Here is a 461,373-nt window from a genome sequence, read left to right on the forward strand (position 1 = left end):
TCGCCACGGCCGCCGAGGAGACCAGGAACCCGCAGCGCGACATGCCCCGCGGCATCCTCGGCTCCCTGTTCATCTGCACCGCCCTGTACGTCGCCGTCTCGATCGTCGTCACCGGCATGCAGCACTACTCGAAGCTGTCCGTCGACGCCCCGCTCGCGGACGCCTTCAAATCCACCGGGCACCCCTTCTACTCCGGCGTGATCAGCTTCGGCGCCGCCGTCGGCCTGACCACGGTGTGCATGATCCTGCTGCTCGGCCAGACCCGGGTCTTCTTCGCGATGAGCCGCGACGGACTCCTGCCGCGCTTCTTCTCCGTCGTCCACCCGAGGTTCCGGACCCCGTACCGGCCGACCATCCTGCTCGGCGTCATCATCGCGATCGTCGCCGGCTTCACCAGCCTGAGCGAGCTCGCCGAGCTGGTGAACATCGGCACCCTGTTCGCCTTCGTGGTCGTCGCGTTCAGCGTGATCATCCTGCGCCGCACCCGCCCCGACCTGCCGCGCGCCTTCCGCACGCCGCTGGTCCCGCTGCTGCCGATCGTGTCGGTGGCCGCCTCGCTGTGGCTGATGCTGAACCTGCCCGCCGAGACCTGGGTCCGGTTCGGCATCTGGATGGCGATCGGCCTCGTCGTCTACTTCCTCTACGGCCGCACCCACAGCCGCATGGCCCGCGGCGAGACCGTCCCGGCCGCGCCGCCCGGCGGCGACACCCCGTGACCACGACCGCTCGCGCCGCCCGGCCCCGTACGTCCCGATCCCCGGGGCGTACGGGGCCGGTGCCCTCGGTGGCCCGCCCGCCCGCTACGGCCTGACCGTCCGGGGGCCCGCCACCTCCGCGCCCAGCTCCGTCGCCCGGCGGCGCAGCTCACGGTCCGCCGTCACCAGCAGGACGGGTCGGTCACCCGCCCGCGCGACCAGCTCGACCATGTGGTCGTCCCCGCCGCCCGGCGCCGACTCCACCCGCACACCGGGCACGGACTCCACGCCGCGGGCCGCGCCCTCGACCACGAGAACGATCTCCACCGGGCCCGGACGGCCGGGCACCCCGTCCGCCGCCAGCCGGTCGCGCAACCGCTCCGCGGCCCCGCGCCGGTCCCGCCACCATCCGTCGGGCACGGACCCCACGACGTTCGCGCCGTCGACGATCACGAGAAGGGGGCCGCTGTCGCTCATGGGGACAGGTTCGCACGCAAACCCACCCGGCCGGAGCGGTCCGGCGGACGGCGTCATAAAATGATCAGGTGAACGGCGAGTGGCTCATACGCGGCCGGGACGGCCGGCTCAGCGTCTACCTGGTCTCCCAGGACGCTGTCCTGTGCCGGGCGGAGCAGGCACCCGGCGGTACCTGGGACGCCCCGCGCAGGACGGGCGGCGACCAGCGGCTGCATCCGGGTCTGGCGGTCGGCCAGGGCGCCGACTCCTACGCGCACCTGGTCGCCTGGCGTCCCACGACGCCCGGCGAGTCCGGGCTGGTGCACTCCACCCACTTCCGGCCCCTGCTGGCCGCCCTGGACTGGGCACCCGTCGGCCATCCGAACGGCAAGGGGGACCGCACCGGGCGGCCCGCCGTCGCGGTCGACGCCGAGGGCCGCGCGCACATCTTCGTGCGCAACGGCGGCGGCGGGCTCAGCATGCGGGCCCAGAAGCAGAAGGGCGGCTGGGGTCCGTGGCGCGACCTCAAGGGCGCCGAACTCCAGGACGCGCCCGTCGCGGCGGCGGGCAGGGCCGGACGCATCGAGGCGTACGCGGCCGGCGCCGGCACCATCCTGCACTGGCGTCAGGAGACACCCGGCACCGAGTTCCAGCTGGTGGACGCGGTGGAGGCCACGGCCCGTCCGGGCACCCTGCGCGCCCTGGCCACCTCCGACGACAACACCACGCTGTTCTTCACCGACGCGTCCGGCACCCTCTGCGCCTGGCGTCCCGGCTCCGAGCCCGTACCCCTGCTGTCCGCGGCGGGGCCGGGCCCGGTCGCGGCCGTCCGCTGCGAGCTCGACGGGCACGACTGCACGCTGCTCGCCCAGTGTTCGTCCTCCGGCCGGGTCGCCTTCGCGGCGTACCCCACCGAGCAGGAGTCGGCGGGCGCCTGGTGGACCGAGTCCGGTCCCCAGCTGGCCCCCGACGCCGAGGTCTCCCTCGCCCTGGACACCGACTACCGGGTGGTGGCGGCAATCCTCACCCCGTCGAGCGGGCAGCTCCTGCTCTCCCGCCGCAAGGACGAGCCGGGGCTGGCGCTCACGGCGTGGCAGACGGTCTGACGCGGCATCGCCCGGCAGGCCACCGCGCGAGCCGGGACACCGCGCGCGGGGACCGGCCACCGCACCGTCTCCGTGATCAGTCCACCGCACGAACGTCCTACGATGAGCCGGCCGGAGCTGATGCCCGGCCCGATGCCCGAGGTGCGGAGGGAGTTCACCGTGCAACACCCACCTCGCCCTCACCGCCCGGCCCGAGGCGAGCGCCGCCCGCACCCAGGTGGCCGCGGACGGCACCTGGCAGTGGCGGCGCGCGGTGCAGTTGCCCGCGGGACGGCACAAGGTGACCGCCGTCGCCCTCGCCGGAGGCGCGGTGTCCTCCTCGGCGGAGGCCGACTTCGCCTGGCGCTGCCCGCCCGGTGACGGATGCGGGCAGGTGGGGCACGCACCGCCCGCGCCCGCCCGGGAACACCGAAGGGGCCCCCGCCTTCCGGCGGGGGCCCCTTCGTCCGTGCGGGGAGACTACGCGGGCACGCTGGCCACGCCGGTCTCCAGGAACCGCTTGCCGTTCACCCGCTCGGACACGCCCTCACGGTCCAGGTACGGCGTGATGCCGCCCAGGTGGAAGGGCCAGCCGGCGCCGGTGATCAGGCAGAGGTCGATGTCCTGGGCCTCGGCCACGACGCCCTCGTCGAGCATCAGGCCGATCTCCTGCGCCACCGCCTCCAGGACGCGGGCGCGGACCTGCTCCTCCGTCAGGACCGTGTCGCCCTGCTTGAGCAGCGCGGCGACCTCCGGGTCGAGCTCCGGCTTGCCGCTGTCGTAGACGTAGAAGCCGCGCTTGCCCGCCTCGACGACCGCCTTCAGGTTCGGGGAGACCGTGAAGCGCTCGGGGAAGACCCGGTTGAGGGTCTCCGAGACGTGCAGGCCGATCGCCGGGCCGACCAGCTCCAGGAGGACGAGGGGGGACATCGGCAGGCCGAGGGGCTCGACCGCCTTCTCCGCGACCTCGACGGGCGTGCCCTCGTCGATGACGTTCTGGATCTCGCCCATGAAGCGGGTCAGGATGCGGTTCACGACGAACGCCGGGGCGTCCTTGACGAGGACCGCGGTCTTCTTCAGCTTCTTGGCCACCGCGAACGCGGTCGCCAGCGAGGCGTCGTCGGTCCGCTCGCCGCGGACGATCTCCAGCAGCGGCAGGATCGCGACCGGGTTGAAGAAGTGGAAGCCGACGACCCGCTCGGGGTTCTTCAGCTTCGACGCCATCTCCGACACGGACAGGGACGAGGTGTTGGTCGCGAGGACGGCGTGCGCCGGGGCGACCGCCTCGACCTCCGCGAACACCTTCTGCTTGACGCCCATCTCCTCGAACACGGCCTCGATGATGAAGTCCGCGTCCGCGAAGCCCTCGGCCTTGTCCAGGACGCCGGTCACCAGGCCCTTGAGGCGGTTGGCCTTGTCCTGGTTGACGCGGCCCTTGCCGAGCAGCTTGTCGATCTCGGCGTGGACGTAGCCCACACCCTTGTCGACGCGCTCCTGGTCGATGTCCGTGAGGACGACCGGGACCTCGAGGCGGCGCAGGAAGAGCAGGGCGAGCTGCGACGCCATCAGGCCGGCGCCGACCACGCCGACCTTGGTGACCGGACGGGCCAGCGACTTGTCCGGGGCGCCCGCGGGGCGCTTGCCGCGCTTCTGCACCAGGTTGAAGGCGTAGATGCCGGACCGCAGTTCGCCGCCCATGATGAGGTCGGCCAGGGCCTGGTCCTCGGCGTCGTAACCCTGCTGGAGGTCGCCGTTCTTGGCGGCGGCGATGATGTCCAGGGCGCGGTAGGCGGCCGGGGCGGCGCCGTGCACCTTGCCGTCGGCGATGAACCGGCCGCGCGCGACGGCCTGGTCCCAGGCCTCGCCGCGGTCGATCGCCGGACGCTCGACGACGATCTCGCCCTTGAGGACGGACGCCGTCCAGATCAGCGACTGCTCCAGGAAGTCGGCGCCCTCGAAGAGCGCGTCCGCGATCCCGAGCTCGTAGACCTGCTTGCCCTTGAGCTGCTTGTTCTGGTTCAGGCTGTTCTCGATGATCACCGAGACGGCCTTGTCGGCGCCGATCAGGTTCGGCAGCAGCGTGCAGCCGCCCCAGCCGGGGACCAGACCGAGGAAGACCTCGGGCAGCGAGAACGCCGGGAGCGCCGCCGACACCGTGCGGTACGCGCAGTGCAGGCCGATCTCCACGCCGCCGCCCATGGCCGCGCCGTTGTAGTACGCGAAGGTCGGCACGGCCAGCTTCGACAGCCGCTTGAAGACGTCGTGGCCGCCCTTGCCGATGGCCAGCGCGTCCTCGTGCCGCTTCAGCAGCTCGACGCCCTTGAGGTCGGCGCCGACGGCGAAGATGAACGGCTTGCCGGTGACGCCGACGCCGACGATGTCGCCGTCCGCGGCCTCCTTCTCGACCTGGTCGATCGCGGCGTCGATGTTCGCCAGCGACTGCGGGCCGAGGGTGGTCGGCTTGGTGTGGTCGTGACCGTTGTCCAGGGTGATCAGGGCGAAGCGCCCGGCGCCCAGGGGCAGGTCGAAGTGGCGTACGTGCGCGCTCGTGACGACCTCGCCGGGGAACAGCTCGGCCGCACCCTTCAGCAGCTCTGCGGTGGTGCTCACTTGTCCCCCTCGAAGTGCGGGTTCTCCCAGATGACCGTCGCGCCCATGCCGAAGCCCACGCACATGGTGGTCAGGCCGTAGCGGACGTGCGGCTGCTCCTCGAACTGGCGGGCCAGCTGCGTCATCAGGCGGACGCCGGAGGAGGCGAGCGGGTGGCCGAAGGCGATGGCGCCGCCGTACTGGTTGACGCGCGCGTCGTCGTCGGCGATGCCGTAGTGCTCCAGGAACGCGAGGACCTGGACGGCGAAGGCCTCGTTGATCTCGAACAGGCCGATGTCGGAGATGGACAGACCCGCCTGCGCGAGGGCCTTCTCCGTGGCCGGGATCGGGCCGTAGCCCATGACCTCCGGCTCGACGCCCGCGAAGGCGTACGAGACGAGGCGCATCTTGACCGGCAGGTCGTTCTCGCGGGCGAAGTCCTCGCTCGCGATGAGGGAGGCGGTGGCGCCGTCGTTCAGACCGGCCGCGTTGCCCGCGGTGACCCGGCCGTGGACGCGGAACGGCGTCTTCAGACCCGCCAGGTTCTCCAGGGTGGTGCCCGGGCGCATCGGCTCGTCGGCCGTGACCAGGCCCCAGCCCGTCTCCCCGGCCTCGGGGCTGGTGCGGCGCACCGAGATCGGCACCAGGTCCGCCTGGATCTGGCCGTTGGCGTACGCCTTGGCGGCCTTCTCCTGGGAGCGCACGGCGTACTCGTCGGCGCGCTGCTTGGTGATGCTCGGGTAGCGGTCGTGCAGGTTCTCGGCGGTCATGCCCATGAACAGGGCGGACTCGTCGACCAGCTTCTCGCTGACGAACCGCGGGTTCGGGTCCACGCCCTCGCCCATCGGGTGGCGGCCCATGTGCTCGACACCGCCCGCGATGGCGACGTCGTAGGCGCCGAAGGCGACCGAGCCGGCCACCGTGGTGACGGCGGTCAGGGCGCCCGCGCACATGCGGTCGATCGAGTAGCCCGGGACCGAGGTGGGCAGGCCCGCCAGGATGCCGGCGGTGCGGCCGATGGTCAGACCCTGGTCACCGATCTGCGTGGTCGCGGCGACGGCGACCTCGTCGATCTTCTTGGGGTCGAGACCGGGGTTGCGGCGCAGCAGCTCCCGGATCGCCTTCACGACCAGGTCGTCGGCGCGGGTCTCGTGGTAGATGCCCTTCGGGCCCGCCTTGCCGAACGGGGTGCGGACGCCGTCGACGAAGACGACGTCCCTGACGGTACGAGGCACGATGGCTCTCCTCCAGGGTGCGGGATGGCACTGCACTGCTGCGGCCGCTGAGCGTCCGCTCAGGCCCATGCTACTTATGAGTAACGTAGCTGCCCAGTCCCCCCGGCCCAAGCGGCGAAGGTCACACCCGCTGCCGGCGGGAGATCACCCCTCCGGCGGCGCCGGCACCCGCGGCCCCGCCGTCCCGGCGGCCGGGGCGCGGGTCGCCCACGCTCCCCGCGCCGTCGAAGGGGCCGCACGCGCGTCAGGCCGGTTCCGCCTCCTGGTTCAAGGCCTTCACCAGGACCGGTGTCACCTGTTCCACCTGCCATGGCCGGGCGCCGTGTCCGGTGAGGGCCGCGGCCACGGAGTCCGGGTCGGCCGGCTTCGGCGGCTCCCAGCAGACCCGGCGCACGGTGTCCGGGGTGACCAGGTTCTCCTGCGGCATGTTCAGTTCCTCGGCCAGCGCCGTCACGCCGGCCCGCGCCGCGGTCAGCCGGGCGGCGGCGGCCGGGTCCTTGTCGGCCCAGGCGCGCGGCGGCGGGGGACCGGTCACCGCCTGGCCCGGCTGCGGCAGCTGCGACTCGGTGAGGCCCTTGGCGCGGTCGACCGCCGCCTGCCACTGCTCCAGCTGCCGGCGGTTCACCCGGCCGAAGCCGCCGAGCGCCCCGAGCGCGTGGGCGTTGGCCGGCAGCGCGAGCGCGGCCTCCACGATGGCCGCGTCCCCGAGCACCTTGCCGGGGGAGACGTCCCGGCGCTGGGCGATCCGGTCCCGGGTCTGCCAGAGCTCCCGGACCACGGCGAGCTGCCGGCGCCGGCGCACCTTGTGCATGCCGGAGGTGCGGCGCCACGGGTCCTTGCGGGGCTCGGCCGGCGGCGCCGAGGCGATCGCGTCGAACTCCTGCCGGGCCCACTCCAGCTTGCCCTGCCGGTCCAGCTCCTTCTCCAGCGCGTCGCGCAGGTCCACGAGGAGCTCGACGTCGAGGGCGGCGTAGCGCAGCCACGGCTCGGGCAGCGGACGCGTCGACCAGTCGACGGCCGAGTGGCCCTTCTCCAGGACGAAGCCCAGCACGTTCTCGACCATCGCGCCGAGGCCGACCCGGGGGAAGCCGGCGAGCCGGCCGGCCAGCTCCGTGTCGAACAGCCGGGTGGGGACCATCCCTATCTCCCGCAGGCAGGGCAGGTCCTGGGTGGCCGCGTGCAGCACCCACTCGGCGTCGGAGATCGCGGCGCCCAGCTCCGACAGGTCGGGGCAGGCCACGGGGTCGATGAGCGCGGTGCCCGCGCCCTGGCGGCGCAGCTGCACCAGGTAGGCGCGCTGGCCGTAGCGGTAGCCGGAGGCGCGCTCGGCGTCGACGGCGACGGGGCCGCTGCCGGCGGCGAAGGCGGCGGTCATCTCGGCGAGGGCGTCGGCGTCGGCGATCACCGGCGGTACGCCCTCGCGTGGTTCGAGCAACGGGATCGGCGCCTGACTCGCAGAAGATCCGGCGTCGTCCGGAGGGGCGCCTCCGGTGGTTCGCAGTGAATGGTCTGCTGCGGTTTCGTGGGCGTCGGTCACCGGTCAAGGGTATCGGTGTATGCGCCGAACCCGCCGACGGAACGTTCCGTCGGCGGGCTGCGGGGGGTCGTAAACGAGACAGGTCAGTGAAAGATCGGGCTCATGGGGGAGCTGACGGGGTTCGGGGCGGTCAGTGGATGATGCCGGTCCGCAGGGCCACCGCCACCATCCCGGCGCGGTCGCCCGTGCCGAGCTTGCGGGCGATGCGGGCCAGGTGGCTCTTGACGGTCAGGGCGGACAGGCCCATGGAGACGCCGATCGCCTTGTTCGACTGGCCCTCCGCGACCAGTCGCAGCACCTCGACCTCGCGGCCGGAGAGCTCGCGGTAGCCGCCCGGGTGGCTCGGGGCGCCCGGGGGGCGGCGGTGCAGACGGGCGGCGGCGCCGCCGATGGGAGCGGCACCGGGCCGGGTGGGGAGCCCGATGTTGGTACGGGTGCCGGTGACGACGTAGCCCTTGACACCGCCGGCGAGGGCGTTGCGGACGGCGCCGATGTCGTCGGCGGCGGACAGGGCGAGCCCGTTGGGCCAGCCGGCCGCGCGGGTCTCGGACAGCAGGGTCAGGCCGGAGCCGTCGGGGAGATGGACGTCTGCGACGCAGATGTCGCGTGGGTTGCCGATGCGGGGACGAGCCTCCGCGACGGACGAGGCCTCGATGACGTCGCGCACACCGAGGGCCCACAGATGGCGGGTGACGGTGGAACGGACGCGCGGGTCGGCCACGACCACCATGGCGGTCGGCTTGTTCGGGCGGTAGGCGACCAGGCTTGCGGGCTGCTCGAGGAGAACGGACACCAGGCCTCCTGGGGTGCGGGACGGGACCGGCTCCTGGGGGATGAAGCCGGGACGAACCGTGCTTTCAAGGTCACAGTCGTCTTCGGCACCGAACCCGTCCGCCTTTAGGGAATGATCACGATCTGGTGAGTAACAATCCGAGCAATTCGGACACGCGGTCGATCATTCGAAGACCGGACGGTTTCAATCTCTGTCGATACGCGGCCGAAAGTGGCCGTATCGACAAAGTGACCGAGGTTTCGGCATGCGTCCACGACGCGATCGGCCGTACGGGGTGACCAAGTGACCAGGTGAAGGGGGGCCGGGTGACCGGGTGCAGGGGCGGCCGGGCGGCTAGCGGGACTGCGGCCCGCGGCGCTGGGGCAGCGTGACGACCGAGGCGTCGCCCGGACCGGTCGGCGGCAGACCCGCGACCTGGGCCAGCAGATCGCACCACGAGGCGAGGTGGGAGGCGGTGTCCGGCGCCCCGCCCGCGCCCTCGCGGGGCGTCCAGGACGCCCGGATCTCGATCTGCGAGGCGGACGGGCGCGCCGACAGTCCGCCGAAGTAGTGCGAGCTCGCCCGGGTGACGGTGCCGCTGGGCTCGCCGTAGGCCAGGCCGCGGGCCTGGAGGGCACCCGTGAGCCAGGACCAGCACACGTCCGGCAGCAGCGGGTCCGCGGCCATCTCCGCCTCCAGCTCGGCGCGCACCAGGGTGACCAGCCGGAAGGTGCCCTGCCAGGCGTCGTGGCCGGCCGGATCGTGGAGCAGCACCAGGCGCCCGTCGGCCAGATCCTCGTCGCCGTCGACGACCGCGGCCTCCAGCGCGTACGCGAACGGCGCGAGGCGCTGCGGCGCACGCGTCGCCTCCACCTCGATCTGGGGCCGCAGCCGCGCGGTCTGGAGCGCGTCGACGGCGGCCGTGAAGGGCGGTGGCACCGCGCTCCCCGGTTGCCGCCCGCCCTCCTTGGTGCCCTTCGGTTCGTCCATTCCGCCAGCGTCGTCCGACAGTCGTCCCTGAGCCGCAGCCATGCGGGGAAGATTAAGCGGAACGGCGCCCCGGCGCAGGGAGGGACACCCGCGTGCGGGCGCGATGTCCGGATCACGTGGTACGGCGAGGGCGCGCCGGGGCCGTTGTGCGGGCCCGCGCGCCCCGGTCCGGCGCCCGCACCCGAGGGCGGGCACCGCCCGGGGGACGTGCGAGACTTGCCGCTGTGAGTGCCAACCAGAGCCCCGCGGGCAAGCAGCCGACCGCCACGTACGACTCCGCCTTCCTCAGGGCGTGCCGGCGTGAGCCGGTGCCGCACACGCCGGTGTGGTTCATGCGGCAGGCCGGACGCTCACTCCCGGAGTACCGCAAGGTGCGCGAGGGCATCCCGATGCTCGAGTCCTGCATGCGGCCGGAACTGGTCGCCGAGATCACCCTCCAGCCGGTGCGCCGGCACGGCGTGGACGCGGCGATCTACTTCAGCGACATCGTGGTCCCGCTGAAGGCCATCGGCATCGACCTCGACATCAAGCCGGGCATCGGCCCGGTCGTCGAGAAGCCGGTCCGCACCCGCGAGGACCTGGCCCGGCTGCGCGACCTGACCCCCGAGGACGTCTCCTACGTCACCGAGGCGTACGGCCTGCTCACCCGCGAGCTCGGCGCCACCCCGCTGATCGGCTTCGCGGGCGCCCCGTTCACCCTCGCGAGCTACCTCGTGGAGGGCGGCCCGTCCCGCAACCACGAGCACACCAAGGCGCTCATGTACGGCGACCCGCAACTGTGGGCCGACCTGCTGGACCGGCTCGCCGACATCACGGCCGCCTTCCTCAAGGTGCAGATCGAGGCGGGCGCGAGCGCCGTCCAGCTCTTCGACTCCTGGGTCGGCGCCCTCGCCCCCGCGGACTACCGCCGCTTCGTGCAGCCCGCCTCCCGCAAGGTCTTCGACGCCGTCGCCGGGTACGGCGTGCCGCGCATCCACTTCGGCGTGGGCACCGGCGAGCTCCTCGGCGACATGGGCGAGGCCGGTGCGGACGTCGTCGGCGTCGACTGGCGCGTCCCGCTGGACGAGGCCGCCCGCCGCGTCGGCCCCGGCAAGGCGCTCCAGGGGAACCTGGACCCCGCCGTCCTCTTCTCCTCGACGCAGGCGGTCGAGGAGAAGACCCAGGAGGTCCTGGACGCGGCGGCGGGCCTGGAGGGCCACGTCTTCAACCTCGGTCACGGCGTCCTGCCGTCCACCGAGCCTGACGCGCTGACCCGGCTCGTGGAGTACGTCCACACCCGCACCGCCCGCTGACCCTTACGCACCACCCGCGCGGCGCGCGTCCCGGCCCGGAGAGGCCGGCGGCGAGCGCCGCGCGCTTTCTGGTGACGAGAAGCGTTCCGCGCGACCGGCGCCCGTGGGTCAGGCGGCGAACAGCAGGGCGAAGACCTGGGCGAGGAAGAGACCCCCGTAGAAGCAGACCGGGGTGGGCGAGAACGCCGCCTTCGCCGCTCCCGCGCGTTCCCGGCCCGGCTCCACGTCCATCGCGAACGGCTCCACCGTCACCTCCGGACGCCGCACCCGGTCGTACAGGCGCCGGTACAGGCGCTCCCGGTACATGAAGTAGCCGTCGAGGAGCCAGAACGCCAGGACCGGCACCAGGCTGACCGCGCCGACGGCCCGGTCGTCGGCGCGGACGGCGAACGCGAGCAGCGCGCCCGTGACCGTCAGCGACCAGCCCTTGATCAGGAACGAGTTGTTGCCCATCCGGGCCACGACCATCTGGATCAGCTCGAGATGCTTGATCCGGCCGTCGTCCAGCACCGGACCGTCCCCCGCCGTCATCCGTTCCCCCAAGCCGTCGCCCCGTCCGACCCGGAGCATACCCACCCGGCACCCACCGGGTCCGCTACCAGCCCGGCCTGGCCCGTCTGCCGAACAGCGGGCCGCGCGGCTCCGGCGGGGGAGGCGTGCCGGGCCGCAGCGGCCAGGCGAGCAGCATGCCCGCCAGGAAGCCGACGACATGGGCCGCGTACGCCACCGTGCCCGCGTCGGAGACGGCGCCGCCGGACGAGTACACCGCCTGGAGGCCGAACCAGAAGCCCAGCACGATCCAGGCCGGCAGGCGCAGCGGCAGGAAGATCAGGAACGGGACGAGGACCCAGACGCGGGCCTTCGGATACAGCACCAGGTAGGCACCGAGCACCCCGGCGATCGCGCCCGAAGCGCCGATCAGCGGGGCGCGGGAGTCCGCGTCGAGGAGGGCGAAGCCGTAGGTCGCCGCATAGCCGCAGACGCCGTAGAACAGCAGGTACCGCACATGCCCCATGCGGTCCTCGACGTTGTTGCCGAAGATCCACAGGAAGAGCATGTTGCCCAGCAGGTGCAGCCAGCCGCCGTGCAGGAACATCGCCGTCAGGACGCTCAGCTCCGGCGACTTGTCGTAGGACGGCGGGCCGATCACGCACCCCGGCCCCCGCGGGCCCACCCCGGTCTCGCCGGTCGGCACCAGCCGGGGCAGCCGGTGGTGCAGCAGTTCCTGGGGAACCGCCGCGTAGTGGTCCAGGAACGCCTGGAGGTGGCACATCTGCGCGAGACCGCCCCCGCCCGTCACGGACCCGGTCATGCCGGGGGTGAACAGGAAGACGAGCACGTTCGCGACGATGAGGGCGTACGTCACCCAGGGCGTGCGGCGCGCCGGGTTCACGTCATGGACGGGAATGACCACGAGACACTACTGCCCGCCCGGCGGACGGTGAATCGGCGCGCACCCTGAACGCCCCCGTCCGGTCGCGCGTATCTCCTCTCAACCGCCCGCGGCCCGGGAAAGGCGGGCGCGGGGACGACGTGAGGATCAGACGATGGACGAACGGGTCACACCGGTTCCGGCGATGCACGCCCTGCCCGACGGCGAGGCCGAGGTCGCCCTCGTGCTCCGCCTGCCCTGGGAGGACGTCGCCCGGCTGGGCCAGGAGGCCGGGCGGCTGGCCGCGCAGAGGCAACGGCCCGTGACACTGGACGAGGCGGTGAGCCACCGGCTGCGCTCCACCCGCGCCGCCGCGCACGCCAGGCCGGCCGGTGAGCAGCCGCCCGCGGTCACCGCGCCGGCCCCGGCCCCGGCCGCCGTGACCGCCCCGGCGTCCGTGTCGTCGCTGCCCCCGCGGCCCCCGGCCGAGCAGGCGCGGCAGGCCGTCGACCGGATCACCGGCACCGCGTAGCCGCCTCAGCGGTGCTGCTCCACCGCCCTCGCCGTCTTGCGGGCCGCCACCAGCACGGGGTCCCACACCGGGGAGAACGGCGGCGCGTACCCCAGGTCCAGGGCGGTCATCCGTTCCACCGTCATCCCGGCCGTGAGGGCCACCGCGGCGATGTCGACCCGCTTGCCCGCGCCCTCACGGCCGACGATCTGCACACCGAGCAGCCGGCCGGTGCGCCGCTCGGCGAGCATCTTCACCGTCATGGGGGAGGCGCCCGGGTAGTACCCGGCGCGGCTGGTGGACTCCACGGTGGCCGACACGAATCGCAGCCCCACCCGCAGCGCGTCCTTCTCGCGCAGTCCCGTCCGCGCGATCTCCAGGTCGCAGACCTTGCTGACCGCCGTGCCGACCACGCCGGGGAAGGTGGCGTAACCGCCGCCCGCGTTGGTGCCGATGACCTGCCCGTGCTTGTTGGCGTGCGTGCCGAGCGGAATGTGCCGCTCCTGCCCGGAGACCAGGTCGAGGACCTCCACGCAGTCGCCGCCCGCCCAGATGTTCCCGTGCCCGCGCACGCGCATCGCCAGGTCTGTCAGCAGCCCGCCGTGGGCGCCGAGCGGCAGACCGGCCCGGGCGGCGAGCGCGGTCTCGGGCCGCACGCCGATGCCGAGCACCACCACGTCCGCCGGGTACTCGGCGTCCTCGGTGGCCACCGCGCGGACCCGGCCGTCGTCCCCCGTCAGCAGCTTGGTGACCTCGGCGTCGTTCACCATGGTGATGCCGAGGCCCGTCATGGCCTCGTGCACCATCCGGCCCATGTCCGGGTCGAGCGTGGACATCGGCTCCCGGCCGCGGTTGAGGACCGTCACCTCGTAGCCGCGGTTGATGAGCGCCTCGGCCATCTCCACGCCGATGTACCCGGCCCCGACGACCACCGCGTGCCGTCCCCGGGTGCCGGCGAGCGTGTCCAGCAGTGCCTGGCCGTCGTCGAGGGTCTGCACCCCGTGCACGCCGGGCGCGTCGGCCCCCGGCATGTCGGGCCGGATCGGACGGGCGCCGGTCGCGATCACGAGCTTGTCGTACGGCGTCCAGGTCTCCGTGCCCGAATCGACGTCACGCGCGCGCACCCGCCCGCCGTCCACGTCGATCTCCGTCACCTCGGTGCGCATCCGGAGGTCGATGCCGCGCGACCGGTGCTCCTCGGGCGTTCGGGCGATGAGACGGTCCCGTCCGGGGACGTCCCCGCCGACCCAGTAGGGGATGCCGCACGCCGAGTACGAGCTGAAGTGGCCGCGTTCGAACGCCACGATCTCCAGCTCGTCCGGGCCCTTCAGCCGGCGCGCCTGGGACGCCGCGGACATCCCCGCGGCGTCCCCGCCGATCACGACCAGCCGCTCCCGCGCCGGCCGCCCACCGCTCGCACTGCTCATGCTCATGCGAACACGCTACGCGGGCACGGCACTTCAGTCCTGCTCGCCCGTTCCCCCGGCGGGCCTGTTCCCCGGCACCGGCGGGGCCGTCGGCAGCGGTCCGACCGCCGTCGTCACCGGGGGGACCGCGGATCGGCGCGGCAGCCGGGGCCGCACGACCCGCAGCCACAGCAGGACGAGCAGCACCGCCACCGCGGCGAACGGCAGGACGGCGCCGAACACCACGGCCACCCAGCGCAGCATCGCCACGAACGCGTCCCAGCCGCCCGCCAGCGCGTCCATGAACCCGGGATCGTCGTCCTCGGCGGTCTCCTCCTTCGGCGGCGTCTCGGACAGCGAGAGGGTGACGGTGGCCAGGCTGGTGCGGTCCTTCAGGGACGCCTGCCGGGCGAGCAGCGCCTCCAGCTCGGCCTGACGGGAGCTCAGCTCGCCCTCCAGCGTCACCACGTCGCTCAGTCTGGTGGCGCGGTCCATCAGCTCGCGCACCCGCGCCACGCTGGCGCGCTGGGACGCGATGCGGCTCTCCACGTCGACGACCTGGTCGGTGACGTCCTCCGCCTTCGCGTCGCGCTCCAGGAGCTTGCCGGCGCCCTCCAGTTCGGACAGGACGTCCTGGTAGGCGTCGACGGGTACGCGCAGGACGAGCCGGGTGTGCTCGTGGCCGTCCGCGTCCCGGCCGGTGCTCTCGTCGCCGACGTAGCCGCCCGCCTTCTCGGCCGTGGCGCGCGCCCCCTCGAGCGCCTTGGGAACGTCCTTCACCTGGACCGTCAGGGAGGCGGTGCGGATGATGTGGTTCGCGGCGGCGGCCTTCGGCGCCTCCTTCGCGGCGGCGGCCTTCGGCGCCTCCTTCGCCGCGGCGGGCGCCCCGGAGCGGTCCGTGTCCGCCGCGCCCGCCGCGCCCCGCGCCTCGTCGGCCGGGGCGGCGGCCTTGGCGTCGCTCGCGCTGCCGGAGTCGTCGCCGGCACTGCATCCGGTGAGGGCGAGGGCCGCGGCCAGCAGGACGGCGGCCGGAACGGCTCGCAGGGAAGGTGGTGTACGCACAGGGCCCCCCGGGGTCGGTGTGGATCGTTGTTCCTAGGACGTGGCGGGCGGAGCGGACGACGGCGCGGAACGGTCCCGAAGAGGTCACGGTCCGGACTCGCGGACGGGCGTCCCGGCCCCCGGCCTGGCGGTCGCCGGGCCGGCCGGGTCTGAGAGGCTGGGGGCATGTGCGCAAGCGAGATCCCGGCGGGCACGGCACCCGCGGACACGGGGCACGTCGTCGTGATCGGGGCAGGCATCGCCGGACTGGCCGCCGCCCACCGGCTGCTGGAGCGCGGGGCCCGGGTGACCGTGCTGGAGGCCTCGGACCGCGTCGGCGGCAAGCTGCTGCCCGGGGAGATCGCCGGAGTACGCGTCGACCTCGGCGCCGAGTCGATGCTGGCCCGCCGCCCCGAGGCCGTCGGCCTGGCCCGCGCGGCCGGTCTCGCCGACCGCCTCCGGCCGCCGGCCACCGCGTCGGCCTCCCTGTGGACCCGCGGCGCCCTGCGCCCCATGCCCAAGGGCCACGTCATGGGCGTCCCCGGCACCGCCGCCGCCCTGTCCGGTGTGCTGTCGCCGGAGGGCCTGGCCCGCATCGGGCGCGACGCCGATCTGCCCCGCATCGAGGTCGGCGACGACGTGGCGGTGGGCGAGTACGTGGCGGCGCGCCTGGGCCGCGAGGTCGTCGACCGGCTCGTCGAGCCGCTGCTGGGCGGGGTCTACGCGGGCGACGCGTACCGCATCTCGCTGCGCTCGGCCGTTCCCCAGCTCTTCGAGGCCGCCCGCACCCACACCTCCCTGACCGAGGCGGTGCGCGCCCTCCAGGGCCGCACGGCCACCTCCCCGGCGAGCGGCCCGGTGTTCATGGGCATCGCCGGCGGCATCGGCACCCTCCCGCTCGCGGTCGCGGAGTCGGTGCGCGCACGGGGCGGCGAGATCGTCACCGGGGCGCCCGTGACGGAGCTGCGGCGCACCGCCCCGGACGGCTGGCGGATCGTCGCCGGCGACCGGGTGCTGCACGCCGGCGCGGTCGTCGTCGCCGTACCCGCCCGCCCCGCCGCCGAGCTGCTGCGCGCCGAGGCTCCCGCCGCCGCGGCCGAGCTGTCCGCGGTGGAGTACGCCTCCATGGCCCTGATCACCCTCGCCTACCGCCGCGCCGACGCCGCCGTGCTCCCCGAGGGCAGCGGCTTCCTCGTGCCGCCGGTCGACGGGCGCACCATCAAGGCGTCCACCTTCGCCTCCCGCAAGTGGGGCTGGATCGACGACGAGGACCCGGACCTGGTGGTCCTGCGCACCTCCGTCGGCCGGTACGGCGAGACGGAGATCCTAGGCCGCGACGACGACGGGCTCGTCGCCGTGTCCCGGCACGACCTGAAGGAGGCCACCGGCCTGGCCGCCGCGCCAGTCGCCACGCGCGTCACCCGCTGGCAGGACGGCCTGCCCCAGTACCCCGTCGGCCACCACGCCCGCGTGGCCCGGATCCGCGGCCACGTCGCGCAGGTCCCGGGCCTCGCCGTGTGCGGCGCGGCCTACGACGGCGTCGGCATCCCGGCGAGCATCGCGAGCGCCTACGCGGCCGCCGACCAGGTCCGGGGCGACCTGCGGGGTGTGGAGGAGCTCACGGCCCACCCGGTGCAGAGCCTGCACGGCGGAGCGGGAGAATAGGACCATGAGTGACGACGCCTCCACCCCCGCCGCCGAGCGGATCCCCAACAAGGGCAAGCTGGCCAAGGACCTCAACGAGGTCATCCGCTACACCCTCTGGTCCGTCTTCAAGCTCAAGGACACCCTCCCCGAGGACCGTGCCGGGTACGCCGACGAGGTCCAGGAGCTGTTCGACCAGCTCGCCGCCAAGGACGTGACGATCCGCGGCACCTACGACCTGTCAGGTCTGCGTGCCGACGCCGACCTGATGATCTGGTGGCACGCGGAGACCGCCGACCAGCTCCAGGAGGCGTACAACCTCTTCCGCCGCACGAAGCTCGGCCGCGCGCTGGAGCCGGTCTGGTCGAACATGGCGCTGCACCGCCCCGCCGAGTTCAACCGCTCGCACATCCCGGCCTTCCTGGCCGACGAGACGCCGCGGAACTACATCAGCGTCTACCCGTTCGTGCGCTCCTACGACTGGTACCTGCTGCCCGACGAGGACCGCCGCCGCATGCTCGCCGACCACGGCAAGATGGCCCGCGGCTACCCGGACGTGCGGGCCAACACGGTCGCCTCCTTCTCGCTGGGCGACTACGAGTGGATCCTCGCCTTCGAGGCCGACGAACTGCACCGCATCGTCGACCTCATGCGTCACCTGCGCGGCTCCGAGGCCCGCATGCACGTCCGCGAGGAGATCCCCTTCTACACGGGCCGCCGCAAGGACGTCGCGGAGCTGGTGGCCGGGCTGGCCTGACCGGCCGGTGCGGCCGGAGGGCCGGTACGGCGGGCCGCTGCGCGCCGTACCGGCCCTCCGGCTCAGCCCCGCGGCTCCGGGTGCTCCCGGAGGTACTCCTCACGGTGCGCGAAGGCCGCTCGCAGGTCCGGCTCGCCGATGGCGTGGACGCCGCGTACGGCGACGGACGTGAGGTACCCGCGTTCGTCCGCCGCGCCGTCGGCCTCCCGGGCGAGCGTGCCGAGCAGCCGCTGGCCGGCCGGGGAGGCCCAGCGCGAGTACGGGTGGACCTCCATCCGCGCGATCGCCAGGGAACTCAGGGTCAGGACCAGCGGCAGCGCGAACCACAGGGCGATCAGGTGGCGCGGCAGGTCCGAGGGGACGGGCAGCGCCAGCGCGGCGGCGCCCAGCGCGCACACGGTCAGTGCGGCGAGCCGTACCCGCCGGACCCCGGCCGCGATGCTGCGGGCGCCGTCCGGCACGGCGAGGCCCGCGCCGACCAGCCGGTCCGCCAGGCCCCGTACCGCGTCCGCGGTGGCGGCGGCCGCCCGCACCGGCGCTATCCGGGACTGCCCCTGCGGCCCTATGGCCCCGAGGACCGACCGCTCCATCTCGTCCCGGCCGCGCGGGTCGACGACCGTCGCCCAGCCGGTGTGCGCGAGCAGGAGGCGACGCTGGCGCGCCATGGACACCAGCGTCAGTTCGGCGACCCGCCGGGGGCCGCCGGACAGGAACGCCGCCTCGTACAGCGTCAGCGCGTGCGCGTCACCGCCCGCGGTCCCGGTGTCGGTGGCCGCCGCGCGTACGGCGGCCAGGCACAGCCGCGTGCACGCCAGGCCGGCGACGATCCAGGCCGGCAGCAGGAGAAGGACCCAGAGCATGCCGTACTTCTATGCCAAAGTCCTACGCCGGCGCCATGCCCTTTTCACATTCCGGGACGCCGAGTCGCAGGTGAGTGACGTTCCGCTGTCCGATCGGCCGCGGTCCGCTCAGCGGCGCAGCAGCACCCGCCGGGTCGCGCGGGCCCACCGGGCCCCGGCCCGCCGCGGTCGCGGCGCCGGCCCCGACCGGTCCAGCCACCACTCCCGCAACTCCCGCCGCGCGTAGGCGTCCTGAGGCCGGCCGTCCCCCAGGAGCCGCCCGGCGAACTCCAGCGCGTCCCGCCGGTACCCCCCGGTCATCGGATGCCCCTGGGCGTACGACAGGAAGAGGGGCCGGTACGACGCGCCGAGGATCACCGGCAGTTCCGGCGCGACCTTCGCGACGACGTCCGCCCGCTTCCCGGCCAGCGCCCGCGCCTGCACGCCGAGCCGCACCCGGTCGAACCCCTCGGGCACGGGAGTGCCGGCGACCAGCGCGGACAGCAACGCGGCCTGGGCGAGGGCGAGACGCTGACGGACGGAGCCGGGGACGGCCGGCTCCGCCTCGGCCCGCGACGCGGAAGCCGTGCCGGTGGGCACCGGGCCGGGCGCCTCCGCCCGGCCCTCGTCCACCGCCGACCGGATCGCCTCGACCTCGCCCCGCAGCTCGGCCTCCCCGGGGAAGTTCTCGTCGCGCTCCAGCAGCACTCCCGGCGGCGCCACGCGTGAGGCGAGGTCGGTCAGGATGTCGAGCACCGGCCGCGGCACGGGGTGGGCGTGGCTGTCGTGCCAGACGCCGTCGCGCTCGAAGCCGCCCGCGACATGGACGTAGGCGATGGCCTCCAGCGGCAGTTCGCGCAGCGCCTCGGCCGGGTCCTCGCCCCGGTTGACGTGGTTGGTGTACAGGTTCGCCACGTCGATGAGCAGTCGCACCCCGGTCCGGTCGGCCAGCTCGTAGAGGAACTGTCCCTCCGTCATCTCCTCGCCCGGCCAGGAGATCAGCGCGGCGATGTTCTCGACGGCGAGCGGGACCGGCAGCGCGTCCTGGGCGACGCGTACGTTCTCGCACAGCACGTCGAGGGCGTCGCGGGTGCGGGGCACCGGCAGCAGGTGCCCCGCCTCCAGGAGCGGGGAGGCGGACAGCGGCCCGCCGGCCCGGACGAACGCGATGTGCTCGGTGACGAGCGGGGAGCCCAGCACCTCCGCCCGTTCGGCCAGCGCCGCCAGCCTGCCCGGGTCGGGCCGCCCGGCGCCCCCGAGGCCGAGCGAGACGCCGTGCGGCACGACGGTGACGCCCCGCTCGCGCAGCCGCAGCAGGGATTCCGGCAGGTGGCCGGGGCACAGGTTCTCGGCCACGGCCTCGACCCAGTCGATGCCCGGCATGCGCTCCACGACGTCCGCGAGCTCCGGCCGCCATCCGATGCCGGTCCCCAGTCGCTCCATGGTCCGTCCCCTCCCCCTCGGTTCGACGGGGATATGGCCCGGGGAGTCCGGCCCGAACCGCGGGGCGGGCATCTTCAGAGCAACATCTGAGGTTCGCGGCCCCGGCGTGCGCGTCCGCGGGGGGAGGCCTACCGCAGCGCCGGGTGGTCCGCCACCACCGTGCACGAGCCCGGCGCGATCTCCGTGAACCCGGCGTCGCGGACCACCGGCAGGCCGCTCACGGTGAGGGCGTCCCAGCGGTCCGGGTCCGCGGTGCGCACCGCCAGCGGGAAGCCCGCGTCGCGCCAGGCGGCCCGCTCCGCGTCGTCCAGCTCCCACCAGGCGAGCTGGGCGCCGTGGCCGGCCTGGGCCATCGCCTTGCCGGCCGACATGCCGAGGTCCGGGTTCAGCCACAGGACGGGGGCCGAGGGGCCGGCGCCGGCCGGGGGCTCCGGGTCGTCGAGGTCGGTGCCGGACACCTGGAGGCGGGCCAGGTCCTTGGGCCAGCCGTCCAGCGGGACCGGCGGGAAGACCCGCACCTCGGCCGCCTTCCCGGTCACCGTGATGCCGGGCAGCGCCTCGGCCCGCCGCCACTCGGCGCCGCGCGCCCGCCGCACCACCTTGCGGATGCGGGCGTCCTGCCAGTCGCGTACGGCCTGCGCCCACGCGCCGTCGCCGGCCGACCGCTCGTCGGCGAGCATCACCAGCACCGCGCGGGCCGCGGTCTCCAGGGCGTCCGTACGGGCCGGCGGCGCCGCCCGCTCGATACGGACGACCAGCGGCAGGACGAACTGCGGTGCGAGGTCGCGGTCGCCGGGCTCGGGACGGAAGGGGCTGTCGGGGACGGGTGTCGTCGGCTCATTGCTCACGCCCCCAGTCTGCCAAGACGCCCGCGCGGGAGCGGACGGCCCCCGTGCGGTCACCCGGAGCAGGCGGTCCGCCGGGCCCTCCCGCCACTCGCACCGCGGGCAGAGGGTGCTCCCCTCGTCCTCGTCGCTGCTCGTGACTCCGGCGCAGGACGGTCAGCGCCGTCCGTTCGCGGCGCCGATCAGCTCGGACACCTTCACGAAGCGGTAGCCCCGCTCGCGCAGTTCCGGCACGACCGCGCGCACCGCCCGCTCGGTCACGGGCGCGGCGCTGCGGGTGCAGTGCATGACGACCACCGAACCGGGCCGCACGCCGTCCAGCACCTGCCGGGCCACCGCGTCGGCGTCCGTCGCGAACGCGTCCCCGCTCACCACGTCCCACTGCACGGCCGTGACGCCGGCGGGGGTCAGTTCCTCGAGGGCGACCCTGTCGTAGCAGCCGCCGGGGAAGCGGAAGTAGGGCATCGGGTTCCGCACCCCGGCCTTCCCGAACGCCGTGTACGCACGCTCCACGTCCGACCGCATCCGCTCCCGGGACACGGTCGGCAGGCCGTAGCAGTCGTCCGTGTAGGCGTAGTGGCTGTAGGAGTGGTTGGCGATCTCGAACTGCGGGTCCAGACCGATCGAGCGGGCCTCGTCCGGGTACTCCTCGGCCCACCGCCCGGTCATGAACACCGTGGCCGGCACCCTCAGCCTCCGCAGGGTCGCGATGAGCAGGGGGTTGTCGAAGCGTTCGCCCGCCGCCGCCCGGGGGCCCTCGTCCGCGGTCATGTCGGCGTCGAAGGTGAGGGCGACCGTCCGGCCGCCGGCCCGCGGCCCGTGCTCGAAGACGGGGGTGAGGCCCGCCGGACCGGGGGCGAGGGTCGGCGGCCGGGAGGGGGCGGCCTTCGAGGGGCCGGCGGAGGAGGCGGACGCCGCGGGGCGGGGGGCCCGCCCGGCCTCCGTGCCCCCGCAGGCGGCGAGCGCGGCGCAGGCGGCGGCAGCGGCGCACAGTGCGGTGGTGCGTCGTACGAGAGTCATCACCGCACGAACGTATGAGTATGTTGTTCGGTTTGTACGACTATGTGTCGTGTCGGGCCCGAGGGGTCACCCTCCCGGGTCAGACGGGTCAGATGTCCCGCCGCTCCAGCGGCTTGGTCGCCGGGCCCTGGATCACCGTGCCGTCCGTGCCGAAGCGCGAGCCGTGGCAGGGGCACTCCCAGGCGCGCTCCGCCGCGTTGAAGTTCACCAGGCAGCCCAGGTGGGTGCAGCGCGGCGAGAGGGCGTGCAGCGCGCCCGCCTCGTCCCGGTAGACCGCGAGCCGGTCGCCGCCGGCCCGGACCACGGCGCCCTCACCCGGCGGCAGCGCGTCCACCGGCGGCGCGGGACGCAGCCGGTCGCCGACGAAGTGCCGGGCGACCTCGGCCTGCGTCCTGAGGAAGGACGGCGCCTCGCGCACCGCCGTGCGCAGCCGGCGCGGGTCGTACAGCCCGCTCCACGCGCACTCCTCGCCGGTGATCTGCGCGGTCAGCAGCCGGCCCGCCATCATGCCGCCGCTCAGCCCCCAGCCGCCGAAGCCGGTCGCGACGTACGCGTGGCGCGCACCCTGGTGCAGCGGGCCCACCATCGGCACGGTGTCCGTCGGGTCGATGTCCTGGGTGGCCCAGGAGTAGGTGAGGTCGACGCCCGGGAAGTGCTCGACGGCCCAGGCGGACAGGCGCTCGAAGCGTTCCCGGGTGTCGCCGGTGCCGGGCGTGAAGTGCTCCCCGGTGACGATCAGCAGCCGGCGGCCCGCCTCGTCCAGCGGCGCCGTACGCACGGAGCGGGTGTTCTCCTCCGGCGTGATGTACATGCCGTCCACGTCGCGGTCCGCCTCGATGCTCCCGGCCACGACCAGCTCGCGGCGCGGGGAGAGCCGGGCGAACAGCAGCGCCCGGTCGAAGACCGGGTAGTGGGTGGCGACCACGACGTCCCGCGCGGTGACCGTCGCTCCCGTGCCGGTCGACACGCGGCACGGCTCGCCCTCGTCCAGGCCGTGGACGGTGGTGTTCTCGAAGATCCGCCCACCGCGCGCCTCGAGATCCCCGGCGAGGGCCAGCAGGTACTTGCGCGGGTGGAACTGGGCCTGCCCGGTCACCCGGACGGCGCCCGCCACCGGGAAGGGCAGCCCGGTCTCCGTCACGAAGGACGCCGGCAGCCCCGCCTCCTTCGCGGCGGACGCCTCGGCCCGCAGCTCGTCCACGCGGCCCGCGTCGCGGACGTACGTGTACGCGTCCCGGGTCTCCCAGTCGCAGTCGATGCCCAGTTCGGCGGCCACCTCGGCGGCGTGCTCGATCGCCTCGGTCTGCGAACGGGCGTACAGACGGGCGCCGTCGGGGCCCCGGGTGCGGCGCAGCCTGTCGTAGACCAGCGAGTGCTGGGCGGTCAGCTTGGCGCTGGTGCGGCCGGTGACGCCGGCCGCGATCCGCCCCGCCTCCAGCACGGCCACGCTGCGCCCGGCCCGGGCCAGTTCCCAGGCGGTGCTCAGTCCGGCGACGCCCGCGCCGATCACGGCCACGTCGACGCGGAGGTCGTCGGCCAGGGCGGGGCGCGGCGCACCGCCCGGTGCCGTCCGAAGCCAGTACGAGCCGTCGGCCTGCGCTTTCTCCGTCATACGGCCCCGTGTACCCCGTCGCCGCGGCTTCAGTGACCAGGCGGTGCGCCCCCGGCTACCCGCGCCAGGGGCCGGTCACCGCGAAGGTCGTCCCCGGGGTGTAGCAGTTGACGTACATGGTGTCGCCGTCGGGCGAGAAGGTGACACCGGCGAACTCGCCCCACTCGGGCTCCTCCGCCGTACCGATGTTCTGCCGGCCGCGGGCCATCGCGTACACCTCGCCGCGCCGGGTCACGCCGAACACGTGCTGGGCGCCGTTGCCGTCCTCGCAGACCATGAGGCCGCCGCTGGGCGCCAGGCAGATGTTGTCCGGGGACTCGCCGGGGAGCTGGACGTCGGTGTCCGGACCGAAGACGATCACCAGGGTCAGACGGCGCCGGTCCGGGTCGTACCGCCAGATCTGGCCGTAGTGGTCGGCCGCCGACCCCTCGGAGCTGTGGGCGAAGGACGACACGAAGTACACGCAGCGCCCGCCCCAGTAGCAGCCCTCCAGTTTCTGCGCGTGGGTGATGCCGCCCCGGCCGAAGTCCTGGAAGCGGATGGGCGTCCCGGCGGCCAGCGGGTCGGGTACGTCGACCCACTGGACGCCGTCGAACTCGGCGCCCGTCTCCTGGATCGAGGACAGGTCGGGCACGCCGGGCACGCGCATCGCCTGGAGCCGGCCGCCCGCCCGCAGCGAGCCCGTGCCGCCCAGCGGCTTCTCGGGCAGGAAGCGGTAGAAGAGCCCGAAGGGCCGGTCGAAGGCGTCCTCCGTCTCGTACACGACGCCCCGCCGCGGGTCCACGGCGATCGCCTCGTGCTGGAAGCGGCCCATCGCGGTCAGCGGCACCGCGCCGGTGCGGTGCGGGTCGGCCGGGTCGACCTCGAAGATGAAGCCGTGGTCCTTCGTGTAGCCGCTGGTGCCCGCCTTGTCCTCGGTCTCCTCGCAGGTCAGCCAGGTGTTCCAGGGCGTGGGCCCGCCCGCGCAGTTGACGGCCGTGCCGGCGATCGCCACCCGCTCGGACAGGACGCGGTTGCGGGAGTCCAGGGTGAGCGCCGTACAGCCGCCCTTGCCCGCCGGGTCGTACGTCAGTCCCTCGACCGTGGGGACGGGGATCCTGCCATTGGCGCGGTTCTCGTGGTTGCGGACCAGGTGGGTGCGGCCGTGCGCGCCCCGGAAGGCGGACATGCCGTCGTGGTTGGACGGGACCGGGCCCTCGCCGGAGCGCAGCCGGTCGCCCTCGCGGGACAGGACCTGGTAGCGGAAACCTTTCGGCAGGTCGAGCAGACCGTCCGGGTCGGGGACCAGGGGGCCGTAGCCGGAGCGGCCCGGGGGCTGAGCGGCGGCGGTGCCCGCGAAGAGTTCGGAGAGGGCTCCGGTGAAGGCGATGCCGGCTCCGAGCGCTCCGGAGCGGGCGAGTACCTGACGTCGTGTTGCGGACATGGGGCGACCTTCCTGCTGGCGGACAGGACTGTGACCCCGCCGTGTCTATCACTTGAACAGGAGTCCCGGGAACCACGCGTGTCGCACGTGTCACCGGTCGTCACCGCTCCACGGGTCGCTCCACGGGCCTCTCGACGGGCCGGTCCTGGGCGGCCCTCTCCAGGAACCGCAGCAGTTCCACCGGGAAGGGCAGCACCAGCGTCGAGTTCTTCTCCGCGGCGACGGCCACCACCGTCTGGAGCAGGCGCAGTTGCAGGGCGGAGGGCTGCTCGGACATCTGCTCCGCCGCCTCGGCGAGCTTCTTCGACGCCTGGAGTTCCGCGTCGGCGTTGATGATCCGGGCCCGCCGCTCCCGGTCCGCCTCGGCCTGCCGCGCCATCGACCGCTTCATCGTGTCGGGCAGGGAGACGTCCTTGATCTCGACCCGGTCGATCTGCACGCCCCAGCCGACCGCGGGGCTGTCGATCATCAGCTCCAGCCCCTGGTTGAGTTTCTCCCGGTCGGAGAGCAGGTCGTCCAGCTCGCTCTTGCCGATGATGGACCGCAGCGAGGTCTGCGCCATCTGGGAGACGGCGAACCGGTAGTCCTCGACCTTGACGAGGGCGCTGGCCGCGTCGACCACCTTGAAGTAGACGACGGCGTCGACCCGCACGGTCACGTTGTCGCGGGTGATGCCCTCCTGGGCCGGCACCGGCAGCGTGACGATCTGCAGGTTCACCTTGTGCAGCCGGTCCACGAACGGGACCACCATGGTGAACCCGGGCGAGCGCACGTCCCCCGCCAGCCGCCCGAGCCGGAAGACCACCCCGCGCTCGTACTGCTTGACGACCCGCGCCGCCGAGACGACGTACAGGACACCGGCGCTTCCGACGGCGGCCACCGCGGTCAACAGCTCCTGGAGCATGACGGCCTCCTTGCCCAGAGGTCCGGTTCATCCCTTCCTGTAACGATAGGCCCGGTGCCCGGTCCGCGGCCATGCCTGCGGGCACGACCGGGACGGGCACCGGGGGAGCGCCGGGCGGGCACCCGGTGCGGGTTACGCCCCGGCCCGGGCCGGTTTCGTGACCTTCACCGGGTCCGTGCCGGTCGCGCTGTGCCGCTCGGCCCAGTTCTCCAGCGCGGTGCGGCAGGCGTGGTCGAGGTGGTGCAGCCCGGACAGGTCCAGTTCGACCGGGCGGTCCTGCGGGAGTGCCTCCAGGCTCTCCAGGAGTTTCGGCAGCCGCAGGAAGGTCGCGTTCCCCGACAGATGCGCCTGGACGGGGCCCGCGCCCTTGTCGACGATCTCCAGCTTGAGGTGCGAGGCCTCCCACGCGGTCTTGGCCACGGACAGGGCCAGGCCGATCAGCACGCCCTCGAACATGTTCACCGCGACGATCGACACGGCCGTGACGACCAGGATGAGCGCCTCGCCGCGGTGCCCGCGCCACAGCGACACGATGCCGCGGAACGGGATCAGCTTCCAGCCCGCGTGCACCAGGATGCCGGCCAGCGCGGGCAGCGGGATCAGCGCCAGCGCGGACGGCAGCAGCGCGGCGAACAGCAGCAGCCACACGCCGTGCAGCACCCGGGACGCCTTGGTCCGGGCGCCCGCGCCGACGTTGGCGGAACTGCGCACGATGACCGCGGTCATCGGCAGCGCGCCGAGCAGGCCGCACACCGAGTTGCCCGCGCCCTGCGCCATCAGTTCCTTGTCGTACTCGGTGCGCGGGCCGTTGTGCAGCCGGTCCACCGCGGCGGCGCTGAACAGGCTCTCCGCCGAGGCGATCAGGGTGAAGGCGACGATCGTGCCGAGGAGGCCCACGTCCGCCAGCCCGCCGAAGGCGTCGGCGCCGGGCGGCTGGACGGAGTCCAGCAGGCCGCTCACCTCGACCGTCGCGACCGGCAGACCGGACGCCGCGGTGACCGCGGTGGCCAGGACGACGGCCGCCAGCGCGCCCGGCACGGCCCGCGCCCGCTCCGGCAGCCGCTTCCACAGCACCATCACCGCGACGGTGCCGGCGCCGAGCGCCAGCGAGGTGAGCGCCTCGGTGCTGCCCAGCACGTCGGCGGCGGCCCCGGGCAGCCCGGCGATCTTGCCGAGGCCGGAGGCGGGCGCCTCCAGCCCGGCCGCCGAGTAGAGCTGGCCGGCGATGAGCACGAGGCCGATGCCGGCCAGCATGCCCTCGACGACCGACAGGGAGATCGCCCGGAACCAGCGCCCCAGCCCGAGGGCGCCCATCGCGAGCTGGAGCACTCCGGTGGCCAGCACGATCACGCCGAGCGCGGGCAGTCCGTAGGTGTCGACCGCGCCGAGGACCAGCACGGTCAGACCGGCGGCCGGGCCCGAGACCTGGAGGCTGCTGCCCGGCAGGAATCCGGTGACCAGGCCGCCCACGATCCCGGTGACGAGGCCGAGTTCGGCCGGGACGCCGGAGGCGACGGCGACGCCCACGCACAGCGGGAGGGCGACCAGGAACACGACGAGCGAGGCGGTGAGGTCCTGCCGCCAGTGCGGGAACCTGGATATCGCGTTCACGGCGCCGCTCACAGGGTCTCGAAGGCGTCGGTGTCCGCCCGGTGCTGCCGCACGGCCCCGGTGTGGACCTCGTAGTACCAGCCGCGCAGGCGCAGCCGGCCCTCGGCCAGCCGCCGCTCGACGCACGGGTAGGAGCGCAGCCGCAGCAACTGGGCCAGGACGTGGTGCTGCACGGCGCCCGCGACCGTGGGGTCGGCGGGGTCGCAGGGCTTCGGCTCGTCCGCGGTCTGGGCCAGCCAGTCGCGCACGGCGGGTACGGCGGTCAGGTCGTCGCCGCGCACCAGCGCGCCGACGGCGCCGCAGTGCGAGTGGCCGCAGACGACGACGTCCGTGACGCCCAGCACCTCGACGGCGTACTCGATGGTGGCCGCCTCGCCGCTGGGGCGTTCGGCGCCGTAGGGCGGAACGATGTTGCCCGCGGTGCGCAGCTCGAAGAGCTGGCCCGGCCGGGCGCCGGTGATCAGGGCCGGTACGACCCGGGAGTCGGAGCAGGTGATGAACAGGACTTCGGGCGACTGGCCTTCGGCGTGCCCGGCGAACTCCTCGGGGCGCTGGCCGAACGTGCGGGCGTTGTCGATGAGGGGCTGCATGATGCGGTCATTCCTCCTGGCGCGCGGTGGGGGCGCGTCGGACGGGCGTGGACGGAGTGGGGGGTGCTCCGTCGCTCAGCAGCGGAAGACCTGGAGGGCCGCGGGGGATCGGTCCGGGGCGGATCTCGAGCGGCGTTCGTGCGCATGGCCGGGCAGGACCCGCTCGGGGGCGGCGGCGACGCGCCGTGCCGACAGCGGGTGTCCGGGGGCCTCGGGCTCGGGTGCCGCGGTGGCGCGGTGCCGGTCGCGGACGCGCACCGGCCCGTGCGTGTTCCCGGACCGGCCGGACTCGTGACAGGTGACGGTCTCGTCGCGCAGCGCCGTGCCGGCGAGGGTGAGTCCCGCGGAGGCCGACTGGGCCTGGGCCACGGCATCACGATCCGTGTGCGCGGATGCGAAGGACGGCGCGGGTGCGAACAACGGGAGGGCGAGCAGGAGGGCGGCGAGGAGCGGGAACAGGGCCCGGGTCGTCCTACCTCGTAACATGCGCCCCCCTACCGACAGTTCGGGCCTCGCGTGCACACCGGCGTCAGGTCAAAGCTTGGTCAAGAAACACGTTAACCCTGCGGAGTCGTTTGCAGGGTTAACGGGACGTTACGAGCCGGAGAGAGCCTGAAAATCGAGGTCTGTCGGCGGAAAACGGGCGGTGCGTCAGCGGGCGTCGACGAACCGCGCGGCGTCCCGGGCCAGGGCGGTGAGCCGGGAGATCGCCCGGAAGTACTTCTTGCGGTAGCCGCCCTTCAGCATCTCCTCGCTGAACAGCCCGTCGAAGGGCAGCCCCGAGGCCAGCACGGGCACCTCGCGGTCGTAGAGCCGGTCCGCGAGGACGACCAGGCGCAGCGCGGTCGACTGGTCCGGCACCGGCCGGACGCCGGTGAGGCACACGGCCGAGAGGCCGTCGGTCAGGGCGCCGTAGCGGCTCGGGTGGACGCGGGCGAGGTGGTCGAGGAGCGCCGGGAACTCGTCCAGGGAGGCGCCGTCCGTCTCCTGCGCCGCGCGGGTCACCTGCTCGTCGGAGTAGGGCGCCGGGGCCTCGGGCAGGCCGCGGTGACGGTAGTCCTCGCCGTCGATGCGCAGGGCGCGGAAGTGGGCCGACAGGCCCTGGATCTCGCGCAGGAAGTCGGCCGCCGCGAAGCGGCCCTCGCCGAGCTTGCCCGGCAGCGTGTTGGAGGTGGCGGCGAGCGCCACGCCGGCCTCCACCAGCCGGGCGAGCAGGCTGGAGACGAGGACGGTGTCGCCCGGGTCGTCGAGCTCGAACTCGTCGATGCACAGGAGACGGTGCCCGGAGAGGGTCTGCACGGTCTGCTGGAAGCCGAGGGCGCCGACCAGGTTGGTCAGCTCGACGAAGGTGCCGAAGGCCTTGCGGGAGGGGTCGGCGGGGGTGGCGTGCCACAGGGACGCCAGCAGGTGGGTCTTGCCGACGCCGTAGCCGCCGTCGAGGTAGACGCCGCGGGGGCCGGCGGGGGGCTTGGGGGCCCTGCTCCGGCCGAGGCCGAAGAAGCCGCGCCTGCCGGTGGCCGCGCCGGGAGCTTCGCCGAGGCCGGTGGCGAAGCCCTCCAGGACCTGGACGGCCTCGCTCTGGGTGGGCTGGTTCGGGTCCGGGATGTACGTGCTGAAACGGACCGAGTCGAAGCGCGGGGGCGGCACCATCTCGGCGACCAGGCGGTCCGCCGGGACGTGCGGCTCGCGGGCGCACAGGGACAGCGGGGTCGCCCCGGCTATCGGGGCGGGGCCGGAGGGGGCGGAACCGGGGGCGGCGGAGGAGGACGACACGGGGGTCAATGGTAGGGCCTGTCCGACCGTGGCCCGGCGGGGCGGCGGGCGGGGTGGGTCCTGCGACCCGGTGCTCGCGGGGTGCCGGATGCCTGCGGCCCCTGGGGCGTGGGTGCCGGGTCGGTCCGGGGGTGCGCGGTGCGGCGCCGGACGGGGTGGGTCGCGTGGCCGGCGCTCGCGGGGTGCCGCCGCGCCCGCCCGTGCCGCCCCTGGGGTACCTCCCTCCCAGGCCGTTCAGGCACTGGGGGAGGCACGACTGCCCGCGGCTGTGTGGCAGTGGCGGGGGCGGGGCGTGGAAGACTGCTCGGTATGCGACGTCTGTTCCCTGTGACCGATCCGACAGCAGAGGGCGAGACCGCCGGGGGCGACCGGGAGTGGAGCCTCGCCGAGCTGGCGGCCGCCTACGCGTACCCCGGGCCGGAAGCCCGGCCGGGTGGCTGGCTGCGGGCCAACATGGTCTCCACCCTGGACGGTGCCGCCCAGCACGACGGCCGCTCCCAGCCCATCTCCAGCGCGGCCGACATGCGGATCTTCGGCACCCTGCGGGCCCTCGCGGACGTCGTGATCGCCGGCGCCGAGACCGTACGCCAGGAGGGGTACCGGCCCGCACGCGCGCGTGCGGAGTTCACGGAGCTGCGGCGGGCGGCCGGACAGGGCCCGGCGCCGGTGATCGCCGTGGTCAGCGCGAGCCTGGAGCTCGACTTCTCCCTGCCGCTGTTCACCTCGCCGCTGGTGCCCACCCTGATCCTCACCGGCGCGGCGGCGGCCCCCGACCGCGTCGCGGCCGCCGAGAGGGCCGGCGCCCGGGTGGTGGTCGCCGGCGACGGCGTCGGCGTGGACCCCGCCCGTGCCGTCCGCGCGCTCGCCGGGCTCGGCCACACCCGGCTGCTGACCGAGGGCGGCCCGCGGCTGCTGGGACAGTTCGTCGCGGCCGGCGTCCTCGACGAGCTGTGCCTGACCGTCTCCCCGATGCTCACCGCGGGCGACGCGCAGCGGATCGCGGGCGGCCCCTCGGTCGACCTGCCGCGGCACTACACCCTGGCGTCCCTGCTCGAGGAGGAAGGTTTCCTCTTCAGCCGGTACCGGCGCGACTGACCCGCGGCGAGGTCACCCGGACAGCGGTCCGGCCCCCGGTACGACGCCGGCGACCCCATATGGAATCACTCGTTCCGCTCAGTCCGGGCCGGGCACACTGAATCCGGCAGTACCCGTGCGATCACGGGGCAGGATGGTTTCCGCAGGGTTCGGCACACCTGCGGAGGGTGGGCCCACGGGCCCCAGAAGGAGAAGGGGCGTTTGGTGTTCACAAGCGTTTTGATGATCGAGAAGGCCCTGACGTCCGCCGACGTGGAGTTCGTCACCACCTTGCACGGGGACGAACCGGTCGCCTTCCACGTGCTGCTCCAGCCGCGCGGCGACCAGGCCGACCGGCTGCTGCGGGCCATCGACGACGTCGCCCTCGGCGAACTCGACGACGCGGTCCGCGAGGGCGAGACCCCTGAGGGGAAGGAGGCGCTGAGCGTCGGGCAGCGGGCGCTGGAGGTGTCCCTCACCGCCCTGCGCGCGTCCGGCGCCGAGGCCGTGGGCAGCCTGGTCGAGGCGCAACCGCTGGACGCGCTCAGGTCGCTCGTCCAGGAGACCGGCGCCGACGAGGTGATCGTCCTCACCGACCCGCACTACGTGGAGGAGTTCTTCCACCGGGACTGGGCCTCGCGGGCCCGGCACAAGGTCGGCGTACCGGTCCTGAAACTGTTCTCCCACAGCAAGGCTTAGGCTGGGGCCGCGCCCGGGCCCCGCGCCGGGGGCGCGCCCACCAGTACGCACCGCACCTCTGGGGAGAACAGCGCATGGGACCCGGCCTTCCTACCGCCATGGACCGACCGCACTTCATCGGCATCGGCGGCGCCGGAATGTCGGGCATCGCGAAGATCCTCGCCCAGCGCGGGGCCGCGGTGGCGGGCAGCGACGCCAAGGACTCCGCGACCGCCGAGGCACTGCGCGCGCTCGGCGCGACCGTGCACATCGGGCACGCGGCGGAGCACCTCGCCGACGACGCGAGCTGCGTCGTCGTGTCGTCGGCGATCCGCGCGGACAACCCGGAGCTGGCCCGCGCGGCCGCCCTCGGGATCCCGGTCGTGCACCGCTCGGACGCCCTCGCCGCCCTGATGGACGGGCTCCGCCCGATCGCGGTGGCCGGTACCCACGGCAAGACCACGACCACCTCCATGCTCGCGGTCTCCCTGTCCGCGCTGGGCCGCGCCCCGTCGTACGCGATCGGCGGCGACCTGGACGCGCCCGGCTCCAACGCCCTCCACGGCGACGGCGAGATCTTCGTCGCCGAGGCGGACGAGAGCGACCGCAGCTTCCACAAGTACGCGCCCGAGGTCGCCATCGTCCTCAACGTCGAGCTCGACCACCACGCCAACTACGCCTCGATGGACGAGATCTACGAGTCCTTCGAGACCTTCGCCGGGAAGATCGTCCCCGGCGGCACGCTGGTGATCGCCGCCGACCACGAGGGTGCGCGCGAGCTGACGCGCCGGCTGGCCGGTTCGGTGCGGACGGTGACGTACGGGGAGTCCGAGGACGCCGACGTCCGCATCCTGTCGGTCGTCCCGCAGGGCCTGAAGAGCGAGGTCACCGTGCTGATGGACGGCACCGAGCTGACCTTCGGGGTCTCCGTCCCGGGCCGCCACTACGCCCACAACGCGGTCGCCGCCCTCGCCGCGGGCGTCGCCCTGGGCATCCCCGCCGCCGAGCTGGCCCCCGCCCTGGCCGCCTACACCGGCGTCAAGCGCCGCCTGCAGCTCAAGGGCGAGGCGGCCGGTGTGCAGGTCGTCGACTCCTACGCGCACCACCCCACCGAGATGACGGCCGACCTGGAGGCCATGCGCGCCGCGGTCGGCGACGCCCGCATCCTGGTCCTGTTCCAGCCGCACCTGTTCTCCCGCACCCAGGAGCTCGGCAAGGAGATGGGCCAGGCGCTCGCCCTCGCCGACGCGTCGGTGGTCCTCGACATCTATCCCGCCCGCGAGGACCCCATCCCCGGGGTCACCAGCGAGCTGATCATCGAGGCCGCGCGGGCGGCGGGCGCGGACGTCACCCCGGTCCACGACAAGGAGGGCGCGCCCGCGGCCGTCGCGGGAATGGCGAAGGCCGGTGATCTCGTTCTCACCATGGGCGCGGGCGACGTCACCGACCTCGGACCGCGCATCCTGGAACAGTTGGACACGGGCAAGTGAGGGGCTGAGTACACATGGCGTACGACGTCGAGAAGCCGGACGAGCAGTGGCGCGCGGAACTGGCCCCGGCCGAGTACGCCGTCCTGCGCCAGGCCGCCACGGAACCCGCCTTCACCGGTGAGTACACGGACACCGAGACCGAGGGCGTCTACTCGTGCCGTGCCTGCGGCGCCGAGCTGTTCACCTCGCGGACGAAGTTCGCCTCGCACTGCGGCTGGCCGTCCTTCTTCGACCCGAAGGACACCGACGCGGTCGAGCTGATCGAGGACCGGTCGCACGGGATGGTGCGCACGGAGGTGCGCTGCGCCCGCTGCGGCTCCCACCTCGGTCACGTCTTCGAGGGCGAGGGGTATCCGACCCCGACCGACCAGCGGTACTGCATCAACAGCATCGCGCTGCGGCTGGAGCCCGTCGAGGGCTGAGCCGGCAGGCCGGCGGGCGGCGGCCGGAAGCGTCACGGTGAACTCCGTCACGCCCGGCCCGCCGCCCAGCACGAGCGTGCCGCCGTGCGCCCGCACCAGCGAGGAGGCCACGGCGAGTCCGAGCCCGCTGCCGCCGCGGTCCCGGCTGCGGGCCTTGTCGACGCGGTGGAACCGGTCGAAGACGCGCAGCCGGTCGGCGGCCGGCATGCCCGGTCCCATGCCGGCCACGCCGATCCGGGCCGCGCCGGCCGTCACGGACACCGTCACCGTGACCTCCGTGCCCGGGGGGTGTGCACGGCCGCGTTGGTGAGCAGGTTGTCGAGCACCTGCCGGATCCGCTGCGGGTCGAGCCGCAGCTCCACCGCGGGCCCGGTCCGCACCGTCAGCGGATGCTCCGGATGCCCCGCGCGGAAGGCGTCGGCCGCCTGTCGCACCAGGTCCGTCAGATCCGCGTCCTCCCACCGCAGCGGCGCCTCGGCCTCGTCCGCACGCCGGGGCTGCCGCCGGCCGCGGGCGAGCGGACGGGAAGAACACCGGTGTGAACTCCCCGAGAGGGGGAAGGAGTCGCCCGGACCCAAGGGCCCCGCAGATCCGCCGTCTACACTCGACCGGCGACGGCCCCACCGACCGCGGCCGGAGCGGGCAGCTTCTGCCAGACCCGAAGGGCAATCCGCGCTTTGATACGGATGGAATCAGTCACCAAGCGGTATCCGGACGGCACGGTGGCGGTCGACCGGCTGTCGCTGGAGATCCCCGACCGGTCGATCACCGTCCTCGTCGGCCCCTCGGGCTGCGGCAAGACGACGACCCTGCGGATGATCAACAGGATGGTCGAGCCGACCGAGGGCACCATCCTCCTCGACGGCGCGGACATCCAGCGCCAACCGGTCACCACCCTGCGCCGGTCCATGGGCTACGTCATCCAGAACGCCGGCCTCTTCCAGCACCGGACGATCCTCGACAACATCGCCACCGTGCCCCGCATGCTCGGCCGGGGCAAGCAGAAGTCCCGCGCCCGGGCGGCGGAGCTGATGGAACGGGTCGGGCTCGACCCCTCCCTCGGCAAGCGGTACCCGTACCAGCTCTCCGGCGGACAGCAGCAGCGCGTCGGCGTGGCGCGGGCACTCGCCGCCGATCCGCCCGTGCTGCTCATGGACGAGCCGTTCTCGGCCGTCGACCCCGTGGTGCGCAAGGGACTCCAGGACGAACTGCTGCGCATCCAGGACGAGCTGGGCAAGACCATCGTGTTCGTCACGCACGACATCGACGAGGCCGTCAAACTCGGCTCCATGGTCGCGGTGATGCGCACCGGCGGCCGGCTCGCCCAGTTCGCGACGCCCGCCGAGCTGCTCTCCGCACCGGCGGACGCCTTCGTGGAGGACTTCCTCGGGGCCGACCGCGGCATCCGGCGGCTGTCCTTCTTCCCGTCCGCCGCGCTGGAGCTGACGACCGACGCCGTCGTGCCGCTCGACGCCACCGCCGAACGCCTCGCCGCGCCCGACACCCCCTACCTCCTCGTCACCGACGCCGACGGCAGACCCCTCGGCTGGGGCGAACCGCGCGACCTGGCCGCCGGGGACATCGCGCCGGACGCCCTCCTGCCGTACGGGCGGCCGTTCGTCCCCGGCACCGACTCGCTGCGGGCCGCCCTCGACTGCGCCGTGCTCTCGCCCACCGGCTGGGCCGTCGCCGTGGACGCCGACGGCCGGGTGACCGGCGTCGTCTCCCAGCAGACCATCGGCGAGGCGATCCGCACCGCCCACGCCGCCGGGCGTGCCGACGACGCGAAGGTCGCCCCGTGAACGGCTTCTTCGACATCCCGAGCGACCTCCAGAACACCTACTTCGGCCTGATCGGCCTGCACCTGCGCGAGGCGCTGCTGCCGGTGCTGGCCGGGCTGCTGCTCGCGCTGCCCGTCGCCCAGCTCTGCGTGCGCTTCCGCTGGCTGTACCCGCCCGTGCTCGGCGTGACGACCGTCTTCTACGCCATCCCGTCGCTGGCCGTCTTCGTCGTCCTCATCGACTACACCGGCCAGACCGAGCTGACGGTGATGATCCCGCTGGCCGTCTACAGCCTGGTGGTGCTCGTCCCCGCCATCGTCGACGGCGTGCGGTCGGTGCCGCAGGAGACGCTGGCCGCCGCAACCGCCATGGGCTTCGGGCCCGTACGGCGCTACCTCCAGGTGCAGTTGCCGATCGCCGTGCCTGCGATCCTCGCCGGGCTCCGGGTGGCCACCGCCTCCAGCATCTCCCTGGTCAGCGTCGGCGCCCTCATCGGCAACCAGGGCGCCCTCGGCAACCTGCTCGCGGACGCGCAGAAGTACGACCGGCCCGAACTCGCGGTCAACTCCGTTCTCACGACGGCCGTCCTGGCCATCCTCTGCGACGGGGCGCTCGTCCTGGCCCGAACCCTGCTGACCCCGTGGATGCCGCGCGGCACCCGGCCGCGCGCCGGGGACGGCTCCGCCGTGCGGCGGCAGCGGCCCGCGGCGAAGGAGGCTGCCCGGTGAACGTGCTGAACTTCGTCAACGCCTTCTTCGGCGACAGCGCCCACTGGCACGGCTACGACGGCATCCCGCAACGCCTGCTGGAACACGTCCAGTACACGCTGCTGGCCCTCGTCCTGGCCGCCGCCATCGGCCTGCCCGTCGGGCTGCTCACCGGGCACACCGGGCGGGGCGGCAACGCCGTCGCCTTCGTCGCCACCGCCGCCCGGGCCCTGCCCAGCTTCGGCCTGCTGGTGCTGATCGCCGTCGTGGTGGGCATCGGCCTGCTGCCCGTGATGATCCCGCTGGTCGTCCTCGCCGTGCCGCCGATCCTGGTCACCACCTACGAGGCGGTCCGCTCCGTCGACCCCGCCCCGGTGGACGCCGCGCGGGGCCTGGGCATGCACGAGACGGCCATCCTGTTCCGGGTCGAACTGCCGGTCGCCCTGCCGCTGGTCCTCAGCGGACTGCGCTCGGCGGCCATCCAGGTCGTCTCGACGGCCACCATCGCCGCCTACGTCAGCCTGGGCGGGCTCGGCCGGTACATCATCGACGGGCTCTACCAGCGCGACTACGAGAAGGTGGTCGGCGGCGCCACCCTGGTGGCACTCCTGGCACTGGTCACGCTCACCCTGTTCTGGGCGGCGGGCCGGCTCGCGGTGTCCCCGGGAGTGCGCAGGCGCTGACGCCCGGACCCGGACGTACCGAAAACCGTGACCCGGCCGTAGTTGACTGACCGACGAGCGGCTCGTTTGGATCGGTGGATGACTTTCACCGCGAACAGCAGCAGGTCCAGGACGAGGCACACCGGCGCGGCGGCCGTCGCGCTCACCGCCGCGGCGGCGCTGCTCGCGGGGTGTTCCTCCTCCGACGACACCTCGGACAACCCCCTGGCCGGGGAGAAGGCGAAGGCCGGCACCGTCGTCGTCGGCTCGAACAACTTCGCCGAGAGCACCCTGCTCGCCGACATCTACGGCGAGGCGCTCAAGGCCAAGGGCCTCAAGGTCACCTACAAGCACAACATCGGCAGCCGCGAGACGACGTACGGCCTGATGAAGAACGGCTCCGTCATGGTGCTGCCGGAGTACAACGGCTCGCTGCTGGCGTACCTCGACTCGAAGGCGGAGCAGAAGTCCGCCGACGCCGTGAACGCCGCGGTGAAGACCAGGCTCGACAAGAGCCTGACGCTGCTGGAGTCGTCGCCGGCCGAGGACAAGGACTCGGTCGCCGTGAACGCCGGCACGGCCGAGAAGTACGGCCTGACCGCCGACTCCACCCTCGCCGACCTCAAGGACGCGGCGCCCGGGCTGGCGATCGGCGGCTCGCCCGAGTTCCAGACCCGCCAGCAGGGCCTCAAGGGCCTGGAGTCCGTCTACGGCCTGAAGTTCAAGTCCTTCAAGGCCCTCGACGCGGGCGGCCCGCTGACCCAGTCGGCGCTGACCAGGAACACCGTGCAGGCCGCGGACATCTTCACCACCGACCCGACCATCGTGAAGGAGAAGTTCGTCGTCCTGAAGGACCCGCAGAACCTCTTCGGGTTCGCCAACGTGACGCCGCTGGTCAACAAGGAGGGACTGCCCCAGGAGGGCGTGGCCGCGCTGAACGCGGTCTCCGCCAAGCTGGACACCAAGACCCTCCTCGACCTGGACGCACAGGTCCAGCTGGACAAGAAGGACCCGCTGGACGTGGCCACGGAGTGGCTGAAGTCCGCGGGCCTCGCCTGACGGCCGGGACGCCGCGGCCCCCGGCCGCGGCGTCCGCCGCCCGGTTCTCCGCGACCGGCTCCGCCCGCCCACCGCTCGCGTTCCACCGGGGCGAAAAGGCGGGCGCCGGACCGTGAGTTATCGTGTACTGGGGGTTAACGCAGACGGCATGACCCGTCGAGTTCCAGCCCAGGAGAATCAGCCGATGGCGAGGCAGCTACGCGCCGAGCAGACCCGCGCGACCATCCTCCAGGCCGCCGCGGACCTGTTCGACCGTCACGGTTACGAGGCGACCAGCCTGTCGGAGATCGTGACACACGCCGGCGTCACCAAGGGCGCCCTGTACTTCCACTTCGCGGCCAAGGAGGACCTGGCCCAGGCCATCATGGAGCTCCAGTCCAGAACCTGGCGCCGCCTGGCGACGGAACTGGACGGGCGGGGTTACACCGCCCTGGAGGCGCTGATGCGCCTGACGTTCGTCATGGCCCGGCTGTCCGCCGACGGGCCGGTCCTGCGGGCCGGACTGCGGCTCGCCACCGCGGGAGCGCCGGTACGGCCGCCGCTGCCGCACCCCTTCACCGAGTGGGTGGACATCGCCTCGTCCCGGCTCCTCGACGCCGTCGGCCAGGCCGACCTCCACCCGGAGATCGACGTCGAGTCGGTCGCCCACACCATCGTGTGCTCGTTCGTCGGGTCCCGGGTCGTGGGGCTCACCCTCGAACCGGCCGCCCGGCAGCCCCGCCGGATGGCGGAGATGTGGCACGTGCTGATCCGCGGCATGGTGCCGGTGACCCGGCGCGCCCGCTACCTCAGCCTCGCCGCCCGCCTGGAACGGGAGGCGAGCGCGGCCTGAGCGGCGGGTTCGCCGTCGCGACGACCGGCGGCCGGCGCGGCCCGCCGGTCCCGGGCGACACCCGCGGGGCGCGGCCCGTCGGGCACGTCCGGTCCGCGCGCTACGGTGAGGCGCATGCCCGACACCCCCTCGGAGACCGCTCCCGTCATCCTCGGCGACGAGCCCGGGTCCTTCCCCCACGGTGTGCTGGCCGACCGGCATCCCGCCGTGGTCCGGCAGGTCCGTGAGGCGTTCCCCTACGACCCGCCCCGGCAGCGCGCCCTGGACGCGCTGCTGGAGAACTGCACCGAGGGCGTGATCGAGCCCCTGCCCGCCGACGCCCACGACCGGGACCGGTGGGCGGCCTGGGGCCTGGACGAGTACGCCGGCCGCTCCTGGTTCGACGTGCCCTGGCTGTGGGCCGAGAGCCACTTCTACCGACGGCTCCTCGACGCCGTCGGCTACTTCGGCCCCGGTCCCTGGCAGGGCATCGACCCCTTCCGGCCGGCCAAGCTCGCCGAACTCGACGCCCCCGAGACGGCCGGGGAACTCGCCGCGCTCGACCGCCTCGCCGCCCGGCCCGCCGACGAACGGCTCCGGGCCCTGCTGCACGGCTCCCTCTGGGGCAACCGCGCGGACCTGAGCTTCCGCCTCTCCACGACCGGTGCCGGGGACGAAGGCGCCGCGCCGGCCCTGGTCGCCGACGACGGCGACGCCCTGCTGTCCCTGCTGCCGCCCGCCGGGAGGGCCGGGACGGCGGCGACGCTCTGCCTCGTCGCCGACAACGCCGGCCGCGAACTCGTCCCCGACCTGCTCCTCGTCTCCCACCTCCTCGGCCACGGCCGCATCGGGCGGGCGGTCCTGCACGTCAAGCCCTACCCGTACTACGTCTCCGACGCCACGACCGCCGACGTGCTCGACGCCCTGCGGCGGCTGATCGCGGCGGGCGGGGCGGCCGGTGAGTACGGCCGCACCCTCTGGACCGCGCTCACCGACGGCCGCGTCACCGTCCGCGCCCACCTCTTCTCCGGCGCCCCGCTGCCCTACGCGGACATGCCCGACGGCCTGCGCGAGGACTTCGCCGCGGCTACGGTCACCGTCCTCAAGGGCGACCTGAACTACCGCCGCCTGGTGGGCGACCGGTGGTGGCCCCCGACGACGCCCTTCGCGGACGTCACCGCGTACTTCCCCGGCCCGGTCGCCGCGCTGCGCATCCTGAAGTCCGACGTGATCACCGGCCTGGACGCGGACACGGAGATCGCACTGGCGGCGGGCGGGGACCAGCGGTGGCGGACGAACGGGACCCACGCGCTGATCCAGGTCAGGCACTGACCGCGGCGTCGGATCGCCGAGCCGCCCGGGACGGAGGACGGACGCCGCGGGCCGCCGCGGCGGAAGTTCCCGCGATCCGTCCCGTTCACGCGATGGTGTGATCATGTCCCGGCCCGCGGATGCCCCCGAAGACCCCTGGGTAGGGCCGGGCCATGACGCAACAGCCCTTCGAACTCCCGCACTTCTACCTGCCGCATCCCGCGCGGCTCAATCCGCATCTGGACGAGGCCCGCGCCCATTCGACGACGTGGGCGCGCGAGATGGGCATGCTGGAGGGATCAGGGGTCTGGGAGCGGTCCGACCTCGACGCACACGACTACGGCCTGCTCTGCGCCTACACCCACCCCGACTGCGACGGGCCCGCGCTCTCCCTCATCACCGACTGGTACGTGTGGGTCTTCTTCTTCGACGACCACTTCCTGGAGCGGTTCAAGCGCTCCCAGGACCGTGTCGCCGGCAAGGCGCATCTGGACCGGCTGCCCCTGTTCATGCCCCTCGACCCGGCGGCCGGAATGCCCGAGCCGGAGAATCCGGTCGAGGCCGGCCTCGCCGACCTGTGGAGGCGCACGGTGCCCGCCATGTCGGCCGACTGGCGCCGCCGCTTCGCCGTCGCCACCGAGCACCTCCTCAACGAGTCCCTGTGGGAGCTTTCCAACATCAACGAGGGGCGGATCGCCAACCCCGTCGAATACATCGAGATGCGCCGCAAGGTCGGCGGCGCCCCCTGGTCCGCCGGACTCGTGGAGTACGCCACCGCCGAGGTGCCCGCCGCCGTCGCCGGGACGAGGCCGCTGCGGGTGCTGATGGAGACGTTCTCCGACGCCGTGCACCTGCGCAACGACCTGTTCTCCTACCAGCGGGAGGTCGAGGACGAGGGGGAACTCAGCAACGGCGTCCTCGTGCTGGAGACCTTCTTCGGCTGCACCACCCAGCAGGCCGCCGACATGGTCAACGACGTCCTCACCTCCCGCCTGCACCAGTTCGAGCACACCGCGTTCACCGAAGTGCCCGCGGTGGCCCTGGAGAACGGGCTCACCCCGCCCGAGGCCGCGGCCGTCGGGGCGTACGCGAAGGGCCTGCAGGACTGGCAGTCCGGCGGCCACGAATGGCACCTGCGCTCCAGCCGCTACATGAACGAGGGTGCCCGGCCCACCGCCCCGTGGCAGGCTCTCACCGGTCCGGGCACCGCCGCCGCCGACGTGGGCGCGCTGCTCGCCGCGGCCGGCACCGCGGGGGCGTCTCCCGCGTCCCCCGGGCAGCGGGGGAGGCTGCGCGCCTACGCGCACGTGCCGTTCCGGAAGGTGGGGCCGTCGATCGTCCCCGACATCCGCATGCCGTTCCCGCTGGAGCTGAACCCCCACCTCGACGCCGCCCGGCGGCACCTCGTCGAGTGGTCGCGGGACATCGGCATCCTCGGCGAAGGGGTCTGGGACGAGGACAGGCTCGCGAGCTGCGACCTCCCGCTGTGCGCCGCGGGCCTCGACCCGGACGCCACCCCGGAGCAACTCGACCTGGCCTCGGGGTGGCTGGCCTTCGGCACCTACGGCGACGACTACTACCCGCTCGTCCACGGCCGCCGCGGTGACCTGGCCGCCGCGCGGCTGACCACGGAGCGCCTGTCGGCCCGCATGCCGCTGGACGGAGAGCCGGTCCCGCCGCCCGCCAACGCCATGGAACGCGCCCTGACCGACCTGTGGGCGCGCACCACGGCGCACATGACGCCCGAGGAGCGGCGCCCCCTCAGGTCGGCCGTCGACACGATGACCGAGGCCTGGGTCTGGGAGCTGTCCAACCAGGTCCAGAACCGCGTCCCCGACCCGGTCGACTACCTGGAGATGCGCCGCGCCACCTTCGGCTCCGACCTCACCCTGGGCCTGTGCCGGGCCGGACACGGCCCGGCCGTCCCGCCCGACGTGTACCGCAGCGGCCCGGTCCGCTCCCTGGAGAACGCGGCGATCGACTACGCCTGCCTCCTCAACGACGTCTTCTCGTACCAGAAGGAGATCGAGTACGAGGGCGAGATGCACAACGCGGTCCTCGTCGTGCAGAACTTCTTCGGCGTCGACTATCCGACCGCGCTTCCCGTCGTGCAGGACCTGATGAACCAGCGCATGCGCCAGTTCGAGCACGTCGTCGCGCACGAACTTCCCGTCCTCTACGACGACTTCCGGTTGTCGGACGAGGCACGGTCCGTCATGCGGGGCTATGTGTCCGACCTGCAGAACTGGATGGCCGGCATCCTCAACTGGCACCGCAGCGCCCCGCGCTACAAGGCCGAGTACCTGGCCCGGCGCATCCACGGCTTCCTCCCGGACCGGCCCCCGGCCGTCCCCGTCCCGCGGGGCGCGGTGGTTCCCGTGCCCGGCTGAGCCGGCCGGGGGAGGGGCGGTCAGTCGGACGGGACGTAGTCGGTCAGCACACAGCCCTCGACGGCCCCGGGCCAGGTCCGGTAGCCGCTCGGCACGGAGAAGTCCGGGTCGCACGACAGGAACGCGAGGTCGGACGGCTCGAGTTCGCGGATCGTGTCGTCGCCCACCGGGACGACGGCGAAGTCCTGGCCGACGTAGAACACGGCGTGGCCGTCCTTCAGCGCGGCCGTCTGGAACTTCGTCATGTCCGGGACGCTCAGCAGGGCGATGGGCCGGTTGTCGCCGTCCTGGCACACGGCGCGCTGGGTGATCCCCCACGAGGCGTCCGCGGCCTCCTCCTCGCCCCAGGCGGTCCCGCCCCCGGAGCGGGAGTAGTCCTCACCCGCCGTCAGGTCCAGGCACTCGGTGTACTTGTTGAGGTAGTACTCGATGGAGGCCATGTCGGCGGCCTGCGGCAGATCCCCGGCGGCCGGCCGTCCCTCCTCGGACCCCGCGTCCGCACCGCTCTCCGCGCGCCGGCCGTCGTCGCCGGTGCCGGTGCCGCTGCCGGTGCTGCTGCTGCCGACGGCGGTGCCGGGGCCGTCCTCGTCCCCGTTCTGGCACGCACCGAGTGCGCCGAGCGCGATGAGGGCAACGCCGATGGTGAGCGCCCGCCGGTTGCGCATGATGTTCTCCCCGTGTGGTCCCGCACTGTCATGATCATTGTCGCTGGGCAGGGACACGACAGGGAAACCGGGGTCCCCGCGGACCGCCGGCCGGTCTCACGCGTTCGTGGCACGTCGTGGGCCGGGGCGCCGGGAAGAGCACTGCCGGAGGCGATCCATGGAACAGACCGCGCTGCGACCCGGCCGGCCGGTACGCGGCGACTAGGATCGGTGCCGGTGGAGGCGAGGCCCGCCGGAGCGGTCCGCCGACCGGCTCGCGTCGCCCCCGCACCGCGGGCAGGATGCTGCCCGTACCCCCTTCGCCCGCCCAGGAGGCCCGGATGACCGGCAGTACGCCCGCTGCTTCCTTCACCGCCGACGACTACCGGGCCCGCATGGAGCGCGCCGCGCGGACGGCCGCCGACGCGGGACTCGCCGGGCTGCTGGTGGCGCCGGGCCCGGACCTCGTGTGGCTCACCGGCTACGCGCCCCCCGCGGCCACCGAGCGCCTCACCCTGCTCGTCCTCGCCGCGGGCCGGGACCCCGTTCTCGTCGTGCCGACGCTCGAGGCCCCCGACGCCGAGAAGGCCGTCGGCGCGCCCGCCCTGACGCTGCGCGACTGGACCGACGGCAAGGACCCCTACGCCGTCACCGCCGCGCTCCTCGACGGCTCCGGGCGCTTCGGCATCAGCGACAACGCCTGGGCGATGCATCTGCTCGGTCTGCAGAGCACGCTCCCCGGCACGTCGTACGCCTCCCTCACCGAGGCGCTGCCGATGCTGCGCGCCGTGAAGGACGCGGCGGAGCTGGAGCTGCTCGCGGCGGCCGGCGCGGCGGCGGACGCGGCGTTCGAGGAGATCCGCACGGTCTCCTTCCGCGGGCGCCGGGAGTCCGACGTCGCCGCCGACCTCGCGGACCTGCTGCGGCGCTTCGGCCACTCCCAGGTCGACTTCACGATCGTCGCCTCCGGACCTAACGGCGCCAACCCGCACCACGAGGTCGGCGACCGGGTCATCGAGGACGGCGACATGATCGTCCTCGACTTCGGCGGCCTGAAGGACGGCTACGGCTCCGACACCTCCCGCACGGTCCACGTCGGCGAGCCCACGGACGAGGAGCGCCGGGTGCACGACCTGGTCCGCGAGGCCCAGGAGGCCGGTTTCCGGGCGGTGCGGCCCGGTGTCGCCTGCCAGGAGGTCGACCGGGCCGCGCGCTCCGTCATCGCCGGCGCCGGGTACGGGGAGTACTTCATCCACCGCACCGGGCACGGCATCGGCGTCACCACGCACGAGCCGCCCTACATGATCGAGGGCGAGGAGCGGCCCCTCGTGCCCGGCATGTGCTTCTCGGTCGAGCCCGGCATCTACCTGCCCGGCCGGTTCGGGGTGCGCATCGAGGACATCGTCACGGTCACCGAGGACGGTGGCCGGCGCCTCAACGGCACGACCCGGGAGATGGTCATAGTGGAGTGACCCGCCCCGCACAGCCCCCGCAACCCCGGCAGACCTGGAAGACGACGCCGCGACCATGAACCAGGCACCGACACCGACCGCGGACACGGTCCGCCGACTGGTCCGCACCCTGCTCAGCGAGGGCGCGGCGCCGGAGGTCCGTCCCGTCGAGGAGGGCGCCGGGCCCGCCACCTGGTGGGTCGGCACCCGCCACGTCCTGCGCCTGGCCCCCGACCGCGAGAGCGCCGTGCGCCAGCGCCGCGAGCTGCGCCTGCGCGACCTGGTCCGCCCGTACCTCCCCGTCGCGGTTCCGGCGAGCGTGGCGCACGGCGAGTGGGCGCCGGGGCTGACGTACACGCTGGACGCCAGGACGCAGGGCGGACCGGGCGAGCGGCACGCCGTGTCCGCCGTCGGTGAGACCGACCTGGCGGCGCTGCTCACGGGGCTGCGCGAGGTGCCGGTCCGCCAGGCCGAGACCCTCGGTGTGCCGCGGGCCGTGCCGCGGTCGCTCGAGACGCTGCGCCGCGCCGCCGAGCACGCCGCCCGGCGCCTCGCCGACGCCGACGAGTTCGACCCGGCCCGGCCGGAGCGGCTGACGGCGGCGGCGACGGCCCAGCTCGGCGCCCAGCCCGGTGCCGAGGTCCTCGTCCACCACGGCCTGGCGGGCGAGCACCTCCTGGTCGGCACCGACGGACGGGTGCGCGGGGTCCTCGGCTGGACCGACGCGGTCCTCGGCGACCCGGCCGAGGACATCGCCGGACTCGCGCTCTCCGTCGGCTCGCCCGCCGCCGTGCGCGCCGCCACCCTCGCCGGCTACGGCGCCCGGCCCTGCCTGCGCGGCCTGTGGCTGGCCCGTTGCGACACGGTCGTCCACCTCGCCGAGGCACTCGCCGGCCGGCCGGCCGCGCCCGTGCCCCTGCTGCGGACCCGGCTGCGCCGCGCCTGGGAGCCGATCCTGCTGGAACGGGTGACGGATCTGCGCGGCGACGGCACGGACGGCCCCGGCTAGGACTCCCGGGGCTCCGGGGCGAGCCGCCGGCACGTCACTCCTGGGCGAGCACCACGCTCGACTCGCCCGGCAGGCGCAGCACCCCGTCCTCGCCCGGCCCCTGCACCGGCTCCCAGGCCGCGAGCACGCGGGCGGGGCGGGGGCCCAGCGGGATAGCCGCCGGCTCGGTGCCCAGATTGACGGCCACCCGGATGTCCCCGCGCCGGAAGGCCAGCCAGCGCCCCTCGCGGTCGTGGGCCACCCTGGTGTCGGCGAGGTCGGGGTCGGTCAGGTCCGGCTGCTCGTGCCGCAGGGCGATCAGCCGGCGGTACCAGGCCAGCACGCGCGCGTGCGGCTCGCGTTCCGGCTCGGACCAGTCGAGGCAGGAGCGGTCCCGCGTCGCCGGGTCCTGCGGGTCGGGCACGTCCTCCTCCTTCCAGCCGTGCGCGGCGAACTCCCGCCGCCTGCCGCGCCGTACGGCCTCCGCGAGGTCCGGGTCGGTGTGGTCGGTGAAGAACTGCCACGGCGTGCCCGCCGCCCACTCCTCGCCCATGAACAGCATCGGCGTGAACGGCGCCGTCAGGGTCAGCGTGGCCGCGCAGGCCGCCAGGCCGGGGGAGACCAGGGACGCCAGCCGGTCCCCCCGGGCGCGGTTGCCGACCTGGTCGTGGGTCTGGCTGTAGCCGGTCAGCCGGTGCGCCCCCGTGCGCTGCCGGTCCAGCGGCCGGCCGTGGTGGCGGCCCCGGAAGCTGGAGTAGGTGCCGTCGTGGAAGTACCCCCGGGTCAGCGTCTTGGCCAGCGCCGCCAGCGGATCGCGCGCGAAGTCGGCGTAGTAGCCCTGCGACTCCCCGGTCAGCGCGGTGTGCAGGGCGTGGTGGAAGTCGTCGTTCCACTGCGCGTGCACGCCCAGGCCGCCCTTCGCGCGCGGGGTGATGATCCGCGGGTCGTTCAGGTCGGACTCCGCGATCAGGAACAGCGGCCGGTCCAGGTCGGCGGCCAGGCCGTCGACGGCCGTCGACAGCTCCTCCAGGAAGTGGCACGCGCGCGTGTCGGCCAGGGCGTGCACCGCGTCCAGGCGCAGTCCGTCGATCCGGTAGTCGCGCAGCCACGCCAGGGCGCTCTCCACGAGATACGCCCGCACCTCGTCGGAGCCGGGCGCGTCCAGATTGATCGCGGCACCCCAGGGCGTGTGGTGGGTGTCCGTGAAGTACGGGCCGAAGGCGGGCAGATGGTTGCCGGACGGACCCAGGTGGTTGTGCACCACGTCCAGGACGACGCCCAGGCCGAGTCCGTGCGCCCGGTCGACGAACCGCTTCAGCGCGTCGGGCCCGCCGTACGGCTCGTGCACCGCCCACAGCGACACGCCCTCGTATCCCCAGCCGTGCCGGCCGGGGAAGGGGCACAGCGGCATCAACTCGACGTGGGTGACGCCCAGTTCCACCAGGTGGTCCAGCCGCTCGGCGGCGGCGTCGAGAGTGCCCTCGCGCGTGTACGTGCCCACGTGCAGCTCGTACAGCACCGCGCCGGACAGCGGGCGTCCGGCCCACTCGGTGCGCCACGGCCCGCTCCCGTGGTCGACGACCGCGCTCAGCCCGTCCGGGCCGTCCGGCTGCCGTCGTGAACGCGGGTCCGGCAGCACCGGCCCGTCGTCCAGCGCGAAGCCGTAGCGCGACCCCTCCCGGGCCTCGGCCCGGCCGCACCACCACCCCTGTCGCTCCGGATCGCGCTCCATAGCGCCCGTGACGCCGTCGCACGTCAGCGTCACGCGGTCGGCCTGCGGTGCCCACACCTCGAACTGCACGGACGGTTCCCCTTCGTCTGCTCACCGTGACGTAGCCCGTCCATGGTCCTGCAAAACCGATCGATCCGCCGGGGAACGTGCCTGTTCGCGGCGGGTGTCGTGAACCCGGGTCCGTGCCGGGGGCGTTTCCCGCTCTTCTGGACACCCACGGCCCGGCTGACCGACAATCACCTGCGTGACGTCGTCCTTCGAGTTCAACACATACCCCGCGCGGTTGTCCGACGCGGAGCGCGACAAGGCGCTGCAGGTGCTGCGGGACGGCGTCGCCCTGGGCCGCCTGTCGCACGACACCTTCGTACGCCGCATGGAACTGGCGCTGGTCGCCCACCACTCGCACGAACTCGCCGCGCTCACCGCCGACCTGCCCACGGAGGGCAGGGCCTCGCGCCTGGTGTTCGGCGCCGTCGAGGCGGTCTCGGGCTTCGGCGTCAGGCTGCGCCGGGCCTGGCAGGCCGAGCGGCTGCCCAAGCTGCTGCTGCCGCACCCCGGCACCGGCCACCCGCTGCGCATAGGGCGCGACCCGGCGAGCGGGCTGCGCCTGACCCACGAGACGGTCTCCCGCGTGCACGCCGAACTCGTCCGCCAGGGCGGCCTGTGGGTGCTGCGCGACCTCGGCTCGACCAACGGCACCACGGTCAACGGACGGCGGGTCATCGGCGCGGCCGTGGTCCGCGAGGGCGATCAGATCGGCTTCGGCCAGATGGCGTTCCGCCTGGCCGTGAACTGACCCCGCACACAGCTCTGGCCTGGGTTTCACGCCGCGTCGCCATGTCCGGGCATGGCCAAATCCTTTTGCTTTTACTGGTGTTGACGTACCTCCGAAGTCGTGAAATGACTGTGCGTACACCGCGCACGTCAGGTGGACCGACGGCTCCCATCGTGGAGGTGTGCCCTGCCGCCTCTCCCGCGCTACCCGACCGTGGACGAGCTGGGCGCCCGGGCCGCCGCACTCGTCGCCCGCCATCCCAGCGCCGCACGGCTGCGCCGCGTCGGCACCTCCCGGGCGGGCACCCCCCTGCTGCTGCTGTCCGTCGGCCACGGCGCCCGTCAGGCCCTCGTCGTCGCCGGGCCGCACGCCAACGAGCCCGTGGGCGGCGCCACCGTGCTGCGGCTGGCCGAGCGGGCCCTGGCCGACCCGCGGCTCACCGAGGACGCCGACGCCACCTGGAACCTGCTGCTGTGCGCCGACCCCGACGGCTCGCGCCGCAACGAGGGCTGGCTGTCCGGTCCGTACACCCTCGGCCGCTACGCCCGGAACTTCTTCCGGCCCGGCTTCCTGGAACAGCCCGAGTGGCTGCCCGACGGCCCCGGCCACGCCACGCTGCCGGAGACCCGCACCCTGCTCGCGCTCCAGGACGAACTGCGGCCCTTCCTGCACTGCTCCCTGCACGGCGTCGACGTCGGCGGCGGCTTCGCCGAACTGACCCACGACCTGCCCGGCCTCGCCCAGCGCATGGCCCGCACCGCGGCCCGCCTCGGCATTCCCCGCGAACTCGGCGCCTACGACACCCTGTACTGGCCGGGCCTCGGCCCCGCCCTGTACCGGATACCGCCGCCCCGCGCCGGCGACCTGACCCAGGCCATCACCGAGGCCGCCGTCGACTCGACCTGGTGCCACCCGAGGCGGTACGGCACGGTCACCGCGGTCGTCGAGGCGCCCATGTGGGGCGTGGCGGCCGTCGAGGACGACTCGCCCCCGGCCGACCGGGACGCGGTGCTGCGCTCCGTGAGCCGCGTCCTGCGCCACGACACCCGGCGGCTGCACCGCCTCCTCGCGCGGCTCCGGCCGCACGCCGGAGCCGGCCCGGACGCGGCCCGCCTGCTCGCGCCGGTCGACGACTACCTGCTGGTCTGCCCCCGGCTCGCCGACGCCTGGGACCCCGAAGCCGACGACGGCACGGGCCGCCCGCTGCCGCCGATGAGCACCGCCCACCTGGTCGCCGTGCGCCTCGCCGGCCGGCGCCTCGCCCTGCGCACCGCGGGCCTGCTGCACCAGCTGGTGACCCGCGGCGGGAAGGACCCGGCGGGCGTACTGCCGGAGCTGGACCGGCTCGTCGACGAGTGGTGCGCCGACTACCGCGACGGCTGCGGGGCCCGCTGGATACCGGTCGCACGCCAGGTGGAGTACCAGACCGGCGTGGTGCTCGCCGCGCTGGAACTGGCCGGGCGGCGCACCGCGGTCTCCCGAGCCCCGGGCTGGGGCTCCGAGCCCGCCGTGCCGATGCACCGGGAATGACCCACATCATCAAGGCCGCGGCGATCCGGACCGGCCTTCTCCTGACCGCCGTCCTCCTCGCCGCCGGCGCCGCCCCCGCCCGGGCGGCCGCGGCGCCCGAGCCCGCCGACGACTGGCTCCTGGTCACGGTCGCCCGGGGCGGGACGACCACCGACACCGCCCCCCGGGCCATGCTCCGGTGCGATCCGCCCCGGGGCCACGCCCGCGCGGCCGAGGCGTGCGCCGACCTGGAGACGGCGAACGGGGACCCGGGCCGCGTCCCGTCACGGGACACCCTTTGTCCGATGGTCTACGCACCGGTGACCGCGCACGCCGAGGGGCAGTGGCGGGGACGGGCCGTCGACTACACGCAGACCTTCCCCAACACCTGCGTCATGACGGCGCGGACGGGAGCGGTCTTCGCCCTGGACGGTACCCAGGGGTGAGCCGGGGCGGGCGGGTGGTCCGGCGGCGCGGGCCGTCACTGCCGGTGCAGCCCGCGGCACGCCAGGGCCAGGAACACCTCGCCGACCGCCTCCGACAGGGTGGGGTGGGCGTGCACGTGCCGGGCCACGTCGGCGGGCTCGGCGTCCCAGCCGACGATCAACTGGCTCTCGGCGATCATCTCCGACACGTGCGGACCCACCAGGTGCACCCCGAGCACCCGCCCGCCCCCGGCCTCGGCGACGACCTTCACCATCCCGCCCTGCCCGTGCACCATCCCCTTGGCCACGGCCGTCAGCGGCATCACGTCGACGGCCGGCTCGTACCCGCGCGCGCGTGCCTCCGCCTCGCTCAGCCCGACGGCGGCGGTCTGCGGCGCCGAGTACGTCACCCGGGGCACCGCCGCGTAGTCGACCGGCGCGGACGCCACGCCCGCCAGCGTCTCGGCCACCAGCAGGCCCTCGGCGAACGACGCGTGGGCCAGTCCGGGGGACGGCGGCGGCAGCAGGTCGCCCACGACGTGGACTCCGGGAACGGCCGTCTCCAGCCGGTCCCAGTCCGCGGGTACGACGAAACCGCGCGCGTCGGTGCCGAGGCCCGCCGCACCCAGGCCGAGCCCGTCGGTGACCGGTGCCCGGCCGACGGCCACCAGCAGCCGCTCGGCCCCGATCACCAGGGTCTCGCCCCGGGCCGTGCGCACCCGCGCGCGGACGCCGTCGTCCAGCACCTCGGCGTCCAGCAGTCGCGCGCCCACCCGCACGTCGACGCCGCGCTTCCTCAGACCCCGCGTCAGATGCCGGCTCACGTCAGCGTCCTCCAGCGGCACGATCCGGTCCGCGGCCTCCACCAGGGTGACCTCCGCGCCCATCGAACGGTGGAACGAGGCGTACTCGACGCCGATCGCGCCACCGCCCAGGACCAGGACGGACGCCGACAGCCCGGGCGCGAAGAGCGCGTCGTCGCTCGTCACCACGCGCCGCCCGTCCGGGTCGAGCCCCGGGAGGGTGCGCGGGCGTGAGCCGGTCGCCGGCACGATCCCCCGGCGCGCGGCGAGGCCGGGGCCGCCGTCCACGCGTACCGAGCGCGGCCCCGTGAGCCGCGCACTGCCCCGTACCACCGTCACGCCCGCGCGCGCGAGGTGCGCCTCCACACCCCGGTGGTTGCGGGCCACGATGTCGTCGCGGGTGGCGACCAGGGCCGGCCAGTCGACACCTCAGGCCCGTGTCGTCCCGGGCGGTGGCCGTCGCGTCGGGGCCGGGTCAGCCGGTCTCCGTCGTCCCCGCCCGCTCCAGCAGCGCCACCGGCAGGTCCGCGAACAGGTCCTCCGCGCGCGCGTGGCCCTCGAACTCCCGGCCCGGGACCAGCGCGTCGGTCCAGCGGCCCGGCGGCAGCGCGAGCGTCGTCCCGCGCCAGCCGCCCGACTCGGCCAGTCGCAGGGACAGCCGGGTCACGGCCGTCAGCACCTGGCCGGAGCGGACGAACGCCACGCAGTGCGCCGCCGCGGGACCGTCGGCGGGCAGGGCCTCGTACGTCGCCGTGTCGCCGAAGGCGCCGGGCCGCCGTGCCCGCAGCGCCAGCGCCGCCCGGGTCACCGCGTCCTTGTCCCCGGCGCCGGCCGGCGGGAACTCCACGGGACGCCGGTTGTCGGGGTCCACCAGCGCCCGGTACTCGTTCTCGGTGCCCTGGTAGAGGTCCGGCACGCCCGGCATCGTGAGGTGCGTCAGGGCGGTGCCGAGGACGTTGGCGCGGATGTGGGGCTCCAGACCGGCCCGGAAGGCGGCCACCCGTTCACCGGGGGCGCCGCACGGCCCGGCCGCCACGAACCGGGCCACCGCCTCCTCGTAGGCCGGCTCCTGCTCGGTCCAGCTGGTGTGCGTCCCCGCCTCGCGCACGTGCTTCAGCAGTGCCTGCCCCACGCGCTCCCCGTCCGCCGGCCCCAGCCCGAACACCGTCTGCCAGGCCGCCCACGCCAGCTGGCCGTCCGGCGCCCCCTCGCCGGCGCCGCCGACCTCGGCCAGGACGTCCGCCCAGCGCTCCGGGCACTCGGTGAGCACCGCCAGCGCGGCGCGCACGTCGGCGCTGCGCTTGGTGTCGTGGGTCGACACGACCGTGCCGGTCGTCGGCCAGTCGCGCTGCACGCGCGCGCAGAAGGTGTGGAACTGCTCCGGCGACAGCGCCGGAGCGCCCGGGTTCCCGCCCACCTCGGTCGCCGACAGCAGCGGCGCGTAGCGGTAGAACGCGGTGTCCTCGACCGACTTGGCGCGCAGCGCCGACGCCGTCTGGGCGAACCGCGTCCGGAACTCCACGTGGTCCGGCCCGTCACCGAACCGGCCCAGCACCAGGTCCCGCACCACGTCCACCGCACCGGCCTCCTCCGGCACCGCGAACGCCCGCCGCGCCTCGGCCGCCGCCTCCTCGGTGACCACCGACGCCGCGTCCTGCGGGTTGTACGGCCGGTACACCTCCAGCCGGACCAGCAGCTCCCGCAGGGCCGCACGCAGCGCCCACGGCGCCCGGTCACGCAGCGCGGCGTGCGGCGAGGCGACGCAGAGACGGTGCGCCACCCGGGTCAGCCGGTCCGTCTCCGCCGCCAGCTCGTGCGAGAGCACCTGGTACGCCGCCCGCCGCACCGTTGCCGCCCAGTCCCCGCCCAGGTCCGGCTGCGGGGTGGCGAACCCGCGGTACGGGCCGAGGAGTTCGCCGTACCCCGCCGGGTCGACGAAGAGCCCGTCGATGTGCCGCAGGGCGTCGTAGCCGGTCGTGCCGGCGACCGGCCAGGAGGCGGGCAGCCGCTCCCCGTCAGCCAGGATCTTCTCCACGACCGTCCACCGGCCGCCGCTCGCCTCGTGCAGCCGCCGCAGGTAGGCGCCGGGGTCGGCGAGGCCGTCGGGGTGGTCGACGCGCAGCCCGTCGATCACGCCCTCGCGCAGCAGCCGCAGGACCGTGGCGTGCGTGGCCTCGAACACCTCCGGGTCCTCCACCCGCACCCCGATCAGCTCGGAGATGCTGAAGAAGCGCCGGTAGTTCAGCTCGGTGCGGGCCAGCCGCCACCACACCGGCCGGTACCACTGCGCGTCCAGCAGCTGCGGCAGCGGCAGGTCACCGGTGCCCTCCCGGAGGGGGAAGGCGTGGTCGTGGTAGCGCAGTACGTCGCCGTCGACCCGCAGGTCGTCCAGCACCTCGCCGACCGGTGCGCCGAGCACGGGAAGCAGCACCTGACCGCCTTGCGCCTCCCAGTCGATGTCGAACCACCGCGCGTACGGCGACTTCGGACCCTCCCGCAGCACGTCCCACAGGGCGCGGTTGTGACGGGGCGACATCGCCATGTGGTTCGGCACGATGTCCACCACCAGCCCGAGACCGTGCTCCCGCGCGGTGCGCGCCAGCGCCCGCAGTCCCTCCTCCCCGCCCAGTTCCCCGCGCACCCGCTCGGGGTCCACCACGTCGTAGCCGTGCGGCGAGCCCGGGACCGCCTCCAGGACGGGGGACAGGTGCAGATGGGTGACGCCGAGCGAGGCCAGGTACGGCACGGCCGCCGCCGCGGCCGCGAACGGGAACCCCGGCTGGAGCTGCAGCCGGTACGTGGCACGGGGAGCCGGAGAGGTGGACGGGGCCGGGAGGGACGTGGGCACCGGGTCGGGTCGCTCAGGTGTCATGGAAAGCTACGTACCCGTCTCGCCGCCTTTCGTGTCATCGGCCGGGCCCGGCCTGCACCCGATGCCGGCGGGGCCGCGTACTGGGGCCACGGCGGCACGGTCTGGGGCGCCGGAGCGCCGGCCATGATCCGTGCCGACGGAGAGCGGCAGCCGGCGGTCGCGGTGAACATGCAGAGGTGGAACAGGCTCGGCCCCTCCGGCGAACCGCGGCCCCATCCCATCGACGCCGCGCTCGCGACCCGTACCGCGTGGCGATGTACGACTGAGCGGACCGGGGCCGGCCCCGTCCGTGGCGTCGGCGGTCACCGGCATCGGCTGAGGGGGCGACGTCCTCCGCACCGGCCGTGCCCGGACCGGGAGCGGTCCACCACCGGCGGATGGCGGACCGCTCCGGCAGTGCCGCGTCCTAGACCGGCCGCCGCAGTACCGTCAGGCTCCGGTCCACCAGCGTCAGCCGGTCCCCGGCCTGCACCTTCGTCCCCGTACCGGCCGGGACGCCGTCGGTGCGGGCGGTGTCGACCACCACCTCCCACTGCCGGCCGTGGTCGACGGGCACCACGAAGTCCAGGGACTTCGGCGACGCGTTGAACATCAGCAGGAACGAGTCGTCGGAGATGCGTTCGCCCCGCGCGCCCGGCTCGGAGATCGCGTTGCCGTTGAGGAACACCGTCAGGGCCGACGCCTGCGCCGAGTTCCAGTCCCGCTGGGTCATCTCCGTGCCCTCCGGCGTGAACCAGGCGATGTCCGACAGCTCGTCGTGGGTGCCCTCCACGGGCCGGCCGTGGAAGAAGCGACGCCTGCGGAAGACCGGGTGGTCCCTGCGGAGCCACACCATGGCGCGCGTGAAGTCCAGCAGCCCGGTGTCGGCGTCCTCGCCCTCGGGCCAGGACACCCACGACAGCTCGTTGTCCTGGCAGTAGGCGTTGTTGTTGCCCCGCTGGGTGCGGGCGAACTCGTCGCCGTGGCTGATCATGGGCACGCCCTGGGACAGCAGCAGCGTGGCGGTGAAGTTCCGCATCTGCCGGGCCCGCAGCTCCCGCACCGCCGGGTCGTCGGTGTCGCCCTCGGCGCCGCAGTTCCAGGAGCGGTTGTGGCTCTCGCCGTCCCGGTTGTCCTCGCCGTTGGCCTCGTTGTGCTTGTCGTTGTAGGAGACCAGGTCGTGCAGCGTGAACCCGTCGTGGCAGGTCACGAAGTTGATGGAGGCCAGCGGGCGGCGCCCGTCGTCCTGGTACAGGTCGGACGAGCCGGTCAGCCGGGAGGCGAACTCCGCCAGGGTGCGCTGTTCACCGCGCCACAGGTCCCGCACCGTGTCCCGGTACTTGCCGTTCCACTCGGTCCACAGCGGCGGGAAGTTGCCCACCTGGTAGCCGCCCTCGCCCACGTCCCACGGCTCGGCGATCAGCTTCACCTGCGAGACCACCGGGTCCTGCTGCACCAGGTCGAAGAACGACGACAGCCGGTCCACCTCGTGGAACTGCCGCGCCAGGGTCGCCGCGAGGTCGAAGCGGAAGCCGTCGACGTGCATATCGGTGACCCAGTAGCGCAGCGAGTCCATGATCATCTGCAGGACGTGCGGGGACCGCATGAGCAGCGAGTTCCCGGTGCCGGTGGTGTCCATGTAGTACCGGGGGTCGTCGGTCAGCCGGTAGTAGGACGGGTTGTCGATGCCCTTGAAGGACAGCGTCGGGCCCAGGTGGTTGCCCTCGGCGGTGTGGTTGTAGACCACGTCGAGGATGACCTCGATGCCCGCCTCGTGCAGCGCCTTCACCGCCGACTTGAACTCCAGCACCTGCTGGCCGCGGTCGCCCCAGGAGGCGTACGCGTTGTGCGGGGCGAAGAAGCCGATCGTGTTGTAGCCCCAGTAGTTGTTCAAGCCCATGTCGACCAGGCGGTGGTCGTTCACGAACTGGTGCACCGGCATCAGTTCGAGCGCCGTCACCCCCAGCTCGGTCAAGTGCTCGATGACCGCCGGATGGGCGAGGGCCGCGTAGGTGCCGCGCAGTTCCTCGGGGAGCCCGGGATGCCGCATGGTCAGGCCCTTCACGTGGGCCTCGTAGATGACGGTGTGGTGGTACTCCGTCCGGGGGCGCCGGTCGTCGCCCCAGTCGAAGTACGGGTTGACCACGACGGACGACATCATGTGCGGGGCCGAGTCGAGGTCGTTGCGCCGGCCGGGGTCGTCGAAGTGGTAGCCGTACACCTCCTCGCCCCACTGGACCGAGCCGCTGATCGCACGCGCGTACGGGTCGAGGAGCAGTTTCGCGGAGTTGCAGAGCAGCCCGCGCTCCGGCGCGTACGGACCGTGCACGCGGTACCCGTACCGCTGTCCCGGCATCACGCCGGGCACGTACGCGTGCCGGACGAACGCGTCGCTCTCCCGCAGTTCCACCGCCGTCTCCGAGCCGTCGTCGTGCAGCAGACACAGCTCTACTCGGTCCGCGGCCTCCGTGAAGACCGCGAAATTGGTGCCGGCGCCGTCGTACGTGGCACCGAGCGGATATGCCTCTCCAGGCCAGACCTGCATGGACACGACTCTCTCAGGTGTGCGGCGCCGGTGCGGACGCCTGGGCTCCGAGTCTCCCCGAAAGTGAGGCGACCACCTAGCACTCACGTGCCTCTTACCCACCGCGCGCCGATCCGTTCCGGGTGAGTTGCGGGCCGGGCCGGCCGCGTCGTACGGCGTCACCCCTATGAATCCGGTCACCCGCCCGGGCCGGACGCCCGGAACGGGCCCGTGGATCAGGGCCGTTGGGAAAACCGGCCCACCCATCCGGCTGCACCGCGCACCGCTCGCGGAGTACCCTTCCTTGATCGTTGGACAGGGTCTGACCGGGAGTGCTCCCAGGGAGCGGAAGGCGGTGCGCGGGTGGGCTCGGGAGGGCTGGAGCTGCCCCCTGGTGACGAGGGTCACGAGGGGAGCTCCCCGGACGTCCCGCCCGGTGCGGTGTCCCTGGCGCGGCCCATGAACGCGGGCGCGATCGGTCCGGAACTGGTCTGGGACGCCGGCGCCTGGCGCGAGGTGCGCACGCGAGCGCAGCGGGCCGGCCGGGCGTACATCTGGCTCAACCTCGTGGAACAGCGGCTGCGCGCGGTCGTCGCCGCCGTCCTGCGGCCGGTCTACGAACCCGTCCACGGCGACGACTGGGTGGTCGCCGCGGCCGGACCCGCCGGGCAGGAGTGGGTGCAGCGCGCGGTCGCCGTCCGCGAGGTCAGCCGCCGCAAGGGCTACCTCCTCGACCCGGCCGACGACAACGTCCTCAGCTTCCTCACGCTGCCCCAGCTGCGCGAGCTCATGGTCCAGCACTGGCCCTGCTTCGCGCCCTACGTCGACGAGCGCCGGGACGTGGAACTGGCCCTGGACGAGCTGGAGGTCACCCGCAACGTCGTCTCCCGCAACCGGGCGCTGTCCGAGGCGGTCCTGAGCCAGGCCGAACGGGCCTCGGCGCGGCTGCTGGAGGTCCTCGGCGCGGGCAGTGACCTGCCGTCCACGCGCCGGCTCCCGGTCGACGCGGTGGAGGACCTGGTCGGCGACCGGTACGCCGACGTGGTCGCCGTGCACCCGGACCGGGTCCGGCTGCTGCGCCAGTTCCCGGCGGAGGACATCTTCGGCAGCGCCCGCCGCGTGGACGCGCTCGGCATCGGCCTCAACCTGCTCGTGCAGAACTTCTCCGGCCGCCGTCTGCTCCGGCTGGCCGAGTCCGGCGGCCGGGTGCGGCTGCTGTTCCTGAACCCCGCCTCCAGCGCGATCAAACGCCGCGAGCGCGAACTGGGCATCAAGCGCGGCGAGCTGAGCCGCGCCGTCGAGACGAACATCCTGCACATGCGCCGGGTGCGCTCCCGGCTGCGGGACCCTGGGGCCTTCGAGATCCAGGTCTTCGACGAGACCCCCCGCTTCACCGCCTACCTCGTCGACGGGGACGGCGCCGACGGCATCGCGGTCGTGCAGTCCTACCTGCGCCGGACGCGGGGGATGGAGGCGCCGGTGCTCGTCCTGCGCAACGGACGCAACGGCGGCAAGGTGGTGAAGGCGGACCAGGTGGACGAAGGTGGACTTTTCCCCACCTATCGCGAGGAGTTCGAGCTGATGTGGGCGGATTCGCGACCGGTGTCCTGAGTCCCGGATCGCGGTCGGCCCCCGGCACAAACGGAACGCGATCCTCTGATTGTCAGTGGCGCGTGCGAAGGTGAGGACCACTGGGGGAACGCACCACCGAGGAGGGGGACCGCCCATGGGCCGGCACCTGGAGCCGCCGATCGGCTTCGACCTTGAGACGACGGACACGGATCCGCGCGAGGCACACGCCGTCACCGGCGACGCCTGCAACGCGGTCTGCCGTCCACGCGCATCGACGGCGTCCCGGGCGTCGGTGAGGACCGCGTGATGACCTGGATCACCGGGCCCCTGGCGGCCTTCGACCTGGAGACCACGGGCACGGACATAGAGACCGACCGCATCGTCACCGCGGCGGTCGTGCGGCTGGAGCCGGACGGAGCCCTCTCGACGGAGCGGACCTGGCTGCTCGACCCCGGCGTGGTGATACCGGCGGAGGCCGCGGCGATCCACGGCATCTCGACGGAGCACGCCCGCGCACAGGGGGCTCCGGCCCGGTCCGCCGTCGAGGAGATCACCCAGGCCGTGGCCGAGGTCCTGCGGGCAGGAACACCCCTGGTCGTGATGAACGCGCGCTACGACGTGTCGCTGCTGGACCGTGAGTGCCGGCGGTACGGGCTGGAGTCGCTCAGCGAGCGGCTGGGCGCCGTCCCGTCGCCGGTCGTCGATCCCCTGGTGATCGACAAGCACATCGACAAGTACCGCAAGGGCAAGCGCGCCCTCCACGCGCTGTGCGCGCACTACGGCGTGTCGCTCGACGACGCCCACGACGCGAGAGCGGACGCGGTGGCCGCGGCCCGCGTGGTGCGCCGCATGGGGGAGAAGCACCAGCCCCTCGGGATGATGTCCCCGGCGGACCTGCACGACCTCCAGGTGCGAGCGGCGGCGGAGCAGTCGGTCTCTCTCCAGGCCTACCTGAGGCGGACCACGAACCCGGCGGCAGTCGTCGAGCCGGCCTGGCCGGTCATCCCGCGCAGCAGATGACCCGGGCGGCCCACGCCCCTCCGTGCGGAAGGGCCCGCAGGTGAGAGAGGGCGATGCGCCGCAGGGAGAGGCCGACGTCGAGAATCCGCACGGCGAGAGGCGCGGCGACCGGAACGACCTCCTCGGGACCGTCGACGGCGCGTCAGAAGGGATACCAGCGCACCGTCGGGTCGTCGTCCCGCAGTGACGCCACCCGGCGTTCGAATTCGGCCAAGGCCTTCGGGTTGCTCGGGGCGTGCTGGGCCACCCACGCGCAGCTGGCCGTCTCGCGGGCCCCGCGCAGCACCGCGCAGCCGTCCCACTCGCGCACGTCCCAGCCGTAGGTCGCGGTGAAGGCGTCGTACGCCTCGGCGGGCAGCCCGTACCGGTCCCGGCTGAGGGCCATCACCACCAGGTCGTGCTCGCGCAGGTCGGCGGAGAAGGTCTCCAGGTCGACCAGGACCGGCCCGTCGGGACCGACGTGGACATTGCGGGGGAGCGCGTCGCCGTGGATCGGACCCGGCGTCAGACGCGGGGTGAGCGCGGCGGAGGCCGCCGCGAAGCCGTCGCGGCGCTCCCGTAGATACGCCGCGTCCGCGGGGTCGATCACGTCGCCGGCGAGCCGCAGCCAGCGTTCCACCCCGCCCAGCAGCTCGCGGGCCGGCAGCGCGAACGAGGGGGAGGGCAGCGCGTGCACCAGCCGCAGCAGTCCGGCCACGTCCCGCGGCTCGGTGGGCCGCACCGCGTCGGGCAGCCGGTGCCACACGGTCACGGGATGCCCGTCGACCATCAGCGCCTGAGGCCGGGCCGCCCGCACCGCCGGCACACCGGCGCCCTCCAGCCACACCGCGACGGCCAGTTCCCGGCTCGCCCGCTCGAGGAGCCCGGCGTCGCGGCCCACCTTGACCACCAGGTCGCCGGCGGCGAAGACCGCGTTCTCGCCGAGGGCGAGCAGCCGCGCCCGCTCCGCCGGGCCGGGCAGCACCTCCGCCGCGGCCAGCACCTCCCGCGCCCGTGCCTCGTCCATCGTCCGCCCTCCGTGTCCGTCCGCTCCGTCGTCGCCGCCCCCGCCTCGCCGCGAGGGCCCGGGTCTCCAACGCGAGGCCGGCGCACGTCCGCCGTGCGCGCCCACCGCCCAGATCCCGCCATCCGTCGGCCAGTGTCGCATCCGCACAGGTGGGAGCGTGTGCGCGGTCCCTTGACGGGGCACAGCGCCTTCACGACCATGACCAGGCCCGTTCGAGCCGCGCAGAGGGGCTGCCCACGTGACATCGGTGACCGAGGTGAAGACACCGGCGCGCCGCGCGCCCGGAGGCCGGGACCGGCCACGGCGCGGCCCCGACCACGGCGCCTGGTTCCTGGTGCTGCCCGCCCTGCTCCCCATCCTCGTCCTCAGCGTCGGACCGCTGCTCCACGGCATCCTGCTGGCGTTCACCGACTCCCAGTCGGGCCGGACCGAGCCCACCCGGTGGATCGGCACCCTGAACTTCCAGGACCTGCTGCACGACACGCTGTTCTGGGAGTCGTTCCGCATCGGGCTGGTGTGGGCGGTCGGCGTGACGGTGCCGCAGTTCCTGCTCGCGCTCGGCCTCGCCCTGCTGCTCGACCAGAACCTGCGGCTGCGCTGGCTGGCCCGCGCCCTGGCCATCGTCCCCTGGGCGATGCCCGAGGTCGTCGTCGGCGTCATGTGGCGGCTGGTCTACAACCCGGACGCGGGCATCCTCAACGAGACCCTGCGCGACCTGGGCCTCGGCGACGGCCACGACTGGCTGAGCGGCCTGGCCACCGCCCTGCCCGCCGTGATCGTCGTCGGCGTCTGGGCCGGCATGCCGCAGACCACGGTCGCCCTGCTCGCCGGCCTCCAGAACACCCCGCGCGAGCTGCACGAGGCCGCCGCCGTCGACGGCGCGGGTGCCTGGCGCCGATTCCGCACGGTCACCTGGCCCGCCCTGAAGCCGGTCGCACTCGCCATCACCGCGCTCAACCTCATCTGGAACTTCAACTCCTTCGCCCTGGTCTACGTGCTGACCAGCGGCGGCCCCGGCGGCCGGACCCGGCTGCCCATGCTCTTCGCCTACGAGGAGGCCTTCCGCTACGGGCAGTTCGGTTACGCGGCGGCGATGGGCTGCGTCATGGTCGCCGTGATCTCGGTCCTGCTGGCCGTCTTCCTCGTCGGCCGGCTCAGGGAAGGTGACGACGCGTGAGGACCTCGACCGGAGCCCGCGTGGGCCAGTACGCCGCGCTGCTCGCGTACCTCGCCTTCCTGGCCTTCCCGTTCCTCTGGCTCCTGTCCACCGCGTTCAAACCGCCGCGCGAGCTGGCGAGCCTCCACCCCACCTGGATCCCGGAGCACCCCACCCTCGACAACTTCCGGCAGGCCTTCGACGAGCAGCCGCTGCTGCACGCCGCGCTCAACTCCCTGCTCGCCGCGCTCACCGCCGCCCTGATCGCGGTGCTCGTCGCGACGCCGATGGCGTACGTCATGGCCCGGCACCGCGGCCGGCTCGCCCGGGCGGCCACCGGGTGGGTCGTGGTGAGCCAGGCCTTCCCCCTGGTCCTGCTGATCATCCCGCTCTTCCTGGTCCTGAAGAACCTGCGGCTGATCAACTCCGTGCCCGGGCTGGTGATGGTGTACGTCGTCTGGTCGCTGCCGTTCGCGCTGTGGATGCTCTCGGGCTACGTCCGGGCCGTGCCGGCCGAGCTGGAGGAGGCCGCCGCGGTCGACGGGGCCGGGCGGCTGCGCGTCCTCGTCTCGGTGACCGCGCCGCTGCTCGCGCCGGGCATCGTGGCGACGGCGCTGTTCGCGTTCGTCACCGCGTGGAACGAGTTCTTCTTCGCGCTGGTGCTGCTGAAGACACCGGAGAAACAGACCCTGCCCGTCGTGCTCACCCACTTCATCGGCGCCGAGGGCGTCGCGGACCTCGGCCCGCTCGCGGCGGCGGCATTCCTCGCGACGCTGCCCTCGCTGGTGGTGTTCGCGATCGTCCAACGGCGGATCACGGGCGGCATGCTCGCCGGGGCGGTGAAGAGCTGATGCGCGCGAAGACCCTCACCCTGCTCGTCGTGCTCGCCCTGCTGCTCACGGCCTGCACCGCCGCGGGCGGCGACGCCGACGACGGCCGGATCACCCTGCGCTTCCAGTCCCTGGCCTGGCAGGAGGAGTCGGTCGAGGCCAACAAGGAACTGGTCGAGGAGTGGAACGCGGCCCACCCGGACGTGCGGGTCGAGTACGTCCAGGGCAGCTGGGAGAGCGTCCACGACCAGCTCCTCACCTCCTTCGAGGGCGGCGAGGCGCCGGACATCATCCACGACGCCTCCGACGACCTCGCGGACTTCGCCCACGGCGGCTACCTCGCCGACCTCACGGACCTGCTGCCGCGGCGGCTGAAGGACGACATCCCGCCGCACGGCTGGGAGACGGTCACCTTCGGCGACGGCGTCTACGGCGTGCCGTTCCTCCAGGAACCCCGCGTGCTGATCGCCAGCACGGCCCTGCTCGAGAAGTCCGGGGTCCGGATCCCGACCCCCGAACACCCCTGGAGCTGGCCGGAGTTCCGGCAGGTGACCGAACGGCTGAGCGGCGACGGGAGGTACGGGGTGGCCTGGCCGCTCAAGGAACCCGTGTCCGCCACGCTCAACCTGTCGCTCTCCACCGGCGGGCAGCTGTTCCACCGCGGCGCGGACGGCAAGGTCACCGTCCGGTTCGAGGAGGCCGACCAGGTGGTGCCGCGCACCGTCCACGACCAGGTCGGCCGTGACCGCAGCGCCCCCGCGTCCACCCTCGGCAGCGGTGGCTCCGACACCCTGCCCGGCTTCTTCGCGGGCAAGTACGCGATGGTGCCGCTCGGCTTCTCCTACCGCCAGCAGATCGCGCAGCAGGCCCCCGAGGGCTTCGACTGGCAGGTCCTGCCCGCCCCGGCCGGTGCCGAGGGGCTGGCCCAGGGCGTCAGCCCGCAGACGCTGTCGGTCGCCGAGGACAGCCCGCACAAGAAGGAGGCCGCCGCGTTCATCGACTTCCTCCTCCGGCCGGACAACATGGTCCGCCTCGCCCTCGGCGACTGGATGCTGCCCACCGGCACCCGGGCCCTCGAGGACCCCGCCCTGCACACGCCCGAGAACGGCTGGGCCACCGGCACCGCCCTCGCCGCCCACCTGCGCCCGGCACCCGCCCAGTCCGTCCGCGGCTACGCCGAGTGGAAGGACAAGGTGGCCACCCCCGCGCTCCAGGAGTACTACAGCGGCGCGATCGGCATCGAGGAGCTGCGCACGCGGCTGGAGAAGGACGGCAACCTCGTACTCGCCCGCTACCAGCGCTGACGACACCGCCGCCCGGACGGGGCGGCGCCGCCACCGGAAACCGGATTGCACGAGACGTATCGTCTCGTGTACGGTCCGGGGCATGACCAGTCGCGCCCACATCGCCATGTTCTCCATCGCCGCGCACGGCCACGTGAACCCCAGCCTGGAGGTGATCCGCGAACTCGTCGCACGAGGGCACCGGGTGACGTACGCGATCCCGCCGGCCCTCGCGGAGAAGGTCGCGGAGACCGGCGCCGAACCCAAGCCGTGGAACAGCACCCTCCCCGGCCCCGACGCCGACCCGGAGGCCTGGGGCACCACCCTGCTGGACAACGTCGAGCCGTTCCTGGACGACGCCGTCCAGGCGCTGCCGCAGCTCGCCGAGGCGTACGAGGGGGACGAGCCGGACCTGGTCCTGCACGACATCGCCTCCTATCCGGCCCGCGTCCTCGGCCACCGCTGGGGCGTGCCGGTGGTGTCCCTGTCCCCGTGCATGGTCGCCTGGGAGGGATACGAGCAGGAGGTCGCCGAGCCGATGTGGGAGGAGCCGCGCAGCACCGAGCGCGGCCGGGCCTACTACGCCCGCTTCCAGGCCTGGCTCGAGGAGAACGGCATCACCCAGCACCCCGACCCGTTCACCGGCCGCCCCGCCCGCTCCCTGGTGCTGATCCCCAGCGCGCTCCAGCCCAACGCCGACCGCGTCGACGACAGGACGTACACCTTCGTCGGTGCCTGCCAGGGCGACCGGAGCACCGAGGGCGACTGGCGGCGCCCCGCCGGTGCCGAGAAGGTCGTGCTCGTTTCTCTCGGCTCCGCCTTCACCAAGCGGCCCGCCTTCTACCGGGAGTGCGTGAAGGCGTTCGGCGACCTGCCCGGCTGGCACCTGGTGCTCCAGGTCGGCCGGCACGTCGACGCCGCCGACCTCGGCGACGTGCCGGCGAACGTGGAAGTGCGGTCCTGGGTGCCGCAGCTGGCCGTCCTCAAGGAGGCCGACCTGTTCGTCACCCACGCGGGCGCGGGCGGCAGCCAGGAGGGCCTGGCCACCGCCACGCCGATGATCGCCGTGCCGCAGGCCGCGGACCAGTTCGGCAACGCGGACCTGCTCCAGGGGCTCGGCGTGGCCCGGCAGCTGCCCACCGAGGACGCCACCGCCGACGCGCTGCGCACCGCCGCCCTCGCCCTGGTCGACGACCCGGAGGTGGCCCGGTGCCTGAAGGAGATCCAGGCCCGGATGGCCCAGGAGGGCGGCACCCGGCGGGCCGCCGACCTGATCGAGGCGGAGCTGGCGGCGGCCCGGTCCTGACCGCGCGGGTGACGGCGAAGGGCCCGCCGGTTCCCCCGAACCGACGGGCCCTCACCGTTTCCCGGGCGGCTCAGACCCCGACCCGCTCGCCCTCGTCGTCGCGCGCCACCGGCGTCACGACCGCCGCGGGGGACTCGTCGTGGGTGAGGTCCGGCAGCCGGTGCAGCCACTTCGGCAGGTACCAGTTGCGCTCGCCGAGCAGGACCATCACGGCCGGCAGCAGCACGCCCCGGATGACCGTCGCGTCGATCAGCACCGCGGCGGCCAGGCCCACGCCCATCTGCTTCATGGACTGCATGGACAGCGTGCCGAAGATGGCGAACACGGCGACCATGATGACCGCTGCGCTGGTGACGACACCGGCCGTGGTGACCACGCCGTGCTGGATCGCGTCCCTGGTCGTCCGGCCGCGCAGCCGCGCCTCACGGATCCGCGAGACCACGAACACGTGGTAGTCCATCGACAGGCCGAAGAGGATCACGAAGAGGAACAGCGGCAGCCAGGTGACGATGGCGCCGACCCCCTCCGCGCCCACCAGCGAGGCGCCCCAGCCGTGCTGGAAGACGGCGACCAGGATGCCGTACGCCGCGCCCACCGACAGCAGGTTCAGCACGATCGAGGTGGCCGCGACCGTCAGGGAGCGGAACGACAGCAGCATCAGCAGGAACGCGAAGACCACGACGAAGACGAAGACCGGCGCGACCGAGCCGACGAGCTGGTCGTTGAAGTCCTTCGAACCGGCCACCTGCCCGGTGATCGGGGCCTCGACACCGTCGACCTTGCCGAGCGTGGCGGGCCGCACGTCGTCGCGCAGCTTGTCCAGGCTCTCGCCCGCCTTGTCCTGGTCGGAGCCGCCGACCAGCGGGACGTAGACCAGGGCGACGTTCTGCTCGTCGTGCATGGTGATGTCGACCGGGCCGCGCGAGGCGCCGGAACTGATCGCCTGCTCCCGGAAGTCGGCGAGCGCCGCCCGCACCTCGGGCGCGTTGATGTCGTCGGCGCTGACGACCACCTCGGCCGGGTCGGATCCGCCGGGGAAGGCCTCGTTGACCCGGTTGTACGTCTGCACGATGGGCAGCGAGTCGCCGAACTCCTGGTCCAGGGTGAGGTTCTGCGTCTTCATGCCGATCGCGGGAGCGGCGACGGCCAGCAGGGCGCCGACCGCCACGGCGGCGGCGAGCACCGGCTTGGCGAGCACCCGTCGCAGCACGGCCGTCCAGAACCGGCTGCCCTCCTCGGTGCCCTGGCGCTGACGCCGGCGCAGGAACGGGACGCGCCCCTTCTCCACCCGCTCGCCCAGCAGGGACAGCAGTGCCGGCAGCACCGTCACCGACCCGACCATGGCGACCGCGACCACCATCAGCGAGGCCAGGCCCATCGCCTCGAACTCGGCGATGCCGGTGAACAGCATGCCCGCCATCGCGACGCACACCGTCACGCCGGAGACGACGATCGCCCGGCCACTGGTGGCGGCGGCGATCCGCAGCGCCGTCTGCGCGTCCCGGCCCGCGGCACGCTCCTCGCGCTCGCGGCGCAGGTAGAACAGGCAGTAGTCGACACCGACGGCCAGACCGACCAGCAGCATCACGGAGTTGGCGGTGTCGCTCATCGGCTGGAAGTGGCTGACGAGGCCCATCAGGCCCATCGTCGCCATGATCGCGGTGATCGCCAGCGCCACCGGCACCAGCGCCGCCACCAGCGCGCCGAAGGCGACGAGCAGGATGCCGAGGGCCACCGGCACCGCGGAGTACTCGGCCTTCTGGAAGTCGTCGCCGAAGGCGTCGTCGAACGTCTTCATCATGCTGGCGCCGCCGATCTCCTCGATCCGCAGCGACTCGTGGTCCTTCTGGACGCCCTCGACGGCCTTCAGCACCGGCTCGACCCGCTCGCCCGCGGTGTCCGCCTCGCCGCGCATGTCGAACTGCACCAGCGCGCTGCGGCCGTCCTTGGAGATCGTCTTCGCCTCGTACGGCGAGGTCACCCCCGTGACCTCGCCGGTGCCCTCCACCGCCCGGACGACCTCGGTGACGGCGGCGCGGAACTCGGCGTCCGTGGCCGTCAGCTTCCCGTCCTTCGCCTGGACCAGGACGGTCTCACCGGCCGGCTCGTCGATCCCGGCCTCCTCGACGATCCGGGCGGCGGTGTGCGTCTCGCCGCCCATCTGGTCGCTCTCGTTGACGTCGACCCGGCCGGCCGCCGAGCCGAGCCCCATCGCCAGGACGACGAACAGTACCCAGATCCCGACGGCAGCCCATCGGTGCCGGGCGCTCCAGCCGCCGGCCCGGGCGGCTATGCCCCGCACCCGTGTGTCTCCGTTCCCCATGACGGGCTTGCCCCCTCGTCTGCGGTGGAGGCCCCCTGCCGCCACCTTCCGCTTCGAAGGTATGGCCCGGATAAGTCCCGCTCGTCGTGCTGACCGGTGAAGTGGGACGGGCCCGGCTCATCCCTTCGGATGTCCGGTCTCACCGCTGGGGAGGATGACAGCCCCTTACATCTACCCCGGGCCCCTCGGGGACGGTGATCAGGGTGCGGCCGTACGGCACGGAATCCGCCAGGTCGCCTTCCGCAGGGTTGTTGAACAAGTCACAGGCGTGTGCGGTGCTTGAAGACCGCCCCGCGGATCGGGGAGAGTGGCGCGTGTCCGCCCGGCGGACGCGGCCCTCGCGCCCACCCCCACGGGGCGCGACGGCCGCTCTAGGGTGTGCGCATGACGACGACGTATGCGGCGCTGCTGCGCGGGATCAACGTGGGTGGCGCCAAGAAGGTTCCGATGGCCGAGCTGCGCACGCTCCTCGAGGGCCTCGGACACGACGGCGTACGCACCCATCTGCAGAGCGGGCAGGCGGTGTTCACGTCCGGCCACGGGGACGAGGAGTCCCTGGCCGCCGAGTTGTCGCGGGCGATCGAGAAGCACTTCGGCTTCCCGGTGGACGTGATCGTGCGCGACCACGCCTACCTTCGGGCCGTCGCCGAGTCCTGCCCCTTCCCCGCCGCGGACCTCGAGGCCCGGCAGCTCCACGTCACCTACTACTCGGCGCCGGTCGACGAGGAGCGCTTCGCGTCGGTGGACCGGGCCGCCTTCCTCCCCGAGGACTTCCGGCTCGGCGACCGGGCCCTGTACCTGTACGCCCCGGACGGCCTGGGCCGCTCCAAGCTTGCCGAGGCCCTCGCCAAGCCCCGCGTCCACAAGGGCCTGATCACCACCAGCCGCAACTGGAACACCGTCACCAAGCTGGTGGAACTGACCGCCCCCCGGACCTGACCGCCCGCGGACCCGGCACCCGGAACGGACCACTGGCACGGCGCGGAAGTGGGCCGGGACGCGGTGGCGGCCGCCGAGCGGCACGGAGAGGAGGCGCCGCGCGACCTGTAGACCGCGTCCGGCACCCGCACCCGCGAGCCGGGCGCCGAGGACTTCGACGCCGTGGCCGCCGACGCGCTCGCCGCCCTCGGACTGGCACCCGGCCCGGCCGCCCGGCCGTCAGGCGCCGACGGCCAGCGCCGGCGCCGGCGTCCGGGCCGCGTCGTACCGCTCCAGCAGCAGCCGTGCCACCTCGGGCGCCGGGCCCAGGACGTCCGCCAGCACGTCGGCTCCGGCCGCGCCCCGCGCGATGCGGTCCGGCAGGAAGCCGGGGGCCAGCACGTACGGGGCGACGGCGACGCGTTCACAGCCGGCGGCGCGCAGTTCGCGGACCGCGTCCTCGGTGCGGGGCAGGGATGCGGAGGCGAACGCAGGCCGCACGGCGCACCAACCGGTGTGCCGCCACTCCCGCGCGATTTCTGCGATCACTGCGATCGCCTCCGGGTCGGAGGACCCCGCCGAGGCCAGCACGACCCCGGTCGAGGACTTGTCGGCGGGCGTGAGGCCCGCCTCGTACAGGCGCCGTTCCAGCGCCGTCAGCAGCAGCGGGGAGGGACCGAGCACCTCCGCCTGCCGGATCCGCAGCCGCGCCGGCGCGTCCGCGAGGACGGCCGGGATGTCGGCCTTGGCGTGGAAGGCGCGGGTCAGCAGCAGCGGCAGCGCCACGACGTCCCGCACGCCCTCCGTCGCGAGGGACTTCAGCACGCCGGGCACGGAGGGCACGTTGAAGTCCAGGAAGCCGGTCTCCACCCGCACGTCCGGGCGCAGCGTCCCGACCCGGCGGACCAGGGCGTGCACGGTCGCGGCGTGCCGCGGATCGCGGCTGCCGTGGGCGACGACCAGAAGGACGGGGCGGACCGGACGGTGCATGGGGTGCCTCAGCTCCTCACCAGCAGACCGCGGCTGCGCAGCACCCACCGCTCCAGCGGGCTGAAGATCAGCAGGTCGATGGCGATGCCGACGATCAGGATCAGCAGGATGGCCTCGAAGACCATGGCCATGTCGCTGGCGTTGCGGCCGTTCTCCAGCAGCTGGCCGAGGCCCACCCCCAGGTCGGGGAAGGACGCGATGATCTCGGCGGCCATCAGGGACCGCCAGGAGAAGGCCCAGCCCTGCTTCAGGCCCGCCACGTAGCCCGGCAGCGCGGCCGGCAGCACGATGTGCCAGGTTCCCTTCAGCCCCGTCGCGCCCAGCGTGCGGCCGGCCCGCAGGAACAGCGGGGACACCTGGTCCACGCCGGACACCAGGCCGTTGGCGATGGACGGCACCGCGCCCAGCAGGATGACGGCGTACATCATCGTGTTGTTCAGGCCCAGCCAGATCACCGCCGGCGGCACCCAGGCCACCGACGGCAGCGACTGGAGCCCGGACAGGAGCGGCCCGATCGCCGCCCGCACGAACTTCACCCGCGCCACCAGCAGCCCCAGCGGGGTGCCGATCACCAGGGCGAAGCAGAAGCCGAGCAGGCCGCGCGAGACGCTGGTCCAGATGTAGCCGAGCAACTCGCCCTTGAGCCAGGCCTGGTGGACGACGTCCCACACGTCCGACGGGGCCGGCAGCTTGGTCGGGTCGTCGACGATGCCGAACGAGACCAGCCCCTGCCAGACCGCCAGCACCAGGAGCACCGCCACGGTGGGCGGGAGGATCTTCTCGACGAACGTCTGCCGGAACGGCTTGCGGCCCTGCTGCACCGTCTCCAGTGCGTCGAGTCCCGCCTCCAGACCGGCGAGGTCGCCGCCGTCCTTCGGCGGGCTGGTCGTCTCAGTGCTGGCCATGGCGGCGGATCTCCCCACGCAGTTCTTCGGTGATCTCGACGGACAGTTCCGCCACGGCGGTGTCCTCGATGCGGCGCGGGTGCGGGATGCCCACCGTCCACTGGCGCGCCACGCGCCCGGGGCGGGAGGACAGCAGCACCACGCGCTCGGCGAGCCGCACGGCCTCGCGCACGTTGTGCGTGACGAACAGGACGGACAGCCGCGTCTCCCGCCAGATCCGGGTGAGTTCGTCGTGCAGCACGTCCCGGGTGATCGCGTCGAGCGCCGCGAACGGCTCGTCCATCAGCAGCAGCTTGCTCTCCTGTGCGAGGGCGCGCGCCATCGCGACGCGCTGGCGCATGCCGCCCGACAGCTCGTGGACCCGCTTGCCGTACGCGCCCTTCAGCCGGACGAGTTCGAGCAGTTCCTCGGCCCTGTCGCGGCGGTCGGTCTTCGGCACGCCGCGCAGCTTCAGGGCGAGTTCGATGTTCTTGCCCGCGGTCAGCCACGGGAACAGGGCGTGCTCCTGGAACATCAGGGCGGGCCGCCCGTCCGTGGTGATGGCGCCTGCGCTGGGCCGGTCCAGGCCCGCCACCAGGTTCAGCAGCGTGGACTTCCCGCAGCCGGAGGCCCCCAGGAGGGTGACGAACTCGCCGGGCGCGACATCGAGTGTGATGTCGTCCAGCACGAGCTGCTGTCCGGCGGGGCCCGCGAACGACTTCGAGACGTGCTCGATCCGGGCGGCGTGCGTGGCCGCCTCCGTGCCGTCGGCGGCCTTGGCGAGGGTCGTGGCCATGGTCGTCACCTCCTGGGGAATGGTCGGATCCGGGCTTACTTGACGCCGAGACCGGCGTCGTCGACCGCGGGCTCGCCCTTGGCCGCGAGGACCTTGTTGAGCAGCGTGAGGTCGTAGATGCCCCGCAGGTCGGGCTTGTCCAGCAGACCGGCCTTCACGGCGTGCTCGGCCTGGGCGTCGAGGGTGGCGGCCAGCGGGTCGTCGGTGACCGCGATCGACTTCCACGCCGGGTCCAGGACCTCGGCCGGCAGCGCCTTGCCCGTGTCCTTCTCCAGCTGCTTGTTGGCCGCGGCCTTCGCCTCGTCCGGGTTGGCCTCGATCCACTCGTTGGTGTCCACCGAGGCCTTCAGGACGGCCTCGACGGCCTTCGGGTGCTCCTTGAGGAACTTCTGCGACACGATGATGTTCGTGATCACGAACATCTTGCCGGGCCACAGCGTCGACTCGTCCAGCAGCACCTTGCCGCCCGCGGCGACCAGCTTGGACGCGGTCGGCTCCGGCACCCAGGCGCCGTCCAGGGAGCCCGACTTGTAGGCGTCCGGGGTGACCTTGTTGTCGCTGCGGACGACGGTGACGTCGCCCTTGCCGCTCTGCGCGTCGACCTTCCAGCCCTGCTCGGCGATCCAGTTGAGGAACGCGACGTCCTGCGTGTTGCCGAGCTGCGGGGTGGCGATGCGCTTGCCCTTGACGTCCTCCAGGGACTTGATCCGGTCCGGGTTCACCACCAGCTTGACGCCGCCGGAGGCCGAGCCGCCGATGATGCGCAGGTTCTTCCCGTCCGACTTGGTGTAGCCGTTGATGGAGGGGGAGGGGCCGATCCAGCCGATGTCGATGGAGCCGGAGTTCAGCGCCTCGATCTCGGACGGGCCCGCGTTGAACGTCGCGTACTTGGCCTCGGTCGCGCCCAGAGCCTTCTGGAAAAAGCCCTTCTGGTTGCCGACCAGGGCGGTGGCGTGGGTGACGTTGCCGAAGTAGCCGATGCGGACGGAGTCCAGTCCGTCGATCTTCTCGGCGCCCGCGGCCACCTTGGCGGTGTCCTCGTCCTCGGACTCGGAGCCGTACCCGCAGGCGGCGAGGGCGAGGAGCGGCAGGGCGGCTATGACCGCGAGGGTGCGGCGCAGAGCGGTGTTGGCAGGCACGGGAGGCTTTCCTCTCGTTGGCCCGGCGGTCACGCCTGTCGGTTCGTCCGACGGGTCAGGTCGTGGCCGGGAGGTCGGCAGGTCTTCGGCTGTGCGGGTGGGGGGTCAGGGGGTGTCGTTCGGACCTTGCCGGGGTCGCGGGGTCCGGCACGCACATCTGCGGCGTTGTCGTCGGTTGCCGACGCTCCGCGTCGACGCCCTCCTCCGCCTTGCAGCTGCACGCACCGGACCCCGCTCGGGCCGGTACGAAGGCGCCGTTGCCCGGCGCCGGCCAGGTCCGAACGACACCCCCTTGGGCGCGCATGCGGTGCGCGTACGTCACCGCGCACATCGCGCCACCCCGCCCTGCCCGCTGCCGAGAGCACCGCTGCCGACGCGGCCGCCCTCCTTCGCGAACGTGGAGTAGAAGTCGGGGGAGTTCATGCTCAGAAGTCCCACCCGTCCTCGTCGTCGGCGTCCTTGACCGGCGCCGGGGCGGCGAAGGACTCGCCGGCCATCCCGGCGGTGAGCGTGGTGCCGTCGCTCGGGTCGATCAGGATGAACGAACCGGTGCGGCGGGAGTCCGCGTAGGAGTCCGCGGGCAGCGGCTCGGCGGTACGGATCTTCACGCGGCCGATGTCGTTGGCGACGAGCTGTCCGGGGTGCGGGTGCAGGGACAGGTCGTCCAGCGTGAGCCGGGCCGGTATGTCCCTGACGATGGCCTTGACCGTGCGGGTGCCGTGCTTGAGCAGCACCCGGTGACCCACGGTCAGCGGCGCGTCGGCCACGTGGCAGACGGTGGCCTCGACGTCCTGGGTGGTGGCCGGGGCGTCCTTGCTGGGCACGATCAGGTCGCCGCGGGAGACGTCGATGTCGTCCTCCAGCAGCAGCGTCACCGACTGCGGCGTCCAGGCCGCGTCGACCGGCTCGCCGAGCAGGTCGATGCCGGCCACCGTCGAGGTGCGGCCCGACGGCAGCACGGTGACCGGGTCGCCGACCCGGAAGGTGCCCGCGGCGATCTGGCCGGCGTAGCCCCGGTAGTCGGGGTGCTCGACGGTCTGCGGCCGGATCACGTACTGCACGGGCAGCCGGGCGTGGCAGTGCGCCAGGTCGTGGCTGACCGGGACGGTCTCCAGGTGCTCCAGGACGGTCGGGCCGCCGTACCAGTCCATGACCGCTGACGGCTCCACCACGTTGTCGCCCGCGAGCGCCGAGATCGGGATCGCGGTGACCTCCGGGACGCCCAGTTCCGTCGCGTACGCCGTGAACTCCTCGGCGATGGCGGCGAACACGGACTCCCGGTAGTCGACCAGGTCCATCTTGTTGACGGCGAGCACGACGTGCGGCACCCGCAGCAGCGCGGCGATCGCGGCGTGCCGGCGGGTCTGCTCGACGACGCCGTTGCGCGCGTCGACCAGAACCACCGTCAGCTCGGCCGTGGAGGCACCGGTGACCATGTTCCGGGTGTACTGCACGTGCCCGGGGGTGTCGGCCAGGATGAACCGGCGCCTGGGCGTGGCGAAGTAGCGGTAGGCCACGTCGATGGTGATGCCCTGCTCGCGCTCGGCCCGCAGGCCGTCGGTCAGCAGGGCGAGGTCCGGGGTCTCCTGGCCGCGGCTAGCGGAGGCGCGCTCCACGGCCTCCAGCTGGTCCACGAGGACCGACTTGGAGTCGTGCAGCAGGCGGCCGACCAGGGTGGACTTGCCGTCGTCGACGGACCCGGCGGTGGCGAACCGCAGCAGGGTGGTCTCCGACAGCTGCTCGACCGACAGCGGCTCGGTGGGCTCGGTGGTGCTGGTCATGTCTAGAAGTACCCCTCGCGCTTGCGGTCTTCCATCGCGGCCTCGGAGAGCTTGTCGTCGGCACGCGTGGCGCCGCGCTCGGTGAGCCGGGAGGCGGCGATCTCGGCGATCACCTTCTCGATGGTGTCGGCGTCGGAGTCGACCGCGCCGGTGCAGGACATGTCGCCGACGGTGCGGTAGCGCACCCGTCGCCGGACCACCGTCTCGTCGTCCTTCGGGCCGCCCCACTCGCCGGCGGTCAGCCACATGCCGGCCCGCGCGAAGACCTCGCGCTCGTGGGCGTAGTAGATCTCGGGCAGCTCGATGCCCTCGCGGGCGATGTACTGCCACACGTCCAGCTCGGTCCAGTTGGACAGCGGGAAGACCCGGACGTGCTCGCCGGGGGCGTGCCGGCCGTTGTACAGGTTCCACAGCTCGGGGCGCTGGCGGCGCGGGTCCCACTGGGAGAACTCGTCGCGCAGCGAGAACACCCGCTCCTTGGCGCGGGCCTTCTCCTCGTCGCGGCGCCCGCCGCCGAAGACGGCGTCGAACTTCTCCGCCTGGATCTTCTCGGTCAGCGGCAGCGTCTGCAGCGGGTTGCGCGTGCCGTCCGGGCGCTCCTTGAGCACCCCCCGGTCGATGTAGTCCTGCACGGAGGCGACGTGCAGGCGCAGCCCGTGCTTCTCCACCGTGCGGTCGCGGTAGTCCAGGACCTCGGGGAAGTTGTGCCCGGTGTCGACGTGCAGCAGGGAGAACGGCACGGCCGCGGGGGCGAAGGCCTTCAGCGCCAGGTGCAGCATGAGGATGGAGTCCTTGCCGCCGGAGAACAGGATCACCGGCCGCTCGAACTCGCCCGCCACCTCGCGGAAGATGTGCACGGCCTCGGACTCGAGGGCGTCGAGGTGGGAGAGGGCGTACGGGCTGCTGGTACCGCCCTCGCCCTCCTTGACCGTGGCGACGGTCGTCGTCATGCCAGTCCCCTTTCGCTGAGCAGGGCGTACACCGCCGCGGCGGACTCCTGGACGGTCTGGTCCTGCGACTCGATGCGCAGGTCGGGCGCGACGGGTTCCTCGTACGGGTCGTCGACCCCGGTGAGCCCCGTCAGCTCACCCGCGGCCTGCTTGGCGTACAGGCCCTTCACGTCGCGTACGGAGCACACCTCGACCGGCGTGGCCACGTGCACCTCCACGTACGCCGTGCCGTGGGCATCGTGCCGCCCCCGCACCGCGTCCCGGCTGTCCGCGTACGGCGCGATCACCGGGACCAGCGCCTTGACGCCGTTGCGGGCGAGCAGTTCGGCGACGAAGCCGATGCGCTGCACGTTGGTGTGCCGGTCCTCGCGGCCGAAGCCGAGGCCCGCCGAGAGGAACTCGCGGATCTCGTCGCCGTCGAGCACCTCGACGCGGTGGCCCTCCTCGCGCAGCCGGCCGGCCAGCTCGTGCGCGATGGTGGTCTTGCCGGCGCTCGGCAGACCCGTGAGCCAGACGGTGGCTCCGGTCGTCACGTGGTTCTCCTGAATCTCGGTGGTCGTCGTCATGTCAGCCGTGCAGTCCGCACTCGGTCTTGGAACGGCCCGCCCAGCGGCCGGCACGCGCGTCCTCGCCCTCCAGCACACGACGGGTGCAGGGCGCGCAGCCCACGGAGGCATAGCCGTCCATCAGCAACGGGTTGGTGAGGACTCCGTGCTCGGCGACGTACGTCTGCACATCTTCCTGTGACCACTTCGCGATGGGGGAGATCTTCACCTTGCGGCGCTTCTCGTCCCAGCCGACCACGGGGGTGTCGGCCCGGGTCTCGGACTCGTCGCGGCGCAGTCCCGTCGCCCAGGCCAGGTAGCCCTTCAGGCCCTCCTCCAGCGGCTTCACCTTGCGCAGCGCGCAGCACAGGTCGGGGTCGCGGTCGTGCAGCCTGGGGCCGTACTCGGCGTCCTGCTCGGCGACCGTCTGGCGCGGGGTGAGCGTGATGACGTTCACGTCCATCACGGCCTCCACCGCGTCCCGGGTGCCGATGGTCTCCGGGAAGTGGTAGCCGGTGTCGAGGAACACCACGTCCACGCCGGGCAGGGCGCGGGAGGCGAGGTGGGCGACGACCGCGTCCTCCATGGACGAGGTCACGCAGAACCGGTCGCCGAAGGTCTCGGCGGCCCACTGGAGGATCTCCAGCGCCGAGGCGTCCTCCAGTTCGCGGCCCGCCCGCTCGGCCAGCGCCTTCAGCTCGTCCGTCGTCCGCTCATTCCGAGTGGCCGTCATATCGCTTCCCCTCCCGTGGAGTCGGGTCGAAGTCCACGGGCCATCAGCCCGAGGAACCTCAACTGGAATGCGCGGTTGCACGCCGCGCATTCCCAGGCGCCGTGACCCTGCTCGCCCGGACGCAGGTCCTCGTCGCCGCAGTAGGGGCAGTAGAAGGGCGCGGCGCGCTCGCTCACGACAGCGCCTCCTCCGAGGCACGGGCCGCCCAGGTGGCGAACCTCTCGCCGTCCGCGCGCTCGGCCTGATAGCGCTTCAGCACCCGCTCCACGTAGTCCGGGAGCTCCTCCGCCGTCACCTTCAGGCCGCGCACCTTGCGGCCGAAGCCGGCCTCCAGGCCGAGCGCGCCGCCCAGGTGCACCTGGTAGCCCTCGACCTGCTCGCCCCGGTCGTTCAGGACCAGCTGGCCCTTGAGACCGATGTCCGCGGTCTGGATGCGGGCGCAGGCGTTGGGGCAGCCGTTGAGGTTGATGCTGATGGGCTCGTCGAACTCCGGGAGGCGGCGCTCCAGCTCGTCGATGAGCGAGGCGCCGCGGGCCTTGGTCTCGACGATGGCGAGCTTGCAGAACTCGATGCCGGTGCACGCCATGGTGCCGCGCCGGAACGTCGAGGGCCTGGCGCTGAGGTCCAGCGCCTCCAGGGACTCCACCAGGGAGTCGACCTGTCCCTCCTCGACGTCGAGGATGATCATCTTCTGCTCGACGGTGGTGCGGACCCGGGTCGAGCCGTGCGCCTCCGCGAGGTCGGCGACCTTCGTCAGGGTGGTGCCGTCGACGCGACCGACGCGCGGGGCGAAGCCGACGTAGTGGCGCCCGTCCTTCTGCCGGTGCACACCGATGTGGTCGCGCCAGCGGCCGGCCGGGTCGGCCGGCGCCGGTCCGTCGGTCAGCTTGCGCTTCAGGTACTCGTCCTCCAGCACCTGACGGAACTTCTCCGCGCCCCAGTCGGCGACCAGGAACTTCAGGCGGGCGCGGTTGCGCAGGCGCCGGTAGCCGTAGTCGCGGAAGATCGAGATGACGCCCTCGTAGACGTCCGGCACCTCGTCCAGAGGTACCCAGGCGCCCAGGCGGACACCGAGTTTCGGGTTGGTGGACAGGCCGCCGCCGACCCACAGGTCGAAGCCGGGCCCGTGCTCGGGGTGTTCCACGCCGACGAACGCCACGTCGTTGATCTCGTGGACCACGTCCTGGACCGGCGAGCCGGAGATCGCGGTCTTGAACTTGCGCGGCAGGTTCGAGTAGGCCGGGTTGTTCAGCACCCGGCGCTTCATCTCCTCCAGGGCCGGCGTGCCGTCGATGATCTCGTCCTCGGCGATGCCCGCGACCGGGGAGCCGATCATCACGCGGGGCGTGTCGCCGCAGGCGGTGACGGTGGACAGGCCGACGGCCTCCAGGCGGTTCCAGATCTCGGGCACGTCCTCGATCCGGATCCAGTGGTACTGGACGTTCTGCCGGTCGGTGATGTCGGCCGTGCCCCGCGCGAACTCCTGGGAGATCTCGCCGATGACGCGGAGTTGAGCGGTGGTCAGCGCGCCGCCGTCGACGCGCACGCGCAGCATGAAGTAGCTGTCGTCCAGCTCCTCCGGCTCCAGGATCGCGGTCTTGCCGCCGTCGATGCCCTGCCTGCGCTGGGTGTACAGACCCCACCAGCGCATCCGTCCGCGCAGGTCGCCGGGGTCGATGGAGTCGAACCCCCGCTTGGAGTAGATCGTCTCAATGCGTGTCCGCACATTGAGACCGTCGTCGTCCTTCTTGGTCTGCTCGTTGCCGTTGAGCGGGGTGAAGTGACCCATGGCCCACTGACCCTCGCCACGGTGACGGCTCACCTTGCGGCGGGGAGTCGCGGCGTCTGGATTCGGCGGGCTGGCGGCCATGGTGGACACGTCCTTCGGGACAGCGACGGATACGCCGGCGCGCGGCGCCGTCGTTGACGGGCGGTGGTCGGGTGGCGGGTGGGAGCCTCTGACCTGCGCGTGGGCGCATGGGCATACGTGCGCGTCATTGCGCGGGGACGAGGCGAATGCAGAGGATCCGGGTGGTGCTGGAGGGTCTCTCAGCGCGTACGACAGATGGCGCTGGACATGCGGCCGAGGTCGACGTGCCGCCGACTCACCAAGGCAATTCCAGTTCCGGACATGGCGGAAGCCTGGCACGACGATCTGGACACAGTCCAGCTTCATCCAAAATGTGGACGCCCCTGTCCCGAGGAACGAGACAGGGGTGTCGTGGGTCACATAGACCGAAAAGAGGCGCTTCGGAGCAGGTCAGGACGGGAAGGCGCCGGGCCACGGGCCCGGGGTCTCCACCTCCGGTTCCTCCTCGACCATGGTGTCGAACAGGCGGAAGCCGCGACGCCGGTAGTTGTCCATCGCGAACTCGCCGTCCTTGCTGCACGTGTGCAGCCACACCCGCTTGGTCGTGGCCAGTCCCGGCCAGCGGTCCGCGAGGTCCCAGGCGCGGGCGGTGCCGTACGAGAGCAGGTGACCGCCGATGCGCCGGCCGCGGAAGGCCGGAATCAGGCCGAAGTACTCGATCTCCACGACCCCGTCGTCCCCGGGCGTCAGCTCCACGTACCCGGCGGGTGTGCCCCGGTCGTAGGCCACCCAGGTCTCCACGCCGGGCCGCCGGAGGTGCTCCTGCCACCGCGCGTAGGACCAGCCCAGCCGGTCCGTCCAGCGGATGTCGCCGCCGACGGAGGCGTACAGGAAGCGGCTGAACTCGGGGGAGGGCACTTCGGAGCGGACGATCCGCACGTCCCCCTCCGGCGCGGCGGCCGGCAGCAGATCCGTCGGCGCGGTCTGCTCCAGGGACCAGGTGGTCACGGCGATGTGGGTCATGCCGGTCAGGGAATCATCCGGTCGCGAGATCTGTCGATCCCGGTTCCGCGCCGGTGCGGGCCCGGCCGCCCTCCGGCCACCGCGGAGGGCGCGGCCGTCAGTCGAACGCCTCGTCCATCGAGGTCAGCGGCACCGCGAAGAGCATGCGGTCCGACTGGGACCAGACCTCACCGGTTCCCGCCCCGTAGGACAGGGAGCCCGGCGGCCCGCTCCAGCACCGGCGCGAGCGGTCGGCGCCGCACTCCGCGGCCCGGGCGCCCTCCGTGTCCTGCCGCCACAGCGTCCCGTGTCCGGCCCCGTCGCCGGCCGGCCGGCCCAGGTACCAGTCGGCGTGCCCGGCGCCGGCCGGACGGTGCGACAGCACGCCCCCGACCTCGGCCACCCCGGTCTCGTACGCCTCCCGCGCGTCCACGTGCCCGGCGGAGTCGGTGGCCGGCAGCGCGTCGCCGTCCGGGTCCGCGCCGAGCGCGTAACTCCACAGGCGGGTGGGCCGCTCGGCGTCGGCGGGCACGTACTCGCTCGCCACCAGGGAGGCGGGGACCGTGCCGCGGTCCAGGGAGATCGCGGCGGGCCGCGCGGCGTCCGGTGTGCCGGCGAGGCGGTAGGAGGCGACGGCGGGCAGCACGTACCGGTGGCCGTACGCCGCCCAGCCGCCGGGCACCCGGCCGACCGCGCCGGCGTCGGCGGTGGCGCGCTGGACGCGGTCCACGTCGTACACGTACAGCGCGTTGCGGTCCCCGGAGCCGGCGGTGACCAGCAGCTTGTCCCCGTACCAGACCATCCCGGAGACGGGGGAGGAGAGGGCGCGGTAGTCGCGTCCGCCGTCCACCGGGACGGCGAGGAGCGCCGAGGTGTAGCCGGGACGGCCGGGATCGTCGGCGTCGACGAACGAGACCCGGGCGAGGGCGCCCCCGGGCGTGCCGTCGTCGCGGCTCCACGCGGACAGGACGACCCGGTGGGAGCCCCGGAGGCCGTCCGCGCCGGCGTCCCCCGAGGTGGTGACCGCGCCCGGGCGCCAGCCCCGCGTGTCCTCGTCGTCCCAGCAGTAGGCGCGCGTGGCCGCGGGGGAGACCGGCAGCGCCTCGCGCTCCCCGTCCGTGCAGTCGGCGGCGTCACGCAGCGTGTGGTCGGCGGAGCCGAGGACGGTGTCGACGCCCACCGGCTCGCCCATCGCGGCGGAGAGCCGGTCGAGCCAGGGCCCGGGCACCCGGTGTTCCGTCAGCCGCAGCGCGCCGGTCGGGGCGAGCGGCTTCAGCGCACCGGGGTCGCCGGCGACCTCGGCCTGCGAGGCGCTGATCATCGTGGCGGCGCCGGTCAGTGCGAGCGCCGCCCCGGTCAGGGCCGCGCGCAGCGCCCTGCCCCGACGGCGCCGACGGTGTCTGCCGCGCTGCTTCATAGAACCTCCACGGGCCCCGATCCAACTGCGCCCGTCGTTCCGTGCGTTGACCGTGGAGCAGAGGGGGCGGTCCGTGGAGGATGCTACGGCAGGCGGAGGGCCCGCGGAGCCGGACGCTGCAAATATGCGGCAACGAACCACCTTTCGGGGGCTTCCCGGGACCCGTCCGCGCGCTCGGGGCGACGGTGTCCGGGCCGGCTGCGTCCGGCCCGCGCCCCGCGCCCGGTGCTCCGCCGGCGCCGGGGCGGTCGAGCCGGGCAGCAGGTCGCGGGGGCCGTCCGGCACGACCACCTCGACCTCGGCGTCGTCGCGGAAGCGGTACGGCCGGTGCCGCAGACAGGCGGACGGACACAGTCCGCACACAGCCGGCGGCAACTTGCAACCCCCTGCGACCCTGGTGGCCGGCCGAGCCGGTGTCCGAGACTTGAGCCACGCCGTCCCGAGCGGCGTGCGCGGCCTGAACGGGCCTGTGTGACGGGGGCGGTGCCGTGTCGGCGCGGCACCACCCCCGTGTCCGCCCGGCCGCGTGCCACCGGGGGGAGGCCGGGGCCGGATCAGGCCACCGGACGGGCCCGCTCGACCACCGACGCCAGACCGAGGGTCGGCGGCAGCGTGCCGAAGGCCGCACCCCCGTCACCGCCCAGCCGTGAGGCGCAGAACGCGTCGGCCACCTCCGGCGGCGCGTACCGCACCAGCAGCGACCCCTGGAGCACCAGCGCCAGCCGCTCCACCAGCCGCCGGGCCCGTCCCTCGGCGGCCTCCAGGTCGGCGAGCTCCGTCAGCAGGTCCCTGATCGCCGCGTCCAGGCGGTGATCGGCGCCCCGGGCGAGGCCCACCTCCGTCAGATAGGCGTCCAGGGCCAGCGGCTCCCGCCCCAGCGCGCGCAGCACGTCCAGCGCCTGGACGTTCCCGGCCCCCTCCCAGATCGAGTTCAGCGGCGACTCGCGCACCAGCCGGGGCAGGCCGGACTCCTCGACGTAACCGTTGCCGCCCAGGCACTCGGCGGCCTCCACCGCCACCGGCGCACAGCGCTTGGTCACCCAGTACTTCGCCGCCGGCACCGCCAGCCTGAGCAGCGCCCGCTCCCGCTCGCTCCCGTCGTCGTACGCCGCCGCCAGCCGCAGTCCCAGCGTGGTGGCCGCCTCCGACTCGATCGCGAGGTCGGCCAGGACGTTGCGCATCAGCGGCTTGTCGATCAGCTTCCCGCCGAACGCCTCCCGGTGGGCCGAGTGGTGCACCGCCTGCGCGACGGCCTGCCGCATCAGCCCCGCCGAGCCCAGTACGCAGTCCAGGCGGGTCGCCGCCACCATGCCGATGATGGTGCGCACCCCGCGCCCCTCCTCGCCGACCCGGCGCGCCCAGGTCCCGGCGAACTCGACCTCGGCGGAGGCGTTGGACCGGTTGCCCAGCTTGTCCTTCAGCCGCTGGATCAGGAACACGTTGCGGGTGCCGTCCGCCAGCACGCGCGGCACCAGGAAACAGGTGAGTCCGCCCGGAGCCCGCGCCAGCACCAGGAAGCCGTCGGACATGGGCGCCGAGCAGAACCACTTGTGCCCGGTCAGCTCGTACGTCCCGTCCTCGGCCAGCGGCCGGGCCGAGGTCGTGCCCGCCCGGACGTCGCTGCCGCCCTGCTTCTCCGTCATGCCCATCCCGAACAGCACGCCCGCCTTCAGGTGCGCCGGCCGCAGTTCGCGGTCGTACACCTGGGCGGTCAGCCGGGGCTCCCACTCGGCGGCGAGGGCGGGGTCGGTGCGCAGGGCGGGCACCGCCGCGTGGGTCATCGACAGCGGACAGCCGTTGCCCGCCTCGGCCTGCGTCCACAGCAGGAACCCCGCGGCACGCCGGACGTGCCCGCCCGGCCGGGTCCAGGCCGCGGTGAGGCCGGCCGAGACGCCCTTGCCCAGCAGCCGGTGCCAGGCCGGGTGGAAGTCGACCTCGTCGACGCGGTGGCCGTAGCGGTCGTGCGTGCGCAGGACCGGCGGGTTGGTGTTGGCCTGGGCGCCCCACTCCAGCACCTGGACGGAGCCGCAGCTGCGTCCGAGACCGGACAGCTCGGCCAGCGCCTCCTCGTGGAGTCCGGGTTCCAGATGCCGTTCGACCGCCGCCACGAGGGCCCGGTCGGTGCGGAAGACGTCGTAGCCGGCCAGCGGCGGGGCCTGGTTCGTCACGGTGTGCGTGCTGCCTGCCATGACGGCGAACCTACCGCGCCGGAGGGCCGGGGAGGGCCCCGCCGGCATCCGGGGCCGTCCGCTGATGAGTGGGGGTGCCCGCGGCGGATACCTTTAGGGCGTGCAGCCAGCAAGTGAATCCTCCGAACGGCCCTCGGGCCGGCTCCACCGCGCCCGGGTCCTCTACCGGAACGTCTCCAAACGCAGGACCGCCTGGCTGCTGCTGAAGGACACGGTCAACTCGTGCATGGAGTACCGCATCCTCGGCCTGGCCGCCGAGGCCGCGTTCTTCACCCTGCTCTCGGTGCCGCCCCTGCTGCTGAGCCTCCTCGGACTGCTCGGCTACGTCGACTCCTGGATCGGCGCCGACACCACCGAGAGCCTGCGAACCAACATCCTGGACGCCTCCCGCACGGTGCTCTCCGAGCGGGGCGTCAAGCAGATCACCGAGCCGATCCTGGACGACGTGATGAAGGGCGGCCGGCCCGACGTCATCTCCATCGGCTTCCTGTTCGCCCTGTGGTCCGGCTCCCGCGCGGTCAACGTCTTCATAGACACCATCACGGTGATGTACGGCCTCGACGGGGTCCGGGGGATCGTCAAGACCCGCCTGATGGCCTTCCTGCTGTTCATCGTGGCCCTGCTGATCGGGTCGATCGCGCTGCCCCTGATGGTGGCCGGGCCGGACGCCGTGGTGCGGGTCGTGCCCTGGTCGACGACCGTCGTGCAGATCCTGTACTGGCCCGTCGTGATCGTCCTGTCCGTGGCCTTCCTGACCACGCTGTACCACGTGTCGGTGCCCGTGCGCTCCCCGTGGATCGAAGACGTGCCCGGTGCGCTGGTCGCCCTCGCCATGTGGGTGCTGGGCAGCTTCCTGCTGCGGATCTACCTCACCAGTACCGTCGAGGGCCCGACCATCTACGGCTCGCTCGCCGCGCCCGTGGCCGTGCTGCTGTGGATCGGTGTGTCCGCGTTCGCCGTGCTCGTCGGGGCCGCGGTCAACGCGGCCATCGACCGGGTCTGGCCGGCCGCCGCCACCGCCGCGGCCCGCGAGGCCAACGAGCGGCTGCGGCAGGCGCAGGTCGCCGAGTACGTGGCCCGGGCCGCCGCGAGCGGCGAGGCGGACCCCGACATGCCGTCCGAGTTCCCGGAACGCTGGTCCCGGTTCCTGCCCCCGGAGGACGTCACGGCCCGCCTGCGCTCCCACGGCAAGCACACGCCTCCCACCGACCACGACAAGCCGGAGGCCTCGTAACCGGCCCGGTCCTCCTCGGGCAGGGCCAGCGGGTGTACGGCGTCGGTCCGCAAGGGCGGCGTAGCCTGGCCGGCGTGTACGCGGAACGAGCCTCCCGGCTGCCCGGCGCGGTGGTGTGGACCAGCGAACGGGCCGGGTCCGGCCCCGGGCGGGTGCTGCCCGACGGCTGCATGGACCTGCTGTGGCACGACGGCCGGCTGCTGGTCGCGGGCCCCGACACCCGCGCTCACCTCACCGACGGCGCGCCGGGCCGCTGGGCGGGCGTCCGCTTCTACCCCGGCACCGCGCCGGCCCTCCTCGGCGTGCCCGCGCACGAACTGCGCGACCGGCGCGTCGACCTGGCCGACCTCTGGCCGGCCGCCCAGGCGCGGCGGCTGACCGCGCGGGTGAACGCGGCCGCCGACCCGGCGAGCGGGCTGGAGGAGGCCGCGCTGGCCCGGGCGGCCGGCAGCGAGCCCCCCGACCCGTTGCTGCGCCGGATCGTCACCGCCCTCGACGCGGGCCGCCCGGTCGGCGCCACCGCCGGGGAACTCGGCGTCGGGGCCCGCCGGCTGCACCGCCGCTCACTGGCCGCCTTCGGCTACGGCCCCAAGACGCTGGCCCGCGTCCTACGGCTGCAGCGCGCCCTCGCCCTGGCGCGGGGCGGCACGCCCCTCGCGGAGACGGCCGCCCGGGCCGGGTACGCGGACCAGGCGCACCTGGCCCGGGACGTGCGGGAGCTGGCGGGCGTGCCGCCGGGCGAGCTACTCGGACGCCGCCGGTAGCGCGGCGAACAGGTCGACGCCGTTGCCGTCGGGGTCGAGCACCACGGCGTACCGCTGCCCCCAGAAGGCGTCCCAGGGCGGAAGCTCACCGTGGTGCCCGGCGCCGGTCAGCTCCTCGTACAGCGCGTCCACCTCCTCGGGCGTGTCGCACAGCAGCGCGAGGGAGGCCCGCCCGCCGCCGGCCGGGGGCTGCCACCCGGGGAGGAAGGAACGGACGGTCTCCTCGGTGTCCAGCAGCAGCCGGATCCCGCCGGGCAGTCCCGCCTCGGCGTGCGGCCGCGTCCCGGCGTCGTCGGGGAAGGCGAAACCGAGCCGGCGGTAGAAGGTCACGGAGGCGGCCATGTCGGAGACGACTAGGCCGATGGCATCGAAGCGTGCGGTCATGGCGCCACCGTAGGCAGGCCGGCCGGAGCGCGTCTTGAAGGAATCGGACACCGGGAGCGCCGGGCGCGACGGCTCAGAACGACCTCAAGTCCCTTGATCCGCACGGCGGGCGGCGCCGACCATGGAGCCATGCTCAGACGACAGGAGATCGGTGTGCTGGTGCTGCGCGACTCGGACCTCGTCGGCGCCGGCCTGCGCGAGGCGCTCGCCGAGGCGTCCCCGGAGGAACGGCCCGGTCTGGAGCGCGCCGCCGCCCTGGTGGAGCGCGCGGCGGCGGTGCCCGACGCCGCCCTGCGCGCCCGCTGGGTGCACCAGCGCCTCGAGGCCGCCGGGCACGACGGCCCGGCCGATTCCGTACGGGCCGTCAAGGTGCTGCGCGAGGCGGTACCCGGCCTCAGTCTGCGGGCGGCCGTCCAGCTGTCCAGGGAGGCGGCGGCGCACCGTCCCTGACCCGGGCGCGACCGCGGCGGCCGGACGCGGGTCCGGCCGCGGGAATCCGGTGCGGCAGGATGGGCGCATGACTCGTCACGCCCGCTTACTGCCGCTGTTGCTGCTGTCCACCGCGCTGCTCGCCGCCTGCGGCACGGAGGGTCCGGACGGCGACCCGGTCGCCGCCGCGGCCTCCGCCGCGGCCGCCTCGGCCCGGGCCGAGGACGCCCCCCTCGTCCCCGGCGAACTCGAGGAGCGGGCGGGGGCGCTCGGCATCGCCCCCGAGCTCGTCTACGTCACCAGGACCCCCGGGCTCACCCTGGCCCAGCAGTCCGTCGGCGTGCTCGGCGACGACGGCTTCTCCGCCGTCTACCTGACCGGCACGGGGGCCCAGGTCCGCCTCTCCGTCGAGCGGGGCTCGATGACCGGGGAGACCTGTCCGGGCCGGCCCGTCGGCGACGGCACCGCGGGGCGGGCCACGTGCGAGCGCGACGCGGAGGCCTGGTACCGCACCGGAGGCGGACAGCACGAGTACGCCCTGCCGAAGAACGGGCACGTCGTCCGGTTGTCCGCCGGCAGCGACGCCGTGACGCGCGACGTCCTGCGCGAGGCCGCCGTCTCGGTCCACCGGCCCGACGCCGCCGAGGCCGCGGCCACCCTGCCCTCGCCCCGGCCCGCCGCCGGCACGCCCGTCGAGCGCGGCGACCTGCCCCCGGTGGGCGACGGCGCGCCCGACAACAGCGTCGACATGGGCGGCTGACCGACGGCGGCACGGGCCGCTCCCGCGCCGCCTGCCGGCCGGGCGGCCGGGCGGGCGGAGGAGCCGGAAAAAAATCCGCCGGTGATGTCGAGAACCCGTGACCGGCTCCGTCCCCGGGGTGAAGGCGGCCACAATGGGCCGCACGGCACCGAGGAGAGACACCATGGCCAAGTACCTGCTGCTCAAGCACTACCGCGGCGCCCCGGCCGCGGTCAACGACGTCCCCATGGACCGGTGGACGCCGGAGGAGATCTCGGCCCACATCCAGTACATGAACGACTTCGCGGCCCGGCTGGAGAAGAGCGGCGAGTTCGTCGACGGGCAGGCGCTGGCCCCCGAGGGAGCGTGGGTCCGCTACGACGGCGAGGGGCGCCCGCCCGTCACCGACGGACCGTTCGCCGAGACCAAGGACCTCATCGCCGGCTGGATGGTGATCGACGTCGACAGCTACGAGCGCGCCGTCGAGCTGGCCGGGGAGCTGTCGGCGGCGCCCGGGGCCGGGGGCGAGCCGATCCACGAGTGGCTCGAGGTGCGCCCGTTCCTGGCGGCGCCGCCCACCGTCCCGGAATGCCCTCACGGATGAACGAGGCCCTGCTCCGGAGCCTCACGCCGAGCGTCCTCGGCATCCTCGTCCGCCGCGGAGCCGACTTCGCGGCGGCCGAGGACGCCGTGCAGGACGCCCTGCTCGAGGCCGTCCGCGTCTGGCCGGCCGGCCCTCCGCGGGACCCCAAGGGCTGGCTGGTCACCGTGGCCTGGCGCCGGTTCCTCGACGCGACCCGCTCGGACGCCGCCCGCCGCCGGCGCGAGGACCTGGTCGACGAGGAGCCGGCCCCCGGCCCCGCACCCGCGGCGGACGACACGCTCCGGCTCTACTTCCTGTGCGCCCACCCCTCGCTGACGCCGGCCTCCGCGGTCGCGCTCACCCTGCGCGCCGTCGGCGGCCTGACCACCCGCCAGATCGCCCGGGCCTACCTGGTGCCCGAGGCGACGATGGCGCAGCGCATCAGCCGGGCCAAGCGCACCGTCTCCGGGGTGCGGTTCGACCAGCCCGGCGACGTCGCCACCGTGCTGCGCGTGCTCTACCTGGTCTTCAACGAGGGCTACTCCGGCGACGTGGACCTCGCCGCCGAGGCCATCCGGCTCACCCGGCAGCTCGCCGCCTCCATCGACCACCCCGAGGTGGCGGGGCTGCTCGCCCTCATGCTGCTCCACCACGCCCGGCGCGCCACCCGGACCGCGCCCGACGGCAGCCTCGTGCCGCTCGCCGAGCAGGACCGGTCCCGGTGGGACACCGCGTCGATCGCCGAGGGCGTCGGGATCCTCCAGGCGGCCCTTGCCCGTGACCGCCTCGGTGAGTTCCAGGCGCAGGCCGCCGTCGCGGCCCTCCACGCCGACGCGCCGACCGCCGAGGAGACCGACTGGGTGCAGATCGTCGAGTGGTACGACGAGCTGGAGCGCCTGACGGACAGCCCCGTCGTCCGGCTCAACCGCGCGGTCGCCGTGGGCGAGGCCGACGGACCGCGCGCCGGCCTCGCGGCGCTCGCGGAGCTGGAGGACTCACTGCCCCGCCACACCGCGGTGGCCGCCTATCTCCACGAACGCGACGGCGACCGCGAGACGGCGGCACGGCTGTACGCCGAGGCGGCCCACAAGGCCCCCAACCTCGCCGAACGCGACTACCTGACCCGCCGGGCCGCCCGCCTCAACTCCGGCCGGTGACGCCGGGCGGGACCGCCGCGACGCCGAGGGGCCCGGCGGGCAGGGGCGCCCGGGTGAGGGGATCATGGGAGCGGGGCCGGAATACATCCGGACGGCGGGACGCTCCGTCCTGAGCGGTGCACGGTGCGGTGGCACGACGGTCCGGTGGCGCGGCGAAGGGCGGGTGAGGGCATGACGGCGGGCCCGGCGGATCCTGTGGTCGCCACGCCCCACGGGGCGGTACGCGGCAGACACGAGAACGGGATCGTGGTGTTCCGGGGCATCCCGTACGCGGCGCCCCCCTTCGGCCCCCGCCGGTTCCGGCCCCCCGTGCCGCCCGAGCCCTGGGACGGGGTGCGCGACGCGGGCGCCTTCGGCCCGACCGCGCCGAAACCGCCGTACTCCGAGGCGTTCGCCCAGTACCTGTCCGACCCGGCGATCCCCGGCGACGACTGCCTCAACCTCAACGTCTGGACGCCGCAGCCGGGCCCCGGAGCCCGGCTGCCGGTCCTGGTGTGGCTGCACGGCGGCGCCCTGACCAGGGGCTCGTCCGCCGTCCCCGTCTACGACGGCGGCACCTTCGCCCGCGACGGCGTGGTCTGCGTGTCGGTCAACTACCGACTGGGCGTCGAGGGCTACGGACTGTTCCCGGACGCCCCCGCCAACGCCGGACTGCGCGACCAGATCGCCGCGCTGGAGTGGGTGCGGCGGTCGATCGCGGCCTTCGGCGGCGACCCCGACAAGGTGACCGTCGCCGGTCAGTCGGCCGGCGCGATCGGCATCGGCGCGCTGCTCGCCGCGCCGCGGGCCCGCGGGCTGCTGCGGCGGGCGGTGCTGCAGAGCGGGGCGCCGGAGGCGGCCGACCGCGACAAGGTGCGCCGCATGGTGCGCCGCATGGCCGCCCGGCTGAAGATCCCGGCGACCGCGGAGGCCTTCGTCACCGCCGACCGCGGCCAGTTGCTGCGCGCCCAGGCCGAGGTGGGCAGGCTCAGCAGCCCCGTGCTCGGCGGGCCCGCCTTCGGGATCGTCGTCGACGGGGACGTGCTGCCGGGCGACCCCCTCGAGGCCCTCGTCGACGGCGGGGCGGCATCCGGCGTCGACCTGATGACGGGCTGGACGCGCGACGAGTACCGGCTCTGGCTGGTCCCCGGCGGCCTCCTCGAACGCGTCGACCGGCTCGGCGCCGTCGCTCTGGCGGGCGCGCGGGCCCGCTGCCACTGCGGCAACGAGGTGGTACGCGGCTACCGCGCCCTGCGCCCCGGCGCCGGCCCCGCCGAGATCGTCGGCCAGCTCGTCACCGACCATCTGCTGCGCATCCCGCTGCACCGGCTGGCCGACGCACGGCCGGGTACGTCCCACGTCTACGAGTTCGCCTGGCCGTCCGGCCTGCCCGGCCTCGGCGCCTGCCACGCGCTGGAGCTGGGCTTCGTCTTCGACTCCGGCGACGGGCCGGACGCGCGCAGGCTCGCGGGCGAGGGCGCTCCGCAGGAGCTGGCCGACGCGATGCACGGGTCGTGGGTCCGGTTCGCCGGGTCCGGGGACCCGGGCTGGCCGGCATGGGACGCCACGCATCCCGTCCAGGTCTTCGGCGACGGCGTCCCGCACACGGTGTACGGGCCGCACGACACCGAGTACGGCCTCTGGAAGGACGACGTCGCCGCGCGCGGCACGCGCATCGGGCGTCCGGCGCGGCGGTGACGTGACCGGCGGACGGTGCCGCGTCAGGCCCGGGCGAGCGCCGCCGCGACCGACGCGATCGCCTCCGGACCCACCCGGCAGCACCCGCCGATCAGCCGCGCCCCGGCGTCCCGCCAGGCCCGCACCCCGTCGGGAGCGAACGTGGAGCGGCCGGTCCAGCCGCGGGCACCGGCGTCCCAGGACTCGCCGCTGTTGGGATAGACGACAACGGGTTTGCCGGTGACCCGGGCGGCCGTCCCGATCGCGCCCGCCGCGTCCTGCGGGGCACAGCAGTTCACACCGACCGCGACCACCTCGTCCGCGTCCGCGGCCAGGGCAAACGCCTCCTCCAGCGGCTGCCCGGCGCGGGTGCGGCCGCCCGCCACGGTGTACGACAGCCAGGCCGGCACGCCCAGTCCGCGCACCGCCCGCAGCAGCGCCGCGGCCTCGTCGGTGTCGGGGACCGTCTCCAGCGCGAGCACGTCCGGCCGGGCGGCGGCCAGGACCTCCAGGCGGGGCCGGTGGAAGCGCTCCAGTCCGTCGACGGTGAGCCCGTACCGGCCCCGGTACTCGGAGCCGTCCGCGAGCATCGCTCCGTAGGGGCCCGCCGACGCCGCCACCCACAGTCGGCGGTCCGCCCTCGCGCGGCGGGCCGCCTCCCGGGCCGACTCCACACTCGACGCCATGAGTTCGGCGGCGCGCCGCCGGCCTACGCCGCGCCGGGCGAAGCCCTCGAAGGTGGCCTGGTAGCTCGCGGTGATCGCCACGTCCGCGCCCGCCTCGAAGTAGGCGAGGTGCGCCCGGGTGATCGCCTCGAGGTCCTCGGCGAGCAGCCGCGCGGACCACAGGCCGTCGCTCAGGTCGTGGCCCGCCGACTCCAGCTGGTTGGACATGCCGCCGTCGAGCACGAGGGGGCGGCCGGAGCCGAGGGCGTCGGCGAAGTCGCTGGTCATGGCACGAGGTTAGCCAGTCCTCGGGCACCGGCCGGGCGGTTGTCCCCCGTGCGAGCTACGGCCAGGTGTCCACCCGGAGGTGACGATCTCCGGCTCCCGGATCCGTAGCGTCCGGTGCAGCGCGTGCGGCACTCGGCCGCCGGCCCGACAAGGGGGTCCCCGTGAGGTTCGTCTGGCAGTTCCTGGCCGTCATGGCGATGTACGCCATCGCCGGCAACGCCGTCAACGCGGTGAAGGAGAACGACGCGCTCACGCTGGTCCTCGGCGTCACGGCGGCGGCGCTGGCGGTGCTGGTGTACGCCTGGGTGGTCCGGCGCACCGAGCACCGGCCCGCCACGGACGTGGCCCGGGAGGGCGCCGTGTCCCGGGCCGGCTGGGGCGTTCTGATCGGCGCCGGGATGTTCGGCGCCGTCATCGTGAACCTCTACACCGCCGGGTACTACGAGGTCGACGGCCTCGGCTCGGTGACGGGCGCGCTGGGGCTGGCCGGCTTCATGGCCGGCGCCGCCGCGACGGAGGAAGTGGTGTACCGCGGTGTGCTGTTCCGCGTCGTCGAGGAGCACATCGGCACCTATCTCGCGCTGGCGCTGACCGGCCTGGTGTTCGGCCTCTCCCACCTGCTCAACGAGCACGCGACCCTGTGGGGCGCGCTCGCCATCGCCATCGAGGCCGGATTCATGCTCGCCGCCGCGTACGCCGCCACCCGCAGTCTCTGGCTGACCATCGGCGTGCACTTCGGCTGGAACTTCGCCGCGGCCGGCGTCTTCAGCACCGAGGTGTCCGGCAACGGCGCCAGCGACGGGCTGCTGGACACCGTGACGTCCGGCCCGGAGCTGCTCACCGGCGGCGAGTTCGGGCCGGAGGGCAGCGTGTACTCGGTGGGCTTCGGGGCGCTGCTGACCCTCGTGTTCCTGTGGCTGGCCCACCGGCGCGGCAACGTCGTGCCGTTCGGCTCCCGGCGTGCCGCGGTCGTCGACTCCGCCGCTAGGCTTCCCCGGTGACAGATCGTCGGCGGGTTCAGGAGTCGTGGCACCGGCTCGATGTCACGGTCCGGGACCTCCCGCTCGGGGTACTGCTCCTCGTCGCCTCGGTCACGCCCGTGTTCCAGGGCAACGGCACGGAGATCGGCGACCTGCCGACGCGGTCCGCCGACGCGCTCACGGGCGTGGCAGCCGCCCTGCAGTGCCTTCCGCTCGCCGTGCGGCGGAGGTTGCCGCTCGTCTGCCTCACCCTGGTGTCGCTCGGCTTCGCCCTCGACCAGCTGCGCGGGTACCACCTCGTCGCGGGCACCGCGCTGCCCGTCGCCCTGCTGAGCGCCGGGTCCTACCTGGAGCGGTACCGGCGCACCACCCTGGTCACCGCCTCCGCGGCGTACTCGGTGCTGGCGGTCGCGCTCCACGAGCGCGGACCGGGCGAACCGGCGGCCGAGTTCGTGACGTTCTACCTGGCGCTCGCCCTCGCGTGGGGCATCGGCGTGTGGATGCGGTCCGCCCGGGCCGCGGAGGCCGAACGCCGCAGCCGCGTCGCCGAGGACGCCCGCAGCGCCGAACGCACCCGGATCGCCCGCGAGCTCCACGACGTCGTCACCCACCACGTGACGGCGATGGTCGTGCAGTCCGAGGCGGCCCGCTATCTGACCGCGACACCCGACCGCCTCGACCGGACCCTGACCGCCGTCAGCGACACCGGCCGGCGCGCCATCACCGATCTGCGGCACCTGCTGGACCTGCTCAACCCCGACCACGGCACCGGTCGAGGCGGCGAGGACAGGACGCCGCCCGTCGGCAGGCTGCTCACGCTCGTCGAGCAGACGCGGCGGGCCGGGCAGCCGGTGGAGTTCACCGAGGATGGCACGCCGCCGGCCTCGACGGGCAGCGCCGACCTCGTGGCCTACCGGGTCGTGCAGGAAGCCCTGACGAACGCACTCAAGCACGACCACGGCGGCCGGACCTCGGTCCGGGTGCGCCATGGCGAAAGGGAGATCACCGTGGAGGTCGGCACGGACGGCTCCGGGGCACGGGACGCCGCCCCCGGCGGCAGCGGGCGCGGCCTGGAGGGTCTGCGTGAACGGGTCGGCGTCCTGGGCGGCGACTTCAGCGCGGGCCGCAGCGCCGCCGGTGGCTTCCTGGTCCGGGCGCGGATACCCGCGGGGGGACCGGCGTGAGCGCGCCCGTCCGGGTCCTGGTCTGCGACGACCAGGCGCTGATCCGCACCGGACTGGCGACGATCATCGACGCGCAGCCCGACCTGGAGGTGGCGGGCGAGTGCGGGGACGGGCGGAGCGCGGTCGAACTGGCCGGCCGGCTGCGCCCGGACGTCGTCGTGATGGACGTGCGCATGCCAATTCTGGACGGCATCGAGGCCACCCGGCTGCTGGCCGGTGCCGGCGTGGAGCACCCCGTGAAGGTGCTCGTGGTGACGACGTTCAACCTGGACGAGTACGTCTACGAGGCGCTGCGGGCCGGAGCGAGCGGGTTCCTGCTCAAGGACGCGCCGCCGGACCGGCTGCTGCACGGCATCCGGACCGTGGCCCTGGGAGCGGCGTTGCTGGATCCCGAGGTGACGCGCCGGCTCGTGGGCCGGTACGCCGCCCGCATCCGGCCCGCCGCGGGCCGCGCCCAGGACATCCCGCTGACGCCCCGCGAACTGGAGGTCCTCCGCCTCATCGCGGACGGCCTGTCCAACAGCGAGATCGCCGCGGCCCTCGTGATCAGCCACGAGACCGTCAAGACCTTCGTGTCCCGCATCCTCACCAAGCTCGGACTGCGCGACCGCGTCCAGGCCGTCGTCTACGCCTACCGGCGGGGCCTGGTCACCTGAGACCCCGCGCCCCGCGGTTCAGCCCTGCAGACGACGGCGCATCTGCGTCAGGCGCCGGTCGTAGTGCAAGTGGTACCAGACCATCCACGTCATGGAGACGACCGCGGCGGCCAGCATCCAGCCGCCGGCGGCCACCGCCCCGGAGGCGAGCCACAGGGCCGCGGTGCCGAAGAAGATCACGGCGAGGAGGGGGAGCGCCCACCAGCGGTGGCGCCGCAGCCGCCGCTGGCGGGAGTCGACCAGCGCCGCCAGCGCCCGCCGTCGCGCGGGCTCCTCGGGCGGCGGCGCGCCCTTGAGGATCTGCCGCTCCATGACGGGTACGTCGTCCGGTTCGGTACCGGTGGCGCGGGCGTCGCGGTTGCGGCGCCGTCGTACCAGCCACACGACGAAACAGCTCGTCAGCGCCGCGCTCACGAGGGCCGGCAGCCATCCCGAGGCCCCGTTCAGGGCCATGCGGGTCACGAGCCCGATGACCAGGACCATCAGGCCCATCACCCATAACTTGTCCTGCCACCGCCGCTCGGGGCGGCCGTCCCGTCGCTCGATGCTCGCCATGTCCACCTTCCGGCCGGTCGAAGTAGCCGATGACTCGGGGTGACCCTCCGGGTACCCGCCCGAAGGTCCGGGACACTTCGGCGGGGACCGAAGCAACGGGACCGTAGCGTCGGGGACATGAGCGACACGAACACCGCCACCGAGACCCTCGCGCCCGCCGACGCCGTCACCGGCATGGTCGACCACGTCCTCGCCCTGGCCACCACCTGGACCGGCTGGGACGGGGAACCCGCCCACGTCGACGACCGGGTCTACACCCCGCACAAGGCCGTCCGGCGCGTCACCGACCACCTGATCGACCATCTCGCGGAGCTGGAGGCGCGGTTGGCGGGGGAGCCGCCGCAGCCCGACCACTGGCACGCCTCCGGCATCACGACGGACGCGGACCGCGCGCCGTTCACCCGGGAGGATCTGGAGGAGGCCCGCAGCCGCCTCACCCGGCTCGCCCGGATCTGGGCCAACCGCCTCGACGCGCTCACCGGCGAACAGCTCGACCACTCGCCCGGCGAGGGCTGGAGCTTCCGCGAACTCGCCACGCACGTCGCGGAGTCCGCGTACTACGCCGACGCCGTGGGAGACCTGTCGTGACCGCCTTCGCCGACCTGCACCGCGAGGGGGAGCCCCTGCTGCTGCCGTGCGCCTGGGACCACGCCTCGGCGCTGCTGCTCGCCGGCCAGGGCTTCGCGGCCGTCGGCACCACCAGCCTGGGTGTCGCGGCGGCGCACGGACTGCCCGACGGGGCGTCGGCGACCCGCGAGGAGACGCTCCGGCTGGCTCGAGACCTGGGATCGGCGCCGTTCCTCCTCTCCGTCGACATGGAGAGCGGCTTCAGCGACGAGCCCGACGAGGTCGCGGAGCTGGCACGGCGGTTGGCGGCCGCCGGCGCCGTCGGCGTCAACCTGGAGGACGGCCTCGGCCCCGTCGACCGGCACGCGGCGAAGATCGCCGCGGTCAGGGCGGCGGCCCCCGGCCTCTTCGTCAACGCCCGCACCGACACGTACTGGCTCGGCGACGGCGAGGGGACGTCACGGCGCCTCGACGCCTACCGGCAGGCGGGCGCCCACGGCCTCTTCGTCCCCGGGGTGGCCGACCCGCGCACGATCTCCGCGCTGGTCCGGCGGCTCGACGTCCCCCTCAACGTCCTCTGGACACCGGCCGGCCCCTCCCTGCCGCACCTCACCGACCTCGGGGTGCGCCGGGTGAGTCTGGGCTCGCTGCTGTACCGGCGCGCGCTCGGCGCCGCCCTGGACGCCGTGGCCGACATCCGGTCCGGGCGGGCTCCCGGCGGAACGGTGCCGAGCTACGACGACGTGCGAAAGCTGGGTAGTTGACCCCCTGGAGTGTCGCTCTGTGTGAAGCTGTCCCCATGGATCACCCGCGTGATGAAGTCAGGGCCAGGCTGCAGACCGATCGCCCGCACTCCGCCCGTGTCTGGAACTACCTGCTGGGCGGCAAGGACAACTACCCCGTCGACAGCCAGGTCGGCGACGTCATCCTGTCGACCTTCCCGGAGTTCGCGGCCGTCGCACGGCTGCAACGGAAGTTCCTGGGGCGCGCCGTGCGCTTCCTGGTCGAGGAGGCCGGCATCCGCCAGTTCCTCGACATCGGCACCGGCCTGCCCACCGCGGACAACACCCACGAGCTGGCCCAGCGCATCGCGCCGGAGAGCCGCATCGTCTACGTCGACAACGACCCCCTCGTCCTGACGCACGCCGAGGCGCTGCTCACCAGCAGCGAGGAGGGGGCCTGCGCCTACATCGACGCCGACGTGCGCGACCCCGACCGGATCCTCGCCGAGGCCGCCAAGACCCTGGACTTCGACCGGCCCATCGGCCTGACCATGCTGGGCATCATGGGGCAGGTCGCCGACGAGGAGCGGCCCGGCGAGCTGGTCGCCCGGCTGGTGGCGGCACTGCCGCCGGGCAGCTACCTCGCCCTGAGCGACGGCACGAACAGCAACCCCGCGCTCAACACGGCCGTCGAGACCTACAACGGGCAGTCGGCCAACACCTACCACCTCCGCTCCCCGCAGGAGATCGCCGGCTACTTCGCCGGGCTCGACCTCGTCGAACCCGGTGTGGTCGCGACCGCCTCCTGGCGCCCGGACGGCATCCCGTCCACGGAGTCCACCGCCGAGGTCGCCGTGTCCGGCGTCGCACTCAAGGCCTGAGCGGGCGCCCGGTCAGCCGCCGGACGGCCAGTGCTCCAGCGCGACGTGCAGCGCGTCCACGGCCCTGTCCCACGACGCCTGGACGTCCCGCGGGGCGCCGAAGGCCCCGGCGGCCTCCAGGGCGCAGTAGCCGTGGAAGGTACTGCGCAACAGGCGTACGGCGTCGGTGAGATCGGGCTCGTCGAGGCCGTACGCGCGCAGCATCCCGTAGGTGATCTCCGCGGTGCGGCGCAGCGCGGGGGAGTCGGCGGCGACAGGCCGGTCGACCCGGATCTGGGTCGCGGCGTACCGGCCGGGGTGGCTCAGCGCGTACGCCCGGTACGCGCCGGCGAAGGCGGCCAGCGCCTCCTTGCCGGCCCGCCCGGCGACCGCCTCCGCGATCTCCTCGATCAGCTCGCCGCCCGCCAGCAGTGCCATCCGAACGCGCAGATCCCGCAGAGAGCGGACGTGGGTGTACAGGCTCGCGTCCTTCACCCCCAGGCGCCGGGCCAGCGCGGAGACGGTGACGCTCTCGAAACCCGTCTCGTCGGCGAGGTCGGCGGCGGCCGCGACGACGCGCTCGGTCGTGAGGCCGGCTCGGGGCATGGGTCCACCTCTCCGGCGGGTGCGCGTGCTTCGCGGGGTTTCCAGCCCGCATCCTAGGACAGGCGCGGGTCCGCGCCCCGGCCGACCGGCCCGCACGCACCGGCCTCCCGGATCTCTCGCGAAGGCGCGGCGGCTGTGGCAGATTGACCGGCATGGACCCGTCGACGATGAGCACCGAGCAGCGCAACGAGCTCAACCGCCAGGTCGCCGAGCAGTTCCGCGCGCAGCGGGGCAGCGGGAAGATCGGCGAGATGATGCACGCCGACCGGATGCTCCTGCTCACCCACACCGGGGCCCGCAGCGGCACGCGCCGCACCACCCCGATGGGCTTCTGGCGGCTCGACGGCGACCGCGTGACCGTCGTCGCCTCCAACATGGGGGCGCCGCGGCACCCGGACTGGTTCCACAACGTCGTGGCCCACCCCGACGTCACCGTCGAACTCGGCCCGGACGCCTATCCGGCCGTCGCCACCGTCCTGGACGCACCCGAACGCGACCGGCTGTGGCCGCTGCTGCTCGAACAGGCGCCGTTCTTCGCCCAGCACCAGGAGCAGGCCGGCCGCGCCATCCCCCTGGTGGAGCTCCGCCGCACCGCCGGCTGACCGCCGACCGCCCGCCTCAGCCGGCCAGCACCCCGCGCACGAACGCGTTGGTGAACTTGCCCCGCGGGTCCAGGTCCGCGACGAGCCCCCCGAAGTCGCCGAGCCGCGGATACCGGGCGCGCAGCACGGCCGGTGGAGTGGTGAACACCTTCCCCCAGTGCGGCCGGGCGCCGAACCCGTCCAGCGCCGCCTCCACCCGCCGCACCACCGGCAGCACCGCCTCCGTGTCCGCCACCCAGGTGAAGTGCACGGCCACCGTGTCCCGCCCGTACGCGGGGCTCAGCCACTGCTCGTCGGCGGCGACCGTGCGGACCTCGCAGGTCTGGAGCACCGGCGCGACACCGTCCCGTATCGAGGCCAGCGCGCGCAGGGCGTCCACGGCGTGCTCGCGCGCCATCAGGTACTCCGACTGGAGCTCGTCGCCGCTGCTGGGCACGAACTCCGCGCGGAAGTGCGGCAGCCGCTCGTGCCAGGGCCCCGCCACCCCGAACTGGTCGGTGCAGTTCACCGCGGGCATCCCCGGCACCGGATGCATCTTCCCGACGGCCGGCGTCGCCCACGGGAAGCCGGGCAGCGGCCGGTCGGTGCGCCGCTTGAGCCACACCTGCCGGAAACCCGGCGCCCGCCAGTCCGTGAACAGGCTCACGCTGTACGCCGCCGCCATCACCGTGTCGAAGCCCGGGCCGTCCACGGCGGCCGGCGGCAGCTCGGTGAAGACGTGCTGCTCGACCTCGTACGCCGGCTCCAGGTCCAGGGTGAGGGCGGTCACGACGCCGAGCGCGCCGAGCGAGGTGACCGCGCCGCCGAACCGTTCCTCCCCGCGTGCCAGGGTCAGCGCCGAGCCGTCCGCCGTGACCAGTTCCACCTCGCGCACCGCCGACGCCAGCGGCCCGTTGCCCACGCCGGAGCCGTGCGTGCCGGTCGCCACCGACCCGGCGACCGAGATGTGCGGCAGCGAGGCCATGTTCGGCAGGGCCAGTCCGCGCGCGTGCACCAGCCGGGCCAGCTCCGCGTACCGGACGCCGCCGCCCACCCGCACCGTGCGGGCGGCCGTGTCCACGTCCACCTCGGGCGGCAGTGCGGCCAGGGAGAGCAGCGCCCCCTCGGCGCCCGGGTCGGCGATCCCGTTGAAGGAGTGCCCGCTGCCCAGCACCCGCACCCGCGGGCTGCGCGCCACCGCGCTCCGCAACTCCTCAACCGACCGCGGCCGCAGCAGTTCGCCGGCCCGGTATGTGATGTTGCCGGCCCAATTGGTCACGGCGGTGACGGTCATACCGCAGCCCTCCCGAAGCTCCACGAGGACCAGGAGTCCTCCCGCCGGAAACCTACCTGGCGCGCCGGGAGGGGCCCCGGGCGGCCGGACGTCCGGCCGGGGGCATACCGTGAGAAGTCGAACGCCTGAGCCGGGAGGAGACAACGGGATGGACAGCCGTACCGCGCTGGTCGAGGATCTGATGGAGCGGTTCCCGCACGTGCCGCGCGAGGCCGTCTTCAAGGAGGACCTCCTTCGGGGCGGTGTGGCCTTCGACCCCTCCGCGCTGAGTGACAACGAGGACGGCGAGGTCAAGCCGAAGTCGTACTTCATCTTCTCCTTCGACCACGGCACCCTGCCCGAGCTGGGCGAGGCCGCGCTGCGCCGCCCGCCCGAGGAGATCATCCTCACCGGCGGCCCCTACGACCTGCGCCGCACGGTGGTCTCGGTCCGCGTGAACCCGGCCTCCCCCTACCGCGTCGCCGCCGACGAGCACGGCCAGCTCGGTCTCTACCTCGACGGCGGGCGGATCTCCGACGTCGGCGTGCCGCCGATGCCCGAGTACTACCGGCACACCCTCTCCAACGGGAAGTCGGTCATGGAGGTGGCCCCGACCATCCAGTGGGGCTACCTGATCTACCTGACCGTCTTCCGGGTCTGCCAGTACTTCGGCGCCAAGGAGGAGTGCCAGTACTGCGACATCAACCACAACTGGCGCCAGCACAAGGCGGCCGGACGCCCCTACACGGGCGTGAAGGACGTCGAGGAGGTGCTGGAGGCCCTCGAGATCATCGACCGCTACGACACGGCGAAGACCTCCACCGCCTACACCCTCACCGGCGGCGCCATCACCAAGACCGTCTCCGGACGCGACGAGGCCGACTTCTACGGCCACTACGCCAAGGCCATCGAGGAGCGCTTCCCCGGCCGCTGGATCGGCAAGGTCGTCGCCCAGGCCCTGCCCAAGGCGGACGTGCAGCGCTTCAAGGACTACGGCGTGCAGATCTACCACCCCAACTTCGAGGTGTGGGACGAGTACCTGTTCAAGATGTACTGCCCCGGCAAGGAGCGCTACGTCGGTCGCGACGAGTGGCACCGGCGCATCCTCGACTCCGCCGACGTCTTCGGCGCGCGCAACGTCATCCCGAACTTCGTCGCGGGCGTGGAGATGGCCGAGCCCTTCGGCTTCAAGACGGTCGACGAGGCCATCGCGTCCACCACCGAGGGCCTGCGCTTCTTCATGTCGCACGGCATCACGCCCCGCTTCACCACCTGGTGCCCCGAGCCCACCACACCGCTGGGCAAGGCCAACCCGCAGGGCGCGCCGCTGGAGTACCACATCCGGCTGCTCCAGGCCTACCGGCAGACGATGGAGGACTTCGGCCTGTCCTCGCCCCCCGGCTACGGCCCGCCCGGCGCCGGCAACGCGGTCTTCTCCGTCAGCTCCTTCATGGACAGCCTGCCGGCGGACGAGCCCGTCCAGGCCTGACCCGACGAGCTCCGGGGGGCCGAACCGGGACGACGACCCGGCCCGGCCCCCCCCGGACACGTCCCCATCGTCCAGCCGGGGTGGGGACCCTAGTGCGCGCGACCTCGTGCACGGCGCCATTCATGGCGAAGCGGAAAAGCGATGGCGTCCGGAGGGCGTGCCCCTCTATGGTTGCGGCGTGAACACGCGGCGCCGGTCGGCTGCCGCGGTCGGCTCGATCGAGGACGGAGGTGTGACCGATGGCCGTGTCTGTGACGGGTGCTTGCCGCACCCACGAGTCCGTCCACTCCACCTCCCCGGCCGCCGGCTGACCTCACCTCACTTCTCCGCCGCGCCCGCACCTGCACCGGTGCGCGCGGCCGCCGGGGCCACCCTTCGAAGGGTCACCCTTGACTTCCACCTCCGCTTTCTCCGCCCACTCCGCCCTGGCTCCCTACGGCTGGGACGAGGACTGGGCCGACGCGTTCGCCCCCCACGCGGCCGAAGGGCTGCTGCCCGGCCGCGTGGTCCGGGTCGACCGCGGCCAGTGCGACGTCGTCACCGCCGACGGAGTACTGCGCGCCGACACCGCGTTCGTCACCCCGCACGACCCGCTGCGCGTCGTCTGCACCGGTGACTGGGTCGCCGTCGAACCGGACGGCAACCCGCGCTACGTCCGCACGTACCTGCCACGCCGCACCGCCTTCGTGCGCTCCACCTCCTCCAAGCGGTCCGAGGGCCAGATCCTCGCGGCCAACGTCGACCACGCCGTGGTCGCCGTGTCGCTGGCCGCCGAGCTCGACCTCGCCCGGATCGAACGGTTCCTCGCGCTCGCCTGGGAGTCCGGGGCACAACCCGTGGTCGTCCTCACCAAGGCCGACCTGGTCACCGACCCGGTGACCCTGGCGTACCTCGTCCAGGACGTCGAGACGGCCGCCCCGGGCGTGCCGGTGCTGTCCGTCAGCGCCGCGCACGGCGAGGGGCTGGACGTCCTCGCCGCCGTCGTCGCCGGCGGCACGGCCGTGCTCCTCGGACAGTCCGGCGCGGGCAAGTCCACTCTCGCCAACGCGCTGCTCGGCGAGGACGTGATGGACGTCCGGGCCACCCGGGACGTCGACGGCAAGGGACGCCACACCACCACCACCCGCAACCTCCTCGCCCTGCCCGGCGGGGGAGTGCTGATCGACACCCCGGGGCTGCGGGGCGTCGGGCTCTGGGACGCCGGCGACGGGGTCGGACAGGTCTTCGCCGAGATCGAGGAGCTGGCGCGGCGGTGCCGGTTCCACGACTGCGCCCACGAGAGCGAGCCGGGCTGCGCCGTCCTCGCCGCCGTCGACGGCGGCGAGCTGTCCGAGCGGCGGCTGGAGAGCTACCGCAAACTGCTGCGGGAGAACCAGCGCATCGTCGCCAAGACCGACGCCCGGCTGCGGGCCGAGATCCGCAAGGAGTGGAAGCGCCGCGGCGCCATCGGGAAGGCGGCGATGGAGGCCAAGCGGGGACGCGCCCGGTAGCGGCCCCCGCACGGCCCCGCGCCACGGCCTCCCACACGATGTCCGATTTCCGCCAGCCCGGCCCGCCGGACTGGCGGAGACTGGACGGTGTGACGGAGAACCCGAGGCACCCCGAACACCTCCCGGACGAGGACAGCCGGTACGAGGCCGTCCGCAGCCGTGACGCCCGGTTCGACGGGGCGTTCTTCTTCGCCGTAGAGACCACCGGCATCTACTGCCGGCCGAGCTGCCCGGCCGTCACGCCGAAGCGGCGCAACGTGCGGTTCTTCGCGACGGCCGCCGCCGCGCAGGGCTCCGGGTTCCGGGCCTGCCGGCGGTGCCGCCCGGACGCCGTTCCGGGCTCGGCCGACTGGAACGTGCGCGCCGACGTCGTCGGCCGGGCCATGCGGCTCATCGGCGACGGCGTCGTCGACCGCGAGGGCGTCGCCGGACTCGCCGGCCGGCTGGGCTACAGCGCCCGCCAGGTCCAGCGCCAGCTCACCGCCGAGCTCGGCGCCGGACCCGTGGCCCTGGCCCGCGCCCAGCGGGCACACACCGCGCGCGTCCTGCTCCAGACCACCGGCCTGCCCGTCACCGAGATCGCCTTCGCCTCGGGATTCGCCAGCGTCCGCCAGTTCAACGACACGATCAGGGCCGTGTACGCGGCCACCCCGAGCGGCGTCCGCGCCGCCGCCCCGGCCCGCGACCGGGCCACCCGGGCGGCCACCCCGTCCGCCGGCATCCCGCTGCGGCTCGCCCACCGCGGCCCCTACCGCGCCGGACCCGTCTTCGACCTGCTCCAGCGCGAGGCGGTCGCCGGGATCGAGGAGGTGAGCGGCCCGCCCGGCCGCCGCGTCTACCGGCGCACCCTGCGCCTGCCCTACGGCACCGGGATTGTCGCCGTCGAGGAACGGCCCGGCCGCCCGGGGACCGGCAGCGGCGGCTGGCTGGACGCCCGCCTGCACCTCACCGACCTGCGCGACCTGACCACCTCCGTGCAGCGGCTGCGACGGCTGTTCGACCTCGACGCCGACCCGTACGCCGTCGACGAGCGGCTCGGCGCCGATGCCCGGCTCGCCCCGCTGGTCGCCGCCCGCCCCGGACTGCGCTCACCGGGCACCGCCGACCCCGACGAGCTCGCCGTGCGCGCCCTCGTGGGACGGACGGAGGCCGAGCGGCTGGTCCAGCGGTACGGCAAGGCACTCGACGCGCCCTGCGGCGCCCTGACCCACCTCTTCCCGGAACCGGCCGTCCTCGCCGGGGCCGAGCTGCACGGCGCCCCCGGTGCCCTCGCCGCCGCCCTCGCCGACGGCGCCGTGCGCCTGGACCCGGGCGCCGACCGGGACGACGCCGAGCACGCGCTGCTCGCCGTGCCCGGGGTGGACGCCCGTACGGCCGCCGTCATCCGCACCCGCGCCCTCGGCGACCCCGACGTCGCCCCGCCCGGCCCCGCCGTCCCCGACACCTGGCGCCCCTGGCGCTCGTACGCACTGAACCACCTGCGCGCAGCAGGAGAGTGGGAGCAGCAATGACCACCACGGCCACCTCCGTCACGTACTGGAGCGAACTCGACAGCCCCGTCGGCAGGCTCCTGCTCACCGCCGGCCCGGACGGGGCGATCACCTCCCTGTCCGTGCCCGGGCAGAAGGGCGGCCGCAGCGTCCAGGACGGCTGGCGGCACGACGCCGGGCCGTTCCGGGAGGCCGCGGCGCAGCTCGCCGCCTACTTCGCCGGGGAGCCGGTGGAGTTCCGGCTGCCGCTGCGCGCCGAGGGCACCGCCTTCCGGGAGCGCGTGTGGGCCGCCCTGGACACCGTGCCCCGCGGGACGACCACGACGTACGGCGAGATCGCCGCGCGCATCGGCGCACCCCGTCCCGCGGTGCGCGCCGTCGGCGGTGCGATCGGCGCGAACCCCCTGCTGATCCTGCGCCCCTGTCACCGCGTGATCGGCGCCGACGGCTCCCTGACCGGGTACGCGGGCGGCCTGGACCGCAAGACGCGGCTGCTCACCCTGGAGGGTGTCCGGCTCCGGGTTCCGTAACCGACGGCCGGCGTGGGTCCGGGCGGGAATGTTCGTGATGCCACACGGCGGGCCGATAAACCGCATTCAACTGATTGTCACTGCTTCGAGGTGAGCATCTCGTCTCCCCGGCGGACGGGGCCGGTCCAGGGGCTAGCTTCGGCACGTGGAGGGATTGCCGTGATCCCTCCACCCGTTGCCCACCCCTCCCTGTCTCCCGGCCGGCGCACCCGTGTGCGCCGGGCGCCCCGTCGTGCAAGGAGAAAGCCCCTCGATGTCCCTCGACAGCATCCCGGAAGCCCGGACCGCGTCCGGCGCGCCGCAGCAGTCCCTGAGCACCGCCGCCGCCCGCAACCTCGCCACCACCACTGCGGATCGCGGACCGCGTCCGCTCCCGCGTGTGCGACATGCTCGACACCCCCTTCGACAAGGGCAGCGTCACCGCCTCGTGGGAACAACGAGTCGACCATGTACGTCGACCTCCACGACCTGTTCGCCGAGCACTCCCGCTTCCTGAAGGCCGGCGGCCGGTACGTGACGATCACCGGCTGCTGGAACCCCCGCTACGGCCAGCCGTCGAAGTGGGTCTCCCGGATCAACGCCCACTTCGAGTGCAACATCCACTCCCGGCGCGAGTACCTGCGCGCCATGGCCGACAACCGGCTGGTGCCGCACACCATCGTCGACCTCACCCCGGACACCCTGCCCTACTGGGAGCTGCGGGCCACGTCCTCGCTGGTCACCGGCATCGAGGAGGCGTTCATCGAGTCGTACCGCGACGGCTCCTTCCAGTACGTCCTGATCGCGGCCGACCGGGTGTGAGCCCGGCCTCGCGGGGCCGGGTCCCCACCGTCGGACCCGGCCCCGCGAGGTGCGGCCCGGCCGGCGCCGGCCGGCGCGAGGCACCTAGCCGGCCAGCACGGCCCCGAGCCACGCGCCGGTCACCAGCAGGCACGCGAACAGCTCCGTCAGCACGCTCGTGCCGCCCGAGCGCATCGCGGTCCGCAGGGCCGCCACCGCCTCGCCGTGCCGGCCCAGCCGCAGCCGTTCGGCCAGGTAGATGCCGCCCATGAAGCCGGGGATCGCCCCGATCACGGGGACCAGCACGAAGCCGAGGAACGCCCCGGCACCCGCGTACGCGGCCATGCGGTGGGTGACCTCGTCCGAGCGCGGCGAGCGGGCGGGCAGCGTCCAGCGCACCGCCCGGGACAGGAGCAGCACGGCCGTCGAACCCACCAGGACGAACCAGGAGACCGGCTGCGGATCCTTCAGCGACCACCACAGGACCCCGGCCCACACCAGCCACGACCCCGGCATGCCGGGCAGCAGCACGCCGCACAGCCCGAGCAGAATGACCAGGCCGGACAGCAGGAGGTCCCACGCTCCCATCTGTCCAGGGTGCAGGAGGTCCGCCCGGTCCGCAGATCCGCGCGCCGAGCGCGCTCCGCGCGGGTCCGTCAGCGGGTCCGGGACACCCAGCCCCGCTCGTACGCGTGCCAGCCCAGTTGCAGCCGGGTCGTCACCCCGGTCAGCTCCATCAGCCGCTTGACCCGGCGCTGCACCGTCCGCAGCCCCAGGTCGAGCTGCTTGGCGACGCTCGCGTCGGTCAGGCCGGCCAGCAGCAGGGAGAGTATCTCCAGATCGGTGCCGTCGGGTCCGTCGGGACCGTGCTCCGTCACACCCGCCGCGCCGAGCCGCAGCGGCAGCGCCTCCCGCCACACCGAGTCGAACAGGCCCGACAACAGCTCCAGCAGCCCGCTGGCGTGCACGACCAGCGCGGCCGGTTCCGCGGAGTGCGCGGTGAGCGGCACCAGGGCGAGCGCCCGGTCGGCGATCACCAGCTTGGTCGGCACCCGGTCCACCACCCGCACCTGCTCGTCACGGCCCAGCGCGGCGGTGAGCTCGGTGATGCCGGTCGGCGCGTCCAGGACCGACCGTTCGACCACCACCCGGTAGCGGACCCCGCGCTCGGTGGCCTGCTCCTCCGCGTCGTTCTCCATGCCGGTGACGGCGACGGGCCTGCCGGTGACCAGCGCGCACACCTCCTCGCTCGCGCCGAGCTGGAGCTGCAGGAAGCGCCGCGCCACCGCCGCCGCGCCGATCACCACCTCGACCAGGTCGTGCACCGCCGGTTCGCCCGCCGCCACCCGGTACTCCTCGGCCAGCAGCGCCGCCGCCACCTCCGCCCGGTCCAGCTCGTGCCGCTGCTGGGTGAGCAGCGCGCCCAGCGCCACGCCCGGCGGCGCGGCGACCCAGCGGCCGGGCCGGGCCGAGGACTGGGCCACCAGACCGTTCTGTTCCAGCCGCCGCAGCGCGCGCTCCGTGTCCTGCTCGCCGAGCGCCAGTCTCCGCGCCAGATCGGGCACGTCGGCCGCCCCCACGGACACCAGCGCCCGGTAGGCCGACTCGTGCGTGTCCTCCAGCCCCAGCACTCCCAGCATCAGGCGCCGCCCCTCCCCGAAGATCACCCGCATTCTGCCGTGCCGGCCCATGGCGGAAAACAGCCACGGCACAAACCCGCCTCCGGACATCATCGCCGTACCGCGGGGCACTCTGCCAAGGTGGCGTCGCCGGGCGGTCCTCCCGTGGGGGGTGGGGCCGCCCGGCCACCCCGTCCGCCCCACCGTTCGCCTCCGTCACGCGACACTCCCTCCGGCGCGCGACGGCCCGGCGGATTTTCCCGATGCCCCGTTTTCATCCGGCCCCATCGGTGGACAATCGGGAGCATGAGCCAGCAGGGGGGAAGGCCCACCGGTCCCGAGGACGACTGGTGGGGGCAGCTGTACGACGACTCCACCGGCGACACCGGCCCCACGGCCGCGCCCGATTCCCTGGACGACCGGTACGCCTCGGCCGCGGGGACGGTGGGCCGGCCCGAGGGGGACCCGGGCGGGGAGCCCCCGGCCGACGACCGGCCGCCCTGGTGGGCGGCACCGGAACGCCGGGACGTCCCGGAACCACGCGGCCACCGCGGGCAGCGGAGCGTCCCCGGCCCCTGTACCCGCGCCGCGGCCGGGGCGACCGGCGCGGACGGCGCCGCGACGGACTCCCGGCCCGGTGCGGACAACCTCCGCGCCGCGGGGCCGCCGCGCGACCTGCCCGCCCCGGAGGTCCCGCCGCCACCGCCTCCGGACACCGCCTCCGCCCTCCCGCCGCCCCCGCCCCAGTTCCTCCCCTCGCTCCCGTCGCGGGCGCGACCGCCCCGCGGCGACGCGAACCGCGTGCCCCGGGCCGCCTCCGACGCGCCCGCGCCCGCGCCCGCCCCGGGTCACGTCGGCTCGGGACCGCCCACCTACGAGGCCGAGCCCACCGCGCTGCCGCCCGCCGACCCCGACGCGCTGGACGGCCTGGTGGCGGACACCGTGCTGGAGGGCGCCCGGTACGGAGCCTGCACGCTGCGGGCCGTCTCCACGCGGGGCGACTCCGCGCGCCACCGGGGAGACCCGCGCCGCGACGCACTGCTGGTCGCCCGGTTCGGCGCGGGGGAGCAGGCACTGGTCCTGGTGGCGATGGCCACCGGCGACCGCGCGACGGCCGGGACGCACCGTGCCGCCGCCCAGGTCTGCCGGTGGATCGGCCGGGCCGTCGGCCGCAGCCACGCCCGCCTCGCCGAGGACCTGCGCGCCGCCCGGCGCGGCGACCTGAAGTCCGGCCTGCACCGTCTCACCGACCGCAGTCTCGGACGGCTCCGGGCCGAGGCCGCCGAACAGGGCCTCGCCCCGCACGAGTACGCGGCCGGCCTGCGCTGCCTGCTGCTGCCCGCCGCCCCCGAGTGCCGCACCCGCGTGTTCTTCGGCGTCGGGACGGGCGGACTGTTCCGGTTGCGCGACGGCGTCTGGCAGGACCTCGAACCGCGCTCCGGCGAGGTCACCGGCGACCCCGTCGTCGGCTTCGGCTCCCCGCCGAGCCAGACGCCCCACGGCGACCGGCTCACCATGGACCTCGGCGTCACCGCACCGGCCGGCCCCCACGCCACAGGTCCCAGCGAGCCGTCCCGCGAGCCGTTCCGCTTCCGTGCCTCCGTAGCCCGGCCGGGTGACGTGCTGCTGATGTGCAGCACGGGCCTGGCCGAGCCGCTGCGCGGCGAGCGCGAGCTGGGCGAACTCCTCGCGCGGCGATGGGCCGACGCCGAACCGCCCGGCCTCGCCGCGTTCCTCGCCGACAGCGGGGCCGGGGTCGAGGGCTACGCCGACGACCGTACGGCCGCCGCCGTTTGGGAGGCGTGACGCCGCGCGCTGTGCCTCCATGGACCCATGGCCAAACAGAACGTCGCGGAACAGTTCGTCGACATCCTCACCCGTGCCGGAGTGGAACGCCTCTACGGAGTCGTGGGCGACAGCCTCAACCCGATCGTGGACGCGGTGCGCCGCCATCCGGGCATCGACTGGGTGCACGTGCGGCACGAGGAGACCGCCGCCTTCGCCGCAGGCGCGGAGGCCCAGATCACCGGGAAACTGACCGCCTGCGCGGGCTCCTGCGGCCCCGGCAACCTCCACCTCATCAACGGGCTTTACGACGCCCACCGCTCCATGGCCCCGGTCCTCGCCCTCGCCTCGCAGATCCCGTCCAGCGAGATCGGCCTCGGCTACTTCCAGGAGACCCACCCCGAGCAGTTGTTCCGCGAGTGCAGTCACTACTGCGAGCTGATCTCCAGTCCCCAGCAGATGCCCCGGCTGCTGCACACCGCCGTCCAGCACGCCATCGGCCGCTCCGGCGTCAGCGTGGTCTCCCTGCCCGGCGACGTCGCCGGGCAGCCCGCCCCGGAGAAGGCCGTCGAGACCGCCCTGGTCACCTCGCGGCCGACCGTCCGCCCCGGCGACGAGGAGATCGACCGGCTGGTGCGGCTGATCGACGACGCCGACAAGGTCACCCTGTTCTGCGGCAGCGGCACGGCGGGCGCCCACGCCGAGGTCATGGAGTTCGCCGGCCGGATCAAGGCGCCCGTGGGCCACGCGCTGCGCGGCAAGGAGTGGATCCAGTACGACAACCCGTACGACGTCGGCATGAGCGGGCTGCTCGGGTACGGCGCCGCCTACGAGGCCACCCAGGAGTGCGACCTGCTGCTCCTGATCGGCACCGACTTCCCGTACAACGCCTTCCTGCCCGACGACGTGCGGATCGCCCAGATCGACGTGCGGCCGGAGAACCTCGGCCGGCGGTCCAAGCTGGACCTCGCGGTGTGGGGCGACGCGCGGGAGACCCTGCGCTGTCTGATCCCCCGGGTGAAGGAGAAGACGAACCGTCGCTTCCTCGACCGGATGCTGAAGAAGCACGCGGACGCGCTGGAGGGCGTCGTCAAGGCGTACACCCGCAAGGTCGACAAGCACGTGCCGATCCATCCCGAGTACGTCGCCGCCGTGCTGGACGAGGTCGCCGACGACGACGCGGTCTTCACCGTCGACACCGGCATGTGCAACGTCTGGGCCGCTCGCTACATCTCGCCCAACGGCCGGCGCCGCATCATCGGCTCCTTCTCGCACGGCTCGATGGCCAACGCGCTGCCGATGGCGATCGGCGCCCAGCTCCCCGACCGGCGCCGGCAGGTCGTCTCGATGTCCGGCGACGGCGGGTTCACCATGCTGATGGGCGACTTCCTCACCCTCGTCCAGCAGGACCTGCCGGTGAAGGTCGTCGTGTTCAACAACTCCTCGCTCGGCATGGTCGAACTGGAGATGCTGGTGGCGGGCCTGCCCTCGCACGGCGTGGCCAACCGCAACCCCGACTTCGCCGCCGTCGCCGAGGCCTGCGGTGCCTTCGGGGTGCGGGTGGAGAAGCCGAAGGAGCTGGCCGGGGCGCTGAAGGCGGCCTTCAAGCACAAGGGCCCCGCCCTGGTCGACGTCGTCACCGACCCCAACGCCCTGTCCATCCCGCCGAAGATCAGCGCCGACATGGTCACCGGCTTCGCCCTGTCCGCCTCGAAGATCGTCCTGGACGGCGGGGTGGGACGGATGCTCCAGATGGCCCGGTCGAACCTGCGCAACGTGCCGCGGCCGTAGGCGCGGGGCCGGCCGCTGGATCGACATGACTGCCCGGGTGCCCATCGGGCAAGGATTCCCCCGTGAACGTGTTCGATCAGTAGAAGGGGAGATGACATCGGCACGCCGACGGGGGACACGGAAAGGAAGACGGTGCCGCAGCTCAGGCGCAGTCTGGGCCGGGCGGACCTGCGGGCGGTGCCCGAGGCCCGCCGGGCGCTGCGCGAGCTGTTGCGGCACTGGGGCGAACCGGGACAGTCGGAGGTCGCGGAGCTGCTCACCAGCGAGCTCGTCACCAACGCGCTCGTGCACACCGACGACGACGCGCTGCTGACCGCCACGGTCTCCGAGCGCGGGCTGCGGGTGGAGGTACGGGACCGCGCCGCCCGGCTGCCCCGGCAGCGCGCCCCGGCACCGGACGAGAGCACCCACGGCAGGGGCCTGGTGCTGGTGCGGTCCCTGGCGGACGCGTGGGGGGTGCGGGCGCACGACGGGGGCAAGGCGGTCTGGTTCGAGCTGGGCGCGGCGGCCGCGTGAACGCCGCAGGGGCGCGACACGCGGTCACGCCCCTGCGGCGGTGCGGCGGCACAGGCCGCCCATGGCGTCCTAGCCGAACTGCTGCTCCAGGTCCTTGAGCTTGCGCTCCAGGGAGTCCAGGCGCGGCAGGGCCTGGGTGTCGTCCTCCGCGGTGAGGTCGACGGTGAGCGGGTCAGCTCCGCTGCGCACGGGCTGCAGCGAGGGAAGCTGGCGTACGGGCAGCTGCTCCGGAGTGGATATGGCAGGCTCCGCGGCAGCCCGTTCGGAGCCGCGCTCCACCTGCTGGACGTCCACCTCGACCTGCCGGCCGCCGCGGCCGGGGAAACCCCGGTGGCCGTGGCCCCGGCTGATCGCCTTCAACTGGGCCCGCTCCAGGCGCTCCTGCTCGCGGCGCCGCTGGCGGGTCTCCTCCTTCTGACGCCGGTCGTCGCGCACTTCCTCGACGGCCTCGTCCAGGCTGCGCACGCCCTCGAGGAGCATCAGCGACCAGGCGCGGTAGGTCTCCCGGGGGGCCCGCAGCCAGCGGACCATGCGGATCTGCGGCAGCGGACGCGGCACCAGGCCCTGCTCGCGCAGCGCGGCCCGGCGGGTCTGCTTCAGCGCCCGGTCGAACAGCACCGCCGCCGACAGGGACATGCCGGCGAAGAAGTGCGGGGCGCCCGCGTGGCCCAGGCCCCGGGGCGCGTGCACCCAGTTGAACCAGGCGGCGGCGAACGCGAAGGCCCACACGAGTATCCGGGAGCCGAGCGCCGCGTCACCGTGGCTGGCCTCGCGCACCGCGAGCACGGAGCAGAACATCGCCGCCCCGTCGAGGCCGAACGGGACCAGGTACTGCCAGCCGTCGCTCAGGCCGAGGTTCTGCTCGCCGAAGCCGACCAGTCCGTGGAAGGAGAGGGCCGCGGCGACCGCGGCGCAGCAGAAGAGCAGCACGTAGGAGAAGGTGCCGTAGAGGGCCTCCTTGCGCCTGCGGCGCTCCTCGGCACGCTCCCACGAGTCGTCCGCGCCCGCGTCCTTCCCCGAGGAGCGCTTGCCGCGCGCGAGCACCGCCACCGCCGCCAGCATGCCCAGGAGCAGCACGGCGCCCGGAAGCAGCCAGTTCAGCGATATGTCGGTCAATCTCATCTGGGGTCCCTTGCCTTGGGATAGGGCGTAACGCCCGCCATGGTGGCCCAAACCCGGCAGCCCTCAGGGGGTTTCGGGGCAAGAGGCCGCCGAGGGAGTGAGGGGGGTTGCCCGGGGACGGCGATCTGCTCGAACTGCCGCTTGAGGGACGGGAGTTGAGTTCGAATAAGGATACCCGTACGGGTGGTTCCGCGGAAAGTTCCCGCGGCAGGTGGGGAAGTTGTGAAACGTCGTGCGGACGTCGCGGGAACCGGCCCGGGTGATCTTAGCGGAGCGGCGCCGGGCCGTCGTACCGCGGGCGGCTCAACCGGCGGTGGCGAGCAGCTTGTTGACGCGGTCCGCGTCGCAGGTGCGCGGGCAGGTGGCGCACGTGTCCTCGGGTCGCAGCGTGTAGAACATGCAGCAGCTCGCCCGGTCCCGGGTGTGCAGCGGTTCGCCGTCCGGTCCGGTCAGCTCCCGGAACGCGGCCTTGCCGACGTACGGTTTGGTCGCCCCCGGCAGCAGCAGCTCCAGTTCCTCGCGCGCCCGCTCCTGTTCGCCGAACAGGTGGGCGACGTACCAGAGGCCCTCGACGACCTCGTCGGTCGCCATGCCCCACAGGGCCCGCCCGCGGCGGCGCATGCGCGGTCCGAACCCGGCCAGCACCGGCTCCAGGTGCTCGGCGACCGCGGCCCGCACCTCGGCCCGCAGCGCCTCCTCGTCGGCGACCACCCGGGCGCCGGGCAGGGCGGCGGCGGGGTCGCCGGGCAGGCAGGCGAAGCCGCTGGGCCGCACGGCCATGCGGCCCAGCGGCAGTCCCGCGGCGGTGCGGTCGAAGGCGACGTGCGCGGCCGGGTAGCGGGGCACCCTGCGGTGCAGGAACCACGGCACCGTGATCAGCAGGCAGGCCGGCCAGGCGTACCGGTGCAGTCCGAAGCTCGCGACCACGTCGGGCCGGGCCCGCTGCCCGTAGTCGCGCACCACCTGGGCGTCGTCCCAGGCGAGGAACGCCTCCAGCTCCGCCCCGCCGGCCGCGAGCGAGGCGGCGGCGACCCAGCCGCCCCCGCCGGGCAGTTCCTCCCCGGCGTCCGGCGCGGTGATGCCCAGTCCCGGCAGGACCTCGGACAGGCGGGCGTAGGAGTCCGCGACGGCCGGGTGGGAGACAGGCATGCGGGACCACCGATCCACGTCAGGGCAACGGATTGCTTGAGGTAAGCCTTACCTTACCCAAGATCTTCGGCAGGGGAAGGGGCGGGTGGTGGACGTAGGGTGCTTGACGGACCGGACGGCGACCCGCCGTCATGACCCCCGATCACCGGCACGCCCAGGAGGAGGACCCGTGGAGCAGAGCACACCCGGCTCCGCCGGGCAGGTCCGGGTGCCCGCCCAGCCCGGCGCCGCGGCCCGGGAACGGGACGGCGCCCCGGACCCGGGCGGGAGCGCGCGCGGTGAGCACACGCACGGCGAACGCCCCCTCGGCCGGCCCCGCGCCCTCGTGCGGCGGTCCTCCGTGCGCGGGCAGGTCCTCGACGCCCTGCGCGCCGCACTGGCCGCCGGGGAGCTGCGCCCCGGCGAGGTCCACTCGGCCCCCGTGCTCGGCGAACGGTTCGGTGTCTCCGCCACCCCCGTGCGCGAGGCCATGCAGCAGCTCGCGCTGGAGGGCGCCGTCGAGGTCGTCCCCAACCGCGGATTCCGCGTCGTCGAGCGGGGCGCCCGGGAACTGGCCGAGCTCGCCGAGGTCCGGGCCCTGCTCGAGGTCCCGGTCCTGCTGCGGCTGGCCCGCACCGTGCCCGCCGAGCGGTGGGCCCGGCTGCGCCCCGTCGCCGAGGCCACCGTCCGGGCCGCGTCCTCCGGATGCCCGGCGACCTACGCCGAGTCCGACCGCGTCTTCCACCGCGAGCTGCTCGCGCTCGGCGGCAACGACCAGCTCGTCCGGATCGCCGGCGACCTGCACCGCCGCGCCCAGTGGCCGCCGGCCGGCGACCCCGCGACGCGGGGCCGGGCCGACCTGATCGCCGACGCGCACGAGCACACGGCGCTGCTGGACGCGCTGATCGCCGGCGACCAGGACGCGGTGCGGGCCCTGGTGGCGGGACACTTCGCCGCCACCCCCTGAGCCGGGCCCGCCCCCGCGGTCCTCCCGCGACCCCTCACGGGACCTCCTGCGACACCTCCCGGGCCCCCTGCTCCCGCGTGCGCCGCCGCGCCGCCGGCTTCCCGCCGGTCCCGCCCGCGCCGCGCGAGGCGCGCCGCCCGGTCCCGCGGCCGTACAGCTCCACGGCGAGCGGGGCGGCGGTGAACACCGACGAGTACGTTCCGACCACCACGCCGATCAGCAGGGCGACGGCGAAGTCGGTGAGCGAGTCCTGGGCGAGCACCGCCAGCGCGGCGAGGATCAGCACCGCGCCCATGCCGGTGTTGACCGTCCGCGGCAGCGTCTGCAGGATCGCCTGGTTCGCGAGCCGGGCGAACGGCGTCCTGCGGTCCTTCCCGAGCAGTTCGCGGACCCGGTCGAACAGGACCACCGAGTCGTTGACCGAGTAGCCGATGACGGTCAGCAGCGCCGCCAGGAACACCCCGTCGATGGGCTTGCCGAGCCAGGCGAACACGCCGACCAGGATGACCACGTCGTGCGCCAGTGCCCCCACGGCCGCGGTCCCGAACAGCCATCGGAAGCGGGCGGCCAGGTACAGCAGCTGGGCGCCGAGGGCCAGCCCCAGGGCGATGAGGGCGTCCCGGCGCAGCTCCTCGCCGAGACTGGGGCCGATCAGCTCGTCGCGGACCTTCTCGGTCTCACCGCCGAGCCCGCCGACCGTCTCGGTGACGGTGGCCGCCTCCGCGTCGGTCAGCTCCTCGGTGCGCACCGTGAGGCCGTTGTCGCCGGAGGACTGCACGACCGCCCGCGGGAAGCCCGCGTCGGCGAGCGCGGTGCGGGCCCGGTCGGGATCGACCTCGGTCGCCGTCGTGTACTCGATGAGCCGTCCGCCGGTGAACTCGATGCCGAAGTCGAGGCCGCGGGCCACGATGCCCGAGCCGGCCAGCACCAGGACGATGCCGGAGGTGGCCAGCCAGCGGCGCGGCCGGCGCATCAGGAAGGGGTCGCGGCGCAGCAGGGCGTCGCGGACCGGGCCGGTGGTGGAGATGCCCGTGAGGTGCGGGCGGCGGCGCACCGACGGGCGGCTCACGGCGAACTCGGCGAGCACCCGCATGATCACCAGCGCGCTGACCATCGAGGCGAGGACACCGATGCCCAGGGTGACGCCGAAGCCCTTGACCGGACCGGAGGCAAGGAAGAACAGCAGGGCGGCGGCGATGAGCGTGGTGATGTTGGAGTCGGCGATCGCGCTGAAGGCGCTGCGGAAACCGGTGGTCAGCGCCGAACGCGTACTCGGCCGGGTTCGCAGGGCCTGCTCCTCCCGCGCCCGTTCGAACACCAGGACGTTGGCGTCCACCGCCATGCCGATCGCCAGGACGAACCCGGCCAGGCCGGGCAGGGTCAGCGTCGCGCCGACCGCGGCCAGGGCGGCGTAGGAGATGACGCCGTAGCAGAGCAGGGCCACGGTGGCGAGGGCGCCCATGAGCCGGTAGACGACGATGATGAACAGCGCGGTCAGCGCGGTGCCGATGACCGCGGCCCAGGCACCGGCCGAGATGGCGGCGTCGCCGAGGGTGGCGCCGATGGTGCGCTGCTCCACCGTGTCCACCGGCACCGGCAGGGCGCCGCCCTTGACGAGCAGGGCCAGTTCGCGGGCCTCGGCGTCGTCGAAGGAGCCGGTGATCTGCGTGGAGCCGCCGGAGATGCCCGCCCCGCAGGCCACCGAGGGGTCGACCTGCGGCGAGGAGATGATCTTGTCGTCGAGCACGATGGCGACCCGGCGCTGCGGGTCACCGGCCGGGTGGCAGGCGGCCTCGCCGGTCACCCGGGCCCATCGGTCGCTGCCCCGGTCCTTGAAGTCCACGGTGACGTGCCAGCCGGCCCCGTTCTGCTGGTCGAACCGGGCGTCGGCGCCCTTGACGTCCTGACCGGTCAGTCCGGCCGGCGCCAGCCGCAGCGACTGGCCGGACTCGTCCGGCAGGACCCGCTCCTTCGAGGCGTCGGCGGGCCGCTCGGTGCCGCCCCCCGGCGTCTCGGCGGCGCCGAGCACCGCGTGGACGGTGAGCTGTGCGGTGCGGCCCAGCACGTCGGCCGCCTTCTCGGGGTCCTGCACACCCGGCAGCTCGACGACCACACGATTGTCGCCGGAGCGGACGATGCTCGGCTCGGCGACCCCGAGCGCGTCGATCCGGCCGCGCAGCACCTCCACGGTGCGGTCGGTGGCCGCGCGGTCGGCCTTGGCGGTGGACGTGGATCTGGTCTCCAGCACGATCTGGGTGCCGCCGCGCAGATCGAGTCCGAGGCGGACCGGCAGGGTCAGGGCGATGGCCACCGACACGGCGATCACGGCCAGGGCGACCAGCGCACGCAGGCGGAGCGAACGCGACTGCGCGCGGGAACGGGAGCGGGGTCGGGGACGTGAACGTTTCACACGGGCCTCCGGCAGGCACGCCGCGGCGGCGGCCTGCGCGGCCGCGACGGAAGAAGGAAGGGAAAGCAGGAAAAAGGGGAGCGTCAGGTGCCGGAGGGTGCGGGAGGCGCTCGCCCGCGGTCGTGGCGCGTGCGGCCGGGGGAGACGGAGGGGGAGCCGGGTGCCGTCGGGGTCCGTCGCCCGTGGGCGGCCGGGACGGCACCGGTCCCGTGTGCGGTGACGGCGAGGTGGTCCGGTACCGGGGGGCGTTCGCCCAGGTGGTCGTGGCGGGGCCTGGCCTGGGTGGCGCAGGTGCCCGGGCAGCCGTCGTCGTCGTGGAACCCGGCGTCCGGGTGGGGGACGGCCGTGACCGAGTGGACCGGGAGCGGCCCGCCGGGTGCGACGCGGGCGTCCGGCGCGGGCCACGCCGGGACCAGGACCAGCAGGACGGCCAGCAGCACGGTGAACGTCGCCGCGAGCCGTCGGCCGCCGGCGCCGGGACGCGCCGGCCGAGCGGCGGCCCCCGGCGCTCCGCCCGCACGCCGGCCGAGTCCCGGGGAGCGCACGCCGGACTCCGCGGGCCCGGAGGCGTCCGGGTGCCGGGTCCAGGGTGCGGGGCGCATGCGCCGTCCCCTTTCGTGGTGGGCGCGCGGGGGTGAGCCCGGAGCTCCGGCCGGGGAGTGGGCGGCCAGAGCCCCGGGCGGTCCGGGGGAGGGGGTGGCGGGGGTCAGGGCTCGATGAGCCCGGCGCGGATGGCGTACCGGGTCAGCTCCAGCCGGTCGCGCAGGCCGAGCTTCTGCAGCAGGTTCGCGCGGTGCCGCTGGACGGTCTTGATGCTGATGAAGAGGATCTCGGCGATCTCCTTCGACGAGTGGCCCTCGGCGACGAGCTTGAGGACCTCCTCCTCACGGGGGGTCAGGATGTGGTCGGCGGTCTCCTCGCCGTGCCGGACCCGGTCGAGGTAGTTGCGGATCAGGGCGGTGACCGCGCCGGGGTAGAGGAACGGCTCGTCGCGCATCGCGGCCCGGCACGCGGCGACCAGGTCGCGGTCGGCGACGGACTTCAGGACGTATCCGCAGGCACCCGACTTCAGTGCCTGGAACAGGTACTGCTCGTTGTCGTGCATCGTCAGCATCAGGATGCGCAGCCCCGGCTTCAGCGCGGACAGCTCCCGGGCCGCCTGGAGACCCGTCAGCCGCGGCATCGCGATGTCCAGCACGGCGAGGTCCACGGCGTGGGCGCGGGCCATGTCGATGGCCTCGGCGCCGTCCCCGGCCTCGGCGACCACTTCGAGGTCCGGCTCCCGGTCGAGGATGAGGCGCACACCCCGGCGTACCAGCGCGTGGTCGTCGGCGAGGAGGATGCGGATCCGGGACGGATCGGCGGCGGGCGGCCCGGACGCGACGGGTGCGGACGCGGCGGGCAGGGACGGGTCGGACATGGTCAGGGCTGCTTCCTGGATGCGGGGACGGGTGCGGTGAGCCGGATCCGGGTGCCGGCCCCGGGTGCCGAGGTGATGTCGAGGCCGGCCCCGATCAGCAGGGCCCGTTCGCGCATGCCGCGGATGCCCGCGCCCTCGCAGGCCGCCTCGATGCCGCGGCCGTCGTCGGCGATCTCGAGGACCACCGCGCCGTCGGCCCGGCCGAGGCTCACCTCCAGGCGCTCGGCGTCCGCGTGGCGGGCGGCGTTGGTCAGGCTCTCCTGCGCGACCCGGTAGAGGACCAGCTCCGTCTCGTGGTCCAGGGCGGGCAGGTCGGCCCCGAAACGGCGGGTGACCCGCAGACCGGTGTGGGTGGCGAAGTCGTGCGTGAGCGAGGTCAGCGCGCTGATCAGGCCGAGGTCGTCCAGGACCCCGGGGCGCAGCCGGCGCACCAGGCGGCGGACCTCGTCCAGGCTCTCCCGGGTGATCTCCTGCGCCTGGTGCAGTTCGCCGCGCAGCGGCTCGTCGGCGTCGTCCGCCGCGCGCCCCAGCACCAGCAGGATCGCGGTCATGCTCTGCCCGACCTCGTCGTGCAGCTCCTGCGCGATGCGGCGCCGCTCCGCCTCCTGGGCGAGCAGGACGCGGGCGCTGCTGGTGACGCGCTCGTGCTCCAGGCGGTCGAGCATGGCGTTGAAGGTGCGGATCAGCTCGGGGACCTCGCCACCGCCGGACACCGGGAGCCGCTGGCCGGGACGCAGCAGGTCGACCGTGGTCATCAGCTTCGTGAGCCGGTCCAGCGGCGACAGGCCCCAGCGCAGCAGGGCGCCGTTGGCGACCAGCATGACGGTCATGCCGCCCACCAGCACCGCGGCCTCGGTGAGCAGGACCGGTACGGAGACGGTCACCGGGGCCCACAGCAGCAGTGCCGTGGCAAAGCCCAGCACCACCGCGTTGAGCCCGAAGATCCGCCAGAACAGGGACACCGGGAGTACGCCTCCTTCTGCGACGTGGCAAGCCTCTACTTTCGGTCATCGCGCACCCCGGTCGGAGCTGCGGCCCTTGACACGACCGAGCCTGGGCCCAGCCTGCTCCTTCCGCGCCGCCGGGTCGATGGGGTCCGACCCCCATTTCCAGAGTGCACCGCACCCATACGGCCGCCCCCGGACACCGTGGAGTGGATGCTGCGCCCCCGGGCAAATGGGGCCTGCGCCCGATGGGAATCCACCCCCGGTCCGGCCAGGGTTGAGGTTGCCCAGGACTTCCTCGAGCCGCCGGCCCCGCCGCGGTCACGAGGAGCAGCCGCACCCGCCGTACTCCCGAGAGAAGGACTCATCGTGTCGCTCGACGCCTCCCGCATCGAACCCCGCCCCGAGCGGCTGACCGCTCACGAGGCCCGCCAGCGCCTCGAGCACGCGCGCAACACCCGCATGACCCAGCTGACGGCCCTCGGCGAGAGCAGCCAGGACGACCAGCTCATGTCCGCGCAGAAGACGGCCATCGAGCGGGTGCTCAAGGAGATCGAGGAGGCCTTCGCGCGCGTCGAGAACGGCACCTACGGCACCTGCCTGGGCTGCACCAAGCCCGTCCCGGGCGAGCGCCTGGAGATCCTCCCCTACACGCGGTACTGCGTCGCCTGCCAGCGCCGCGCCGCCGCCTGAGCACCGTCCGTCCAGTTTTCGTCTCCCGCCCTGCTGAGGGGTGAAGTGGTGAATCAACAGATCATCGGCGACCACGACACGCGTCTGTCGCCCGAGGACCTCGCCGCGCTCCGGGACAGCCTCCTCGAGCAGCGGCTGTTCCGCGAGGAGCAGCTGCGGCAGATCGCGGCCGTCCCGTCCCGCGCCGACGACCGGCTCGAGCGGCGCTCCGCCGCGCGGACCGAGGTGCGGATCCAGCTCGCGGCCTCCGCGCGCATGGTGCTCGCCGACGTGGAGGCGGCGCTGGACCGCATGGCCGAGGGCCGCTTCGGCTCCTGCCACCTGTGCCGGCGTCCCATCGCCCGCGAGCGTCTGATGATCGTGCCGCAGGCCCGCTACTGCGCGCGCTGCCAGCAGGTGCGGGAGGCCGGACGATGACCGTGGTCCGGCGGCCCCGGGCCGCCCTGTCCCGGCACCGGCCGTGGCCGCTGTGCCGGCAGTGCAGCGGCGTCGCCCTCGACATGGGCAGCGCCCGCACCCGCGCCTGGGTCGCCGGGCGGGGCATGATCCTCGACGTGCCGACGGTGACCTTCCCCGGCGCCGGCGCGGTGTATCCCATCCAGCGCGGCTCCATCGTCGACACCGAGGGCACGGCCCGGATGCTGGACCGGCTGCTCGGCAACCGCCTGCCCCGGTTCACCCGTCCGCTGGTCGTGGTGACCGCGCCCGTCCTGGACGGGTTCGCCTACCGCACCGAGGCCCGTACGGCGGTGGAGGTGCTGCGTCCGCGCAGTGTGCTGACCGTCCCCAGCGCGCGGGCCGTCGCGCTGGCGGCCGGGGCGGACCTGTCCCACCCCCTGCTGGTGGTGGACCTCGGCGCCCATCTCACCGAGGTGGTGCTGCTGGTGGACGGCGCCGTCTTCGACGCGCGCCGTACCGCGCTGGGCACGGGCGACCTGGACGCCGCCACCCCGGCGACGCTGATCGCGGAGGCGGTGGTCGACATGGTGACGTCGATGCTGCGCCAGGACCGCACGTCCCTGACCGTGGACGCCCTGGGCCGGGGACCGCTGCTGGCCGGCGGGGGTGCCCTGCGTCCCGAGATCACCTGCCGGCTCACCGCCCGGCTGCACGCGCCCCTGCGGGCGGTGCCGGCGCCGCACACCGCCGCGGTCCGCGGCGCCGCCAGGCTCCTGGAGGCCGCTCACGCCCACCCGTCCACGGACCCCGGCGCGGGCCCCGGCACCGGTGCGGACCCGCCGCACCCCTGCACCCACTGACCACGGCCGCGGCCCCGCCGCCGGGGCCGGCCGCGGCGGCGCCCCCGTACCCCGCCGTCGCGGCCGGCCACCGGCACCCACGGCCCCGCTCCGGCTGCCCGGACCCTGGAAGGAGGCACACCGTGGCCGGCGACATACCGCGAGCACAGCCACCTCCGGCTCCCGCACCACGACAGCAGCAGCACCCGTACCTCCTGCTGTGGCGGTGGCGGCGCAACCCCCTGCGACGCCGTACCGACCGGGCGCAGGGCTGGATCGCGCTCGGACTGCTGCTCGCCGTGCTGGCGGCGGCCCCGGCGGCGATGTTCACGGCGGGCGACGCCGCGTACCGGCACTACCGCGACCTCGCCGCGCACCAGGAGAGCACCCGGGACCACGTCCCCGCCGTCCTCGTCCACGACGCCCCGCGCCACCCGGAACCCGGTTCGGACGAGGCACGGCAGACCCGTTATCCGGCGGAGGTGCGGTTCACCGCCCCGGACGGCGGGACGAGGACCGGGAAGGCCGACGTCGAGCCCGGGCTGCCCGCGGAGAGCACCGTCCTGGTCTGGGTGGAGGCGGCGGGAGCGGTCACCGGACCGCCGCTGGACGACGATCAGATCCGCAGCCGCACCATGGGCTGGGCGATCCTCGCCTTCCTGGGCGTCGTCCTCACCGGCCTCGCCGCGCACGGGGTCACCGGCCTGGTGCTGTACCGGCGCAATCTCGCGGCGTGGGACACGGCGTGGGCGGCGACGTCGCCGCGCTGGAGCAGGTCCCCCTGACCGGCCCGGCCCGGCCGCGCGCCCCGCTGTCGCCGCCCCTCGTCAGGCCGTCGCCGCCCCCGTCGCCGGCGGGGCCAGCTGGCGGGCCAGCCAGGTCGGCACGCCGCCGAGCAGGCGCAGCAGCCGCCGGGCCTCCTCGCGCAGCCGTGACGCCTCCGGCTCGGACTCCGCGTCCGCGAGCGACACCAGCGCCGGGGCCGTACCGACCAGGTACCCGAGCTCCTCGCGGATGCGGAGCGACTCGGCGAAGCCGTGCCGGGCGTCCGCCAGCTCGCCCTCCCTGAGGGCGAGTCCGGCCAGGTGCCGCCAGGTGAAGGACTGCAGCAGCGGGTCGCCCTGCGCGGTCGCCCCCGCGTGCGCCCGCCGGTACGCCGCGCGGGCGGACTGCGGCGAGCGGGTCAGGTTCTCCGCGACCAGGCCGCGCCGGAAGTCCAGCAGCGCCCGGCCCCGCGCCCCCGGCGCGATCAGCGCCGCCGCCCGGCCCAGCGCGGCCCGCGCCTCGTCGGCCCGGTCGCGCACGCCGTGCACGGTGGCGGCGTAGGCGAGCTGACCGCGCTCACAGGCGGCGGCCCCGCGCTCGTCGTCGGTGTGGGCCCGCGCCTCGGCGGTGCGCAGCGCGTCCTCCGCCTCCGCCCAGCCCTGCTCGGTGTACAGGCACCGCTCCACCAGCAGCGCGGTCCGCTGCAGCGCGGTGGCCGCGGTGACCGGCTGCAGCAGGGCCACCGCGTCGGCCCAGCAGGCGCGCGAGCGCAGCCGCCACACCGCGGTCTGGAGCGGATCGTCACCCTCGGTCGTTCCCCAACCAGAACCAGCCATGGCGGAATGCGCCACGTCGCCCTCCCCAAGCACGCCGTCGAGCCGTCGAGTGGTGGCGGCATCTCAGCACGAATCGAGGGGCCCGGCCAAGGGGGTGGGTGAAAGATTTCACAAAGTGGCGGGAGTTTCCGGCGGCCGAGGTGGGGGCGCTCCGCGCCCCGCGCCTCAGCTCATGCGCAGGGCCAGGAAGAAATCGAGCTTGTCCTCGAGGCGCGACAGGTCACGCCCCGTCAACTGCTCGATCCGCCCGACGCGGTAGCGCAGCGTGTTGACGTGCAGGTGGAGCCGGGTGGCACAGCGCGTCCAGGAGCCGTCGCAGTCGAGGAAGGCCTCCAGGGTCGGGATCAGCTCGGCGCGGTGACGGCAGTCGTAGTCCCGCAGCGGGTCCAGCAGCCGGGCCGTGAAGGCGCGGCGCACGTCGTCCGGGACGAAGGGGAGCAGCAGCACGTGCGAGGCCAGTTCCTGGTGGCCGGCCGCGCACACCCGGCCGGGCCTGGCCGCGGCGACCCGCCGTGCGTGCCGGGCCTCCTCCAGCGCACCGCGCAGCCCTTCCGCCGAGTGCACGGCCGCGCTGACGCCCAGCGTCAGCCGCCCGTCGCCGTCCAGTCCCGCCGACAGCGGCTCCCGTACGGACGCCAGCAGCGCGTCGGCGAGGATCCCGGCCTCGGAGCCGTCGTGCTCGCTGGAGACCGCCGGCAGCGGCACCAGCGCGATGGCCTCCTCGCCGGTGTGCGCCACGGCGATGCGGTCGGAGGGCTCGGGCCCCGTCGCCGGCGGGTCGACGAGGATCTCCTCCAGGAGCCGCTGGGCGACCGGCCCGTCCTCGGCGCCGCCGTCCTCCCACTCGACGCGGGCCACCACCACCTGCCAGTGGGGAGCGGCGCCCAGGCCGGGCAGCAGCACCGGCGCCGCGACCCGCAGCCGGGCCGCGATCTCGGCGGGCGCTGCGCCCGTCTGCACCAGCTCCAGCACCTCCTGCGCGAGCCGCCGCCGCACCGTGCGCGCCGCGTCCCGCCGGTCCCGCTCGACCGCTATCAGCTGGGTGACGCCGTACAGCAGGTCGAGCCGCTCCTCGGCCCAGTCCCCGGCGTCCGCCTCCACGGCCAGCAGCCAGTCGGACAGCACGCCTCCGCGCACGTCCGGGGCGGCCTGCGGAGCGCGTCCCGCCCCGGCCACCGGCGGCCGCTGCCCCCAGCCGCGCACGGGGAAGAGGCTGTACGTCGTCCCGCCCACCGCCACCCGGTGCGGCGCCCGGCGGCCCGCGCGGGTCGCGGCCAGGTGCTCCGCCGCCAGCTTCGCGCGCACCTCGGCGGGCAGCGCCGGGCCCGAGTCCTTGGGGTCGGCGACCGGCCGCCCGGTCGGGGACAGCACCCAGGCCCGCAGGTCGAGGTCGGAGCCGAGCAGGTCCAGCACCACGTCGGGGCCGCCGCCCGCGGGCCCGGACGTCATCATGCGCCGGTGCCGGTCCACCACGGCCGCCAGGTCCCCGGCCCGCTCGCCGGACACCTGGCGCACGACGTGCTCGGTGATGGCCGCGAACGCCACCGACTCGTGCACCGCGAACAGCGGCAGCCGGTGCCGCGCGCACGCCGTCACCAGGTCCTCCGGCACACTGCCGAGCTCGGCCTCGCCGGCGGCCAGGGCCACCACCCCGGCCTGCACCAGGATCCGGACGAACGGTTCGGAGTCGGCGGCGTCGCGGCGCCAGGCCAGGCCGCTGAGGACCAGCTCCCCGCCCGAGAGGTAGCGGCTGGGGTCCCGCAGGTCGGTGGTCATCACGCCCCGGACGGAGCGTTCCAGCTCGTCCTCGCCGCCGAGCAGCTTGAGGCCCAGCGCGTCGGTGTCCAGCAGTGCGCGCAGCCGCATTCTCGTCGCCGCCGTTCTTTCGTCTCGAGATGTTCGCTTGATCGTGGTGGGTCCGGCTCGGGGGACCGGCCGGCGGGCCGGCGAGCGCCGCTCACCCGCTTCCGGGACGTGGTCCAGGTCACGCGGCCGTTCCGCCCGCTTCCGGAGGAAGACGAAGAGGCCACCGAGGACCTCCGTTCATACGAATCTACAAGATGCCTGTCGTGGCCAGCCAACTCCTTCATGGTTTCTGCGACTGACCCAGGTGGAGCACCGGGCGGTGTACTGAGCCCACTCCCCGTGAACAGCACATGAACGAACCGGGCCGCCGCACACCCGACCGGCTCGGGCCGCACAGCCCCCCAAGACGATGAAGAGAGCCGGTCATGGACTTCCTTCGCCCCGCCAGCTGGGAGGAGGCGCTCGCCGCGAAGGCCGAGCACCCCACCGCTGTGCCGCTCGCGGGTGGCACCGACGTGATGGTCGAGATCAACTTCGGCCACCGCCGGCCCGAGTACCTCATGGACCTGAACCGCGTCGGCGACCTCTCCGAGTGGGAGGTCCGCGAGGACTCCGTCCGGCTCGGTGCCTCCGTGCCCTACACGAGGATCATGGAGAACCTGCGCGCCGAGCTGCCGGGTCTCGCCCTCGCCTCGCACACGGTCGCCTCCCCGCAGATCCGCAACCGCGGCGGCGTCGGCGGGAACCTCGGCACCGCCTCCCCGGCCGGCGACGCCCACCCGGCGCTGCTCGCCGCGGGCGCCGAGGTCGAGGTCGAGTCGGTGCGCGGCGCCCGCCGCATCCCGATCGACGCGTTCTACACCGGCGTGAAGCGCAACGCGCTGGAGCCCGACGAGCTGATCCGCGCCGTGCACGTCGCGAAGGCCGACGGTCCCCAGCAGTTCTCCAAGGTCGGCACCCGCAACGCCATGGTCATCGCCGTGTGCGCCTTCGGCCTGGCCCTGCACCCCGGAACCCGCACGGTCCGCACCGGCATCGGCTCGGCCGCGCCCACCCCCGTGCGGGCGAGGGCCGCCGAGGACTTCCTGAACGCGGCGCTCGACGAGGGCGGCTTCTGGGACAACGGGCAGATCGTCACGCCGTCGGCCGTCAAGAGGTTCGCGGACCTGTGCTCCGCCGCCTGCGCCCCGATCGACGACGTGCGGGGCACCGCGAGCTACCGCCGCCACGCGGTCGGCGTCATGGCCCGCCGGACGCTCACCTGGACCTGGGAGGCGTACCGAGGCGCCCGCCGCACCACGGAAGGAGCCGAGTGATGCGTGTCAACCTCACCGTCAACGGACGTCCGCAGGAGGCCGACGACGTCTGGGAGGGCGAGTCCCTGCTGTACGTGCTGCGCGAGCGGCTCGGCCTGGCCGGCTCCAAGAACGCCTGCGAGCAGGGCGAGTGCGGCTCCTGCACGGTCCGCCTGGACGGCGTGCCGGTGTGCGCCTGCCTGGTCGCGGCCGGCCAGGCCGAGGGCCGCGAGGTGGTCACCGTCGAGGGCCTGGCGGACCACGCCCGGCGGCGCGCCGCGCGCCGCGCCGCCGGCGGCGGCGAGGGCACCACGCTCGACGAGGCCCGGCCCCGGCGGGACCCCGGCCCGCGGAGCGGCGAGGACGGCGGACTGGCCCCGGTCCAGCAGGCGTTCATCGACGCGGGCGCCGTCCAGTGCGGCTTCTGCACCCCGGGCCTGCTCGTCGCCGCCGACGAGATGCTGGAGCGCAACCCGGACCCGGCCGACGCGGACATCCGTGAGGCGCTGTCGGGCAACCTGTGCCGCTGCACGGGCTACGAGACGATCATGGACGCGGTCCGCCTGGCGGCAGCCCGCCGGTCCGAGGGGGCCTGAGCATGACTGCCATCGGCGCACCCACCAGGATCACGCAGGGTTCGCGGACCCGGGGCGGCATCGGCGAGTCCACGCTCCGCCCGGACGGCGTCCTCAAGGTCACCGGAGAGTTCGCGTACGCGTCCGACATGTGGCACGAGGACATGCTCTGGGGCCAGGTCCTGCGCTCCACCGTCGCGCACGCCGAGATCGTCTCCATCGACACCGGCGAGGCCCTCGCCCAGGCCGGCGTCCACGCGGTCATGACGTACGACGATCTGCCGGCCGGCGTGCGGGCCTACGGCCTGGAGATCCGGGACACCCCGGTCCTCGCCCACGGCAAGGTGCGCCACCACGGCGAGCCGGTCGCGATCGTCGCCGCCGACCACCCGGAGACCGCGCGCCGCGCCGCCGCCAGGATCAAGGTCGAGTACCGGGAACTGCCCCTCGTCACCGACGAGGCCTCCGCGACCGCCCCCGACGCGGTCCTCGTCCACGAGAACCGCGACGACCACTACCGCCACCACGTCCCGCACCCGAACATCCTGCACCGCCAGCCGATCGTCCGCGGCGACGCAGGCGCGGCCGCCCGGCGGGCCGACGTGATCGTCACGGGCGACTACCGGTTCGGCATGCAGGACCAGGCCTTCCTCGGCCCGGAGTCCGGCCTCGCGGTACCGGCCGAGGACGGCGGCGTCGACCTCTACGTCGCCACCCAGTGGCTCCACTCCGACCTGCGCCAGATCGCCCCGGTCCTCGGGCTGCCCGAGGACAAGGTGCGCATGACGCTGTCCGGCGTCGGCGGCGCCTTCGGCGGGCGCGAGGACCTGTCGATGCAGATCCACGCCTGTCTGCTGGCCCTGCGCACCCGCAAGCCCGTCAAGATCGTCTACAACCGCTTCGAGTCCTTCTTCGGGCACGTGCACCGCCACCCGGCGAAGCTCCACTACGAGCACGGCGCCACCCGGGACGGCCGGCTCACGCACGTGAAGTGCCGCATCGTCCTGGACGGCGGCGCGTACGCCTCCGCCTCGCCGGCGGTCGTCGGCAACGCCTCCTCGCTCGGCGTCGGCCCGTACGCCGTCGACGACGTCGACATCGAGGCCCTCGCCCTCTACACCAACAACCCGCCCTGCGGCGCCATGCGCGGCTTCGGCGCGGTCCAGGCGTGCTTCGCCTACGAGGCCCAGATGGACAGGGTGGCCGCGGAACTCGGCATGGACCCGGTGGAGTTCCGCCGGATCAACGCCATGGAGCAGGGCACCCTCATGCCCACCGGCCAGCGGGTCGACTCCCCGGCGCCGGTCGCCGAACTCCTGCGCCGGGTCGCAGCGATGCCGATGCCGCCGGAGCGCCAGTGGGAGTCCAGCGAGGGCGTCGACGTGCGGCAGCTGCCCGGCGGCCTGTCCAACACCACGCACGGCGAGGACGTCGTGCGGGGCATTGGGTACGCGGTCGGCATCAAGAACGTCGGCTTCTCCGAGGGCTTCGACGACTACTCCACCGCCAGGGTCCGCATGGAGGTCGTCGGCGGCCGGCCCGTCGTCACCGTGCACACCGCGATGGCGGAGGTCGGCCAGGGCGGTGTCACGGTCCACGCGCAGATCGCCCGCACCGAGCTGGGCGTCTCGCAGGTCACCATCCACCCCGCCGACACCCGGGTGGGCTCGGCCGGCTCCACCTCGGCCTCCCGGCAGACCTACGTCACCGGCGGCGCCGTGAGGAACGCCTGCGAGCGGGTCCGCGAGCGGGTCCTGGAGATCGGCCGCCGCAGGTTCGGCTCCTCCCACCCGGCCTGGGCCACCGCCGGACTGCTCCTGGAGGGCGGCAAGGTCGTCACCGAGGCCGGCGAGGTCCTCGCCGGCCTCGTGGACGTCCTGGAGGGCGAGGCCGTCGAGGTCGAGGAGGAGTGGCGGCACCGGCCGACCGAGCCCTTCGACTCGCGCACCGGGCAGGGCGACGGCCACGTCCAGTACTCCTTCGCCGCGCACCGCGCCGTCGTCGAGGTCGACACCGGGCTCGGCCTGGTCAAGGTCGTCGAGCTGGCCTGCGCCCAGGACGTCGGCAAGGCCCTCAACCCGTTGTCCGTCATCGGCCAGATCCAGGGCGGCACCGTCCAGGGCCTGGGCATCGCGGTGATGGAGGAGATCGTGGTCGACCCGGAGACGGCCATGGTCGGGAACCCGTCCTTCACGGACTACCTGCTCCCCACGATTCTCGACACGCCGACCATCCCCGTCGACGTGCTCGAACTCGCCGACGACCACGCCCCGTACGGGCTGCGCGGCGTCGGCGAGGCACCCACCCTGTCGTCGACACCGGCGGTCCTCGCGGCCATCCGGAACGCGACCGGGCTGGCGCTCGACCGCACGCCGGTACGACCGGAGCACCTCACCGGCACGGCGTGACGAAACCCTCCGGGCGGCGCACGGAACGTCACACGTCGCGCGCCGCCCGGAGCACACCCAGGGGCCCGTTCGCTCACGGGCCCCGCGGCACCACACCCATGCGTTCGTCTCGGGCCGTCCCCCGGGTCGTGCACGTCCCACATCCCGCGGCCGCCACGGCGGTCGACGCGGGTGCCCCTTTGAATCTCGGGAGACGACCCCATGACCCAGCAGTCAGTCGAGCCCAGGACCACAGCCGAGGACGCGGGCCAGGGCTCCCGCGTCCCCGCCGGCCGGTCCTGGCTCGACCGCTACTTCCACATAACCCACCGCGGCTCCACGGTGGCGCGCGAGGTGCGCGGCGGCATCACCACCTTCATGGCGATGGCCTACATCGTCCTGCTCAACCCCGTGATCCTGTCCGGCAAGGACGCCGCGGGGGACACCCTGGGCCAGAAGGCCCTGATCACCGCGACGGCGCTCGCCGCGGCGGTCACCACGCTCCTCATGGGCTTCGTCGGCAGGGTGCCGCTCGCCCTGGCCGCCGGGCTCTCGGTGTCCGGCGTGATCGCGGGGCAGGTGGCCCCCCAGATGACCTGGCCGCAGGCCATGGGCATGTGTGTGATGTACGGCGTGGTGATCATGCTGCTCGTGGTCACCGGACTGCGCGAGATGACTATGAACGCGATCCCGCTCGCCCTCAAGCACGGCATCACCATGGGCATCGGCCTGTTCATCGCCATCATCGGCCTGGTGAAGGGCGGGTTCGTGCACAAGGGCGAGGCCACCCCGCTCACCCTCGGTCCCGCCGGTGAGCTCGCGGGCTGGCCCGTCCTGCTGTTCGCGTGCACCCTGCTCCTGATCTTCATGCTCCAGGCGCGCAACATGCCCGGGGCCATCCTGATCGGCATCGTCACCGGCACGGTCGTGGCGGCGATCCTGAACGCCACCGGGGTCATCGACCCCGGGCAGTGGGCCAACGGGGCCCCCGAACTGCACGGCAGCGCGGTCTCCATGCCCGACTTCTCGCTCTTCGGCGGCCTGGAGTTCGGGGGCTGGGGCGAGGTGGGCGCGATGACCGTCGGCATGATCGTCTTCACGCTGGTGCTGGCCGGGTTCTTCGACGCGATGGCCACCATCATCGGCGTCGGCACCGAGGCCGGGCTCGCCGACGACAAGGGCCGCATGCCGGGTCTGTCGAAGGCGCTGTTCATCGACGGTGCCGGCGGTGCCATCGGCGGCGTGGCGGGCGGCAGCGGCCAGACCGTCTTCGTCGAGTCCGCGACCGGCGTCGGGGAAGGTGCCCGCACCGGTCTCGCCTCGGTCGTCACCGGCGCGTTCTTCGCGGCCTGCCTCTTCTTCACGCCGATCACCGCGATCGTCCCGCAGGAGGTGGCCTCGGCCGCGCTGGTCGTCATCGGCGCGATGATGATGATGAACGCCCGGCACGTGGACTGGGCCGACCGGGGCACCGCGATCCCGGTCTTCCTGACCGTCGTCCTGATGCCGTTCACGTACTCCATCACGGCGGGTGTCGCCGCCGGTGTCATCTCCTACGTCGCCATCAAGGCCGCGCAGGGCAGGGCCCGGGAGATCGGCGTGTTCATGTGGGCCCTGACGGTGATCTTCGTCGTCTACTTCGCCCTCAATCCCATCGAGAGCTGGATGGGCGTGCACTAGCCGGTCCCGGGGGAACCCCTTCCGTATCACCGCGGGCAAGGAGACCGACCATGCTGGACATCGCCGAAGAGCTGCACCGGTGGGTCGGGCAGGGGCGCGACGTCGCCGTGGCCACCGTCGTGGCCGTCGGCGGCAGTGCCCCCCGTCCGCCCGGCGCCGCCCTCGCGGTGGACGCCGGGGGGACGGTGATCGGCTCGGTCTCGGGCGGCTGCGTGGAGGGGGCCGTGTACGAGCTGTGCCGGCAGGCGCTGGAGGACGGCCGGGCCGTCCTGCAGCGCTTCGGCTTCAGCGACGAGGACGCCTTCGCCGTGGGCCTGACCTGCGGCGGAGTCATCGACGTCCTGGTGACACCGGTACGGGCGGACGACCCCGCCCGGCCGGCCGCAGCCGCCGCCCTCGCCTCCGCCGCGCGGGGGCAGGCGGCGGCGCTGGCGCGGATCGTGAAGGGCCCGGCGCACCTGACGGGCCGCGCCCTGGCCGTCCGCCCGGACGGCTCCCGCACCGGCGGCTTCGGCGCGCACCCCGAGCTGGACCGCACGGTGGCCGCCGAGGCGGGCGCCTTCCTGGACGCCGGCCGCACGGGCACGCTGGAGCTGGACGAGGAGGGATCGCGCTGCGGAGCTCCGCTGACGGTGCTGATCGAGACCTCCGTCCCGCCACCCCGCATGATCGTCTTCGGTGCGATCGACTTCGCCTCGGCCCTGGCCCGCGCCGGCAAGTTCCTCGGCTACCACGTGACGGTGTGCGACGCCCGCCCCGTCTTCGCGACGCGGGCCCGCTTCCCGGACGCGGACGAGATCGTCGTCGAGTGGCCCCACGAGTACCTGCGACGCACGGAGACCGACACCCGCACCGTGCTGTGCGTCCTGACCCACGACGCCAAGTTCGACGTACCGCTCCTCGAACTGGCCCTGCGCCTGCCGGTCGCCTACGTCGGGGCGATGGGCTCGCGCCGCACCCACCTGGACCGCGAGAAGCGCCTGCGCGAGGCCGGCGTCACGGACCGGGAGCTGGCCGGCCTCAGGTCCCCGATCGGCCTGGACCTCGGCGCCCGCACGCCCGAGGAGACGGCCCTGTCGATCGCGGCGGAGATCGTCGCCGCCCGGCGCGGCGGCAGCGGCGCACCGCTGGCCGGCGCCCACACCCCGATCCACCACGACGCCCCGGTCCCGGCCGGACGGGCCGGCGCACACCCCGTCACGGCTGCCTGAGCAGCCGGTTCACCGCCCGTCCGAACATGTACCGCCCCGACCGGCCCAGCACCCCGTCGAAGGGGGACGGCAGCAGCCGGACGCGCAGCTCCTCGCGCCAGACGACGCGGGCCCGGCCGCCGGGGCCCGGCCGGACCTCGATCTCCGCCCAGCCCCTGACCAGCCGGCCCCGTTTCTCCAGCCGGCACCGGCCGGGCCCGCCGTCCCGCGGGGGCTGCCAGGCGGTCACCTCCATCGCGTCGTCGAAGGCGAACGGGCCGATCCCCGACCGGGCGACGACCACCGTGCCCACCCCGGTGGGCGGGGGAGTGGGCACGGTGACGCGGGTCAGCGGCACCGCGTCGCCGTGCCGGTGCCACGCGGTGAGCCGGCGCCAAGCCTCCTCGGGGGAGAGCGGCGCGGTGCGTTCGAGCGAGAAGACGGCCACGCGACGATCGTAAGCACCGGAGTCGCCCGAGCCCCAGAGGGTGTCGTCCGGATCGTGCCGCGGACCCCGCTCACCGGCGCCGACCAGGAACCGCCGGTTTCCCGCGACCTGACCCGGACGCCCCCTAGTCTTCTGAGTCAGGAATTCTATCCAGATGTGTAGGGTTGCCTGGTGGCACGTACTGGGCGGCCGAAGGCCGAGTTGGTCCTGACGGATGAGGAGCGGGCTGCGCTGGAGGTATGGGTGCGGCGCCGCTCCACTCCGCAGGCGTGGGCTTTGCGGTGCCGGATCATCCTGGCCTGCGCGACCGGCGCGTCGAACAAGGACGTGGCCGCCCAACTCGGTTCGACACCGCATGCGGTGGGCCGCTGGCGGAAGCGGTTCGTCGAGCACCGGATCGCCGGACTGGGTGACATGCCGCGCCCGGGCGGCCCGAGGACGGTCACCGACGAGCAGGTCGCGGCGGTGGTGAAGCGGACGCTGGAGTCGACGCCGAAGAACGCCACGCACTGGTCGACGCGGGCCATGGCCACGGAGATGGGCCTGTCGCAGTCGACCGTGTCGCGGATCTGGCGGGCTTTCGGCCTGCAGCCGCACCGCACCGAGACGTTCAAGCTGTCCACGGACCCGTACTTCATCGACAAGGTCCACGACGTCGTCGGCCTCTATCTGGACCCGCCCGAACGCGCTCTGGTGTTCTGTGTCGACGAGAAGTCACAGATCCAGGCCCTGGACCGGTCCCAGCCGGTGCTGCCGATGATGCCCGGCGTCCCGCAGCGGATCACCCACGACTACGTGCGCGCCGGCACCACCACCCTGTTCGCCGCCCTGGAGGTCGCCACGGGTAAGGTGATCGGCTCCCTGCACCGCCGACACCGTGCCGAGGAGTTCAAGAAGTTCCTGATCAAACTCGACCGGGAGATACCGGCGGACCTGGACGTCCACCTGGTGCTGGACAACTACGCCACCCACAAGACCCCAGCCATCAAGACCTGGCTGCTGGCCCACCCCCGCTTCCACCTGCACTTCACACCCACCGGCTCGTCCTGGCTCAACCTGGTCGAGCGGTGGTTCGCCGAGCTGACCAACAAGCAGATACGACGAGGCGTCCACAGAAGCGTTCAGGCGCTTGAGAAGGACATCCGGACCTGGATCGCCGCATGGAACACCGATCCCAAGCCCTACGTCTGGACGAAGACCGCAGACGAGATCCTCGAACGCCTCGCCAACTATCTGAACAGAATTCCTGACTCAAAAGACTAGGGGGTGTCTGACAAATGCCCGCGGCGTCGCGACGCCCGGTACGCACGCTCGCCGCGTTGCCGAACCGCCCACGTGGCTCCGCCACGAGGGCGCTCCGGCGCCTTGCGATCGCACGCACCGGACGCCGCTCCTTCTCCCGCGCTCATTTGTCAGACACCCCCTAGCGGTAGACCCGGCCCGGCTCGGCCTTCCCCGGCGCCAGCAGCTGCGGCACCGTCACGAAGACGTAGCCCCGCGCCTTGAGCGCGTCGATGATGCCCGGCACGGCGGGCACGGTGCCGTCGTAGATGTCGTGCAGCAGGATGATGCCGTCCCGGGACGACTGGTCCAGGACCCGCTCGGTGATCAGGTCGGAGTCGTCCGTCGTGTAGTCCTTGGCCGTCACGCTCCACAGCACCTCCGCCAGGCCCAGCTCGCGGCAGATGTCGTGCACGGTGTCGTCCGTGCGGCCCTGCGGCGGGCGCATCAGCGTGGGGCGCCGGCCGGTCAGGCGCTCTATCTCCTTGTTGGGGCGCTCCAGCTCGTCGCGTATCTCGTCCGGATCGGCGTCCGTGAGTATGCGGTGGGTCCAGGTGTGGCTGGCCACCTCGTGCCCCTCGGCGGCCATGCGCCGCACCAGCTCCGGATACGTGTCGATGTGCCGCTTGCCGAGCAGGAAGAAGGTCGCCGGGACCTGCTTCTCCTTGAGTATGTCGAGCAGCCGGGCGGAGTTCTCGCTCGGCCCGGCGTCGAAGGTCAGCGCTATGCACTTGGCCCGGCGGCAGTCGACGGTGCCGAATGCGGCCGCCCGTGCCTGGGCCCCGGCCGCGCCCCGGACGGAGCTGGGGGATGCCGTCTCGAGCTTCGTGCAGCCGGACAGTGCCAGTGTCAGCGAGGCGGCCGCCGCGAGAATCGCGGCTCCGCGCAACCTGGTCCCCGTTTTTGTCATCTTCCTGGTCAGCGAAGGCATGCGAGGACTATACACAGCGTGTATATACGCGGTTTATAGTGCCCTCTCGCCTGTTTGTTCGAGGTAGTGGGCGGTTTGTCCGGGTTACTCAGCCGACACGTACGTGTCGGCGAGAGTGAGGAGAGACCCGTGAGCGAGAGCCCCGTGAGCGGACGCGCCTGGCGCCGGACCCTGGTGACCGGCGGCGCCGGATTCGTGGGATCCCACCTGTGCGGCCGGCTGCTGGACGCCGGCGCCGACGTCGTCTGCCTCGACAACCTGGCCACCGGCTCCCGCGGCAACGTGGCCGACCTGGAGCGGCGCCGCGGCTTCCGCTTCGTCCGGGCCGACGCGACCGACCCGGCGGCCCTACGCGGGCTGCCCGGCCGCTTCGACCTCGTGCTGCACTTCGCCTGCCCCGCCTCGCCCGCCGACTACCTCCGGCTGCCCCTGGAGACCCTCGACGTCGGCAGTACCGGCACCCGCAACGCCCTGGAGCGGGCCCGCGCCGACGGCGCCCGCTTCCTGCTCGCCTCGACCTCCGAGGTCTACGGCGACCCGCTCGAACACCCCCAGCGCGAGAGCTACTGGGGCAACGTCAACCCCGTCGGACCGCGCAGTGTCTACGACGAGTCCAAGCGCTTCGCCGAGGCCCTGGTCACCGCCCACCGCCAGGTGCACGGTACCGACACCGCCATCGTCCGCATCTTCAACACGTACGGCCCCCGCATGCGCACCGGCGACGGCCGCGCCGTGCCGACCTTCATCGCGCAGGCGCTGGACGGCATGCCCCTCACGGTCGCCGGGGACGGCGGCCAGACGCGCTCCCTGTGCTACGTCGACGACACCGTCGCCGGCGTCCTCGCCCTCGCCGCGTCCGGGGAGAGCGGCCCCATGAACATCGGCGGCTCCGACGAGATCACGATGCTGGAGCTGGCCCGGCACGTCATCGGACTCACCGGGTCCGGCTCCCGCATCCGCTTCGTCGAACGCCCCGTCGACGACCCCGGCCGGCGCAGGCCCGACACCACCCTCGCCCGGGAGCGGCTGGGCTGGCGGCCGCGGGTCGGCTGGAGCGAGGGGCTGGAGCGCACCATCGGCTGGTTCGCGCACTCCGTCGCCGCCTGAGGCCTGTCGTCCGGATCAGGCCAGGACCGGGCGCGGACCGGGCGTCGAGCGGGCGCGGGCCGCGTGCGGGCCGGGCGTGGGCCGACATCGTCACCGTGCGTGAAATGTCCGTTCATATCGGGAATTGAGTTGTCTCTAAGTGTTTGAGGCAGCTGTCCCGCGGCACCCGCGACGCCAGACAGACCCCAGCAGTAACCCGGGACGGAGCACACCCCATGCGCATCCTTGGTATCAACGCCCTGTTCCACGACCCGGCCGCCGCTCTCGTCGTCGACGGCCGGACCGTTGCGGCCGCCGAGGAAGAGCGCTTCAGCCGCCGCAAGCACGGCAAGCGCCCGGTGCCCTTCTCCGCCTGGGAGGTGCCGGAGCTGTCGGCGCGGTGGTGCCTGGAGCACGCCGGGGTGCGGCCCGGGGAACTGGACGCCGTCGCGTACTCCTTCGACCCGCGGCTCGCCCGGCCCGCCCGCGACATGGGCCTGGACGACCCCTGGGACCCGCTGCGGCTCGAGTACGCCCGCCGCGCCCCCGAGTTCCTCGCCGACGCGCTGCCCGGGCTCGACCCCGACCGGGTCGTCTTCGTCCCGCACCACGTGGCGCACGCCGCCTCCGCCGGACCGGCCTCACCGCACCCCGACAACGACGTCCTCGTCCTCGACGGGCGCGGCGAGTCCGCCTCCCACCTGGCCGGCCGCTACCGCGACGGCAAGCTCGACACCCTCGCCACCCAGGCGCTGCCGCACTCGCTGGGCCTGGTCTACGAGGAACTGACCGAGCACCTCGGCTTCCTGCGCAGCAGCGACGAGTACAAGGTGATGGCCCTCGCCTCCTACGGCACCCCCCGCCACCTCGACCGGCTGCGGGAGCACGTCCACGCCACCGGCGACGGCGGCTTCCGAGCCCACGGCGTCGACTGGGCGGCCCTCGCCCCGGCCCGCGCCCGGGGCGAGGACTGGACGAGGGCCCACGCCGACCTCGCCGCCAGTACGCAGGCCGTGCTGGAGGAACTGCTCCTCGACCTCGTCCACTGGCTGCACCGCGAGGCCGGGGGAGAGGCCCTGACCATGGCGGGCGGCGTCGCCCTCAACTGCGTCGCCAACTCGGCGATCGCGGCCCGCGGCCCCTACCGGCACGTGTGGGTGCAGCCCGCCGCCGGCGACGCCGGCACGGCCCTCGGCGGGGCCCTGCACGTGGCCGCCGCTCAGGAGGGCACCGCGCCCGAGCCGATGCCCGGCGCCGACCTCGGCCGCGGCTGGAGCGACGAGGAGATCCGCGCCTGGCTGGAGACCGCCGCGATCCCCTACGAGGAACCGGACGACATCGCCGAGACGGTCGCCGGGGAACTGGCCCGCGACGGTGTCGTCGCCTGGTTCCAGGGCCGCAGCGAGTTCGGTCCGCGCGCCCTCGGCCACCGCTCGCTGCTCGCCCACCCGGGCCGCGCGGAGAACCTGGAGCGGCTCAACCACGTCAAGGGCCGCGAGGAGTTCCGTCCCGTCGCGCCGATGGTCCTGGCCGACCGCGCCGCCGAGCTCTTCACGGGGCCGGTCCCCAGCCCGTACATGCTCTTCGTGCACGACGTCGCACCCGCGTGGCGCGACCGGATCCCGGCCGTCGTGCACGTCGACGGCACCGCCCGCATCCAGACCGTCGAGGAGCGCCGCGAGCCGCTCGTGGCGCGCATGCTGGCCTCCTTCGAGAGGCGCACCGGGCTGCCCGTCGTCGTCAACACCAGCCTCAACACCGCCGGACGGCCCATGGTCGACGACCCGCGCGACGCGCTGGAGTGCTTCGGTTCCGCACCCGTGGACCTGCTCGCCATCGGCCCGTTCGCGGTGCGCCGGGGGAAGGTCTTCGCATGACCGGCACGCCCCTGACCGGCTACGCCGTCGTCGTCCCCACGCTCGCCCGCGACACGCTGAGCGACTGCCTGGCCGCGCTGGCCGCGGCGCACGGGCCCCGCCCCGACGAGATCGTCCTCGTCGACGACCGGCCCGAACCCGACGCCGACCCGGCGGCGCTGGAGCACGCCCTGAGCGTCCTCGGCGACCTGCGGGAACGCACCGTCGTGCTGCGCAGCGGGGGCCGGGGCCCCGCCGCCGCCCGCAACACCGGCATCCGCGCGGTCACCTCGCCGTGGACCGCCTTCCTCGACGACGACGTCCAGGTCGGCCCGCACTGGTGCGACCAGCTGGTCGAGGACCTCGCCGAGGCCGCCCCCGACACCGGCGCCGTCCAGGGCGTCATCGCCGTCCCCCTGCCCGGCGAACGCCGCCCCACCGACTGGGAGCGAGGCACCGCCGGGCTCGCCCGGGCCCGCTGGATCACCGCCGACATGGCCTACCGCACCGACGTGCTCAAGGAGGTCCGCGGCTTCGACGAACGCTTCCCGCGTGCCTTCCGCGAGGACGCCGACCTCGCGCTGCGCGTCCTCGACGCCGGCTGGCGCATCCGGCGGGGCCGCCGCACCACCCGCCACCCGGTGCGGCCCGCCTCCCGCTGGGTGTCCCTCGGCCAGCAGCGCGGCAACGCCGACGACGCCCTGATGCGGCGCCTGCACGGCCCCGACTGGTGGTCCAAGGCGGTCGCCCCCCGGGGACGGATCCGCCGCCACGCCGCGATCACCGCCGCCGGTGCCGCCGCCCTCCTCCTCGCGGCCGCCGGACGCCCCCGGGCCGCCGCGCTCTCTGGGCTCGGCTGGGCCACGGGCACCGCCGAGTTCGCCTGGGCCCGCATCGCCCCCGGACCGCGCACCCGCCACGAGGTGACGACCATGCTGGTCACCAGCGCCCTCATCCCGCCCGCCGCGACCTGGCACCGGCTGAGCGGCCTGTGGCGGCACCGCGGTGCCCGTGCCTGGCGGGAGGTGGCGGCATGAGCCCCGTGAAGGCGGTGCTCTTCGACCGCGACGGCACCCTCGTCCACGACGTCCCGTACAACGGCGACCCCGAACGGGTCCGGCCCGTCGACGGCGCCCGCGAGGCTGTCGCGCTGCTGCGCGCGCACGGCATCGGGGCCGGCGTCGTCACCAACCAGTCCGGCGTCGCCCGCGGCCTGATCAGCGACACCGACGTCCGCCGCGTCAACCGGCGGGTCGACGAGCTGATCGGCCCCTTCGACGTCTGGGCGGTCTGCCCGCACGGCCCCGACGACGGCTGCCGCTGCCGCAAACCGCGGCCGGGCCTCGTCCTGTGGGCGGCCGGACGCCTCCGCGCCGCGCCCGCCGACTGCGTGGTCGTCGGCGACATCGGCGCCGACGTCCAGGCCGCGGAGCGGGCGGGAGCCCACGGCGTCCTCGTCCCGAACGAACGGACCCGCCCCGAGGAGACGGCCGCCGCGCGCCATGTCGCCCCCGACGTCCTGACCGCCGTACGCGCGCTGGTCACCGGCCTGCCGAAGGGCCGGATCCTGGTGGACGAACGGCACGTCGGGGCGGCGTTCGACACGGGCGCCGGCACCGCGGGTCCCACCGCGGCGGACCCCGCCGGTCCCGCGGCGGCAGGCACCGGCACCGGCACGGACACCGGCCCCGGCACCGGTGGGCACACCTCCGCCCGCCGCACCGCCGCGTCGCGCGCCGCCGGCGTCGACACCCGTGGGAGGCCGCGATGAAGGCACTGGTCACCCGGCTCGACAGCTTCGGCGACGTACTGCTCGCCGGTCCCGCCGTACGGGCCGTCGCCGCCCGCGCCGACCACGTCACCCTGCTGTGCGGACCGCGCGGCGCCCCCGCCGCGCGCCTGCTGCCCGGCGTGGACGAGGTCCTGGTGTGGGACGCCCCGTGGGGCGGATTCGAGCCGCCCGGCGTCAGCCGGGACGACATCGACGCCCTCGTGGACCGGATCGACGCCGACACCGCGCTGATCCTCACCTCCTTCCACCAGTCCCCGCTGCCCACCGCCCTGGTCCTGCGCCTGGCCGGTGTCCGGCACATCGCGGCGGACAGCGAGGACTACCCCGGCTCCCTGCTCGACCTGCGCCACCGGCGTGCCCCCCACGCCCACGAGGCCGAGGCCGCCCTCGACCTCGCCGAGGCGGCCGGGTTCCCGCGGCCCGACGACGGGCGGCTGCGGGTGCACCCGCCACCCCCCGCCGACGACCTCACCGGACCCGGGCCGTACGTGGTCCTGCACCCCGGCGCCAGCGTCCCCGCCCGCGCCTGGAGCCCCGATCGCAGCGCCGAGGCCGTGCGCGAACTGGCCGCCGCCGGGCACCGCGTGCTGGTCACCGGCGGCCCCGACGAGCGCGACCTCACCGCCCACGTCGCGGGCGCCCACGGCACCGACCTCGGCGGACGCACCGAGGCGCCGGAACTGGCCGCCGTCCTCGCGGGCGCCGGTGCCGTCGTCACCGGCAACACCGCGCCCGCCCACCTCGCCGCCGCCGTCGGCACCCCCGTGGTGTCCCTGTTCGCGCCGGTCGTACCGGCCGAGCGCTGGCGGCCGTACGGCGTCCCCTACGTCCTGCTCGGCGACCAGGACGCGCCCTGTGCCGACAGCAGGGCCCGGGACTGCCCCGTCCCAGGCCACCCCTGCCTGAACACCGTCACCGCCACCGACGTGGCCGCCGCCGTCGAGAAACTCCTGGGGGAGGCATGAGGATCCTCATCTGGCACGTGCACGGGTCGTGGACCACGGCCTTCGTGCGGGGCCCGCACACCTACCTCGTCCCGGTCACCCCCGACCGCGGACCCGACGGCCGCGGCCGCGCCCGCACCTGGGACTGGCCCGAGTCGGTGATCGAGGTCCCACCGGAGAAGCTGCGGGACGAGGACATCGACCTGGTGATCCTCCAGCGCCCCCACGAACTCGACCTGGTCGACCGGTGGCTGGGCTGCCGTCCGCCCCTGGTCTACCTCGAGCACAACGCCCCCGACGGCGACGTGCCCGACACCCGCCACCCCGCCGCCGGCATCCCCGGCGCCACCCTCGTCCACGTCACCCACTTCAACCAGCTGATGTGGGACTCCGGGCCGGCCCCCGCCACCGTCATCGAGCACGGCATCGTCGACCCCGGCCACCGCTGGACCGGCGAGCTGGACCGGGCGGCCGTCGTCGTCAACGAGCCGATCCGGCGCGGCCGCACGACCGGCACCGACCTCCTGCCCGCGTTCTCCCGCGCCGCCCCGCTCGACGTGTTCGGCATGCGCACCCGGGGACTCGCCGAGCACCTCGGCGTCGACCCCGCGCGCTGCCGCACCCGGGACGTCGTCCAGAGCGAGCTGCACACCGAGCTCGCCCGCCGGCGCGTCTACGTCCACCCCGTCCGCTGGACCTCCCTCGGCCTGTCCCTGCTGGAGGCCATGCACCTGGGCATGCCCGTGGTCGCGCTCGCCACCACCGAGGTGACCGAGGCCGTGCCCCCGGGCGCCGGAATCGTCTCCAACCGCATCGACGTACTGACCGACGCCGTACGCCACTTCGTCGCCGACCCGCCGCACGCGCGGACGGTCGGCGAGGGTGCCCGTGCGGCGGCCCTGTCCCGCTACGGGCTGTCCCGCTTCCTGGACGACTGGGAGCGGCTGCTGAAGGAGGTGACCCGATGAGGATCGCCATGGTGTCCGAGCACGCGAGTCCGCTGGCCGCGCTCGGCGGCGTCGACGCCGGTGGACAGAACGTCTACGTGGCCCGTCTCACCGAGGAGTTGGCCAGGCGCGGCCACGACGTCACGGTCTACACCCGCCGTGACTCGCTGGACCTGCCCGACCGGGTGCCGCTGCCCGGCGGCGGCACCGTCGAGCACGTGCCGGCCGGGCCGGCCGAGGTCGTCCCCAAGGACGACCTGTTCCCGCACATGCCGGCCTTCGGTGCCCATCTGGCGCGCGCGTGGAGCCGGGAGCGGCCCGACGTGGTCCACGCCCACTTCTGGATGTCCGGCCTGGCCTCCCAGGCCGGCACCGGCCCGCACGGCATACCCCTCGTGCAGACCTTCCACGCCCTCGGCACCGTCAAGCGGCGCCACCAGGGCATGCGGGACACCAGCCCGTACGAACGCATCGGCATCGAGCGGCAGATCGGCCGCACCTGCGAACGGGTGCTGGCCACCTGCACCGACGAGGTCGTCGAACTCGGCGACATGGGCATCCCGCCCCGGCAGGTGTCCGTCGTGCCCTGCGGTGTCGACGCCGAGCAGTTCCGTCCCGGCGCCGCCTCCGGCCGCACCCCCGCCCGACGGCAGCGGCACCGCCTGCTGGCCTGCGGCCGCCTCGTCCCCCGCAAGGGCTACGACCAGGCGATCCAGGCGCTCGCCGACGTCCCCGACACCGAACTCCTCATCGCGGGCGGCCCGCCGCCCGACGCCGTGGAGGCCGATCCCGAGGCCCAGCGGCTGACCGCGCTCGCCCGCCGCGCCGGCGTCGCCGACCGGGTCCGGCTGCTCGGCGCGGTCGACCCGCGCGACATGCCCGCCCTCATCGGCAGCGCCGACCTGGTGCTGTGCACCCCGGTCTACGAGCCCTTCGGCATCGTCCCGCTGGAGGCCATGGCCTGCGGTGTGCCCGTCCTCGCCACCGACGTCGGCGGCCACCGCGACTCCGTCGCCGACGGCGTCACCGGCCGCCTCGTCGCCCCGCAGGACCCGGACGCGATCGCCGAGGCCGTCTGCGAGCTCCTCGCGGACGAGGAACTGCGCCGCCGGTACGGCGCGGCCGGCCGCGAACGCGTCCTCAGGCACTACACGTGGCGGCGCGTCGCCGACGGCGCCGAACAGGTCTACCGCCTGACGCTCGCCGACCACGCCCTGTCGAAGGAGGTCGCGTGATGACCGTCCACCCGCCCGTCGTCGGCCACTGCGACGAACTCGAGTCGGCGCTGGCCGCGTTCCGTGCCTCCGCGCACGTCACCGAACGCTGGGGCGAGCGGCTCGCCGCCGTCCTGTCCGGCGGCGGGCGACTGCTCGCCGCCGGCAACGGCGGCAGCGCCGCCCAGGCCCAGCACCTCACCGCGGAACTCGTCGGCCGCTACCGCGACGACCGGCCGCCGTTCTCCGCGATCGCCCTGCACGCCGACACCTCCAGCACCACCGCGATCGCCAACGACTACGGCGTCGACGAGGTGTTCGCCCGCCAGGTGCGCGCCCACGGCCGCGCGGGTGACGTCCTGATGCTGCTGTCCACCAGCGGTGCCAGCGCCAACCTGCTCTCCGCCGCCGACGCGGCCCGCGCCGCCGGCGTCCGGGTCTGGGCCCTCACCGGCTGCGCCCCGAACCCGCTCATGGCGGGCAGCGACGAGTCGCTGTGCGTGGACGCCCCCGCCACGGCCACCGTCCAGGAGATCCACCTGGTCGCCGTGCACATGATCTGCGCGGCCTTCGACGCGGCCCTGGAACGGGGCGTGCGCGGCAAGAGGACACGGAGGTGACCCGCCGCACGGCCGGCCGGGCCCCGCTGGTGGTGGTCGGCGACGCCCTGCTGGACCGCGACCTGACGGGTTCGGCCGACCGGCTGGCACCCGACGCGCCCGTACCGGTCGTGTCCGGGTGCGCCGAACGGGTACGGCCCGGCGGTGCCGCGCTCGCCGCCTACCTCGCCGCCCGCGACGGCCGCGACGTCACGCTGGTCACGGGGCTCGGCGACGACCCCGCGAGCCGGATCCTGCGCGGACTGCTCGCCCCGTGGCTGACGCTGGTCGCCCTTCCGCTGGCCGGCACGCTGCCCGAGAAGACCCGCGTCCTCGCCCAGGACCGCCCCGTCGTCCGCCTCGACCGCGGCGGCGGCCGGGCCCGCGAGGCCACCGACGGGGCCCGGTCCGTGCTGCGGTCCGCCCGGGCCGTCCTGGTCTCCGACTACGGCCGCGGCACGGCGGACGCCCTGCGGGACGTCCTGTCCGCCCGCCCGCCCCTGGTCTGGGACCCGCACCCGCACGGGGACGTCCCGGTGCCCGGCACCCGCCTGGTGACGCCGGCCGAGAAGGAGGCGCACGGCTTCGCCTCCCCGGACGGCGCGGCCGGCGGTGGCCTGCGCGCCGCCGCGCACCACGCCGCCGCGCTGGTGCGCGACTGGCGGGTGGCCGCGGTGACGGTGACCCTCGGTTCGCGCGGCGCCCTGCTGTCCTACGGGGAGCACCCGCTGCTCGTCCCCGCCCCGGCCTCCCACCACGGGGACTCCTGCGGCGCCGGCGACCGGTTCGCCGCGACCGCCGCCGGGCTGCTCGCCGACGGCGCGCTGGTGGGGGAGGCCGTCGAGGGCGCGGTGGGCGCCGCGACGGAGTTCGTCGCCGCGGGCGGCGCAGGCGCCCTGCCGCCCGCCGGCTCCGGCCCGGCACCGGCCCCCGGTTCCGACACCGGCGACCCGCACACCCTGGCCGCACGCGTGCGCGCCCGGCACGGCACCGTCGTCGCCGCGGGCGGCTGCTTCGACCTGCTGCACGCCGGACACGTCGGCCTGCTCCAGGCCGCGCGGCGACTCGGCGACTGCCTGGTGGTGTGCGTCAACTCCGACGCCTCGGTACGGCGCCGCAAGGGCGACGGCCGCCCCGTGAACCCCCTCGCCGACCGCGTCCGCGTCCTGCGCGCCCTCGCCTGCGTCGACGCGGTCGCCGTGTTCGACGAGGACACCCCGGAACGCCTCCTGGGCGACCTGCGCCCCGACGTCTGGGTCAAGGGCGGCGACTACGCGGGCGCCGACCTCCCCGAGGCGGCCCTGCTCCAGGAGTGGGGAGGCCAGGCGGTCCTGCTGCCGTACCTGGACGGCCGCTCCTCCACGGCCCTGATGGCCCGCGCCGCGGAGGGAGTCCGGTGAGCGGCCCCACCGCACCCCGCTCCCCGGCCCCGCCGTCCGCCGGGGGACCGGTGACCGGTGACCCCGTTCACCCGGCGCCCACCGCGCCGGACGCGTTCGGCGGCGGGACGCGGAGGCGGCCGAGGGTCCTGGTCCTGCGGGCCCTCGGGCTCGGGGATCTCCTCGCCGGTGTCCCCGCGCTGCGCGCCCTGCGCCGGGCGTACCCCGGTCACGAGCTGGTGCTGGCCACCCCCGCCGAGCTGGCGCCCGTCGCCGCGGCGACCGGCGCCGTGGACCGGGTGCTGCCCGCCGCCGAGCCCGGCCGGGCCGTGCCGCGCACCCTCGACTGGACCGGCCCGCCCCCCGACGTCGCCGTCGACCTGCACGGCAACGGACCTCCCAGCCACCGGCTGCTGATGAGCCTGCGCCCACGGGAACTGCTGGCGTTCGCCCACCCCGGCACCCCGGAGGTCGAGGGCCCGCCCTGGTACCCGGACGAACACGAACGAGACCGCTGGTGCCGGCTCCTGACGGCCTACGGCATCGACGCCGACCCCGCCGACCTGCTCCTGCCCCGCCCGCACACCCCTTCACCGGCGCCCGGCGCGACCGTCCTGCACCCCGGCGCCGGCGCCCCCGCCCGGTGCTGGCCCGTCGAGCGGTACGCCGCCGTCGCCGAGGCGCTGCGGGCCCGCGGCCGTCGGGTCGTGGTCACCGGAGGAGCCGACGAGGGCGACCTCGTGGCCCGCCTCGCCAAGCTGGCCGACCTGCCCGACGCGGACGTCTTCGCCGGCGGCCTGCCCCTCGACCGGCTCTCCGCCCTGGTGGCCGCCGCCCGCGCCGTGGTCAGCGGCGACACCGGCGTGGCCCACCTCGCCGTCGCCCACGCCGTACCCTCCGTCACGCTCTTCGGCCCCGTCCCGCCCAGCCGCTGGGGTCCGCCGGACCACTTCCGCCACCGCGCCCTGTGGCACCCCGGCCCGGACGGCGACCCGCACGGCCACGAGACCGATCCCGCGCTGCTGCGGATCGGCACCGACGAAGTCCTCGAGGCGCTCGACGCCCTGGACCCCCTCTGCGAGGCACCATGAACCACGGCACCCACCGCGGCACCGGCCACGCGCCGGACGACGGCGCCGGCCACGGCGCGGACCGGGACGCGGACCGGGACGCGGACCGTACGGCGCAGCGGGACGCCGGCCGGGCCGCCACGGGCACCCGGGAACGGCCGCACACCGACCCCGCGAGGCACGCTCCCGTCGGCGTCGTCATCGCCACCCGCAACCGCTCCGCGAGCCTCGCCGTCACCCTGCGCCACCTGCTCGCGCTCCCCGAGCGGCCCGAGGTGCTGGTCGCCGACAACGCCTCCACCGACGACACCCGCGCGATGCTCGCCCGCGACTTCCCGCGGGTCCGCGTCCTCGCGCTGCCCCTCAACCGCGGCGCCCTCGCCCGCACCCACGCCGTCCGCGCGCTCGACACGCCGTACGTGGCGTTCAGCGACGACGACTCCTGGTGGGCGCCCGGCGCCCTCGGCACGGCGGCCCGCCTGTTCGACGAGCATCCGCGGCTCGGCCTGCTCTCCGCCCGCACCCTCGTCGGCCCCGCCGAGGACCCCGACCCGCTCAACGACGTGCTCGCCGGCTCCCCGCTCGGCCGGGCCGCCGACCTGCCCGGCACCCAGGTGCTCGGCTTCCTCGGCTGCGCCGCCGTCGCCCGCCGCGAGGCCTATCTCGACGCGGGCGGCTACCACCCCCTGCTGTTCTTCGGCGCAGAGGAGACCCTCCTCGCCTACGACCTCGCCGCCCGCGGCTGGGGCGTCACGCACTGCCCCGAGGTGGTCGCCCACCACCATCCGGACCCCGGCCCGCGCACCGGCCGCCCCGTCGTCGTCCGGCGCAACGAGGTCCTCACCGCCTGGCTGCGCCGGCCTCTGCCGCACGCCCTGGCCCGCACCCGTGCCCTCGCCGCCGAGGCCCGCCGCGACCCGCACGCCCGCCGGGCGCTGCGCGAGACGCTCAGCCGCCTGCCCTCCGCACTGCGCGCCCGCAGACCCCTGCCCCCGCACGTGGAACGGGGGGCCCGCCTCCTCGACGGAGCGACCTCATGACGGACCCCCGCACGACCGTCGTCGTCATCACCCACAACCGGTGTCCCGAACTCCTGCACACCCTGGACCGCCTCGCCGAACTGCCGGAGAAGCCGCCGGTGATCGTCACCGACAACGCCTCCACCGACGGCACGGCCGCCGCCGTCGTCCGCCATCACCCCGAGGTACGGCTGCTGCGCCCCGGCCGCAACCTCGGCGCCGTCGGACGCAACCTCGCCGTCGGCCGGGTCCGCACCCCCTACGTGGCCTTCTGCGACGACGACTCCTGGTGGGCGCCGGGCTCGCTGTCCGGGGCCGCCGACCTGCTCGACCGGTACCCCGCGGTCGGCTCGGTCACCGCCCGCATCGTCGTCGAGCCGGACGGCACCGAGGACCCGATCGTCAGGGAGCTGCGCGACTCGCCCGTGCCCCGCCCGGACTGGCTCCCGGGACCGGCACTCGGCTCCTTCCTGGCCGCGGCGACCGTCCTGCGCACCGACGCCTTCCGCGCCGCGGGCGGCTTCCACCCCCGGCTGTGGCTGGGCGGCGAGGAGGAGCTCCTCGCCGCCGACCTGGCCGCCGACGGCTGGTGGCTGACGTACGACGACGACCTGACGATCCATCACCGTCCGTCCGAGGTGCGGGACTCGACGCTCCGGCGGGCGCACGGCATCCGCAACACCCTGTGGTTCACCTGGCTGCGCCGCCCGGCCGGACACGCCCTGCGCCGCACCCTGCACCTGGCCCGGACCGTCCCGCGCGACACCGCGTCCCTGCGGGCCTTCGCCGAGGCGGCGGCCGCCCTGCCGTGGGTCCTGCGCGAACGCCGGGTGCTGCCCGCCGAGGTGGAGGCGCGCCTGCGCGCCCTGGAGCCGGCCCAGCGCGCGTCGACGGCGCGCAGTTACACGGGCTGAGGACCACGCGCACCCGGCCCCCCCGCCGAGGCGACGGGAGGCCGGGTGCGCGTGCGGCGCCGTACGGGAAGCCCGGACGCCGGCGTCAGCCGGGCGAACACCGGAACAGCCGCCTGAGCACCGCGAACAGCGCGAGCGGCCACACGGCGGCGAACGCCCAGATCACGGCGGGTTCGGAGGTGACGACGCCGGTCACCATGAGGGTCACGGAGAGGGCGAGCAGCAGGAAGACCGTCAGGGTGCGCGGACGGTAGGACGCCAGGCGCGTGAGGTCGGGACCGCGGCGCAGCCGCAGGGTGCGCAGCCGCCGGTCGAGCCGGCGGTCGCGGCGCAGGGTCCGTTCGACCTCGTCGAGTATGCGCTGTTCGTGATCGGGGAGCCGGCCGATGGTCACGATGATTCCTCCTGGGCGCGGACCGACCGTCACCGGGTGCCCCTCGGCGTCGGGGTCAACCGTCCGGCCGCACCCCCAGTGCCGCCACGAGACCGTCGGCGCCGTCCGGTCGCGTGTCCGCCCGGAATCCGGCGCCGATCCGCCGCGCGGCCTCCCGCCCGTCGGTGAGGCACCACTGCCACCAGCGGTCCAGCACGTCTGCCCCCAGCCGTTCGGCGGCCACCAGAGCGGGCCAGCCGCAGGCCCGGGCCTGCGCCGTCACCTTCGCGCCGCCCGCGACCGGATCCACCGCGAGCGCCGGCGTCCCGGCCCGCAGCGCCAGCACCAGCCCGTGCAGCCGGTCGGTGACGACCAGGTCGAGCCGGGACAGAACGGCCTCCAGCTGGGCCGGCGTGCCGCACAGCCGCCAGTCGTGCGCGTCCAGCCGGGTCTCCAGTTCCAGGCGCGCGCAGTCACGTCCCGACAGCCAGCGGGTCACGCCCGCGGCGACCTGGCCGTGCCGCCGCTGGGGCCCGTACTCGTGCTGCCCGTGCGTGAGCACCACCCCGACGACGGGACGGGCGGGCAGGGCGGGGGCGCGGGCCGCGAGGTCGAGGGTCGGCTCGCGGCCGGCGGCGTCCCGGGCGAGGACGCGGTGGAAGCCGGTGACGGCCGGGGAGCCGGGGTCCACGACGGAGACGCCGACCGCGATCCGCACGCAGTGCGCGAACCGCCGGTGCAGTTCCTCGACCTGCGGCCCGTGCGCCGGCCCGCACACGAACACCAGATGGGCGTAGGCCGCCGGGTCCACGTCGGCGAAGTGCCGCGCGTCCGCCCGGAACCCGGGGCTCCATACGACGTCGTGAGGGAGTCCCGCGTCCCGCAGCACCTCCTCGACCCGGTGCAGCGCCAGGACGTCCCCGGCGGTCGCCTCCCCGTCCAGGAAGCTGAACCACCCGGTCACCAGCACCCGTCCCGGCCCGCCCCGGCCCCCGGGGCCCTCGCGTGCGCCGTGTCCGTCGCGTCCGTCGTGTCCGTCCAGTCCCTGCACAGTGGCCCCGGGTGCCCGGCCGGCCGGAGGACAACCGCCGGGTCCCCCGTTCGCCCCCTTCTCTCCGGCATCTAGGACAGATACTGACCGCCTGGAGCGCTACGGTGCGGGCATGACGTCCAAGGCATCCACGACGGCCCCCGTGCTCGGCATCCGCGCGCTCAACCGCGCGACGCTCGCCCGGCAGCTCCTGCTGCGCCGCGCGCCGATGTCCGCCGAGGACGCGGTCGCGCACCTCGTCGGCCTCCAGGCCCAGAACGTGAAGCCCCCGTACTACGCGCTCGCCGCCCGCCTGGACGGCTTTCGTCCCGGGGACCTGGCCGCGCCGATGGCCGACCGCCGGGTCGTCCGCATCGTCACCCTGCGCTCGACCATCCACACCCACACCGCCGACGACGCCCTGACCCTGCGTCCCCTGGTGCAGGCGGCCCGGGACCGCGAGCTGCGGACCTTCAGCAAGGGGCTGGCGGGAGTCGACCTGGACCGGCTCGCCGTCGTCGCACGCGAGCTGGTGGAGGCCGAACCGCGCACCATGGGGCAGCTGCGGCAGGCGCTGCTCGCCGAGTGGCCCGACGCCGACCCGCAGGCCCTGTCCGTCGCGGCGCGCTGCCGGCTGCCGCTCGTGCAGGTGACCCCGCGCGGACTGTGGGGCCGCAGCGGCCAGGTCACGCTCACCACCGCCGAGCACTGGCTCGGGCGCCCCGCACGTCCGGTGCCGGCCCCGGACGACACCGTGCTGCGCTACCTCGCAGCCTTCGGCCCGGCGTCCGTGAAGGACATGCAGGTGTGGGCCGGTCTGACCCGGCTGCGGGACGTCTTCGAGCGGCTCCGTCCCCGGCTCGTCACCTTCCGGGACCCGGACGGCACCGAGCTGTTCGACCTGCCCGACGCGCCGCGCCCCGGCCCGGACACCCCGGCCCCGCCGCGCTTCCTGCCCGAGTTCGACAACCTGCTCCTCTCCCACGCCGACCGCTCCCGCGTGGTCCCGCCGGAGCACAAGGGCCGTACCTGGCGGGGGAACATGGCGTACCGCACCCTGCTTGTCGACGGCTTCGTGGCCGGACTGTGGAAGCTCGAGGACGGCGCCCTCGTCGTCGAGGCGTTCGACCGGCTCACGGCGACCCGGCGGGACGAGGTCCTGGAGGAGGGGGCGCGGATGCTGGCGGTCATGCACCCCGGGGAGGGTCACGACATCCGGTTCGGGACCGTGCGCGGCTGACCGGGGGGCGCCGTCCGGCGGGCATGGAGAGGGGGCGCTGCGGGCCGCTCGTGGTGGCTCGCAACGCCCCCCGGTCCTGCACCTGAGGGATCCTCAGGAGTCCTGCTGGGGCGGGGCTACGAGGTGACCTGCGCGGTCACCAGGTCCGAGAAGGTGGTCAGCCGGGTGTAGACCCCCGGGTAACCGGCTCGGGCGCAGCCCTCGCCCCAGGAAGTTATCCCTGCCAGGACGCCCCTCACGAGGAGGGGACCGCCGCTGTCGCCCTGGCAGGTGTCCACGCCGCCGGAGGTGTATCCGGCGCAGACCATGTCGCTCGCGACGAAGTCGGAGCCGTAGGAGGTGCGGCAGCCGCTGTCGGACACGACCGGCACGGTCGCGGTCCGCAGCTGGTTGGAGGAGCCGCCGTTCTCCCGGGTCGTCCCCCAGCCGAGGACGCGGGCGCCGGTGCCGGCCGCGTAGACGGAGGTGTCCGAGGAGGAGACGTACGTCGCCGGTGTGTACGGCATCGGCGTCGACAGGGTCAGCACGGCCACGTCGTCGCCGTCGGTGGCGTCGGTGTAGCCCGGGTTCACCCAGATCCGGCTGACCCGGGAGACCGTGCCGTTGGTGCCGTTGAGGTAGGTGCGCCCGCCGACGACGCGCACGCTGCGGGTGGTCTCGCCGGTCATGCAGTGGGCGGCCGTGACCACCTTGGTGGGGGAGACGAGGGTGCCGCCGCAGAACTGGTCCTGGGAGGCGTCGGTGATCTGCATGACGAACGGGTACGCGGCGGTCGTGGTGGTGGTGCCGCCGACGATCGGCTGCGGTGCGGCGCCGGCGGCGGGGGCGGTCAGCAGCGCGGTCGCGGCGGCGGCTGCGGTGGCCAGGGCGGCGGTGACCGATCTTGCGCGAGTGAGCTCGAACATGAGTCTCCTCAGGTTGCCGGTGGGGGGTCGCACGGGCGTGGGGGGAGCACGGGGGTCTCGGGACAGACCCCCGTATGCCCGGGCGAGCGGCACGCCCTCACGCTAAGACCGGCGGCACCGGCCGCCCAATGAGGGAAGCCCCTAGGGGAGTCGGGCAGGGATAACCCTCGGTGAGTCCCCGTCAAACGCGCCGTCCCGGCCTCGGCACCCGTCGCCTCCACGGACGTGCCGCGGGGCGGACGGGTTCCGCTTGACAGCAACCGGCTAACGGCGTTAGCTTCAAGCTAACAATGTTAGCCATTCGGGAACCGGGGGATGTCATGACCGAGTACCTTGCCGTCGACGGCGGCACGCTCGCATACGAGGTGGCGGGGACCGGACCCCTGATCGTCCTCGCCCACGGCGTGGGCGACAGCCGTGCCGCCTACCGTGCCGTGATGCCCGCCCTGGTGGCGGCGGGCCACCGGGTCGCCGCGGTCGACCTGCGCGGCTGCGGCGAGTCCAGCACCGACTGGCCGGCCTGGAGCCGCACCGACATCGCCGGCGACCTGCTCGCCGTGATCCGCCACCTGGGCGGGCCGGCCGTCGTCGTCGGCCACTCGGTCTCCGGCGGCGCCGCCACCATCGCCGCCGCACAGGAGCCCTCACTGATCACCGCCGTCGTCGAGCTCGCGCCGTTCACCCGCAAGCAGTCGATCCGCCTCGGCGACCTGCGGGTGCGGCGCTTCAGGCGGGGCATGCTGCGGCTGCTCGGCGCGGGTGCGCTCGGCAGCCTGCCGCTCTGGCGCTCGTACCTCGAGGAGGCCTACCCCGGCGTCAAGCCGGCCGACTGGACCGAGCGCCTCGGCCGTTTCGACGCCTCGCTGCGCGAACCGGGCCGGATGAAGGCCATGCAGGCCATGGGCCGCAGCGCCCCGGTCGACGCGGGGGCGCGGCTCGCCGACGTCCGGTGCCCGGTCCTGGTCGTGATGGGCACGCTCGACCCCGACTGGGCCGACCCGCACGCCGAGGGCTCGGCGATCGTCGACGCCCTGCCGCCCGGCCTCGGCCGGCTCGAGATGATCGAGGGCGCCGGGCACTACCCGCACGACCAGTTCCCCGACCGGGTGGTGGCGCTGACCCTCGGCTTCCTCCGCTCGGACGCCGCCCGCGCCTGAGCCTGCCCCGGCCGGCCTCCGACGGCCGGGCGGCTAGGACTTCCGGCCCGCCGCCAGCCTGACGATGTCGACCCGGGACCGGATCCCGAGCTTGCGGTAGACCCGGGTGAGCGTCGCCTCCACCGTCTTGACGCTGACGAACAGGCGGGCGGCGATCTCCCGGTTGGTGGCCCCCTCCATGACGAGCGACGCAACCTGACGCTCCATCGCGGCCAGACCCGCCAGGCAGTCGGGGGCGGCGGCGGGCCGCGCGGGTGCCGGTTCGGCCGCGGCCGCCCGCGCCGCGACGGCCGCCTCCACCTGCCGCAGCCAGGGCAGCGCCCGGCAGCGCCGGAAGAGCCGCGCCGCCTCGTCGTACGACGCCGGCCCCGGCCCGTCCGCCCGCAGCTCCGCCAGCGCGAACGCCGCCCGTGCCTCCTCCAGTCCGAAGCCGAGCTCGCCGAGCCGGTCCCGAGCCGACACCAACCGCGCGACGGCCGAACGGTGTTCGCCCCGCGCCGCCCGCAGCCGGGCCTCCGCCCGGTCCAGCACGGCCAGGACGCTCCCGCGGCCCAGCCGCAGCGCGTGCGCCCGCGTGACCTCGATGACCTCCTGCGCCTCGGCCGGCTGCCCGGTCCGGACCAGCGCCTCCGCGAGATCGCCCTGCCACCGGCCCCGCGCCGGGTCGGTGATGCCCGCACCGGCTTCCAGCTCCCGTACCCGGCGCAGCGCGTCGACGGCCGCCGGGGCGTCGCCCGCCACCAGCCGGGCGTGGCCGAGCACGGCCAGCGCGCGCGAGAGGTACACGGCGTCGCCGTCCTCCTCGGCCCGCCGCACCGCCTCCCGGGCCAGCGTCAGCGCACGCTCCACGTCCCCGCCCGCGGCCTCCGCGAGCGCCGCCTGCATCGCCCCGGCGGCCTCGCCGATGCCCGCGTCCCGCGCCAGCGTCAGGCTCTCCCGGGCCAGCTCCAGGGACCGGCCGCAGTGCCCGGCGTGCAGTTCGGTCTCGGAGAGGAAGCGCAGGTAGTGCAGCTCGCTCTCGGCCATGCCGCGCCGCCGCACCTCGCGCAGCAGCCCGGTGACGGTGGTCCGCGCCTCGGTCAGCCGGTCGCTCATCACCAGCCAGCGGAACCGGGTCGAGCCCGCCCCGTTGTGGTGGCACGCCACCCTCGGGTCCTGCGGCTCCTGCCGCGCCCGCTCGATGGTCGTGGGGGCGTCCGGATGCCCCATCAGGGTCTCGGCCTGGGCCTGGAACGCGAGCGCGAGCAACTCGGTGCTCCGGTCCCCGGCCCGCGCCGCCAGCCGGGCCGCGTGCGCCGCCTCCTCCCGGCCCTGCGCGAAGTCGCCCTGCACCACCAGACCGCGCCAGGCGAGCTGGTAGTGGACCAGGGCCAGCAGCCGCGGGTCGTCGCCCGCGTCGGCGAGGGCCTGCGGGAAGACGACGTCGACGTCGCCGATGGCCTGCCCGGCCGCCTCGATGACCACCATCCAGGCCCGCACGCGCTCGCCCGGCGCGGTGGCCCGGGTCAGCACCTCGCGGGCGACGTCCCGGGCGAGGTCCACCTCGCCCGCGGTGATCGCGTCCTCGGCGGCCTGGAGCCGCCGTTCGTCCGGCCCCGGCTCCCCGTCCGGCGGGGTGTGCCGGGCCGCCAGCAGCCCCAGCGAGGCGGCCACCGACGGCGCGCCGCGGTCCCGGGCCAGCGCGGCGGCCTCCGCCAGCCGCGCGGCCACCTCCGGGTCGGTACCGGTCGTCGCCAGGGCCAGGTGCCGGGCGCGCTCGATCGGGTCGGACGCCGCCGTGGACAGCGCGGCGTGCGCGGCCCGCCGGTCCGGCGCCGGCGCCTCGGCGTACAGCGCGGCCGAGATCAGCGGATGCGCGAACCGTACGGTCGGACCCTCCGGGTCGGTCGCCAGCAGGCCCAGCTCGGCCGCCTGCGCGGTCTCGGCCTCGGCGTCGGCCCGGCCGGCCGCGTGCAGCAGGGCCGGGGTGGGCCGGGCACCCGCGCTGGCCACCAGCAGGGTGCGGCGGGCCTCGTCCGACAGCATGTCCAGGCGGCTGAGCACCAGCGCGCGCAGCGAGGTCGGCACCGGCAGCGGCTCGCCCGGCCGGGGCGGGGTGGGGCTCTCGGCCAGGGCGCGGCCCAGTTCCAGCGCGAACAGCGGGTTGCCGCCGCTGGTGCGGTGGATGTCGCGGACCGTGGAACGGGGCAGGCCGGAGTAGCCGCGCCGGTCGAGCAGCGCCGACACCTGGGCGCGGGTCAGCGGTTCGAGGCGTACCGCGAGGGTGTCCGGCGGGGAGGCCCGCAGATGACGGTCGTACTCCTGGCCGTACTCCTGCCCGTCGGTCCGCACCGCGCACAGCAGACGCACCGGGGTGTCGCCCAGGCGGCGGGCGGCGAAGCCGAGCAGTTCGGTGCTGGCCGGGTCCAGCCACTGCAGGTCGTCGGCGACGATCAGGACGGGGCCCTCGGCCGCGAGGGCGCGCAGCGCCGACAGCACGGCCAGGCGCAGCGCGAGCCCGTCGCGCTGGAGCGTGGACTCGCCGCGGCCGGTGAGGGCCGACTCCAGCGCGGTGCGCTGCGCGGCGGGCAGGGCGCCGGACACCTCGTCCAGTACCGGGCCGAGGAGGTCGGCGAGGGCCAGGAAGGGAAGATGGGATTCGGACTCCGTGGCCGAGCAGCGCAAGACGGTGCGTGCGGAGCGGCCATATTCGGCGGCCAGTGTCCGCAGCACGGTCGACTTTCCAATTCCGGCGGGGCCGTGCAGGAGCACACTGCCCCCTCGGGCGAGCTGCTCACGGGCCGCGCCGAAGGGTGCCTCCCGGCCGATGACCAGGTCGGAGCGGCACCCGGCAGGCTCCGTGAAGTCCCGTTCCACGGTGACCGCTCCCCTCCGCGTGTCGTGTCCGGGCCAATATTAGGCATCGGGGCAATGAATAACGGGAGGGCGAGGAGGTGAGGGAAATAACAAGGCGGTGAACACAGAATACAAAGCTCCCGGAAAGCCCACCGGTCCCACCACCCACAGCCTCCCCGGAAGCCCGCACCGGCCCCGTAGGAGCACCGGGCCCGGGCGACGCAGGGGCACCGGAACCCGGGTGACCTCTTCCAGGCGCCCGCACCAGCCCCCCCGGGGGGCGCGGGGAACTGCGCGACCAGCCACGACGCACCCGCAGCCGCACGACCAGCCACGACAGACCCGCAGTGCGGCCACGCACCCGCAGCCGCACGAACCCCGCGGCCGGAACCCGCCCCGCACGCCCCCCCGCGACCGCCGGACGGCTACGGCAGCCACCCCGCCCGCCGAGCCGCCGCGACCGCCTCGCCGCGGGTGCGCGCGCCCAGCTTGCGCATCGCCGACCGCAAGTATCCCTTCACCGTCTCCGCGCCCACCCCCAGCCGCTCCGCCGCCGCCGCGTTCGTCGCCCCGGCGGCCACGCACGCCAGGACGTCCACCTCGCGCGGAGCCGGCCGCACCCCGCCGGCGGGTCCCGCCCCCGCGGCCAGCATCCCGCAGGCCCGCAGCAGTTCGTCCCGCAGCCCGGGGTCCGCGATCCTCGGCGCCAGCGCCCGCAGCGCCGCGTGCGCCTCCCGCACCTGCTCCCACGCCGCGGACCCCGCCGGATCCCGCGCCGGCTCCGGCCGGGCCGCCGCCAGCAGCTCGCCCGCCTCGTCCCGCAGCAGCAGCGCCTGCTCCACGTCGCGGGCCGCCTCCACGGCCGCGCCCAGCGTCCGGTCGCCCAGCGGCTGGGCCGCGCGCAGGGCGCCGTACAGCACGCCGCGCACCCGGCGCCGCACCACCACCGGCACCGCCACCACCGACCGCAGGCCCTCGGCGGCGACGGGAAGGTCGTACTCGTGGCTGATCTGCCGGGAGACGGAGTAGTCGGTCACGGCGCACGGCCGGCCGAACGCGACCGCCTTGCCGCCCAGCCCGTTGCCGGAGGTCACCGCGAGCGCGCTGAGCGCGGCCGTCGCGGTGCCGCTGAGCTCACTGATGCGCACCTGCCGCCGGCCGGACTCCACCAGTCCGCCGAAGGCGACCGGCAACCCGGTGGTGCGCCGCAGCCGCACCAGGGCACCGCGGATCTCCACCCCGTCAGCCGCGTCCACCGCCACTGCGCTCACTCCTTCGCGGCCCGTTCCGTCGCGCACACCCCCGTTCGGGGGTAGTGAGACCTGCATCACGGATTACACGATGGCAGAGAGCCGCCCGGCAATGGTCCGGCACCGAGGAGGACAGATGACGACGGCGACCGAGCTGTTCCGCAGCGCACGCGACTTCCTGCTGGAACACCGTGCGGACTACGCCACCGCCTACGAGGGCTTCACCTGGCCCCGCCCCGAGAACTTCAACTGGGCGCTGGACTGGTTCGACGTCATCGCCGAGGGCAACGAACGCACGGCGCTGCACATCGTGGAGGAGGACGGCTCCGAGGTCCGCGTCTCCTTCGCGGAGATGTCCGCCCGTTCCGACCGCGTGGCGAACTGGCTGCGCGAGCGCGGCGTCCGCCCCGAGGACCGCATCCTCGTCATGCTCGGCAACCAGGTCGAGCTGTGGGAGACGGCCCTGGCGGCGATGAAGCTGCGCGCCGTGGTCATCCCCGCGACCACGCTGCTGGGCCCGGCCGACCTGCGGGACCGGGTCGACCGCGGCCGGGTGCGGCACGTCGTCGCCCGGGCCGGGGACGCCGGCAAGTTCGACGACGTGCCCGGCGACTACACGCGCATCGCGGTCGGCGGCACGGACCGGGCCGGCTGGCAGTCCTACGAGGACGCCTCCGCGGCCCCCGCCGGCTTCGTCGCGGACGGTCCCACCGCCGCCGACGACCCGCTGATGCTGTACTTCACCTCGGGCACGACCGCGCGCCCCAAGCTGGTCGAGCACACCCACGTGTCCTACCCCGTCGGGCACTTGGCGACGATGTACTGGGTCGGCCTGAAGCCGGGCGACGTGCACCTCAACATCTCCTCGCCCGGCTGGGCCAAGCACGCCTGGTCGAACCTGTTCGCGCCGTGGAACGCCGAGGCGACCGTCTTCCTGCACAACTACACCCGCTTCGACGCGGCCCGGCTGATGGCCGAGATGGACCGGGCCGGGGTGACGACCTTCTGCGCGCCGCCGACGGTGTGGCGCATGCTCATCCAGGCCGACCTGTCCCAGCTCGCCACCCCGCCGCGCGAGGTCGTCGCCGCAGGGGAGCCGCTGAACCCGGAGGTCATCGAGCAGGTCCGCCGGGCCTGGGGCGTGACCATCCGGGACGGCTTCGGCCAGACCGAGACCGCGGTCCAGGTGTCCAACAGCCCGGGACAGGTGCTGAAGACCGGTTCCATGGGACGCCCCAGCCCCGGCTACCGCGTCGAACTCCTCGACCCGGTCACCGGCGCCCCCGGCGCCGACGAGGGCGAGATCGCGCTCGACCTGTCGGAGAGCCCCGTCGGCCTGATGACCGGCTACCACGGCGACCCCGACCGCACCGCCGAGGCCATGGCCGGCGGCTACTACCGCACCGGCGACATCGGCGCCCGGGACGCCGACGGATACCTCACCTACGTGGGCCGGGCCGACGACGTGTTCAAGGCCAGCGACTACAAGATCAGTCCCTTCGAGCTGGAGAGCGCCCTGCTGGAGCACGAGGCGGTCGCCGAGGCGGCGGTCGTCCCGGCCCCCGACGAACTGCGGCTCGCGGTGCCCAAGGCGTACGTCGTCCTGGCGGCGGGCTGGGAACCGGACCCGGACACCGCGAAGGTCCTCTTCGAGCACTCCCGCGAGGTCCTCGCCCCCTACAAGCGCATCCGCCGCCTGGAGTTCGGCGAGCTGCCCAAGACCGTGTCCGGCAAGATCCGCCGCATCGAGCTGCGCGAGGCCACCGCGGCGGGCTCGCAGGACGAGTACCGCGAGGAGGACTTCCGGTGACCGCGCTCTCCTACGCCCACGGCACCAGCGACACCCCCCTGCTGGGCGACACCATCGGGGCCGACCTCGCCCGGACGATCGCCGCCCACCCCGACCGCGAGGCCTTGGTCGACGTGCCGTCCGGCCGGCGCTGGACGTACGCCGAGTTCGGCGCCGCCGTCGACGAGGTGGCGCGCGGACTGCTGGCGAAGGGGGTCGCCAAGGGCGACCGGGTCGGCATCTGGGCGGTCAACTGCCCCGAGTGGGTCCTCGTCCAGTACGCCACGGCCCGCATCGGCGTCGTCATGGTGAACGTCAACCCGGCCTATCGCGCGCACGAGCTGGAGTACGTGCTCAACCAGTCCGGCATCAGCGTGCTGATCGCCTCCCTCGCCCACCGGAGCAGCGACTACCGGGCGATCGTGGACGAGGTCCGCGGCAGGTGCCCCGCGCTGCGGGAGACCGTCTACATCGGCGACCCGTCCTGGGACGCGCTGACCGCGGGCGCCGCCTCCGTGCCGCCCGAGCGGGTCGAGCGGATCGCCGCCGAGCTGAGCTGCGACGACCCGGTCAACATCCAGTACACCTCGGGCACGACGGGCTTCCCCAAGGGCGCCACCCTCTCCCACCACAACATCCTCAACAACGGCTACTGGGTGGGACGTACGGTCGGCTACACGGAGCAGGACCGGGTCTGCCTGCCCGTCCCCTTCTACCACTGCTTCGGCATGGTCATGGGCAACCTGGGCGCCACCTCACACGGCGCCTGCATCGTCATCCCCGCCCCCTCCTTCGAGCCGGCGGCTACGCTCGCGGCGGTCCAGCAGGAGCGGTGCACGTCCCTGTACGGCGTCCCCACCATGTTCATCGCGGAGCTGAACCTCCCCGGCTTCGCCTCCTACGACCTCTCCTCGCTGCGCACCGGCATCATGGCGGGATCGCCCTGTCCGGTGGAGGTGATGAAGCGGGTGGTCGCCGAGATGCACATGGAGGAGGTCTCCATCTGCTACGGCATGACCGAGACCTCCCCGGTCTCCCTGCAGACCCGCATGGACGACGACCTCGAACACCGCACCGGCACCGTCGGCCGGGTGCTGCCGCACCTCGAGGTGAAGGTCGTCGACCCGGTGACCGGCGTGACCGTGCCCCGCGGCGAGGCCGGCGAGCTGCGCACCCGCGGCTACAGCGTGATGCTCGGCTACTGGGACGAGCCGGAGAAGACCGCGGAGGCGATCGACCAGGGCCGCTGGATGCACACCGGGGACCTCGCGGTGATGCGCGAGGACGGCTACGTGGAGATCGTCGGCCGCATCAAGGACATGATCATCCGGGGCGGGGAGAACATCTACCCGCGCGAGGTCGAGGAGTTCCTCTACGGACACCCGGGGATCGCGGACGTCCAGGTCGTCGGCGTACCGCACGAGCGCTACGGCGAGGAGGTCCTCGCCTGCGTGATCCCGCGCGACCCCGCCGAACCGCTGACCCTCGAGGAACTGCGCGCCTACTGCGACGGGCAGTTGGCCCACTTCAAGGTGCCGAGCCGGGTGCAGAACCTGGACGCCTTCCCGATGACCGTGTCGGGGAAGGTGCGAAAGATCGAACTGCGGGAGCGGTACGGCGTCCCGCGGGCGGCGGACGGCGGCTGACGCCGCACGGCCGAGGCGAGCGGCACGGTCTCAGCCCGCCGCCCATCCGGCGCTCACCGCGCAGAGCGCCGGCAGCACGAACAGTGCCACGCCCAGCGGTTGAGGGAACCGGCCGCGTTCGCGGACCACCTCGCGGTCCGCGAACGCCTTGCGCTGGGCCTCGTCCGTCCGCTTCGTCGACAGGGGGGTCAGCGAGCCCAGCAGCACCAGGGCCACTTCGGGCCAGCGCAGCCGCGCCGCGCCTCCCACCGGTAGCGTCCATGACGACACCCAGCCGCGGAACGGCAGCAGCGCCAGGACGGTACCGCACAGGAATCCGGCGCACGCGGCGAACGCAGCCTGCCAGGGCACCCCGACGCCGAACCCGAGGACCAGCGCCAGCGCGGCGACCACGGGAAGGGTCACCATCGGGATCCATCGCTCGCGTCGCACCGGCAGCCAGCGCAGGAGCACACAGGTGAGTACGAGGTCGGAGACCAGTACCGCGAACACGCACAGGGGCAGGAGCACGTCGGGGTCCTCAGTTGTCGAGTAGGGCGGCCACAGCGCTCACCCGATGAGAACGGCCACGACGACCGTGGTCGCCACGAAGGCGAACAGGAAGACGGCGAGCTGTTTCTTCGTCACCTCGTCCGCCGGCCGGCCCTCCCGGTACAGGGCCAGCTGGCGGGAGAGATAGCGGGCGTAGACCAGCCGCAGCACGACCAGGACGAGGGCGACGAGGGTGAACAGGAAGAGCGCCTGCCTGCCGTCGCTGCCCCGGGCCGAGGTCTCCATGCCGATGAACACGGCGCCCGCCAGGGGCGGGAGCACGGCGGCGAACCGCTGCGCCCTGGTCGCGGCCAGTGACTGCCCGGCCGCCGCGAGGGCGAGGCCGGACACGACGGCCACGATCCACCACTGGGTCACGGACATGTCGGGCGTCAGCATGGTCTCTCCCCCCTTCCGGGCCGCTGGGGCCACGGCGGTGTCGACGCACGGGGTGGGACGGTGATCCTATCCCGTCCCACCCCGCCCGGTGGAACCGTCCGCTACCAGGTGAGCCATCCGACGACCGTGGTCGTCGCGTCACTCACCACACCGGAGATCTTGGAGCCGACCTCCTCGGCCACGGGACGCAGCCCGTCGTCGAGGCCTCCGAACTTGCTGAGCAGGGCCCCCTTGCCGAGGAAGATGCCGCCCACCGCGAACATGCCGAGCGCCGTGTGGAAGTCACTGCCCTGCCAGTTGTCCGCGATGCCGTTCAGCAGGGCGCTGGCGCCCTGCAGGCCCCAGGAGACCAGGCCGACCGCGCCGGCCGCCGCCAGCAGCGCCGGTGCGGCGGGCGGGAAGCAGAGGGCGCCGACGCCGAGGACGACGCTCGCCCCGCCCAGGATCGTGCTCCAGTGGCCGGTGACCGTCGCCCACTGCTTGGCCGAGCCGATGTCCTCCGGCCACAGCTCCCAGTCCCAGTACCAGGGCTTGTCCTCGTCGGAGTTCTGGGACGGGTTGGTCCCGCTCTCCTGGTCCTGCTTGGCCTTCTCCGCGGCCTTGCGCGCCGCCTCGGCGGCCTCCGCCTTCCGCTTCGCGGCCACGATGGCGCCGGCCTCGCTGGCGGCGTCGGCGGCGGCCTTGGCGTCCGCGCCGGCCTGGATCGCCGAGGCGCGGGCGCTCGCGGCCGACGCCTGCGCCTGGGAGGCGGACGCGACGGCCTGCCGTGCGGACGCGGACGCCTGCCGCATGGAGTAGTTCGCCGTCCTGGCAGCACCCCGGGCCACGCTGGCCGCCTGCGAGGCGCTGGCCGCCGACTTGGCGGCGTCGGCCGCGGACTTGTCGGCCGCGTCGGCGTTCGCCCTGGCCTCGGTGGCGGCGTCGGCGGCGTCCGCCGCGTGGCCCTTGGCCTTCTCCGCCCACGCGGTCGCCTCCTCCGCCGCCTTCCGGGCCTCGGCCGCGGCCTTGGAGGCAAGCGCGGCGTCCTCGAGGGCCTTGGCGGCGACGTTCGCGGCGTGCGCGATCGTCGCGCGGACGGCGGCGACGTGGGTGGCGTGGTCCTCGTCGAGGCGGGCGATGTAGTACTTGTCGCGGGCGACGAAGTACCGCCGCATCCGCGCGGAGCCCTCCAGGACGATCTCCGCGGCCGACTTCATGTACGGGCCGCCCGAGTCGAGGAGCCGGAAGATCTCGACCTGGTCGTCCTGCTTGACGGCCTCCGCCAGCTCCACGTTGAGGAAGCGGTGCAGGGCCAGGGCACTGCCGTCCGCGAGCGCGGCCTCGGCCTTCGCCTTGACCGCCTTGCCCGGATCCTCGTTCAGGATCGAGAAGACCGTGACCCGGTTGTCCGTGGCCGCCGCCTCGATGACGCCGGTGGCGAGGAAGTCGGTCGCGGCGTCCTCGTCGTCACTGGCCAACGCCTTGTGGGCGGCTTCCGCCACGGCGGGCTTGGCCGACTCGGCGATCGTCAGCACGGTCTCGCGGTCGTCCTGCCGCTGCGCGAGAAGCCGATCGGCGCCCACCCAGTTGACGACGTCCTGGTCCTCGCCCGCGAGGGCGAACTCCGCGGCTCCGCGGGTCCAGCTTCCGGAGGAGTCCAGGAGTCTGACGGCGGCCTTGCGGCCCTCCGTGACGGCCGTCGCCGTGTCGCCGGCCTCCAGGGCCGACTCCGCGGCGGCGATCGCGTCCTTGGTCTCCGTGGCGGTGCGGTCCGCCAGGGTGCGCCGGTTGTCGGCCTGCTTGGCGTCGTCGATCTCGGCCTGGGCCCTGAGGCGGGCCTCCAGGACACCCAGTTCGGTGTCCTGGGCGATGCGGGCGGCCTCCGCCTCGCGCGCGGCGGCCTCCACGGCCTTGGCCTCCTCGACCGCGGCGGCGGCCGTGTTCGCCGCCTTCACCGACGCCTCGGCGTAGGCGGTGGACCGCTTGGCGTACTCGATCGCCTTGCCGGCGTTGGCGGCGGCGTCGTCGGCGGCCTTCGCGGCCGCGTCGGCGTGGTCGGCCGCGCTGTTGGCGGCGTCACGGGCCACCGCCGCCGCGTCGGCGGCCCGGTTGGCGAGGGTGCGGGCGGTACCGGCGGCCCGGGTGGCGCGTGCCGCGGCCGCGTTGGCCTCGGCGGCGGCCTGCCGGGCGGCGGCCGCCTGGGACTGGGCGACACCCGCCGAGGCGGCCGCGTTGGCGGCGGCGTTGGCGGCGGCGGCGGCGTTCTGCGCCGCTCCCGCGGCGGCGGAGCCGGCGGCGGACGCCTGCCGGGAGGCGACGGCGGCGTGGTCGGCGGCCTTGGCCGCCGTCCGTGCCCGGCTCGCGGCGTTCCTGGCGCCCTCGGCGGCGGCCCGTGCGGCCGCCGCCTTGGTGGCGTCCTTGGACGCGGCGATGGCGGCGCCGTAGGCACGGGAGGCGGCGTTGCCCGCCGAGGCGGCGGCAGCGGCGGCGGCCTGTGCGGCGCGTGCGGCCCGGCCCGAGGCGGCCTGGGCGGTGCGGGAGGCGGCGATCGCGGTGTTGGCGGCGTTGGCCGCGCCCCGCGCGGCGCTCGCGGCGTTGTTCGCCGCGCGGGCCGACTTGCGGACGTCCTCCTTGGCGGCCAGGGCCTCCTCGGCCGCCTTGGCGGCGGCGGCCTTCGCCTTCTCGGCGGCCTCCTTGGCCTGCTCGGAGGCGGCGACCGCCTGCTCGGACTTGAGGCCTGCCTGCTTGCCCTCGCGCTCGACCACGGCGACCAGCTGCTCGATGGTCGCGGTCTCCTCGTCGCGGGCCCGCGCGATGAACTGACCGGAGACGAGGAAGCGGTGGACGGCTGCCGGCGTTCCCTCGTTCAGGGCCCGCTCGGCGTACTTCTTCACCTCGGGGGAGGCGGTGTTGAGGATCGTGAAGAGCTCGACCCTCTCGTCCTCGGCCTGCGCCGTGTACTGGGTCTCGTCGAGGAAGGTGCGCAGGGCCTTGCTGGTGCCCGCGTCCAGGGCCTTGCCGGCCTCGCGCGCCACTCCGGGCCCGCTGTTGTTCATCACGGTGAGGACCGCGACCCGCAGGTCGGTCGTGACCGGCTCGACGTATCCGTCGGTGAGGTAGGCGGTGATGGCCTCGTCGCCCGCGCTCAGCGCGGTCTCGGCCGACTGCTGGGTGGACTTGCCGGCGTGCGGGAGGCCGGTGAGCACGGCGAAACGATTGTCCTCCGCCTGGGCGGCGGGAAGTTCACTGTTGAGGAAGGTCGAGACGGCGGCCTGGGAACCGGTCAGGGCGAGGGCGGCGGCCTCGCGGACGGCTACGCCGCCGATCCTGTATTGCCACACCGCCTTGCCCCGGTCGGTGTCGGGCAGATCCGGGCTGGTGTCGTTCTCGGCGGCCCGGGCGGGTGCGGCGGCGAGGACGGCAAGGCCCGGCAGGGCGGGAACGGCGGCCGTTCCGGCAATGGTGGCGAGTATGCGGCGTCTGCTCCACAGTGACGCGGACAAATTGAGATTCCTTCCCGTACGGGCAACGGCAGCAGGACTCGAACGCGACGGCCCAACAGCACTTCGCAGGAAGGACGTTGACGTGCCGTCACGGCGTGGTGAGTGCGCTTCGGAACATTACCTCTCCGTCACCGGATCATCACCCCTATTCCGCTGGAAAAATTTTCGCGGATAATAAATTTGCCGACTTCAGGGCGCCGCAGAATCGGTGATTTATTACTGAACCTTCAAAAGATGTCCACAATAAATCCACAACTTCGAGTACAACCTTTTCCCAGGTGATGCACGTCACATGCCCCTTATGATCGGTGACCTGTTTGTGGCGATTAAGGCGTTGGACAAAAACATCTCCGCCGACTTCCATCGGGACGCCGTGGGGTGCGGGGGTAATCCCAGTCACCCCGTGGATCAGTCCGGTCGCAGGTTATTGGGGGGTGCTGGGGATGAGTTGCGACCGTCCTTTCTCGCCTTTCCGCCCGTATCCGAATGTGTGCCGGACATTCAGTTCGCATCGACCCATAGGACTGTTATGAAGAGAAAGTCGCGCATCGGGAACCCGGGGACGAAGGGGCGTTTTCTGACGCGGACGGCGGCCGCCGCGGTGGCCGCGGGAGCCCTGGCATGGCTCGTGGCGGCCCAGGCGGACACCTCCGCCGACCGGACCGGAGGGTCCGCGCGGGCCGTCGCCGACGAGGCACCCGGCTACGCCGTCGAGGACTTCGCCTACCCGCAGGCGGACAAGATCCTTGAGGAGCAGGGCATTCTCCTCAAGCGCGGCGACGGCCACATCGTCCTCGCCCCGTGCCAGGCGGGCACCGGACAGCTGGAGGTCTACTCCCGCGTGACGACGAGCGTCTGCTTCGAGGTCAAGGGAGACAGCGGCTGGCTGACGATGGAGATCCCGTCGGTCTACGGCGTCAAGGCGAACGAGTACGCGACCGAGGTCGACATGACCGTCGGCGACGAGGAGAAGTCCTTCGACGTCCCGGCCAACTCCTGGAAGGCCGTGGGCGAGAGCGCCGACGGACAGGGGCGCCCGCACATGCTGGTGGAGATCAGGACGTCCAAGTAGTGACGGACGATGCCGGCGCCTCCGCAGTGACGCGCCCTCAGCCGAGTCATCCTGCCGGACACGCACCAAGGAACCGACACATGCCACATCGCAGACCCCTGCGTCTCACCGCACTCGCCGCCACCCTGCTCGCCGGGCCGATCGCGCTGACCGCCGTTCCCGCCGCCGCCGTCACGGGTCCCGCCTCCGCCTCCTCCGACACCACGCACGCCTACACGGCGCAGGTCGTCGTCGGCGACCACGACCGCGGCTGCTCCGGCGTGCTGGTCGACGCCGAGTGGCTGCTCACCGCGGCCAGTTGCTTCGCCGCGAACCCCGCCCAGAGCCTCGCCGTACCCGCGGGCAAACCGGCCCTGACCACGACCGCGACCATCGGCCGGGCCAGCCTCACCGGCACCCAGGGCGCGGTCCGCACGGTCGTGGAGCTGGTGCTCCGCACCGACCGCGACCTCGTCCTGGCCCGGCTGAACCGCCCGGTCACCAACGTCGTCCCGATCGCCCTGGCCGGCACCGCGCCCACCGCGGGCGAGGAGCTGACGCTCGCCGGCTTCGGCCGCTCCAGGACCGAGTGGGCGCCGCTGAACCTGCACACCGGCACCTTCTCCGTGGGCACCGCCGACGCCACCACCGCCACGGTCACCGGCAAGGACGGCGTGGCCGCGTGCATGGGCGACACCGGCGGCCCGCTGGTCCGCACCGTGAACGGCACCGCGCGGCTGGCCGCGCTCGGCAGCCGCTCGTACCAGGCGGGCTGCTACGGCATCGACGCCGCCGAGACCCGCACCGACGGCATCGTCACCCGCGTCGACGACCTCGGTTCCTGGGTGGCGTCCAAGGTGGGCGCCAACCGCATCACCGACTTCAACTGCGACGGCGTGGCGGACATCGCCGTCGCCGACCCGGAGGCGGCCGTCGGGGGCGACGCCAAGGCGGGCCTGGTCCGCGTCGTGTACGGCGGCGGCAAGGGCACCGCCGAGATCACCCAGGACCTCGACTGGGTGTCGGGCGGCTCCGAGCCCAACGACCTGTTCGGCCGGGCCATCGACACCGTCGACTTCGACGAGGACGGCTGCACCGACCTCGCGGTCGGCACCCCGGGCGAGAACCTGGGCGACGCTGTGGACGCGGGTATGGCGGACGTCCTGTACGGAGCCCCCGGCGGCCTCGGTACCGGCGCCCTCAAGGCCACCCACTTCGAGCAGGGCGCGGGCAACGGGTCCATCAAGGCCTCCGCCCCGGAGACCGGTGACCTGATGGGCCAGGCGATCGCCGCCGGAACCACCGCGGCCGGTGAGCCCTTCCTGGTGATCGGCACGCCCGGTGAGGGTCTCGGCGACGCCGCCAAGGCGGGCGAGGCCTTCTACGTCAGCGGCGGCACCAACGTCTCCGTGCACCAGGACCGCCTCGACGTCCCCGGTGCCGTGGAGGCCAACGACGGCTTCGGCGCGGTGGTCGCGGCCGACGCCAACCACATCGCGATCGGCGCGCCCAACGAGAACATCGGCGGCGACGACGCGGCCGGCAACCTCGCGGTCTTCTCGCACACGCTGAACTCCGAGAAGCGGCCCACCCCGCTGTTCGGTCTCGACCAGGACCTGGACACCGTCGCCGGCGGAGCCGAGGCCGGCGACCGCTTCGGCGCCGCCCTGGCCCTCGCCCCGTACCGCCCCTCCGGCGCGGCACGCGCCGACGAGTCGATCCTGGCGGTCGGCTCACCGGGTGAGGCCCTGGGCATCAATGGTGCCGACAAGGCGGAGACGGGCAACGTCCTCACCTTCCGCGTCACCGCCGCGGGCACCTACACCCAGATGAACAACTACTACTCCGGCACCGCCGAGGACGACGTCTCCGGCGCGTCCGAGGCCGGTGACCACTTCGGCGCCACCCTGGCCGCGGTCAACACCGCACCGCGCGAGGTGAGCACCACGGCGACCATGAAGCTGGCCGTCGGCATCCCGGACGAGGCCCTCGGCACGACGGCGAGCGCGGGCGCGGTGCACGTCTTCTCGCTGCTGGGCAAGCCCGGCGACAACGACAAGTGGATCGAGTCCGGCGACGGCGACGGCATCCCCGGCACCCCGGGCGCCAACCAGCGCCTCGGCTCCAGCCTCCACTTCACCGGCACCCACCTGTACGTCGGCATGCCGTACGGCCCGACCAGCACCGGCGCGCTGTACGCCCTGCCCATGTCCAACGTGACCCTCGGCGAGACCAACGCCGCGGCCACCGTCTACCGGCCGGGACAGGGCGGTCTGCCCGCCGCCGGCACCACCTTCGGGTACGCGGCGCGGTAGTCACCGCGTCAGTTCTCAGCCGGCCGTGGCGTCCAGCGCCACGGCCGGCGCGTTTTCCGGGCGCGGCACGCCGGACGGGCCGAGCACGAACAGCGCGACGCCCAGTAGGTCGGCGCGGGCGCGGGCCTCCGCGGCGTACCCGGCGAGCGAGAAGTGCACTCCTCGCGCCGAGTCCGCCATGGCCGTCAGCCACAGGCACTCCACGTCCCGCACCGAGGTCCGTCCCGCCGTCGGGTCCACGTGCGCCACGATCCCCGGCGCGGCCAGCCCGATCCCGGCCGGAGGCGGCCGGTCGGCGCGGCGCACGTCCCGGTGGCCGAGCCCGCGCAGATGCAGGACGGCGGCGGTGACCGCGTCGCGGGCCGTGCGGACGGGGACGGCCCGGTGGGCCGCGACCCGTGAGCCGGGGGAGCGCCCGGTGCGGCCCGCGGCCGCGGGGTCCACCGGCACGCACAGCACCGTGCCGCACGGACAGCCCAGTTCCGGGCGCGGCCACCGGCCCCCGGCCCCACAGGCCGTGCAGCGCACGTCGATCCACTCCTCGTCCCACACCCGGTGGGTCACGGCGGTGGCGGCCCCGCGCGGGTCCAGCTCCGGGGCGACGGGCGCCCCGCACGCGCAGGGGTACGACGGCGCCGTGTAGCGGTGCCGGCGCCCGCAGGCGGTGCAGCACACCCAGATCCTCTCGGACATGACCCCCATCGTCCTCTCTTGACGGTCCCGGGCCACCCACTTACATTACTTCCAGATCGTAGAAAACAAATTTCGCTATACGGAAGTTGCTACGGAAGAAGCTCACCGCGGGGCGCGACGGGAGTGCGAATCCGGCAGCCGGAGCAGGAGTACTCGATGGCTCGTATGACCGCTGCCCGAGCGGCAGTTGAGATCCTCAAGCGCGAGGGCGTCACCGACGCGTTCGGTGTGCCGGGCGCGGCGATCAACCCCTTCTACGCGGCGCTCAAGGCCTCCGGCGGCGTCCATCACACGCTCGCCCGCCACGTCGAGGGCGCCTCGCACATGGCCGAGGGCTACACCCGGACCAGCGCCGGCAACATCGGCGTCTGCATCGGCACCTCCGGACCGGCCGGCACCGACATGATCACCGGCCTGTACTCGGCGATCGGCGACTCGATCCCGATCCTGTGCATCACCGGCCAGGCCCCGACCGCGGTGATCCACAAGGAGGACTTCCAGGCCGTCGACATCGCGTCCATCGCCAAGCCGGTGACCAAGATGGCCGTCACCGTCCTGGAGGCCGCGCAGGTCCCCGGCGTCTTCCAGCAGGCGTTCCACCTGATGCGTTCCGGGCGGCCGGGCCCGGTTCTGATCGACCTGCCCATCGACGTCCAGATGACCGAGATCGAGTTCGACCCGGCCACCTACGAGCCGCTCCCGGTCTACAAGCCGGCCGCCACCCGCGCCCAGATCGAGAAGGCGATCGGCATGCTCAACGCCGCCGAGCGCCCGCTGATCGTGGCCGGCGGCGGTGTCATCAACGCCGACGCCGCCGACCTGCTGGTGGAGTTCGCCGAGCTGACCGGCACCCCGGTCGTGCCGACCCTGATGGGCTGGGGCCTGCTGCCCGACGACCACGAACTGAACGCCGGCATGGTCGGCCTCCAGACCTCGCACCGCTACGGCAACGCGACGTTCCTGGAGTCGGACTTCGTCCTCGGCATCGGCAACCGGTGGGCCAACCGCCACACCGGCAAGCTGGACGTCTACACCGCCGGGCGGACCTTCGTCCACGTCGACGTCGAGCCCACCCAGATCGGCAAGATCTTCGCCCCGGACTACGGCATCGCCTCCGACGCCAAGGCCGCGCTGGAGCTGTTCATCGAGGTCGCCCGGGAGCTGAAGGCGGCCGGGAAGCTGCCCGACCGCTCCGCGTGGGCCGCCTCGGCGCAGGAGCGCAGGGCCACGCTCCAGCGCCGTACGCACTTCGACGACATCCCGATCAAGCCGCAGCGCGTCTACGAGGAGATGAACAAGGCCTTCGGCCCGGAGACCCGGTACGTCTCCACCATCGGCCTCTCCCAGATCGCCGGCGCCCAGATGCTGCACGTCTACCGGCCGCGGCACTGGATCAACTGCGGCCAGGCCGGCCCGCTCGGCTGGACGGTCCCCGCCGCGCTCGGCGTCGCCAAGGCCGACCCCGGGGCGCAGGTCGTGGCGCTCTCCGGCGACTACGACTTCCAGTTCATGATCGAGGAACTGGCCGTCGGCGCGCAGCACAAGATCCCCTACGTGCACGTCCTGGTCAACAACAGCTATCTGGGCCTGATCCGCCAGGCGCAGCGCGGGTTCGACATGGACTTCCAGGTCAAGCTGGAGTTCGAGAACATCAACTCGCCCGAGCTGGGCGTCTACGGCGTCGACCACGTCAAGGTCGCCGAGGGCCTGGGCTGCAAGGCGATCCGGGTGACCGACCCGGACGACCTGAGCGCGGCCCTGGAGCAGGCCAAGAAGCTCGCCGCCGAGCACCAGGTCCCGGTCGTCGTCGAGGCCATCCTGGAGCGCGTCACCAACATCTCCATGTCGGGCACCAACGACATCGGCAACGTCGTGGAGTTCGAGGAGCTCGCCACCGAGCCGGGCCACGCGCCCACCGCGATCCGGGCGCTGAAGGCCTGACCCGTACGACCCGCACGGCCCGGGAGGGCGGTCCGTCCCCCGGACGGACCGCCCTCCCGTATGTCCGGGGCCGCTCAGTCCCCGCCGCCCCCGCCCCCCGAGCCGCAGCCGCCCGCATCGGTGTGGCCCCCGCCCCAGTCGCCCGAGACCGAGTCCTCGTACTCGTCCCGCCACCGGAGGAACCTGCCCCGGCCCAGCGAGAACCGCGCCCCCTCGGCCGGGGCGCCCGGGTCCGCCAGCCCGGCCCGCAGGGCGAAGCGCGGCAGGAGCATGCGCAGGGCGGCATCGCCGTGCAGGGCGACCGCGAGCAGCGTGTCCTCGTCCGTCAGCCCGTGCCTGGCGGCCGGCAGCGGGTACCGCTCCCGCCAGAACGCCACCCGGCGGCGGGCACCGCGGGTCGGTCCCAGCAGGGGGTAGCGCAGCAGCCCTTCCTCCGCGAGCGGGATGCGCGTCAGGGCCAGCGCCAGGCGCACGTCCTGGTGCCGGACCAGCTCGCGAGCGGTGAGCGGCTCGCGCAGACAGTCCAGGACGGTGCCCTCGAACGGCCCCAGCCCCTCCGGCTCCGGTCCCGTCGCGCACAGCGTCCTGCGCGGGCCGGTCTCGACGGCGCCCCGCAGGTGCAGGGCGACCACCGCCACCGTGACGGCGGCTCCCGGACCGCCGCCCAGCAGAGCGATCTCGTGCGGTTCCCAGCCGATCTCCGTGGCACCGTCCATGCCCTCACCCCCGTGTGCACGGGGATGTGCCCGTCACGGGGGGTGGTTCAAGCGCGCGGCCGGGATTCTCAGAGGAAGAGTTGAGGGAGGCGCACGGACGTCAGCCCTCGTGGTGCTCGTGCAGCCCCGGCCAGTCGTCCGGGCCGCCCCCCTGCCACTCGACGAGGTCGCTGCTCGCGACGTCGGTCACGTACAGGTCCGCCAGCCGCAGGATCTCGGCGACGTCGTCGAGGTGCGAGGCGACCCCGAGCGTCTCCTCGTCCGAGGTGACCCGGCGGGAGCCGTCCAGGGCCGCGGGACGGACCACGATGTGGGGATGCTCCGGTGGATGTGCCATGACTCCAGGTTGCTGCGGCCCGCGGGGGAGCGCACCCCCGGCCGGCACGCACGGGCGCCGGACACGGAGAGGCGCCGGATGCGGGACCGTCCGCATCCGGCGCCTTCCGGCCCGGTGAGGGTTTTCCGGAGCGGGGAGGATGCCCGGGTGGTTCCCGTCCGACGGCGCGAGGCTGGGCGCGACAGGTCGTTCGCGCCGCCGGACGGAGCTCTGGGGGCCTCCCGGCACGGGAGGCCGTGGAGGCGAATGGCTGGGACCGCGGCGGTTCACGACGGGTCCGGGCGGATCCTCCCCTCAGGTCGTAGGAGGAGCCCCCTGGCCCTTCACCACCGCACTGGCTCGTGGGCCGCCGCGGTCCTCGCCCTGCCCGCGCCGGCACCGGGCGGCCACCCCTCATCCGGGCCGTTCCGGTGCCTGCGCGGGCCGCGCACACGGTCCTGACCTCCCCGTCAGGTCCCGTGGGCGAGCTGGTGGATCAGTCCTCGCGCAGGGCGCGGACCGCCTCCTCCACGCGCTTGCCGTACTCCGGGTCGGCGGCGTGGAAGTGCGCGAGGTTCTTCTGGATCACGTCCTCGCGGGAGACCTGGGACAGGCCGCCGGCGATGTTGGCGATCAGCCGCTTCCTCTCGTCCCCGGACATCAGGCGGTACAGCTCACCGGCCTGGAAGAAGTCGTCGTCCTTGGTGTGCAGCGGCGCCTCGTGGGTGCCGGTGTGGCCGGAGACGGGCAGCGGGGCGGCCAGCGGGCGGCCGGTCTCGACCGGGCCGTCGTACGAGTTCGGCTCGTAGTTCTTCGCGGCACGGCCCTGGGAGTTGGACGCCATGAACCCGTCCCGGCCGTAGTTGTCCGCGCCGCCGGGCACGGCCTTCGGGGCGTTCACCGCGAGCTGGGTGTGGTTGACGCCCAGGCGGTAGCGGTGCGCGTCCGCGTAGGCGAACAGGCGGCCCTGGAGCATCTTGTCGGGGGAGGGACCGATGCCCGGAACGAAGTTGTTCGGGGAGAAGGCGGCCTGCTCGACCTCGGCGAAGACGTTGTCCGGGTTGCGGTCCAGCACCAGCCGGCCCACGCGGCGCAGCGGGTAGTCGGCGTGCGGCCAGACCTTGGTCACGTCGAACGGGTTGAAGCGGTAGTTCGCCGCCTCGGCGACCGGCATGAGCTGCACGTGCAGGGTCCAGGACGGGCGCACGCCCCGCTCGATGGCCTGCACCAGGTCCGTCTGGTGCGAGGTCGGGTCCTGGCCCGCCAGCTCCTGTGCCTGCTCGGCGGTCAGGCAGCGGATGCCCTGGTCGGTCTTGAAGTGGTACTTGACGAAGAAGGACCGGCCCTCGGCGTTCGTCCACTGGTAGGTGTGCGAGCCGAAGCCGTCCATGTGGCGATAGGACGCCGGGATGCCGCGGTCGCCCATCAGCCAGGTCACCTGGTGGGTGGCCTCGGGGGAGTTCGCCCAGAAGTCCCAGACGTTGTCCGGCTCCTGACGGCCCGTGAACGGGTCGCGCTTCTGCGAGTGGATGAAGTCGGGGAACTTGATCGGGTCCTTGATGAAGAACACCGGGGTGTTGTTGCCGACGAGGTCGTAGTTGCCCTCCTCGGTGTAGAACTTCACCGCGAAGCCGCGCGGGTCGCGGACCGCGTCCGCGCCGCCCAGCGAGTCGGCCACCGTGGAGAAGCGCAGGAAGACCTCGGTGCGCTTGCCGACGGTGCTCAGGAAGTCGGCGTGCGTGAAGCCGGTGACGTCGTCGGTCACCTCGAAGTGGCCGTAGGCGCCGGATCCGCGGGCGTGCACCACGCGCTCCGGGATGCGCTCGCGGTTGAAGCGCGCGAGCTTCTCCAGCAGGTGCTGGTCCTGGATCAGGAGCGGGCCGCCGATGCCGGCGGAGGCGGAATTCTGGTTGTCTGCGACCGGGGCGCCGGACTCCGTGGTGAGAGTCCGCGTCGTGAGCACGCGCTGCGACATCGGGGACCTTCCGTGCGAGGGGTCAGCGGAAAACTGTTTCCGCTTCGTGGAGCCTAGGTTTGGGGTGCTGAGCACGTCAACAGTTTGTTGAAGTGGGTTCCGGGCGGCGCCGCCGCTCGGGCGCGACAGGACAGGTGTCAGCGGCGGCGCCACCCGGAGATCTCGGGGCGGTGCGTCAGACCTGGGCGCCGGACAGGCGCTCCACGGCCCGCAGCAGGGCCGAGTGGTCCAGGCCGCCGTCGCCCTGGGCGCGCAGGGAGGCGACCAGCTGGGCGACCACGGCGCCGACCGGCAGCGCGGCGCCCACGTTGCGGGCGGCGTCGGTGACGATGCCCATGTCCTTGTGGTGCAGGTCGATGCGGAAGCCCGGCTTGAAGTCGCGGGCCAGGAAGTTGTCCTTCTTCCGCGTCAGCACGGTCGAGCCGGCCAGGCCGCCGTTGAGGACGTCGAGGGCCGCCTTCAGATCCACGCCGGACTTCTCCAGGAAGACCACGGCCTCGGCGCACGCCTGGATGTTCACGGCGACGATGAGCTGGTTGGCGGCCTTCACGGTCTGGCCCGAGCCGTGCGGACCGCACAGCACGATGGTCTTGCCGAGGGCCTCCAGGATCGGCTTCGCCTCGTCGAAGTCGGCCTGCCCGCCGCCGACCATGATGGACAGGACGGCCTCGATCGCGCCGGCCTCACCGCCGGAGACGGGGGCGTCCAGGACGCGGATGCCCTTGTCCTCGGCGGCCTTCGCGAGGTCCACGGAGGTCTGCGGGGTGATCGAGGACATGTCGACCAGCAGCGCGCCGGACTTCGCGTTCTCCAGGATGCCGTCGGGGCCGTAGGCGATGGCCTCGACCTGCGGCGACGCGGGCACCATGGTGATGACGACGTCGGCGTCGCGCACGGCCTCGGCGATCGAGCCGGCCGCGGTGCCGCCGGCTGCGGCGAGGCGGTCCAGCTTGTCCTGCTCCAGCGTGAAGCCCGTGACCTGGTAACCCGCCTTGATCAGGTTCTCGGACATGGGGGAGCCCATGATGCCGAGGCCGATCCACGCGATCGTCGGGCGGGCCGGGTGGGAGGAGTCGGCGAGGTTGCTCATGATGGGGTGCCTTCCGAAAGAATCAGGGGTGTCAGCGGGCGGCGCGGGCTTCGCGGGGCAGCCAGTCGAAGGCCTCCGCGCTCGGGCGGTCGCCCGGCTTGTACTCCAGGCCGACCCAGCCGTCGTAGCCGGCCTTCGCCAGCCGGTCGAGCAGCTCCTCCAGGGGGAGCGAGCCCGTGCCCGGAGCGCCGCGGCCGGGGTTGTCGGCGATCTGCACGTGACCGGTCTTCGCGGCGTACGCGTCGATCACCCGCGTGAGGTCCTCGCCGTTCATGGACAGGTGGTAGAGGTCCATGAGGAACGTGGCGTTGCCGAGTCCGGTGGCCTCGTTGACCTTGTCGACGACCTCGATCGCGGCCGGCGCCGACACCAGCGGGTACAGCGGCGACTCGGGCTTGTTCAGCGCCTCGATCAGCAGGACCGCGCCGATCCGGTCGGCCGCGCGGGCGGCCAGGACCAGGTTCTCCAGAGCGAGCCGGTCCTGCTCGGCCGGGTCCACGCCCTCGACGCGGTTGCCGTACAGGGCGTTGAGCGCCGTGCAGCCCAGCGACTTGGCGAAGTCGGCGGCCACGTCGACGTTGGCGCGGAAGCGGTCCGACTCCTCGCCGGGGACGGAGAGGGCGCCGCGGTCGGGGCCCGGGAGCCGTCCCGCGTAGAAGTTCAGCCCGGTGAGCTGGACGCCCGCGTCCTCGATCGCCTTCTTCAGGGCGTCGAGCTCGGACCGCTCGGGGGTGGGGGAGTCGATCCAGGGCCACCACAGCTCGACCGCGGTGAAGCCGGCCGCGGCGGCGGCCGCGGGGCGCTCCAGGAGCGGGAGTTCCGTGAAGAGGATCGACAGGTTGACGTTGAAGCGCTGGTCTTCGAATCCCATCGGGTGCCGCGCTCCCTTCCGTTGCGAGGGTGTTTCCGTATTACGGAAGTTTGTTTCTGCTTAACGGAAGATTGCCGAAGTCGGGCGGAGCTTGTCAAGAGGGGGCGGCGAAGATCGGGCACGGCGCGTTAGGTTGACCGCGTGCGATTGAGAGTGGAGTTCACGACCGAGCCCTTCGACCTCGACGAGGCGCCCGCCCACGCGGTCGTCGCGCGGGAGGTGGTCGAGGCGGCGGAGCTGGACGAGGTCGACGTCGGCCCGTTCGGCAACACCGCCGAGGGCGGTGCCGACGCGGTGCTCACCGCCGTGGACGCGCTGCTGCGCCGCTCCCTGGAGGCCGGCGCCACCCGGATCTCGCTCCAGGTCAACGTGGTCGAGGAGGGCGAGCGGTGACCGGCCCCGGTGAGGAGCCCTTCATCGCGGCCGTGAAACCGCTGATCGACGCCATCGGCGGCGAGCTGCTCCCGCCGGACGAGGCGGGCCAGGACGACGTCGTGCTCGCCTGGGAGGGCGCCGACGTCGTCGCCGTACGGCTGCCCCAGCTCGCCGACTCGCTGGACCACATCCTCGCCGCCATGGAACGCCGGCGCGGCAGGCCGCTGGCCGAACTGGACCGCAGGGCCAAACAGGAGGTCGTCCGCACGCTGGAGGCGCGGGGCGCCTTCGCCGTACGGCACGGCGTCGAGACCGTCGCGAGCGCGCTGGGCGTCAGCCGCTTCACCGTCTACAACTACCTCAACCGCGAGAAGGACTCCTGACCTGCACAGGAGCTCCACGGAGCGCGCCGCCGTCCGGTAACCGGGCGGCGGCTTTTGTTACCCCGAATTTTCAACAAAGTGTTGACGCGTTGTTTCCGAGGGCGTTAGCTATCGGCACGCCCGTTCAGCACAAGGCCACGGAGGCTCCCGTGACGTCCAGTTCAGCGTCGGGCCTGGCTCGTTTCAACGCATCCGAGGAGACCGCGGCACTCGCGGAACTCCACGAGGTGTGTGCCTCCACGGCGTGGGCCCGGCAACTGATCGCCGCCCGCCCCTTCACCACCACCGAGGACCTCTTCACCGCGTCCGACGCCGCCACGGCCGAGCTGACCGCGGCGGACCTCGGTGAGGCGATGGCCGGGCATCCGCCGATCGGCCGCCCCAGGCCCGGCGACCCCACCTCCTCCCGCGAGCAGGCGGGGATGGCCGGGGCCGCCGCGGAACTGAAGGCGGAGATGCTCGAACTGAACCTGGCCTACCAGGAGAAGTTCGGCCACGTGTTCCTCATCTGTGCCACCGGCCGGACCGGCGAGCAGATGAGGGACGCGGCTCTGGAGCGGATCGGCAACTCGCCCGAGCAGGAACGGGAGATCGTACGCACCGAACTGGGGAAGATCAACCGTATCCGGCTGGCCCGGCTGCTCGACACCGCCTGACCCGCCGCACGCCGACCGGCCTCGCCGCACACCGCCAGAGGACATCGCATGAGCACCGACACCACCGCTTCCGTGTCCACGCACATCCTGGACACCAGCGTCGGCCGCCCCGCCGGGGGCGTCGCCGTCCACCTCTCCGCCCGCGGCGGTCCCGAGGCGGACTGGCAGACGCTCGGCGGCTCCGCGACCGACGCGGACGGGCGGTGCAAGGACCTGCCGGCACTGCCGGAGGGCACCACCCACGTACGGCTCGATTTCGACACCGGGACGTACTTCGCCAAGAAACAAGCCGCGGCCCAGCAGGACGCCCCCGCGCTCCGGGACAGCGAGAACGGCCGGCCGGTGTTCTTCCCCGAGGTCACCATCACCTTCGCGGTGGTGCCCGGTGAGCACTACCACGTTCCGCTGCTGCTCAACCCGTTCGGCTACTCCGTTTACCGAGGGAGCTGACCGACACATGACCCGTTTCGTCCTGGGACAGAACCAGTACGGCAAGGCAGAGAACCGCGTCGTGAAGATCACGCGTGACGGCGACACGCACCACATCAAGGACCTGAACGTCTCCGTCGCCCTGTCCGGCGACATGGAGGAGGTCCACCGCAGCGGTTCGAACGCGAACGTCCTGCCCACCGACACCACCAAGAACACGGTGTACGCCTTCGCCAAGGAGCACGGGATCGAGAGCGCCGAGGACTTCGGCGTCAAGCTCGCCCGCCACTTCGTGGACAACACCGAGTCCATCTCCCGGGCCCGCATCCGCGTCGAGGAGTACGGCTGGGAGCGGATCGAGACCTCCAAGGGCGGCGCCCGCTTCGTCGGCTCCGACGAGATCGCGCACTCCTTCGTCCGCACGGGCCAGGAGACCCGCGTCGCGGAGATCACCTACGACGGCCACGGCATCCAGGTGCTCTCCGGGTTCAAGGACCTGACCGTCCTGAACACGACCAACTCCGAGTTCTGGGGCTACCTGAAGGACAAGTACACCACCCTCAAGGAGGACTACGACCGCATCCTCGCCACCACCGTCTCCACCTGGTGGCGGCACAACTGGGACGGCATCGACTCGCACGCCCCGGACTGGGAGCGCTCGTACAACGGGGTGCGCAAGCACGCGCTCCAGGCCTTCGCCGAGACCTACTCGTACTCGCTCCAGCAGACCCTCTTCGAGATGGGCGTGCGAGTGCTGAACTCCCGTGACGAGGTCGACGAGATCCGCTTCTCGATGCCCAACAAGCACCACTTCCGCTCGGACCTGTCGCCCTTCGGGATCGACAACGACGCCAAGGACGGCGCCGTCTACTACGCCGCCGACCGCCCCTACGGCCTGATCGAGGCCACCATCCTGCGCGACGGCGCCGAGCAACTCATCCCGGTCGACATGACCAACCTCTGACGCGGGAAGCGCGCCCCCGGCCGGCCATCCGGGCCCGGGGGCGCGCCACACCGGAGGGAACACCATGGCACTGCCTGCGAAAGGGCCCGCCACAGGCCCGGTCTCCACCCCGCCGGAGCACATCGAGGACGCCGTCACGTCCGTGCACCCGGTGGACGAAAGGCTCCACCCCTCGCGGCTCGTCCCCGCCGCGCTCCAGCACATCGCCGCCATGTACGCGGGCGTCGTCACTCCTCCGCTCATCATCGGCCAGGCCTGCGGGCTCGGCCTCGAGGCCCGCACCCGGCTCATCGCGGCCTCGCTGCTCATCGCCGGCGTCGCGACCCTGCTGCAGACCCTCGGCGTCAAGGGCTTCGTCGGCAACCGGCTGCCCTTCGTCAACGCGGCCTCCTCGGCCGGCATCGCCCCGATCCTCGCCATCGCCGAGACCAACTCCCCGGGCCACCAGCTCCCCGCCGTCTACGGCGCGGTGATGGTCGCGGGTGTCTTCTGCCTGGCCGTCGGCCCCTTCTTCGGACGGCTGCTCAGGTTCTTCCCACCGCTGGTCACCGGCGTGGTCATCACCCTGATCGGCGTCACGCTGATGCCCGTCCCGGTGGGCTGGGCCCAGGGCGGTGACAAGACCGCCGCCGACTTCGGCTCGATGGGCAACCTCGCGCTCGCCGCCTTCACCCTCGGCGTCATCCTCGGGATGCAGCGCTTCGGCCGGGGCTTCCTCCAGCAGGTCGCCCTGCTCCTCGGCCTGCTGATCGGCACCCTGGCCGCCATCCCCTTCGGCATGGCCGACTTCAGCGCCCTGCGGACCGCACCGGTCGCCGCGCTGCCGACGCCCTTCGCCTTCGGCGCCCCCGAGTTCCAGCCCGCGGCCATCCTGTCGCTGTGCATCGTGATGCTGGTCCTGATGACCGAGTCCAGCGCCGGCATGCTCGCGCTCGGCGAGATCTGCGACCGCCGCGCCGACGCCCGGGTCATCACCCGCGGCCTGCGCACCGACGGCCTCGCCACCCTGCTCGGCCCCGTCTTCGGCGGCTTCCCCACCTCGGCCTTCGCCCAGAACGTCGGCGTCGTCTCCCTGACCCGGGTCCGCAGCCGCTACGTCGTCGCCGTCGCCGGCGCCACCCTGCTGGTCCTCGGCGCCTTCCCGGTCCTCGGCGCGGTCGTCTCCCTGGTCCCCATGCCGGTCCTCGGCGGCGCGGGCATCGTCCTCTTCGGCTCCATCGCCGTCAGCGGCATCCGCACGCTGTCCGAGGCCGGACTGGACGACAGCTCCAACATCATCCTGGTCGCCGTCGCGCTCGGCGCGGGCATCATCCCGCTGGCCGCACCGACCTTCTACGCCGGCTTCCCGGCCTGGGCGCAGACCGTGCTCGGCTCCGGCATCAGCGCCGGCGCGATCGTGGCGGTCGTCCTCAACCTGTTCTTCCACCATCTCGGCACCCGGAGCGGCAGCACGGTTCCGGCACTCAAATCCTAGGGTCCTGCCGTGCCCCCCTCGTGGGTAACCACCCAGCCCGCGGGCCGCACCGACAGACAAGGAAGCAGCATGGCAGCAGCATCGCCGGCCGAGCGTACGGTCATCGAGAACTGCGCGATCGCCACCGTGGACGCGGACGACACCGAGTACGCCCTCGGTCATGTGGTGATCGCCGGCAACCTGATCGAGTCCGTCGGCGCGGGACCGGCACCCGAGGGCCTGGAGAACGTGGTCCACCGGATCGACGCGACCGGCCACCTGGCCACGCCCGGTCTGGTCAACACCCACCACCACTTCTACCAGTGGATCACCCGGGGACTGGCCACCGACCACAACCTGTTCGACTGGCTGGTCGCGCTGTACCCGACCTGGGCGCGCATCGACGAGCCGATGGTCTACGCGGCGGCCCAGGGCTCGCTCGCGACGATGGCCCGCGGCGGCGTCACCACCGCCATGGACCACCACTACGTCTTCCCGCGGGGCTCCGGCGACCTGTCCGGCGCCATCGTCCGCGCCGCCCGCGAGACGGGCGTCCGCTTCACCCTCGCCCGCGGCTCCATGGACCGCGGCGAGTCGGACGGCGGGCTGCCGCCGGACTTCGCGGTGGAGAGCCTGGACGACGCGCTCGCCGCCACCGAAGCCACCGTCGAGGAGCACCACGACGCCTCCTTCGACGCGATGACCCAGGTCGCGGTGGCCCCCTGCTCGCCCTTCTCCGTCTCCACCGAACTGATGCGCCGGGGCGCCGAACTGGCCCGCCGGCTCGGTGTGCGGCTGCACACCCACGGTTCGGAGACCGCGGAGGAGGAGAAGTTCTGCCACGAACTGTTCGGCATGGGCCCGACCGACTACTTCGAGTCCACGGGCTGGCTCGGTGCGGACGTGTGGATGGCGCACTGCGTCCACATGAACGACTCCGACATCGCCGCCTTCGCCCGCACGGGCACCGGCGTCGCCCACTGCCCCTCCTCCAACGCCCGCCTCGCCGCAGGCATCGCCCGCGTCCCCGACCTGCTCGCCGCCGGCGTCCCGGTCGGCCTCGGCGTCGACGGCACCGCCTCCAACGAGTCGGGCGAACTCCACACCGAACTGCGCAACGCCCTGCTCATCAACCGCCTCGGTGCCCACCGCGAGGCCGCGCTGAACGCCCGCGAGGCGCTGCGTCTGGGCACCTACGGCGGCGCCCGGGTCCTCGGCCGCGCCGCCGAGATTGGCTCCCTGGAGGCGGGCAAGCTCGCCGACCTGGTGCTGTGGCGGATGGACACCCTGGCCCACTCCTCGATCGCCGACCCGGTGACCGCCCTGGTCCTCGGAGCCCCGGCACCGGTCACCGCGTCGTTCGTGAACGGCCGCCGGATCGTCGAGGACGGCAGGCTGCTCACCGTCGACGAGGACTCCGTCGCCCGCTCCACGCGGGACGAGGCGAGGCGCCTCGCGCGGATCGCCGCGCGGGGCTGAACACCGTACGACCGAACACCCCATGATCTCCGGCGAGAGGGACGGCTCCCGCCGGTAGCCGTGGACCCGAGCGGGGTCCACGGTGGCCGTCTCCGGGGTGCGCGCACCCGCGCGCGCCCCGGAACGGTGCCGTTCTCCCCCGACGGACCGTCCCGGTCCCTCCCCCCTCCTCGGCATCGTCCGAGCAGGAGGTACCGCTGCCCACCCGCACCACCTCCCTGACACCCACGTCAGAGTCGACGTGTACCCGACCGGAGGGACGCCGCCGTGGCCGACCACCCTGTTGACGAGAAACTCCCGCCACTCAAGATGGCGACGACCGGCCTGCAGCACGTGGCCGCCATGTACGCCGGAGTCGTCGCCCCGCCCCTGATCGTCGGCGCGGCCATCGGCCTGAGCGCCACCGAGCTCACCTTCCTCACCGGCGCCTGCCTGTTCACCGCGGGCCTCGCCACCTTCCTGCAGACCCTCGGCATCTGGAAGATCGGAGCCCGCCTCCCGTTCGTCAACGGCGTCACCTTCGCCGGTGTCGCCCCCATGACCGCCGTCGTGGCCTCCACCGAGGACAAGTCCGACGCCCTGCCGATCATCTTCGGCGCGGTCATCGTCGCCGGCCTGCTCGGCTTCCTGGCCGCCCCCGTCTTCTGCAAGGCGATCCGCTTCTTCCCGCCGGTCGTCACCGGCACGGTGATCACCCTCATCGGCATATCCCTGCTCCCGGTCGCCTTCGGCTGGGCACAGGGCCCCAGTCCCACGGCCGGCGACTACGGCTCGTCGACCAACCTGGGCCTGGCGGCGATCACGCTCGTCATCGTCCTGCTCCTGCGCCGCTTCACCCGCGGCTTCGTCAAGCAGATCGCGGTGCTGCTCGGCCTGGTCGCGGGCACGCTCATCGCGATCCCGTTCGGCGTCACGGACTTCGGGCCGGTCGCCGACGCGGACGTCGTCGGCTTCCCGACGCCGTTCCACTTCGGCGCCCCGCAGTTCCAGATCGCCGCGATCCTGTCCATGTGCGTGGTGATGGTGGTCTCGATGACCGAGTCCACCGCCGACATGCTCGCCCTGGGCGAGATCGTGGAGCGCCCGGCCGACGAGAAGACCATCGCGGCCGGTCTGCGCGCCGACACCCTCGGCTCGGCCCTCAGCCCGGTCTTCAACGGCTTCATGTGCAGCGCTTTCGCGCAGAACATCGGCCTCGTCGCGATGACGAAGATCCGCAGCCGCTTCGTCGTGGCCGCGGGCGGCGGCTTCCTGGTCCTGATGGGCCTGTGTCCGATGGCCGCCTCGCTGATCGCCGTCGTTCCCCGGCCGGTGCTGGGCGGTGCCGGCGTCGTCCTGTTCGGTTCGGTCGCGGCGAGCGGCATCCAGACCCTGGTCCGGGCGAGCCTGGACAAGGACAACAACGTCCTGATCGTGGCCGTCTCCCTGGCCGTCGGCATCATCCCGATCGCGGCGCCGGAGTTCTACCACGCGTTCCCGGAGAACGCGAAGATCATCCTGGACTCGGGCATCTCGACGGGCTGTCTGGCCGCCGTCCTGCTCAACCTGGTCTTCAACCACATCGGCGGCAGCGGCCGGGACGCGGAGGACGTGACCCATCCGATGGAGGCGGGGGAGGAGATCAGCGAAACGTCCCGCACCGCCGTCGCACCGTGACGGCGGCACCCGGTGCGCCCGGGGCGTTAACGGGGGCCGGCGCCTCGAGGAGAGGCGCCGGCCCTCACCGCGTGCTACAGGCCGAACAGCTCCGGCTGAGCCGCGAGTTCCTTGAACCGCTGCCGCGGGTCGGCCACCAGCCGGCGCTCGCGCAGGTCCATGAGCCCGCCGACCGCCTCGATCTCGGCCGCCACGGTGCCGTCGGCCTTGCGGACGGTCTGCCGGATCCGGAACGTCTTGCCCTCACCCCACTCGAAGACGCAGGTCACCGCGACCTCGTCACCGGCGAGGAGCTCCCGTCGGAAGCGGATCGTCGTCTCCAGGGCCACGGGCCCGACTCCCCGGGCCACCAGGTCGGCCTGCCGGACACCGGCGGCCTGGAGCAGCGACCACCGGGCGTGCTCGGCGTAGTTGAGGTACACGGCCTGGTTCAGATGCCCCTGCGTGTCGGTCTCGTACCCGCGGACGGTCACCGGAACGGAAAACGGCTCGCTCACCACGCCTGCCTCTCCTCGTGGACGTACTGACCGGACGATCGTGGCACGGGCGTCACACCTTCCGCGGAGAGGCCAGCAGATAACGGGCCCGGCTGCGCGGCTCGGTGTGCTCCCCGGTCTGCCAGCCCGCCGCCTCCAGCGTCGCCGCGCAGGCGCCCAGCTCGGTGCCGTCGGCCGCGTGGACGGCGACGGCCTCCGGCTGCGGTGTCGCGCGCACCCGGTACCCGTCGTCGCCGGCGGGACCCGCGGGGCGGTGTCCCGCCGCCTCCAGCGCCAGCGCGGCGGCCCGCACGAGATGCGTCCGCTCCCACCCGCACGGCCGGTCCACGGCCCCGTCCGGATGCGTCATCCGGCGCAGCTCCAGCAGGCCCTCCCAGGCCCCCCGTACCTCGCGCCGGCGCGCCGGCCCGGTGTCGAGCGGCCCGTCCTCCGCGCCCCCCACCCGCGCGGCGAACACGCCGTCGGCGGCAGCGGGGGCGGCGGGCTCCGGAGCCGGTGCCGTCGCCGGCTCGTCGGGCGCCTCCCGTATCCGGTGTCCGGCCGGGGTGAGGAAGCAGTCGTGCGGCGGGCGCGGGTGCCGGAAGGCGAGTCCCCGCCTCACCAGCGCCGCGAGCTGCGCCTGCGTGCCCCGCAGCCGTCCGGTGACGGGGTCGGCGGCGTCGATGACACGTCGCTGCGCGGCGGTCGGCGGTCGTGTCACGGCATCCCCTCTCCTCACCGGCGGCACCTTCGAAGACTACGACGGGGGTCTGACATTCCACGCGGCGATCACCGGCCGCCCGTGCTCCGTTCCCAGCCGGCACAGGGTGCCCGTACCCAGCTGGAACAGTGCCCCGTGGGACGCCGGGAGCCCCAGGTGCCGTGCGGTGAGCACCCGCAGGAAGTGCCCGTGCGTCACCAGCACCACGCACCCCTCGGTGTCGGCGAACGCGGCGTCCACCCTGGCCAGCACCCGGTCGGCCCGCTGACCGACCTGCTCGGGCGTCTCGCCGGGGTGGTCCGCCGGCCCGGGGATGACGCCGTCCGTGAACAGGAACCAGTCCGGCCGGGTCCGCTGGATCTCGACCGTGGTGATCCCCTCGTAGCCCCCGTAGTCCCACTCGTGCAGGTCGGGGTCGACGCGCAGGCCGTGCAGCCCGATCAGCTCGGCCGTCTCGCGCGCCCGCTGGGAGGGGCTGACGAACGCGGCCCCGATGCGGTGCGACCGGATCAACGGCACGAGACCGCGCGCCTGCTTCCGTCCGTTCTCGGTCAGCGGCACGTCCGTCAGCCCGGTGTGCCGCCCGGACCGCGACCACTCGGTCTCGCCGTGCCGGACCAGAAAAAGATCACCCATGGACACCGATCCTCGCACGCCGGACGAGTCGGGTGCGGCCTGTGATCACGGACAGGCTCGCCGACCTCGTGCGGCCACAGGCCGGAGACGGTCCCGCGCTGACACCCGGCCCTACTGGCGGTACCCGCTCAGGAAGCGCCCGATCCGGCCGATCGCCGCCTCGAGGTCGTCCGCGTACGGCAGGGTCAGGATGCGGAAGTGGTCGGGGGAGGGCCAGTTGAAGCCGGTGCCCTGGACCACCTGGATCTTCTCGCGCAGCAGCAGGTCCAGGACGAACCTCTCGTCGTCGTGGATGCGGTGCACCTTCGGGTCGATGCGCGGGAACGCGTACAGCGCGCCCCTGGGCTTCACGCACGAGACGCCGGGGATCTCGTTCAGCTTCTCCCAGGCCACGTCGCGCTGTTCGCGCAGCCGCCCGCCCGGCGCGGTCAGCTCACGGATGGACTGGCGGCCGCCGAGCGCGGCCTGGATGGCGTACTGGGCGGGCGCGTTGGCGCACAGGCGCATGGAGGCCAGCATGGTCAGGCCCTCCAGGTAGTCCCGCGCGTGCTGCCGCGGTCCCGTGACCACCAGCCAGCCGGAGCGGAAGCCCGCCACCCGGTACGTCTTGGACAGGCCGCAGAAGGTGAGGACCACCAGGTCGGGGGCGAGGGCGGCGGCCGAGTGGTGGACGGCGTCGTCGTACAGGATCTGGTCGTAGATCTCGTCGGCGAAGACCATCAGGCCGTGGCGGCGGGCGAGGTCGAGGATGCCCTCGACGATCTCCTTGGGGTAGACGGCGCCGGTCGGGTTGTTCGGGTTGATGACGACGACCGCCTTGGTACGGTCGGTGATCTTCGACTCCATGTCGGCCAGGTCCGGGTACCACTCGGCCTGCTCGTCGCACAGGTAGTGGACGGCCTTGCCGCCGGCGAGGGTCGTCACCGCCGTCCAGAGGGGGAAGTCGGGGGCGGGGATCAGGACCTCGTCGCCGTCCTCCAGCAGGGCCTGCATGGCCATGGAGACCAGCTCGGAGACGCCGTTGCCGAGGAACACGTCGTCCACGCCGACCTCGAGGCCGAGGGCCTGGTAGCGCTGGGCGACGGCACGCCGGGCGGAGAGGACGCCGCGCGAGTCCGTGTAGCCGTGTGCCCGCGGCAGCATCCGGATCATGTCCTGGAGGATCTCCTCCGGCGCCTCGAAGCCGAACAGGGCCGGGTTGCCGGTGTTCAGCCGCAGCACGCTGTGCCCCGCCTCCTCCAGGGCGTCGGCGTGCTCGATCACCGGGCCGCGGATCTCGTAACAGACCTCGCTGAGCTTGTTCGACTGCCGGAACTCCATGCGCCGATTCCCCTCCGGTATCTGGTGTTGCTTGGTTTTACCAAGTGTGAGCTTGGAAAGTCCAACAACGTGTCTACACTGCGTCGCATGTCACCTCGCCGAAGCTACGACCAGTACTGTTCCGCCGCCCGCGCGCTCGACGCCGTCGGCGACCGCTGGACCCTGCTGATCGTCCGGGAGCTCCTCGCCGGTCCGCGGCGCTACACCGACCTGCACGCCGACCTGCCCGGCGTCAGCACGGACGTACTCGCCTCGCGGCTGAAGGACATGGAGCGCGACGGACTGACCACCCGTCGCCGGCTACCGCCGCCCGGAGCGGCGTACGTCTACGAACTCACGCCCCGGGGGCGGGAGTTGCTGCCCGTCCTGGAGGCGCTCGGGGCGTGGGGCGCCGGTGAGCTGGGGGAGCGGCGGCCCACGGACGCGGTGCGGGCCCACTGGTTCGCGCTGCCCCTGCAGCGGGCCCTGCGGGCGGCGGGCGCGGCGCAGGGGCTCGTCGAGGTCAGGCTGGAGGAGGGCGACTTCCATCTGTACGCCGGTGCGGACGAGGGCCCGGTCTACGGTGACGGACCCGCGCCGGGCGAGCCCGACGCCCGGCTGGGCATGGACGCCGGGACGTGCGCGGCCCTCAGCCGCGGGGAGCTGGATCTGCGGGACGCGGTGCGGGACGGGCGCGTCGAGGTGACCGGCGACGGCGCGGCGGCCAAGGCCCTCGGGGAGGGGTGAAACGGCAGGAGGCCCGCCGGGGGCGGGCCTCCTGACCGGGCCTCAGGCGCCCGGCGGCACCCGCGAGGGGCGTCCCGAGCCGCGCGTCAGCGCGTAGCCGCCGATGCCCGCCAGCGCGGCCAGCACGGCGCCGATGCCGGTCCACACCCACCGGTCGGACCACCAGCCCGACGACCAGCCGTCCTCGGGCTCGATCGCGGACAGCACGGCGCCGCGCCCGGAGTCGTCGTCCTGCCCGGACTTCACCGCGACGCCCGGCACCAGCGGCTCGGCCAGCGAGCCGTCCACGGCCGCCGCCCCGCCCATGTCACGGGAGTCGACCCGGACCTCGGCGCCGACCGGTATGCCGAGGTCGGACGTCGGCAGGTTCACCACCGTCAGCCGGACGTAGTACGTGCCCGGCAGCGGGTCGTTGGCCCACGCCTCGGACCAGGCGCGGACCGTGCGCAGCACGCAGGCCAGCTCCACGGAGGGCGTGCCCTCGGCCGCCGTGCGCGTCTGCGCGCCCCACTGGCAGGCCTGGCGGCGGCGCAGACCGTCGTACACGTCGATCCGCCAGGTCTCGGCGGCGTGCTTCTCGGGCAGCTTCACCGTGGCCTTCACGGTCGGCCGCTGCTCCGCGTCCGCCGGGAACGACCAGTACAGGTAGTCGCCCGCGGAGCCGCTCGCCGTGGCCCGCTGTCCCTGCTCGATCTCCGTCGCCGTGCGGAAGGACGTGCCCGCCGAACTCGGCGCGCCGCCGTCGCCCGACGGGCTCGCGGAGGGCGAGGAGTCGGCCGCCGCGGGCGCCGCGGCGAGGCCGAGCAGCAGCAGGCCGGCGCTCAACACTCGGGTGATACGCATCAGTGGGTCCTCCAGACCGCGAACCGCCAGCGCGACAGCCAGCCCCACAGCAGACCGGCGAGGAAGCCGACGAGCACCAGTACGCCCAGCAGCCACCAGCCGCGTCCGAGGCCGAAGGCGGCCACGTCGGCGGCCTGGTTCGGGCCGTCCACGACGTCGACCGTCAGCTCCAGCGGCAGACCCGGAGTGGTCTTCACGCCGGGCGCGACGGAGAAGGAGTTGGTGACCTGGAGGCACACGGTCTCCGCGGCAGGCTTGTCCGTATCCGCGTCGTCGATCTCCGGCTTCGGGTAGCGCAGACCGGTCGAGACCACGTCCGTACGGCCGTTGTCCGCCGCCTCGCCGCGCACGATCTCCCGGCCGTGCACGGTGACCGCCCGCAGCAGCACGCCGTAGGACGGATTCACGGCCCGGTCGGCGGACACGCTCACCGAGGCGCGCAGCTCCTCGCCGGGCAGCACGTCCACCCGGTACCAGCGCTGCTTCCCGAACTCCTCGCGGTCGGTGTACAGCCCGGACTTCAGCGCGGGGGCCTTCGCACACGCGTCGGCGCCCTCGACGGCGACCGGGGTCACCACCGGGTCGGCCGCGCGATCCACCAACTGGTTCACCTTGTCGGTGAGTTCGTCGGTGTGCTCCACCGAGGTGTAGGTGCCGCCCGTCGCCTCGGCGATGCAGCTCAGCTGCTGCCGCATCTTGGCGTTGGGGACCAGGCCGAGCGTGTCGATGGTCAGCCCGATGCCCTTGGACGAGATCTCGCGGGCCACCTCGCACGGGTCGAGCGGGGCGCAGGTGTCCTCGCCGTCGCTGATCAGCACGATCCGCTTGGAGCCGGTCCCGCCGTCGAGGTCGCCGGCGGCCTTGAGCAGCGCGGGCCCGATGGGCGTCCAGCCGGTGGGCGACAGGGTCGCCACCGCGGTCTTGGCCTCGGTGCGGTCCAGCGGGCCGACCGGGTAGAGCTGCGCGGTGTCCTTGCAGCCGGTCGCGCGGTCGTCGCCCGGGTAGTCGGCGCCCAGCGTCCGGATGCCGAGCTGCACCTCCTCGGGCGTCGCGTCGAGCACCTCGTTGAACGCCTGCTTCGCCGCGGCCATCCGCGTGCCGCCGTCGATGTCCCGGGTTCGCATCGACCCGCTGACGTCGAGCACGAGATCGACCTTCGGCGCGTCCTCGCCCGTGGGTTCACCGGCGGCCGCACCGGCCGGCAGGGCGATCCCGGCCGTCAGTGCGGCGAGCAGAGCGCAGACGCCCGCCGCCAGCCGTTTTCTTGTGATCATCGGCGGATCCTATTGACCGCGACTGCCGTGCTCCAAAACGAGACCGCCCGGATGCCGCAACGTCACTTGGCGGAAAGGGGATTGGGCAGCTCTGCCCACAAGTCGCCCTCCGTGCCCGGCGACATGCGCATCAGCGTCAGCGCCTTCACCGGCAGCGGCTCCTCACGCAGCGCCACGAGGTCCGGCGTGGACGGCAGTTCGCCGACGGCCGAGTCCAGGGCCGCGCCCAGCACCGCCCCTGATCCCGCCGCCCCCGCGAGAGTGCCGGCGACCAGCGAGCCGAACAGCTTGCGGCGCAGGGCGGCCGGATCGTCGGTGAGCATGCGCGCGGGCAGGTCCGGGGCCGCCATGCCGTGCCGGGCGAGCCGGGCCGGGCTCACCCGGATGTCGGCCAGGTCGCGGTAGACCAGGCGAAGCGGCTCGCCCGACGCCGAGAGCACCACGAGCAGGTTCTGACCGTGCGCCTCCAGCGCCACGCCCAGCTCGAGCAGACCCAGCCCGACGGTGAGGCAGAGGCGCGCGAAGCCGGCCAGCCATGCGGCGGACCGCGGCAGCCCGGTGGCCGCCAGCGCCGCCACCGGGACGACGTGCTCGCCGGCCGCCGCGTACGCGCCGGGCGGCTCGCGCAGGACGGCGGCCAGGTCGGGGGAGTGCGCGGTGGCCGCGCCCAGGGTGCGGGTGACGTCCAGCAGCCCGTCCGTGCGCCCCGCCATCGCCCGGCCGAACGCCGACAGGGTGTCCGACGCGGCGACCGAGGCGACGGAGATGTCCCGGACCGAGGACGTCAGCCGTGCGCTCAGCGCCGTCTTGACGTGCGGACCGCCGGGCACCGCGAGCGTGCGCAGGGACATCAGCGGATGCGCGGGAAGCGTCGCCTCGCCCGGCCGTTTCAGCACGTGGGCGGCCTGCCACGGATGCACCGGGATCAGCAGCCGCCCCCCGTCCCGGAGCTCCGGCGGCCACACCCCCGTCACCAGGCACCCGGCCGCGGGGACGGGGACCAGCCCGAGCGCCACGACCGGGCCGTGCTCGGGCCCGTAGGCGAGCTGCTCGGCCACCGAGAAACCCGGCCGGGACCGGCAGGCGGGGTGGAACGGATGACCGTCGACCACCCGCTGCTCCCAGCCCCAGTCGCTCTCCGGCCACTCGTCCGGGTGATCCTGCCCGGCCCGCGACAGGGCCATGGACGCGACACTGTGCCCGAGTTCGGCGGCGAAACCCGCCGAGTGCGGCACGGCGAGGTCCGTCACCAGCCGCGCGGGGTCGTCGTACGGGGTCCCGCCGAGCCGCACCGAGGAGACGTACGCGTCGGTGCGGTACGGGTCGGCGGCCGGGCCGCGCAGCCGCCGGCCGTCCCCGAGGCGCAGCACGAGGCCGCCCCGCGCGGACTCCCGGCCGATGATCCACGGCAGCGGCTCGTGGGCGAGCGCCCGCCACAGCCGGGTCAGCACGGCGGCGCGGGCGCCGGGCAGCTCGGCCCTGTACCGAGGGACGAGACCGGGCCGGACGACGGCCAGTTCGTCGGCGACCTCGGCCTCGGCGGTGGCGGGACGGTGCACGGGCGGGCTCCTCGGGTACGGGACGGGTACGCGGGCGGGACGAGCGGGACGTCACGGCGATCGGACCACGGCGGACATACTGATCGTCCCCGCCCTCTGACAGACCGTAGGGAACGAGTGGAACGCGTGGATCTCCTGCCCCCGTCCTCCGGCGCCGACGCCGCCTCGCCGGACGGCGTCGCGGAACGTGCCGACGCCCACGCGGCGGTGCCGTTGCTGAACTGCCTGCTGCGGGAGGTGGCCGAACCGCGCCCGGCCTCCGGCGACCGGCCGGTGTACCGGCTGCCCGGCGGCCGGCTGCTCCGGGTCCGCGGCGGCCGGCGTCCCGCCGAGCCGGAGGTGCGCGCGGCGGACGGCTGGCACCGCGTCGGCCACGCCGAACTGGTGAGACTCGTCGCCGAGGAACTGCGCCGGCACACCGGCCTGCCCAACCACGAACTGCCCACCGAGATGACCGACAGCCGGGACGCGGTCGCCGCGCTGCTGACCGCCCGCGCCGGTGCGGCCCCGCCCGACGACCCGTACCTGCGCTCGGAGCAGTCCCTGCTCACCGGCCACACCCACCACCCCGCCCCCAAGGCGCGCGGCGGCGGCCCGCACGCCGGCTGGCTCCCCTACGCGCCGGAGGCCCACGCCCGTTTCCCGCTGGCCCTGCTCGCCGTGCGGGCCGACTCGGTGGTCGAGGAGGGCGACACCAGCGCCCTGGACGCCCTCGGAGCGGCCCCGCCCGGGTACCGGCTGCTGCCCGCCCACCCCTGGCAGCTCGGCCTGACGGCGACGGCCCTCGCCCCGGCCTTCGCCGACGGACGGCTGATCAGGCTGGGCACGACCCCGTTCCCGGTGTGGCCGACGGCCGCGGTCCGCACGGTGTACGCGCCCGAGTACCCGCCGGGTCGGGACCTGTTCCTGAAGTTCAGCCTCGACGTGCGCATCACCAACGACATCCGCCGCCTGTGGCGCCACGACCTGCTGAACCTGCGCCGCACCGACACGGCCGTCACGGAGGCCTTCGCGTCGGTCGGTCCGCCGGCGGCCTGGCTCTCCGACCGCGGCTACCGCACCGCCGACTTCGCCTTCGAGGAACTCGCCGTCGTGGTCCGCGACGGGCTGCGCACCGGCCTGCTGCCCGGTGCGACCCCGCTGCTCGCCGCGGCCCTCGCGGAGGGCTTCCCCGGCAGCCCCCTGGCGGCCGCGCCGGACCCCGCGGCCTGGTGGGAGGCGTATCTCGACGCCGTCGTCCCGCCCGTCCTGACCGCCTTCGCCGACGACGGCGTCGTCCTGGAGGCGCACCTGCAGAACACGCTGGTCGCCGTGGACGCCGGCGGCACCCCGGTGCAGGCCCTCTTCCGGGACGCGGAGGGGGTCAAGCTCCTCCCGGACATTCCCCGCGCGGCCGCATGGGAGCGGCTGGTGTACTGCCTGGTCGTCAACCACCTGCTGGAGATCGCCGGCGCCCTCGCCGAACACCACCCGGGCCTCGACCCGCGGCCCGCCCTGCGCGCCGCCCTCGCCCGCCACGACCTGCCCGAGATCCCGGCGCTGCTCACCGCCCCGGCCCTCCCCGCCAAGACGAACCTCCTGCTGCGCTGGACCAACGCGGACGGCGCCGCCGCGCGCTACCGTCCGCTGCCGAATCCGCTGCTGCCCGGGGCGTGAGACCCGGCGCACTCGGGAAATCCCGAGCGCGGCCGGTACGGCGCCGTGTCCTCACGCACCTCGGTGTCGCCGCCGTCGGGGGTCAGGCCGGACAGCCGGAGTCCGCGAGGACGTAGTAGCCGGGAGCGGTCTGCTCCAGGGTGTGCGTGGTGAACGTGTTCCACAGCCCCATGGGCTCGTCGGAGCCGCTGGCAAAGGTGTATCCGCCGCTCTGGTGGGCGCGCCCGGCGGCCGTGTGGGCGTAGTTGCTCGCCGTGTGGCACGAGGGCGTGTATCCGGTGGTGGTCGCGGTCACCGGTGAGGACGCCGCACCCGTCGCGCCCGCGGCGTCGACGGCCGCCACGGTGTAGTGGTGGGCCGTACCGGCGGCGAGACCGGTGTCGGTGTACCCGGCCGACGTGGTGGTGCCCACCGTCGTCCCGTCGCGCCGGACGGCGTAGGACTTCGCGTCGGCGACCGGCTGCCAGCCCAGGGTGACCGTGGTGTCGGAGACCGCGGTGACCGTGAGTCCGGTGGGCGCGGGCAGGGTGCCCGTGTCCGGGGCGCCGCCGTCGAGGCCCCAGAAGCGGGCGGTGTGGTAGCTGGAGCAGATGGTGTCCAGGTAGTAGGTGCCCGTGCTGCCGCACTGTTCCGGGCCGGTGCCCGGATCGACGGCGAGTCCGTGGGCCATGCCGGAGACGGAGTAGACCTCGACGGCGGGCCGTCCGGCGGGGTCGTCGTAGACGCTCAGCGTGGTGCCCCCGCCCAGGCTCTCGGTGCGGGAGGGCGTCTGGCCGGTGCCCCACACGTCGGTCCACTGGTCGCGCAGTTCGGTGGCGTTGGCGGGGCGGACGGTGGTGTCGGCGGTGCCCTGCCAGATCGCCACCCGGGGCCAGGCGGCCGTACCGGCGGGGGCGGCGGAGCGCACCAGGTCGCCCCACTGCGCCGGAGTCCTGTCCGGTGGGCTGTACATGCAGGTGTACGCGCTGGAGACGCTGTTCGCGCAGTACGCGGGCAGGCCCGAGTCCACGGCGCCGCCGGCGAACACGTCGGGGTAGGCGGCGAGCATGTTCGCGGTCATGCCCCCGCCGGCGGACAGACCGGTGATGTACACGCGCCGGCTGTCACCGGCGTACAGCGAGACGGCCTTGTCGACCATCTGCCTGATCGACAGGGCCTCGCCCCGCCCCCGCGCGCTGTCGCCCGGCTCGAACCAGTTGAAGCACGAGTTGGCGTTGTTGCCGCTGCTCGTCTGCGGGAGGACCAGCGCGAATCCGTAGCGGTCGGCGATCTTTGGCCAGCCGGAGTGCGTGTAGTAGTCGTTCGCGCTCTGCGTGCAGCCGTGCAGGGCCACCACCAGCGGGGCGCCGGCCGGCAGCCCGTCGGGCGCGTAGGTGTACATGGACAGGGCGCCGGGATTGGTGCCGAAGCCGGTGACCTGGGTCAGGCCCCCTGAGGCGGACGTGCTCGGCCCCACGGCGAGCAGACCGCCCGCGAGGACCAGGACGGCTCCGGCCACGGCGGCGAACCGGCGGCGGACACGAGCGGCGAAGCGGCGGCCCTGCGTGCGGCGGGCCGGAGGATGTGACTGCCCCATGACTGCCTCCTCGGGGATGAACCCGTCCGGCGCCGCTGCCGGCCGCGGACGGGACGCGGTGTGCCGTGCATCATGCGGGCACGCTCGGCGGCGGTGACATGGGGGAGGCGGCCAGGCTTGCGGTGAGCCCTGTGTGACGGGCGTCCATGGCCGGTGCGCGGCCGGCCGTGTATGGCGGGACGCCCGCGGCCGGGCCCCGGCCGGCAGCCGTGGGGGCGCCGGGGGCACTCCGTGCCGGCCGGCACCCCGGTTACCCTGGTCCCTTCATGCCGGAGGCCGCGACGGGCGGCGGACCGGCGCGGAGCTCCCAGGGACGGCAGGGCGAAGAGATGCTGCGGGCAGGGAAATGCTGACAGAGGTCACCGCGCCCCGCTACCTCGAGCCCCTGCACACCGGCGGCTCCGTCCCCGGCGTCGTCGAGGCCGACGACCTGGGCACCTACGTCGTGAAGTTGTCTACGTGGTAGCGCTGACCTGCATCGATGCGGCTGTACCCACCACTGACCTGTGCGGATGAGTCTTTCAGCGTCTTTCAGAATTGTGCCGCGTTACACGGTCGATTCTCCCCACGCGCTCCCCAGGGCCGGCGATACTCCCCAGATTTTCCCCAGGAAGTGACGTTGCGGCGGGCCCGGTGGCATGGGACGTCATGCCACCGGAGGCGCTGCCAAGGACACGTTGAGTGACTGCCTGCGAGGGCAGGGCAGAAGCCTGGCGCCGAGGGATGAGCGCAAGGCGTGAGTCTGACTCTGCTCGAGCAGGCTCAAGTTCGAACCGGCCGTCGGAAGCCGACATCTTTCCGATGACGCACCATGTGGAGTGCCTGGCGATCCTTGAACCGGCGGCGAAGGGCTCTTGACCTGCGGTTTTGTGCGTGCACTGTTCACCAGAGCGGGCGTGGAGCGACAACGGGCACCTTGAACCGTTCCGGGTTCGGTAGGGACTCGGAGCCGGAGCAGGCTATCGAGGAGTTCGTTCGATTTCAGCTTGAGTCGGTCTCTGGGGTGGTCGGTGCTGGAGGGGTGAGGGTGAACAGGCCGCGCTCGGCTTCGGCGAGGATGCTGCGGTTGACCAGGCGCTTCAGCTTGGCGCGCATGCCTTCGGTGTGCCGCGGCTCGGTGCCGGTGCCGAGGGTGCGGCAGACATCCCTGGCGCGCAGGCCGTCCCCGTTCAGGAAGGCCGGGACCGAGACGCAGTACCTGCGAGGCCGGAACATCGCGCTGGTCTTCGAGAAGACCTCGAACGCGCACCCGGTGCGCGTTCGAGGTCGCCGCCGCCGACCAGGGCGCCCGCACCACCTGTCTCGACCCCGCCGGCCCGCAGATCGGGCACAAGGAGTCCGCGAAGGACACCGCCCGCGTCCTCGGTCGCATGTTCGACGCCATCGAGTACCGGGGCGACAGTCAGGCCAACGTCGAGGAGCTGGCCGCCTACGCCGGTGTGCCCGTCTACAACGGCCTCACCGACGGCTGGCACCCCACTCAGATGCTCGCCGACGTGCTCACCATGACCGAGCACAGCGGCAAGCCCCTGAAGGAGACCGCCTTCGCCTACCTGGGGCGACGCCCGTTTCAACATGGGCAACTGCTACCTCGTCACCGACGCACTGCTCGGCATGGACGTTCGGATGCCGCCGCGCAGGGCTACGAAGGGCCCGGTGCCACCTGGCCGGCTGCTCTACCGGGCCGGCCGCCGCCCGCGTACCGGCCGCACGGACGCCCCCAGACCCCGGCTTACGCTGAGCCGCTGACCGCAGGCCGGTTGCGTCTGGGTTGGAGGGCCGAGCAGACATACGGGGTCCCGACACCGCACCGGCGTCCGGTCCGCCACTGCGGGCACCCATGTCATGGCCCGGTGTCCCACCGACGCGAACGCCCCCCATCCGGCAGGCGACGTGCGCGGTGGCGGCGTGGACATCGAACCGCGAACATGGAACACCAGCAGGGCACCGAGGCGGGCCCGCGCATCTCGCATAAGGGCCCATGATCGTGAAGGTCGGCCCGCCTCGTCACGTCACTTCGCCGGATCCCTGGCCTCACCCCCAGGGGCGTCCTGTGCCAGGTGGTACCAGGTTGGACAGCCAGGGAAGCATGTGCCCACTACGTAGAGGGCGCCGGCGAGTGTGACGGGTCTCATCTGCTGGTCGTCGGCTTCGATGACGTCACGCCGGGACCGCAGGACGTCCAGTGCGCGGCTGAACGCCCAGCTTGAGCGTTCGGCGATGGAGGGAGGGCCGAGGAGGTGACCGGCCAGCCCATCGGCCATGTCCCGCGACGAGTCCTCCCACTGGCGCCGGTGCATGTATGCCAGCTCGAAGAGGTAGACCGATGCTTCCATCAGCGCCCAGCAATTCGGCTCTTCAACGACATTGATCGGACCCCCGGCCACACCAGTGGCGTAGGTCTCAGCCATGATCCAGAATCCGTCGCGGGCCCGGCTGGTGATATACCCCTCGTAGGTGGGGCCGAGAGTGAAGGAGCCGGTCTCGGTCGAGGTGGAGGAGGGGGCAGGCCCCCAGTCATCGGCCTCCGCACTGCCCCGGAGCCGGACTACGTCGGCGTGCACGCGGGCCATGTCCTGCTTCCCGTCCTCAGACCATCCCTCAAGCAGGACATCCCATACGCGGGAGTCCGGCTCGGGGAGTACGGGGAGGTCTTGCCAGCAGGTCTTCTCCTCGTCGCGAGCCTTCTCGATACTGATGTAGTAGGCGAAGACCTCGGTGAGTGCGTAGAAGTGAGGGAGGGTCATGCCACGCGGGCCCGCTGACGTGGCGAAGTAGATCGCGTATGCCCAGTTCGGGCCTGTTCCCCAGACGGGTTCGGGTTGGGCCGCTTGCACCACCTCGCGGATGGTCTGGCATACCTGGACAGCGATCGCGGTCTGACCTGCAGTGAAGCGGATGGGCAGCCGCTGTAGCGTAGCAGCGACCACACCGGCCCATCTGGCGAGGTCGGCACTGATTGCGGTGTCGTCCACCGGCCCCATGACCCGGGCGAAACCGTCCTGGTAGCCCTGTCGGCCCACGTAGTCGTCATGCTCGTAGGTCGGACGGTCCAGCACCGTCCGCAACGTGTCCCCAAACCGCGCTACCTCGTCCCGGCCCGGGTCGATCGTGGCTGAGGACTTGGCGCCGAAGAGATAGCGGATGACCACTTGGCGGAAGGCGGGTTCACCATCCAGCATGCAGTAGCTGATCAGGGCGGTTTCGGCGACGAACACATCCATGCGGCGCCGGTTGGTGGCGTCGAGGCCAGCGGCGGGTTGGTAGGGCGCCGACAGTCCGCCAAGGCTGGGGTTGAATGCAGCGGCGACGCGAGCGATCAGCAGGTAGTCGGCGTCGGGCCGGGCGGGGCAGCCCTCCAGTGCGCAGTAAATCTTGATCCACGTGGCATGCAGAGTGGTGATCGTTTCGGCCACAGTGCCGGGAACGGCTGCCAGGGCCAGGCACGTGTCCACGATGTCCCGCCCCAGCCGGCGTACCGACTCGAGGTCCGCGGGCAGGAGGACATGAAGGATCTCATTCAGCGAAACCCCGTCGATACGGGCGCCGTCGTCGTCTGTCACCAACGCGTCGGGACGTGCCGCGATCTCGCGCATGAACGTCCACACGGCTGCCAGGGCCTCCAGCCTGCGGCCAGTGGCGAGTTCGCCACTGCACTCCCTGACGAACTCGTAACAGCGGTCCTCCTCCACGCCTTTGAACCCGTTGCCCGGCCAGCGCATCGTCGTGGGACGCGGCGTGGGGGGCAGGAGCGGTGCAAGGATCGCACTGTGCGCTTGCCGTTCTCGTGGTGTGCACTCGTAGGTGATCACGGCCTCCAGGGGGTGAGAGCAGTCAGGGCCTGAACGGTTGCCAGGACCGGATAGTCGTACGGGATCGGTCGCGGACCGATCTGGTCGGGCACCGAGGTGAAGGAGCCGTCGCTGTGCTGTTGGTGCAACAAGTAGTTCAGGGCGTCCGGCACCACCCGCCCCCGGGCGCGCCCGGTGAGGGCCTGGACGGCCTGGGCGGTGGACAGGACATCGCTGGGCATGCCAGGGCGCTGGCCGAAGCCGCCGTCGGCGTTCTGTGACCGGGTCAGCGACCGGACCGCCCGGTCGACGCTTTTGCCGTGCATCCCGCAGGCCTCCAGCGCGTCGATGGCATTGCTGGCCACGCTCGCTGTGCTGAGGGTCCAGGAGGTTGGGAAAGTCCCATCCTGATGCTGCTTCGACGCGATGAAGTCGGCCGCTGCGGCCAGCCGTTCGCCCAGACGCGGACCGAGCGCGAGGATCGCGACTGCGGTCATGTCGACCTCCCCCTCGTGTCCGTGGACGTAGGTCGGGAAAGAACCGTCTGGGCCGGCCATCGCCAGCAGGTACCGCTCGCCCTTGTCCCGCGCCTCGCGATATCGGGAGGCGTTGATCAGTCGGAGGGCTTCCACACAGCGGGAGGTGTCGTCGACGTCGCTCTGAGAGGCGAGGGCGGTGTAACCCCATCCGCCGTCCGGGAGTTGGGCACTGACCAGGAAGTCACCCATCTGTTCCAGCAGGTCGCCCTCGGCTCCGGCGCGGGCCAGGCACAACGCCGCCAGCGCCGTCACGAAGACATCCTGCCCCGCGATGAAGGGCACCCCTGCGCCTGGGGCTCGAATCGCCTCCAGGGCGGTGATCCCGTCACCGATCGCCGGGTGCCCTGGATCGACCTGGTGCAGGGCGTGCAACGCGACCAGGTGAGCCAGCGCGTTGGCTTCATACACTCGCCCGTGCCAGTCTGCCAGGATGCCGGTCAGATAATCGCGTCTGGCCTCGCCGTCCGTCGTGCCCGCCGTCTCGGTCATTCCGATCGCACACAGGACCAGGGAGGTCCAGGTCGCGTGACCGCGATAGTCCGGTCCCGGGCCGGTCGGGGGGACCTCGCATCCGACGAACCTCAGAACCGATTGGAGCAGGAGCCGCTTGCGTGCGCCGGTCCAGTGGCTGAAAGACGCCAGGAACGCCCCCACCTCGGCCGCCGACGGCGTGCTCCCCGTCGCTGCCCGCGCCACGAGACCGTCGAGCGGGCTGTGCCAGGGCGCTGCCTGTAGGTAGGCGGCCAGTTGGGCCTGTGCCTGGGGGAGGACGCCTTGCTGCTTCAGCAAGGTCAGCATCAAGGCCGACTCCAGGACCCTGCTCCCGCAGACGTCACGAAGCGCACCGTCGGGCCCGACGCGATGAGTCAGGTATTCAAGTGCCCGATCATGGGCGATTTTCAACGCAAATGCGCTGTGTGCATTCGGGGGTTGTATCGGCAGGTTCACATAATTCCCAAGCGAGTTCGGGGGATGGAGGAAGAGTCCCTTTCCCTCCATGGTTTTTGCCTCGGAGGGATGCTAGAACTGGCCTTGATCATCACGCAAGAGGTGACTGTTCGGCCTGTTCAGCGTCAATATCGGCAACTTAGAGGTCGTTAAGTCCGTTCTACAGACCGATCGTGCTCTCCATCAGGGCATTGTCGTAGGCGTCGCCGACCGATCCGATCGAGGCGGCGATGCCGGCGGCGTCCAGATGCTCGGCGAGCCGGAAGCTCGTATATTGCGACCCGGCGTCCGACTCCCGCTCCGCGACGGCAGGGCAGGACATCAGCCAGCATCGAGTCAAAAGGCCCACGGGGCGGAGGTTCCAAGATGCGCGCCCCCGCGGACGGCGGCGGCCGTGTCGGCATCGTCATGAACGGCTCGCCGCTGTTCAACGGTGCCGCCGAGTCGCGCCCCTCCAACATCCGCAGGCGGCTGCTGGAGAACGACCTGGTCGAGGCGATCGTCGCGCTGCCGACCAACATGTACTTCAACACCGGCATCGCCACCTACATCTGGAACCTCGACAACACCCCGACCGCGAGGACGAGGCCCAACTCATCGACGGCACGTCGTTCTGGACCAGGATGCGCCCGAGTCTCGACCCACTCATCGATCACATCCTTTATGGCCAGCGGGGCCCATCCCGAGGAACCACGTCTACACGCTCGTTGATGTTTCACACCTACGCACACCACGTCAACGACACTCCTCTCATGCCGCGTTACGAAAGAAAGATGACAGGTCCGCGTGAGCGCTGCTCAGGCCGTGACGGCTCGAGGCCGGCTCAGAACACCTCCTCAGTGACGGCTGCGCGCGAGCGGACATCGGGCGCCGGCGGTTCCGGCCCCCGGGAATGGGCGGCAGGGGGCCGGCGACGCCCGCGGAGGTCCCGCCTTTGGCGCTCGCGGTCCAGGTGCGCGAGACGTGCCTGGCTGACGGTGGGCGGATGATGTCGTTTGGCGAGCGCCCGCTCGCGCCGCGCGCGGTCCGCGGCAGCGACGATCGTGATCCAGTCGGGGCCGAGTCGGGCGATCAAGCGGGTGCGCAGCACGGTCCGCTGTCGGGCGGTGGTGCCCGCCCAGATACCCGTCGGCGTCTCCTCCGGGTGTGCGAGTGCCCACTTGAGGCACTGAGGTGCGATCGGGCACACCGCGCACTGTGCCTGGGCATCCGCTATGCGCTGGGCGACCTGGTACCCATGTTCTTCGTATTCGTGGGCGAAGAGCTCAGGAGTTGTCCGGCAGCTGGTCGGTTTGTGGATGCGGGGAAACGGGATGTCGGCGGCAGAGGGTTTGGCGGAGCTCATCGGGTGTACCTCGATTCGAAGGTGCGGGCAGGCGGACGAGGGTTTGTGCGGCCGGATCGTGTCGGCGGCGAGCCGGTCACACGGCGTCGGGCGCTCGATTGCGCGCCGGGTGTTTGGTCGAGGGCGGTTCTCTTCGGTGCGGGGACGGTCATGATGCTTGCGCCAGGTCGCGGGTGCCGGGGCGTCCGGCCCGGCGGCCGTTGACGGACGCATTCGCCCCGTGCCGGGCCCCGGCGATGGTTGCCCGGCCGGTGTGCTTGCCGTCGTAGAGAGCAGCGTCAGCAGCTCTGAGCAAACGCGACAGGTTGGTGGTGCCGATCACGTCGGGCGTCGCAGCCCCGACGGAGGCCTCGACGTTGACGACCTGGCCGTCGTCCAGAAGGACCGGCTGGGTGAGCGAAGACATCAGGCGTGCGAGGCATGCGTGCTGGAGACCGGAGCCGAGCCGGGTCGTGAGAGCGAACTCGTCCCCGCCGAGCCGGCCGACGGCGGCCGTGCTGCCCGCCCACTTGGCGAGCCGCTGTGCGGTCGCTGCCAGCACGGCGTCGCCGGCGGGGTGTCCGAGTCTGTCGTTGATTTCCTTGAAGTGATCGAGGTCGCAGATCAGCGTCACGGTATCGTTGCCGTAGCGGTCGAGAATCTGCTGCGCCTTGGCGGTGTATCCGTCGCGGCGAAGGAGCCCGGTGAGCGGGTCGCGACTGGCAGAGGCGAGCCGGCGCTGAAGTGCTATGGCGTGCAGCGCCCACCCGAGCAGCGGGACTGCTAAAACAGCCAGAAGAAGCGCGCGACGTACGCAGGGGACATACGCCTGTGGACGAGCGGCCATGATGGCTCCTTCGTGTCGTGCGGTGGCAACGGCTCCGCGCGGACGGCAGATCGGACGCGGGGGATGTGTCACGTCCGGGGACACTGCAGATCGACGTGGGTGGGCGGATCCCTGTTGTGGAGATCTCTTCCAGCGGCTGGATTCGCGACTGAACGGCGGAGCGGCCGGTCGGACAGCGGGCCTCGCTCTCGGCGGGCGCTCGCCTGTGACGACGCGTACTCACGGAGGCCGGGATGGCGGCTGGGGCGACGCGGGATCGTTCGTCATGCGGGGTGATGTGACGCTGCGGCACTCACCCGGGCCTCGAAGGCTCGGTTGTCGGCCGCGCACACGACGCTCATCAGGAACGCTCGCAGACGGGTGAGGGCTGGTCGGCCAGTGACGAGGTTTCGCAGAGGTTTCATGAGTGGCTGTCCTTCGGTGTGCGGAGCTTCCGTCGGGCTTTGACTCCGTGACGTAGCGATCGGTCACTGGCGAGGGAGGGCGAGGCACTGGCGTCTCTGCCCGTCAGGGAGTGTGCGCATCCGCCACGGCTGGCTGGCGCAGAAAGGCTGTGACGGCTTGGTACGGAACCGGCGCCGGCCGCACGTCATGGAGGGCGTCGGAGAGATCGTCCGGTGTTACGCGAACGTCGGTATGAAAGCGCCGAAGCCAGTACGGCCCGAGGGGCTGCTCGTGAAACGTTGGTGGAAAGGGAATCCGCCACGGCGCGGAGACACATACTCCGTATGGGTTGACCCAGCGCCTTTTCGTGCCGGGCGGGACGATCCAGTACATCCATGGGTGGCCCTCCTCGGCGATTACTGGTCCGCAGCCTCCGGGGTTCGAATCCATGATGGAGAGCAACTGTCCGCCTGCTTCATGAGCTGCGGTGATCACGACGTCGTGGTGCTTGCCCAGAGATTTGATCGTCGGCAAGTGGGCCACGCTCTCGAGGCGGCGTAGCAGCGACGTCAGATAGGACCAGTCGTGCACCAGGTGTGAAGTCATGGCTGTATCACCTTGTCTGTGGTGTGTATGTGGGCCAGGTAGGGGGTCCGGCCGCGTTCGGCGACGTAGTCGTCCTGACCGCGCAACGGGTCGGCATCAAGCGCAGGAACGTCCCCGTTGCGGTGCTCTGCGAGGGTTTACGACGCCGCACGACACCCTCAACCTCTGAATTTCCTTACATCGACAACTGGCGAGATCCCGATGGGCCTCGTGGCGAACTACTCTGGTTCCTCGACCCTTCCGTCACAGGTTCCCCGCTTGTGGCGGAGCTGAGTTCCTTCTTGCTGCGGGGACTCGGCGGGGTCGATCGCGTAAGGGCTTGGCGGAAGGCGTTCGGTGGACTCACAGCAGGATTTCGGGATGCAGTTGCGGACGTTCCGGCGCGTTCGGAGCTTGTCTCTGACCCAGCTGGCGGCGTTGACCCACTTCAGCAAGGGGTATCTCAGCAAGATCGAGAACGGCGTGAGGCCGCCGACGCACGAGCTCGCGGTTGCGTGCGACCGGGCCCTCGAACTGGACGGTGTGCTGGAAGCGCTGGTGTCCGTTTCCCCGCCGAGAGCGGCGGTCGAGCGCAGAGCACCCGTTGCAGTCCCGGCTCAGCTGCCCTCTGCTGCATCGATGGTCGGCCGGTCGGAGACGGCTCGTGACCTGTTTGAGACGGTGGCGGGCGTGGTCGGCCGGACCGTGGTGATCGGGATCGACGGGATGGCGGGGGTGGGCAAGACCACGATGGCTCTGCATGTCGCGTACAGCCAGCGGGATCGCTACCCCGATGGTGCGTTGTACTGCGACCTGCAGGGCCACTCGGAGGCTGCGGCGCCGCTCCCGCCGGGACAGGTGCTCGGAGAGTTCCTGCGTGCGTTGGGCGTTGAGGCCGGCGTCATCCCCGACGCCACGGCCGAGCGTTCCAAATTGCTGCGCTCGACACTGAACGGGCGACGTGTCCTCATGGTGCTCGACAACGCGGCGACCAGCGCTCAGGTCCGCCCCCTGCTTCCCGGCGCGGCTGACTGTCTTGTGCTGGTCACGAGTCGCAGCCGGCTCGCCGGTCTTGCCGTCCACGACCACGCGCGCCTCCTCACGCTGTATCCGCTCGACGACGAAGACGCGTTGGCGCTGTTGCGAGCCCGGGTCGGCGGAAGCCGGGTCGATTCCGAGCCCGGTGCGGCCGCGGACATCGTCCGCTGGTGCGCCCGTCTTCCGCTCGCCCTGGCGATCGCCGCCGACCTGGCTGCCGAACGCCCTCACGTCGTGCTCGCTGACCTGGCGGCTGACTTGGCGCAGGAACCCAACCGGCTGAATCTGCTGGCCTCCGATGAAGATCCGAGAACGGCAGTGAGCGCCGCCTTCTCCCGGTCCTACGCCACTCTGGCCGCGCCCGCGGCCCGTGCGTTCCGCCTTCTCGCGCTGCACCCCGGCCGGGGCATCAGCGCGGAGGCAGCCGCTGCCCTGCTGGGCACGACCGCCGAAGATGCCCGACACCAGCTGCGTACGCTCGTGCGCACGCACCTGCTCACGGAGCCGACGCCTCACCGCTACGGATTCCACGATCTGCTGCTCCTGTACGCGATTGACAAGGCCAGACAGGAGGAATCGACCGAGACGCGCCGGCAGACGGTGCGCCGGTCGCTGGAGTGGTATCTGCACACGGTGAGAGCCGCTTCGCAGGTGATCACTCCGAACCGCTGGCTGAATGAGCTGCGCGATGTGTCGCCTCCCGGTGACCGGGTGCCGACGTTCACCGAGCGTGCGCAGGCCCTGCTGTGGTGCGAGACCGAGCGGCGCAATCTGATCGCCGCGGTGGATGAGGCCGCCGCACTTGGAATGCACGCGGTGGCTTGGCAACTGGCCGCCGCGCTGGTCGGATTCCTCTATCTGCGCAAGCACCGTTCCGACTGGGATCATGTAACTCAGCTGGGGCTCGCCTCGGCCATGCAGGTCGAAGACCTGGAAGCCCGGGCTCGCATGCACACCTACCGGGGTGGTTCCTGCGCGGAGTCGCACAACTACACCGAAGCGACCGCTCAGTTCGAACAGGCGCTCAGCGTGTACCAACGCGTCGGAGACACATTGGGACAGGTCAACGCGTTGAGCAATCTTGGTGACGTGAACCTCCGACAGGGGCGCTACGCCGAAGCCCTTGTGCACCTCGAGCCCGCCGCGGCTGCCGGACGCGATGTCCAGCAGCCCTGGATCATGGGGATCCTCCTCAACAACCTCGGTGAGGCGCGGGTCCACGTCGGCCGCTGCCAGGAGGCAGTGGTAGTTCTTCAGCAGGCGCTCGTGATGCACCGGGAGATCGACAACACCTGGGTCGAGGCCATTACTCGTACGAACCTGGGCATTGCTCACTACCACCTCGCGGAACCGGAACAGGCTGTCTCCTACTTCGATGAGGCGTTGCGACTGCACCATGCCGCCGGAAATGAGTGGGGAGAGGGCTGGACCCTCCACCACCACGCCCTGTGCCTTCAGGAGCAGGGCTACGGGGCGGAGGCGCTCGAGATGTGGAAGAAGGCCTTGACCGTGCTCGAATTGCTCGGCGACCCACTCGCCGAGACGGTCCGCGCCCACGTCGAGGAGTCCGCCCTCGGTCCACTGGGCCCGGATTTGTGATTGCGCCCCAAATTCCAGCCTCCCGTCCGGCATGATGCGTTCGACGAGGTCGAGGACACTGGCGGGATGCGCCCGGTGGGGATGGCGAACGACACCGCGTGCATACGGTTGGGCTGCCCGTGGCGGCTCGGGACGGCAGCCAGGACGCTCTTGGTGCTCAGCGCCTCGCTGAGCACCAGCGAGTGAGGGTGGGGCGAGGCCGGCCGGCGCCCGTGTGTCCGAGCTCCGCGCAGCGTGCCACCGACGCGTCGGATGGATCGTTGTGGGTACTGCCGCACCGGGGAAAGAGACGGATGCGGTCATCGGTCTGGTCTCCTCACTGGAGAACCCTCTCCTTCGGACGACAGGACGGGCAGAGGCTGGCTTCGTGCTCGATGATTGCGCGTTGGGACGCGACCCTCCAGGGTTGCCAAGTGGACAACTTCATTGGCGACGACCGCGCCGCTGGGGCCAGGAGGTATGGGCTACGGTAGTGCGATCAGTACGTCAGGCGCGGCAGGTCCAATCCGGCCAGCAGGCCACGAGAACCGGGGATCCGGCGGCGACCAGGCGGACCTGGCCTCCTCGGGTAGGACGCGTAGGTTCTGGCAAGCTGCTCGTCTGCTGCCCATGCTGTGGTGCCGCCGTCCGAGGCCGCTGCCTCGATGCCTGGGGTGTCTGGCCGGGCGCAGGCTTCGGAGGAGCGGACTCCGGAGGCGCAGGCGACCGGTTGAGGTGTGCGGGTCGAGGCAGCGCGCAGTGGCGCCGCGGCGTCCTCCAGGCGGTCTGGCAGGACGTTGTGTGCGTCCGGCGAGTGACCCTGGCGCATTCACCGGGGGTGCGTGAACTCGTGGAACCGAGAGGCGACTCCGCACCGATGCGGACGCGCCTGGAGAAGCTTTTCCTGTCGCTCGCCTGAGTCCGGGGCGTGTGCGGATCCCCCGGGGAGGCGAGTGTTCGTAGCGCATCGGCGGTGGAAGTGGCCTGCTCCGAACTCGTACCCCCTGCGGGTATGGTGAATCGCCGTAGTAGGCAATGCTCACTACTCTTGCGCAGCGAAGGCTCGCTCGCGTCCACCCACGTCTTTATTCATCCCGTGAGTAAAGTTCCTCTTGGGCTGAGGCGAGATGGCCGCGGTTGGCAGTCTCGTGGAACGTGCCATCCACACACGGCCGTCGGCCTGAGTGGAGCCGGCCGCTCGCCACTGGCTGCGGCGGACGCCGAAATGGTGTGCAGCCGACCACCCCGCCGCAGCGCCGGCTTCGTGGTGAGATGGGTCCCAGCATGCTGTGCGGCGCGAAGTCGATGCCCCCATGGAGCAGTTCGGCACCTCGGTACCGTCATGATGTCCCTGCCCATTCGTGGCACCAGGGGTCTCGCGGCCGCTACGGTGCCGAACGGAGGAGGAAAGTGCGTGTCACGCCAGGTACTTGCGGTCAGCCCGGAGCGGCCCGACGGCTTTCGGACGATTGGTGAGGCTCTGGCCAGGGCGCGCAGTGGTGCTGTCGTCAGAGTCTCGCCCGGCGTCTACACCGAGAATCTGACCATCACCACCCCGGTCACCATCGTCGCGGAGCAATCCCGCGGCACCGTGGAGATAGCACCGCGTCGCGGCAGCGCGATCGTGCTCAAGGCGGAGGCCGCGATGCTGACCGACTTGGTGCTGCGCGGGCGGGACGAGGAGCTGCCGGTCGTAGACGCTCCGCGCGGGCAGGTCGCGATGGAAGGCTGCGAAATCACCGGATCTGCCTGGGCGGCCATGCTCGCCCATGGCGGCGGCTCGCTCGCCCTCCGCGACTGCCGGGTCAGCAATCCGGGCGGTGCCGGGATCGTGGCCACCTCCGAGGTCGAGAGCTCCGTCGAGTCCTGCACCATCGAGCACCTCGGTACCACTGGGGTGGTGATCGGCGAGCGAGGCCGGATCACACTGCGCGGCTGCACCATCCGCAACGCTCGCGGGAACGGCGTGCTTGCCAACGGAGAATCACAGGGATCGGTCGAGGAGTGCGACATCTCCTCGACCGACAAGCCGGCCATCGCCCTGGAGGGCAACAGCACGGCTCAGGTGCTGCGCACCGTCGTCCACGACACGAGCACGGGCATCATGCTGAACAGCCAGGCCCGAACGACACTCGAGGACGTGCGGGTCACCGGCACTACCGGGGTCGGCATCGCGGTCACCGGAGGCAGCGACCCGGTGCTGCGCCGTTGCCGGACCGCTCGTACCAAGGGGCACGGCCTGCTGGTCGGCGACCGCTCCCGGGGCACGTTCGAGGACTGCTGGCTGGACGCCGCGCAGTCCCCCGCGCTGCGCGTGAGCGGACCGTCGTCCCCCGTGTTCGTCGGGCTCACCGTCCGGGACTGCGCCACGACCGCGGTGCTGCTGGAGGAGGAGTCGGCGGCCGAGCTGGACCGCCTCGAAGTCATCGACGCCCAGGGAACGGGCGTTTCCATCCGCACGGGAGCCAATCCGCTCATCCGTCGGGCGCGGATCAGCGCTCCCCGCGGTCACGGTGTGGAGATCGTGAAGGACGGCAGGGGACGGCTGGAGGACTGCACCATCGACGTGGCCGGCCGCTGCGGCATCAGGGTCGAAGACGACGGCAACCTGTACGTCGGCGGCGGCGCCGTCACCTCGGCCGCAGAAACGGGCCTGTCGATCGCCGCCGGCGGAATCCTGACCGTACGGGATCTGGAGATCGCCGGTGCCAAGGACTCGGGTGTCACCGTCGACGAGGAAGGCGAGCTGACCGCCACCCGCGTCAGGGTGGGCGGCAGCGGCCGCCATGGTGTCCGGATCGCCGAGGGCGGCCGCGGCTCGTTCAACTCCTGCGAGGTCAGCGGCAGCGCCGGCGACGGGTTCCGCATCGAGTCCGCCGCGCCCGTCTCCGTCGTCAACTGTACCGTCCGGGACAACGGCGGCGGCGGGCTCCTCCAGTCCCGGCCCGGTGAGCGGCTCGCCGTCGAAGGACTGGTCAGCACGGGCAACGGGAAGCCGGACTCCTGGGGCGCCGGGGCAGCAGGTGGCGCCGGGGACAGCGGAATGGGCGGCGAGGACGCATGGCTGAGCCGCGAGGACGGTCCACTGTCCGCCCTTGACGCTCTGATTGGCCTCGACAACGTCAAGCACCAGGTGCGTACGCTGGTCAACCTCACGCGGCTGGCCCAGCACCGCACCCGGTTGGGCATGGCCGCTCCGCCGATGAGCCGCCACCTCGTGTTCGCGGGCCCGCCCGGCACCGGCAAGACCACGGTGGCCCGGCTCTACGGGACGATCCTGGCGGAGCTCGGTGCGCTGCGCTCAGGTCACCTGGTGGAGGTCTCCCGGGCCGACCTGGTGGCCCAGGTCATCGGCGGTACCGCCATCAAGACCACCGAGGCCTTCAACCGCGCTCTGGGGGGCGTCCTGTTCATCGACGAGGCGTACACCCTGCTGTCCGACGGCCGCGGTTCCGGCGCCGACTTCGGACGGGAAGCCGTCGACACGCTCCTCAAGCTCATGGAGGACCACCGCGACGACGTGGTGGTCGTGGCCGCCGGCTACTCCGCCGAGATGGAGAGTTTCCTGGCATCCAATCCAGGTCTGGCTTCGCGCTTCTCCCGCACCGTGGAGTTCGAGAACTATTCGGTGCCCGAACTGGTGGCCATCATGGAGAGCATGTGTGCGGGGCACCAGTACGTGCTCGGTGCCGCCACGCACAAGGCACTCACGGTGCATTTCGAGCGCATGCCCAAGGACGGGTCCTTCGGTAACGGCCGGGCGGCCCGCCAGGTGTTCGAGCAGATGGTGGACCGTCAGGCGTCCCGGCTGGCCACGCTCCCCAACATGACGGCGGCGGACCTGCCACTGCTGCTGCCCGAGGACGTGGGGGAGGAAGCCGCACGAGCCGTGTCCGAGGAGGCCGCACCCGCGGACAGCGAGAACAACCCGCTGGCCCGACTCGGTGACCTGGTGGGACTGGCCGGCGTCAAGCGGGACGTCACCAACCTCGTCAACCTGCTGTCCGTCACACGCCAGCGGGAGGCCGCGGGACTGCCCGCGCCGCAGATCAGCCACCACCTGGTCTTCACCGGCCCGCCCGGCACCGGCAAGACCACGGTGGCACGGCTCTACGGTGAGCTGCTCGTCTCGCTGGGCGTACTGCCCCGCGGCCAGCTCGTCGAGGTGGCCCGCGCCGACCTCGTCGGCCGGTACGTCGGCCACACGGCCCAACTCACCCGTGACGCCTTCGAACGGGCCCTGGGAGGCGTTCTCTTCGTCGACGAGGCGTACACGCTCACGCCCACCGGGCCCGGCTCCTCCTCGGACTTCGGGCAGGAGGCGGTGGACACCTTGCTGAAGCTCATGGAGGACCATCGGGACGAGGTGGTGGTCATCGTCGCCGGCTACACCGAGGAGATGGAGCGATTCCTCTCCTCCAACCCGGGCCTCTCGTCCCGCTTCTCCCGGCGCGTGGAATTCACCAACTACTCCTCGGACGAACTCGTCACCATCGTGCGGCAGCACGCGGCCACCTCCGGGTACGAGTGCGGGCCGGGCACCGGCCAGGTGCTGCGGACGTACTTCGAGTCGGTCCCGCGTGACCGCTCCTTCGGCAACGGGCGCCTGGCCCGCCAGGTCCTGGAAGGCATGATGACGCGCCAGGCCGGCCGCCTCAGCACGATGACCGCCCCCGCCGTGGAGGACCTGCGCCTGCTCCTTCCCCAGGACGCGGTGCAGGGGGAGGCCGCACCCGAGTGATGAGCGGCGGGTGAGGCGTCCGCCAAGCCACAAAAGGCTCAACGACCATGACCGGACACTGACTACGTTTCCAGGATGCACACCATGCGCCGTCACACGCTCCGCCACTCGTCGATGGCGGCCCTGCTCACTCTCCTGTCCACGTCCACGCTGGCCATGGGCGGCACCGCGCAGGCCGGCGCCGTGGCCCGTGAGCCGGTGCGCCTGCCCGCAATGCCGTCCCAGCTGGCGGACGGGGCCGCCTGCACCGGCGGCTCAGAAAAGGTGGTCGACGGGATGCCTCGGGAGCAGCAGGAGCTGCAGTTTGCCAGGGTCCGGCAGTTCGCCGACGGCGAGGGGGTCACCGTGGCTGTCGTCGACACGGGAGTGTCGCTCGAGGCGCCGACGCTGAAGGGCAGGGTCGCCGCCATCGGCGAGGCAGGCGACGACTGCGTCGGTCACGGCACTTTTGTGGCCGGGCTGATAGCCGCCGCCACTGCGGAAGGCTCCGGATTCTCCGGGGTGGCCCAGCAGGCGGATGTCCTGGCCGTGCGGGGCACCGATGCCCGCGGCAGGGCGACCGACACCACGGTCGCGGCCGGTATCCGGGCGGCGGTGGACGCCGGAGCGGAAGTCGTCCAGGTGTCCCCGGCCCTGACCCGCAACTCCGCGAAGCTCACGAGTGCCGTCGCCCACGCCGCCGCCCACGACGTGCTGATCGTGGCCGCCGCCGTCCCCGACAGTCCCCAAAGCCCTGGCTCCACCGCCCCGCCCAGGGACTACTGGCCCGCGGCCGAGCAGGGTGTGCTGTCCGTCGTCGACCTCGGTGCGCAAGGCAGCCGTCCACGGGGCACACTCACGCCACGGCGCGTGGACCTTGCCGCACCGGGCGACGGTGTGGTCGGCATCGGCCCGACGGGACGTGGCCACTTCGTCGGCTCGGGAGCGTCGCTCGCCGCCGGTTACGTGGCCGGCACGGCCGCCCTCATCCGGTCCGCCCATCCTGAACTGACCGCCGGGGAGACGGCACGGCGGCTGACCTCGACCGCTTACCCGGCGGGTGTGCCCCAGCTCGACGCGTACGGCGCCGTCACCACGGTTGCCGCCCCCTCTGCCGCGCCGGCGGAGGCGGCAGACGATTCCGAGCCGGTGCGGCTGCCGACGGATGAGGCGGGTGCCCGCGCGACACGGCGAGCTCTGGTGATGGTGGGCGCCGGCGCCGGTCTGCTCGTGTTCATAGCCTGGGCCGCCGTGATCGTCCCGAGAGGCCGTGCCCGCGGATGGCGGTCGGCCCGGGACGACGCTTCGACGACGACCTGAGACGAACGGCGGATCACCACCGCTGGGTACGGGCCTTTGCGTACCTGTGTCTGATTCCCCGACGCCTGTTGCGCGAGCGGTTCCCGAAAGTCGTTGCTACCGGGGAAATGGTGTCAGTCGGCGTCCGCGTTTACGCAAGGCCACTGTCCGGACCCGTGGGTCCGGACAGTGGCCTTTGTGCTTCAAGGCCCCAGCGGCGGGCAGGGCACGGCCAGGCACTGGGGCCCCCACCGTTCAGACGATCCACACGGCGACGAGCGACCCCGGGGGCGCGGGCTCACCCGCGCCCCCGGAACCGTCAGGCCCTCGAACCACATCCGCACATGTCGGCCGGGACGAAACGCCGCACTGCGCGAGGTCACTTCTCGCCGGCTACTCCTCGCCCTGTTCACCGACGATGGCCGTCTGCATCAGTACGGCCTTGCGGCGGGCGATGTAACGTGCCCGGCCGGGCGGCAGGTTGCGGGGCTTGATGTTGCCGAAGACGTAACCCTCCGACGGCGGACACGACATCAGCAGGCCCGGGGTGTTGACTTCGTCGAGGCGCCTGAGCAACTGGTCGTTGAGGCCCCGGCCGGCACCGGTCGCGGAACGCAGCACCACCATGTGAAGTCCCACCTCGTGTCCCAGAGCCAGGTACTCGAGAAGGGCCTCGAACGGGTGGTCCATGATGCTGCCGGAGCCGACCATGTCGTAGTCGTCCACGAGCACGAACAGCCGTGGTCCCGTCCACCAGTCCGCGAGCCGCATCCGGGCCGGGGAGATGTCCTCACCGGGGAGGCGGGTCTTGAGGGCCCTGGCCGATCCGGCCACCAGCTCCTTCAGGGGATCGAGTGACACCGCGTGCCCGAGGCGGTACTCCTCCGGGACCGCCTCGGCCAGTTCACGCCGGTAGTCCACCACGAGGATGCGCGCTTCACTCGGGCTGTAGCGGGCGGTGACCGCCGAGGCGACCAGCCGCAGCAGATTGGTCTTGCCGCTTTCGGTGTCTCCGATGCCCACCAGGTGGGGCGTGCGGCCGAAGTCGTGCCACACCGGCGACAGCGTCTCCTCGTCGAGCCCGAGAGGAATCCGCAGCCCGTCCGCGAGTTCCGGTTCCGGCAGTTGTGCGGCGGGCAACCGGTGCGGCAGCATCCGCACCGGCGGCGCGGAAGGCCCCGCCCAATGCTCGGCGACCTGTTCCACCAGCGCGGCAACCCCGTCGCTGAGATCGTCGGAGGTCTCCCGGCCGTCGATACGCGGCAGGGCGGTCAGGAAGTGCAGCTTGCTGTCGACCGTCAGTCCGCGGCCGGGGCTGCGCGGCACGGTGGCGGCCTTGCGGATGTCGACCACGGAATCCATCGAGTCGCCCAGCCGCAGCTCCAGCCGGGTGGCCATCTGGTCACGCAGCTGGGACGACAGCTCCATCCATCGCGCGGTGGAGATGACCAGGTGGATACCGTAGTTCAGGCCCTGGGACGCGATCTGGCCGAAAGCGGGCAGGAGCGCGTCGAACTCCTGGCGCATCGTGCCCCACCCGTCCACCACCAGGAAGACGTCACCATGGGGTTCGTCCTCGAATTCCCCGGCCGCGCGGCGTCTGCGGTAGGTCGCCATCGAGTCGATGTTGTGGTCGAGGAAGAGCTGTTCGCGGTGATTGAGCACGGCCGCGACCTCGGCCACCGTGCGGCTGATGCGCTCGCCGTCCATCCGGTTCGCCACTCCACCGACGTGCGGCAGCTCCGCCAGCCCGGCCAGCGTGCCACCGCCCAGGTCCAGGCAGTAGAACTGCACTTCGCGCGGGGTGTGGGTGAGCGCGAGAGCAGCGATCAGGGTACGCAGCACTGTCGACTTGCCGCTCTGTGAACCACCCGCGACAGCGATGTGCCCACCGCTGCCCGAGAGATCCACCACGAGCGGATCACGCCGCTGCTCGAACGGCCTGTCCACCAGGCCGACCGGCACCCGCAGAGAGCCGACGCCTGGCCAGCCGGCGGCGACGAGCCCGCGCTCCGGATCGGCGGTCAGCCCCGGCAGCAGGGCGTCCAGGGCCGGCGGCTCGGCCAGCGGGGGAAGCCACACCTGGAGGGCCGGCAGTCCTGCCCCGCGCAGCCGCTCCACGGCGACCGACAGCAGCGACGCCCCGTTCTCGTTCTCCTCGGCCTCCTCCTCCGGCTCTGGCTCCGGCAACTCGGCAGGTGTGCGCGGCACTACATAGCCGGCCGTCCACGGCACCACCTGGCTGGCGACCCGTGCCTGAGCCACCGCCCCGCGCCGCGGTTGGTACGCCCCGGACACGTACGCGGCCCGGAACCGGGTCAGGGCTTCCACGCCGCTCTTGAGGAAGCCGGCGCCCGGCTGCGACGGCAGCTGGTAGGCGTCCGGCACCCCCAGTACGCCACGGCTTTCCATGGCGGAGAAGGTACGCAGACCGATGCGGTACGAGAGATGGCTCTCCAGCTGGTGCATCCGCCCTTCATCGAGTCGCTGCGACGCCAGCAGCAGATGGACCCCGAGAGAACGGCCCAGCCGGCCGATCATCACGAACAGTTCCATGAAGTCCCGGTGTGCCGACAGCAGTTCACTGAACTCGTCGACGACGATGAACAGGCTCGGCAGCGGATCCAACGGCGTTCCCGCAGCGCGGGCCTTCTCGTACTCGAGCGCCGAGGAGTAGTTGCCGGCCGCCCGGAGGAGTTCCTGGCGGCGTATCAGTTCGCCGTGCAGGGCGTCCCGCATGCGCTCGACCAGAGCAGCCTCGTCGGCCAGGTTGGTGATCACGGCAGAGGTGTGCGGCAGTTCGTCCAGGCCCAGGAACGTGGCGCCGCCCTTGAAGTCCACCAGGACGAAGTTCAAGGTCTCCGAGGAATTCGTCAGCGCCAGGCCCAGCACCAGGGTGCGCAGCAACTCGCTCTTGCCCGAGCCGGTCGCGCCGATCAGCATGCCGTGCGGGCCCATGCCCCCCTGCGCCGCCTCCTTGATGTCCAGCTCCACCGGAACTCCGTCGCCACCCACCGCGACCGGAACCCGCAGCCGGGCAGCACCCTTGTTGCGCCCCCACAGAGTGGCCGGCTGATGACGGGACAGGTCGGGGATTCCCAGCAGGGCCGTCAGTTCCACGTCCGTCGACAGTGGCTCGGCGGTTTCCGTGGTCAGCCCCGTGCGATACGGGGCGAGCATCCGCGCCAGGGCCTCGGCGCCAACCGGACCGACCGCGTCGGGACGACCCAGCAGGGCCGACTGCTCCTTGCGGTTCCGGTCCGTGCGCACCAGCCGCACCCCGTCCGGCCGCACATCCAGCCGCAGCGTCGTTCGTCCCGGACGCCACCGCAGGGACTCCGAAAGGTCGAACACGATCACGTTGCGGAACCCGGGGCCGTCGAGCCGGTGCCCGGACGGCACCTGGACCCCGTCCACCACGAGCACGGTGAACGGCTCGTCGCGGCCGGGCACGGCCTCGGGGTCGAATGCCGGACGCTCGGTGAACTCCCCTCCGAGCAGGTCCTCCAGGCCGTTGAAGTCCGACGCCACCATGCGGGCCGGCCCGGCGCCGTCCTGCTCGTGCGGGTGCAGGTTGTGCGGCAGCCACTTGACCCAGTCCCACTCGGCCCGGCGCTCGTCGCTGACAGCCAGCGCGATCCGCACGTCCTCGGGGGTGTGGAAGAGCGCCAGTTGGCACAGGGCAGCCCGCACCATGCCGCGCACCGCCGCCTCGTCCCCGCGCAGCAGCACCCGTGTCCAGGACCGCAGGTAGAGCGCGATGGGCTGGTCCGGCACGGTGCTGTAGGCGCGCATGAACCGTCGCAGCGCGTGTGCTGACAGGGGCTCGAGGTCCTCCACCGGCTTGGTGGACAGCGGGGTCAACCGCAGCGCCAGTTGCTGGTCACCGACGGCCACCCGCACCTCGGCGAAGTCGTCGTCCTTGACCCGGCGCTCCCAGAGCCGCGTCGTCCGCACCAGCGAACGCATCGACGCCGGCTCCGGGTGACGCCAGGCGAGCGCCAGTTGCTGCTCGATCACAGCCCGGTGGACCTGCCGCCGGGTCTGCGTCAGGTAGCGCAGATAGTCCCGGCGCTCGCCCCTGAGGCGCTGTTTGCGCTCGCTGCTCTGGCGCATCACCTGGCCGATCATCATCACTGCCGAGGCCAGGACCATGATGCCCAGGGCGATGTACGTGAAGACACTGCCGGACCCACCGGGCCGCAGGAAAGCCAGCATCATGGAAACGGACATCATCGCCATGGGCAGATACGTCCACACCGCCGCGTTGTCCGGAACAGTCTCCGGCAGCGTCGGCGGCTCCTGGAGGGTCAGTTCACCCTCGGGCATGTCCGGCCCGCGCCGACGGGCAGGGCGACGGAAAAGGACGATACTCAACTACTGACTCCTTAACGAGCGCACGGCTCCTGAACGGGGCATCAACGGGAAGTCGCGTAGCGGGCCATGGGCGGCCCAAGGTCTCAGTACTCTGCAGGCGTTCAGTGTTCAGAACCAAGCCCAGCGGATGAATTCCGGGAAGCGTGGCCCCCACCAATGACTGAGAGCTCTGTGGCCGGCCTGTGCCACATCACCGTTCGTGCCCCTGCGAAGACGATAGACCTGGCTGTACCCGCCGATGTGCCGGTTGCCGACCTTCTGCCGACCGTGCTGGGTTACGCGGACGGCGACCTGGAGGAGAACGGCCTGGAGCACGGGGGTTGGGTCCTGCAACGTCTGGGCGGAGCCCCACTCGACGAGGAAGCAACTCTCGAGACGCTGGACCTCAAGGCCGGGGAGGTACTGTACCTTCGTCCGCGAGCCGATGCCCTGCCGGAGGTGCGCCTCGACGACCTCGTCGACGGGATCGCCGGCGTCACAGGGGAACGGCTCCACGGCTGGAACCCTCAGGCCAGTCGCCGCCTGCTGCGGTGCGCGGTGGTCGTCTGCGTGCTGACGTCCCTGGGAGTACTGGCCTGGCCGTCGGGCTCGCTCGTCCAACGCGTCGTGACCGCCGTCGTCGCCGGGCTGCTGCTCCTCGCAGGTGCGGCCTCGGCGAGTCGGGCAGTGGGCGATGCGGCAGCCGGTGCGACGCTGGGAATCCTCGCGGCGCCGTGCCTGGCATTGGCGGGCTGGCTGCTGCCCGGAGGAGAGATAGCGGGCCCCCAGGCGCACCACGTGCTCGGCGCCCGGCTGATGGCCGCAGGCGTGGCGGGTGCCGGGGCAGCCGTGCTGGTGGTCGCCGCGGCGGCCGTGTACACGCCCCTCTTCATCGCCACAGCGCTGATCGCGATCCTCTCCGCGGCCGCGGGAGCGCTGATGAGCGTCTTCGACCTGCCCGTGGACAGTGCCGGCGCGGGGGTGGCCGCAGTGGTCGTCGTTTTGGGCGGCTTCATACCGGTGCTGTCCTTCAAGCTCGCCGGCATGCGGATGCCCGCTCTGCCCAACAGCGCCCGGCAGTTGCAGGAGGACATCGAGCCCTACAGCGGCAGTGACGTCGCCGTCAGGACCGAACTGGCCAGCGACTGGATGACCGCCCTGTACACGGCCACCGGCGTCATCTGCGCCGGCACCCTCGTCGCTCTGGCCCACGAGCCCGGCCTGGCCGAGACGCTGACCGCGGCGACACTCTCCCTGCTCCTGCTGCTGCACGGGCGAGGCATGGTCAACCCTTGGCAGCGTCTGGCCCTGGTGGTGCCGGGCATGTGGGGAGCCGTCCTGCTGGCCGTCGGCAGAGCGGCAAGCCTTGCTCCGGCCGACCGGCCGGCCCTGGTCGTCGGGCTGCTGGCACTGGCCGCAGCGCTGGCCGTGGCTTCGTGGACGGTGCCCGGCAGGCGCATGGCGCCGCACTGGGGCCGCGCGGCCGAACTGCTGCAGTCGTTCCTGGCCATCAGCCTGCTGCCGCTGACGCTCTGGGTGCTGGGCGTCTTCGGTGCCCTCCGGGCAATGAACGGCTGAACAGGCAAGGACCGGGAGGGACAGGAACCGATGCAGTCCAAGCGTGACCAGGTACAGGCCCACACATTCGCGATGGGCAGACTCACCGCGGGCATGTTGCTCGCCGACCCCGATGCTCCCGAAAGTCCGACGGGACGTACCACCCGTGGTGTGTTCATCGGCCTGCTCGTCGCGGTGCTGATCGCCGCGGGCGCTTTCGTCTACGGGCTGATCGTGCCGGGCGGGAACGACTCCTGGCGGACGGGGAACAGTCTGATCGTCAACAAGGACACCGGAGCCCGGTACCTGTACATCGACGGCCGCCTCAGGCCGGTACGCAACTACGCCTCGGCCAGACTCATCGGCGGCGCCGACCTGAAGACCACCGACGTGCGCACACCGTCGCTGCGGGAAACCCCGGTCGGGGCCCCGGTGGGCATCCCCGGCGCCCCGGAGTCCGTTCCGGCGGCAGACGACCTGGACAACGGCGCCTGGCACGTCTGCTCCGCCGTCAACGTGTCCGGCACCGCGGACGGCGCGGACACGACAACGACCGCGGTCACCACGCTCGTCGTGGGCGCCCCCCTGGAGAACAAGGGGGTCTCCGGTGACCAGGGACTCCTGGTGACCGGCCCGGACAAGGTGACCTACCTGGTCTGGATGGGAAGCCGCCTCGAACTGGACAAGGCCTCCGGCGCCGCCGTCTCCCTGGGCTACGGCTCCGTGACGCCGCGGCAGGTGTCCGCCGCCTTCCTCGACGCCCTGGTCGCCGGCCCGGACCTGGCCTCACCCGACGTACCGGGCCGGGGCGCCGCCGGGCCGTCCTTTGCCGGCCGGAGCAGCACGGTGGGGCGGGTGTACCTGGCCCAGCTGCCCGGCTCGAACGAGCAGTACTACCTGCTGCGGAAGGAAGGCCTGGTGCCCCTCACGGCTACGGAGGCGGCCCTTGTCCTCGGTGATCCGGCCACCCGCGAGAAGGCCTACGGAGGAGCCTCTCCCACGGCGGCGCCGCTGAACGCCGACGTTCTCAGGGAGCATCTGGCGCCCGGCACCGCCGATACGCCGCCGTCCCCCAAGGGGCTGCCCGAATCCCCGCCCCGCGCGGTTTCCGTGCCGGAGGGAATGTCCGCCTGCGCCCGGGGGGAGTCGGCCGACGGCCTCACACGTATCACCATGGCGCTGGTGCCGCTGAGTTCCCTGGCCCCGGTCACTCAGACCGCCCCCGGGGAGTCGGCACCGGCGTGCCTGCCGGTTGATGACGTCGTCGTCCGGCCCGGCCACGGTGCCCTGGTGAGGGCGCTGGGCGCGGGTGGCACGCCGGTGGGCGACACGACGTACCTCGTGGCCGACAACGGCGTGAAGTACCGGGTACCGTCCGAGGCCGCACTCGAGGCGCTGGGATACGCGAGCGGCGATGTGGTGGCGCTGCCTTCACCGCTGCTCGCCATGCTGAGGTCCGGACCGGACCTGGCCCCGGGCGCCGCCGCACAGGGTCGTACCGCCCCCAGCACCCGGCCTTCCTGCGAAGACGCCACGGGACAGCGGGGCTGAACCGTGGAGCAGCGCGCCGGCGACTGAGCCGGCGACCAGAGGGACGCAAGCCCCGGTCGCTTGAGCACTGAGAAAACTTCCTCAGATAAACCTCAACCGGAAGTGCTCTCAAGTGGAGCAGTCCTACTCTCTCCCCCATCCCACAAGTACCACCTCAACCACCAAGGACAGGACCATGACAGGCAACATGCAGCAGTCGGACGCACGACTGACTCAGAACGGCATCGAGTCCCTCAACCAGGCTCGCAACGAAATCGTGAAGTCCCGACGGCATGTGGAGACTTTGAAGGAGGTCCTCAGGAGCAAGTACAAGGGCGGCGACGGCGCGGCGTACGGCGAGTTGCTGAGGCTGTGGGACGAGAAGTGCGCGATCGTCCAGAGGAACGTCGAGGACATGATCGAAAAGCTCGGCGGCAGCCGGCAGGTGAAGGCAAAGACACAGGCCGCTGCGATGGACTCCATCGCCCAGGGCTCTGCCACGTCCCAGGCGGTCTTCGACGCTCTCAAGAGCGCCTGACCCGATTCCTCGGCCCTCCGCCGCACCTACGACTGAGAAGAGATTTGTGATGGACGACGGCTACATCTACGTCGATTACACGCACCTGAACGATGTCGGCGACTCCATGGCCCAGCAGACCAAGCTCATCGCCGGAATCGTGGAACGCCTGGAGACGGAGCTCCAGCCACTCAAGAACACATGGATCGGCCTCGACGCCACGGAGTACCAGAACAGGCAGCGGGAGTGGGACGGGGCAGTCCTCGGGATGCAGCGGCTGCTCACCTCGCACGCCGGCCTGCTGGCGGAGATCGGATCCAGCTACAAGCAGAGCGAAAACCAACTGGCCGGCCTCTGGTCCCAGGTCACAATCGGCCGCTGAGGCGCTGAATTCTTCGGTCCGAAATGTTCGCCGTCCGGCCGCCTGGCCGGACGGCGAACAACCATCAGGAGAAGAGCTATGACCGATCTGACGCAATTGGACGCCGCGCACCTGCGGACTTTCATCGACACCGAAGTGGCTGACTTCAACAAGGACCTTGTAGACATCGGAAAGGACGTACCCAAAGGCGCCCGGGCCCTGAAGAGTCTCGTAGAGGGGTACCACGCCCACGAGGGCGATCACCTTCAGGAAAATCCCTATCTGGCCATCGGGCTCATGGCAGCTGAAGGCGGGCTGGTGAAGGGAAATGCCCTCGTCAGTCGGGTAGCGGATGCTGCCAAGGGGATCGTTGATGTCCTGACGGCTGAGCAAAACCTGTTCAAACACATCGCCCGAAACCTGGAGGAGACGATCAAGGTCCTGCAAAAGAATCAGGACCAGAGTCTCACCGCGATCAGTGCGGAGAAAATGCTCGACCTCTTCTCCGATGTCGACAACGATCTGAGCGGCACACCGGCTTCGGACAACTCCACCTCCAAGGCGGCGTAGTTGCCGTCCCTCCCTCCTCTTCCTACCCAAGGAGCGTGCTGCTATGGCTGCCGAGCCTTCCTTTGAGGCCGACCCCGATGACTACTGGGGGAGGGCCGTGTCTCTCTTCACCGGCTACATGATGCCGAAGAGGAGCACGCTCTTCGACAAACTCAAGAGCGAAGGTGACATTCCCCTTTTCCGTATGGGCTTCAAGGAAATGATCATGAGACCGGTCATGCCCGAGGACTATGCGGCGATCAGTGGTTGGATGACCCATGAGGGAGAGGATTACGACCTGGTCTTCTACACGGCGAAGGGTCGCGACAACGTAGATATGCAGCGGGCCCGGATCGTGTTGATCGGGGTGCTCACCGATGAGAACGGCAGGGCGGTGCTGTACACGGGGCCCGAGAGCAGGAGGACAGGCGGCGAGTTCACGAGCGTCGTCGAGAAGGATGCGCAGTGGGACAGCGCGCCGCCGGCACGCTACATCTTCGGAGGCAGAGCGGCGCTCGAGGCGCTGCAAACAGGGGACCGGTCCACCAAGAATTTCGCCTACAACGGGTTGTCGGTCGCGGACGTCCATGCTGTCGATCTCAAGGCGTTCACGCGCACGGCGCAGGCATTCGACCGGGTGAAGGATTTCTTTCAGGACCAGAGCAACACGCTGGAGCGATGGGAGAAGTCGCTGGGCGACGAGCAAGCGTCGTGGAAGGGGCAGGCGGCCCAGGTCTTCCACAACCTCATCGTTCAGGTGCGATCGAACTATGCCGGCTACGTGGATCAGTTCGGAGGCAACGGTTACAAGTCCTTCCATACCACGCTCGACGGCTACCGGCCCCGCTCTCCCTTCGCCGACGCCCTGGCGGGAGCTCAGGTGGACCTGTCGATTCAGGCCAACGTGCTCCTGAATGCATGGAACGCATGGGCCGCCGACGGCAAGAACGACCCACACCGGGCAGTGGTGGAAGAGCTGAATGAGGTGTGGAACTGGGTAGTGAAGAACAACATCAGTCAGGTAGGCAAGGTCGAGCATCACGACAGCCGCTCGGGCCGTTCGACTACGTACCACACCACCGAGGCCTTCAGCCAAGTCCACCCCAAGTACGGAGACCTCGCGGAACGTAGCACCTACAGGAAGATCGCCGAGGCGGCGGTGGAACGGTGGAACAAGCGTGTTGAAGATGAACTCGAACACTATGCCCGTTATGCCCTGGCCAGTCTCAACAATCATTGGCTCGAGGCTGCGGCAGTCTTCACTCAGCCGGTGGAGACCACCAGCCGAACCTCGCTGACGGGGGCCTGGCAGAAGGAACAGACTCAGCTCAACCAGGAAAAGCTCGACCAGACCAACGACGCCCTCACTAAGAGCTTTGCCGGCCTCGGCAAGGTCGTCACCGACTTGATCAGCGGAGTGAACGACTTCGGGAGTAAGCAGGGCGACAGCCCCCAGAGCCGCAACGTCGATCCGGACGGCCTCGTCGAAAAACTGTTTCAAGGCCTGGACGGCCAGGGTGCCGGGCGCGATGATGTCGGCACCGGCGGGTCCCCGGGTTCGGCAGGGTCGCCGACAACCGTGCCGCTGAACCCCCTGCTCGGAATCGGTTCGGCCGCCAGCCTGAACTCTGACCCGGCCGATACGAACAGCAGCATCCGAAACCCGGACGGCAGCACCACCGTCCTCAACTCCGACGGGTCGTTGGCCACCATGCACCCGGACGGAGGCCTGAGCGTCTTCAACCCGGCCACCGGCACCATGACCACGACCTCGCGGGACGGGAAGACAAGCAGCACCTCTCTTGACCCGGGTGTGGTGCTCGAGAATCCGGACGGCAGTACCACAACGCTGAACCCTGAGGGGAAGCTGACCACAATGTTCCCGGACGGGAGCAGCACGGTGGTTGATCCGTCGTCCGGTGAAGCTGTCACGACCCGTCCCGACGGCTCGGTGATCACTGAGTCTCTGAATCCGTCGGTGGCCACTGGCCCCACGCCCGATGACAGCACGGCGCTGCCGTTGCATGCCGAGATCTTGGCCCGACGCCCGGATCTGACTCCTCTGAACGACTTGGTGACCAGCACCGATCTCAATGGCGATGTCGGCGTGGGAAGGGGCAGCATGACTCTTCCAGCAACCACATTCGTGGCGGACACGACCGATTCCTCAATCACATCCGACGACTTCGCGACTTCCCAGCTCAACCCAGCGGTCAGCCAGAGCGGTGACGACGGCACGTCGTCGTACGAGGAGTACGACAGCACCTCCTATTCCGGAGGCGCGTTGGGGGCGCCCCCGCCCAGCGAATTTGCCTCCGAGACTGGGCTGCCGAGCGGCGCCGTTCCTCTGAACCCGGATTTCGCTGGTGGAACGGATGGTGCCGGCAGCGGCAGCGGCGGCACGGGCATGCCCATGATGCCGATGGGCATGGGCGGCATGGGCGGCATGGGTGGACCCGGCGGAGCCGGAGGGGGCGGTGGCTCATCGAACAGCGAACGGGTCCGCAACGTTTTGACCGATGGCGACGGCGCCGCCGTGCGCAGGCCGAAGCCGCGTGCTGATACGGCCGAGGACGGCGAGGATAGGGCTTACGCCAGAGGAGGACGAACCACCACGTCGTCGTCCTACCTCCCGGCGGGCGGCCAGGGCACCCAGGGTGCCCAGCAGACGGAGACGAGCGGCCGGGATCGGTCCGGTTGGGAGCCCGAGGACGGGGACGTCTGGGGCGCGGACGAAGGCGGCGCTCCGGCGGTCATCGGCCGGTGACGTCGGCCAACGGACAGGACAACGGGCGAAGGAGGATCCGGTGACTGAACCGGCAGCGATCGAGAAGAAGCTGGCCGATGCGATGGCCGAGCTCGAAGCGACCCAGGAGGCGCTGGCCAAGGCTGAGGCGGAGCTGAGGGAGGCGTCGTTCACCGTGCGCTCCAAGGACCGGGCGGTCGAGGTGACCCTCGGTCACCAGGGCGAGCTCACAGCACTGAGGTTTCTGGAGGGCAAGTACCGGACCATGGCGGCGGGGGAGCTTGCCGCGAGTGTCCTGGACGCGGCGGAACGTGCCAGGACGCAGATGTCCCGACATGTGATGGAGACCTTCCAGCCTTTCACCCAGCCGAGCACGGCGGTGTCGGAGCTGACGGGAGTGGACATCGACTGGGCCGAAATCTTCGGTCCCGCGGTCCTGGAGGCACCGGAGCTGGCGGCCGGTCGCAGGGGCAGTGGCCGACTGCGTGACGAGATCCACGAGGACGGGGAGGACGAACACGATGTCTGATGCCAACGCCTATACCGCTGATACGGCCCGGATCCAGGGTGGTATCCGGCAGGTTCACGAGATCAGCACGGCGGCGCAGAGCATGCTGCGGAATTTCGAGAACGGCCTGAAGCCGACCGCGGGCTGGCCCGGCGAAGACGACAGTTTCGCCAAAGCGACCAAGCCGCATGCGCAGAGGGAGAACGTGACGGCTGCGGAAACCATGCGGGCGATAGTGGAAGCGATCGTCGCCATCGCCGATGGCACCAGCGAAAACGTGAAGAACATCCGATCCACGCAGGCCGGGAACCTGGACGCCATCCACCGGTCGCCGGGCGGCAACTCCACTGGAACCAACGGCAGGAAGCACTGATTCCGGCACGGCAATCCAGTTCCCGCCGCTGGTGAGCAATCTGTTTGTTCGTCCTTGGAGCCGGGCGGCCGTCCATGGAGTCCGGTGCCCCGCCTTGGGGGATATTCCCGGACCATGCCGCCGGATGTCCGGCCCCTGCCGCATGTCCAGGGCAATGTTCGTATGATCCCGTCGCACCGTAGGAATGACACGATGACCACAGCACAGCCTCAGGGCACCCAGGACATCCCGTCGCAGGCCGGGGAATCGGCAGCGGCGCAAGGAGACACGGCAACGGGGACGGTGGAGGCCGCGGGTTCGCCGGCGGTGCTGCCGGCTTCCCCGGCCGAAGGCGTTACGGCTGTGCTTCCCGCCGTAGGGCGTGCCGAGCAGGGGACTCCCGGTCCGGAGCCGGCGTCGCCGGTCGTCGAGGAGCCGGAAGCGGCAGGTGTCGCGGAAACCGCCGGGCAGGGTGGTGAGGCGGGAGCGGAGCCTGCTGCAGCGGTCGATGTGGAGGTAGAGGCGGGTGAGACGGTCGGTGGCACGGCCGAGGCTGCCGCGGACGTCCCGCCTGGGCGGCCGCACAAGAGTCTGCTGGCCGGGGCTGCGATCGTGGGAGCTCTTCTGGTGGCGGTGCCGTTCCTGGTGAGCAGCGGCGGTGAGGAGGAGGGCGTGGCTCCTGCTGGTGCGACGCCCGGCACGGTGCTGGGGTCTCCCGCGGGTAACGTCATGGCCGGCCCCATCGAATCAGCGTCGCCGACCGCGAACAGCACCTCTCAGAAGCCGCGTTCGGGCAAGGGTCCCGCTGGGCAAGGGGGCGCTGGAGGGCCCCGGGCGGTAGGGGGGAGCACTGCCGGGATACCTGTAGCCCGTGGGGTGGGGGGCAGTGGCCCTGCGCCGGTGAGTGAGGATCCGAAGCCGTTGCCGCGGCCCAGCGCGGCTCAGGCTTCGGGTAAGTCCGGGTCGTCCGGGAAGTCCTCCAGTCTGGGTAAGTCCGGGTCTTCCGGGAAGTCCTCCAAGCTGAGTAAGTCCGGGTCTTCCGGGGAGTCCTCCAGTGTGCCCGGTGTTTCCATCCGCAGCCACCACTCGGGCCGGTGCATCGATGTCACGCACGGTGGGGGTGACGGTACGCCGTTGCAGATCTGGGGCTGTAGCGGAGCGGCACAGCAGACGTGGCGTTTCATGGGCGACGGGACGGTGCGTTCCATGGGGCTGTGTATGGACGTCGCCTGGGGGGCGACGGGCAACGGTGCCGCGATTCAACTGGCCAGATGCAGTGGCCATCCCGCCCAGCAGTTCCGGCTGAACTCCTCGCACGACCTGGTCAATCCGCAGGCTGACAAGTGCGTTGACGTGAGGGAGCAGCAGGTGGCCAACGGCAGCCGGTTGCAACTGTGGGATTGCAACGGACAGGACAACCAGAAGTGGAGCGCCGGCTGAGGCTGCCCGTTGCGTCGCCCGTGGCGGAGAGAAGTCGATGCGGTGGCCGAGCTCGAAGCGACGCAGGACACGCCGGCCAGGACTGAGGCGGGGCTGGGACTTTCCAGCCTCTCATGCAGTCGAGCGTGGCGGTGCCGGAGCCGGCGGGCGTGGACATCGACGATCCCGGCCGGCATCCGGCGGATTCATGAGATCAGCGCCGCGGTGCAGCGCATGCTGCGGAGGTTGAGCGCGGTCTGAGGCTGATCGCGGGCGGCCGTCGCGATCGCCGATGACACCAGTGAAAACGTGAGGAATATCCGGTCCGCGCGGGCCGGGAGCCTGGCCGCGATCCTTCGGTCGCCGGGTGACAACTCCACCGGAAACAAGAGCAGGAAGCACTGAATTTTTCATGGCAATCCAGGTCTCACCGCTGGTGAACAATATGCTGTTCGTCCTTATTGGCGAGCGGTTGATGCAGGCGAATGAGGACCTGGCTCGTGACAGTCATGCGGCGTTCAGGGGTTTGGCTCATGATGTCCGTGGTTTGTCGGATGTCATTGAGCGTACGGTTTCGGGTACTGCGAGGGCGCTGCCACCGCAGGTGGGGAACGATTATGTGCGTGCCATGGGTATGTTCGTGGATTCGGGTGGTACGGGGTATCTGAAGCAGTTCGCGAGGCAGTTGGACGATATTGCCGATGGCCGGGTGAAGACTTCGTACGACATTATGGAAGGCAAGTGGCAGATCAGTGCTGAGGTCATCCGGCTTCTGATCGAGCTGAAGGCCCTTTTTTGGTTGTCGGCTGTCACGGGTGGTGCTACTGCGGGCAGGGCGGTGGTTGCGCAGCAGCGGAGTCGTGTGGCGGTGCTGCTGATTCTGCATCAGTTGCTGAGCAAGACGCATTTGCTGCCGGTGTTGAGTGAGGCGTTCGAGGAGGCTTTCCAGTCGTTCGCTGTGCGTCTGGGGATGATTGCTTTCACGTCGGGTGAGCAGAGCTTCAACGGCTTCGACTGGGGGCAGATCGGGCAGGACGCGGTGTTCGGTGGTCTTGCCGGTGGATTCTTCGGCGGCATCGTCGGCGGCAACGAGAAGTTCTTGTCTCTGTTCCGTGATGATGTCAGGCGTGGCGCGTTTGCCAAGAGTGTTGCGGATGATGTGACGGTGAAGGTGGGGGCCGAGCCGGGGACTGGTCATGTGGACCGGGGGGGTGGTGTCGCCCGGCAGCCCAACGCTTCCAGTGTTTTCCTTGCCTCGGGTGGTTCGGAGGCGCTTGCGGAGATTCTGGGCAGTGGGTTCTTCAACGGCAACTGGGCGACCTCGTGGGACACGTTCTTGGGTGGGGGCCTCAGTGGCAATGTCGGCGAGGGGCTCAATAAGGGTGCGGAGAAGACTGGTCTGGCGATCAATCTGGCGTTCAACAAGGGCTTCTCTTCCGAGGTCCCTTCATGGCCTGCCGATGCGCAGAATGCCGGGGTGAACACGGCCGGTACCGACGAGGGTGACGGTCGCGGTGGCGGGGTCGCGGTGGGCGGTGGCGGGGAGCCGGCCGCCGGCGGCACGGGTGCTGCGGGCAGTGAGGCGGTCGGCGTTGCTGGTACTGCCGGGAATGCCGGTGTCACGGGCGCTGCTGCTGGTGCTGGGGTGGTGTCGGGGCGGCCTCCCACGGTGTCTGGTGCGGATGCCGGGGTGTCGGATGCGGGTGTTGTACAGGATCAGGGTGCGGTGGGGTCGGCCGGGGTGCCGTCGGCCGGGAGCCTGGGAAGTGCGGAGTCGGGCGGGGCTCGGCCGCGTCCGGCCGGTGAGGCAGACACAGGGTCTGCGGCCGGGGGTGTTACGGGGGTTGCGGCACAGGCGCTGCCTGCCGTGGGTTCGAGTGGCACGGGCATGTCTGCCGTCGCTGGGCGGCCTGCTGAGGTAGCGGCGGTGGATGAGGAGCGCACCCCGACCGCTGAGGTGACCGCGGGGCTGGAACCCGCGGAGCCGGTACAGGTTGCGGCGGGTGCGGTTTCCGGCGGAGCTGGTTCTGCGGCGATGGGAGCGAGTACCGCTGCTGTTCAGGCTGCCGGCCCTGTGGCCGATCCGGGTCGGGTCGCCAACCAGCCTGTGTCTTCTGCCGGTCGACCGTCCACGGTGTCTGAGCCGGCCGGCGATGCGGGGCGTGCTCGTATCGGTGAGCGTAGTGACCAGGCCGGTGTCCGGCCGTCCGGCCAGGTGAACCCTTCGGCCCGGTCTGGGGCTGGTGACGGCTCGGGCGATGTGGTTGCCGCCGACATGGTGCAGCAGGCCGAGACCGATGAGCAGACCATGCCGGAGGCTGTCGATGCCGTGCGGCGGCCGGGCCCCGGTGTGTTGTCCCTGGGTGATGGCCGGGTCGAGGACCTCTCGGCGCAGGCTGGTGGGGCTGGGACGGTGCCTTCGGCCGCTCCGAGTGTGCTGTCGGGGGGTTCGTCCGGTCCGGGCCGGTTGTTGGGCTCGGGTGAGGTGCGTAGCGATCGTTGGCTGCCTTATGGGGTAGCTCCTGGATCTGGTGAGGAGGGGTCCGAGGGAACACGGCGTCGGGACGGCGAACGGCCGGTTGAGCCGTTCGAATTCACTGTTGGGCCGGACGGTAGGCGCAGAGTGCAGCGGCCTGATGGTAGGCGTGGGCCTTCCGGTGAGCGGACGGATGTCGGGTTCGTCTGGGAGTGGTATGCCGGTGACCGGCCCGGACAGGAGACCATCCGTCTGACGCGCCGGATCTTCCTCAATCCGACCCGCCTCGATGACCAAGGTGCGGTTCTGGCGGCGGATCCGGCTCGAGTGGCTGCCATGCGTCTACGTCTCTCTGCATATATGGAGCAGGTGAGCCGGCGGGGGCATCGGCTGGAGGCATTCCAGCCGGATCAGGTCACCGGCCCGCAACTGCCTGGCCCCCGGGTGGAGTTTGCTGTGGAGTTTGTCGATTCCAAGGACCAAGCACACCAAGAGGTTCAGGTCCGGGACGGGCTGCCCAGCGGCGACCGGGACATGGTCCAGAACCGTTGGTACACCGATGTGCACCCGGCTGCCCATTTCCATGAAGTCGTCCACGGATACGGTGTCCGTGACGACGATGCCCCGCCGCAGGCCCTGCTCACGCCTGGCGGGCGTAACACGCAGGTGCTTTCCGCGGGTGAATCGAGCCTGATGGGGAAGTTCGAGAATCCTCAATCGCACATCGTCATCACCTCCGACCATCTCCAGCAGATCGCAGACGTACTGACCCCCTACCTTTCTTATGGCGTCCGCGCCCTTCAGGACCGGGTCGCTGCTGATGGGGCTGCCGGGGGTGAGGCAGACGCGGGCGTGGTGCGGCCGACCACCCGACCTGCTACGGAGTCGGCTGCCCTTTCCGACGATGTTTCCCCTGGTGAGGTGCAGGAGACGCCAGTCAGCGCAGACACCGTGGTGGATGCGGCGCCTGCAGTGAACTACCGCATGGTGCACGAACTGGATCGCGACTATGTGGTGGAAAGTGATGAGGGGGAAAGGCTATGGCGGTTCTCGAACCGTCCGCCGGAGGAGATCTTCCGTGAGGGTTTCCGTGCCGATAAACCCAGCAATGTGGTGGATCTTTGGGACTGGTCGTGTGAGAATCCCGATGCGCAGTTCGTCTCGACCACTCGTAATCAGGACTTGTGGTTCGAAGATCACAATGGCAAGAAGCGTTATCGATATGGGATTGACTCGTCGCGTAACGGTGACCCTACCGGTGTTGATGTCAATGGCACTTTCGATCGGGAAGAACTGTGGCATGCCTTCCCTGAGGAGCAGGAGGTTGCTTTCACGGGATTGATCGATGCACGGGCTGTTGTGAGTGTCTACGACAGGGAGCTGATTCGTACTGGTACGTGGAATCCGGACACTGATGAGGTTGAGTGGCGGGAGGGTGTCCACGACGCCCCGTCCGAGAGCCTGTCGGAGTTTGCGGAGCTGGATCGTACTGGTACGTGGAATCCGGACGCTGATGAAGAGGACGCGGACGTTATCGCTCTGGCCGATCTGCCCGAGGAGTTGGGGTCGGCCGTGCATGACAGTGTCGAGGCGCCCCGAACGTCCCAGACGGAGTCTGCGGACAGTGGCCTCGTGGCGGGGGGTGGCAAGCGGCACGGTGGTTCGGAGCCTTCGGCAGACGAGGACGACACCGATCGAAGCGCACAGCATGGGCCGAAGCGGCGCCGTATCGAGGTAGAGGCCGTCACCGGCGGTGGTGGCGAGGGCGTGGGAGACGAGGGCGCGAGCAGCGGCCAGGCAGACCCGGAAGCAGCATCCGCGGCCCTCGATGCGCTGTTCGGGTCGGACTTCGGTCCGCAGTCTGTTTCGCCGGGCGGGCCTGCCGACGTGGACATGGAGGGCTCGGAGGAGTTCGCGGGTTCGGCTGGATCGGTGGGGCCTTCGTCTGCGGTGGGTGAGGCTGCGTCCGGTGCAGTTGGTGCCTCGGACATGGTGCAGCAGGCCGAGACCGATGAGCAGACCATGCCGGAGGCTGTCGATGCCGTGCGGCGGCCGGGCCCCGGTGTGTTGTCCCTGGGTGATGGCCGGGTCGAGGACCTCTCGGCGCAGGCTGGTGGGGCTGGGACGGTGCCTTCGGCGGGTCCGAGTGTGCTGTCGGGGGGTTCGTCCGGTCTGGGCCGGTTGTTGGGCTCGGGTGAGGTGCGTACCGATCGTTTCATTCCATGGTCGGGGGAAGCGTTCGTCCTGGAGGTGGGTGAGGACGGGTCGCCTGGTCGGGTACTGCCGGGCGGGTCGGGTGAGCGGACGGAGGTCGGGTTCGTCTGGGAGTGGTTTGGGGGTGACCGGCCTGGTCAGGAGACGGTCCGGTTGACTCGCCGGATCTTCCTCGACGTCCAGGGTGTGGATTCGGGTCGGGTGGAGGTGATGCGGCGCAACGCTTTCGAGGGTTTGGCGGAGTTGAACGCGCAAGGGGGCCGGTTGCCGGCTGTCCAGCCGGAGGGTCTGGTCCATGGCCCGCATCTGCCGGGGCCGCGGTTGGAGCTTGCGGTGGAGTTCGTCGATTCCGAGGCGGACGCGCATGACGTGGTCCAGGTCAAGGACGGGCAGCCTCAGGCGCCTGGGGACATGGTGCAGAACGTCTGGTACACGCAGGCGTCTCGTGTGCTGCTTGCCCATGAGATCGCGCACGGTTACGGGCCCCGTGATGCACAGGCCCATGATGATGAGGCCCACGATGGTGAGCGGGCCCTGTTGACGTCGCCGCGTGATGAACAGGGCCGTCCGTTGGGGGTGCCGCTGACTTCTCATGGGGATGAGGCGCAGCAGGCGGGTGAGGGCAACTGGGACCTGATGGGCCCGATCGACGTCGGTGAGCCTGGGCGGTCCTACGCGCTCACGCCTCATGAACTCGGACAGATCGCCGACATCCTGAGCCCCTTCCTCCACCACGGAGTCAGCGCCCCGAAGCCCCGTGTCGTGCAAGAGACGGCGTATGCGCGGCCGGCAGCCCCCGTTCGTTCCGACGAGGGGCTCGGGTTCGACGAGGGGCTCGGGTTCGATGTGGATATGGAGTCCGGGGTCTTTGCGGACTTCGCTCCGCTTCCCGGTGATGACGGGGAGGTCATGGGGTCGCCGGCGTTGGCTGTCGGGTCGGTGGATGAGGACGCGGACGTTATCGCTCTGGCCGAGGAGTTGGGGTCGGCCGTGCATGACAGTGTCGAGGCGCCCCGAACGTCCCAGACGGATGAGGGGCTCGGGTTCGACGAGGGGCTCGGGTTCGATGTGGATATGGAGTCCGGGGTCTTTGCGGACTTCGATCCGCTTCCCGGTGATGACGGGGAGGTCGTGGGGTCGCCGGCGTTGGCTGTCGGGTCGGTGGATGAGGACGCGGACGATATCGATCTGCCCGATCTGGCCGATCTGGCCGAGGAGTACTCGGGGCCGGCCGTGCATGACAGTGTCGAGGCGCCCCGAACGTCCCAGACGGAGTCTGCGGACAGTGGCCTCGTTGCGGGGGGTGGCAAGCGGCACGGTGGTTCGGAGCCTTCGGCAGACGAGGACGACACCGATCGAAGCGCACAGCATGGGCCGAAGCGGCGCCGTATCGAGGTAGAGGCCGTCACCGGCGGTGGTGGCGAGGGCGTGGGAGACGAGGGCGCGAGCAGCGGCCAGGCAGACCCGGAAGCAGCATCCGCGGCCTTCGATGCGCTGTTCGGGTCGGGCTTCGGTCCGCAGTCTGTTTCGCCGGGCGGGCCTGCCGACGTGGACATGGAGGGCTCGGAGGAGTTCGCGGGTTCGGCTGGATCGGTGGGGCTTTCGTCTGCGGTGGGTGAGGCTGCGTCCGGTGCAGTTGGTGCCTCGGACCGCGGGGCCGGCAGTGGTGTGCGGCTGGGGCTGGAGGAGGCCGTGGATGATCTGAGGTCCAAACTGAGGTCATTGGGCGACCTGTTCAAGGAGATTGGTGCCGGTTCTCACGACATAAAGGCCATCCGGGACGAGGAATGGCACTTGGTGTCGCCCGAGGTGGTGGACGCGATCCATCGTTTGCGGGAAACGTACCGCGATGCCCCGCGGTTCGCAGTCCGGGTCAAGGTCGCTCGGAAGCAATTGGCGTGGCTGCAGGGGAAGAAGGGGCTCTCGTACGTTGCCAACCACGTTGAAGCCACGAGGAAGCAAGCGCACCACTTCAAGCATGGTCGACAAGTTCTGCCATTGTCGACCTTGATGAGGATTGCTGATCTGTATGCGGCTGAGGGGGGGCCGGAACTGCAAGTGCAGCGGCTTCACCCGCAGCAGTCATTCTCGGATGTGCGGCTGGGGCTGGAGGAGGCCGTGGATGATCTGAGGTCCAAACTGAGGTCATTGGGCGACCTGTTCAAGGAGATTGGTGCCGGTTCTCACGACATGAAGGCCATCCGGGACGAGGAATGGCACTTGGTGTCGCCCGAGGTGGTGGACGCGATCCATCGTTTGCGGGAAACGTACCGCGATGCGCCGCGGTTCGCAGTCCGGGTCAAGGTCGCTCGGAAGCAATTGGCGTGGCTGCAGGGGAAGAAGGGGCTCTCGTACGTTGTCAACCACGTTGAAGCCACGAGGAAGCAAGCGCACCACTTCAAGCATGGTCGACAAGTTCTGCCATTGTCGACCTTGATGAGGATTGCTGATCTGTATGCGGCTGAGGGGGGGCCGGAACTGCAAGTGCAGCGGCTTCACCCGCAGCAGTCATTCTCGGAGGACGTTCCTGCCGGGCTGAGCGCGTTCCTGGACGAGGCGCGCTTGGACGAGTTGGAGGAACCGCCGGCCGCGGGGTCCGTGGATACGGTCACGGCTGCGCTGCTCGGGTCGGAGTCCGGTCCGCGCCCTGTTTCGACGGGCGAGCCTGCGGTGGTGGGTGCGGACGAGTGGGCCGAGGTGGCTGAGTTGCTCGGGTCGGAGTCCGGTCCGCGCCCTGTTTCGACGGGCGAGCCTGCGGTGGTGGGTGCGGACGAGTGGGCCGAGGTGGCTGCGCTGCTCGGGTCGGAGTCCGGTCCGCGCCCTGTTTCGACGGGCGAGCCTGCGGTGGTGGGTGCGGACGAGTCGGCCGAGGTGGCTGCGCTGCTCGGGTCGGACTTCGGTCCACAGCCTGTTTCGCCGGGTGGGCCTGCCGACGTGGACATGGAGGGCTCGGAGGAGTTCGCGGGTTCGGCTGGATCGGTGGGGCTTTCGTATGCGGTGGGTGAGGCTGCGTCCGGTGCAGTTGGTGCCTCGGACCGCGGGGCCGGCAGTGGTGTGCGGCTGGGGCTGGAGGAGGCCGTGGATGATCTGAGGTCCAAACTGAGGTCATTGGGCGACCTGTTCAAGGAGATTGGTGCCGGTTCTGACGACATGAAGGCCATCCGGGACGAGGAATGGCACTTGGTGTCGCCCGAGGTGGTGGACGCGATCCATCGTTTGCGGGAAACGTACCGCGATGCGCCGCGGTTCGCAGTCCGGGTCAAGGTCGCTCGGAAGCAATTGGCGTGGCTGCAGGGGAAGAAGGGGCTCTCGTACGTTGCCAACCACGTTGAAGTCAAGAGGCATCAAGCGAACGACTTCAGGTATGGTCAACGAGTTCTGCCATTGTCGACCTTGATGAGGATTGCTGATCTGTATGCGGATGAGGGGGGGCCGGAACTGCAAGTGCAGCGGCTTCACCCGCAGCAGTCATTCTCGGATGTGCGGCTGGGGCTGGAGGAGGCCGTGGATGATCTGAGGTCGAAACTGAGGTCATTGGGCGACCTGTTCGAGGAGATTCGTGCCGGTTCTCACGACATGAAGGCCATCCGGGACGAGGAATGGCACTTGGTGTCGCCCGAGGTGGTGGACGCGATCCATCGTTTGCGGGAAACGTACCGCGATGCGCCGCGGTTCGCAGTCCGGGTCAAGGTCGCTCGGAAGCAATTGGCGTGGCTGCAGGGGAAGAAGGGGCTCTCGTACGTTGTCAACCACGTTGGAGCCAAGAGGCATCAAGCGAACCACTTCAGGTATGGTCGACAAGTTCTGCCATTGTCGACCTTGATGAGGATTGCTGATCTGTATGCGGCTGAGGGGGGGCCGGAACTGCAAGTGCAGCGGCTTCACCCGCAGCAGTCATTCTCGGAGGACGTTCCTGCCGGGCTGAGCGCGTTCCTGGACGAGGCGCGCTTGGACGAGTTGGAGGACCTGCCGGCCCCGGTCCCTTCCGACGAGGGGCTCGGGTTCGACGAGGGGCTCGGGTCGGAGTCCGATCCGAGGGCGGCCGCGCACCCTGTTGCTGGCGCTGCCGATGGTGAGGCAGACGCGGTGGTGGTGCGGCCGACCGCCCAACCTGCTACGGAGTCGGTTGCCCTTTCCGGCGATGTTTCCCCTGCTGTGACGCAGGAGACGCGAGTCAGCGGCGACGCCGCGGTAGATGCGGCGCCTGCGGTGGACTACCGCATGGTGCACGAACTGGATCGCGACTATGTGGTGGAAAGCCTTAAGGGGGAGAAGCTGTGGCGGTTCTCGAACCGTCCGCCGGAAGAGATCTTCCGCGTGGGTTTCCATGCTGACGACCCCGAGAGCGTTGTGGATCTGCGGAAATGGGCGAGACTTAATCCCGCAGCGCAGTTCGTCTCGACCACTCGTAATCGTGAATTGTGGCATCGTTCGAGCCGCTTTCGATATGGGATTGACTCGTCGCGTAACGGTGACCCTACCGGTGTTGATGTCAATGGCACTTTAGATCGGCAAGCAGCGTGGAATTCCTTCCCTATGGAGCGGGAGGTTGCTTTCACGGGATTGATCGATGCACGGGCTGTTGTGAGTGTCTACGACGTGGAGCTGGATCGTACTGGTACGTGGAATCCGGACACTGATGAGGTTGAGTGGCGGGAGGGTGTCCACGACGCCCCGCCCGAGAGCCTGTCGGAGTTTGCGGAGCTGGATCGTACTGGTACGTGGAATCCGGACGCTGATGAATCGGGGCCTGGTGCCCGTCCGGTCGGCCAGGTCAACACTTCGCCCCAGTCTGCGGCTGGTGACGGCTCCGGTGATGTGGTTGCTGCGGGTGTGGTGCAGCAGGCCGAGATCAATGAGCAGACCCTGCCAAGGGATATAGGTGCCGTGCGGCGACCGAGTCCGGGAGTGTCCCTGGAGAGTGATGGCCGGGGTCAAGGCTCCTCGACGGGGAGCGAGGGCCCTGGCCGGGAACAGGGCATCGCGCTGGTGGCCGGCCTGTCGGCCGAAGGTGAGGAAGTCTCGAGTGAGGCCGGTGGGGCTGGGACGGTGCCTTCGGCCGCTCCGAGTGTGCTGTCGGGGGGTTCGTCCGGTCCGGGCCGGTTGCTGGGCTCGGGTGAGGTGCGTAGCGATCGTTGGCTGCCTTATGGGGTAGCTCCTGGATCTGGTGAGGAGGGGTCCGAGGGAACACGGCGTCGGGACGGCGAACGGCCGGTTGAGCCGTTCGAATTCACTGTTGGGCCGGACGGTAGGCGCAGAGTGCAGCGGCCTGATGGTAGGCGTGGGCCTTCCGGTGAGCGGACGGATGTCGGGTTCGTCTGGGAGTGGTATGCCGGTGACCGGCCCGGACAGGAGACCATCCGTCTGACGCGCCGGATCTTCCTCAATCCGACCCGCCTCGATGACCAAGGTGCGGTTCTGGCGGCGGATCCGGCTCGAGTGGCTGCCATGCGTCTACGTCTCTCTGCATATATGGAGCAGGTGAGCCGGCGGGGGCATCGGCTGGAGGCATTCCAGCCGGATCAGGTCACCGGCCCGCAACTGCCTGGCCCCCGGGTGGAGTTTGCTGTGGAGTTTGTCGATTCCAAGGACCAAGCACACCAAGAGGTTCAGGTCCGGGACGGGCTGCCCAGCGGCGACCGGGACATGGTCCAGAACCGTTGGTACACCGATGTGCACCCGGCTGCCTACGCCCATGAGCTCGTCCACGGATTCGGTGTCCGTGACGACGATGCCCCGCCGCAGGCCCTGCTCACGCCTGGCGGGCGTAACACGCAGGTGCTTTCCGCGGGTGAATCGAGCCTGATGGGGAAGTTCGAGAATCCTCAATCGCACATCGTCATCACCTCCGACCATCTCCAGCAGATCGCAGACGTACTGACCCCCTACCTTCACCCCGGCGTCAGCACGCGTCGGGAGCAGGTCACTGCCGACGGCAGTGACCTGGACGACGAGTTGGCATCGTCCGATGCGATGCCGGCAGTGTCGTACGGGCAGGCTGGTACGCCATTGCTGATCCAACCCACCGCTGGGCGTTCGGCGAGGGATTCTGGTCTTCCAGCGGCGAGAGGCGTGGACTTCGAAGGGCAAGGGGGCGAGGTCGAGTCTTCGAGTGTGCAGGGTGAGTACGCTTGGTCGGATTCGGGTGGGTCGGCTCAGCGGTTGGTCGAGGCCCTTGACGCGTGGCGGCCTTCGGACACGGAGTCTGACGTGGAGTCGGTTGCAGCGTTCGATGGTGCTTCGGTCGGTTCCGGGGTCTTGGATGCGTCGTCGAGTCTGTCGAAGCCGCCGAGTCTGACGATGTCGTGGGCTGAGGAGTCCCCGATGTGGGATGTGATGCCTGAGGTGGGGGCGGCGCCTCTGGTTCGTGACCCCTGGTGGAAGGTGCTCAGTTGGGGTGAGCGCGTGGTTCGGAACACGCTGGAGGGTTGGTGGCTCGGCCTTCGCGGGCCAGGCCGCGTGCCGGCCTCTGGGGAGGAGCATCCGGCTGCCCATGAACTCGTCCACGGATTCGGTGTCCGTGACGACGATGCCCCGCCGCAGGCCCTGCTCACGCCTGGCGGGCGTGGCAAGCAGGTGCTCTCTGCGGGTGAATCGAGCCTGATGGGCGAATTCGTGATCTTGGACACGAAGTCTGACGTGGAGTCGGTTGCACTGTTGAAGTCGTCGAGGTCGTCGGCTGGTGGATCCCCGTCGTTGCAGGTGCTGGAGGTGGGGGCGGCGCCTCTGGTTCGTGACTCCGGGTGGAAGATGCCCAGCTGGGGTAGGAACGTGGTCCGGAACAAGGTGATGGGTTGGCTCGGCCTTCGCGGGCCAGGCCGCGTGTCGGCCTCTGGGGAGGAGCCGGGCCAGGGTGTGGCGGTGCCTGCTGCGGGGCGTCTGGCCGAGTCCGGTGAAGTGGTGCCGTCGGCGGATTCCCCGCCGGCTGGGACGTCACAGGCCCCTCAACCCACCAGCGTGGATCCGGCGCTGGCGAGACGCAGTTTCGAGTCGGGTGAGCTTGCCCATTCGGTTGCGTCCGGCGGCGGCGGTCGCTTTGATCACCCGTCGGCTTCGAGTGAGCGTGATCAGACTGAGCAGCCCCGCCGTGTTCCGACGGAGCCGCATGGCGCGGATGTCCGGAGTGGTACGGGGCGTGCCGCCAGTGAGAGCGGAGAGGGTATCGGTGATGCCCTCACGGGGAGTGGGGGGGCCGTAGGCGCCGATGTGAACCAGGTGTCGCCCGCCGACGTCACCGCTGGCGTTGCCAGTCCTGCACGCAGTGTCCGTGGCCATCAGGAACCCTTGGCGGCTGGTGGTGGCACCTTGCCAGGGCAGAACCCGAACCAGACCGCAGCCGAGGAAGATCTTAGCGCGACGATCGCAGATCTGCTGCGCTCTCCGGCTGTGCTGGAGGTCCCGGTGGAGCCCAGCGATCTGCAGGCGGCGAAGCTTCCGATCTCACAGGGAGACCGCGCTATGTGGGTACTTCAATCAACATGGCCGTTGGGGGCATTCGAACCGGCGCAACGCCAAGCCATGCTCGCCAGCAGTCCCAGGCTCTTCCGAGAGGCGAAGCGGAGATTTTCAGGCGGAACCGAGGAGCCGGAGGAGTCTTCCGGACAGGGTCCCCGGACCGATGTTGAGGGGAGTGCTGAGCACCGTCTACAGGGTTCCGTCAATGATGCTCGGCCGGTCATGGAGTCCGGCACACCGCCCGCGGGTGACTTCCGCGGAAGCCTCGACAGCTTGCCTGAGATTTCGAGTGTGTCTGGTGCGACCGATACGGACCCGGACGAACTGGCGGGGAAGCCGATTCTCCAAGTGGCGGATGAGCTACGTGTGTCGCTCGCGGATTCGATCTCGGAGTCGGACTTCGATGATCTGCGTGATGGGAGGGATCGTTGGGGTTCGGAGTCTTCGGCTGAGTTGAGTGAGTTGAGTGGGTCGGATGGGTCTCACACTGATCTGGATTCGACGGCGGGGTTCGAGTTTGGATCGGACTCGTCGGATGAACTGTCGTTGTCCGGGTCGCGTGTGTCGCTTGAGGATCCGGTCTTCGTGTCTGACTTCGATGATCTGCGTGATGGGAGGGATCGTTGGGGTTCGGAGTCTTCGGCTGAGTTGAGTGAGTTGAGTGGGTCGCGTGTGTCGCTTGAGGATCCGGTCTTCGTGTCTGACTTCGATGATCTGCGTGATGGGAGGGATCGTTGGGGTTCGGAGTCTTCGGCTGAGTTGAGTGAGTCGAGTGGGTCGCGTGTGTCGCTCGCGGATTCGATCTCGGAGTCGGACTTCGATGATCTGCGTGATGGGAGGGATCGTTGGGGTTCGGAGTCTTCGGCTGAGTTGAGTGAGTCGAGTGGGTCGCGTGTGTCGCTCGCGGATTCGATCTCGGAGTCGGACTTCGATGATCTGCGTGATGGGAGGGATCGTTGGGGTTCGGAGTCTTCGGCTGAGTTGAGTGAGTCGAGTGGGTCGGATGGGTCGAACGCTGATCTGGATTCGTTGGCAGGGTCCGAGATTGTATCCGACTGATCGGACGAGCTGTCGTTTTCCGAGTCGGATGAGTGATGAGCGGGTGTGGGCTGGTCTTGTTCAAGGCGGCGGGCCGGCTACACCGAACCGGCAGACGGAAGTCGGTCCGCTCATCAAATGATCGAATGCTGGCCGGGGCTGCGATCGTGGGAGCTCTTCTGGTGGAGGTGCCGCAGGCATCGGTTGGTGAAGACTCTGTGCGGCCGAACGACCTGGCGACTGACCAGGGGCCGCCGCATGGAGGACGGTGGCCGCACTGTCGGTTTCACCCAACCTGACCGTAGGTACAGGGTTTCCGCAGTAGGTTGAAGTACGCAGCGCAGAGCCTTGAAGTCCGCCCGGAGATGGGTTCAACGGGAAGGTGTCCGTAAGTACCTCTCGCTCCGGCCCAGAGCCGAAGAGGGCGCCTAGCAGGAAGCACTGAATTTTTCATGGCAATCCAGGTCTCACCGCTGGTGAACAATATGCTGTTCGTCCTTATTGGCGAGCGGTTGATGCAGGCGAATGAGGACCTGGCTCGTGACAGTCATGCGGCGTTCAGGGGTTTGGCTCATGATGTCCGTGGTTTGTCGGATGTCATTGAGCGTACGGTTTCGGGTACTGCGAGGGCGCTGCCACCGCAGGTGGGGAACGATTATGTGCGTGCCATGGGTATGTTCGTGGATTCGGGTGGTACGGGGTATCTGAAGCAGTTCGCGAGGCAGTTGGACGATATTGCCGATGGCCGGGTGAAGACTTCGTACGACATTATGGAAGGCAAGTGGCAGATCAGTGCTGAGGTCATCCGGCTTCTGATCGAGCTGAAGGCCCTTTTTTGGTTGTCGGCTGTCACGGGTGGTGCTACTGCGGGCAGGGCGGTGGTTGCGCAGCAGCGGAGTCGTGTGGCGGTGCTGCTGATTCTGCATCAGTTGCTGAGCAAGACGCATTTGCTGCCGGTGTTGAGTGAGGCGTTCGAGGAGGCTTTCCAGTCGTTCGCTGTGCGTCTGGGGATGATTGCTTTCACGTCGGGTGAGCAGAGCTTCAACGGCTTCGACTGGGGGCAGATCGGGCAGGACGCGGTGTTCGGTGGTCTTGCCGGTGGATTCTTCGGCGGCATCGTCGGCGGCAACGAGAAGTTCTTGTCTCTGTTCCGTGATGATGTCAGGCGTGGCGCGTTTGCCAAGAGTGTTGCGGATGATGTGACGGTGAAGGTGGGGGCCGAGCCGGGGACTGGTCATGTGGACCGGGGGGGTGGTGTCGCCCGGCAGCCCAACGCTTCCAGTGTTTTCCTTGCCTCGGGTGGTTCGGAGGCGCTTGCGGAGATTCTGGGCAGTGGGTTCTTCAACGGCAACTGGGCGACCTCGTGGGACACGTTCTTGGGTGGGGGCCTCAGTGGCAATGTCGGCGAGGGGCTCAATAAGGGTGCGGAGAAGACTGGTCTGGCGATCAATCTGGCGTTCAACAAGGGCTTCTCTTCCGAGGTCCCTTCATGGCCTGCCGATGCGCAGAATGCCGGGGTGAACACGGCCGGTACCGACGAGGGTGACGGTCGCGGTGGCGGGGTCGCGGTGGGCGGTGGCGGGGAGCCGGCCGCCGGCGGCACGGGTGCTGCGGGCAGTGAGGCGGTCGGCGTTGCTGGTACTGCCGGGAATGCCGGTGTCACGGGCGCTGCTGCTGGTGCTGGGGTGGTGTCGGGGCGGCCTCCCACGGTGTCTGGTGCGGATGCCGGGGTGTCGGATGCGGGTGTTGTACAGGATCAGGGTGCGGTGGGGTCGGCCGGGGTGCCGTCGGCCGGGAGCCTGGGAAGTGCGGAGTCGGGCGGGGCTCGGCCGCGTCCGGCCGGTGAGGCAGACACAGGGTCTGCGGCCGGGGGTGTTACGGGGGTTGCGGCACAGGCGCTGCCTGCCGTGGGTTCGAGTGGCACGGGCATGTCTGCCGTCGCTGGGCGGCCTGCTGAGGTAGCGGCGGTGGATGAGGGGCACGCCCCGACCGCTGAGGTGACCGCGGGGCTGGAACCCGCGGAGCCGGTACAGGTTGCGGCGGGTGCGGTTTCCGGCGGAGCTGGTTCTGCGGCGATGGGAGCGAGTACCGCTGCTGTTCAGGCTGCCGGCCCTGTGGCCGATCCGGGTCGGGTCGCCAACCAGCCTGTGTCTTCTGCCGGTCGACCGTCCACGGTGTCTGAGCCGGCCGGCGATGCGGGGCGTGCTCGTATCGGTGAGCGTAGTGACCAGGCCGGTGTCCGGCCGTCCGGCCAGGTGAACCCTTCGGCCCGGTCTGGGGCTGGTGACGGCTCGGGCGATGTGGTTGCCGCCGACATGGTGCAGCAGGCCGAGACTGATGAGCAGACCATGCCGGAGGCTGTCGATGCCGTGCGGCGGCCGGGCCCCGATGTGTTGTCCCTGGGTGATGGCCGGGTTGAGAACTTCTCGGCGCAGGCTGGTGGGGCTGGGACGGTGCCTTCGGCCGCTCCGAGTGTGCTGTCGGGGGGTTCGTCCGGTCTGGGCCGGTTGTTGGGCTCGGGTGAGGTGCGTACCGATCGTTTCATTCCATGGTCGGGGGAAGCGTTCGTCCTGGAGGTGGGTGAGGACGGGTCGCCTGGTCGGGTACTGCCGGGCGGGTCGGGTGAGCGGACGGAGGTCGGGTTCGTCTGGGAGTGGTTTGGGGGTGACCGGCCTGGTCAGGAGACGGTCCGGTTGACTCGCCGGATCTTCCTCGACGTCCAGGGTGTGGATTCGGGTCGGGTGGAGGTGATGCGGCGCAACGCTTTCGAGGGTTTGGCGGAGTTGAACGCGCAAGGGGGCCGGTTGCCGGCTGTCCAGCCGGAGGGTCTGGTCCATGGCCCGCATCTGCCGGGGCCGCGGTTGGAGCTTGCGGTGGAGTTCGTCGATTCCGAGGCGGACGCGCATGACGTGGTCCAGGTCAAGGACGGGCAGCCTCAGGCGCCTGGGGACATGGTGCAGAACGTCTGGTACACGCAGGCGTCTCGTGTGCTGCTTGCCCATGAGATCGCGCACGGTTACGGGCCCCGTGATGCACAGGCCCATGATGATGAGGCCCACGATGGTGAGCGGGCCCTGTTGACGTCGCCGCGTGATGAACAGGGCCGTCCGTTGGGGGTGCCGCTGACTTCTCATGGGGATGAGGCGCAGCAGGCGGGTGAGGGCAACTGGGACCTGATGGGCCCGATCGACGTCGGTGAGCCTGGGCGGTCCTACGCGCTCACGCCTCATGAACTCGGACAGATCGCCGACATCCTGAGCCCCTTCCTCCACCACGGAGTCAGCGCCCCGAAGCCCCGTGTCGTGCAAGAGACGGCGTATGCGCGGCCGGCAGCCCCCGTTCGTTCCGACGAGGGGCTCGGGTTCGACGAGGGGCTCGGGTTCGATGTGGATATGGAGTCCGGGGTCTTTGCGGACTTCGCTCCGCTTCCCGGTGATGACGGGGAGGTCGTGGGGTCGCCGGCGTTGGCTGTCGGGTCGGTGGATGAGGACGCGGACGTTTTCGCTCTGGCCGAGGAGTACTCGGGGTCGGCTGTGCTTCTGGGTGCCCTGGATGATGCTTCGGCGGCGGAGGGGGTGGATGACAGTGTCGAGGCGCCCCGAACGTCCCAAACGGAGTTTGCGGAGAGTGGCCTCGTTGCGGGGGGTGGCAAGCGGCACGGTGGGTCGGAGCCTTCGGTAGAGGAGGACGACACCGATCGAAGCGCACAGCATGGGCCGAAGCGGCGCCGTGTCGAGGTAGAGGCCGTCACCGGCGGTGGTGGCGAGGGCGTGAGAGAGGAGGGCGCGGACAGCGATCAGGCAGCGCTGGAAGGAGCATCCGTGGCCATCGCTGCGCTGCTCGGGTCGGACTTCGGTCCACAGTCTGTTTCGCCGGGCGAGCCTGCCGACGTGGACATGGAGGGCTCGGAGGAGGTTCCTGCCGGGCTGCGCGCGCTCCGGGACGAGGCGCGCTTGGACGAGTTGGAGGACCCGCCGGCAGCGGGGTTCGTGGATACGGTCACGGCTGCGCTGCTCGGGTCGGAGTCCGGTCCGCGCCCTGTTTCGACGGGCGAGCCTGCGGAGGTGGGTGCGGACGAGTGGGCCGAGGTGGCTGCGCTGCTCGGGTCGGAGTCCGATCCGAGCCCTGTTTCGCCGGGCGAGCCTGCCGACGTGGACATGGAGGGCTCGGAGGAGTTCGCGGGTTCGGCTGGATCGGTGGGGCTTTCGTATGCGGTGGGTGAGGCTGCGTCCGGTGCAGTTGGTGCCTCGGACCGCGGGGCCGGCAGTGATGTGCGGCTGGGGCTGAAGGAGGCCGTGGATGATCTGAGGTCCAAACTGAGGTCGCTGAACGACCTGTTCGAGGAGATTGGTGCAGGTATTGACGACAGGGCGGCCATCCAGGACGAGGACTGGGAATTCGTGTCGTCCAAGGTGGTGGACGCGATCCATCGTTATCGGGAAAAGTACCGCGATGCGCCGCGGTACGCAGACGGGGTGAAGGTCGCTCGGGAACAATTGAAGTCGCTGCTTAAGTGGAAGACGTACGCATACATCGCCGGCCACCTTGGAGACGGCACCACGGCGAAGCAATTGTCAAATTTCAATAGAAATCGACAACGTCTGTCATTGGCGACCTTGAAGAGGATTGATGGTCTGTATGCGGTTGAGGTGGGGACGGAACTGCCAGTGGAGCCGCTTGGCCCGCAGCAATCCTTCTTGAAGGAGGCCGTGGATGATCTGGTGCGCAAACTGAGTTCGCTGAATGCCCTGCGCAAGGAGCTCGAGAGGCTTGGTGTCCGTCCCCGTCATGGCGACATGACGGCCATCAAGGACGAGGAATGGGACCGGGTGTCGTCCAAGGTGGTGGAAGCGATCCCTCTTTTGCGGGACACGTACCGCGATGCGCCGCAGTTGAAGGTCGCTCGGCAGCAATTGGAGTGGCTGCACAAGGAGACGGGGTTCGCATACATTGCCGACTACCTTGGAGACGGCACCACGGCGAAGCAATTGGAAGAGTGCAGGTATGGTAGTGGCATTCTGCCATTGGCGACCTGGATGAGGATTGCTGATCTGTATGCGGTTGAGGGGGGGCCGGAACTGCAAGTGCAGCGGCTTCACCCGCAGCAGTCATTCTCGGAGGACGTTCCTGCCGGGCTGAGCGCGTTCCTGGACGAGGCGCGCTTGGACGAGTTGGAGGACCTGCCGGCCCCGGTCCCTTCCGACGAGGGGCTCGGGTTCGACGAGGGGCTCGGGTCGGAGTCCGATCCGAGGGCGGCCGCGCACCCTGTTGCTGGCGCTGCCGATGGTGAGGCAGACGCGGTGGTGGTGCGGCCGACCGCCCAACCTGCTACGGAGTCGGTTGCCCTTTCCGGCGATGTTTCCCCTGCTGTGACGCAGGAGACGCGAGTCAGCGGCGACGCCGCGGTAGATGCGGCGCCTGCGGTGGACTACCGCATGGTGCACGAACTGGATCGCGACTATGTGGTGGAAAGCCTTAAGGGGGAGAAGCTGTGGCGGTTCTCGAACCGTCCGCCGGAAGAGATCTTCCGCGTGGGTTTCCATGCTGACGACCCCGAGAGCGTTGTGGATCTGCGGAAATGGGCGAGACTTAATCCCGCAGCGCAGTTCGTCTCGACCACTCGTAATCGTGAATTGTGGCATCGTTCGAGCCGCTTTCGATATGGGATTGACTCGTCGCGTAACGGTGACCCTACCGGTGTTGATGTCAATGGCACTTTCGATCGGCAAGCAGCGTGGAATTCCTTCCCTATGGAGCGGGAGGTTGCTTTCACGGGATTGATCGATGCACGGGCTGTTGTGAGTGTCTACGACGTGGAGCTGGATCGTACTGGTACGTGGAATCCGGACACTGATGAGGTTGAGTGGCGGGAGGGTGTCCACGACGCCCCGCCCGAGAGCCTGTCGGAGTTTGCGGAGCTGGATCGTACTGGTACGTGGAATCCGGACGCTGATGAATCGGGGCCTGGTGCCCGTCCGGTCGGCCAGGTCAACACTTCGCCCCAGTCTGCGGCTGGTGACGGCTCCGGTGATGTGGTTGCTGCGGGTGTGGTGCAGCAGGCCGAGATCAATGAGCAGACCCTGCCAAGGGATATAGGTGCCGTGCGGCGACCGAGTCCGGGAGTGTCCCTGGAGAGTGATGGCCGGGGTCAAGGCTCCTCGACGGGGAGCGAGGGCCCTGGCCGGGAACAGGGCATCGCGCTGGTGGCCGGCCTGTCGGCCGAAGGTGAGGAAGTCTCGAGTGAGGCCGGTGGGGCTGGGACGGTGCCTTCGGCCGCTCCGAGTGTGCTGTCGGGGGGTTCGTCCGGTCCGGGCCGGTTGTTGGGCTCGGGTGAGGTGCGTAGCGATCGTTGGCTGCCTTATGGGGTAGCTCCTGGATCTGGTGAGGAGGGGTCCGAGGGAACACGGCGTCGGGACGGCGAACGGCCGGTTGAGCCGTTCGAATTCACTGTTGGGCCGGACGGTAGGCGCAGAGTGCAGCGGCCTGATGGTAGGCGTGGGCCTTCCGGTGAGCGGACGGATGTCGGGTTCGTCTGGGAGTGGTATGCCGGTGACCGGCCCGGACAGGAGACCATCCGTCTGACGCGCCGGATCTTCCTCAATCCGACCCGCCTCGATGACCAAGGTGCGGTTCTGGCGGCGGATCCGGCTCGAGTGGCTGCCATGCGTCTACGTCTCTCTGCATATATGGAGCAGGTGAGCCGGCGGGGGCATCGGCTGGAGGCATTCCAGCCGGATCAGGTCACCGGCCCGCAACTGCCTGGCCCCCGGGTGGAGTTTGCTGTGGAGTTTGTCGATTCCAAGGACCAAGCACACCAAGAGGTTCAGGTCCGGGACGGGCTGCCCAGCGGCGACCGGGACATGGTCCAGAACCGTTGGTACACCGATGTGCACCCGGCTGCCTACGCCCATGAGCTCGTCCACGGATTCGGTGTCCGTGACGACGATGCCCCGCCGCAGGCCCTGCTCACGCCTGGCGGGCGTAACACGCAGGTGCTTTCCGCGGGTGAGTCGAGCTTGATGGGGAAGTTCGAGAATCCTCAATCGCACATCGTCATCACCTCCGACCATCTCCAGCAGATCGCAGACGTACTGACCCCCTACCTTTCTTATGGCGTCCGCGCCCTTCCGGACCGGTTCCCTGTTGCTGGCGCTGCCGATGGTGAGGCAGACGCGGTGGTGGTGCGGCCGACCGTGCAATCTGCTACGAAGTCGGATGCCCTTTATGGCGGTGTTTCCCCCGATGTGACGCAGAAGACGTCAGGCAGCGGAGACGCGGCGATGGATGCGGCGCCTGCGGTGGACTACCGCATGGTGCACGAACTGGATCGCGACTATGTGGTGGAAAGTGATGAGGGGGAAAGGCTATGGCGGTTCTCGAACCGTCCGCCGGAGGAGATCTTCCGTGAGGGTTTCCGTGCCGATAACCCCAGCAATGTGGTGGATTTGACGCGATGGGTTTCCAATAATCCTGACGCGCAATTCCTTTCGACCACCCGGGACTACGAACTCTGGTACGGCGTAAGGCGCTACCGCTACGGGATCGACTCGTCCCTCAACGGAGACCCCCGAGGTATCGACGTCCAGGCCACCCTCGGCTCAAGTGGTGGACACATCCTCGAGGCTGAGCAGGAGGTTGTTTTCACGGGATCGATCGATGCGCGGGCCATTGTGACTGTCTACGACGGGGACCTGGATCGTACCGGTAGGTGGAATCCGGACACTGATGAGGTTGAGTGGCGGGACAGTGTCCACGACGGCCCGCCAGAGAGTCTGACGGAGTTTGTCCAGGCCCTGGGGGATGAGGGCCGTTCCGAGACGGGCCGCGTTTGGCGGTCCCTGGTTTCTCTGTGGGAGTTGGTTCGGTCGGCGCCAGGGGCGTTGCTTTCCTGGTATAGGCAGGCTTGGGGGTCTCTTGTGGATTCCTTGCGCCGTGGCTGGGTGTGGTTCACGCGGGCCCGTGTGTCGGGAGCCGACGTCCTGCCGTCAAGCCGGGTGGGCACTTCGACCCAGTTTGCGGTTGGTGACGGCTCGGGCGATGCAGTTGCCGCCGACATGGTGCAGCAGGCCGAGAGCAACGAGCAGACCGTGTCAGAGGCTGTCGATGCCGCACGCCGGCGGAGCCCCGGGGTGTTGTCCCTGGAGAGAGATGGCCAGGTTCTTTCTGGCGGTGTTTCCCCTAATGTGACGCAGGAGACGCCAGTCAGCGGAGACGCGGCGGTGGATGAGGCGCCTGCGGTGGACTACCGCATGGTGCACGAACTGCATCAGGAGCATTTGCTACTGGGTCTGAGGCCGGCTGAAGGTGAGCAGGATGAAGACGCAGGTGAATTGTCTCCTGGCCACGTCGAATCTGAGGACGCCTACCTGACGCTGCTGGGTGCGTCGACCGTGTCCCAGTCTGCCGACCCCGCGCCTGTCGTGGACCATGCGATTGCGAACATGCCCAATCAGGAACATGGGGCCGGTCCGGCGGACGCCTCACTACAGCGGGATCTGGAGTGGGCCACGCCTGAAGGGCAGCTGACTGCCGGTGCATCCAGTCAACTTGCCCGGGAGCGGGCGGCGTTCGAGCAGAAGCTCGGAGTGCACTACCAAGCCGACCCGGTGGCTCTCGAGGCCGCACGTTCGGCCGTGACGAGACTGCGTGAAGTGCTGCAGGCGGCATACCAAGGTCACGACGCGGAGGTCGTCGACGCCTCGTTCTTCACCAGCGATCCGACCAGTGCAGGACAGATTGGCCCCGCGCCGGGTTCCTCCAGCACCGCATGGCTCGACTCGCTGCTCGTCACCGGATCCCTGCGCGAAGTCATGACGGCATTCCTGAACGCCACTGGGTACAAGGCGCTCTACGAACGTGACGCCAATGTTCCATCTCTGAACAGTGTGCTTAAGTCTGTCCTGGCCGAACCCGGCCGCCGTGAGGGCGTCCAGGCGTCCGCCGAGGGTCTGGAAAGTGCTCGGGCATTGGGCCTCGACTGCTCGGCGCTGAAGATCTACGCGGGGTTCGTACACGGTCGTGACCGCGCGATTCTCGAGGAAAGGGTCGCCGCGGACCCAGCGACCCGTGACAAGGCGTACCTGTTCCGCCAGGATGATCCCTTCGCTTTGGGCAGCCTCGCTGCTCACACTACGAGAGGAAGGGCCAAGGACCCTCTGGAGATTGTCCACAGTCAGAACTCGCGTATCGCACGGTCGCCCGACCTGCGCGCTCTTGGCTCCCGGAAGAAGACGCCGCGGGACTACACGTACCTCGGTGTGCCGTTGAGTGACCGCGAACGAACCTTTCTGTGGCTCCACGACCAGCGGCGGCCCTGGGACAGCTACGACATCGAGGATATACCGCTTGACACCTTGGCCTTTGATGCCGAAACCGGGGATCCCGTGCTCAACGAGATCCTGGCGCGGCCGGATGTCGTCTCGGTACATGTGAAGCGCCCGCCACTGCCCGAGACAGCGGCGGGCGGGCTAGAACCTGAGATCCCTTCAAATGTTCGCCCCCCGGTCGAGGAGGTCTGGGCGCTGGTCCGAGGCTCACGGACAGAGCTGAACATGCGGGCCGGGGATCTGAAGTTGGACGGTGAACAGGGGCCGGAATTCGCCCTGGGCTGGGTTGAAGGGACCGCGTACTTCGACCTGGACGAGCGGTCTCCCTGGTATCAACAGTGGCATGTCGACAAGGGCATGCCACTGATCGCCGGTGTCTCCGGAACGACTCTGCGTATGCTCAGGGCCTTTCAATGGCTAAACGTTCAGCACACCACCATGGCCGACTTCCGGAAGGCGCTGATGGGATGGATGCTCCCCGGCCAGGATCACTCGTTGTTCGAGGTGATGCGTGCCTCGCACCTGGCCGACGCCACCACACCGGCCGAGGAAGAGGCTTTGCGCGGGGAGGTCACCGACCTCTACACGATCCCGGGGCTCGTCCCCGCCCAACTGACGGCGCCAGGTGGCCGGCCTGCAACCGTTGCTGCTGATCCGGCCCTCTCGGTGAGCTCCCCCTCGAACGCCGTAGCCGCAGCCGCAGATCCTCAGGCCCCTGGGGAGGCCAACGGGGACGTCGAGAAGCCGGCGTGGGTTGACTTTGGGCCGACCGGTGCGGGCGGGTTCGAGGCTTCGTCTGATCCGAAGGAGCTCCAACAGATCGCAGATGTTCTGACACCCCACCGTCACGCCAGCGTCAGCACCCCTCAGGTGCAGGTTACTGCCGACGGCAGCGACAGGGACGAGATGGCATCGCCCGATGCGATGCCCGCGGTGTACTCGGGTGAGCCGTCGTCAAACGGGCCGATTGCATCGGGCGAGTTCGAGCCGCGTGGGTCAGAGGCTGCGGCCACGCCACAGCCTGCGCCGGCCGAAAGCTCGGACGGGCCCATGCTCGTCCGGCCGGAGTTCGACGACGTCGATGTGATTGTCCGCGGTGAGGTGGGGGCGGGCCCGGAGGAAGGGGTGGCCTGGGCGGGTGCCCCAGTTGATTTCAGGCGCTTCGAGGCGCGGCGGTACAGGCACTCTCGGACGGGAGAGTTCATCAGCCGTGCGGTGGTGCGCATCTTCCTCGATGTAGTCGCGGATCCAGTACGCGGCACGCCTGCTCCGGAGGAGGTGCGCGAGTTGGCGGAGGTTGCTCAGCAGGGTGTTGACAGGGTGTACAACCAGGGTTCTCGTCTTCCTAACGGGGACCGGCTCTGGGTCGACCTGGAGTATGTGACCGATCGCGCAGCAGCCCACCATGTCGTCAAGGTCCACACCGAGTTCGAACGGGAAAACTCCGCCAACTGGTCGCTCGGCCTCCGCGATGAGCCCGATGTGCTGGCCCATGAGGTGGGGCATTTGTTGGGCGTAGAGGACGAGTACCGCGATGGCCTCAACTTCGCCTGGCGTCCGGTCTATCTGGACGGGGGCGTGATGGACGGCCCTTCCCCCGTGGACAAGGGAGGGCATCCGATCGTGGACATGGATCACCCCCGCAAGGGCGCCGGCCCGGGTCGACTGTGGCTCTCGCCGCGTTATCTGCGCCAGTGGGGATCGGCGATCGAGGCCGCTTACCGCCGTGCCGCAGGCCCTGACTCGGACGACGCCGCCGCGCGCCACCGTTTTCGGGTCGAGGGCGAGGTGGTCTTTGCCACTGATGACACGTATGAGCCCCGTGAGGATGGGTTGCCGACGCGTGCGCATTTCACTGCGGAGACCCGGCGGGCAGTGGTGTATGGGGAGTCTGGCACGGGGGCTGGTGGCTATCTGGCGCCCAGTGGGATGTCGGTTCGTCCTCGGCCGGTCATGCTGCAGGAGGAGCCCAACCGCAACGGGACGTACCGGGCGGAGTATGCGACGGGCGGTGGGTTGAACTCGCGGCTGGTGGGTGCTGATTGGTGGCGCCCGGTCCCGGACGATCGGTTCAGCTGGAAACGGGGTCGGTTCACGGTTGGTGGGGTGAACCGGCGGCTGGAGCCCGGTGATTGGTGGCTTCCGGGCGTGGGTGACCTGGACGGCGGGTCGCGGGGGGAGATGAAGTTCACGGCCGACGTGCTGGCCCCGCGATCGGCGACGGACAATTGGTGGAGCCTGGTCCCGGATGAGCAGCACAGCTGGACCGAGGCGGACGGCCAGGACGAGCGGGAGGCCGCCCTCGGGACCGAGAAGCGGGGGCAGATGATGTTCCCCGCCTACTGGACCGAGGACGATGTGGTCTACGCCGGTGAGCAGGCGTACTTGGATGCCCTGTACCACGGCAATGTTTTTCCCCTGGAGGGATGGCCGCCCGGCGCCTACATCTATGTGGGGGAGTACGCCGGGGTGCGGATCGCAGGGAAGGTGCTCTACGGCTACTTCACCGGATTCCGGCCCGCTGACGATCAGCCCGATCAGGAGCCGCCTGCCTACGCACCGCGCCCGGCCCCCCCCAAGCTCACCGGCCGCGCGGGCTTCGGCCAGCGGGTCGAGGACGTGACCAGGTACGGCGACCGCCGCACCCGGACCGGCGCCTACCACGCGCCGAAGAAGGACCAGAGGCTGTTCCACGGCATGTGGATCGAGGCCGGCACGAAGAGGCACGACAACGGCACGTACCAGGCAGCGGTCTGGTTCCTCGACCCGGCGTTGAACTACTCGCATAAAAGGAAAGGGGTCACGTGGTTCCGAGAAAAGACCGAAGAGTATAGCGCCTGGGTGTTCCAGGTGGGGAAGGAGTTCGGGCCCGAGCCTAGGAAATGGCACCACTACGACTCGCGGATCATCGACCGGAATCGCTGGCGTCAGCACCGGGACGGGGACGAGCACATTATGTTCCCCGATGAGTGGTCAGCAGAGAAGCTGCTGACCGCGGTGGCGCAGGCATACAAGGGGCGTAAGTCCAAGCTGCTGGACGACGGCACCGAGTACTGGGTGGGTGAAGCTGAGTGGGTCCGAATGGAAGGGCTGGCTCGGGACGGCCAGCATCTCGCGTACCGGCCCACGCAGGTCCAGCTTCACCTTTGGTGGCCCGAGGAGGCGCCGATCGGCGAGACGGACAAGGTGCCGGGGTCGGTATCCCATGGTGGGAAGATCGTCACATTCGATGTCCAGCAAGTGCTGTTCGCCAACGGGCAGCGGGGCATTGACCTCACGGCCCAGATCTATCTGGACCCCACGTCCGGTACTGATGACGCCCTGCTGAACGACGTTTGGGAAAAGGTGGAGGGGGCTTCCCGCGCCTACGATAACGTCGCACGAGCGGACGGGGCACCGCTGGTCCGCGTTTCGTTGAAGCGCGTCGGGAATGCGGAAGGCGCGCACCACACGGTCACGGTTGACCGGGCGAGTATCCAAGGGATCCGGGCCAGCCTGCCGTCGCACCTGGGCGTGCGGCCGGACGCCAAGGATCTCAAGGAATTCGCCGAGAAGCTGGGCGGTGAGCCGGCGGCCACCGACTGGCGGCCGCCAGTCGGCACCGATCCGTCGGAAGGACAGGCGGCTATCGACCACGCCCTCGAACTGGCGGATCCGTTCCGGCGATCTACCACGCTGCGCGAACCCGACCCGACGGATCCCGGTGACTGGGCGACGGATCCCGGCGAAAGGGCGACGGATCCCGGTGACTGGGCGACGGACCGGTCCGGGCGGGGGGCTGGTTGGGTGGTTCTGAGGGTCATACTGGAGCAGCTCAGGTCGGGGGGCGCGGCGTTGTGGGCGTGGGTGCGGAACTCCTACGTCGGGCAAATATTGGCGTCCTTCGTGGACATGCTGCGCAGACAATTTCGTGGCTCCCGGCCGACTGCGTCGGGCGCTTCGGCCATCGATGCTGCCGTCGCGGAGGACATGGTGCAGGCGGCCGAGGAGCAGACCGCGCAGCAAGACATCAGCGCCGCACGGCGTGCGCTCCCCGGAACAGCCGATTTCCGGCCGGGCGAAAGCGCTGCAGGAGTGGCGGAGTCCAGCCCCCGCGCGCGGGGTGCGGCGGTGCCGGAGCTGTCGACCGGTTCGCGTGGCGAGATGCCGGCCGCGGCCGTGGCGGCGGCGGACGCGCAACAGGTGTTGGCAGGCGACCCTGGGGTTGCCCGATTGCAGCCTGCTGGGGAACCCGAGGCGGATCCCGATCCGAAGCCCTCAGAGCAGCTCGAGAGCGCGGCTGAGCCGGGCGACGACTCGCCGAGCGCCCCGGATACCGGTCAGCAGAAGATCGTCTTCGCCCGGATCGAGACGGCACTCGAGGTGCACCGGCCGCCGCGCATCGATCACTCGATGCCGTCGCCGTCCCTTGAGGACGGACCGGTGCGCTTCGACGATGACAGCAGGCTGCCGGAGTACCTGACCGGGGACGGCGCGGACGACACCAAGGGTCGAAGTTACGGCCACAGCCAGGTCACGTTGCGCGGTGCCGACCTGGCCTTGCAGGAGATCAGCAAGATCGTCTCAACCCACCTCGGCGGCGAAGCTTCGACTGTGCCCGGTCTGAGCGAGGTGCTGGCAAATCTGAGCCAGGCGATGCGCACCGCCCCGCAGAGGTTCCACGGTGACGGGTACCAGTCCTCCGCCTTCGGAAACTCCCCGATACGGGTGCTGCGGGTGATCACCCGGCCGTACGGAAATTGGGAACGGTTCACCGATCTCCAGGGAGAGCCGGTGAAGTTGGAAGGTGCTCAGCGCAGCCAGGTCACCGCAGGCGCTGTGCAGTCTGTGGGGGCAGGCCTGCGGGCGGCGCCAGGTGTCTCCGTCCTGCCCCCCTCGGGTGCGGCCGCTTTCGCACGTCTCGGCGTGACAGCCGGCTCCACCCGCACGGCCGAGTACGGCATGCAGGACGAGACAGTCAGCCAGGTGGAGACACGGATGGCGGAGGTGTCGCATCTGCATCTGGATGACGTGGCGTACGAAGTCTTCCTCAGTGGCGGGCCTGAAACCGTGAGTTCCGGTGGGCGGCCTGCCGGTTCCTCCACCACAGGCGAGACGTTCACCTTTGCGGTGCGCAACGGGCTGGCGGTGCGGCTGACGGACAGCGAGACCCTGGTCGCCGATCCGGGCCGTGTGCCGGACCGCATGGAGCTGGACGCGCGGTCCGACTACCGGTTGGTGCACACCGAGGGTTACGGACCGGTCCGGGGGCTGGCGGAGCAGCTCGTCGACGGATTCGGAGTTGTTCCCGGCAGCGCGGCGTACGAGTACATCACCGGGCTCTTCACTTCGGAGAACTTCCACCGCGCAGCGGACCGTCTGGCCAAGGGCAATGTCCCCTCGGACCCGCTGTTCGCTGAGGACGGATCGCCGCTGGGGGCGTTCGTCGTGGAGAAGGTCGTCCCCGGAAAGGCTGAACTGCTCACTGAAAGCAGGGCCGCCGAGATGCGCCACACCATTCAACAGACAGCCAAGAACGAACAAACCCTTTCAGGAACGTCCAGTTGGGGAGTCAGTTTCACGCTCGGTCCTTCCTTCGACCTCGGCCCCCTGGGGGGCCTGATGGCCGGCGCCTCTGTCAGTTACGGCCGCAGCAGTACGCACAGCAGTACGTTCGGCGGTTCGGGAGGGCGAAAGATCGTCGGTCGGGCCAAGAACGTGCCGACCGTCCTCTACAAGGTCCAGAAGACCGTGCATGTGCGTAGGACCGGTGGCGAGGTCATCACGTTCGACACCTGGAGCCTGGACCGGATGACACACACCGAGGCGCGGCGTCTCGCGGGCTGGGACGACGGCACGACTCTCCGCAAGAGGGAACCCGTCAACGAGCCGTATGCCCCGGCCTACTTGACCAAGGACCGCCCCGCTGTACTCGGTATGAGCAGGCCTGAGGCTTTTATCTACGACAGTGACCTGGCGAATGACGAGGACCATCAGAAGGGTTGGCTGCAAGCCTTCGCCGACAGGCTGATCGGGAGCGCTGCCAAGGCGTACCCCGACCTGCTGGCACCGCTGGAGGACTTCGGCGATCCGAACCACTCACGCTGGCGCAATAGGGAGCACTACAGCCTCGCGCTGGGGAACACACTCCGTGTGATGAACGCCCTGTCACATCACAGAATAGCTGGGAGCCTCGAGCAGCTCATGACGGGGCTGGTGATCGAACTGGACGTCAACCCTGGCATCGTGATGCGCCCTCGTCTTTCGATCAGGATTCGTGGCGTGCTGACCGGGCGCCGCTACGAGGGCACCCAGAACGATCTCATCCTGCGATCCGCAGCACCTGGCACGGAACGCCTCGACGGCTCGCACAGCATGACGCGTACCTGGAGGGTGGGACCCGATGTGTCGCTCTGGGGTTTCGCGGGCACCGGAAATGTCTCGGGCGGCTATACCTGGGGAGGGGACAACGGCCGCGGGACCCAGTACGGATCCACCGCATCGCAGGAGCAGGTGGCCGTCAGTTCCCTGCCCTCCCATCTGCACAGCTACCGTCTGGAACTGACCGCGGAGATCGGCGGCTTCTGGCGCTTCCGCAGCGGTCCGAGGGCGCTCACACTGGGATTGCTCGATCGTGAGCGCTATCTCCAGGACGAAGAGAGCACGGACCTCGTCGGGGGCAGCGCGGAGGCGTTCGTGGGCCGGGTCGTGCTGGCCGTTCCGGACGAGTTCACGCCCGCCACCGATCCGGACATGGTTGAGCGCGCCATGCCCCTCGAGGCGGTGGAGCTGGACCCGGCGCAGACGCAGGCATTGGCGACCCACAACGTCGCCGTGTTGTCCGAGTGGCATGGTCCCGATGTGTTCGGCGACCAGCCTCATCAGACTCTCAGTGTCGGCTCGCACCAGCGGCTCAAGGACGTCGCCGCGGATCTCATGAGAACGGTTTCCGGTGCGTCCTGGCACTTCTCCCGTCCAGGAGCCCTTCCCCACGATGCCATCGTGCGGTTCCTCGAGCCGCAGCTCCTCACAGCCGGCTTCGACCAGCGATCCGGGCCTGTCGGCTCGCGGATCTTTGTGATCGCGGAAGGCCACAGCAGGATAGGGGAGTTGGTTCACCGCACGCGGATCCTCAACCTGCGCGTGGCATCCGGCCCGATCAAGTTGGGCTCGGAAATGGGCGTCAGCAGTGATCTGCGTATGTCGGGTTCGGTAACCGCGGCCACGAGCAGCGGCTGGGCCCTGTCCGGCGGCGGCACCACGGGCGGAACCGAACTCGCCACGATCGCCGGAATGCAGTACCGCAGAGGCAGCTCCAGCATCGACGGCACGAAGGTGACCCGCACCGTCACATCGGACATCAACCGGGAGGACAGTGGCTACAAGATCCTGCTGTCCGGGGACGTTCAGCACGACATCGTGGCATCCGGGCGCCAGGAGGGATTCCTCGGCCATCACCGCAACAGCTTCAACGGAAAGCAGCTCACCGTCCCGTCGAGCTATCTGGGCCAGGTGTCGGAGAAGACCGCGCATCAGCTGGAAATCCTGAACGACGGATTGGGGGACGTGCCCCGCTACCTGTCCCATCAGTGGACCCAGGCCACATGGTGGCACGACCACCCCTTCGGGTCGTATCCCGTCAACGCATTGGACACCACCGAGGTGCTGGCCGCCTTCGACGACCAGTTGCGGCGCTGGAATGTGAACGACGCGGACCGCGAGCGTGTGCATTCCCTCGTCACTCCGCGAGCCGTGCGGGCCCTTCGCGAGCAGATGACCTCCACCGGCGCAGCCGCGCGCACCCAGGTCCGCCGTTGGCGCACCCCGTTCATCAGCATCGGAAGCCGTGCCGGTTCTTTGCGGGTGGAACTCATCGCGGGCGAGTCGGAGTTCGTCGGCCTTGACCACGGCGTCGTCATGGAGGACACCCGGATCGCCACCGTGACCGAGACGGACGGATGGTCCTCGGCCACCTCTCGTGGAATCGGTCTGACCGCCATGCAGCAGGTGGGCACCGTGCCCCCAGGCGCCGAGCCCGGACCGGGTGACCTCGAGTCCTTCCGACCGCAGGCTGACGTACGGACCACCAGTTCCGACCTGACCTCCCACGGCCGTTCCCGCGCACGGACGAAGCGGCAGATCTTCTACGCGCGAGAGCCGCACGCCGACTACCGCACCTCCTACACGCTGCGGCTCACGCTCGATCTCGGAACAGACATGCCCACCCTCACCGAGGAAGGCCCGGTGGGCACGCTGCGCGAGCAGGTGCCGCTGAGCTTGAGCGTTCCGCACGCCGGCCGGGCGGACGATCCGCTCGGCCCGCCGTCGCTGGACGAACCCAGTGGTTCGGTCGTCCTGTGGCCGCAGGGCAGCGACGTCCCCCGGCACATCGCTGCGTGGCGTTCCGCGCGGCAGCCGAGCGGCGCGCACGGGCCGATCCAGCTGCCGGCCAGCGGTTTCCATGTCCGCCGGATCGTCGGCCTCGAAACGCTGAAGGAAGCCGGCGTCCTGGCCGTCGCCAAGGCATCCGGCACCTCCGTCGCTCCCGCCGGCTCCCCCCTCACGCTGACCGGCAAGGACCTGGTCGACGCCATGGGAGACGCCCGCAGCACCCGGCTGACTCTCCCCGGCACCGGCTCCGCGCTGGCCCTGGACAACGCAACCAGCGACGCAGCACTGGCCGCCTTCTTCGAGGACAGTGCGACCGCCGCCGGTTACACGGTCCCCGGACTGTTCGAGGGCGGCACTGCCGGTGACTACCGGCTCTACTCCGGGCCGGACTTCACCCGGGCAACACTGCTGGCAGTGATACCGGTCAGCACCATGGAGAGCGCCGAACGGGACACCGCAGGCCGGGACCGGGCAGAGCAGCAGGCGAGCGGCTATGAGTACGCACTCGGCGGGCGGGCGGCATTCGCCGCCCACGATGCGGGCTCTGTCGCCCCGTCCGCATCCATGGCCGGCCCGAGTACCGCAGGGGCTGGTAGTCGGGTCGTCGCCGGCCAGGAGAGCGCCCAGTTCAACACCAAGGTTGCCGGCCGCAGCTTCGTGTTCGCGATCCCGACCGACTGGCTCGGCGTAGCGGAGGTGACCCGCCGCAGCCCGTTCGGCCTCATCAGGTCCCGCCCGCAGGCGGTTGAGACGCAGGGCAAGATCATCGCCTTGGTCCATGAGGACGTGGCCCGCGAGTTGGGCCTGATCGACGACGAGAACTTCCCGTCCCGGGTCGCGGACGCCTGGACCCAGGTCGTCGAGGCCGGCCAGGCCTGGGCGGACGCGGACAGCACCTACTGGGAGCAGCGTCGCGCCCTGGCCGACCTGCAGGGTGAGGGGTCCGAGCGTAAGCGGGCCACCGTGAAGGATCTGCGGCAACGTGCCCAGGCCCAGGCCACCATGAATCACCTGCTGCGGCAGGCCGACGCCGCGGCTGCGGAGTTCCACCGTGTGCGGGCGGCGGCCGACCGGCTCACACGATGGCACCAGCTGCCGGCCGAAGCACACCGCGCCGGTGAGCCGGAGCTGCGCGGCGGCCTGGCCGAACCGCCGCCTGTGGTTCACCGTCCGGTCCCGGTGGCGGAGGCCGACAGTGCCGACGCCGAGCGCTACATCGTGCGGGAAAGTACACCCGACGGTCCTGACCGGCTCATCTCGCCGGAAGGCGACCACTACACGGTTCACGACGTCCCCGCCGACGGCGACGCCTTCTTCCACGCCCTCGCCGAAGGAGTGCACCACGCCGCCCCTGACAGGCTCACTGCCCGGGTGGATGTGGCGGACCGGCAGAAGATCATCGACGGTCTGCGGCGCCTGCTCGCCGACGAGCTGAGCGACCCCGGGGCCCGCGGTCTGCTGAAGTTCACGTCGCCCGACACCAAGGACACGTTCAGCGACTCGGAACTGGCGGCCAGCGGGGTGGACTTCCGAGAGGGCAGCCCCGAGCGCCGCGAGTACGAGGACTCGGGCTATATACCGCTGCATGCGGAGCTGCCCGCTGAGCAGCGTCAAGGTCTGGCCAGTACGCAGTTGCTGCGCAGCGGTGACACCGATGACGACGCCGGATGGAACCACGGCGCCGCCGACCTGCAGCCCTCGCTCGCCGCCCGTGTCTTCAGCGCGCGGATCACCGTGGTCCGTGCGGACGGATCGTTCCAGGACTTCCGCCCCCTGGACACCGTCGGCGAAGGCACGGACGAAGAACTGGTGCAACGCGACCCCGACGAAGAGCTTGTGCACATGGTGCTGCTGGCGAAGGACGGGCACTATCTGCTGGCTCTGCCGTCCGACGACCCTGGGCGAGAGCCGCCGCTGCCTGCTCCGGCCGAGCGGGACACGAGGGCCGCGGCCCTGGAAACTGAAACGCCCAGCGGCCAAGGGCTGCGTCCCGCGTACTCGACACCACCGTGGGAACGCGGAGCCACCAGCACCTGGCGCCCTGTTGTCACCAACGGGAAGCCGGCCGCACTCGTCGACCCGAACGGCACCGTTCACGAACTCAAAGAGCCACCCGCTGACGGCAACGGCTTCTGGTCCGGGATTGCCGACGCGCTGGAGCTGGAGGGTGCCACTGAGTCGGCCGCTGAGCTTCGGCAGCAGTCCGTTCCCGCGTCCGCCCGGTTGGGCCGTGAGTCGCCGTTCACGGACGAGGAGCTTGTTCGCGCCGGGCTCTCCGAGAGCGCCATCCTGACCGCGCGCCTGCGGCGAGCCGATCGCCGGCTTCCCGAGGATTTCGAATTGACGAGAAGCCAGGAAGAAGCCCTCATCCGTCAGCAGGTGTTCAACCCCCCTCACTGGGACGACGCGACGGAGCGGAACGCAGCCGAGCTGGCAGCCGCCCGGGGCATGACCCTGACCGTGGTCGCGGAGGACGGCACCTCGCGTACCTACGCCCCCGGCGACGGGACAAGTGGGCCGAGAGTGGTCCTCTGGCGCAGGGGCAGGGATTACCTGCGGGCCGAGCGGACGACGCCCGCCCCGAAGCTCGTCGATCTGCTGAACGAGTCGGCCTTTATGGAGACTCGCGTACGGCGTGAGCATCTGGAGGCGGTCGGGCTGTCTTTCTCGCCGGAAGAGGCGACCATGTGGCTGCTTGCGCCGGAAATCATGTTGCAGGAATTCCGGCTGAGCCTGGAGAGCCGTGAAGCCCTGCTGCGTGCTCATCCGGACGATCTTTTCCCCGCGCCGGTGAGGGACGCCTACAAGCGGTTGGAGTCGGGCGAGAACGCGTAGGGGGATGGGCAGCCTGGGGACGTGAACCGAAGCACGGCAGATCGTCCCGTCCTCGTGCTGCTCCCAAGGTCTTGAGGGCGCGATGCGCACCTGGTCGGGTTTCCCCCTACCTCCCCTACTGGCACGGTCTGCCGCGCTAGCGTGTTGAACGTCAGCCGGGCACCGGCACAGTCCGACGGAGTCTTCTCCCGAGGGGTCGGTGCCCCGCTGCCCCGCGCGTCCAACTCAGACGCTCGTCATGCGAATCACCGTCCGTCAGCCTGGGGGGGGCACCTTTGCATGCAAGGTGAACGACCTCTTGGGTCATTGATCTGGACGCTTGACTGGACGGGGGGCTGGTGCCGATGGCTGCGGAGCAAGGGGCCTCCCCCTGAGTGGTGGACACGCTGATACTGGATCTGCTTGATCCGGAGGAAGCGAGAAGACCGCCGATGGCGATGAAGGACTACTCGGACCAGTTCAAGGCCGATGCCGTGGCCCTGTACGAGTCCACCCCCGGGGCGACGTACAAGAGCATCGCCGCCGACCTGGGCATCAACCGGGCCACCCTGCGCGAGTGGGTGCTGCGGGACCGGGAACGCCGGGGTGCCGGCCCGGCCGCCGCCCGGGCCGGGCAGAGAGCCGCCCGAGCCACGCAAGCGGCGCCGTCCGCGGACCCGGACGAGCGGATCCGGCAGCTCGAGGCGAGGGTGGCCGAGCTCGAGGCGAATGAGCGCAAGCTCGCGACCGAGCGGGACATACTCCGCAAGGCGGCCAAGTATTTCGCCGGGGAGACGAACTGGTGAGGAGCCGCTTCCAGTTCGTCGACGACCACCGGGACGCCTTCGAGGTGAAGCGGCTCTGCGAGGTCCTGGACCTCAACCGGTCCAGCTACTACAAGTGGCTCTCCGGCCGGGAGGCCAGGCAGGTCCGGCAGCGGGCCGACGAGCGCCTGGCCGCGAGGATCCGTGAGGTCCACGTGCATTCCGGCGGCGCCTACGGCTCTCCGCGGGTGACCGCCGAGCTCCGCGACCAGGGCCTGCACGTCAACGAGAAACGCATCGCCCGCGTCATGCGGACCTTTGCCATCACCGGCGTCCGCCTGCGCAGACGCGTCCGCACCACCGTCCCGGATCCGGCGGCCTCCCAGGTCCCGGACCTCTTCCAGCGGGACTTCACCGCCGCCGAGCCGGGCCGCAAATACATGGGCGACATCACCTATCTGCCCCTCGCGGATGGCGGGTTCCTCTACCTCGCCACAGTCCTGGACTGCTTCAGCCGCAAGGTCGTCGGCTGGTCCATCGCCGACCACATGCGCACCGACCTGGTCGCCGACGCGCTGCTGATGACCGCCCGCACCCGCGGCGGCCTGGAAGGCTCCACCTTCCACTCCGACCACGGAGCCCAATACGGCTCCAGAGCCTTCGCCCGCCTCTGCGACCAGCTCCAGGTCACCCGGTCGATGGGCGCGGTCGGCTCCAGCGCGGACAACGCCGCCTGCGAGAGCTTCCACGCGTCACTCAAACGCGAGACCCTCCAGGGAGCCCACGACTACGGCGACGCCGCCACCTGCAGAAGGACGGTCTTCGCCTGGCTGACCCGCTACAACACCCGCCGCCGGCACTCCGCCTGCGGCCACCTCAGCCCCAACGAATACGAACGACGACACCACACCGCTAAGCTCACGCTCGCCGCGTGATCAACGAAGCGTGTCCACCATCACGGGGGAAGGCCCCAATTCGCGAACCCCGATGTGACCCCGGCTGAAACCACCAGGAAGAGGGTGGCGTCATGTACGCAACGACAAGCCGCCCCGCGCCGCTCGGTGGCGCCGGGAACCGCAGTGCTGGTGCGGGCCGGGACGGACCCGACACGCCGGAGCGGGTGCCGGAGCCCCGGAGCCCGGGTGATGACGTCACGTGGCCCCTGCCGCACTGCCCGCAGGCAGCCGGCACCGCCCGCGAAATCGCCGCCGCGGTCCTCGACGACTGGCACGTGACCCAGGATTCGGCCGAGGCAGCCGTGCTGGTGGTCTCCGAACTGGTTACCAACGCCGTGGAGCACGCACTGCCGCCGATAGCACTTCATCTCCACCGGGAGCGGGCCGGGGACCGGGTGTGGGTGGGCGTCACCGACGGCGGCCCCGCCGCAGGCGAGGGCGCCTGGACCGCCTCATGCGCCGAAGACGAGCACGGCCGCGGCCTGGACATCATCGACGCCCTGACCACCACCCACGGCACCCGCTCCCACTCCGGCGGCACCACCCACTGGGCCCGACTGTTCAACGCAGGCTGACCACCACACCCAACGCCCCGGGTCGGCCCGTCCACGGGCGCGCACATCGACGATCAGCCCGGATTCGACGGGAATGAACCGTTCTGGGTTCGGTAGGGACTCGATCATTTGAGAGGATCGAGTCATGGCACGTCCCTCCCAGTACCCGCTTGAGCTGCGCCGTCGTGCGGTGCGGATGGTCGCCGAGGTGCGGCCCGACTACGACACCGAGTGGGCCGCGATGAAGGCAGTCGCGTCCAAACTCGGGATCGGCACCACCGAGACACTGCGCAAGTGGGTCCGCCAGGACGAGATCGACACCGGGACCCGGCCGGGGACGACTACGGAGGAGACGGCCGAGCTGAAGCGGCTGAAGAAGAAGAACGCCGAGCTGAAGCGGGCCAACGAGATTTTGAAGGCCGCGGCAAGTTTCTTCGCGGCCGAGCTCGACCGGCCACACACACGCTCGTAGCGTTCATCGACGAGCATCGGGACCGCTGCGGCGGAGTCGAGCCGATCTGCCGTGTTCTGACCGAGCACTCCTGCAAGATCGCCCCGTCCACCTACTACGCCCACCACAAACGCCGGCAGGCACCCTCGGCCCGCACCGTCCGCGACACCGAGCTGAAGATCCTGATTCAGGAGGCATACGACGCCAACTACCGTGTCTACGGCGCGAGGAAGATCTGGCGGCACCTGAACCGACAAGGCCAGACCGTGGCCCGCTGCACCGTCGAACGCCTGATGCGTGAACTCGGTATCACCGGAGCGGTCCGCGGCAAACGCGTGATCACCACACTTCCCGGCGGCCAGACCGACCGGGCCCCCGACCTTGTGGACCGGGACTTCGTCGCCGGCGCCCCGAACCGCTGCTGGGTCGCGGACTTCACCCACGTGAGGACCTGGGCAGGTGTCGTCTACGTCGCCTTCGTCGTGGACACCTTCTCCCGCCCGGATCGTCGGCTGGTCCGCTGCCACCGTGAAGGAGACGGTCTTCGTACTGGACGCCCTGGAGATGGCGATCTGGCAGCGAGACCGCGACCAACATCCGGTCCAGCCAGACGAGTTGATCCATCACTCGGACGCCGGGTCGCAGTACACGAGTTTCCGGCTCGCCGAGCACCTGGACGCGGCCGGCATCGCCGCGTCGATCGGATCCGTCGGAGACGCCTACGACAATGCCCTGATGGAGAGCACGATCGGCCTGTTCAAGACCGAGCTGATCAAGCCCCGACGGCCATGGAAGACGCTGTCCGACGTCGAGCTCGCCACCGCCGAGTACGTCGACTGGTACAACCACCGACGACTCCACGGTGAGATAGGCCACGTCCCACCCGTCGAATACGAGAACAACCACTACCGAGCAACCACGAAACCCCAGGTCACAACCAACATCTGAGATCTCTACCGAACCCGGAACGGTTCACCACGCGCTTCGGCAACGCCGTCGCGGTGAACACATGGAACACCTACACCTGGAAGCCGGCCTTGGCCAAGGCCGGTGTCATCCCGCCACGTGCCGAGGGGGCGAAAGCCTGGCAGTGGGCGGGGGCCCCGAAGGACGGTTTCCACGTGCTTCGGCACACCTACGCCTCGATCATGTTGGAGGCCGGAGAGTCCGTCGTGACCCTGGCTCGGTGGCTCGGACACTCCTCGCCGGCGATCACCCTCGGTTACTATGCTCACTTCATGCCGGAAGCTGGCAGCAAAGGGCGCGGCACCATCGACGGTCTGCTTGGGGAGCGGGGAGACCGGCTCGTCGGCCGAAACTCCCCAGACTCTCCGCAGCGCCGTTGACCCGTGATTCCTGCCTCTACGCTCCGGAGAAGTCGTCCATGGATTGCAGGGCTGAAGAGATGGGTGGCCTGGGAAAGTGTTGGAAGAGGTCGTAGCGACCCGCTATGTCACGCCCCTGCGTGAGGGTGGCTCGCTCCCGGGGATCGTCGAGGCCGACGATCTCGGCACCTACGTCGTGAAGTTCACCGGCTCCGCGCAGGGACGCAAGGCGCTGGTCGCCGAGGTGATCGTCGGCCGGCTGGCGCGGGCGCTGGGACTGCGCGTGCCCGAGCTGGTCGCCGTCCACTTCGACCCGTCGCTCGCCGCCGGGGAGCCGCACCAGGAGGTGCGGGACCTGCTGAACGCCAGCGCGGGACTCAACCTCGGATTGGACTACCTGCCGGGCGCCGCCGACTTCACGCCCGAGGTCGCCAGGACGTTCCCGGTGGACCCGGGGGAGGCCGGGCGCATCGTCTGGCTGGACGCCCTCACGGCCAACGTCGACCGGACGGTGCACAGTTCCAACCTGATGGTGTGGCCGACCTTCGGCGCCGTGCCCCCGCGCCTGTGGCTCATCGACCACGGCGCGGCCCTGGTCTTCCACCACCGCTGGGACACCTCCGCGCCGGAGAAGGCGTACGACTTCCGCCACCACGCCCTCGGCCACAGCACGCCCGACGTCCGGGCCGCCGACGCCGAGCTCGCGCCGAAGGTGACCGACGAGCTGCTGCGCGCGGTCGTCACCGAGGTGCCGGACGCCTGGCTGACGGGGGAGCCCGGCTTCGCCGGCCCGGACGAGCTGCGGGCGGCCTACGCGGACTACCTCTCGGCGCGCGTGAAGGCGTCCGCGCGGTGGCTGCCGACCGCCTTCCCCAGCCGGGAGGAGCTGGCCGCCGAGGAGGAGCGGCGGGCGGCGCGCAGCCGGCGTGGCCGCCCCGCCTGGCTCAAGCAGGTCCCCGACCTGCACGGCAGACCGCCCGCGGAGCAGGACTGGTCCGTGCACTTGGAGTGACCCGGACACGGCGGTGCCCGGGCCCCCGGTGCCGTGCGGCCGTGCGGTACCGGGGACCCGGGCGTGCGGTGGGCGCCGGGCCGGGCGTCAGCCCTTGAGCTGCTCGTACGCCGGCAGCGTCAGGAAGTCGGCGTAGTCCTCGTCCAGGGCGACCGTCAGCAGCAGGTCGTGCGCCTGCTGCCAGTTCCCGGCCGTGAAGGCCTCGTCGCCGATCTCGGCGCGGATGCCGGCCAGTTCCTCGGCGGCGACCCTGCGGGCCAGCTCGGCGGTGACCTGCTCGCCGTTGTCGAGGACGACCTCCGCGTTGATCCACTGCCAGATCTGCGAGCGGGAGATCTCGGCGGTGGCCGCGTCCTCCATCAGGTTGAAGATGGCCACCGCGCCGAGGCCGCGCAGCCACGCCTCGATGTAGCGGATGCCGACCTGCACGGCGTTGACCAGGCCCGCGTACGTCGGCTTGGCCTCCAGCGAGTCGATCGCGAGCAGGTCGGCCGCCTTCACGTCCACGTCCTCGCGCAGCCGGTCCTTCTGGTTCGGCCTGTCGCCGAGGACCTTGTCGAAGGACTCCATGGCGATCGGGACCAGGTCGGGGTGGGCGACCCAGGAGCCGTCGAAGCCGTCGCCGGCCTCGCGGTCCTTGTCGGCGCGGACCTTCTCGAAGGCCACCTTGTTGACCTCGGCGTCCCGGCGCGAGGGGATGAACGCCGCCATGCCGCCGATCGCGTGCGCGCCGCGCTTGTGGCAGGTGCGCACGAGGAGTTCGGTGTACGCCCGCATGAACGGGGCGGTCATCGTCACCGCGTTGCGGTCCGGGAGCACGAACTTCTCGCCGCCGTCACGGAAGTTCTTGACGATGGAGAACAGGTAGTCCCAGCGGCCGGCGTTCAGCCCGGAGGCGTGGTCGCGCAGCTCGTAGAGGATCTCCTCCATCTCGTACGCGGCCGTGATCGTCTCGATCAGGACGGTGGCGCGGACGGTGCCCTGCGGGATGCCGACGTAGTCCTGCGCGAAGACGAAGATCTCGTTCCAGAGGCGGGCCTCCAGGTGGGACTCCGTCTTCGGGAGGTAGAAGTACGGGCCCTTGCCCAGGTCGAGGAGCCGCTGGGCGTTGTGGAAGAAGTACAGGCCGAAGTCGACCAGGGCGCCGGGGACCGGGCGGCCGTCGACCTGGAGGTGGCGCTCGTCGAGGTGCCAGCCGCGCGGGCGCACGACGACCGTCGCCAGTTCCTCGGCCGGGCGCAGGGCGTACGACTTGCCGGTGCGCTCGTCGGTGAAGTCGATGGTGCGGGTGTAGGCGGCGGTCAGGTTGAGCTGGCCGTTGACGACGTTCTCCCAGGTCGGGGCGGAGGCGTCCTCGAAGTCCGCGAGCCAGACCCGCGCGCCCGAGTTGAGGGCGTTGATGGTCATCTTGCGGTCGGTCGGGCCGGTGATCTCGACCCGGCGGTCGTTCAGCGCGGCCGGAGCGGGGGCCACCTTCCAGGAGTCGTCCGCGCGGACGGCGGCGGTCTCCGGGAGGAAGTCGAGCGTGGAGGTGCGGGCGATCTCGGCGCGGCGCTCCGCACGGCGGGCGAGGAGCTCGTCACGCCGGGGCGTGAACCGCCGGTGCAGCTCGGCCACGAAGGCGAGCGCCGCATCGGTGAGGACCTCCTCCTGCCGGGGCAGGGGCTCGGCGTCGACGATGGCCAGCGTGGACGGCGCTGGTGCGGACATGAGCTGTCACTTCCTTCAGCGGTGGCACCGGGTGCCAACGGGCACGTATAGGGCAAAGTGCACCCTCTGTGCGGTGGGGTGCTTCTGGTCAGTGGATAGTAGTTTCCTCATCGTGGAACTTCAATGGTTTGTTGATGTCGAGATTCTCCGGGTCGAGGGACAGTGGCGCTCAGTGCCACCTCCCTCACTCAAGGTGGCGCAGGTCGGCCGGGGTGTCGATGTCGTACGGCCGCGCCACGTCGCCGCACTCGACGAGTGCGATCTCGGCCTCGTGTTCCCTCAGGTAGGCGCGTGCCCCCCGGTCACCGGTCGCAGTCGCCGTGACGCCCGCCCAATGGGCCGCGCCGAGGAGGACGGGATGCCCGCGCACGCCCCCGTACGTCGCCGAGACGAGCGACGTCCCGTCCCGGTGGCCGGCGCGCACCCGTGCCGTCGCCTCCACGCCGATGCCGGGCTGGTCCACCAGCGACACCAGCGCCGCCCCCGCCCCCGTGCCGGAGAACGAGGCGAGTCCGGCGCGCAGTGAGGTGCCCATGCCCTGCTCCCAGGCGGGGTTGTCCACCAGGACGCATCCCTCGAGCGCGGACGCCGCCCGCGCGCGCACCTCCGGCGCCCGGGCCCCCAGGACCACGTGCACGCGGGCGCAGCCGGCCGCGCGCAGCACGCCGACCGCGTGTTCGACGAGCAGCTGTCCGCGGTGCTCGAGCAGTGCCTTGGGCCGGCCGCCGAGCCGCCGTCCGCCGCCCGCGGCGAGGAGCAGTCCGGCCACCTGGTCTTCGTTGTCCGCCATGGGTCCTGCATACCTGACCGCGTGTCAAACGTCCCGGCGCGCCCCAGTTCCCAGGGGACTGAATTTCGGCGGGCGCGGTGGCGCGTCCGGCGCCCGGTGGCGTTTACTGGCCCGCGTCCCCGGCGCCCGACCACCGCCAGGGGGCGCTCGGCACGTTCACCACGCAGGGGTGCACGAACGGAGTGAGAGGGGGAGGGACTGTGTTGCGGAGCCTGGGGCAGAGGCAGGTGGCCGTCGGTGACGAGGACGTGAGAGTGGCGGCACTGCGGACCGCGGTGTCCCGGTTGCGCCGCCGGCTCGCCCTGCTGCACGCCGACTTCCCGGACCGGCTCATCGCCGAGGACGAACTGGCCGGCCTGGCCGCGATGGCGGACAACGGCGCCCCGGAGGTGCCGAGGCTGCGCCGCTCCCTGCTGCTGATAGCCGGTGCGATCGGCTCCGTCAGCGCCCTGTCGCAGGGGCTGGCGGACGTCCGGCACGCCGTCGAGCTGTTCGGGGACCCGCCGGGGCGGTGAGGCGCCGCCGTAAGACGGGCGCGGCCCCCGGCGACGACACCGCCGGGGGCTCCTGGACGTTCGTGCCGCGGATCAGGCGGCCGGGTTGCCGTTCGAGGCGAGCAGCGCCTCCGAGAGTTCGGCGGCCACCTGCTGGAGCAGCGGCACCATCCGGTCGGTCGCGGCCTCCGTGACACGGCCCGCCGGGCCGGAGATGGAGATGGCCGCCGCGGTGGGGGAGTTCGGCACGGACACGGCCAGGCACCGCACCCCGATCTCCTGCTCGTTGTCGTCGATCGCGTATCCCTGGCGCCGCACGTCCTCCAGCGCCGCGATGAACCCGTCCGGCGTGGTGATCGTCTTCTCCGTCGCGGCCGGCATGCCGGTGCGGCCCAGCAGGGCCCGCACCTCCTCCGCCGGGAAGTCCGCGAGCAGCGCCTTGCCGACGCCCGTCGAGTGCGGCAGGACCCGGCGGCCGACCTCGGTGAACATCCGCATCGAGTGCTTGGACGGCACCTGGGCGACGTAGACGATCTCGTCCCCGTCCAGCAGCGCCATGTTCGCCGTCTCGCCGGTCTCCTCGACCAGCCGGGCCAGGTGCGGGCGCGCCCAGGTGCCCAGCAGCCGGGAGGCGGACTCGCCGAGCCGGATCAGGCGCGGGCCGAGCGCGTAGCGCCGGTTGGGCTGCTGGCGTACGTATCCGCAGGCCACCAGCGTGCGCATCAGGCGGTGGATGGTGGGCAGCGGCAGCCCGCTGCTCGCGGAGAGCTCGCTCAGGCCGACCTCGCCGCCCGCGTCCGCCATCCGTTCGAGCAGGTCGAAGGCGCGTTCCAGGGACTGGACGCCACCTGTGGCGGACCTGGCGGAGTCGGTGGTGCTGGCGCTGGACGTCGGCACGGCACGTTCCTTTCGGGGCTGGCGGGAGGGCAGAAGCCTACCCGGCGGCCGGTTGACTCCCCGCTTGTACATAGCTACGTTCTGTCTGTCGGAATTCTAATTCCGCTTTGTGGAAACGTCCAGAGCGGGGCCGTCGGATGCGCCCTTCCAAAGGGTGCCTCTTGACGGCGTGGAACGGGAAGTGAAGACTCCTTCAACAGAACGTTGAAGTCCGTTACGTGGTGAGAGATCCCGTTTCCCGGATGTGGACCGGCGGGCCGGCGATGGCCCGGCGGCGGAACGACTGCAGAGAGAGGGGTCCGGGTGTCCCAGGCCGAACTGGTGCTGCGCTCGACGCGCGTCGTCACTCCCGAGGGCATACGCGCCGCGTCCGTCGCGGTGAGCGGCGGCACGATCACGGACGTGCTCCCGCACGACGCGCCCGTACCGGCGGGGGCCCGCCTGGAGGACGTCGGCGCCCACGTCGTCCTGCCGGGTCTGGTCGACACCCACGTGCACGTCAACGACCCCGGGCGCACCGAGTGGGAGGGCTTCTGGACCGCCACCCGCGCCGCGGCGGCCGGCGGCGTGACCACCCTCGTCGACATGCCGCTCAACTCCATACCGCCGACCACCACCGTCGCGAACCTGCGCACCAAGCAGCAGGTCGCCGCCGACAAGGCGCACATCGACGTCGGTTTCTGGGGCGGCGCCCTGCCCGACAACGTCAAGGACCTGCGTCCACTGCACGAGGCCGGCGTCTACGGTTTCAAGGCGTTCCTGTCGCCGTCGGGCGTGGACGAGTTCCCGCACCTCGACCAGGAGCAGCTCGCCCGGTCCCTCGCCGAGATCGCCGCCTTCGACGGCCTGCTCATCGTGCACGCGGAGGACCCGCACCACCTGGCCGCCGCCCCGCAGCAAGGGGGCCCGAAGTACGCGCACTTCCTCGCCAGCCGCCCGCGCGACGCCGAGGACACCGCCATCGCCGCGCTCGTCGAGCAGGCGAAGCGGTTCAACGCGCGCGTGCACGTGCTGCACCTGTCCTCCAGCGACGCCCTCCCGCTGATCGCCGAGGCCCGGGCCGAGGGCGTCCGCCTCACCGTGGAGACCTGCCCGCACTACCTCACGCTCACCGCCGAGGAGGTGCCGGACGGGGCGAGCGAGTTCAAGTGCTGCCCGCCCATCCGCGAGGCCGCCAACCAGGACCTCCTGTGGCAGGCACTGGCGGACGGCACCATCGACTGCGTGGTCACCGACCACTCGCCGTCCACCGCCGACCTGAAGACCGACGACTTCGCCACCGCCTGGGGCGGCATCGCCGGTCTCCAGCTGAGCCTGGCGGCCATGTGGACCGCGGCCCGCGAGCGCGGCCACGGCCTGGAGGACATCGTCCGCTGGATGTCGGCGAACACCTCCCGCCTCGTGGGACTGGAGGCCCGCAAGGGCGCCGTCGCGCCGGGCCACGACGCCGACTTCGCCGTCCTCGCCCCCGACGAGACCTTCACCGTCGACCCGGCCGGCCTCCAGCACCGCAACCGCGTCACCGCGTACGCGGGCAAGACCCTGTACGGCGTCGTGAAGTCCACCTGGCTGCGCGGAGAGCGCATCGTGGCGGACGGCGCGTTCACCGACCCGAAGGGACAGCTCCTCACCCGGACCCCCTGACACGTCCGGACCTGCCCCAAGACCCATCCCGAACGACCCCGGAAGGAACACCTGATCACCGTGACGGCCCAGCAGAACACCTCGTTGGCCAGCTTCACCGGAGACGCGAACCCCTACGGAGGCGGTGACCCGTACGCGGACTACCGCACGGCCGACCTCCCCTTCACCCAGTACGCCAACCTCGCCGACCGGCGACTGGGGGCCGGTGTCGTCGCCGCCAACGACGAGTTCTTCGCCCAGCGGGAGAACCTGCTGGTGCCCGAGCGCGCCGAGTTCGACCCCGAGCACTTCGGGCACAAGGGCAAGGTCATGGACGGCTGGGAGACCCGCCGGCGCCGCGGGGCCTCGGCCGAGGACCCCTGGCCCACCGAGGACGACCACGACTGGGCGCTGATCCGCCTGGGCGCACCCGGCGTGATCCGCGGCATCGTCGTCGACACGGCCCACTTCCGCGGCAACTACCCGCAGGCGGTGTCCGTCGAGGGCGCCTCGGTCGCGGGCTCCCCGTCGCCGGAGGAGCTCCTCGCGGACGACGTGAAGTGGACGACCCTCGTCCCGCGCACCGCGGTCGGCGGCCACGCGGCCAACGGCTTCGCCGTCTCCGCCGAGCAGCGCTTCACCCACCTGCGCCTCAAGCAGCACCCCGACGGCGGCATCGCCCGCCTGCGCGTGCACGGCGAGGTCGTCCCGGACCCCGCGTGGCTCGCGGCGCTCGGCACCTTCGACGTGGTCGCGCTGGAGAACGGCGGCCAGGTCGAGGACGCCTCCAACCTCTTCTACTCGCCGGCCACCAACACCATTCAGCCGGGCCGCTCGCGCAAGATGGACGACGGCTGGGAGACCCGCCGCCGCCGCGACCGGGGCAACGACTGGATCAGCTATCGGCTGGCCGGCCGCTCCCAGATCCGCGCGATCGAGATCGACACGGCGTACCTGAAGGGCAACTCCGCGGGCTGGGCGTCGGTTTCGGTGAAGGACGGTGCGGACGGCGAGTGGCGCGAGGTGCTGCCCCGCACCCGCATGCAGCCCGACACCAACCACCGCTTCGTCCTGCCCGAGGCGGCCGTCGGCACCCACGCGCGCGTGGACATCTTCCCCGACGGCGGCATCTCCCGGCTGCGCCTGTTCGGCTCCCTGACGGAGGACGGCACGGCCGGCCTGGCCGCCCGCCACCAGGAACTGGGCGGCTGACGCACGGACCGGCCGGCCCGGCGACGGGGAACGGCCGGTCCCGCTCACCCGCGGGGCGCACCGGCAGGACAGCACCGGTGCGCCCCGCGCGCATGCCCTTCAGGGCCCGCGCCGCGTGTCGCTACGCCGCGTGGCCGCCGTCCACCGCGAACTCCGCGCCGGTGACGTAGGAGGCGGCCGCCAGGTACGCCACCGTCGACGCCACCTCGTCCGCCGTACCGAAACGGCCCAGTGCCGTCATGGCCGCCTGCCCGTCGGCGTAGGGGCCGTCCGCCGGGTTCATGTCCGTGTCGATCGGGCCCGGGTGGACGATGTTCGCCGTGATCCCGCGCGGGCCCAGCTCCCTCGCCAGGGCCTTGGTCAGCCCGATCAGCGCCGACTTGCTCATCGCGTAGAGCGTGCCGCCGGGGCCCGGGACCCGCTGGGTCATGCAGGTGCCGATGGTGATGATCCGCCCGCCCCCGGTCATCCGCGCCGCGGCGGCCCGCGAGGTCAGGAAGACGCCCCGCACGTTCACGGCCAGCAGCCGGTCCACGTCGGCGAGGGACAGGCTCTCCATCGGGCCCAGCAGCCCCAGGCCCACGTTGTTGACCAGTACGTCGAGGCCGTCCCCGAGCGCCTCGGCCGCCCGCTCGACCGCGCCCGCCGCCTCCTCCGCGTCCGCGGAGTCCGCCCGCAGGGCCACCGCCCGGCGCCCCAGTGCCCCGACGGCCCGCACGACGTCCTCGGCCGCGTCCTTGTTGTTCACATAGGTGACGGCGACGTCCGCGCCCTCCCGCGCCAGGCGCAGCGCGGTGGCCGCGCCGATGCCGCGGCTGCCCCCCGTCACCAGGGCCGTCCGGCCGGCCAGGGGAGCGGTTGTGTTCGTGTTCGTGTTCGTCAGCATGTTCATGGGTCCATCCCAGCGGGCCCCGTACGCCGTCGCTGGCGGCGGACGGACATCGACCTCGCCGTGGCCGGCGTGCCCGGCGCGAGGTGAGGTCGCAGGAAACACATGGGACGTCCGGCGAAGCTCCACAGTCTTGTCATTGACATGCCATCGTCTACGCGCGTCATCATGAGGGCATGCGATTCCCCCCACGCGCCGCACGGATCGGCGCCGCAGCCGCAGTCCTCTCCGCCCTCCTCGTGGGCGGTTCCGTCTCCGCCACCACGGCGGGCGCCGCCACCGCCGCGGTCGGCGACATCTGCTACAGCGACCTGCCCTCCCAGGCGCACGACACGCTCGGCCTGATCGAGCAGGGCGGGCCCTACCCCTACGACCAGGACGGCACCGTCTTCCAGAACCGGGAGGGCGTCCTGCCCGACCGGTCCACCGGCTACTACCACGAGTACACGGTGATCACCCCGGGCTCCGACACCCGAGGAGCGCGCCGCATCGTCACCGGCGAGGCGGACCAGGAGGACTACTACACGGCCGACCACTACGCCTCGTTCGACCTGGTCGACCACGGCTGCTGAGCCCCGGGCGCCCGGAAGGCGCCCCCGCGCACGCCGGTGATCAGCCGTCACCGCTGTGCTCGGCGGCGGCGAACAGGGCGAGTGCCAGCACCACGAGGGCGACGCTCGCGTAGACCTCGTAGCCGTCGAGCACGGCGAGCCGGTGCACGAACCCCCGGTTCCAGTCGGTGAACTCGTGCACCAGGCCCGCCACGCCCTGCACCAGGGCGAGGAATCCGACGATCTCCAGCAGCTTCTTCATGCCCCAGACCCTCGCCCCGCGGACCCCCCACCCACATCGGCCGCGGGGCGAGTGATGCCCTGCCGAAGTCCACGTCCTCCGCCGCCCGGTACGCCGAAGGTCTACGGCCCCGCGACTTCGGTAGGGGATGCGCCGCGCGCCGCTGCCGGGGCGGCCGGCCCTGCGTAGATTCGACCGCGTGAGCGACAACAGGACGGTGCCGACCACCCCGGCGTTCCCCGCGCGGCGCTGGCTGCTCCCGTCGGCGCTGGCCGACGGGCTCGACCCGGACGCCCGCGGGTCCGGGTACCGGTCCCGCCGCACCGCCCGGGACTGGCTCGTCGACCTCACCTGCTTCGCGCTGGCCGTCCTGATCGGCCTGCTGAGCGTCGACACGCTGGAGCAGGAGCCGGGCCTCCCCCACGGCTGGGGGATCGCCGACCAGCTGATCGGCGCCCTGGCGTGCACCGCGGTGTGGCTCAGGCGCCGGTGGCCGGTCGGGCTGGCCGTGGCACTCGTGCCCGTCGGGCTCGTCTCGGTCACCTCGGGCGGCGCCGCCCTCGTCTCCCTGTTCACCGTGGCCGTGCACCGGCCCTTCCGGTACACGGCCTGGCTGACCGGCGTCAACGTGCTGATGCAGCCCGTCCTCTACTGGCTGCGCCCCGACCCCCAACTGCCCTACCTGGCCGCGAACCTCCTCGGCATCCTGCTCGCGGTCACCACGGCGGCCTGGGGCATGCTCGCCCGGTCCCGGCGCCAGCTCCTGCTCAGCCTGCGCGACCGCGCCCGGCGCGCGGAGACCGAAGCGCGGCTGCGGGCCGAGCAGGCGCAGCGCCTGGCACGGGAGGCCATCGCCCGCGAGATGCACGACGTCCTCGCCCACCGGCTGACGCTGCTCAGCGTGCACGCGGGCGCCCTGGAGTTCCGGCCCGACGCGTCCCGCGAGGAGGTGGCGCGGGCGGCCGGCGTCATCCGCGAGAGCGCGCACGAGGCCCTCCAGGACCTGCGGGAGATCATCGGCGTGCTGCGGGCCGGCGAGTCCGACGACGGGCGCCGTCCGCAGCCGACTCTCGCGGCACTGGACACCCTGGTCGCCGAGTCCCGGCAGGCCGGCATGGAGGTGGCCTTCGTCCGGCACGTCACTGTCCCCGCCACCGTCCCCGCCTCCGTGGGGCGCACCGCCTACCGCGTCGTCCAGGAGGCCCTGACCAACGCCCGCAAACACGCCCCCGGTACCGAGGTCGCCCTCTGGGTCACCGGAGCACCGGGCGACGGCCTCACGGTGCGCGTGCGCAACGCCCCGCCCGCCGGGGACGTGCCCGAAGTGCCGGGTTCCGGGCAGGGCCTGATCGGACTGACCGAGCGCGCGACGCTGGCGGGCGGCAGCCTGGAGCACGGTCCCACCGCCGACGGCGGCTTCGAGGTACGGGCCCGGCTGCCGTGGGGGTGAGTGCCGGGACCCCGCCCCCGGCCTCCTGACGAGCCGTCACCCTTCGTGCGCCGCACGTGCGGTGACCCGTGTGCGATCCCTCCGGCGACCGTGATTACGTGAGGCCATGACTGCGATCAGACTGCTCCTCGTCGACGACGACCCGCTGGTGCGGGCGGGACTGTCCTTCATGCTGGGCGGCGCCGACGACGTGGAGATCGTCGGCGAGGCCGCCGACGGCGACGAGGTGGCGGCGCTCGTGGACCGCACCCGTCCGGACGTCGTCCTCATGGACATCCGGATGCCCGGGGTGGACGGCCTGACGGCCACCGAACGGCTGCGGGGCCGCCCGGACGCCCCCCAGGTCGTCGTGCTGACCACCTTCCACGCCGACGAGCAGGTACTGCGGGCCCTGCGCGCGGGCGCCGCCGGATTCGTGCTCAAGGACACCCCGCCCGCGGAGATCCTCGACGCGGTGCGCAAGGTCGCCGCCGGCGACCCGGTCCTGTCGCCCGCCGTGACCCGGCGGCTGATGGAGCAGGCGGCCGGCACCTCCGCCGACACCCGGCGCGTGCGGGCGCGGGCCCGCATCGCCGCGCTGAACGACCGTGAACGCGAGGTCGCCGTCGCCGTCGGGCGGGGCCTGGCCAACGCCGCCGTCGCGGCGGAGCTCTACATGAGCGTCGCCACCGTGAAGACCCACGTCTCCCGCATCCTGGCCAAGCTGGACCTCGACAACCGGGTGCAGATCGCGCTGCTGGCGTACGACGCGGGCCTCCTGGACGAGCACCACGACGACGCCGGCTAGGGCCCCGGCCCGGCAGTACGCGTCACCGGTGCGACGGGCCTACCGGCCGCGGGAGGCGGGCCGGACGCGACGAGCTTCCCAGTCCCGGGATGCGGGCCGGTGCGACGGGTCTACCGGCCGCGGGAGGCGGGCCGGTGTGACGCGCCTCGCTGTCGCGGGATGCGGGCCGGACGCGACGAGCTTCCCAGCAGCGGGAGGCGGGCCATTGCGACGGGCCCCGCTGCCGTCGGAGGCCGCCGCTCAGCCCGCCGCCGACTCCGTCCCGCCCGGCAGTTCCGCCGGCCGCACCGCCCTGCGCTCCCGCCGGGAGATCTCGCACGCCTCGGCGATCCGCAGGGCCGGCAGCGCCTCGCGGCCGTCGCACGGGTTGGACCGCTCGCCGCGCACCACCTCCACGAACGCGGCCAGCTCCGCCTCGTAGGCGGGCCCGAACCGCTCCACGAAGCCGGTCCACGGCTTGTCGGCGGCAGGCGGCCCGGTCGGCTCGGTGGACGCGATGGGCGTACGGTCGTCCAGCCCGACGACGATCTGGTCGAGCTCCCCGGCCAGCTCCATGCGCACGTCGTACCCCGCGCCGTTCAGCCGCGTCGCGGTCACCGTGGCCAGCGTGCGGTCGTCCAGCGTCAGCAGCGCCGCGCCCGTGTCCACGTCGCCCGCCCCGCGGAACACCGGCGGCCCGGCGTCGGACCCGGTGGCGTGGACGTCGACGACCTCCCGGCCGGTCACCCAGCGCAGCGCGTCGAAATCGTGGATCAGCGTGTCCCGGAAGAGCCCGCCGGACTGCGACAGGTAGGCGGCGGGCGGCGGCGCCTGGTCGCTCGTCACCGCCCGGACGGTGTGCAGCCGGCCCAGCCGCCCGGACCGCACCGCCTCCCGCGCCCCCGTGTACCCGGCGTCGAAGCGACGCTGGAACCCCATCTGCAGAATCGTCCCCGCGCTCTCCACCTCGGCGATCGCCTACAGGGTGCCGGCCAGGTCGAGCGCGATGGGCTTCTCGCAGAACACCGGCAGCCCCGCGCGCGCCGCCCGGCCGATCAGTTCGGCGTGGGCCGGCGTCGCCGTCGTGATCACCACGGCGTCCACGCCCCACCGGAAGATCTCGTCCACCCCGGGCGCCGCCGTCTCGCCCAGCCGGTGGGCCAGGTCCTGCGCCCGCCCCAGGTCCGCGTCCGTGAGGATCAGGGACCCGACGTCGCGGTGGCGGCTGAGCGTGTTGGCGTGGACCGTGCCGATACGGCCCGTACCGATGACCCCGATGCGCATGGAATCAAAGTGGGCTCACCGCCCGCGCGCTGTCAATGCGTATGTCCGGACAACCGAACTACACGACTTCCCGTCAACAGCGCACGGAGCTACGCTCGGCCCGTGCCCAAACCAGAAGTGGACCCGACCGTGGCGCTGGAGCTCAGCGTGGATCGCGGCAGCCCCGTGCCGCTGTACTTCCAGCTGTCGCAGCAGCTGGAGGCGGCGATCGAGCACGGGGCGCTGACGCCGGGGAGCCTGCTGGGCAACGAGATCGAGCTCGCCGCGCGGCTCGGCCTGTCCCGGCCCACCGTCCGCCAGGCCATCCAGTCCCTGGTCGACAAGGGCCTGCTCGTGCGCCGCCGCGGAGTCGGCACCCAGGTGGTGCACAGCCAGGTCAAGCGCCCGCTGGAACTCAGCAGCCTCTACGACGACCTGGAGGCGGCCGGGCAGCGTCCGGCCACGAAACTCCTGGTCAACACGGTCGTCCCGGCCACGGCCGAGGTCGCCGCGGCGCTCGGCGTGGCCGAGGGCGGCGACGTGCACCGGGTGGAGCGGCTGCGCCTCGCGCACGGGGAACCGATGGCGTACCTGTGCAACCACCTGCCGCCCGGTCTCCTCGACCTGGACACCGCGCAACTGGAGACCACCGGCCTCTACCGGCTCATGCGCGCCGCCGGGATCACCCTGCACAGCGCCCGTCAGTCCATCGGTGCCCGCGCCGCCACCGCCGCCGAGGCCGAGCGGCTCGGCGAGGAGGAGGGCGCGCCGCTGCTCACCATGCGGCGCACGACGTTCGACGACACGGGCCGGGCGGTCGAACTGGGCACGCACACCTACCGGCCGTCCCGCTACTCCTTCGAGTTCCAGCTGCTCGTACGGTCCTGATCCGGGCCGGCCGGCGGGCCCGGTCCGCCGTGCGCGTTGGTCTCAATGTCCGGACAATGTGACCGACCGCCGCTCCCCGGCACCACGTGACCGACGCCCGTGACGGACAATGGGGCGTTTGGGGTTTCCAGAGCCCACCAGCACAGCACGGCACAGCAAGAAGGGCACGGCCTCGTGGCACGGTTTCGGACCTGGGTAGGCATCGCACTGGCGGGGGCACTGTCGGTGTCCCTGGCCGGCTGCAGCAGCACCGGCGGCAAGCGCGCCGAGGACGCCCGCAAGGCCGCGGCGGCCCAAGGGAAGGCGGCGGTGAACACCCCCCGCTGGACCTTCGCGATGATCACCCACTCGGGTGACGGCGACACCTTCTGGGACATCGTCCAGAGCGGCGCCGAGCAGGCGGCACTGAAGGACAACATCAACTTCGTGTACTCGCACGACGACGAGGCGCAGCAGCAGGCGCAGCTCGTGGACGCGGCCGTCGACAAGAAGGTCGACGGGATCATCGTCACACTCGCCAAGCCCGACGCCATGAGGGCCGCCCTCGCCCGCGCCGAGAAGGCCGGCATCCCGGTGGTCACCGTGAACTCCGGCTCGCAGGAGTCGAAGGAGTTCGGCGCGCTCAGCCACATCGGGCAGGACGAGACGATCGCCGGCGAGGCCGTCGGCGAGGAACTGAACGAGCGGGGCCGCAAGCGCGCGCTCTGCGTCCTGCACGAGCAGGGCAACGTCGGTCACGAGCAGCGCTGCGACGGCGTCGAGAAGACCTTCGACGGCAAGGTCGAGCGGCTCTACGTCAACGGCACCAGCATGCCGGACGTGCAGTCCGCCCTCGAGGCCAAGCTCCAGACCGACAAGTCCGTCGACGCGGTCGTCACCCTCGGCGCCCCCTACGCCGACACGGCCGTGAAGGCCAAGCAGGGCGCGGGCAGCAAGGCCGAGATCGACACCTTCGACCTCAACGCCAAGGTGGCCGCGGGCCTCGAGGACGGCACCCTCGGCTTCGCCGTCGACCAGCAGCCCTACCTCCAGGGCTACGAGGCGGTCGACCTGCTGTGGCTGTACCGGTACAACGCCGACGTCCTCGGCGGCGGCCGGCCGGTGCTCACCGGACCGCAGATCATCACCAAGGACGACGCGGCCGCGCTGGCCGACTACACGGAGCGGGGCACCCGATGAGCGCCACGGGGGTGAAGGACGCCGACGAAAGGATTCTGCACACCTCTGTGCCGCGGAAGCTGCTGGGCCGTCCGGAGCTCGGGTCCGTGGTCGGCGCGATCGCGGTCTTCGTCTTCTTCGCGTTCTTCGCCGACAGCTTCCTGCGCGCCTCCAGCCTGAGCACCGTGCTCTACGCCGCCTCCACGATCGGCATCATGGCCGTGCCCGTGGCGCTGCTGATGATCGGCGGCGAGTTCGACCTGTCCGCGGGCGTCATGGTCACCTCGTCGGCCCTGGTGTCGTCGATGTTCAGCTACCAGATGACCGCCGACGTCTGGGTCGGCGTCGGCGTGTCCCTGCTGGTCACCCTGGCGATCGGCGCGTTCAACGGCTTCATGCTGACCCGTACGAAGCTGCCCAGCTTCATCATCACGCTCGGCACGTTCCTGATGCTGACCGGCATGAACCTGGGCTTCACCAAGCTGATCGACGGCACCGTCTCCACCAAGTCGATCGACGACATGGAGGGCTTCCCCTCCGCCCGCGACGTCTTCGCCTCGACGATCACCGTCGGCGGCGTCGGCTTCAAGGTCACCATCCTGTGGTGGCTCGCCCTGGTCGCCGTCGCCAGCTGGATCCTGCTGCGCACCCGGGCCGGCAACTGGATCTTCGCGGTCGGCGGCAACAAGGACGCCGCCCGCGCGGTCGGCGTCCCGGTCACCAGGACCCGGGTCGGCCTGTACATGGGCGTGGCGTTCGGCGCCTGGATCTCGGGTCAGCACCTGCTCTTCTCGTACGACGTCGTCCAGTCCGGCGAGGGCGTCGGCAACGAACTGATCTACATCATCGCGGCCGTCATCGGCGGCTGCCTGATCACCGGCGGCTACGGCAGCGCCGTCGGATCGGCGGTCGGCGCCCTCATCTTCGGCATGACCAGCAAGGGCATCGTCTTCGCCGAGTGGAACCCCGACTGGTTCAAGTTCTTCCTCGGAGCGATGCTGCTCCTCGCGACCCTGCTCAACGCCTGGGTCCGCAAGCGCGCGGAGGCCACCAAGTGACGCAGACCGACAGCCGCCCGGCGCTCGTGGAGCTGTCCGGCGTCAGCAAGCAGTACGGCAACGTCCGCGCCCTCGAGGGCGTGTCGCTGGCCGTCCACGCCGGTGAGATCACCTGTGTGCTGGGCGACAACGGCGCCGGCAAGTCCACCCTGATCAAGATCATCGCGGGCCTCCACCAGCACGACGGCGGCACGCTCGCCCTCGACGGCGAGGAGACCCGCCTCTCCTCCCCGCGCGAGGCCCTGGACCGCGGCATCGCCACCGTCTACCAGGACCTGGCCGTCGTCCCGCTGATGCCGGTCTGGCGGAACTTCTTCCTCGGCTCCGAGCCGCGCAAGGGCACCGGCCCCTTCAAGCGCATGGACGTCGACCACATGCGCCGCACCACCCGCGCGGAACTCCTGCGCATGGGCATCGACCTGCGCGACGTCGACCAGCCCATCGGCACCCTCTCCGGCGGCGAACGCCAGTGCGTGGCCATCGCCCGCGCGGTGCACTTCGGCGCGAAGGTCCTGGTGCTCGACGAGCCGACGGCGGCGCTCGGCGTGAAGCAGTCGGGCGTCGTCCTGAAGTACGTGGCGGCGGCCCGCGACCAGGGCCTGGGTGTTGTCCTCATCACCCACAACCCGCACCACGCGTACCTGGTGGGCGACCGGTTCGTCCTGCTCAAGCGCGGCACGATGGTCGGCAACCACGAGCGCGACGACATCACACTGGACGAGTTGACCCGCCAGATGGCAGGCGGAAACGAGCTGGACGATCTACGCCACGAGCTGCAGCGCACCCAGGGGCGCGGGACCGTGTAACTTGCGGCTCCGCCGCGTGGGCGCGAGTAACCACGACGCACCCGCACCCGGCGACGAACCGATCCACCCGCCCCCGCCGCATTCGGCACCCGGCGTGGGCGTGCGGCACAATCGCACCCGATGAGCACCTACCGCGACTTCACCGCCCCCATCGGCTCCCGCCGTGCCCCGGTCCTGCGCACCGTGGGCACGAGGGAACGCCGCTCGCACCTCACGGCACCCCGCGTGCCGACGGTCGGCATCGACATCGGCGGCACGAAAGTCATGGCGGGCGTCGTCGACGCGGACGGCAACATCCTGGAGAAGCTGCGCACGGAGACCCCGGACAAGTCCAAGAGCCCCAAGGTCGTCGAGGACACCATCGTCGAACTGGTCCTGGACCTGTCCGACCGGCACGACGTGCACGCGGTGGGCATCGGCGCGGCCGGCTGGGTCGACGCCGACCGCAACCGGGTCCTGTTCGCCCCCCACCTGTCGTGGCGCAACGAACCGCTGCGCGACCGCATCGCCGGCCGCCTCGCGGTCCCCGTCCTGGTGGACAACGACGCCAACACCGCCGCCTGGGCCGAGTGGCGCTTCGGCGCCGGCCGCGGCGAGGACCACCTCGTCATGATCACGCTCGGCACCGGCATCGGCGGCGCGATCCTGGAGGACGGCCAGGTCAAGCGGGGCAAGTACGGGGTCGCCGGGGAGTTCGGCCACATGCAGGTCGTGCCGGGCGGCCACCGCTGCCCGTGCGGCAACCGCGGCTGCTGGGAGCAGTACAGCTCCGGGAACGCCCTGGTCAGGGAGGCCCGCGAACTGGCGGCCGCCGACTCGCCGGTGGCCTACGGGATCATCGAGCACGTCAAGGGCAGCATCGGCGACATCACCGGCCCGATGATCACCGAGCTGGCCCGCGAGGGCGACGCCATGTGCGTCGAGCTGCTCCAGGACATCGGCCAGTGGCTGGGCGTCGGCATCGCCAACCTCGCGGCCGCGCTCGACCCGTCCTGCTTCGTGATCGGCGGCGGCGTGAGCGCGGCCGACGACCTGCTGATCGGCCCCGCGCGCGACGCGTTCAAGCGCCAGCTCACCGGCCGCGGCTACCGTCCCGAGGCCCGCATCGTCCGCGCCCAGCTCGGCCCCGAGGCCGGCATGGTGGGCGCCGCCGACCTGGCCCGGCTGGTGGCCCGCCGGTTCCGGCGGGCCAAGCGGCGCCGGGTGGAGCGTCACGAGCGCTACGAGCGGTACGCGGAGGCCCGCCGCACGTCCGGGGAGGCGCAGTGACGGGTCCCGGCCCGGACGGGGACGGCGCGCCGGAGGAACCCGCGCGCCCGGCTGAGGACCGCCGGCACATGATCCGCCGGCGGGCGCTCACCCTGCTCATCATCGTCCTGCTCATCGGCGTCCCGGCCGGTTACCTGGTGATCTCCGCCAACCAGAGCCGCGACAGCGGCAAGGTCAAGGAGGCCAAGTACTCGGCGACCGGCCTGACCGAGGGCTGGCCGTCGAAGCTCCAGCGCCGCCTCTACGAGGTCCCCGTCCCGGTCCCCTCCGAAGAGGTCGCCTACTACGAGACGAACAACTGGAAGACCAGCCGCCTCTACGTCCAGTTCGAGACCACCGGCGCCGGCCTGGACGCCTTCCTCGCGGGCGTGGGCGTCACCCGGGACGACCTGAAGCGCGACGAGCCTGCCATCGGCGACCGCGACCAGCACATCACCGGCTGGAACTTCGAACGGCCCGGACCCTGGTGGGGCCTCGTCCACCAGCAGCCCGCCCCGGCACCCACCCACGACGTCCTCGTCAACCTGTCCGACCCGGACCGGCCGATGGTGTACGTGGTCTCGCGCACGGTTCCCTGACCGCACCCGCACCCGCCCCAGCGCAGCCGGTCCCGGGCCGCGGTCTCCCCGCCCCGTGGACCGCCGGGGCCGATTGTCGGACCCCGCCCGTAGAGTCGAAGACAGCTGATCCGGGACGCGGGCGGGAGGTGACAGAACGTATGAGCGACACGACCGGAACGGCCGCCACGGCCGTCCGCGCGCACGAGCGGGCGGAGGACGGGCGGCCCGCCGCCCCGGTGCCGGCCCGCCTCGCCGCCGTCTTCCTGCCCGCGCCCCTCCCACGCGACGGACGGATCGCCTTCTGGGACCCCGCGGGCGGCCCCCTCCCGGGCACGGCGCCCGCGGACGGGGACCGGCCCACCGGGCACCCGGCCGGCGAGACCGCCGAGGACGCGCCCGAGCCCACGCAGCTCACCGTCGTTCGCCGGCACGGCACCGGCGTGCGGCGCGGCACCACGCCCGCGCTGTCGCTCCCGCTCGCCGAGGCCCTGCCCCTGCTGGTGCGCGCGCGGCACGACCCGGCCGCCCACCCGGCCACCGCCTGCTGGGGCGCCGCCGCCCTGCACGCCCTGCGGCTCACCGCACGCGGGCGCCTGCTGCCCGGCCTGACGACGTCCGGGCACGACGCCTGGCGGGCCGGCCCGCTCGATCCCGACGACGTCGCGCACCTGCGCGCGGTGGCCGCCGCGCTGCCCCCCGAGGGCCACGCCGTTCCGCTGGACGGGCCCGGGCCGATCCGGCTGCCGGCCCCCGAGGCGCTGATGCGCTCCTTCCTGGACGCGGTGGCCGACACCCTGCCCCGCACGCCCGCCGCGCCCCACGCCTCGGGCCGCCCCTTCGCCGCGCGCGGCGCCCAGCGCCTGCCCGACGCCCACGACTGGGCCGCGGAGGTCGCCGCCGGCATGGACGCGGGCGTGCGGATCTCCCTGCGCCTGGACCTCTCGGCGCACGACCTGTTCGACGCCGACCCGGCCGCCGCCGGGGCGCGGGGCGCGGGGGCGGCCGTCGTCCAGGTGCACAGCCTCGCCGACCCCACCCTCGTGGCCGACGCGGCGGACCTGTGGTCGGGGCAGGCCGACGCGGCGTTCGGCGCCCGCGCGCGCGTGGACGCCGCCCTGGCGGTGCGGCGCGCCGCGCGGGTCTGGCCGGCGCTTGACCGGCTCACCGAGCAGGACGTGCCCGACGTCCTCAGCCTGTCCGAGGACGAGGTCACCGACCTGCTGGGCGTGGCGGCCGGCCGGCTCGCCGCCGCCGGAGTCGCCGTGCACTGGCCCCGCGACCTCGCCCACGACCTCACCGCCACCGCGGTGGTCCGGCCCGCGCCCGGTTCGGCGACCGACGGCACGGGCTTCTTCGAGAGCGAGGACCTCCTCCAGTTCCGCTGGCAGCTGGCGATCGGCGGCGACCCGCTCACCGAGGCCGAGATGGACACCCTCGCCGAGGCCCACCGCCCGGTCGTCCGGCTGCGCGACCGGTGGGTGCTGGTCGACCCGGTGCTCGTCCGCCGGGCCCGCGCACGCGACCTGGGCCTGCTCGACCCGGTCGACGCCCTGTCCGTCGCCCTCACCGGCACCGCCGAGGCCGACGGCGAGACGGTCGAGGTGGTGCCGGCCGGTGCGCTGGCCGCCCTGCGCGACCGGCTGACGGCCGGCATCGGTCCCGCCGAGCCCCCGCCCGGCCTGCACGCCACCCTGCGCGACTACCAGCTCCGGGGCCTGGCCTGGCTGGACCTCATGACCTCGCTCGGCCTCGGCGGCTGCCTCGCCGACGACATGGGCCTCGGCAAGACGGTCACCGTCATCGCCCTGCACCTGAAGAGGGCCCGCACCGAGCCGACCCTGGTGGTCTGCCCGGCCTCCCTGCTGGGCAACTGGCAGCGGGAGATCACCCGGTTCGCACCCGGCGTCCCCGTCCGCCGCTTCCACGGCGCCGACCGCACCCTGGACGGCCTGGAGGGCGGCTTCGTCCTCACCACGTACGGCACGATGCGGTCCGCCGCGGCCAATCTGGCCGAGCAGTCCTGGGGCATGGTCGTCGCCGACGAGGCGCAGCACGTGAAGAACCCGTACTCGGCGACCGCCAAGGCGCTGCGCACGATCCCGTCCCCGGCGCGCGTGGCGCTCACCGGCACCCCGGTCGAGAACAACCTCTCCGAGCTGTGGGCCCTGCTCGACTGGACGACCCCGGGGCTCCTCGGCCCGCTCAAGTCCTTCCGCGCCCGGCACGCGCGCGCGGTGGAGAACGGCGAGGACGAGGAGGCGGTGCGGCGCCTGTCCGGCCTGATCCGCCCCTTCCTGCTGCGCCGCAGGAAGTCGGACCCCGGCATCGTCCCCGAGCTGCCGCCGAAGACCGAGACGGACCACCCGGTGCCCCTCACCCGGGAACAGGCCGCGCTGTACGAGGCGGTGGTGCGCGAGTCGATGCTCGCCATCGAGACCGCGGGCGGCATGGCCCGGCGGGGGCTGGTGCTGAAGCTGCTGACCTCGCTGAAGCAGATCTGCGATCACCCGGCGCTGTTCCTGAAGGAGGAGCACCCGCCGGGCGGCGCCGAGCGGCTCACCGCCCGCTCCGGCAAGCTCGCCCTGCTGGACGAGCTGCTGGACACGGTGCTCGCGGAGGACGGCTCGGTGCTCGTCTTCACCCAGTACGTCGGCATGGCCCGCCTCATCACCTCCCACCTGTCCGCCCACGCGGTCCCGGCCGAACTCCTGCACGGCGGCACGCCGGTGCCCGAGCGCGAGCGCATGGTGGACCGCTTCCAAAGCGGGGCGACCCCCGTCCTCGTCCTCTCCCTGAAGGCCGCCGGCACCGGCCTCAACCTGACCCGCGCGGGCCACGTCGTGCACTTCGACCGCTGGTGGAACCCGGCCGTCGAGGAACAGGCCACCGACCGCGCCTACCGCATCGGCCAGACCCAGCCGGTCCAGGTGCACCGGCTCATCACCGAGGGCACCGTCGAGGACCGCATCGCCGAGATGCTCCAGTCCAAGCGGGCCCTCGCCGACGCGGTCCTCGGGGGAGGCGAGTCCGCCCTGACCGAACTGACGGACCGTGAGCTGTCCGACCTGGTGTCCCTGCGGAGGCCGTCATGACCCCCAGCCCCGCCGACGAGGCCCGCCGCGCCCTGCGGGCGGCACGGACGCGCGGTGAGGCCGCGCCGGCCGACGCCGGCGCGGCGGACCCGGGCGCCGCCGGGACCACCGCCGCCGCGGACGCCGAGGCCGCTGCCACGGACGCCGAGGCCGGTGCCGTGGACCGTGAGCCGTCGCGGGAGCACGACCGCGCCCCGGACCGGAGCGACGGGCGGGACCGGACCGAGCACACCGGGTCACGTCCCGGGGACATCGCGCGTGCGGCGTTGCGCAGCGCGCGGAGCGCACGCCACGCGGGCACCGACGGCGCGGCGGGGGAGACCCCCCGGGACACGGCGCACCGGACCGGCACCGCCCGAGACGCCACCGCGGGGCCGGACGCGACCGCGGACCGGTCGCCCGACGCCCCCGACGCCCGGGCAGAGGAGTCGGACGGGTCCAAAGACGACACGGAGACCGCTCGCCCCGCCGATCCCGGCGGATCGCCGGCCACCGCCACCGCGGGCGAAGATGCTTCGGCCCCCGCCGACGGCCCGGCACCTTCCCCGGGCCGAGCGGCCGCCTCCGCCTCGACATGGCCTCCCGCCGGCGCGGCACCCGCGACCGCCCCCGACGCCGGCCCCGGCGCGGAGGACAGCCGGCCGGCGGACGCGGCGCGAGAGGCGTTGCGAGCGGCTCGTCGGCAGGCGAGGGCGGAAGCCGCGACCACGGGACCGGCGGGAACACGACGGCCCGCCCGCCCGGCCCGGCGACCGCACGGGACCGGCGGTTCGACCACCGACGACGCCCGCGCCCGCGCCGTACAAGACTTCGTCGCGGACGCGTTCCGGCTGCCGCCGGAAGCGGACCCCGCCGACGACGCGATCCGGCCGCCGGGGGAGTCCGCCGAGGGAGCCGCGGGCGAGAGCCCCCGGAGCCCGGTGCCTCCCGTCGCGGAGTCCGCCGCCGGGCGCACCGCGGGGCCCGCCGAAGCCGAGTCGTCCGCGGGCGAGCCGGCGCTCCGGCCCCCGTCGTCGCACGAGCCGCCGCCACCGCGGCGGGCCGCGGCGCACCCGGAGCGGACACCGCCGGCGCGGGACCGGACTCCGGACCCGGTGACGCACGACCGGGCCCCCTCCTCGCCGCCGGCGGCCCCCCGCACCCCGCGCTCCATGGCCGCCCCGAACCGCGACGGCGATCTCCGGCGCACCTTCCCCGCCCTCCCGCCGCGGACGGCACCGGACGGCGGCTTCGCCGGGACCTGGTGGGGCAACGCGTGGGTGACCGCGCTGGAGGAAGGCGCGCTCGATCCCCAGCGGCTGGTACGCGGCCGCGGTTACGCCGAGCAGGGGCACGTCGACGCCATCACGGTCACCCCCGGACTCGTCCTCGCCTATGTGCAGGGCAGCCGCCCGAGGCCGTACCGCGTACAGGTGCGGCTGCGGACACTCGGCGACGCCGACTGGGAACGGTTCCTCGACGCCGCGGCCGAGCGGCCGGGGCACATCGCCGCCCTGCTCGACGGGGAACTGCCCCACTCCCTCGCCGACTGCGGGGTCCCGCTGCTCCCCGGCCCCGGCGACCTCGCTCCGCGGTGCAGCTGCCCCGACTCCGGCCACCCCTGCAAGCACGCGGCCGCCCTCTGCTACCAGACGGCGCGGCTGCTCGACGCCGACCCCTTCGTCCTGCTCCTGCTGCGCGGCAGGGGCGAACGCGAGACCCTCGACGCCCTGTCCCGGCTCAGCGCGGCCCGCGCCGCCCGCGCCGCCCAGGACAAGGGCCCGGCGCCCCTGCCCGGTGTCCGGGCCACCGAGGCACTGGCCGCGCGGCCGCTCCCGCCCCTCCCGGCACCGCTGCCCGCGCCCCCGCACCCCGAACAGCCCCCCGCCTACCCGGCGGCACCGGGCGGCCCGGACCCCTTCGCGCTGGACCAGCTGGCCACCGATGCCGCCGCCCGGGCCCACGTCCTGCTGACCACGGGGCGCGATCCGGTCGGCGGCCTGACGCTGTGGCAGGACGCCGTCCGGCACGCCGCCGCACGCCCCGGCTCCGGCCTCACCGCCGGCTCCCGCGCGCTGTACTCCGCCCTGGCCCGGGCCGCCGGCCGCAGCACGTCCGAGCTGGCGCGTGCCGTGGCCGCCTGGCGCCAGGGCGGCCTCGACGGTCTCGCCGTGCTGGAGGAGCCCTGGGACCCGCCGGCCGGCCGTTTCGACCGCGCCCGCCCCCTGCTGCTCGCGGCCGACCTCCCCGCCTTCCGCCCCTCGCGCAACCGCCTGACGCACCCCGCGGGGCACCTGCAACTCCGCCTGGGCCGGACCGGTCTGTGGTACGCCTACGAGTCCGAACCGGGCCGCGACGACTGGTGGCCCCGCGGCACCCCCGACCTCGACCCGGTCGGCGCCCTGACGGGCCTGGGCGGCTCCGAGGACCTCTGACCCGGCGCGGCGCCGCGTGGCGGTCGCCGGGAAGACCATGCCGGCGCGACGACGGAGGTGGACGGGACCGCGGCACTGGGTAGGTCGCACACGTCATGTCCGGGGAGGCATGACCCCCATGACGTGAGGGGCCACCGTGGACGAGACGACCGCCCTGGCGGAGAAGTTCTGGGCCTGGCGGGAGGAGACCCGGCCCGACTCGGGCGACGACCTGCCGCGGGTGGAGCGGCCCCCGGGGTGGGTGGCCGACTGGTCCGCCGAGGCCGTGCGGGAACGGGGCCGCAGGCTCCGGGAGTTCGAGGAGGCTCTGCACGGGGCTCCGGACGGGGTGAACACCCGGCTGCTCGGGTCGGCGCTGGCGCGAGTGCGCTGGGAGCTCGACCACCTGCGGTGCTGGCAGCGCAATCCGTGCTTCTACGTCGACCAGGCGCTGGTACCGCTGTACGAGGTCCTGCTCGACAGACGGCCGTTCGCCGGGGAGCGGGACGAGGCGGTACTGCGCCATCTGCGGCGGGTGCCCGAGACGCTGCGGCACGCCCGGGAGAACCTCGCGGGACACGCGGCGCGGCCGTTCGCCCGGTCGGCCGTCCGCGCTCTCGACCGCGCCGGGGAACGGCTGACCGAGGCCATGCGGGCGCTCGCGCCGCACCTGCTGTCCCCGGACGTGGCGCGCGCACTGCCCGAGGCGACGGAGACGGCCGCACGGGCACTGGCCGACTACCGCCACTGGCTCGCCGACGCACAGGCCGGCTTCGCGCCGGACACCCGCGTGGACGACCTGGGCCTGCTGCTGCACCGGGTGGCGCTGCTGCCGTACCGTCCGGAGCGCATCCGCGCGATGGCGCGGCAGGAGTGGGACCGGGCCGCGGCCCTGGAGAAGACACTGCGCGCACGGCACCGCGACCTGCCGCCGGCCCGCCTGCCGGCCACCGTCGGCCACCAGGTGGCCCGGCAGGAGGCGGCCGAGCGGGAGATGCGCGCCTTCCTCGCCGAACGCGGACTGTTCCGCGATCCGCAGGACCTGCGCCGCTACCGGTTCGTGCCGATGCCCGCCTACCTGGCGCCACTCACCTGGCTGGGGGTGTGCGACGACCTCACCTCCAGGGAACGACCCGGCCAGGACGCCGTGCGGTACGTGCCGGAACCACGCCCCGACCTGCCGTACTTCCCGTACGCGGACGCGCTCGACCCCCGGCTCGGCATCTGTCACGAGGGGGTGCACGCCCAGCAGCTCGCGCTGTCGTGGAGGCATCCCGACCCGGTGCGCCGGCACTTCTACGACTCGACGCCGAACGAGGGCGTCGCCTTCCACCAGGAGGAGCTGCTGCTGTCGGCGGGGTTGTTCGACGACGCCCCGCACAGCGCCCTGACGATCGTCGGATTCCTCCGGCTGCGGGCACTGCGCGCGGAGGTCGACATCGGCCTGGCCACGGGCGAGCTGACCATCGAGGAGGCGGCCGAGCGGCTGGACGTGGTGCTGGCGGACCGCCGGACCGCCTGGGAGGAGGCGGTGTTCTTCGCGGGCAACCCCGGGCAGGCACTCAGCTACCAGGTCGGGAAGCTGCAGATCAACGAGTTGATCGCGGAGCTGCCGGCCGGCGCCGACTTCGCCGACTTCCACCGCCGCCTGTGGCAGGAGGGGAACGTGCCCCTGGCGCTGCGGCGGTGGGAACTGCTCGGCCGGCGTGACCACCTCGACCGGGCGGACCTCCTCGCCGGTCACTCCGGCGCGACGTCGTAGGCCCGCATCCAGCGGTCCACTTCCACCAGCGGCAGCAGCAGGTGGAGCGTGTCCGCGACGGCCATCAGGGGGCCCCTGCGTGCCCCGAGACGTCGGATCGCCCCGGCGTCCAGCAGGCCGGCCAGGGGGGAGCCCGGGTCGGACAGCAACGCGTCGAGTTCGGCCCGGACCCGCTCCCCGTACGCGGGCGCGAAGGTCGCGGGGTAGGCGCTCTTGCGGCGGTCGAGCACCTCGGCGGGCAGCAGGCCGGCGACGGCGGCGCGCAGCACGCTCTTCTCGCGGCCGTCCCCGGTCTTCATCTTCCAGGGCACGTTCCAGACGTACTCCAGGAGCCGGTGGTCGCAGAAGGGCACCCGCACCTCCAGGCCGACGGCCATGCTCATCCGGTCCTTGCGGTCCAGGAGGTAGGTGAGCGGGCCCTGGAGGCTGAGGTACAGCACCTCGCGCATGCGGGCCTCGAGCCCCGTCTCGCCGTCCAGGCGGGGCGCGCGGGCGAGGAGGGTGGCGTAGCGGTCGTGTTCGTCGTCCTCCGGCCGCACCCGGGCGCGGACGTCCGGGGCCAGGCAGTCGGTGAGGCGGGGGCCGTTGCCCAGCCACGGGAAGGTGTCCCCCCGGACGGTGGCGGGGTCGAAGAACCATGGGTAGCCGCCGAACACCTCGTCCGCCGCCTCCCCGGACAGCGCGACGGTGAAGCGCTCCCGGACGCGTGCGAACAGGAGGTACATCGAGGCGTCGAACTGGCCCAGGCTCGGCAGGTCGCGCGCGGCGAGCGCGGCCGGTACGGCGTCCGGCAGCCGGGCGGGGTCGATCAGCACCTCGATGTGCTCGGTGCCGATGTGCCGGGCGGCGGCGTGGGCGTACGGCGCGTCGCGTTCCGGTCGCAGGGGAGTGGGCCGGAAGTCCGAGTCGGCGTCCTCGAACTCCATGGAGTAGGAGGTGAGCCCGGGGTTGCCGACGGCCGCGAGCGCGGTGAGCGCGCTGGAGTCGAGACCGCCGGACAGCAGGGTGCAGCGGGGGACGTCGGCGACCATCTGTTCCGAGACGATGCGGGTCAGCAGGTCGCGGACGCGGGCGACGGTCGTGGCCTCGTCGTCGGTGTGCTCGTGGGCGACGAGCCGCCAGTACGGGGAGGTGTGCACCCCGGAGCGGTCGACCCGGACGAGATGGCCGGGCGGGACCTGGTACAGGTCGCTCAGCGGGGTCTCCCCGGGCATCAGCAGCCGGGGGTTGAACAGGACGGGCAGCGCCTCGAGCCGGGTCCGCGCGCGGAACAGCGGGTTGGCGAGTACGGCCTTGGGCTCCGAGGCGAACAGCACGCCGCCCGGCCGCGGGTGGTAGTAGAGGGGCTTGACGCCGAGCCGGTCGCGGACGAGCAGCAGCTCCTCGCGCTCGGCGTCCCAGATGCCCAGCGCGTACATCCCGACGAGGTGGTCGACGAAGCCGGCCCCCCACTCCAGGTAGGCGCGCAGGACCACCTCGGTGTCGGACTCGGTGGTGAACCGGTGCCCGCGCGAGGTCAGCACCCGCCGGAGCTCACGGTAGTTGTAGACCTCACCGCTGTAGGTGAGGACGACGGGCGGGCGGTCCGGGGCGCGGACGGCCTCCATCGGCTGGCGACCGCCGTCGAGGTCGAGCACCGAGAGCCTGCGGTGGCCGATCGCCGCGTGCGGGGAGAGCCAGGTTCCGGAGGCGTCGGGACCGCGCCGGCCGAGGGTGGCGGTCATGGCCTCGACGGTCGGCCGCTCCAGCCTGAGGTCCCGGGTGAAGTCGACCCAGCCCGTGATACCGCACATGGCACTCCCGTCAGGAAATCGTCGAGATCGACCCGAGTGGCGCCCACGACACCGCTGGTCTCCCAGCGCAGGTCCGTCCGCGGCGCCCGGTGGCTGTCGTGGAAGTACGTGGCACGCAGCCCGCCCCGCTCCTGCGCCAGAACGGGATTGGCGACGAGGAAATCCCGCACGGCGGGAGTGTCCCGGCGCACCCAGAGCCACAACCGCTTGCCCGTGAAGTGCGTCGCGGGCGGCGCCACGTGCGGGTGCAGCTTGCGTTTGAACTGGACGATGCCCTTGCTGAGGAAGGGCTCGGCGCCGGACAGGTCGACCCGGCGCAGCCCTTCCCGCTGCGCCCACTCCAGGATGGCGACGTACAGCGCGATGTACGTGCCGGAGCGGTAACGCTCCTCGGAGCCGTCGAGCACCCCGGCCAGCCGCAGGACGAGCGTGCCGGGCTCCAGCCTGCACAGCATCCCGGCGACCCGCTCGCCCCGCTCGCGCAGGAAGAAGAGCACACCGTGCCGGAAGAGGCTCTGCCAGGCGGTCTCCCGCGGCACGGAGCGGGTGGCCGCGCCGTGTCTGCGGAGCATGGTCGGGCGGTGCATGCGGTCGTAGAAGAAGGCGAAGTCCTCCCTGGTGGTGCCCACTTCGAGAGTACGGGCGAGAGTCCGCTGCTCGCGCTGGTACTGCTGGCGGGACTTGCGGGAGAGACGGGCCGGGACGGCCGTGCGGTCGGTGTCCAGGGGCACCACCAGACCGATGCGGAAGGGGGCGACGACCGTGGGCTGCCGGGCCGGCGGCCGGAACGTGCGTTTCGCCGGGCAGCCCACGGCGAGCAGGTCCGCCTCCGGCACACCGTGGGCGGCGAGCCGCGCCCAGGTGGTGCGCCGCTCCTCCCGCAGCGCGGTGGGGCCGCGCCGCTGCTCCAGGAAGGGCAGTATGTGGTCGAGCCCGGCGTCGAGTCCGGCGTACGCGACGGTGAGCGTGCCGTCCTCGGGGTACGAGACCGTCACCCTGGGGCGGAGGGTGGTGAGCGTGTCGACGGCGTGGTGCAGCCGCACCAGCCGCGGGTCGGTGCTGTTGTGCCAGCGGTAGCGCCCTTCCGCGGCCACGCTCATGCGCCGACCGAGGCGGTGAGCACCTTCGCCAGCTCCTGTGCGGTGCGTACGGGTTCGGTGTGCTCGACGGCGAGCGGGGGAACCGTCTCGTCGGTGTAGTAGCCGGACGCGTGGGCGACGATCCGGGTGCCGGGCGGGACCAGGCCGCGTTCGCGGGCGATCAGGATGCCGGTGAGCACCTTGATCAGGGACCATTCGCGGATGCGCGCGGGGTCGTCGTCGATGGTCACGCCCGCCCCGGCGGCGAGGTCCCGGACCCGGTCCAGCCGGTCGAGGCACTCACGGCGGGACACCACGACTCCGCCGCCGCCGTGGCGCGCTATCAGCGGATCGATGTCGCGGGAGGTGACCGGCCTCTTGGTGTAGAAGGTGGGGTCGAGGACCTCGGCCGGGTCGTCCGTGACGGCGGGGAACGCCGGGTCGCCGCTCTGGCGCCACAGCGCGGCGGCGGGGTCGTGGGTGTAGCGGGGCACTTCCCTGCCGAGGGTGCTGACGACCATGTCGGCCGTCGCGAGTTGCTGGACGAGGAAGAATCCCGGGTGCCGGGCGGGAGCCGGCAGGCCCGGGTACAGGCCGTCGGTGAGCACCTGGTGGCCGAGGTGGTAGCCGAGCAGTCCGTATCCGCTGGAGACCGCGTGCGCGTGCCAGCGGGGCGGGGAGTCCGGGAGGAGCGGCAGGAGTTCGGCCTCGGCGAAGGCGCGTACGGAGTCGGCCACCCGGTAGTTGTCCAGGTCGAGGGTGTACCAGCAGCGGAACCCGGTGCCGGCCAGGGCCTCCTCGGCGTACTGGTCGACGACCTCCCTGGCGAGGTCCTTCACCCCGGCCGGGGTGTCGACGTCGGCCAGGGCCACCGGGTTGGCCGCGCGCAGGGCGGAGTCCTCGGACAGCGGGCCGCCGCGCAGCTTGGCCGTCGACGCGGCGGGCGCGACCATCACCACGCGGAGTTCCTCGGGGCGGGCGAATCCGGTGGCGTAGGCCCGGGCGACGGCGTCGCGCAGGGCACTGCCCTTGTTGCCGGAGGTGGGGGTGAGGAAGACGATGCGCTCACCGGTGCGCCGGATGTGGTCCACGGCACGGGCGACCATGGTCAGCGAGGCGAAGGTCTTGGTGGTACGGGTGCCGGGGCTGCGCATCAGGTCCAGCAGGTACAGGTCCTCGGTGAGCCGGGTGAGGGCGACGTCGGTGACGTCGGTGAAACGGCGGGACACCTCGTCGGGTTCCGGCAGCGCCAGCGGCACCGGCAGAGGCGCGGAGGCATCCCGCAGTGCCGTCAGGCGCCGTGCGGCGGCCTGGAGGCCGGCGTGGTGGCGGGCCAGTGCGTTGCGCACGGTGCCGATGTGTTCCGGGTGGGCGTCGGACACGGGGGCTTACCCTTCTGTTCGGTTCTGACGCGCCCGCAGCGCGGGCAGGATGTCGGTGGCGACTCGCTCGAGGACGCAGAGGTCGGCCTGGTGCGGCGGCTCCGTCCGGGGGAAGGGGACGACCAGGTCGGTCACGCCCAGTTCGGCGTAGCGCCCCGCGAGTTCGGCGAACGCGCCGGCCGATCGCAGCGCGGAGTGCGTGCGGTCGCCGTGGTAGACGAGCCGCGCGACCCCGGCCGGGTCGCGGCCGACCCGCGCGCACGCCTCGTCGAACCGCTCCAACTGACCCCGCACGACGGCCGAGTCCACGGTGGCGGCGCGCAGCCCCGGGTGCGGCGAGGTGCCGTTGGTGATCCAGATGTCAGCGTGGCGGGCCGCCGTGCGCATGGCGCGCGGCCCGGTGGCGGCGACGGCGAGCGGCAGTCGCGGGCGCTGCCGGCAGCCGGGATGCATCCGGGCCCCGTCGGCGCGGTAGAAGCGGCCTTCGAAGTCCGTGACGTCCTGCCGCAGCAGACGGTCGGTGAGGTCGGTGAACTCGGCGAAGCGGGCCGTCCGGGTGGGCGCGTCCATCGCCGGCTCGCCGAGCACCCGGGCGTCGGGACCGTCCACTCCGGCGCCCAGGCCGAGGATCATCCGCCCCTCGGAGAGGTCGTCCAGGGCGACGGCCTCCTTGGCGAGGGTGACCGGGTGCCGGTAGTTGGGTGTGCAGACGAGGGTGCCCAGCCGCAGGGTCCGGGTCGCTCCGGCCGCCGCCGCGAGGGTGGGCAGGGCGGCGAACCAGGGGCGGTCCATCAGGTCCCGCCACGCGATGTGGTCGTGCGTCCAGGCGTGGTCGAAGCCCATCTCCTCGGCCATGCGCCAGTACGGGGCGGACACGCTCCAGGACTCGGCCGGGAGGATCAGCACTCCGACGCGCATCACCGCCTCCGGTCCGTCATGTGTCCTCCCCCGGTACCGCCAGGGCCTCGATCTCCGCCGCGTCCAGCATGCGGATCTCCTCGATGACCGCGTCCTCGACGGCCCGGGCCAGCCGGCGCACGGTCGCCTCGCGGAACACCAGACTCACCGGCAGCCGTACCTGGAACTCGGTGAGGATCCGGGTGGCGACGCGCGCGGCGGCCAGCGAGTTGCCGCCCAGCTCCGTGAACTCGTCGTCGACCCCGACCCGTTCGACGCCGAGCACCTCGGCGAAGACCGCGCACAGGATGCGTTCCTGGTCGTTGCCCGGGGCGGTGTACGGCGTGCCGGGTTCCCGGCCGCCGGGTGTGGGCAGTGCCGCCCGGTCGACCTTGCCGTTCTGGTTGAGCGGCAGGCGGTCCAGCCGCTGGATCGTCGCCGGGACCAGGTAGTCGGGCAGCCGTTCCGCCAAGTAGGCGCGCAGCGCCGCGGAGTCCGCGGAGCCGGCCGCGTAGCCGTCCAGCCGCCACGACCCGTCCGGGGTGGTGCGCGCGACCACCGCGGCCTCGCGCACCTCCGGGTGCCCGGCGAGGACCGCTTCGGCCTCGGCGGGTTCCACCCGGAAGCCGCGCACCTTGACCTGGTCGTCGTACCGGCCGAGGAACTCCAGGCCGGCGGCGGTGCGGCGGGCCCGGTCGCCGGTGCGGTACATCCGGGAGCCGGGCCGGCCGGCGAAGGGGTCGGGAACGAACCGCTCGGCGGTCGGCCCGGGCTGCCCGACGTAGCCGCGGGCGACGCCACGCCCGCCGATGTACACCTCGCCCTCGTCGACGGGGCGCAGCCGCTCGTCGAGGAGATGGACCGTCACATTCGGGATGGGACCGCCCAGGGCGGGAGCGGCGGCCCAGTCCGCCGGTCGCCCCGGCAGGGGGTTGGCCGTCGCCTGGTGGGTCTCCGAGGGCCCGTACTGGTTCTCCAGCGCCGCCCCGGTCTCGGTGAGGAACCGGCGCACCTCGTCGGTGACCCGCAGCACCTCGCCCGCCGCGATCACCTCGCGCAGGGCGAGCCGGGGGCGGCCGGGCCGGCTCAGGTGGGCGTCGGCGAGCTGCCGCAGGAAGCTCGGCGACAGGTAGAGCCGTTCGACCCGTTCACGTTCCAGCAGGTCCAGCAGCAGGAAGGGGTCCGTGCGCCGTTCCTCCTCCACCGTGACGAGGCGGCCGCCGGCGAGCAGGGTGCCGAAGATCTCCTGGAGGGACATGTCGAATCCCAGCGAGCAGAACTGGGCGCAGACGCGGGGGCCGGGGACGCGCATGGCCCAGTCGGCGACGTTCTCGATCGTCCGTGACGACAGGCCGATGCCCTTGGGGCGTCCCGTCGAGCCCGAGGTGAAGATCACGCAGAGCAGGCCGTCGGGTGACGAGGGGCGCTCGGGCGCGGTGGCCGGCAGGGCGTCGGTCTCGGGGCCGGGCAGCAGGGCCGGCACGCCGAACCCGGCCGCGCCCAGGACGAGCCGGGCACCGGAGACGGCGACCATGTACTCCAGCCTGTCGTGCGGGTGCGCCCGGTCGAGCGGCAGGTAGACCCCACCGGCCTTCATGATCGCCAGCAGTCCGGTGATCGCCTCCCGGCCGCGCGGGAGGTGCGATCCGACGACCGCCTCGTTCCCGATGCCGTGCGCCCGCAACCCGTGGGCCAGCCGGTTCGCCCCTTCGTCCAGTTCGCGGTACGTGGTGCGGTGGCCGTCGTCGACGAGGGCGACGGCGTCAGGGGTGAGCGCCACCTGCCGATGGAAGCGGTCAACGAGGTCCATCGGTGCCCTCCCGTGGTGGGGTGCCGAGGCGGCCCATCAGTGCGGCCAGTTCGCCGTGCAGGCCCCGGCGGCTGCGCGCGAACGCGTCGGAGACGCGGGTGCGTCGTTCGGGCGACTGGTCCTGGCTCAGCTTGAACATCCCGTCGACGGAGGCGATGTCGATCTCGAACGCGCCGACCCCCGGCAGCAACCGGTCGAAGTAGCCCAGCGACGACCGCATGTCCCAGCCCGTGCCCTGTTCTCGCTCGTACGTCGCCACGGTGGCCCGGACGATCTCCAGGGTGCGTTCCGGGGACTCGATGCGGCGCAGCGTGCCCTGCACGTGGACGGCGGTGAAGTTCCACGTCGGCGCGGCGGGCTCGGCGCGGTAGACGGTCGGTGAGACGTAGCCGTGGGGCCCCTGGAAGACCAGGACCGCCTCCGAGGTCCCGGCCAGCCCCTCCCAGTGCGGGTTGGCCCGGTTGAGGTGGCCGTACATCCGGGTGCCGACCAGGTCGGCCGGCGTCTCCCCGGCCCCCTCGACGTCGGCCTCCAGGAGGGCCGGCAGATGGGTGACGTACGGCCGGCGCGGGCCGTGGGTGACGAGGGTGGCGAGGGGGAAGCCTCGGATCAGCTCGGTGATCCAGCCGGGTTCCGGTGGTGCGAACGCCTCAGGTACGAACACGGTCGGCCGCCCTTCCGCGTGCCACCGAGTCGACGATCTCGCCGGCCCGTACGGCGGCCGTCGACAGGAGTGACGAGGAGATGCCATGGGTGTGCTCGGTCCCGCCTTGCAGGTAGATCCCGCAGCGGACGTGCTCGCCGGTGGTCACGCGGTAGTCGCGCTCGACCCGGAACCGGCCGTCGTCGGTGCGCGCGCACAACCCTGCCGTCTCGCCGAGGATCGCCGCCGGGTCCATCGGCTCGTACCCGGTGGCGCAGACGACGACGTCGACCTCCAGGTCGTGCTGCCGTCCGTCGAGGAGCGTCTCGACGGTCAGCAGGGCGTGGTCGGGTTTGGTCACCACGTGCGCCATCCGCGCCATGTGGTGGATGCGCAGCCGGGAGTCGCCCCGGACGCGCTCGGCGTAGACCCGGCGGTACAGGTCCTCGATGAGCTCCAGGTCGACCACCGAGTAGTTGGTGTTGGAGTGGTAGGCGTAGAACATCTCCTTGACCGCGGCGGGAGCCCGGTGGAAGTCGTCCACGGCGCCCGGGTCGAAGACCCGGTTGGCGAAGGGCGAGTCGTCCGCCGGGCTGTAGCCGTAGCGGGTGAACACGGCGTGGACCTCGGCGTCGGGGAACCGGTCGTGGAGATGGGCGGTCACCTCGGCGCCGGACTGTCCGGCCCCGACCACCGCGAACCGCCGCGCGTCCCCGGCCGAGGGCAGCCTGTCGAGCAGTTCGGAGCTGTGCCAGACGCGGTCGGAACCCTCGACGCCCGGGGGCAGGACGGGGGAGATGCCGGCGCCGATCACCAGGTTGCGGGTGCGCCGCACCACGAGTTCGCCCGGGGCGTCCGGACGGCGGCCCACGACGTCGAGGTACTCCACGTCTCCGCCGGCGGGCACCGGCCGGACGTCGACGACCTCGACGCCGTACTCCACCTGGTCGGCGACCTGGGTGGCGGCCCATTCGAGGTAGTCGTGGAACTCGATCCGCGTCGGGAAGAACGTCTTGTGGTTGACGAAGTCCACCAGCCGTTCCCGCTCGTGCAGATAGGTGAGAAAGGTGAACCGGCTGGCGGGATTGCGCAGCGTGGCCAGGTCCTTCAGGAAGCTGACCTGCATGGTGGCGCCGTCGAGCAGCATACCGCGGTGCCAGCCGAAGGCCGGTTTGCGCTCCAGGAAACCGACGGTGAGCGGGTCCCCCTCCGGCAGGGCCTCCCGGTGTTCGCGGGCGGCGACGGCGAGCGCCAGGTTGGACGGTCCGAAGCCGACCGCGAGCAGGTCGTAGACCTCCGGTCGGGTGCTGGGGGCGAAAGCCACACTGATCCTTTCGACGCGATGCGGTCAGGCATCGACTTCCGAACGACTGGTCTCGGTCACCGGGCGGCCTGCGCCGGCCGCGCGCACCTCGTCCGCCAGCGCCCGTACGGTCTGGGAGCGGAACAGCACGCGCAGCGGCAACGTGACACCCAGCTCGCGGTTGACCCGGAGCACGACCTGGGGGATCAGCAGGGAGTGGCCGCCCAGGTCGAAGAAGTTGTCCCGGATCCCGAAGTCCGCGCGCCCCAGGACCTCCTGCCACACCGCGACGATCCGGCGGTCCGTCTCGTCCCGGGGCGGGGCCGGTCCGTCGGCCTCGAAGCGGGGCTCCGGCAGGGCCTTGCGGTCGACCTTTCCGGTCGAGGTGGACGGCAGCCGGTCCAGGACGAGACAGGCATGGGGCACCATGTGGTCCGGCAGCCGGGTGCGCAGGAAGTCCAGCAGTGCGTCCGCGTCGGGGGCGGGCTCGCCGGCCGGCGGTGACACGTAGGCCGCCAGCCGCACCCCGGCGTCCGTCGCGCGGGCCGTGACGGCGGCCCGCGCGACGGACGGGTGGTCGCGCAGGGCGCCCTCGATCTCGCCCGGTTCGACGCGGTAGCCGTGGATCTTGATCTGGAAGTCGGCGCGGCCCAGGAACTCCAGGGTCCCGTCCGGGCGCCACCGCCCCCGGTCCCCCGTCCGGTACATCCGCCCGCCCGGCCGGTCCATGAACGGGTCGGGCAGGAAGGAGGCGGCCGTCGCCCCGGGCCTGCCGAGGTAGCCGCGCGCGAGCTGCCCGCCGCCGACGTACAGGTCGCCGGGGACGTTGACGGGGACCCTCCGCAGCCGCTCGTCGAGCACGTGGATCTTCCCCCCGGAGACCGGGGAGCCGATGGACGGCGTGGTCGGCCAGCGGTCCTGCGGTGCGGTCAGGCGCAGCGCCGTCACCACGTTGACCTCGGTGGACCCCCACTGGTTGTCGAGGACCACGCCGTCGCCCAGAGCCGTGCACATGGCGCGCAGGTGGTCGCTCACCGTCAGCCGGTCGCCGGTCGTGACGACTTCCCTGACGCTCGCGACGTCCCGGGGACGGCGCCGGGCGTGCCCGGCGAGTTCCTCGAGGACGGCGCCGGGCAGCAGCACCGTGCCGACGGCATGGCGCCGGATGAGTTCGGCCAGGGCGGAAACGTCGAAGCGGTCGGACTCCTCGGCCATCACCGCGCAGCCGCCGGCCCACCAGGTGGAGAGGAACTCGTAGCTGCACACGTCCGAGGTGATCGGGAAGTACTGGAGCACGGGCCCGTCGAGCCGGTAACGGCGCTCAGTCCAGCGCATCAGCCGGGCCGTCGGGCCGTGGTCCATCACCACCGCCTTGGGCCGTCCGGTGGAACCGGAGGTGTGGACGACGTACAGGGCGTTGGCGGGGCCGGCGGCGAGAGGCGGATCCGCGGCGGAGGCACCCGACAGCTGCTTGACGGTCAGTGCGGGCACGGGCCGGCCCGTCGGGGCGTCCGGCTCCACCACGACGCACGCCGCTCCGGCGTCCTCGGCGAGGAAGGCCAGGCGGTCCGGGGGCTGCTGGGGGTCCAGGGTCACGTACGCGGCACCGGACTTGGCGATGCCGAGCAGTGCCAGGGGCAGGTCCGCGGTGCGGCCCAGACACAGGCCGACGCGGGACTCGACGCCGATGCCCCGGGCCCGCAGGCCCTCGGCGACGCCGTTGGCCCGCGCGTTGAGCTCCCCGTACGTCAGCCGCTCGCCACCGCAGATCACGGCGAGGGCGTCGGGGTGCCGGCGCGCGCGCTCCTCGAACCGCTCGACGACGGTCGGTTCGGCGCGGTGGTGGCCGGCGGCGGCCGTCACGCGCGTGCTCCCTGCCGTGCGTCCCCGACCGGGGTGAACGTCACCGGGATCGCGGCCGGGCCGCGCAGCATCGGGCCGAAGCTCCACACGACGTCCTCCACCGGCACGGTCAGCCGCACGTCACCGAGCGCCTCGAAGAGCAGCCGGAGGGCGATCTCCGCCTCGGCACGTCCCAGGTGCGCTCCCAGACAGAAGTGGGTGCCGTGCCCGAAGGCCAGGTGGCCGCCCCGGGGCCGTTCCATGTCGAAGACGTCCGGGTCGTCGAAGCGGGCCGGATCGCGGTTGGCGGCGGCGAAGGACATCAGGACCGTGCCGCCCCTGGGCACGGGCACGTCCCCGATGACGAGGTCCTCGAGGGCGTAGCGGTTGGTGGACACCTGGATGACCGAGTCGTGGCGCAGCAGTTCCTCGACCACGTCGGCCCAGCGTGCGGGATCCGCCATGGCCTTCGCCCGCTGTGCGGGGTGCTGGAGCATCCGGACGATGCCGGCCGACACCAGCGGAACGGTCGTGGTGTGCCCGGCTCCCAGCACGGCGGTGACCATGCCGCGCAGTTCGGACTCGTCACGCAGCCCTCCGTCGTCGAGGGCGCGCAGGAGCGCGGTGGTCACATCGTCACCGGGGTGGACGCGCTTGTACTCCAGGATGCGGGTGACGTACGCGTCGATGAACTCGGCGGCTTCGGGATCCGGCTCCCGGGCCGCGGCGGCCCACCAGAACCGGTCCATGAACAGGACGGGGTCGACGCGCTGTTCCGGGGGGACGCCGAGGATCTCGTGGATCACGGCCACGGGCACGACCAGACCGTACTCGGCCATGAGATCGGCCCGTCCGTGCCCGGCCAGGCCGGCGATCGCCTCCCGGCAGATCCGATCGATCGTGGGGCGCAGCGCGTCGACGGCGGTGAGGCTGAAGGCGGGGTTGACCACCCGGCGCATCCGGCCGTGGTCCGGCGGGTCGGAGTCCAGGACGCTGCGTTCGGCAGGTGCCGAGGGATCGGCGCCCGCGGCGTTGCGCGGGTCGGAGCTGAGCCGGGAGTCGAGCAGTCCGGCGCGCACGAGCTCGTAGGAGGTGACGAAGCAGGTGGACTCCTCGGCCGTGTCGCCGCCCATCGGGCAGGCCGGCGCGTTCGCCCGCAGCCATCGGTAGTTGGGATACGGATCCGGGTCAGCGGGATAGCCCTTCATCGGAACGCCCTCCTCGTCGGTTCGGGCTCTCTGCGCATCCCGCGCTCCGCCGAATTCATCGGGGGCTGCGGGGTGCCGAAACGTCGCACCTGTCCAGCGGATCGAAGTACGTCAGAGGCGTGGTGACGTGGGGTGCTGGGATTCCTGACCCTGCACGTCAACTGTTTATTGATCACCGACCCCGAGAGTGTGGATCAGTGCCTGAAGGGTTGTCAAGGTATTACCGGAGCGCGCTTACCCGACGCTTAACCGGGATGGCGGGAACAAGTCATGATCCCGACCGCAGGTGCCGGCGGGGACGGTGATCCATCTTCCGGCGAAGCGCTCTGAGCTGCGAAATCGTGCACGACAAGCATCGGGGGATGGCGGAACTTTCTAGACAACATGCGGACACGCTGTTGACGCTGCTGCTGCAAACTGACCAGACTTCCGAGGTCGTCAGAACCCCATACTCGACCGAGCCGATCGATGGCAGTCGACGGCAGGAAGCCGGCCGCATCGGCCGCTCGGCGATTTCCGTACAAGGCGGCCCGACGCCATTCCGCCCCGAAACTGAGAAGCGCGAGTCTTCAGTCAAGTTCACGGCAGGCGAGTGCTATTCCCATTCTTCGCCCTGCGGTCTTGGCGTGCCATTTTCGAGAGGTCCGGAATCATCTTTCTGGGAGTTTCCACCTTGCTGAGAAAGCGCTGCCCGAACGGCCTGTCCCGTGACGCGTCGCGCGCCGGGGAGAGGACATGAAGGACAACCGAGAGGAGCTTCTGCGCCGCCGCCTGGCCGGGCGGGCGGGCAGTGCCGGCTCCATGGCGACGGCCCGGCGAGCACAGCGCCCCGCACTCTCCTTCGGGCAGCGCAGGATCTGGTTCATCGACCGGCTCCAGCCCGGCAGTGCGGCCTACACCGTCCCGCTGGCCCACCGGCTGCGGGGTGAGCTGGCCCGCCGGTCACTGGAGAAGGCGCTCACCGCGGTGGTACGGCGTCACGAGGCACTGCGCACCCGTTTCCCGGCCGCGGAGGGGGAGCCGTACCAGCTCGTCGAGGAAAAGGATCCCGTCCTGCGGTTCGAGGACCTGAGCGAATTGGGCGATCCCGAGACGCGGGCCCGGGAAATGGTCGCCGCCGAGGTGGACAGCGCCTTCGACCTCGCCGCCGGTCCGCTGCTGCGGGCCCGGCTGCTGCGCCTGGCGCCTGCCGACCACGTCCTGCTGGTCACCGTCCACCACATCGTCTTCGACGGGTGGTCGCTGAGCGTTTTCACCGGCGAGTTGTCCGCGTGCTACTCGGCACTGCGCGCCGGCCTGACCCCGGACCTTCCGGAACTGCCCGTGCAGTACGCGGACTTCGCCGCCTGGCAGCACGCACACCTCACCCCCGAACGGCTACGGGGCCATCTGGAGCATTGGCGCACGGAGCTCGACGGAGCACCGACCGTGCTGGAACTGCCCGGTGACCGCCCTCGGCCCGGGGCGCCGTCCCACCACGCCGGCGCGGTGCCCCTCGTGGTGCCCGCCGGGATCGCGGAACGACTGCGGGAGGTGGCCCGCGCTCGGTCGGCCAGCCTGTTCGTGGTGATGCTGGCCGCCTACCAGGCGGTGCTGAGCCGTCACACCTCGATGACCGACCTGCTGGTCGGCGTGCCCGTGGCCGGGCGCGACCGCCGGGAGTCGGAGAACCTGATCGGGTTCTTCGCCCACACGCTGCCGCTGCGGGCCCGCCTCGACGACGACCCCGCGTTCTCCGACCTGGTCGCCCGGGTCCGCGAAACGGTCCTGGAGGCGATGTCCCACCAGGAACTGCCCTTCGAGCAGCTGGTCGAGCACCTGGTGCCGGCCCGGGAACTCGGCCGCAATCCGCTGGTCCAGGTGCTGTTCAACCTGCTGACGCCGGAGACGGGGGTAGCGTCCGACGCCCTGCGGCTCGCGGGGCTGGACGTCACCGAGTTCGCCGGAGAGGCGGTCAGCACCCGGTTCGACCTGGAGTTCCACGTCTACGACCAGGGCGCCCAGCTCACGGCCAGGATCATCTACCCGACCGACCTGTTCGACCGCACCACGATGGTCTGGTTCGCCGAACACCTGCTGAACTTCGTCACCGCGGTGGCGGCGGACCCATCGGTCCGCATCTTCGACGTTCCCCTCGTCACGGACGACGAACTGGAACTGATGGCGCGGTGGAACGCCCGGAGCGACCTCGTGTGAGGCCCGGGCCGGTCGCCGCTCCCACCCCGTACGACCACGCGTACGACGCCCGATACGAACCTCTCCTGACGGATTTCTGACCACCCCCGGAGCGCCCCCCCTTCCGGACGAACACATCGGAGGACAGATGGATCAGCGTGTCGTGGTGAACCACGAGGAGCAGTACTCGATCTGGCCCGTGGACCAGGAACTGCCGGCCGGCTGGACCGACGTCGGCTTCTCCGGCTCCAGGGACGAATGTCTCGCCCACATCGGCGAGGTGTGGACCGACATCACTCCGCTCAGCGTGCGCCGGTCCCTCGGCCGCTGACCCGCTGTCCCCCCGCAGTGCACACGAACCTGGAGGCCGCATGACCGCCGAACGCCCCCGGCTCTCCCCGGAGCAGGCCGCGCTGCTCGCCCGGCGCCTGCGGGGTGGGCAACGCACCCAGGGCGCCGGACCGGAACTCGCCCCCAGGCCGCCGGGGACCCCCACCGAGCTGTCCCTCGCCCAGATGCGGCTGTGGTTCCTGGACCAGCTCCAGCCCGGCGCCATCGCCTACGTCATGCCCGACACCACCTACCGGCTGCGCGGCCCGCTCGACACCGACGCGCTGGAGGAGGCGCTGCACGCCGTGACCGTCCGGCACGCGGTGCTGCGCAGCCGCTTCGAGACCGTCGACGGGCAGCCCCGCGTGCTGTTCGACGAGCCCGGGCGGATCGGGCTCGACGTGCTGGACGTCTCCGGCGCGCCGGATCCCCACGCCGCGGTGCGGGCCTTCGTCCGTGACGCCGCCCGCACTCCGTTCGACCTCGACACCGGCCCGCTGCTGCGCCCCACGCTGCTGCGGCTCGGACCCGACGACCACGTGCTCCAGGTGACCGTGCACCACAGCGTCTTCGACGGGCTGTCCATCGGGGTGTTCGAGGCCGACCTGAGCACGGCCTACCGTTCGGCCCTGTCGGGCGCCGCCCCGCGATGGCCCGAACTGAGCGTGGACTACGCGGACTTCGCGGCATGGCAGCGCGAGGCGCTGTCGAAGGAGGCGACCGCGGACCACCTCGCCTACTGGCGGGAGCGGCTGGCGGGCGCCCCTCCGGCGCTGGAACTGCCCACCGACCGCCCGAGGCCCCCGGTGCCGTCCCACCGCGGCCGGACCGTGTCCTTCACCGTGCCGGCCCCCGTCGCCGACGCACTGCGCCGAATCTCCCGGCGCGGGCGTGCCACCCTGTTCATGACCACGCTCGCGGCCTACCAGGTGCTCCTCGGCCGGTACGCCCGCACCGACGACATCGTGATCGGCTGCCCGACCAGCGGGCGGGACCGGCCGGAGCTGGAGGCCCTGGTCGGCTTCTTCGTCAACTCCCTCCCGCTGCGCACCACCGTGGACCCGGCACGGCCCTTCGCCGAGTTGCTGGACGAGGTGCGGGACACCGTCCTGGACGCGTTCGCCCACCAGGAGCTGCCGTTCGACCGGATCGTCGAGGAGATCGCCCCGCCGCGCGAGACCGGCCGCAACCCCATCACCCAGATCTGGTTCGACCTGTTCACCCCCGGTTGCCGGCTCGCACTCGGCGAGGCCGTCGCCGAGAAGTTCCCGGCGCAGTGGTACTCCACCCGTTTCGATCTCGAACTGCACATGGTCGAGCACGACGACGGCAGCCTCGGCGGGCACCTGGTGTACGCGGTCGACCTGTTCGACCGCACCACCGCCGAGCGCATGGCCGAGCACTACGTCACGCTCCTGTCCGACGTCGCCGGCGACCCGCTGCGCCCGCTGGGCGAACTGACCATGTCCCCTCCGGCCGAGCTGGACCTGCTGCTGCGCGGCTGGCAGGACACCTCCGTGGACGTCGGCACCGGCACCACGGTCGTCGACGAGTTCGAGAAGCAGGTCGCCCGGACCCCCGACGCGACCGCGCTGGTGCGGGGGGACGAACACCTCACCTACTGGCAGCTCAACTCGAGGGCCAACCAGATCGCCTGGCACCTGCGGGAGGGGGGCGTCGGCCCGGAGACGGTGGTCGGCCTGCTGCTGCCCCGCGGCGTCGAACTGATCGCCGCCCTGCTCGGGGTGCTCAAGGCGGGCGGCGCGTACCTGCCGCTGGACCCCCAGCACCCGCAGGACCGCATCGCCTTCATGCTCGGCGACGCCGGGGCCCGGCAGGCCGTCGTCGCCCCCGGACTCGTGGACCGCCTCCCGCCGGACGTCACCGCCGTCGAGCCGCCCGCCCCGGACGGCCGTCCGCGCACCGACCCGCCGCGCGACACCACGGCCGACAACCTGATCTACGTCATCTACACCTCGGGGTCCACGGGCCGGCCGAAGGGCGTGGCCATGACGCATCGCCCCCTGCTGAACCTGCTGCACTGGCAGCTCGACCGGGCCCGGGTGGCCGGCCCGACGCTGCAGTTCTCGGCCATCAACTTCGACATCTCGTTCCAGGAGCTCTTCTCCACCTGGCTGGCCGGCGGTTCGGTCGTCCTCCTCGCCGAGGACGACCGGCGCGACCCCGACCGGCTCCTCGACACCATGCTGCACGGGGGCGTGCGCCGGCTGTTCTGCCCCCCGATGGTCCTGGAGCAGATCGCGCAGGCCGCGGGCGGGCGCGAGCAGCTGCCGCCCCTCACCGACGTGCACACGGCGGGCGAGCAGCTCCACCTCAGCGCCGAGATCACGGACCTGCTCGACCGGCTGCCGGACGTGCGGCTGGACAACCAGTACGGACCCACCGAGGCACACGTCATCACGGCGCACCTGCTGACGGGCGACCCGCTGGACTGGCCGGCGGACCCGCCCGTGGGCGACCCGATCGCCAACACCCGCGTCCACGTCCTCGACGAGCGCATGCGTCCCGTGCCGGTCGGCATCCCGGGCGAGGTGTACGTGGGCGGCGCCTGCCTGGCCCGCGGGTATCTCAACCGGCCCGGGCTCACCGCGGACCGGTTCCTACCGGACCCCTTCGCGACCGTCCCGGGCGAGCGCCTCTACCGCACCGGCGACCTGGCCCGCCGGCTGGAGGACGGCACGCTGCGGTTCCTCGGCCGGGCCGACGACCAGGTCAAGATCCGCGGTTACCGGATCGAGCCGGGGGAGATCGCCGCCCTGCTCGGCGAACACCCCGAGGTCGCCGAGGCCGCCGTGGTGCCGATCGAACTGGTACGCGGTGACCTGCGGCTGGCGGCCTACGTGGTGCCCGCGGCCGGGGCGCGGCCCGACGTGACGAGACTCCGCGCCCACCTGGAGGGGTCGCTCCCCGACTACATGGTGCCCAGCTATGTGGTGACGCTGCCGAAGCTGCCACTGACCGGCCCCGGCAAACTCGACCGCAAGGCCCTTCCGCTGCCGGACCGGGAGTCCGGCGTGGCGGAGAACTACGCCGCGCCCCGTGACGAACGGGAGGCCGCCATGGCCCGGATCTGGGCCGAGGCGACCGGCCTGGAGCGGATCGGGGTGCACGACGACTTCTTCGACCTGGGCGGTCACTCGCTGCTGGCCACCCGGGTCACGGCCCGGGTGAGCAAGGTGTTCGGGGTAGCCCTGCCGCTGCGCGCGATCTTCACCCATCGCACGGTCGCGCGGCTGACCGCCGCGCTCGGCGGCGCCGTGCCGTTCACCCGGAGCGCCCCGGTGCCGCGTCCGCCCGGCGAGGAGCCGCGACTCTCCTTCGCCCAGCAGCGGCTGTGGTTCCTGGACCGGCTGCAGCCGCACTCGATCGCGTACGTCATGCCGGACACCACGTACCGGATCCGGGGTCCCCTGGACGTCCCGGCGCTGGAGCGGGCGCTGCGGTCGGTGCTGGACCGGCACGCGGTGCTGCGCGCCCGCTTCGAGGACGCGGACGGCAAGCCCCGGATCGCCTACGCCGACAGCGCGGACATCGCCGTCGGGCGGCTGGACCTGAGCGACGCGGCCGATCCGCTGCGGGCCGCGCTGGAGTTCACCGAGCGCAGCGCGCACACGCCGTTCGACCTGGCCCGCGGCCCGCTCGTCCGCCCGGCCGTGCTGCGGCTGGGGGAGGGCGACCACGTCCTCCAGGTGACCGTGCACCACTCGGTCTTCGACGGTGTCTCCATCCACCTGTTCGAGGAGGAGCTGACTCGCGCGTACCGGGCGGCGACGACGGACGGCGCGCCGGCCCCGGCACCGCTCCAGGTGGATTACGCCGACTTCGCCGCCTGGCAGCGCCGGGCCCTGACGGACGAGGTGGCCGACGCGCACGCGGCGTACTGGCGGCGGAAACTGGACGGCGCTCCGCCCGCGCTGGAGCTGCCCACCGACTTCCCGCGTCCGTTGCAGCCGACGTACCGGGCGGGCACCATCCGGTTCGCCCTCCCGGAGGAGGTCGTCAGCCGGCTGAGGGAGATCGCCCGGGCCCGCGAGGCCACGCTGTTCATGGTCACGGCGGCGGCGTACCAACTGCTGCTCGGCCGCCACACCGGCAGCGACGACGTGGTGATCGGCTGCCCGGCCACCGGGCGGAACCGGCCCGAACTGGAGCCCCTGATCGGCCTCTTCGTCAACTCACTGCCCCTGCGCACCGACCTCACGGGCGCGCCGGCCTTCGGGGAACTGCTGGACCGGGTGCGCGAGACCACCCTGGACGCGTTCGCTCACCAGGACCTGCCGTTCGAGCGGCTGGTCGAGGAGGTGGCCCCGCCGCGCGACATCGGGCGCAACCCGATCGTGCAGGCGTGGTTCGACCTGTTCACCCCGGGGTGCCGGCTGCGCGTCGAGGGAGCCGCGACCGAACGGCTCGTCCCCGACTGGACCACGACCAGGTTCGACGTCGAACTGCGCCTCGCCGAGGAGGACGACGGCGGCCTGTCGGGCGAACTGGTCTACGCGAGCGACCTGTTCGAACGCTCGACCATGGAGGTGTTCGCGGAGCAGTACGCGGCCCTGGTCGCCTCGGTCGCCGAGGCCCCCGGTCTGCCGGTGAGCGAGCTCGCCGCGGTCGCTCCGGGCGAGCGCGAGCGGCTGCTGACCGACTTCAACGACAGTGCGCTGACCGGCGTCGATCCCCGGGCCACCGTGGTCGGCCGGTTCGCGGAACAGGCGCGCCGCACCCCGGACGCGCCGGCGTTGATCGCCCACGGCAGCCGGTGGACGTACCGCGAGATCGACGAGCGGGCCGAACGCATGGCCGCGGCGCTGCGCGGGCGCGGCATCGGCGTGGAGTCCCGGGTCGCGGTCTGTCTGCCGCGCACGGCGGACCTCCCCGTCACCCTCCTCGCGGTGGCCAGGGCGGGCGCGGCCTACGTCCCGCTCGACCCCGAGCACCCGGCACAGCGGCTGCGGCTGCTCGTGGCGGACTCCGGCGCCGCGCTGGTCGTCACCTCGCGCACATCCGGCACCGACTGGCCGGCGCCCGTCGTGACCGTGGCCGACCTCGACGTGCCGGCCGACACGGCCCACCCGCACACCACGGCCGAGGCGCACGCCGGGCCGCACGTCGCGGGACCGGCGAACGCGCTGTACGTCGTCCACACCTCGGGGTCGACCGGACGGCCCAAGGGCGTGGTGATGCACCACGGGCCGACGGCGCGCCTGATGCACTGGGCCGCGCGGCGGTACGCGTCCGCGCCCGTCGCCCTCCAGTACTTCCCGGTCACCTCGGACGTGTGCAGCTACGAGCTGTGGTCGACCTGGTGGACCGGGGGCACGGTGGTGCTCGCCGACGAGCGCGACCGGTTCGACGCCGCACGGCTGGCCGCGCTGATCGAGACCCACCGGATCACCACCGTCCTGGTGCCCGGCACGGTGCTGAACGAGCTGGCCGCGCACCACCCCGAGCGACTCGGGACCCTGACGGAGGTCGTCACCACCGGCGACCGGCTGGTCGTCACCGACGCGATCCGCGCCCTGGGCGTGCGCGTGGACAACCAGTGGGGCTCCACCGAGGTGAACGTGGTCACCGCGGGCCGGCTGAGCCCGCCGGCGGCGGACTGGCCCTCGCTGCCCGGCATCGGCGCCCCTGTCTCCGAGGCGCGGATCTACGTGCTGGACGACCGGATGCGTCCCGTGCCCACCCGGGTGCCCGGCCATCTGTACGTCGGTGGTCCGCCCCTGGCCCGGGGCTACCTCGGACGCCCCGGCCTGACCGCCGCGTCCTTCCTGCCCGACCCGTTCGCGACCGAGCCGGGCGCGCGCATGTACCGGACGGGCGACCGGGGCCGGTGGCGGCCCGACGGCACCCTGGAGTTCCTCGGCCGCGCCGACTTCCAGCTGAAGGTGCACGGCTACCGCGTGGAACCCGGGGAGATCGAGACCGCCCTGGAAGCCCATCCCCAGGTCGCCCGCGCCGCCGTCAGCGCCCCCTCCGACGGCACCGGCACCCGGCTCGTGGCCCACCTTCAGGCACCGGGCGTCGACGTCGGGGCGCTGCGGGACTGGCTGGGGGAGCGGCTGCCCGCGCACCTGACGCCGCAGGACTTCGTCGTGCTCGACGCGCTCCCGACCACGGCCACCGGCAAGATCGACCGGGGTGCGCTTCCCGCGCCGGAGCGGAGCCCGTCGGACACCGCGCCGCGCCACGACGTCGACGAGCGGATCGCCGGGATCTGGGGGGAGCTGCTCGGCCACCGGGACTTCGGGATCCACGACGACTTCTTCGCCCTGGGCGGCCACTCGCTGCTGTGCGTCGAGGTGCTCCATCGCGTCGGCCGTCTCTTCGACGTCGACCTGGCGCTGCGCGTGATGTTCACCCACCGCACGGTGGCCCGGCTCGCGGACGCCGTGGCGGCGGCCAGGGCGTCGCACCGCGCCGCGCCGGCCCCGGGGCGCTCCGGCGGGCCCCATGTGCCCTCGTTCGCCCAGCGGCGCCTGTGGTTCCTGGAGCGGCTCCAGCCGGGACTGCCGGCCTACCTGGTGCCCTTCGCCCACCGGCTGCGTGGGCCGCTCGACGTCGACGCGCTGCGCCGGGCCTTCTCCGGCGTCCTGGAACGGCACGAGGCGCTGCGCGGCCGGTTCCACGAGGACGACGGCGAACCGGTCGTGGTGCCCGGGCCGGCGGTGCCGCTCGACGTCGTCGACCTGGACGGCGCGGCCGATCCGGTGCGGGCGGCCGAGGAGCACGTGTCCCGCGACGCGGTCACGCCGTTCGACCTGGCCGGCGGCCCGCTGATCCGGGCGACGCTCCTGCGGCTGGCCCCGGACGACCACGTCCTGTCGGTGGTCGTGCACCACGCGGTGTTCGACGGCCTGTCCCGGCAGATCTTCGCCCGTGAGCTGGCGGCCGCCTACCAGGGGCACGAACTGCCCGGACTGCCCGTGCGGTACGCCGACGTCGCGGCCCGGCAGCACGAGGACCTCGCCGGCGACGCCTACGCCGAGCACGCCGCCCACTGGCGCAAGGCCCTGGCGGACGCGCCCCCGGCCCTGGAACTGCCCACCGCCCGGCCGCGCCCGCCCGTACCGTCCTACCGCGGCTCCGTGGTCGGGTTCACCGTGGAGCGCGAGACCGCGCGGGGCCTGCGCGAGCTGGCCCGGTCCCGCGCGGCCACGCCGTTCATGACGGCGCTCGCCGCCTTCCAGGTGGTGCTGGGCCGCTCCGCCGGTGTGGACGACGTCGTGGTCGGCTGCCCCGTGGCCGGCCGCCACCGACCGGGCACGGACCGGCTCATCGGCTTCTTCGTGAACCTGCTGCCGCTGCGTGCCGACCTGTCGGCCGACCCGGACTTCGGCGAACTGCTGGACCGGGTCCGCGAGGACACGCTGGAGGCGTTCGTCCACCAGGACCTGCCGTTCGAGCAGCTCGTGGAGGAACTGGCACCGCCCCGCGACCTCGGCCGCAACCCGATCGTCCAGGTGTGCTTCCAGCTGTTCGACGGGGACGCACCCGACGGGCTCGCCCTGCCGGGTCTGGCCGTCTCGTCGTTCGACGGCCCGGGCACGGTCACCCGGTTCGACCTCGAGATGCACCTGACCGCACGCGCGGACGGCACGCTGGCCGGAGAACTCGTCTACGCGACGTCCCTGTTCGACGAGGCCACGATGCGACGGCTGGCCGAGCACTACACGACCCTGCTGACCGCGGTCGTGCGTACGCCCGACGCGCGCGTCCGCTCCCTGCCCATGGTCGGTGCCGCCGAACGCGACCTGGTCGTGCGCACACGGAACCGGACCCGTTCCGGGGGCCCGGCGGACGCGGAGGCCCTGGGCGCGACGATCGCCGAGGCGTTCGAACGGCAGGCGGCACGCACCCCGGACGCGCCCGCCCTGGTGCACGGCGCCGAGCGGCTGACGTACGCACGGCTCGACGAGCGCGCCGGCCGGGTCGCCGGGCTGCTCGCGCCCCACGGCCCCGAAGAGGTCGTCGCGGTGCTGCTGCCCCGGGGCGTGGACCTGGTGGTGTCGCTGCTGGGAGTGCTGAAGGCCGGTGCGGCCTACCTTCCCGTGGACCCGGACCTGCCGGCGGAGCGCATCGGCTTCATGCTCGCGGACGCCGGCGCGGTGACGGTGCTGACCGTTCCCGGACTGGCGCACCTGGTGCATGGCACGCGGCCCACGACGCTGCTGCGGACGGACGGGCCGGCGGCGAACCCGGCGCGCCGCGCGGCCGGCGGGCTCCACGCGGCGTACGTCCTGTACACGTCCGGCTCGACCGGACGTCCCAAGGGCGTCGTGGTGACCCACACCTCGCTGCTCAACCTCGTCCGGTGGCACCTCGACACCTACGCCCTCGGGCCCGGCGACACGGTCAGCCAGACCGCCAGCCCGTCCTTCGACGCGGCGGGCTGGGAGATCTGGCCGGCCCTGCTGTCCGGAGCCTGTCTGGACGTCCCGGACGACGAGACCGTGGGCTCACCGGAATCCCTCGCCGGCCACTTCGCCCGGGCGGGGACGACGATCGCCTTCGCCCCCACACCGCTCGCGGAGGCCCTCCTGGACCTGCCGGCGGCGCGCGGCACCGCCCTGCGGGCGCTGCTGACCGGCGGCGACGTGCTGCGGCCCCGGCCGGACGCGGACGGCGGCCTCCCGGTGGTCAACCACTACGGACCCACCGAGAACACGGTGGTGGCGACGGCGACCGGGCCGCTCACCGCGCCCTGGGAGCTGCCGCCCATCGGATCGCCCATCGCCGGCGTCACCGCGTACGTGCTGGACGAGGCCCTGTGCCCGGTGGGCGTCGGCGTGCCCGGCGAGCTGTACCTGGGGGGTGCGGGTGTCGCCCGGGGCTACGCCGGCAACCCGGCCCTCACCGCGGAACGGTTCGTGCCGGACCGGTTCGGCGGGGAGCCGGGCGCCCGGTTGTACCGGACGGGCGACGTGGCGCTGTGGCTGGAGGACGGTGGCCTGCGGTTCCTCGGCCGGGCCGACGACCAGATCGCGATCCGCAGCTACCGCGTCGAACCCGGCGAGATCGAGGCCGCGCTGCTCGCCCATCCCCGGGTGGGCGGAGCGGCGGTGGCCGCCGCGCAGTCGCCGAACGGACGGCAACTCGTGGGATACGTCGTCCCGGCCGGCGAGGCGCCCGGCCCCGGCGAACTGCGCGCCCACCTCGCCGCCGTGCTGCCCCGTCACATGGTGCCGTCGGCCTTCGTGTTCCTCGCGGAACTCCCCCTGACGGTGAGCGACAAGGTCGACCGGCGGGCCCTGCCCGAGCCGGAGTGGACGGGCGGCGAGGCGGTCCGTCCGCGCACCGCGACCGAGGAGGCCGTCGCCGGCATCTGGGCCGAAGTGCTCGCCGTCCACGACGTCGGCGTCCACGACGACTTCTTCGACCGGGGCGGGCACTCGCTGCTGGCCACGAAGGTGATCACCCGGATCGACGAGGCGTTCGGCGTGCGGCTGCCGCTCCGGGCGCTGTTCGAGCACCGCACCGTCGCCGAGCTCTCCGACGTGGTCGAGGCGGCCGTGCGCGCCGAGATCGACGCCATGTCGGAGGAGGAGGTCGCCGAGGAACTGCGGTGAGCGTCCGACCGACCAGCCCGTCCGCTGCCCGGAACTGGGGTCATTGATGGAGACGACATTCGCGGCGATGCCGCAACGCTACGCAGTACCGTACTCACCCGTCGGAAGCAGGCTGGACGAGAGCGACGTCGCGGCCGTGCGCGAGGTGATGCTCTCGGAGTCCACCCTGTCCCAGGGGCTGGTCCGGGAGCGGTTCGAGGCGGCGTTCGCCGAGCACATCGGAGTGCGGCACGCGCTGTCGGTGACCAGCGGCACGGTCGCCCTGGAGCTGGCGATCCACCTGCTGGACCTGATGCCGGGCGACGAGGTGATCACCACCCCGCAGACCTACCAGGCCACCGTCCAGCCGCTCCTCGACCGCGACGTGCGGGTCCGGTTCGCCGACATCGACCCGGCGACGGCGAACATCGACCCGCAGCGCGTCGCCGAGCTGGTCACGCCCCGCACCCGGGCGATCGTCCTGGTGCACTACGGCGGTCTGCCCGCCGACATGGACACGCTGATGAACGTGGCGCGCGAGCACGACCTGGTCGTCGTGGAGGACGCCGCCCACGCGCTGGGCAGCGTCCTGCACGGCCGCAGACCCGGCGGCATAGGCCACCTCGGCTGCTTCAGCTTCCACTCCAGCAAGAACATCACCACCCTCGGCGAGGGCGGGATGATCACCACCGACCGGGACGACTGGGCCGAGCGGTTGCGGCGTGTGCGGGGCAACGAGGCCGACATGGTGCTGACGCCCCGGCACGGAGGATTAGCCGGGAGGAGCGGTCCGCCGCCCGGCGCGCTCTACCCGGGCGAGGCGTACACGCACGACTGCCTGCGTTTCCGGCGCGCCGGCACCAACGCGACCCTGAGCGAGGCCGCCGCGGCCGTGGGCCTCGTGCAGCTCGGGAAGCTGCCCGGGCTGGTCGCGCGCCGGCAGGCCGTCGCCGCGCGGTTGACGGCGGAGCTGGCCGAGTCCGACCCGGTGCGCGTCCCGGCCGTGCCGGCCGGCGTCGAGCACGCCTTCCACCTGTTCACCTTCTCGGTCGATCCCGCGCGCGTCGACCGGGACGAGCTGGTCCGCTGCCTCGCCGCCCAGGGCGTCGAAACGTATCTGCGGTACTTCCCGCTGCACCTGTTGCCGGAGTGGCGGGCCCGAGGACACGGCCACGGCGAGTGCCCGGCGGCCGAACGGTCCTGGTTCCTGGAGCACATGAACCTGCCCTGCCACCCCGGGCTGTCCGACACCCAGGTCGAGTTGCTGGCGACCGCGCTCGGCTGCGCCCTCACCAAGGTCACCCGCAGGTGACACACCGAGGACCGACGAAGGGACATGCCATGGCAGCATCCACACCCGTCCACTACGACATCGTGGTCGTCGGCGGCGGCCCGGTCGGGCTCGCCGCGGCCGAGGCCGGTGCCCGCCGGGGGCACACGGTGCTGGTCCTGGAGCAGTACGACATCCTGCACGAGCACGGCAGTTCCGGCGGCGCCGAACGGCAGTGGCGGCTGCAGTACGCGCAGGAGGACCTGGCGCGGCTCACCCTGGAGACCCTCCCGCTGTGGACGCGGCTGGAGCAGGCCGGCGGACGCCGACTGGTGCACCGCACCGGCAGCCTGTGGTTCGGCGACACGGCCACCTCCACCAACGAGGGACAGGTGAAGGCGGCCGTGGAGGTCCTCGAGCGGATCGGCGTGCCGTACGAGTGGCTGACGGCCAAGGAGATCGAGCGGCGCTACCGGTTCGCCCGGCTGCCGGGGCACTACGAGGGGTTCTTCCAGCCGGACGGCGGCATGGTCGACGTGCGGGCCACCCTGTGGCTGCTGTACGAGCAGGCACGCGCGGCCGGCGCCCACGTCCGGGACCGGGAGCCGGTCCTGGAACTCGCCCCCGACGACGACGGCGTCACCGTGCGCGGTGAGCACGGCGTCTACCGCGCCGACCACGTGATCGTCGCCGCCGGCGCCTTCTCCGCGCCCCTGCTGCGACCGCTCGGCATGCACTTCGACGTCGAGCTGTACGAGATGTCCACGGCGTACTTCCGCAGCGTCGACCCGGACTTCGACTACCCGACCTGGTTCGCCTTCCAGCGGCCCACCGAGGAGGACACCAACCTCTTCTACGGCTTCGGCCGGCTGCCGTGGGCGACGGGCGACCTGGTCAGGGTGGCGCCCGACTTCGAGGTCGACGCGTTCGAGGACGCGTACGCGGCCGGCCGCACGGCCGATCCCGGTCACGTGAAGCGCACCGCGGACTGGGTCGCCGAGCACATGCCGGCGCTCGACCCGACTCCGCTGCACCCTGACACCTGTCTGATCGCCCTGCCGAAGGACCCGGCCCGCCAGTTCTACTTCGGCCACGCGCCCGACACCGTTCCCGGCGCCCGGCGCCTGGTCGTGCACGGCGCCGGCTGGGGCTTCAAGTACATCCCGCTGCTGGGCCGGGCCTGCGTGGAACTAGCGCTCGACGGACGCACCGGCTACGACCTCTCCCGCTTCGCCTTCTGAGGCTCCCGTTCCGGGCCCCGCCCCGAACCCCACCCTCCGCCCTGCGAAAGGACCCACGGCAATGTTGCGTGTCATCAACGGCGAGACCGTCCGGTCGCTCTACTCGGGCGCCGACGCGCTGCCCGCCATGGAGCGCGCGTTGACCGCGTTCAGCGACGGCTCGGCCTACCAGCACCCGCGGATCACCATCGAGCCGCCCGGCCACGGGGGCATGGCGCTGCTGATGCCCGCCGCGTCCGGGGACACCCTCGGACTGAAGCTGCTCAGCATGTTCCCCCGGGCGGCCGAGAAGGGCCTCGCCAACGTCCAGGGCCTGGTCATCCTGGTGGATGCCGTGCACGGTGAGCCGCTGGCGCTGATCGACGGCATCTCGGTCACCGAGATCCGGACCGCGGCCGTGACCGCCCTGGCCACCGACCGGCTGGCCCGGCAGGACGCCACGACGCTCGGCGTGATCGGCGCCGGCGTGCAGGCCCGCGGACATCTGCAGGCCCTGGCCGAGGTGCGGCCGTGGAAGCGGGTGCGCCTCTACAGCCGTACCGCCGGGCGCGCGCGTGAGCTGGTCGACTGGGCGCGCGGCACGGGACTGCCCGCCGAGGTGGTGGACTCCGCCTCCGCCGCGACCGAGGGCGCCGACGTGATCTGCACCGTCACCTCCGCGTGCGCACCGGTGCTGGCCGACGCCGACGTCTCCGGCGAGGGCGTCCACATCAACGCCGTCGGGGCGTTCGGGCCGACCTGCCGCGAGCTGCCCTCCGAACTCGTCACCCGCGCCCGGATCTTCGTCGACAGCCGGCAGGCCGCGCTGGCCGAGGCCGGTGACCTGATGATCCCCGTCCAGGAGGGCGTCATCGACGAGAAGGCCGTCCAGGGCGAGCTCGGCGAAGTGCTCGCGGGGGCCGCGGGACGGATCGGCGACGAACTGACCGTCTTCAAGTCGCTGGGCCTGCCGATCGAGGACGTGGTGGCCTGCGCGGAGATCTACCGACGTGCCGTCGAACGCGACGCCGGGGACGTGCTCCGCTTCCCCTGAGCCCGAAAGGCATATCCATGACACCACCGCGCACTCTCTCCCTGCTTCCCCGCGCGCCCCGCTCCGGTGCCCGCCGCAGACCCTTGCTGTGCCTGCCGTACGCGGGCGGCGGAAGCCGGTCGTACGACAGCTGGCAGCATCTGCTGCCGCAGGCCGTGGACGCGCAGACGCTGCGGCTGCCCGGGCGCGAGAGCCGGGCCGCCGATCCGGTGCCCGGCGATCTGCGTGCCCTCGCGGGGGAGATCGCCGACGAACTCGGCCCCCACCTCAACGGGCCGTTCGCCCTGTTCGGGCACAGCATGGGCGCGATCCTGGCCTACGAACTCGCCCAGCACCTGCGGGCCCGGTTCGGCCTCGCCCCGCACTGCCTGTTCGTCTCCGGCAGCCGGCCGCCGGACCGGCTGGTCACGGGCCGGCAGTACTCGCGGATGGACGACGGGACGTTGCGCGCGGCGCTCGAGGCCATGGGCGGCACGGACCCCGAGGTGCTCGCCGACCCGGAGCTGTGGCACCTGGTCGAGCCGGTCATCCGCGCGGATCTGATCATGAGCGACCACTACACGCACCGTCAGGCCGAACCGTTGTCCTGCCCCGTCGTCGCCTACGGATCCAAGGAGGACGTCGATCTGGACCGGGAGTCCCTGGAGGCGTGGCGGGCCCGCACCACCGGCCCGTTCACCTCCCGCGTCTTCCCCGGTGACCACTTCTACTTCCGCCGGTGGCCCGAGGGTCTCGTCATGGACCTGAGCAACCGGCTCCACGAGCACGTGATCGAGGTGGACGGATGACGGCCGCGACCGCGACGGGATCGCTCGCGCAGCGGCTGGCGCACGACCTGGCCACCGACTTCGGGCCGTTCCACGGCACACCGTGCGGCATCCTCGCCCCCCTCTACCGGGCCCTGGAGGAACGGCCGGGGCTGCTCACCGTGGCGCGCGAGGACAACGCCGTCGGGCTGGCGGCGGGGGCCGCGCTGGCCGGGGCCTCCCCGGTGGTGCTGATGCAGAACTCCGGCCTGGGGCAGTCGGTCAACGCCCTGGCCTCGCTCGTCGTCCCGTACGGGATCCCCATGCTGCTGGTCGTGAGCCTGCGCGGGGTGGATCCCGACCCGACCCCGGAGAACACCGCGATGGGACGCCTCACCGAACCGCTGCTGGCCTCGCTCGGCATCGAGTGCTCGACGCTGACCGACCCGGTCGAACTGGGCCGGCTGCGGCACGTCGTGCACGTCGAACGCCGGACAGCGGCCCTTCTCGTCCCCCCGCCGGCCTTCGGGTGGCGGGCATGAACAAGACCGAGGCCGTCGCCGCCGTTCTGGCGGCCACCACGACGGAGCCGATCGTCTACACCACCGGGTACGCCTGCCGCATCGCACGGCATCTCGACGACCGGCCCAGTCACTTCTACATGACGGGCTCCATGGGCCTGGCCTCGTCCATCGGCATCGGCATCGCGCGCCGCACCCGCCGTACGACCGTCGTGGTCGACGGGGACGGCAGCGTGCTGATGAATCCGGTCGGCCTGGCGACCGCGGGCGCGCTGCCCGACCTTCCGTTGGCGCACATCGTCCTGGACGACGGGTGCTACGCCTCCACCGGCGGACAGGCCGTGCCGTCCCGGCGTGCCGATCTGCGTGCCTGGGCCATGGCGTGCGGCTACGCCCGGGCGGTCGGGACCGACGACGCGGCGCGGTTCGCCGGCCTGGTGCGCGCCGCGGTCGCGCGGTGCACGGCGCCGGTGCTGGTACTGGCCCGGCTCACGTCGGCCGACCAGCCCGTGCCCGGGCGGGTCGAGGAGGACCTGGCGGAGCACGCCCGCCGCTTCGGCCGCCACCTGGCGCCGCGCGGCTGAAGCGGGCGGCCGCGTGTGCCGCTCCCCGCCGGGGACACGCCCGCACGGTGGAGACACCTGACCGAAACCGTCCACCGGCACACTCCTGTGCGCACGGTGTGATCCGTATCCTTGCGCGCATCCGGGGTGCCGCCCGCCGCACCAATCGCCTCGCACAGGGCGCATGTTGGCGCGCGCACCCGTACAACGAGCAAGGGGAACACATGAGTTGGGGTCCAGGTCGCGTGCTGCGCGACCGCAACGTCGCGTTCTACTTCAGTGGCGTGGTGATCTCGAGCTTCGGCAGCTCGGCGATGGCCCTCGCGGCCGGCGTATGGGCCAAGGCGCTGACGGGGTCGGACAGTCTGGCCGCCCTGACGACGTTCTGCGTGTGGGCCCCGATGCTGTTCGGCCCGGTCATCGGCACGATCGCCGACAGGTTCCGCAGGCGGCCGCTGCTGATCTGGTCGCACCTGGCCATGGCCGCCCTGCTGCCCGCCCTCGTCGTGGTCGACTCCGAGGACCGGGTGTGGATCCTGTTCACCGTCCTGATCGTGTACGGCATCAGTACCGTGCTGATGGACGCCGCCGAGGCCGCGATGGTCGCTTCCGCGGTGCCCGAGGAGTTACGCGGCGACTTCAACGGCCTGCGCCTGACGGCCAACGAGGGCATGAAGCTCCTCGCCCCGCTGCTGGGCGCGGGCCTGTTCGTCCAGTTCGGCGGTCCGGCCGTGGCCCTGCTCGACGCGGTGACGTTCGCCCTGGCGGCCCTCACGTTCACCCTGATGCGGGTCCGCGAACCCCGGCCCACGCGCTCGCGGGAGCAGCCGTGGAGCGCCCAGATCTCCGAGGGCGTCCGCTTCCTGCGCCGGCACCCCGTCCTGTGGCGCCTGGTCCTGGCCGGCGCCGTCACCATGGGCATGGCCGGCATCAACGGCGCCTCGGTGTACGCCGTGGTGGATTCCGGTCTGCACCGCGAGCCCGCCTTCGCCGGCGTGCTCTACGCCGTGCAGGGCGCGGGCTCCGTCCTGAGCGGCATGGTCACCGGCACCCTGCTGCGCCGCATCCCCGAACGCGTCTTCACCGCCGCGGGCATCGCCCTGTTCGCGCTCGGCGTCGCACTGCGTGCGGTGTCCTCCACGCCCGTGGTCCTGGCCGCGAGCGTCCTGATCGGTGCGGGCCTGCCGTGCGTGCTCATCGCCGCCATGACCGCCGTCCAGCGCGAGACCCCGAGCGAGCTCCTGGGACGGGTGGCGGCCACCGCCAACACGCTGCTCCTCGCGCCCAACGCCATCACCCTGGCGGTGGGTTCCGGCCTGCTCGCCCTCGTCGACCACCGGATCCTCGTCGTCGCCGCGGGCCTCGTGGCGGTCGGCGCCGCACTCGGCCTCCTGGCCGGCGGCGCCCGGGACGGCCGTGCGGAGCCCGAGCCGGAACGCGCCACGGACCTCGAGTCCGTCGAGGCGGTCAAGGCGCCGGGCGACGGCGACCGGCCCCCGTACGAGTGACACCCGCGGCCATGCCCTCGTCGCCGGCCGCGCTCCGGACCGGGCGACGAGGGGCAGCTCCCGGGCCGCCGGGAGTTCCGGCGGTGCCGGCCGTTGGAGCGGGAGGGACGGGAGCCATTAGGTTGGGACCGGCCGTGTGAGATCTCGTGAGGGATGAGAGGGTCTGACGGGTGAGCGAGACACCACCGAACACCCTGCAATACCGTTTCGACGGGCCAGAAGACGCACCTGTCCTGATCCTGGGGCCCTCGCTGGGCACCACCTGGCACAGGTTGTAGAGACCGTCCAGGGGCGTCTATGCCAGTCCACTGCGGGCATGAAATTGCAGGTCGGAGCCTCTTGGTCCGAGAGCGTCTGCCCAGTTGGTGATGGCTGTGTGATACGCGGGTGATATGGTGAGGCCCTGCCGCGGTCCGTCATGGCGGGGTCTCTGCCCGGATCCGTGAGACGTCGAAGCCGCACCGGAGCGCTCCGGTGCGGCTTCGACGTGAGGTCGAACGCGTTGGCGCGCACGATGCGGTCGGTGCCTCTAAGGGGTCCGTGTGCCTGTAACTCTCTCGGGTGCCTGATTTGCGATCGCACCCGCTTATCCGTCCGTACCGGGGTGCGTCTTTCTCCCAGCGCGACGAGACAGGCTCATGCATCTCGATTGCTACATTGCCCGAGGGGCCGACCACTTGGCCGGGCTCACACGGCCATGATGGCCATCAGAAGCGGAGTGGTAGGCTATAAAGCTTCCTCATCGAATCGGCGACCGAGCAGGACGCCGGACTCTGGGCGGGCTATCCCGCCGTGGTCCTGGCAGGGCTGCGTACCGGACGCTCCTGGAGGCATCCGAACTTCGCCCCCTTGTTGATACGGCGCGTCGAGATCATCCAAAAACCGGCTTCACGAAACGGCTGCTCGACGATTTCACGGACCTCGGTCCAGGCGCTGTCGCCGCCGAGGAGGATGCCTTGCTCCGACGACTGACCGGCAGGGGCACACCGCCGAGGTAACCGCCTACCCTCGTCGTGGCTTCGCAGCGGCTGGCCGTCCTTTCACAAGAGGGGCTTGTGGGAAACGAGCGGCTGCTGCCGGCTCCGAGTCATCGTTGCCGCGGTACGGCCGGACCGGGAGGAATCGAGGCCGTTCCGGCCATAAAGGAGGGCCTGTCTTCCGCGACGGCCCCGGCGAGTCGAGTGATCACGATCTTGCAGCCGAGTCGTGGAGGGCGGTAGCCCATGGGAGTGCGTCGTTGTCTCAGGTATGAGCCTTCTGGGGGATAACGGAGATGGTGTGACGTTCGCTCAACTGACGGATTCCTACTGGTTGGACGACGTTAGCGGTGATTGCCGCGAGAGCAGGCAGGATGTCGAGCCCGTTGGCGCCGGCCGCGTCGTGGGCCGCTGGGCCGGCTGCGTGTGGTCATGCTGCCGGTCGCGTCGGCCACGGTGAGCGCTGCGATCGTGGTGATGACCGCCGACGGCCCGCTGGACGACCTCGGCACCCGCATACGGCCGGAAGCCGGCACGCCCCCCTGCGCCGAGCAGACAAGGGACGATAGGAAGGGGGCCGGCCCGCCGCCCGTGAGGGTGGCAGGCCGACGAGGCCGCGCCGCCTCCGGTGGCAACGCCGTGGCCTGCCCACTTCGAATCGCCACTACGCGTCTTCAGCGGGTGCGTGAGTCAGACCTCTGGGGGACTGCACCGCAGTTCCGTTGCAGACCGGCTCCGCCCGACGCGTCATGTGGCCGGTCCCCGCCCCTGTTTCAGGCCAGCTTCGCGGTCAGGGTGATGGTCGTGCCGGTCAGGGCCTGGCTGACCGGGCAGTTCTTCTTGGCGTTCTCGGCGGCGGCGACAAAGGTGTCGTTGTCGAGGCCGGGGACGGTGCCCTCCACCGTGAGGTGGATGCCCTTGATGCCCTCGCCGGGCTGGAAGGTGACGTCGGCGGAGGTGGTGAGCTTGCTGGGCGGGGTGCCGGCGCCGGTCAGGCCGTGCGACAGTGCCATGGAGAAGCAGCTGGAGTGGGCGGCGGCGATCAGCTCCTCCGGGCTGGTCCTGCCGTTCGCCTGCTCGGCGCGCGACGGCCACGACACCGGCTGCTCGCCGATGCCGGACGAGTCGAAGGTGACGACGCCGTTGCCCTCGAGCAGGTTGCCTTCCCAGACGGTGTGCGCGGAGCGCGTGGTTGCCACGGTGGTTCCCTTCGTTGAGCCTTCGGCCCCTGATCGGGGCAGCGAGCCCATCGGATCACAGGAGGACGTGGCGCGGCGGCACGGTGTCCCACGGCGATACCGGCGGTCGTGCGGTGTCAGCACCGCCCGCGAACGCAGACCCTCGCCATGACGGCACGCTTCACGAAGTTGATCGTGATTTACTTCTGCGTAAGCGTTACTGCAGGCTGTGGGGGCACGTGAGTTAGTAAGGCTAAGGGGAAGAGCTCCGACAGATGATTCCTCGGTTGCTGGAGCAACCCTTTCGGGCCGGCTTGATCAGTCGCCAGGCCGGAGAAGCGTGCCCTCTCGTCTCTCCACGTCGGCTGCGTCACGCTGCGCGCATCGACCCAGCGCGTCCCGGACGACCCGTGCAGATATCGTGATCTGTCGTCATCGAGAGCCGGTACACATGCTCGTCATCGGCGCATCGCTCGGGGCGGCAGTCGAGTCGGCCGCCCGTTTCACCCGCACCGCACGCCGGTGCACCGCACGAAGGAAGCCTCTTCCATGGAGTCCGTCCGCGTTCTGCTGGTCGACGACCAGCAGATGATCCGCACCGGTTTCCGTCTCATCCTCGAATGCGAACCGGACATCGCCGTTGTCGGCGAGGCGTCCGACGGCGACTCCGCTGTCGAGCAGGTCTTCGCCCTGCGGCCGGACGTCGTCCTGATGGACGTCCGCATGCCCGGCACGGACGGTGTCGAGGCCACCCGGCGCATCGTGGAGTCCGGTGCGGAAGCCCAGGTCGTGATGTTGACCACGTTCGACCTGGATCGGCACGTCCTGGACGCTCTCAGGGCCGGAGCCGTCGGTTTCCTGCTCAAGGACGGGCCCGCACAGTCTCTGGTGGAGGCGGTACGGATGGTGGCCGCCGGTGACGCGGTCCTGTCCCCCCGTGTCACTCGGCGGCTTCTGGACCGCTTCGCCCGTCTGCCTCAGCCGGCCGTCGGGGCCGCGTCCAGGCGGCTGGAGCATCTCACGGCCCGCGAGGTCGACGTGTTGCGTGCGCTGAGTCGGGGGCTGTCCAACGAGGAGATCGCTCAGGAGTTGGACGTCAGCAAGAACACGGTCAGGACACACATCGCTCATATCCTGGAGAAGTACCATCTGCGTGACCGGGTGCAAGCGGTGATCCTGGCCTACGACGCCGGCCTGGTCACACCGGTCGGGCACGCTTCCACCGTCCGCTGACAGGCTGTTCCTCCCTGACGGCCTCCCACGAACGAGTCGTCAGCGCGGGGCGCGAGATCAGAGGCGCAACGGCGACTGCTCGGGCGGCACTTCGTACGGCACGCCCTCGCGCATACCCGTGTACCTGGTCCGGCCCCACCGGTGTACGGCGTCGACGGAGACCCCGTACGGCGCCAGACGTCCGTTCAGACGCATCACACGGGCTTGCAGCGCCCGTTTGCTCACCGGCTCCCCGGCGGTGCCGAGCAGCAGACCCAGATCGTGACAACACCACTCACGGGAAGGCAGGCTCAGAAGTTCCAACAACACCTGTTGAGAAGCCTGGTGAGGCACGACCTGCGGACGACTCCGGGACGGTGCCCGCAGGCGTTGACGCCTCGAAGAGAGATCGATCCACCTGCGTTCGGCGACGATCCGTCCGGCCAACTCCCTAGGAGGGGTGTCCCGGGGGAGCACGTTGACGGCCCCCGCACGCAGCGTGGCGACCACGTCCACGTCCCGGGGGGCCAGCACCACGACCGAGGAGATCGTGCTGAGCACGCGCACGCGCTGCTCAAGTCGGTCCGTTCCGCCGTCCTCTGACACATCGAGGACGGTCAGTCCGTCGGGCCTGCGCAGCAGCGACATGTAGGCCGGTGCGGAACCCCATGAGTGGGACAGGGCCGGCAGCACGTGGTACGGGCGCATGGTGCGCAGCAGACGGGCTGTCTTCTGCCGGCGCAGTGAGAGGACGACATCGACGGGGCAGGAGGAGGACATCGCAGTTGTGGGCATGGGCATGGGCATGGGCATGGGGGTGGGGTGGGGGTGGTACTCGTGTGGCGGGTCCGTTCCATGCTCGGCACCCCCGCGCGCCACCGGCTGCTCAAGCGGTGGTCGTCATGTGCTCACCTGTGCTCAACGGCGGCCGCCGAGGGTGCAGGGGCGACGAACTCTCCGCCCCTCGTGGGCGGCCGCTCTTGGTGATCCACGGACGCATATGCTCCTCTCGGAGTACTCCCGTCGCGGCCGCGCTCCGCGCTGTCGCGGTCAGCGGCCCGGGCGCGTCGGGCGAGACGGAGAGGCGGAGTGAGTGAGCACGCGCGGCGGCAGCCTGGGCCGGCGGTTGGAACGAGTCCGGGAGCGTTCATTCCTCGGACGCAGGCATGAGCTCCACTTCTTCCGCGCAGCGTTGCACGGAGCATCCGGCGCCGCCTGCGTTCTCTACCTGCACGGTCCGGAGGGCACGGGCAAGTCGATGCTCTTGCGCCGGTTCGCGCTGGAGGCCCGTGCCGCAGGCCGCACCGTCGTACGGGTCGACGGGCGGACCACGCCGGCGACCGCCGATGCGTTCACGCGTGCCGTACGTCCCGTCACGCGGGAGCCTGGAGCCGTTCTGCTCGTCGATTCCTTCGAGCACTGCCGGTCCTTGGAGGACTGGTTGCGTGAGGAGTGCCTACCCCGCCTCCCCTGGGGCACCGTGGTCGTCGTGGCGAGCCGCCACGAGCCTGACCCTCACTGGCCGGCCGACCCGGGCTGGACGGGGCTGCTGCGTGTACTGCCCCTCGGCGGTCTGAGCAAGCCCGATGCAGCGGCGTTCCTCCGGCAGCGAGGCGTGCTCCCTCACCTGCACGACGCCCTGCTGGAGTTCACCGGAGGGCACCCCCTGGCTCTCGCCCTGGCTGCGGAGGCGGCGGTGCGCACGGAGACCGATGGCGGTGCCGATCACGCGGATCCTCCGCTGGGCCAGGACGCCGTCGCCACTCTGCTGCGCCGCCTCGTCGGTACCCCGCCCGACGAGGCTCACCAGGCAGCCCTGGACGTGTGCGCCCAGGTCCGTGTCACTTCGGTGGCGTTGCTGCGGGCGGTCCTCGGTGACCAGGGCGAGGATCTCTTCCTCTGGCTGCGCGACCAGCCGTTCGTCCAGACCACCCGGCTCGGTGTGGCCCCCCACGCCGTCGTACGCGAGGCGCTGAGAGCCGATCTACGCTGGCGTGATCCGGCCGGATTCGCAGAACTGCACCGGAGGATCCGGGGCCACCTGCTCGAACGGACGAGGCTCGGGCCCGCTTCCCGCGTCCTCGAGACCGTGGGGGACCTGCGGTTCCTCCACCGCTCCGGGCGCTTTCTGGCAGATGCGCACGGCCGGGCGTCGGGCGGCCGGGCCGAAGAGCTGCCCCGCGCGGTCGGGCACGAGGCGACGCTGATCCGCCGGATACGCCGCCAGGAGGGACCGGAGTCGGCGCGCATGGCCGCGCACTGGCTGCGCGAGCAGCCCGAGTCCTTCCTTCTGCAACGCCTCGGACCTGGTGAGGAGGACGTCGGAGGTTCGGCGTGGTTGAGGCTCATGCCCTTCGAAGGGGAGGCGGAGGACCCGGTCGTCGCCGCCGCCTGGGCGCACACCAGGAAGCACGGTCCGGTGCGGGCCGGCGAGCACATCGCGCTGGCGCGGTTCCACGTCGGCGAGTATGGCGATCACCGTCCCTCCCCCGTGATGGACGCGTCCCTCGGGCGCATGGTGGGGGACATCATCCGCGACGACAGACTGGCCTGGGCGTTCGCCGTCCTGCGCGACGACGGCTTCTGGGACTCTCATCTGCGCCACCACGCCATGGAACCGACGGCCGGCACGGTGACCGTCGACGGCCACCGTCACCGTCTCTTCGCCTGCGACCGGCGTGCCCTGCCCGCGGTGTTGGGGGGTGCGGCGAACGCTCCCTTGCTCACCGGCGCCGCTCCTGGTCCAGCCCGCTCCGGGAAGGAATCGTGCACGGCGGCGGAGATCCTGGTGCTGGGCGAGGAGGAGTTCGCCGTCGCCGTGAAGGCCGCTCTGCGAGCCTTGCACCGGCCACGTGAGCTGGCGCTCAACCCGCTCCAGCGCAGTCGTCTCGTCCTGGCGCACGGCATGGGTCTCAAGGACGTGGTCACCAGCGCGATCGGCAGCCTGCCGCTCGAGCGCGGTGGTGACAAGGGCTACCGGGCGGCGACCGCCGCCTACGTCGAAGGGGCCTCGACGCAGGCGGCCGCCGCTCGGCGCCTGGGGCTTCCCCTCAGCACCTACCGCCGCCACCTGGCGTGGGCGACACACCGGATCACGCGGATCATGTGGGAGCACGAACTGTCCGGAACCCCGCTGCTGTCACCCGCGGACCGGCCGCGGCGTTGACTCAGGTGACCGGGAGAGCGAGGACGGTCCCGGCCTCGTCGTCGTGGGACCCGGTGCCGTCGTCGTGGGACCCGGTGCCGTCCTCGTGGCCAACGGGATCGGCGAGGACGCAGGAGCTCCGGTCGTCCGGCGGGGGCGGGCCGTACACGGACGGAAGGGGGAGGGCGGCATGCACACAGTAACCGCCTCCGGGCCGGTGACCGGTGTGCAGTGTGCCGCCCATGGCCGCGACCCGTTCCCGGATCCCGACCAGCCCGTGCCCCGCCCCCCGGTCGAAGACGTGGGCCGGTGAAGGCGCGGCCTGCTCGCCGGGGCCCGCGTCGCAGATCCTCACGGAGAGCCTGCGGCGGTCGTGCTCCCACGTCAGCGTGACGGCGGTGCGGGTGCGGCCCGCGTGCTTGAGGGTGTTGGTGAGGGCTTCCTGCACGATCCGGTAGACAGCCAGTTGCGAGCCGGCCGACAGGTCGACCGGTTCCCCGCTGATGGTGCAGTGGACCTGGAGACCGGCGGCACGTACCGACTCCAGCAGCGCCGGGATGGCGTCGATGGTGGGCTGCGGTGGCTGCTTGCTGGGGTCGGTGTCGTCCTCGTCGTCGGTGCGGAGCACGTCCAGCAGTTGCCGTAGCTCGGCGACGGTGGCCCGGCCGGTCTCCTCGATGGTGCGGTGCAGTTCGTGGGCCTTCTCGGGGTCGCGGGCCTGGACCCGGTCGGCGGCGATGGTCTGCACGACCATGAGGCTGACGTTGTGGGCGACGATGTCGTGCAGTTCCCGGGCGATGCGCGCGCGTTCCTCCATGACGGCGGCACGGGCTTTGGCGAGCTGTTCACCCTCCAGTGCCTTGGCGCGCTCCAGCGCCTGATCCTGCATAGCGGTCCGGGTTCGTACCAGCCGGCCGAGGGACCAGGCCGCGGCCGTCAGCACCGCCTCGGTCGTGCCCGCGGCAAGCCAGTGATCCGCGGGCGCCAGCACGGCTTCCGTCACGGACAGCGCCGGAACGTGGAGGAGCGCCACAAGAGCGGCGGTGCGGTGTTCGGTCCGCACGGCGGTCAGGAACAGAGCCGTCGCGGCGCACAGGTAGGTGGGGCTGATCGCGGTCCCCTGCGGCCCCACCAGGTGGGGCACGTAACGCAGCGCCTGAAGGATGCTGCAGGCGACCGCGACAACCACGAGGCTCGCCAGCGGGAACCGGTGATGAACGGTAATGGGCGCACCACAGACCAGGATGAGCGCGACCCACCAGCCGCCCGGCGCGTTGTGCAGGGCCTCGCTCGCAGGGACCAGGGAGGGCAGGGCCAGGCACCAGCCTGTCAGGAGAACGCCCAGGGCCAGGTCGGTCAGGGCGGGGGGCAGACGGCGGCGCGGCCACGAGTTCAGTGCGCTCATGACGGTCCACGGTAGACCGCGCCGGCCGGCAGCGGCCCGCCGGGACAGCGGAAGACGGCGTACCCCTCGTCCGTGGGTCAGCGCGAGCACGGACAGTCCGGATGTCTGTGCAAAAGCGTCCGGGTGCACGTACTCGTTCTCCAGGACGAGCAGGAGAGCGACCTCGTCCGGTCGGCCGATCCGCGAGTTCGCCTCGAAGGCGGAGCTCGCGGACGACCGGGACGGTTGGACTGGAGGGGTTGACCGATCCCTTCGCAGAGGAGTTCCGGTGAGTCCGGGACCAGTCCCTACCCGAGCCGACCCAGTGAGCGGCAGCAACGCCACGGACCCCGCCGGCTCCTGTGGTGGCGGTCTGCTCGGCGAGCACGTGGCCGCCGCACGTGCCCGGGCCTTCGTCGGCAGGGCGGCCGAGCGGGACGCGTTCCGAGCGGCGCTGGCGGGAGAAGCCGAAGCCCGTCCCGTCCTCTTCGTGCACGGGCCCGGCGGTATCGGTAAGTCCGCCCTGCTGCACCGCCTGTCCTTGGACGCGACCGCCGCCGGCAGGACGGTGGTGTGGGTGGACGGTGCGAGGACACCGGCGGACGCCTGCGGTCGCCTGGATGTGTTCCGTGATGTCCTTGACGATCCCGCAACAGTCCTGTTGGTCGATTCCCTGGAGCGGTGCACCGGGCTGGAGGCGTGGCTGCGCGAGAGCTTCCTGCCCGACGTACCGAGTGATGCGGTCGTGGTCATGGCGTCAAGAACCCCGCCGCAGCTCGGCTGGAGAACCGATCCCGGCTGGGCCGCCTGCGCCCGGTCGATGAAGTTGCCCGCGCTCAGTGCGGAGGAGACCAATAGGGTCCTGGGCGACCAGGACGTGCCGCCGCCCCTGAACGTGTGCGTGCGGGAGTTCGCGGGCGGCAATCCCCTGGCTCTGTCCCTGGTCGCGGCCGCCGCCCGCACAGGTGGGGAAGCAGGGTGGTCCATGGACGGGGGCGTCTCCCGACGGCTGACCGCGGTCCTGTTCCACCGTCTCGTCGGCGGCCTTCCCACCGAGCAGCACCGACGGACTCTGCAGGTGACCGCCCGGGCGGGGACCGTCACGGAGGAGTTGCTGCGCGCCGAACTCGGCGCCGGCGCGGCGGCCCGGTCGTTCGCGTGGCTGCGTGCGCAGCCCTGGGTGACGGCCGTCGGATGCGGCCTGCTGCTGGACGAGGCGGTACGCAACACGGTCGCGCACGACGCCAGATGGAACGACCCCGACGGGTTCGCCGCTCTGCACGAGCGCCTGCACGACCATCTGGTGGAGCAGATACGCACCGTGCCTTTCGGCCGCGCCCTGGACGCTGCGGCAGCCCTGCACCGCCTGTACCGGGACATCACGGTGCTGCCACCCGCTCATGAGTGGACCGCGCGGGACAGTCACGAGGATGAGGCGTGCAGACCTGTGGACGAGGCCGTCGTGCTCGGCCTGATCGCGGACTGCGAGGGGCCGGACTCCGCGGAGAACGCACGGTTCTGGCTGCGTCACCAGCCGGAGGCGTTCAGGGTCCGGCGGCCAGTCCCGTACGGCCCACCGCGAGCCTGTTCGGCCTGGCTGAGGCTGACGGCGTATGAAGGGGAGACAGCGGATCCCGTGGTCGCCGCTGTCTGGGACCACGTCCGGCGGCACGGGCCACTGCGGGCGAACGAGCGGATTTCGGTGGCCCGCTTCCACGCCGGCCCGCAAGAGCGACGGGACGCCTCATCGGCCGTGGCGCTGTCGCTGCGGTGCCTCGTCGCGGAGACCGTGCGGACCGGCGGACCGGCCTGGGTGTTCTTCGTGCTCCGGGACGACGGCGACGGCGTCTGGGACGGGGCGCTGCGCCGGCACGGGCTGCTTCCCACGGAGCACCGCTGGGACGTCGGTGGTCTTCCCCAGCGTCTCTTCGCCCGTGACGTGCGGGTCTTCCCCACTTCCGACTGGCTGCGCGGGCTGCTGCGCTCCGTGGCGGGTGAGGGCGACGGCCGCGACCCCTGTCATCGGGTGAACGGTGCCGGCCTCGTCCGCACGGACGAGGCGCGGACGCCGGCGGGTGCACTGTCCGAGCGGGAGTTCGCCGACGCCGTGCACGCGGGACTGCGTGCGTTGCGGCGGCCGTCGGAGCTCGCGCTGAATCCGTTGCGGCGTAGCCGGGTGGCTGCCGTAGGCGGTGCAGACCTGGCGTCCGTGCTCCAACAGGCCGTCTACGAGCTGGCCGAGGAGCAAGGCGGGCACGGACCGCACCAGGCCGCGGTGACCGCGTTCGTCGAAGGGACGGCCACGCACCGGGCAGCGGCCGAACGACTGGGTGTGTCACTGAGCACCTACCGCCGTCATCTCAGGACTGCGGTCGAGCGCGTCTCGGCTCGTCTGTGGCATGAGGAGGTGTACGCGTCCGGTGTGCCGGACGGGTACACCTCCTCCGTGGGCGACCGGGAACAGAGCCGCGTGGACCGCTGACGCACGAGGGCGGCAGCCGGAAGGGCGGCACCCTCGTGCGGGTCTATGCTTCGCGGACTAGGTGCAATTCCTCCTGGTGGCCGAGATCGCAGCGGATTCCGCGCGAAAGGATCGGCTCATGGATCGCATGCATGTTCTCGTCGCCCTGATCGCTGTTGTGGCCCTTGCCCTCACTGCATGGACCAAGCCTCTCAAGGTGTTGTCCTTCTGGCCCCTCGTCATCGTCTGCATGATCTCCTACCCCGTGGGCGCACGGCTGTTCTCAGCGTTCGAGAAGGAGCGGTCCGGCGGTGCGTGGGTCGAATGGACCTTCCTGCTCAGCGTCGCCCTTCTGATCACCGTGCTCGTCGCGTCGGCCCTCCGGTTCCTCACGTCCTCCCGAGGCCCACACACCGACCGTCACGCCTACCACCAAGACCCCGACGCGTGAGTGTCCCTCTCCCGTAGTCCGGTGAACCTTGATCTGTGACGGCCCGGGGTTCCCCTGAGTTCGGAACGCTGCTGCGGCCCCGGACCGAGAGGTCGTGTCGGTGAGCGGGGCGCGGGGCGCGTGTTCCGAACACTCCGTGTCGTTCGGCAGCGTCGCCGACACGGCTGTTCAGCCCCATGCTTCGACGGTCAGCTTCGTCATGGACGACAGCCTCCCGCTCCGGCCGGGCCCGCACGGGAATGACTCCCCTCCAAGGGGCCGAGATCCTGTCACGCCGGGATCCTGTCACGGGGGACGACGCCGCAGCCGACGGTGACGAGCCTCGGTCGGTGGCCCCGCAACGGCTGTCGGCGGTTGCCGCACTCCTGCACCGTGCCCTGCCCCCGCCTTCTCTGACTCCATAAGCCGAGGACCACTATGCCCGCCCCCGCTGCGATGACCACCGCACCCCATCGCCCCCGCCTGCCGCACACCGGGACCCGCACCATCACCCGTCCCGCTACGCTCGATGACTTCGACGCGGTGAACGCGCTGCACAACCGCTGCTCGCTCGAGACGCGCTTCGCGCGCTACCAGGCCGCCCGGCGTTCCCTGCGCCGAGGCGAGTTCCACCACCTGACCCGCCCCGACCTGGGCCTCACCTGGGTCACCCACCCGGAGGACGATCCACAGCGACTCATCGCGACCACCAACCTGGTCCGCACGACCGAGCCCGCACCGCCGAACTCGGCATCATGATCGAGGACCCGTGGCAGAGCCGTGGCCTGGGCACCACGCTGGCGCAGCACGCCCGGGAGCAGGCCCGCACCTTCGGCTGCTGCTCCATGAGTGTCATGACCGGCTTGGACAACGTGCGCATGCTGAGAATCCTAAGGACGCTCGGTGCCTCCCGGCCCGCCGTTCACCGCTCGACCGCCGACCTCACAGTCTCCGTCGAGCAGCCGTAGCCGCTGCTGCCGGGCACCGGTGTCCTCCAGGACCGCACCGATCAGCTCGGGATCGATGATGTCGGTCAACTCGCCCAGATGGCCGGGCGCATACACGTCGAGGGCTGTCGCACCGGACCTGACGCTGACAGAATTTTGCGGCAACGGGACCTCCGGGACACTCGCAAAGGCTTCGACACCATGCGAACTACCAGAGGTCCCGCCTTCTCGACAGGGCGCACGAACCCTTAACGCACTGGCGTTGCACACAGCGGGACGCCAGCTTGGCGCACCGTGGCCGGTGACCGGTATGCGTCTGGTGAACGTCCGCCCAAGCACCGGGTACGGCGGTTGCGGCGGCGTCGCGGAGGGGCTGTCGTTCAGCCGAGGGTGTAGCCGTACTTCTCGGCAACCTCACCCATGGCGACCACATCGGCCGGGTCGAGGGGAGGGCCGACCTGGCCCCGGACACCGGGGCGGCCGATCTCCTGGAACATGCCGTCCATGCCGCCAGGCACATAGAGGAAGTACATGCGGGCGGGGTGGCCCGGGCTGGTGTTCTTGAAAGAGTGACGAACGCCCTTGGGGACGTACACAACCCCTCCGGGTTCGACGTCGAACTGCTCGTCACCGGCGGTCACACGAAGTGTTCCGTCAAGAAGAACGAACGTCTCGGACTCGCCATGGTGGGTGTGCGGCGGGGGGCCGGCATCGGCCGGAACGATGGCCTCTGCCAGGGACAGTTCACCGCCGGTGTCAGCGGCGCTGAGCAAGGTGGTGTAGGTGTCCCCCACGAGGAACACCGGGTAGCCGCCGTCCGGCGGTATGTGCAGTGGGGGCAAAGACATGGTTCGTACTTTCTTGCGGGTGCGGGGAGCGCTGTGTTGCGCCTTGCTTGCGGGAAGAGGCGCGGCCTGTGCCCGAACCACGGGCACGTCGGCCGCCACCTCGCGCCCATCCGGTGCCGGGAACGGTCGAAGAGCAGTCGGCGAAGATGCTCGCCGGACGGGTGGCGAGAACAGCGCCGCTCGTGGAGGGCGTGTCGTTCTCGGGGGTGTCGCGGGGGTGTCGCCGGGGCAGTGACGGCGGCCCGCCGGATCGGCCCGTTGCGTCGACGACTGCGGAGCGTGTGGTCTCCCAGGAGTCGCCGGAAGGATCGCCTGCCCGCCGTTGGGGCCGGGTAGTTCGCGCCTCGGTGGGTCCGTCCGCCAACAGCATGAAGGGGCGGCAGAAGCGGGCGGCCGCGGTCAGCTCCTCGGGAGCCCTGCTGCCGCTCGTCTGCTCGCCGATGCCGAAGAAGACGAAGGCGACGGCGCGTTCGCCCTCAAGCGGGTTCCTTCCCAGACGGTGGGTGCAGGCACGGTGGGTCCCATCCTCCTCGTGTATCGAGCCTCTCGTCGGGGCTGCGGGACATATCCGAGCACACGATGCCGCGATACGGCGGCTGGACGAGTGACAGCAACATGGCACCTTGTGTCCCTCTTGTGAGGAATGATTCGCAGGGTCGGCGGCCGTCTCGCCGACCGTCGAATGACGCACTCCAAGAAGCGCCGATCGCCTCGACCGTCAGCGGGATTCACTTCCGCGAAAGGCATGAGGGGAGGTTCATGGTCAGAAGAAGCCTTGAATTATGTAGGGAAGATGCCGTACAAGCGGCCTTCGCGTTGCTTCAGTAATTGATGTGGCGCGACTCGTCGATCACCGGCAGGAGCAATGCGCCGTCTCGTCCGTCCGCGAACCCCGTGTCTCGACGGCACGGATCGTCGCAGTGAGATCACGGAACGACCCGTGCGGGTTTCGTGACCTGCTCTGCCGGTGGTCTTCGTGGTCGTACCTGCCGAGTAGCAGCGCACGGGGAGCGGACAAAGGCCCGGTGGTGACTGTTCCGGGGCCTGGCCCGTCCGCGCTGGGCGGCCTTGCTTTCGGGGTCCAGGACGGCAGGCGAAGAAGACTGGGCGGAGTCGGCCCGCGCAGGGCAGCGGCGGCGCAGTCCACCGCGGGTCCGCGATCGCGACTGCCGGCTTCGCGGCCAACTCTCCCTCTGATCGCCCTGGTGCAGGCAAGCGGAGGGCGCTCAGAGAGTCGGCGTCACCGACGGGCGGACCAGCCCACTCTCGTAGGCGAAAATGGTCGCCTGCACACGATCCCGTAGGCCCAGCTTGTTGAGCACTGAGCTCACGTGCACCTTCACCGTTCCCACGGCTACTTCCAGACGCGCGCCGATCTCCGCGTTGCTCAGGCCCGTGGCGACGAGGACGAGGATCTCGCGTTCGCGGTTGGTGAGGCTGTCCAGCGCCCTCGTGATCTCCGGAGGGAAGGAGGCCCCCCGAGCGAAGGCTGCTATCAGACGTCCCGTGACCGCGGGCGCGAGGACGCCGTCACCGGAGGCGACCACCCGTATCGCGGTCAGGAGGTCCTCCGGCTCGGAATCCTTGAGCAGAAAGCCGGAGGCCCCGGCGCGCAGAGCCTCGTAGACATAGGCGTCGAGGTCGAACGTGGTGAGCACGAGAACCCGGGCGCCGCTGCCGTGACTGGTGATCAGCCGGGTCGCCGTCAGTCCGTCCATACCCGGCATGCGGATGTCCATGAGCACCAGGTCGGGCGCGAACTGTGCCGACATCGCCACAGCCGCGTCACCGTCCGCTGCCTCGCCGACCACGGTCATGTCGGCCTCGGCCGTCAGGATCGCCACGAAACCCGCGCGGACGATCGCCTGATCGTCCACGACCAGCACACGGATACCGATGGTCCTGCTCCTCTCTTCACCCGCACCGGGGCCACTGTCTGCGCCGCATCCTCCCATGGAGGCGGTGCGCGGGAACCACCAGGTCGGCGTGCGCATCCAGAGGCCGCCACGCAGTCGCCGACCTGTCGGCACGGGCCACTTCTACATGCGAGGGGTGTTCGCCACGACGGCTCTTCGAGGCGCTTTCGGCGCTCTGCCGGCGTCCAGGCTTCCGAGCAACTGGCGCATGGCGCTCAGTGTCGCCCGCGTAGCGGCGGCCACCTGCTCCAGGCTGCCCTCCTCAGCCGAGGAGATCATCCGGTCCGTCTGCCGGAGCACCGTCTCCCGCAGACCGACGGCGACTCGCTGCCGTTCGCCGTGGACCATGGCCCTCGTGCTCGACAGCACAGTGGTGAGGGCCGTGTCCTCCCGGCCCAGTTCCCGCCGGCGACGCCTGTGCATCAGCCATCCCGCCCCCCAGGCGGCCATGCATCCCAGGCCGCACAGGACCAGCGTCCAGCAGGCGAGGAACAGCACGAGAAAAGGCCCGGCCGGGTCTCCGAGCAGCGTCCCGTCGGCGGCGAAGGCGGCCGTCAAGGAGATCGCCGACGGGAGAACCGCGGCGGGCACGGACAGAAACGACAGCCGTGAGCCCGCCGGACATGTCAGTGGATGCGCCGTCGGCGGCGGGACGTTTCGGCCGGAGGGCACGGGCGCGGTTCTCAGGACCCGGCCGTACGCCGCGACCGCGTAGACCGCGGCCGGTGCGACGATGCCGCCGCCGAGGAAGCAGATCGCGGAGGACGGCGGCAGCGCACCACCGCGGAGCAGAACCGGCCACAGGAGGGCGGCGGCCCCGGTCACCGCCAGGACCGCCCAGGGCGCGTGGCGGCGCCACAGCAACGGCAGTGCGTGGAGGGTCAGCACCGACACGAGCAGCAGGCATGTGCCGGCCTCGTAGCCGGCGTCCTCCGCCTTCGTCAGGGCGACGCCCGACGCCACCGCGGCGGCCGAGCCGAAGACCGCCCTGTCCGCGATCCGCTGTTCGCGAGGAAAGTCGCGCCGACGTCCTGGGCTCGGCCGAGGGCCGGACGCGGCGTCGGGGAGCACGGCGTGTACGCGCCAGCCTCCGTCGGGGCGGGGTCCCGCGGACAGCCTCCCGCCGAGGACGGCGGCACGCCGGTGCATTCCTTCCACCCCCCGGCCGGAGCCGATCCCCGCCGTGCCGGTGTGCGCGCCGCCGGGCGGCCTGCCGTTGTCGACGGTCAGATGCAGGGTGTCCCCGTCCCGTTGCACCCGCACGCTGACCGCGGCGCCCGGCGCGTAGCGAAGGGCGTTGGTCAGGGCTTCCCGGATGATGCCGTGGGCCGCTTCCGCCGCGGGTCCGGTGAGATCAGCGGGCAGGGAGACGGAGACGGGGCGGCCCAGCCTGCTGAATCCGGCGATCAGCGTCTCGATCGGAGCGGTCATCGCCTGGGGAGCCGGTGGGTCGTCCACCTGCATGACCGCTACGAGACGCCGCAGTGCGGACTGGGTCTCCCGTGCGGTGCGGCGCGCGAACGCGAGTGCCTCCGCGGCCAGGTCGGGCCTGCTGTCACCGAGCCTGCGGGCGGCCTCGACGGATACCACGACGGAGGTGAGGTGGTGCGCGCTGATGTCGTGCAACTCACCGGCCAGCCGTTCCCGTTCCGCCTCGGCGGCCTGCGCCTGCTGCTGCTCGGCACCGGCCAGCCGCTCCGCCGTGGCCCGCCGTTCCCGCAGCCAGTGCCGGCGGCCGGTGCCGAGAGCGGACACCAGCAGAAAGGGGCCGACGCCAGTGAGCCAGTCGGAGAGGAGAAGACCGCCGACGCCGTGCCGTGCGGCCGCCTGCAGGAGCTGGACGACGGCGACAGCCGCGGTCGCGCCCAGGCCGACGGGCCAGCTGCACAGAACGGTGGCGGTGAACAGCGCCACCATGACCGCCAGCCCTGGTACCAGGCCCAGCAGGTCGGGTGGCGCCAGGATCTGTCCCACCACGGACACCGCGACGATGACGCCCAGGGCGGCGATGGGTGCCCGGTGACGCCGATCGAGCGCCACCACAGCGAGCGTCGTGGCACAGAAGGCGGTGATCCACTCAATGGTGTCCGGCGGCTCCTTCGAAGACGCAACGACGCTGAACCACAGCAGCAGTTGCGCTCCCATGAACAGTACCGGCAGTGGCCTGACCCGACGTCCTTTCCCCATTGGCGCAAGTGTATGGCCGGGTGTCGCCCTTCCCGTCACCGCGGGGTTCAAGGGGTCACGCGGTGCCGGCCCTGCGGTCGCGCCACCGCTCTATGTCCCGCGGACTAGGCGACGATCCTTCCGGCGGGCGACGGGGCGGCACGTTCAGCGCGAAAGGATCGGCACATGGATCGCGTCGTCGCGTCGAGCCTCCGGGGGGATCAGGTCCTTCCAGGGCACACGCACCGACCGGTACGCCCACCACCACGACTTCGTGTGAGCGGCCGTCCACTGCGCCCGTATCACCCACACCAACTGGAGACCGGCACAAGCATGCCCGCACAACCTCGCATGTCCCGGACCGCTGTCGCCCTGGCGTCGCTCGCCGTGCTGGCGGCCACCGCGGTGACAGCCTGCAACCCCGAGACCGCCGACGACGCTCGCGGCGATGCCGCGATACCCGCGGTGCCCACCGCTCTCAGCGAGCAGGAACTGAAGTGGAGCGCGTGTTCCGCTCCGTCCACGGCCCAGGGCGGCGGAGACAGGCCCGAGAAGCTGCCGGACGGAACGACGTGGCAGTGCAGCACCATGAAGGCTCCGCTGGACTACGCGGACCCCGACGGCGAAACCATCGATCTGGCCCTGATCCGGGCGAAGGCGTCCCCGGACTCCGGCGAGAAGCGCCTCGGGTCCCTGGTCTTCAACTTCGGCGGCCCCGGCGGCTCCGGGGTGCTCACCCTCCCCCTCGCCGCCGGCGACGAGTACATGACGCTTCACAAGCGCTATGACCTGGTCAGTTTCGACCCTCGCGGGGTTGGGGACAGTGCCGGCGTGCACTGTCTGGACACGAAGGCCATGGACGCCTGGCTGGCCGCGGACGCCACCCCTGACGACGCCACGGAGGAGAAGGCCCGCGAGCGTGGGGTACGCGCGTTCGCCCGGGCCTGCCAGAGCGAGTCGGGCGCGGTGCTGGATCACGTCGGCACCCAGGAGGCGGCACGTGACCTCGACCTGATGCGCCACGTCCTGGGTGACGAGAAACTCAACTACTTCGGCATCTCCTACGGCACACAGCTCGGCGGCGTCTACGCACATCTCTTCCCGAAGCGTGTCGGGCGCTTCGTCTTCGACGCCGTGGTCGACCCCACCGAGGACGCCCTGAACGGTGCCCTCGGCCAGGCGAAGGGGTTCCAGGGCGCACTGCGCAACTTCCTGGAGGACTGCGCACGGCAGGACTCCTGCTTCTTCGAAGGCACGAACCCGCAGCAGGGCGAGAAGGACATCATCGCGCTGCTCGAGCGCCTGGACACCGACCCCCTGCCCACGGAGTTCGGGCGTCCCCTGACTCAGAGCCACGCCCTCAACGGCATCGCCGCCGCCCTCTACGACCAGGAGAGCTGGCTGCTGCTCAGGGGCGGACTGGCCGCCGCCATGGACGGCGACGGCAGCGCACTGCTGCTGCTCTCCGACCTCCTCAACGAACGGATCGACGACGACGGATACGCCAACATCAACGCAGCCAACACCGCGGTGAACTGCGCGGACTACAAGGACCGCTTCACCCTTGAGGACGTACACCGTCACCTGCCCCGATTCCGCACGGCATCTTCGGTGTTCGGCGACTGGATGGCCTGGGGGCTGTTCCAGTGCACCGGCTGGCCCGCTGACGGCCACGCACCCACCGTCGAGGTGTCGGCCGACGGCGCGAACCCAGTCCTCGTCATCGGCAACACCGGTGATCCGGCCACTCCCTACGAGGGTGCCAAGAAGATGGCGGACGAACTGGGAGAGAAGGTCGGCGTCCACCTCACCGTGGACGGCGAGGGGCACGGCACCTACGCCGTCAACGACTGCCTGACCGAGCTGGTCGACGCGTATCTGCTCGACGGGACGGTCCCGGCGAACGACACCGTCTGCTCGTGACGTCGGCGTCCCTGCCGCTTCCCTGAGCCACCGTCCCCCGCGGCGGGCAGGTCCGCTGCCCCCCAGCGTGGACGGTGCCGTGGGCCCGCCCGGCCCAGGCCCGACGGATCACCAAGGTCTGCGTCCGGCGGGTCGCCGCCCGCACGGCTCAGGGACCGGGCCGCCTGGAGCCCGGCGCGGTCCCCCGGCGGCCACGACGTCCCACCCGCCCCGGTGCTCCTCGTGCTGTGGGCGCGCCCCTGCCGAGGTTCCGTAGGCGCTGAACGGTTGGGGGCGGATGGCACAGCGCGGACAGTGTCCGCTCACCGTTGACCATCCCGTGCGACGCGACGGTCCGACCACTACATCGGTGCCGATGACAGCCGGGGCTCGGACGGAGGCCCGGCTGGGTGCGGTACCACCGGGTTCGGGCCCCGAGGGCACCGTCCAAGGGCGGTATCCGGTCCGGTGAGGCGGAGGGTCCGGAGACTGCCCATCGTGCCAGGGACGACGGTCTCGTGACGGAAGGGTCTCTGATCAGCGGTGAGGAGGGGACCGGGCCGGAGGTTGTCGCCCCAGGGTTCCGGCAGACCGTTTCCGCTGCCCGTCCGGACAACGCGTCTGCTCCGTCCGATGCGCCTCGATGACCGGCATCCGCACCGGACGGACTCCGCTGCCGAGCCCGGCGCGTTCGGCCGGCGGCGGTTCCGGCTCTCGCGGGCCGGCCCGTGGTACGCCGGGGGAGCAGCGGTCGGCGTACGGCTGTCGGGGGAGGTCCTTGCGGGGGGCCGATGCGTTGTGTGCCGGGCCGATGGCGGGGGTCACGGGGTGGAGTGGCGCATGGCCGGCAGGATCAGGGAGGCGCCCAGAAGGAGCACCCCGGCGACGACGAGCAGGATGCCGTCGAAGCCGAGTCCCGTGAGCGCACCGGCGAGCTGTGGGCCCAGGCTGGCGCCGATGAACATGCTGCACCCGTAGAGGGCGACCGCCGCACCACGTGCCTGCGGGGCGTTGGCGTTGATGGTTTCGACGACCGCGGGCGCCGCTACCGCGACGGCGGCCACGAACAGCAGCAGGGCCAGGGCGAGCAGCGCCGTGTGACCGCCGAGGAAGGAACCGGTGGCGACGGTGAGAGAGGCCAGAGTGAAGGCGAGGGCCGCGCGCAGGGGCGCGGGCAGCCGCCCGAGCACGGGGACCAGCAGGGGTACGGCGATCAGGGCGGGGAGCGCGCTGGCCCGCAGGGCGAGGATCGCGGTGGCATCGCCGGTGACGGCCGGTGGGCCCGCGATGGCCACCGCCGTGTAGAGGGAGACGAAAGCCGTCATCAGGGCGACGGTGGACAGGCACAAGGCGCCCAGCCGCGGCTGTCGCAGCAGCCGCGGCATCGCCGCGAACGCCTGCAGCAGTCCGCCGTCGGTGCCTCCACGCGGAGTGGGTCGCAGGACCCGGCGCACCGGGAACAGGTTCAGGGCCATCAGCACGGCACTGATCCAGAAGACCGCACGCCAGCCGATTCCGGCCGCAATGGCCTGCGCACCGACCTGAACAACGACGGCGGCGGCGAGCATGCCACTGGTGATGCAGGTGAGGGAGGTGCCGCGGTGTCGAGGCGCGATGTGCCGGACGACGTAGGAGAGCGCGGCGGGGGCGAAGGTCGCTGCGGTCAGTCCCTGCAGGCTGCGCAGCACGACGGCGGTGGGAAGGTCGGAGACCGCGCTGACCGCCGCGGTGGACGCCGTGGCGGCCGCGAGCCCCACGGTGATCACGGCGCGTGGTCCGTAGCGGTCGCAGAGCGGGCCGGCGAAGAGGAACCCGGCTGCGTAGGCGAAACCGAACGCCGTCGCCGTCCACGTGACCTGACCGGGTGTGGTGCCGAACTCGGTGGCCATGGGGTGCAGTAGTGCCAGGACGGTGTACATCTGACCGACCATCAGCATGCCCAGCGTGGTGAGCAGTGCTGTGGTCCTGGCGGCCGGGGCCCAGCCTGGTGGCCGATCGGGCGTTCCGCTCCCGGTTGTGTGATCGAGTGCGCTGGTGGGGTGGGGCATGGGGACTCCGAAAGAACGTCTGGTGGCCCCGTGTGCGGCATGACCGGCCGATGGCAGGCGCCGGGGACCGGGTCGCCCCCGGCCGGCGAGGGGCCGGCCGGGGGCGGTCACGGGATGATCAGGCTGCGTGGGTGTTCAGCACGTACTCGCGCGAGGCGTGGACCTCGCGACGCAGGGCGGGCAGGTCGACGTCGAGGACCTGTCCGTCCCACTTGCGGGGCTCGCCGTTGATGAGGACGGTGCTGATGTTGCGGGCGTCGGAGCCCAGTACGAGGGTGCCGATCGGGTCGTTGAGCGGCATGTTGTTGAGGTCCTCGGCCTGGATGACCAGCAGGTCGGCCTTCTTGCCGGGGGTGAGTGAGCCGGTGACGTCGGCGAGGCCGTTGGTGCGGGCACCCTGGAGGGTGGCGAAGTCCAGGACGTCGTGGGTGGTGATGCGGACCGGCTGCCGGCCGGTGCCGTGGGCGGCGTTGACGGCCCGCATCCGCTGGATGGCGTGCAGGGCCCGCATCTGGGTGAACATGTCGCTGGCCAGGGCGACTTCGACGTCGATGCTCAGTCCGGGACGGATGCCGACGGACAAAGCCTCGTCGACGGCGGGGATCGCGGTCTCCAGGCCGATCTGTGCGTCGGAGGTGGGGGCGAGGGCCACGGTGGTGCCGCTTTCCCCCATCGCCTTCCATGCTTCGGGGCTCAGTCCGGTGGCGTGGATCAGGGTGACGTCGCTGCCGAGGATGCCGTCCTTCGCCCAGTTCAGGATCACCTCGGAGGAGGCTGTCCCGAAGACCGCGTCCACGCTCACCCCGATGCCCAGGTCCTTGGCGACGCGGGCGAGTTCGGGGCCGTAGGCGAGGGCCGGGCCGGCGATCTCGTCGGTGGCGAGCGTCGCCAGGCGCAGGGTCAGCAGCTGGTCGTCACTGTGGAAGTACTTCTCCCTGAGGCGTGTCAGGTCGCCGGGCCACTGCTTGTCCCAGTCACCGAAGTGCGGGCCCATGGAGGCGTGTACACCGCGGATGCCGGTGTCGCGGAGGGCCTCGACGGCGGCGTCGGAGTGTTCGGGGGTGCGGGAGTTGTGGGAGAAGTCGAGCATGGTGGTGATGCCGCTGTCGATCGCGGTGAGGGCGGCGAGCTTCGTGCCGGTGTACATGTCCTGGGGCCGGTAGACGGTGGCGTAGCCGGCCAGGGTGGACATGACGTAGGCGCCGAGGTCGTCGACGTCCGGCATGATCCGGCGCAGCTGGGCCTCCCAGGCGTGCCGGTGGGTGTCGACGAAGCCGGGGCTGAGGACGGTGCCGGTGGCGTCGACGACCACGGCGTCACCGGCCTCGAGACCGGGACCGACGGCGGTGATGGTGTCGCCCTCGACGAGCAGGTCGGCGTTGGGCAGGACACCGAGGTCGGCGTCCATGGTGACGACGGTCGCGCCGGTGAACAGGATGCGCCGTTCTTCCGCGGGGCGACGGCGGAGCTGTTCGAGGGCGGCCGTGGCGGCGGTGCCGTTGACGTGGGTCATGGAAAGAGCTGCTTTCAGTACTTCGGGGAGGGGGAGGGCTGCCGGGAACGCCCGGCAGCCCGGTTTCCGGTTCTGGCGGGGCCGGCCCCGGCAGCCAGGGCGCCGTTCACCCGGGCGTCGTGCGTCCAGGACCGAAAGGCTGCGGAGGCACGGTCCGGACCCGGTGTTGTCGCCGTGTGTGCGGGCGGCTCGGCCGTTGCCGGCCGGGCGGTTCAGCCCAGCTTCATGACGTAGCCCGCGTGGTGCAGCTCGTCGCCCTTGAACTCTCCGTAGGCCCAGAAGCCGAGGTCGTCCAGGTAGTCGATGCGGTCGCCGTCGATCCAGAACCGCCCCTGGTAGGCGTGGGGGCGGCCGCCCCGTGTCTCGTCGTAACGGCCGTCCGCGGTGAGTTCCTGGTGCAGGAAGTCCTGCCGGTCGATCCAGACGCCGAGCCGCGGGCTGCCGGTCAGGTCCGGAGCGGCGGGGATACCGGCCTGGGGGGTTGTGGGCCCGCCGGGGATTTCGGTGCCCGACCACCGGACGGGACGGCCGGCCGCGACCAGTGCGCGGACCTGCTCCGGGCGGGACATGAGGGTGGCCACCGCGCTCGGCACGTCGGCGGCGAGTGCGTCGGGTACCACCAGGAAGTCGGTGTTGTTGCCGGGCGTCAGCGTCGCGACGTACTCCGAGCGCCGGCCGCGGCCGCCGGCCAGGGCGACGGTGTCCACGACGGCGGGGACGATGGTCGTGCCTGTGCAGTCGACGACGATGGCGTTGTCGTCCTGTGCCGCGGTGATGATGCCGGGGCCGACGCCGACGATCAGGTCGCCGACGAACAGGATGTCGGCACCGGTCATGGTCCCGATCAGCGGGTCCATCGTCACGATCCGGGCGTTGGTGAACAGGACGGGGCGGCCCCCGTCGTTCGAGAGGATCTCGTCGAGCGCCTCCGGGTGCCAGCTCAGGGCGCCGGTGTGGGCGTGGGTGTCGTTGGTGGTCATCGTTTTCCTCAGGGGTTCGGCTCTTCGGTCCGCCCGGCGAACGAAGCGGGCTTCCTCACGGGCGGGTCGCGGCTGCTCGGCGTCACGGCAGCCGCACGACCACCAGGTTCGTCCGGCCGGAGAAGCGGAACCAGGCCGCCGTGCACCCGGGTGCACGGCACCCACCCATGCCCGGCCGGAGGAGAGCGGCGGGGGAGCCGGCACGATGGCCGGCGAAGAGATGGCGAGTCCGGCACAGGCCCGGTGCACCGCGTCCGAGACGTCGGTCCGTCCCGGCACGGCACTCCCGCTGCGTTCCGGCCCGCATTCTGGGTGCACGGCTCCCAGGAAGCCCGTACCCGGGGGTACGGCGGCCTGGCCACTTCCCGTGACGGGCCCGAGAGTGAGGCCATGACCAGCAACGACACGCCTCGCGCTCCGCACCCGTACGTCGGGATGTGGGTGACCGCGGACGGATTCATCCGCCAGGAACTACTGCCGAACGGCCGCTACGACGAGGCCCGCGGACGGCGCCGGAGTGCCTACACCGGCCGGTACACCGTCAGCGGCAACCACATCGACTACGTCGACGACACCGGCTTCACCGCCACGGGGGACGTTCGTGACGGGGTTCTCTTCCATGAGCATCTGGTGCTCTACCGTGAGGGCGATCACCGCATCCGGCGGGACGGTACGGGGTCGCGCGGCTGAGGACCCCCTCCTGGACTCCCGTCGGGCCGTCGGCTTCGGGCTGCGACTCCGAGAGCGGGCGGCCGACGGTGTGGGGCACCGTCGGCCTCACAGGCTCTGACATGCCCGCTGTCACAGCGAGGGCCCGTCGCCGGCCGACGGGCCCTCCTTCTCGTTCAGGGCCCCTCCACGAGCGGGCTCACACCACAGTCAGCTGCCGTCGAACGACAGCGACACCTCCCGCACCATCTCCACCGGTGCCTCTCCGTCGGCACCGGACCGGAGCACGGCGAAGGCGGCCGCGGTGGCGCTCGCCGGCTCTGCCTGGTAGACGACCAGCTGCTGATGCGGGGCTCCCCCGACGGTGAAGGCCGAGAACTGGATCTCCAGAGCACCCACCTCGGGATGCGACAGGTACTTCTCCTGCTGCGTCTTGCTCCTGACCTCGTGCCGTGCCCACAGCCCGGCGAACTCGGGACTCCTCCCGCGGAGCGTGTCGACGACCTCGGTGATCCGCGGGGACTCGGGGTCGTGTCCGAAGGCCGCACGCAGTTCGGCCACGCACGAGTGGGCGGAGTCGTCCCAGTCCCTGTAGAAGGCACGTCCCGCCGGGTCGAGGAAGACCATGCGAGCCAGGTTGTCGAACCGTTGGAATCCGCTGTGCAGGGCCGCGGCGAGCGCATTGCGCGCCAGGATGTCCAGGGCCGGGCCCAGAACGAAGGCGGGGGTGTCGGGCCAGCCGTCGATCAGCCGCAGAAGGTGGGGGTGGACCCTGTCGTCGCCGGCCGGAACACCGCGACGTTCCTGGGGCGCCCTGGTGAGCCTGCGCAGATGGTCGTGCGCCTCGTCACTGAGGCGCAGGGCGGCGGCGACCGCGTCGATCACCTGCGGGGACGGGCTGGACTCCCGTCCCTGTTCCAGGCGCATGTAGTAGTCGGCGCTCACCCCGGCGAGCATGGCGACCTCCTCACGGCGCAGCCCCGGCACCCGCCGGCGCCCGTGCTCCGGAAGCCCCACGTCCAGCGGTTTCAGGGCTTCGCGCCGTGCTCTCAGAAAGTCTCCCAAGGGAGTGGTGTCGCTCATTGTTCCAACCTAACGGAGAGGCCGGCCCGCCCTTCGTCCCTCTCGTGCGGGCCTGGCCGGTGGACCCGGCCCGAACGGCGGCGACTCAGTCGAGCGCGGCGCTGGCCGCTGGCTCCTCGGCCACTGCGCCGGCACTGAGGGAGCCGAGCAGGGACAGTGCGTCGGCGGACGCCGTGCCTGGTTCGGCCTGGTAGACGACGAGCTGCTGCGTAGGGGCGCTGTTGACGGTGAAGGACTCGAAGTGCAGTTCCAGGTCACCGACCTGAGCATGGTGGAAGCGTTTCGCCTCCCGCGTCTTGGCGCGCACGTCATGCCGCGCCCACAGCGTGGAGAAGTCCGCACTTCTCAGGGACAGCTCACCTACGACCTGGCTCAGGCGCGGATCCTCGGGATCGATGCCGGCCGCACGGCGCAATGTGGCCACCGTCGACTCGGCCGCACGGTCCCAGTCCCGGTGAAACCGCCGCGCGACCGGGTCCAGGAACGTCATGCGCAACAAGTTGTCACTGTGAGTGAAGTCGGCGTGAAGAACGCTCGCGAGCCGGTTACGGGCCAGGATGTCCAGTACGGGGCTCATGACGAAGGCAGGCGTGTCACGCCACGTGTCGAGGAGACGCCTGAGGTGCGGGGCGACTCGTTCCACGCGCGGTGCTCGGCGTGTCCGGCGGGTGGTCGGGCCGGCCACGCGGTGCAGGTGGGCCATCGCTTCGCCGTCCAGCTGCAGTGCCCGCCCCACGGCCTCGAGGATCTGTCGGGACGGATGCCGCTCGCGGCCCTGTTCGAGACGCGTGTAGTAGTCGGAACTCACCCCCGCGAGCGCGGCCACCTCCTCACGTCGCAGACCGGGCACCCTGCGACGACCGGAGGTGGGAATCCCCACGTCGCAGGGGCGCAGGCGGGCGCGCCGCGCCCGGAGGAAACCTCCCAGCGTGTTGTCGACGCACTCCTTCTCTCTGTCCATACGTCGAGGCTAGAGCGGCGCGACGCACTGCCGTAGGGGCGAGGGAGGGTGCGCTTACCCTGGGAACAGCACACCCTGGACAGTCACACCCCTGTCCGAGTCGACGACGGCCTTGCTCTCCGAGGGCGGCACAGGCCGAGTGCTTCCCACCCGTCGCAGGTGAAGCGCCGCGACTCCTCAGCACTGTCTTGGCATGCGTCTGCCTGGCCGGTCCGCCCTGCGCCGGGAGATCCGAGCCGGTACGACGTGGTGACGAACCGGAACCGGAACCGGAGCCCACCCACAGCCACTCGCCGCTTTCCGGCTGCCTGGCGCATACGGGCACGCTCAGGTACGGCTGGACGCCTCGGTGCCTGACGTGGTGCCTGACGTCACGGTGCGGTCGGCAGACCGGCCAGCAGACTGCGCCGCGCGGATTCCACATGCTCTTCGGCCCGGCGGGCCAGCGTCCGGATGTCGCCGGAGCGCAGGAGAGCGGCCAGCTCGCGATGCTCGTCGACCACGCGTGCGCGGTAGTGGTCATAGGCCACGTCGACGCGGCGCAACTGGAACAGGTGCACCTGAGAGCGGATCGCCTTCCAGGCGGAGGTGAGCCTGCCGTTCCCGGCCGCGGCGTAGATCTGGTCGTGGAAGGCGATGTCCAGCGCCACCAGCCGGGGGGCGTCACCGCCCTCGGCGATCTCGGCCGTCATCTCGGCCACCAGCCGATCCAGCGCGGACAGCTGCTCCGCGGTCGCGGCTCGCCGCGCGGTGGTCGCGGCCAGGCGGTCCAACGCGGCCCGCAGCGCGTAGACCTCCTGCGCGTCCTCGGCCGTCACCCTGATGACGGTGGTGCCGCGGTGCCAGCCGCCACGCACCAACCCCTCGTGCTCCAGCTGGGCCAGTCCTTCCCGGACCGAGCCACGGCTGACCCCGAGGCGTTCGGCCAACTCCACTTCGCGCAGTGGGGCTCCGGGCGGAAAGTGACCCGAGAAGATCGCGGCGCGCACCAGGTCGGCGGCTTCGTCGGCCAGCCCGCGCCGGGCGGCCTTCGGCAGTGCAGATGACATGCCGCCATGTTGACATCCGGACAATCGGAACCACCAGACCGGCCAGGCGACTCGCCCCGGACTTCCAGCCGACTCTTGTCCTAATGTTGACATTAAGACATCGGGTGGGTCAGGCTGCCCTGGCCGCCGACTCCACCAGAGGGGACCCCGATGCCACACCGACCCGCCTTCCACCTGGCAGTCCCGGTCGACGACCTGGTCGCCGCCCGCGGCTTCTACGGACAGGTGCTGGGTCTGCCCGAGGGGCGCAGCGCCGATCACTGGGTGGACTGGAATCTCGAAGGCCACCAGTTGGTGACCCACCTGGTACCGACCGTGCCGCAGCCGGCGGGTACCAGCGTGGTGGGACAGCACCGGGTGCCGATCCCGCACTACGGTCTCCTGCTGCCCGAACAGTCCTTCCACCAGTTCGCCGAGCGGTTGCGAGCCGCGGGGGTGCGCTTCGACATCGAACCGCATCGCCGCTTTCCCGGCGAACCCGGCGAACAGTGGACCATGTTCTTCCGCGACCCCGCGGGCAACGCCCTGGAGTTCAAGTCCTTCCGTGACGAGTCGATGGTGTTCGCCCGATGAGGGGCGTGCTCGTCACCGGTGGATCGCGGGGCATCGGCCGCGCCGTCGCGAGGGCCTTCGCCGCTGGCGGTGACCGTGTCGCGGTGCAGTACGCCGGTCGCCGTGCGGACGCCGAACGGACGGTGCGCGAGCTTCCCGGCACCGGGCACACGCTGCTGCAGGCCGACCTGGGCGAGCCAGGTGCGGCCGAGCGGACCGTGGCCGAGGCGGTGGCCGCGCTCGGTGCCGTGGACGTGCTGGTGAACAACGCGGCCCTGGCACCCGCGGCGGACACCCGGCACCCCATCGCCGAGACCTTGCTGGAGCACTGGCAGCAGGTCTGGCGGCGGATGGTCGACGTCAACCTGCTGGGCGCGGCCGACTTGTGCTGGGCCACAGCCCACCACCTCGTCGACCGGGGCACCGGCGGGGCGATCGTGAACATCGGCTCGCGCGGCGCGTTCCGGGGCGAACCCGATTTCCCCGCCTACGGGGCCACCAAGGCCGCCCTGCACGCCCTCGGTCAGTCACTGGCTGTGGCCCTGGCTCCGCACGGCATCGCGGTCACCTCCGTCGCGCCCGGGTTCGTGGCCACCGAACGGCAGACGGGGAAGTTGTCCGGCCCGGAAGGCGAACGTCTTCGCGCGGAGAGCCCTTTCGGGCGCGTCGGCACCCCGGAGGAGGTCGCCGCCACGGTGCATTTCCTCGCCTCCCCGGCCGCGGCATGGGCCTCGGGAACCATCGTCGACCTCAACGGCGCGTCTCACCTGCGCACTTGACACCCAACCGTGCGAGAGAAGAACGGCGCGCGTGTGGGGCCCCGCCCACGCAGGGGACCAGCTCGGCCTGGAGGTGACGGTGCGCGGGAAACTGGAACCGCTGAGAACGAAGATGGCCGAGCTCGTCGATCGCGGCGGTACGGGCCCACGGCGAACGCAGCCCGACTCACCCGGCCGTCGTCGCCCTCGACCGACTCGGCATGACCGCTGCCCGAGCGACAGGAGTTGTCGCGCTCGGAGGTCCTGGCGCCGGCCTCGGCCGCACTCCGTGCCGCCGAGGCCGATCACCTCCCGCTCGAGCCGGGCGGCATCGGACCGTCCCTGCCACACCACGTGGCCCTGCAGCAGGATCCCCCGGGCGGATGCGCCTCTTCGGACCTACGCGCCGGCACGTGCTGCGCGTAGGCGACGGGCCTGGCTCACCAGCCGTGAGCTGCCCCGCCGGTCGGCTATCGGGTCGAGTCCCGGTATCTCGCCCTGGGCTCCGATGCGTTCGGCGCACTCGGCGACCACGGTGAGCAGTTCGCCGAGGCCACGGGACTCGGCGGGGGAGAGGTCTTTGGACAGGAGCGGTGGCAGTGCGTCACGCAGTACGGTCCAGACGGTGCGGTACGCGCTGGTGGACGCGGCCGTTCCCAGGGAGTCCGCCAGGCGGCTCGGAGTGACGATCCCGATGAGCATCAGCGCACCGAGGTCGGTGGCGAGCGCACCGGGATCCAGCTTCTTGCGTGCCGCCAACAGCAGCAGTGCGTCGACCGCGGCGATTCTGTCCTCCTGGCGCTGGACGCCGAGCCCGCCGGCCACCACCAGGGACGTCGCGGGCCCGCTCGCGCCGGGTGACTGCGCGAGCAAGGGCAGGACAGAGCAGACGTTCTAATGACGGACCCGGCGGGTTCGTCCGAAGGATCACGCCTCGCCGATGAGGGCAGAAACGTGTCGCGAAGCGCGGGCGGCCTTCCCGCTCCGCATCTCACCTGGCGTCGAAGGACTCCCGTGCCTCCTCGATCTGGGGCATGTACGTCCGTACCCAGTCCAGGAGGACATCGACGGGCGGGCGCATGTTTTTCCCCAGCGGAGCGACCCGGTACTCCACAGCCCCCTTGCGGTGAATGGGCCCCATCGGGGTGCTGATCACGGAGTGGAGCCGCTGCCGTAGCCGACGAGGTTACCACCTCCTTGCGTGACGCCCCCCCCGTCAATATCGGTCAGGAGTGGACGAAAGGAAACGTCTTGTCAATCCACCTAATCAGATTGAGCATCGGTTCGGGCGAAGCCATCCGGCAATGATCGAGTCATGCCGCTGTGCCGGGTTCGATGGGACGGTTGTGCAGCGCCATCCCGGACGGGGTCTGACTCGTGAGATCTATGACCGAAGTGTCCAGTCACGGACCTGTCGACTGCCGTTGCGGGATGCTGCCTGCCGCCGAGCCACAGGGCGTGTCCCAATAGGGGCCTTGCCACGATCAGGCGCCATCACGGTTCAGACCGCCCGAGCAGGCCGGTGCCATCCACCCAGCCAGCACGTCATCACGTGGGAGGCCGACCACCATGAAGACCCGACAATGCAGCACCTCCTCGAGCACGGATCCTCTCGTTCGGCGCGAGGTCGTCCTGGGCGTGGACACGCACGGCGAGGTGCATGTCGCCGCCGTGATCTCCCCGCTCGGGAAGGTCCTGGGAACCGAGTCCTTTCCCGCGACGGCGGCCGGCTACCGACAACTGCTTGTCTGGGCCCGCAAACGGGGGACGGTGCGCCGGGCCGGCGTGGAGGGCACGGGCACCTTCGGTGCGGGCCTGTCCCGTTATCTGCTTGCTCAGCAGATCCAGGTGTTCGAAGTCAACCGGCCCGACCGGTCGGCCCGCCGGTTGCTCGGTAAGTCGGACCCGCTCGATGCGCAGGCCGCAGCGCGAGCCGTGCTCAGCGCTCGCGCCCGGGCCCAGGCCAAATCCGGCGACGGACCCGTGCACAGCGCCCGGATCTACAAACTCGCCAAGGACTCCGCGGTCAAGGCCCGCACCCAGGCGATCAACCAGCTCAAGGCCGTCCTGGTCATCGCCGACCCCGCCCTGCGGGAACGCATGTCGAGCCTCGGCAACGCCGAGCTGTTCCGCACCTGTGCGCGCCTCGGCCCGCACGACGGTGGTGGGGGAGACGAGGACGCGGTGGCCCAAGCCACCCACATGACATTACGCATGCTCGCCGAACGCATCGAGCAGCTCACCGGACAGATCAATGAGCTGAACCAGCGACTGACCCGGCTCGTCGAACGCCACGCGCCGCAACTGCTCGTACCGGTGGGCATCGGTCCGGACAGCGCCGTCACCCTGCTGATCACCATGGGGGACAACCCTGAGCGGCTCAACACCGAGGCGTCCTTTGCTGCCCTTTGCGGAGTCAGCCCCATCGAGTACTCCTCCGGCCGGCGGAGCACGCGTCGGCTCAACCACGGCGGCGACCGGCAGGCCAACGCCGCCCTGCACCGCATCGTCTTCACCCGCCTGCGTCACGACCCACGCACCCAGGAGTACTACGAACGCCGCACCCAGGAGGGCAAGACCCGACGTGAGATCATCCGATGCCTCAAGCGATACGCAGCCCGCGAGGTCTTCAACCTGGTCAGACCAGCTTCCCGCACCCCTGCGTTATAGGGGCGTCGGTGATAGAGCCACACCCGCTGGGCAACACCCTGGGGGGGGGGGGGGGGGGGGGGAACCTCTGCCCGGGCCTATGGGACGAAGCTGCACCGGAACGTTCCGGTGCAGCTTCGTCATGAGACCAGCTACGCCGACGCGCACGATGCGGTTGGCGCCTCAGCGTCTGTGTGCCTGTGACGCTTTCGGGGGCGCACCTGATTTGCGATCGCACCTTGCCCACTCGTCCGTAAGAGAGGTGCGGGCTCCTCCTGGCGCGGCCCGTCATGTGGGGGGCGGGAGCAATTAGGCGGGTCGACTAGCTAGGGCTTGTAGGTTGCATTAGCTGATAGGCAGTCCCGGGCCCACACATCGGATCGATCGCGGTACGCCTCGTGCCCGTCAACCGCAGCCGTTCCTTCTGTGAATGCTGTGAGGCTGAACAGCAGGGCTTGTCCAGTTAGTTGATGTACGACCGGGGCGACGCTGGCGGCGGCGGCCGCGGTGACCGGGCCGCCGTGGGCGAGGGCGTTGCGGACCAGCCGCAACCGACCCAGAGTTCGCGTCCATCTGTTCTCCAGCTCCGTATACCAGGCGCGCACTCCTTCAGGGGTAGAGATCCGGTGGGCTGCGGCAGCGGTGCGTCGATGCTGCAGGGTGTGTCCCGGTAGAGCTGCTGCCAACGCAGGAAGTGCGGCAATCACCTCGGCCATGTCGACGCTGGATTCCCAACTTCCATGACGCAGTGAGCCTTTTCCAACCTGCCGTGCGGATTGAGCAGTTGGCCTGACAGCGAGGCGAAGCCCCTGGTAGATGGGTTTTCGACCAAGAGAACCGTCTCCACCAGAGGCTTCACATGCTTGTCTACTCGTCCGGCATCGACGTGTCCAGTTCCACCCTGCGCTTCCTCGCACGGCAACTGCGGGCGCACCATCGTGCGATCGGCTCCCGGTGGCGGCGGCTGGGCGCGGGCCGGCAGGCCCTTCTCGCGCTCGCTCACCTGCGGGTGGGACACACCTACGCCCAGCTGGCCGCCGGCTTCGGCGTCGGGACCACGACCGCCTACCGCTACGTCACCGAGGCCGTGGACCTCCTGGCCGACCTCGCGCCCACCCTGGCCGACGCCGTCCGCACCGCTTCGACGAAGGCGTTCGTCCTGCTCGACGGCACACTTCTGCCGATCGACCGCATCGCGGCCGACCGCCCCTTCTACTCGGGCAAACACAAGAAGCACGGGATGAACGTGCAGGTCCTCGCCGATCCCTTCGGCCGACTGCTGTGGGCCTCAGCGGCCCTGCCAGGGGCCGTCCACGACATCCGCGCGGCCCGCGAACACGGCATCGTCGACGCCCTCGCCCAAGCCGACGTCACCTGCTGGGCGGACAAGGGCTACCGCGGCGCCGGCGGCACCGTCCGCACCCCGTACTGGGGGCGCTGGAACAGCCTTTCCACCGGCCAGCAGGCGGTCAACCGGTCCCACGCGAAGATCCGTGCCCTCGTCGAGCACGCCATGGCCACCCTCAAGTCCTGGCGGCTCCTGCGGAAGCTCCGATGCTCCACCACCCGGATCACCGCCCTCATCCAAGCCGTCCTGGCCCTGCATCTGGCCAGCTCAGGCCGATGATGGAAAAGGCTCAGGCAGCAGGCCATTCAAACGCTTGGCGACCTGAACGCGTGGACCGCATAGGTGCGTGACCTCACCGGGGTGTTGTGTCGTCCGTTGGGCTTCGTACTGACCGCAAGGCAGGTCGGCGAGCCCCGGACTTCCGGGGGCGACAGCGCGTCGGCGGGTTCCTAGCGGAGAGCGAGCGGCGGGCCCGGACGAGGTCGGCCGATAGGGCGAATTCTTTCTGTGTACTCAGGCTGACTCGGCATTTCGCCCATGGCAGACGAGAAAGGGGCTCGAAGGACTGGAACCCTCTCCGGGTGTATGTCAACGTACAACACCTCGGAAGTGCGAGGTCGGTAAGCGACCCGCCTGGAGATCCGATGAGGAGTATTTCCGCCGATGTGCGTCCTCCGATCAGTCCGGCCGGCCGCCCCTGTCCGCTTACTCTTTGTGCGATACACGGTGGACCGTTCATGCCGGATCCACATACGGGGGCGGATCGATTGGCGTCGAGGCTGGCAGTCGGGGCGAGCCTCTTTTCGGAGCGCGAGCGCAACATAGACCAAGATTGCCGGTTAGCCAAACCGGCGATCTTCGCGACCATTGAGCAGGTCCGCATTTGGCTGTACTTGACAGTGGAGCCGTAGCGGACACAGAAGAAGGCAGCGCTCCCCAAACCCGCCGGGGAGGGAGAGGAGGAGCATCGGCTACCGCAGCGGTGATACCCGCGGCACCCTTCGCTGAAGCGCAGTGGCCCCTCCGCCCGCGTGCAGTTTCCACACCCTCAAGGAGAGTGAGTACTCTGTCCGATCCCATCAAGAAACTTCCACCGAACTCGAAGGGGAAGGTTCGATACCGGTTTGTTGTCGACGCAGGAATCGACCCCGAAACTGGTAAGCGTAAGCAGTTGAGGCGCACCTTCGACTCGTTGAAGGAAGCTAGGGCTGAGTACGCAAACATAACTAACCGGCGGCATGATGGGTCGCTTGTGCCGCCCAGCAAGATCACCGTGAATGAGTGGCTCGACCGATGGCTGGCCATGAAAGCGGAGGATCTCGAAGAAACCACTATCTACAACTACGGGATTACCCTGGACCGAGTTCGGGGGAGGCTCGGCAATATCCGTCTCCAGGACCTTACTGAAGAGCACGTGGAAGAGTGGAGAGACTGGGCGCTGGCGCATGGCCGCGTGCGTGGTAAAAGGGCCGGGACGCCACTCAGTGTCACGAGTGTGGATATGAGCCTCGCTCGGCTGAAGGAAGCGCTGGGGAGGGCCGTTACCCGGCGGTTGGTGTACGTCAATGTCGCTGCGCACGTGACCATTCCCCGGAGAGCGCGCAAGGAAGAGCGGAAGACTAAAGAGGAGGTGCCGCCCTGGAACGTCCAGGAGGTTCAGAAGTTCATCCATGGAATTAGGGGTGAGCGTCTCTATGCTGCGCTTCTTCTTTCGCTGATGGGGCTTCGCCCAGCTGAAGTCTGCGGCCTCCGGTGGGAAGACGTTGACTTGGAGAACGCCACGATCGTCATTGCCAACACGCGCACGATGATGGGCAACCGGTACGTGGTGGAGAAGGACACCAAGTCTCTTGCGGGTGAGCGGGACCTGCCGCTGCCGGCGCTGGTGCTGGGAGCCCTCAAGGCATTTCGGGCTCTCCAAGCCGAGGAGAGGCTCGCTTTGGGGGAGGCGTACACGGTGTCGGGCTACGTGCTGGCGCATGAGACGGGCGACGCCTTCACGATCAAGCAACTTCGCCGACGCGCGTACCGGCTTATGGAGCTTCTCGGGCTCCGTCGCGTCAGGCTCTACGACGCACGCTCGTCGTGCTTCACCTTCCTGGCCAACAACGGCGTCCCGGACCACATCCTCGCGCGATGGGCCGGACATACGAACGTAAAGACGACCAAGCGGTGGTACGTCAAGCCAGATGTAGAAGATCTTCGCGGAGCCGCCACCACTTGGGATGGCCTGCACGGGGGTACGGCAGAGGGGCAAGAGTGAGCCACGCGGACTATGAGCCGAGCAACTTGCGCGCTGTATGGCCTGCAGGATTGGGGTGAGGGGGCTTCGGAGTCCGCTTGCTGGTTTTGGACCGGTGGCTGTAACTGAGAGCATCCGGCTACGGCCAAGCCTTCTACCAAGCGTTCACCGTGTGGCGTTTAAGTTGCTGTTGGGTAGGGTTTCGGAAGGTTTCCAGGTGGATCGCGCCGAGCCTCGTTCGTGCCTCCACACTCGATGCTGCTTCCTGAACCGCCTGGAGGCCGTGATCAAAGAGGAAAGCGTTGCTCGTAGCGGCTGAAGGAGGGCACGCGCCCGGAGGGCCCACTGCCGACACGGCCACGAGTACATGCCGGAGAATGTATACCTGGGTTCTCGTGGGCAGGACCGGAGCGGGGCAAGGCCCGCTAGGTCCACCCCGGCGATGTGACATCTCGTGACAGATGAGAGGCTCAGACGGGTGAGCGAGACACCACCGAACACCCTGCAATACCGCTTTGACGGGCCAGAAGACGCTCCCGTCCTGATCCTGGGTCCCTCACTGGGTACCACATGGCACATGTGGGACCGGCAGGTTCCCGAGCTGGCGCAGCAGTGGCGGGTCTTCCGTTTCGATCTGCCCGGACACGGGGGTGCCCCGGCCCACGCGGCGGGCTCCGTCGCCGACCTCACCGCGCGCCTGCTGGCCACCCTCGACGGACTCGGTGTGCAGCGCTTCGGCTACGCGGGCTGCGCGTTCGGCGGCGCCGTCGGCATCGAGCTGGCCCTGCGGCACCCCGAGCGCCTGGCCTCCCTCGCGCTGATCGCCGCCTCGCCGCGCTTCGGCACGGCCGACGAGTTCCGGCAGCGCGGCGTGATCGTCCGGACGAACGGGCTGGACCCGATCGCCCGCAGCGCTCCCGAGAGATGGTTCACCGGAGGGTTCGCCGCGGCCCAGCCCGCGATCACCGAGTGGGCCGTGCAGATGGTGCGGACCACCGACCCCGGCTGCTACATCTCCGCGTGCGAGGCGCTCGCCGCGTTCGACGTGCGGGGCGAACTCGGGCACGTCGGCGTGCCGACCCTGGTCCTCGTCGGCTCCGACGACCAGGTCACCGGCCCCGCCGAGGCCCGCACCCTGGTCGCCGGCATCCCCGACGCCCGCCTCGCCGTCGTCCCCGGCGCCTCCCACCTGGTCCCGGTCGAGCAGCCCGCGGCCGTCACCGACCTGCTGGTGCGGCACTTCGCCACCGCCTGGCAGGCCGCCCACGACGCCTCCACGGGCCAGATCCCCGTCCCACCCGCCGTCCACGCCGCCGCCCACGCCGCCCACGCCGCGCCCGCCGGGTCCGCGGCCCCCGTCCAGCCCGCGCTGGCCGCCGCTCCCGTACCGGTGCAGGCCGCCCCCGTACCGGCACAGGCCGTGCCCGTGCCGCCGCAGGCCGTCCCGGTGCCGCCGCAGGCCGCGCCCGCGCCGCCGAGGACCGTGCCCGTCGCCGAGATCGCCCCGGCCCCCGTACCGCCGCAGACGCACGCGCAAGGGCGGCCGGACCCGTACGACGCGGGGCTCAAGGTCCGCCGCGAGGTGCTCGGCGACGCGCACGTCGACCAGGAGCTGGCACAGGCGGACGAGTTCTCCGGGGACTTCCAGGAGTTCCTCACCCGGTACGCCTGGGGCGAGGTCTGGGACCGGCCCGGACTGGACCGCCGCACCCGCAGCTGCGTCACCCTCACCGCCCTGGTCGCCGGCGGCCACCTGGACGAGCTCGCCTTCCACGTCCGGGCCGCCCTGCGCAACGGCCTCACCCCGGGCGAGATCGGCGAAGTGCTGCTCCAGGCCGCCGTCTACTGCGGCCTGCCGGCCGCGAACAGCGCCTTCCGGGTGGCGCAGCGGGTCGTCCGCGAGGAGACCACGCCGCCGGAGTGAGCGGGCCCGGGGCCGTTCGCGCGACCGCGAGGCGCGGCGGCAGGATGGGGACATGAGGTTCACCAAGAAGTCGCACTCCTGCGTCCGCCTCGAGAAGGACGGGCGGACGCTCGTCCTCGACCCCGGCGGATTCAGCGAGGAGGACGCCGCCCTCGGCGCGGACGCCCTCCTCGTCACCCACGAGCACCCCGACCACTTCGACGAGGCGCGGCTGCGCGCCGCGATGGAGAGCAACCCGGCCGCCGGGATCTGGACGCTGAAGTCCGTCGCCGAGAGGATCTCGGCGGCGTTCCCGGGCCGCGTGCACACCGTCGGCCACGGCGACACCTTCACCGCCGCCGGCTTCGACGTCCAGGTTCACGGCGAGCTGCACGCGGTGATCCACCCGGACATCCCGCGCGTCACCAACATCGGGTTCCTCGTCGACGGGGGCGCGGTCTTCCACCCCGGCGACGCCCTCACCGTCCCCGGCCACCCCGTCGAGACGCTGATGCTGCCCGTCATGGCCCCCTGGAACAAGATCTCCGAAGTCATCGACTACGTCCGGGAGGTGAGGCCGCGGCGCGCCTACGACATCCACGACGCCCTCCTCACCGACCTCGCCCGCCCCGTCTACGACCGCCAGATCGGGCAGCTCGGCGGCTCCGAGCACCTGCGGCTGACCCCGGGGGAGTCGGTCCCGCTGTGAGCGGCCGGACGCCCGGCACCGGCCGGGACCGGGTTGTCGGTCCCGCCCGGTAGGTTGGGAGCCATGCGCATCGCCACCTGGAACGTGAACTCGATCACCGCCCGCCTGCCGAGGCTGCTGGCCTGGCTGGAGAGCAGCGGCACCGACGTGCTGTGCCTCCAGGAGGCCAAGGTCGCCGAGGAGCAGTTCCCGTTCGACGCGCTGCGCGAGAAGGGCTACGAGGCCGCCGTGCACGCCACCGGACGGTGGAACGGCGTGGCGGTGCTCTCCCGGGTGGGTCTGACGGACGTCGTCAAGGGCCTGCCCGGCGACCCGGGTTACGAGGGCGTGGAGGAGCCCCGCGCGATCTCGGCCACCTGCGGCCCGGTCCGCGTCTGGTCGGTCTACGTGCCGAACGGCCGCGAGGTGGAGCACGCCCACTACGCCTACAAGCTCCAGTGGTTCGAGGCGCTGCGCGCGGCCGTCGAGGGCGACGCGGCCGGCGCCCGGCCGTTCGCCGTGATGGGCGACTACAACGTGGCACCGACCGACGACGACGTCTACGACCGCGCCGCCTTCGAGGGCTCCACCCACGTCACCCCCGCCGAGCGCGCCGCCCTCGCCTCCCTGCGCGAGGCCGGCCTGGCCGACGTGGTGCCGCGCCCGCTGAAGTACGACCACCCCTACACCTACTGGGACTACCGCCAGCTCTGCTTCCCCAAGAACCGCGGCATGCGCATCGACCTGGTCTACGGCAACGAGCCGTTCGCCAAGGCCGTCACCGACTCCTACGTCGACCGCGAGGAGCGCAAGGGCAAGGGCGCCTCGGACCACGCGCCGGTCGTCGTCGACCTGGACGTGTAGGAGGCTCCGCACCTCGTCCGGCCCGCGTGCCCTGTGGTGCGCACGGCAATACGAATGTCAGTCTGGGGGGATGCGCATCCCCTTCCTGGGCAAGCGGCGCGAGCCCGCCCCGGTCCACGACCCGGCCGGCATCGCCGAGCTGCTCGCCGACTGTGATCTGCTCCGCTCGCAGGCGTCGCGGGAGGGGATCGGGCTGGACGACTCCGAGGCCTCGCTGGCCCGGCTCGACCAGATGCTGCCGCGCTGGCGCGCCGACGAGGAGATCATGGTCTGGCTGGGCAACGACGCGGGTCTGTACCTGGGGACCGTGATCGTGCGCACGGTGCCCGGTGCCGCCTGGGCCATCCGGGCGGACGGGCAGCCGGTCGTCCGGCTCGGCTCGGGCCGCGAGTTCGACGTGGTGGCGTCGGGCTGCGCCTGGGCGGCGGACGGCGTCCCCGAGCTGTCGCAGCTGTACGCCGAGGTAGCGGAGCCCTGACGCGGGGACACGGCCGAGCCGGCGGCTCAGGCCCGGTGCGAGGTGCGGGGCGCGGGCGCCGGCGCCGGCAGCGGGCTCGTCGCCGCCCGGGTCACGTCCCCGACGAGCTCGACGACGTCCGGGCCGTACGCCTGCGAGTTGACGACCTTCAGCAGCAGGACGAAGGAGTTCCTGCCGTGCTTGCGCGCCAGGCGCTCGTGGTGCCGGGCGAGGTAGCGCGTGGCGGCCTGGTTGGTGATCGCGCGCTGGCCGCAGAAGAGGAACGCCGGGCGGGCCTCGTGCCGGTCGCCGGCGGTGAGCCGGGCGAGCATGACGTACTCCGTGACACCCGGGTCCATGCGGTAGCGCTCGCCGCCGATCTGGAAGGCGGCCCGGTCCGGGCCCGGTTCCGGGTCCACGCTGATCCGCACCCCGGGCATCATGGCCGCCATGTGGGCCACCATCCGCCGATTTGACCCGGGGCCGCCCACGCAGAACTCCGTGCGCTCGCCGAAGCCCTGATGGACCGTGTCCTGGGTGACCACCTGCACGTGCGCGCCGCAGTCCTTGATCAGCGCGGACAGCTCCAGCAGCGCGAACACGTCGAAGCGGTGGACGGCCGGCTCGGAGGTGGCGGGGTCCCGGTTGACGACGAGCAGCGACTCGGCGTTCTCCGGCAGCCCGAAGAACGCCTGCTTGCGTCGGAGTTTCCGCTTCCAGAGATACGTGCGGGCGAGCCAGCCCAGCGCGGCGCTGATGCCGGCCGCGATCACACCCAGGACGATGTTGCGTACGTCATCGGTCATGGGCGCGCATGCTAGCGGTCGACGGGGTACTGGTGTTCCCCACGAGTCCCTGACGCGGCCATGACGATGATTTAAGCTGCCCGAACGGCCTTTCACTGGAGGTGCGGATGCGTCGCCCTGTCGCACGGAATCTGACGGTCCTGGCGGTCTCGGCCGCCGTGGTGTCGGTGGGAGCGGCGGCGCCACCCGCCGCGCAGCACAGACCCGCCGCCCCGAAGACGCCGGTCGCCGTCGGCTACGGCGGGGCGGTCGCCAGTGTCGACCAGGACGCCTCGGCCGCCGGCATCGAGGTCCTGCGCGGCGGCGGCAACGCCGTGGACGCGGCCGTCGCCACCGCCGCCGCGCTCGGCGTCACCGAGCCCTACTCCGCCGGCATCGGCGGGGGCGGCTACTTCGTCTACTACGACGCCAAGTCCCTCACGGTGCGCACCATCGACGGCCGCGAGACCGCGCCGCTGACCGCCGACGAGACCCTGTTCACCGAGAACGGCAAGCCGCTCGCCTTCGCCGACGCCGTCACCAGCGGCCTCGCCGTCGGCACCCCGGGCACGCCCGCCACCTGGCAGACCGCCCTGGACCGGTGGGGCAGCCGGAAGCTGTCCTCCGTGCTCCGGCCCGCCGAGCGCCTGGCCCGAGGCGGCTTCACCGTCGACGACACCTTCCGCTCCCAGACCGCTGCCAACGAACAGCGGTTCCGGCACTTCCCGGACACCGCCGAGCTGTTCCTGCCGGGTGGCGAACTCCCGGTCGTCGGCTCCACCTTCAAGAACCCCGACCTGGCCCGCACCTACAAGGAGCTGGGCCGGGAAGGCGTGGACGCCGTCTACCACGGCGAGCTCGGCGAGGACATCGTCGCCACCGTCAACAAGCCGCCCGTCGACCCGGCCTCCGGCTGGAACGCCCGCCCCGGCGACCTGTCCGCCAAGGACCTCGCGGCCTACGAGGCCAAGCTCCAGGCCCCCACCAGGACCACGTACCGCGGCCTCGACGTCTACTCCATCGCCCCGTCCTCGTCCGGCGGCACCACGGTCGGCGAGGCCCTGAACATCCTCGAGCGCACCGACCTGTCGAAGGCGAGCAAGGCGCGCTACCTGCACCGCTTCATCGAGGCGAGCCGCATCGCCTTCGCCGACCGCGGACGCTGGGTCGGCGACCCGGCCTTCGAGGACGTACCGGCGAAGGAACTGCTGTCGCAGCGGTACGCCGACTCGCGGGAGTGCCTGATCCGGGACGACGCGGTGCTGACCAGCCCGCTCGCCCCCGGCGACCCCCGCCACCCGGCCTCCTGCGCGGGCCGGGGCGCGGCGGCGCCGACGACGTACGAGGGCGAGAACACCACCCACCTGACGGTCGCCGACAAGTGGGGCAACGTCGTCGCCTACACGCTCACCATCGAGCAGACCGGCGGCAGCGGCATCACCGTGCCCGGCCGCGGCTTCCTGCTCAACAACGAGCTGACCGACTTCTCCTTCGCCCCCGCCAACCCGGCCGTCCACGACCCGAACCTGCCCGGCCCCGGCAAGCGGCCCCGTTCGTCGATCGCGCCGACGATCGTGCTGGACCGGCACCACCGGCCGGTCGTGGCGGTCGGTTCGCCCGGCGGCGCGACCATCATCACCACCGTGCTCCAGACCCTGACCGGCTTCATCGACCGCGGTCTGCCGCTGGTGGACGCGATCGCCGCGCCCCGCGCCAGCCAGCGCAACGCCGCCCAGACCGAGCTCGAACCCGGTCTGTACGACAGCGGGCTGCGGGCCGAGCTGGAGGCCCTCGGGCACTCGTTCAAGCCCAACCCGGAGATCGGCGCGGCGACCGGTGTGCAGCGGCTGCCGGACGGCAGGTGGCTGGCCGCCGCCGAGAAGGAACGGCGCGGCGGCGGCTCGGCCATGGTGGTCAGGCCCGCGCGGTAGCGCGCGTCACAGCTCGGGGACGGGCCGCTCCGGCGTACGGAACGCCAGCCGCCCGTCCTCGACGTCGACCGTGACCCGGCCGCCCTCCTCGATGCGGCCGTCGAGCAGCAGCCGGGAGAGCTGGTTGTCCACCTCGCGCTGGATGGTGCGGCGCAGCGGCCTGGCACCGTACTCGGGCTGGTAGCCGCGCTCGGCGAGCCAGTCCACGGCCGCGTCGGTGAAGTCGACGGTGATGTCCTGCGCCCGCACCATGCGCCGGGTCTGCTCCAGCAGCAGGCTGGTGATCTGCCGCAGCTGCTCGCCGCTGAGCTGGCGGAAGACGACGATCTCGTCGATGCGGTTGAGGAACTCCGGCCGGAAGTGCTCGCGCAGCGGACGCAGCACCTGCTCGCGCCGGGCCTCCTCGTCCGCCTCGGACCCGCCGGCCCCGAAGCCGATGCCGGCGCCGCGCCGGGTGATCACGTCGGAGCCGAGGTTGCTGGTCATCACGACGACCGTGTTCGTGAAGTCCACCGTCCGGCCCTGCGAGTCGGTCAGCCGGCCGTCGTCCAGGACCTGGAGCAGGATGTTGAAGACGTCCGGGTGCGCCTTCTCCACCTCGTCCAGCAGCAGCAGGGAGTAGGGGTGCCGGCGCACCACCTCGGTGAGCTGGCCGGCCTCCTCGTGCCCGACGTAGCCGGGCGGGGCGCCGACCAGGCGGCTGACGGTGTGCCGCTCCTGGTACTCGCTCATGTCGAGGCGCACCATGCGGTCCTCGCTGCCGAACAGGGCCTCCGCCAGCGCCCGGGCCAGCTCGGTCTTGCCGACGCCGGTCGGGCCGAGGAAGAGGAAGCTGCCGATGGGCCGGCCGGGGCTGGCGAGCCCCGCGCGGGAGCGCAGCACGGCGTCGGAGACGACGCGGACCGCCTCCTCCTGGCCGACCACGCGTTCGTGCAGGTGCGACTCCAGACCGAGCAGGCGGTCCTTCTCCTCCTGGGTGAGGGCGCTGACCGGGATGCCGGTCTGCCGGGACACCACCTCGGCGATGGACTCGGTGCCGACCACCAGGCTCAGGCCCTCGTCGGCCTCGCCGCCACCGTTCGCCTCGGTGATCCGCTGCTTCAGCTCGGTGATCCGGTCGCGCAGCTGCATGGCCTGCTCGTACTGCTCGTCCGCGACGGCCTGGTCCTTGTCCCGGACCAGCTGGTCGACCTCGCGCTCCATGGCCCGTACGTCCGTGCCCTTGGTGCGCGCCTGCAACCGGACCCGGGCGCCGGCCTGGTCGATCAGGTCGATCGCCTTGTCCGGCAGCCGCCGGTCGGTGAGGTAGCGGTCGGACATCTCCACGGCCGCCACCAGGGCCTCGTCGGTGTAGCGGACCTGGTGGTGCGCCTCGTAGCGGTCGCGCAGGCCGCGCAGGATCTCGATGGCGTCCGCGGTGGTGGGCTCGGGCACCAGGATCGGCTGGAAGCGGCGGGCGAGGGCCGCGTCCTTCTCGATCCGGCGGTACTCCTCCAGGGTGGTGGCGCCCACGATGTGCAGTTCGCCGCGGGCCAGGGCCGGCTTGAGGATGTTGCCGGCGTCCATCGAGCCGCTCTCGCCGCCGCCACCGGCGCCGACGACCGTGTGCAGCTCGTCGATGAAGATGATCAGCTGTTCCGAGTGGGCGCGGATCTCGCCCACGATGTTGTTCATCCGTTCCTCGAAGTCGCCCCGGTAGCGGGTGCCCGCGACCACGCCCGTCAGGTCCAGCGCGACCACCCGGCGCCCGAGCAGCACGTCGGGCACGTCGCCGTCGGTGATGCGCTGGGCGAGGCCCTCGACGATGGCGGTCTTGCCGACGCCCGCGTCACCGATCAGCACCGGGTTGTTCTTGCCGCGGCGGGAGAGCACCTCGACGGTCTGCTCGATCTCCTCCTCGCGCCCGATCACCGGGTCGATCCGGCCCTGCTGGGCCAGGTCGGTGAGGTCGCGGCCGTACTTGTCCAGCGTGGGCGTGTTCGTGGACCGGGGGGTCTCCGCGCGGCTCTTGGCCGCCTCCGGCGTCTCCGCCGGCAGGCCCGAGGGGGCGAACCGGGCCGCGTTCAGGATGTGCCCGGCGGCCGAGTCCGGGTTGGCGGCCAGGGCGCTGAGCACGTGCTCCGGGCCGATGTACCCGGTGCCGGTCGACCGGGCCAGCTCGTGCGCGTCCAGCAGGGCGCGCTTGACGGCCGGGGTCAGGGAGAGCGAGGTGGGCGGCGGTACCTCGCCCGGCGGGTGCTGCACCGGGCCGGTCCGCTCGTCGATCTGGGACGCCAGCGCGTCGGGGTCGGCGCCGGCCCGGCTCAGCAGGCCGCGGGTCGGCTCGGTGGCGAGCGCGGCCCGCAGCAGGTGCTCGGTGTCCAGGTCCCGGCTGCCGTGCTCGGCGGCGTACTGGGCGGCGCCGCGCACCAGTTCCCGGGCGGGCTGGCTGAGCAGCCGCCCGATGTCGATCTGCCTCGGCCTGGGCCCGCCGAAGAAACGCGCCAGGAATTCCGCGAACGGGTCGCCCTCCGGTCCCATGTAGCCGCTGCTCATCGTGTACGGACCTCCGCTGCATCGCTGATCGACGTGCCGGTGCCGGGTAACCCGGCCGGGGCGCGGTCATGCCCAACATGACACGTTCTGTTCCGGCGGGCATGTCCGGACCTCCGGGCGGGCGGAGGGACACGGGGCCGGTCCCGGGCCGGGGGACACGTGACGGCGAAGGCCGTTTCCCGAGGTGGGGACGCGTGCGCCGGGAGCCGCCCCTCGCGAGGAGCGCCGCGGGCGGGTCCCCCGGGGCGCGGGGCCCGTGGCGGCGGGGTCGTTCCCCGGGGTGCGCCCGCTCTCGGCGTGAGGGCTGCGCCCGTTCCCCGCCCGGCGCCCGATCCTCGGTGTGTGGCCCGCGTCCGTTCCCCGGTCGCGAGGCGGGGGCCGCTCCCCGGCCCGACGCCCCCGGCGTCCCCGTCAGGAACCGTGCGTCACAGGTCCTCCCGCGACGTCAGGACGCGCGGCCCCGCGTCCGTGATCGCCACCGTGTGTTCCACGTGCGCCGCCCGGGAGCCGTCGTTCGTGCGCAGGGTCCAGCCGTCCGCGGCGGCGTGCCACTCGTCCCGCCCGCTGCCGATCAGCATCGGCTCGATGGCGAGCACCATGCCGTGACGCAGCGGGAGCCCCCGCCCCGGCCGGCCCTCGTTGGGGACCTCCGGGTCCTCGTGCATGCGCCGGCCGATGCCGTGACCGCCGAATCCGTCCGGGACGCCGTACCCCGCGGCCCGGCACACCGAGCCGACGGCGTGCGCGATGTCCCCGATGCGGTTGCCCACGACGGCCTGGCCGACGGCCGCCGCGAGGGCACGCTCGGCGGTGTCGATCAGGGCCAGGTCCGCCGGGCGCGGGGTTCCGACGGTGAAACTGATCGCCGAGTCGCCGGCCCAGCCGTCCAGCGTCGCCCCGCAGTCGAGGGAGACGAGGTCGCCGTCGCGCAGCCGGTAGCCGTCCGGGATGCCGTGCACGATCGCGTCGTTCACCGAGGCGCAGACGACCGCCGGGAAGGGCGTCGGCGCGAAGGAGGGCCGGTAGCCGAGGAACGGCGAGGTCGCGCCGGCCTCCCGCAGCACCTCACGGGCCACGGCGTCCAGCTCCAGCAGGGACACGCCCACGTCCGCGGCCTCCCGCGCGGCGGTCAGGGCGCGGGCGACGACCCGGCCGGCCGCGTGCATGGCATCGATCGATGTGTCCGTCTTCAGTTCCACCATGCCAATAACTATACCGGTATTTGAATTGGGTCCCCCGCGCCGGTCCGGTATTAGAATGACGGCATGGTGCGCACTCCCCTGACCCCGGAAGAACGCGAACGCGGCGAGCGGCTCGGGCGGCTGCTCCGCTCGGCCCGCGGCGACCGCACCATGACGGAGGTCGCCGCGCAGGCGGGCGTCTCCGCCGAGACCCTGCGCAAGATCGAGACCGGGCGGGCGCCGACACCGGCGTTCTTCACGGTGGCCGCGCTGGCCGCCGCCCTCGGCGTGTCCATGGACGAGCTCGTGGGGCAGTGCGCGCTCGTGGGCGCCTGACGACCGGGGCGCGCTGCCCGCCCGACGCCGGCACACGAGCCCCACCCGCCCCACCACTCACCCGCAGGGGTGCGAAACGTGATCGACACCCCGGCTTGACGACGATGGTCTTGGCAAGCCCGTCCGAGGGGCTTACGTTCGTGCCTCTACGGCCTGCTCTACGGGCGTAGAGGCTCTGACGTCGTGTCGAAGGAGCAGCTCATGGCCAACGTCGTACGTGCCGCTCTCGTCCAGGCCACCTGGACCGGCGACACCGAGTCCATGGTGGCGAAACACGAGGAGCACGCCCGCGAGGCCGCCCGGCAGGGGGCGAAGGTCATCGGGTTCCAGGAAGTCTTCAACGCCCCCTACTTCTGCCAGGTCCAGGACCCCGCGCACTACCGCTGGGCCGAGCCCGTGCCCGACGGACCGACCACCCGCCGCATGCGGGCCCTCGCGCGCGAGACCGGCATGGTGATCGTCGTCCCCGTCTTCGAGGTCGAGCAGTCCGGCTTCTACTACAACACCGCGGCCGTGATCGACGCCGACGGCACCGTCCTCGGCACGTACCGCAAGCACCACATCCCGCAGGTCGAGGGCTTCTGGGAGAAGTTCTACTTCCGCCCCGGCAACCGCGGCTGGCCCGTCTTCGACACCGCCGTCGGCAAGGTCGGCGTCTACATCTGCTACGACCGGCACTTCCCGGAGGGCTGGCGGCAGCTCGGCCTCGGCGGCGCCCAGCTCGTCTACAACCCGTCCGCCACCCACCGGGGCCTGTCCGCCCACCTGTGGCAGCTGGAGCAGCCCGCGGCGGCCGTCGCCAACGAGTACTTCGTCGCCGCGATCAACCGGGTCGGCCAGGAGGAGTACGGCGACAACGACTTCTACGGCACGTCGTACTTCGTCGACCCGCGCGGCCGGATCGTCGGCGACGTCGCCAGCGACACCAAGGAGGAACTCGTCGTCCGCGACCTGGACTTCGACCTCATCGAGCAGGTGCGGCAGCAGTGGGCCTTCTACCGCGACCGCCGTCCCGACGCCTACGAAGGGCTGGTGCAGCCGTGACCAAGGACCTGTTCACCCGGCACCGCGCCGTCCTGCCCGACTGGCTCGCCCTCTACTACGAGGACCCGCTGGAGCTCACCCACGGCGAGGGCCGGCACGTCTGGGACTCCGCCGGCAACAAGTACCTCGACTTCTTCGGCGGCATCCTCACCACGATGACCGCGCACGCCCTGCCCGAGGTGACCAAGGCGGTGAGCGAGCAGGCCGGGCGGATCATCCACTCCTCGACGCTCTACCTCGACCGGCCGATGATCGAACTCGCCGAGCGCATCGCCCAGCTCTCCGGCATCCCCGACGCGCGCGTCTTCTTCACCACCTCCGGCACCGAGGCCAACGACACCGCCCTGCTCCTCGCCACCGCCCACCGGCGCAGCAACACGATCCTCGCGATGCGCAACAGCTACCACGGCCGCTCCTTCGGCGCCGTCGGCATCACCGGCAACCGCGGCTGGTCCCCGACCTCGCTGTCCCCGCTCCAGACGCTGTACGTGCACGGCGGCGTGCGCACCCGCGGGCCCTACGCACACCTGGACGACCGCGACTTCACCGACGCCTGCGTCGCCGACCTGAAGGACCTCCTCGGCCACACCCGCCCGCCCGCCGCGCTGATCGCGGAGCCCGTCCAGGGCGTCGGCGGCTTCACCTCCCCGCCGGACGGCCTGTACGCCGCCTTCCGCGAGGTGCTGCACGAGCGGGGCATCCTGTGGATCGCCGACGAGGTGCAGACCGGCTGGGGTCGCACCGGCGAGCACTTCTGGGGCTGGCAGGCCCACGGACGCAGCGGTCCGCCGGACATCGTGACCTTCGCCAAGGGCATCGGCAACGGCATGTCGATCGGCGGCGTCGTCGCCCGCGCCGAGATCATGAACTGCCTGGACTCCAACAGCATCTCCACCTTCGGCGGCACCCAGGTCACCATGGCCGCCGGTCTCGCCAACCTGGCCTACCTGCTGGAGCACGACCTCCAGGGCAACGCCCGGCGCGTCGGCGGACTGCTCATCGAACGGCTGCGGGCCGTCGCCGCGCAGGTGCCGCACGTCCGCGAGGTGCGCGGACGCGGACTGATGATCGGCATCGAGCTGACCCGGCCCGGCACCGACGAGGCCGACCCCCGGGCCGCCTCCGCCGTACTGGAGGAGGCCCGCGCGGGCGGGCTGCTCATCGGCAAGGGCGGCGGCCACGACACCAGTGCCCTGCGCGTCGCCCCGCCGATGTCCCTCACCGTCGCGGAGGCCGAGGAGGGCGCCGCGATCCTCGAACGCGCCCTGCGGAGCTTGTGACGGCCCTGCGCCGAACCGTGCCCCGAGCGGAGGTACCGCCGCCATGACCACCACCCGGGAGTCCTGGGAACCCGCCCTGTCGGTACGTCAGGTCCTCGCCCTGGAGCGGGTGCTCGCCGGGCAGCCCGAGGTGGTGGCCGGCGCCGGCCTGCTCGACCGGCCGGTGCGCTGGGTGCACGTCGCCGAGGCCGCCGACGTCGGCGTGATGCTCAGCGGCGGCGAGATGGTCCTCACCACCGGAGTGCTGCTCGCCGGCGACGAGGACCGGCAGAGCGAGTACATCCGCTCCCTCCACCGCGCGGAGGCCTCGGCCGTCGTCCTCGGGCTCGGCCGCGCCTTTCCCGCCCCGCCGGACGGGATGCGCCGGACGGCCGAGCGGTGCGGGCTCCCCATGGTCGTCCTGCACCGCCCCTTCCCCTTCGCCGAACTGACCGAGGAGGTCCAGTCGCGGCTGCTGCGCCGCAAGTACGCGGCCGTGAGCCTCTCCGAGGCCGTGCGCACCGAACTGACCGCGCTGATCACCGCGGGCGCCCCCGGGCAGCGTCTGCTCGACGAGGTGGCCCGGCACGCCGGCTGCCCGGTCGTCGTCACCAACCTCGCCCACCGCGTCCTCGCCACGGCGGGGGAGCGGGCCGCCGTCGACGACGTGCTGCGCGACTGGGAACGCATCGCCCGGCAGGCCGGGGCCGGCGCCGGCGACGGCTGGATCCGCGCCGAGCTGACCTGCCGCGGGGAGCGCTGGGGGCGGCTGGTGCTGTGCGGCCACCGCGGCGACCGGGCCGCCGGACGGCTGCTGGCCGACCGCGCCGCCGAGGCCCTCGTCCTGCACCGCATGCTCGGCGGCCCCACCACGCCCTCCTGGGAGGAGCAGTCCGCACGGAGCCTGCTCACCGACCTCGCGGGCGGGGCCGTACCGGCACGGCAGCTGCTGCCCAGGGCACGGGCGGCCGGACTGCCGGTCAACCGGCGCGTGTTCGTCCCGCTCGTCGTCCGCGGCCCGGACCCGGTCCGGGCCGGCCGGGTGCTGAGGCTGCTGGGCCTGCCGGGCCTCGCCGCGCGGCTCACCGGCGGAACGACCGCCGTACTGCTCAGTCTCGCCCTCGACCAGGACGCCAGGGCGCTGACCGACCACTTCGCGGCCCGGCTGCGCACCGAACCCGGCGCCGCCGGCACCGTGGTCGCCGCGGCCGACGCCCGCACCGCCTGGGACGACGTACCGGCCGGCCTGCGGGAGGCGCGGCACGTCGCCGACGCCGTCACCGACTCCGCGGCGGCCCTCGGCCTGCCGTCCGTCGTCCGGCTGCGGGACATCCACCTGCGCGGCCTGGTGCGGCTGCTGCGCGACGATCCGCACGTGCAGTCCTTCGCCGAACGGGAGCTGGACGGGCTGCTGCGCGGCCCCGAGGAGGACCTGCTCCCCGTCCTTCGCACCTACCTCGCCACCGGCCGCAACAAGTCCCGCACCGCCCAGCTCCACCACGTCTCGCGGCCCGCCCTGTACCGACGGCTGGAGGCCATACAGGCCCGGCTCGGCGTGGATCTCGACGACTTCGAGCAGGCCGCGTCCGTGCACATCGCGCTCCTCGCCCACGACGCACAACAGGGGTGACACCGTGCAATGCCCGACACCCGCAGACGTGACACCGTGCCAGTCGAACCACCCGCCCGCCGTCCCTACGCTCGCAGCACACCGAGCGAGTGGAGGCTGACGATGAGCCGAGTGATCCGTGCCGCGCTCTTCCAGACCGCCTGGACGGGCGACAGGGAATCGATGATCCGGGTGCACGAGCAGGCGGTCCGCGACGCCGCCGCCCAGGGAGCCCAGGTCCTCTGCTTCCAGGAGCTGTTCTACGGGCCCTACTTCTGCCAGGTCCAGGACCCCGGGTTCTACGCCTACGCCCAGCGCGTCCCCGACGGCCCCGTGGTCGAGCGCTTCCGGCGACTCGCCCGCGAGCACGGCATCGTCCTGGTGCTGCCGATGTACGAGGAGGAGCAGCCGGGCGTCCTCTACAACACCGCCGCCGTGATCGACGCCGACGGCTCCTACCTCGGCAAGTACCGCAAGACCCACATCCCGCAGGTCCAGGGATTCTGGGAGAAGTTCTACTTCCGCCCCGGCAACTCCGGCTGGCCGGTCTTCGACACGGCCGTGGGCCGCATCGGCGTCTACATCTGCTACGACCGGCACTTCCCGGAGGGCTGGCGGGCGCTCGGCCTCCAGGGCGCCGAGATCGTCTTCAACCCGTCGGCCACCTCGCGAGGCCTGTCCGGCTACCTGTGGCAGCTGGAGCAGCCGGCCGCGGCCGTCGCCAACGAGTACTTCGTCGGCGCCATCAACCGCGTCGGCGTCGAGGAGCTGGGCGACAACGACTTCTACGGCACCTCGTACTTCGTCGACCCCGAGGCGCGGTTCGTCGGCGAGGTCGCGAGCGACAAGGAGACCGAACTCGTCGTCCGGGACCTCGACATGGACAAGCTGCGCGAGGTCCGCGACCGCTGGCAGTTCTACCGCGACCGGGCGCCGGGCGCGTACGCGCCGCTGACCGCGCCCTGACCGACCGCTCCCGACAGGAGGGACCAGCATGACCAGCAGTCGTACCGTCATCCGCGGTGGCCTCGTCATCACCGCGTCCGACGAGATGCACGCCGACGTGCTGATCGAGGACGGCCGCGTCGCCGCCCTCGCCGCGTCCGGCACCCCGGCCGCCGAGGCGTTCTCGGCCGAACGGACGATCGACGCCACCGGCAGGTACGTCATCCCGGGCGGCGTCGACGGCCACACCCACATGGAGATGCCCTTCGGCGGCACCTACGCCGCGGACACCTTCGAGACGGGCACCCGGGCCGCCGCCTGGGGCGGTACGACCACGATCGTCGACTTCGCCATCCAGAGCGTCGGCCACTCCCTGCGCGAAGGCCTCGACGCCTGGCACGCCAAGGCCGAGGGCAACTGCGCGATCGACTACGGCTTCCACATGATCGTCTCCGATGTGAACGAGAAGACGCTCAAGGAGATGGACCTGCTGGTGGAGGAGGGTGTCACCTCCTTCAAGCAGTTCATGGCCTACCCGGGCGTCTTCTACTCCGACGACGGCCAGATCCTGCGGGCCATGCAGCGCGCCGCCGGCAACGGCGGACTGATCATGATGCACGCCGAGAACGGCATCGCCATCGACGTCCTGGTCGAACAGGCCCTCGCCCGCGGCGAGACCGGCCCCCGCCACCACGGCGAGGTCCGCAAGGCCCTGCTGGAGGCCGAGGCCACGCACCGCGCCATCCGGCTCGCCCAGGTCGCCGGCGCGCCGCTGTACGTCGTGCACGTGTCGGCCCAGGAGGCGGTCGCCGAGCTGACCCGGGCGCGCGACGACGGCCTGAACGTCTTCGGCGAGACCTGCCCGCAGTACCTGTTCCTGTCCACCGACAACCTCGCCGAGCCGGACTTCGAGGGCGCCAAGTACGTGTGCAGCACGCCGTTGCGCCCGCGCGAGCACCAGGCGGCGCTGTGGAGGGGCCTGCGGACCAACGACCTCCAGGTGGTCTCCACCGACCACTGCCCCTTCTGCTTCACCGGGCAGAAGGAGCTGGGCCGCGGCGACTTCTCCAGGATCCCCAACGGCATGCCCGGCGTCGAGAACCGCATGGACCTGCTCCACCAGGCCGTCGTCGACGGACACATCAGCCGGCGCCGCTGGATCGAGATCGCCTGCGCCACCCCGGCCCGCATGTTCGGCCTGTACCCGAAGAAGGGCACCGTGGCGCCCGGCGCCGACGCCGACATCGTCGTCTACGACCCGCACGCCGAGCAGGTCATGTCCGCCGCGACCCACCACATGAACGTCGACTACTCGGCGTACGAGGGCAAGCGCGTCACCGGCCGCGTGGAGACCGTGCTCTCGCGCGGCGAGCCGGTGATCACCGAGCGGGAGTACACCGGGCGCAAGGGCCACGGCGTCTACACCCCGCGCTCCACCTGCCAGTACCTGAACTAGGAGCGGTGCCCATGGACTTCGGACTCGTCCTGCAGACCGACCCGCCGGCCTCCCGCGTCGTCAGCCTGATGCAACGGGCCGAACGCAACGGGTTCACGCACGGCTGGACCTTCGACTCCGCCGTGCTCTGGCAGGAACCGTTCGTCATCTACAGTCAGATCCTGGCCCACACCACCAGGCTGAAGGTCGGCACGATGGTCACCAACCCGGGCACCCGCACCTGGGAGGTGACCGCGTCCACCTTCGCCACCCTCAACGACATGTACGGCAACCGCACCGTCTGCGGCATCGGCCGCGGCGACTCCGCGATGCGCGTAGCCGGCCGCAAGCCCAACACCCTGGCCCGCATCAGCGAGGCCATGAAGGTCGTCCGGGCGCTCGGCAGGGGGGAGGAGGCCGACCTCGGCGGCGGGACCGTCGTCAGGTTCCCCTGGATCAAACCCGGTGCCGAACTCCCCGTGTGGATGGCCGCGTACGGACCCAAGGCCCTGAGGATGACCGGGGAGGAGGCCGACGGCTTCATCCTCCAGCTCGCCGACCCCTACCTCACCGAGTACATGGTCCGGGCCGTCAAGGACGCCGCGGCGGGGGCCGGCCGCGACCCGTCCGAGGTGACGGTCTGCGTCGCCGCCCCCGCCTACGTCACCGCCGACGACTCGCCCGAGGCGCTCGCCCACGCCCGCGAGCAGTGCCGCTGGTTCGGCGGCATGGTCGGCAACCACGTCGCCGACCTGGTCGCCAAGTACGGCGAGCACTCCGCCGCCGTCCCCGACGAACTCACCGACTACATCAAGGCCCGCGACGGTTACGACTACGCCCACCACGGACGCAGCGGCAACCCGGACACGCGGTTCGTGCCCGACGAGATCGTCGACCGGTTCTGCCTGGTCGGACCGGTCGAGAAGCACATCGAGAAGCTGACCGCCCTGCGCGCCCTCGGCGTCGACCAGTTCGCCGTGTACGACATGCACGACGCCCAGGAAGCCGTCATCGACGCGTACGGCACCGACATCATCCCGGCCCTCAACGGCTGACTCCCGGCACGCCCCCCCCGCCCTCCCGGGGCAGGGGCCCAGGGCGCACCCGCGCACCCCCCTCGGCACCGCCCGCACGGCCTTTCCCGACCCACCGCACGATTGGCCTGCCCATGACCGACACCGCGCCCACGGCCCCAGCGCCGTCCGCCCAAGTCACCCTCCCCGACGGGCGCGTGGAGCTCGCCCCGGGCTCCCCGCCGCCGAGCGGTCCGTACGCCAACGAGGACCTGCTGCCGGTCCCCGTCGGCAAGCGCACCTGGACCACGTACAACTTCTCCGCCCTGTGGGTCGGCATGGCCCACAACACGGCCTCCTGGACACTGGCGTCCGGTCTGATCGCCGTCGGCATGGACTGGAAGCAGGCGGTGTTCACCATCGCCCTGGCCAACCTGATCGTGCTCGTCCCGATGCTGCTCACCGGACATGCGGGACCCCGGTACGGCATCCCCTTCCCCGTCTTCGCCCGCGCCTCCTTCGGCGTCCGCGGTGCCAATCTGCCCGCGGTCGTACGGGCGTTGGTGGCGTGCGGCTGGTTCGGCATCCAGACCTGGATCGGCGGCGAGGCCATCTACTTCCTGGCCGGCAAGCTGATCGGCGACGGGTGGACGGACGCCGCCACGGTCGGCGGCCACGCCTGGACCATGTGGCTGTCGTTCGCGCTCTTCTGGGCGATCCAGGTGGTCATCATCTACCGGGGCATGGAGACCATCCGCCGCTTCGAGAACTGGGCGGCGCCCTTCGTCCTGGTCGGCGCGTTCGTGATGCTGTGGTGGATGACCGACCAGGCGGGCGGCTTCGGCCCGCTCTTCGACCAGCCGTCGAAGCTGGGCTGGGGCGGCGACTTCTGGAAGCTCTTCTGGCCCTCCCTCATGGGCATGATCGGCTTCTGGTCCACGCTGTCCCTGAACATCCCCGACTTCACCCGCTACGGCAGGAGCCAGAAGGCCCAGACCCGCGGCCAGGCCCTCGGCCTGCCCACCACCATGACCCTGTTCGCCTTCCTGTCCGTGATGGTCACCTCCGGCTCCCAGGCCGTCTACGGGGAACCGATCTGGGACCCGGTGCAGCTCGCCGCCAGGACGGACAACGTGGCCGGCCTGCTCTTCGCCCTCGTCACGGTCCTGGTGGCGACCCTGTCCGTGAACATCGCGGCCAACCTGGTCTCACCGGCCTTCGACTTCTCCAACGTCGCGCCGCGCAGGGTGAGTTTCCGGGCCGGCGCCCTCATCACCTGCGTCCTCGCGGTGCTGATCCTCCCGTGGAGGCTGTACTCCGACCCGCAGGGCTACATCTTCACCTGGCTCGGCCTGGTCGGCGGGCTGCTCGGCACGGTCGCCGGCATCCTCATCGCCGACTACTGGATCCTGCGCCGCGCCCGCCTCGACCTCGTCGACCTGTACCGCAAGGGCGGACGCTACTGGTACACCGGCGGCTGGAACTGGCGGGCGGTCGCCGCCTTCGTCACCGGCGGCGTCCTGGCCGTCGGCGGCGCCGACTTCCACCCCCTGGTCGACGGCCGGCCCGTGCCGTTCCTCGAACCGCTGGCCGACTACGGCTGGGCGGTGGGCCTCGGCACCTCGATGCTGCTGTACCTGCTGCTGATGCTGCCCGGTGCCCGCGGCCGGGCCGCCCGCTGAGACGCCGTCGGGGCGGTCAGCCGGCCTGACCGTCCTGAAGGGCGGCCACCGCCTCCTTGGCCGCCTTGATGGCCCCCTTGTTGATCTCCTCGGTGCCGGGGGCCTTCTTCGTCTCGAAGTCACTGCCGTTGTACGTGATCGTCACCAGGGCGTTGGCCGCGCGGACCAGCACGGTGCCCTCCCGGGTCTGCTGCTCGTCCTCGGTCGTGAGGTTCACGACCGAGTACGCCTCGTCGCCCAGCCCCGGGACGGCCCCGCCACCGCTGCGGTCGGCGACCCGCTCCTTGTACGACTTCCTCGCCGCCTCGTCCGAGGACATCACCTCGTAGGAGACGTCCAGCCAGCGGTAGTCGTACCCCTTGAGCGCGTTCCACGAGCAGGTGCGGCGCACCCGCGTGTCCGTCGACGGGATCTCCTTGCCCGCCGTCTTGACCCCCGGCACCAGCGACGTGATCGTCTTCGCGGCCAGGGCCCCGCAGGGCGCCGGGGCGGCGGCGTACGTCTTCGTCACCGCCTGCGTCGCCGGGGCCGAGGCGGACGGGCGCCCGCCGTCGGGCGGCGTGCCGTCCTCGGCGGCCGGTGCGGAGTCCGGCCCGGACGACATCACCCAGCCCGCCGTGGCGAGCACGGCGACCGGAACCAGGCGCGCGGTCAGGGCGAGCGGCAGGGGAAGGGAACGCACGGCGCACTTCTCGTGGGGGACGGTGCGGAACGGGCCCGCACGGCGGACGGGGGACGCCAGTCTCACACGAGTACCTGTGGGGCGGAAGGGCGAACTCGCTGCGTGCCCGGCCGGTGACGGAGACGGACCTCAGGGCACCCTGGCGGTCCACGCCGGCCCGGAGAACTTGGTGCCCGCCAGTTCCCGCGCCCGCGCCAGTTCCTCGTCGGTCACCTTGCCCCGGGTGAGCCCGTACCGCGCACCGAAGGAGGCGATCATCCGCTCGATCACGGCCTCGCGCGGCAGACCGGTCTGCCGGCGCAGCGGGTCCACCCGCTTCCTGGCGCTCTTGATGCCCTTGTCGCTGAGCTTCTCCCGCCCGATGCGCAGCACCTCCAGCATCTTGTCGGCGTCGATGTCGTACGACATGGTCACGTGGTGCAGGACCGCGCCGGGCCTGCCGTCGTGCCCCACGATCCGCTTCTGCGCGGCGCCCGCGATCTTGCCCTGGTCGGTGGCGATGTCGTTCAGCGGCTGGTACCAGGCGCGGATGCCCATGTCGCCGAGGGCGCCGAGCACCCAGTCGTCGAGGTAGGCGTAGCTGTCCTGGAAGGACAGGCCCTGCACCAGGGCCTCCGGCACGGACAGCGAATACGTGATGGTGTTGCCGGGCTCCACGAACATCGCCCCGCCGCCGGAGATCCGGCGCACCACCTCGACGCCGAGGCGCTCGGCCGCGGCGGCGTCGACCTCGTTGCGCAGCGACTGGAAACTGCCGATGATCACCGCGGGCGAGCCCCACTCCCACACCCGCAGCGTCGGCGGGCGGCGGCCGGCGGCGACCTCGGCGGTCAGCACCTCGTCCAGGGCCATGTGCAGGGCGGGCGACTGCGGAGCCTCGTGGATGAGCTGCCAGTCGTAGTCCGTCCAGTCCGTGGCGTGCGCGAGGGCCCGGCGCACGGCGATGCCGACGCCCTCCGAGGTCAGCCCGTACATCACGGTGTCCTCGGGCAGCGCCGCGTCGATCCGCGCGGCCAGTCCCGCGGCGTCGGTGTCGGCCGGGGCGCCCTCCAGCGCACGGTTCACGGCGTCGAGCGCCTCGTCCGGCTCGAGGAAGAAGTCGCCCGCCACGCGCACGTGCCGCAGCACACCGTCCTCGGCCTCCACGTCCACGACGACCAGCTTGCCGCCGGGGACCTTGTACTCACCGTGCACCGTTCCGCCTCCGTTTCCGCACACGGTCGGCAACAGCGCGGACGGCGGCGGTGTTCCCGCCCGCCGGACGCATCCGCCCCGCGGGACGCGGATGTGTAGTACACGTAGGGGTCGTCCGGCGTACCCGAACACCAAGGTGGGACATGCAGTTCACCACACGGCCCACGCTTCAGGGATCCTTCGGCATGGTGGCGTCCACCCACTGGCTGGCGTCGCAGTCGGCGATGGCGGTCCTGGAGGACGGCGGCAACGCCTACGACGCCGCCGTGGCCGGCGCGTTCGTGCTGCACGTCGTCGAACCGCACCTCAACGGGCCCGCCGGGGAGGTGCCGATCCTGCTCGCGCCGGCCGGCGGCGAGGTGCGGGTGCTGTGCGGTCAGGGCGTCGCCCCGGCCGGTGCCACGGTCGCGCACTACCGGGGGCTCGGCCTGGACCTCGTGCCGGGCACCGGCCCGCTCGCCGCCGCCGTGCCCGGGGCCTTCGACGCCTGGATGCTCCTGCTGCGCGACCACGGCACCAGGCACCTCGCCGACGTGCTGAAGTACGCCATCGGCTACGCCGAGCACGGGCACCCGCCCGTGGAGCGCTTCGCGGAGACCGTCGGCACCGTCCGCGAGCTGTTCGAGACGGAGTGGACGTCCTCGGCGGAGATCTACCTGCCCGGCGGGCGGCCGCCCCGCCCGGGCGAGCCGTTCCGCAACCCCGTCCTGGCCGCCACGTGGCGGCGGGTGCTCGCCGAGGTCGCCGGGGCGGGCGACCGGGAGGCGCAGATCGAGGCGGCCCGGGACGTGTGGCGCACCGGGTTCGTCGCCGAGGCGCTCGTGCGGCAGGCCGCACGGCCCACCATGGACACCAGCGGGCGGCGTCACACCGGCACCCTGTCGGCCGCCGACCTCGCCGGCTGGTCCGCGTCCTACGAGACGCCGGCCACGTACGACTGGAACGGCTGGACCGTGTGCAAGCCCGGTCCCTGGAGCCAGGGTCCCGTCCTGCTCCAGCAACTGGCGCTGCTCCCGCCCGAACTGCCCCGGTACGGCTCCGCCGACTACGTCCACCTGCTGGTCGAGGGCTGCAAGCTCGCCATGGCCGACCGGGAGGCCTGGTACGGCGACGCCGGCGGCGCGGCCGGGGTGCCGCTCGCCGACCTGCTGTCGCCGTCGTACAACGCGGCCCGGCGCGAGCTGGTGGGGGACAAGGCGTCCTTCGAGCTGCGGCCGGGCGCCCCGGGCGGACGCGCCCCGCGGCTCAGCGCCCACGCGTGCGTGGCGGCCGTCGAGGGGGAGGGCCTGGACGCCCCGGGAGTCGGCGAGCCGACCGTCGCCAAGGGCCCGGCCTCCCCGGTGCCCGGCGAGCCGGCCGTCGACGCCGACGGGGGCACCCGCGGCGACACCTGCCACCTCGACGTCGTGGACCGCTGGGGCAACATGGTCTCGGCCACCCCCAGCGGCGGCTGGCTCCAGTCCAACCCCGTCGTGCCCGGACTCGGCTTCCCGCTCGGCACCCGCCTGCAGATGACCTGGCTGGAGGAGGGCCTGCCGAACTCGCTCACCCCGGGCCGCCGGCCGCGCACCACCCTCTCCCCGTCCCTCGCCCTGCGCGACGGCGAGCCCGTCCTGGCCTTCGGCACGCCCGGCGGCGATCAGCAGGACCAGTGGCAGCTGCACTTCTTCCTCGCGGTCGCCCTGCGCGCCCGGGTGCGCGGCGGACTCGATCTCCAGGGCGCCGTCGACGCCCCGAACTGGCACAACGACGGCTTCCCCGGCTCGTTCTTCCCGCGCGGCATGCGGGCGGGAAGCCTCACCGTGGAGTCCCGGACGGCCGAGGAGGCCGTCGCGGAGCTGCGGCGCCGCGGGCACGACGTCACCGTCGGCGGGCCCTGGTCGGAGGGACGCCTGTGCGCCGTCGCCCGGGACCCGAGGACCGGAATCCTGTCCGCGGCGGCGAACCCGCGCGGCGCGCAGGGGTACGCGGTGGGGCGCTGAGGGCGGCCGCGTGTTCACGCCGGTTCCATCCGGGATACACCACCCGGGTGGGAGTTGTCAGTGGCGCGTGCTCTCATGGAGTCATGATCGAGAACAACGAAACCATCGACGAGTTTCTCGCCCGGCACGCCGACGAGGTGGAGGAGGCCGTCCGCAAGGCGGCCGCCCAGGAGATCATGCCGCGCTGGCGCCGGCTCGCGGACCACGAGGTCGACCAGAAATCCGGCCCGCACGACCTGGTGACGGACGCCGACCGCAAGGCCGAGCGGTTCCTGACCGAGGCACTGCGCGCCCTGCTGCCCGGCTCGGTGGTGGTCGGCGAGGAGGCGGTGCACGACAACCCGTCCTCGTACGAGGCGATCCGGGGCGAGGCACCGGTGTGGATCGTCGACCCCGTCGACGGGACACGGCAGTTCGTGCACGGCGACTCCGGGTTCTGCACGCTGGTCGCCCTGGCCCGGCACGGGGTGGTGCACGCCTCATGGACCTACGCGCCCGCCCTCGACCGACTCGCCACGGCCGTACGGGGCCGGGGCGCCTTCCTGGACGGCGAGCGGCTGTACGCCGGGCCGCCCGAGCCCGGGCGCGACCTGCGGGTCGCCACCTCCCACCCGGACTACACGACGGACGAGCAGAAGCGCGCCCTGCTCAGCCTGCGCACCCCCGGCGTGGCTCCCCGCGCCTGCGGCTCGGCGGGCCTCGAGTACCTCGCCGTCGCACGCGGCGAGTCCGACGCCACGGCGTTCTCCTGGGAGGCGGCCTGGGACCACGCGGCGGGGATCCTCCTGGTCGAGGAGGCGGGCGGCACCCATCTGACCCGCGCGGGCGAGCCCTTCCGCATCACCGGCGGCAACGACCTGCCGTTCACCGCGGCCCGGGACGCGGCCACGGCCCGGCAGGTGGTGGCACTGCTCTCGGGGGAGACCGCCTGACCCCCGGGGCTCGCGGCGGTCCCGCCGCCCGGCCACCCGGCCACCCGGCCACCCGGCCGCCCGGCCGTCACCCGTGACCGCGGCGTGCCGGCGCCCCGGCATATCCTGAGCCCGAGTGGCCATCGGCTGACGAAGGAGTCCGAAGGTGCCGTCGATGCTCGATGCGGTCGTGGTGGGTGCGGGACCGAACGGACTGACGGCTGCCGTGGAGCTGGCCCGCCGCGGCTTCTCCGTCGCCGTCTTCGAGGCGCGGGACACCGTGGGCGGCGGGGCCCGCACGGAGGAACTGACCCTCCCCGGCTTCCGTCACGACCCGTGCTCGGCCGCGCACCCGCTCGGAATCAACTCGCCCGCGTTCCGCGCCCTGCCCCTGGAGCGGTACGGCCTGCGCTGGCTGCACCCCGAGCTGCCCATGGCGCATCCGTTCCCCGACGGGTCGGCCGCCGTGCTGTCCCGGTCGGTCGGCGAGACCGCCGCCTCCTTCGGCCCGCGCGACGCGGGCACATACCGCAGGCTGGTCGAGCGCTTCCTCCCCGGGTGGGACACGCTGGCCCGGGACTTCATGTCCCTGCCGGCCACCGCGCTGCCCCGCGACCCGGTCGCCCTCGCCCGCTTCGGCCTGGTCGGACTGCCGCCGTCGACGTGGCTGATGCGCCGCTTCCGCGACGAGAGGGCCCGCACCCTCTTCGCCGGTCTCGTGGCACACGTCATGGCCCCGCTCGGCGGCTTCGCCACCGGGGCCATCGGCCTGGTCTTCGCCCTCGCCGCCCACGCCCGCGGCTGGCCCGTGGCCCGCGGCGGGTCCCAGGCCATCTCCGACGCGCTGGCCGCGTACCTCACCGACCTCGGCGGCGCGATCCACACCGACTACGAGGTCAAGCGCCTCGACGACCTGCCGCCGGCGCGCGCCTACGTCTTCGACACCTCGCCCACGGCCCTGGCCCGCATCGCCGGCCTCGGCGGCCACTACGACAACTACCGGTACGGCCCGGGCGTCTTCAAGATCGACTATGCGCTGGACGGACCGGTCCCGTGGACGGCAGAGGCGCCCCGCACCGCCGGCACGGTGCAGGTCGGCGCCGACAGCGCGGAGATCGGCGCCGCCCTGCACGCCGCCTCGCGCACGGACCGCGCACCCGACCGGCCGTTCCTCATCACCGTGCAGCCCGGAGTCGTGGACCCCACCCGGGCCCCGGCCGGCAAGCACGTCTTCTGGGCGTACGGGCACGTGCCGCACGGCTGGACCGGCGACCTCACGGACGCGGTCGAGCGCCAACTGGAGCGCTTCGCCCCCGGGTTCCGCGACCGCGTCCTCGCCCGCGCGACCGCCGGCCCGCCCGAGATCGCCGCCCGCAACGCCAACTACGTCGGCGGGGACATCGCCTCCGGCGCGGTCTCCGGTCTCCAGCTCCTGCTGCGCCCCAAGCTCTCCCTGTTCCCGTACGCCACCCCGCACCCGGCCGTGTTCATCTGCTCGTCGGCCACGCCGCCGGGCCCGGGGGTGCACGGCATGTCCGGACACAACGCGGCGAAGGCCGTGTGGCGGAGGCTGAGGCAGACATGACCACCCTCACGCTGGTCCGGGGCGACATCACGCGCCAGAGCGCCGACGCGATCGTCAACGCGGCCAACTCCTCCCTGCTCGGCGGGGGCGGCGTCGACGGCGCCATCCACCGGCGAGGCGGCCCGGCGATCCTGGAGGCCTGCCGCCGGCTGCGCGCCGGGCACCTCGGCAAGGGCCTGCCCACCGGCCGAGCCGTCGCCACCACCGCGGGCGACCTGGACGCGCGCTGGGTCATCCACACGGTCGGCCCGGTCTGGTCGGCCACCGAGGACCGTTCCGGCCTGCTCGCCTCCTGCTACCGCGAGTCCCTCCGGGTCGCGGACGAACTGGGCGCCCGCACGGTCGCCTTCCCGGCGATCTCCACCGGCGTCTACCGCTGGCCCCTGGACGACGCGGCCCGCATCGCCGTCGAGACGGTGCGCACCACGCCGACGTGCGTGACCGAGGCCCGCTTCGTCCTGTTCGACGCCCGCGCCTACGAGGCGTTCGCGGCACGGGCCGGCTGACATGTGTCCAGTCCGCGGTGTTTCGTGAGGGCGGGGCCGCGTGTCCGTCTCCGGCCCGTGCCGACCGGGCTGTGCCGGCCCGGAGTCCAGCCCGCCTGAGCGCCTTCAGGAAGCGGCGCCGCCGTCGTCGGGGCCCGGGCGCCGGCGACGGTAGTGGCGGGCGGCCCGGGCGCGGTTGCCGCAGGACGGCTTGCACCATTCCTGCCGCCCGTGGGACCTGACGAAGTAGCGCACGCAACGGGGCGCGGTGCAGGCGCGCAGCTGCTCGCGCTCCGGGCCGCTCAGGAAGTCGACGGCCGCCCGGGCCAGGGCCGCCAGGAGCCGGGTCCCCGGGTCGTCCTCCACCGGCCGCAGACGAGCGGAGGGGGCTCCCTGCACCGGCCAGTCCAGTTGCGGAACGACCGGTTCGCGGGCGGCGACGGCGTTGATGTGGGCCACCGCCCGGTCGGCCGGCATCAGGGCCGCGGCGTCCGCCGGACTCGGGGGTGCCGGACTCACCGCCCGTGCGAACAGCGCACGGATCGCGCCTCGCAACTCGACGAGCTCGCTCCGGAGCCCTTCGTCCACGTTCGTCTCCCAGGGCGCGACACGGTCGGCCAGGAGATCGGCTCGTGCCTCGATCCACTCAGCCGTTCCGCGCACCGTGGCGAGATCGTCGGTGACACCGCCGTCCCCGTCGTGGCGGATCGTGCCCGCCAACTCCAGTGCCGGCCAACGTTCCATCTCCGTCTCCCTCGGCTGAGCGGGACCTGCTTGATCATGTGCCTCCGCGCACCCTAGAGTCTCTAACGGGAAATCGAGAATTACCGTTAGGGGCCGGCCGGGTGGGACATCCGGTACCGGCCCGGAACAGCGGCGAGGGCCGCTCATGGGGAGGACGGTTCATGTCAGTGCTGCTCGCACAGATCAGCGACCTGCACCTGGACGGCAGTGAGAGAGCCACCCGGCGTGCCACCCGCGTCATGGATTACCTGCGGAACCTGCCCCGCCCGGTCGACGCCGTCCTGGTCACCGGGGACATCGCCGACCACGGAGCCGAGGCGGAGTACGAGGAGGCGGCACGCATCCTCCAGGGCCCCTTCCCGGTGCTCACCTGTCCCGGCAACCACGACGCGCGTCCCGCCTACCGCAAGGCCCTGCTCGGAGAGGCCCCCGACGCGTCCCCGGTCAACCGGATCCATCACGTCGCCGGAACCGCCGTCCTGATGTGCGACTCCACGATCCCCGGCCGCGACGAAGGGCGCCTCGACGCCGAGACGCTCGACTGGATCGAGACCCGGCTCGCCGGACTGTCGCAGGACACTCCGGCGCTGATCGCCTTCCACCAGCCGCCGGTCGAGCTCCACCACCCCCTGCCCGACTCGGGCATGCTCGAGAACCCCGAGCGGCTGGCCGCCCTGCTCGACGCGCACCCCCAGGTCGTCGCCGTCCTGACCGGTCACGCCCACACGGCGGCCGCCTCGGCCTTCGCCGCCCGCCCCCTGATCGTCGGGCCGGCCGTCACCTGGACCCTGCGCATGCCCTGGGAGGGCGACCTTCCCGCCGACCGCGACCAGCCGCCCGGCCTCGCCTTCCACGTCCTGGGCGACGACCGGCGCCTGACCACCCACTACCGCGTCGTGCTCTGACCTCGACCGCGCGACGGGCGGGGGCCGGCCGCCGTTCATCAGGAACCAACAAAGTCCGACGGGGTAATTGATTCGGTTGTGTTCGAGTCCTAGGGTGACCCTAATTCAGTAGCCGCTCCCACCACCGGCAGTTGGTATTGGCACCACCGTCAACAGCCGGTGCAGCACCGTGCGTTGAGCCGCCCCCGAAGCCACACGGAAGGCCACGGTCATGCCGCACTCGCCCGTGTCACCCGCCGGTACCCCGGCCCCCCGCCCCCGTCCGGTCGTCAGCCGCCGCCGCCTCCTGGAGGGCGGCGGCGCCCTCCTCGGGGCGCTCGCCCTGTCCGCGTCTCCCGGCACCGCGCTCGCGGCCGGCCGGCGCGCCGCGGCTGAAGAGCCCCCCGAGTGGAACGACTTCGGCGTCTTCCGGCTCGGCACCGAACCGCCGCACACCACCCTCATGCCGTACGCGGACGTGCGACAGGCCCTGGTCGGCGACCGCACCCGCTCGCCCTACCGGCTCAGCCTCGACGGCACCTGGAAGTTCGCCTACGCCGACCGGCCCGACGACCGGGACGCCGACTTCCACCGCACCGACACCGACGACAGCGGCTGGGACACCATCCCGGTCCCGTCCGTCTGGCAGACGCACGGGTACGACTTCCCGATCTACCTGAACATCACCTACCCGTACTCGGGCCCCAACGGCCTCGGCGAGGATCCGCAGCCGCCCGCCGCACCGACCCGCTACAACCCGGTCGGCCAGTACCGGCGCACCTTCACCGTCCCCCGCGACTGGACGGGCCGCCGCACCTTCCTGCACTTCGAGGGCGTCAAGTCCGCGCACTACGTGTGGATCAACGGCGAACCGGTCGGCTACGACGAGGACTCCTACACCCCCTCCGAGTACGACATCACCGACCACCTCAAGCCGGGCGCCAACCAGATCGCGGTGGAGGTCTACCGCTACTCCGACGGCGACTGGCTCGAGGACCAGGACATGATCCGGCTGAGCGGCATCTTCCGCTCGGTCCACCTCTACTCCACGCCGGCCGTGCACCTGCGCGACTTCAAGCTGGACACCCCGCTGAACGACACCTACACCGGCGCCGAGCTCAAGGTCACCGCGAGCGTGCGCGCGTACGGCGGCGCCGGCGCCGGGCGGTACACGGTGGAGACCCAGCTGTACGACGCCCGCGGCCACGCCGTCTGGTCCCGGCCGCTGGAGCAGTCCGCCGACCTCGGCACGGTCCGCGCCGGCGAGGACGTCACAGTACGGGCCGCGAAGGCCGTGCCGAAGCCCGCGCTCTGGTCGGCCGAGCACCCGAACCTCTACACCGCCGTCCTGCGCCTGCGCGACCCGTCCGGCAAAGTCGTGGAGACCCTCTCCCACCGGGTCGGCTTCCGTGAGTTCGCCCTCGAGGACGGCCTCATGCGGATCAACGGCAGGCCCGTCTCCTTCCGCGGCACCAACCGCCACGAGATGCACCCGGTCCGCGGCACGGCGCTGACCCGGGAGGACCTGGTCGAGGACATCGGAATCATCAAGCGGATGAACATCAACAGCGTCCGCACCTCGCACTACCCCAACAACCCGCACTGGCTCGAACTCGCCGACGAGTACGGCCTCTACCTCGTCGACGAGACCAACCTCGAGACCCACGGCATCCGCGGCGAGTACCCGGGCGACCACCCGGACTGGACCGCCGCCTGCGTCGCCCGCGCCCAGAACATGGTCCACCGCGACAAGAACCACGCGTCCGTCGTCATCTGGTCCCTCGGCAACGAGGCCGGCGGCGGCAGCACCTTCACCGCCATGCACGACTGGATCCGCTCCTACGACGACACCCGCGTCATCCAGTACGAGGGCGACGACCGCCCCGGCATCAGCGACATCCGCTCGGAGATGTACGACAGCCCGCAGCGCGTGGAGCAGCGGGCGAAGGACACCTCCGACACCCGGCCCTACGTCATGATCGAGTACGCCCACTCGATGGGGAACTCCACCGGCAACTTCAAGAAGTACTGGGACATCGTCCGGCGGTACGACGTCCTCCAGGGCGGCTGGATCTGGGACTTCGTCGACCAGTCCCTGTACACGCCCGTCCCGGCCCGCACCCTGCTGACCGAGTCGGGCCCGGCCGGGCTGCGCGGCGAGATCCTCGCCACCCGCGGCGCCCTGGACCGCGGCAAGGGCCTGTCCGGCATCACGGTCTTCGAGCGCCACGACAGCCTCGACCTCACCGGCTCCCTCACCCTGGAGGCCTGGGTCACCCCGCACTTCACCGGCTTCCACCAGCCCATCCTGGCCAAGGGCGACACCCAGTACGCGCTGAAGCAGACCGACCGCAGGCTGGAGTTCTTCATCCACTCGGCCGGCCAGTGGATCACCGCGAGCTGGACCGTGCCGGACGACTGGACCGGCCGCGAGCACCACGTCGCGGGCGTCTTCGACGCGGACGCCGGCACCCTGACCCTGTACGTCGACGGCGCGGTGAAGGCCACCCGCACCACCGACCGGCGCCCCACCAGCAACACCGCGCCGCTCTCCCTGGCCACCGACGCCGACGCCCAGACCCGCGAGTTCAGCGGTACCGTCCGCCGCGCCCGCGTCTACGCCCGTGCCCTCGCCGGCGCCGAACTGGCCTCCGAGGGGCGCGGTCCCGGCGACGACGGCGTGCGGTTCTGGTTCGACGCCGCCACCGTGAAGACCGAGACGAAGCGGCCGAAGGACAAGACCTTCCTCGCCTACGGCGGCGACTGGGGCGACAACCCCAACGACGGCGCCTTCGTCGCGGACGGCATCATCACCGCCGACCGCCGCCACACCGCCAAGGCCACCGAGGTCAAGCACGTCTACCAGGCGATCAACGCCGCCCCGGCCCCCGGCGGCGCCCCGGGAGCCGTCACCCTCACCAACGAGTACCTGTTCACCGACCTCCGCGAGTTCGACGGCCGGTGGGAACTCGTCGCCGACGGCAGGGCCGTGGGCCGCGGGAAGCTGACCCGCGACCAGTTGAACGTCCCACCGCTGTCCAGCAAGGACATCACCGTCCCCGTCCGCCTGCCGCACGACCCCGAGCCGGGCACCGAGTACTTCCTCCGGCTCTCCTTCACCACCAAGGACGCCACGCCGTGGGCCGAGGCGGGCTTCGAGGTGGCCTGGCAGCAGCTCCCGCTGGACGCCGGCAGCCCGGCCGTCGCACCCGTACGCCTGGCGAGCGTCCCCGTCCTGCGCCACGAGGACCGCGACCAGGACGTCACCGTGCGCGGCAAGGGGTTCTCGGTCACCGTCGACAAGCGCACCGGCACCATCACGTCCTACGAGGCGAACGGCACCCGTCTGATCACCTCCGGACCCGTGCCCAACTTCTGGCGTGCGCCCACCGACAACGACAAGGGCAACGGCCAGCACACCCGCAACCAGACCTGGCGCGACGCCGGCGCCCGCCGCACCGTGACGGACGTGGCCGTGCGGGCCCTGGGCGACCGGGCCGTCGAGATCAAGGTCAGCGGCACCCTGCCGACCACGACCGAGTCGGCGTACTCCACCACCTACACGGTGTTCGGCAACGCCGAGATCAAGGTCGACAACACCCTGCACCCGGGCGCCGCCGACCTGCCGTACATCCCGGAGGTCGGCACCCTGCTGTTCCTGCCCGGCCGCCTGGACCGGCTGCACTACTACGGCCGCGGCCCCGACGAGAACTACTGGGACCGCAACACCGGCTCCGACGTCGGCCTCTACTCCGGGACCGTCGCCGAGCAGTGGACCCCCTACATCCGCCCGCAGGAGAACGGCAACAGGACCGACGTCCGCTGGATCGCGCTGACCGACTCCCGCGGCACCGGCCTGCTCGCCACCGGCGAACCCCTGCTGGAGGCCAACGCGTCCCACTTCACGCCGGAGGACCTGTCGTCGGGCGTACGCCACGACTACCAGCTCACCCCGCGCGACGAGGTGGTGCTGCGCCTGAACCACCGCCAGATGGGCGTCGGCGGCGACAATAGCTGGGGCGCCCACACCCACGACGAGTTCAAGCTGTTCGCCGACCGGGACTACACGTACACCTACCGGCTGCGCCCGCTCACCGACGTGCGCGACGCGACGGCGGCCTCGCGGCGGCCCACCGCGGCCGAGTAGACCGGGATCGAACCGGGAGCCCGGGGTAACCGGGCTCCCATGGGTGACGTACTGGTCGGGGCATGTTCGTGGACGGACCGGCAACTCGTCGCGAGCGGCTGGTATCCCCGCGGACGGCGGGACGCCGAGGGGCGGCTGCGGCACTACGCCTCACGGCTGCCCGTCGTCGAAGTGGACGCCGGGTACTACGCGTTGCCGAGCCGCCGCAACAGCGAGCTGTGGGTGGAGCGCACGCCGGACGGCTTCCGCTTCGACGTGAAGGCCTTCTCGCTGCTGACCGGGCACCCCACCCGCGACGAGGCCCTCCCGGCCGGCCTGCGGGACGGCCTCGGGGGCGAGGAGCGGGCCGCGCTGCGGCGCGGGCGGGCGGGCGCCGTCCTCCTCGACGAGGTGTGGGGACGGTTCCTCGACGCCGTGGAACCGCTGCGGGCGGCCGGGCGGCTGGGCACCCTGCTGTTCCAGTTCCCGCCCTGGTTCGGGCCGGGCCCGGAGGCCGAGGACACGCTCCGGGACTGCGCGCGGCGCACGGGGGAGCGGCCGCTCGCCGTGGAGTTCCGGCACCCGGACTGGTGGGCGCCGCACCGGGCGGACGCCACCACCGCGCTGCTCACCGGCCTCGGCGCCACCGCCGTCGGTGTGGACATGGCCCAGAGCCTGCCCGGCTCCCTGCCGCCCGTCGTGCCGGTCACCCGCCCCGCGCTCGCCGTCGTGCGGTTCCACGGCCGCAGCCCGGCCTGGGGGAGGGGCAGCAAGGAGGACCGCTTCCGGCACGACTACGACGTGGCCGAACTCGCCGCCTGGGTGCCGAGGTTGCGGCGGGCGGCCCGGCAGACGGACGAGCTGCACGTGCTGTTCAACAACTGCTGCGCGGACGCCGCCGTACGCGCCGCCGAGGACATGCGGCGGCTGCTCACTCCGCGGTGTCGCTGATCCCCAGCCGCAGGTGCTCCACGTGGTAGACGGCCTGGTCGAGCAGCTCGGCGACATGGTGGTCGTGCAGCGCGTACACCACCGACCGGCCGCGCCGCTCGCCCACCACGAGCCCCAGGTTCCGCAGCAGGCGCAGCTGGTGGGAGCAGGCCGACTGCTCCATGCCGACCTCCGCCGCCAACTCGGTGGCGGGCAGCGGGCCTTCGCGCAGCCGCGCGAGGATCAGCAGCCGGGAGGGCGTGGACAGGGCCTGGAGCGTGGTGGCGACCTTGGCGACGTTGTCCGCGTCCAGGCGCACACGCTCGACTGCGTCCTGCGCGGTGGTGGCGGCTCCATGACCCATGCCGGTCATCTTACGCACCCGTCCGCACGCATGAACGGATGAATGGGTCTTCATATGTTCCTGTATGGCCGCGTGTCCACCACCCTCGCTCCCACCCCCGTCTCCTCGCCCGCCAGGCCGGCGCCCGTCCGCCGCACCCGCGTCCTCGCCCTGCCCGAGGCGCGCTGGGCCCTCGCGTCGCTGCTCGCCTTCCTCGCGGCGCTCACCCTGGACCTCGGCGGAGCCCCCGCCTGGACGTACGGCCCGCTCTACGCGGTCGCCTACGCCGCCGGCGGCTGGGAACCGGCACTGGAGGGCCTGCGCGCCCTGCGTGAGAAGACCCTGGACGTCGACCTGCTGATGATCGTCGCAGCGCTCGGCGCGGCGGCCATCGGGCAGGTCCTCGACGGCGCCCTGCTGATCGTCATCTTCGCCACCTCGGGCGCCCTGGAGGCCCTGGCCACCGCCCGTACCGCCGACTCCGTGCGCGGTCTGCTCGACCTCGCGCCCACCACCGCGACCCGGCTCACCGGGGACCGCGAGGAGACCGTCCCGACCGCCGAGCTCGCCGTCGGCGACGTCCTCCTGGTCCGGCCCGGGGAACGCATCGGCGCCGACGGCTCGGTGCTCGACGGCACCGGCGAGGTCGACCAGGCCACCATCACCGGCGAGTCCCTCCCGGTCCTCAAGCGCCCCGGCGACGACGTCTTCGCCGGCACCCTGAACGGCACCGGCGCCCTGCGCGTCCGCGTCGGCCGCGACCCCGCCGACTCGGTGATCGCCCGGATCGTCACCCTGGTCGAGGAGGCGTCCCGCACCAAGGCGCCCACGCAGCTCCTCATCGAGAGGATCGAGCAGCGCTACGCGGTCGGCGTGGTCGCCGCCACCCTCGCGGTCTTCGGCGTCCCCCTCGCCTTCGGCGCCGGCCTCACCGAGGCCCTGCTGCGCGCCATGACCTTCATGATCGTCGCCTCGCCCTGCGCGGTGGTCCTCGCGACGATGCCGCCCCTGCTCTCCGCGATCGCCAACGCCGGCCGCCACGGCGTCCTCGTGAAGTCGGCGGTCGCGATGGAACGCCTCGGCGAGATCGACGCCGCCGCCCTCGACAAGACCGGCACCCTCACCGAGGGCACCCCCGAGGTGACCGCCGTACGCCCCCTGCCCGGCTCCGGCCTCGACGAGGACGCGCTCCTCGCGCTGGCCGCCGCCGCCGAGCACCCCAGTGAGCACCCGCTGGCCCGCGCGATCGTCGCCGCCGCCCGCACCCGCGGCCTGCGCGTCGCACCCGCCCGGGACTTCACCGCGACCCCGGGGCTCGGCGTCACGGCGGTCGTCGACGGCCACGAGGTGCACGTCGGCCGCGCCGAGGCACCCGAGGGCGCCGGGACCACCGTCCGGGTCACCCGCGACGGCACGCCGCTCGGCACCCTCGCCCTCACCGACCGCCTGCGCGCCGACGCCGCCGCGGCCACCGCCGTGCTCACCGCCCTCACCGGCACCGCCCCCGCCCTGCTCACCGGCGACAACGCCTCCGCCGCCGCCCGCGTGGCCGCCGCGACCGGCATCACCGAGGTCCACTCCGGCCTGCTGCCCGACGGCAAGGTGGAGGCCGTACGGGAGAGGGAGCGGACCGGCCGCAAGGTGCTCTTCGTCGGCGACGGCGTCAACGACGCCCCCGCCCTCGCCGCGGCCCACGCCGGGATCGCCATGGGCCGCGCGGGCTCCGACCTGGCCCTGGAGACGGCGGACGCGGTCGTGGTCCGCGACGAGCTGACGGCCGTACCCGCGGTCGTCCGCCTGTCCCGGCGCGCCCGCAGGCTGGTCCTGCAGAACCTGGTCATCGCGGGCACCTTCATCACCGCGCTCGTCCTGTGGGACCTGGTCGGCCACCTCCCGCTGCCGCTCGGCGTCGCCGGGCACGAGGGTTCGACCGTGCTGGTCGGCCTCAACGGGCTGCGGCTGCTGCGCGAGTCCGCATGGCGATCCGGCGGAGCCCAGTAAGCGTGAGGTCCATGTCGGATTCTCGCCAGCCCCGAGCCGTCCGGTGGACCATCCTGGACGCATGCAGACGGGAATGCACACCGACACCGAACGCTGCGTGCGCGCCGTCCGATCCAAGGACGCGCGCTTCGACGGCTGGTTCTTCACCGCCGTGCTGACCACCCGCATCTACTGCCGGCCCAGTTGCCCCGTGGTGCCGCCCAAGCCCGCGAACATGACCTTCTACCCGAGCGCGGCGGCCTGCCAGCAGGCCGGGTTCCGGGCGTGCAAACGCTGCCGCCCGGACACCAGCCCCGGCTCCCCCGAGTGGAACCAGCGTGCCGACCTCACCGCCCGCGCCATGCGCCTGATCGCCGACGGCATCGTGGACCGCGAGGGCGTCCCCGGCCTCGCCGCCCGGCTCGGCTACAGCACCCGGCAGATCGAACGCCAGCTGCTCGCCGAGCTGGGCGCGGGCCCCCTCGCCCTCGCCCGCGCGCAGCGCGCCCAGACCGCCAGGCTGCTCATCGAGACGACCCGGCTGCCGATGGCGGACGTCGCCTTCGCGGCCGGCTTCTCCTCCGTGCGCACCTTCAACGACACGGTCCGCGAGGTCTTCGCGCTCGCCCCGAGCGAGCTGCGCGCCCGCCGCGCCCCCAAGGACCGGCCGGTCCAGACCCCCGGCGGCGCGCTGACCCTCCGCCTCCCCTTCCGGGCCCCCCTCAACCCCGACAACCTCTTCGGCCACCTCGCCGCCACCGCCGTACCCGGCGTGGAGGAGTGGCGGGCGGGAGCGTACCGCCGCACCCTGCGCCTGCCCCACGGGCACGGCGTCGTGGCCCTCACCCCCACCCCCGACCACATCGCCTGCCGCCTCACCCTCACCGACCTGCGCGACCTGACCGTCGCCATCAGCCGGTGCCGCCGCCTGCTCGACCTGGACGCCGACCCGACGGCCGTCGACGACCGGCTGCGCGCCGACCCGCTGCTCGCGCCGCTCGTCGACAAGGCCCCGGGCCGCCGCGTCCCGCGCACGGTCGACGAGGCGGAGTTCGCCGTACGGGCCGTCCTGGGCCAGCAGGTCTCCACCGCCGCCGCCCGCACCCACGCCGCCCGCCTGGTCACGGCACACGGCGACCCGGTGGACGACCCCGAGGGCGGCCTGACCCACCTCTTCCCGTCGGCACCGGCCCTGGCGGAGGTGGACCCGGACACGCTGGCGATGCCCCGCACCCGTCGCGCCACCTTCACCACCCTCGTCCGCCACCTCGCCGACGGCTCGCTGGGCCTCGGCGTCGAGGCCGACCGGGCGGAGACCCGCGCCCGCCTCCTCGCCCTCCCCGGCTTCGGCCCGTGGACCGCCGACGTCATCGCGATGCGCGCCCTCGGCGACCCCGACGCCTTCCTCCCCACCGACCTCGGCATCCGCCGTGCCGCCCGCGACCTCGGGCTGCCCTCCACCCCGGCGGCGCTCACCGCCCGCGCGGCGGCCTGGCGGCCCTGGCGGGCGTACGCGGTCCAGTACCTGTGGGCGACCGACAGCCACCCGATCAACTTCCTGCCCGTGTGAGGACGGACCCGTGTCATCCCTGAAACAGCACACCGTGATCGACAGCCCGTACGGCCCCCTCACCCTGGTCGCCGAGGACGGCGTCCTGTGCGGCCTCTACATGACCGACCAGCGCCACCGCCCGCCGGAGGAGACCTTCGGCACCCGTGCGGAACGGTCCTTCGCCGAGGCCGAGGAACAACTGGAGGCGTACTTCGCCGGCGACCTGCTGGACTTCACCGTCCCCCTGCGCCTCAACGGCACCCCCTTCCAGCGCACGGTCTGGGACCAGCTCCGCAGGATCCCCTACGGCGAGACCCGCACCTACGGCGAACTCGCCGCCGCCCTCGGCAACCCCACCGCCTCCCGCGCCGTCGGCCTCGCCAACGGCCGCAACCCGATCGGCATCGTCGTCCCCTGCCACCGCGTCATCGGCGCGAGCGGCAGCCTCACCGGCTACGGCGGCGGCCTGGAACGCAAGCAGCGGCTGCTGGACTTCGAGCGCGGGACGGCGGGGTCGGCACTGTTCTAGGGACGGGCCGGGCACGGGTGGAAAAGGCGTTGCCGGTGCCCGGCGGGACGGGTCAGCCTCGCGGCACTTCAAGGATCACGCTCTCTCGAACGATGCCGCAGAACGGGAGCAGGCCCACCTACCGGCCGACCCGTACCCCGTTCTCCAGCTCGGCGGTGCCCGTGCCGTCCTCCAGTACGTCCAGGGCGGCCAGGACCCGGCCGTGCAGCGAGCCGAGGAGGTGGTCGGCCAGGACGGCGCGCGGCACCAGGCGCCAGGACAGCAGTTCCTCCTCCTGGAGGCGGACCGTGTCCAGGAGGTCAACGCCGAGGACCCCGCCGTCGTAGACGTACGACACCAGCGGCGGCCGGCCGACACCCGGCACCCAGTCCACCGCGAGCAGCCGGCCGGGGACGACGTCCAGCCCGATCTCCTCCAGGGTCTCGCGCCGGGCGCCCTGGCGCGGGGTCTCACCGTCGTCCGACTCGATCGTGCCGCCCGGCAGGGTCCAGCCGTCCCGGTAGTTCGGCTCCACGAGCAGCACGCTGCCCGCGGCGTCCCGGAACAGCACGGCGGCACCGGCGAGCACCCGGGGGAGTCCGGCGATGTACGTGGCGTAGTCGAGCGTCGTCATCCTGGCAGGGTATGTCCGTCCGGCGGGGCGTTCCACGGTGCGGGCGGGGCATGACGGCGACGGCGTGCTCCGGTTATGGTCGCAGCGGCGCGACTGCCTTGACGTGCGCAAGGCTCGGAGAGCAAGGGGAGAGCAAGGTGGCTGACGCTGGAGTGGACGGGGCCCGCCGGGTGCTCGTCGCCGCGGACAAGTTCAAGGGTTCGCTGACGGCCGTCGAGGTCGCCGAGCGGGTCGGGGCCGGGCTGCGTCGTGTCGTGCCGGACATCGCCGTCGAGGCGCTTCCGGTCGCCGACGGCGGCGACGGCACCGTGGCCGCGGCGGTCGCGGCCGGGTTCGAGCGCCGGGAGGCGCGGGTCGCCGGACCCCTCGGTGACGAGGTGACGGCGGCGTTCGCGCTCCGCGGCGACACCGCGGTGGTGGAAATGGCCGAGGCGAGCGGGCTGGCGCGGCTGCCGGCCGGCGTCCCGGCCCCGCTGACCGCCTCCACGTACGGTTCGGGCGAGCTGCTGCGGGCCGCGCTGGACGCGGGCGCGCGGACGATCGTGTTCGGGGTCGGCGGCAGCGCCACCACGGACGGCGGCGCGGGCATGCTGTCCGCGCTGGGCGCGCGGTTCCTGCGCGCGGACGGCGAGCCGGTGACGCCGGGCGGCGGAGGTCTGGCCGACGTCGCCTCGGCCGATCTGTCCGGCCTGGACCCGCGGCTCGCGGAGGTCGAGCTGGTGCTCGCGAGCGACGTGGACAACCCGCTGACCGGCCCCAAGGGCGCCGCGGCCGTCTACGGCCCGCAGAAGGGCGCCTCCCCGCAGGACGTGGAGACACTGGACGCGGCCCTCGCGCACTTCGCGAAGGTGCTGGAGGGCACGGTCGGGGCGCGGGCCGCCGAGTACGCGGCCTCACCGGGTGCGGGGGCCGCGGGCGGCATCGGCTACGGCGCGCTGCTGCTCGGAGCGCGGTTCCGGGCCGGCATCGAGGTGATGCTGGACGTGCTGGGCTTCGCGCCGGCGCTGGAGCGGGCCGATCTCGTGATCACGGGGGAGGGCTCGCTGGACGAGCAGACCCTGCACGGGAAGGCGCCGGCCGGTGTCGCGGCGGCGGCCCGCGCCGCGGGCAAGGACGTCGTCGCGGTGTGCGGGCGGCTGGCGCTGCCGGCGGAGGCGCTGGGGCGGGCCGGGATCCGGCGGGCGTACCCGCTGACGGACGTGCAGCCCGACGTGGCGAAGTGCATCGCGGACGCGGGGCCGATCCTGGAGCGGGTCGCGGAGAGCATCGCGCGGGACTTCCTGGCGTAGACGGTCTCTCGCCCCCGCCGCCCCTACCCGTTCCCGGCTCCGGGGGCTGCCGCCCCCGGACCCCCGCTTCGGCCCTGAACGGGCCCCGTCCTCGAACGCCGGACGGGCTGGGTGGGCACAGGCCGGGGACCCGCACACAGAAGGGCCCCGGACCCAACCAGGGTCCGGGGCCTTCGAAAGCGCCGCTACGGCAGCTGTGCCGCCCGCGCCTCCCGCCGGTTGTCGCGGAAGTTGTTCACCCGCCGTGCCGTGGCGAACAGCGGGATCACCGCGCCCATCACCAGCTGCAGTGCACACCCCGTCTGCAGCAGCAGCTGCCCGCTCGGCGCGTCGAACGCCCAGGCGGCCAGCAGGCCCATCGACAGGACGATCCACGACAGCATCGCCACCGCGAGGCGCCCCCGCGGCTTCGGGTACTCGACCCGGCTCACCATCAGCCAGGCCGTACCGATGATGGCCAGGAGCGTCGCCACGAAGGGCAGCTCCAGCAGCACGATCGAGACGACCGTCAGCGCACCGAACGGCGAGGGCATGCCCTGGAAGGTGCCGTCCTTCACGGTGACGCAGGAGAATCTCGCGAGCCGCAGCACCACCGCCAGCAGCACCACGATCGCGCCCACCGCGGCGACCCGCTGGTAGGCGTCGTGCGCGACCATCCCGTAGACCAGGACGAAGTACGCCGGCGCCAGCCCGAAGCTGATCAGGTCGGACAGGTTGTCCAGCTCGGCGCCCATCGGCGAGCTGCGCAGCTTGCGCGCCACGAGCCCGTCGAACAGGTCGAAGATCGCCGCGCAGAGCATCAGGATGACCGCGGTGGCCGCGCTGTGCCGGGCCATGCCCGACTCCTCGCTGCCCGTCAGGTGCGGGATCAGGATGCCGGTGGTGGTGAAGTACACCGCCATGAAGCCGCACGTGGCGTTGCCGAGGGTGAGGGTGTCCGCTATCGACAGGCGCAGCGAGAGAGGCATCTCCTCCTCGTCGTCCACCTCGTCGGCCTCGGGCACCCAGCCGGCCTGGGTCTGTGGATCAATCACGGTCAATGCGAGTCACCCCAGCCACCGTCTTCTGCCCCACCTCGACCGCGACCTCCACGCCTTCCGGCAGGTACAGGTCGACACGCGAGCCGAAGCGGATGAGGCCGACCCGGTCGCCCTGCTCGACCTTCGTGCCCCGCGGCACGTAAGGGACGATGCGGCGGGCCACCGCGCCGGCGATCTGGATCATCTCGATGTCGCCGAGCTCGGTGTCGAAGTGCCACACCACCCGCTCGTTGTTCTCGCTCTCCTTGTTGAAGGCGGGAACGAAGCCACCGGGGATGTGCTCGACCGACGTGACCGTGCCCGACAGCGGAGCGCGGTTGACGTGGACGTTGAGCGGGCTCATGAAGATCGCGACGCGGGTGCGGCCGTCCTTCCACGGCATGATGCTCTGCACCACACCGTCGGCGGGCGAGATGACCCGGCCCCGGGTGATCTCGCGCTCGGGGTCGCGGAAGAACCACAGCATCCCCGCCGCGAGCGCGGTGGCGGGAACGGCGACGGCCTTGGCCACGCCCGAGCGGCGGGCGCGGACCAGGCTGACGGCTGCGGTGGCGACGGTCGGCAGAAGCCACGGCGATGCTCCGCGCGCGAGGCGTACGCCGGCGAGGCTGTCGCGAGGTGCAGAGGTTTGGCTGTGGGGCATGGATGACCTTCGTAGCGGATAGTGCCGCGCATTGACGGGGGACGGCGGCTTTCCGGCGATCGTAGCGGCTATCAGCCGCAACTGGGTAAGCCAGGAAGCCGAGTCGGCGGCCGAAGAGTGCCTACGGGGTGTGACCTTCTTCTCCAAGAAAACACCCCGTATCCGGACATCTAACCCTGGAACCGATACTCTTCGAGCAGCCTGCGACCGATGATCATTTTCTGGATCTCGGCGGTGCCTTCACCGATCAGCAGCATCGGAGCCTCGCGGTAGAGCCGCTCGATCTCGTACTCCTTGGAGAAGCCGTAGCCGCCGTGGATCCGGAAGGCGTCCTCCACGACCTCCTTGCAGTACTCGGAGGCGAGGTACTTGGCCATCCCCGCTTCCAGGTCGTTTCGTTCGCCCGAGTCCTTTTTGCGTGCAGCGTTCACCATCATCGCATGCGCCGCCTCCACCTTGGTAGCCATCTCGGCCAGCTTGAACTGGATGGCCTGGTGCTGGGCGATCTGCTTGCCGAAAGTGTGCCGCTGCTGGGCGTACTGGACACCCAGCTCGAAGGCACGCTGAGCGACGCCGCAGCCACGCGCCGCCACATTCACGCGGCCCACCTCGACGCCGTCCATCATTTGGTAAAAACCTCGGCCGGTGACGCCGCCGAGCACCCGGTCGGCGGGAATCCGCAGGCCGTCCATGATGAGCTCGGTCGTGTCGACGCCCTTGTAGCCCATCTTGTCGATCTTGCCGGGGATGGTGAGGCCGGGGCGGACCTCGCCGAAGCCCGGCTCCTTCTCCACCAGGAAGGTCGTCATCGACTTGTGGGGGGCGGTGCCCTCGGGGTGACCCTCGTCACTCTTCACCAGGACGGCCACGAGTGATGACGTGCCGCCGTTGGTCAGCCACATCTTCTGGCCGTTCAGGACGTACTCCTCGCCGTCCTTCACCGCCTTCGAGGAGATCGCCGAGACGTCGGAGCCCAGCGCCGGCTCGGACATCGAGAAGGCGCCCCGGATGTCGCCCGCCGCCATGCGGGGCAGGAAGTGGTCCTTCTGTTCCTGCGTGCCGTGCTGCTTGAGCATGTACGCCACGATGAAGTGCGTGTTGATGATGCCGGACACCGACATCCAGCCGCGGGCGATCTCCTCCACGCACAGGGCGTACGTCAGGAGCGACTCGCCCAGACCCCCGTACTCCTCCGGGATCATCAGGCCGAACAGGCCCAGCTCCTTCAGCCCGTCGACGATGTCCTGCGGGTACTCGTCCCGGTGCTCGAGCCCGGTCGCGACCGGGATGATCTCCTTGTCCACGAAGTCCCGGACGGTGGAGAGGATCTCCCGCTGGACGTCCGTGAGGCCGTGGGTCTGGGCGAGGCGGCTCATCTACTTCCCCTGTTCCTTCAGGTCGGGGCGGCCCGGCTGCTCGCCGCCGCGTTCCTTGATGTACGTCTCGGTGGGCACCATCACCTTGCGGCGGAAGACGCAGACCAGCGTGCCGTCCTGCTTGTAGCCCTTGGTCTCGACGTGGACGATGCCCCGGTCGTTCTTCGACTTCGAGGGCCACTTGTCGAGCACGGTCGTCTGGCCGTAGATCGTGTCCCCGTGGAAGGTCGGCGCCACGTGCTTGAGCGACTCGATCTCCAGGTTGGCGATCGCCTTGCCGGAGATGTCCGGCACGGACATGCCGAGCAGCAGCGAGTAGACGTAGTTGCCCACCACGACGTTCCTGCCGAAGTCCGTCGTCTTCTCGGCGTAGTTCGTGTCCATGTGGAGCGGGTGGTGGTTCATGGTGAGGAGGCAGAACAGGTGGTCGTCGTACTCGGTGACCGTCTTACCGGGCCAGTGCTTGTACGTCGCCCCGACCTCGAACTCCTCGTAGGTGCGTCCGAACTGCATGGTCCTCAGGCCTCCGGGATCTCGAACTTCGACGTGCGCCGCATGCCGGCGGCACGGCCCTTGCCGGAGACGACCAGCGCCATCTTGCGGCTGGCCTCGTCGATCATCTCGTCGCCGAGCATCGCGGAGCCCTTCTTGCCGCCCGCCTCGGACGTGTAGTAGTCGTACGCGTCCAGGATCAGCTCGGCGTGGTCGTAGTCCTCCTGCGACGGCGAGAAGATCTCGTTGGACGCCTCGACCTGGCCCGGGTGCAGCACCCACTTGCCGTCGAAACCGAGGGCGGCGGCGCGCTGCGCCACCTCGCGGTAGCCGTCCACGTTGCGGATCTGGAGGTAGGGGCCGTCGATCGCCTGGAGGTTGTTGGCGCGGGCGGCCATCAGGATCTTCATCAGGATGTAGTGGTAGGCGTCCGCCGGGTAGCCGGGCGGCTGCTCGCCCACGACCAGGGACTTCATGTTGATGGACGCCATGAAGTCGGCCGGGCCGAAGATGATGGTCTCGACCCGCGGGCTCGCCTGCGCGATCTCGTTGACGTTGTTCAGGCCCTGGGCGTTCTCGATCTGCGCCTCGATGCCGATCCGGCCGACCTCGAAGCCCATCGTCTTCTCGATCTGGGTGAGCAGCAGGTCCAGGGCCACGACCTGCTGGGCGTCCTGGACCTTCGGCAGCATGATGCAGTCCAGGTTCGGGCCGGCGCCCTCGACGACCGTCACGACGTCGCGGTACGTCCACTCGGTGGTCCAGTCGTTGACGCGCACGACGCGGGTCTTGCCGGTCCAGTCGCCCTCGTTGAGGAACTTCACGATGGTGTGCCGTGCCTCGGGCTTGGCCAGCGGGGCGCAGGCGTCCTCCAGGTCCAGGAAGACCTGGTCGGCCGGGAGGCCCTGGGCCTTCTCCAGGAAGCGGGGGTTCGAGCCCGGTACAGCCAGGCAGGAACGCCGGGGGCGAAGGCGGTTGACCGTGGTCATGCGGGGACCTCCAGGGGGTCGAGCTTGTTCGCGTTCCGGATCTCGTCGACGATCCGGCCGATGATGCCGGTGATGTCGAAGTCCTTCGGGGTGAAGACCGCGGCCACTCCCGCGGCCCGCAGGTCTTCTGCGTCACCGTTCGGGATGATGCCACCGGCGATCACCGGTATATCCGTGGCACCGGCCACACGGAGCCGTTCGAGCACGTCCGGCACCAGCTGGGCGTGCGAGCCGGAGAGGATGGACAGGCCCACCGCGTGCACGTCCTCGGCGAGGGCGGCGTCCACGATCTGCTCCGGCGTGAGCCGGATGCCCTGGTAGACCACCTCGAAGCCGGCGTCGCGGGCCCGCACGGCGATCTGCTCGGCGCCGTTGGAGTGGCCGTCGAGACCCGGCTTGCCGACCAGGAACCGCAGCTTGCCGACGCCGAGGTCCTTGGCCGTCAGGTCGACCTTGCGGCGCACCAGGGACAGGGCCGAGCCCTCCTCCGCGGCGACCGCGACCGGCGCCGAGGACACCCCGGTCGGCGCCCGGAACTCGCCGAACACCTCGCGCAGCGCCCCGGCCCACTCACCGGTCGTGACGCCGGCGCGGGCGCACTCCAGGGTGGCCTCCATGAGGTTGTCGGTGCCCTTGGCGGCCTCCTTCAGTTTCTCCAGCGCCTTGCAGGGACGCGGGTGGTTGAAGGGCGGCTGGTAGCGCGTGTCCCGCCAGTGCTGGAGCGAGGCGATGACGCGGGCCTCCACGGCCGGGTCGACCGTCTGGATCGCGGTGTCCAGGTCGGCGGTCAGCGGGTTCGGCTCGGTGCCCTCGAAGGCGTTGACACCGATGATCTTCTCCTCGCCGGACTCGATCCGGGCCCGGCGCTCGGCGTGCGAGGCGACCAGCTGCGACTTGAGGTAGCCGGACTCGACGGCGGCCATCGCGCCGCCCATCTCCTCGATGCGCTGCATCTCGGCGAGCGACTCCCGGACCAGCTCGTCGACCTTCGCCTCGACCACCTTCGAGCCGTCGAAGAGGTCGCCGTACTCCAGCAGGTCGCTCTCGTACGCCAGCACCTGCTGGATGCGCAGCGACCACTGCTGGTCCCACGGGCGGGGCAGGCCGAGGGCCTCGTTCCAGGCGGGCAGCTGCACGGCCCGTGCGCGGGCGTCCTTGGAGAGGGTGACCGCCAGCATCTCCAGCACGATCCGCTGGACGTTGTTCTCCGGCTGGGCCTCCGTCAGGCCGAGGGAGTTGACCTGGACGCCGTAGCGGAAGCGGCGGTGCTTGGGGTTCTCGATGCCGTACCGCTCGCGGGTGACGCGGTCCCAGATCTGCCCGAAGGCCCGCATCTTGCACATCTCCTCGATGAAGCGGACGCCCGCGTTCACGAAGAAGGAGATGCGGCCGACGACGTCGCCCATGCGCTCCTCGGGCACCTGACCGCTGTCGCGCACCGCGTCGAGCACGGCGATCGCGGTGGACATGGCGTACGCGATCTCCTGGACGGGCGTGGCGCCCGCCTCCTGCAGGTGGTAGCTGCAGATGTTGATCGGGTTCCACTTCGGGATGTGGGAGACCGTGTACGCGATCATGTCCGTCGTCAGGCGGAGGGACGGCCCCGGCGGGAAGACGTGCGTCCCCCGGGACAGGTACTCCTTGACGATGTCGTTCTGGGTCGTGCCCTGGAGCCGGGTGACGTCCGCACCCTGCTCCTCGGCGACGACCTGGTAGAGCGCCAGCAGCCACATGGCCGTGGCATTGATGGTCATCGAGGTGTTCATCTGCTCCAGGGGGATGTCCTGGAACAGCCGGCGCATGTCACCGAGGTGCGCGACCGGCACGCCGACCCGGCCCACCTCGCCGCGGGCGAGGACGTGGTCGGAGTCGTAGCCGGTCTGGGTCGGCAGGTCGAAGGCGACCGACAGGCCCGTCTGCCCCTTGGCGAGGTTGCGCCGGTACAGCTCGTTGGACGCCTCGGCCGTGGAGTGACCGGCGTACGTGCGCATGAGCCACGGCCGGTCCTTCTGACGCTCAGTCATGCGGCGCTCCTCAGATGTTCCGGAAGCGGTTGATGGCGTCGACGTGCCGCGCGCGCATCTCCTCGTCGCGCACGCCCAGGCCCTCCTCGGGCGCCAGGCACAGCACGCCGACCTTGCCCTGGTGGAGGTTGCGGTGGACGTCGAACGCGGCCTGGCCGGTGTCCTCGAGGGAGTACACCCTGGAGAGGGTCGGGTGGATCTTGCCCTTGGCGATGAGGCGGTTGGCCTCCCATGCCTCGCGGTAGTTGGCGAAGTGGGAGCCGATGATGCGCTTCAGTGACATCCACAGGTAGCGGTTGTCGTACTCGTGCATGTAGCCCGAGGTCGAGGCGCAGGTGGTGATGGTGCCGCCCTTGCGGGTGACGAAGACCGAGGCGCCGAAGGTCTCGCGGCCGGGGTGCTCGAAGACGATGTCGATGTCCTCGCCGCCGGTGAGTTCGCGGATGCGCTTGCCGAAGCGCTTCCACTCCTTCGGGTCCTGGGTGTTCTCGTCCTTCCAGAACTTGTAGCCCTCGGCGTTGCGGTCGATGATCGCCTCGGCGCCCATCGAGCGGCAGATGTCCGCCTTCTGGTCGCTGGAGACGACGCAGATCGGGTTGGCGCCGCCGGCCAGGGCGAACTGGGTGGCGTAGGAGCCGAGGCCGCCGCTCGCGCCCCAGATGAGCACGTTGTCGCCCTGCTTCATGCCGGCGCCGTTGCGGGAGACCAGCTGGCGGTAGGCGGTGGAGTTCACCAGACCCGGGGCCGCGGCCTCCTCCCAGCTGAGGTGGCCCGGCTTGGGCATCAGCTGGTTGGACTTGACCAGGGCGATCTCGGCGAGGCCGCCGAAGTTGGTCTCGAAGCCCCAGATGCGCTGCTCGGGGTCGAGCATCGTGTCGTTGTGGCCGTCGGACGACTCCAGCTCGACGGAGAGGCAGTGCGCGACGACCTCGTCGCCGGGCTGCCAGGCGTTGACGCCCGGGCCGGTGCGCAGGACGACGCCGGCCAGGTCGGAGCCGATGATGTGGTACGGCAGGTCGTGGCGCTTGGCGAGGTCGCTGGTGCGGCCGTAGCGCTCCAGGAAGCCGAACGTCGACAGCGGCTCGAAGATCGAGGTCCACACCGAGTTGTAGTTGACCGAGGAGGCCATGACGGCCACCAGGGCCTCACCGGGGCCCAGCTCGGGCAGCGGCACCTCGTCCAGGTGGATCGACTTGCGCGGGTCCTTGGCGCGGGTCTCCATGCCCGCGAACATCTCCGTCTCGTCCTTGTGCACGGTGATCGCGCGGTACGACTCGGGGAGGGGCAGCGCGGCGATGTCGGCCGGCGTGGATTCGGGCGACTGGATCGCGTCCAGGATGTCCTTCACGGTCACGGTGTTGCCTCCGGCGGTGAGCGCCCTGAGGGAGGGGCGCTGAGGGTTACGTCGGTGCTCTAGAGGGGTGGTGAAAGTGCCTGTGACGCAGGCGCCGGGCGCGCGGGGGATGGGTGCGGGGACAGCCCGGACACCTTCAACGTATGACACCGCGTGTCACCTCGCAAGGCACTGAGTGCCAGAAACTGCACTCAGATGAAATCTTTACGCTACATATGAGCGATGATCGATCGTATGAGGGTTCACGGTGGGTGAAAAAGGGGCGTTGGCATGCAAAAACGGCCACCCGGAGGGTGGCCGTCGTCACAGGGTGGAGGAGCCGGTCAGCGCTCCTTGAGCGCCTGCTCGATGGTGCGCATGATCTCGTGCAGCGGGGCGTCGGTCCGCGCGACCGTCACCAGCACCTCGCCCTCCACGGAGGCCGCAGAGGCGGCCGGCCGCGAGGACGCCGTCCCGCGGCCGGCGCCGATGCCCGTGCCGAACGTCCGGCGCACGATCGCGAAGGCGTGGTCGAGCTGCGCCTCCACATCGCCCTGGCCGCCCGCCCGCAGCCAGCGCCGCAGGACGTGGTTGTGGGCGGTGACCACGGCGGACGCGGCGACCTCCGCCAGCAGCGGGTCGTCGTTGGCGTCGTCGTCGTGCGCGTGCTCGTCGAAGTGGCCGAGCAGATAGCGGGTGAAGAGGCGCTCGTAGCGGGCCACCGACGCGATCTCCGCCTCGCGCAGGGTGGGCACCTCGCGCGTGAGCTTGTAGCGGGCGACCGAGATCTCCGGCCGGGCCGCGTACATCTTCATGACTTCCTTGATGCCGCGGCACACCGTGTCGAGCGGATGCTCGTGCGCGGGCGCCGCGTTGAGCACCGCCTCGGCGCGGACCAGGGTGTCGTCGTGGTCCGGGAAGATCGCCTCTTCCTTGGAGCGGAAGTGGCGGAAGAAGGTGCGGCGTGCGACGCCGGCCGCGGCCGCGATCTCGTCGACGGTGGTCGCCTCGTAGCCCTTGGTCGCGAACAGCTCCATCGCCGCGGCCGCCAGCTCCCGGCGCATTTTGAGCCGTTGGGCGGCGGCTCGGCTGCCGGCCGCGCTCTCCGGCGCGTCGGGCGTAGCTGGTGTGCGTGAGGACCTGGCGGGCTGGGACATGACCCGAACGTACTGCATGTGCGCAGACTGGTGCGCATGACCGGGGAATCCCCCGCCCGCGCAGGGCGGGGGAGACCCGGCCGGATCGAGCAGTCCGCCCCAGTCCTCCTCGGGCCGGAACCGGTCGCCGGGACCCGGCTCAGCGGCGGGCATATTCGCGGAAGCCACGGCCCGTCTTGCGGCCGAGGCAGCCCGCGGCCACCAGGTGCTCGAGCAGCGGCGCCGGGGCGAGTCCCGGGTCACGGAACTCGCGGTGCAGCACCTTCTCGATGGCCAGCGACACGTCGAGCCCCACCACGTCCAGCAGCTCGAAGGGGCCCATCGGGTAGCCGCCGCCCAGCTTCATCGCCGCGTCGATGTCGTCGAGCGTCGCGTAGTGCTCCTGCACCATCTTGACCGCGTTGTTGAGGTACGGGAACAGCAGCGCGTTCACGATGAAGCCGGCCCGGTCGCCGCAGTCCACGGCGTGCTTGCGGACCTTGGCGCAGACCTCGCGGACGGTGGCGTGCACGTCGTCCGCGGTCAGCACCGTACGGACCACCTCGACCAGCTTCATGGCCGGCGCGGGGTTGAAGAAGTGCATGCCGATCACGTCCTGCGGACGCGAGGTGGCGCGGGCGCAGGCGACCACGGGCAGGGACGAGGTGGTGGTGGCCAGCACCGCGCCGGGCTTGCAGACCTTGTCCAGCGTGGCGAAGAGCTGCCGCTTGACCTCCAGGTCCTCCGCGACCGCCTCCACGGCCAGGTCCACGTCGGCGAAGTCGTCGTACGTCCCCGTCGCCGTGATCCGCTCCAGCGTCCCGGCGGCGGCCTCGGCGGTGAGCCTGCCCTTGTCGACGCTGCGCGCCAGGGACTTGCCGATGCGGGCCCTGGCCGTCTGCGCCTTCTCCACGCTGCGGGCGGCGAGGACGACCTGGTACCCGGCCTTGGCGAACACCTCCGCGATGCCGGACGCCATGGTGCCCGAGCCCGCGACCCCCACGGAGCGCACGGGGCGGCCGGCGGCCGGGGTGTCGCTCGCGCGCGGGGTCAGCGCGTCCGGCACCACGACCGCGCTGCCGGGCGCCTCGTAGGTGTAGAAGCCGCGCCCCGCCTTGCGGCCCGTCAGGCCGGCCTCGCTGAGCTGCTTCAGGATGGGCGCGGGGGCGTGCAGACGGTCGTGGGAGGCGGAGTACATGGCCTCCAGGACCGTCCGCGCGGTGTCCACGCCGATCAGGTCGAGCAGCGCCAGCGGACCCATCGGCAGCCCGCAGCCGAGCCGCATCGCGGCGTCGATGTCCTCGCGGGAGGCGTAGTTCGCCTCGTACATCGCCGCGGCCTGGTTCAGGTAGCCGAACAGCAGCCCGTCGGCCACGAAACCGGGCCGGTCGCCCACCGCGACGGGCTCCTTGCCCAGGTCCAGGGCGAGATCGGTGACCGCCGTGACGGCGGCCGGCGCGGTCAGCACCGAGGAGACGACCTCGACCAGCTTCATCGCCGGGGCCGGATTGAAGAAGTGCAGGCCCAGCACCCGCTCGGGACGGGCCGAGTCGGCGGCGAGCCGGGTCACCGACAGGGCGTTGGTGCCGGTCGCCAGGATCGTCCCGGGGCGGACGATCCCGTCCAGCTCCCGGAAGATCTGCTGCTTGATCTCGTACGACTCCGGCGCCACCTCGATGACGAGGTCGGCGTCGGCCGCGGCCCGCAGCTCGGTGGCGGTACGGACCCGGGCGAGGGCGTCGGCGCGCTCCCGCTCGGTCAGGCGCCCGCGCTCCACGGCGCGGGCGGTGGACGCCTCCAGCGCGGCGACGGCCTTCGCGGCCTGCGCCTCGCTGACGTCGATGCCGACCACGTCACGGCCGGCCCGGGCCAGGACCTCGGCGATGCCGGTGCCCATCGTGCCGAGGCCGACGACGGCGACGGTGCGGAGCGGGGACAGAGGGGTGTCGGACTGGGGAGCGGCCATCGCGGGACTCCAGGAATGAGGGTGACGACGGAACGCCCGCGTGCGCCGAGCGGCGCACCGGGGCGTACGGAGTGAGGAGTGCGGGTGTCGACCGGGCTTCTGGCGCACACGCCCGGTGCCGTCCGCAGGGCGTGCACACGCCCGGGCGGCGGCGGGGTCCGACCGGCCCTGTCCCGAGGCCGGGTCGCACTGCGGTGCCTGGGCACCGAACCGACTGATCCGTTCCCGCGACGGCCGCGTCACCAGACCGTCGTGAGGACTGCTGCGGGTGGGTGACCCGCTCGTCTGAGATTAACTCGCGGGTAACGAGCGCGCCAGCCCCCGGTGTTCGTGATGTAGGTCCCACCCGGCGTGTGACCCGCCTAACCTCGATGTCATGGACGAAGAGTTGCGATCGCTCACGGAACGCTTACGGTCCGAGGCGGCCGCCTCCGGCGCGCGGGACGCCGTGACGGCCTGCGACCGGCTCGCGGCGACCGGGGACCACGGCGAACTGGCCGCGGTGCTCACCGCGCCGGGGCAGCCGCTGTGGGCCAGGGAGCTGGCCGCGTTCCGGCTGGGGCTGGCGGGGGACCGGCGGGCCTTCGAGTCCCTCGTGCTGCTCCTCAACCATCGCGACCCGCCGCGCTGCGCCTCGGCCGCGCACGCCCTCGCCCGGCTCGGCGACCCGCGCACCGCCCGCGCCGCCGCCGCCCTCGCCACCAACGAACTGCGCGTCGCCTACGCCCTGCACCCGGTGCGTCTGCTGGTCGAGCTGCGCGCCCCGGAGGCGGTGCCCGCGCTGATCACCACCCTGGAGCGCCGGCTGCGCCCGCACGACCCGTACCGGCGCGTGGCGCTCGCCTGTGTCGAGGGCCTCGGCTCGCTCGGTGACGCACGGGCCGCGCCCGTGCTGGAGGACGCCCTCGCGCACCCGGCGCTGGCCGAGGCGGCGGTGCGGGCACTGGCGCGGATCCCGGGGCAGCGGTGAGCCGCCGGCCGGTGCGCCGTCAGCCGGTGAGCTGCCTGGCGTACCGCACCTCGGGCACGGCGACTCCGTCCACGTCGGACGACTCGGCGGCCCCGTCGGCGTGGAAGCCGGCCCGCTCGTAGAAGCGCCGGGCGCGGGCGTTGCCGTCGAGCACCCACAGCAGCATGCGCGCGTGCCCGGCGGCGGCGCACCGGCGCACCGACTCGCGCAGCAGGGCCTGGCCCACGCCGCCGCCGAGGCGCCCCGGGTCGACGTAGAGGGCGTACAACTCGGCGTCTCCGGTGCGGAGTCCACCGTCCCGGTACGGTCCGTGGCAGGCCCATCCGACGACGTCGCCGGCATCGTCCTCCGCGACCAGGTTCACCGGGCCGGCCGGAGGCGGGGCGAAGAGCGCGCGGCGCCGCCCGGCGTCCTCGGCGACCGAGAGTCCGTCGAGGTAGGACTGCGGCATCAGTCCCCGGTACGCCGACTGCCAGCCCCGGACGCGGATCGCGGACACGCGGTCGCAGTCGGCGAGCGTCATCTCCCGCACGCGCGGCCCGCTCACGGGGCGACGGCCGGGGCGGTCATGGCCGGTTCACTCATGCCCCCATGGTGAACCACGGCACCGGCGCCGCCCCGGGCGGGCCGCCGGTCGCGCGGCTCAGCGCCGGAAGCCGAGCAGGCCGTGCAGCGTGGATCCCCGCGACGACGTCGACGCCGCCTTGGACTCCAGCGGCTTCGGGTCGGGCGGCGCCGCGCAGACGGCGTCGGCCTCACCGTCGCCGCGCGGCACGGTGCCGTCGGTCAGATAGGCGGCCAGGTGCTCGTCCAGGCAGGCGTTGCCGCTCAGCGTGATGCCGTGGTTGCCGCCGCCCTCCTCGACCACCAGGCTGGAGCCGCGCAGCAGCCGGTGCACGGTGACACCGCCCTCGTACGGGGTGGCGGCGTCGCCCGTCGCCTGGAACAGCAGCGCCGGCGGCACCTGCCGGTTGGCGACGTCCACCGGCTGCCGCGAGCCGGTCGGCCAGAAGGCGCACGGCGCGTTGTACCAGGCGTTGTTCCAGGTCATGAACGGTGCCTTCGCGTGCGTGTCCCAGGAGTCCTCGCGCCACTCGGCCCAGTCGTGCGGCCAGCCGGCGTCACGGCACTGCACCGACGTGTAGACGCTGTAGCCGTTGTCGCCGGAGGCGTCCAGGGCGCCGAAGTTCTCGTACGCCTCGACGAGCGGGCCGGTGTCCCGGTCGTTCACGTACGCCGCGAACGCCTCGGCCAGGTAGGGCCAGTAGCCGTTGTAGTAGCCGCCCGGCAGGAAGGTGTCCTCCAGCTCCGCGGCGCCCACCTCGCCGCCGGCCGGGTTCTTCGCGAGCGCCGCCCGCATCGTGTACCACGCGGCCCCGACCCGCTCCGGATCGGTCCCGAGCCCGTACGCCGTGTCGTACTTGGCGATCCAGGCCATGAAGGCGCGGTGGCGGTCGTCGAAGGCGTGGTCCTGGTTCAGGTTGGCGTCGTACCAGACGTCGGTCGGGTCGACGACCGAGTCCAGGACCAGCCGCCGCACCCGCTCCGGGTGGAGCCTGGCGTAGACGGCGCCCAGGTAGGTGCCGTAGGAGTAGCCGAAGTAGTTGATCCTCTCCGCGCCGAGTGCCGCGCGGATCGCGTCCATGTCCCGTGCGGCGCTGACCGTGTCCATGTGGGGCAGGACGTCGGCGTACTTCCTGCCGCAGGCCTCTGCGAAGGACTTCGCGCGCGCGAGGTTGGCCCGCTCGACGGCCGGCGAGGCCGGCAGGGTGTCGGGGCGCACCGCGGCGAAGTGGCCCGGCCGGCAGTCCAGGGCGGGCTCGCTCCTGCCGACGCCCCTCGGGTCGAAACCGACGACGTCGTACTGGGCGGCCACCTTCCCCGGAAGCGAGGACGCCACGAATCCGGCGAGGGTCAGACCGCTGCCGCCGGGGCCGCCGGGGTTGACCAGCAGCGGGCCCTGGTACGTCTTCGCGGTGTGCGGGACGCGGGACAGCGCCAGGCTGATCCGCCTGCCGTCCGGGCGGGAGTGGTCGAGCGGCACCGTGAGCGTCGCGCACTGGAGCGTCGGATAGTCGGCCGTCCCGCACTTCGTCCAGCCGATCCCCGCGGCGCGAGCGGTGCCTGCGGGCAGCGGGGCGCCGGCCTCGGCGGGGACGGCCGCGACGGCACCGGCCGCGATGACGGCGGCGCCGCACAGCACGGCTGCGCGTTGTCTCATGGAAGCTCCCGGGGCGGAGAGGCCGCGGCCCGCTGTGGACACGGTCCTCGCCGCATCGTCCCGGGATACGCCGCCGAAGCAACGCGTTCGGTCCGTACGTGACCCGATTGGGCCGCCGGAAGCCCTCGAATGCCTTCGGGCTCATGCCTTCGGGCGAGTGTCCTCGGGCGGGCGACGGCCGCACCGGTCCGGCCGCCGGAGGCACGCGCGCCGGGCACGCGCGCCGGGCGCGCGTCGCTGGGGCCTGTCGTTTGGATCATGCCGGCCCGAGCGGGGTGTGGCACGCACATCTGCCGCGCTGTCGTCGGTTGCCAGGGCTCCGCCCTGGCGCCCTCCTCCGCCTTGCAGCCGCACGCACCACACCCCGCTCGGGCCGGCCCGGACGCGCCGTCCGTCCCAGCCGGCCTGATCCGAACGACAGACCCTAGTGACCTGAGTCAGAGATTCGTCGGCAGTAGGCGGCGACTTTGTCGAGGATCTCGTCGGCGGTCTTCGTCCAGACGAACGGCCGTGGGTTGTCGTTCCAGTCGGCGAGCCATGCTCGGATGTCGCGTTCGAGGGCCTGGACGGAGCGGTGGACACCGCGCTTGAGCTTCTTCTGCGTGAGCTCGGCGAACCACCGCTCCACCAGATTCAGCCAGGACGAACTCGTCGGCGTGAAGTGCAGGTGGAAGCGGGGATGCGCCAGCAGCCACTGTTTGATGGCGGGCGTCTTGTGGGTGACGTAGTTGTCCAGGATCAGGTGCACGTCGAGTTCGGCGGGTACTTCCTTGTCCAGCTTGGTGAGGAACTTTTTGAACTCGACGGCCCGGTGCCGTCGGTGGAGGGAGCCGATGACCTTGCCGGTGGCGACTTCGAGGGCCGCGAACAGGGTGGTGGTGCCGGCCCGGACGTAGTCGTGGCTGCGGCGTTCGGGGACCCCGGGAACCATCGGCAGCACGGGCTGGGACCGGTCCAGGGCCTGGATCTGCGACTTCTCGTCCACACACAGGACCAGGGCTTTCTCCGGCGGATCCAGATACAGACCCACCACGTCACGGACCTTGTCGATGAACAAAGGGTCGGTGGAAAGCTTGAACGTCTGTGACCGGTGCGGGGCCAGCGCGAACGCCCGCCAGATCCGCGAGACCGTCGACTGCGACATGCCCGTGGCTGCCGCCATCGACCGGGTCGACCAGTGGGTGGCGTTCTTCGGCTTCTCCTCCAGCGTTTTGACGATGACCCGCTCGACGTCCGCGTCGGTGATCTTCCGCGGGACACCGGGCCGCGGCTCGTCGGACAAGCCGTCCAGACCACGTTCCAAAAAGCGCCGCCGCCAGGTGCGGACCATGTCCGCGGTGACACCGAGCCGGCGTGACACTTCCATGATCGAGTGCCCCTCGGCGCACGCCAGAATGATCCTTGAGCGCTGAGCCAGGGACTGGGCTGTCGAGCGACGACGCACCCAGCCCTCCAGCACATCGCGTTGGGCATCAGTGACCGACAACGGCGGAATCTTCGGACCCGGACGACTCATACCCAACCAACGACGAATCTCCGACTCAGGTCACTAGAAGGCTCATGAAGATCTTGGGGTTCTGGCCCCGCCGCGTGAGCGGCGGGGCCAGACTCGTTTCGTGGTGATGGGGGAATGGGCCGGGGAGACGGTCGGGCCGGATGTGTGGGAGACCTGCCGGGAGTTGATCCCGGCCGGGAGTGTGTTCGCGTTCCTGGCCGAGCACCGTGGTGCGCTGTTCCCGGCGGAGATGTTCGCGGACATGTACCCCTCGGCGAACGGGCGGCCGAGTATGCCGCCGCAGATCCTCGCCTCGGCGATCACACTGCAGGCCCTGCACGGGCTGTCGGACTTCGAGACGGTCCAGGAGCTGCGGTGTGACCTGCGGTGGAAGGCCGCTTGCGGGCTCGGTCTGCATGACATGGCGTTCGACCCCTCGCTGCTGGCCTACTTCCGGCGCCGCCTTTCCCGCTCCGCCCGGCCCGACCGCGTCTTCGAGGCGGTGCGGGAGGTGGTCAAGGCCACCGGGGTCCTCAAGGGCAAGCACCGGCGGGCTCTGGACTCCACCGTGCTGGACGACGCGGTCGCCACCCAGGACACCGTCACCCAGCTGATCGCCGCCGTCCGCGCGGTGATCCGCGAAGTCCCCGGCGCCGACCGGGTCGCGGCCGTGCAGTGCACCGCCCATGACTACACCGATCCCGGCAAACCCCGCATCGCCTGGAATGACGAACAGGCCCGCGCCGCTCTCGTCGACGCCCTCGTCGGCGACGCGCTCAGGCTGCTGGGCCACCTTCCCGAGCAGGAACTGGGCGAGAGGGCCGCGAACGCGGTCGGCCTGCTGGCCCTGGTCGCCGGGCAGGACGTGGAGCCGGCCGAGGACTCCGACGGCCGCGACGGCCGCTGGCGCATCACCCGCGGCACCGCCTACGACCGGACCGTCTCCACCGTCGATCCTCAGTCCCGGCACGTCCACAAGAGCCGCACCCGCCGGCAGGACGGATACAAAGCCCACCTCGCGATCGAGCCGGAGACGGGGTTATACACCGCCGTCGCCCTCACACCCGGGGCCGGGCCCGAGCACCACGAGGCCAAGGTGGGCCTGGACCTGCTCGCCGACGAGGACACTGCCCTCGATCTCTTCGGCGACACCGCCTACTCCACCAGCGACGTCCGCCACACCCTTCAGCAGCAAGGTCACCGGCTGTTCCTCAAACCGGCCCCGCTGCGGCCGGCCGTCCCCGGCGGCTTCACCCCCGACGACTTCGCTATCGACACCACCGCCGCCACCGTGACCTGCCCGGCCGGACACACCGTTCCCCTCTCCGAGTCCGGAGGACAGCACCAGCAGCGCAAGGCCGCTTTCAAGGACCTGTGCTCCGGATGTCCCCTGCGCGAGCGGTGCACCAAGGCCAAGGCCGGACGCATCCTGACCATCCGCCCGCACCACGACCTCCAGGCAGCCGCCCGCGACCAGGCCGCCACCGACCCCGACTGGCAAGCCCACTACAGGCGCTGGAGACCCCCGGTCGAACGCGCCGTCGCCTGGCTCGTCCAGCACGGTAACCGCCGCCTGCGCTATCGCGGCACCATCGCCAACAACACCTGGCTACACACCCGAGCAGCAGCCCTCAACCTCCGCCGACTGATCAACCTCGGACTCACCCGAACAGGCAGCACCTGGACGATCAACCCAGCAACCGCATAGACCAAGGGGCCGCCCGGCCTACGGCCGGACAGCCCCTCACCAAGATCTTCATGAGTCTTCTAGGCTGGCTCCCGCCCGTGAGGAACAGGAGGCCGAGATGGCCCGGACGGCACCGACCGAACCGACGGTCGACGAGGTGATGGCCGAGCTGGCCGCGCTCGAGGATCCGAAGGCGCGCGCGGTCAACGAGAGACACGGCGACGACCACGGCGTGAACCTCGGCAAGCTGCGCGCCCTCGCGAAGCGGCTGAGGACGCGGCACGAACTCGCGGGCGGGCTCTGGGGGACGGGCGACACCGCGGCCAGGCTGCTGGCGACCCTGATCTGCCGCCCGAAGGCGTTCGGGCGGGACGAGCTGGACGCGATGATGCGCGAGGCGCGCACGCCCAAGGTGCACGACTGGCTCGTGAACCACGTGGTGAAGAAGAGTCCCCACGCCGAGGAACTGCGCGTGGCCTGGTCCGCCGATCCGGACCCCGTGGTCGCGAGCGCCGGCTGGGCGCTGACCACCGAGCGCGTGACGAGGAAGCCGGAGGGCCTGGACCTCGCGGGACTGCTCGACACGATCGAGGCGGAGATGAAGGAGGCCCCGGACCGCCTCCAGTGGGCGATGAACCACTGCCTGGCCCGCATCGGCATCGACCACGCGGAGCACCGTGCCCGCGCGGTCGGCATCGGGGAACGCCTGGAGGTCCTGAAGGACTATCCGACACCCGCGGGCTGCACGTCCCCGTACGCCCCCGAGTGGATCACCGAGATGGTGCGCAGGCAGCGAGAGGCGTCCGCCTAGCTGCCCCGGTACCGGTACATGTACCGGTACCCGGGCGGGCCCGTACGCTGAGCGGTCGCGTGTCCGCGCCACGGAGGGGGAGCACCATGACGAGTCGGTTCACCGAGCTGGTCGTCGACTGCCACGATCCGGAAGGACTCGCGGCGTTCTGGTGCGCGGTCCTGGACTTCGAGGTGATCGACCGGAGCGGGGGCAAGGTCGAGATCGGCTCCTGGACACCGACCGTCGAAGCGGTCCGGGCCCGTCAGATGCCGCCCACCCTGCTGTTCGTCCGGGTGCCCGAGGGGCGGGCCGTGAAGAACCGGCTCCACCTCGACGTCAGCCCCGTCGACCGCAGCACGGACGACGAGGTGACCAGACTGCTCGGCCTCGGCGCCACCCGGGCGGACGTGGGCCGGGGCCAGGAGGAGCGGAGCTGGGTGGTCATGGCCGACCCGGAGGGCAACGAGTTCTGCGTCCTGCGCACCCTGGCACCGCGCGGCCAGGCCGCTCGGCCCCTCGCGTGACCGGATCGTCGGCAGGGTCTAGTAACTGTCGTGGCCGGGCTCGCCGTTCGGCCGGTAGACGCCGACGACGGTGCCGCCCTTCGTCGTCGAGACACTGACCGGCTCGAGGGCGGTGGGGATCGCTCCGTCGGCGAACAGCCGCTTGCCGGAACCGATGATCACCGGATGGATGGTCAGCCGGTACTCGTCGACGAGACCGTGCCGCATGAGGGTCTGGGCGAGGTCGCCGCTGCCGACGACGTTGATGTCGCCGCCGTCGGACGCCTTCAGCTCGCGCACGGCATCGACGACGTCGCCCTCCAGCAGCGTGGAGTTCTGCCACTCGACGGACGTCAGGGTCCGGGACGCCACGTACTTGCGCGTGCTGTTCATCCGCTGGGTGAACGGGTTGCCGGGGTCGGCGGTCGGCCAGTACGACGCGAAGATCTCGTACGTCTTGCGGCCGAGCAGCAGCGCGTCGGAGGGCTCGTACCAGCCGGAGATGGCCGCCCCGACCTCGTCGTCCGCCACCGGCTTCTGCCAGCCGCCGTGCCGGAAGCCGCTCTCGGCGTCCTCGTCCGGACCGCCCGGCGCCTGCATGACGCCGTCCAGCGTCAGGAACGTGCAAACGATGATCTCGCGCATGGTGCGCTCCCTTCGTCGAAGGGTGGACCGCACCACCGCCGGAAACTCATCGGCGGAGACCTCCGCGGTCCCGGCTCCCTACGACCGCGCCGGCCACACCAGCGCCTGGGCGACGACGACCCGCTCGCCGTCGAAGGTGACCGCGGGGCCTCCGTGCAGCTCGTAGCCGAGACCGATCGCCTCGCTCACGCGGTGGCAGAACGCGGCGTCGTCCGGTCCGGTCAGGACGCGGTACACGGGCAGTCCGTTCGGTGGTGCGGTCATGGGGAGCATGATCGCAGAGGAGGGCGAGCCGAGGCGGCGGTTCCCCCTCACATGAGGGAGAGCTGGACCGGCTCCGTCGCCGGAGGCGCGTCCGCCGGCTCCGCGCGTTCGAGGCGCCGCGGCATCCCGGGGCGTGCGGGGCCGATGCCGTACTCCTGGGCCAGGGCGTGCACCTGGCCGGTGATCCGGCGCTGGTACCACTTCGGGGCGTAGGCGCCGTCCGCGTACAGGCGCTCGTAGCGGCGCACCAGGTGCGGGTGGTGCTGCGCGAGCCAGCTCATGAACCACTCCCGGGCGCCCGGGCGCAGATGCAGGACCAGGGGCGTCACCGACGTGGCGCCGGCCGCGGCGATGGCCCCGACCGTGGCGCGGAGCTGGGCCGGCTCGTCGCCGAGGAAGGGGATGACCGGCGCCATCAGCACCCCGCAGTCGATGCCGTGCTCGCTCAGCGTCCGTACGACGTCCAGCCGGCGTTCCGGTGCGGGTGTGCCCGGCTCCACCGTGCGCCAGAGCTCGGAGTCGGTGAAGCCCACCGAGACGGAGATGCCGACGTCCGTGACCCGCGCCGCCCGGGTCAGCAGGTCGAGGTCGCGCAGGATCAGCGTGCCCTTGGTGAGGATCGAGAAGGGGTTCGCCCGCTCGGTCAGGGCCGAGAGGATGCCCGGCATCAGGCGGTAGCGGCCCTCGGCGCGCTGGTAGCAGTCGACGTTGGTGCCCATCGCCACGTGCTCGCCCTGCCAGCGGCGGGAGGCCAGCTGGCGGCGCAGCAGTTCGGGGGCGTTCACCTTGACGACGATCTGCGAGTCGAAGCCGAGGCCCGTGTCGAGGTCCAGATAGCTGTGCGTCTTGCGCGCGAAGCAGTAGACGCACGCGTGCGAGCAGCCCCGGTACGGGTTCACCGTCCACTCGAACGGCATCCGCGAGGCGCCCGGCACCCGGTTGAGGATCGAGCGGGCCCGCACCTCGTGGAAGGTGATGCCGCGGAACTCGGGCGTGTCGAAGGTACGGGTGGTCACCGCGTCGGCGCCGAACAGCGCGGGATCGGCGGCCCGGGCGTGGTCGGAGTCCGTGAGGTTCTCCCAGCGCATTGACGCCTCCTCGGTAGCACTCCGCACAGAATAGAACACCTGTTCCCTTGATCGTGCGGGTGTGTCGCGCGGAGCCGGTTCACGCCCCCCGATTTGGTGGCCGGGCGGTGGGGTGGTTGGCTTGCCCCGACCCCGAGAACCAGCCCCTGGAGGAACCCGATGGCGCAGGTCGAGGCCACGACGGAGCGGATCGTCGGCGCGGACGCGGAGACGGTGTTCGACACCCTCGCCGACTACCGCGGCGCCCGCGAGAAGCTGCTCCCCGAGCACTTCAGCGAGTACGAGGTCCGCGAGGGCGGTGACGGCGAGGGCACCCTCGTGCACTGGAAGCTCCAGGCCACGAGCAAGCGCGTCCGCGACTGCCTGCTGGAGGTCAGCGAGCCGAGCGACGGCGAACTGGTCGAGAAGGACCGCAACTCCTCCATGGTCACCACCTGGCGGGTCACCCCGGCCGGTGAGGGCAGGTCCCGGGTCGTGGTCACCAGCACCTGGAAGGGCGCCGGAGGCATCGGCGGCTTCTTCGAGAAGACCTTCGCGCCCAAGGGGCTCGGCCGGATCTACGACGCGATGCTCGTGAAGCTCGCCGCCGAGGTGGAGAAGTAGCCAACAGGCCCCTCCTTCAGGGGTGTTGGCGGTCTCACCGGTTCGAGTGATCCTCGGCTGATCGTGCCGTACGCCGTAACTTGTCGCACTTGCTCGTAGTTGTCGCCTCTGGCGGCAAAAGTGAGCAGGTGCGACGAGGGGAGCGGTACGTGGGCGGGATCACTCTGGTGCAGGACGAACCGGTCACGGCGCCACTCCCGGAGGTGCTCGAGGCCCCCGCTCCCGAGCCGGAGCGGCCCGCCGGGCTCAGCCCGCGCCGGGTCCGGCTGGTCTTCGTCGGACTGATGCTGGCGCTGCTGCTCGCCGCGCTGGAGCAGATGATCGTCGCGACGGCGCTGCCGAAGATCGTCGGCGAGCTGCACGGCCTGGACAAGATGTCCTGGGCGATCACCGCGTATCTGCTGACCTCCACCGTGGGGCTGCCGATCTACGGCAAGCTCGGCGACCTCTTCGGCCGCAAGGGCGTCTTCCAGTTCGCCATCCTGGTCTTCGTCGTCGGCTCGGCGCTCGCCGGGCGCGCCCAGACCATGGACCAGCTGATCGCCTTCCGCGCCGTGCAGGGCGTCGGAGCCGGCGGCCTCATGATCGGCGTGCAGGCGATCATCGCCGACATCGTGCCGCCCAGGGAACGCGGCCGCTTCATGGGCCTGATCGGCGCGGCCTTCGGACTCGCCTCGGTCGCCGGACCGCTGCTGGGCGGCTACTTCACCGACCATCTCTCCTGGCGCTGGTGCTTCTACATCAACGTGCCCTTCGGCCTCGTCACCATGGCCGTCGTCGCCGTCGTCCTGGAACTGCCCAGGCCGCGCGTCAAGCCCCGCCTGGACTACCTCGGCGCCCTGCTGCTCGCCGCCGCCTCCACCTGCCTGGTGCTGCTCACCAGCTGGGGCGGCACCGAGTACGCGTGGGACTCCACGGTCATCCTCGGCCTCGCCGCCGGCGCGGTCGCGGCCTCCGCCCTCTTCCTGATCGCCGAGCACTTCGCACCCGAACCGCTGATCCCGCTGCGCCTGTTCCGGGACTCCGTCTTCAACGTCACCGCGCTCGTCGGCCTCGTCATCGGCGTCGCCCTGTTCGGCGCCGCCAGCTATCTGCCGACCTACCTGCAGATGGTCGACGGCGCCACCGCGACCGAGTCCGGCCTGCTGATGCTCCCCATGATGGGCGGCATCGTCGGCGCCTCGATCGTCTCCGGGCAGCTCATCAGCCGCACCGGGCGCTACCGGATCCACCCCGTGCTCGGCGGGGCGCTGTCCGTCGTCGGCATGTGGCTGCTCTCCCGCCTCGACGTCGACACACCCCGGCTGCACTACAGCATCTGGATGGCCGTCCTCGGCGCCGGCATCGGCATGGTGATGCCGGTCCTGGTCCTCGCCGTGCAGAACTCCGTGCGCCCCGCCGACCTCGGCACCGCCACCAGCGCCAACAACTACTTCCGGCAGATCGGCGGCAGCGTCGGCGCCGCCGTCTTCGGCACCCTCTTCGCGGGCCGGCTCACCGACGCCCTGGCCGACCGCGTCCCCGCCGGCGCCGGGCTGCCCGAAGCCGAGTCCATCACCCCGCAGCTCGTCCACACCCTGCCCCCGGCGCTGCGCGACGCCTACATCCGGGCGTACGCCGACGCAATGCCGCGCATCTTCCTGTACCTGGTGCCGGTGCTCGTGCTCGGCCTGCTGATCGCCCTCTTCCTCAAGGAGAAACCACTGGTGTCCCACAACGCCCCCGTCACCGAGCCCGAGACCGCACGGCACACCGCGCAGGTCCCCCAGGCCCGTTCGCCCCACGCGGCCGGCATCCCCGTCTGCGGCACGGTGCAGCACCCCGACGGCACCGTGGTGCCCCGTGCCGCGCTCACCCTCATCGACGTCGGCGGACAGCAGATCGGCCGGGGCGCCAGCGGCGACGACGGGCGGTACGCGCTGTCCACGCCCGGGTCCGGGGCGTACGTCCTGATCGCCGCGGCCGGCGGCCACCAGCCGCAGGCGGTCTCCGTGACCGTGGGCGAGCGCCCGGTCGAGCTGGACGTGGTCCTCGGCGGCGCCGGACGCCTGGCCGGCAGCGTCGTCACCGCCGACGGCAGCCCCGTCCGGGACGCGATCGTCACCCTCACGAACGTCCACGGCGAGGTCGTGGCCACCACCCGCAGCGCCCGCGAGGGCGGCTACGTCATCACCGAGCTGGTGGCCGGCGAGTACACCCTCGCCGCCAGCGCGCCCGCCTTCCGCCCGGCCGCCCTGCCGGTCAGCGTCCAGGCCGCCCGCGAGACCCGGCAGGACGTCGAACTGGCCGGCGGGGCCGTCCTGCGCGGCACCGTGCGGGCCAGCGGCGGCCGGGCCGTGGAGGACGCGCGCGTGACGCTCCTCGACGCGGCCGGGAACGTCGTGGACACCCTGACCACCGGACCCGACGGCACCTTCCGCTTCATCGACCTGTCGTCCGGCGAGTACACCGTCATCGCCGCCGGCTACCCGCCCGTCGCCACCGTGCTCCAGGTGGCCGGCGGCGGACGCACCGAACGCGACCTCCAGCTCGGCCACGAGGACTGACACCCGCGCCCCTCGGCCCGGTCGGCTCGGCCCGTCGGCTTCCTGACCCGGACGTCCGGCCCCGCGGCACCGGTCCTGGCCGGCCACCCGGCCCTGGCGGTGGAGCCACTCGCGGGCGGGTCCCCGCTGACCCGCCCGGAAAGGCGAGGCCCGCGCCCCGCCGGGGCCGGATGTCCGGAGCGGTCAACGGGTGGGTGGTGCTCAGTAGTTGCGCCACTCGTCCAGCACGTACTCGAGCACCGCGGGGTCCATCAGTGTGCTCGCCCGCACGTCGGTGCGGCGGCGGTCCACGGGGAACACGGTCGCCGACCTGAGCACCGCGTCGTCCAGGTAGCGCAGCTTCGGGACGTCCGCGGCGAGCCGCAGCGGCGGCGCCCCGGCGCCGCGGGCGGCGAGCACGAACCCCCAGTTGCCGAAGCTCGGCACGTCGACCTGGAACTCCGTCGTCGCGTAGCCCGCGGTCTCGATCGTCTTCGCGATCGACCAGTACGTCTTCGGTGCGAAGAACGGCGATCCGCTCTGCACCATCACCTTGCCCTGCGGCGCCAGGACCTGGCCGAGCAGGTGGTAGAACTCCACCGAGTACAGCTTGGCCAGCGATGCCGAATCCGGATCCGGGAAGTCGATGATCACCGCGTCGTACCGCTGCCGGGCGTCGCGCAGCCAGGTGAAGGCGTCGGCGTTCACCACCTCGGCCCGCGGGTCGTCCAGCGAGCCGCGGTTGAGGGAGCGCAGCGGTTCGTAGGTCCGCGCCAGCCGGGTCATGGCCGGGTCCAGTTCGACCAGGGTGACGTGCCGGACGTCGTCGTAGCGCAGGACCTCGCGCAGCGCGAGCCCGTCGCCGCCGCCCATGATCAGCACGTTGGAGCGGCGGCCCGACAGCGCGGGGTGGACGAGCGACTCGTGGTAGCGGTACTCGTCGACCGAGCTGAACTGCAGGTCGCCGTTGAGGAACAGCCGGATGTCGGGATCCCCGGTGAAGGCGGTGGCGCGGGTGATCACGATGTCCTGGTACTGCGTGGTCTCGGCGTGCACGATCGGGTCCGCGTACATGTGCTGCCGCGCGGTGACCTCCAGGTCGTCCGCCAGCGCGTACGTCGTGCCCAGCACGGCGAGCACGGCGGTGACGCCGGCCAGCAGGCCCGCCAGCACCATGCGGCGGGTCTCGCGGCGGAAGATGAACACCACGACGACGACGCCGGCGACCGCGTTGACCGCCCCGACCACCAGGGCGCCCCTCAACTGGCCGAAGGTCGGCAGCAGGAACAGCGGGAAGCACAGGCCCCCGACCAGGGCACCTATGTAGTCGACGGCGAACATGTCGGCGACCGCGCTGCTCGCCTCCTGGCGGCGGATCCGCTGCAGCAGGGTCATCAGCAGCGGGATCTCGGCGCCGATCAGCAGGCCGACCACCAGGGACACCACGATCATCGCCGGCATGTAGAGCTGGAGCCAGGCGAAGGCCACGTACAGCACCAGGACGGACAGGCCGCCGACCAGGGCCAGTACGCCCTCCAGCACCGCGAACGCGACGACGGCTCGACTGCGCAGCGGTTTGGCGGCCAGCGAGCCCACGCCCATGGCGAAGACCATCACGGAGATGACCACGGAGGTCTGGAGCACCGAGTTGCCGATGAGGTAACTGCCCAGCGCGGTCAGCGCCAGTTCGTAGACGAGGCCGCAGGCCGCGCAGAGGAAGACGGCGAGCAGCAGGAGGAAACGCGCCCCGCGGCCGGGACGGTCGGCCGGGGGGCGGGGCGGAGCCGCGGTGTCGCGGTCGTCCAGGGTGGTGGAACTCATGTCGGTGCGGTCCTAGGAGAGGGCCGCGCCGACCATGAAGGCGGTGCCCAGGTACATGCCGGCCTGGACCCAGGCGGCGGGGTGCGGGCGGTCGTCGCTGTCCTCCAGGGCGACCGCGCCCATGCGGCCCGGGGTGAGCACGCCGATCACGATGCCGACCAGCGTCATCACCAGCACGCCGGCCAGGCCGTAGAGGAGCGTGCTGAGCAGGCCCTGGCCCAGCCCGTTCTCCGACTCGCTCGCGCGGATGGCCTCCATGATCACCAGGCCCACCGCGACGGACTGACTGCCCAGCAGCACGGCCGCCCCGCGGTTGCGGTCCCGCCACACGACGTGGAAGAGCTTGCCGGGCGTGACGAGGTCGAGGGCGACGAAGCCGACGGCCATCACGGCGAGGCCTGTGACTCCGTAGAGGAGGGCCTGGCCGGCCGACTCGAGGATCTCGGACACTGGTTGCCTTTCTGCGGGGCGTCTGGAGAGGGGAGGCGGTGGCCTGCGGCCGCCGGTGTCATTTGCCTTCGCCGGGTCCGCCGCCGCGGTAGCTCTGGCTGTTCGGGTTGGGCCAGTTGATGAGGTGCTGCTGGTGGCGCCGGTAGCCGTTGCGGTAGTCCTCGATCTCGATCAGGCTGCCGCCGCGGTACGGCGAGACGGTCACCATGTCGTCGCCGTAGCGCAGGAACTGCACGCCGTCGCCGGAGGACCGGTCGAGTGCCTTGCGGTGGTGATGGATGGCGTCGGCGACCCGGGCCGGGGGACTGTTGCTGTCCAGCCACCGGTATCCGCTGGTGGTGTAGGTGTCGCGGATCCAGGAGCGCGGCACGCCCTTGTCACCGTCCCCGCCGCTGGAGCAGGCGGAGAGCAGGACCGCGACCAGCGCTGCCGCCGTCGCTCCCCGCGCGAGTCTGGCGCTGTTCATCGGGCCTCCAGCCGGGTGTGCGTCGATACGATCTGCCCGTCCTGCGGGTAGGTGTGCCAGGTGCGCCAGACCAGCCGGGCACGCGACGGGGTGCCGGACTCCTCGGCGACCACCGCGGTCACCGCCTGCGGCGAACCGGGGAAGACCCCGCACAGGCTGTGCTCGGCGGCGCCCGCCCGGTCCAGGATCCCCGCCACCCGCGTGTCGAACCCGGCGGGGTCCAGGCGCTCCGTGGTGGCACCGAACTCGTAGGTCCAGCCGACGAGTTGCCGCCGATGACGGTTCGGCAGTCCCCGGACGGCCCGCGGCAGGCACGCCACCGTCTCCCGCACGGGTCCGGCGAAGACCTGGTGCGAGGCACCGAGCAGCCTCAGCCGTACCGTGAGCCCGCCCAGGAGCACCTCGCGCTCGGCGAGTGCCGGCCGCTCGGCCAGGTCCAGCGAGAAGCAGAGCTGGTCCGCGGCCGTGTCCAGATAGGGGGCCTGCAGAGATACGGCGTGCACGCGGCCCCCCGGTCCGATTTTGCTACGAGCGGCGCCGAGTATGACACACCGGGCTCCGGGGGCCGGAACACCGGGGTTCCCGGGCCGCGCGGTCGGGGTGACGCGGCGTCCACCGGTGAGGGTCCGCCCGCCGGTCCCGCAGCCAGTGGTCCGGACCGGCGACAGTTGTCCACAGCCCTGGCCGAGGAGGCGGGGCAGCGCGTACGGTTTCGGAGAGACGAAGATCCCCTGCACCGCACTGCACGCCTCTGACCTGCGAATGGACCGCGACTCGTGAAAATCCTCATCAGCGCCGACATGGAGGGCGCCACCGGTGTCACCTGGCCCGGCGACGTGTTGCCGGGGACCCCGCAGTGGGAGCGGTGCCGGTCGATGTTCACCTCGGACGTGAACGCGGCCGTGCAGGGCTTCTTCGACGGCGGCGCCGACGAGGTGCTCGTCAACGAGGCCCACTGGAGCATGCGCAACCTGCTCCTGGAGCGGCTCGACGAGCGGACCGAGATGCTCACCGGGCGGCACAAGGCGCTGTCCATGGTGGAGGGCGTCCAGCACGGGGACGTGGACGGCATCGCCTTCATCGGCTACCACACCGGCGCCGGCATGGAGGGCGTCCTCGCGCACACCTACCTCGCCAACCAGATCACCGGTGTGTGGCTGAACGGCGTACGCGCCAGCGAGGGCCTGCTCAACGCGCACGTCGTCGCCGAGTACGGCGTGCCGGTGGTGCTGGTCACCGGGGACGACCTCGCCTGCGAGGACGCGCTCGGTTACGCGCCCGAGGCCATGAAGGTCGCGGTCAAGGACCACGTCTCGCGGTACGCCGCCGTGTGCCGCACCCCGGCCAGGACCGCCGCCGACATCCGGGCCGCGGCCAAGGACGCCGCGTCGCTCGCGGTGCGGTACGAGCCGGTGAGCGGCGGCCCGTTCACCGTCGAGGTGGAATTCGACGCCGAGCACCTGGCGGCCGCCTCGACCGTCGTGCCGGGCGTGGCCCGCGTCGGCGAGCGCAAGGTCGCGTACACCCACGACACCATGTTCGAGACCATCCGCACCTTCAAGGCGGTCACCACGATCGTCTCGGCCGCGGTGGAGGAGCAGTATGGCTGAGCACACCGAAGGCAGGACCGCGGGCCCGTCCGGGGGCACGGACGCGCAGGCGCTGGACGAGGTCGTCCGGTTCACGTCCGACCTCATCCGGATGGACACCACCAACCGCGGCGGCGGCGACTGCCGGGAACGCCCGGCCGCCGAGTACGCCGCCGAGCGGCTCGCCGAGGCGGGCATCGAGCCCACGCTGCTGGAGCGCACCGAGGGACGGACCAACGTCGTCGCCCGGATCGAGGGCACCGACCCCTCCGCCGACGCGCTGCTCGTGCACGGTCACCTCGACGTGGTGCCCGCGGAGGCCGCCGACTGGAGCGTGCACCCCTTCTCCGGGGAGATCCGCGACGGCGTCGTCTGGGGACGCGGCGCGGTGGACATGAAGAACATGGACGCGATGATCCTCGCCGTCGCGCGCACCTGGGCCCGGCAGGGCGTCCGGCCCCGGCGGGACGTGGTGATCGCGTTCACCGCGGACGAGGAGGCGAGCGCCGAGGACGGCTCCGGCTTCCTCGCCGACCGGCACGCCGGCCTGTTCGAGGGCTGCACCGAGGGCGTCAGCGAGTCCGGGGCGTTCACCTTCCACGACGGCGGCGGCCGGCAGATCTACCCGATCGCCGCCGGCGAGCGCGGCACCGGCTGGCTGAAGCTCACCGCGCGCGGCCGGGCCGGCCACGGCTCCAAGGTGAACCGGGAGAACGCGGTCACCCGGCTCGCGGCGGCGATCACCCGCATCGGCGAGCACGAGTGGCCGCTGCGGCTGACCCCGACCGTGAGCGCCGCCCTCACCGAACTCGCCGCCCTGTACGGCATCGACGCCGACCTGAGCGACGTGGACGGCCTGCTGGACAAGCTCGGACCGGCCGCCAAGCTGGTCGAGGCCACCGTCCGCAACAGCAGCAATCCGACGATGCTGGACGCCGGGTACAAGGTCAACGTCATCCCGGGCCAGGCCGTCGCCCACGTCGACGGACGGTTCCTCGCCGGCTGCGAGGAGGAGTTCCGCGCCACCCTCGACCGGCTCACCGGACCGGACGTGGACTGGGAGTTCGCCCACCACGAGGTCGCCCTCCAGGCGCCCGTGGACTCGCCGACGTTCGCGGGCATGCGCGCCGCCGTGGAGGAGTTCGCCCCCGAGGGGCACGTCGTGCCGTACTGCATGTCCGGCGGCACGGACGCCAAGCAGTTCTCGCGGCTCGGCATCACCGGCTACGGCTTCGCGCCGCTGAGGCTGCCGGAGGGCTTCGACTACCAGGCCCTCTTCCACGGCGTCGACGAACGCGTCCCGGTCGACGCCCTGCACTTCGGTGTCCGCGTCCTCGACCGGTTCCTGCGCACGGCCTAGCGCTCGCTCGACAAGGCTCTGGAGAAGAAGTTGGGGGAGTCAGTGCAGACTCTGGCGTACGGATCATGGCCCTCGCCGGTCGACGCGGCGCTCGCCGCCGCGCACGACGGACGGCCCGACGACGTGGGCTTCGTCGGCGACGAGGTGTGGTGGACCGCGCCCAGGCCCACCGAGGGCGGCCGGCGCACCCTGGTCCGCCGGCACCCGGACGGCACCGAGGAACCGGTGCTGCCCGCGCCGTGGAACGTGCGCAGCCGCGTCATCGAGTACGGCGGCCGCCCCTGGACCGCGCTCACGACCCCCGCCGGGCCGCTGGTTGTCTTCGTGAACTTCGCCGACCAGCGGCTGTACGCCTACGAGCCGGGCGGCGCCGAGCCGCGCCCGCTGACACCCGTGTCCCCGGTGGGCGGCGGACTGCGCTGGGCGGAGCCGCAGCCGCGCCCCGAGCGGGGCGAGGTGTGGTGCGTGCTGGAGGAGTTCACGGGCGAGGGACCGGGCGACGTGCGCCGGGTCCTGGCGGCGGTGCCGCTGGACGGATCGGCGGCCGGCGACCGGGGCGCGGTGCGCGAGCTCACCGACGACCGGCACCGGTTCCTCACCGGGCCGCGGGTCTCGCCAGACGGGCGGCGCGCCGCCTGGCTCGCCTGGGACCATCCGCGCATGCCGTGGGACGGCACCGAGCTGATCGTCGCCGACATCGGCCCCGAGGGCACGTTCCGGGACGCCCGGACCGTCGCCGGCGGCGCCGAGGAGGCGATCGCCCAGGTCGACTGGGCCCCCGACGGCGCCCTGCTGTACGCCTCGGACCGCACCGGCTGGTGGAACCTGTACCGCGACGGGCGAGCGCTGTGCACCCGCGAGGAGGAGTTCGGCGGGCCGCTGTGGAAGCTCGGGCAGCGCTGGTTCGCGCCGCTCGGCAACGGCCTGATCGCCGTGCTGCACGGCCGCGGCGCCACCGCCCTCGGCGTACTCGACCCGGAGACCGGCGAGGTCGTCGACGCGGCCGGCCCGTGGACCGAGTTCGCGGCCACCCTCGCCGCCCACGGCGAGCGGGTGGTGTCCGTCGGCGCCGGTCCGCGCAGCGCCTACGAGGTGGTGGAGCTCGACACGCGCACCGGCCGGACCCGTGTGACCGGCGCCCCGCACGAGGACGCCGTGGACCCCGCGTACTACCCCGAACCGCTGATCCGCACCTTCACCGGGCCCGGCGGACGCGACATCCACGCGTACGTCCACCCGCCGCGGCACCCCGGCTGCGTCGCCCCCGACGGCGAACTGCCGCCGTACGTGATCTGGGCGCACGGCGGCCCCACCAGCAGGTCGCCCCTGGTGCTGGACCTGGAGATCGCCTACTTCACCTCGCGCGGCATCGGCGTCGCGGAGGTCAACTACGGCGGCTCGACGGGACACGGCCGGGAGTACCGCAACCGGCTGCGCGGGCAGTGGGGCGTCGTCGACGTCGAGGACTGCGCGGCCGTCGCCCTGGCCCTGGCCGAGGAGGGCACCGCCGACCCGGCACGGCTCGCCGTGCGCGGCGGCAGCGCGGGCGGCTGGACGGCGGCCGCCTCGCTCACCGCCACCGACGTCTACGCGTGCGGCACGATCATCTACCCGATCCTCGACCTGACCGGCTGGGGCACGGGGGAGACCCACGACTTCGAGTCGCAGTACCTGGAGAGCCTGATCGGCCCCCTGGCCGAGGTGCCGGACCGGTACGCCGAACGGTCTCCCGTCGAGCACGCCGACCGCGTCACCGCGCCGTTCCTGCTGCTGCAGGGCCTGGACGACGTGATCTGCCCGCCCGTCCAGTGCGAGCGGTTCCTCGCCCGCATGGCGGGCCGCGGAGTGCCGCATGCCTACATCGCCTTCGAGGGAGAGGGCCACGGCTTCCGCCGGGCGGACACCATGGTGCGTGCCCTGGAGGCCGAACTCTCCCTGTACGCCCAGGTCTTCAAGCTTGACCGTCCCGACGTCCCGACCCTGGAGATGACCGGGTGAAGCCCCTGTCCCGCCCGTCCCGGCTCGCACCGGGCGCCCGCGTCGCCGTCGTCGCGCCCAGCGGACCGGTGCCCGAGGAGCGGTTGCAGGCGGGCCTCGACGTGCTGCGCGGCTGGGACCTGGACCCCGTCGTGGCACCGCACGTCCTGGACCGGCACGCCGCCTTCGACTACCTCGCCGGGACCGACGCCGACCGCGCCGCCGACCTCCAGTCGGCCTGGTGCGACCCGGCCGTGGACGCCGTGCTGTGCGCCCGCGGCGGGTACGGCGTCCAGCGCATGGCCGACCTGCTCGACTGGGAGGCGATGCGCGCGGCCGGGCCGAAGGTGTTCGTCGGCTTCAGCGACATCACCGCGCTGCACGAGGCGTTCGCCCGCCGGCTGGGCCTGGTCACGCTGCACGGGCCGATGGCCGCGGGCATCGACTTCCTGAAGAACGCGCGGGCGCAGGAACACCTGAAGGCCACCCTGTTCGCGCCGGAGACGGTCCGAGTCATCGCCTCCGGCACCGGTACGCCGATGGTGCCCGGCCGCGCGCGGGGCGTCACCCTCGGCGGCTGCCTCGCCCTGCTCGCCGCCGAGCTGGGCACCCCGCACGCCCGCCCCGGCGCCCGCGGCGGGCTGCTGTGCCTGGAGGACGTGGGGGAGGAGCCGTACCGCCTGGACCGCTACCTCACCCAGCTGCTGCGGGCCGGCTGGCTCGACGGCGTCGCCGGCATCCTGCTCGGGTCGTGGGAGCAGTGCGAGCCCGCCGAGCGGCTGCGCCCGATGCTGGCCGACCGGCTGGCGGGGCTCGGCGTGCCGGTCGCCGAGGACTTCGGCTTCGGCCACTGCGCGGGAGCGCTGACCGTGCCCTTCGGGGTGGCGGCGGAACTCGACGCGGACGCGGGCACCTTGACGCTGGACGAGCCGGCGCTGAGCTGACCGGGCATGCCTCCCGGGCGCGTCGTAGAGTGGCGGGATGCCGCACATCGCGACCCGCCACCTCGCCGAGGGCCCCCGCGTGGGCATACGCCACTTCACGTACGAGGACGGCGCCGAGTTCACCGCCCGGGTGCGCGAGAGCAAGGACCTGCACCACCCGTGGCTCTTTCCGCCGGACAGCGCCCAGGCCTACGCCGCCTACGCGTCCCGGCTGATCGAGGACCCGACCAAGGCCGGGTTCCTGGTGTGCGAGAAGGACGGCGGCGGCATCGCCGGATTCGTCAACATCAACAACATCGTGGGGGGCGGCTTCCTCAGCGGGGCCCTCGGCTACGGCGCCTTCGCGCACGCCGCGGGCCGCGGCCTGATGCGCGAGGGACTGGGCCTGGTCGTGCGGTACGCCTTCGGGCCGCTGCGGCTGCACCGCCTGGAGATCAACGTGCAGCCGGGCAACGCCGCCTCGATCGCCCTGGCCCGCGCCTGCGGCTTCCACCTGGAGGGCTTCTCGCCGCGCATGCTCTACATCGACGGGGCCTGGCGCGACCACCAGCGCTGGGCGATCACCGCCGAGACCGCGACTTCCGGTTGATCTTCATGGTGTCCAGGTCGGTGACCGACGACCTGAGGTCGCCGAATCCGTAGCCGAGTCCGCGCAGCACCGTCTCCGCCCGGTCCTCGGCGATCGCGGCGGCCATCTCCTCACCGTCCGCCGCGTCCGACAGCACGACGAACCGCATCGAGAAGTGCTTCAGCGGCGACGGCTCGTACGACAGCGAGCCCTCCTCGGTGAACCGCATGCTCGCCATCCCGTGTTCGCCGGCCTCGGCGAGCAGCCGGGCACGCGCGTCCTCGGTCAGCGCCGCCCAGGTGCCCCGGACGATCACCCGGTAGGTGTGCTGCTCACTCACGTGCCGCTCCTTCGTACGTACGCCGACCGCCCGACTGTAGGCCGACGCGGTCCCGGCAGCCAGCGAATTGAACGTGAGCCACATCGCGTGGACGCGGCCGACAGCGCCCCTGTTCACCGCGCCGGTGAGCGGCTTCCATGGGGAACCGTGACGACGATCCGACGTGAGGTACTGACGCTGCCCGCCGCGCCGCTGGGACCGGACAACCCGCTGCCGCCGCTGCGCCCGCTGGACGAGGCCCACCGCATCGACGACCGGGACCGGGCAGGCCTGCCGCGCGACATGGCCCGGCAGGTCGGCTACGAACCCCTGCGCAGCCTGCTGCCCGTACCGGTCAGGGACGGATACGGCCGGAGCCGCGCGCCGCGCGGCCTGGACGCCCTCGTGACCGAGAACGACCGGCTGAGGGCCACCGTCCTGCCCGGCCTCGGCGGCCGGATCGCCTCCCTCTTCCACAAACCCACCGAACGCGAACTCCTCTACGTAAACCCGGTGTTCCAGCCCGCCGACTTCGCCCTCAACGGCGCCTGGTTCTCCGGCGGCATCGAATGGAACATCGGCGCCACCGGCCACACCGCCCTGTCCTGCGCGCCCGTGCACGCCGCCCGGGTGCCCGCGCCCGACGGCGGGGAGATGCTGCGCCTGTGGGAGTGGGAGCGGCTGCGCGACCTGCCCTTCCAGGTCGACCTGTGGCTGCCCGAGGGCTCGGACTTCCTGCGCGTCGGCGTCCGGATCCGCAACCCGCACGAGCGGCCGGTACCGACCTACTGGTGGTCCAACATCGCCGTCCCCGAGGACCGCCGCGTCCTCGCCCCCGCCGACGAGGCCTGGCACTTCGGCTACGAGCGCCGGCTGCGCCGCGTCCCGGTCCCGTCGTACGACGGCGTCGACCGGACGTACCCGCTCAACAGCACCCACGCCGCCGACTGGTTCTACGAGGTGCCCGACGGCCGGCGCCGCTGGATCGCCGCGCTCGACGAGGACGGGCACGGGCTGGCGCAGACCTCGATCGACACCCTGCGCGGCCGCAAGCTCTTCGTGTGGGGCACGGGCCCCGGCGGCCGGCGCTGGCAGGAGTGGCTCACCGAGCCCGGCACGGGCGGCTACTGCGAGATCCAGGCCGGACTCGCCCGCACCCAGCTGGAGCACGTGAAACTGGAGGCCGAGAGCGAGGTGTCCTGGCTGGAGGCGTACGGGCCGCTCGACGCGGAGCCCGGGGGCGCGTGGCACACCGTGCTGCGCGGGGCGGAGGAGCGGCTGGAGGCCGCCCTGCCGCGCGCCGGCGTGGACGCCGCGTACGCGGCCTGGCAGCCGTACGCCGACGCCGAGCCCGGGGAGCGCCTCGCCACCGGATCGGGCTGGGGCGCGCTCGAGGTGCTGCGCACCGGCTGGAAGCTGCCCGGCACCCCCTTCGAGGAGAGCACCCTCGCGGATGAGCAGGAGCCGTGGCTGCGCCTGCTGCGCGCGGGCTACCTCCCGGAGCCGGACCGGCGCCGGCCGCCCGGCGGGACGCTGGTGGCCCGGCCCTGGCGGGACATGCTGGAGACGGCTCCCGCCACGCCGGACACCGAGTACCACCTCGGCATCGCCCAGTGGCACGCCGGCGACCTGGCGCAGGCGGAACGCAGTTGGGAACGCGGCCTGAAGGACGCCGCCGCCCGCTGGCCGTTGCTGCGCTGCCTCGCGCTGGCCGACCGGGAGGGCGGCCATCCCGAGCGGGCCGCCGACCGGTACGCCGAGGCCTTCGCCGACCTGTGCGCGCGGCGTCGCGGCGAGGACGGCCGGTGGGACGAGGGGGACGGCGGGGACGACGGCGGGCCGTGGCGGGCGGTGACGGCCGCGCTGGGACGCGAGGCGATCGAGGCGCTGCTCGCGGCCGGACGCACGGCGGACGCCCGTGCCGTGTGGGAGCGGCTGCCCGAAGTGGTGCGCACCCGCGGCCGGCCGGCTGGCCGAGGCCGGGCTGCTGCGCGCCGAGGGCCGGGGCGCCGAGGCCCTGGCCGTCTACGACGGGGGCTTCGAGGTCGCCGATCTGCGGGAGGGCGACGAGAGCATCGGCCGGCTGTGGGCCCGGCTCACCGACGAGCCGCTCCCGGCCCGCCACGACTTCCGGATGCGGCCGGACGGGGGGTGAGCCCCGACGCTCCGCCGCCCGGCCGCACGGTCACTGGGCCTGCCGGTCCACGTACTCGTAGACGCTTCCGTCGGGGTGACGGGCGATCAGGTTGCGGCCCGCGGGGGTGGGCACCGGGCCGGCGATGACGTCCGCGCCCAGTTCGGTCAGGACCCGGTGGGTCTCCTCGACGTCCGTCACCGCGATCGTCGCCGCCACCTTGCGCAGCACCTCGAGCTGGGACTCGGGGCCGCTCATCAGCAGGAAGCAGCCGACGGCGGCGACCTCGACGCCACCGCGCCCGAACCGCAGCGCCGGGGCGCCGGCCAGGCCTTCGTAGAAGGGGACCGCCCGGTCCAGGTCGTCGACACAGATACGCAGTGTGGCTCCCAGAATCTCCATACGGGCGAGCCTAGTTGCCGGTCGCGGGACGCGGGCCCCATGGACCGTCGGGTCGCGGGTACCCGTACGGCATGGACCGCATGGATCACTTGGAACACCTGGACAGGCAACTGGTCGACGAACTGGCGCAGGTGGCACGCGAGACCGTGCGCGACGAGCTGCGCGAGCAGACGCGGAAGCAGCGCCGCAAGGCCACGCTCTACGCCGCCTCCGGTGCCGCCGCGCTGTACGCGGGCGCGGCCCTCGCGCTCGCCGTGGGCCTGGCTCTCGCCATCGGCCTGCCCGGCTGGGCCGCCGCGCTGATCACGGCCGCCCTCCTGGGCGTCGCGGCCTACCTGCTGCGCGGAGCGGCCCGGCCGCACACCCCGGGGCCGGGCGCCGCCTCCGGGCACGGCGCGGCCGGACACGCCCCCGCCGCACCGCCGAACGGACTCGGCGTGCCGTACCCGCCGATGCCGCCGGTCGCCCCCGGCGAGGTGGCGGGCACCCCGGGCAGCACCGGCTTGCCGGCGCCGCGCCGGGACGACACCGGCCCGGAGGCCCTGCACCACCGCGGCTGACCCACCCACGGCAACGGCGGCGCCCCCGGACGAACAGTCCGGGGGCGCCGCCGTGAGAGGGCGTCGCCGGTCAGCCGCTCTCCTGGAGCTGCGGCAGCACCTTCGTGCGGTAGCAGTCGAAGAAACCGCGCATGTCGGGGCCGATCTGGTTGACGTAGACGCGGTCGAACCCGGCGTCGGCGAACTTCCTCAGCTCCGCCACGTGCTCGTCCGGGTCCTCGCCGCACACCCGGTTCTCGCGCACCATGTCCTCGGTGACCAGGGTCTGCGCCTGCTCGAAGTGCTTCGGCGAGGGCAGCACCTGGCCCAGCTCGCCCGGCAGCAGCTCGTTGGCCCACAGCCGGTGCACGGTCCGCACCGCCGCGTCCCTGTCGGTGTCGTAGCAGACCTTCGTGCCCCCGCTGACCAGCTTGCCGCCGCCCCCGCCCTTGCGGTACTGCTGCACCATCGACGCGTCCGGCATCATCGTGATGTAGCCGTCGCCCACCCGGGACGCCAGCGCGGTCGCCGCCGGTCCGAAACCGGAGATGTCGATCGGGATGGGCTCGTCGGGGACCGTGTACAGGCGGGCGTTCTCCACCGTGTAGTGCGTGCCGTGGTGGTTGACCTCCTCGCCGGTGAACAGCCGGCGCATGATCTGGACGGCCTCCTCCAGCATCTCCAGGCGCACGTGCGCGGCCGGCCAGGCGTCACCGAGGATGTGCTCGTTGAGCGCCTCGCCGGTGCCGACCCCGAGCCGGAAGCGGCCCTGCGTCATCACCGCGCTGGTCGCCGCCGCCTGCGCCACCACCGCCGGGTGGGTGCGCACGGTCGGGCACGTCACCGCCGTCTCGACCGGCAGGGACACGGCCTCGGACAGCGCGCCGATCACCGACCACACGAACGGGCTCTGCCCCTGCTCGTCGTTCCACGGGTGGTAGTGGTCCGAGATCCACAGTGCCTGGAACCCGGCCTGCTCGGCCATCCGGGCCTGCTCGATCAGCTCCGCGGGGCCGTACTGCTCGCAGGAGAGGAAATAGCCGTACTCGGGCATGGGCTGCCTCCAGGACGCGGGGCGGGTGGGTCCCGGCCCGAGTACCCGGGCGCAGGTTGGGAAACCGGAGGCGCGGGCCCGCCGGCGACGTTTGGGCACCCCGGCCAAGGGGACGCGGAAGGCTCACGAGGTACGCGACAGCCCGGAGGCGCATCGTGGGCCGACCCCGCATCGTCATCGTCGGCGCCGGCTTCGCCGGGTACCGGACGGCCCGCACCCTGTCCCGGCTCACCCGGCACCAGGCCGACATCACCCTGCTCAACCCGACCGACTACTTCCTCTACCTGCCCCTGCTGCCCCAGGTCGCCGCCGGCGTACTGGAACCGCGCCGGGTCACCGTGTCCCTGTCGGGGACCCTGCCGCGCGTCCGGCTGGTGCTCGGCGAGGCCGACGGCGTCGACCTGGACGGGCACACCGTGCACTACACCGGCCCGGAGGGCGGCGAGGGCACCCTGCGCTTCGACCGGCTGGTGCTCGCCGCGGGCAGCGTCAACAAGTTGCTGCCGATTCCCGGCGTCGCCGAGCACGCCCACGGGTTCCGCGGGCTGCCGGAGGCGCTGTACCTGCGCGACCACGTGACCCGGCAGGTGGAGCTGGCCGCCGCGGCCCGGGACCGCGCGGAGCGCGCGGCCCGGTGCACCTTCGTCGTCGTCGGCGCCGGGTACACCGGCACCGAGGTCGCCGCGCACGGCCAGATGTACACCGACGCGCAGGTCCGCAGGCACCCGATGCGCACCGGCATGCGGCCCCGCTGGATGCTGCTCGACATCGCGCCGCGCGTCCTGCCCGAGATGGACGAACGGCTCTCCCGCACCGCCGAGCGGGTGCTGCGGCAGCGGGGCGTCGACGTGCGGATGGGCACGTCGGTGAAGGAGGCCACCCACGACGGGGTCCTGCTGACCGACGGCACGACCGTCGACACGCGCACACTGGTGTGGTGCGTGGGCGTGCGGCCCGATCCGCTCGTGGAGTCCCTCGGACTGCCCATGGAGCGCGGCCGGCTGCTGGTCGACCCCCACCTCCAGGTGCCGGGGCACCCCGAGCTGTTCGCGTGCGGCGACGTGGCGGCGGTGCCGGACCTGGCCAACCCCGGCGGATACACGCCGATGACCGCGCAGCACGCCTGGCGGCACGGCAAGGTCTGCGCCCACAACGTCGCCGCGTCGCTCGGCATCGGCGGCGAGCGGCGGCCCTACCGCCACCGTGACCTGGGCTTCGTCGTGGACCTGGGCGGCGCCAAGGCCGCGGCCAACCCGCTCGGCGTCCCGCTGTCCGGCGCGGCGGCGGGCGCGGTCACCCGCGGGTACCACCTCGCCGCGATGCCGGGCAACCGCGTCCGGGTCGCGGCGGACTGGCTGCTGGACGCGGTACTGCCCCGGCAGGCCGTGCAGCTGGGTCTCGTACGGTCCTGGTCGGTGCCGCTGGAATCGGCGTCGCCCGAGCTGGCACGGGTCCCGGCGGGGGCGACGCCGCGCCGGACGGAGGACACGACGACGGGCCCCGGGCCCGGTGACGCGTCGGACCGGCCGGACGCCGGCCCACGGCGGGACACGCCGAGCGGCGACACCCCGGCGAGCCGACGGGTCGGCAGCGCCCCCGAGCCGGGCGGTGAGCCGGCGAATAGCCAGCCTGGCGGTGAGCCCGCGAGGAATCAGTCGGCCGGTGAGCCGGCGAAGGGCCAGCCGGGTGGTGAGCCGGCGAGGAATCAGCCGGGCGGTGAGCCGACGAATAGCCAGCCTGGCGGTGAGCCCGCGAGGAACCAGCCTGGCGGTGAGCCGGCGAAGAACCAGCCGGGTGGTGAGCCGGCGAAGAATCAGCCCGGCGGTGAGCCCGCGAAGGGCCGGCCCCCCGAGGCGCCGGCCCAGCCCGGCCCGCCGAAGCCGGCTGCGCCCAAGCCGGCTCCGCCCGAACCCGGCCCCGAGGGCGGCCGGGGCAGGCCGGGTGCGGCCGGGGCGCCCAAGCCCGGACCGTCGGGCGTCCGGGCCAAGCCCGGTCCGGCCGGAGCCCGGGGCAAGCCCCGGCCCGCCGCCGGCGGCCGTGTCAGGCCGCCGTCCTCCGGTGCCTCCGCCCCGACCCGCTCCGCCACCGGCCCCGCCGACCCCGGACCCGAACCGCCGGCCGACCAGCCGCCGCCCGGCCCCGGCAAGGCCCCCGGTCCCGTCAAACGCACCGACGGACCCTACGAAGGAGACTCATGAACACCGGTGAACTCGTCGAACTCGGACAGCAGTTGCGCGTCGACAGCGTGCGCGCCGCCGCCGCCGCGGGCTCCGGGCACCCGACGTCCTCGCTGTCCGCCGCGGACCTGATGGCGGTACTGCTCGCCAACCACCTCCGCTACGACTTCCAGCGCCCCGCCCACCCCGGCAACGACCGCTTCGTCCTCTCCAAGGGACACGCCTCGCCCCTGCTGTACTCCGCCTACAAGGCGGCCGGCGCCATCGACGACGAGGAACTGCTCACCTTCCGCAAGCTGGGCAGCCGCCTGGAGGGACACCCCACACCCCAGCGGCTTCCGTGGGTCGAGACGGCCACCGGTTCGCTGGGCCAGGGCCTGCCCGTCGGCGTCGGCATCGCCCTGTCCGGCAAGCGGCTGGACCACTCCGACTACCGGGTGTGGGTGCTGTGCGGGGACAGCGAGATGGCCGAGGGATCGGTCTGGGAGGCCGCCGAGCACGCCGGACACGAGAACCTCGACAACCTCACCGTGATCGTCGACGTCAACCGGCTCGGTCAGCGCGGTCCCACCCGGCACGGCCACGACCTGGACGCCTACGCCCGCCGCTTCAGGGCCTTCGACTGGCACACGATCGAGATCGACGGTCATGACGTCGACGCCGTCGACCGCGCCTACGGCGAGGCGCTGTCCACCAGGGGCCAGCCCACCGCGATCATCGCCCGGACCCTCAAGGGCAAGGGCGTGAAGGCCGTGGAGGACCGTGAGGGCCAGCACGGCAAGCCGGTGCCGGACGCCGACGAGGCGATCGGGGAACTCGGCGGCCCGCGCGACCTCACCGTCCGCGTGCACGAGCCGCCGTCCGCGCGTGCCCTGCACTCGGCCGGCTCCGGCCGGCTCGAACTGCCCCGCTACGAGAAGGGCGACGAGCTGGCCACCCGCAACGCCTTCGGCGAGGCGCTGGCCGCGCTCGGCACCGCCCGCGGCGACGTCGTCGCCCTCGACGGCGAGGTCGGCGACTCCACCCGCGCCGAGTTCTTCGCCAAGAAGCACCCCGAGCGCTACTTCGAGTGCTACATCGCCGAGCAGCAGATGGTCGCCGCAGCCGTCGGCATGGCGGCCCGCGGCTGGGTGCCGTACGCCACGACGTTCGCCGCCTTCCTCACCCGTGCCTACGACTTCGTCCGCATGGCGTCGGTCAGCGGCTCGGACCTCAACCTCGTCGGCTCCCACTCGGGCGTCGCCATCGGCCAGGACGGTCCCAGCCAGATGGGCCTGGAGGACCTGGCCATGATGCGGGCGGTCCACGGCTCCACCGTGCTCTGCCCGTGCGACGCCAACCAGACCGCCCGGCTCGTCGCCGGGATGGCGGAGCTGGAGGGCATCCGTTACCTGCGCACCTCCCGGGGCGAGAGCAAGGTGATCTACGGGCCGGACGAGGAGTTCCCCGTCGGCGGCAGCAAGGTGCTGCGTTCCTCGGACCGCGACCGGCTGACCGTCGTCGCGGCGGGCGACACCGTGCACGAGGCGCTGGCCGCGGCCGACGCCCTCGCCGAGGAGGACATCGCGGTCCGCGTGATCGACCTGTACTCGGTCAAGCCGGTGGACCGGGACACCCTGCGGCGGGCCGCCGAGGAGACCGGCTGCCTGATGTCCGTGGAGGACCACCGGGAGGAGGGCGGCATCGGCGACGCGGTCCTCGACGCGTTCACCGACGGGCGGCCGGTGCCCCGCCTGGTCCGGCTCGCCGTACGGACGATGCCCGGATCGGCGTCGCCGGAAGAGCAGCTGCGCGCGGCGGGCATCGACGCCGACTCCATCGCGGCGGCCGGGCGGCTGCTCGTGGGGGAGGCGGTCGTCGCGTGAGCCGTGACGGCGTACGCACCGTCCGGGCCGGCCGGCACACCGTGGAGGTGCACCGGCCCGGCAAGGTGCTGTTCCCCGCCGGGGACGGCCGCGACGGGAACGGCGGCGCCGAGGAGTACACCAAGGGCGACCTCGTCGACTACTACCGGGCCGTCGCCCCGTTCATGCTGCCGCACCTGCGGGACCGCCCGCTGATGCTGGAGCGGCACCCGGACGGCGTGGACGGCCCCCGGTTCATGCAGAAGAACACCCCCGAGCACTACCCGGACTGGATCCCCCGCGTCGAGGTGGCCAAGGAGGGCGGCACCGTCCACCACACCGTCTGCGACGACACCGCCACCCTGCTGTACCTCGCCGACCAGGCCGCCCTCACCCTGCACCGCTGGCAGTCGCGGACCGGGTGCGCCGACCGGCCGGACCGGATGGTCTTCGACCTCGATCCGGCCGGTGACGACTTCCCGCGGGTCCGCGAGGCGGCCGGGCTGCTGGGCGGCCTGCTCGACGAGCTGAGGCTCCCCTCGGCCCTCATGACCACCGGCTCCCGCGGCCTGCACGTGATCGTCCCGCTGAAAGGCGAGCAGAACCACGACGAGGTACGGGAGTTCGCCCGGGACGTCGCCGACACCCTGGCCGCCGCGCACCCCGGCCGGCTCACCACCGCCGCCCGCAAGAAGGACCGCGGCGACCGGCTCTACCTCGACATCCAGCGCAACGCCTACGCGCAGACCGCCGTGGCGCCCTTCTCCGTCCGGGCGCTGCCCGGCGCGCCGGTGGCGACCCCCCTGTCCTGGGACCAGCTGGACGACCCCGGCCTGCACGCCCGCCGCTGGACCGTCGCGGACGCCGTCGACCAGGCACGCACCCGGCCCTGGGCCGGGACCATGAGCCGCGCGCGGTCCCTGGCCCCCGCCCGGAGACGGCTGGACACCCTGCGCGGCTGAGGGCCGCACGGCCGGGACGACGGCCGCTCCGGTTGCGCGGACGCGTGGCACATGCATGGGCCCGTGGAGGTTTGGCGAACACACTTGCGGCCACACGGGAGGGAGAGGTGGCCATGTCGAACACGAACAACACGTCCGAATCACAGACCCGACAGCAGAGTTCACGAAAAACACAGAGTTCTCAAAAGTCCCAGGACTCACAGGACTCACAGGAAACGCAACAAGCACCGAAGGCGCGTCGACCCCGGCCGATGGAGATCCTCCGCGAGGCGCGTGCACAGCTCGCGGAGCTCACCGGGATGACGGCGGAATCCGTGTCGTCCTTCGAGCAGACGGAGGAGGGCTGGTCGCTGGAGGTCGAGGTCCTCGAGCTCGAGCGCGTGCCCGACACGATGAGCCTGATGGGCAGCTACGTGGTCGAACTCGACCCGGACGGGCAGCTCACCGGCTACCGGCGGGTCCGGCGCTACGAGCGGGGACGGGCCGACGCCCGCGGCGGGCGCTGAACCGCCCGTCCGACACCCACGCACACACACCCACGGAACGAATGGAGGGACAGCCGGCATGACTGTGGTTCCGGCACAACAGACCGGCGGCGGAGGCGGCAGCAGCGGCCTCTACGACGTGCTCGAGCTCGTACTGGACAGGGGGCTCGTCATCGACGCATTCGTGCGCGTCTCCCTGGTCGGCATCGAGATCCTCAAGATCGACGTCCGCGTCGTCGTCGCGAGTGTCGACACTTATCTGCGCTTCGCCGAGGCGTGCAACCGGCTCGACCTGGAGGCCGGTCCGCGCAAGGACCCGGGCCTGCCCGACCTGGTCGGTGAGATGACCGAGTCCGGTGCCCGCGGCAAGTCCAAGGGGGCGCTGTCCGGCGCCGCCGAGACCATCTCGGACGCGTTCAAGCAGGGCCGTGACGAGAGCGGCTCCGAGCGGGAGACGACCTCGCGCCCGCGCGCCCGCAAGACCGCGTCTTCGCGCCGTAAGGAGGAGCAGGAGTGAGCACGTACGTCTACGGCATCACCGCCGGGTCCCACCCCGCGCTTCCGGAAGGGCTGACGGGCGTCGGCGCGCCGCCGCGGGAGGTGCGCATCCTCAAGGAGGGCGACCTGGCCGCGGTCGTCAGCGACGCGCCCGAGGACCTGCGCCCCAAGCGCCGGGAACTGCTCGCCCACCAGAACGTGCTCAGTGAGGCCGGGGCGGCCGGCTGCGTCCTGCCCATGCGCTTCGGCAGCGTCGCCCCGGACGACAACGCGGTCACCGGAGTGCTGGCCGAGCGGGCCGAGCACTACCAGGAGCGTCTGCGGGCCCTGGACGACCGGGTCGAGTACAACATCAAGGCCAATCACGTCGAGGAAGCCGTGCTGCACCACGTGATGGCCGACAACCCGGAGATCCGCGCCCTCGCGGAGTCCAACCGGCAGTCGGGCGGCGGTAGTTACGAGGACAAGATCCGGCTCGGCGAGATGGTCGCCGCCGCCGTCAAGGACAAGGAGTCCGAGGACGGCACCGCGCTGGAGCGCGCCCTGCAGCCGGCCGCCGACGCCGTCAGCGTCGGCCCCGAGTCCACCGGATGGCTCGCCAACGTGTCGTTCCTGGTGAAGCGCGAGTCGGCCGAGGAGTTCCTGGCCGCCGTGGAGCGGGCCCGCAGGGAGATGCCGCACCTGGAGGTGCGCGTGAACGGGCCGCTGCCGCCGTACAGCTTCGTCGAGCCCGGCCCGGCCGAGCCCGCGGGCACCGCGGCCGGTGGCGCGGACGCCGGAGCGGGGTGACGACAGTGGGACTCTTCTCGGAGATCCTCCTGCTGCCGCTCGCCCCGGCGCGCGGCGGCGGCTGGGCCATCAGGCAAGTGCTCGCCGAGGCCGAGCGCATCTATTACGACCCCTCCACTGTCCGGGCCGAACTCGCCCGTCTCGAGGAGCGGTTGGAGGCCGGGGAGATCACCGAGGAGGAGTTCGACCAGGAGGAGGACGTGCTCCTGGACCGGCTGGAGATCGCTACGCGTTACAGCGCGGGATTGGGCAAGGGGACGGCGCCATGAATCGAACGGGACTGGGCCTCGCAGTAGGGGCCGGCTATCTGCTGGGACGTACGAAGAAACTCAAAATGGCGGTCGCCGTGGGCACCATGGTGGCCGGCAAGAAGCTGAATCTGACCCCGAAGGGGATCGCGGAACTGGTCTCCACGCAGCTGCAGAACAATCCGCAGTTCAAGGAGATCGGGGACCAGCTGCGCACGGACCTGCGGGGCGTGGGCAAGGCCGCCTCGGGAGCCATGGTCGAGCGGCAGATCGGCGCGCTCGCGGACCGTCTCCACGGGCGCACCGCCGAGGTGCGCGGCCAGCTCTCCGGCGAATCCCGCGACTCCGAGGACTCTCAGGACGCGGAGTACGAGGACGAGGAGCCGCGGGACGAGGACCGGCGGGACGAGGACCGGGACGAGGACCGGCGGGACGAGGCGGACGGGTCGCAGGAGTCCGGGCGCCGCCGCGAGCGTCCCGCGAAGAAGGCGTCCGAGACGGCCCGCGGGGCGGCGAAGAAGGCACCCGCGAAGAGGCCGGCCAAGAAGGCCGCCGCCAAGGCGCCCGCGAAGAAGACGGCCGCCAAGCGGGCACAGCCCGCCAAGAAGGCGGCCGGCAAGAACGCCCCCGCCCGCGGCGCCGGGTCCCGGCAGGCGAAGGGCGGTGGTGAGTGATGTCCGACACCCTCGGATCCGCGGCCTCCACGGCAGGCAAGGCCGCGAAGAAGAACCCGCTCACCGACGTGGCCCAGAGCGAGGCGGCCGACCGCCTGAAGGCGGAGGTGCAGGACTACCTCGCCGCCCAGGCCACACGGCTGCTCACCGGCGTCGGCCGCAAGCTCGGCGAGACCACCGGGAAGCTGAACGACATAGCCGACGGCAACAGCCCCGGCTTCGCCAAGCTCGCCCTCGACGGCGGACGCAAGCTCGCCGAGGGCAAGAGCCCGATGCGGGCCGCGCTCGAGGTCGGCGCCGGCAAGGTGAAGGACAACGTGGTCGGCGCCTTCAAGAACCTGGGCGGCGGCAAGGGGAAGAAGAAGGGCGGCGGCGGTCAGAAGCCGACCGTCATCATCGAGTACGTCGATGTCGGCGTGCCCCTGCGCACGGCCTACGACCAGTGGACGCAGTACCAGGACTTCAGCACCTTCGCCAAGGGCGTCAAGAGCGCGAACCGCGCCGACGACACGACCTCCGACTGGCAGCTGAAGGTCTTCTGGTCCAACCGGAGCTGGAAGGCGAAGACCACCGAGCAGGTGCCCGACGACCGGATCTCCTGGACGTCCGAGGGCGCCAAGGGCACCACCAAGGGTGTCGTCAGCTTCCACCAGCTCGCCGACAACCTCACCCGCGTCATCCTGGTCATCGAGTACTACCCGAGCGGCCTGTTCGAGAAGACCGGCAACATCTGGCGCGCCCAGGGCCGCCGGGCCCGGCTGGACCTGAAGAACTTCGTCCGCCACATCACCCTCAAGGGCGAGGCGGAGGACGGCTGGCGCGGCGAGATCCGCGACGGCGAGGTGGTCCAGAGCCACGAGGACGCGCTGGAGGAGGAGCAGGAGCAGGAGCAGGAGGAGGGCCAGGAGGGCGAGGAGGACCGCGAGGGCGAGGAGCCCGAGGCCCGCGAGGACGACGAGCAGGACGAGGACGGCGAGCCCGAGGAGTCCGACGAGGCGGAGGACGCCTACGAGGACGACGAGGACGACGACGAGGACGACGAGGACGCTCCGTACGCCGAGGAGGAAGAGGCGGAGGAGGCGCCCGAGGAGTCCGAGGAGTCCGAGGAGTCCGGGGAGCCCGCGGACGAGGACGACTACGAGGAGGAGCCCGAGGGAGAGTACGAGGAGGAGGAGGACGGCGGCGACGCCGACGCCGAGGGCGAGTACGAGTCCCGTGGTGAGTACGAGGACGAGGACGAGTACGCCGGCCGCAGGAGCAGTCGATGACCACTCCCAGCCGGCTGCCCGACCCCTATGGCCAGGGACAGAGCGCCAATCTCGCGGACATCCTGGAGCGGGTGCTCGACAAGGGCGTCGTCATCGCGGGCGACATCCGGATCAACCTGCTCGACATCGAGTTGCTGACGATCAAGCTGCGGCTCATCGTCGCCTCCGTCGACAAGGCCAAGGAGATGGGCATCGACTGGTGGGAGAGTGACCCGGCGCTCTCGTCGCGCGCCCGGCGCGACGAACTGACCCGGGAGAACGCGGAGTTGCGTGAGCGGCTGCGGGAGCTGGAGGCGGGACGCGTACCGAGGGAGGAGGAGCGATGACGGCACTGCGGTACGTCTACGCCGTCTGCCGGCCCTTCGACGTCCCCCTCCAGTCCCAGCTGACGGGGGTGGCGGGCGACCCGCCCAGGCTGCTGACCCATCACGGCCTGGTCGCCGTGGTCAGTCACGTGCCCGAGGCCGACTTCTCGGAGGAGGCGCTGCGGGCCCGCCTGGAGAACATGGACTGGCTCGCCGGGACCGCCCGCGCCCACCAGCAGGTCGTCGACGCGCTCACCGTCGTCACCACGCCGCTGCCGCTCCGGCTGGCCACCGTCTTCCGGGACGACAGCGGCGTCCGCGTGATGCTGGAGGAGCGGGAGGACGACTTCCGGCGCATCCTCGACCGGCTCCAGGGCCGGGTCGAATGGGGTGTGAAGGTGTACGTCGAGACGGACTCCGGGCAGCGGAACGGTCCGGCGGAGCCCGAGCCGAAGCCCGCCACGGGCCGTGACTACCTGCGGCAGCGGCGCATGCGGACACGGGCGCACGAGGACCAGTGGACCCGGGCCGAGGAATTCGCGACGCGCCTGCACGCGAACCTGTCCGACCGGGCCGACGACGCACGGCTGCACGCGCCGCAGAACCCCGCCCTCTCCGGCGCCGCCGGACGGAACGTCCTCAACGCCGCCTATCTGGTGCCGCGGGACGTGTCCGAGGAGTTCGTGGAGATGGTGGACCGCACGAAGGACGACACCCCGGGCATGCGCGTGGAACTCACCGGCCCGTGGGCCGCCTACTCCTTCGCGGGGGACGAAGCCGCCGAGGAGCGGGGTTCCGGCGCGGAGACCGCCGGCGGGAGGACGGCGGACGCCGGGGCCGCTGGGGAGGAGTCATGACCGTCGTCGAACGGCGTGAGATCGCCCTCGTGGACCTGCTCGACCGGCTGCTGGCCGGCGGCGTGGTCATCACCGGCGACATCACGCTGCGCATCGCGGACGTCGACCTGGTCCGTATCGACCTCAACGCGTTGATCAGCTCGGTCAACCGCAACGTGCCGTCGCCGTTCGGGGACTGATGTGAGCGAACAACCGGAACGCCGCAAGCACCTCGACCTGGACCCCGACACGGTCGAGCGCGACCTGATCAAACTCGTGCTGACCGTCGTGGAGCTGCTGCGCCAGCTCATGGAGCGCCAAGCGCTGCGCCGCGTCGACGAGGGCGACCTGAGCGAGGAGCAGGAGGAGCGGATCGGGCTCACCCTGATGCTGCTCGACGACCGCATGACGGAACTGCGCGACCGCTACGGACTGCGGCCCGAGGACCTGAACCTGGACCTCGGACCACTGGGACCGCTGCTGCCCCGGGAGTGAGCCTCCCGGGGCGGCAGGCCCCACCCCCGGCCGTCCGTCAGGCCTCCTTCCGGCACAGGATCTCGCCGTGCAGGACGGCGAACCACCCGTCGGGCCGGCGGCCCCACTCCCGCCAGGCCGCCGACACGGCCCGCAGCTCCTCCGCCGTCGCGTGGCCGTCCTCCGTGGCCCGCTCGGCGAAGGCGGAGGCCAGCGTGCGGTCCGCCCACAGGCCGCTCCACCACTCCCGCTCGTCCGGCGTCGAGAAGGTCCAGGTGGCCGAGGTCGCCGCGATGTCCGTGAACCCGGCCTCCAGAGCCCAGGCCTTCAGCCGGCGCCCCGCGTCCGGTTCGCCCCCGTTGGCGCGGGCCACCCCGCGGTACAGGTCCAGCCAGCCGTCCATGCCGGAGGAGGCGGGATACCAGGTCATGGCGCCGTAGTCCGAGTCGCGCACGGCGACGAACCCGTTCGGCCGCACCACCCGCCTCATCTCCCGCAGCGCCTGCACCGGGTCGCCCACGTGCTGGAGCACCTGGTGGGCGTGGACCACGCAGAACGTGTCGTCCGGGTAGTCCAGGGCGTGCACGTCGGCGACCGCGAAGGCGGTGTTGGACAGGCCCCGCGCGGCGGCGGTGGCGCGGGCCCGCTCCACGATCTCCGGCGACCGGTCCGCACCCGTCACGTGCCCGTCGGGCACCAGCTCCGCCAGGTCCGCGGTGATGGTGCCGGGGCCGCAGCCGATGTCCAGGATCCTCATGTGCGGCTTCAGCGAGCCGAGCAGGTAGGCGGCCGAGTTGGCGGCGGTGCGCCAGGTGTGCGAGCGCAGCACGGACTCGTGGTGTCCGTGCGTGTACACGGCGGTCTCCTGCGGTCTGGACATGGCCGATCCCCTCTGCGCGACTGCCCGACGCACCGGTGCGCGGGGTACGGCGACCCCGCCCGGCGGCAGGACCAACCGTACGCCCGCGCACCACATGATGAGACCCGCGTCTCAGTATGCGGTCTGATGCTCCGTCGGGCGCGGCCGTCGCCGCGTCAGGAAGCCGGGTGGGAGGACCGGGTGCCCGTCAGCGGCCGGTAGACGGTGAGCGCCTCGGGCAGTTTCTCCAGCGTCAGATCGCCCTGCGTCTCGGTGATCTCCCCGTCGTACGCCAGGAGCGTGCCCGGCGCGACACCGGTCAGCCGGAGCCGGCTCACCTGCACCGCCGCGTGGGCGGGGGAGCGGGTCAGCGGCCCGGCGAGGGCCGCGGAGAGCAGCCGCAGGGCCGGCCGGCGGCCGCCGTGCACCACCCGGATGTCCAGCTGCCCGTCCGCCAGGTCCAGCCGGCGGCCGGGGGCGAGGCCCATTCGGTGGTACGTGCCGTTGCCCGCGAACAGCATCCACAGCGGGCGCCTGCGCCCCTGCACCTCGGCCTCCAGCGGATGCCGGTCGGCGCGCAGCACCCGCACCGCCGCGAGCACCCCGGCCGGCCAGCCGCCGATCCGGGGCGACCAGTGCTCCCGCTCGCGGACCAGCTCCGGGTACACGCCGAGACTGAAGGTGTTCAGGAAGATGCCGCGCTTCCGGCAGGAGGTGAACCGGCCGACGTCCACGCGCACGCCCTCCCCGCCCTCCAGCGCCCGGCACAGGTCCTTGACGTCCTCCACGCCCAGGTCGTAGGCGAAGTGGTTGAGCGTGCCGCCCGGCAGCACGGCCAGCGGTACGCCGTGCCGCATGGCGATCTCCGCGGCGGCGTTCACGGTGCCGTCGCCGCCGCAGACGCCGAGCACCCGGGCGCGGCCCGCCGCCTTCTCCAGCTCGTCGCCGACGTCCTCCGGCGCGCTCTCGACGACCTCGGCCCCGGGCAGCGCGTCGCACAGCGCGCGCACCCGGTCCGCGGTGCCCGAGGCGGTGTTCGCCACCATCACCAGGCCCTCGCCCCCGGGCAGTGCCGGCAGCTCGGCGCGCGGCCTGGCCGGCGGGATGAGCTGGGCCCGGGTCGGCACCATGCCCCGTACGGCGAACGCCGCGCCCGCGCCCAGCGTCGCCCCGGCGAGCACGTCGCTCGGGAAGTGCACACCCGTGTAGACCCGCGAGAGGGCCACCGCGGCGGCCACCGGCGCCACCGCGGCGCCCCACGCCGGCGACTCCAGCGCGACGCCGGCCGCGAACGCGGCGGCCGACGCGGCGTGCCCCGACGGGAACGACGTGGTGATCGGCTGCCTCTTCAGCTGCCGGACCACCGGCACCGGGTCCAGCACCGGCCGCGGGCGGCGGACCGAGCGCTTGCCGAGGGTGTTGATCGTCAAGGAGGCCAGGCTCAGCGAGGCGAGACCCCGGACGGCGGCGCGCCGGGACCGCGGAGTGCGGGCCGCGGCCAGCGCGGCGGCGGCGGCGAACCACAGCACGCCGTGGTTGGCGCTGCGGCTGAGCCGGGGCAGCAGGGGGTCGGCGCCGGGCCAGTGCCGGGCGGCGACCGCCTCGAACACGCGCTGGTCCAGCCGCAGCAGGCCGTCGCGGACCGGGTGCGGGCCGGGCGTCGGGACGGTGAGGTCTACATCGGGGCTCATTCCTCCCGCCTACCCGGCGGGCGGCTTTTCCTGCGGGTGGCGAACCGCACCCGTCCGGGTACCGCCGGTCCCGGCGGTAATGCGTTTGTCCGGCAGGCGGCCCGAGCCGCACAATCCGTTCCCATGGGTCATCTCGAAGCCGCGCACCTGGAGTACTACCTCCCCGACGGGAGGGCGCTGCTCGGCGACGTCTCCTTCCGGGTGGGGGAGGGGGCCGTCGTGGCCCTCGTCGGACCCAACGGCGCGGGCAAGACGACCCTGCTCCGCCTGCTCGCCGGGGAGCTCAAGCCGCACGGCGGGACCGTCACGGTCGGCGGCGGGCTCGGGGTGATGCGGCAGTTCGTGGGCTCCGTGCGCGACGAGACGACCGTGCGCGACCTGCTGGTGTCCGTGGCGCAGCCCCGCATCCGCGAGGCCGCGCGCGCCGTCGACGCCGCCGAGCACGCCATCATGACGGTCGACGACGAGGCCGCCCAGATGCGCTACGCGCAGGCCCTCGCCGACTGGGCCGAGGCCCAGGGGTACGAGGCCGAGACGCTGTGGGACATCTGCACCACGGCCGCGCTCGGCGTCCCCTACGACAAGGCCCAGTGGCGGCAGGTGCGCACGCTCTCCGGCGGCGAGCAGAAACGACTCGTCCTGGAGGCGCTGCTGCGCGGCACCGACGAGGTGCTGATGCTCGACGAGCCGGACAACTACCTCGACGTGCCGGGCAAGCGCTGGCTGGAGGATCGGCTGGCCGAGACCCGCAAGACCGTGCTGTTCGTCTCCCACGACCGGGAGCTGCTCGCCCGCGCCGCCCAGAAGATCGTCTCCGTCGAGCCCGGCCCCGCAGGCGCCGACGCCTGGGTGCACGGCGGCGGCTTCACCACCTTCCACGAGGCGCGCCGCGAGCGCTTCGCCCGCTTCGAGGAGCTGCGCCGCCGCTGGGACGAGAAGCACGCGCAGCTCAAGAAACTCGTCCTGACGCTGCGTCAGGCCGCCGAGAACAGCCACGACATGGCCTCCCGCTACCGGGCCGCCCAGACCCGGCTGCGCAAGTTCGAGGAGGCCGGGCCGCCGCCCGAGCCGCCCCGCGAGCAGGACATCCGGATGCGCCTGAAGGGCGGCCGCACCGGGATCCGCGCGGTCACCTGCGAGAACCTGGAACTCACCGGCCTGATGAAACCCTTCGACCTGGAGGTCTTCTACGGCGAACGGGTCGCCGTCCTCGGCTCCAACGGCTCCGGCAAGTCGCACTTCCTGCGCCTGCTCGCCGGGGACGACGTGGCCCACAGCGGCCACTGGAAACTCGGCGCGCGTGTGCTGCCGGGCCACTTCGCGCAGACCCACGCGCATCCCGAACTGCTGGGCCGCACCCTCCTGGACATCCTGTGGAAGGAACACGCCCAGGACCGGGGCGCCGCGATGTCCCGGCTGCGCCGCTACGAGCTGACCCAGCAGGCCGAGCAGGCCTTCGACAGGCTCTCCGGCGGCCAGCAGGCCCGCTTCCAGATCCTCCTGCTGGAACTGGAGGGCGTCACCGCCCTGCTGCTCGACGAGCCGACCGACAACCTCGACCTGGAGTCGGCCGAAGCCCTCCAGGAGGGCCTGGAGGGCTTCGAGGGCACGGTCCTCGCGGTCACCCACGACCGCTGGTTCGCCCGCTCCTTCGACCGCTACCTCGTCTTCGGGAGCGACGGCCGCGTCCGCGAGACGACGGAGCCGGTCTGGGACGAACGGCGGGTGGAGCGGGCCCGGTAGCCGGCCGGGGCAGGGGGCGTCACCGCCAGCGCAGCAGTGCGCCGAGGCCGCCCACCGGCGCGTCGTCCGCCGCCTCCTCCCGCGGCCGGGCCGCCGTCACCGAGATCGCCGGAGCACCGGTCATCACCGCCGACCGCAGCAGCGCGTCGTCCGCGCGGGCCGACCAGGAGTTCTGCTCGCCGAGCGTCCTGAGCTCCGTACGGCGCACCGCCAGCTGGTCGGCGTCCTCGCCGATCCACACCTCGCGGTGGGTGTCGGGACCGTCCGGGATGATCAGCAGCTCGTCGATGCGGTGCTCCCGGGCGGCCTCGACCAACGCCGGTACGCCCTCCGCCGCGGCGGCCCGTCCCTCGCCGTCGGGTGAACGGGCGGCCAGGAACCTGCCCAGGTCGTCCCGCGCCCGCGAGCGAACGTTGTCCTCGCGCAGCCGCTCCACGTCGGCGTCCAGCAGCCGGCTGCCCGCGCCGTGCGCGGCCTCCACCACCCGGTCCTGCAGCCGCTTGGGCAGCCGTTCGTGCACCGACCGCCGCTCGCGGTCGTCACCGACCAGGATCAGCAGGTCGGCACCCGTCTCCTCCTGGCACACGGCGAGCGCGTCCGCGATCTCCGCCGCGTTGTGCTCCCAGGTGTTCTCCACCCGCAGCTGGAAGTGGCGCTCCGACCAGTCGGAGCTGCTCGACCGGTGCAGGGGCCACGGCCGGCCGGTCACCGAGCCCGCGTCCCGGCTGCCCAGCGCGCTGCGCAGCTCGAAGTCGGCACCCTTGCGGTCGATGTACGCCACGACGCACACGGGATCCTCGCCCGCCAGCTCCAGCAGCGGCGCCACGCGCGGCAGCGGCGCCCAGTGGGCCTCGGTGCCCCCCTGCGGGGGACGCGCCAGCGGCGGGTCGAGCACCACCTCGCCGGCCCGCGCGAACAGCGCCCGCCCGTGCGGGTCGCTGGAGTGGCGCAGTCCCTCCACGGCCTCCCGCACCGCCCGGCAGGTCGCGTCGTCAGCGCCCTGTGCGGCCAGCTCCCGGGCCACCGCGGCGGCGGTCAGTTCACGCTCGTGGGGCGTGTCCTCGGTGTGCTGGGAGAGGTCGACGTACACGGAGGCCCAAGGCCCCTGGTGTTCGTAGAGTGGATGCAGAAAGGCGAGTTCCATGGCTCCCTCCCGGATGCCGCTCGGGGGTGGTAGTGCTTCCGGGGCGGGTACCCGGACCGCATGAACGAACACGACACGCGGGACGGCGCCCCGGCCGGAGTGGACCCGGGCCGTCTGGACGACCAGCAGCTCATGAAGGAGCTGGAGACCATCCACCGCACGCGCCACGACACCCTGCTGTACGGGTCGAACGACGCACTGAGGGCCCACAACGAGCGCATGGCGCAGCTCGAGGGCGAATGGCTGCGCCGCAACCCCCGGCGCCCGGTCGCCGCGGGCCGCACCCGCGAGGGCGCCCGGGAGCGCACCTCCGGCGAGAGCGCCGCCCCTGGCGCCTGAAGCACGCGGTCCCGGCCCCGGCCCGGCGGTGCCCGCGTGCGGCGAACGCGCACGGGCCCGGCCGGCCCACGCGTCGGGAACGCGCGGCCGGCCGGGCCCGTGCACGGCCGGGGCTCAGCCGGCCTTGGCGAACTCCGCGAGGAACGTCTCGCAGAACGCCTTGAGATCGTCCGGCTTCCGGCTGGTGACCAGGATGTTGTTGCCGTGGTCGCAGACCTTCACCTGCTCGTCCACCCAGGTGGCGCCCGCGTTGCCGAGGTCGGTCCGCAGGCTGGGCCACGAGGTCATCACCCGTCCGCGTACGACGTCCGCCTCGACGAGCGTCCACGGGGCGTGGCAGATCGCGGCCACCGGTCGGCCCTGCTCGAAGAAGTCCTTCACGAACGCCACGGCCTTCTCGTCCATCCGCAGGAAGTCCGGATTGGCCACGCCGCCCGGCAGGACCAGCCCGCCGAACGAGTCGGCCGACGTGTCGCCCACCACCTCGTCCACCGGGAACGTGTCCGCCTTGTCGAGGTGGTTGAAGGCCTGGATCTCACCGGACTGCGTGGAGACGAGCACGGGCTCGTGGCCCGCGTCCTTCGCTGCCTGCCACGGCTCGGTCAGCTCGACCTGCTCCACGCCCTCGGGTGCGGTCAGAAATGCGATACGCATGTGGTTCGTCTTCCTTTCTGCGCCCGCCGGCGGGTGGCGCCGGCCGGCGCGCGTGTCACGTTCGGTCGCGGGGCCGCGGCCCCGCGGGTCGCTGTCAGGTGCCGTCCCTCGCGTCCGGCTCCGCGCGGCTGATGTCGGCGAGCGCCGAGGCGGGGTCCCGGGCCTCGGCCAGATCGCCGAGGCTCACCATCCCCACCGGCAGCCCGTCCTCCACGACCGGCAGCCGGCGCACGGCGTGCTCACGCATCAGCGTGACGGCGTCCGCCACCGGATCACCGGGGGAGACCGTCAGCGGATCGGGGGTGCAGACCGCGCGGACGCTCACCGCCATCGGGTCGGTGCCGTCCGCCACGGCCCGCACGGTGATGTCCCGGTCGGTCAGCACTCCCACGACGTCCTGGCCGTCCGCGACCACCACGTCACCGATGTTCTGCGTGCGCATCAGCTGCGCCGCCTCGACGAGGGAGGAGTCCGGGCGGACGGCGACCACACCCGGAGTCATGACGTCCCTCACGTACTCGGCCATCACGGCCCGCCCTTTCCGGCGCCTACGCGCCCTCGGGCCCACCGCTCTCGGTCAGGGCGACGGCCAGTTCCTGGACGTTGTCGTAGCGTGCCTTGTCCGGCAGGCGTTCCATGCCCTCGACGAGGGCGTCGGGCGCGTTGCCGCGGCGCAGGGCGCGGCCCAGCTCCCGGGGACCCGCGGGGAAGGTGCCCCGGGTCAGGTTCCGGGCCAGTTCCAGGCGGAGCGCCTCCAGGTACGTCGGCCCGCGGCCCGGCGTCACCGGCCCGTGCATGACCTCCGGATCGTCCTCGGCGGTCGGCTCCGGGTCGTTCCACTCCTCACTGCGGGTGGGGTGCCCGGACCTGAGCAGACCCTGCAGTTCGTGCTTCATCTCGTCGTCGCGGTGGACGCTCATCCGGTCACTGCCTCGCTGCATGTCTCCCTCCACATCCTCAGGGGGTGCGGACCGCGTACCCGGCCACCGACGGCCGACACGGATTCACCCGGACGCGTCGGGCCGGATTCGCGCGGACGGAACCCGGCCGCGCCGGAATGTTTGGGGCCGGGGCGCGAGGGCAGGCGCAGGTTCAGTGCTTCGGACAGGAGGCACGCCCGTGGGAGCGGCGCGACGCCGCCACGGACGCGTCCGTCCGGGCTCCGGACGCCCTCCCACGGTGACCGCCCGAACGCAGGGCCGTGTCGTCGCACCACCGGCGCCCGCCCCGGCCCCGGAGAGCCCCACGAGCCCCAGTGCCGGCCCGCGTCGCCCGGACCTCCGTCCGGCGCCACGACAGGACCCCGCACTCCGAAGGAGCTGCGCGCATGCCGATCCCAGCCGGCACGAAGCACCCCCACGACGACGCCCCCGACACGGCGGACGCCTTCCGGCGCCTCGCCGCCCTTCCCGAGGGCCCGGAGCGCGACGCGGTCCGGGACCGGATCGTCGAGGCCTGGCTGCCCATGGCCGAACGGATCGCGGGACGCTTCCGCAGCCGCGGCGAGAACTACGAGGACCTGCGGCAGGTCGCCGCCCTCGGCCTCGTCAAGGCCGTCGACCGGTACGACCCCACGCGCGGCAGCGCGTTCGAGAGCTACGCCGTCCCCACCGTCACCGGCGAGATCAAGCGGCACTTCCGCGACCACATGTGGACCCTGCACGTGCCGCGCCGAGTCCAGGAACTCCGCAACCGCGTCCGGGTCGCCGGTCAGGACCTCTCCCGGACCACCTCCGGCCGCAGCCCCACCGTCGCCGAGATCGCCGAACACGCCGGTCTGGGCGAGGAGGACGTCCGCGTGGGCATGGAGGCCCTGGACAGCTTCACGGCCCTCTCCCTGGACGCCGAGGTCACCGGCAGCGAGGACGGCTACTCGCTCGCCGACGGTCTCGGTGCCCCCGACCCGGCCCTCGACACCGTCGTCGACCGCGTGGCCGTCGGGAAGCGGCTGGCCGCCCTGCCCGAGCGGGAGCGCGCCATCCTCTACATGCGGTTCTTCGACGACATGACCCAGAGCCGCATCGCCGAGCAGCTCGGCATCTCCCAGATGCACGTCTCCCGGCTGATCAGCCGGTGCTGCGACCGGGTGCGGAAGCAGGTACTGCGGGACCCGGCGGCCTGACCCGGCTTCGCGGCGGCGGGTACGAAACGTATTCCTCACCCGCACGGGCGCCCCGGTCCCGCGAACGGCGCACGGCGGCGCGCGCCACCGGTCCGGGCGGGCTGTGATGGCCGAGGGCGCGAGTGCCGCGCCCTCGCAGCCGTCGCTCGAAGGAGCCCGAACCCATGCGCCGCACCCCCCGCGTCCTGTCCGCCGCCGTTCTGGCCAGTGCCGCCCTCGGTGTCTTCGCCGGATCCGGCGCGGCGGACCCGGGCGGCACCCCACGGCCGTCCACTACCGGTGAACCCGCTGCCGAGGTCAGCCCGGCCGCCGTCGCACCGGGGGACACCGTCACCGTCTCGGTCGACTGCGGCCCGGCCGTCGCGGCCGCCCCGGACGCCCTCGACGCGGTCTCGCCGGCCTTCGACGGGGGCACCGTCGCGCTGCTGAGGGTGAAGGGCGGCGACGGCGGGACCGCCTACCGGGGGACCGCGCGCACGGCCTCCGCGGGCGACCTCGGGAGCGACCCCGACGCGGCGGGCCCGGACGTGCCGTCGACCGTGGACGGCACCTGCCCGGGGGGAGCCGGCGGTGACGGCCGGCCGTGGAGCGCGGCGATGACCGTGTCCCGGGAGAGCGGCACCCCCGAGCCCACCGGATCCCGGGGCACTGCGACTCCCGGACCCACGCACTCCTGGGGGACCGCGACGCCCAAGCCCACCCGCTCCTGGGGGACCGCCACCCCCAAGCCCACCCGCTCCTGGGGGACCGCCACCCCCGAGCCCTCCTGCCCCCCGTCCGCCGCCCCGCACGACGAGCCGACCGTGCCGCGCAAGGAGCCGGCCGTACCGGGCGACGGCGCCGCCGTACCGGGCGACGGCGCCGCCGTACCCGGCGACGAGCCGGTGCCGTACGCCGAGCCGGCCGTGCCGTACGCCGAGCCGGCCGTGCCGGACGATGAGACAGTCCCGGGCGACGAGGCCATGCCGTACGACGAGACCGTGCCGGGCGACGAGGCGGTGCCGGACGGCGAGTCCTCCTCCGGCGAGGCGCCCGTCCCGTACGACGGCGCCGTGCCCCAGGCCGGGTCCGCGCTCGCCGGCGCTGCCGTGCCGTCCCGCCTCTCCACCGCGCGCGGGGACGGCGGGACGGGCGGGCACGGCACGCCCTGCACGACCCGGCCTCCGTGCCCTGAGCCCACAACCTGGGGCGCGCCCTGCGGCGACGGGACGGCGGACCACGGGGTGCAGGCCGGCACGGGAGGGTCCTTCACCGACTCCGTGCCCGCCCTGGCCGCCGGCGGCGTCCTGATCGCGGGTGCGTTCGGCGGGGCCGCGTACCGGCTGCGGCTGCGACTGCGACGGGAGACCCGGGACCACTGACCCGCGGCCGGCCCGGACCGGTCGGCACGGTGACGGACGCGACGCGGGCCGGAGCCATGGCCGGGCGGCCCGGTGGGTACTTGGTTGCACGACCGGAGCGTGACCGGAGCACGGCCGCGAAGCGGACCGCGCCCCGGCCGCGGCAGGACTCGGCACCACGGACTGCGGAGGCACCATGCGGTGGACGGACCCCGAAGGCGACGTCCCCGAACGCCCCGTGGCGCCCGGGGGCGGGGAGCCCGCCCACACGAGCGCGGGCCCCGCGCCCGAGGACCACGGCACCGTCCGCCGCGGCCCCCACCTGCCCGGCGACGGACTTCCGGTGCTGCCCGAACTGTCCGCCGTCCTCGCCGCCGCCGCGGGCCGCGCCCACGAGGAACCCGCAGGAGGCGCCCCGGCCCTCCTGGACGCCGCCTGCGGCTACTGGGACCGGCGCGGCCTGCCCACCGACCCGGACCACGCGGCCGCCGCCCCCGGCGCCAACGCCCTGCTGCTCGCGCTGACCGCCGCCCTCGGAGGCGACGTCCTGGTGCCGCGCCCCTGCGCCGCCTGGTGGGCCCCGTACGCGCGGCTGCTGGGCCGGCCCGTCTTCCACGTACCCACCCCCGCCGAGTCGGGCGGCGTCCCCGATCCGTACGCCCTCCTGGAGACCGTGCGCCGCATCCGTGCCGAGGGCGGCGACCCGCGCCTGCTCGTGCTGTCCGTCGCCGACGACCCCACCGGCACCGTCGCGCCGCCCGAGCTGCTGCACGAGACCGTCGAGGCCGCCGCGGGCGAGGGACTGCACCTCGTCAGTGACGAGACCTGGCGCGACACGCTGCACGACCCGCACGCCACGGTGCTGCTCAGCCCTGCCGAGATGCTGCCCGAGCGGGTCACCGTCGTCACCGACCTGGCCGGCGCGCTGCTGCCGCCGGGCTGGCCGGCCGCGATCGCCCGCTTCCCCGCCTCGGCCGCCGGGAACGGCCTGCACGCGCGCGTGCTCGACGTCCTCACCGCGCTCGGTGCCCGCGTCGCCGCGCCCCTCGCCGCCGCGGCCGGGTACGCGCTCGCCGAACCCGAGCCGGTCACCGCCCGACGCTCGGCCGCCGTACGCCTGCACGCGCGCCTGGCCGCCGCCGTGCACGCCACCGTCGTCGCCGCGGGCGCCACCGCCCGGCCCCCGCAGGCCGGCCGCCACCTGTACGCCGACCTCGGCCCGCTGCGCGAGGCGCTCGGCGCCCGGGGCGTCGGTGACGCCCAGGAACTGGAGGACTTCCTCACCGCCCGGCTCGGCATGCCCGCCCCCGGCGGCCACCGCTTCGGCGACGACCTCCTCGCGCTGCGCGTCCGGCTGTCCACCGGCCCGTTCCCGGGCGACACCGACGAACGGCGCGCGGAATGCCTCACCTCTCCCGATCCGTTGGAACTTCCGCACGTGCAAGGCGCGTTGATCGGCCTGAAGACGGTCTTCGGCGATCTCCGCGACGCTCAGCGATGGGAGCCTCCCCGATGACGCAGCAGCCCCGGCCGACCGCGAGCACCACGCCCGTCCAGGACCACCACGCCCCCACACCGCCGGGCCCGTACGCCCCCTTCCCGCCGCTGGCCGAGCCTAGGCCGCTGGCCGAACGCCGGTTCTGGCCGCGGACCTTCCACGACCGCCTGACCGCACCGCTGCCCGGACTCAAGGCCTTCGCCAGATTCGCCCGCGAGGGCGCGGTCAGACCCGGCCCCGAGGGCCTGGCCGACATCCCCAGGCTGCCGTACGCACCCGGGCCGCTGCCCCGCGTGGACGCCCGCACCGTCGCCGTCACCTGGGCGGGACACGCCAGTTGGGTGGTGAGCATCGGCGGGCTCACCGTGCTCACCGACCCCGTCTGGTCCCACCGCATCCTCGGCACCCCGGCCCGCGTCACCCCCGTCGGCGTCCCCTGGAGCTCCCTGCCGCGGGTCGACGCGGTCGTCATCAGCCACAACCACTACGACCACCTGGACGCCCCGACGCTGCGCAGACTCCCGCGCGACACCCCGGTGTTCGTCCCGGCCGGGCTCGGCCGCTGGTTCCGCCGGCGCCGGTTCACCCGCGTCACCGAGCTGGACTGGTGGGAGGGCGCCCGGCTGGGCACGGTCCGCTTCGACTTCGTACCGGCCCACCACTGGTCCAAGCGCAGCCTCACCGACACCTGCCGCACCCTGTGGGGCGGCTGGGTCCTCACCGACGCCGACGGCCGCCGCGTGTACTTCGCCGGCGACACCGGGTACGGCCACTGGTTCTCGCGCATCGGCCGCCGCCACCCCGGCATCGACCTCGCGCTGCTCCCCATCGGCGCCTACGACCCGCGCTGGTGGCTCCGCGACGTGCACTGCGACCCGGAGGAGGCGGTCCGTGCCGCCCAGGACCTCGGGGCCCGGCGGATGGCGCCGATGCACTGGGGCACCTTCGTCCTGTCGGCGGAACCGGTGATGGAGCCGCTCACCCGTGTACGCGCCGCGTGGCACGAGGCGGGGCTGCCACGGGAGGACCTGTGGGACCTGCCCGTCGGCGGTTCCCGCGTGCTGGGCGAGGAGTGAACGGTGCCCCGGCGGGCCGCGCGGCCCGCCGGTACGCCTGCGGTCCGCACCCGGCCCGCCGACCCCGCCCTAGGCCTTCGCCGGCCCCCGCAGGCGGCGCCACGCGCTCGGCGCCGCGCTCACCAGCACCGTGAGCGCGATCGCGGCGGCCACGCCCTCCCACGGCTCGCTGAACAGCGAGCCGCTCAGAATGCCGATCAGCTGGTACGTCACCGCCCAGGCCAGGCAGGCGGGCAGGTTTCCCCTGGCGAAACGGCGCGACGGCCACTCGGCCAGCAGGCAGGCCAGCATCACCGGGATCCGGCCGGCCGGCACCAGCCGGGACAGCACGAGCACCGCGACGTCGTGGTCGGCGAGCTTCTCCTGGGCCTGCTCCAGCCGGTCCTCCGGCGCCCGGGACCGGATCACCTCGAGCCAGCGCGAGCCGTTCTTCGAACCGCCCCCCCGTCGCCCCAGCCAGTACAGCGTCATGTCCCCGCAGAACGCGGCCAGCGACGCCGTCGCGAACACCATCAGCAGCGCGAACGGCAACGTCTGGTGCATCGCCACCACGGCCGCCGAACTCACCAGCACGCCGGTCGGCACCACCGGCACCAGCGCTCCGATCAGCACCAGCAGGAACAGCGACGGATAGCCCAGCGCCTGCTGCGTCGGCTCGGTCGGGATGCTCGTCACGGCGGTGCCCAGCAAGGTCACCTCGCGACCTCCACCCGTATGCTCTCGCCGTGTCCCAGCCGGTGCACCGCGATGCCCGGCGCGCGCAGCGCCGACAGGCGCACGAACTCGTGGCCCGGCGTGTGGAACTCGTGGGGGCGCACGGCGTCCATCCCGATCGGCCAGTACGTGCCGTAGTGCACCGGCACCGCCGCGGACGGCGCCAGCCGGGCCAGCGCCTCGGCGGCCCGCCCGGCGTCCAGGTGGTCCGCGCCGAGGTACGGCCCCCACCCGCCGACCGGCAGCAGCGCCGCGTCGACCGGCCCGACCTCCTTCTCCATCCCGTCGAACAGCCCGGTGTCCCCGGCGAAGTACGTACGTCCCTCGCCCTCGACGACGTAGCCGAGCGCGGGGGAGCGGTGCGGGCCCAGCGGCAGCCGCCGCCCGTCGTGCCGCGCGGGCACGGCGCGTATGCGCAGGTCGCCGACCGTCGTCTCGTCGCCGGGCGCGACCTCCGTCAGCCTCAGGTGCCCCAGCCGGCGCAGCCCCGGCACCGCCCGTCGTGCGCCCCGGGGCACGAGCAGGCGCGTGCCCGGCGCGAGCCGCGCGAGCGAGGGCACATGCAGGTGGTCGGCGTGCAGATGGGACACGAGCGTCACGTCCGCGCGCCGGGCCTCCGGCGAGGGCACCGGGCCCCGTCTGCGGCGCAGATGGGCCAGTCTGCGGACGAACAGCGGGTCGGTGAGCACACGTATGTCCGAGTCCTCGACCGTGCAGGTGGCGTGACCCCACCACGTGAGCTCCACCGGCACCTCTTTGCCTCCTTCGCGCGACTCCCCGAAGCCTACGTCCAGGAGTAGGGTCGGCGGCGAAAGGGGGAGGTGAGGGGGACACCATGAGGCCGTTACGCGTGACGGCGATCGCGAGTCTGACGCCGCTGGAGCAGCTGGACGACGATCCGTTCCTCGTCGACTCCCGCAGCCAGCACGCCATGTGCGCGCGCTGGGCCGCCGAGCAGGGCTACGTGATCACCCGGGAACTGCTGGTCCGTGGCCTGCGGCCCGACCACGACGCCCTCTGGGACGGCGTGCGCCCCGGTCAGGACGTGTTCGTGGCGCCCAGCCGCCGGGTGCTGGAGAGCGCGCTGTCCTCCGTGGAGGAGTTCACCGCGGAGTGCGCGCGGCGCGGGGTGCGGGTGGAGACGGTGGGGCACGAGGAACCGGCGTACGACGCCCGGATGAAGGCGTGCGTGCACCGCAGACTGTCCATGCCGACGGCCGGGTACGACGGCCGCTGACGGCGGACGCCCACGGGGTATCGGGCGGGTCCCGGGTGAACCGGACCAGGGGGGACAAACAGGCGTCCCGGAGCGTTGTGGCAGGGTGGGGAGGGCCCGCGCGGACTGCGGGCCGGGACGTGAGGTGTGCGGAGCGTGGGTGGAGGGCGTTGGCGGCGGGGCGCCAGTCAGGTCGGCCGGAGCATCGCGGTGTGGGCCGTCTCCACCGTGACCATGCTGGTGCTCGCGGGGATCCTCCCCGACTTCCGGCTCCAGTCCCCCGACGGCGACAGCGCGACCGACATCGCGGTCACCGCCGCGGTCGGCGCCGGCGCGTTCGGTCTGCTCTCGGCGCTGGTGTGGCCGCTGCTGGTGCGGCTGCTGCTGCTGGTGCCGGCGCTCGTCCTCGGGCTGCTGGTCTTCTTCCTCAACGGCGGGCTGCTGCTCCTCGCCCTGGACGTGAACCCGACCGCGCGCGGCGGCGTCGCCCCCGAGACGGCCGTGGTGGTGGCCGCCGTGATGTCCGCCGTGGCCTCGGCCACCGGCGGCGCTCTGGCCGTGCGCGACGACGACGCCTACCGGCGCCGGCTCTACCGGCTCGCCGACCGCCGCCGCAGATCCGGCCCGCCCTGCCCGACCGGCCCCGGCACCGTCCTCCTGCAACTGGACGGCGTCGGCCACGACGTGCTGCTGGACGCGGTTGACGAGGGCCTGATGCCCACCGCCGCCCGCTGGCTCGGCCGCGACGGCTCCTCCGCGACCCACCGGCTCGCCCCGTGGCGCACCGACTGGTCCAGCCAGACCGGCGCCAGCCAGCTCGGCATCCTGCACGGCAGCAACCACGACGTCCCGGCGTTCCGCTGGTACGAGAAGGACAGCGGAGAGGTGGTCGTCTGCAACCGCCCCACCAGCGCCGCCGACCTCCAGCGACGAGCCATCGAACACACCGGCGACGGCGGACTGCTCACCTTCGACGGCGCCAGCCGGGGGAACCTGTTCAGCGGCGGCGCCGACGAGCAGGCCCTCGTGCTGTCCATAGCCACCCGCCGCCGCAGCCCGGAGAACCGATCCCGGTCCGGCTACTTCGCCTACTTCTCCGACCCGGCCAACGCGGTCCGCACCGCCATGTCCTTCGTCGCCGAGGTGGGCCGGGAGATCGGCCAGTCCACCCGCGCCCGCGTCCGCAAGGTCCGCCCGCGCGTCTCCCGCGGCGGCCTCTACCCCTTCGTGCGCGCCTTCGCGACCGTCGTCGAGCGCGACGTCGTCGTCGCCGCCGTGATGGGCGACATGCTCGCCGGCCGCACCGCCGTCTACGCCGACCTGGTCGCCTACGACGAGGTCGCGCACCACTCCGGACCGCGGAGCCGGGACGCCGCGAAGGTCCTCCAGCGGCTCGACCGGGCCCTCGCGCTGATCGAGAAGGTCGCCGAGCACGCCCCCCGCCGGTACCGGATCGTCGTACTGTCCGACCACGGCCAGAGCCCCGGCGAGACCTTCCGCGCCCGCTACGGGCTCACCCTCGCCGACCTGGTGCGGGCGGGCTGCGGACTGCCCGTGCCCCGCCGGGCGCGCCGCACCCGCAGCGGCGCCGAGGCGCGTTCCGCCGTACGGGCCGCCCTGCACCGGCCCGTCGAGGAGAGCGGCGAGCAATACCGTCCCGCCGCCGACCGCCACTCGGAGCCGGTCGTGCTGGCCTCCGGCAACCTCGGCCTCGTCTCCTTCCCGGACGTGCCGCACCGGATGAGCCGCGAGGAGATCGACGCCCGCCATCCGGCGCTGCTGCCCACCCTCGCCAACCACCCCGGCGTCGGCTTCCTGCTCGTGCGCAGCGAGAAGCACGGCGGCCTGGTCCTCGGCGCGCGCGGCGCGGAGATCCCGCTGGACCGGCTCGACGAGGACCCCGGCCCGCTCGCGCCGTTCGGCCCCGGCGCCGCGGACGCCGTGCGCCGCACGCACACCTTCCCGCACGCCGCCGACGTCATGGTCAACTCCTTCCACGACCCGGTCGACGGCGAGGTCCTCGCCTTCGAGGAGCAGATCGGCTCCCACGGCGGACTCGGCGGCGCCCAGTCCCGGTCCTTCCTGCTGTCGCCCGTCGTCCTGTCCGCGCCGGACGGCGAGGGGGCGGACGTCGTCGGCGCCGAGCAGGTCCACCGGATCCTCCGCCGCTGGCTGCGTGAGTCCAACGGCCCGCAGGTGCCGCTGGACGATTCCCGGCCGCGGGGCCACGACGGCTCACCTTTTGCGGTCCCGGAGGGGCTCGCACAGGACAAAACGGCCTGATTTGGAGCAATGCGTGGTGGTGCCGGACCATGGACGCCGTCCCGGCGATCCCGGGCACCAGTTCCAAGGAAGGCGTACCACCCCATGCACGTCCCCGGGACCGTCCCCCCACCGGCTCCGGCTCCGCAGGAGACCCCCGCCGCCCCCGCCCCGGAATCCGGCGGCACCAAGCACGCCCGCCGCTTCGGGCTGCCCGTCGCCACCGCCCTGGTCATGGGCAACATCATCGGCGGCGGCATCTTCCTGCTCCCCGCCTCCGTCGCCCCGTTCGGCACCATCAGCCTGCTCGCCTTCGGCGTGCTCACCATCGGCGCGATCGCCCTCGCCCTGGTCTTCGGCCGGCTCGCCGCCCGCGATCCGCGCACCGGCGGCCCCTACGTCTACGCCCGCGGCGCCTTCGGGGACTTCGCCGGCTTCCTCGCCGCCTGGGCGTACTGGATCACCACCTGGGTGTCCAACGCCGCGCTCGCCGTCGCCGCCGTCGGCTACCTCGACGTCCTGATCCCGGTCAACGGCCACCGCTGGACCGCGTGCCTGGCCGCGCTCGTCATCCAGTGGCTGCCGGCGCTCGCCAACTTCGCCGGCACCCGCTACGTGGGCGCCGTCCAGCTGGTGTCCACCGTGCTGAAGTTCGCGCCGTTGCTGCTCGTCGCGGTCGGCGGACTGTTCTTCTTCGACCCGGACAACCTCGGCCCCTTCAACGCGAGCGGCGGCAGCGGCATCGGCGCGGTCTCCGCCGCCGCCGCGATCCTGCTCTTCTCCTACCTCGGCGTGGAGTCCGCCGCGGTCAGCGCCGGCGAGGTGAAGGACCCGCGCCGCACGGTCGGCCGGGCCACGGTCATCGGCACCGCGGGCGCCGCGCTCGTCTACCTGCTCGGCACCCTCTCCGTCTTCGGCACCGTCGCCCACGACCGCCTGGCCGGATCCACCGCCCCCTTCTCCGACGCCGTGAACGCCATGTTCGGCGGCGCCTGGGGCGGCTGGGCCGTCGCGCTCGCCGCCCTGGTGTCGATGACCGGCTGCCTCAACGGCTGGACGCTGCTCAGCGCCCAGACCCCCTACGCGGCGGCCCGCGACGGACTGTTCCCCGCCGCCTTCGCCCGCAAGCGGCGCGGTGTCCCCACCGTCGGCGTCGGCGTCACCGTCGTCCTGGCCTCCCTCCTCACCGTCTACAACTACACGTCCGGCTCGGCGAAGGTCTTCGAGGTCCTGGTCCTCGTCACCACCTTCACCGCGACCGTGCCCTACCTGCTGGCCACCGCCGCGCAGCTCTACCACCTGCTCTCCGGACAGGGCGAGCGCGTGAACCGCGCCCGGCTGGTGCGCGACGCCGTGATCGCCTCCGTGGCGGCCGCGTTCTCCCTGTGGCTGGTCGCGGGCGCCGGCTACGCGGCGGTCTACCAGGGCGTGCTGTTCCTGTTCGCGGGAGTACTGGTCTACGCGGTGATGGCGGCCCGGCGGCAGCGGCAGACCGGCCCCGCCGCACGGTAGACCCGCTGCGCGGGGACCGGTCTTCCGGGTGAGCCGGGCCGGAGTGTGATCGGATGGGGGTGGGAACCCGGGCACGGGATCCCACCACCCCAGTACCGCAAGGGAATCCGGAAAGGACTCGTCGTGGCAACCACGCGCTCCGCACACACCGTCTGGGAAGGCAACCTGCTCGAGGGCAGCGGCGTCGTCACCTTCGACTCGTCCGGCATCGGCGAGCAGCCGGTGTCGTGGCCGTCGCGCGCCGAGCAGGCGAACGGCAAGACCAGCCCGGAGGAGCTGATCGCCGCCGCCCACTCCAGCTGCTTCTCCATGGCGCTGTCGCACGGCCTGGCCGGCGCCGGCACCCCGCCCACCAAGCTGACCACCTCGGCCGACGTCACCTTCCAGCCGGGTGAGGGCATCAAGGGCATCCACCTCACCGTGGAGGGCACCGTCCCCGGCATCGACAACGACGCGTTCGTCGCCGCCGCCGAGGACGCCAAGAAGAACTGCCCGGTCAGCCAGGCCCTCACCGGCACGACCATCACCCTGTCGGCCAAGCTCGCCTGACCCCCGGGAGCCGGGCCCGGCGGCCTGCTACGACCCGGCCCGCTCCCACCCCCGCCGGTCCGGGCGCGGCCCCAGCTGCCTGGGGTCGCGCGACCGGTACACCACGTACGGCCGGAACAGATACTGCACCGGGGCGCTGAACATGTGCACCAGCCGGGTGTACGGCACCAGCGTGATCAGCACCATCCCGATCACCGCGTGCACGTGGTACAGCACCGGCACCCCTCCATCAGCCCCGTGTCCGGGTGCAGGGTGAACAGGCTCCGCGCCCAGGGGGCGACGGTGCCGCGGTAGTCGTAGCCGTTGCCGGAGGTGTCGGAGAGCTTGGCGACCATGCCGAGCACGATGGCGCCGAGCAGGAAGACGTACATGACCTTGTCGTTGGCCGTGGTGGCGCGGAAGACCGGCGCGTTGGTACGGCGCCGGTAGACCAGCAGGCCGATCCCGGCGACCGCGAGCGCTCCGGCGAGGGTGCCGCCGAACAGCGAGAACAGGTGGTACGCGTGCTCGTCGACGCCGACCGCCCGCGTCCACGACGCCGGGACGAACAGCCCGATCAGGTGGCCGGCGAGCACGAACAGGATGCCGTAGTGGAACACCGGCGAGGCGATGTTCAGCAGCCTCGACTCGTAGACCTGGGACGAGCGGGTGGTCCAGCCGAACCGGTCGTAGCGGTGCCGCCAGACCAGGCCGGCGACGAGCAGGGCGAACGCGGCGTAGGGCAGGACGCCCCAGAGGAAGACGGTCATCGGCGTGCTCCGCTCGGAGCGGGCGGCAGGGTGGCGCACACGGCGTCCAGGACATGCGCGTACGGCGTGCCGAAGGCGGTGAGCCGGGAGCGCAGCTCGCCGAGGGCGTCGCGGTGCCCGACCAGCAGGCCCAGGTCGCCGGTGCGCGAGGTGAACTCCAGCACGGCCGGCAGGAAGTCGGGCAGCTCCTCGCCGGTTAACTCCAGGCCGTGGGCGCGGTAGAGCTCCTTGAAACGGACCAGCGACATGCCGCGCCGCCGGGTGTCGCCGTCGGTCCACCAGCTCAGGTACAGGCTGTGCCGGTTCCTGAAGTCGAAGACCTCCACGTAGTGCGCCTGGAGCGCGCCCTGCGGCGTCACCGCCGCGTGGTCGGTGAACTCCCGCAGTTGCGGCGCGGCCTCCCGCAGCAGGGGCAGCCGGGCGCGGAAGTCGTCGTCGGGGTAGGTCAGGCAGAGCGCCGCCGCCTGGTACAGGACCTCGAAGCCGGGCATCACACCCCCCTCTCGTCGTCCGCGGTCTGCCGCCGGCGCAGGAGGTGGAAGTTCTCCACCGGCACCAGCGGCAGCCGCCGGCGTCCCGAGTCCTGGCCGAACGGGCCGTCGCCGCCCATGCCGGGGCCGCCGTCCACGTCCAGGCTGCACGTGTCCGGCAGCGCGGACTCCTCCAGCCGCCGCGCGTCCCCGACGGCGGCCGTGGGGATGACGTACCGCTCCTCGTACTTGGCGATCGCCAGCAGCCGGTACATGTCCTCGACCGCGGTCGGCGTCATGCCGACGGCGTCCGCCACCGACGGGTCGGGGTCCTCGCCGAGGTTGACCGCCCGCATGTGGGAGCGCATCGCGGCCAGCTTCTCCAGGGACGCCCGCACCGGGGCGACGTCACCCGCGGTGAACAGCTCCGCCAGGTACTCCAGCGGGATGCGCAGCGTGTCGATCGCCCCGAACAGGTTGTCCGCGTCCTCGCCGTCGTGCCCGGTCTCCGTCAGCGCGTCCACCATCGGCGACAGCGGCGGGATGTACCAGACCATCGGCAGGGTGCGGAACTCGGGATGCAGCGGCAGTGCCACCCGGTACGTGCTCACCAGCGCGTGCACGGGGGAGCGGCGGGCCGCCTCCAGCCAGTCGTGCGGGATCCCCGCGGCCTCGGCCGCCCGGCGCACCTCGCGGTCCCCGGGATCGAGGAAGACCCCCAGCTGCGCCTCGTACAGCGGCAGGAGCCGGTGCAGTTCACGCCGTGCGTGGAGGTCACGACCTGGTCGTGGCTCCAGCGGTCCCGGTAGAACGCGTCCGACTCCCGGCCGCCGACCAGCCCGATGCTGTGCCAGGTCGCGGGCGGCGGTGCCGGGCCGGAAGAAGCGGCCCGCACGCAGCAGCGCCGCGCCCGGCTCGGTGGGCGGTGTCCGCGTGTCGGTCACGTGCGCTCCCTTGCTCGCCTGGTTGCGAACCTAGGCGCCGCGGGGACCGCCCACCCGTCCGCGGCGCCCGTACGGGTCAGGGGCGCGCGGCGTGGGAACCGCTCAGGGCTTGCGCGCCACCCCCGCGTACACCGGGACGATGCCCTCCGTCTGGGCCGCCACGTCCTCGGGGTCCGGCCGCCACCCGGTCACCGGGATGACGCCGGGGCCCAGCAGCTCCAGGCCGTCGAAGAACCGCGTGAACTCGGCGAGCGAGCGGGGGTAGAACGGCGTGCCGCTGCGGGCGAACAGCCCGGCGGCCCGCCCGACCGCCTCCGGGTTCAGGTCGGGCGTGACCTGCGAGAGGATCAGGTGGCTGCCCGGCGCGAGGGCGTCGGCGTACCGCTTCAGCAGGCCGTGCGCGTCGTCGCCGTCCACCGCGTCCCCGAGGTAGTGCGTCAGGGCCACCAGCGACAGGGCGACGGGCCGCCCGAGGTCCAGGCTCTTCCCGGCCAGCCGCAGGATGGTGTCCGGGTCCCGGACGTCCGCGTGGACGTAGTCCGTGCTGCCCTCCGCCGAGCCGTGCAGCAGCGCCTCGGCGTGCCGGAGCACGATCGGGTCGTTGTCGGCGTACACCACCCGCGCCTCGGGTGCGACGCCCTGGGCCACCTGGTGCAGGTTGGGTTCGGTGGGGATACCCGTGCCGATGTCCAGGAACTGGCGGATGCCGGCCTCGGCGACCGTGCGGACCGCCCGCTGCATGAACCGGCGGTTGGCGCGCGCCCCGCGCACCGCGGTGTCGTCCGTGGCGAGGATCTTCCGGGCCAGCTCCTCGTCCACGGGGTAGTTGTCCTTGCCGCCCAGCCACCAGTCGTAGACGCGGGCCGGGTGCGGCCTGCTGGTGTCGATCGGGGTGGCGGCGGCGTCGGATCCGGTCATGCGCGGTCTTCTCCCTCGAAGCGGTGTCGGTGGCCGGTCAGTAGTTCTCGCGGTACTCCCGCAGGATCTTCTCGGTGCGCTGGGTGGAGGCGGCGCGCGCCGCCATGTGGTCCAGGACCTCCAGGTGCGTGGAGACCTCCTGGCGGGAGTCCAGGTACAGCGCGCCGGTCAGGTACTCGGTGAAGACCAGGTCGGGCAGCTCCGGCTCGGCGAAGCGGAACAGGGTGAACGGGGCGTACGTCCCCGGGTGCGGACCGTCCCCGAACTCGGCGACCTGGAGGGTCACCCGGTCCCGGGCGGCGAACTCCAGCAGCCGGTCGAGCTGGTCGCGCATCACCCGGCCGTGGATGCTCACCGGGCGCCGCAGCACCGTCTCGTCCATGATCACCCACAGGTGCGGCGGGTCCGGCCGGTCCAGCAGCCGCTGCCGTTCCATGCGCAGGGCCACGTGCCGCTCGACGGCCTCGCGCCCCTCGGTCCCGATCGTCCCGTCGTCCAGGACCGCGCGCGCGTAGTCCTCGGTCTGGAGCAGGCCGGGCACGAAGTGCGGTTCGTAGGAGCGGACGATCCGTGCCGCGCCCTCCAGGCTCACGTACAGACTGAACCAGTCCGGCAGCACGTCGGTGTAGCGCTGCCACCAGCCCGGCCGGTTCGCCTCCTCGGCCAGCGCGACGAACGCCGCGACCTCGTCGTCGGGCACGCCGTACTCCGACAACAGGATCTGGACGTACGGTATTTTCAGCGCGACCTCGGCCATTTCCATGCGCCGTACGGTCGCCGGGGCCACCCGGAGGACCTTGGCGGCCTCCTCGCGTTTCAGGCCCGCCGTCTCCCGCAGTTCCTGGAGGCGCTTGCCGAGCACCACCTGGCCCACGGTGGGTGCCACCCGCCGCTCACTCACGCCACGCCTCCCCAACGCGCCCAAGTCCGCCCGCAGTCTGCCATGTCCCGTCGCCGGTCTCACAGGGGGCGGGGTGCGGCGGCGGCATTACCCCTCGGGTAATCGACCGTCTCCCGTCCGGGCGGGATCGTGGAGAGCACACCGGGGGCCGGACCGGCGCACTCCGGCCCGGCCCCCGGTCCCCCGCAGCCGCGCCTGTCCCGACGGAGGGTGACCCGCCATGTCCACGAACCAGCTCGCCGCACTCGCCCGCACTTTCGAGCCCCAGCTCATGCTCCGCCGCTTCCTGGCCCTGGACGCGGCCGTGACCGGCACCAACGCGCTCGTCTACCTCGCCCTGTCCGGGCCGCTGGGCCGCTTCCTCGGGGCCGGCTCCGGGCTGCTGCTCGGCCTCGGCGCGTTCCTCGCCGTGTACGCGGCGGCCGTGGGCCTGCTGGCCGCGCGCCGGCGGCCTCCCGCCCTCGCGGTGCGTGCCGTGGTGGAGGCCAACCTGGCCTGGTCGGCGCTGAGTGTCGCCGCCCTGGCCCTCTGGCTCTCGCCCACCACGGCCGGCGCGGTGTGGACGGTGCTCCAGGCGCTCGTGGTCACGGGCTTCGCGCTGCTGCAGTACGCGGCACTGAGGGAGCGTCAGGACATGAGCGTGTGAAGGTACTTCACCGTCGCCGGGTCGGCCGGGAGCAGCGTCTCGATGGCCAGCTCGGCGACCGTCACGTCCATCGGGGTGTTGAAGGTGGAGATGGACGAGATGAACGACAGCGTCCGGCCCTCGTGCTCGATCCGCAACGGCAGCGCGAAGTACGGCACCGGCTCGTCCGGTTCCTCGCCCGGGGCGTCGTCCGGCACCGGGTAGGCCGCGACCTCCTCGTACAGCGCCCGCAGGGGCTGCGAGCGGTCCAGGGCGATCTGCCGCCGCATCTGCTCCAGCAGGTGCCCCCGCCACTCGCGCAGGTTGCGGATGCGCGGGGCCAGACCCTCTGGGTGCAGGGCGAGCCGCATCGCGTTCGGCCGGGGCACCAGCAGGT

General features: G+C 72.3%; 364 protein-coding genes and 15 pseudogenes (2 of these 379 cut by a window edge). 215 read left to right on the forward strand and 164 right to left on the reverse strand.

The annotated features are described in order from the left end of the window. On the forward strand, positions 1-716 hold the 3' end of the coding sequence (locus tag AC0VYN_RS09770; RefSeq protein WP_475535634.1) for an amino acid permease. The gene continues 796 nt to the left of window position 1, outside the view; only the last 716 of its 1,512 coding nucleotides appear in the window; the start codon falls outside the window, past its left edge; its stop codon occupies positions 714-716. A gap of 84 nt (positions 717-800) precedes the next feature. Here AC0VYN_RS09770 and AC0VYN_RS09775 read toward each other — a convergent pair whose 3' ends face one another. Next, positions 801-1,172 (reverse strand): NTP pyrophosphohydrolase, encoded by a 372-nt coding sequence (locus AC0VYN_RS09775; RefSeq protein WP_475535635.1) that lies wholly within the window; start codon positions 1,170-1,172, stop codon positions 801-803. Positions 1,173-1,240: 68 nt separating this feature from the next. Here AC0VYN_RS09775 and AC0VYN_RS09780 point away from each other — a divergent pair, with 68 nt between their 5' ends. After that, positions 1,241-2,257 (forward strand): PLL family lectin, encoded by a 1,017-nt coding sequence (locus tag AC0VYN_RS09780; RefSeq protein ID WP_475535636.1) that lies wholly within the window; start codon positions 1,241-1,243, stop codon positions 2,255-2,257. A gap of 459 nt (positions 2,258-2,716) precedes the next feature. Here AC0VYN_RS09780 and AC0VYN_RS09785 read toward each other — a convergent pair whose 3' ends face one another. From AC0VYN_RS09785 to AC0VYN_RS09805, 5 genes are all read right to left on the reverse strand, one after another. Further along, entirely contained in the window at positions 2,717-4,846 is a 2,130-nt protein-coding gene (locus tag AC0VYN_RS09785) for a 3-hydroxyacyl-CoA dehydrogenase NAD-binding domain-containing protein (protein ID WP_475535637.1), read from the reverse strand. Then, positions 4,843-6,060: a thiolase family protein gene (locus AC0VYN_RS09790; RefSeq protein WP_385463605.1), complete on the reverse strand. Its 1,218-nt coding sequence runs from the start codon at positions 6,058-6,060 to the stop codon at positions 4,843-4,845. The genes AC0VYN_RS09785 and AC0VYN_RS09790 overlap by 4 nt, the downstream gene beginning before the upstream one ends. A gap of 244 nt (positions 6,061-6,304) precedes the next feature. Further along, on the reverse strand, positions 6,305-7,597 hold the full coding sequence (locus tag AC0VYN_RS09795; protein WP_475535638.1) for a ribonuclease D: 1,293 nt from the start codon (positions 7,595-7,597) through the stop codon (positions 6,305-6,307). A 130-nt stretch (positions 7,598-7,727) separates the two neighbouring features. Beyond that, positions 7,728-8,390: a response regulator transcription factor gene (locus AC0VYN_RS09800; RefSeq protein WP_077797935.1), complete on the reverse strand. Its 663-nt coding sequence runs from the start codon at positions 8,388-8,390 to the stop codon at positions 7,728-7,730. Positions 8,391-8,723: 333 nt separating this feature from the next. Continuing rightward, the gene (locus AC0VYN_RS09805) at positions 8,724-9,401 is read right to left on the reverse strand and encodes a DUF3000 domain-containing protein (RefSeq protein ID WP_475535639.1); all 678 of its coding nucleotides are present in this window, start codon (positions 9,399-9,401) and stop codon (positions 8,724-8,726) included. Between the two features lie 182 nt (positions 9,402-9,583). Here AC0VYN_RS09805 and hemE point away from each other — a divergent pair, with 182 nt between their 5' ends. Continuing rightward, complete coding sequence (hemE, locus tag AC0VYN_RS09810; protein WP_475535640.1) at positions 9,584-10,651, forward strand: uroporphyrinogen decarboxylase; 1,068 nt, start codon at positions 9,584-9,586, stop codon at positions 10,649-10,651. Between the two features lie 108 nt (positions 10,652-10,759). On the opposite strand, the gene AC0VYN_RS09815 is transcribed toward hemE, so the two are convergent. Together AC0VYN_RS09815 and AC0VYN_RS09820 are read right to left on the reverse strand one after the other, a co-directional pair. Further along, positions 10,760-11,182 (reverse strand): hypothetical protein, encoded by a 423-nt coding sequence (locus AC0VYN_RS09815; RefSeq protein ID WP_475535641.1) that lies wholly within the window; start codon positions 11,180-11,182, stop codon positions 10,760-10,762. Between the two features lie 64 nt (positions 11,183-11,246). Further along, positions 11,247-12,065, reverse strand: a complete 819-nt coding sequence (locus AC0VYN_RS09820; RefSeq protein ID WP_475535642.1) for a rhomboid family intramembrane serine protease — start codon at positions 12,063-12,065, stop codon at positions 11,247-11,249. A gap of 133 nt (positions 12,066-12,198) precedes the next feature. Between AC0VYN_RS09820 and AC0VYN_RS09825 the strand changes: the two genes are divergently transcribed. Further along, positions 12,199-12,555 (forward strand): hypothetical protein, encoded by a 357-nt coding sequence (locus AC0VYN_RS09825; protein ID WP_475535643.1) that lies wholly within the window; start codon positions 12,199-12,201, stop codon positions 12,553-12,555. A gap of 5 nt (positions 12,556-12,560) precedes the next feature. Here the strand turns inward: AC0VYN_RS09825 and AC0VYN_RS09830 are convergent, their stop codons facing one another. Next, entirely contained in the window at positions 12,561-13,961 is a 1,401-nt protein-coding gene (locus tag AC0VYN_RS09830) for an FAD-dependent oxidoreductase (RefSeq protein WP_475536846.1), read from the reverse strand. A gap of 33 nt (positions 13,962-13,994) precedes the next feature. After that, positions 13,995-15,002 (reverse strand): DUF4349 domain-containing protein, encoded by a 1,008-nt coding sequence (locus AC0VYN_RS09835; protein ID WP_475535644.1) that lies wholly within the window; start codon positions 15,000-15,002, stop codon positions 13,995-13,997. Positions 15,003-15,167: 165 nt separating this feature from the next. Between AC0VYN_RS09835 and hemG the strand changes: the two genes are divergently transcribed. Continuing rightward, on the forward strand, positions 15,168-16,646 hold the full coding sequence (gene hemG / locus AC0VYN_RS09840; RefSeq protein WP_475535645.1) for a protoporphyrinogen oxidase: 1,479 nt from the start codon (positions 15,168-15,170) through the stop codon (positions 16,644-16,646). Positions 16,647-16,650: 4 nt separating this feature from the next. After that, positions 16,651-17,382, forward strand: coding sequence for a hydrogen peroxide-dependent heme synthase (gene hemQ / locus AC0VYN_RS09845; protein ID WP_385463630.1), 732 nt, complete (start codon positions 16,651-16,653; stop codon positions 17,380-17,382). A 62-nt stretch (positions 17,383-17,444) separates the two neighbouring features. Here the strand turns inward: hemQ and AC0VYN_RS09850 are convergent, their stop codons facing one another. The 11 genes from AC0VYN_RS09850 to zapE form a co-directional block, all read right to left on the reverse strand. Continuing rightward, positions 17,445-18,242: a TIGR04222 domain-containing membrane protein gene (locus tag AC0VYN_RS09850; RefSeq protein WP_475535646.1), complete on the reverse strand. Its 798-nt coding sequence runs from the start codon at positions 18,240-18,242 to the stop codon at positions 17,445-17,447. Between the two features lie 108 nt (positions 18,243-18,350). After that, positions 18,351-19,664: an MbnB/TglH/ChrH family RiPP precursor modification enzyme gene (locus AC0VYN_RS09855; protein WP_475535647.1), complete on the reverse strand. Its 1,314-nt coding sequence runs from the start codon at positions 19,662-19,664 to the stop codon at positions 18,351-18,353. Between the two features lie 128 nt (positions 19,665-19,792). Then, complete coding sequence (locus tag AC0VYN_RS09860; RefSeq protein ID WP_475535648.1) at positions 19,793-20,512, reverse strand: peptidyl-tRNA hydrolase; 720 nt, start codon at positions 20,510-20,512, stop codon at positions 19,793-19,795. A gap of 153 nt (positions 20,513-20,665) precedes the next feature. Then, the gene (locus AC0VYN_RS09865) at positions 20,666-21,532 is read right to left on the reverse strand and encodes a polysaccharide deacetylase family protein (protein WP_475535649.1); all 867 of its coding nucleotides are present in this window, start codon (positions 21,530-21,532) and stop codon (positions 20,666-20,668) included. Positions 21,533-21,617: 85 nt separating this feature from the next. Further along, positions 21,618-23,141 (reverse strand): FAD-dependent oxidoreductase, encoded by a 1,524-nt coding sequence (locus AC0VYN_RS09870; protein WP_475535650.1) that lies wholly within the window; start codon positions 23,139-23,141, stop codon positions 21,618-21,620. A gap of 55 nt (positions 23,142-23,196) precedes the next feature. Continuing rightward, complete coding sequence (locus AC0VYN_RS09875; protein ID WP_475535651.1) at positions 23,197-24,564, reverse strand: PhoX family protein; 1,368 nt, start codon at positions 24,562-24,564, stop codon at positions 23,197-23,199. A gap of 100 nt (positions 24,565-24,664) precedes the next feature. Beyond that, positions 24,665-25,468, reverse strand: coding sequence for a slipin family protein (locus tag AC0VYN_RS09880; protein WP_475535652.1), 804 nt, complete (start codon positions 25,466-25,468; stop codon positions 24,665-24,667). A gap of 132 nt (positions 25,469-25,600) precedes the next feature. Further along, positions 25,601-27,079: a SulP family inorganic anion transporter gene (locus tag AC0VYN_RS09885; RefSeq protein ID WP_475535653.1), complete on the reverse strand. Its 1,479-nt coding sequence runs from the start codon at positions 27,077-27,079 to the stop codon at positions 25,601-25,603. A gap of 8 nt (positions 27,080-27,087) precedes the next feature. Then, entirely contained in the window at positions 27,088-27,669 is a 582-nt protein-coding gene (locus tag AC0VYN_RS09890) for a carbonic anhydrase (RefSeq protein ID WP_385463654.1), read from the reverse strand. 75 nt (positions 27,670-27,744) lie between these two features. Then, positions 27,745-28,155: a hypothetical protein gene (locus AC0VYN_RS09895; RefSeq protein WP_475535654.1), complete on the reverse strand. Its 411-nt coding sequence runs from the start codon at positions 28,153-28,155 to the stop codon at positions 27,745-27,747. Positions 28,156-28,320: 165 nt separating this feature from the next. Further along, positions 28,321-29,442 (reverse strand): cell division protein ZapE, encoded by a 1,122-nt coding sequence (gene zapE / locus AC0VYN_RS09900; RefSeq protein ID WP_475535655.1) that lies wholly within the window; start codon positions 29,440-29,442, stop codon positions 28,321-28,323. Between the two features lie 309 nt (positions 29,443-29,751). Between zapE and AC0VYN_RS09905 the strand changes: the two genes are divergently transcribed. From AC0VYN_RS09905 to msrB, 4 genes are all read left to right on the forward strand, one after another. After that, entirely contained in the window at positions 29,752-30,537 is a 786-nt protein-coding gene (locus AC0VYN_RS09905; RefSeq protein ID WP_475535656.1) for a pyrimidine reductase family protein, read from the forward strand. A 204-nt stretch (positions 30,538-30,741) separates the two neighbouring features. Further along, a complete protein-coding gene (locus AC0VYN_RS09910; protein WP_385463666.1) occupies positions 30,742-31,215 on the forward strand; it encodes an indole-3-glycerol phosphate synthase in 474 nt (157 codons plus the stop codon). 74 nt (positions 31,216-31,289) lie between these two features. After that, a complete protein-coding gene (gene murC / locus AC0VYN_RS09915; RefSeq protein WP_475535657.1) occupies positions 31,290-32,684 on the forward strand; it encodes a UDP-N-acetylmuramate--L-alanine ligase in 1,395 nt (464 codons plus the stop codon). 14 nt (positions 32,685-32,698) lie between these two features. Beyond that, entirely contained in the window at positions 32,699-33,106 is a 408-nt protein-coding gene (gene msrB / locus AC0VYN_RS09920) for a peptide-methionine (R)-S-oxide reductase MsrB (RefSeq protein ID WP_451687678.1), read from the forward strand. Between the two features lie 15 nt (positions 33,107-33,121). On the opposite strand, the pseudogene AC0VYN_RS09925 reads toward msrB, so the two are convergent. Then, a pseudogene (locus AC0VYN_RS09925) lies at positions 33,122-33,594 on the reverse strand (sensor histidine kinase); the annotation flags it as partial. A 189-nt stretch (positions 33,595-33,783) separates the two neighbouring features. Between AC0VYN_RS09925 and AC0VYN_RS09930 the strand changes: the two are divergent. The 7 genes from AC0VYN_RS09930 (at position 33,784) to cyc2 (ending at position 41,827) form a co-directional block, all read left to right on the forward strand. Then, entirely contained in the window at positions 33,784-34,908 is a 1,125-nt protein-coding gene (locus AC0VYN_RS09930; RefSeq protein ID WP_475535658.1) for an ABC transporter ATP-binding protein, read from the forward strand. Beyond that, the gene (locus AC0VYN_RS09935) at positions 34,905-35,615 is read left to right on the forward strand and encodes an ABC transporter permease (RefSeq protein ID WP_475535659.1); all 711 of its coding nucleotides are present in this window, start codon (positions 34,905-34,907) and stop codon (positions 35,613-35,615) included. Before AC0VYN_RS09930 ends, AC0VYN_RS09935 begins: the two co-directional genes overlap by 4 nt. After that, positions 35,612-36,277, forward strand: coding sequence for an ABC transporter permease (locus tag AC0VYN_RS09940; protein WP_475535660.1), 666 nt, complete (start codon positions 35,612-35,614; stop codon positions 36,275-36,277). The genes AC0VYN_RS09935 and AC0VYN_RS09940 overlap by 4 nt, the downstream gene beginning before the upstream one ends. Positions 36,278-36,355: 78 nt before the next feature. Next, positions 36,356-37,315, forward strand: a complete 960-nt coding sequence (locus tag AC0VYN_RS09945) for an ABC transporter substrate-binding protein (RefSeq protein WP_475535661.1) — start codon at positions 36,356-36,358, stop codon at positions 37,313-37,315. A gap of 184 nt (positions 37,316-37,499) precedes the next feature. Next, positions 37,500-38,147 (forward strand): ScbR family autoregulator-binding transcription factor, encoded by a 648-nt coding sequence (locus AC0VYN_RS09950; RefSeq protein WP_475535662.1) that lies wholly within the window; start codon positions 37,500-37,502, stop codon positions 38,145-38,147. Positions 38,148-38,261: 114 nt separating this feature from the next. Next, positions 38,262-39,458, forward strand: coding sequence for a damage-control phosphatase ARMT1 family protein (locus AC0VYN_RS09955; RefSeq protein WP_475535663.1), 1,197 nt, complete (start codon positions 38,262-38,264; stop codon positions 39,456-39,458). Positions 39,459-39,610: 152 nt separating this feature from the next. Beyond that, the gene (gene cyc2 / locus AC0VYN_RS09960) at positions 39,611-41,827 is read left to right on the forward strand and encodes a germacradienol/geosmin synthase Cyc2 (RefSeq protein ID WP_475535664.1); all 2,217 of its coding nucleotides are present in this window, start codon (positions 39,611-39,613) and stop codon (positions 41,825-41,827) included. Between the two features lie 20 nt (positions 41,828-41,847). On the opposite strand, the gene AC0VYN_RS09965 is transcribed toward cyc2, so the two are convergent. Next, positions 41,848-42,492, reverse strand: a complete 645-nt coding sequence (locus AC0VYN_RS09965) for a hypothetical protein (protein ID WP_475535665.1) — start codon at positions 42,490-42,492, stop codon at positions 41,848-41,850. A 320-nt stretch (positions 42,493-42,812) separates the two neighbouring features. Here AC0VYN_RS09965 and AC0VYN_RS09970 point away from each other — a divergent pair, with 320 nt between their 5' ends. Beyond that, positions 42,813-43,943: an aminopeptidase P family protein gene (locus AC0VYN_RS09970; RefSeq protein ID WP_475535666.1), complete on the forward strand. Its 1,131-nt coding sequence runs from the start codon at positions 42,813-42,815 to the stop codon at positions 43,941-43,943. A gap of 55 nt (positions 43,944-43,998) precedes the next feature. Then, a complete protein-coding gene (locus AC0VYN_RS09975; protein ID WP_475535667.1) occupies positions 43,999-44,931 on the forward strand; it encodes a phosphotransferase family protein in 933 nt (310 codons plus the stop codon). Between the two features lie 34 nt (positions 44,932-44,965). Here AC0VYN_RS09975 and treZ read toward each other — a convergent pair whose 3' ends face one another. After that, positions 44,966-46,711: a malto-oligosyltrehalose trehalohydrolase gene (treZ, locus tag AC0VYN_RS09980; RefSeq protein ID WP_475535668.1), complete on the reverse strand. Its 1,746-nt coding sequence runs from the start codon at positions 46,709-46,711 to the stop codon at positions 44,966-44,968. Positions 46,712-46,886: 175 nt separating this feature from the next. Between treZ and AC0VYN_RS09985 the strand changes: the two genes are divergently transcribed. The 3 genes from AC0VYN_RS09985 to AC0VYN_RS09995 all read left to right on the forward strand — a co-directional run bounded on the left by AC0VYN_RS09985 (position 46,887) and on the right by AC0VYN_RS09995 (position 49,372). Continuing rightward, on the forward strand, positions 46,887-47,438 hold the full coding sequence (locus tag AC0VYN_RS09985) for an FHA domain-containing protein (protein ID WP_475535669.1): 552 nt from the start codon (positions 46,887-46,889) through the stop codon (positions 47,436-47,438). Positions 47,439-47,630: 192 nt separating this feature from the next. Beyond that, complete coding sequence (locus AC0VYN_RS09990) at positions 47,631-48,947, forward strand: M14 family zinc carboxypeptidase (protein WP_475535670.1); 1,317 nt, start codon at positions 47,631-47,633, stop codon at positions 48,945-48,947. Beyond that, positions 48,944-49,372 carry an SSI family serine proteinase inhibitor gene (locus AC0VYN_RS09995; protein WP_475535671.1) on the forward strand — a complete coding sequence of 143 codons (429 nt, stop codon included), beginning with the start codon at positions 48,944-48,946 and terminating at the stop codon, positions 49,370-49,372. The genes AC0VYN_RS09990 and AC0VYN_RS09995 overlap by 4 nt, the downstream gene beginning before the upstream one ends. Positions 49,373-49,407: 35 nt before the next feature. On the opposite strand, the pseudogene AC0VYN_RS10000 reads toward AC0VYN_RS09995, so the two are convergent. Beyond that, positions 49,408-50,580: pseudogene (locus tag AC0VYN_RS10000) on the reverse strand (FAD-dependent oxidoreductase); the annotation flags it as partial. A gap of 49 nt (positions 50,581-50,629) precedes the next feature. Then, positions 50,630-53,026, reverse strand: a complete 2,397-nt coding sequence (gene treY, locus AC0VYN_RS10005; RefSeq protein ID WP_475535672.1) for a malto-oligosyltrehalose synthase — start codon at positions 53,024-53,026, stop codon at positions 50,630-50,632. A 75-nt stretch (positions 53,027-53,101) separates the two neighbouring features. On the opposite strand from treY, the pseudogene AC0VYN_RS10010 reads away from it, so the two are divergent. After that, a pseudogene (locus tag AC0VYN_RS10010) lies at positions 53,102-53,292 on the forward strand (hydrolase); the annotation flags it as partial. Positions 53,293-53,432: 140 nt separating this feature from the next. On the opposite strand, the gene glgX reads toward AC0VYN_RS10010, so the two are convergent. Continuing rightward, the gene (glgX, locus tag AC0VYN_RS10015; RefSeq protein WP_475535673.1) at positions 53,433-55,550 is read right to left on the reverse strand and encodes a glycogen debranching protein GlgX; all 2,118 of its coding nucleotides are present in this window, start codon (positions 55,548-55,550) and stop codon (positions 53,433-53,435) included. Positions 55,551-55,892: 342 nt separating this feature from the next. Here glgX and AC0VYN_RS10020 point away from each other — a divergent pair, with 342 nt between their 5' ends. The 3 genes from AC0VYN_RS10020 to AC0VYN_RS10030 all read left to right on the forward strand — a co-directional run bounded on the left by AC0VYN_RS10020 (position 55,893) and on the right by AC0VYN_RS10030 (position 58,121). Further along, a complete protein-coding gene (locus tag AC0VYN_RS10020; protein ID WP_475535674.1) occupies positions 55,893-57,140 on the forward strand; it encodes an SAV2148 family HEPN domain-containing protein in 1,248 nt (415 codons plus the stop codon). Positions 57,141-57,255: 115 nt separating this feature from the next. Then, positions 57,256-57,408, forward strand: a complete 153-nt coding sequence (locus AC0VYN_RS10025; protein ID WP_475535675.1) for a hypothetical protein — start codon at positions 57,256-57,258, stop codon at positions 57,406-57,408. Next, complete coding sequence (locus AC0VYN_RS10030) at positions 57,408-58,121, forward strand: exonuclease domain-containing protein (RefSeq protein WP_475535676.1); 714 nt, start codon at positions 57,408-57,410, stop codon at positions 58,119-58,121. The genes AC0VYN_RS10025 and AC0VYN_RS10030 overlap by 1 nt, the downstream gene beginning before the upstream one ends. Before the next feature lie 142 nt (positions 58,122-58,263). On the opposite strand, the gene AC0VYN_RS10035 is transcribed toward AC0VYN_RS10030, so the two are convergent. Next, positions 58,264-59,127, reverse strand: coding sequence for a phosphotransferase enzyme family protein (locus AC0VYN_RS10035; protein ID WP_475535677.1), 864 nt, complete (start codon positions 59,125-59,127; stop codon positions 58,264-58,266). A gap of 238 nt (positions 59,128-59,365) precedes the next feature. Between AC0VYN_RS10035 and AC0VYN_RS10040 the strand changes: the two genes are divergently transcribed. The 4 genes and pseudogenes from AC0VYN_RS10040 to AC0VYN_RS10055 all read left to right on the forward strand — a co-directional run bounded on the left by AC0VYN_RS10040 (position 59,366) and on the right by AC0VYN_RS10055 (position 63,702). Next, a complete protein-coding gene (locus tag AC0VYN_RS10040) occupies positions 59,366-60,304 on the forward strand; it encodes a carbohydrate ABC transporter permease (RefSeq protein WP_475535678.1) in 939 nt (312 codons plus the stop codon). Then, the gene (locus AC0VYN_RS10045) at positions 60,301-61,134 is read left to right on the forward strand and encodes a carbohydrate ABC transporter permease (RefSeq protein ID WP_475535679.1); all 834 of its coding nucleotides are present in this window, start codon (positions 60,301-60,303) and stop codon (positions 61,132-61,134) included. Before AC0VYN_RS10040 ends, AC0VYN_RS10045 begins: the two co-directional genes overlap by 4 nt. After that, the gene (locus AC0VYN_RS10050) at positions 61,134-62,417 is read left to right on the forward strand and encodes an ABC transporter substrate-binding protein (RefSeq protein ID WP_475535680.1); all 1,284 of its coding nucleotides are present in this window, start codon (positions 61,134-61,136) and stop codon (positions 62,415-62,417) included. The genes AC0VYN_RS10045 and AC0VYN_RS10050 overlap by 1 nt, the downstream gene beginning before the upstream one ends. Before the next feature lie 45 nt (positions 62,418-62,462). Then, a pseudogene (locus tag AC0VYN_RS10055) lies at positions 62,463-63,702 on the forward strand (glycosyltransferase). A 70-nt stretch (positions 63,703-63,772) separates the two neighbouring features. Here the strand turns inward: AC0VYN_RS10055 and AC0VYN_RS10060 are convergent. After that, positions 63,773-66,025, reverse strand: coding sequence for an MMPL family transporter (locus AC0VYN_RS10060; protein ID WP_475535681.1), 2,253 nt, complete (start codon positions 66,023-66,025; stop codon positions 63,773-63,775). Between the two features lie 384 nt (positions 66,026-66,409). Here AC0VYN_RS10060 and AC0VYN_RS10065 point away from each other — a divergent pair, with 384 nt between their 5' ends. Then, positions 66,410-66,964 (forward strand): DUF1697 domain-containing protein, encoded by a 555-nt coding sequence (locus AC0VYN_RS10065; RefSeq protein WP_475535682.1) that lies wholly within the window; start codon positions 66,410-66,412, stop codon positions 66,962-66,964. Positions 66,965-67,183: 219 nt separating this feature from the next. On the opposite strand, the gene AC0VYN_RS10070 is transcribed toward AC0VYN_RS10065, so the two are convergent. From AC0VYN_RS10070 to AC0VYN_RS10135, 14 genes are all read right to left on the reverse strand, one after another. Further along, positions 67,184-67,933, reverse strand: coding sequence for a sirohydrochlorin chelatase (locus tag AC0VYN_RS10070; protein ID WP_475535683.1), 750 nt, complete (start codon positions 67,931-67,933; stop codon positions 67,184-67,186). Positions 67,934-67,941: 8 nt separating this feature from the next. Beyond that, a complete protein-coding gene (locus AC0VYN_RS10075; protein ID WP_475535684.1) occupies positions 67,942-68,838 on the reverse strand; it encodes an ABC transporter permease in 897 nt (298 codons plus the stop codon). After that, positions 68,825-69,613 (reverse strand): ABC transporter ATP-binding protein, encoded by a 789-nt coding sequence (locus AC0VYN_RS10080; RefSeq protein ID WP_475535685.1) that lies wholly within the window; start codon positions 69,611-69,613, stop codon positions 68,825-68,827. The genes AC0VYN_RS10075 and AC0VYN_RS10080 overlap by 14 nt, the downstream gene beginning before the upstream one ends. A 35-nt stretch (positions 69,614-69,648) precedes the next feature. Further along, positions 69,649-70,752, reverse strand: a complete 1,104-nt coding sequence (locus AC0VYN_RS10085; protein ID WP_475535686.1) for an aliphatic sulfonate ABC transporter substrate-binding protein — start codon at positions 70,750-70,752, stop codon at positions 69,649-69,651. Positions 70,753-71,177: 425 nt separating this feature from the next. After that, positions 71,178-72,533: a sulfate adenylyltransferase subunit 1 gene (locus AC0VYN_RS10090; RefSeq protein ID WP_475535687.1), complete on the reverse strand. Its 1,356-nt coding sequence runs from the start codon at positions 72,531-72,533 to the stop codon at positions 71,178-71,180. Positions 72,534-72,535: 2 nt separating this feature from the next. Then, positions 72,536-73,483, reverse strand: coding sequence for a sulfate adenylyltransferase subunit CysD (gene cysD, locus AC0VYN_RS10095; RefSeq protein WP_385464151.1), 948 nt, complete (start codon positions 73,481-73,483; stop codon positions 72,536-72,538). Beyond that, entirely contained in the window at positions 73,480-74,049 is a 570-nt protein-coding gene (gene cysC, locus AC0VYN_RS10100) for an adenylyl-sulfate kinase (protein WP_475535688.1), read from the reverse strand. The genes cysD and cysC overlap by 4 nt, the downstream gene beginning before the upstream one ends. A 1-nt stretch (position 74,050) precedes the next feature. Further along, on the reverse strand, positions 74,051-74,761 hold the full coding sequence (locus tag AC0VYN_RS10105) for a phosphoadenylyl-sulfate reductase (RefSeq protein ID WP_475535689.1): 711 nt from the start codon (positions 74,759-74,761) through the stop codon (positions 74,051-74,053). Beyond that, a complete protein-coding gene (locus AC0VYN_RS10110; protein WP_475535690.1) occupies positions 74,758-74,937 on the reverse strand; it encodes a hypothetical protein in 180 nt (59 codons plus the stop codon). Before AC0VYN_RS10110 ends, AC0VYN_RS10105 begins: the two co-directional genes overlap by 4 nt. Further along, complete coding sequence (gene sirA / locus AC0VYN_RS10115; RefSeq protein ID WP_475535691.1) at positions 74,934-76,631, reverse strand: sulfite reductase SirA; 1,698 nt, start codon at positions 76,629-76,631, stop codon at positions 74,934-74,936. Before sirA ends, AC0VYN_RS10110 begins: the two co-directional genes overlap by 4 nt. Positions 76,632-76,810: 179 nt before the next feature. Next, positions 76,811-76,894 (reverse strand): putative leader peptide, encoded by an 84-nt coding sequence (locus tag AC0VYN_RS10120; protein WP_385464191.1) that lies wholly within the window; start codon positions 76,892-76,894, stop codon positions 76,811-76,813. Positions 76,895-77,021: 127 nt separating this feature from the next. After that, positions 77,022-77,594, reverse strand: coding sequence for a GNAT family N-acetyltransferase (locus AC0VYN_RS10125; protein ID WP_475535692.1), 573 nt, complete (start codon positions 77,592-77,594; stop codon positions 77,022-77,024). A gap of 97 nt (positions 77,595-77,691) precedes the next feature. Continuing rightward, the gene (locus tag AC0VYN_RS10130) at positions 77,692-78,990 is read right to left on the reverse strand and encodes a hypothetical protein (RefSeq protein ID WP_475535693.1); all 1,299 of its coding nucleotides are present in this window, start codon (positions 78,988-78,990) and stop codon (positions 77,692-77,694) included. 554 nt (positions 78,991-79,544) lie between these two features. Then, entirely contained in the window at positions 79,545-81,179 is a 1,635-nt protein-coding gene (locus AC0VYN_RS10135) for an acyl-CoA dehydrogenase family protein (RefSeq protein WP_475535694.1), read from the reverse strand. A 100-nt stretch (positions 81,180-81,279) separates the two neighbouring features. Between AC0VYN_RS10135 and AC0VYN_RS10140 the strand changes: the two genes are divergently transcribed. Together AC0VYN_RS10140 and AC0VYN_RS10145 are read left to right on the forward strand one after the other, a co-directional pair. Beyond that, positions 81,280-82,413: a YihY/virulence factor BrkB family protein gene (locus AC0VYN_RS10140; protein WP_475535695.1), complete on the forward strand. Its 1,134-nt coding sequence runs from the start codon at positions 81,280-81,282 to the stop codon at positions 82,411-82,413. A 74-nt stretch (positions 82,414-82,487) separates the two neighbouring features. Beyond that, positions 82,488-83,177, forward strand: coding sequence for a helix-turn-helix domain-containing protein (locus AC0VYN_RS10145; RefSeq protein ID WP_475535696.1), 690 nt, complete (start codon positions 82,488-82,490; stop codon positions 83,175-83,177). Here AC0VYN_RS10145 and AC0VYN_RS10150 read toward each other — a convergent pair. Next, on the reverse strand, positions 83,157-83,561 hold the full coding sequence (locus AC0VYN_RS10150) for a VOC family protein (protein WP_475535697.1): 405 nt from the start codon (positions 83,559-83,561) through the stop codon (positions 83,157-83,159). The two genes, AC0VYN_RS10145 and AC0VYN_RS10150, sit on opposite strands and share 21 nt — an antisense overlap. Before the next feature lie 129 nt (positions 83,562-83,690). Between AC0VYN_RS10150 and AC0VYN_RS10155 the strand changes: the two genes are divergently transcribed. From AC0VYN_RS10155 to AC0VYN_RS10175, 5 genes are all read left to right on the forward strand, one after another. Continuing rightward, positions 83,691-84,011: a hypothetical protein gene (locus AC0VYN_RS10155; RefSeq protein WP_475535698.1), complete on the forward strand. Its 321-nt coding sequence runs from the start codon at positions 83,691-83,693 to the stop codon at positions 84,009-84,011. Positions 84,012-84,078: 67 nt separating this feature from the next. Beyond that, the gene (locus tag AC0VYN_RS10160) at positions 84,079-84,750 is read left to right on the forward strand and encodes a hypothetical protein (RefSeq protein ID WP_475535699.1); all 672 of its coding nucleotides are present in this window, start codon (positions 84,079-84,081) and stop codon (positions 84,748-84,750) included. A 163-nt stretch (positions 84,751-84,913) separates the two neighbouring features. Continuing rightward, a complete protein-coding gene (locus AC0VYN_RS10165; protein ID WP_385464188.1) occupies positions 84,914-85,333 on the forward strand; it encodes a YciI family protein in 420 nt (139 codons plus the stop codon). Then, on the forward strand, positions 85,330-86,469 hold the full coding sequence (locus AC0VYN_RS10170) for an RNA polymerase sigma factor (protein ID WP_475536847.1): 1,140 nt from the start codon (positions 85,330-85,332) through the stop codon (positions 86,467-86,469). Before AC0VYN_RS10165 ends, AC0VYN_RS10170 begins: the two co-directional genes overlap by 4 nt. Before the next feature lie 171 nt (positions 86,470-86,640). Beyond that, the gene (locus AC0VYN_RS10175) at positions 86,641-88,146 is read left to right on the forward strand and encodes a carboxylesterase/lipase family protein (RefSeq protein WP_475535700.1); all 1,506 of its coding nucleotides are present in this window, start codon (positions 86,641-86,643) and stop codon (positions 88,144-88,146) included. Positions 88,147-88,169: 23 nt separating this feature from the next. Here the strand turns inward: AC0VYN_RS10175 and mmuM are convergent, their stop codons facing one another. Then, positions 88,170-89,078 carry a homocysteine S-methyltransferase gene (gene mmuM / locus AC0VYN_RS10180; protein ID WP_475535701.1) on the reverse strand — a complete coding sequence of 303 codons (909 nt, stop codon included), beginning with the start codon at positions 89,076-89,078 and terminating at the stop codon, positions 88,170-88,172. A 161-nt stretch (positions 89,079-89,239) separates the two neighbouring features. On the opposite strand from mmuM, the gene AC0VYN_RS10185 reads away from it, so the two are divergent. From AC0VYN_RS10185 to AC0VYN_RS10195, 3 genes are read left to right on the forward strand one after another with little or no spacing between them, the layout of a single operon-like run. Beyond that, on the forward strand, positions 89,240-90,079 hold the full coding sequence (locus AC0VYN_RS10185) for a lysostaphin resistance A-like protein (protein ID WP_475535702.1): 840 nt from the start codon (positions 89,240-89,242) through the stop codon (positions 90,077-90,079). Continuing rightward, positions 90,076-91,242 (forward strand): sensor histidine kinase, encoded by a 1,167-nt coding sequence (locus tag AC0VYN_RS10190; protein WP_475535703.1) that lies wholly within the window; start codon positions 90,076-90,078, stop codon positions 91,240-91,242. Before AC0VYN_RS10185 ends, AC0VYN_RS10190 begins: the two co-directional genes overlap by 4 nt. Then, positions 91,239-91,898, forward strand: coding sequence for a response regulator (locus AC0VYN_RS10195; RefSeq protein ID WP_385471459.1), 660 nt, complete (start codon positions 91,239-91,241; stop codon positions 91,896-91,898). Before AC0VYN_RS10190 ends, AC0VYN_RS10195 begins: the two co-directional genes overlap by 4 nt. Before the next feature lie 18 nt (positions 91,899-91,916). Here AC0VYN_RS10195 and AC0VYN_RS10200 read toward each other — a convergent pair whose 3' ends face one another. Next, entirely contained in the window at positions 91,917-92,453 is a 537-nt protein-coding gene (locus AC0VYN_RS10200) for a hypothetical protein (protein ID WP_475535704.1), read from the reverse strand. A gap of 117 nt (positions 92,454-92,570) precedes the next feature. On the opposite strand from AC0VYN_RS10200, the gene AC0VYN_RS10205 reads away from it, so the two are divergent. The 3 genes from AC0VYN_RS10205 to AC0VYN_RS10215 are packed head-to-tail and all read left to right on the forward strand — an operon-like array spanning position 92,571 to position 94,623. Continuing rightward, entirely contained in the window at positions 92,571-93,041 is a 471-nt protein-coding gene (locus AC0VYN_RS10205; protein WP_475535705.1) for a hypothetical protein, read from the forward strand. Then, positions 93,038-93,784 (forward strand): isocitrate lyase/PEP mutase family protein, encoded by a 747-nt coding sequence (locus AC0VYN_RS10210; protein WP_475535706.1) that lies wholly within the window; start codon positions 93,038-93,040, stop codon positions 93,782-93,784. The genes AC0VYN_RS10205 and AC0VYN_RS10210 overlap by 4 nt, the downstream gene beginning before the upstream one ends. Before the next feature lie 35 nt (positions 93,785-93,819). Beyond that, a complete protein-coding gene (locus tag AC0VYN_RS10215; RefSeq protein ID WP_475535707.1) occupies positions 93,820-94,623 on the forward strand; it encodes an SAM-dependent methyltransferase in 804 nt (267 codons plus the stop codon). A 12-nt stretch (positions 94,624-94,635) separates the two neighbouring features. On the opposite strand, the gene AC0VYN_RS10220 is transcribed toward AC0VYN_RS10215, so the two are convergent. Continuing rightward, positions 94,636-95,208, reverse strand: a complete 573-nt coding sequence (locus tag AC0VYN_RS10220; RefSeq protein WP_475535708.1) for a TetR-like C-terminal domain-containing protein — start codon at positions 95,206-95,208, stop codon at positions 94,636-94,638. A gap of 152 nt (positions 95,209-95,360) precedes the next feature. Between AC0VYN_RS10220 and AC0VYN_RS10225 the strand changes: the two genes are divergently transcribed. Then, positions 95,361-95,810, forward strand: coding sequence for a nitroreductase/quinone reductase family protein (locus AC0VYN_RS10225; RefSeq protein WP_475535709.1), 450 nt, complete (start codon positions 95,361-95,363; stop codon positions 95,808-95,810). Positions 95,811-95,826: 16 nt separating this feature from the next. Here the strand turns inward: AC0VYN_RS10225 and AC0VYN_RS10230 are convergent, their stop codons facing one another. Next, complete coding sequence (locus tag AC0VYN_RS10230) at positions 95,827-97,083, reverse strand: FAD-binding protein (RefSeq protein WP_475535710.1); 1,257 nt, start codon at positions 97,081-97,083, stop codon at positions 95,827-95,829. 148 nt (positions 97,084-97,231) lie between these two features. Between AC0VYN_RS10230 and AC0VYN_RS10235 the strand changes: the two genes are divergently transcribed. From AC0VYN_RS10235 to AC0VYN_RS10255, 5 genes and pseudogenes are all read left to right on the forward strand, one after another. After that, entirely contained in the window at positions 97,232-98,551 is a 1,320-nt protein-coding gene (locus AC0VYN_RS10235) for a radical SAM protein (protein ID WP_475535711.1), read from the forward strand. 389 nt (positions 98,552-98,940) lie between these two features. Continuing rightward, the gene (gene rsgA, locus AC0VYN_RS10240; protein ID WP_475535712.1) at positions 98,941-100,041 is read left to right on the forward strand and encodes a ribosome small subunit-dependent GTPase A; all 1,101 of its coding nucleotides are present in this window, start codon (positions 98,941-98,943) and stop codon (positions 100,039-100,041) included. A gap of 38 nt (positions 100,042-100,079) precedes the next feature. Continuing rightward, positions 100,080-101,552, forward strand: coding sequence for a DNA-3-methyladenine glycosylase 2 family protein (locus AC0VYN_RS10245; RefSeq protein ID WP_475535713.1), 1,473 nt, complete (start codon positions 100,080-100,082; stop codon positions 101,550-101,552). Beyond that, positions 101,549-102,061, forward strand: a complete 513-nt coding sequence (locus AC0VYN_RS10250) for a methylated-DNA--[protein]-cysteine S-methyltransferase (protein WP_385459636.1) — start codon at positions 101,549-101,551, stop codon at positions 102,059-102,061. Before AC0VYN_RS10245 ends, AC0VYN_RS10250 begins: the two co-directional genes overlap by 4 nt. Before the next feature lie 347 nt (positions 102,062-102,408). Beyond that, positions 102,409-102,862, forward strand: a pseudogene (locus AC0VYN_RS10255) (methyltransferase domain-containing protein); the annotation flags it as partial. Between the two features lie 84 nt (positions 102,863-102,946). Here the strand turns inward: AC0VYN_RS10255 and AC0VYN_RS10260 are convergent. Both AC0VYN_RS10260 and AC0VYN_RS10265 read right to left on the reverse strand, forming a co-directional pair. Continuing rightward, complete coding sequence (locus AC0VYN_RS10260; RefSeq protein WP_475535714.1) at positions 102,947-103,429, reverse strand: DUF456 domain-containing protein; 483 nt, start codon at positions 103,427-103,429, stop codon at positions 102,947-102,949. Positions 103,430-103,497: 68 nt separating this feature from the next. After that, a complete protein-coding gene (locus AC0VYN_RS10265; RefSeq protein WP_385459678.1) occupies positions 103,498-104,481 on the reverse strand; it encodes a helix-turn-helix domain-containing protein in 984 nt (327 codons plus the stop codon). A gap of 285 nt (positions 104,482-104,766) precedes the next feature. Between AC0VYN_RS10265 and AC0VYN_RS10270 the strand changes: the two genes are divergently transcribed. From AC0VYN_RS10270 to AC0VYN_RS10280, 3 genes are all read left to right on the forward strand, one after another. Beyond that, the gene (locus AC0VYN_RS10270) at positions 104,767-106,266 is read left to right on the forward strand and encodes a protein phosphatase 2C domain-containing protein (protein WP_475535715.1); all 1,500 of its coding nucleotides are present in this window, start codon (positions 104,767-104,769) and stop codon (positions 106,264-106,266) included. Between the two features lie 27 nt (positions 106,267-106,293). Further along, on the forward strand, positions 106,294-108,036 hold the full coding sequence (locus AC0VYN_RS10275; protein ID WP_385459625.1) for a pyruvate dehydrogenase: 1,743 nt from the start codon (positions 106,294-106,296) through the stop codon (positions 108,034-108,036). Between the two features lie 132 nt (positions 108,037-108,168). Then, a complete protein-coding gene (locus tag AC0VYN_RS10280; protein ID WP_385459623.1) occupies positions 108,169-108,552 on the forward strand; it encodes an ATP-binding protein in 384 nt (127 codons plus the stop codon). A gap of 69 nt (positions 108,553-108,621) precedes the next feature. On the opposite strand, the gene AC0VYN_RS10285 is transcribed toward AC0VYN_RS10280, so the two are convergent. Beyond that, entirely contained in the window at positions 108,622-109,674 is a 1,053-nt protein-coding gene (locus tag AC0VYN_RS10285) for a DUF2637 domain-containing protein (protein ID WP_385459621.1), read from the reverse strand. 303 nt (positions 109,675-109,977) lie between these two features. Beyond that, on the reverse strand, positions 109,978-110,823 hold the full coding sequence (locus AC0VYN_RS10290) for a (2Fe-2S)-binding protein (protein WP_385459619.1): 846 nt from the start codon (positions 110,821-110,823) through the stop codon (positions 109,978-109,980). 169 nt (positions 110,824-110,992) lie between these two features. Here AC0VYN_RS10290 and AC0VYN_RS10295 point away from each other — a divergent pair, with 169 nt between their 5' ends. After that, positions 110,993-111,769 (forward strand): GntR family transcriptional regulator, encoded by a 777-nt coding sequence (locus AC0VYN_RS10295; RefSeq protein ID WP_475535716.1) that lies wholly within the window; start codon positions 110,993-110,995, stop codon positions 111,767-111,769. A 34-nt stretch (positions 111,770-111,803) separates the two neighbouring features. On the opposite strand, the gene secD is transcribed toward AC0VYN_RS10295, so the two are convergent. The 4 genes from secD to AC0VYN_RS10315 all read right to left on the reverse strand — a co-directional run bounded on the left by secD (position 111,804) and on the right by AC0VYN_RS10315 (position 116,561). Continuing rightward, positions 111,804-114,179 carry a protein translocase subunit SecD gene (gene secD, locus AC0VYN_RS10300; protein WP_475535717.1) on the reverse strand — a complete coding sequence of 792 codons (2,376 nt, stop codon included), beginning with the start codon at positions 114,177-114,179 and terminating at the stop codon, positions 111,804-111,806. Positions 114,180-114,262: 83 nt separating this feature from the next. Then, complete coding sequence (locus AC0VYN_RS10305; protein ID WP_475535718.1) at positions 114,263-114,781, reverse strand: hypothetical protein; 519 nt, start codon at positions 114,779-114,781, stop codon at positions 114,263-114,265. Positions 114,782-114,885: 104 nt separating this feature from the next. Continuing rightward, entirely contained in the window at positions 114,886-115,599 is a 714-nt protein-coding gene (locus AC0VYN_RS10310; protein WP_385459611.1) for a response regulator, read from the reverse strand. Between the two features lie 2 nt (positions 115,600-115,601). After that, positions 115,602-116,561 (reverse strand): HAMP domain-containing sensor histidine kinase, encoded by a 960-nt coding sequence (locus AC0VYN_RS10315; protein WP_386921981.1) that lies wholly within the window; start codon positions 116,559-116,561, stop codon positions 115,602-115,604. A gap of 351 nt (positions 116,562-116,912) precedes the next feature. Between AC0VYN_RS10315 and AC0VYN_RS10320 the strand changes: the two genes are divergently transcribed. The 4 genes from AC0VYN_RS10320 to AC0VYN_RS10335 all read left to right on the forward strand — a co-directional run bounded on the left by AC0VYN_RS10320 (position 116,913) and on the right by AC0VYN_RS10335 (position 119,259). Further along, a complete protein-coding gene (locus AC0VYN_RS10320) occupies positions 116,913-117,236 on the forward strand; it encodes a TraR/DksA C4-type zinc finger protein (protein WP_385459607.1) in 324 nt (107 codons plus the stop codon). 45 nt (positions 117,237-117,281) lie between these two features. Continuing rightward, entirely contained in the window at positions 117,282-117,653 is a 372-nt protein-coding gene (locus AC0VYN_RS10325) for a TraR/DksA family transcriptional regulator (RefSeq protein ID WP_475535719.1), read from the forward strand. After that, positions 117,650-118,495: a rod shape-determining protein gene (locus AC0VYN_RS10330; protein ID WP_475535720.1), complete on the forward strand. Its 846-nt coding sequence runs from the start codon at positions 117,650-117,652 to the stop codon at positions 118,493-118,495. Before AC0VYN_RS10325 ends, AC0VYN_RS10330 begins: the two co-directional genes overlap by 4 nt. A gap of 122 nt (positions 118,496-118,617) precedes the next feature. Continuing rightward, a complete protein-coding gene (locus tag AC0VYN_RS10335) occupies positions 118,618-119,259 on the forward strand; it encodes an Rv1733c family protein (RefSeq protein WP_475535721.1) in 642 nt (213 codons plus the stop codon). A 42-nt stretch (positions 119,260-119,301) separates the two neighbouring features. Here the strand turns inward: AC0VYN_RS10335 and AC0VYN_RS10340 are convergent, their stop codons facing one another. Both AC0VYN_RS10340 and AC0VYN_RS10345 read right to left on the reverse strand, forming a co-directional pair. Continuing rightward, positions 119,302-120,090, reverse strand: coding sequence for a hypothetical protein (locus AC0VYN_RS10340; RefSeq protein WP_475535722.1), 789 nt, complete (start codon positions 120,088-120,090; stop codon positions 119,302-119,304). 150 nt (positions 120,091-120,240) lie between these two features. Beyond that, positions 120,241-121,941: a PucR family transcriptional regulator gene (locus tag AC0VYN_RS10345; protein WP_475535723.1), complete on the reverse strand. Its 1,701-nt coding sequence runs from the start codon at positions 121,939-121,941 to the stop codon at positions 120,241-120,243. Between the two features lie 365 nt (positions 121,942-122,306). Between AC0VYN_RS10345 and AC0VYN_RS10350 the strand changes: the two genes are divergently transcribed. From AC0VYN_RS10350 to AC0VYN_RS10370, 5 genes are all read left to right on the forward strand, one after another. Beyond that, positions 122,307-123,197 carry an FAD binding domain-containing protein gene (locus tag AC0VYN_RS10350; RefSeq protein WP_475535724.1) on the forward strand — a complete coding sequence of 297 codons (891 nt, stop codon included), beginning with the start codon at positions 122,307-122,309 and terminating at the stop codon, positions 123,195-123,197. After that, on the forward strand, positions 123,197-123,772 hold the full coding sequence (locus AC0VYN_RS10355; RefSeq protein ID WP_475535725.1) for a (2Fe-2S)-binding protein: 576 nt from the start codon (positions 123,197-123,199) through the stop codon (positions 123,770-123,772). Before AC0VYN_RS10350 ends, AC0VYN_RS10355 begins: the two co-directional genes overlap by 1 nt. Before the next feature lie 2 nt (positions 123,773-123,774). Then, positions 123,775-126,159, forward strand: coding sequence for a xanthine dehydrogenase family protein molybdopterin-binding subunit (locus AC0VYN_RS10360; protein ID WP_475535726.1), 2,385 nt, complete (start codon positions 123,775-123,777; stop codon positions 126,157-126,159). 201 nt (positions 126,160-126,360) lie between these two features. Further along, positions 126,361-127,818: an NCS2 family permease gene (locus tag AC0VYN_RS10365; protein ID WP_475535727.1), complete on the forward strand. Its 1,458-nt coding sequence runs from the start codon at positions 126,361-126,363 to the stop codon at positions 127,816-127,818. Positions 127,819-127,868: 50 nt separating this feature from the next. Then, a complete protein-coding gene (locus AC0VYN_RS10370) occupies positions 127,869-129,029 on the forward strand; it encodes an XdhC family protein (protein ID WP_475535728.1) in 1,161 nt (386 codons plus the stop codon). Here the strand turns inward: AC0VYN_RS10370 and AC0VYN_RS10375 are convergent. Continuing rightward, positions 129,016-129,456, reverse strand: a complete 441-nt coding sequence (locus tag AC0VYN_RS10375; protein WP_475535729.1) for an SRPBCC family protein — start codon at positions 129,454-129,456, stop codon at positions 129,016-129,018. The two genes, AC0VYN_RS10370 and AC0VYN_RS10375, sit on opposite strands and share 14 nt — an antisense overlap. A gap of 171 nt (positions 129,457-129,627) precedes the next feature. On the opposite strand from AC0VYN_RS10375, the gene AC0VYN_RS10380 reads away from it, so the two are divergent. Continuing rightward, positions 129,628-130,719 carry an IS630 family transposase gene (locus tag AC0VYN_RS10380; RefSeq protein ID WP_475535730.1) on the forward strand — a complete coding sequence of 364 codons (1,092 nt, stop codon included), beginning with the start codon at positions 129,628-129,630 and terminating at the stop codon, positions 130,717-130,719. A gap of 160 nt (positions 130,720-130,879) precedes the next feature. On the opposite strand, the gene AC0VYN_RS10385 is transcribed toward AC0VYN_RS10380, so the two are convergent. Next, the gene (locus AC0VYN_RS10385) at positions 130,880-131,668 is read right to left on the reverse strand and encodes a polysaccharide deacetylase family protein (RefSeq protein WP_475535731.1); all 789 of its coding nucleotides are present in this window, start codon (positions 131,666-131,668) and stop codon (positions 130,880-130,882) included. A 144-nt stretch (positions 131,669-131,812) separates the two neighbouring features. Here AC0VYN_RS10385 and AC0VYN_RS10390 point away from each other — a divergent pair, with 144 nt between their 5' ends. From AC0VYN_RS10390 to AC0VYN_RS10445, 12 genes are all read left to right on the forward strand, one after another. Further along, entirely contained in the window at positions 131,813-132,775 is a 963-nt protein-coding gene (locus AC0VYN_RS10390) for an NAD-dependent epimerase/dehydratase family protein (protein ID WP_475536848.1), read from the forward strand. A 215-nt stretch (positions 132,776-132,990) separates the two neighbouring features. Then, a complete protein-coding gene (locus tag AC0VYN_RS10395) occupies positions 132,991-134,631 on the forward strand; it encodes a carbamoyltransferase family protein (protein ID WP_475535732.1) in 1,641 nt (546 codons plus the stop codon). After that, positions 134,628-135,647 carry a glycosyltransferase gene (locus tag AC0VYN_RS10400; RefSeq protein ID WP_475535733.1) on the forward strand — a complete coding sequence of 340 codons (1,020 nt, stop codon included), beginning with the start codon at positions 134,628-134,630 and terminating at the stop codon, positions 135,645-135,647. The genes AC0VYN_RS10395 and AC0VYN_RS10400 overlap by 4 nt, the downstream gene beginning before the upstream one ends. Beyond that, positions 135,644-136,381, forward strand: coding sequence for a D-glycero-alpha-D-manno-heptose-1,7-bisphosphate 7-phosphatase (locus tag AC0VYN_RS10405; RefSeq protein WP_475535734.1), 738 nt, complete (start codon positions 135,644-135,646; stop codon positions 136,379-136,381). Before AC0VYN_RS10400 ends, AC0VYN_RS10405 begins: the two co-directional genes overlap by 4 nt. Further along, complete coding sequence (locus AC0VYN_RS10410; protein WP_475535735.1) at positions 136,378-137,367, forward strand: glycosyltransferase family 9 protein; 990 nt, start codon at positions 136,378-136,380, stop codon at positions 137,365-137,367. The genes AC0VYN_RS10405 and AC0VYN_RS10410 overlap by 4 nt, the downstream gene beginning before the upstream one ends. Continuing rightward, entirely contained in the window at positions 137,364-138,314 is a 951-nt protein-coding gene (locus AC0VYN_RS10415; RefSeq protein WP_475535736.1) for a glycosyltransferase, read from the forward strand. Before AC0VYN_RS10410 ends, AC0VYN_RS10415 begins: the two co-directional genes overlap by 4 nt. Beyond that, entirely contained in the window at positions 138,311-139,528 is a 1,218-nt protein-coding gene (locus AC0VYN_RS10420; RefSeq protein WP_475535737.1) for a glycosyltransferase, read from the forward strand. The genes AC0VYN_RS10415 and AC0VYN_RS10420 overlap by 4 nt, the downstream gene beginning before the upstream one ends. Then, positions 139,528-140,127: a D-sedoheptulose-7-phosphate isomerase gene (locus AC0VYN_RS10425; protein WP_451687509.1), complete on the forward strand. Its 600-nt coding sequence runs from the start codon at positions 139,528-139,530 to the stop codon at positions 140,125-140,127. Before AC0VYN_RS10420 ends, AC0VYN_RS10425 begins: the two co-directional genes overlap by 1 nt. Beyond that, complete coding sequence (gene rfaE2 / locus AC0VYN_RS10430; protein ID WP_475535738.1) at positions 140,124-141,506, forward strand: D-glycero-beta-D-manno-heptose 1-phosphate adenylyltransferase; 1,383 nt, start codon at positions 140,124-140,126, stop codon at positions 141,504-141,506. Before AC0VYN_RS10425 ends, rfaE2 begins: the two co-directional genes overlap by 4 nt. A 128-nt stretch (positions 141,507-141,634) precedes the next feature. Further along, complete coding sequence (locus AC0VYN_RS10435; RefSeq protein ID WP_475536849.1) at positions 141,635-142,576, forward strand: glycosyltransferase family 9 protein; 942 nt, start codon at positions 141,635-141,637, stop codon at positions 142,574-142,576. Then, positions 142,573-143,595 (forward strand): glycosyltransferase family 2 protein, encoded by a 1,023-nt coding sequence (locus AC0VYN_RS10440; protein WP_475535739.1) that lies wholly within the window; start codon positions 142,573-142,575, stop codon positions 143,593-143,595. The genes AC0VYN_RS10435 and AC0VYN_RS10440 overlap by 4 nt, the downstream gene beginning before the upstream one ends. Beyond that, entirely contained in the window at positions 143,592-144,488 is an 897-nt protein-coding gene (locus tag AC0VYN_RS10445) for a glycosyltransferase family 2 protein (RefSeq protein WP_475535740.1), read from the forward strand. Before AC0VYN_RS10440 ends, AC0VYN_RS10445 begins: the two co-directional genes overlap by 4 nt. An 85-nt stretch (positions 144,489-144,573) precedes the next feature. On the opposite strand, the gene AC0VYN_RS10450 is transcribed toward AC0VYN_RS10445, so the two are convergent. Together AC0VYN_RS10450 and AC0VYN_RS10455 are read right to left on the reverse strand one after the other, a co-directional pair. Further along, positions 144,574-144,882: a DUF3040 domain-containing protein gene (locus tag AC0VYN_RS10450; RefSeq protein ID WP_475535741.1), complete on the reverse strand. Its 309-nt coding sequence runs from the start codon at positions 144,880-144,882 to the stop codon at positions 144,574-144,576. A gap of 55 nt (positions 144,883-144,937) precedes the next feature. Continuing rightward, a complete protein-coding gene (locus tag AC0VYN_RS10455; protein WP_475535742.1) occupies positions 144,938-145,825 on the reverse strand; it encodes a polysaccharide pyruvyl transferase family protein in 888 nt (295 codons plus the stop codon). 199 nt (positions 145,826-146,024) lie between these two features. On the opposite strand from AC0VYN_RS10455, the gene AC0VYN_RS10460 reads away from it, so the two are divergent. Continuing rightward, positions 146,025-147,131 carry a winged helix DNA-binding domain-containing protein gene (locus tag AC0VYN_RS10460; protein ID WP_475535743.1) on the forward strand — a complete coding sequence of 369 codons (1,107 nt, stop codon included), beginning with the start codon at positions 146,025-146,027 and terminating at the stop codon, positions 147,129-147,131. 116 nt (positions 147,132-147,247) lie between these two features. Here AC0VYN_RS10460 and AC0VYN_RS10465 read toward each other — a convergent pair whose 3' ends face one another. Next, on the reverse strand, positions 147,248-148,036 hold the full coding sequence (locus AC0VYN_RS10465; RefSeq protein WP_475535744.1) for a S1 family peptidase: 789 nt from the start codon (positions 148,034-148,036) through the stop codon (positions 147,248-147,250). A 320-nt stretch (positions 148,037-148,356) separates the two neighbouring features. Between AC0VYN_RS10465 and AC0VYN_RS10470 the strand changes: the two genes are divergently transcribed. Beyond that, on the forward strand, positions 148,357-149,193 hold the full coding sequence (locus tag AC0VYN_RS10470; RefSeq protein ID WP_475535745.1) for an alpha/beta fold hydrolase: 837 nt from the start codon (positions 148,357-148,359) through the stop codon (positions 149,191-149,193). Positions 149,194-149,226: 33 nt separating this feature from the next. Here AC0VYN_RS10470 and AC0VYN_RS10475 read toward each other — a convergent pair whose 3' ends face one another. Next, positions 149,227-152,049 carry a helix-turn-helix transcriptional regulator gene (locus AC0VYN_RS10475; RefSeq protein WP_475535746.1) on the reverse strand — a complete coding sequence of 941 codons (2,823 nt, stop codon included), beginning with the start codon at positions 152,047-152,049 and terminating at the stop codon, positions 149,227-149,229. A gap of 404 nt (positions 152,050-152,453) precedes the next feature. Further along, positions 152,454-153,290: a helix-turn-helix transcriptional regulator gene (locus AC0VYN_RS10480; RefSeq protein WP_475535747.1), complete on the reverse strand. Its 837-nt coding sequence runs from the start codon at positions 153,288-153,290 to the stop codon at positions 152,454-152,456. Positions 153,291-153,414: 124 nt separating this feature from the next. On the opposite strand from AC0VYN_RS10480, the gene AC0VYN_RS10485 reads away from it, so the two are divergent. Next, entirely contained in the window at positions 153,415-155,088 is a 1,674-nt protein-coding gene (locus AC0VYN_RS10485) for an AMP-binding protein (protein WP_475535748.1), read from the forward strand. Continuing rightward, positions 155,085-156,713: an AMP-binding protein gene (locus tag AC0VYN_RS10490; RefSeq protein WP_475535749.1), complete on the forward strand. Its 1,629-nt coding sequence runs from the start codon at positions 155,085-155,087 to the stop codon at positions 156,711-156,713. The genes AC0VYN_RS10485 and AC0VYN_RS10490 overlap by 4 nt, the downstream gene beginning before the upstream one ends. A gap of 30 nt (positions 156,714-156,743) precedes the next feature. Here AC0VYN_RS10490 and AC0VYN_RS10495 read toward each other — a convergent pair whose 3' ends face one another. The 3 genes from AC0VYN_RS10495 to AC0VYN_RS10505 all read right to left on the reverse strand — a co-directional run bounded on the left by AC0VYN_RS10495 (position 156,744) and on the right by AC0VYN_RS10505 (position 161,125). Further along, entirely contained in the window at positions 156,744-157,223 is a 480-nt protein-coding gene (locus AC0VYN_RS10495; protein ID WP_475535750.1) for a hypothetical protein, read from the reverse strand. Positions 157,224-157,262: 39 nt separating this feature from the next. Continuing rightward, positions 157,263-157,643 (reverse strand): hypothetical protein, encoded by a 381-nt coding sequence (locus AC0VYN_RS10500; RefSeq protein ID WP_475535751.1) that lies wholly within the window; start codon positions 157,641-157,643, stop codon positions 157,263-157,265. Between the two features lie 101 nt (positions 157,644-157,744). Continuing rightward, complete coding sequence (locus AC0VYN_RS10505) at positions 157,745-161,125, reverse strand: ALF repeat-containing protein (RefSeq protein ID WP_475535752.1); 3,381 nt, start codon at positions 161,123-161,125, stop codon at positions 157,745-157,747. A 529-nt stretch (positions 161,126-161,654) separates the two neighbouring features. On the opposite strand from AC0VYN_RS10505, the gene AC0VYN_RS10510 reads away from it, so the two are divergent. Both AC0VYN_RS10510 and AC0VYN_RS10515 read left to right on the forward strand, forming a co-directional pair. Then, a complete protein-coding gene (locus AC0VYN_RS10510; protein ID WP_475535753.1) occupies positions 161,655-162,197 on the forward strand; it encodes a hypothetical protein in 543 nt (180 codons plus the stop codon). 80 nt (positions 162,198-162,277) lie between these two features. Further along, entirely contained in the window at positions 162,278-164,491 is a 2,214-nt protein-coding gene (locus AC0VYN_RS10515) for a trypsin-like serine protease (protein ID WP_475535754.1), read from the forward strand. 15 nt (positions 164,492-164,506) lie between these two features. On the opposite strand, the gene AC0VYN_RS10520 is transcribed toward AC0VYN_RS10515, so the two are convergent. Continuing rightward, on the reverse strand, positions 164,507-165,193 hold the full coding sequence (locus AC0VYN_RS10520) for a hypothetical protein (RefSeq protein ID WP_475535755.1): 687 nt from the start codon (positions 165,191-165,193) through the stop codon (positions 164,507-164,509). A 147-nt stretch (positions 165,194-165,340) separates the two neighbouring features. Here AC0VYN_RS10520 and gcl point away from each other — a divergent pair, with 147 nt between their 5' ends. Then, positions 165,341-167,125, forward strand: a complete 1,785-nt coding sequence (gene gcl, locus AC0VYN_RS10525) for a glyoxylate carboligase (RefSeq protein ID WP_475535756.1) — start codon at positions 165,341-165,343, stop codon at positions 167,123-167,125. 74 nt (positions 167,126-167,199) lie between these two features. Here gcl and AC0VYN_RS10530 read toward each other — a convergent pair whose 3' ends face one another. From AC0VYN_RS10530 to AC0VYN_RS10550, 5 genes are all read right to left on the reverse strand, one after another. Further along, positions 167,200-167,841 carry a TIGR04222 domain-containing membrane protein gene (locus tag AC0VYN_RS10530; protein ID WP_475535757.1) on the reverse strand — a complete coding sequence of 214 codons (642 nt, stop codon included), beginning with the start codon at positions 167,839-167,841 and terminating at the stop codon, positions 167,200-167,202. A 100-nt stretch (positions 167,842-167,941) separates the two neighbouring features. Next, the gene (locus AC0VYN_RS10535; RefSeq protein ID WP_385463256.1) at positions 167,942-168,178 is read right to left on the reverse strand and encodes a hypothetical protein; all 237 of its coding nucleotides are present in this window, start codon (positions 168,176-168,178) and stop codon (positions 167,942-167,944) included. A 475-nt stretch (positions 168,179-168,653) separates the two neighbouring features. Continuing rightward, complete coding sequence (locus tag AC0VYN_RS10540; RefSeq protein ID WP_475535758.1) at positions 168,654-170,132, reverse strand: catalase; 1,479 nt, start codon at positions 170,130-170,132, stop codon at positions 168,654-168,656. Between the two features lie 175 nt (positions 170,133-170,307). After that, entirely contained in the window at positions 170,308-171,222 is a 915-nt protein-coding gene (locus AC0VYN_RS10545) for a 2-hydroxy-3-oxopropionate reductase (protein ID WP_475535759.1), read from the reverse strand. A gap of 31 nt (positions 171,223-171,253) precedes the next feature. Continuing rightward, positions 171,254-172,093, reverse strand: a complete 840-nt coding sequence (locus AC0VYN_RS10550) for a TIM barrel protein (protein ID WP_475535760.1) — start codon at positions 172,091-172,093, stop codon at positions 171,254-171,256. Between the two features lie 141 nt (positions 172,094-172,234). Here AC0VYN_RS10550 and AC0VYN_RS10555 point away from each other — a divergent pair, with 141 nt between their 5' ends. From AC0VYN_RS10555 to AC0VYN_RS10590, 8 genes are all read left to right on the forward strand, one after another. Continuing rightward, complete coding sequence (locus tag AC0VYN_RS10555; RefSeq protein WP_107481878.1) at positions 172,235-172,486, forward strand: YkoF family thiamine-binding protein; 252 nt, start codon at positions 172,235-172,237, stop codon at positions 172,484-172,486. Then, positions 172,483-172,851, forward strand: a complete 369-nt coding sequence (locus AC0VYN_RS10560) for a helix-turn-helix domain-containing protein (protein WP_385463245.1) — start codon at positions 172,483-172,485, stop codon at positions 172,849-172,851. The genes AC0VYN_RS10555 and AC0VYN_RS10560 overlap by 4 nt, the downstream gene beginning before the upstream one ends. Positions 172,852-173,000: 149 nt before the next feature. Further along, the gene (gene uraD / locus AC0VYN_RS10565) at positions 173,001-173,507 is read left to right on the forward strand and encodes a 2-oxo-4-hydroxy-4-carboxy-5-ureidoimidazoline decarboxylase (protein WP_475535761.1); all 507 of its coding nucleotides are present in this window, start codon (positions 173,001-173,003) and stop codon (positions 173,505-173,507) included. A 48-nt stretch (positions 173,508-173,555) separates the two neighbouring features. Next, entirely contained in the window at positions 173,556-173,957 is a 402-nt protein-coding gene (gene uraH / locus AC0VYN_RS10570) for a hydroxyisourate hydrolase (protein ID WP_475535762.1), read from the forward strand. Positions 173,958-173,964: 7 nt separating this feature from the next. Further along, positions 173,965-174,900, forward strand: a complete 936-nt coding sequence (gene pucL / locus AC0VYN_RS10575) for a factor-independent urate hydroxylase (RefSeq protein WP_475535763.1) — start codon at positions 173,965-173,967, stop codon at positions 174,898-174,900. 64 nt (positions 174,901-174,964) lie between these two features. Further along, complete coding sequence (locus AC0VYN_RS10580) at positions 174,965-176,374, forward strand: nucleobase:cation symporter-2 family protein (protein ID WP_475535764.1); 1,410 nt, start codon at positions 174,965-174,967, stop codon at positions 176,372-176,374. 69 nt (positions 176,375-176,443) lie between these two features. Next, on the forward strand, positions 176,444-177,832 hold the full coding sequence (locus AC0VYN_RS10585) for an 8-oxoguanine deaminase (RefSeq protein WP_475535765.1): 1,389 nt from the start codon (positions 176,444-176,446) through the stop codon (positions 177,830-177,832). Positions 177,833-178,099: 267 nt separating this feature from the next. Beyond that, positions 178,100-179,488, forward strand: a complete 1,389-nt coding sequence (locus tag AC0VYN_RS10590; protein WP_385463226.1) for a nucleobase:cation symporter-2 family protein — start codon at positions 178,100-178,102, stop codon at positions 179,486-179,488. A 74-nt stretch (positions 179,489-179,562) separates the two neighbouring features. On the opposite strand, the gene AC0VYN_RS10595 is transcribed toward AC0VYN_RS10590, so the two are convergent. From AC0VYN_RS10595 to AC0VYN_RS10610, 4 genes are all read right to left on the reverse strand, one after another. Continuing rightward, positions 179,563-179,985 (reverse strand): acyl-CoA thioesterase, encoded by a 423-nt coding sequence (locus AC0VYN_RS10595; protein WP_385463223.1) that lies wholly within the window; start codon positions 179,983-179,985, stop codon positions 179,563-179,565. Positions 179,986-180,037: 52 nt separating this feature from the next. After that, positions 180,038-180,685, reverse strand: coding sequence for a hypothetical protein (locus AC0VYN_RS10600; protein ID WP_475535766.1), 648 nt, complete (start codon positions 180,683-180,685; stop codon positions 180,038-180,040). Between the two features lie 36 nt (positions 180,686-180,721). Next, the gene (locus AC0VYN_RS10605; RefSeq protein ID WP_475535767.1) at positions 180,722-181,321 is read right to left on the reverse strand and encodes a histidine phosphatase family protein; all 600 of its coding nucleotides are present in this window, start codon (positions 181,319-181,321) and stop codon (positions 180,722-180,724) included. A gap of 111 nt (positions 181,322-181,432) precedes the next feature. Then, the gene (locus AC0VYN_RS10610; RefSeq protein ID WP_475535768.1) at positions 181,433-182,641 is read right to left on the reverse strand and encodes a pyridoxal phosphate-dependent aminotransferase; all 1,209 of its coding nucleotides are present in this window, start codon (positions 182,639-182,641) and stop codon (positions 181,433-181,435) included. An 87-nt stretch (positions 182,642-182,728) separates the two neighbouring features. Between AC0VYN_RS10610 and AC0VYN_RS10615 the strand changes: the two genes are divergently transcribed. Then, on the forward strand, positions 182,729-183,367 hold the full coding sequence (locus AC0VYN_RS10615; protein ID WP_475535769.1) for a winged helix-turn-helix transcriptional regulator: 639 nt from the start codon (positions 182,729-182,731) through the stop codon (positions 183,365-183,367). Between the two features lie 42 nt (positions 183,368-183,409). Here AC0VYN_RS10615 and AC0VYN_RS10620 read toward each other — a convergent pair whose 3' ends face one another. The 3 genes from AC0VYN_RS10620 to AC0VYN_RS10630 form a co-directional block, all read right to left on the reverse strand. Continuing rightward, the gene (locus AC0VYN_RS10620; protein WP_475535770.1) at positions 183,410-184,210 is read right to left on the reverse strand and encodes a hypothetical protein; all 801 of its coding nucleotides are present in this window, start codon (positions 184,208-184,210) and stop codon (positions 183,410-183,412) included. After that, positions 184,210-185,484, reverse strand: a complete 1,275-nt coding sequence (locus tag AC0VYN_RS10625; protein WP_385463205.1) for a vWA domain-containing protein — start codon at positions 185,482-185,484, stop codon at positions 184,210-184,212. Before AC0VYN_RS10625 ends, AC0VYN_RS10620 begins: the two co-directional genes overlap by 1 nt. Before the next feature lie 62 nt (positions 185,485-185,546). Further along, entirely contained in the window at positions 185,547-187,043 is a 1,497-nt protein-coding gene (locus AC0VYN_RS10630; RefSeq protein WP_475535771.1) for an IucA/IucC family protein, read from the reverse strand. A 117-nt stretch (positions 187,044-187,160) separates the two neighbouring features. Between AC0VYN_RS10630 and AC0VYN_RS10635 the strand changes: the two genes are divergently transcribed. Next, positions 187,161-188,699, forward strand: coding sequence for an IucA/IucC family protein (locus tag AC0VYN_RS10635; RefSeq protein WP_475535772.1), 1,539 nt, complete (start codon positions 187,161-187,163; stop codon positions 188,697-188,699). Between the two features lie 82 nt (positions 188,700-188,781). On the opposite strand, the gene AC0VYN_RS10640 is transcribed toward AC0VYN_RS10635, so the two are convergent. Then, positions 188,782-190,275, reverse strand: coding sequence for an extracellular catalytic domain type 1 short-chain-length polyhydroxyalkanoate depolymerase (locus tag AC0VYN_RS10640; RefSeq protein WP_475535773.1), 1,494 nt, complete (start codon positions 190,273-190,275; stop codon positions 188,782-188,784). A gap of 346 nt (positions 190,276-190,621) precedes the next feature. Between AC0VYN_RS10640 and AC0VYN_RS10645 the strand changes: the two are divergent. Continuing rightward, positions 190,622-190,732 (forward strand): annotated as a pseudogene (locus tag AC0VYN_RS10645) (HipA family kinase); the annotation flags it as partial. A 524-nt stretch (positions 190,733-191,256) separates the two neighbouring features. Here AC0VYN_RS10645 and AC0VYN_RS10650 read toward each other — a convergent pair. Further along, positions 191,257-191,490 (reverse strand): hypothetical protein, encoded by a 234-nt coding sequence (locus AC0VYN_RS10650; protein WP_475537071.1) that lies wholly within the window; start codon positions 191,488-191,490, stop codon positions 191,257-191,259. On the opposite strand from AC0VYN_RS10650, the pseudogene AC0VYN_RS10655 reads away from it, so the two are divergent. Then, positions 191,447-191,919, forward strand: a pseudogene (locus tag AC0VYN_RS10655) (Rossmann-fold NAD(P)-binding domain-containing protein); the annotation flags it as partial. The gene AC0VYN_RS10650 and the pseudogene AC0VYN_RS10655 overlap by 44 nt on opposite strands. 368 nt (positions 191,920-192,287) lie before the next feature. Here AC0VYN_RS10655 and AC0VYN_RS10660 read toward each other — a convergent pair. From AC0VYN_RS10660 to AC0VYN_RS10670, 3 genes and pseudogenes are all read right to left on the reverse strand, one after another. Next, positions 192,288-194,087: a hypothetical protein gene (locus tag AC0VYN_RS10660; RefSeq protein WP_475535774.1), complete on the reverse strand. Its 1,800-nt coding sequence runs from the start codon at positions 194,085-194,087 to the stop codon at positions 192,288-192,290. Next, positions 194,084-195,403 (reverse strand): prenyltransferase/squalene oxidase repeat-containing protein, encoded by a 1,320-nt coding sequence (locus tag AC0VYN_RS10665; protein WP_475535775.1) that lies wholly within the window; start codon positions 195,401-195,403, stop codon positions 194,084-194,086. Before AC0VYN_RS10665 ends, AC0VYN_RS10660 begins: the two co-directional genes overlap by 4 nt. A gap of 313 nt (positions 195,404-195,716) precedes the next feature. Beyond that, positions 195,717-195,845 (reverse strand): annotated as a pseudogene (locus AC0VYN_RS10670) (IS3 family transposase); the annotation flags it as partial. 74 nt (positions 195,846-195,919) lie between these two features. On the opposite strand from AC0VYN_RS10670, the gene AC0VYN_RS10675 reads away from it, so the two are divergent. Further along, a complete protein-coding gene (locus AC0VYN_RS10675; RefSeq protein WP_475535776.1) occupies positions 195,920-196,264 on the forward strand; it encodes an N-6 DNA methylase in 345 nt (114 codons plus the stop codon). Positions 196,265-196,376: 112 nt separating this feature from the next. Here the strand turns inward: AC0VYN_RS10675 and AC0VYN_RS10680 are convergent, their stop codons facing one another. The 3 genes from AC0VYN_RS10680 to AC0VYN_RS10690 all read right to left on the reverse strand — a co-directional run bounded on the left by AC0VYN_RS10680 (position 196,377) and on the right by AC0VYN_RS10690 (position 198,714). Then, positions 196,377-196,898, reverse strand: coding sequence for a WhiB family transcriptional regulator (locus AC0VYN_RS10680; protein WP_475535777.1), 522 nt, complete (start codon positions 196,896-196,898; stop codon positions 196,377-196,379). A gap of 148 nt (positions 196,899-197,046) precedes the next feature. Next, positions 197,047-197,724: a GGDEF domain-containing protein gene (locus AC0VYN_RS10685; RefSeq protein ID WP_475535778.1), complete on the reverse strand. Its 678-nt coding sequence runs from the start codon at positions 197,722-197,724 to the stop codon at positions 197,047-197,049. Positions 197,725-198,231: 507 nt separating this feature from the next. Then, complete coding sequence (locus tag AC0VYN_RS10690; protein WP_351285065.1) at positions 198,232-198,714, reverse strand: hypothetical protein; 483 nt, start codon at positions 198,712-198,714, stop codon at positions 198,232-198,234. Positions 198,715-199,050: 336 nt separating this feature from the next. Here AC0VYN_RS10690 and AC0VYN_RS10695 point away from each other — a divergent pair, with 336 nt between their 5' ends. The 3 genes from AC0VYN_RS10695 to AC0VYN_RS10705 all read left to right on the forward strand — a co-directional run bounded on the left by AC0VYN_RS10695 (position 199,051) and on the right by AC0VYN_RS10705 (position 207,349). Then, a complete protein-coding gene (locus AC0VYN_RS10695) occupies positions 199,051-201,330 on the forward strand; it encodes a tetratricopeptide repeat protein (protein WP_475535779.1) in 2,280 nt (759 codons plus the stop codon). Positions 201,331-202,723: 1,393 nt separating this feature from the next. Beyond that, positions 202,724-206,050 carry a right-handed parallel beta-helix repeat-containing protein gene (locus AC0VYN_RS10700; RefSeq protein WP_475535780.1) on the forward strand — a complete coding sequence of 1,109 codons (3,327 nt, stop codon included), beginning with the start codon at positions 202,724-202,726 and terminating at the stop codon, positions 206,048-206,050. Between the two features lie 84 nt (positions 206,051-206,134). Next, a complete protein-coding gene (locus AC0VYN_RS10705; RefSeq protein ID WP_475535781.1) occupies positions 206,135-207,349 on the forward strand; it encodes a S8 family serine peptidase in 1,215 nt (404 codons plus the stop codon). 372 nt (positions 207,350-207,721) lie between these two features. Here the strand turns inward: AC0VYN_RS10705 and eccCa are convergent, their stop codons facing one another. Further along, complete coding sequence (gene eccCa / locus AC0VYN_RS10710; RefSeq protein ID WP_475536850.1) at positions 207,722-211,657, reverse strand: type VII secretion protein EccCa; 3,936 nt, start codon at positions 211,655-211,657, stop codon at positions 207,722-207,724. Positions 211,658-211,861: 204 nt separating this feature from the next. On the opposite strand from eccCa, the gene eccD reads away from it, so the two are divergent. The 16 genes and pseudogenes from eccD to AC0VYN_RS10790 all read left to right on the forward strand — a co-directional run bounded on the left by eccD (position 211,862) and on the right by AC0VYN_RS10790 (position 259,978). After that, positions 211,862-213,262, forward strand: coding sequence for a type VII secretion integral membrane protein EccD (gene eccD / locus AC0VYN_RS10715; protein ID WP_475535782.1), 1,401 nt, complete (start codon positions 211,862-211,864; stop codon positions 213,260-213,262). 30 nt (positions 213,263-213,292) lie between these two features. Next, positions 213,293-214,792 carry a type VII secretion protein EccB gene (gene eccB, locus AC0VYN_RS10720; protein ID WP_475535783.1) on the forward strand — a complete coding sequence of 500 codons (1,500 nt, stop codon included), beginning with the start codon at positions 213,293-213,295 and terminating at the stop codon, positions 214,790-214,792. 175 nt (positions 214,793-214,967) lie between these two features. Continuing rightward, positions 214,968-215,309 (forward strand): hypothetical protein, encoded by a 342-nt coding sequence (locus AC0VYN_RS10725; RefSeq protein ID WP_475535784.1) that lies wholly within the window; start codon positions 214,968-214,970, stop codon positions 215,307-215,309. A gap of 49 nt (positions 215,310-215,358) precedes the next feature. Next, complete coding sequence (locus AC0VYN_RS10730; protein ID WP_030822849.1) at positions 215,359-215,670, forward strand: WXG100 family type VII secretion target; 312 nt, start codon at positions 215,359-215,361, stop codon at positions 215,668-215,670. 78 nt (positions 215,671-215,748) lie between these two features. After that, a complete protein-coding gene (locus AC0VYN_RS10735) occupies positions 215,749-216,219 on the forward strand; it encodes a type VII secretion system-associated protein (RefSeq protein WP_475535785.1) in 471 nt (156 codons plus the stop codon). Positions 216,220-216,262: 43 nt separating this feature from the next. Then, positions 216,263-218,965: an AAWKG family protein gene (locus AC0VYN_RS10740; RefSeq protein ID WP_475535786.1), complete on the forward strand. Its 2,703-nt coding sequence runs from the start codon at positions 216,263-216,265 to the stop codon at positions 218,963-218,965. An 82-nt stretch (positions 218,966-219,047) separates the two neighbouring features. Continuing rightward, positions 219,048-219,473: a YbaB/EbfC family nucleoid-associated protein gene (locus AC0VYN_RS10745; RefSeq protein ID WP_475536851.1), complete on the forward strand. Its 426-nt coding sequence runs from the start codon at positions 219,048-219,050 to the stop codon at positions 219,471-219,473. Then, on the forward strand, positions 219,466-219,825 hold the full coding sequence (locus AC0VYN_RS10750) for a hypothetical protein (RefSeq protein ID WP_475535787.1): 360 nt from the start codon (positions 219,466-219,468) through the stop codon (positions 219,823-219,825). Before AC0VYN_RS10745 ends, AC0VYN_RS10750 begins: the two co-directional genes overlap by 8 nt. 708 nt (positions 219,826-220,533) lie before the next feature. Then, positions 220,534-221,244 carry a ricin-type beta-trefoil lectin domain protein gene (locus AC0VYN_RS10755; protein WP_475536852.1) on the forward strand — a complete coding sequence of 237 codons (711 nt, stop codon included), beginning with the start codon at positions 220,534-220,536 and terminating at the stop codon, positions 221,242-221,244. A 391-nt stretch (positions 221,245-221,635) separates the two neighbouring features. After that, complete coding sequence (locus AC0VYN_RS10760; RefSeq protein ID WP_475535788.1) at positions 221,636-234,427, forward strand: scabin-related ADP-ribosyltransferase; 12,792 nt, start codon at positions 221,636-221,638, stop codon at positions 234,425-234,427. Positions 234,428-234,858: 431 nt separating this feature from the next. After that, positions 234,859-254,937, forward strand: a complete 20,079-nt coding sequence (locus AC0VYN_RS10765; RefSeq protein WP_475535789.1) for a scabin-related ADP-ribosyltransferase — start codon at positions 234,859-234,861, stop codon at positions 254,935-254,937. A gap of 431 nt (positions 254,938-255,368) precedes the next feature. Beyond that, positions 255,369-256,615 (forward strand): IS3 family transposase gene (locus AC0VYN_RS10770; RefSeq protein ID WP_475535790.1). Its coding sequence is split into 2 segments (ribosomal slippage): positions 255,369-255,702 and positions 255,702-256,615, totalling 1,248 coding nucleotides; the frame shifts between segments, so codons are not numbered across the junction. A gap of 92 nt (positions 256,616-256,707) precedes the next feature. Further along, a complete protein-coding gene (locus tag AC0VYN_RS10775; RefSeq protein ID WP_475535791.1) occupies positions 256,708-257,211 on the forward strand; it encodes an ATP-binding protein in 504 nt (167 codons plus the stop codon). A gap of 124 nt (positions 257,212-257,335) precedes the next feature. Then, a pseudogene (locus tag AC0VYN_RS10780) lies at positions 257,336-258,589 on the forward strand (IS3 family transposase). A 53-nt stretch (positions 258,590-258,642) separates the two neighbouring features. Next, positions 258,643-258,987 (forward strand): tyrosine-type recombinase/integrase, encoded by a 345-nt coding sequence (locus tag AC0VYN_RS10785; protein WP_475535792.1) that lies wholly within the window; start codon positions 258,643-258,645, stop codon positions 258,985-258,987. A 76-nt stretch (positions 258,988-259,063) separates the two neighbouring features. Continuing rightward, complete coding sequence (locus AC0VYN_RS10790) at positions 259,064-259,978, forward strand: HipA family kinase (protein ID WP_475535793.1); 915 nt, start codon at positions 259,064-259,066, stop codon at positions 259,976-259,978. Between the two features lie 87 nt (positions 259,979-260,065). On the opposite strand, the gene aceB is transcribed toward AC0VYN_RS10790, so the two are convergent. Further along, a complete protein-coding gene (gene aceB, locus AC0VYN_RS10795) occupies positions 260,066-261,688 on the reverse strand; it encodes a malate synthase A (protein ID WP_475535794.1) in 1,623 nt (540 codons plus the stop codon). Positions 261,689-261,872: 184 nt separating this feature from the next. Next, entirely contained in the window at positions 261,873-262,478 is a 606-nt protein-coding gene (locus AC0VYN_RS10800; RefSeq protein ID WP_475535795.1) for a nucleotidyltransferase family protein, read from the reverse strand. Between the two features lie 200 nt (positions 262,479-262,678). Here AC0VYN_RS10800 and AC0VYN_RS10805 point away from each other — a divergent pair, with 200 nt between their 5' ends. Beyond that, positions 262,679-262,993 (forward strand): DUF5955 family protein, encoded by a 315-nt coding sequence (locus tag AC0VYN_RS10805; RefSeq protein ID WP_475535796.1) that lies wholly within the window; start codon positions 262,679-262,681, stop codon positions 262,991-262,993. 72 nt (positions 262,994-263,065) lie between these two features. Here AC0VYN_RS10805 and allR read toward each other — a convergent pair whose 3' ends face one another. Further along, positions 263,066-263,869 (reverse strand): allantoin degradation transcriptional regulator AllR, encoded by an 804-nt coding sequence (gene allR / locus AC0VYN_RS10810; protein ID WP_451687428.1) that lies wholly within the window; start codon positions 263,867-263,869, stop codon positions 263,066-263,068. A gap of 303 nt (positions 263,870-264,172) precedes the next feature. Here allR and allB point away from each other — a divergent pair, with 303 nt between their 5' ends. Together allB and alc are read left to right on the forward strand one after the other, a co-directional pair. After that, a complete protein-coding gene (allB, locus tag AC0VYN_RS10815; RefSeq protein WP_475535797.1) occupies positions 264,173-265,513 on the forward strand; it encodes an allantoinase AllB in 1,341 nt (446 codons plus the stop codon). Positions 265,514-265,573: 60 nt separating this feature from the next. After that, complete coding sequence (gene alc / locus AC0VYN_RS10820) at positions 265,574-266,704, forward strand: allantoicase (RefSeq protein ID WP_385463174.1); 1,131 nt, start codon at positions 265,574-265,576, stop codon at positions 266,702-266,704. 121 nt (positions 266,705-266,825) lie between these two features. Here alc and AC0VYN_RS10825 read toward each other — a convergent pair whose 3' ends face one another. Next, the gene (locus tag AC0VYN_RS10825; protein WP_475535798.1) at positions 266,826-267,590 is read right to left on the reverse strand and encodes an SDR family oxidoreductase; all 765 of its coding nucleotides are present in this window, start codon (positions 267,588-267,590) and stop codon (positions 266,826-266,828) included. 179 nt (positions 267,591-267,769) lie between these two features. On the opposite strand from AC0VYN_RS10825, the gene AC0VYN_RS10830 reads away from it, so the two are divergent. After that, positions 267,770-268,165, forward strand: a complete 396-nt coding sequence (locus AC0VYN_RS10830; RefSeq protein ID WP_385463168.1) for a guanyl-specific ribonuclease — start codon at positions 267,770-267,772, stop codon at positions 268,163-268,165. 40 nt (positions 268,166-268,205) lie between these two features. On the opposite strand, the gene AC0VYN_RS10835 is transcribed toward AC0VYN_RS10830, so the two are convergent. Then, positions 268,206-268,406: a hypothetical protein gene (locus AC0VYN_RS10835; RefSeq protein WP_475535799.1), complete on the reverse strand. Its 201-nt coding sequence runs from the start codon at positions 268,404-268,406 to the stop codon at positions 268,206-268,208. Between the two features lie 178 nt (positions 268,407-268,584). Between AC0VYN_RS10835 and AC0VYN_RS10840 the strand changes: the two genes are divergently transcribed. Continuing rightward, the gene (locus AC0VYN_RS10840) at positions 268,585-269,835 is read left to right on the forward strand and encodes a sensor histidine kinase (RefSeq protein WP_475535800.1); all 1,251 of its coding nucleotides are present in this window, start codon (positions 268,585-268,587) and stop codon (positions 269,833-269,835) included. 106 nt (positions 269,836-269,941) lie between these two features. Then, on the forward strand, positions 269,942-270,622 hold the full coding sequence (locus tag AC0VYN_RS10845; protein ID WP_475535801.1) for a response regulator transcription factor: 681 nt from the start codon (positions 269,942-269,944) through the stop codon (positions 270,620-270,622). Positions 270,623-270,862: 240 nt separating this feature from the next. Here the strand turns inward: AC0VYN_RS10845 and AC0VYN_RS10850 are convergent. Beyond that, a pseudogene (locus AC0VYN_RS10850) lies at positions 270,863-271,885 on the reverse strand (Gfo/Idh/MocA family protein). Positions 271,886-272,014: 129 nt separating this feature from the next. Here AC0VYN_RS10850 and AC0VYN_RS10855 point away from each other — a divergent pair. The 9 genes from AC0VYN_RS10855 to AC0VYN_RS10895 all read left to right on the forward strand — a co-directional run bounded on the left by AC0VYN_RS10855 (position 272,015) and on the right by AC0VYN_RS10895 (position 284,850). Next, a complete protein-coding gene (locus AC0VYN_RS10855; RefSeq protein WP_475536853.1) occupies positions 272,015-272,752 on the forward strand; it encodes a GntR family transcriptional regulator in 738 nt (245 codons plus the stop codon). A 174-nt stretch (positions 272,753-272,926) separates the two neighbouring features. Beyond that, positions 272,927-273,931 carry a sugar ABC transporter substrate-binding protein gene (locus AC0VYN_RS10860; RefSeq protein WP_475535802.1) on the forward strand — a complete coding sequence of 335 codons (1,005 nt, stop codon included), beginning with the start codon at positions 272,927-272,929 and terminating at the stop codon, positions 273,929-273,931. Beyond that, positions 273,928-274,968 (forward strand): ABC transporter permease, encoded by a 1,041-nt coding sequence (locus AC0VYN_RS10865; RefSeq protein WP_475535803.1) that lies wholly within the window; start codon positions 273,928-273,930, stop codon positions 274,966-274,968. The genes AC0VYN_RS10860 and AC0VYN_RS10865 overlap by 4 nt, the downstream gene beginning before the upstream one ends. Further along, a complete protein-coding gene (locus tag AC0VYN_RS10870) occupies positions 274,965-275,774 on the forward strand; it encodes an ATP-binding cassette domain-containing protein (RefSeq protein WP_385463147.1) in 810 nt (269 codons plus the stop codon). Before AC0VYN_RS10865 ends, AC0VYN_RS10870 begins: the two co-directional genes overlap by 4 nt. Positions 275,775-275,894: 120 nt before the next feature. Further along, complete coding sequence (locus tag AC0VYN_RS10875; protein WP_385463144.1) at positions 275,895-277,043, forward strand: ROK family glucokinase; 1,149 nt, start codon at positions 275,895-275,897, stop codon at positions 277,041-277,043. Positions 277,044-277,111: 68 nt separating this feature from the next. Further along, positions 277,112-277,621, forward strand: a complete 510-nt coding sequence (locus AC0VYN_RS10880) for a sugar kinase (protein WP_475535804.1) — start codon at positions 277,112-277,114, stop codon at positions 277,619-277,621. A 140-nt stretch (positions 277,622-277,761) separates the two neighbouring features. Next, entirely contained in the window at positions 277,762-280,695 is a 2,934-nt protein-coding gene (locus AC0VYN_RS10885) for a DEAD/DEAH box helicase (RefSeq protein ID WP_475535805.1), read from the forward strand. Beyond that, entirely contained in the window at positions 280,692-283,109 is a 2,418-nt protein-coding gene (locus AC0VYN_RS10890) for an SWIM zinc finger family protein (RefSeq protein WP_475535806.1), read from the forward strand. The genes AC0VYN_RS10885 and AC0VYN_RS10890 overlap by 4 nt, the downstream gene beginning before the upstream one ends. Before the next feature lie 136 nt (positions 283,110-283,245). Then, complete coding sequence (locus AC0VYN_RS10895) at positions 283,246-284,850, forward strand: DUF885 family protein (protein WP_475535807.1); 1,605 nt, start codon at positions 283,246-283,248, stop codon at positions 284,848-284,850. Here the strand turns inward: AC0VYN_RS10895 and asnB are convergent. The 9 genes from asnB to AC0VYN_RS10940 are packed head-to-tail and all read right to left on the reverse strand — an operon-like array spanning position 284,829 to position 296,807. After that, complete coding sequence (gene asnB, locus AC0VYN_RS10900) at positions 284,829-286,643, reverse strand: asparagine synthase (glutamine-hydrolyzing) (RefSeq protein WP_475535808.1); 1,815 nt, start codon at positions 286,641-286,643, stop codon at positions 284,829-284,831. The genes AC0VYN_RS10895 and asnB overlap by 22 nt on opposite strands. Continuing rightward, positions 286,571-287,743, reverse strand: a complete 1,173-nt coding sequence (locus AC0VYN_RS10905; protein WP_475535809.1) for a GNAT family N-acetyltransferase — start codon at positions 287,741-287,743, stop codon at positions 286,571-286,573. Before AC0VYN_RS10905 ends, asnB begins: the two co-directional genes overlap by 73 nt. Beyond that, entirely contained in the window at positions 287,740-289,104 is a 1,365-nt protein-coding gene (locus tag AC0VYN_RS10910; RefSeq protein ID WP_475535810.1) for a DUF6002 family protein, read from the reverse strand. Before AC0VYN_RS10910 ends, AC0VYN_RS10905 begins: the two co-directional genes overlap by 4 nt. 6 nt (positions 289,105-289,110) lie before the next feature. Continuing rightward, positions 289,111-290,022, reverse strand: a complete 912-nt coding sequence (locus AC0VYN_RS10915; RefSeq protein ID WP_475535811.1) for an LLM class flavin-dependent oxidoreductase — start codon at positions 290,020-290,022, stop codon at positions 289,111-289,113. A 16-nt stretch (positions 290,023-290,038) separates the two neighbouring features. Further along, positions 290,039-291,811, reverse strand: a complete 1,773-nt coding sequence (locus tag AC0VYN_RS10920; protein WP_475535812.1) for a non-ribosomal peptide synthetase — start codon at positions 291,809-291,811, stop codon at positions 290,039-290,041. After that, positions 291,798-292,475, reverse strand: a complete 678-nt coding sequence (locus AC0VYN_RS10925; protein WP_475535813.1) for an FMN-binding negative transcriptional regulator — start codon at positions 292,473-292,475, stop codon at positions 291,798-291,800. The genes AC0VYN_RS10920 and AC0VYN_RS10925 overlap by 14 nt, the downstream gene beginning before the upstream one ends. Beyond that, the gene (locus tag AC0VYN_RS10930; RefSeq protein ID WP_475535814.1) at positions 292,462-293,778 is read right to left on the reverse strand and encodes a lysine N(6)-hydroxylase/L-ornithine N(5)-oxygenase family protein; all 1,317 of its coding nucleotides are present in this window, start codon (positions 293,776-293,778) and stop codon (positions 292,462-292,464) included. Before AC0VYN_RS10930 ends, AC0VYN_RS10925 begins: the two co-directional genes overlap by 14 nt. Before the next feature lie 24 nt (positions 293,779-293,802). Continuing rightward, complete coding sequence (locus AC0VYN_RS10935; protein ID WP_475535815.1) at positions 293,803-295,620, reverse strand: non-ribosomal peptide synthetase; 1,818 nt, start codon at positions 295,618-295,620, stop codon at positions 293,803-293,805. Further along, complete coding sequence (locus tag AC0VYN_RS10940) at positions 295,617-296,807, reverse strand: cytochrome P450 family protein (RefSeq protein WP_475535816.1); 1,191 nt, start codon at positions 296,805-296,807, stop codon at positions 295,617-295,619. The genes AC0VYN_RS10935 and AC0VYN_RS10940 overlap by 4 nt, the downstream gene beginning before the upstream one ends. A 341-nt stretch (positions 296,808-297,148) precedes the next feature. On the opposite strand from AC0VYN_RS10940, the gene AC0VYN_RS10945 reads away from it, so the two are divergent. The 11 genes from AC0VYN_RS10945 to AC0VYN_RS10995 all read left to right on the forward strand — a co-directional run bounded on the left by AC0VYN_RS10945 (position 297,149) and on the right by AC0VYN_RS10995 (position 315,760). Continuing rightward, entirely contained in the window at positions 297,149-297,487 is a 339-nt protein-coding gene (locus AC0VYN_RS10945) for a hypothetical protein (RefSeq protein ID WP_475535817.1), read from the forward strand. Between the two features lie 55 nt (positions 297,488-297,542). Then, positions 297,543-299,003, forward strand: a complete 1,461-nt coding sequence (locus tag AC0VYN_RS10950) for a condensation domain-containing protein (protein ID WP_475535818.1) — start codon at positions 297,543-297,545, stop codon at positions 299,001-299,003. Positions 299,004-299,130: 127 nt separating this feature from the next. Beyond that, on the forward strand, positions 299,131-299,313 hold the full coding sequence (locus tag AC0VYN_RS10955; RefSeq protein ID WP_475535819.1) for an MbtH family protein: 183 nt from the start codon (positions 299,131-299,133) through the stop codon (positions 299,311-299,313). 40 nt (positions 299,314-299,353) lie between these two features. Continuing rightward, positions 299,354-308,899: an amino acid adenylation domain-containing protein gene (locus AC0VYN_RS10960; RefSeq protein WP_475535820.1), complete on the forward strand. Its 9,546-nt coding sequence runs from the start codon at positions 299,354-299,356 to the stop codon at positions 308,897-308,899. 67 nt (positions 308,900-308,966) lie between these two features. Next, positions 308,967-310,190: a DegT/DnrJ/EryC1/StrS family aminotransferase gene (locus tag AC0VYN_RS10965; protein WP_475535821.1), complete on the forward strand. Its 1,224-nt coding sequence runs from the start codon at positions 308,967-308,969 to the stop codon at positions 310,188-310,190. Between the two features lie 29 nt (positions 310,191-310,219). After that, positions 310,220-311,389: an FAD-dependent oxidoreductase gene (locus AC0VYN_RS10970; RefSeq protein ID WP_385459807.1), complete on the forward strand. Its 1,170-nt coding sequence runs from the start codon at positions 310,220-310,222 to the stop codon at positions 311,387-311,389. Positions 311,390-311,450: 61 nt separating this feature from the next. Further along, positions 311,451-312,422, forward strand: coding sequence for an ornithine cyclodeaminase family protein (locus AC0VYN_RS10975; protein ID WP_475535822.1), 972 nt, complete (start codon positions 311,451-311,453; stop codon positions 312,420-312,422). Positions 312,423-312,439: 17 nt separating this feature from the next. Next, positions 312,440-313,210 carry a thioesterase II family protein gene (locus AC0VYN_RS10980; protein WP_475535823.1) on the forward strand — a complete coding sequence of 257 codons (771 nt, stop codon included), beginning with the start codon at positions 312,440-312,442 and terminating at the stop codon, positions 313,208-313,210. Beyond that, the gene (locus AC0VYN_RS10985; protein ID WP_475535824.1) at positions 313,207-313,710 is read left to right on the forward strand and encodes a hypothetical protein; all 504 of its coding nucleotides are present in this window, start codon (positions 313,207-313,209) and stop codon (positions 313,708-313,710) included. The genes AC0VYN_RS10980 and AC0VYN_RS10985 overlap by 4 nt, the downstream gene beginning before the upstream one ends. Next, a complete protein-coding gene (locus AC0VYN_RS10990) occupies positions 313,707-314,273 on the forward strand; it encodes a thiamine pyrophosphate-dependent enzyme (RefSeq protein WP_475535825.1) in 567 nt (188 codons plus the stop codon). Before AC0VYN_RS10985 ends, AC0VYN_RS10990 begins: the two co-directional genes overlap by 4 nt. Positions 314,274-314,476: 203 nt before the next feature. Then, entirely contained in the window at positions 314,477-315,760 is a 1,284-nt protein-coding gene (locus AC0VYN_RS10995; RefSeq protein WP_475535826.1) for an MFS transporter, read from the forward strand. Positions 315,761-317,510: 1,750 nt separating this feature from the next. Here AC0VYN_RS10995 and AC0VYN_RS11000 read toward each other — a convergent pair. Then, complete coding sequence (locus tag AC0VYN_RS11000) at positions 317,511-317,936, reverse strand: OsmC family protein (RefSeq protein WP_030856509.1); 426 nt, start codon at positions 317,934-317,936, stop codon at positions 317,511-317,513. A 528-nt stretch (positions 317,937-318,464) separates the two neighbouring features. Between AC0VYN_RS11000 and AC0VYN_RS11005 the strand changes: the two genes are divergently transcribed. Beyond that, positions 318,465-319,148: a response regulator gene (locus tag AC0VYN_RS11005; protein ID WP_125537121.1), complete on the forward strand. Its 684-nt coding sequence runs from the start codon at positions 318,465-318,467 to the stop codon at positions 319,146-319,148. A gap of 57 nt (positions 319,149-319,205) precedes the next feature. Here the strand turns inward: AC0VYN_RS11005 and AC0VYN_RS11010 are convergent, their stop codons facing one another. Then, positions 319,206-319,922: a hypothetical protein gene (locus tag AC0VYN_RS11010; RefSeq protein WP_385468115.1), complete on the reverse strand. Its 717-nt coding sequence runs from the start codon at positions 319,920-319,922 to the stop codon at positions 319,206-319,208. Positions 319,923-320,319: 397 nt separating this feature from the next. On the opposite strand from AC0VYN_RS11010, the gene AC0VYN_RS11015 reads away from it, so the two are divergent. Then, positions 320,320-322,293: a P-loop NTPase family protein gene (locus tag AC0VYN_RS11015; protein WP_359752699.1), complete on the forward strand. Its 1,974-nt coding sequence runs from the start codon at positions 320,320-320,322 to the stop codon at positions 322,291-322,293. Position 322,294: 1 nt separating this feature from the next. On the opposite strand, the gene AC0VYN_RS11020 is transcribed toward AC0VYN_RS11015, so the two are convergent. After that, positions 322,295-323,677, reverse strand: a complete 1,383-nt coding sequence (locus AC0VYN_RS11020) for a sensor histidine kinase (protein ID WP_359577791.1) — start codon at positions 323,675-323,677, stop codon at positions 322,295-322,297. A 304-nt stretch (positions 323,678-323,981) separates the two neighbouring features. Between AC0VYN_RS11020 and AC0VYN_RS11025 the strand changes: the two genes are divergently transcribed. The 4 genes and pseudogenes from AC0VYN_RS11025 to AC0VYN_RS11040 form a co-directional block, all read left to right on the forward strand. Then, the gene (locus tag AC0VYN_RS11025) at positions 323,982-326,138 is read left to right on the forward strand and encodes an AAA family ATPase (RefSeq protein WP_385468106.1); all 2,157 of its coding nucleotides are present in this window, start codon (positions 323,982-323,984) and stop codon (positions 326,136-326,138) included. A gap of 76 nt (positions 326,139-326,214) precedes the next feature. Further along, the gene (locus AC0VYN_RS11030; RefSeq protein ID WP_475535827.1) at positions 326,215-326,568 is read left to right on the forward strand and encodes a hypothetical protein; all 354 of its coding nucleotides are present in this window, start codon (positions 326,215-326,217) and stop codon (positions 326,566-326,568) included. A gap of 417 nt (positions 326,569-326,985) precedes the next feature. Continuing rightward, the gene (locus tag AC0VYN_RS11035; RefSeq protein WP_359752695.1) at positions 326,986-327,306 is read left to right on the forward strand and encodes a hypothetical protein; all 321 of its coding nucleotides are present in this window, start codon (positions 326,986-326,988) and stop codon (positions 327,304-327,306) included. Continuing rightward, positions 327,303-327,392 (forward strand): annotated as a pseudogene (locus tag AC0VYN_RS11040) (GNAT family N-acetyltransferase); the annotation flags it as partial. The gene AC0VYN_RS11035 and the pseudogene AC0VYN_RS11040, both read left to right, overlap by 4 nt. A gap of 45 nt (positions 327,393-327,437) precedes the next feature. Here the strand turns inward: AC0VYN_RS11040 and AC0VYN_RS11045 are convergent. From AC0VYN_RS11045 to AC0VYN_RS11060, 4 genes are all read right to left on the reverse strand, one after another. Further along, positions 327,438-327,584 (reverse strand): hypothetical protein, encoded by a 147-nt coding sequence (locus tag AC0VYN_RS11045; RefSeq protein WP_475536854.1) that lies wholly within the window; start codon positions 327,582-327,584, stop codon positions 327,438-327,440. A gap of 290 nt (positions 327,585-327,874) precedes the next feature. Beyond that, positions 327,875-328,441, reverse strand: coding sequence for a cupin domain-containing protein (locus AC0VYN_RS11050; protein ID WP_475535828.1), 567 nt, complete (start codon positions 328,439-328,441; stop codon positions 327,875-327,877). A 1,127-nt stretch (positions 328,442-329,568) separates the two neighbouring features. Beyond that, positions 329,569-330,240, reverse strand: a complete 672-nt coding sequence (locus tag AC0VYN_RS11055; RefSeq protein ID WP_475536855.1) for a response regulator — start codon at positions 330,238-330,240, stop codon at positions 329,569-329,571. 141 nt (positions 330,241-330,381) lie between these two features. Next, complete coding sequence (locus AC0VYN_RS11060; protein ID WP_475535829.1) at positions 330,382-332,445, reverse strand: sensor histidine kinase; 2,064 nt, start codon at positions 332,443-332,445, stop codon at positions 330,382-330,384. Positions 332,446-332,757: 312 nt separating this feature from the next. Here AC0VYN_RS11060 and AC0VYN_RS11065 point away from each other — a divergent pair, with 312 nt between their 5' ends. Further along, a complete protein-coding gene (locus tag AC0VYN_RS11065) occupies positions 332,758-334,347 on the forward strand; it encodes an alpha/beta hydrolase (protein ID WP_475535830.1) in 1,590 nt (529 codons plus the stop codon). 800 nt (positions 334,348-335,147) lie between these two features. Here the strand turns inward: AC0VYN_RS11065 and AC0VYN_RS11070 are convergent. From AC0VYN_RS11070 to AC0VYN_RS11080, 3 genes are all read right to left on the reverse strand, one after another. Next, positions 335,148-336,263: an MFS transporter gene (locus AC0VYN_RS11070; RefSeq protein ID WP_475535831.1), complete on the reverse strand. Its 1,116-nt coding sequence runs from the start codon at positions 336,261-336,263 to the stop codon at positions 335,148-335,150. 229 nt (positions 336,264-336,492) lie between these two features. Further along, complete coding sequence (locus tag AC0VYN_RS11075) at positions 336,493-337,887, reverse strand: amidohydrolase family protein (protein WP_475535832.1); 1,395 nt, start codon at positions 337,885-337,887, stop codon at positions 336,493-336,495. Positions 337,888-338,099: 212 nt separating this feature from the next. After that, entirely contained in the window at positions 338,100-338,867 is a 768-nt protein-coding gene (locus tag AC0VYN_RS11080) for an Atu4866 domain-containing protein (protein ID WP_345594217.1), read from the reverse strand. A gap of 390 nt (positions 338,868-339,257) precedes the next feature. Here AC0VYN_RS11080 and AC0VYN_RS11085 point away from each other — a divergent pair, with 390 nt between their 5' ends. Then, positions 339,258-339,557 carry an Atu4866 domain-containing protein gene (locus AC0VYN_RS11085; protein WP_190097637.1) on the forward strand — a complete coding sequence of 100 codons (300 nt, stop codon included), beginning with the start codon at positions 339,258-339,260 and terminating at the stop codon, positions 339,555-339,557. A gap of 189 nt (positions 339,558-339,746) precedes the next feature. Here AC0VYN_RS11085 and AC0VYN_RS11090 read toward each other — a convergent pair whose 3' ends face one another. The 3 genes from AC0VYN_RS11090 to AC0VYN_RS11100 form a co-directional block, all read right to left on the reverse strand. Beyond that, on the reverse strand, positions 339,747-340,619 hold the full coding sequence (locus tag AC0VYN_RS11090) for a helix-turn-helix transcriptional regulator (protein WP_190097636.1): 873 nt from the start codon (positions 340,617-340,619) through the stop codon (positions 339,747-339,749). A gap of 85 nt (positions 340,620-340,704) precedes the next feature. Then, complete coding sequence (locus AC0VYN_RS11095; protein ID WP_359752678.1) at positions 340,705-341,580, reverse strand: helix-turn-helix transcriptional regulator; 876 nt, start codon at positions 341,578-341,580, stop codon at positions 340,705-340,707. Between the two features lie 371 nt (positions 341,581-341,951). Next, entirely contained in the window at positions 341,952-342,629 is a 678-nt protein-coding gene (locus tag AC0VYN_RS11100; RefSeq protein WP_359752676.1) for a GntR family transcriptional regulator, read from the reverse strand. Positions 342,630-342,779: 150 nt separating this feature from the next. On the opposite strand from AC0VYN_RS11100, the gene AC0VYN_RS11105 reads away from it, so the two are divergent. Both AC0VYN_RS11105 and AC0VYN_RS11110 read left to right on the forward strand, forming a co-directional pair. Then, positions 342,780-343,202, forward strand: a complete 423-nt coding sequence (locus AC0VYN_RS11105; protein WP_055469143.1) for a VOC family protein — start codon at positions 342,780-342,782, stop codon at positions 343,200-343,202. After that, complete coding sequence (locus AC0VYN_RS11110; RefSeq protein ID WP_359752674.1) at positions 343,199-343,960, forward strand: SDR family NAD(P)-dependent oxidoreductase; 762 nt, start codon at positions 343,199-343,201, stop codon at positions 343,958-343,960. Before AC0VYN_RS11105 ends, AC0VYN_RS11110 begins: the two co-directional genes overlap by 4 nt. A gap of 378 nt (positions 343,961-344,338) precedes the next feature. On the opposite strand, the gene AC0VYN_RS11115 is transcribed toward AC0VYN_RS11110, so the two are convergent. Next, a complete protein-coding gene (locus AC0VYN_RS11115; RefSeq protein ID WP_397629779.1) occupies positions 344,339-344,812 on the reverse strand; it encodes a hypothetical protein in 474 nt (157 codons plus the stop codon). A 696-nt stretch (positions 344,813-345,508) separates the two neighbouring features. Between AC0VYN_RS11115 and AC0VYN_RS11120 the strand changes: the two genes are divergently transcribed. The 7 genes from AC0VYN_RS11120 to AC0VYN_RS11150 all read left to right on the forward strand — a co-directional run bounded on the left by AC0VYN_RS11120 (position 345,509) and on the right by AC0VYN_RS11150 (position 354,111). Then, on the forward strand, positions 345,509-346,609 hold the full coding sequence (locus AC0VYN_RS11120; RefSeq protein WP_356558462.1) for an IS110 family RNA-guided transposase: 1,101 nt from the start codon (positions 345,509-345,511) through the stop codon (positions 346,607-346,609). Positions 346,610-347,447: 838 nt separating this feature from the next. Further along, the gene (locus AC0VYN_RS11125; RefSeq protein WP_191835362.1) at positions 347,448-348,215 is read left to right on the forward strand and encodes an IS5 family transposase; all 768 of its coding nucleotides are present in this window, start codon (positions 347,448-347,450) and stop codon (positions 348,213-348,215) included. Between the two features lie 778 nt (positions 348,216-348,993). After that, positions 348,994-350,199, forward strand: coding sequence for a tyrosine-type recombinase/integrase (locus AC0VYN_RS11130; RefSeq protein ID WP_475535833.1), 1,206 nt, complete (start codon positions 348,994-348,996; stop codon positions 350,197-350,199). A 457-nt stretch (positions 350,200-350,656) separates the two neighbouring features. Next, on the forward strand, positions 350,657-352,102 hold the full coding sequence (pcaDC, locus tag AC0VYN_RS11135) for a bifunctional 3-oxoadipate enol-lactonase/4-carboxymuconolactone decarboxylase PcaDC (RefSeq protein ID WP_475535834.1): 1,446 nt from the start codon (positions 350,657-350,659) through the stop codon (positions 352,100-352,102). A 52-nt stretch (positions 352,103-352,154) separates the two neighbouring features. Next, positions 352,155-352,790, forward strand: coding sequence for an MBL fold metallo-hydrolase (locus AC0VYN_RS11140; protein ID WP_475535835.1), 636 nt, complete (start codon positions 352,155-352,157; stop codon positions 352,788-352,790). Between the two features lie 63 nt (positions 352,791-352,853). After that, on the forward strand, positions 352,854-353,633 hold the full coding sequence (locus tag AC0VYN_RS11145) for an exodeoxyribonuclease III (RefSeq protein WP_475535836.1): 780 nt from the start codon (positions 352,854-352,856) through the stop codon (positions 353,631-353,633). A gap of 70 nt (positions 353,634-353,703) precedes the next feature. After that, on the forward strand, positions 353,704-354,111 hold the full coding sequence (locus AC0VYN_RS11150; protein WP_385458776.1) for a DUF6278 family protein: 408 nt from the start codon (positions 353,704-353,706) through the stop codon (positions 354,109-354,111). A 26-nt stretch (positions 354,112-354,137) separates the two neighbouring features. Here AC0VYN_RS11150 and AC0VYN_RS11155 read toward each other — a convergent pair whose 3' ends face one another. Further along, complete coding sequence (locus tag AC0VYN_RS11155) at positions 354,138-354,896, reverse strand: hypothetical protein (protein WP_475535837.1); 759 nt, start codon at positions 354,894-354,896, stop codon at positions 354,138-354,140. A 107-nt stretch (positions 354,897-355,003) separates the two neighbouring features. Between AC0VYN_RS11155 and ggt the strand changes: the two genes are divergently transcribed. After that, entirely contained in the window at positions 355,004-356,806 is a 1,803-nt protein-coding gene (ggt, locus tag AC0VYN_RS11160) for a gamma-glutamyltransferase (protein WP_475535838.1), read from the forward strand. 6 nt (positions 356,807-356,812) lie between these two features. Here ggt and AC0VYN_RS11165 read toward each other — a convergent pair whose 3' ends face one another. Together AC0VYN_RS11165 and map are read right to left on the reverse strand one after the other, a co-directional pair. After that, the gene (locus AC0VYN_RS11165) at positions 356,813-359,341 is read right to left on the reverse strand and encodes an ATP-dependent Clp protease ATP-binding subunit (protein WP_475535839.1); all 2,529 of its coding nucleotides are present in this window, start codon (positions 359,339-359,341) and stop codon (positions 356,813-356,815) included. Positions 359,342-359,766: 425 nt separating this feature from the next. Continuing rightward, positions 359,767-360,543, reverse strand: coding sequence for a type I methionyl aminopeptidase (map, locus tag AC0VYN_RS11170; RefSeq protein ID WP_475535840.1), 777 nt, complete (start codon positions 360,541-360,543; stop codon positions 359,767-359,769). Positions 360,544-360,606: 63 nt separating this feature from the next. Here map and AC0VYN_RS11175 point away from each other — a divergent pair, with 63 nt between their 5' ends. From AC0VYN_RS11175 to AC0VYN_RS11210, 8 genes are all read left to right on the forward strand, one after another. Then, positions 360,607-360,858, forward strand: coding sequence for a helix-turn-helix domain-containing protein (locus AC0VYN_RS11175; RefSeq protein ID WP_350723057.1), 252 nt, complete (start codon positions 360,607-360,609; stop codon positions 360,856-360,858). Between the two features lie 201 nt (positions 360,859-361,059). After that, the gene (locus tag AC0VYN_RS11180; protein ID WP_451687350.1) at positions 361,060-361,902 is read left to right on the forward strand and encodes a nitrilase-related carbon-nitrogen hydrolase; all 843 of its coding nucleotides are present in this window, start codon (positions 361,060-361,062) and stop codon (positions 361,900-361,902) included. Beyond that, entirely contained in the window at positions 361,899-363,182 is a 1,284-nt protein-coding gene (locus tag AC0VYN_RS11185) for an aspartate aminotransferase family protein (RefSeq protein WP_475535841.1), read from the forward strand. Before AC0VYN_RS11180 ends, AC0VYN_RS11185 begins: the two co-directional genes overlap by 4 nt. A gap of 43 nt (positions 363,183-363,225) precedes the next feature. Beyond that, positions 363,226-364,791: a PucR family transcriptional regulator gene (locus AC0VYN_RS11190; RefSeq protein ID WP_475535842.1), complete on the forward strand. Its 1,566-nt coding sequence runs from the start codon at positions 363,226-363,228 to the stop codon at positions 364,789-364,791. A gap of 102 nt (positions 364,792-364,893) precedes the next feature. Then, the gene (locus AC0VYN_RS11195; RefSeq protein WP_475535843.1) at positions 364,894-365,736 is read left to right on the forward strand and encodes a nitrilase-related carbon-nitrogen hydrolase; all 843 of its coding nucleotides are present in this window, start codon (positions 364,894-364,896) and stop codon (positions 365,734-365,736) included. A gap of 28 nt (positions 365,737-365,764) precedes the next feature. Beyond that, complete coding sequence (gene hydA / locus AC0VYN_RS11200) at positions 365,765-367,171, forward strand: dihydropyrimidinase (RefSeq protein ID WP_475535844.1); 1,407 nt, start codon at positions 365,765-365,767, stop codon at positions 367,169-367,171. 11 nt (positions 367,172-367,182) lie between these two features. Continuing rightward, positions 367,183-368,205 carry a TIGR03842 family LLM class F420-dependent oxidoreductase gene (locus AC0VYN_RS11205; RefSeq protein ID WP_475535845.1) on the forward strand — a complete coding sequence of 341 codons (1,023 nt, stop codon included), beginning with the start codon at positions 367,183-367,185 and terminating at the stop codon, positions 368,203-368,205. A 113-nt stretch (positions 368,206-368,318) separates the two neighbouring features. Continuing rightward, complete coding sequence (locus tag AC0VYN_RS11210; protein WP_475535846.1) at positions 368,319-369,845, forward strand: NCS1 family nucleobase:cation symporter-1; 1,527 nt, start codon at positions 368,319-368,321, stop codon at positions 369,843-369,845. A gap of 16 nt (positions 369,846-369,861) precedes the next feature. Here AC0VYN_RS11210 and AC0VYN_RS11215 read toward each other — a convergent pair whose 3' ends face one another. Beyond that, on the reverse strand, positions 369,862-370,527 hold the full coding sequence (locus AC0VYN_RS11215; protein ID WP_475535847.1) for a hypothetical protein: 666 nt from the start codon (positions 370,525-370,527) through the stop codon (positions 369,862-369,864). Positions 370,528-370,656: 129 nt separating this feature from the next. Further along, a complete protein-coding gene (locus AC0VYN_RS11220; protein ID WP_475535848.1) occupies positions 370,657-371,721 on the reverse strand; it encodes a lipoate--protein ligase family protein in 1,065 nt (354 codons plus the stop codon). A gap of 143 nt (positions 371,722-371,864) precedes the next feature. Here AC0VYN_RS11220 and AC0VYN_RS11225 point away from each other — a divergent pair, with 143 nt between their 5' ends. The 4 genes from AC0VYN_RS11225 (at position 371,865) to AC0VYN_RS11240 (ending at position 376,705) form a co-directional block, all read left to right on the forward strand. After that, positions 371,865-373,703, forward strand: a complete 1,839-nt coding sequence (locus AC0VYN_RS11225; RefSeq protein ID WP_475535849.1) for a gamma-glutamyltransferase family protein — start codon at positions 371,865-371,867, stop codon at positions 373,701-373,703. Between the two features lie 83 nt (positions 373,704-373,786). Continuing rightward, entirely contained in the window at positions 373,787-374,635 is an 849-nt protein-coding gene (locus AC0VYN_RS11230; RefSeq protein WP_475535850.1) for an inositol monophosphatase family protein, read from the forward strand. Positions 374,636-374,789: 154 nt separating this feature from the next. Then, positions 374,790-376,199: a phytoene desaturase family protein gene (locus AC0VYN_RS11235; RefSeq protein ID WP_475535851.1), complete on the forward strand. Its 1,410-nt coding sequence runs from the start codon at positions 374,790-374,792 to the stop codon at positions 376,197-376,199. Continuing rightward, positions 376,196-376,705: an O-acetyl-ADP-ribose deacetylase gene (locus tag AC0VYN_RS11240; RefSeq protein WP_475535852.1), complete on the forward strand. Its 510-nt coding sequence runs from the start codon at positions 376,196-376,198 to the stop codon at positions 376,703-376,705. Before AC0VYN_RS11235 ends, AC0VYN_RS11240 begins: the two co-directional genes overlap by 4 nt. A 105-nt stretch (positions 376,706-376,810) precedes the next feature. Here the strand turns inward: AC0VYN_RS11240 and AC0VYN_RS11245 are convergent, their stop codons facing one another. Next, complete coding sequence (locus tag AC0VYN_RS11245; RefSeq protein WP_475535853.1) at positions 376,811-377,428, reverse strand: CGNR zinc finger domain-containing protein; 618 nt, start codon at positions 377,426-377,428, stop codon at positions 376,811-376,813. A 161-nt stretch (positions 377,429-377,589) separates the two neighbouring features. On the opposite strand from AC0VYN_RS11245, the gene AC0VYN_RS11250 reads away from it, so the two are divergent. The 3 genes from AC0VYN_RS11250 (at position 377,590) to AC0VYN_RS11260 (ending at position 383,389) form a co-directional block, all read left to right on the forward strand. Then, positions 377,590-378,333, forward strand: a complete 744-nt coding sequence (locus tag AC0VYN_RS11250) for a metallophosphoesterase (RefSeq protein ID WP_475535854.1) — start codon at positions 377,590-377,592, stop codon at positions 378,331-378,333. A 211-nt stretch (positions 378,334-378,544) separates the two neighbouring features. Then, a complete protein-coding gene (locus tag AC0VYN_RS11255) occupies positions 378,545-382,459 on the forward strand; it encodes a glycoside hydrolase family 2 TIM barrel-domain containing protein (RefSeq protein WP_475535855.1) in 3,915 nt (1,304 codons plus the stop codon). A gap of 39 nt (positions 382,460-382,498) precedes the next feature. Further along, the gene (locus AC0VYN_RS11260) at positions 382,499-383,389 is read left to right on the forward strand and encodes a DUF72 domain-containing protein (protein WP_475535856.1); all 891 of its coding nucleotides are present in this window, start codon (positions 382,499-382,501) and stop codon (positions 383,387-383,389) included. Here AC0VYN_RS11260 and AC0VYN_RS11265 read toward each other — a convergent pair. Beyond that, a complete protein-coding gene (locus AC0VYN_RS11265) occupies positions 383,370-383,732 on the reverse strand; it encodes an ArsR/SmtB family transcription factor (protein WP_475535857.1) in 363 nt (120 codons plus the stop codon). The two genes, AC0VYN_RS11260 and AC0VYN_RS11265, sit on opposite strands and share 20 nt — an antisense overlap. 54 nt (positions 383,733-383,786) lie before the next feature. Here AC0VYN_RS11265 and AC0VYN_RS11270 point away from each other — a divergent pair, with 54 nt between their 5' ends. From AC0VYN_RS11270 to AC0VYN_RS11280, 3 genes are all read left to right on the forward strand, one after another. Beyond that, on the forward strand, positions 383,787-385,712 hold the full coding sequence (locus AC0VYN_RS11270) for a heavy metal translocating P-type ATPase (protein WP_475535858.1): 1,926 nt from the start codon (positions 383,787-383,789) through the stop codon (positions 385,710-385,712). Between the two features lie 73 nt (positions 385,713-385,785). Beyond that, positions 385,786-387,261: an AlkA N-terminal domain-containing protein gene (locus AC0VYN_RS11275; RefSeq protein ID WP_475536856.1), complete on the forward strand. Its 1,476-nt coding sequence runs from the start codon at positions 385,786-385,788 to the stop codon at positions 387,259-387,261. Positions 387,262-387,280: 19 nt separating this feature from the next. Further along, positions 387,281-387,772, forward strand: a complete 492-nt coding sequence (locus tag AC0VYN_RS11280; protein ID WP_475536857.1) for a methylated-DNA--[protein]-cysteine S-methyltransferase — start codon at positions 387,281-387,283, stop codon at positions 387,770-387,772. 118 nt (positions 387,773-387,890) lie between these two features. Here the strand turns inward: AC0VYN_RS11280 and AC0VYN_RS11285 are convergent, their stop codons facing one another. Then, complete coding sequence (locus AC0VYN_RS11285; RefSeq protein WP_475535859.1) at positions 387,891-388,385, reverse strand: NUDIX domain-containing protein; 495 nt, start codon at positions 388,383-388,385, stop codon at positions 387,891-387,893. Between the two features lie 152 nt (positions 388,386-388,537). Between AC0VYN_RS11285 and AC0VYN_RS11290 the strand changes: the two genes are divergently transcribed. Beyond that, a complete protein-coding gene (locus AC0VYN_RS11290; RefSeq protein WP_475536858.1) occupies positions 388,538-389,674 on the forward strand; it encodes a glycerate kinase in 1,137 nt (378 codons plus the stop codon). 185 nt (positions 389,675-389,859) lie between these two features. On the opposite strand, the gene pssA is transcribed toward AC0VYN_RS11290, so the two are convergent. The 9 genes from pssA to AC0VYN_RS11335 form a co-directional block, all read right to left on the reverse strand. Next, positions 389,860-390,678: a CDP-diacylglycerol--serine O-phosphatidyltransferase gene (pssA, locus tag AC0VYN_RS11295; RefSeq protein WP_189868702.1), complete on the reverse strand. Its 819-nt coding sequence runs from the start codon at positions 390,676-390,678 to the stop codon at positions 389,860-389,862. Positions 390,679-390,700: 22 nt separating this feature from the next. Next, positions 390,701-391,357 carry a phosphatidylserine decarboxylase gene (locus tag AC0VYN_RS11300; protein WP_385458787.1) on the reverse strand — a complete coding sequence of 219 codons (657 nt, stop codon included), beginning with the start codon at positions 391,355-391,357 and terminating at the stop codon, positions 390,701-390,703. 170 nt (positions 391,358-391,527) lie between these two features. Beyond that, a complete protein-coding gene (locus AC0VYN_RS11305) occupies positions 391,528-392,733 on the reverse strand; it encodes an acyl-CoA dehydrogenase family protein (protein ID WP_385458720.1) in 1,206 nt (401 codons plus the stop codon). Continuing rightward, a complete protein-coding gene (locus tag AC0VYN_RS11310) occupies positions 392,734-393,246 on the reverse strand; it encodes a MaoC family dehydratase (RefSeq protein WP_385458718.1) in 513 nt (170 codons plus the stop codon). Positions 393,247-393,251: 5 nt separating this feature from the next. Continuing rightward, on the reverse strand, positions 393,252-394,214 hold the full coding sequence (locus AC0VYN_RS11315) for an HpcH/HpaI aldolase/citrate lyase family protein (protein WP_475535860.1): 963 nt from the start codon (positions 394,212-394,214) through the stop codon (positions 393,252-393,254). Then, entirely contained in the window at positions 394,211-396,238 is a 2,028-nt protein-coding gene (locus AC0VYN_RS11320) for a protein meaA (protein ID WP_475535861.1), read from the reverse strand. The genes AC0VYN_RS11315 and AC0VYN_RS11320 overlap by 4 nt, the downstream gene beginning before the upstream one ends. A 10-nt stretch (positions 396,239-396,248) precedes the next feature. Next, positions 396,249-397,592, reverse strand: a complete 1,344-nt coding sequence (gene ccrA, locus AC0VYN_RS11325) for a crotonyl-CoA carboxylase/reductase (protein WP_475535862.1) — start codon at positions 397,590-397,592, stop codon at positions 396,249-396,251. 323 nt (positions 397,593-397,915) lie between these two features. Beyond that, a complete protein-coding gene (locus AC0VYN_RS11330; RefSeq protein ID WP_385458711.1) occupies positions 397,916-398,728 on the reverse strand; it encodes a TetR family transcriptional regulator in 813 nt (270 codons plus the stop codon). 139 nt (positions 398,729-398,867) lie between these two features. Beyond that, positions 398,868-400,673 carry a 3-hydroxyacyl-CoA dehydrogenase family protein gene (locus tag AC0VYN_RS11335; protein ID WP_475535863.1) on the reverse strand — a complete coding sequence of 602 codons (1,806 nt, stop codon included), beginning with the start codon at positions 400,671-400,673 and terminating at the stop codon, positions 398,868-398,870. 376 nt (positions 400,674-401,049) lie between these two features. On the opposite strand from AC0VYN_RS11335, the gene AC0VYN_RS11340 reads away from it, so the two are divergent. After that, positions 401,050-401,643: an adenylosuccinate lyase gene (locus AC0VYN_RS11340; RefSeq protein WP_475535864.1), complete on the forward strand. Its 594-nt coding sequence runs from the start codon at positions 401,050-401,052 to the stop codon at positions 401,641-401,643. Positions 401,644-401,662: 19 nt separating this feature from the next. Here the strand turns inward: AC0VYN_RS11340 and AC0VYN_RS11345 are convergent, their stop codons facing one another. The 3 genes from AC0VYN_RS11345 to AC0VYN_RS11355 form a co-directional block, all read right to left on the reverse strand. Continuing rightward, entirely contained in the window at positions 401,663-402,190 is a 528-nt protein-coding gene (locus AC0VYN_RS11345; protein WP_475535865.1) for an N-acetyltransferase family protein, read from the reverse strand. Positions 402,191-402,286: 96 nt separating this feature from the next. Further along, positions 402,287-403,864, reverse strand: a complete 1,578-nt coding sequence (locus AC0VYN_RS11350) for an alpha/beta hydrolase (protein WP_475535866.1) — start codon at positions 403,862-403,864, stop codon at positions 402,287-402,289. A gap of 424 nt (positions 403,865-404,288) precedes the next feature. Next, positions 404,289-405,380, reverse strand: a complete 1,092-nt coding sequence (locus AC0VYN_RS11355; protein WP_470534466.1) for an IS630 family transposase — start codon at positions 405,378-405,380, stop codon at positions 404,289-404,291. 106 nt (positions 405,381-405,486) lie between these two features. Between AC0VYN_RS11355 and AC0VYN_RS11360 the strand changes: the two genes are divergently transcribed. The 3 genes from AC0VYN_RS11360 (at position 405,487) to AC0VYN_RS11370 (ending at position 408,363) form a co-directional block, all read left to right on the forward strand. Next, the gene (locus AC0VYN_RS11360; RefSeq protein WP_475536814.1) at positions 405,487-407,067 is read left to right on the forward strand and encodes an IS1182 family transposase; all 1,581 of its coding nucleotides are present in this window, start codon (positions 405,487-405,489) and stop codon (positions 407,065-407,067) included. Between the two features lie 97 nt (positions 407,068-407,164). Continuing rightward, positions 407,165-407,857 (forward strand): DNA alkylation repair protein, encoded by a 693-nt coding sequence (locus AC0VYN_RS11365; protein ID WP_475535867.1) that lies wholly within the window; start codon positions 407,165-407,167, stop codon positions 407,855-407,857. An 86-nt stretch (positions 407,858-407,943) separates the two neighbouring features. Further along, positions 407,944-408,363 carry a VOC family protein gene (locus tag AC0VYN_RS11370; protein WP_475535868.1) on the forward strand — a complete coding sequence of 140 codons (420 nt, stop codon included), beginning with the start codon at positions 407,944-407,946 and terminating at the stop codon, positions 408,361-408,363. An 18-nt stretch (positions 408,364-408,381) separates the two neighbouring features. Here AC0VYN_RS11370 and AC0VYN_RS11375 read toward each other — a convergent pair whose 3' ends face one another. The 3 genes from AC0VYN_RS11375 to AC0VYN_RS11385 form a co-directional block, all read right to left on the reverse strand. Continuing rightward, positions 408,382-408,987: a dihydrofolate reductase family protein gene (locus tag AC0VYN_RS11375; RefSeq protein WP_475535869.1), complete on the reverse strand. Its 606-nt coding sequence runs from the start codon at positions 408,985-408,987 to the stop codon at positions 408,382-408,384. A 78-nt stretch (positions 408,988-409,065) separates the two neighbouring features. Continuing rightward, the gene (locus tag AC0VYN_RS11380; protein ID WP_475535870.1) at positions 409,066-409,251 is read right to left on the reverse strand and encodes a DUF1737 domain-containing protein; all 186 of its coding nucleotides are present in this window, start codon (positions 409,249-409,251) and stop codon (positions 409,066-409,068) included. A 47-nt stretch (positions 409,252-409,298) separates the two neighbouring features. Next, a complete protein-coding gene (locus tag AC0VYN_RS11385; protein ID WP_385458693.1) occupies positions 409,299-410,339 on the reverse strand; it encodes an Rv2578c family radical SAM protein in 1,041 nt (346 codons plus the stop codon). A gap of 159 nt (positions 410,340-410,498) precedes the next feature. Here AC0VYN_RS11385 and AC0VYN_RS11390 point away from each other — a divergent pair, with 159 nt between their 5' ends. Beyond that, on the forward strand, positions 410,499-410,942 hold the full coding sequence (locus AC0VYN_RS11390) for an SRPBCC family protein (RefSeq protein ID WP_385458691.1): 444 nt from the start codon (positions 410,499-410,501) through the stop codon (positions 410,940-410,942). Between the two features lie 149 nt (positions 410,943-411,091). Further along, positions 411,092-413,488 carry an MFS transporter gene (locus AC0VYN_RS11395; RefSeq protein WP_475535871.1) on the forward strand — a complete coding sequence of 799 codons (2,397 nt, stop codon included), beginning with the start codon at positions 411,092-411,094 and terminating at the stop codon, positions 413,486-413,488. 201 nt (positions 413,489-413,689) lie between these two features. Here the strand turns inward: AC0VYN_RS11395 and AC0VYN_RS11400 are convergent, their stop codons facing one another. From AC0VYN_RS11400 to AC0VYN_RS11415, 4 genes are read right to left on the reverse strand one after another with little or no spacing between them, the layout of a single operon-like run. Continuing rightward, positions 413,690-415,288: a polyamine aminopropyltransferase gene (locus tag AC0VYN_RS11400; RefSeq protein WP_475535872.1), complete on the reverse strand. Its 1,599-nt coding sequence runs from the start codon at positions 415,286-415,288 to the stop codon at positions 413,690-413,692. 12 nt (positions 415,289-415,300) lie between these two features. Next, complete coding sequence (locus AC0VYN_RS11405; RefSeq protein ID WP_475535873.1) at positions 415,301-415,738, reverse strand: DUF350 domain-containing protein; 438 nt, start codon at positions 415,736-415,738, stop codon at positions 415,301-415,303. A gap of 58 nt (positions 415,739-415,796) precedes the next feature. After that, positions 415,797-416,204 carry a DUF4247 domain-containing protein gene (locus tag AC0VYN_RS11410; RefSeq protein WP_475535874.1) on the reverse strand — a complete coding sequence of 136 codons (408 nt, stop codon included), beginning with the start codon at positions 416,202-416,204 and terminating at the stop codon, positions 415,797-415,799. Continuing rightward, positions 416,201-416,707, reverse strand: coding sequence for a DUF2617 family protein (locus AC0VYN_RS11415; RefSeq protein ID WP_475535875.1), 507 nt, complete (start codon positions 416,705-416,707; stop codon positions 416,201-416,203). Before AC0VYN_RS11415 ends, AC0VYN_RS11410 begins: the two co-directional genes overlap by 4 nt. A 273-nt stretch (positions 416,708-416,980) precedes the next feature. On the opposite strand from AC0VYN_RS11415, the gene AC0VYN_RS11420 reads away from it, so the two are divergent. From AC0VYN_RS11420 to AC0VYN_RS11440, 5 genes are read left to right on the forward strand one after another with little or no spacing between them, the layout of a single operon-like run. Further along, positions 416,981-417,814: a M55 family metallopeptidase gene (locus tag AC0VYN_RS11420; protein ID WP_386924167.1), complete on the forward strand. Its 834-nt coding sequence runs from the start codon at positions 416,981-416,983 to the stop codon at positions 417,812-417,814. After that, positions 417,807-419,153 carry a M20/M25/M40 family metallo-hydrolase gene (locus AC0VYN_RS11425; RefSeq protein ID WP_475535876.1) on the forward strand — a complete coding sequence of 449 codons (1,347 nt, stop codon included), beginning with the start codon at positions 417,807-417,809 and terminating at the stop codon, positions 419,151-419,153. The genes AC0VYN_RS11420 and AC0VYN_RS11425 overlap by 8 nt, the downstream gene beginning before the upstream one ends. Before the next feature lie 30 nt (positions 419,154-419,183). Further along, positions 419,184-421,151 (forward strand): dipeptidyl-peptidase 5, encoded by a 1,968-nt coding sequence (locus AC0VYN_RS11430; protein WP_475535877.1) that lies wholly within the window; start codon positions 419,184-419,186, stop codon positions 421,149-421,151. Beyond that, complete coding sequence (locus tag AC0VYN_RS11435; RefSeq protein WP_385458671.1) at positions 421,148-422,074, forward strand: S66 peptidase family protein; 927 nt, start codon at positions 421,148-421,150, stop codon at positions 422,072-422,074. Before AC0VYN_RS11430 ends, AC0VYN_RS11435 begins: the two co-directional genes overlap by 4 nt. 37 nt (positions 422,075-422,111) lie before the next feature. After that, positions 422,112-422,663: a GNAT family N-acetyltransferase gene (locus AC0VYN_RS11440; protein WP_385458669.1), complete on the forward strand. Its 552-nt coding sequence runs from the start codon at positions 422,112-422,114 to the stop codon at positions 422,661-422,663. Here AC0VYN_RS11440 and AC0VYN_RS11445 read toward each other — a convergent pair. Beyond that, entirely contained in the window at positions 422,635-422,982 is a 348-nt protein-coding gene (locus tag AC0VYN_RS11445) for a DUF6204 family protein (RefSeq protein ID WP_385458667.1), read from the reverse strand. The genes AC0VYN_RS11440 and AC0VYN_RS11445 overlap by 29 nt on opposite strands. Before the next feature lie 147 nt (positions 422,983-423,129). Here AC0VYN_RS11445 and AC0VYN_RS11450 point away from each other — a divergent pair. Beyond that, a pseudogene (locus tag AC0VYN_RS11450) lies at positions 423,130-425,116 on the forward strand (DUF5107 domain-containing protein). A gap of 30 nt (positions 425,117-425,146) precedes the next feature. Here AC0VYN_RS11450 and AC0VYN_RS11455 read toward each other — a convergent pair. Then, positions 425,147-425,497, reverse strand: coding sequence for a VOC family protein (locus tag AC0VYN_RS11455; protein WP_475535878.1), 351 nt, complete (start codon positions 425,495-425,497; stop codon positions 425,147-425,149). A 71-nt stretch (positions 425,498-425,568) separates the two neighbouring features. On the opposite strand from AC0VYN_RS11455, the gene AC0VYN_RS11460 reads away from it, so the two are divergent. Then, positions 425,569-426,057 (forward strand): phage holin family protein, encoded by a 489-nt coding sequence (locus tag AC0VYN_RS11460; protein WP_475535879.1) that lies wholly within the window; start codon positions 425,569-425,571, stop codon positions 426,055-426,057. A 70-nt stretch (positions 426,058-426,127) separates the two neighbouring features. On the opposite strand, the gene AC0VYN_RS11465 is transcribed toward AC0VYN_RS11460, so the two are convergent. Then, a complete protein-coding gene (locus AC0VYN_RS11465) occupies positions 426,128-427,090 on the reverse strand; it encodes an LLM class F420-dependent oxidoreductase (RefSeq protein ID WP_475535880.1) in 963 nt (320 codons plus the stop codon). Between the two features lie 155 nt (positions 427,091-427,245). Here AC0VYN_RS11465 and AC0VYN_RS11470 point away from each other — a divergent pair, with 155 nt between their 5' ends. From AC0VYN_RS11470 to AC0VYN_RS11530, 13 genes are all read left to right on the forward strand, one after another. Then, positions 427,246-429,288, forward strand: coding sequence for an NAD(P)/FAD-dependent oxidoreductase (locus AC0VYN_RS11470; protein WP_475535881.1), 2,043 nt, complete (start codon positions 427,246-427,248; stop codon positions 429,286-429,288). After that, positions 429,285-431,132 (forward strand): transketolase, encoded by a 1,848-nt coding sequence (locus AC0VYN_RS11475; protein WP_475535882.1) that lies wholly within the window; start codon positions 429,285-429,287, stop codon positions 431,130-431,132. The genes AC0VYN_RS11470 and AC0VYN_RS11475 overlap by 4 nt, the downstream gene beginning before the upstream one ends. Continuing rightward, a complete protein-coding gene (gene ligD, locus AC0VYN_RS11480; RefSeq protein ID WP_475535883.1) occupies positions 431,129-432,073 on the forward strand; it encodes a non-homologous end-joining DNA ligase in 945 nt (314 codons plus the stop codon). Before AC0VYN_RS11475 ends, ligD begins: the two co-directional genes overlap by 4 nt. A gap of 113 nt (positions 432,074-432,186) precedes the next feature. Next, entirely contained in the window at positions 432,187-432,579 is a 393-nt protein-coding gene (locus tag AC0VYN_RS11485; RefSeq protein ID WP_385462984.1) for a gas vesicle protein GvpO, read from the forward strand. 58 nt (positions 432,580-432,637) lie between these two features. Continuing rightward, positions 432,638-433,075 carry a gas vesicle structural protein GvpA gene (locus AC0VYN_RS11490; RefSeq protein ID WP_475535884.1) on the forward strand — a complete coding sequence of 146 codons (438 nt, stop codon included), beginning with the start codon at positions 432,638-432,640 and terminating at the stop codon, positions 433,073-433,075. Next, on the forward strand, positions 433,072-433,845 hold the full coding sequence (locus AC0VYN_RS11495; RefSeq protein ID WP_385462978.1) for a GvpL/GvpF family gas vesicle protein: 774 nt from the start codon (positions 433,072-433,074) through the stop codon (positions 433,843-433,845). Before AC0VYN_RS11490 ends, AC0VYN_RS11495 begins: the two co-directional genes overlap by 4 nt. A 5-nt stretch (positions 433,846-433,850) precedes the next feature. Beyond that, a complete protein-coding gene (locus AC0VYN_RS11500; RefSeq protein WP_385462975.1) occupies positions 433,851-434,114 on the forward strand; it encodes a gas vesicle protein GvpG in 264 nt (87 codons plus the stop codon). Further along, positions 434,111-434,767, forward strand: a complete 657-nt coding sequence (locus tag AC0VYN_RS11505; protein WP_475535885.1) for a DNA primase — start codon at positions 434,111-434,113, stop codon at positions 434,765-434,767. The genes AC0VYN_RS11500 and AC0VYN_RS11505 overlap by 4 nt, the downstream gene beginning before the upstream one ends. Beyond that, positions 434,767-436,035, forward strand: a complete 1,269-nt coding sequence (locus tag AC0VYN_RS11510; protein ID WP_475535886.1) for an SRPBCC family protein — start codon at positions 434,767-434,769, stop codon at positions 436,033-436,035. Before AC0VYN_RS11505 ends, AC0VYN_RS11510 begins: the two co-directional genes overlap by 1 nt. Continuing rightward, complete coding sequence (locus AC0VYN_RS11515; RefSeq protein ID WP_385462967.1) at positions 436,032-436,361, forward strand: gas vesicle protein; 330 nt, start codon at positions 436,032-436,034, stop codon at positions 436,359-436,361. The genes AC0VYN_RS11510 and AC0VYN_RS11515 overlap by 4 nt, the downstream gene beginning before the upstream one ends. Beyond that, positions 436,358-437,197 (forward strand): GvpL/GvpF family gas vesicle protein, encoded by an 840-nt coding sequence (locus tag AC0VYN_RS11520; protein ID WP_475535887.1) that lies wholly within the window; start codon positions 436,358-436,360, stop codon positions 437,195-437,197. Before AC0VYN_RS11515 ends, AC0VYN_RS11520 begins: the two co-directional genes overlap by 4 nt. Then, a complete protein-coding gene (locus AC0VYN_RS11525) occupies positions 437,194-437,376 on the forward strand; it encodes a gas vesicle protein (RefSeq protein WP_077799359.1) in 183 nt (60 codons plus the stop codon). Before AC0VYN_RS11520 ends, AC0VYN_RS11525 begins: the two co-directional genes overlap by 4 nt. A 1-nt stretch (position 437,377) precedes the next feature. Beyond that, on the forward strand, positions 437,378-437,671 hold the full coding sequence (locus AC0VYN_RS11530) for a gas vesicle protein K (protein WP_385462960.1): 294 nt from the start codon (positions 437,378-437,380) through the stop codon (positions 437,669-437,671). A 37-nt stretch (positions 437,672-437,708) separates the two neighbouring features. Here the strand turns inward: AC0VYN_RS11530 and AC0VYN_RS11535 are convergent, their stop codons facing one another. Together AC0VYN_RS11535 and AC0VYN_RS11540 are read right to left on the reverse strand one after the other, a co-directional pair. After that, on the reverse strand, positions 437,709-438,530 hold the full coding sequence (locus AC0VYN_RS11535) for a methyltransferase domain-containing protein (protein ID WP_475535888.1): 822 nt from the start codon (positions 438,528-438,530) through the stop codon (positions 437,709-437,711). A gap of 155 nt (positions 438,531-438,685) precedes the next feature. Continuing rightward, on the reverse strand, positions 438,686-440,200 hold the full coding sequence (locus AC0VYN_RS11540) for a phosphatase PAP2 family protein (RefSeq protein ID WP_475535889.1): 1,515 nt from the start codon (positions 440,198-440,200) through the stop codon (positions 438,686-438,688). Positions 440,201-440,323: 123 nt separating this feature from the next. Here AC0VYN_RS11540 and AC0VYN_RS11545 point away from each other — a divergent pair, with 123 nt between their 5' ends. Further along, positions 440,324-441,943 carry an ABC-F family ATP-binding cassette domain-containing protein gene (locus AC0VYN_RS11545; protein WP_475535890.1) on the forward strand — a complete coding sequence of 540 codons (1,620 nt, stop codon included), beginning with the start codon at positions 440,324-440,326 and terminating at the stop codon, positions 441,941-441,943. A 19-nt stretch (positions 441,944-441,962) separates the two neighbouring features. Here the strand turns inward: AC0VYN_RS11545 and AC0VYN_RS11550 are convergent, their stop codons facing one another. Next, a complete protein-coding gene (locus AC0VYN_RS11550; RefSeq protein ID WP_475535891.1) occupies positions 441,963-443,087 on the reverse strand; it encodes a baeRF2 domain-containing protein in 1,125 nt (374 codons plus the stop codon). A gap of 60 nt (positions 443,088-443,147) precedes the next feature. On the opposite strand from AC0VYN_RS11550, the gene AC0VYN_RS11555 reads away from it, so the two are divergent. Then, the gene (locus AC0VYN_RS11555) at positions 443,148-443,426 is read left to right on the forward strand and encodes a DUF6158 family protein (protein ID WP_385462946.1); all 279 of its coding nucleotides are present in this window, start codon (positions 443,148-443,150) and stop codon (positions 443,424-443,426) included. Positions 443,427-443,540: 114 nt separating this feature from the next. On the opposite strand, the gene AC0VYN_RS11560 is transcribed toward AC0VYN_RS11555, so the two are convergent. The 3 genes from AC0VYN_RS11560 to AC0VYN_RS11570 all read right to left on the reverse strand — a co-directional run bounded on the left by AC0VYN_RS11560 (position 443,541) and on the right by AC0VYN_RS11570 (position 445,021). After that, entirely contained in the window at positions 443,541-444,080 is a 540-nt protein-coding gene (locus AC0VYN_RS11560) for a type 1 glutamine amidotransferase domain-containing protein (RefSeq protein WP_451693033.1), read from the reverse strand. A gap of 94 nt (positions 444,081-444,174) precedes the next feature. Then, positions 444,175-444,606: a CBS domain-containing protein gene (locus AC0VYN_RS11565; RefSeq protein ID WP_385462940.1), complete on the reverse strand. Its 432-nt coding sequence runs from the start codon at positions 444,604-444,606 to the stop codon at positions 444,175-444,177. 22 nt (positions 444,607-444,628) lie between these two features. After that, on the reverse strand, positions 444,629-445,021 hold the full coding sequence (locus AC0VYN_RS11570; RefSeq protein WP_475535892.1) for a DUF2795 domain-containing protein: 393 nt from the start codon (positions 445,019-445,021) through the stop codon (positions 444,629-444,631). 386 nt (positions 445,022-445,407) lie between these two features. Here AC0VYN_RS11570 and AC0VYN_RS11575 point away from each other — a divergent pair, with 386 nt between their 5' ends. The 4 genes from AC0VYN_RS11575 to AC0VYN_RS11590 all read left to right on the forward strand — a co-directional run bounded on the left by AC0VYN_RS11575 (position 445,408) and on the right by AC0VYN_RS11590 (position 450,116). Continuing rightward, positions 445,408-446,202, forward strand: coding sequence for an RNA polymerase sigma factor SigF (locus tag AC0VYN_RS11575; RefSeq protein ID WP_475535893.1), 795 nt, complete (start codon positions 445,408-445,410; stop codon positions 446,200-446,202). Positions 446,203-446,366: 164 nt separating this feature from the next. Continuing rightward, the gene (locus AC0VYN_RS11580) at positions 446,367-447,563 is read left to right on the forward strand and encodes a hypothetical protein (protein ID WP_475535894.1); all 1,197 of its coding nucleotides are present in this window, start codon (positions 446,367-446,369) and stop codon (positions 447,561-447,563) included. A gap of 175 nt (positions 447,564-447,738) precedes the next feature. Next, positions 447,739-449,058 (forward strand): aminotransferase class I/II-fold pyridoxal phosphate-dependent enzyme, encoded by a 1,320-nt coding sequence (locus AC0VYN_RS11585; protein ID WP_475535895.1) that lies wholly within the window; start codon positions 447,739-447,741, stop codon positions 449,056-449,058. Further along, positions 449,055-450,116, forward strand: a complete 1,062-nt coding sequence (locus AC0VYN_RS11590; RefSeq protein ID WP_475535896.1) for an MBL fold metallo-hydrolase — start codon at positions 449,055-449,057, stop codon at positions 450,114-450,116. The genes AC0VYN_RS11585 and AC0VYN_RS11590 overlap by 4 nt, the downstream gene beginning before the upstream one ends. 69 nt (positions 450,117-450,185) lie before the next feature. On the opposite strand, the gene AC0VYN_RS11595 is transcribed toward AC0VYN_RS11590, so the two are convergent. Further along, positions 450,186-450,812 (reverse strand): DedA family protein, encoded by a 627-nt coding sequence (locus AC0VYN_RS11595; RefSeq protein WP_475535897.1) that lies wholly within the window; start codon positions 450,810-450,812, stop codon positions 450,186-450,188. After that, the gene (locus tag AC0VYN_RS11600; RefSeq protein WP_475535898.1) at positions 450,809-451,582 is read right to left on the reverse strand and encodes an MBL fold metallo-hydrolase; all 774 of its coding nucleotides are present in this window, start codon (positions 451,580-451,582) and stop codon (positions 450,809-450,811) included. Before AC0VYN_RS11600 ends, AC0VYN_RS11595 begins: the two co-directional genes overlap by 4 nt. Positions 451,583-451,665: 83 nt before the next feature. On the opposite strand from AC0VYN_RS11600, the gene AC0VYN_RS11605 reads away from it, so the two are divergent. The 4 genes from AC0VYN_RS11605 to AC0VYN_RS11620 all read left to right on the forward strand — a co-directional run bounded on the left by AC0VYN_RS11605 (position 451,666) and on the right by AC0VYN_RS11620 (position 456,369). Continuing rightward, the gene (locus tag AC0VYN_RS11605; RefSeq protein WP_475535899.1) at positions 451,666-452,067 is read left to right on the forward strand and encodes a hypothetical protein; all 402 of its coding nucleotides are present in this window, start codon (positions 451,666-451,668) and stop codon (positions 452,065-452,067) included. A 135-nt stretch (positions 452,068-452,202) separates the two neighbouring features. Further along, positions 452,203-454,329 carry a phage holin family protein gene (locus AC0VYN_RS11610; protein ID WP_475535900.1) on the forward strand — a complete coding sequence of 709 codons (2,127 nt, stop codon included), beginning with the start codon at positions 452,203-452,205 and terminating at the stop codon, positions 454,327-454,329. Between the two features lie 84 nt (positions 454,330-454,413). Continuing rightward, positions 454,414-455,820, forward strand: coding sequence for an amino acid permease (locus AC0VYN_RS11615; protein ID WP_475535901.1), 1,407 nt, complete (start codon positions 454,414-454,416; stop codon positions 455,818-455,820). Positions 455,821-455,943: 123 nt separating this feature from the next. Further along, positions 455,944-456,369 carry an OsmC family peroxiredoxin gene (locus AC0VYN_RS11620; RefSeq protein WP_161163892.1) on the forward strand — a complete coding sequence of 142 codons (426 nt, stop codon included), beginning with the start codon at positions 455,944-455,946 and terminating at the stop codon, positions 456,367-456,369. 27 nt (positions 456,370-456,396) lie between these two features. On the opposite strand, the pseudogene narI reads toward AC0VYN_RS11620, so the two are convergent. From narI to AC0VYN_RS11650, 6 genes and pseudogenes are all read right to left on the reverse strand, one after another. Beyond that, a pseudogene (gene narI, locus AC0VYN_RS11625) lies at positions 456,397-457,118 on the reverse strand (respiratory nitrate reductase subunit gamma). Then, positions 457,115-457,609: a nitrate reductase molybdenum cofactor assembly chaperone gene (gene narJ / locus AC0VYN_RS11630; protein ID WP_475535902.1), complete on the reverse strand. Its 495-nt coding sequence runs from the start codon at positions 457,607-457,609 to the stop codon at positions 457,115-457,117. The pseudogene narI and the gene narJ overlap by 4 nt, the downstream one beginning before the upstream one ends. Further along, a pseudogene (locus AC0VYN_RS11635) lies at positions 457,609-458,325 on the reverse strand (nitrate reductase subunit beta); the annotation flags it as partial. The pseudogene AC0VYN_RS11635 and the gene narJ, both read right to left, overlap by 1 nt. Then, positions 458,325-458,532: pseudogene (locus AC0VYN_RS11640) on the reverse strand (hypothetical protein); the annotation flags it as partial. The pseudogenes AC0VYN_RS11640 and AC0VYN_RS11635, both read right to left, overlap by 1 nt. Before the next feature lie 102 nt (positions 458,533-458,634). Beyond that, complete coding sequence (locus tag AC0VYN_RS11645; protein WP_475535903.1) at positions 458,635-459,450, reverse strand: SAM-dependent methyltransferase; 816 nt, start codon at positions 459,448-459,450, stop codon at positions 458,635-458,637. A 37-nt stretch (positions 459,451-459,487) separates the two neighbouring features. Then, positions 459,488-460,351 carry a helix-turn-helix domain-containing protein gene (locus tag AC0VYN_RS11650; RefSeq protein WP_475535904.1) on the reverse strand — a complete coding sequence of 288 codons (864 nt, stop codon included), beginning with the start codon at positions 460,349-460,351 and terminating at the stop codon, positions 459,488-459,490. Positions 460,352-460,571: 220 nt separating this feature from the next. On the opposite strand from AC0VYN_RS11650, the gene AC0VYN_RS11655 reads away from it, so the two are divergent. Continuing rightward, on the forward strand, positions 460,572-460,997 hold the full coding sequence (locus tag AC0VYN_RS11655) for a hypothetical protein (RefSeq protein ID WP_475535905.1): 426 nt from the start codon (positions 460,572-460,574) through the stop codon (positions 460,995-460,997). Here the strand turns inward: AC0VYN_RS11655 and AC0VYN_RS11660 are convergent. Next, positions 460,979-461,373 carry the end of a helix-turn-helix domain-containing protein gene (locus AC0VYN_RS11660; RefSeq protein ID WP_385462888.1) on the reverse strand. The gene runs 421 nt beyond the window's last position, so the window shows 395 of its 816 coding nt (coding positions 422-816); the start codon falls outside the window, past its right edge; its stop codon occupies positions 460,979-460,981. The two genes, AC0VYN_RS11655 and AC0VYN_RS11660, sit on opposite strands and share 19 nt — an antisense overlap.

The sequence above is a fragment of the Streptomyces sp. 63XJN7_1_ISO-PGPR-S23-121 genome, assembly GCF_056173025.1.

Coding starts and splice junctions, on each gene's coding strand:
- AC0VYN_RS09775 (WP_475535635.1), bottom strand. CDS start 1,172: ATGAGCGACAGCGGCCCCCTTCTCGTGATCGTCGACGGCGCGAACGTC.
- AC0VYN_RS09805 (WP_475535639.1), bottom strand. CDS start 9,401: ATGGCTGCGGCTCAGGGACGACTGTCGGACGACGCTGGCGGAATGGAC.
- AC0VYN_RS09815 (WP_475535641.1), bottom strand. CDS start 11,182: ATGACGGCGGGGGACGGTCCGGTGCTGGACGACGGCCGGATCAAGCAT.
- AC0VYN_RS09825 (WP_475535643.1), top strand. CDS start 12,199: ATGGACGAACGGGTCACACCGGTTCCGGCGATGCACGCCCTGCCCGAC.
- AC0VYN_RS09830 (WP_475536846.1), bottom strand. CDS start 13,961: ATGAGCAGTGCGAGCGGTGGGCGGCCGGCGCGGGAGCGGCTGGTCGTG.
- hemG (WP_475535645.1), top strand. CDS start 15,168: ATGTGCGCAAGCGAGATCCCGGCGGGCACGGCACCCGCGGACACGGGG.
- hemQ (WP_385463630.1), top strand. CDS start 16,651: ATGAGTGACGACGCCTCCACCCCCGCCGCCGAGCGGATCCCCAACAAG.
- AC0VYN_RS09850 (WP_475535646.1), bottom strand. CDS start 18,242: ATGCTCTGGGTCCTTCTCCTGCTGCCGGCCTGGATCGTCGCCGGCCTG.
- AC0VYN_RS09855 (WP_475535647.1), bottom strand. CDS start 19,664: ATGGAGCGACTGGGGACCGGCATCGGATGGCGGCCGGAGCTCGCGGAC.
- AC0VYN_RS09870 (WP_475535650.1), bottom strand. CDS start 23,141: ATGACGGAGAAAGCGCAGGCCGACGGCTCGTACTGGCTTCGGACGGCA.
- AC0VYN_RS09875 (WP_475535651.1), bottom strand. CDS start 24,564: ATGTCCGCAACACGACGTCAGGTACTCGCCCGCTCCGGAGCGCTCGGA.
- AC0VYN_RS09880 (WP_475535652.1), bottom strand. CDS start 25,468: ATGCTCCAGGAGCTGTTGACCGCGGTGGCCGCCGTCGGAAGCGCCGGT.
- AC0VYN_RS09890 (WP_385463654.1), bottom strand. CDS start 27,669: ATGCAGCCCCTCATCGACAACGCCCGCACGTTCGGCCAGCGCCCCGAG.
- AC0VYN_RS09895 (WP_475535654.1), bottom strand. CDS start 28,155: ATGTTACGAGGTAGGACGACCCGGGCCCTGTTCCCGCTCCTCGCCGCC.
- AC0VYN_RS09905 (WP_475535656.1), top strand. CDS start 29,752: ATGCGACGTCTGTTCCCTGTGACCGATCCGACAGCAGAGGGCGAGACC.
- murC (WP_475535657.1), top strand. CDS start 31,290: ATGGGACCCGGCCTTCCTACCGCCATGGACCGACCGCACTTCATCGGC.
- msrB (WP_451687678.1), top strand. CDS start 32,699: ATGGCGTACGACGTCGAGAAGCCGGACGAGCAGTGGCGCGCGGAACTG.
- AC0VYN_RS09945 (WP_475535661.1), top strand. CDS start 36,356: ATGACTTTCACCGCGAACAGCAGCAGGTCCAGGACGAGGCACACCGGC.
- AC0VYN_RS09950 (WP_475535662.1), top strand. CDS start 37,500: ATGGCGAGGCAGCTACGCGCCGAGCAGACCCGCGCGACCATCCTCCAG.
- AC0VYN_RS09955 (WP_475535663.1), top strand. CDS start 38,262: ATGCCCGACACCCCCTCGGAGACCGCTCCCGTCATCCTCGGCGACGAG.
- cyc2 (WP_475535664.1), top strand. CDS start 39,611: ATGACGCAACAGCCCTTCGAACTCCCGCACTTCTACCTGCCGCATCCC.
- AC0VYN_RS09965 (WP_475535665.1), bottom strand. CDS start 42,492: ATGCGCAACCGGCGGGCGCTCACCATCGGCGTTGCCCTCATCGCGCTC.
- AC0VYN_RS09970 (WP_475535666.1), top strand. CDS start 42,813: ATGACCGGCAGTACGCCCGCTGCTTCCTTCACCGCCGACGACTACCGG.
- AC0VYN_RS09975 (WP_475535667.1), top strand. CDS start 43,999: ATGAACCAGGCACCGACACCGACCGCGGACACGGTCCGCCGACTGGTC.
- AC0VYN_RS09995 (WP_475535671.1), top strand. CDS start 48,944: ATGACCCACATCATCAAGGCCGCGGCGATCCGGACCGGCCTTCTCCTG.
- treY (WP_475535672.1), bottom strand. CDS start 53,026: ATGACACCTGAGCGACCCGACCCGGTGCCCACGTCCCTCCCGGCCCCG.
- glgX (WP_475535673.1), bottom strand. CDS start 55,550: ATGCAGGTCTGGCCTGGAGAGGCATATCCGCTCGGTGCCACGTACGAC.
- AC0VYN_RS10025 (WP_475535675.1), top strand. CDS start 57,256: ATGGGCCGGCACCTGGAGCCGCCGATCGGCTTCGACCTTGAGACGACG.
- AC0VYN_RS10030 (WP_475535676.1), top strand. CDS start 57,408: ATGACCTGGATCACCGGGCCCCTGGCGGCCTTCGACCTGGAGACCACG.
- AC0VYN_RS10035 (WP_475535677.1), bottom strand. CDS start 59,127: ATGGACGAGGCACGGGCGCGGGAGGTGCTGGCCGCGGCGGAGGTGCTG.
- AC0VYN_RS10050 (WP_475535680.1), top strand. CDS start 61,134: ATGCGCGCGAAGACCCTCACCCTGCTCGTCGTGCTCGCCCTGCTGCTC.
- AC0VYN_RS10060 (WP_475535681.1), bottom strand. CDS start 66,025: ATGGGGAACGGAGACACACGGGTGCGGGGCATAGCCGCCCGGGCCGGC.
- AC0VYN_RS10065 (WP_475535682.1), top strand. CDS start 66,410: ATGACGACGACGTATGCGGCGCTGCTGCGCGGGATCAACGTGGGTGGC.
- AC0VYN_RS10070 (WP_475535683.1), bottom strand. CDS start 67,933: ATGCACCGTCCGGTCCGCCCCGTCCTTCTGGTCGTCGCCCACGGCAGC.
- AC0VYN_RS10075 (WP_475535684.1), bottom strand. CDS start 68,838: ATGGCCAGCACTGAGACGACCAGCCCGCCGAAGGACGGCGGCGACCTC.
- AC0VYN_RS10080 (WP_475535685.1), bottom strand. CDS start 69,613: ATGGCCACGACCCTCGCCAAGGCCGCCGACGGCACGGAGGCGGCCACG.
- AC0VYN_RS10090 (WP_475535687.1), bottom strand. CDS start 72,533: ATGACCAGCACCACCGAGCCCACCGAGCCGCTGTCGGTCGAGCAGCTG.
- cysD (WP_385464151.1), bottom strand. CDS start 73,483: ATGACGACGACCGTCGCCACGGTCAAGGAGGGCGAGGGCGGTACCAGC.
- cysC (WP_475535688.1), bottom strand. CDS start 74,049: ATGACGACGACCACCGAGATTCAGGAGAACCACGTGACGACCGGAGCC.
- AC0VYN_RS10105 (WP_475535689.1), bottom strand. CDS start 74,761: ATGACGGCCACTCGGAATGAGCGGACGACGGACGAGCTGAAGGCGCTG.
- sirA (WP_475535691.1), bottom strand. CDS start 76,631: ATGGCCGCCAGCCCGCCGAATCCAGACGCCGCGACTCCCCGCCGCAAG.
- AC0VYN_RS10120 (WP_385464191.1), bottom strand. CDS start 76,894: ATGTCCGGAACTGGAATTGCCTTGGTGAGTCGGCGGCACGTCGACCTC.
- AC0VYN_RS10125 (WP_475535692.1), bottom strand. CDS start 77,594: ATGACCCACATCGCCGTGACCACCTGGTCCCTGGAGCAGACCGCGCCG.
- AC0VYN_RS10130 (WP_475535693.1), bottom strand. CDS start 78,990: ATGAAGCAGCGCGGCAGACACCGTCGGCGCCGTCGGGGCAGGGCGCTG.
- AC0VYN_RS10135 (WP_475535694.1), bottom strand. CDS start 81,179: ATGGCAGGCAGCACGCACACCGTGACGAACCAGGCCCCGCCGCTGGCC.
- AC0VYN_RS10150 (WP_475535697.1), bottom strand. CDS start 83,561: ATGACCGCACGCTTCGATGCCATCGGCCTAGTCGTCTCCGACATGGCC.
- AC0VYN_RS10155 (WP_475535698.1), top strand. CDS start 83,691: ATGCTCAGACGACAGGAGATCGGTGTGCTGGTGCTGCGCGACTCGGAC.
- AC0VYN_RS10160 (WP_475535699.1), top strand. CDS start 84,079: ATGACTCGTCACGCCCGCTTACTGCCGCTGTTGCTGCTGTCCACCGCG.
- AC0VYN_RS10165 (WP_385464188.1), top strand. CDS start 84,914: ATGGCCAAGTACCTGCTGCTCAAGCACTACCGCGGCGCCCCGGCCGCG.
- AC0VYN_RS10170 (WP_475536847.1), top strand. CDS start 85,330: ATGAACGAGGCCCTGCTCCGGAGCCTCACGCCGAGCGTCCTCGGCATC.
- AC0VYN_RS10175 (WP_475535700.1), top strand. CDS start 86,641: ATGACGGCGGGCCCGGCGGATCCTGTGGTCGCCACGCCCCACGGGGCG.
- mmuM (WP_475535701.1), bottom strand. CDS start 89,078: ATGACCAGCGACTTCGCCGACGCCCTCGGCTCCGGCCGCCCCCTCGTG.
- AC0VYN_RS10200 (WP_475535704.1), bottom strand. CDS start 92,453: ATGGCGAGCATCGAGCGACGGGACGGCCGCCCCGAGCGGCGGTGGCAG.
- AC0VYN_RS10205 (WP_475535705.1), top strand. CDS start 92,571: ATGAGCGACACGAACACCGCCACCGAGACCCTCGCGCCCGCCGACGCC.
- AC0VYN_RS10215 (WP_475535707.1), top strand. CDS start 93,820: ATGGATCACCCGCGTGATGAAGTCAGGGCCAGGCTGCAGACCGATCGC.
- AC0VYN_RS10220 (WP_475535708.1), bottom strand. CDS start 95,208: ATGCCCCGAGCCGGCCTCACGACCGAGCGCGTCGTCGCGGCCGCCGCC.
- AC0VYN_RS10225 (WP_475535709.1), top strand. CDS start 95,361: ATGGACCCGTCGACGATGAGCACCGAGCAGCGCAACGAGCTCAACCGC.
- AC0VYN_RS10230 (WP_475535710.1), bottom strand. CDS start 97,083: ATGACCGTCACCGCCGTGACCAATTGGGCCGGCAACATCACATACCGG.
- AC0VYN_RS10235 (WP_475535711.1), top strand. CDS start 97,232: ATGGACAGCCGTACCGCGCTGGTCGAGGATCTGATGGAGCGGTTCCCG.
- AC0VYN_RS10245 (WP_475535713.1), top strand. CDS start 100,080: ATGTCCGATTTCCGCCAGCCCGGCCCGCCGGACTGGCGGAGACTGGAC.
- AC0VYN_RS10250 (WP_385459636.1), top strand. CDS start 101,549: ATGACCACCACGGCCACCTCCGTCACGTACTGGAGCGAACTCGACAGC.
- AC0VYN_RS10260 (WP_475535714.1), bottom strand. CDS start 103,429: ATGGGAGCGTGGGACCTCCTGCTGTCCGGCCTGGTCATTCTGCTCGGG.
- AC0VYN_RS10265 (WP_385459678.1), bottom strand. CDS start 104,481: ATGCTGGGAGTGCTGGGGCTGGAGGACACGCACGAGTCGGCCTACCGG.
- AC0VYN_RS10270 (WP_475535715.1), top strand. CDS start 104,767: ATGAGCCAGCAGGGGGGAAGGCCCACCGGTCCCGAGGACGACTGGTGG.
- AC0VYN_RS10275 (WP_385459625.1), top strand. CDS start 106,294: ATGGCCAAACAGAACGTCGCGGAACAGTTCGTCGACATCCTCACCCGT.
- AC0VYN_RS10285 (WP_385459621.1), bottom strand. CDS start 109,674: ATGAGATTGACCGACATATCGCTGAACTGGCTGCTTCCGGGCGCCGTG.
- AC0VYN_RS10290 (WP_385459619.1), bottom strand. CDS start 110,823: ATGCCTGTCTCCCACCCGGCCGTCGCGGACTCCTACGCCCGCCTGTCC.
- AC0VYN_RS10305 (WP_475535718.1), bottom strand. CDS start 114,781: ATGCGCCCCGCACCCTGGACCCGGCACCCGGACGCCTCCGGGCCCGCG.
- AC0VYN_RS10310 (WP_385459611.1), bottom strand. CDS start 115,599: ATGTCCGACCCGTCCCTGCCCGCCGCGTCCGCACCCGTCGCGTCCGGG.
- AC0VYN_RS10330 (WP_475535720.1), top strand. CDS start 117,650: ATGACCGTGGTCCGGCGGCCCCGGGCCGCCCTGTCCCGGCACCGGCCG.
- AC0VYN_RS10345 (WP_475535723.1), bottom strand. CDS start 121,941: ATGCGGCTGCGCGCACTGCTGGACACCGACGCGCTGGGCCTCAAGCTG.
- AC0VYN_RS10350 (WP_475535724.1), top strand. CDS start 122,307: ATGGACTTCCTTCGCCCCGCCAGCTGGGAGGAGGCGCTCGCCGCGAAG.
- AC0VYN_RS10355 (WP_475535725.1), top strand. CDS start 123,197: ATGCGTGTCAACCTCACCGTCAACGGACGTCCGCAGGAGGCCGACGAC.
- AC0VYN_RS10360 (WP_475535726.1), top strand. CDS start 123,775: ATGACTGCCATCGGCGCACCCACCAGGATCACGCAGGGTTCGCGGACC.
- AC0VYN_RS10365 (WP_475535727.1), top strand. CDS start 126,361: ATGACCCAGCAGTCAGTCGAGCCCAGGACCACAGCCGAGGACGCGGGC.
- AC0VYN_RS10370 (WP_475535728.1), top strand. CDS start 127,869: ATGCTGGACATCGCCGAAGAGCTGCACCGGTGGGTCGGGCAGGGGCGC.
- AC0VYN_RS10385 (WP_475535731.1), bottom strand. CDS start 131,668: ATGCCTTCGCTGACCAGGAAGATGACAAAAACGGGGACCAGGTTGCGC.
- AC0VYN_RS10395 (WP_475535732.1), top strand. CDS start 132,991: ATGCGCATCCTTGGTATCAACGCCCTGTTCCACGACCCGGCCGCCGCT.
- AC0VYN_RS10400 (WP_475535733.1), top strand. CDS start 134,628: ATGACCGGCACGCCCCTGACCGGCTACGCCGTCGTCGTCCCCACGCTC.
- AC0VYN_RS10405 (WP_475535734.1), top strand. CDS start 135,644: ATGAGCCCCGTGAAGGCGGTGCTCTTCGACCGCGACGGCACCCTCGTC.
- AC0VYN_RS10410 (WP_475535735.1), top strand. CDS start 136,378: ATGAAGGCACTGGTCACCCGGCTCGACAGCTTCGGCGACGTACTGCTC.
- AC0VYN_RS10415 (WP_475535736.1), top strand. CDS start 137,364: ATGAGGATCCTCATCTGGCACGTGCACGGGTCGTGGACCACGGCCTTC.
- AC0VYN_RS10420 (WP_475535737.1), top strand. CDS start 138,311: ATGAGGATCGCCATGGTGTCCGAGCACGCGAGTCCGCTGGCCGCGCTC.
- AC0VYN_RS10425 (WP_451687509.1), top strand. CDS start 139,528: ATGACCGTCCACCCGCCCGTCGTCGGCCACTGCGACGAACTCGAGTCG.
- AC0VYN_RS10440 (WP_475535739.1), top strand. CDS start 142,573: ATGAACCACGGCACCCACCGCGGCACCGGCCACGCGCCGGACGACGGC.
- AC0VYN_RS10445 (WP_475535740.1), top strand. CDS start 143,592: ATGACGGACCCCCGCACGACCGTCGTCGTCATCACCCACAACCGGTGT.
- AC0VYN_RS10460 (WP_475535743.1), top strand. CDS start 146,025: ATGACGTCCAAGGCATCCACGACGGCCCCCGTGCTCGGCATCCGCGCG.
- AC0VYN_RS10465 (WP_475535744.1), bottom strand. CDS start 148,036: ATGTTCGAGCTCACTCGCGCAAGATCGGTCACCGCCGCCCTGGCCACC.
- AC0VYN_RS10470 (WP_475535745.1), top strand. CDS start 148,357: ATGACCGAGTACCTTGCCGTCGACGGCGGCACGCTCGCATACGAGGTG.
- AC0VYN_RS10485 (WP_475535748.1), top strand. CDS start 153,415: ATGACGACGGCGACCGAGCTGTTCCGCAGCGCACGCGACTTCCTGCTG.
- AC0VYN_RS10500 (WP_475535751.1), bottom strand. CDS start 157,643: ATGCTGACGCCCGACATGTCCGTGACCCAGTGGTGGATCGTGGCCGTC.
- AC0VYN_RS10510 (WP_475535753.1), top strand. CDS start 161,655: ATGAAGAGAAAGTCGCGCATCGGGAACCCGGGGACGAAGGGGCGTTTT.
- AC0VYN_RS10515 (WP_475535754.1), top strand. CDS start 162,278: ATGCCACATCGCAGACCCCTGCGTCTCACCGCACTCGCCGCCACCCTG.
- AC0VYN_RS10520 (WP_475535755.1), bottom strand. CDS start 165,193: ATGGGGGTCATGTCCGAGAGGATCTGGGTGTGCTGCACCGCCTGCGGG.
- gcl (WP_475535756.1), top strand. CDS start 165,341: ATGGCTCGTATGACCGCTGCCCGAGCGGCAGTTGAGATCCTCAAGCGC.
- AC0VYN_RS10530 (WP_475535757.1), bottom strand. CDS start 167,841: ATGGACGGTGCCACGGAGATCGGCTGGGAACCGCACGAGATCGCTCTG.
- AC0VYN_RS10535 (WP_385463256.1), bottom strand. CDS start 168,178: ATGGCACATCCACCGGAGCATCCCCACATCGTGGTCCGTCCCGCGGCC.
- AC0VYN_RS10540 (WP_475535758.1), bottom strand. CDS start 170,132: ATGTCGCAGCGCGTGCTCACGACGCGGACTCTCACCACGGAGTCCGGC.
- AC0VYN_RS10545 (WP_475535759.1), bottom strand. CDS start 171,222: ATGAGCAACCTCGCCGACTCCTCCCACCCGGCCCGCCCGACGATCGCG.
- AC0VYN_RS10550 (WP_475535760.1), bottom strand. CDS start 172,093: ATGGGATTCGAAGACCAGCGCTTCAACGTCAACCTGTCGATCCTCTTC.
- uraH (WP_475535762.1), top strand. CDS start 173,556: ATGAGCACCGACACCACCGCTTCCGTGTCCACGCACATCCTGGACACC.
- pucL (WP_475535763.1), top strand. CDS start 173,965: ATGACCCGTTTCGTCCTGGGACAGAACCAGTACGGCAAGGCAGAGAAC.
- AC0VYN_RS10580 (WP_475535764.1), top strand. CDS start 174,965: ATGGCACTGCCTGCGAAAGGGCCCGCCACAGGCCCGGTCTCCACCCCG.
- AC0VYN_RS10585 (WP_475535765.1), top strand. CDS start 176,444: ATGGCAGCAGCATCGCCGGCCGAGCGTACGGTCATCGAGAACTGCGCG.
- AC0VYN_RS10605 (WP_475535767.1), bottom strand. CDS start 181,321: ATGGGTGATCTTTTTCTGGTCCGGCACGGCGAGACCGAGTGGTCGCGG.
- AC0VYN_RS10610 (WP_475535768.1), bottom strand. CDS start 182,641: ATGGAGTTCCGGCAGTCGAACAAGCTCAGCGAGGTCTGTTACGAGATC.
- AC0VYN_RS10615 (WP_475535769.1), top strand. CDS start 182,729: ATGTCACCTCGCCGAAGCTACGACCAGTACTGTTCCGCCGCCCGCGCG.
- AC0VYN_RS10620 (WP_475535770.1), bottom strand. CDS start 184,210: ATGCGTATCACCCGAGTGTTGAGCGCCGGCCTGCTGCTGCTCGGCCTC.
- AC0VYN_RS10625 (WP_385463205.1), bottom strand. CDS start 185,484: ATGATCACAAGAAAACGGCTGGCGGCGGGCGTCTGCGCTCTGCTCGCC.
- AC0VYN_RS10640 (WP_475535773.1), bottom strand. CDS start 190,275: ATGGGGCAGTCACATCCTCCGGCCCGCCGCACGCAGGGCCGCCGCTTC.
- AC0VYN_RS10650 (WP_475537071.1), bottom strand. CDS start 191,490: ATGTTCCGGCCTCGCAGGTACTGCGTCTCGGTCCCGGCCTTCCTGAAC.
- AC0VYN_RS10665 (WP_475535775.1), bottom strand. CDS start 195,403: ATGCTGACCTTGCTGAAGCAGCAAGGCGTCCTCCCCCAGGCACAGGCC.
- AC0VYN_RS10675 (WP_475535776.1), top strand. CDS start 195,920: ATGCGCGCCCCCGCGGACGGCGGCGGCCGTGTCGGCATCGTCATGAAC.
- AC0VYN_RS10680 (WP_475535777.1), bottom strand. CDS start 196,898: ATGAGCTCCGCCAAACCCTCTGCCGCCGACATCCCGTTTCCCCGCATC.
- AC0VYN_RS10685 (WP_475535778.1), bottom strand. CDS start 197,724: ATGGCCGCTCGTCCACAGGCGTATGTCCCCTGCGTACGTCGCGCGCTT.
- AC0VYN_RS10690 (WP_351285065.1), bottom strand. CDS start 198,714: ATGACTTCACACCTGGTGCACGACTGGTCCTATCTGACGTCGCTGCTA.
- AC0VYN_RS10705 (WP_475535781.1), top strand. CDS start 206,135: ATGCGCCGTCACACGCTCCGCCACTCGTCGATGGCGGCCCTGCTCACT.
- eccCa (WP_475536850.1), bottom strand. CDS start 211,657: ATGCCCGAGGGTGAACTGACCCTCCAGGAGCCGCCGACGCTGCCGGAG.
- eccD (WP_475535782.1), top strand. CDS start 211,862: ATGACTGAGAGCTCTGTGGCCGGCCTGTGCCACATCACCGTTCGTGCC.
- eccB (WP_475535783.1), top strand. CDS start 213,293: ATGCAGTCCAAGCGTGACCAGGTACAGGCCCACACATTCGCGATGGGC.
- AC0VYN_RS10725 (WP_475535784.1), top strand. CDS start 214,968: ATGACAGGCAACATGCAGCAGTCGGACGCACGACTGACTCAGAACGGC.
- AC0VYN_RS10730 (WP_030822849.1), top strand. CDS start 215,359: ATGGACGACGGCTACATCTACGTCGATTACACGCACCTGAACGATGTC.
- AC0VYN_RS10735 (WP_475535785.1), top strand. CDS start 215,749: ATGACCGATCTGACGCAATTGGACGCCGCGCACCTGCGGACTTTCATC.
- AC0VYN_RS10740 (WP_475535786.1), top strand. CDS start 216,263: ATGGCTGCCGAGCCTTCCTTTGAGGCCGACCCCGATGACTACTGGGGG.
- AC0VYN_RS10745 (WP_475536851.1), top strand. CDS start 219,048: ATGGCCGAGCTCGAAGCGACCCAGGAGGCGCTGGCCAAGGCTGAGGCG.
- AC0VYN_RS10750 (WP_475535787.1), top strand. CDS start 219,466: ATGTCTGATGCCAACGCCTATACCGCTGATACGGCCCGGATCCAGGGT.
- AC0VYN_RS10755 (WP_475536852.1), top strand. CDS start 220,534: ATGGCCGGCCCCATCGAATCAGCGTCGCCGACCGCGAACAGCACCTCT.
- AC0VYN_RS10760 (WP_475535788.1), top strand. CDS start 221,636: ATGGCAATCCAGGTCTCACCGCTGGTGAACAATATGCTGTTCGTCCTT.
- AC0VYN_RS10765 (WP_475535789.1), top strand. CDS start 234,859: ATGGCAATCCAGGTCTCACCGCTGGTGAACAATATGCTGTTCGTCCTT.
- AC0VYN_RS10775 (WP_475535791.1), top strand. CDS start 256,708: ATGTACGCAACGACAAGCCGCCCCGCGCCGCTCGGTGGCGCCGGGAAC.
- aceB (WP_475535794.1), bottom strand. CDS start 261,688: ATGTCCGCACCAGCGCCGTCCACGCTGGCCATCGTCGACGCCGAGCCC.
- AC0VYN_RS10800 (WP_475535795.1), bottom strand. CDS start 262,478: ATGGCGGACAACGAAGACCAGGTGGCCGGACTGCTCCTCGCCGCGGGC.
- AC0VYN_RS10825 (WP_475535798.1), bottom strand. CDS start 267,590: ATGCTGACGAACACGAACACGAACACAACCGCTCCCCTGGCCGGCCGG.
- AC0VYN_RS10830 (WP_385463168.1), top strand. CDS start 267,770: ATGCGATTCCCCCCACGCGCCGCACGGATCGGCGCCGCAGCCGCAGTC.
- AC0VYN_RS10835 (WP_475535799.1), bottom strand. CDS start 268,406: ATGAAGAAGCTGCTGGAGATCGTCGGATTCCTCGCCCTGGTGCAGGGC.
- AC0VYN_RS10845 (WP_475535801.1), top strand. CDS start 269,942: ATGACTGCGATCAGACTGCTCCTCGTCGACGACGACCCGCTGGTGCGG.
- AC0VYN_RS10865 (WP_475535803.1), top strand. CDS start 273,928: ATGAGCGCCACGGGGGTGAAGGACGCCGACGAAAGGATTCTGCACACC.
- AC0VYN_RS10875 (WP_385463144.1), top strand. CDS start 275,895: ATGAGCACCTACCGCGACTTCACCGCCCCCATCGGCTCCCGCCGTGCC.
- AC0VYN_RS10880 (WP_475535804.1), top strand. CDS start 277,112: ATGATCCGCCGGCGGGCGCTCACCCTGCTCATCATCGTCCTGCTCATC.
- AC0VYN_RS10885 (WP_475535805.1), top strand. CDS start 277,762: ATGAGCGACACGACCGGAACGGCCGCCACGGCCGTCCGCGCGCACGAG.
- AC0VYN_RS10890 (WP_475535806.1), top strand. CDS start 280,692: ATGACCCCCAGCCCCGCCGACGAGGCCCGCCGCGCCCTGCGGGCGGCA.
- asnB (WP_475535808.1), bottom strand. CDS start 286,643: ATGTGCGGTATCACGGGCTGGGTCGACTTCACCCGGGACCTCAGGCTG.
- AC0VYN_RS10905 (WP_475535809.1), bottom strand. CDS start 287,743: ATGAGCGTGGCCGCGGAAGGGCGCTACCGCTGGCACAACAGCACCGAC.
- AC0VYN_RS10915 (WP_475535811.1), bottom strand. CDS start 290,022: ATGCGCGTCGGAGTGCTGATCCTCCCGGCCGAGTCCTGGAGCGTGTCC.
- AC0VYN_RS10920 (WP_475535812.1), bottom strand. CDS start 291,811: ATGGACCTCGTTGACCGCTTCCATCGGCAGGTGGCGCTCACCCCTGAC.
- AC0VYN_RS10940 (WP_475535816.1), bottom strand. CDS start 296,807: ATGAAGGGCTATCCCGCTGACCCGGATCCGTATCCCAACTACCGATGG.
- AC0VYN_RS10950 (WP_475535818.1), top strand. CDS start 297,543: ATGAAGGACAACCGAGAGGAGCTTCTGCGCCGCCGCCTGGCCGGGCGG.
- AC0VYN_RS10955 (WP_475535819.1), top strand. CDS start 299,131: ATGGATCAGCGTGTCGTGGTGAACCACGAGGAGCAGTACTCGATCTGG.
- AC0VYN_RS10960 (WP_475535820.1), top strand. CDS start 299,354: ATGACCGCCGAACGCCCCCGGCTCTCCCCGGAGCAGGCCGCGCTGCTC.
- AC0VYN_RS10965 (WP_475535821.1), top strand. CDS start 308,967: ATGCCGCAACGCTACGCAGTACCGTACTCACCCGTCGGAAGCAGGCTG.
- AC0VYN_RS10970 (WP_385459807.1), top strand. CDS start 310,220: ATGGCAGCATCCACACCCGTCCACTACGACATCGTGGTCGTCGGCGGC.
- AC0VYN_RS10975 (WP_475535822.1), top strand. CDS start 311,451: ATGTTGCGTGTCATCAACGGCGAGACCGTCCGGTCGCTCTACTCGGGC.
- AC0VYN_RS10980 (WP_475535823.1), top strand. CDS start 312,440: ATGACACCACCGCGCACTCTCTCCCTGCTTCCCCGCGCGCCCCGCTCC.
- AC0VYN_RS10985 (WP_475535824.1), top strand. CDS start 313,207: ATGACGGCCGCGACCGCGACGGGATCGCTCGCGCAGCGGCTGGCGCAC.
- AC0VYN_RS10990 (WP_475535825.1), top strand. CDS start 313,707: ATGAACAAGACCGAGGCCGTCGCCGCCGTTCTGGCGGCCACCACGACG.
- AC0VYN_RS10995 (WP_475535826.1), top strand. CDS start 314,477: ATGAGTTGGGGTCCAGGTCGCGTGCTGCGCGACCGCAACGTCGCGTTC.
- AC0VYN_RS11005 (WP_125537121.1), top strand. CDS start 318,465: ATGGAGTCCGTCCGCGTTCTGCTGGTCGACGACCAGCAGATGATCCGC.
- AC0VYN_RS11010 (WP_385468115.1), bottom strand. CDS start 319,922: ATGCCCACAACTGCGATGTCCTCCTCCTGCCCCGTCGATGTCGTCCTC.
- AC0VYN_RS11020 (WP_359577791.1), bottom strand. CDS start 323,677: ATGAGCGCACTGAACTCGTGGCCGCGCCGCCGTCTGCCCCCCGCCCTG.
- AC0VYN_RS11035 (WP_359752695.1), top strand. CDS start 326,986: ATGCCCGCCCCCGCTGCGATGACCACCGCACCCCATCGCCCCCGCCTG.
- AC0VYN_RS11060 (WP_475535829.1), bottom strand. CDS start 332,445: ATGGGGAAAGGACGTCGGGTCAGGCCACTGCCGGTACTGTTCATGGGA.
- AC0VYN_RS11065 (WP_475535830.1), top strand. CDS start 332,758: ATGCCCGCACAACCTCGCATGTCCCGGACCGCTGTCGCCCTGGCGTCG.
- AC0VYN_RS11070 (WP_475535831.1), bottom strand. CDS start 336,263: ATGCTGATGGTCGGTCAGATGTACACCGTCCTGGCACTACTGCACCCC.
- AC0VYN_RS11075 (WP_475535832.1), bottom strand. CDS start 337,887: ATGACCCACGTCAACGGCACCGCCGCCACGGCCGCCCTCGAACAGCTC.
- AC0VYN_RS11080 (WP_345594217.1), bottom strand. CDS start 338,867: ATGACCACCAACGACACCCACGCCCACACCGGCGCCCTGAGCTGGCAC.
- AC0VYN_RS11085 (WP_190097637.1), top strand. CDS start 339,258: ATGACCAGCAACGACACGCCTCGCGCTCCGCACCCGTACGTCGGGATG.
- AC0VYN_RS11090 (WP_190097636.1), bottom strand. CDS start 340,619: ATGAGCGACACCACTCCCTTGGGAGACTTTCTGAGAGCACGGCGCGAA.
- AC0VYN_RS11095 (WP_359752678.1), bottom strand. CDS start 341,580: ATGGACAGAGAGAAGGAGTGCGTCGACAACACGCTGGGAGGTTTCCTC.
- AC0VYN_RS11100 (WP_359752676.1), bottom strand. CDS start 342,629: ATGTCATCTGCACTGCCGAAGGCCGCCCGGCGCGGGCTGGCCGACGAA.
- AC0VYN_RS11105 (WP_055469143.1), top strand. CDS start 342,780: ATGCCACACCGACCCGCCTTCCACCTGGCAGTCCCGGTCGACGACCTG.
- AC0VYN_RS11110 (WP_359752674.1), top strand. CDS start 343,199: ATGAGGGGCGTGCTCGTCACCGGTGGATCGCGGGGCATCGGCCGCGCC.
- AC0VYN_RS11120 (WP_356558462.1), top strand. CDS start 345,509: ATGAAGACCCGACAATGCAGCACCTCCTCGAGCACGGATCCTCTCGTT.
- AC0VYN_RS11125 (WP_191835362.1), top strand. CDS start 347,448: ATGCTTGTCTACTCGTCCGGCATCGACGTGTCCAGTTCCACCCTGCGC.
- AC0VYN_RS11140 (WP_475535835.1), top strand. CDS start 352,155: ATGAGGTTCACCAAGAAGTCGCACTCCTGCGTCCGCCTCGAGAAGGAC.
- AC0VYN_RS11145 (WP_475535836.1), top strand. CDS start 352,854: ATGCGCATCGCCACCTGGAACGTGAACTCGATCACCGCCCGCCTGCCG.
- AC0VYN_RS11150 (WP_385458776.1), top strand. CDS start 353,704: ATGCGCATCCCCTTCCTGGGCAAGCGGCGCGAGCCCGCCCCGGTCCAC.
- AC0VYN_RS11155 (WP_475535837.1), bottom strand. CDS start 354,896: ATGACCGATGACGTACGCAACATCGTCCTGGGTGTGATCGCGGCCGGC.
- ggt (WP_475535838.1), top strand. CDS start 355,004: ATGCGTCGCCCTGTCGCACGGAATCTGACGGTCCTGGCGGTCTCGGCC.
- AC0VYN_RS11165 (WP_475535839.1), bottom strand. CDS start 359,341: ATGAGCAGCGGCTACATGGGACCGGAGGGCGACCCGTTCGCGGAATTC.
- map (WP_475535840.1), bottom strand. CDS start 360,543: ATGGTGGAACTGAAGACGGACACATCGATCGATGCCATGCACGCGGCC.
- AC0VYN_RS11175 (WP_350723057.1), top strand. CDS start 360,607: ATGGTGCGCACTCCCCTGACCCCGGAAGAACGCGAACGCGGCGAGCGG.
- AC0VYN_RS11180 (WP_451687350.1), top strand. CDS start 361,060: ATGGCCAACGTCGTACGTGCCGCTCTCGTCCAGGCCACCTGGACCGGC.
- AC0VYN_RS11190 (WP_475535842.1), top strand. CDS start 363,226: ATGACCACCACCCGGGAGTCCTGGGAACCCGCCCTGTCGGTACGTCAG.
- AC0VYN_RS11195 (WP_475535843.1), top strand. CDS start 364,894: ATGAGCCGAGTGATCCGTGCCGCGCTCTTCCAGACCGCCTGGACGGGC.
- hydA (WP_475535844.1), top strand. CDS start 365,765: ATGACCAGCAGTCGTACCGTCATCCGCGGTGGCCTCGTCATCACCGCG.
- AC0VYN_RS11205 (WP_475535845.1), top strand. CDS start 367,183: ATGGACTTCGGACTCGTCCTGCAGACCGACCCGCCGGCCTCCCGCGTC.
- AC0VYN_RS11210 (WP_475535846.1), top strand. CDS start 368,319: ATGACCGACACCGCGCCCACGGCCCCAGCGCCGTCCGCCCAAGTCACC.
- AC0VYN_RS11225 (WP_475535849.1), top strand. CDS start 371,865: ATGCAGTTCACCACACGGCCCACGCTTCAGGGATCCTTCGGCATGGTG.
- AC0VYN_RS11230 (WP_475535850.1), top strand. CDS start 373,787: ATGATCGAGAACAACGAAACCATCGACGAGTTTCTCGCCCGGCACGCC.
- AC0VYN_RS11235 (WP_475535851.1), top strand. CDS start 374,790: ATGCTCGATGCGGTCGTGGTGGGTGCGGGACCGAACGGACTGACGGCT.
- AC0VYN_RS11240 (WP_475535852.1), top strand. CDS start 376,196: ATGACCACCCTCACGCTGGTCCGGGGCGACATCACGCGCCAGAGCGCC.
- AC0VYN_RS11245 (WP_475535853.1), bottom strand. CDS start 377,428: ATGGAACGTTGGCCGGCACTGGAGTTGGCGGGCACGATCCGCCACGAC.
- AC0VYN_RS11250 (WP_475535854.1), top strand. CDS start 377,590: ATGTCAGTGCTGCTCGCACAGATCAGCGACCTGCACCTGGACGGCAGT.
- AC0VYN_RS11255 (WP_475535855.1), top strand. CDS start 378,545: ATGCCGCACTCGCCCGTGTCACCCGCCGGTACCCCGGCCCCCCGCCCC.
- AC0VYN_RS11260 (WP_475535856.1), top strand. CDS start 382,499: ATGGGTGACGTACTGGTCGGGGCATGTTCGTGGACGGACCGGCAACTC.
- AC0VYN_RS11265 (WP_475535857.1), bottom strand. CDS start 383,732: ATGGGTCATGGAGCCGCCACCACCGCGCAGGACGCAGTCGAGCGTGTG.
- AC0VYN_RS11270 (WP_475535858.1), top strand. CDS start 383,787: ATGTTCCTGTATGGCCGCGTGTCCACCACCCTCGCTCCCACCCCCGTC.
- AC0VYN_RS11275 (WP_475536856.1), top strand. CDS start 385,786: ATGCACACCGACACCGAACGCTGCGTGCGCGCCGTCCGATCCAAGGAC.
- AC0VYN_RS11285 (WP_475535859.1), bottom strand. CDS start 388,385: ATGACGACGCTCGACTACGCCACGTACATCGCCGGACTCCCCCGGGTG.
- AC0VYN_RS11300 (WP_385458787.1), bottom strand. CDS start 391,357: ATGCCCCACAGCCAAACCTCTGCACCTCGCGACAGCCTCGCCGGCGTA.
- AC0VYN_RS11305 (WP_385458720.1), bottom strand. CDS start 392,733: ATGAGCCGCCTCGCCCAGACCCACGGCCTCACGGACGTCCAGCGGGAG.
- AC0VYN_RS11310 (WP_385458718.1), bottom strand. CDS start 393,246: ATGCAGTTCGGACGCACCTACGAGGAGTTCGAGGTCGGGGCGACGTAC.
- AC0VYN_RS11315 (WP_475535860.1), bottom strand. CDS start 394,214: ATGACCACGGTCAACCGCCTTCGCCCCCGGCGTTCCTGCCTGGCTGTA.
- AC0VYN_RS11320 (WP_475535861.1), bottom strand. CDS start 396,238: ATGACTGAGCGTCAGAAGGACCGGCCGTGGCTCATGCGCACGTACGCC.
- AC0VYN_RS11330 (WP_385458711.1), bottom strand. CDS start 398,728: ATGTCCCAGCCCGCCAGGTCCTCACGCACACCAGCTACGCCCGACGCG.
- AC0VYN_RS11335 (WP_475535863.1), bottom strand. CDS start 400,673: ATGGCCGCTCCCCAGTCCGACACCCCTCTGTCCCCGCTCCGCACCGTC.
- AC0VYN_RS11340 (WP_475535864.1), top strand. CDS start 401,050: ATGGACGAAGAGTTGCGATCGCTCACGGAACGCTTACGGTCCGAGGCG.
- AC0VYN_RS11350 (WP_475535866.1), bottom strand. CDS start 403,864: ATGAGACAACGCGCAGCCGTGCTGTGCGGCGCCGCCGTCATCGCGGCC.
- AC0VYN_RS11355 (WP_470534466.1), bottom strand. CDS start 405,380: ATGAGTCGTCCGGGTCCGAAGATTCCGCCGTTGTCGGTCACTGATGCC.
- AC0VYN_RS11360 (WP_475536814.1), top strand. CDS start 405,487: ATGGGGGAATGGGCCGGGGAGACGGTCGGGCCGGATGTGTGGGAGACC.
- AC0VYN_RS11365 (WP_475535867.1), top strand. CDS start 407,165: ATGGCCCGGACGGCACCGACCGAACCGACGGTCGACGAGGTGATGGCC.
- AC0VYN_RS11370 (WP_475535868.1), top strand. CDS start 407,944: ATGACGAGTCGGTTCACCGAGCTGGTCGTCGACTGCCACGATCCGGAA.
- AC0VYN_RS11375 (WP_475535869.1), bottom strand. CDS start 408,987: ATGCGCGAGATCATCGTTTGCACGTTCCTGACGCTGGACGGCGTCATG.
- AC0VYN_RS11380 (WP_475535870.1), bottom strand. CDS start 409,251: ATGACCGCACCACCGAACGGACTGCCCGTGTACCGCGTCCTGACCGGA.
- AC0VYN_RS11385 (WP_385458693.1), bottom strand. CDS start 410,339: ATGCGCTGGGAGAACCTCACGGACTCCGACCACGCCCGGGCCGCCGAT.
- AC0VYN_RS11390 (WP_385458691.1), top strand. CDS start 410,499: ATGGCGCAGGTCGAGGCCACGACGGAGCGGATCGTCGGCGCGGACGCG.
- AC0VYN_RS11400 (WP_475535872.1), bottom strand. CDS start 415,288: ATGAGTTCCACCACCCTGGACGACCGCGACACCGCGGCTCCGCCCCGC.
- AC0VYN_RS11410 (WP_475535874.1), bottom strand. CDS start 416,204: ATGAACAGCGCCAGACTCGCGCGGGGAGCGACGGCGGCAGCGCTGGTC.
- AC0VYN_RS11425 (WP_475535876.1), top strand. CDS start 417,807: ATGGCTGAGCACACCGAAGGCAGGACCGCGGGCCCGTCCGGGGGCACG.
- AC0VYN_RS11440 (WP_385458669.1), top strand. CDS start 422,112: ATGCCGCACATCGCGACCCGCCACCTCGCCGAGGGCCCCCGCGTGGGC.
- AC0VYN_RS11455 (WP_475535878.1), bottom strand. CDS start 425,497: ATGGAGATTCTGGGAGCCACACTGCGTATCTGTGTCGACGACCTGGAC.
- AC0VYN_RS11460 (WP_475535879.1), top strand. CDS start 425,569: ATGGACCGCATGGATCACTTGGAACACCTGGACAGGCAACTGGTCGAC.
- AC0VYN_RS11465 (WP_475535880.1), bottom strand. CDS start 427,090: ATGCCCGAGTACGGCTATTTCCTCTCCTGCGAGCAGTACGGCCCCGCG.
- AC0VYN_RS11475 (WP_475535882.1), top strand. CDS start 429,285: ATGAACACCGGTGAACTCGTCGAACTCGGACAGCAGTTGCGCGTCGAC.
- AC0VYN_RS11485 (WP_385462984.1), top strand. CDS start 432,187: ATGTCGAACACGAACAACACGTCCGAATCACAGACCCGACAGCAGAGT.
- AC0VYN_RS11490 (WP_475535884.1), top strand. CDS start 432,638: ATGACTGTGGTTCCGGCACAACAGACCGGCGGCGGAGGCGGCAGCAGC.
- AC0VYN_RS11505 (WP_475535885.1), top strand. CDS start 434,111: ATGAATCGAACGGGACTGGGCCTCGCAGTAGGGGCCGGCTATCTGCTG.
- AC0VYN_RS11510 (WP_475535886.1), top strand. CDS start 434,767: ATGTCCGACACCCTCGGATCCGCGGCCTCCACGGCAGGCAAGGCCGCG.
- AC0VYN_RS11515 (WP_385462967.1), top strand. CDS start 436,032: ATGACCACTCCCAGCCGGCTGCCCGACCCCTATGGCCAGGGACAGAGC.
- AC0VYN_RS11520 (WP_475535887.1), top strand. CDS start 436,358: ATGACGGCACTGCGGTACGTCTACGCCGTCTGCCGGCCCTTCGACGTC.
- AC0VYN_RS11525 (WP_077799359.1), top strand. CDS start 437,194: ATGACCGTCGTCGAACGGCGTGAGATCGCCCTCGTGGACCTGCTCGAC.
- AC0VYN_RS11535 (WP_475535888.1), bottom strand. CDS start 438,530: ATGTCCAGACCGCAGGAGACCGCCGTGTACACGCACGGACACCACGAG.
- AC0VYN_RS11540 (WP_475535889.1), bottom strand. CDS start 440,200: ATGAGCCCCGATGTAGACCTCACCGTCCCGACGCCCGGCCCGCACCCG.
- AC0VYN_RS11545 (WP_475535890.1), top strand. CDS start 440,324: ATGGGTCATCTCGAAGCCGCGCACCTGGAGTACTACCTCCCCGACGGG.
- AC0VYN_RS11550 (WP_475535891.1), bottom strand. CDS start 443,087: ATGGAACTCGCCTTTCTGCATCCACTCTACGAACACCAGGGGCCTTGG.
- AC0VYN_RS11555 (WP_385462946.1), top strand. CDS start 443,148: ATGAACGAACACGACACGCGGGACGGCGCCCCGGCCGGAGTGGACCCG.
- AC0VYN_RS11560 (WP_451693033.1), bottom strand. CDS start 444,080: ATGCGTATCGCATTTCTGACCGCACCCGAGGGCGTGGAGCAGGTCGAG.
- AC0VYN_RS11565 (WP_385462940.1), bottom strand. CDS start 444,606: ATGGCCGAGTACGTGAGGGACGTCATGACTCCGGGTGTGGTCGCCGTC.
- AC0VYN_RS11570 (WP_475535892.1), bottom strand. CDS start 445,021: ATGCAGCGAGGCAGTGACCGGATGAGCGTCCACCGCGACGACGAGATG.
- AC0VYN_RS11575 (WP_475535893.1), top strand. CDS start 445,408: ATGCCGATCCCAGCCGGCACGAAGCACCCCCACGACGACGCCCCCGAC.
- AC0VYN_RS11580 (WP_475535894.1), top strand. CDS start 446,367: ATGCGCCGCACCCCCCGCGTCCTGTCCGCCGCCGTTCTGGCCAGTGCC.
- AC0VYN_RS11585 (WP_475535895.1), top strand. CDS start 447,739: ATGCGGTGGACGGACCCCGAAGGCGACGTCCCCGAACGCCCCGTGGCG.
- AC0VYN_RS11590 (WP_475535896.1), top strand. CDS start 449,055: ATGACGCAGCAGCCCCGGCCGACCGCGAGCACCACGCCCGTCCAGGAC.
- AC0VYN_RS11605 (WP_475535899.1), top strand. CDS start 451,666: ATGAGGCCGTTACGCGTGACGGCGATCGCGAGTCTGACGCCGCTGGAG.
- AC0VYN_RS11615 (WP_475535901.1), top strand. CDS start 454,414: ATGCACGTCCCCGGGACCGTCCCCCCACCGGCTCCGGCTCCGCAGGAG.
- narJ (WP_475535902.1), bottom strand. CDS start 457,609: ATGCCCGGCTTCGAGGTCCTGTACCAGGCGGCGGCGCTCTGCCTGACC.
- AC0VYN_RS11645 (WP_475535903.1), bottom strand. CDS start 459,450: ATGACCGGATCCGACGCCGCCGCCACCCCGATCGACACCAGCAGGCCG.
- AC0VYN_RS11655 (WP_475535905.1), top strand. CDS start 460,572: ATGTCCACGAACCAGCTCGCCGCACTCGCCCGCACTTTCGAGCCCCAG.